The 456,499-nt window shown below is 70.6% G+C and carries 425 protein-coding genes, 4 tRNA genes and 2 pseudogenes (2 of these 431 running past the window's edge); 242 read left to right on the top strand and 189 right to left on the bottom strand.

The features are described 5' to 3' along the window. The 4 genes from ASF96_RS02375 to ASF96_RS02360 form a co-directional block, all read right to left on the bottom strand. On the bottom strand, positions 1-373 hold the 5' portion of the coding sequence (locus ASF96_RS02375; RefSeq protein ID WP_055831908.1) for a hypothetical protein. It extends 284 nt beyond the left edge of the window; the window shows 373 of its 657 coding nt (coding positions 1-373); the start codon lies at positions 371-373; its stop codon lies beyond the left edge, outside the window. Positions 374-480: 107 nt separating this feature from the next. Then, the gene (locus ASF96_RS02370) at positions 481-1,551 is read right to left on the bottom strand and encodes a LacI family DNA-binding transcriptional regulator (protein ID WP_082509239.1); all 1,071 of its coding nucleotides are present in this window, start codon (positions 1,549-1,551) and stop codon (positions 481-483) included. 68 nt (positions 1,552-1,619) lie between these two features. After that, on the bottom strand, positions 1,620-2,585 hold the full coding sequence (locus ASF96_RS02365; RefSeq protein WP_055935562.1) for a DNA topoisomerase IB: 966 nt from the start codon (positions 2,583-2,585) through the stop codon (positions 1,620-1,622). A 3-nt stretch (positions 2,586-2,588) separates the two neighbouring features. Further along, entirely contained in the window at positions 2,589-2,858 is a 270-nt protein-coding gene (locus ASF96_RS02360; protein ID WP_055935561.1) for a DUF7218 family protein, read from the bottom strand. 251 nt (positions 2,859-3,109) lie between these two features. Between ASF96_RS02360 and ASF96_RS17210 the strand changes: the two genes are divergently transcribed. The 3 genes from ASF96_RS17210 to ASF96_RS02350 all read left to right on the top strand — a co-directional run bounded on the left by ASF96_RS17210 (position 3,110) and on the right by ASF96_RS02350 (position 4,953). Beyond that, positions 3,110-3,274 (top strand): hypothetical protein, encoded by a 165-nt coding sequence (locus tag ASF96_RS17210; protein ID WP_191916165.1) that lies wholly within the window; start codon positions 3,110-3,112, stop codon positions 3,272-3,274. A 228-nt stretch (positions 3,275-3,502) separates the two neighbouring features. Then, entirely contained in the window at positions 3,503-4,348 is an 846-nt protein-coding gene (locus tag ASF96_RS02355; RefSeq protein ID WP_055935559.1) for a DUF4097 family beta strand repeat-containing protein, read from the top strand. Continuing rightward, positions 4,348-4,953, top strand: coding sequence for a PadR family transcriptional regulator (locus ASF96_RS02350; protein WP_055831916.1), 606 nt, complete (start codon positions 4,348-4,350; stop codon positions 4,951-4,953). Before ASF96_RS02355 ends, ASF96_RS02350 begins: the two co-directional genes overlap by 1 nt. Before the next feature lie 4 nt (positions 4,954-4,957). On the opposite strand, the gene ASF96_RS02345 is transcribed toward ASF96_RS02350, so the two are convergent. Further along, on the bottom strand, positions 4,958-5,476 hold the full coding sequence (locus tag ASF96_RS02345; RefSeq protein WP_055831918.1) for a universal stress protein: 519 nt from the start codon (positions 5,474-5,476) through the stop codon (positions 4,958-4,960). Positions 5,477-5,642: 166 nt separating this feature from the next. Here ASF96_RS02345 and ASF96_RS02340 point away from each other — a divergent pair, with 166 nt between their 5' ends. Then, positions 5,643-5,825: a DUF3073 family protein gene (locus ASF96_RS02340; protein WP_055831919.1), complete on the top strand. Its 183-nt coding sequence runs from the start codon at positions 5,643-5,645 to the stop codon at positions 5,823-5,825. Between the two features lie 13 nt (positions 5,826-5,838). Here ASF96_RS02340 and ASF96_RS02335 read toward each other — a convergent pair whose 3' ends face one another. From ASF96_RS02335 to purM, 3 genes are read right to left on the bottom strand one after another with little or no spacing between them, the layout of a single operon-like run. Then, positions 5,839-7,056 (bottom strand): MFS transporter, encoded by a 1,218-nt coding sequence (locus tag ASF96_RS02335; protein WP_235560512.1) that lies wholly within the window; start codon positions 7,054-7,056, stop codon positions 5,839-5,841. Further along, positions 7,053-8,528, bottom strand: coding sequence for an amidophosphoribosyltransferase (purF, locus tag ASF96_RS02330; protein WP_055935555.1), 1,476 nt, complete (start codon positions 8,526-8,528; stop codon positions 7,053-7,055). The genes ASF96_RS02335 and purF overlap by 4 nt, the downstream gene beginning before the upstream one ends. Before the next feature lie 6 nt (positions 8,529-8,534). Next, complete coding sequence (gene purM, locus ASF96_RS02325) at positions 8,535-9,677, bottom strand: phosphoribosylformylglycinamidine cyclo-ligase (protein ID WP_055935554.1); 1,143 nt, start codon at positions 9,675-9,677, stop codon at positions 8,535-8,537. 213 nt (positions 9,678-9,890) lie between these two features. Between purM and ASF96_RS02320 the strand changes: the two genes are divergently transcribed. After that, on the top strand, positions 9,891-10,502 hold the full coding sequence (locus ASF96_RS02320; RefSeq protein ID WP_055935551.1) for a hypothetical protein: 612 nt from the start codon (positions 9,891-9,893) through the stop codon (positions 10,500-10,502). On the opposite strand, the gene ASF96_RS02315 is transcribed toward ASF96_RS02320, so the two are convergent. Together ASF96_RS02315 and ASF96_RS02310 are read right to left on the bottom strand one after the other, a co-directional pair. Then, complete coding sequence (locus ASF96_RS02315; protein WP_055935549.1) at positions 10,503-10,838, bottom strand: hypothetical protein; 336 nt, start codon at positions 10,836-10,838, stop codon at positions 10,503-10,505. It abuts the gene before it with no gap. Between the two features lie 109 nt (positions 10,839-10,947). Further along, a complete protein-coding gene (locus ASF96_RS02310; RefSeq protein ID WP_055937608.1) occupies positions 10,948-11,919 on the bottom strand; it encodes a LacI family DNA-binding transcriptional regulator in 972 nt (323 codons plus the stop codon). A 148-nt stretch (positions 11,920-12,067) separates the two neighbouring features. On the opposite strand from ASF96_RS02310, the gene ASF96_RS02305 reads away from it, so the two are divergent. The 6 genes from ASF96_RS02305 to ASF96_RS02280 all read left to right on the top strand — a co-directional run bounded on the left by ASF96_RS02305 (position 12,068) and on the right by ASF96_RS02280 (position 19,043). Next, complete coding sequence (locus tag ASF96_RS02305; RefSeq protein WP_055935547.1) at positions 12,068-13,567, top strand: mannitol dehydrogenase family protein; 1,500 nt, start codon at positions 12,068-12,070, stop codon at positions 13,565-13,567. Positions 13,568-13,610: 43 nt separating this feature from the next. Next, the gene (locus tag ASF96_RS02300; protein ID WP_055935545.1) at positions 13,611-14,615 is read left to right on the top strand and encodes an L-idonate 5-dehydrogenase; all 1,005 of its coding nucleotides are present in this window, start codon (positions 13,611-13,613) and stop codon (positions 14,613-14,615) included. Positions 14,616-14,650: 35 nt separating this feature from the next. After that, positions 14,651-16,051 (top strand): MFS transporter, encoded by a 1,401-nt coding sequence (locus ASF96_RS02295; RefSeq protein WP_055831937.1) that lies wholly within the window; start codon positions 14,651-14,653, stop codon positions 16,049-16,051. A 104-nt stretch (positions 16,052-16,155) separates the two neighbouring features. Further along, entirely contained in the window at positions 16,156-17,382 is a 1,227-nt protein-coding gene (manD, locus tag ASF96_RS02290) for a D-mannonate dehydratase ManD (protein WP_055831938.1), read from the top strand. Next, complete coding sequence (locus ASF96_RS02285; protein ID WP_055935544.1) at positions 17,372-18,004, top strand: bifunctional 4-hydroxy-2-oxoglutarate aldolase/2-dehydro-3-deoxy-phosphogluconate aldolase; 633 nt, start codon at positions 17,372-17,374, stop codon at positions 18,002-18,004. The genes manD and ASF96_RS02285 overlap by 11 nt, the downstream gene beginning before the upstream one ends. Positions 18,005-18,110: 106 nt before the next feature. Continuing rightward, positions 18,111-19,043 carry a sugar kinase gene (locus tag ASF96_RS02280; protein WP_082509238.1) on the top strand — a complete coding sequence of 311 codons (933 nt, stop codon included), beginning with the start codon at positions 18,111-18,113 and terminating at the stop codon, positions 19,041-19,043. Between the two features lie 182 nt (positions 19,044-19,225). On the opposite strand, the gene ASF96_RS02275 is transcribed toward ASF96_RS02280, so the two are convergent. Continuing rightward, positions 19,226-19,582: a sterol carrier family protein gene (locus tag ASF96_RS02275; RefSeq protein WP_055831942.1), complete on the bottom strand. Its 357-nt coding sequence runs from the start codon at positions 19,580-19,582 to the stop codon at positions 19,226-19,228. A gap of 166 nt (positions 19,583-19,748) precedes the next feature. Between ASF96_RS02275 and purD the strand changes: the two genes are divergently transcribed. Continuing rightward, positions 19,749-21,020, top strand: a complete 1,272-nt coding sequence (purD, locus tag ASF96_RS02270; protein WP_055935542.1) for a phosphoribosylamine--glycine ligase — start codon at positions 19,749-19,751, stop codon at positions 21,018-21,020. Between the two features lie 35 nt (positions 21,021-21,055). Here the strand turns inward: purD and ASF96_RS02265 are convergent, their stop codons facing one another. From ASF96_RS02265 to ASF96_RS02240, 6 genes are all read right to left on the bottom strand, one after another. Further along, entirely contained in the window at positions 21,056-22,339 is a 1,284-nt protein-coding gene (locus ASF96_RS02265; protein ID WP_055935540.1) for a glycosyltransferase, read from the bottom strand. A 45-nt stretch (positions 22,340-22,384) separates the two neighbouring features. After that, entirely contained in the window at positions 22,385-23,014 is a 630-nt protein-coding gene (locus ASF96_RS02260; RefSeq protein WP_055935538.1) for a TetR/AcrR family transcriptional regulator, read from the bottom strand. Positions 23,015-23,023: 9 nt separating this feature from the next. After that, positions 23,024-23,683: a hypothetical protein gene (locus ASF96_RS02255; RefSeq protein ID WP_055935536.1), complete on the bottom strand. Its 660-nt coding sequence runs from the start codon at positions 23,681-23,683 to the stop codon at positions 23,024-23,026. Positions 23,684-23,793: 110 nt separating this feature from the next. Next, positions 23,794-24,249, bottom strand: coding sequence for a MarR family winged helix-turn-helix transcriptional regulator (locus ASF96_RS02250; RefSeq protein ID WP_055935534.1), 456 nt, complete (start codon positions 24,247-24,249; stop codon positions 23,794-23,796). Next, entirely contained in the window at positions 24,246-24,656 is a 411-nt protein-coding gene (locus tag ASF96_RS02245) for an EVE domain-containing protein (RefSeq protein ID WP_055935532.1), read from the bottom strand. Before ASF96_RS02245 ends, ASF96_RS02250 begins: the two co-directional genes overlap by 4 nt. Further along, on the bottom strand, positions 24,653-25,072 hold the full coding sequence (locus ASF96_RS02240; protein WP_055935530.1) for an SRPBCC family protein: 420 nt from the start codon (positions 25,070-25,072) through the stop codon (positions 24,653-24,655). The genes ASF96_RS02245 and ASF96_RS02240 overlap by 4 nt, the downstream gene beginning before the upstream one ends. A 114-nt stretch (positions 25,073-25,186) precedes the next feature. On the opposite strand from ASF96_RS02240, the gene ASF96_RS02235 reads away from it, so the two are divergent. Continuing rightward, complete coding sequence (locus tag ASF96_RS02235) at positions 25,187-25,813, top strand: class I SAM-dependent methyltransferase (protein WP_055935528.1); 627 nt, start codon at positions 25,187-25,189, stop codon at positions 25,811-25,813. 195 nt (positions 25,814-26,008) lie between these two features. Here ASF96_RS02235 and ASF96_RS02230 read toward each other — a convergent pair whose 3' ends face one another. The 3 genes from ASF96_RS02230 to ASF96_RS02220 all read right to left on the bottom strand — a co-directional run bounded on the left by ASF96_RS02230 (position 26,009) and on the right by ASF96_RS02220 (position 30,250). After that, positions 26,009-27,565 carry an MFS transporter gene (locus ASF96_RS02230; protein WP_055935526.1) on the bottom strand — a complete coding sequence of 519 codons (1,557 nt, stop codon included), beginning with the start codon at positions 27,563-27,565 and terminating at the stop codon, positions 26,009-26,011. Further along, positions 27,562-28,185 (bottom strand): PadR family transcriptional regulator, encoded by a 624-nt coding sequence (locus ASF96_RS02225; RefSeq protein WP_055935524.1) that lies wholly within the window; start codon positions 28,183-28,185, stop codon positions 27,562-27,564. Before ASF96_RS02225 ends, ASF96_RS02230 begins: the two co-directional genes overlap by 4 nt. Before the next feature lie 337 nt (positions 28,186-28,522). Further along, positions 28,523-30,250, bottom strand: a complete 1,728-nt coding sequence (locus tag ASF96_RS02220; protein ID WP_055935522.1) for a BCCT family transporter — start codon at positions 30,248-30,250, stop codon at positions 28,523-28,525. Between the two features lie 78 nt (positions 30,251-30,328). On the opposite strand from ASF96_RS02220, the gene ASF96_RS02215 reads away from it, so the two are divergent. The 7 genes from ASF96_RS02215 (at position 30,329) to ASF96_RS02185 (ending at position 37,860) form a co-directional block, all read left to right on the top strand. Beyond that, on the top strand, positions 30,329-31,291 hold the full coding sequence (locus ASF96_RS02215) for a phosphoribosylaminoimidazolesuccinocarboxamide synthase (protein WP_055935520.1): 963 nt from the start codon (positions 30,329-30,331) through the stop codon (positions 31,289-31,291). A 113-nt stretch (positions 31,292-31,404) separates the two neighbouring features. Beyond that, on the top strand, positions 31,405-32,742 hold the full coding sequence (locus ASF96_RS02210) for a uracil-xanthine permease family protein (RefSeq protein ID WP_055935518.1): 1,338 nt from the start codon (positions 31,405-31,407) through the stop codon (positions 32,740-32,742). 526 nt (positions 32,743-33,268) lie between these two features. After that, positions 33,269-33,466, top strand: a complete 198-nt coding sequence (locus ASF96_RS02205) for a hypothetical protein (RefSeq protein WP_156458681.1) — start codon at positions 33,269-33,271, stop codon at positions 33,464-33,466. Between the two features lie 125 nt (positions 33,467-33,591). Beyond that, entirely contained in the window at positions 33,592-34,920 is a 1,329-nt protein-coding gene (gene nhaA, locus ASF96_RS02200; protein ID WP_055935516.1) for a Na+/H+ antiporter NhaA, read from the top strand. 192 nt (positions 34,921-35,112) lie between these two features. Continuing rightward, positions 35,113-36,468: an MFS transporter gene (locus ASF96_RS02195; protein WP_055935514.1), complete on the top strand. Its 1,356-nt coding sequence runs from the start codon at positions 35,113-35,115 to the stop codon at positions 36,466-36,468. 95 nt (positions 36,469-36,563) lie between these two features. Beyond that, the gene (locus ASF96_RS02190) at positions 36,564-37,076 is read left to right on the top strand and encodes a VOC family protein (RefSeq protein WP_055935512.1); all 513 of its coding nucleotides are present in this window, start codon (positions 36,564-36,566) and stop codon (positions 37,074-37,076) included. Continuing rightward, a complete protein-coding gene (locus ASF96_RS02185) occupies positions 37,069-37,860 on the top strand; it encodes a MerR family transcriptional regulator (RefSeq protein ID WP_082509237.1) in 792 nt (263 codons plus the stop codon). The genes ASF96_RS02190 and ASF96_RS02185 overlap by 8 nt, the downstream gene beginning before the upstream one ends. A gap of 18 nt (positions 37,861-37,878) precedes the next feature. Here ASF96_RS02185 and ASF96_RS02180 read toward each other — a convergent pair whose 3' ends face one another. Genes ASF96_RS02180 through ASF96_RS02160 form a run of 5 tightly spaced genes read right to left on the bottom strand, consistent with a single transcriptional unit; the run spans position 37,879 to position 43,719 of the window. Further along, positions 37,879-38,892 carry a LacI family DNA-binding transcriptional regulator gene (locus tag ASF96_RS02180; protein ID WP_055831966.1) on the bottom strand — a complete coding sequence of 338 codons (1,014 nt, stop codon included), beginning with the start codon at positions 38,890-38,892 and terminating at the stop codon, positions 37,879-37,881. 32 nt (positions 38,893-38,924) lie between these two features. Then, positions 38,925-40,379, bottom strand: coding sequence for a glycoside hydrolase family 1 protein (locus tag ASF96_RS02175; RefSeq protein WP_055935509.1), 1,455 nt, complete (start codon positions 40,377-40,379; stop codon positions 38,925-38,927). 29 nt (positions 40,380-40,408) lie between these two features. After that, positions 40,409-41,308 (bottom strand): carbohydrate ABC transporter permease, encoded by a 900-nt coding sequence (locus tag ASF96_RS02170; protein ID WP_055831968.1) that lies wholly within the window; start codon positions 41,306-41,308, stop codon positions 40,409-40,411. Further along, positions 41,305-42,381 carry a carbohydrate ABC transporter permease gene (locus ASF96_RS02165; protein WP_055935507.1) on the bottom strand — a complete coding sequence of 359 codons (1,077 nt, stop codon included), beginning with the start codon at positions 42,379-42,381 and terminating at the stop codon, positions 41,305-41,307. The genes ASF96_RS02170 and ASF96_RS02165 overlap by 4 nt, the downstream gene beginning before the upstream one ends. Positions 42,382-42,441: 60 nt before the next feature. Continuing rightward, positions 42,442-43,719, bottom strand: a complete 1,278-nt coding sequence (locus tag ASF96_RS02160) for an ABC transporter substrate-binding protein (protein WP_055831970.1) — start codon at positions 43,717-43,719, stop codon at positions 42,442-42,444. A 282-nt stretch (positions 43,720-44,001) separates the two neighbouring features. Between ASF96_RS02160 and purS the strand changes: the two genes are divergently transcribed. The 6 genes from purS to ASF96_RS02130 all read left to right on the top strand — a co-directional run bounded on the left by purS (position 44,002) and on the right by ASF96_RS02130 (position 48,904). Next, positions 44,002-44,250, top strand: a complete 249-nt coding sequence (purS, locus tag ASF96_RS02155) for a phosphoribosylformylglycinamidine synthase subunit PurS (protein ID WP_022878640.1) — start codon at positions 44,002-44,004, stop codon at positions 44,248-44,250. After that, positions 44,247-44,954: a phosphoribosylformylglycinamidine synthase subunit PurQ gene (gene purQ, locus ASF96_RS02150; RefSeq protein WP_055935506.1), complete on the top strand. Its 708-nt coding sequence runs from the start codon at positions 44,247-44,249 to the stop codon at positions 44,952-44,954. The genes purS and purQ overlap by 4 nt, the downstream gene beginning before the upstream one ends. Before the next feature lie 244 nt (positions 44,955-45,198). Continuing rightward, a complete protein-coding gene (locus ASF96_RS17495; protein WP_055831974.1) occupies positions 45,199-45,915 on the top strand; it encodes a GntR family transcriptional regulator in 717 nt (238 codons plus the stop codon). A 105-nt stretch (positions 45,916-46,020) separates the two neighbouring features. After that, positions 46,021-46,515, top strand: a complete 495-nt coding sequence (locus tag ASF96_RS02140) for an ureidoglycolate lyase (RefSeq protein ID WP_055831976.1) — start codon at positions 46,021-46,023, stop codon at positions 46,513-46,515. A gap of 2 nt (positions 46,516-46,517) precedes the next feature. Beyond that, positions 46,518-47,978 carry an FAD-dependent oxidoreductase gene (locus ASF96_RS02135; protein ID WP_162239383.1) on the top strand — a complete coding sequence of 487 codons (1,461 nt, stop codon included), beginning with the start codon at positions 46,518-46,520 and terminating at the stop codon, positions 47,976-47,978. After that, positions 47,975-48,904 (top strand): 2-hydroxyacid dehydrogenase, encoded by a 930-nt coding sequence (locus ASF96_RS02130; RefSeq protein WP_055935502.1) that lies wholly within the window; start codon positions 47,975-47,977, stop codon positions 48,902-48,904. Before ASF96_RS02135 ends, ASF96_RS02130 begins: the two co-directional genes overlap by 4 nt. Before the next feature lie 19 nt (positions 48,905-48,923). Here ASF96_RS02130 and ASF96_RS02125 read toward each other — a convergent pair whose 3' ends face one another. Then, the gene (locus ASF96_RS02125; RefSeq protein WP_055935499.1) at positions 48,924-50,384 is read right to left on the bottom strand and encodes a lipopolysaccharide biosynthesis protein; all 1,461 of its coding nucleotides are present in this window, start codon (positions 50,382-50,384) and stop codon (positions 48,924-48,926) included. 176 nt (positions 50,385-50,560) lie between these two features. On the opposite strand from ASF96_RS02125, the gene ASF96_RS02120 reads away from it, so the two are divergent. Continuing rightward, positions 50,561-51,964: an O-antigen ligase family protein gene (locus ASF96_RS02120; protein WP_055935497.1), complete on the top strand. Its 1,404-nt coding sequence runs from the start codon at positions 50,561-50,563 to the stop codon at positions 51,962-51,964. 73 nt (positions 51,965-52,037) lie between these two features. Here ASF96_RS02120 and ASF96_RS02115 read toward each other — a convergent pair whose 3' ends face one another. Then, on the bottom strand, positions 52,038-53,033 hold the full coding sequence (locus tag ASF96_RS02115) for a glycosyltransferase family 2 protein (RefSeq protein WP_055935495.1): 996 nt from the start codon (positions 53,031-53,033) through the stop codon (positions 52,038-52,040). Next, on the bottom strand, positions 53,030-54,259 hold the full coding sequence (locus ASF96_RS02110; protein WP_162239382.1) for a glycosyltransferase family 4 protein: 1,230 nt from the start codon (positions 54,257-54,259) through the stop codon (positions 53,030-53,032). Before ASF96_RS02110 ends, ASF96_RS02115 begins: the two co-directional genes overlap by 4 nt. A gap of 258 nt (positions 54,260-54,517) precedes the next feature. Between ASF96_RS02110 and ASF96_RS02105 the strand changes: the two genes are divergently transcribed. Continuing rightward, complete coding sequence (locus ASF96_RS02105) at positions 54,518-55,621, top strand: glycosyltransferase family 4 protein (RefSeq protein WP_055935492.1); 1,104 nt, start codon at positions 54,518-54,520, stop codon at positions 55,619-55,621. Positions 55,622-55,695: 74 nt separating this feature from the next. Here the strand turns inward: ASF96_RS02105 and ASF96_RS02100 are convergent, their stop codons facing one another. From ASF96_RS02100 to ASF96_RS02080, 5 genes are all read right to left on the bottom strand, one after another. After that, positions 55,696-56,907 carry an ROK family protein gene (locus ASF96_RS02100; protein WP_055935490.1) on the bottom strand — a complete coding sequence of 404 codons (1,212 nt, stop codon included), beginning with the start codon at positions 56,905-56,907 and terminating at the stop codon, positions 55,696-55,698. Positions 56,908-57,054: 147 nt separating this feature from the next. After that, positions 57,055-58,275 carry a multiple monosaccharide ABC transporter permease gene (gene mmsB / locus ASF96_RS02095; protein WP_055831990.1) on the bottom strand — a complete coding sequence of 407 codons (1,221 nt, stop codon included), beginning with the start codon at positions 58,273-58,275 and terminating at the stop codon, positions 57,055-57,057. A gap of 5 nt (positions 58,276-58,280) precedes the next feature. After that, positions 58,281-59,810 (bottom strand): multiple monosaccharide ABC transporter ATP-binding protein, encoded by a 1,530-nt coding sequence (gene mmsA / locus ASF96_RS02090; protein WP_055831992.1) that lies wholly within the window; start codon positions 59,808-59,810, stop codon positions 58,281-58,283. A 189-nt stretch (positions 59,811-59,999) separates the two neighbouring features. Beyond that, positions 60,000-61,121, bottom strand: coding sequence for a multiple monosaccharide ABC transporter substrate-binding protein (chvE, locus tag ASF96_RS02085; RefSeq protein ID WP_055831994.1), 1,122 nt, complete (start codon positions 61,119-61,121; stop codon positions 60,000-60,002). A 193-nt stretch (positions 61,122-61,314) separates the two neighbouring features. Beyond that, positions 61,315-61,884 (bottom strand): nucleotidyltransferase family protein, encoded by a 570-nt coding sequence (locus ASF96_RS02080; protein WP_055833085.1) that lies wholly within the window; start codon positions 61,882-61,884, stop codon positions 61,315-61,317. A gap of 51 nt (positions 61,885-61,935) precedes the next feature. Here ASF96_RS02080 and ASF96_RS02075 point away from each other — a divergent pair, with 51 nt between their 5' ends. From ASF96_RS02075 to ASF96_RS02025, 11 genes are all read left to right on the top strand, one after another. After that, positions 61,936-62,901, top strand: a complete 966-nt coding sequence (locus tag ASF96_RS02075; RefSeq protein ID WP_055935488.1) for an XdhC family protein — start codon at positions 61,936-61,938, stop codon at positions 62,899-62,901. Next, positions 62,898-64,196: an amidohydrolase family protein gene (locus ASF96_RS02070; protein ID WP_082509400.1), complete on the top strand. Its 1,299-nt coding sequence runs from the start codon at positions 62,898-62,900 to the stop codon at positions 64,194-64,196. Before ASF96_RS02075 ends, ASF96_RS02070 begins: the two co-directional genes overlap by 4 nt. Then, on the top strand, positions 64,193-64,825 hold the full coding sequence (locus ASF96_RS02065) for an XRE family transcriptional regulator (protein ID WP_055935486.1): 633 nt from the start codon (positions 64,193-64,195) through the stop codon (positions 64,823-64,825). The genes ASF96_RS02070 and ASF96_RS02065 overlap by 4 nt, the downstream gene beginning before the upstream one ends. After that, on the top strand, positions 64,822-65,769 hold the full coding sequence (locus tag ASF96_RS02060; RefSeq protein WP_055935484.1) for a PDR/VanB family oxidoreductase: 948 nt from the start codon (positions 64,822-64,824) through the stop codon (positions 65,767-65,769). The genes ASF96_RS02065 and ASF96_RS02060 overlap by 4 nt, the downstream gene beginning before the upstream one ends. Positions 65,770-65,982: 213 nt before the next feature. Beyond that, positions 65,983-67,251: an amidohydrolase family protein gene (locus tag ASF96_RS02055; protein WP_055832001.1), complete on the top strand. Its 1,269-nt coding sequence runs from the start codon at positions 65,983-65,985 to the stop codon at positions 67,249-67,251. Positions 67,252-67,280: 29 nt separating this feature from the next. After that, positions 67,281-68,057, top strand: a complete 777-nt coding sequence (locus ASF96_RS02050) for an ABC transporter ATP-binding protein (RefSeq protein WP_055832004.1) — start codon at positions 67,281-67,283, stop codon at positions 68,055-68,057. Further along, complete coding sequence (locus ASF96_RS02045) at positions 68,054-68,944, top strand: ABC transporter permease (protein WP_055935482.1); 891 nt, start codon at positions 68,054-68,056, stop codon at positions 68,942-68,944. Before ASF96_RS02050 ends, ASF96_RS02045 begins: the two co-directional genes overlap by 4 nt. 146 nt (positions 68,945-69,090) lie before the next feature. Then, positions 69,091-70,269, top strand: coding sequence for a hypothetical protein (locus tag ASF96_RS02040; protein ID WP_055832007.1), 1,179 nt, complete (start codon positions 69,091-69,093; stop codon positions 70,267-70,269). Between the two features lie 142 nt (positions 70,270-70,411). Further along, positions 70,412-71,743 carry an FAD-binding oxidoreductase gene (locus ASF96_RS02035; protein ID WP_055935480.1) on the top strand — a complete coding sequence of 444 codons (1,332 nt, stop codon included), beginning with the start codon at positions 70,412-70,414 and terminating at the stop codon, positions 71,741-71,743. Beyond that, complete coding sequence (locus ASF96_RS02030; RefSeq protein WP_055935478.1) at positions 71,740-72,519, top strand: creatininase family protein; 780 nt, start codon at positions 71,740-71,742, stop codon at positions 72,517-72,519. Before ASF96_RS02035 ends, ASF96_RS02030 begins: the two co-directional genes overlap by 4 nt. A gap of 103 nt (positions 72,520-72,622) precedes the next feature. Then, positions 72,623-73,846: an MFS transporter gene (locus ASF96_RS02025; protein WP_055935476.1), complete on the top strand. Its 1,224-nt coding sequence runs from the start codon at positions 72,623-72,625 to the stop codon at positions 73,844-73,846. A gap of 75 nt (positions 73,847-73,921) precedes the next feature. On the opposite strand, the gene ASF96_RS02020 is transcribed toward ASF96_RS02025, so the two are convergent. The 3 genes from ASF96_RS02020 to ASF96_RS02010 form a co-directional block, all read right to left on the bottom strand. Further along, entirely contained in the window at positions 73,922-74,716 is a 795-nt protein-coding gene (locus ASF96_RS02020; protein ID WP_055935474.1) for an alpha/beta fold hydrolase, read from the bottom strand. A 266-nt stretch (positions 74,717-74,982) separates the two neighbouring features. Continuing rightward, a complete protein-coding gene (locus ASF96_RS02015) occupies positions 74,983-76,359 on the bottom strand; it encodes an amidohydrolase family protein (RefSeq protein WP_055935472.1) in 1,377 nt (458 codons plus the stop codon). 184 nt (positions 76,360-76,543) lie between these two features. Next, positions 76,544-77,587, bottom strand: coding sequence for an alpha/beta hydrolase (locus ASF96_RS02010; RefSeq protein ID WP_055935470.1), 1,044 nt, complete (start codon positions 77,585-77,587; stop codon positions 76,544-76,546). Between the two features lie 193 nt (positions 77,588-77,780). Between ASF96_RS02010 and ASF96_RS17115 the strand changes: the two genes are divergently transcribed. The 4 genes from ASF96_RS17115 (at position 77,781) to ASF96_RS01990 (ending at position 81,694) form a co-directional block, all read left to right on the top strand. Continuing rightward, positions 77,781-78,266: a pyridoxamine 5'-phosphate oxidase family protein gene (locus ASF96_RS17115; protein WP_055935468.1), complete on the top strand. Its 486-nt coding sequence runs from the start codon at positions 77,781-77,783 to the stop codon at positions 78,264-78,266. Between the two features lie 125 nt (positions 78,267-78,391). Then, positions 78,392-79,099, top strand: coding sequence for an SDR family NAD(P)-dependent oxidoreductase (locus tag ASF96_RS02000; RefSeq protein ID WP_055935465.1), 708 nt, complete (start codon positions 78,392-78,394; stop codon positions 79,097-79,099). Positions 79,100-79,202: 103 nt separating this feature from the next. Then, on the top strand, positions 79,203-80,696 hold the full coding sequence (gene guaD / locus ASF96_RS01995; protein ID WP_200934056.1) for a guanine deaminase: 1,494 nt from the start codon (positions 79,203-79,205) through the stop codon (positions 80,694-80,696). Between the two features lie 2 nt (positions 80,697-80,698). Continuing rightward, complete coding sequence (locus tag ASF96_RS01990) at positions 80,699-81,694, top strand: antibiotic biosynthesis monooxygenase (RefSeq protein ID WP_055935463.1); 996 nt, start codon at positions 80,699-80,701, stop codon at positions 81,692-81,694. Between the two features lie 134 nt (positions 81,695-81,828). Here ASF96_RS01990 and ASF96_RS01985 read toward each other — a convergent pair whose 3' ends face one another. Continuing rightward, entirely contained in the window at positions 81,829-82,851 is a 1,023-nt protein-coding gene (locus ASF96_RS01985; protein ID WP_082509234.1) for a methylenetetrahydrofolate reductase C-terminal domain-containing protein, read from the bottom strand. Between the two features lie 107 nt (positions 82,852-82,958). On the opposite strand from ASF96_RS01985, the gene ASF96_RS01980 reads away from it, so the two are divergent. From ASF96_RS01980 to ASF96_RS01970, 3 genes are all read left to right on the top strand, one after another. Continuing rightward, the gene (locus tag ASF96_RS01980) at positions 82,959-83,573 is read left to right on the top strand and encodes a pyridoxine/pyridoxamine 5'-phosphate oxidase (protein WP_055935461.1); all 615 of its coding nucleotides are present in this window, start codon (positions 82,959-82,961) and stop codon (positions 83,571-83,573) included. A 1-nt stretch (position 83,574) separates the two neighbouring features. Next, positions 83,575-84,408: an FAD binding domain-containing protein gene (locus ASF96_RS01975; RefSeq protein ID WP_055935458.1), complete on the top strand. Its 834-nt coding sequence runs from the start codon at positions 83,575-83,577 to the stop codon at positions 84,406-84,408. 67 nt (positions 84,409-84,475) lie between these two features. Further along, the gene (locus ASF96_RS01970; protein WP_055937592.1) at positions 84,476-87,421 is read left to right on the top strand and encodes a molybdopterin-dependent oxidoreductase; all 2,946 of its coding nucleotides are present in this window, start codon (positions 84,476-84,478) and stop codon (positions 87,419-87,421) included. Between the two features lie 249 nt (positions 87,422-87,670). Here ASF96_RS01970 and ASF96_RS01965 read toward each other — a convergent pair whose 3' ends face one another. The 8 genes from ASF96_RS01965 to ASF96_RS01930 form a co-directional block, all read right to left on the bottom strand. Continuing rightward, positions 87,671-88,528: a PhzF family phenazine biosynthesis protein gene (locus ASF96_RS01965; RefSeq protein WP_055935456.1), complete on the bottom strand. Its 858-nt coding sequence runs from the start codon at positions 88,526-88,528 to the stop codon at positions 87,671-87,673. A 126-nt stretch (positions 88,529-88,654) separates the two neighbouring features. Continuing rightward, positions 88,655-89,938: an allantoate amidohydrolase gene (locus tag ASF96_RS01960; RefSeq protein WP_055935454.1), complete on the bottom strand. Its 1,284-nt coding sequence runs from the start codon at positions 89,936-89,938 to the stop codon at positions 88,655-88,657. Between the two features lie 76 nt (positions 89,939-90,014). After that, positions 90,015-91,202: a pyridoxal-phosphate-dependent aminotransferase family protein gene (locus tag ASF96_RS01955; protein WP_181016019.1), complete on the bottom strand. Its 1,188-nt coding sequence runs from the start codon at positions 91,200-91,202 to the stop codon at positions 90,015-90,017. Positions 91,203-91,467: 265 nt separating this feature from the next. After that, complete coding sequence (locus tag ASF96_RS01950; protein ID WP_082509233.1) at positions 91,468-93,213, bottom strand: AtzH-like domain-containing protein; 1,746 nt, start codon at positions 93,211-93,213, stop codon at positions 91,468-91,470. A 175-nt stretch (positions 93,214-93,388) separates the two neighbouring features. Beyond that, a complete protein-coding gene (locus ASF96_RS01945) occupies positions 93,389-94,543 on the bottom strand; it encodes an acetamidase/formamidase family protein (protein WP_082509398.1) in 1,155 nt (384 codons plus the stop codon). A 71-nt stretch (positions 94,544-94,614) separates the two neighbouring features. Then, positions 94,615-95,949: an allantoinase AllB gene (allB, locus tag ASF96_RS01940; protein ID WP_235560511.1), complete on the bottom strand. Its 1,335-nt coding sequence runs from the start codon at positions 95,947-95,949 to the stop codon at positions 94,615-94,617. A 51-nt stretch (positions 95,950-96,000) separates the two neighbouring features. Further along, positions 96,001-96,879: an aspartate/glutamate racemase family protein gene (locus tag ASF96_RS01935; protein WP_082509232.1), complete on the bottom strand. Its 879-nt coding sequence runs from the start codon at positions 96,877-96,879 to the stop codon at positions 96,001-96,003. Continuing rightward, positions 96,876-98,648 (bottom strand): NCS1 family nucleobase:cation symporter-1, encoded by a 1,773-nt coding sequence (locus ASF96_RS01930; protein ID WP_055935449.1) that lies wholly within the window; start codon positions 98,646-98,648, stop codon positions 96,876-96,878. The genes ASF96_RS01935 and ASF96_RS01930 overlap by 4 nt, the downstream gene beginning before the upstream one ends. A 159-nt stretch (positions 98,649-98,807) precedes the next feature. Between ASF96_RS01930 and ASF96_RS01925 the strand changes: the two genes are divergently transcribed. From ASF96_RS01925 to ASF96_RS01880, 10 genes are all read left to right on the top strand, one after another. Beyond that, positions 98,808-99,467 (top strand): helix-turn-helix domain-containing protein, encoded by a 660-nt coding sequence (locus ASF96_RS01925; protein ID WP_055832035.1) that lies wholly within the window; start codon positions 98,808-98,810, stop codon positions 99,465-99,467. Positions 99,468-99,670: 203 nt separating this feature from the next. Continuing rightward, positions 99,671-100,198, top strand: coding sequence for a 2-oxo-4-hydroxy-4-carboxy-5-ureidoimidazoline decarboxylase (gene uraD / locus ASF96_RS01920; protein ID WP_055832038.1), 528 nt, complete (start codon positions 99,671-99,673; stop codon positions 100,196-100,198). Then, a complete protein-coding gene (uraH, locus tag ASF96_RS01915; RefSeq protein ID WP_055935447.1) occupies positions 100,195-100,515 on the top strand; it encodes a hydroxyisourate hydrolase in 321 nt (106 codons plus the stop codon). Before uraD ends, uraH begins: the two co-directional genes overlap by 4 nt. Positions 100,516-100,523: 8 nt before the next feature. Further along, a complete protein-coding gene (gene hpxO, locus ASF96_RS01910; RefSeq protein ID WP_055935444.1) occupies positions 100,524-101,708 on the top strand; it encodes an FAD-dependent urate hydroxylase HpxO in 1,185 nt (394 codons plus the stop codon). A 330-nt stretch (positions 101,709-102,038) separates the two neighbouring features. Further along, a complete protein-coding gene (locus ASF96_RS01905; RefSeq protein WP_055935442.1) occupies positions 102,039-102,392 on the top strand; it encodes a carboxymuconolactone decarboxylase family protein in 354 nt (117 codons plus the stop codon). An 8-nt stretch (positions 102,393-102,400) separates the two neighbouring features. Then, positions 102,401-103,717 (top strand): M20/M25/M40 family metallo-hydrolase, encoded by a 1,317-nt coding sequence (locus tag ASF96_RS01900; protein WP_055935439.1) that lies wholly within the window; start codon positions 102,401-102,403, stop codon positions 103,715-103,717. Positions 103,718-104,064: 347 nt separating this feature from the next. Next, complete coding sequence (locus ASF96_RS01895; protein ID WP_055935437.1) at positions 104,065-105,111, top strand: amino acid ABC transporter permease; 1,047 nt, start codon at positions 104,065-104,067, stop codon at positions 105,109-105,111. Next, positions 105,108-105,890 (top strand): amino acid ABC transporter ATP-binding protein, encoded by a 783-nt coding sequence (locus tag ASF96_RS01890; RefSeq protein WP_055935434.1) that lies wholly within the window; start codon positions 105,108-105,110, stop codon positions 105,888-105,890. The genes ASF96_RS01895 and ASF96_RS01890 overlap by 4 nt, the downstream gene beginning before the upstream one ends. 149 nt (positions 105,891-106,039) lie before the next feature. Beyond that, complete coding sequence (locus ASF96_RS01885) at positions 106,040-107,014, top strand: ABC transporter substrate-binding protein (protein WP_055935432.1); 975 nt, start codon at positions 106,040-106,042, stop codon at positions 107,012-107,014. 62 nt (positions 107,015-107,076) lie between these two features. Next, positions 107,077-107,652: a GNAT family N-acetyltransferase gene (locus ASF96_RS01880; RefSeq protein WP_082509231.1), complete on the top strand. Its 576-nt coding sequence runs from the start codon at positions 107,077-107,079 to the stop codon at positions 107,650-107,652. A 158-nt stretch (positions 107,653-107,810) separates the two neighbouring features. Here ASF96_RS01880 and ASF96_RS01875 read toward each other — a convergent pair whose 3' ends face one another. Further along, positions 107,811-108,329, bottom strand: coding sequence for a GNAT family N-acetyltransferase (locus tag ASF96_RS01875; RefSeq protein ID WP_055935430.1), 519 nt, complete (start codon positions 108,327-108,329; stop codon positions 107,811-107,813). 204 nt (positions 108,330-108,533) lie between these two features. Between ASF96_RS01875 and ASF96_RS01870 the strand changes: the two genes are divergently transcribed. Both ASF96_RS01870 and ASF96_RS01865 read left to right on the top strand, forming a co-directional pair. Beyond that, the gene (locus ASF96_RS01870) at positions 108,534-109,250 is read left to right on the top strand and encodes a GNAT family N-acetyltransferase (RefSeq protein ID WP_055935428.1); all 717 of its coding nucleotides are present in this window, start codon (positions 108,534-108,536) and stop codon (positions 109,248-109,250) included. Then, complete coding sequence (locus ASF96_RS01865; RefSeq protein ID WP_055935426.1) at positions 109,247-110,257, top strand: LLM class flavin-dependent oxidoreductase; 1,011 nt, start codon at positions 109,247-109,249, stop codon at positions 110,255-110,257. Before ASF96_RS01870 ends, ASF96_RS01865 begins: the two co-directional genes overlap by 4 nt. Positions 110,258-110,428: 171 nt before the next feature. Here the strand turns inward: ASF96_RS01865 and ASF96_RS01860 are convergent, their stop codons facing one another. From ASF96_RS01860 to ASF96_RS01835, 6 genes are all read right to left on the bottom strand, one after another. Then, positions 110,429-111,619 carry an aminotransferase-like domain-containing protein gene (locus ASF96_RS01860; protein WP_055935425.1) on the bottom strand — a complete coding sequence of 397 codons (1,191 nt, stop codon included), beginning with the start codon at positions 111,617-111,619 and terminating at the stop codon, positions 110,429-110,431. Beyond that, positions 111,616-113,289 carry a dipeptide ABC transporter ATP-binding protein gene (locus tag ASF96_RS01855; protein ID WP_055935423.1) on the bottom strand — a complete coding sequence of 558 codons (1,674 nt, stop codon included), beginning with the start codon at positions 113,287-113,289 and terminating at the stop codon, positions 111,616-111,618. Before ASF96_RS01855 ends, ASF96_RS01860 begins: the two co-directional genes overlap by 4 nt. Then, positions 113,286-114,134 (bottom strand): ABC transporter permease, encoded by an 849-nt coding sequence (locus tag ASF96_RS01850; RefSeq protein ID WP_055935421.1) that lies wholly within the window; start codon positions 114,132-114,134, stop codon positions 113,286-113,288. The genes ASF96_RS01855 and ASF96_RS01850 overlap by 4 nt, the downstream gene beginning before the upstream one ends. Further along, positions 114,131-115,147, bottom strand: coding sequence for an ABC transporter permease (locus tag ASF96_RS01845; protein WP_055935420.1), 1,017 nt, complete (start codon positions 115,145-115,147; stop codon positions 114,131-114,133). The genes ASF96_RS01850 and ASF96_RS01845 overlap by 4 nt, the downstream gene beginning before the upstream one ends. Positions 115,148-115,211: 64 nt before the next feature. Beyond that, on the bottom strand, positions 115,212-116,867 hold the full coding sequence (locus ASF96_RS01840; RefSeq protein WP_055935418.1) for an ABC transporter substrate-binding protein: 1,656 nt from the start codon (positions 116,865-116,867) through the stop codon (positions 115,212-115,214). 27 nt (positions 116,868-116,894) lie between these two features. Then, positions 116,895-118,310: an FAD-binding oxidoreductase gene (locus tag ASF96_RS01835; protein ID WP_055935416.1), complete on the bottom strand. Its 1,416-nt coding sequence runs from the start codon at positions 118,308-118,310 to the stop codon at positions 116,895-116,897. Between the two features lie 346 nt (positions 118,311-118,656). On the opposite strand from ASF96_RS01835, the gene ASF96_RS01830 reads away from it, so the two are divergent. From ASF96_RS01830 to ASF96_RS01820, 3 genes are read left to right on the top strand one after another with little or no spacing between them, the layout of a single operon-like run. Beyond that, on the top strand, positions 118,657-119,862 hold the full coding sequence (locus ASF96_RS01830; RefSeq protein ID WP_055935413.1) for an LLM class flavin-dependent oxidoreductase: 1,206 nt from the start codon (positions 118,657-118,659) through the stop codon (positions 119,860-119,862). Next, positions 119,859-121,247, top strand: coding sequence for an NtaA/DmoA family FMN-dependent monooxygenase (locus ASF96_RS01825; protein WP_055935411.1), 1,389 nt, complete (start codon positions 119,859-119,861; stop codon positions 121,245-121,247). Before ASF96_RS01830 ends, ASF96_RS01825 begins: the two co-directional genes overlap by 4 nt. Next, positions 121,244-123,154: an FAD/NAD(P)-binding protein gene (locus tag ASF96_RS01820; RefSeq protein WP_055935409.1), complete on the top strand. Its 1,911-nt coding sequence runs from the start codon at positions 121,244-121,246 to the stop codon at positions 123,152-123,154. The genes ASF96_RS01825 and ASF96_RS01820 overlap by 4 nt, the downstream gene beginning before the upstream one ends. 191 nt (positions 123,155-123,345) lie before the next feature. Here the strand turns inward: ASF96_RS01820 and ASF96_RS01815 are convergent, their stop codons facing one another. Continuing rightward, entirely contained in the window at positions 123,346-123,870 is a 525-nt protein-coding gene (locus tag ASF96_RS01815) for an adenine phosphoribosyltransferase (protein ID WP_055832072.1), read from the bottom strand. 363 nt (positions 123,871-124,233) lie between these two features. Between ASF96_RS01815 and ASF96_RS01810 the strand changes: the two genes are divergently transcribed. Then, positions 124,234-125,913, top strand: a complete 1,680-nt coding sequence (locus ASF96_RS01810) for a glycoside hydrolase family 13 protein (RefSeq protein ID WP_055935407.1) — start codon at positions 124,234-124,236, stop codon at positions 125,911-125,913. Positions 125,914-125,955: 42 nt separating this feature from the next. Further along, positions 125,956-126,972 carry a LacI family DNA-binding transcriptional regulator gene (locus tag ASF96_RS01805; RefSeq protein ID WP_055935405.1) on the top strand — a complete coding sequence of 339 codons (1,017 nt, stop codon included), beginning with the start codon at positions 125,956-125,958 and terminating at the stop codon, positions 126,970-126,972. Positions 126,973-127,239: 267 nt separating this feature from the next. On the opposite strand, the gene ASF96_RS01800 is transcribed toward ASF96_RS01805, so the two are convergent. Together ASF96_RS01800 and ASF96_RS01795 are read right to left on the bottom strand one after the other, a co-directional pair. Then, on the bottom strand, positions 127,240-128,433 hold the full coding sequence (locus ASF96_RS01800; protein ID WP_055935403.1) for a DUF4190 domain-containing protein: 1,194 nt from the start codon (positions 128,431-128,433) through the stop codon (positions 127,240-127,242). Between the two features lie 131 nt (positions 128,434-128,564). Beyond that, entirely contained in the window at positions 128,565-129,758 is a 1,194-nt protein-coding gene (locus ASF96_RS01795) for an NAD(P)/FAD-dependent oxidoreductase (RefSeq protein ID WP_055935401.1), read from the bottom strand. 359 nt (positions 129,759-130,117) lie between these two features. On the opposite strand from ASF96_RS01795, the gene ASF96_RS01790 reads away from it, so the two are divergent. Beyond that, entirely contained in the window at positions 130,118-131,332 is a 1,215-nt protein-coding gene (locus ASF96_RS01790) for an amidohydrolase (RefSeq protein WP_055935398.1), read from the top strand. 15 nt (positions 131,333-131,347) lie between these two features. Here ASF96_RS01790 and ASF96_RS01785 read toward each other — a convergent pair whose 3' ends face one another. Then, the gene (locus ASF96_RS01785; RefSeq protein ID WP_055833115.1) at positions 131,348-131,986 is read right to left on the bottom strand and encodes an isochorismatase family protein; all 639 of its coding nucleotides are present in this window, start codon (positions 131,984-131,986) and stop codon (positions 131,348-131,350) included. A 94-nt stretch (positions 131,987-132,080) separates the two neighbouring features. Beyond that, positions 132,081-133,073, bottom strand: a complete 993-nt coding sequence (locus ASF96_RS01780; RefSeq protein ID WP_327037381.1) for a LacI family DNA-binding transcriptional regulator — start codon at positions 133,071-133,073, stop codon at positions 132,081-132,083. Positions 133,074-133,256: 183 nt separating this feature from the next. On the opposite strand from ASF96_RS01780, the gene ASF96_RS01775 reads away from it, so the two are divergent. The 7 genes from ASF96_RS01775 to ypfJ all read left to right on the top strand — a co-directional run bounded on the left by ASF96_RS01775 (position 133,257) and on the right by ypfJ (position 141,506). After that, the gene (locus ASF96_RS01775) at positions 133,257-134,549 is read left to right on the top strand and encodes an ABC transporter substrate-binding protein (protein ID WP_055832086.1); all 1,293 of its coding nucleotides are present in this window, start codon (positions 133,257-133,259) and stop codon (positions 134,547-134,549) included. A gap of 55 nt (positions 134,550-134,604) precedes the next feature. After that, the gene (locus tag ASF96_RS01770; protein ID WP_235560510.1) at positions 134,605-135,510 is read left to right on the top strand and encodes a carbohydrate ABC transporter permease; all 906 of its coding nucleotides are present in this window, start codon (positions 134,605-134,607) and stop codon (positions 135,508-135,510) included. A 1-nt stretch (position 135,511) separates the two neighbouring features. Next, positions 135,512-136,414, top strand: coding sequence for a carbohydrate ABC transporter permease (locus ASF96_RS01765; RefSeq protein WP_156458677.1), 903 nt, complete (start codon positions 135,512-135,514; stop codon positions 136,412-136,414). A gap of 3 nt (positions 136,415-136,417) precedes the next feature. Further along, positions 136,418-138,343, top strand: a complete 1,926-nt coding sequence (locus tag ASF96_RS01760; RefSeq protein WP_055935394.1) for a glycoside hydrolase family 127 protein — start codon at positions 136,418-136,420, stop codon at positions 138,341-138,343. A 667-nt stretch (positions 138,344-139,010) separates the two neighbouring features. Beyond that, a complete protein-coding gene (locus ASF96_RS17300; protein ID WP_235560509.1) occupies positions 139,011-139,436 on the top strand; it encodes a hypothetical protein in 426 nt (141 codons plus the stop codon). 29 nt (positions 139,437-139,465) lie between these two features. Further along, positions 139,466-140,500: a LacI family DNA-binding transcriptional regulator gene (locus ASF96_RS01740; protein WP_055935386.1), complete on the top strand. Its 1,035-nt coding sequence runs from the start codon at positions 139,466-139,468 to the stop codon at positions 140,498-140,500. A 130-nt stretch (positions 140,501-140,630) separates the two neighbouring features. Beyond that, positions 140,631-141,506, top strand: coding sequence for a KPN_02809 family neutral zinc metallopeptidase (gene ypfJ, locus ASF96_RS01735; RefSeq protein ID WP_055937582.1), 876 nt, complete (start codon positions 140,631-140,633; stop codon positions 141,504-141,506). An 87-nt stretch (positions 141,507-141,593) separates the two neighbouring features. Here the strand turns inward: ypfJ and ASF96_RS01730 are convergent, their stop codons facing one another. The 5 genes from ASF96_RS01730 to ASF96_RS01710 all read right to left on the bottom strand — a co-directional run bounded on the left by ASF96_RS01730 (position 141,594) and on the right by ASF96_RS01710 (position 146,160). Then, positions 141,594-142,169: a copper resistance CopC family protein gene (locus ASF96_RS01730; protein ID WP_055935384.1), complete on the bottom strand. Its 576-nt coding sequence runs from the start codon at positions 142,167-142,169 to the stop codon at positions 141,594-141,596. Positions 142,170-142,171: 2 nt separating this feature from the next. Beyond that, on the bottom strand, positions 142,172-142,921 hold the full coding sequence (locus ASF96_RS01725; RefSeq protein WP_055935382.1) for a YcnI family copper-binding membrane protein: 750 nt from the start codon (positions 142,919-142,921) through the stop codon (positions 142,172-142,174). A 65-nt stretch (positions 142,922-142,986) separates the two neighbouring features. Further along, the gene (locus ASF96_RS01720; RefSeq protein ID WP_055935380.1) at positions 142,987-143,589 is read right to left on the bottom strand and encodes a hypothetical protein; all 603 of its coding nucleotides are present in this window, start codon (positions 143,587-143,589) and stop codon (positions 142,987-142,989) included. Between the two features lie 107 nt (positions 143,590-143,696). Next, positions 143,697-144,950 (bottom strand): wax ester/triacylglycerol synthase domain-containing protein, encoded by a 1,254-nt coding sequence (locus tag ASF96_RS01715; protein ID WP_055935377.1) that lies wholly within the window; start codon positions 144,948-144,950, stop codon positions 143,697-143,699. A 121-nt stretch (positions 144,951-145,071) separates the two neighbouring features. Beyond that, complete coding sequence (locus ASF96_RS01710; RefSeq protein ID WP_055935375.1) at positions 145,072-146,160, bottom strand: VanZ family protein; 1,089 nt, start codon at positions 146,158-146,160, stop codon at positions 145,072-145,074. A gap of 79 nt (positions 146,161-146,239) precedes the next feature. Here ASF96_RS01710 and ASF96_RS01705 point away from each other — a divergent pair, with 79 nt between their 5' ends. The 3 genes from ASF96_RS01705 to ASF96_RS01695 all read left to right on the top strand — a co-directional run bounded on the left by ASF96_RS01705 (position 146,240) and on the right by ASF96_RS01695 (position 149,774). After that, positions 146,240-147,094 (top strand): serine hydrolase domain-containing protein, encoded by an 855-nt coding sequence (locus ASF96_RS01705; protein ID WP_055935373.1) that lies wholly within the window; start codon positions 146,240-146,242, stop codon positions 147,092-147,094. Positions 147,095-147,260: 166 nt separating this feature from the next. Beyond that, positions 147,261-149,303: an APC family permease gene (locus ASF96_RS01700; RefSeq protein ID WP_156458759.1), complete on the top strand. Its 2,043-nt coding sequence runs from the start codon at positions 147,261-147,263 to the stop codon at positions 149,301-149,303. Between the two features lie 102 nt (positions 149,304-149,405). Further along, positions 149,406-149,774, top strand: a complete 369-nt coding sequence (locus ASF96_RS01695; protein WP_055935368.1) for a PLD nuclease N-terminal domain-containing protein — start codon at positions 149,406-149,408, stop codon at positions 149,772-149,774. 33 nt (positions 149,775-149,807) lie between these two features. Here ASF96_RS01695 and arfB read toward each other — a convergent pair whose 3' ends face one another. Next, positions 149,808-150,245 (bottom strand): alternative ribosome rescue aminoacyl-tRNA hydrolase ArfB, encoded by a 438-nt coding sequence (gene arfB, locus ASF96_RS01690; RefSeq protein ID WP_055935366.1) that lies wholly within the window; start codon positions 150,243-150,245, stop codon positions 149,808-149,810. A gap of 265 nt (positions 150,246-150,510) precedes the next feature. On the opposite strand from arfB, the gene ASF96_RS16670 reads away from it, so the two are divergent. From ASF96_RS16670 to ASF96_RS01660, 8 genes are all read left to right on the top strand, one after another. Further along, entirely contained in the window at positions 150,511-150,675 is a 165-nt protein-coding gene (locus tag ASF96_RS16670) for a hypothetical protein (protein WP_156458676.1), read from the top strand. Next, positions 150,675-150,761 carry a K(+)-transporting ATPase subunit F gene (gene kdpF / locus ASF96_RS16665; RefSeq protein ID WP_181016022.1) on the top strand — a complete coding sequence of 29 codons (87 nt, stop codon included), beginning with the start codon at positions 150,675-150,677 and terminating at the stop codon, positions 150,759-150,761. The genes ASF96_RS16670 and kdpF overlap by 1 nt, the downstream gene beginning before the upstream one ends. A 13-nt stretch (positions 150,762-150,774) precedes the next feature. Beyond that, positions 150,775-152,448: a potassium-transporting ATPase subunit KdpA gene (gene kdpA / locus ASF96_RS01685; protein ID WP_200934055.1), complete on the top strand. Its 1,674-nt coding sequence runs from the start codon at positions 150,775-150,777 to the stop codon at positions 152,446-152,448. Beyond that, positions 152,448-154,583 carry a potassium-transporting ATPase subunit KdpB gene (gene kdpB, locus ASF96_RS01680; RefSeq protein WP_055935362.1) on the top strand — a complete coding sequence of 712 codons (2,136 nt, stop codon included), beginning with the start codon at positions 152,448-152,450 and terminating at the stop codon, positions 154,581-154,583. Before kdpA ends, kdpB begins: the two co-directional genes overlap by 1 nt. 11 nt (positions 154,584-154,594) lie before the next feature. Next, positions 154,595-155,179: a potassium-transporting ATPase subunit KdpC gene (kdpC, locus tag ASF96_RS01675; protein WP_055935360.1), complete on the top strand. Its 585-nt coding sequence runs from the start codon at positions 154,595-154,597 to the stop codon at positions 155,177-155,179. Between the two features lie 239 nt (positions 155,180-155,418). Then, positions 155,419-157,968: a DUF4118 domain-containing protein gene (locus tag ASF96_RS01670; RefSeq protein ID WP_055935358.1), complete on the top strand. Its 2,550-nt coding sequence runs from the start codon at positions 155,419-155,421 to the stop codon at positions 157,966-157,968. Then, positions 157,965-158,636 (top strand): response regulator, encoded by a 672-nt coding sequence (locus ASF96_RS01665; protein WP_055935356.1) that lies wholly within the window; start codon positions 157,965-157,967, stop codon positions 158,634-158,636. Before ASF96_RS01670 ends, ASF96_RS01665 begins: the two co-directional genes overlap by 4 nt. A gap of 59 nt (positions 158,637-158,695) precedes the next feature. Beyond that, entirely contained in the window at positions 158,696-159,607 is a 912-nt protein-coding gene (locus ASF96_RS01660) for an N-acetylglucosamine-6-phosphate deacetylase (protein WP_055935354.1), read from the top strand. A 99-nt stretch (positions 159,608-159,706) separates the two neighbouring features. Here the strand turns inward: ASF96_RS01660 and ASF96_RS01655 are convergent, their stop codons facing one another. Then, complete coding sequence (locus ASF96_RS01655) at positions 159,707-160,183, bottom strand: hypothetical protein (RefSeq protein WP_055935352.1); 477 nt, start codon at positions 160,181-160,183, stop codon at positions 159,707-159,709. A gap of 189 nt (positions 160,184-160,372) precedes the next feature. Between ASF96_RS01655 and ASF96_RS01650 the strand changes: the two genes are divergently transcribed. The 4 genes from ASF96_RS01650 to ASF96_RS16660 all read left to right on the top strand — a co-directional run bounded on the left by ASF96_RS01650 (position 160,373) and on the right by ASF96_RS16660 (position 163,700). After that, positions 160,373-161,629 (top strand): aminotransferase class V-fold PLP-dependent enzyme, encoded by a 1,257-nt coding sequence (locus ASF96_RS01650; protein WP_055935350.1) that lies wholly within the window; start codon positions 160,373-160,375, stop codon positions 161,627-161,629. Then, positions 161,626-162,087: a Fe-S cluster assembly sulfur transfer protein SufU gene (sufU, locus tag ASF96_RS01645; protein WP_055935347.1), complete on the top strand. Its 462-nt coding sequence runs from the start codon at positions 161,626-161,628 to the stop codon at positions 162,085-162,087. The genes ASF96_RS01650 and sufU overlap by 4 nt, the downstream gene beginning before the upstream one ends. 134 nt (positions 162,088-162,221) lie before the next feature. Then, positions 162,222-162,662: an iron chaperone gene (locus ASF96_RS01640; protein WP_055935345.1), complete on the top strand. Its 441-nt coding sequence runs from the start codon at positions 162,222-162,224 to the stop codon at positions 162,660-162,662. Between the two features lie 315 nt (positions 162,663-162,977). Beyond that, a complete protein-coding gene (locus ASF96_RS16660; protein WP_156458675.1) occupies positions 162,978-163,700 on the top strand; it encodes a hypothetical protein in 723 nt (240 codons plus the stop codon). A gap of 55 nt (positions 163,701-163,755) precedes the next feature. Here ASF96_RS16660 and ASF96_RS01635 read toward each other — a convergent pair whose 3' ends face one another. Both ASF96_RS01635 and ASF96_RS01630 read right to left on the bottom strand, forming a co-directional pair. Beyond that, positions 163,756-164,733 carry an SRPBCC family protein gene (locus ASF96_RS01635; RefSeq protein WP_055935343.1) on the bottom strand — a complete coding sequence of 326 codons (978 nt, stop codon included), beginning with the start codon at positions 164,731-164,733 and terminating at the stop codon, positions 163,756-163,758. Positions 164,734-164,752: 19 nt separating this feature from the next. Further along, a complete protein-coding gene (locus ASF96_RS01630; RefSeq protein ID WP_055935341.1) occupies positions 164,753-165,133 on the bottom strand; it encodes an ArsR/SmtB family transcription factor in 381 nt (126 codons plus the stop codon). A 223-nt stretch (positions 165,134-165,356) separates the two neighbouring features. On the opposite strand from ASF96_RS01630, the gene ASF96_RS01625 reads away from it, so the two are divergent. Beyond that, on the top strand, positions 165,357-165,896 hold the full coding sequence (locus ASF96_RS01625; RefSeq protein WP_055935339.1) for a hypothetical protein: 540 nt from the start codon (positions 165,357-165,359) through the stop codon (positions 165,894-165,896). Further along, complete coding sequence (locus ASF96_RS01620; protein ID WP_235560508.1) at positions 165,893-166,735, top strand: nucleotidyl transferase AbiEii/AbiGii toxin family protein; 843 nt, start codon at positions 165,893-165,895, stop codon at positions 166,733-166,735. The genes ASF96_RS01625 and ASF96_RS01620 overlap by 4 nt, the downstream gene beginning before the upstream one ends. Positions 166,736-166,744: 9 nt before the next feature. Here ASF96_RS01620 and ASF96_RS01615 read toward each other — a convergent pair whose 3' ends face one another. Beyond that, on the bottom strand, positions 166,745-167,503 hold the full coding sequence (locus tag ASF96_RS01615; protein WP_055935335.1) for a DUF429 domain-containing protein: 759 nt from the start codon (positions 167,501-167,503) through the stop codon (positions 166,745-166,747). Positions 167,504-167,604: 101 nt separating this feature from the next. Here ASF96_RS01615 and ASF96_RS01610 point away from each other — a divergent pair, with 101 nt between their 5' ends. After that, a complete protein-coding gene (locus ASF96_RS01610; RefSeq protein ID WP_055832164.1) occupies positions 167,605-167,976 on the top strand; it encodes a hypothetical protein in 372 nt (123 codons plus the stop codon). 29 nt (positions 167,977-168,005) lie between these two features. Here ASF96_RS01610 and ASF96_RS16655 read toward each other — a convergent pair whose 3' ends face one another. Then, complete coding sequence (locus ASF96_RS16655) at positions 168,006-168,515, bottom strand: hypothetical protein (protein ID WP_156458674.1); 510 nt, start codon at positions 168,513-168,515, stop codon at positions 168,006-168,008. Positions 168,516-168,628: 113 nt separating this feature from the next. Between ASF96_RS16655 and ASF96_RS01600 the strand changes: the two genes are divergently transcribed. Beyond that, the gene (locus ASF96_RS01600) at positions 168,629-169,519 is read left to right on the top strand and encodes a helix-turn-helix domain-containing protein (RefSeq protein ID WP_055935332.1); all 891 of its coding nucleotides are present in this window, start codon (positions 168,629-168,631) and stop codon (positions 169,517-169,519) included. A 48-nt stretch (positions 169,520-169,567) separates the two neighbouring features. On the opposite strand, the gene ASF96_RS01595 is transcribed toward ASF96_RS01600, so the two are convergent. The 5 genes from ASF96_RS01595 to ASF96_RS01575 form a co-directional block, all read right to left on the bottom strand. Then, entirely contained in the window at positions 169,568-170,761 is a 1,194-nt protein-coding gene (locus tag ASF96_RS01595; protein WP_055937580.1) for an MFS transporter, read from the bottom strand. Between the two features lie 76 nt (positions 170,762-170,837). Next, the gene (locus ASF96_RS01590) at positions 170,838-172,103 is read right to left on the bottom strand and encodes an MFS transporter (RefSeq protein WP_082509224.1); all 1,266 of its coding nucleotides are present in this window, start codon (positions 172,101-172,103) and stop codon (positions 170,838-170,840) included. Beyond that, complete coding sequence (locus tag ASF96_RS01585; protein ID WP_055935331.1) at positions 172,100-175,174, bottom strand: alpha-mannosidase; 3,075 nt, start codon at positions 175,172-175,174, stop codon at positions 172,100-172,102. The genes ASF96_RS01590 and ASF96_RS01585 overlap by 4 nt, the downstream gene beginning before the upstream one ends. A 135-nt stretch (positions 175,175-175,309) precedes the next feature. Continuing rightward, positions 175,310-176,650, bottom strand: a complete 1,341-nt coding sequence (locus tag ASF96_RS01580; protein ID WP_055935329.1) for a 6-phospho-beta-glucosidase — start codon at positions 176,648-176,650, stop codon at positions 175,310-175,312. After that, a complete protein-coding gene (locus ASF96_RS01575; protein ID WP_082509223.1) occupies positions 176,647-177,393 on the bottom strand; it encodes a DeoR/GlpR family DNA-binding transcription regulator in 747 nt (248 codons plus the stop codon). The genes ASF96_RS01580 and ASF96_RS01575 overlap by 4 nt, the downstream gene beginning before the upstream one ends. 130 nt (positions 177,394-177,523) lie before the next feature. Between ASF96_RS01575 and ASF96_RS01570 the strand changes: the two genes are divergently transcribed. The 7 genes from ASF96_RS01570 (at position 177,524) to ASF96_RS01540 (ending at position 186,696) form a co-directional block, all read left to right on the top strand. Further along, positions 177,524-178,561 (top strand): carbohydrate kinase family protein, encoded by a 1,038-nt coding sequence (locus ASF96_RS01570; protein WP_055935324.1) that lies wholly within the window; start codon positions 177,524-177,526, stop codon positions 178,559-178,561. A 7-nt stretch (positions 178,562-178,568) separates the two neighbouring features. Then, on the top strand, positions 178,569-179,843 hold the full coding sequence (locus ASF96_RS01565; protein ID WP_235560507.1) for an ABC transporter substrate-binding protein: 1,275 nt from the start codon (positions 178,569-178,571) through the stop codon (positions 179,841-179,843). Further along, on the top strand, positions 179,840-180,808 hold the full coding sequence (locus tag ASF96_RS01560) for a carbohydrate ABC transporter permease (RefSeq protein ID WP_235560506.1): 969 nt from the start codon (positions 179,840-179,842) through the stop codon (positions 180,806-180,808). Before ASF96_RS01565 ends, ASF96_RS01560 begins: the two co-directional genes overlap by 4 nt. Beyond that, a complete protein-coding gene (locus tag ASF96_RS01555) occupies positions 180,805-181,701 on the top strand; it encodes a carbohydrate ABC transporter permease (RefSeq protein ID WP_197978726.1) in 897 nt (298 codons plus the stop codon). The genes ASF96_RS01560 and ASF96_RS01555 overlap by 4 nt, the downstream gene beginning before the upstream one ends. Continuing rightward, positions 181,698-182,453 carry a glucosamine-6-phosphate deaminase gene (locus ASF96_RS01550; protein WP_235560505.1) on the top strand — a complete coding sequence of 252 codons (756 nt, stop codon included), beginning with the start codon at positions 181,698-181,700 and terminating at the stop codon, positions 182,451-182,453. Before ASF96_RS01555 ends, ASF96_RS01550 begins: the two co-directional genes overlap by 4 nt. Beyond that, complete coding sequence (locus ASF96_RS01545; RefSeq protein WP_055935322.1) at positions 182,450-185,407, top strand: glycoside hydrolase family 2 TIM barrel-domain containing protein; 2,958 nt, start codon at positions 182,450-182,452, stop codon at positions 185,405-185,407. Before ASF96_RS01550 ends, ASF96_RS01545 begins: the two co-directional genes overlap by 4 nt. 215 nt (positions 185,408-185,622) lie before the next feature. Continuing rightward, positions 185,623-186,696 (top strand): Fic family protein, encoded by a 1,074-nt coding sequence (locus ASF96_RS01540; RefSeq protein ID WP_235560504.1) that lies wholly within the window; start codon positions 185,623-185,625, stop codon positions 186,694-186,696. A 71-nt stretch (positions 186,697-186,767) separates the two neighbouring features. Here ASF96_RS01540 and ASF96_RS01535 read toward each other — a convergent pair whose 3' ends face one another. After that, positions 186,768-187,853, bottom strand: coding sequence for a citrate/2-methylcitrate synthase (locus tag ASF96_RS01535; protein ID WP_055935318.1), 1,086 nt, complete (start codon positions 187,851-187,853; stop codon positions 186,768-186,770). 52 nt (positions 187,854-187,905) lie between these two features. Here ASF96_RS01535 and ASF96_RS01530 point away from each other — a divergent pair, with 52 nt between their 5' ends. From ASF96_RS01530 to ASF96_RS01515, 4 genes are all read left to right on the top strand, one after another. Then, positions 187,906-189,084, top strand: coding sequence for a citrate synthase (locus tag ASF96_RS01530; RefSeq protein ID WP_055935316.1), 1,179 nt, complete (start codon positions 187,906-187,908; stop codon positions 189,082-189,084). Between the two features lie 129 nt (positions 189,085-189,213). Further along, the gene (locus tag ASF96_RS01525) at positions 189,214-189,990 is read left to right on the top strand and encodes a helix-turn-helix domain-containing protein (RefSeq protein ID WP_055832174.1); all 777 of its coding nucleotides are present in this window, start codon (positions 189,214-189,216) and stop codon (positions 189,988-189,990) included. 3 nt (positions 189,991-189,993) lie between these two features. After that, positions 189,994-190,884 carry a hypothetical protein gene (locus ASF96_RS01520; RefSeq protein WP_200934053.1) on the top strand — a complete coding sequence of 297 codons (891 nt, stop codon included), beginning with the start codon at positions 189,994-189,996 and terminating at the stop codon, positions 190,882-190,884. Positions 190,885-190,930: 46 nt separating this feature from the next. Beyond that, positions 190,931-191,251 carry a type II toxin-antitoxin system VapC family toxin gene (locus ASF96_RS01515; protein WP_055832176.1) on the top strand — a complete coding sequence of 107 codons (321 nt, stop codon included), beginning with the start codon at positions 190,931-190,933 and terminating at the stop codon, positions 191,249-191,251. Positions 191,252-191,312: 61 nt separating this feature from the next. Here the strand turns inward: ASF96_RS01515 and ASF96_RS01510 are convergent, their stop codons facing one another. The 3 genes from ASF96_RS01510 to ASF96_RS01500 form a co-directional block, all read right to left on the bottom strand. Further along, complete coding sequence (locus tag ASF96_RS01510; RefSeq protein ID WP_055935314.1) at positions 191,313-191,582, bottom strand: DUF6457 domain-containing protein; 270 nt, start codon at positions 191,580-191,582, stop codon at positions 191,313-191,315. A gap of 181 nt (positions 191,583-191,763) precedes the next feature. Then, entirely contained in the window at positions 191,764-192,324 is a 561-nt protein-coding gene (gene mobA / locus ASF96_RS01505) for a molybdenum cofactor guanylyltransferase (RefSeq protein WP_055935312.1), read from the bottom strand. After that, positions 192,318-193,502, bottom strand: a complete 1,185-nt coding sequence (locus ASF96_RS01500; RefSeq protein ID WP_055935310.1) for a molybdopterin molybdotransferase MoeA — start codon at positions 193,500-193,502, stop codon at positions 192,318-192,320. Before ASF96_RS01500 ends, mobA begins: the two co-directional genes overlap by 7 nt. Before the next feature lie 450 nt (positions 193,503-193,952). On the opposite strand from ASF96_RS01500, the gene ASF96_RS01495 reads away from it, so the two are divergent. Then, complete coding sequence (locus ASF96_RS01495) at positions 193,953-194,447, top strand: DUF1990 family protein (protein ID WP_055935308.1); 495 nt, start codon at positions 193,953-193,955, stop codon at positions 194,445-194,447. A 301-nt stretch (positions 194,448-194,748) separates the two neighbouring features. Here ASF96_RS01495 and ASF96_RS01490 read toward each other — a convergent pair whose 3' ends face one another. The 6 genes from ASF96_RS01490 to ASF96_RS01465 are packed head-to-tail and all read right to left on the bottom strand — an operon-like array spanning position 194,749 to position 197,904. Next, positions 194,749-195,663 carry an Asp23/Gls24 family envelope stress response protein gene (locus ASF96_RS01490; protein ID WP_055935306.1) on the bottom strand — a complete coding sequence of 305 codons (915 nt, stop codon included), beginning with the start codon at positions 195,661-195,663 and terminating at the stop codon, positions 194,749-194,751. Positions 195,664-195,682: 19 nt separating this feature from the next. Beyond that, on the bottom strand, positions 195,683-196,270 hold the full coding sequence (locus ASF96_RS01485; RefSeq protein ID WP_055832186.1) for a hypothetical protein: 588 nt from the start codon (positions 196,268-196,270) through the stop codon (positions 195,683-195,685). Continuing rightward, entirely contained in the window at positions 196,267-196,848 is a 582-nt protein-coding gene (locus ASF96_RS01480) for a hypothetical protein (RefSeq protein ID WP_055935304.1), read from the bottom strand. Before ASF96_RS01480 ends, ASF96_RS01485 begins: the two co-directional genes overlap by 4 nt. Continuing rightward, positions 196,848-197,240 (bottom strand): hypothetical protein, encoded by a 393-nt coding sequence (locus ASF96_RS01475; protein ID WP_055832190.1) that lies wholly within the window; start codon positions 197,238-197,240, stop codon positions 196,848-196,850. The genes ASF96_RS01480 and ASF96_RS01475 overlap by 1 nt, the downstream gene beginning before the upstream one ends. Next, entirely contained in the window at positions 197,237-197,425 is a 189-nt protein-coding gene (locus tag ASF96_RS01470) for a DUF2273 domain-containing protein (RefSeq protein WP_055832192.1), read from the bottom strand. The genes ASF96_RS01475 and ASF96_RS01470 overlap by 4 nt, the downstream gene beginning before the upstream one ends. After that, positions 197,422-197,904 carry an Asp23/Gls24 family envelope stress response protein gene (locus ASF96_RS01465; RefSeq protein WP_055832194.1) on the bottom strand — a complete coding sequence of 161 codons (483 nt, stop codon included), beginning with the start codon at positions 197,902-197,904 and terminating at the stop codon, positions 197,422-197,424. The genes ASF96_RS01470 and ASF96_RS01465 overlap by 4 nt, the downstream gene beginning before the upstream one ends. A gap of 336 nt (positions 197,905-198,240) precedes the next feature. Here ASF96_RS01465 and fdhD point away from each other — a divergent pair, with 336 nt between their 5' ends. Continuing rightward, complete coding sequence (gene fdhD / locus ASF96_RS01460; RefSeq protein WP_055935302.1) at positions 198,241-199,119, top strand: formate dehydrogenase accessory sulfurtransferase FdhD; 879 nt, start codon at positions 198,241-198,243, stop codon at positions 199,117-199,119. A 64-nt stretch (positions 199,120-199,183) separates the two neighbouring features. Next, positions 199,184-201,508, top strand: coding sequence for an FdhF/YdeP family oxidoreductase (locus ASF96_RS01455; protein WP_055937563.1), 2,325 nt, complete (start codon positions 199,184-199,186; stop codon positions 201,506-201,508). An 88-nt stretch (positions 201,509-201,596) separates the two neighbouring features. Here ASF96_RS01455 and ASF96_RS01450 read toward each other — a convergent pair whose 3' ends face one another. After that, positions 201,597-202,589 carry a glycerate kinase gene (locus ASF96_RS01450; RefSeq protein ID WP_055935300.1) on the bottom strand — a complete coding sequence of 331 codons (993 nt, stop codon included), beginning with the start codon at positions 202,587-202,589 and terminating at the stop codon, positions 201,597-201,599. A gap of 304 nt (positions 202,590-202,893) precedes the next feature. On the opposite strand from ASF96_RS01450, the gene purL reads away from it, so the two are divergent. Together purL and ASF96_RS17490 are read left to right on the top strand one after the other, a co-directional pair. After that, positions 202,894-205,236 carry a phosphoribosylformylglycinamidine synthase subunit PurL gene (gene purL / locus ASF96_RS01445; RefSeq protein WP_055935298.1) on the top strand — a complete coding sequence of 781 codons (2,343 nt, stop codon included), beginning with the start codon at positions 202,894-202,896 and terminating at the stop codon, positions 205,234-205,236. Positions 205,237-205,317: 81 nt separating this feature from the next. Then, on the top strand, positions 205,318-205,452 hold the full coding sequence (locus tag ASF96_RS17490) for a hypothetical protein (RefSeq protein WP_268768477.1): 135 nt from the start codon (positions 205,318-205,320) through the stop codon (positions 205,450-205,452). A 147-nt stretch (positions 205,453-205,599) separates the two neighbouring features. Here the strand turns inward: ASF96_RS17490 and ASF96_RS01440 are convergent, their stop codons facing one another. The 3 genes from ASF96_RS01440 to ASF96_RS01430 all read right to left on the bottom strand — a co-directional run bounded on the left by ASF96_RS01440 (position 205,600) and on the right by ASF96_RS01430 (position 208,294). Next, positions 205,600-206,298 (bottom strand): potassium channel family protein, encoded by a 699-nt coding sequence (locus ASF96_RS01440; RefSeq protein WP_055935296.1) that lies wholly within the window; start codon positions 206,296-206,298, stop codon positions 205,600-205,602. After that, complete coding sequence (locus ASF96_RS01435) at positions 206,291-207,661, bottom strand: TrkH family potassium uptake protein (protein WP_327037373.1); 1,371 nt, start codon at positions 207,659-207,661, stop codon at positions 206,291-206,293. Before ASF96_RS01435 ends, ASF96_RS01440 begins: the two co-directional genes overlap by 8 nt. A 186-nt stretch (positions 207,662-207,847) precedes the next feature. Then, entirely contained in the window at positions 207,848-208,294 is a 447-nt protein-coding gene (locus ASF96_RS01430) for a MarR family winged helix-turn-helix transcriptional regulator (RefSeq protein WP_156458673.1), read from the bottom strand. A 47-nt stretch (positions 208,295-208,341) separates the two neighbouring features. On the opposite strand from ASF96_RS01430, the gene ASF96_RS01425 reads away from it, so the two are divergent. The 3 genes from ASF96_RS01425 (at position 208,342) to ASF96_RS01415 (ending at position 211,418) form a co-directional block, all read left to right on the top strand. After that, positions 208,342-209,589, top strand: coding sequence for a multidrug effflux MFS transporter (locus ASF96_RS01425; protein ID WP_055935294.1), 1,248 nt, complete (start codon positions 208,342-208,344; stop codon positions 209,587-209,589). An 89-nt stretch (positions 209,590-209,678) separates the two neighbouring features. Further along, on the top strand, positions 209,679-210,656 hold the full coding sequence (locus ASF96_RS01420) for a hypothetical protein (protein ID WP_055935292.1): 978 nt from the start codon (positions 209,679-209,681) through the stop codon (positions 210,654-210,656). Between the two features lie 33 nt (positions 210,657-210,689). Then, positions 210,690-211,418 (top strand): hypothetical protein, encoded by a 729-nt coding sequence (locus ASF96_RS01415; protein ID WP_055935290.1) that lies wholly within the window; start codon positions 210,690-210,692, stop codon positions 211,416-211,418. Between the two features lie 124 nt (positions 211,419-211,542). Here the strand turns inward: ASF96_RS01415 and ASF96_RS01410 are convergent, their stop codons facing one another. Next, entirely contained in the window at positions 211,543-211,803 is a 261-nt protein-coding gene (locus ASF96_RS01410; protein ID WP_055935289.1) for a DUF3253 domain-containing protein, read from the bottom strand. Positions 211,804-211,850: 47 nt separating this feature from the next. Between ASF96_RS01410 and ASF96_RS01405 the strand changes: the two genes are divergently transcribed. Then, complete coding sequence (locus ASF96_RS01405; RefSeq protein WP_055935286.1) at positions 211,851-212,582, top strand: YqjF family protein; 732 nt, start codon at positions 211,851-211,853, stop codon at positions 212,580-212,582. Positions 212,583-212,758: 176 nt separating this feature from the next. Beyond that, a complete protein-coding gene (locus ASF96_RS01400) occupies positions 212,759-213,406 on the top strand; it encodes a hypothetical protein (RefSeq protein WP_055935284.1) in 648 nt (215 codons plus the stop codon). A gap of 370 nt (positions 213,407-213,776) precedes the next feature. Here ASF96_RS01400 and ASF96_RS01395 read toward each other — a convergent pair whose 3' ends face one another. The 4 genes from ASF96_RS01395 to ASF96_RS01380 form a co-directional block, all read right to left on the bottom strand. Beyond that, positions 213,777-214,682, bottom strand: coding sequence for a glycine betaine ABC transporter substrate-binding protein (locus ASF96_RS01395; RefSeq protein ID WP_055832208.1), 906 nt, complete (start codon positions 214,680-214,682; stop codon positions 213,777-213,779). A gap of 62 nt (positions 214,683-214,744) precedes the next feature. Continuing rightward, on the bottom strand, positions 214,745-215,647 hold the full coding sequence (locus ASF96_RS01390) for an ABC transporter permease (protein ID WP_055935282.1): 903 nt from the start codon (positions 215,645-215,647) through the stop codon (positions 214,745-214,747). Continuing rightward, positions 215,647-216,966 carry a quaternary amine ABC transporter ATP-binding protein gene (locus tag ASF96_RS01385; protein ID WP_055935280.1) on the bottom strand — a complete coding sequence of 440 codons (1,320 nt, stop codon included), beginning with the start codon at positions 216,964-216,966 and terminating at the stop codon, positions 215,647-215,649. The genes ASF96_RS01390 and ASF96_RS01385 overlap by 1 nt, the downstream gene beginning before the upstream one ends. A 407-nt stretch (positions 216,967-217,373) precedes the next feature. Next, complete coding sequence (locus ASF96_RS01380) at positions 217,374-217,679, bottom strand: chorismate mutase (RefSeq protein WP_055832214.1); 306 nt, start codon at positions 217,677-217,679, stop codon at positions 217,374-217,376. An 81-nt stretch (positions 217,680-217,760) separates the two neighbouring features. On the opposite strand from ASF96_RS01380, the gene ASF96_RS01375 reads away from it, so the two are divergent. Continuing rightward, a complete protein-coding gene (locus ASF96_RS01375; RefSeq protein WP_156458672.1) occupies positions 217,761-218,885 on the top strand; it encodes an AI-2E family transporter in 1,125 nt (374 codons plus the stop codon). Positions 218,886-219,083: 198 nt separating this feature from the next. Here ASF96_RS01375 and ASF96_RS16650 read toward each other — a convergent pair whose 3' ends face one another. The 7 genes from ASF96_RS16650 to ASF96_RS01340 form a co-directional block, all read right to left on the bottom strand. Continuing rightward, positions 219,084-219,362, bottom strand: a complete 279-nt coding sequence (locus ASF96_RS16650; RefSeq protein WP_156458671.1) for a hypothetical protein — start codon at positions 219,360-219,362, stop codon at positions 219,084-219,086. Positions 219,363-219,763: 401 nt separating this feature from the next. Next, positions 219,764-221,770, bottom strand: a complete 2,007-nt coding sequence (locus ASF96_RS01365; protein WP_055935276.1) for an Ig-like domain-containing protein — start codon at positions 221,768-221,770, stop codon at positions 219,764-219,766. 17 nt (positions 221,771-221,787) lie between these two features. Beyond that, positions 221,788-224,082 carry a beta-L-arabinofuranosidase domain-containing protein gene (locus ASF96_RS01360; RefSeq protein ID WP_055935274.1) on the bottom strand — a complete coding sequence of 765 codons (2,295 nt, stop codon included), beginning with the start codon at positions 224,080-224,082 and terminating at the stop codon, positions 221,788-221,790. A gap of 72 nt (positions 224,083-224,154) precedes the next feature. Continuing rightward, on the bottom strand, positions 224,155-228,375 hold the full coding sequence (locus ASF96_RS16325; RefSeq protein WP_082509219.1) for an OmpL47-type beta-barrel domain-containing protein: 4,221 nt from the start codon (positions 228,373-228,375) through the stop codon (positions 224,155-224,157). 171 nt (positions 228,376-228,546) lie between these two features. Then, complete coding sequence (locus ASF96_RS01350) at positions 228,547-234,711, bottom strand: OmpL47-type beta-barrel domain-containing protein (protein WP_235560503.1); 6,165 nt, start codon at positions 234,709-234,711, stop codon at positions 228,547-228,549. Positions 234,712-235,069: 358 nt separating this feature from the next. Continuing rightward, on the bottom strand, positions 235,070-237,754 hold the full coding sequence (locus ASF96_RS01345) for a reprolysin-like metallopeptidase (protein WP_055935270.1): 2,685 nt from the start codon (positions 237,752-237,754) through the stop codon (positions 235,070-235,072). 721 nt (positions 237,755-238,475) lie between these two features. Next, entirely contained in the window at positions 238,476-239,498 is a 1,023-nt protein-coding gene (locus ASF96_RS01340) for a LacI family DNA-binding transcriptional regulator (RefSeq protein WP_055935268.1), read from the bottom strand. Between the two features lie 253 nt (positions 239,499-239,751). Between ASF96_RS01340 and ASF96_RS01335 the strand changes: the two genes are divergently transcribed. Genes ASF96_RS01335 through ASF96_RS01325 form a run of 3 tightly spaced genes read left to right on the top strand, consistent with a single transcriptional unit; the run spans position 239,752 to position 242,220 of the window. Then, positions 239,752-240,951, top strand: coding sequence for an ABC transporter substrate-binding protein (locus ASF96_RS01335; protein ID WP_235560502.1), 1,200 nt, complete (start codon positions 239,752-239,754; stop codon positions 240,949-240,951). Between the two features lie 54 nt (positions 240,952-241,005). Next, positions 241,006-241,461, top strand: a complete 456-nt coding sequence (locus tag ASF96_RS01330) for a carbohydrate ABC transporter permease (protein ID WP_235560501.1) — start codon at positions 241,006-241,008, stop codon at positions 241,459-241,461. A 27-nt stretch (positions 241,462-241,488) separates the two neighbouring features. Next, positions 241,489-242,220 carry a beta-L-arabinofuranosidase domain-containing protein gene (locus tag ASF96_RS01325; RefSeq protein WP_082509218.1) on the top strand — a complete coding sequence of 244 codons (732 nt, stop codon included), beginning with the start codon at positions 241,489-241,491 and terminating at the stop codon, positions 242,218-242,220. A 76-nt stretch (positions 242,221-242,296) separates the two neighbouring features. Here ASF96_RS01325 and ASF96_RS01320 read toward each other — a convergent pair whose 3' ends face one another. Both ASF96_RS01320 and ASF96_RS01315 read right to left on the bottom strand, forming a co-directional pair. Next, the gene (locus tag ASF96_RS01320) at positions 242,297-243,496 is read right to left on the bottom strand and encodes a lactonase family protein (protein WP_055935264.1); all 1,200 of its coding nucleotides are present in this window, start codon (positions 243,494-243,496) and stop codon (positions 242,297-242,299) included. Position 243,497: 1 nt separating this feature from the next. Then, positions 243,498-244,784, bottom strand: coding sequence for an adenylosuccinate synthase (locus tag ASF96_RS01315; RefSeq protein ID WP_055832218.1), 1,287 nt, complete (start codon positions 244,782-244,784; stop codon positions 243,498-243,500). Positions 244,785-244,892: 108 nt separating this feature from the next. Between ASF96_RS01315 and ASF96_RS01310 the strand changes: the two genes are divergently transcribed. The 6 genes from ASF96_RS01310 to ASF96_RS01285 all read left to right on the top strand — a co-directional run bounded on the left by ASF96_RS01310 (position 244,893) and on the right by ASF96_RS01285 (position 251,083). Further along, complete coding sequence (locus ASF96_RS01310) at positions 244,893-245,585, top strand: Pr6Pr family membrane protein (protein WP_055935261.1); 693 nt, start codon at positions 244,893-244,895, stop codon at positions 245,583-245,585. Positions 245,586-245,641: 56 nt separating this feature from the next. Continuing rightward, entirely contained in the window at positions 245,642-246,298 is a 657-nt protein-coding gene (locus tag ASF96_RS01305; RefSeq protein ID WP_055935259.1) for a peptidylprolyl isomerase, read from the top strand. 70 nt (positions 246,299-246,368) lie between these two features. Continuing rightward, positions 246,369-247,811, top strand: a complete 1,443-nt coding sequence (argG, locus tag ASF96_RS01300) for an argininosuccinate synthase (RefSeq protein ID WP_055832223.1) — start codon at positions 246,369-246,371, stop codon at positions 247,809-247,811. 121 nt (positions 247,812-247,932) lie between these two features. Beyond that, entirely contained in the window at positions 247,933-248,538 is a 606-nt protein-coding gene (locus tag ASF96_RS01295) for a TetR/AcrR family transcriptional regulator (protein WP_055935257.1), read from the top strand. Continuing rightward, positions 248,535-249,149, top strand: a complete 615-nt coding sequence (locus ASF96_RS01290) for a hypothetical protein (protein ID WP_055832227.1) — start codon at positions 248,535-248,537, stop codon at positions 249,147-249,149. Before ASF96_RS01295 ends, ASF96_RS01290 begins: the two co-directional genes overlap by 4 nt. Beyond that, positions 249,146-251,083, top strand: a complete 1,938-nt coding sequence (locus ASF96_RS01285) for a YhgE/Pip domain-containing protein (RefSeq protein WP_055935255.1) — start codon at positions 249,146-249,148, stop codon at positions 251,081-251,083. The genes ASF96_RS01290 and ASF96_RS01285 overlap by 4 nt, the downstream gene beginning before the upstream one ends. 67 nt (positions 251,084-251,150) lie before the next feature. Here ASF96_RS01285 and ASF96_RS01280 read toward each other — a convergent pair whose 3' ends face one another. Beyond that, a complete protein-coding gene (locus ASF96_RS01280; RefSeq protein WP_055935253.1) occupies positions 251,151-252,611 on the bottom strand; it encodes a sensor histidine kinase in 1,461 nt (486 codons plus the stop codon). After that, complete coding sequence (locus tag ASF96_RS01275; protein WP_055935251.1) at positions 252,608-253,342, bottom strand: response regulator transcription factor; 735 nt, start codon at positions 253,340-253,342, stop codon at positions 252,608-252,610. The genes ASF96_RS01280 and ASF96_RS01275 overlap by 4 nt, the downstream gene beginning before the upstream one ends. 121 nt (positions 253,343-253,463) lie before the next feature. On the opposite strand from ASF96_RS01275, the gene ASF96_RS01270 reads away from it, so the two are divergent. The 3 genes from ASF96_RS01270 to ASF96_RS01260 all read left to right on the top strand — a co-directional run bounded on the left by ASF96_RS01270 (position 253,464) and on the right by ASF96_RS01260 (position 256,406). Further along, positions 253,464-254,936, top strand: a complete 1,473-nt coding sequence (locus tag ASF96_RS01270; protein ID WP_055935249.1) for an ABC transporter permease — start codon at positions 253,464-253,466, stop codon at positions 254,934-254,936. Between the two features lie 28 nt (positions 254,937-254,964). Beyond that, positions 254,965-255,672, top strand: coding sequence for an ABC transporter ATP-binding protein (locus ASF96_RS01265; RefSeq protein ID WP_055935247.1), 708 nt, complete (start codon positions 254,965-254,967; stop codon positions 255,670-255,672). 215 nt (positions 255,673-255,887) lie between these two features. Beyond that, positions 255,888-256,406 (top strand): SRPBCC family protein, encoded by a 519-nt coding sequence (locus ASF96_RS01260; RefSeq protein WP_235560500.1) that lies wholly within the window; start codon positions 255,888-255,890, stop codon positions 256,404-256,406. Positions 256,407-256,408: 2 nt separating this feature from the next. Here the strand turns inward: ASF96_RS01260 and mnhG are convergent, their stop codons facing one another. From mnhG to ASF96_RS01225, 7 genes are all read right to left on the bottom strand, one after another. Continuing rightward, complete coding sequence (gene mnhG, locus ASF96_RS01255) at positions 256,409-256,789, bottom strand: monovalent cation/H(+) antiporter subunit G (RefSeq protein ID WP_055935243.1); 381 nt, start codon at positions 256,787-256,789, stop codon at positions 256,409-256,411. Continuing rightward, entirely contained in the window at positions 256,786-257,052 is a 267-nt protein-coding gene (locus ASF96_RS01250; protein ID WP_055832242.1) for a monovalent cation/H+ antiporter complex subunit F, read from the bottom strand. The genes mnhG and ASF96_RS01250 overlap by 4 nt, the downstream gene beginning before the upstream one ends. Beyond that, positions 257,049-257,663, bottom strand: a complete 615-nt coding sequence (locus ASF96_RS01245) for a Na+/H+ antiporter subunit E (RefSeq protein ID WP_055832244.1) — start codon at positions 257,661-257,663, stop codon at positions 257,049-257,051. Before ASF96_RS01245 ends, ASF96_RS01250 begins: the two co-directional genes overlap by 4 nt. After that, on the bottom strand, positions 257,660-259,216 hold the full coding sequence (locus ASF96_RS01240) for a Na+/H+ antiporter subunit D (protein WP_055935241.1): 1,557 nt from the start codon (positions 259,214-259,216) through the stop codon (positions 257,660-257,662). The genes ASF96_RS01245 and ASF96_RS01240 overlap by 4 nt, the downstream gene beginning before the upstream one ends. Continuing rightward, positions 259,213-259,794 (bottom strand): Na(+)/H(+) antiporter subunit C, encoded by a 582-nt coding sequence (locus ASF96_RS01235; RefSeq protein WP_055935239.1) that lies wholly within the window; start codon positions 259,792-259,794, stop codon positions 259,213-259,215. Before ASF96_RS01235 ends, ASF96_RS01240 begins: the two co-directional genes overlap by 4 nt. Continuing rightward, positions 259,791-262,718: a Na+/H+ antiporter subunit A gene (locus ASF96_RS01230; RefSeq protein ID WP_055832257.1), complete on the bottom strand. Its 2,928-nt coding sequence runs from the start codon at positions 262,716-262,718 to the stop codon at positions 259,791-259,793. The genes ASF96_RS01235 and ASF96_RS01230 overlap by 4 nt, the downstream gene beginning before the upstream one ends. Positions 262,719-262,816: 98 nt before the next feature. Beyond that, the gene (locus ASF96_RS01225) at positions 262,817-263,866 is read right to left on the bottom strand and encodes a LacI family DNA-binding transcriptional regulator (RefSeq protein ID WP_055935236.1); all 1,050 of its coding nucleotides are present in this window, start codon (positions 263,864-263,866) and stop codon (positions 262,817-262,819) included. A gap of 77 nt (positions 263,867-263,943) precedes the next feature. Between ASF96_RS01225 and ASF96_RS01220 the strand changes: the two genes are divergently transcribed. Genes ASF96_RS01220 through ASF96_RS01200 form a run of 5 tightly spaced genes read left to right on the top strand, consistent with a single transcriptional unit; the run spans position 263,944 to position 269,963 of the window. After that, positions 263,944-265,179 (top strand): MFS transporter, encoded by a 1,236-nt coding sequence (locus tag ASF96_RS01220; protein WP_055935234.1) that lies wholly within the window; start codon positions 263,944-263,946, stop codon positions 265,177-265,179. A 32-nt stretch (positions 265,180-265,211) separates the two neighbouring features. Beyond that, the gene (gene nucS / locus ASF96_RS01215; protein WP_055832263.1) at positions 265,212-265,907 is read left to right on the top strand and encodes an endonuclease NucS; all 696 of its coding nucleotides are present in this window, start codon (positions 265,212-265,214) and stop codon (positions 265,905-265,907) included. Positions 265,908-265,963: 56 nt separating this feature from the next. Beyond that, positions 265,964-266,656, top strand: coding sequence for an HAD hydrolase-like protein (locus tag ASF96_RS01210; RefSeq protein WP_055832266.1), 693 nt, complete (start codon positions 265,964-265,966; stop codon positions 266,654-266,656). Further along, entirely contained in the window at positions 266,649-267,860 is a 1,212-nt protein-coding gene (locus ASF96_RS01205) for a hypothetical protein (RefSeq protein WP_055935232.1), read from the top strand. The genes ASF96_RS01210 and ASF96_RS01205 overlap by 8 nt, the downstream gene beginning before the upstream one ends. Positions 267,861-267,899: 39 nt before the next feature. Beyond that, a complete protein-coding gene (locus ASF96_RS01200) occupies positions 267,900-269,963 on the top strand; it encodes a bifunctional lysylphosphatidylglycerol flippase/synthetase MprF (protein ID WP_055935230.1) in 2,064 nt (687 codons plus the stop codon). A 72-nt stretch (positions 269,964-270,035) separates the two neighbouring features. Here ASF96_RS01200 and ASF96_RS01195 read toward each other — a convergent pair whose 3' ends face one another. After that, complete coding sequence (locus ASF96_RS01195; protein ID WP_055833134.1) at positions 270,036-270,242, bottom strand: cold-shock protein; 207 nt, start codon at positions 270,240-270,242, stop codon at positions 270,036-270,038. 359 nt (positions 270,243-270,601) lie between these two features. Here ASF96_RS01195 and ASF96_RS01190 point away from each other — a divergent pair, with 359 nt between their 5' ends. The 3 genes from ASF96_RS01190 to ASF96_RS01180 are packed head-to-tail and all read left to right on the top strand — an operon-like array spanning position 270,602 to position 272,134. After that, positions 270,602-271,210 carry a GntR family transcriptional regulator gene (locus tag ASF96_RS01190; protein WP_235560499.1) on the top strand — a complete coding sequence of 203 codons (609 nt, stop codon included), beginning with the start codon at positions 270,602-270,604 and terminating at the stop codon, positions 271,208-271,210. Between the two features lie 48 nt (positions 271,211-271,258). Continuing rightward, positions 271,259-271,687, top strand: coding sequence for a GNAT family N-acetyltransferase (locus ASF96_RS01185; RefSeq protein WP_055935226.1), 429 nt, complete (start codon positions 271,259-271,261; stop codon positions 271,685-271,687). A 45-nt stretch (positions 271,688-271,732) separates the two neighbouring features. Continuing rightward, a complete protein-coding gene (locus ASF96_RS01180) occupies positions 271,733-272,134 on the top strand; it encodes a hypothetical protein (RefSeq protein ID WP_055935224.1) in 402 nt (133 codons plus the stop codon). Here the strand turns inward: ASF96_RS01180 and ASF96_RS17205 are convergent. The 8 genes from ASF96_RS17205 to ASF96_RS01150 all read right to left on the bottom strand — a co-directional run bounded on the left by ASF96_RS17205 (position 272,131) and on the right by ASF96_RS01150 (position 279,215). Beyond that, a complete protein-coding gene (locus tag ASF96_RS17205) occupies positions 272,131-272,268 on the bottom strand; it encodes a hypothetical protein (RefSeq protein WP_191916531.1) in 138 nt (45 codons plus the stop codon). The two genes, ASF96_RS01180 and ASF96_RS17205, sit on opposite strands and share 4 nt — an antisense overlap. Before the next feature lie 67 nt (positions 272,269-272,335). Next, positions 272,336-273,334 carry an endonuclease/exonuclease/phosphatase family protein gene (locus ASF96_RS01175; RefSeq protein ID WP_055935222.1) on the bottom strand — a complete coding sequence of 333 codons (999 nt, stop codon included), beginning with the start codon at positions 273,332-273,334 and terminating at the stop codon, positions 272,336-272,338. Between the two features lie 78 nt (positions 273,335-273,412). Further along, positions 273,413-273,679 carry a GlsB/YeaQ/YmgE family stress response membrane protein gene (locus ASF96_RS01170; RefSeq protein ID WP_055832279.1) on the bottom strand — a complete coding sequence of 89 codons (267 nt, stop codon included), beginning with the start codon at positions 273,677-273,679 and terminating at the stop codon, positions 273,413-273,415. A gap of 504 nt (positions 273,680-274,183) precedes the next feature. Next, the gene (locus tag ASF96_RS17485; protein WP_258027444.1) at positions 274,184-274,306 is read right to left on the bottom strand and encodes a hypothetical protein; all 123 of its coding nucleotides are present in this window, start codon (positions 274,304-274,306) and stop codon (positions 274,184-274,186) included. Between the two features lie 5 nt (positions 274,307-274,311). After that, positions 274,312-276,834: a class III lanthionine synthetase LanKC gene (gene lanKC / locus ASF96_RS01165; protein ID WP_055935220.1), complete on the bottom strand. Its 2,523-nt coding sequence runs from the start codon at positions 276,832-276,834 to the stop codon at positions 274,312-274,314. Positions 276,835-277,036: 202 nt separating this feature from the next. Next, positions 277,037-277,726, bottom strand: coding sequence for a response regulator (locus ASF96_RS01160; protein ID WP_055935218.1), 690 nt, complete (start codon positions 277,724-277,726; stop codon positions 277,037-277,039). After that, positions 277,719-278,999 carry a sensor histidine kinase gene (locus ASF96_RS01155; RefSeq protein ID WP_156458670.1) on the bottom strand — a complete coding sequence of 427 codons (1,281 nt, stop codon included), beginning with the start codon at positions 278,997-278,999 and terminating at the stop codon, positions 277,719-277,721. The genes ASF96_RS01160 and ASF96_RS01155 overlap by 8 nt, the downstream gene beginning before the upstream one ends. Positions 279,000-279,131: 132 nt before the next feature. Continuing rightward, positions 279,132-279,215, bottom strand: a tRNA-Leu gene (locus tag ASF96_RS01150). A 154-nt stretch (positions 279,216-279,369) separates the two neighbouring features. Here ASF96_RS01150 and ASF96_RS01145 point away from each other — a divergent pair. From ASF96_RS01145 to pknB, 7 genes are read left to right on the top strand one after another with little or no spacing between them, the layout of a single operon-like run. Next, positions 279,370-280,107, top strand: a complete 738-nt coding sequence (locus tag ASF96_RS01145) for an FhaA domain-containing protein (protein ID WP_055935214.1) — start codon at positions 279,370-279,372, stop codon at positions 280,105-280,107. Continuing rightward, on the top strand, positions 280,104-280,643 hold the full coding sequence (locus ASF96_RS01140; RefSeq protein WP_055935212.1) for an FHA domain-containing protein FhaB/FipA: 540 nt from the start codon (positions 280,104-280,106) through the stop codon (positions 280,641-280,643). Before ASF96_RS01145 ends, ASF96_RS01140 begins: the two co-directional genes overlap by 4 nt. Positions 280,644-280,652: 9 nt before the next feature. Then, positions 280,653-281,891 carry a PP2C family protein-serine/threonine phosphatase gene (locus ASF96_RS01135; RefSeq protein ID WP_055832291.1) on the top strand — a complete coding sequence of 413 codons (1,239 nt, stop codon included), beginning with the start codon at positions 280,653-280,655 and terminating at the stop codon, positions 281,889-281,891. Continuing rightward, entirely contained in the window at positions 281,888-283,288 is a 1,401-nt protein-coding gene (locus ASF96_RS01130) for an FtsW/RodA/SpoVE family cell cycle protein (RefSeq protein ID WP_055832293.1), read from the top strand. Before ASF96_RS01135 ends, ASF96_RS01130 begins: the two co-directional genes overlap by 4 nt. 49 nt (positions 283,289-283,337) lie before the next feature. Continuing rightward, complete coding sequence (locus ASF96_RS01125; RefSeq protein WP_055832295.1) at positions 283,338-284,792, top strand: peptidoglycan D,D-transpeptidase FtsI family protein; 1,455 nt, start codon at positions 283,338-283,340, stop codon at positions 284,790-284,792. Further along, positions 284,789-286,579, top strand: coding sequence for a serine/threonine protein kinase (locus tag ASF96_RS01120; RefSeq protein WP_055935210.1), 1,791 nt, complete (start codon positions 284,789-284,791; stop codon positions 286,577-286,579). The genes ASF96_RS01125 and ASF96_RS01120 overlap by 4 nt, the downstream gene beginning before the upstream one ends. A 33-nt stretch (positions 286,580-286,612) precedes the next feature. Then, positions 286,613-288,313, top strand: coding sequence for a Stk1 family PASTA domain-containing Ser/Thr kinase (pknB, locus tag ASF96_RS01115; protein WP_055832300.1), 1,701 nt, complete (start codon positions 286,613-286,615; stop codon positions 288,311-288,313). Here the strand turns inward: pknB and ASF96_RS01110 are convergent. Genes ASF96_RS01110 through ASF96_RS01105 form a run of 3 tightly spaced genes read right to left on the bottom strand, consistent with a single transcriptional unit; the run spans position 288,291 to position 289,881 of the window. Beyond that, the gene (locus ASF96_RS01110) at positions 288,291-288,938 is read right to left on the bottom strand and encodes an anthranilate synthase component II (protein ID WP_055935208.1); all 648 of its coding nucleotides are present in this window, start codon (positions 288,936-288,938) and stop codon (positions 288,291-288,293) included. The genes pknB and ASF96_RS01110 overlap by 23 nt on opposite strands. Continuing rightward, entirely contained in the window at positions 288,935-289,090 is a 156-nt protein-coding gene (locus ASF96_RS17110; protein ID WP_162239381.1) for a DUF4175 domain-containing protein, read from the bottom strand. Before ASF96_RS17110 ends, ASF96_RS01110 begins: the two co-directional genes overlap by 4 nt. Continuing rightward, a complete protein-coding gene (locus ASF96_RS01105; protein WP_055832304.1) occupies positions 289,090-289,881 on the bottom strand; it encodes a class E sortase in 792 nt (263 codons plus the stop codon). The genes ASF96_RS17110 and ASF96_RS01105 overlap by 1 nt, the downstream gene beginning before the upstream one ends. 53 nt (positions 289,882-289,934) lie before the next feature. On the opposite strand from ASF96_RS01105, the gene ASF96_RS01100 reads away from it, so the two are divergent. Next, the gene (locus ASF96_RS01100) at positions 289,935-290,174 is read left to right on the top strand and encodes a cell division protein CrgA (protein WP_055832306.1); all 240 of its coding nucleotides are present in this window, start codon (positions 289,935-289,937) and stop codon (positions 290,172-290,174) included. A 63-nt stretch (positions 290,175-290,237) separates the two neighbouring features. Here ASF96_RS01100 and ASF96_RS01095 read toward each other — a convergent pair whose 3' ends face one another. Both ASF96_RS01095 and ASF96_RS01090 read right to left on the bottom strand, forming a co-directional pair. After that, a complete protein-coding gene (locus ASF96_RS01095) occupies positions 290,238-291,011 on the bottom strand; it encodes a rhomboid family intramembrane serine protease (protein WP_235560498.1) in 774 nt (257 codons plus the stop codon). Positions 291,012-291,182: 171 nt separating this feature from the next. Then, the gene (locus ASF96_RS01090; RefSeq protein ID WP_055832310.1) at positions 291,183-291,740 is read right to left on the bottom strand and encodes a peptidylprolyl isomerase; all 558 of its coding nucleotides are present in this window, start codon (positions 291,738-291,740) and stop codon (positions 291,183-291,185) included. A 101-nt stretch (positions 291,741-291,841) separates the two neighbouring features. Between ASF96_RS01090 and ASF96_RS01085 the strand changes: the two genes are divergently transcribed. Continuing rightward, positions 291,842-292,414, top strand: coding sequence for a hypothetical protein (locus ASF96_RS01085; RefSeq protein WP_055935206.1), 573 nt, complete (start codon positions 291,842-291,844; stop codon positions 292,412-292,414). After that, the gene (locus ASF96_RS01080) at positions 292,411-292,884 is read left to right on the top strand and encodes an aminoacyl-tRNA deacylase (RefSeq protein WP_082509216.1); all 474 of its coding nucleotides are present in this window, start codon (positions 292,411-292,413) and stop codon (positions 292,882-292,884) included. The genes ASF96_RS01085 and ASF96_RS01080 overlap by 4 nt, the downstream gene beginning before the upstream one ends. 6 nt (positions 292,885-292,890) lie before the next feature. Here ASF96_RS01080 and ASF96_RS01075 read toward each other — a convergent pair whose 3' ends face one another. The 10 genes from ASF96_RS01075 to dnaA all read right to left on the bottom strand — a co-directional run bounded on the left by ASF96_RS01075 (position 292,891) and on the right by dnaA (position 303,480). Next, positions 292,891-293,322 carry an NUDIX hydrolase gene (locus ASF96_RS01075; RefSeq protein ID WP_055935205.1) on the bottom strand — a complete coding sequence of 144 codons (432 nt, stop codon included), beginning with the start codon at positions 293,320-293,322 and terminating at the stop codon, positions 292,891-292,893. 102 nt (positions 293,323-293,424) lie between these two features. Then, positions 293,425-293,497, bottom strand: a tRNA-Ala gene (locus ASF96_RS01070). A gap of 14 nt (positions 293,498-293,511) precedes the next feature. Continuing rightward, positions 293,512-293,585: transfer RNA gene (locus ASF96_RS01065), tRNA-Ile, on the bottom strand. 68 nt (positions 293,586-293,653) lie between these two features. Then, positions 293,654-294,058 (bottom strand): DUF3566 domain-containing protein, encoded by a 405-nt coding sequence (locus ASF96_RS01060; RefSeq protein ID WP_055832316.1) that lies wholly within the window; start codon positions 294,056-294,058, stop codon positions 293,654-293,656. Then, on the bottom strand, positions 294,055-296,685 hold the full coding sequence (gene gyrA, locus ASF96_RS01055; RefSeq protein ID WP_055832318.1) for a DNA gyrase subunit A: 2,631 nt from the start codon (positions 296,683-296,685) through the stop codon (positions 294,055-294,057). The genes ASF96_RS01060 and gyrA overlap by 4 nt, the downstream gene beginning before the upstream one ends. 53 nt (positions 296,686-296,738) lie before the next feature. Then, complete coding sequence (gene gyrB, locus ASF96_RS01050; RefSeq protein WP_055935203.1) at positions 296,739-298,772, bottom strand: DNA topoisomerase (ATP-hydrolyzing) subunit B; 2,034 nt, start codon at positions 298,770-298,772, stop codon at positions 296,739-296,741. A gap of 119 nt (positions 298,773-298,891) precedes the next feature. Then, positions 298,892-299,380: a DUF721 domain-containing protein gene (locus ASF96_RS01045; RefSeq protein ID WP_055937550.1), complete on the bottom strand. Its 489-nt coding sequence runs from the start codon at positions 299,378-299,380 to the stop codon at positions 298,892-298,894. Continuing rightward, positions 299,373-300,527 (bottom strand): DNA replication/repair protein RecF, encoded by a 1,155-nt coding sequence (gene recF / locus ASF96_RS01040; protein WP_055935202.1) that lies wholly within the window; start codon positions 300,525-300,527, stop codon positions 299,373-299,375. Before recF ends, ASF96_RS01045 begins: the two co-directional genes overlap by 8 nt. Before the next feature lie 47 nt (positions 300,528-300,574). Continuing rightward, complete coding sequence (gene dnaN / locus ASF96_RS01035) at positions 300,575-301,726, bottom strand: DNA polymerase III subunit beta (protein ID WP_055832327.1); 1,152 nt, start codon at positions 301,724-301,726, stop codon at positions 300,575-300,577. Positions 301,727-302,175: 449 nt separating this feature from the next. Further along, a complete protein-coding gene (gene dnaA / locus ASF96_RS01030) occupies positions 302,176-303,480 on the bottom strand; it encodes a chromosomal replication initiator protein DnaA (protein ID WP_432734282.1) in 1,305 nt (434 codons plus the stop codon). A gap of 417 nt (positions 303,481-303,897) precedes the next feature. Between dnaA and rpmH the strand changes: the two genes are divergently transcribed. The 9 genes from rpmH to ASF96_RS00985 all read left to right on the top strand — a co-directional run bounded on the left by rpmH (position 303,898) and on the right by ASF96_RS00985 (position 313,786). Further along, positions 303,898-304,035 carry a 50S ribosomal protein L34 gene (gene rpmH, locus ASF96_RS01025; RefSeq protein ID WP_013584598.1) on the top strand — a complete coding sequence of 46 codons (138 nt, stop codon included), beginning with the start codon at positions 303,898-303,900 and terminating at the stop codon, positions 304,033-304,035. Positions 304,036-304,043: 8 nt separating this feature from the next. After that, positions 304,044-304,382, top strand: a complete 339-nt coding sequence (gene rnpA / locus ASF96_RS01020; RefSeq protein ID WP_055935199.1) for a ribonuclease P protein component — start codon at positions 304,044-304,046, stop codon at positions 304,380-304,382. Continuing rightward, positions 304,379-304,735 (top strand): membrane protein insertion efficiency factor YidD, encoded by a 357-nt coding sequence (gene yidD / locus ASF96_RS01015; RefSeq protein WP_055832332.1) that lies wholly within the window; start codon positions 304,379-304,381, stop codon positions 304,733-304,735. Before rnpA ends, yidD begins: the two co-directional genes overlap by 4 nt. 2 nt (positions 304,736-304,737) lie before the next feature. Continuing rightward, positions 304,738-305,811 carry a membrane protein insertase YidC gene (gene yidC, locus ASF96_RS01010; protein ID WP_156458668.1) on the top strand — a complete coding sequence of 358 codons (1,074 nt, stop codon included), beginning with the start codon at positions 304,738-304,740 and terminating at the stop codon, positions 305,809-305,811. Between the two features lie 17 nt (positions 305,812-305,828). Then, the gene (locus ASF96_RS01005) at positions 305,829-306,332 is read left to right on the top strand and encodes a Jag family protein (RefSeq protein WP_055935198.1); all 504 of its coding nucleotides are present in this window, start codon (positions 305,829-305,831) and stop codon (positions 306,330-306,332) included. A gap of 5 nt (positions 306,333-306,337) precedes the next feature. Then, positions 306,338-306,967 carry a 16S rRNA (guanine(527)-N(7))-methyltransferase RsmG gene (gene rsmG, locus ASF96_RS01000; protein ID WP_055832337.1) on the top strand — a complete coding sequence of 210 codons (630 nt, stop codon included), beginning with the start codon at positions 306,338-306,340 and terminating at the stop codon, positions 306,965-306,967. Positions 306,968-311,458: 4,491 nt separating this feature from the next. Beyond that, complete coding sequence (locus ASF96_RS00995) at positions 311,459-312,385, top strand: ParA family protein (protein ID WP_374754284.1); 927 nt, start codon at positions 311,459-311,461, stop codon at positions 312,383-312,385. Beyond that, positions 312,385-313,356, top strand: a complete 972-nt coding sequence (locus ASF96_RS00990) for a ParB/RepB/Spo0J family partition protein (RefSeq protein ID WP_055935195.1) — start codon at positions 312,385-312,387, stop codon at positions 313,354-313,356. The genes ASF96_RS00995 and ASF96_RS00990 overlap by 1 nt, the downstream gene beginning before the upstream one ends. Before the next feature lie 82 nt (positions 313,357-313,438). Further along, positions 313,439-313,786 (top strand): hypothetical protein, encoded by a 348-nt coding sequence (locus ASF96_RS00985; RefSeq protein WP_055832342.1) that lies wholly within the window; start codon positions 313,439-313,441, stop codon positions 313,784-313,786. A 185-nt stretch (positions 313,787-313,971) separates the two neighbouring features. On the opposite strand, the gene trxA is transcribed toward ASF96_RS00985, so the two are convergent. The 4 genes from trxA to ASF96_RS00965 form a co-directional block, all read right to left on the bottom strand. Next, positions 313,972-314,295 carry a thioredoxin gene (gene trxA, locus ASF96_RS00980; protein ID WP_055832344.1) on the bottom strand — a complete coding sequence of 108 codons (324 nt, stop codon included), beginning with the start codon at positions 314,293-314,295 and terminating at the stop codon, positions 313,972-313,974. Positions 314,296-314,357: 62 nt separating this feature from the next. Then, positions 314,358-315,344 (bottom strand): thioredoxin-disulfide reductase, encoded by a 987-nt coding sequence (trxB, locus tag ASF96_RS00975; RefSeq protein WP_055832346.1) that lies wholly within the window; start codon positions 315,342-315,344, stop codon positions 314,358-314,360. Positions 315,345-315,417: 73 nt separating this feature from the next. Further along, entirely contained in the window at positions 315,418-317,016 is a 1,599-nt protein-coding gene (murJ, locus tag ASF96_RS00970; RefSeq protein WP_055935192.1) for a murein biosynthesis integral membrane protein MurJ, read from the bottom strand. Then, on the bottom strand, positions 317,013-319,262 hold the full coding sequence (locus ASF96_RS00965) for a DUF6049 family protein (protein ID WP_156458667.1): 2,250 nt from the start codon (positions 319,260-319,262) through the stop codon (positions 317,013-317,015). The genes murJ and ASF96_RS00965 overlap by 4 nt, the downstream gene beginning before the upstream one ends. Before the next feature lie 106 nt (positions 319,263-319,368). Here ASF96_RS00965 and ASF96_RS00960 point away from each other — a divergent pair. The 7 genes and pseudogenes from ASF96_RS00960 (at position 319,369) to ASF96_RS00930 (ending at position 327,578) form a co-directional block, all read left to right on the top strand. Continuing rightward, positions 319,369-320,882, top strand: a pseudogene (locus ASF96_RS00960) (DUF7059 domain-containing protein). Between the two features lie 98 nt (positions 320,883-320,980). Then, positions 320,981-322,408 carry a CCA tRNA nucleotidyltransferase gene (locus ASF96_RS00955; RefSeq protein WP_055935185.1) on the top strand — a complete coding sequence of 476 codons (1,428 nt, stop codon included), beginning with the start codon at positions 320,981-320,983 and terminating at the stop codon, positions 322,406-322,408. Positions 322,409-322,606: 198 nt separating this feature from the next. Continuing rightward, a complete protein-coding gene (locus tag ASF96_RS00950; RefSeq protein ID WP_055935182.1) occupies positions 322,607-323,893 on the top strand; it encodes a GAF domain-containing protein in 1,287 nt (428 codons plus the stop codon). A gap of 81 nt (positions 323,894-323,974) precedes the next feature. Beyond that, a complete protein-coding gene (locus ASF96_RS00945; RefSeq protein WP_055832358.1) occupies positions 323,975-324,499 on the top strand; it encodes a hypothetical protein in 525 nt (174 codons plus the stop codon). Positions 324,500-324,695: 196 nt separating this feature from the next. Further along, positions 324,696-326,246: an acetaldehyde dehydrogenase ExaC gene (exaC, locus tag ASF96_RS00940; RefSeq protein ID WP_055832360.1), complete on the top strand. Its 1,551-nt coding sequence runs from the start codon at positions 324,696-324,698 to the stop codon at positions 326,244-326,246. A 96-nt stretch (positions 326,247-326,342) separates the two neighbouring features. Next, positions 326,343-326,735: a DUF779 domain-containing protein gene (locus tag ASF96_RS00935; RefSeq protein WP_055935179.1), complete on the top strand. Its 393-nt coding sequence runs from the start codon at positions 326,343-326,345 to the stop codon at positions 326,733-326,735. A 546-nt stretch (positions 326,736-327,281) separates the two neighbouring features. Beyond that, on the top strand, positions 327,282-327,578 hold the full coding sequence (locus ASF96_RS00930) for a hypothetical protein (protein WP_055935176.1): 297 nt from the start codon (positions 327,282-327,284) through the stop codon (positions 327,576-327,578). On the opposite strand, the gene ASF96_RS00925 is transcribed toward ASF96_RS00930, so the two are convergent. From ASF96_RS00925 to ASF96_RS00910, 4 genes are read right to left on the bottom strand one after another with little or no spacing between them, the layout of a single operon-like run. Continuing rightward, positions 327,575-328,180, bottom strand: a complete 606-nt coding sequence (locus ASF96_RS00925) for a response regulator transcription factor (RefSeq protein WP_082509391.1) — start codon at positions 328,178-328,180, stop codon at positions 327,575-327,577. The two genes, ASF96_RS00930 and ASF96_RS00925, sit on opposite strands and share 4 nt — an antisense overlap. A gap of 7 nt (positions 328,181-328,187) precedes the next feature. Further along, positions 328,188-329,306, bottom strand: a complete 1,119-nt coding sequence (locus tag ASF96_RS00920; RefSeq protein ID WP_235560497.1) for a sensor histidine kinase — start codon at positions 329,304-329,306, stop codon at positions 328,188-328,190. 28 nt (positions 329,307-329,334) lie between these two features. Further along, positions 329,335-330,132, bottom strand: a complete 798-nt coding sequence (locus ASF96_RS00915) for an ABC transporter permease (protein WP_055935174.1) — start codon at positions 330,130-330,132, stop codon at positions 329,335-329,337. Beyond that, positions 330,129-331,058, bottom strand: coding sequence for an ABC transporter ATP-binding protein (locus ASF96_RS00910; RefSeq protein ID WP_055937542.1), 930 nt, complete (start codon positions 331,056-331,058; stop codon positions 330,129-330,131). Before ASF96_RS00910 ends, ASF96_RS00915 begins: the two co-directional genes overlap by 4 nt. Before the next feature lie 195 nt (positions 331,059-331,253). Between ASF96_RS00910 and ASF96_RS00905 the strand changes: the two genes are divergently transcribed. The 5 genes from ASF96_RS00905 to ASF96_RS00890 all read left to right on the top strand — a co-directional run bounded on the left by ASF96_RS00905 (position 331,254) and on the right by ASF96_RS00890 (position 336,170). Further along, positions 331,254-331,544: a type VII secretion target gene (locus ASF96_RS00905; RefSeq protein ID WP_055935170.1), complete on the top strand. Its 291-nt coding sequence runs from the start codon at positions 331,254-331,256 to the stop codon at positions 331,542-331,544. Next, entirely contained in the window at positions 331,541-333,304 is a 1,764-nt protein-coding gene (locus tag ASF96_RS00900; protein ID WP_055935166.1) for an alpha/beta hydrolase, read from the top strand. Before ASF96_RS00905 ends, ASF96_RS00900 begins: the two co-directional genes overlap by 4 nt. A gap of 86 nt (positions 333,305-333,390) precedes the next feature. Next, complete coding sequence (locus tag ASF96_RS16645) at positions 333,391-333,846, top strand: hypothetical protein (protein ID WP_156458666.1); 456 nt, start codon at positions 333,391-333,393, stop codon at positions 333,844-333,846. Between the two features lie 79 nt (positions 333,847-333,925). Further along, complete coding sequence (locus ASF96_RS00895; RefSeq protein ID WP_055935163.1) at positions 333,926-334,867, top strand: ATP-grasp domain-containing protein; 942 nt, start codon at positions 333,926-333,928, stop codon at positions 334,865-334,867. Then, positions 334,860-336,170 (top strand): O-acetylhomoserine aminocarboxypropyltransferase/cysteine synthase family protein, encoded by a 1,311-nt coding sequence (locus ASF96_RS00890; RefSeq protein ID WP_055937539.1) that lies wholly within the window; start codon positions 334,860-334,862, stop codon positions 336,168-336,170. The genes ASF96_RS00895 and ASF96_RS00890 overlap by 8 nt, the downstream gene beginning before the upstream one ends. A gap of 607 nt (positions 336,171-336,777) precedes the next feature. On the opposite strand, the gene ASF96_RS00885 is transcribed toward ASF96_RS00890, so the two are convergent. Further along, positions 336,778-337,839 carry an LLM class flavin-dependent oxidoreductase gene (locus tag ASF96_RS00885; protein ID WP_200934052.1) on the bottom strand — a complete coding sequence of 354 codons (1,062 nt, stop codon included), beginning with the start codon at positions 337,837-337,839 and terminating at the stop codon, positions 336,778-336,780. A 123-nt stretch (positions 337,840-337,962) separates the two neighbouring features. Here ASF96_RS00885 and sfnG point away from each other — a divergent pair, with 123 nt between their 5' ends. Both sfnG and ASF96_RS00875 read left to right on the top strand, forming a co-directional pair. Continuing rightward, on the top strand, positions 337,963-339,096 hold the full coding sequence (gene sfnG / locus ASF96_RS00880; RefSeq protein WP_055935160.1) for a dimethylsulfone monooxygenase SfnG: 1,134 nt from the start codon (positions 337,963-337,965) through the stop codon (positions 339,094-339,096). Positions 339,097-339,122: 26 nt separating this feature from the next. Further along, entirely contained in the window at positions 339,123-340,193 is a 1,071-nt protein-coding gene (locus tag ASF96_RS00875) for a putative FMN-dependent luciferase-like monooxygenase (protein WP_055935157.1), read from the top strand. A 48-nt stretch (positions 340,194-340,241) separates the two neighbouring features. On the opposite strand, the gene ASF96_RS00870 is transcribed toward ASF96_RS00875, so the two are convergent. Both ASF96_RS00870 and ASF96_RS00865 read right to left on the bottom strand, forming a co-directional pair. Continuing rightward, a complete protein-coding gene (locus tag ASF96_RS00870; protein ID WP_055935154.1) occupies positions 340,242-341,360 on the bottom strand; it encodes a hypothetical protein in 1,119 nt (372 codons plus the stop codon). Between the two features lie 28 nt (positions 341,361-341,388). After that, positions 341,389-342,513 (bottom strand): hypothetical protein, encoded by a 1,125-nt coding sequence (locus ASF96_RS00865; RefSeq protein ID WP_235560496.1) that lies wholly within the window; start codon positions 342,511-342,513, stop codon positions 341,389-341,391. Positions 342,514-342,741: 228 nt separating this feature from the next. Between ASF96_RS00865 and rpsF the strand changes: the two genes are divergently transcribed. From rpsF to ASF96_RS00795, 15 genes are all read left to right on the top strand, one after another. Further along, complete coding sequence (gene rpsF, locus ASF96_RS00860) at positions 342,742-343,134, top strand: 30S ribosomal protein S6 (RefSeq protein ID WP_055832381.1); 393 nt, start codon at positions 342,742-342,744, stop codon at positions 343,132-343,134. A 5-nt stretch (positions 343,135-343,139) separates the two neighbouring features. Beyond that, positions 343,140-343,670: a single-stranded DNA-binding protein gene (locus ASF96_RS00855; protein WP_055935146.1), complete on the top strand. Its 531-nt coding sequence runs from the start codon at positions 343,140-343,142 to the stop codon at positions 343,668-343,670. Between the two features lie 101 nt (positions 343,671-343,771). After that, positions 343,772-344,026 (top strand): 30S ribosomal protein S18, encoded by a 255-nt coding sequence (gene rpsR / locus ASF96_RS00850; RefSeq protein ID WP_055832386.1) that lies wholly within the window; start codon positions 343,772-343,774, stop codon positions 344,024-344,026. Between the two features lie 10 nt (positions 344,027-344,036). Beyond that, the gene (gene rplI, locus ASF96_RS00845) at positions 344,037-344,489 is read left to right on the top strand and encodes a 50S ribosomal protein L9 (RefSeq protein ID WP_055832388.1); all 453 of its coding nucleotides are present in this window, start codon (positions 344,037-344,039) and stop codon (positions 344,487-344,489) included. 189 nt (positions 344,490-344,678) lie between these two features. Then, positions 344,679-346,049 carry an adenosylhomocysteinase gene (locus ASF96_RS00840; protein ID WP_055935141.1) on the top strand — a complete coding sequence of 457 codons (1,371 nt, stop codon included), beginning with the start codon at positions 344,679-344,681 and terminating at the stop codon, positions 346,047-346,049. Beyond that, positions 346,046-347,341, top strand: coding sequence for an amidohydrolase family protein (locus tag ASF96_RS00835; protein WP_055935138.1), 1,296 nt, complete (start codon positions 346,046-346,048; stop codon positions 347,339-347,341). The genes ASF96_RS00840 and ASF96_RS00835 overlap by 4 nt, the downstream gene beginning before the upstream one ends. Next, positions 347,338-347,766 carry a cupin domain-containing protein gene (locus ASF96_RS00830; RefSeq protein WP_055935134.1) on the top strand — a complete coding sequence of 143 codons (429 nt, stop codon included), beginning with the start codon at positions 347,338-347,340 and terminating at the stop codon, positions 347,764-347,766. Before ASF96_RS00835 ends, ASF96_RS00830 begins: the two co-directional genes overlap by 4 nt. Positions 347,767-347,827: 61 nt before the next feature. Then, positions 347,828-348,694 carry an ABC transporter substrate-binding protein gene (locus ASF96_RS00825; protein ID WP_235560495.1) on the top strand — a complete coding sequence of 289 codons (867 nt, stop codon included), beginning with the start codon at positions 347,828-347,830 and terminating at the stop codon, positions 348,692-348,694. A 5-nt stretch (positions 348,695-348,699) separates the two neighbouring features. Continuing rightward, positions 348,700-349,566 carry an amino acid ABC transporter permease gene (locus tag ASF96_RS00820; protein ID WP_055832397.1) on the top strand — a complete coding sequence of 289 codons (867 nt, stop codon included), beginning with the start codon at positions 348,700-348,702 and terminating at the stop codon, positions 349,564-349,566. Beyond that, positions 349,563-350,306: an amino acid ABC transporter ATP-binding protein gene (locus tag ASF96_RS00815; RefSeq protein WP_055935128.1), complete on the top strand. Its 744-nt coding sequence runs from the start codon at positions 349,563-349,565 to the stop codon at positions 350,304-350,306. Before ASF96_RS00820 ends, ASF96_RS00815 begins: the two co-directional genes overlap by 4 nt. Positions 350,307-350,892: 586 nt before the next feature. Then, positions 350,893-352,260 (top strand): replicative DNA helicase, encoded by a 1,368-nt coding sequence (gene dnaB / locus ASF96_RS00810; protein WP_055832400.1) that lies wholly within the window; start codon positions 350,893-350,895, stop codon positions 352,258-352,260. A gap of 223 nt (positions 352,261-352,483) precedes the next feature. Next, the gene (locus ASF96_RS16320) at positions 352,484-353,533 is read left to right on the top strand and encodes a nucleotidyltransferase domain-containing protein (protein WP_082509215.1); all 1,050 of its coding nucleotides are present in this window, start codon (positions 352,484-352,486) and stop codon (positions 353,531-353,533) included. Continuing rightward, the gene (locus ASF96_RS16315) at positions 353,530-355,122 is read left to right on the top strand and encodes a HesA/MoeB/ThiF family protein (protein WP_162239380.1); all 1,593 of its coding nucleotides are present in this window, start codon (positions 353,530-353,532) and stop codon (positions 355,120-355,122) included. The genes ASF96_RS16320 and ASF96_RS16315 overlap by 4 nt, the downstream gene beginning before the upstream one ends. After that, the gene (locus ASF96_RS17595; protein ID WP_082509213.1) at positions 355,037-355,591 is read left to right on the top strand and encodes a Mov34/MPN/PAD-1 family protein; all 555 of its coding nucleotides are present in this window, start codon (positions 355,037-355,039) and stop codon (positions 355,589-355,591) included. The genes ASF96_RS16315 and ASF96_RS17595 overlap by 86 nt, the downstream gene beginning before the upstream one ends. Before the next feature lie 2 nt (positions 355,592-355,593). After that, on the top strand, positions 355,594-356,382 hold the full coding sequence (locus ASF96_RS00795) for a DUF6602 domain-containing protein (protein WP_055935121.1): 789 nt from the start codon (positions 355,594-355,596) through the stop codon (positions 356,380-356,382). A 25-nt stretch (positions 356,383-356,407) separates the two neighbouring features. Here the strand turns inward: ASF96_RS00795 and ASF96_RS00790 are convergent, their stop codons facing one another. Both ASF96_RS00790 and ASF96_RS00785 read right to left on the bottom strand, forming a co-directional pair. After that, positions 356,408-356,692 carry a helix-turn-helix domain-containing protein gene (locus ASF96_RS00790; RefSeq protein WP_055935118.1) on the bottom strand — a complete coding sequence of 95 codons (285 nt, stop codon included), beginning with the start codon at positions 356,690-356,692 and terminating at the stop codon, positions 356,408-356,410. Beyond that, positions 356,689-357,612, bottom strand: a complete 924-nt coding sequence (locus ASF96_RS00785) for a helix-turn-helix transcriptional regulator (protein WP_055935115.1) — start codon at positions 357,610-357,612, stop codon at positions 356,689-356,691. The genes ASF96_RS00790 and ASF96_RS00785 overlap by 4 nt, the downstream gene beginning before the upstream one ends. Before the next feature lie 121 nt (positions 357,613-357,733). Here ASF96_RS00785 and ASF96_RS00780 point away from each other — a divergent pair, with 121 nt between their 5' ends. Continuing rightward, positions 357,734-358,069 carry a carboxymuconolactone decarboxylase family protein gene (locus tag ASF96_RS00780; RefSeq protein ID WP_055935111.1) on the top strand — a complete coding sequence of 112 codons (336 nt, stop codon included), beginning with the start codon at positions 357,734-357,736 and terminating at the stop codon, positions 358,067-358,069. Between the two features lies 1 nt (position 358,070). After that, positions 358,071-358,502 carry a cupin domain-containing protein gene (locus ASF96_RS00775; protein WP_235560494.1) on the top strand — a complete coding sequence of 144 codons (432 nt, stop codon included), beginning with the start codon at positions 358,071-358,073 and terminating at the stop codon, positions 358,500-358,502. Positions 358,503-358,607: 105 nt separating this feature from the next. Here the strand turns inward: ASF96_RS00775 and ASF96_RS00770 are convergent, their stop codons facing one another. From ASF96_RS00770 to ASF96_RS00760, 3 genes are all read right to left on the bottom strand, one after another. Continuing rightward, positions 358,608-359,642, bottom strand: a complete 1,035-nt coding sequence (locus tag ASF96_RS00770) for a zinc-binding dehydrogenase (protein ID WP_082509212.1) — start codon at positions 359,640-359,642, stop codon at positions 358,608-358,610. A 79-nt stretch (positions 359,643-359,721) separates the two neighbouring features. After that, positions 359,722-360,285 (bottom strand): cyclophilin-like fold protein, encoded by a 564-nt coding sequence (locus ASF96_RS00765; protein ID WP_055935105.1) that lies wholly within the window; start codon positions 360,283-360,285, stop codon positions 359,722-359,724. Beyond that, positions 360,282-361,550 (bottom strand): multidrug effflux MFS transporter, encoded by a 1,269-nt coding sequence (locus ASF96_RS00760; protein WP_055935101.1) that lies wholly within the window; start codon positions 361,548-361,550, stop codon positions 360,282-360,284. The genes ASF96_RS00765 and ASF96_RS00760 overlap by 4 nt, the downstream gene beginning before the upstream one ends. Positions 361,551-361,692: 142 nt before the next feature. Here ASF96_RS00760 and ASF96_RS00755 point away from each other — a divergent pair, with 142 nt between their 5' ends. The 3 genes and pseudogenes from ASF96_RS00755 to ASF96_RS00745 all read left to right on the top strand — a co-directional run. Next, entirely contained in the window at positions 361,693-362,565 is an 873-nt protein-coding gene (locus tag ASF96_RS00755) for a helix-turn-helix domain-containing protein (RefSeq protein WP_055935098.1), read from the top strand. A 127-nt stretch (positions 362,566-362,692) separates the two neighbouring features. Then, positions 362,693-363,256, top strand: a complete 564-nt coding sequence (locus ASF96_RS00750; RefSeq protein WP_055935094.1) for a dihydrofolate reductase family protein — start codon at positions 362,693-362,695, stop codon at positions 363,254-363,256. A gap of 35 nt (positions 363,257-363,291) precedes the next feature. After that, positions 363,292-363,828 (top strand): annotated as a pseudogene (locus ASF96_RS00745) (DnaB-like helicase C-terminal domain-containing protein); the annotation flags it as partial. A gap of 544 nt (positions 363,829-364,372) precedes the next feature. Here the strand turns inward: ASF96_RS00745 and ASF96_RS00740 are convergent. The 4 genes from ASF96_RS00740 to ASF96_RS00725 all read right to left on the bottom strand — a co-directional run bounded on the left by ASF96_RS00740 (position 364,373) and on the right by ASF96_RS00725 (position 370,047). Further along, the gene (locus ASF96_RS00740; protein WP_235560493.1) at positions 364,373-365,266 is read right to left on the bottom strand and encodes a restriction endonuclease; all 894 of its coding nucleotides are present in this window, start codon (positions 365,264-365,266) and stop codon (positions 364,373-364,375) included. A 74-nt stretch (positions 365,267-365,340) separates the two neighbouring features. Further along, positions 365,341-367,878 (bottom strand): GIY-YIG nuclease family protein, encoded by a 2,538-nt coding sequence (locus tag ASF96_RS00735; protein WP_055935093.1) that lies wholly within the window; start codon positions 367,876-367,878, stop codon positions 365,341-365,343. Continuing rightward, positions 367,871-369,463: an Eco57I restriction-modification methylase domain-containing protein gene (locus tag ASF96_RS00730; protein ID WP_055935090.1), complete on the bottom strand. Its 1,593-nt coding sequence runs from the start codon at positions 369,461-369,463 to the stop codon at positions 367,871-367,873. The genes ASF96_RS00735 and ASF96_RS00730 overlap by 8 nt, the downstream gene beginning before the upstream one ends. Next, positions 369,460-370,047 carry an N-6 DNA methylase gene (locus ASF96_RS00725; protein WP_235560492.1) on the bottom strand — a complete coding sequence of 196 codons (588 nt, stop codon included), beginning with the start codon at positions 370,045-370,047 and terminating at the stop codon, positions 369,460-369,462. Before ASF96_RS00725 ends, ASF96_RS00730 begins: the two co-directional genes overlap by 4 nt. Before the next feature lie 420 nt (positions 370,048-370,467). Between ASF96_RS00725 and ASF96_RS00720 the strand changes: the two genes are divergently transcribed. After that, entirely contained in the window at positions 370,468-370,755 is a 288-nt protein-coding gene (locus ASF96_RS00720; RefSeq protein WP_055935086.1) for a hypothetical protein, read from the top strand. A 320-nt stretch (positions 370,756-371,075) separates the two neighbouring features. On the opposite strand, the gene ASF96_RS00715 is transcribed toward ASF96_RS00720, so the two are convergent. Both ASF96_RS00715 and ASF96_RS00710 read right to left on the bottom strand, forming a co-directional pair. Next, entirely contained in the window at positions 371,076-371,492 is a 417-nt protein-coding gene (locus tag ASF96_RS00715) for an MFS transporter (protein WP_055935083.1), read from the bottom strand. Positions 371,493-371,707: 215 nt separating this feature from the next. Then, positions 371,708-372,163: a VOC family protein gene (locus tag ASF96_RS00710; RefSeq protein ID WP_055935080.1), complete on the bottom strand. Its 456-nt coding sequence runs from the start codon at positions 372,161-372,163 to the stop codon at positions 371,708-371,710. Positions 372,164-372,261: 98 nt separating this feature from the next. On the opposite strand from ASF96_RS00710, the gene ASF96_RS00705 reads away from it, so the two are divergent. Together ASF96_RS00705 and ASF96_RS00700 are read left to right on the top strand one after the other, a co-directional pair. Continuing rightward, a complete protein-coding gene (locus tag ASF96_RS00705; protein WP_055935077.1) occupies positions 372,262-373,263 on the top strand; it encodes a helix-turn-helix transcriptional regulator in 1,002 nt (333 codons plus the stop codon). Between the two features lie 4 nt (positions 373,264-373,267). Then, entirely contained in the window at positions 373,268-373,831 is a 564-nt protein-coding gene (locus ASF96_RS00700) for a dihydrofolate reductase family protein (protein ID WP_055935074.1), read from the top strand. 10 nt (positions 373,832-373,841) lie between these two features. Here ASF96_RS00700 and ASF96_RS00695 read toward each other — a convergent pair whose 3' ends face one another. Next, positions 373,842-375,029 (bottom strand): MFS transporter, encoded by a 1,188-nt coding sequence (locus ASF96_RS00695; RefSeq protein WP_055935071.1) that lies wholly within the window; start codon positions 375,027-375,029, stop codon positions 373,842-373,844. Then, on the bottom strand, positions 375,026-375,865 hold the full coding sequence (locus tag ASF96_RS00690) for a MurR/RpiR family transcriptional regulator (RefSeq protein WP_055935068.1): 840 nt from the start codon (positions 375,863-375,865) through the stop codon (positions 375,026-375,028). Before ASF96_RS00690 ends, ASF96_RS00695 begins: the two co-directional genes overlap by 4 nt. Positions 375,866-376,027: 162 nt before the next feature. On the opposite strand from ASF96_RS00690, the gene ASF96_RS00685 reads away from it, so the two are divergent. The 4 genes from ASF96_RS00685 to ASF96_RS00670 are packed head-to-tail and all read left to right on the top strand — an operon-like array spanning position 376,028 to position 379,853. Beyond that, on the top strand, positions 376,028-376,642 hold the full coding sequence (locus ASF96_RS00685; protein WP_162239377.1) for a tripartite tricarboxylate transporter TctB family protein: 615 nt from the start codon (positions 376,028-376,030) through the stop codon (positions 376,640-376,642). Between the two features lies 1 nt (position 376,643). Next, entirely contained in the window at positions 376,644-378,167 is a 1,524-nt protein-coding gene (locus ASF96_RS00680) for a tripartite tricarboxylate transporter permease (RefSeq protein WP_055935060.1), read from the top strand. Positions 378,168-378,213: 46 nt separating this feature from the next. Continuing rightward, positions 378,214-379,230 carry a tripartite tricarboxylate transporter substrate binding protein gene (locus ASF96_RS00675; RefSeq protein ID WP_055935057.1) on the top strand — a complete coding sequence of 339 codons (1,017 nt, stop codon included), beginning with the start codon at positions 378,214-378,216 and terminating at the stop codon, positions 379,228-379,230. Beyond that, positions 379,227-379,853: a hypothetical protein gene (locus ASF96_RS00670; protein WP_055832437.1), complete on the top strand. Its 627-nt coding sequence runs from the start codon at positions 379,227-379,229 to the stop codon at positions 379,851-379,853. Before ASF96_RS00675 ends, ASF96_RS00670 begins: the two co-directional genes overlap by 4 nt. An 87-nt stretch (positions 379,854-379,940) precedes the next feature. On the opposite strand, the gene ASF96_RS00665 is transcribed toward ASF96_RS00670, so the two are convergent. Further along, positions 379,941-381,017 carry an alkene reductase gene (locus ASF96_RS00665; RefSeq protein WP_055935053.1) on the bottom strand — a complete coding sequence of 359 codons (1,077 nt, stop codon included), beginning with the start codon at positions 381,015-381,017 and terminating at the stop codon, positions 379,941-379,943. 131 nt (positions 381,018-381,148) lie between these two features. Then, the gene (locus tag ASF96_RS00660) at positions 381,149-381,730 is read right to left on the bottom strand and encodes a hypothetical protein (protein ID WP_055832440.1); all 582 of its coding nucleotides are present in this window, start codon (positions 381,728-381,730) and stop codon (positions 381,149-381,151) included. A 226-nt stretch (positions 381,731-381,956) separates the two neighbouring features. Here ASF96_RS00660 and pdxH point away from each other — a divergent pair, with 226 nt between their 5' ends. The 3 genes from pdxH to ASF96_RS00645 all read left to right on the top strand — a co-directional run bounded on the left by pdxH (position 381,957) and on the right by ASF96_RS00645 (position 384,806). Continuing rightward, complete coding sequence (gene pdxH / locus ASF96_RS00655; RefSeq protein WP_055935050.1) at positions 381,957-382,604, top strand: pyridoxamine 5'-phosphate oxidase; 648 nt, start codon at positions 381,957-381,959, stop codon at positions 382,602-382,604. A gap of 196 nt (positions 382,605-382,800) precedes the next feature. Continuing rightward, positions 382,801-383,958 carry a GTPase family protein gene (locus ASF96_RS00650; RefSeq protein WP_055935047.1) on the top strand — a complete coding sequence of 386 codons (1,158 nt, stop codon included), beginning with the start codon at positions 382,801-382,803 and terminating at the stop codon, positions 383,956-383,958. A gap of 188 nt (positions 383,959-384,146) precedes the next feature. After that, the gene (locus tag ASF96_RS00645; RefSeq protein WP_055935044.1) at positions 384,147-384,806 is read left to right on the top strand and encodes a HEAT repeat domain-containing protein; all 660 of its coding nucleotides are present in this window, start codon (positions 384,147-384,149) and stop codon (positions 384,804-384,806) included. A 44-nt stretch (positions 384,807-384,850) separates the two neighbouring features. Here the strand turns inward: ASF96_RS00645 and ASF96_RS00640 are convergent, their stop codons facing one another. Together ASF96_RS00640 and ASF96_RS00635 are read right to left on the bottom strand one after the other, a co-directional pair. Further along, the gene (locus ASF96_RS00640) at positions 384,851-385,789 is read right to left on the bottom strand and encodes a DUF1295 domain-containing protein (protein ID WP_055935041.1); all 939 of its coding nucleotides are present in this window, start codon (positions 385,787-385,789) and stop codon (positions 384,851-384,853) included. Then, on the bottom strand, positions 385,786-387,627 hold the full coding sequence (locus ASF96_RS00635) for an AMP-dependent synthetase/ligase (RefSeq protein WP_055935038.1): 1,842 nt from the start codon (positions 387,625-387,627) through the stop codon (positions 385,786-385,788). The genes ASF96_RS00640 and ASF96_RS00635 overlap by 4 nt, the downstream gene beginning before the upstream one ends. A 260-nt stretch (positions 387,628-387,887) precedes the next feature. On the opposite strand from ASF96_RS00635, the gene ASF96_RS00630 reads away from it, so the two are divergent. From ASF96_RS00630 to ASF96_RS00625, 3 genes are all read left to right on the top strand, one after another. Continuing rightward, positions 387,888-389,072, top strand: a complete 1,185-nt coding sequence (locus tag ASF96_RS00630; protein WP_055935035.1) for an acyltransferase family protein — start codon at positions 387,888-387,890, stop codon at positions 389,070-389,072. A 9-nt stretch (positions 389,073-389,081) separates the two neighbouring features. Next, positions 389,082-389,240, top strand: coding sequence for a hypothetical protein (locus ASF96_RS16640; protein ID WP_156458665.1), 159 nt, complete (start codon positions 389,082-389,084; stop codon positions 389,238-389,240). Between the two features lie 100 nt (positions 389,241-389,340). Continuing rightward, on the top strand, positions 389,341-390,876 hold the full coding sequence (locus tag ASF96_RS00625) for an SDR family NAD(P)-dependent oxidoreductase (RefSeq protein WP_442922456.1): 1,536 nt from the start codon (positions 389,341-389,343) through the stop codon (positions 390,874-390,876). A gap of 501 nt (positions 390,877-391,377) precedes the next feature. On the opposite strand, the gene ASF96_RS00620 is transcribed toward ASF96_RS00625, so the two are convergent. The 3 genes from ASF96_RS00620 to ASF96_RS00610 all read right to left on the bottom strand — a co-directional run bounded on the left by ASF96_RS00620 (position 391,378) and on the right by ASF96_RS00610 (position 394,053). After that, the gene (locus ASF96_RS00620) at positions 391,378-391,785 is read right to left on the bottom strand and encodes an NUDIX hydrolase (RefSeq protein ID WP_055935032.1); all 408 of its coding nucleotides are present in this window, start codon (positions 391,783-391,785) and stop codon (positions 391,378-391,380) included. A gap of 169 nt (positions 391,786-391,954) precedes the next feature. Continuing rightward, a complete protein-coding gene (locus ASF96_RS00615) occupies positions 391,955-393,283 on the bottom strand; it encodes an FtsX-like permease family protein (protein WP_055935029.1) in 1,329 nt (442 codons plus the stop codon). Further along, a complete protein-coding gene (locus tag ASF96_RS00610) occupies positions 393,280-394,053 on the bottom strand; it encodes an ABC transporter ATP-binding protein (protein ID WP_055935027.1) in 774 nt (257 codons plus the stop codon). Before ASF96_RS00610 ends, ASF96_RS00615 begins: the two co-directional genes overlap by 4 nt. Before the next feature lie 251 nt (positions 394,054-394,304). Here ASF96_RS00610 and ASF96_RS00605 point away from each other — a divergent pair, with 251 nt between their 5' ends. Together ASF96_RS00605 and ASF96_RS00600 are read left to right on the top strand one after the other, a co-directional pair. Then, entirely contained in the window at positions 394,305-394,937 is a 633-nt protein-coding gene (locus ASF96_RS00605; protein ID WP_055832461.1) for a hypothetical protein, read from the top strand. Then, the gene (locus ASF96_RS00600) at positions 394,934-395,353 is read left to right on the top strand and encodes an amino acid transporter (protein ID WP_235560491.1); all 420 of its coding nucleotides are present in this window, start codon (positions 394,934-394,936) and stop codon (positions 395,351-395,353) included. The genes ASF96_RS00605 and ASF96_RS00600 overlap by 4 nt, the downstream gene beginning before the upstream one ends. A 143-nt stretch (positions 395,354-395,496) precedes the next feature. On the opposite strand, the gene ASF96_RS00595 is transcribed toward ASF96_RS00600, so the two are convergent. From ASF96_RS00595 to ASF96_RS00580, 4 genes are all read right to left on the bottom strand, one after another. Next, positions 395,497-396,537, bottom strand: a complete 1,041-nt coding sequence (locus ASF96_RS00595; RefSeq protein ID WP_055833171.1) for a zinc-dependent alcohol dehydrogenase family protein — start codon at positions 396,535-396,537, stop codon at positions 395,497-395,499. A gap of 277 nt (positions 396,538-396,814) precedes the next feature. Next, on the bottom strand, positions 396,815-398,194 hold the full coding sequence (purB, locus tag ASF96_RS00590; RefSeq protein ID WP_055935025.1) for an adenylosuccinate lyase: 1,380 nt from the start codon (positions 398,192-398,194) through the stop codon (positions 396,815-396,817). A gap of 27 nt (positions 398,195-398,221) precedes the next feature. Beyond that, complete coding sequence (locus ASF96_RS00585) at positions 398,222-398,728, bottom strand: low molecular weight protein-tyrosine-phosphatase (RefSeq protein WP_055935022.1); 507 nt, start codon at positions 398,726-398,728, stop codon at positions 398,222-398,224. A 34-nt stretch (positions 398,729-398,762) separates the two neighbouring features. Beyond that, the gene (locus ASF96_RS00580; protein WP_055935019.1) at positions 398,763-399,167 is read right to left on the bottom strand and encodes a phage holin family protein; all 405 of its coding nucleotides are present in this window, start codon (positions 399,165-399,167) and stop codon (positions 398,763-398,765) included. Between the two features lie 120 nt (positions 399,168-399,287). On the opposite strand from ASF96_RS00580, the gene ASF96_RS00575 reads away from it, so the two are divergent. The 4 genes from ASF96_RS00575 (at position 399,288) to ASF96_RS00560 (ending at position 403,958) form a co-directional block, all read left to right on the top strand. Next, the gene (locus tag ASF96_RS00575) at positions 399,288-400,364 is read left to right on the top strand and encodes a histidinol-phosphate transaminase (protein WP_055832469.1); all 1,077 of its coding nucleotides are present in this window, start codon (positions 399,288-399,290) and stop codon (positions 400,362-400,364) included. A gap of 96 nt (positions 400,365-400,460) precedes the next feature. Then, complete coding sequence (locus ASF96_RS00570; protein ID WP_055832470.1) at positions 400,461-401,591, top strand: thiamine pyrophosphate-dependent enzyme; 1,131 nt, start codon at positions 400,461-400,463, stop codon at positions 401,589-401,591. After that, positions 401,588-402,565, top strand: coding sequence for an alpha-ketoacid dehydrogenase subunit beta (locus tag ASF96_RS00565; RefSeq protein ID WP_055935016.1), 978 nt, complete (start codon positions 401,588-401,590; stop codon positions 402,563-402,565). Before ASF96_RS00570 ends, ASF96_RS00565 begins: the two co-directional genes overlap by 4 nt. Before the next feature lie 79 nt (positions 402,566-402,644). Beyond that, complete coding sequence (locus ASF96_RS00560; protein WP_055935014.1) at positions 402,645-403,958, top strand: dihydrolipoamide acetyltransferase family protein; 1,314 nt, start codon at positions 402,645-402,647, stop codon at positions 403,956-403,958. A gap of 26 nt (positions 403,959-403,984) precedes the next feature. On the opposite strand, the gene ASF96_RS00555 is transcribed toward ASF96_RS00560, so the two are convergent. Next, complete coding sequence (locus ASF96_RS00555) at positions 403,985-405,388, bottom strand: MFS transporter (RefSeq protein ID WP_055935010.1); 1,404 nt, start codon at positions 405,386-405,388, stop codon at positions 403,985-403,987. A 194-nt stretch (positions 405,389-405,582) separates the two neighbouring features. Here ASF96_RS00555 and ASF96_RS00550 point away from each other — a divergent pair, with 194 nt between their 5' ends. The 4 genes from ASF96_RS00550 to ASF96_RS00535 all read left to right on the top strand — a co-directional run bounded on the left by ASF96_RS00550 (position 405,583) and on the right by ASF96_RS00535 (position 408,760). After that, the gene (locus ASF96_RS00550) at positions 405,583-406,485 is read left to right on the top strand and encodes a MetQ/NlpA family ABC transporter substrate-binding protein (protein ID WP_055832478.1); all 903 of its coding nucleotides are present in this window, start codon (positions 405,583-405,585) and stop codon (positions 406,483-406,485) included. Beyond that, positions 406,482-407,507: a methionine ABC transporter ATP-binding protein gene (locus ASF96_RS00545; RefSeq protein WP_055935007.1), complete on the top strand. Its 1,026-nt coding sequence runs from the start codon at positions 406,482-406,484 to the stop codon at positions 407,505-407,507. Before ASF96_RS00550 ends, ASF96_RS00545 begins: the two co-directional genes overlap by 4 nt. Positions 407,508-407,560: 53 nt before the next feature. Continuing rightward, on the top strand, positions 407,561-408,160 hold the full coding sequence (locus ASF96_RS00540; RefSeq protein ID WP_206754868.1) for a methionine ABC transporter permease: 600 nt from the start codon (positions 407,561-407,563) through the stop codon (positions 408,158-408,160). Between the two features lie 183 nt (positions 408,161-408,343). Continuing rightward, the gene (locus tag ASF96_RS00535; protein ID WP_055935001.1) at positions 408,344-408,760 is read left to right on the top strand and encodes a DoxX family protein; all 417 of its coding nucleotides are present in this window, start codon (positions 408,344-408,346) and stop codon (positions 408,758-408,760) included. Positions 408,761-409,114: 354 nt separating this feature from the next. On the opposite strand, the gene ASF96_RS00530 is transcribed toward ASF96_RS00535, so the two are convergent. Beyond that, entirely contained in the window at positions 409,115-410,440 is a 1,326-nt protein-coding gene (locus tag ASF96_RS00530) for an aspartate aminotransferase family protein (protein ID WP_055934998.1), read from the bottom strand. An 85-nt stretch (positions 410,441-410,525) separates the two neighbouring features. Here ASF96_RS00530 and ASF96_RS00525 point away from each other — a divergent pair, with 85 nt between their 5' ends. Continuing rightward, a complete protein-coding gene (locus ASF96_RS00525; protein ID WP_055934995.1) occupies positions 410,526-412,037 on the top strand; it encodes a PucR family transcriptional regulator in 1,512 nt (503 codons plus the stop codon). An 84-nt stretch (positions 412,038-412,121) separates the two neighbouring features. Here the strand turns inward: ASF96_RS00525 and ASF96_RS00520 are convergent, their stop codons facing one another. After that, positions 412,122-413,636 (bottom strand): CoA-acylating methylmalonate-semialdehyde dehydrogenase, encoded by a 1,515-nt coding sequence (locus ASF96_RS00520; protein WP_055934992.1) that lies wholly within the window; start codon positions 413,634-413,636, stop codon positions 412,122-412,124. 168 nt (positions 413,637-413,804) lie between these two features. On the opposite strand from ASF96_RS00520, the gene ASF96_RS00515 reads away from it, so the two are divergent. From ASF96_RS00515 to rpsN, 11 genes are all read left to right on the top strand, one after another. After that, positions 413,805-414,815 carry a metal ABC transporter solute-binding protein, Zn/Mn family gene (locus ASF96_RS00515; protein ID WP_200934051.1) on the top strand — a complete coding sequence of 337 codons (1,011 nt, stop codon included), beginning with the start codon at positions 413,805-413,807 and terminating at the stop codon, positions 414,813-414,815. Continuing rightward, positions 414,812-415,624, top strand: coding sequence for a metal ABC transporter ATP-binding protein (locus ASF96_RS00510; RefSeq protein WP_055934989.1), 813 nt, complete (start codon positions 414,812-414,814; stop codon positions 415,622-415,624). The genes ASF96_RS00515 and ASF96_RS00510 overlap by 4 nt, the downstream gene beginning before the upstream one ends. Next, positions 415,621-416,481, top strand: coding sequence for a metal ABC transporter permease (locus ASF96_RS00505; RefSeq protein WP_055832494.1), 861 nt, complete (start codon positions 415,621-415,623; stop codon positions 416,479-416,481). The genes ASF96_RS00510 and ASF96_RS00505 overlap by 4 nt, the downstream gene beginning before the upstream one ends. Positions 416,482-416,524: 43 nt before the next feature. Beyond that, entirely contained in the window at positions 416,525-416,938 is a 414-nt protein-coding gene (locus ASF96_RS00500) for a Fur family transcriptional regulator (protein ID WP_055832496.1), read from the top strand. Next, a complete protein-coding gene (locus ASF96_RS00495; protein ID WP_055832498.1) occupies positions 416,925-417,953 on the top strand; it encodes a permease in 1,029 nt (342 codons plus the stop codon). Before ASF96_RS00500 ends, ASF96_RS00495 begins: the two co-directional genes overlap by 14 nt. Continuing rightward, on the top strand, positions 417,946-418,803 hold the full coding sequence (locus tag ASF96_RS00490) for a TIGR03943 family putative permease subunit (protein ID WP_055934986.1): 858 nt from the start codon (positions 417,946-417,948) through the stop codon (positions 418,801-418,803). Before ASF96_RS00495 ends, ASF96_RS00490 begins: the two co-directional genes overlap by 8 nt. Then, positions 418,793-420,217, top strand: a complete 1,425-nt coding sequence (locus tag ASF96_RS00485) for a hypothetical protein (protein WP_055934983.1) — start codon at positions 418,793-418,795, stop codon at positions 420,215-420,217. Before ASF96_RS00490 ends, ASF96_RS00485 begins: the two co-directional genes overlap by 11 nt. Beyond that, on the top strand, positions 420,214-420,888 hold the full coding sequence (locus ASF96_RS00480; protein WP_055934980.1) for a DNA-3-methyladenine glycosylase: 675 nt from the start codon (positions 420,214-420,216) through the stop codon (positions 420,886-420,888). The genes ASF96_RS00485 and ASF96_RS00480 overlap by 4 nt, the downstream gene beginning before the upstream one ends. Before the next feature lie 191 nt (positions 420,889-421,079). Beyond that, entirely contained in the window at positions 421,080-421,316 is a 237-nt protein-coding gene (gene rpmB / locus ASF96_RS00475; RefSeq protein ID WP_055832508.1) for a 50S ribosomal protein L28, read from the top strand. After that, on the top strand, positions 421,316-421,486 hold the full coding sequence (gene rpmG, locus ASF96_RS00470) for a 50S ribosomal protein L33 (protein WP_013584775.1): 171 nt from the start codon (positions 421,316-421,318) through the stop codon (positions 421,484-421,486). Before rpmB ends, rpmG begins: the two co-directional genes overlap by 1 nt. A 4-nt stretch (positions 421,487-421,490) precedes the next feature. Further along, positions 421,491-421,796 (top strand): 30S ribosomal protein S14, encoded by a 306-nt coding sequence (gene rpsN / locus ASF96_RS00465; RefSeq protein WP_055832510.1) that lies wholly within the window; start codon positions 421,491-421,493, stop codon positions 421,794-421,796. Positions 421,797-421,856: 60 nt separating this feature from the next. Here rpsN and ASF96_RS17295 read toward each other — a convergent pair whose 3' ends face one another. Both ASF96_RS17295 and ASF96_RS00455 read right to left on the bottom strand, forming a co-directional pair. Beyond that, on the bottom strand, positions 421,857-423,329 hold the full coding sequence (locus tag ASF96_RS17295) for a helix-turn-helix transcriptional regulator (protein WP_055934977.1): 1,473 nt from the start codon (positions 423,327-423,329) through the stop codon (positions 421,857-421,859). Beyond that, positions 423,322-424,803 (bottom strand): helix-turn-helix transcriptional regulator, encoded by a 1,482-nt coding sequence (locus ASF96_RS00455; protein ID WP_055934974.1) that lies wholly within the window; start codon positions 424,801-424,803, stop codon positions 423,322-423,324. The genes ASF96_RS17295 and ASF96_RS00455 overlap by 8 nt, the downstream gene beginning before the upstream one ends. 431 nt (positions 424,804-425,234) lie before the next feature. Here ASF96_RS00455 and ASF96_RS00450 point away from each other — a divergent pair, with 431 nt between their 5' ends. After that, on the top strand, positions 425,235-425,522 hold the full coding sequence (locus ASF96_RS00450; RefSeq protein ID WP_055832516.1) for an HU family DNA-binding protein: 288 nt from the start codon (positions 425,235-425,237) through the stop codon (positions 425,520-425,522). A 77-nt stretch (positions 425,523-425,599) separates the two neighbouring features. Then, on the top strand, positions 425,600-427,585 hold the full coding sequence (locus ASF96_RS00445) for a cytochrome c oxidase assembly protein (RefSeq protein WP_055934971.1): 1,986 nt from the start codon (positions 425,600-425,602) through the stop codon (positions 427,583-427,585). Positions 427,586-427,591: 6 nt separating this feature from the next. Here ASF96_RS00445 and ASF96_RS00440 read toward each other — a convergent pair whose 3' ends face one another. Together ASF96_RS00440 and ASF96_RS00435 are read right to left on the bottom strand one after the other, a co-directional pair. Beyond that, positions 427,592-428,671, bottom strand: a complete 1,080-nt coding sequence (locus ASF96_RS00440; RefSeq protein ID WP_055934968.1) for a hypothetical protein — start codon at positions 428,669-428,671, stop codon at positions 427,592-427,594. A gap of 101 nt (positions 428,672-428,772) precedes the next feature. Continuing rightward, positions 428,773-429,606: an NAD(P)/FAD-dependent oxidoreductase gene (locus ASF96_RS00435; RefSeq protein WP_055934965.1), complete on the bottom strand. Its 834-nt coding sequence runs from the start codon at positions 429,604-429,606 to the stop codon at positions 428,773-428,775. Between the two features lie 50 nt (positions 429,607-429,656). Here ASF96_RS00435 and ASF96_RS00430 point away from each other — a divergent pair, with 50 nt between their 5' ends. After that, positions 429,657-430,169 carry a MerR family transcriptional regulator gene (locus tag ASF96_RS00430; protein WP_082509208.1) on the top strand — a complete coding sequence of 171 codons (513 nt, stop codon included), beginning with the start codon at positions 429,657-429,659 and terminating at the stop codon, positions 430,167-430,169. After that, positions 430,166-431,545, top strand: a complete 1,380-nt coding sequence (locus tag ASF96_RS00425) for an ATP-dependent DNA helicase (RefSeq protein WP_055934963.1) — start codon at positions 430,166-430,168, stop codon at positions 431,543-431,545. Before ASF96_RS00430 ends, ASF96_RS00425 begins: the two co-directional genes overlap by 4 nt. Here ASF96_RS00425 and ASF96_RS00420 read toward each other — a convergent pair. Beyond that, positions 431,533-432,186, bottom strand: a complete 654-nt coding sequence (locus ASF96_RS00420; RefSeq protein ID WP_055934960.1) for a biliverdin-producing heme oxygenase — start codon at positions 432,184-432,186, stop codon at positions 431,533-431,535. The two genes, ASF96_RS00425 and ASF96_RS00420, sit on opposite strands and share 13 nt — an antisense overlap. A 197-nt stretch (positions 432,187-432,383) precedes the next feature. On the opposite strand from ASF96_RS00420, the gene ASF96_RS00415 reads away from it, so the two are divergent. The 5 genes from ASF96_RS00415 to ASF96_RS00395 all read left to right on the top strand — a co-directional run bounded on the left by ASF96_RS00415 (position 432,384) and on the right by ASF96_RS00395 (position 437,538). Beyond that, complete coding sequence (locus ASF96_RS00415; protein WP_055934958.1) at positions 432,384-433,655, top strand: serine hydrolase domain-containing protein; 1,272 nt, start codon at positions 432,384-432,386, stop codon at positions 433,653-433,655. A 7-nt stretch (positions 433,656-433,662) separates the two neighbouring features. Then, positions 433,663-434,571, top strand: coding sequence for an EamA family transporter (locus ASF96_RS00410; protein ID WP_055832530.1), 909 nt, complete (start codon positions 433,663-433,665; stop codon positions 434,569-434,571). Positions 434,572-434,702: 131 nt separating this feature from the next. Then, positions 434,703-434,897 (top strand): hypothetical protein, encoded by a 195-nt coding sequence (locus tag ASF96_RS00405; protein ID WP_055832532.1) that lies wholly within the window; start codon positions 434,703-434,705, stop codon positions 434,895-434,897. Positions 434,898-434,962: 65 nt separating this feature from the next. Then, positions 434,963-435,961, top strand: coding sequence for a magnesium/cobalt transporter CorA (gene corA / locus ASF96_RS00400; RefSeq protein ID WP_055832533.1), 999 nt, complete (start codon positions 434,963-434,965; stop codon positions 435,959-435,961). 140 nt (positions 435,962-436,101) lie between these two features. After that, positions 436,102-437,538, top strand: coding sequence for an amino acid permease (locus tag ASF96_RS00395; RefSeq protein WP_055833179.1), 1,437 nt, complete (start codon positions 436,102-436,104; stop codon positions 437,536-437,538). A 297-nt stretch (positions 437,539-437,835) separates the two neighbouring features. Here the strand turns inward: ASF96_RS00395 and ASF96_RS00390 are convergent, their stop codons facing one another. Together ASF96_RS00390 and ASF96_RS00385 are read right to left on the bottom strand one after the other, a co-directional pair. Then, positions 437,836-439,017, bottom strand: coding sequence for a 4-hydroxybenzoate 3-monooxygenase (locus ASF96_RS00390; protein WP_055934955.1), 1,182 nt, complete (start codon positions 439,015-439,017; stop codon positions 437,836-437,838). A gap of 112 nt (positions 439,018-439,129) precedes the next feature. Beyond that, positions 439,130-439,882, bottom strand: a complete 753-nt coding sequence (locus tag ASF96_RS00385) for an IclR family transcriptional regulator (protein ID WP_055934952.1) — start codon at positions 439,880-439,882, stop codon at positions 439,130-439,132. Between the two features lie 90 nt (positions 439,883-439,972). Between ASF96_RS00385 and pcaH the strand changes: the two genes are divergently transcribed. Genes pcaH through pcaC form a run of 5 tightly spaced genes read left to right on the top strand, consistent with a single transcriptional unit; the run spans position 439,973 to position 443,966 of the window. Continuing rightward, positions 439,973-440,782, top strand: coding sequence for a protocatechuate 3,4-dioxygenase subunit beta (gene pcaH / locus ASF96_RS00380; protein ID WP_055832539.1), 810 nt, complete (start codon positions 439,973-439,975; stop codon positions 440,780-440,782). After that, positions 440,782-441,345: a protocatechuate 3,4-dioxygenase subunit alpha gene (pcaG, locus tag ASF96_RS00375; RefSeq protein WP_055934949.1), complete on the top strand. Its 564-nt coding sequence runs from the start codon at positions 440,782-440,784 to the stop codon at positions 441,343-441,345. The genes pcaH and pcaG overlap by 1 nt, the downstream gene beginning before the upstream one ends. Continuing rightward, positions 441,335-442,792: a lyase family protein gene (locus tag ASF96_RS00370; RefSeq protein ID WP_055934946.1), complete on the top strand. Its 1,458-nt coding sequence runs from the start codon at positions 441,335-441,337 to the stop codon at positions 442,790-442,792. Before pcaG ends, ASF96_RS00370 begins: the two co-directional genes overlap by 11 nt. Beyond that, complete coding sequence (locus ASF96_RS00365) at positions 442,789-443,571, top strand: alpha/beta fold hydrolase (RefSeq protein WP_055934943.1); 783 nt, start codon at positions 442,789-442,791, stop codon at positions 443,569-443,571. The genes ASF96_RS00370 and ASF96_RS00365 overlap by 4 nt, the downstream gene beginning before the upstream one ends. Continuing rightward, positions 443,571-443,966, top strand: a complete 396-nt coding sequence (gene pcaC / locus ASF96_RS00360) for a 4-carboxymuconolactone decarboxylase (protein ID WP_055934940.1) — start codon at positions 443,571-443,573, stop codon at positions 443,964-443,966. Before ASF96_RS00365 ends, pcaC begins: the two co-directional genes overlap by 1 nt. Here the strand turns inward: pcaC and ASF96_RS00355 are convergent. After that, complete coding sequence (locus ASF96_RS00355) at positions 443,951-444,469, bottom strand: MarR family winged helix-turn-helix transcriptional regulator (protein ID WP_055934937.1); 519 nt, start codon at positions 444,467-444,469, stop codon at positions 443,951-443,953. The genes pcaC and ASF96_RS00355 overlap by 16 nt on opposite strands. 60 nt (positions 444,470-444,529) lie before the next feature. On the opposite strand from ASF96_RS00355, the gene ASF96_RS00350 reads away from it, so the two are divergent. After that, positions 444,530-445,741: an FAD-dependent monooxygenase gene (locus tag ASF96_RS00350; RefSeq protein WP_055934934.1), complete on the top strand. Its 1,212-nt coding sequence runs from the start codon at positions 444,530-444,532 to the stop codon at positions 445,739-445,741. Between the two features lie 92 nt (positions 445,742-445,833). Here the strand turns inward: ASF96_RS00350 and ASF96_RS00345 are convergent, their stop codons facing one another. From ASF96_RS00345 to ASF96_RS00335, 3 genes are all read right to left on the bottom strand, one after another. After that, positions 445,834-446,964 carry a Gfo/Idh/MocA family protein gene (locus tag ASF96_RS00345; protein WP_055934931.1) on the bottom strand — a complete coding sequence of 377 codons (1,131 nt, stop codon included), beginning with the start codon at positions 446,962-446,964 and terminating at the stop codon, positions 445,834-445,836. Beyond that, positions 446,937-447,644 (bottom strand): ThuA domain-containing protein, encoded by a 708-nt coding sequence (locus tag ASF96_RS00340; protein WP_055833193.1) that lies wholly within the window; start codon positions 447,642-447,644, stop codon positions 446,937-446,939. The genes ASF96_RS00345 and ASF96_RS00340 overlap by 28 nt, the downstream gene beginning before the upstream one ends. Positions 447,645-447,834: 190 nt before the next feature. Next, positions 447,835-448,407: a hypothetical protein gene (locus ASF96_RS00335; RefSeq protein WP_156458662.1), complete on the bottom strand. Its 573-nt coding sequence runs from the start codon at positions 448,405-448,407 to the stop codon at positions 447,835-447,837. 158 nt (positions 448,408-448,565) lie between these two features. Here ASF96_RS00335 and ASF96_RS00330 point away from each other — a divergent pair, with 158 nt between their 5' ends. The 3 genes from ASF96_RS00330 (at position 448,566) to ASF96_RS00320 (ending at position 449,839) form a co-directional block, all read left to right on the top strand. Continuing rightward, complete coding sequence (locus ASF96_RS00330) at positions 448,566-448,955, top strand: ester cyclase (RefSeq protein WP_055832614.1); 390 nt, start codon at positions 448,566-448,568, stop codon at positions 448,953-448,955. Between the two features lie 162 nt (positions 448,956-449,117). After that, positions 449,118-449,402, top strand: coding sequence for a hypothetical protein (locus ASF96_RS00325; RefSeq protein ID WP_055832616.1), 285 nt, complete (start codon positions 449,118-449,120; stop codon positions 449,400-449,402). Next, the gene (locus ASF96_RS00320; protein ID WP_055832618.1) at positions 449,402-449,839 is read left to right on the top strand and encodes a BLUF domain-containing protein; all 438 of its coding nucleotides are present in this window, start codon (positions 449,402-449,404) and stop codon (positions 449,837-449,839) included. Before ASF96_RS00325 ends, ASF96_RS00320 begins: the two co-directional genes overlap by 1 nt. 64 nt (positions 449,840-449,903) lie before the next feature. On the opposite strand, the gene ASF96_RS00315 is transcribed toward ASF96_RS00320, so the two are convergent. Both ASF96_RS00315 and ASF96_RS00310 read right to left on the bottom strand, forming a co-directional pair. After that, positions 449,904-450,602, bottom strand: a complete 699-nt coding sequence (locus tag ASF96_RS00315) for an SGNH/GDSL hydrolase family protein (protein WP_055832620.1) — start codon at positions 450,600-450,602, stop codon at positions 449,904-449,906. 82 nt (positions 450,603-450,684) lie between these two features. Beyond that, on the bottom strand, positions 450,685-451,293 hold the full coding sequence (locus ASF96_RS00310) for a YdeI/OmpD-associated family protein (protein WP_055934928.1): 609 nt from the start codon (positions 451,291-451,293) through the stop codon (positions 450,685-450,687). 160 nt (positions 451,294-451,453) lie between these two features. Between ASF96_RS00310 and ASF96_RS00305 the strand changes: the two genes are divergently transcribed. Continuing rightward, positions 451,454-451,783: a hypothetical protein gene (locus ASF96_RS00305; protein ID WP_235560490.1), complete on the top strand. Its 330-nt coding sequence runs from the start codon at positions 451,454-451,456 to the stop codon at positions 451,781-451,783. A 228-nt stretch (positions 451,784-452,011) separates the two neighbouring features. Here the strand turns inward: ASF96_RS00305 and ASF96_RS00300 are convergent, their stop codons facing one another. Continuing rightward, positions 452,012-452,527 (bottom strand): TetR/AcrR family transcriptional regulator, encoded by a 516-nt coding sequence (locus tag ASF96_RS00300; RefSeq protein ID WP_055934925.1) that lies wholly within the window; start codon positions 452,525-452,527, stop codon positions 452,012-452,014. 190 nt (positions 452,528-452,717) lie between these two features. Here ASF96_RS00300 and ASF96_RS00295 point away from each other — a divergent pair, with 190 nt between their 5' ends. After that, positions 452,718-453,791 (top strand): zinc-binding alcohol dehydrogenase family protein, encoded by a 1,074-nt coding sequence (locus tag ASF96_RS00295; protein ID WP_235560489.1) that lies wholly within the window; start codon positions 452,718-452,720, stop codon positions 453,789-453,791. 112 nt (positions 453,792-453,903) lie between these two features. Here ASF96_RS00295 and ASF96_RS00290 read toward each other — a convergent pair. Then, positions 453,904-453,977, bottom strand: a tRNA-Gly gene (locus ASF96_RS00290). A 105-nt stretch (positions 453,978-454,082) separates the two neighbouring features. On the opposite strand from ASF96_RS00290, the gene dcd reads away from it, so the two are divergent. Then, positions 454,083-454,688, top strand: a complete 606-nt coding sequence (gene dcd / locus ASF96_RS00285) for a dCTP deaminase (protein ID WP_055832702.1) — start codon at positions 454,083-454,085, stop codon at positions 454,686-454,688. Between the two features lie 60 nt (positions 454,689-454,748). Here the strand turns inward: dcd and ASF96_RS17195 are convergent, their stop codons facing one another. After that, the gene (locus ASF96_RS17195; protein WP_055934919.1) at positions 454,749-455,468 is read right to left on the bottom strand and encodes a MarR family winged helix-turn-helix transcriptional regulator; all 720 of its coding nucleotides are present in this window, start codon (positions 455,466-455,468) and stop codon (positions 454,749-454,751) included. Positions 455,469-455,574: 106 nt separating this feature from the next. Here ASF96_RS17195 and ASF96_RS16290 point away from each other — a divergent pair, with 106 nt between their 5' ends. Next, entirely contained in the window at positions 455,575-456,096 is a 522-nt protein-coding gene (locus ASF96_RS16290; protein WP_082509206.1) for a MarR family winged helix-turn-helix transcriptional regulator, read from the top strand. 29 nt (positions 456,097-456,125) lie between these two features. Here ASF96_RS16290 and ASF96_RS00270 read toward each other — a convergent pair whose 3' ends face one another. After that, positions 456,126-456,499: the end of an MFS transporter gene (locus ASF96_RS00270; protein ID WP_055832704.1), read on the bottom strand. The gene runs 1,000 nt beyond the window's last position; 374 of the gene's 1,374 nt are visible here — the last part of the coding sequence; the start codon falls outside the window, past its right edge; its stop codon occupies positions 456,126-456,128.

The following is a 456,499-nucleotide window of genomic DNA, read 5'->3' as shown; positions in this document are numbered from 1 at the left end:
CGGCCTCGATGTCGCGGGCGAGACTCACCAGGTCGTCGTTCACGGAACCGTCGGGATTCTCGCTGACGTCGTAGACGTACCCCCGCCCCTGCGGTCGGACGCCCGCATTGTGCACGGCGAAGGCCGGACGCCCGGCGAGCAGCGCGGTGATCGCGTCGATGACGGCGGGCTCCGAGAAACCGAAGGGCTGACTGCCCACGAGCGTGGCATGCGGGGGGAAGACCCCCGACGAGAGCAGCCCGTACTGCGCGCGCAGTTGGTCGGTGACGACGGTGACGGCGCGGCACGTTCTCGCATCGGGGCGCAGGTAGATGCCGTAGCGGAATGGGTCGCTATTGTCTCGGGGCAGCTTGTGGGCGATGTGGTCGTTCATGCGGTCTCTCGATCAAGGGGAATAGGGAACGTTCCCTATTCTGCGCAGAACACGCCTGTCGCGATCGACGCGACGGCATCCGGTCGATGAACGACGGGTGACGCGGGTCACACGGCGACGGCCGTGCGACCGGCGACGAGCGTGCCGTCGATCGCCACGTGACCCACGGTCGTGGCGATGCCGTCGATCTGATCGACCACGGCGTTCACCGACAGGCGCCCGATCGTGCGGAGCGGCTGACGCCACGAGGTGAGGCCGAGCAGAGACGTCATGAACGGAGTGACGCCGTCGTACCCGGTCACCGAGAGCTGCCCGGGCACCGCGATCCCCCGCCGGCGGAGAACCTCGAGCACAGCGACCGCCCACGCGTCGCTGGGGGTCATGAAGGCAGTGACCCCGCCCGCCTCGAGGACGGAGGCGACGATGCCGCCCGCTCCGTCGAAGCCCGGTCCGGCCTCGTCGCCGCCGAACGTCACCACGTCGACACCGCGTTCGCGAAGACGCTCCGCCATCGCGTGGGTGCGCCGCGACTGCGTGATCGACGATCGCGGGGTGAAGGTCATCACGGCGACCCGCCGGTGACCGAGATCGGCCACGTGGTCGGCGAGGGCCCGCCCCCCGCTCACCTCGTCGCAATAGACGCTGCTCACCGTCGGATCCTCTTCCGGGCGTCCCGCCACCACCGTCGGAATGCGCCGGGCGAAGGGCGTGATGTCTTCGACCGGGAGGGCGCCACTGCAGACGATGAGGCCCTCCACCCGCAGGGCGACGAGGGTCTCGAGAGCACGGCGCTCGTCGTCGATCGAGAACGACCCCGCCCCGGTCGCCGTCACCACGCGGTATCCGCGCGCCGCCGCCTGCTCCTGGAACGCGGTGAGCAGGTGCCCGTAGAACGGTGTCGCGGCGTCGCGGACGAACACCCCGAGCGTGTGACTGCGGCGAGCCGACATCCCCCGCGCGTGGGCGTTGGGCACGTACCCGAGGCGGGCGGCCGCCTGACGCACGCGCTCGACGGTCTGTGCGGCGACTCCCGGAACGCCGGAGAGCGCACGAGAGACGACCGACTTCGAGACCCCCGCGGCCGCGGCCACATCGTGGATGGTGGGGACGGCCCCGGTCGAGCGCGGCGTCGATGCGCGGGCGGACGGCGCACCGTCATCGGGGGTGTCGTCTCGCACCCCTTCACGCTAGCGGTCGGGTGCCCCGCGCGGTCGCCCCGCGAGCCGGATGCCGCCGCGCCCGGCGGTCACTCACCCAGGATGAGACGCCGGATCGCGGCATCCTTCGACCCACCCAGTTCCATCGTGCGTCCCTTGCGGTACAGCGAGAAGACGCGGGGGTCGATGTAGCTCGACCGAGCCACGGCGGGAGTGTTGCCCAGCGCCTCGGCGGCCGCGCGCACCGCGGCGATCTCGGCCTTCTTGCGCTCGTTCTTGCCTCCGACCGCGCCGACCTTCGCGAGCGATTCCGCGGCGAGGATCGTGCCGCGTAGCGTGCGGAAGTCCTTCGCGCTGAAGGGCCCGCCCGTCAGCGAGCGCACGTACGCGTTGACGTCACCGGGCGTGAGCGGAACGCGGCGGCGCCCGCGTGTGTAGCTGAGCAGCGCCGCGCGCGAGCGACCGAGCGAAAGTTCCGCGACGAGCGAGGCAAGCTCCTCGTCGTGCAGCGTCAGATCGGCGCGCTTGCCGCTCTTGGCCGGGAACGACAGGCGGATCATGTCGCCCTCGACCGTCGCATCGCGGCGCTGCAGGGTCGTGAGGCCGCGGCTGCCGTTCGTGACGAAGTAGCGGGCGTTGCCGACGCGCGGGGCGACCAGGTCGAGGAAGCGGAACGACACCGCCAGCACCCGCTCGCGGTCCCCCTCGCTGCGGCGCAGCGATTGCGTCACGCGCGCTCTCGCCCGCGGCAGCGACGCGGCCAGTTGCAGAGCACGCGCGAACTTGCCCTTGTCCTGTCGTTTCGACCAGTCGGCGTGATACGTGTACTGCCGGCGTCCGGCCTCGTCGGTCCCGACGGCCTGGATGTGGGCGTTCGCGTCTCTCGCGATCCACACCTCACGCCACGCGGGAGGGATGACCAGACCCCGCGCACGCTCCGAATCGCGCTCGGGCGCGGCGGCACCCGTGTGATCGACGAACCGGAAGCCCGAGCCCGATCGAACCCGCCGATAGCCCGGGTCCTCGTAGGGGCGTACGCGCAGAAGGCGCGGCATGCGTCAGTGGTCGCGGAGCATGTCGATCAGCTCCGCCTTCTTCTTGCCCGAGTAGCCGGTGAGTCCGAGCTCCTTCGCCCGCGCTCTCAGCTCGGCGACGGTGCGGTCCGGATAGTTCTCGGCCTTCCCGCCCTTCGCCCCCACCGAGCCGCGGCCCCGGGCCGCCGCCGCGTTGGAGATGCGGGCAGCCTTCTCTTTCGAGTCGCCCTGAGCGCGCAGGGCCTCGTAGAGATCGGGGTCTTTCACGCTCCGCGATCCTCGCCCTTCCGGCATGGCCGCCTCCCTCCGTCGGAGCACCGACGCTACGACCCGGCGGGCGCGGGGTCTGTCGGGCTTGACACGGCGCGGCCGAGCGACCGTGTTATCGCGCGCGAGCCCGGCTAACAGCGGGCTCATAGGATCGTCAACCCCGCGCGGTCATCCGAGGGGTGGTGGCACGGTGGAATCAACCACTCGCCCGGTTCCGTGTTTCGACGCGGGCACAGCATCCGCGTCTCGACGTGGACACAGCAAGGAGTCCCCCCATGAACATCTTCCTGATCATCATCATCGTCGCCGCGATCGTCATCGCCGTCGTCAGCGGACTGAGCCAGGCCGCGAACTTCCTGCTCTGGATCGCGATCATCGTCGGCCTCATCGCCCTCATCGTGCTGTTGTTCCGCCTCATCAGCGGCCGCAAGCCCGTCTGACTCACCGAGGAGCGGCGCGTTTCGGGTGCGCGCCACCCCTCTCCCCCCGGCGGGTTCCCCCGCCCCGGATGCCACGTCCTCGGTGAGGGCGTGGCATCCGTGTTTTCGCGGGGCGGCGCTGCCGCGCGAGCAGCGCCCCTGCGCCATCACCGCATGGGGTCTTGACGAACTCGCGATATATCTCGATACTGTCCCTAACGCGATATATCGCGAGTGAGGAGCACCAGCATGGAGAAATGGATCGTCCATCCCGGCGAGACCCGCGTCATCGACATCGAGTCGCTGCGCGAACTCAAGATCGGCCTCGTCGGCGGACAGGTCGACGTCATCGCGCATGACAAGCCCGACGCGCGCATCGAGGTGCACGGCGTCACCGTCAAAGACCTGCGCATCGAGATGATCGACGGCCGCCTCGAGATCGACCACCCGCAGCTGCGGTGGGACAACTTCCTCGAGGTGTTCCGCAACTTCGGCGCCGGCGGCCCCAAGGCCGAGGTCAGCGTCGCCGTCCCCCGCACGGTCGCCCTCACCCTCGGCGTCGTCAGCGCGAGCGCCCTCGTCTCGGGCCTGCGCACCGACGCCCGCCTCAACACGGTCTCGGGCGACATCATCGTCGACGGCCTCGTCGGCGACGTCACCCTCAACGCCGTCTCGGGCGACGTGCAGGTGCGCGAGCTCGAGGGCGCCCTGAGCGCCAACAGCGTCTCGGGCGACGTGGCCGTCACCGGCGCCGTCACCAAGGCGTCGATCGACACCGTCTCGGGCGCGATGCTCGTCGACTCCACGGGTGCGACCCAGTCGATCAGCCTCAACTCCGTCAACGGCACCGCCACCGTTCGTCTGGATCGCTCGCTGCCCGCGAACTACGTCTCCCGCTCGGTGAGCGGGCGCGTGCAGATCGACGGTCACGTGCGTTCGGGCTCCGGCCCGACCAACTACACCGGCTCGACCGGCACCCTCGCGGGGTCGTTCGTCGACGTGCGCGCGAACACCGTCTCGGGCGAGATCACGGTGCTCCGTCGCGGCATCTCGGGCCTGCGTCCCGAGGAACTCGCCGGAGAGGAGGAGTGGTGATGAGCCCCGTCTTCTCGCACGGCGACCTTCGCCTCTACATCCTGAGCCTGCTCGACGAATCGCCCCGGCACGGATACGACCTCATGCAGGCACTCGGCGAGCGCACCGGAGGCACCTACTCGCCCTCGGCCGGCACCATCTATCCGCGTCTGGCGAAGCTCGAAGAAGAAGGCCTGGTCACCAAGACCGTCGACGGCCGCAAGACGGTCTACGAGATCACCGACGCCGGTCGCGCCGAGGTCGCCTCCCGCGCGGGCGACCTCGAGGGCATCCAGGCGGGGTTGGCCGACAGCGTCCGCCTCATCGCCGACGAGGTGCGCGGCAGCGTGCGCGACGCCATGCGGAGCCTGCGCGCCGACCTCGCCGCCGCCTCCCGTGAGGAACGCGAGCACGCGCAGTCCGCCCCCGTCGACGACGCCCGTTCCCGCAGTCGCGAGCAGCTGTCTCGCGCCGATGCGGCGATCAACGAGTTCCGCGGGCGCGTGCGCTCGGAGCTTCGGGCGCACGTCTCGCGCGGCGGCGAGCTCGCGGCATCCGGAGTCGACGACATCGAGACGGCGCTGCGCCAGGCGTCCGACGCGGTCACCCGCGCCATGCGCGGCTGACGCGTCAGCTCTCCCAGGGCAGTTGCTCCTCGGGGCCGGCCGCCTCGCTCACCGGAACCACCAGCACCGGACGGTTCTGCCGGTGGGTGAGCCGGGCGGCCACGGAGCCCGTGAGGAACTCGCGCAGCGACTCACCCAACCCCCGCTTTCGCGTTCCGACGACCAGCAGCGAGGCGCCGAGCTCGTCGGCGAGACCGATCAGCGCCAGAGCCGGGTCGCCGATCACCGGGCGCACGCGCCACGGCGTCGGATCGCCCGCGAGGATCTCGGTCGCTGCCCGCTGCACCTCGTCGAGCGCCGCCTTCGCCGCGGCCCCCGCCACATCGACGGTCGACGAGTGCACGTAGCCGTCGGGGTCTTCGAACGCCACGAACCGGGTGGTGTCGACGTAGGCGATCACCAGTTCCGCCTGGGCGAGCGCTGCGTACCGCGCCGCTTCCCGCACGACTCGGGGGGACTGACCGGGCACGACCCCGGCGATCACCGGGCCGGAAGCCGTGTGCGGGCGAGGGGAGTCGGTCATGCGCGCGGGCCTTTCGTCGGTGCGGCCACGTCGCCGGCATCCCGCCCGACGGCTGGGGAGGAAGGCGCCGTGATATCCTGGGTGTTACTCTTACCGGCTCGGTCCGGAACCGCAATACGCAGGGCCCGAAGCACGGCCCTCGACGTCGATCGTGAGGGGGTCTCGCATGGGGCGTGGCCGTCAGAAGGCGAAGAACACCAAGATCGCCCGTGAGCTGAAGTACGACACCTATTCGGTGAACTACTCGGCTCTCGAGCGCGAACTGGGTGCACCCGAAGCGGGTGAAGACGCGTACGTCGACAAGTGGGCCGACGAGTACAGCGGCACCTACGAAGACGAGAAGGCGTAACGCCCGGGCGTCGTCACCATGTGGCGCCCGTACGGCGCTCCCAGGACTGCTCGATCGTCTCGCCACGCGAGACGATGAAGCCCGCCGGAATCACGAGGATCACCGCTGCGCCCAACAGGAGCAGACCGGCGGTCCAGCCTCCGGTGAGCTCGTGGGTGACTCCGATCGCGAGGGGCATGAGCGCGGCGATGCCGTAGCCCACGCTCTGCACGAGCCCGCTGAGCGCGACCGCCGTGTCATGCGAGCGCGTGCGCAGGCCGAACAGCACCAGCACCATGGGGAACATCAGCGGGGGTAGCCCGATGAGCACGACCCAGAGAGTGGTGGCGAGCGTCGGGGCGAACAGCAGACCGGCGACCCCGGCGAGCCCGGCCCCCACCGCCACGACGTAGAACGGTGCCGTGCTGCGCATCCGCCCGACGAGCAGGGGAACGACGAGCGAGACGGGCAGGCCCATGAACGAGAACAGGGCCAGCAGACTGCCGGCCTCGGCCGGTTCCACGCCCGCGACGTCGATGAGCAGCGGCGGGAGCCACGCGAAGAGGCCGTAAGCGACAGACGAGTTCACCGCGAACGTCGCCACCAGCGCCCACGTCTGCGGCACGCGCACGATGCGCGAGAGCACCGACGCACGCGGGGCCTCGACGATGTCGGCGCGCGACGCGCGGGCGCGCAGGCTCATCGCGATCCACGGCACCACCGCGGCGACGGCCACCACCGCCCACACGAGGAACGATCCGCGCCACCCGACCGCGTCGGCCAGGGGCACCGCGACGAGCGGGGGTGTGAAGGTCGCGACGGCCATGGTCGTGGAGTACACCGTCGTCATCACGCCGATCCGCGTGGGGAAGTACTTCTTGACCACCGCCGGCAGCAGCACGTTCGCGATCCCGACGGCCCCGAAGACCCCCGCGGTCGCCGCCAGCAGGCTGAACGCGTCGACCGCGGCCGCCCGCAGGCCGAGCATGGCGGCGGCGACCACCGCGGCCACCAGCACCAGGCGCTCCAGACCGATCCGTCGCTCGATCGCCGGGGTGACGGTGCCGGCCAGCGCGAACGCCACCGGGGGCGCCATGCCGATGAGGCCCACGATCGCCGCGGGCACGTCGAAGTCGCGCTGGATCGTCGTGAGCAGCGGCGACAGCGACGCCACGGCGATGCGCAGCGTCAACGCGAGCAGAACGATGGCGGCCGCGGCGAGCGCGGCCATCCCCGCCCGGCGCGGGGTCACGACTCCTGGCTGCCCTCGACCCAGGCGAGGTATTCCGGCGACACGGTGCCGGTGACGTACCGGCCGTCGAAGCAGCTCATGTCGAGGTCGACCAGGTCGGTGCCCTCCATGATCGCGGCCTTGAGGTCCTCGACCTCCTGGTAGACCAGGTAGTCGCAGCCGAGCTCTTCGGCGATCTCGGGGATCGTGCGGTTGTGCGCCACGAGCTCTTCCCGCGAGGGCATGTTGATGCCGTACACATGCGGGAAGCGCACGGGAGGAGCGGCCGAGGCGAACGTCACGCTCTTGGCCCCGGCATCCCGTGCCATCTGGATGATCTCGCGGCTCGTCGTGCCGCGCACGATGGAGTCGTCGATGAGCAGGACGTTCTTGCCCTTGAACTCGCTCGACATCGCGTTGAGCTTCTGGCGCACGCTCTTCTTGCGTACCGCCTGGCCCGGCATGATGAACGTGCGGCCGACGTAGCGGTTCTTGTAGAAGCCCTCGCGGTACTCGATGCCGAGCTTGCGGGCCACCTGCATCGCGGCGGGGCGCGAGGAGTCGGGGATCGGCATGACCACGTCGATGGTGCCGGTGGGGGTGTACTTCGCGATCGTGTCGGCCAGGCGCTCACCCATTCGCAGTCGCGCCTCGTAGACCGAGATGCCGTTCATGATCGAGTCGGGTCGGGCGAGGTACACGTACTCGAACGAGCACGGCGCGAGCGTCGACTGCGTCGCGCACTGCTGAGCGTGCAGTGTGCCGTCGAGCGTGATGAACACCGCTTCGCCGGGCTCGACGTCGCGGACGACCTCGAAGCCGGCGTTCTCGAGCACGAGGGATTCGGATGCCACGATCCACTCGTCGCGCGGCTCGCCGCCGGGGACCTCCGGCGCGGGACGCTTGCCGAGGATGAGGGGGCGGATGCCGAACGGGTCGCGGAACGCGAGCAGACCGTAGCCCGCGATGAGGGCGATCGAGGCGTACGAGCCCTCGACGCGCTCGTGCACGCGCCCCACCGCGCGGAACACCTGCGCGGGGTCGAGGTCGGGTCCGGTGATCTCGGACTGCAGCTCAGAACCGAGGATGTTCACGAGCAGTTCGGTGTCGCTGCTGGTGTTGAGGTGCCGGCGGTCCTTGTGGAAGAGCTCGCCGGTCAGCTCGCGCGTATTCGTGAGGTTGCCGTTGTGCACGAGCACGATGCCGTAGGGCGCGTTGACGTAGAAGGGCTGCGCCTCTTCTTCGTTCGACGCGGTGCCCTTGGTGGCGTATCGGACGTGGCCGAGGCCGATGTCGCCCAGCAGCGCGCGCATGTCGCGCGTGCGGAACGCCTCGCGCACCTGGCCGCGGGCCTTGTAGATGTGGAAGACGCCGCTGGACTCGGCCGTGGCCATGCCCGTCGAGTCCTGACCCCGGTGCTGCAGGAGCAGAAGCGCGTCGTAGATCTCTTGATTGACCGGGCCCTGCCCGGCCATGCCGACGATGCCGCACATGGGGTGTTAGCTCGCTCCGTTCGCCGGCGCACCGGCATCCGCGTAGGTTCCGACCAGGCGCACGGCGCCTCCGTCGACGCCCTTCGCGCCCTGTTCGAATTCTCCGTCGGGGCGCGCGTCGTCGCGGACGACGCCGACCTGCCACGTGGCGATGCCGTCGGCCTGGAGCGCCGAGATCGTGGCATCCGCAGCCTCCGGCGCGACGACCGCGAGGAAGCCGATGCCGAGGTTCCACGTGCCCTCGGTCGCGGTCAGCTCGAGCCCACCCATGTCGGCCAGCACGCGGAACACCGGCGACGGGCTCCACGTCGAGCGGTCGACGTCGACCCACGTGTTCTGCGGCAGCACGCGCGCGAGGTTGGCGGCGATGCCGCCGCCGGTCACGTGGCTGAGGGAGTGGATGCCGGAACCCGTGGCCCCGTCGTCGAGCAGGCGCAGGAGCGGCGAGGTGTACAGGCGCGTGGGCTCGAGGAGCGCTTCGCCCCACGTGCCGCCGAGCTCGGCCGACGCCCCGCCGTACGCGATGCCCGCGCCGGTGATGATGTGGCGGACGAGCGAGTAGCCGTTGGAGTGCAGACCGCTCGAGGCGAGGGCCAGCACGACGTCGCCGCTGCGCACGCGGTCGGCGCCGAGGATGCGGTCGGCCTCGACCACGCCGGTCGCCGCCCCCGCCACGTCGTAGTCGTCGATGCCGAGCAGGCCCGGGTGCTCCGCGGTCTCGCCGCCGACGAGCGCGGTGCCCGTCATGGCGCAGCCGCGCGCGATACCCGCGACGATGTCGGCGATGCGCTGCGGCACGACCTTGCCGCACGCGATGTAGTCGGTCATGAAGAGCGGGCGGGCACCGACCACGACGATGTCGTCGACGACCATGCCGACGAGGTCTTCGCCGATCGTGTCGTGCTTGTCGATGGCCTGCGCGATCGCGACCTTCGTGCCGACGCCGTCGGTGCTGGTCGCGAGCAGGGGACGCGCGTAATCGCGCAACGCGGAAGCGTCGAAGAGACCGGCGAATCCGCCGACCCCACCGAGCACCTCGGGCCCGTGCGTGCGGCGCACGGCCGACTTCATCAGTTCGACGGCGAGGTCTCCGGCGGCGGTATCGACGCCTGCGGCGGAGTATGGGTTTTCGTGGGGAGCGGAAGCCACCGGAACAGACTACCCGGGGTGGACACGCGCGGGTGTCCAGTGCGGCGCGGCGGGGGGTGTGGGACGGGTGGGTGGGGGCCGTGGCGTGGGGTCTCGTGACGAGCGGAGGGGCCCCACCGCCGGGCGACCGCGCGCACGGGCCCCACCCCCGATCCTCGGGGGCGCCGCGCGCAAGGCCCGTCCGCCCCCGATCTCGCGTCCTACAATGACGCCATGACGGGCGGCCAGCCGCAGTGGACGATCCGCGAGGACGCGGCGCAACCGGTGCTCGTCGCGCTCTTCCTTCGCCAGGTTCTCGGCATCCGGTCCCCCGAGGAACTGCCCGCTCTGCGGCGCGTTCCGCCGTCGACGGTCGGGGAACGCACGGATGCCGCGCAGTCCCAGCTCGAGCGGGAGTGGCGCGAGTACTGGGCGATGACGGTCGAGCCGCAGGCGCACCCCTCCCCCGTGCCGCTCGAACTGGTCGACGGGTTCGAGACGCTCGTCGCGCTTCCCGTGGAGGGTGCCGATGCCCTGCGGCACGAGATCGTCGCCCACGCCGACGACGCCGTCGACTACGCCCGTCATGCCCACGACCGGTACTCCCGCGAGGCGGCGGCGCGTCCGGGGGTGTCCTACCGGGCCTATGCCAGCGCGATCGCCGCGCACGAACGCGTCGTCGGACGCCGCGCGCACTCGTTCGAACTGAACGTGCAGGTGCTCCCGCTGACTCAGCGCGGGGTGTGGTGGATCGGCTCGCTCACCGTGGCCGTGACCGACGGGCTGCGGGGAGACGTCGCGGCATTCGACACCGCGATCCACCCGATCATCGCGGAACTGGCCTGATCAGGCCCCGTGCCGCTCGTGGTCGACGATGACCTGACGCGTACGGCTGCCCACGGTGCGCTCGAAGATCAACGCGACGACGGCCCCGACGGTGCACCCGACGACGATGCAGATGAGCGCCGTGAAGCCGAACACCTGAAGCTCCGAGTACACCACCTGCGTGTACGGGCTCATGCCGCTGCCCTGGATGGCGAAGGTCAAAATGAGCGCGACCAGGATGCCGATGAAGGCCCCCGCCGCGAGGAAGACACCGTACTTGGGTGCGCGGCGCACGCTGACCGTCTCGATGTCATCGCGCACGGGAGACGGTCGTTCGGGGGCGGGCTGCTCGGCCATGTCCCTATTCTCCCACCGCGGCGCGTCGGACGGGTCGCGCATGCCTCGCCGACGTGACACCGCCTGGCGCACGGCCTGCGGCGCACGAGTAGGTCGACCGCGCCCCGCGTCAGCGCGCGAGCGCGCGCGGGGGCGCCGTCGAGCCGCGCACGATGAGCTGCGACGGCAGCACGGTCTCGCCGATCGACGCCGCGCCCACCATCGCCTGCAGCAGCAGGTCAACCGCGAGGGCGCCGGAGCGCGCGATGGGCATGCGCACCGTCGTGAGGCTGGGCGTGACCGCACCGGCGAGGTCGATGTCGTCGATGCCGACGATACTGACGTCGTCGGGGCACACACGGCCGAGCTCGGCCATGCCCGCTTCGAGGCCCAGGGCGACCAGGTCGTTGTAGGCGATCACGGCGGTGGCGCCGCTGGCCGCGGCGGCGGCAGCGCCCGCGCGTCCGCCCTGAATGGAGGCTGCGTGGTGGCTCAATCTCGACAGGCGGATGCCGAAGCGTTCGCAGGCGCGAGCCACGGCGCCGGCCCGCTGTTCGTCGGCCCATGAGCCGTGCGGCCCCGACGCGTACGCGACATGGTCGTGGCCGAGGGCCGACAGGTGCTCCACCGCCTGCGTCGGTCCTCGCTCGGCATCCATCACCACGCACGGGGCACCGGCGAGGACGCGGTTGATGACGACGTGCGGAGTGTCGCCGACCAGCGAGAGGACCTCGGCCTCGGGCAGTCGCGGCGAGCACAGCAGCAGACCGTCCGTGCGGCGCGCGAGCTCGATCGATTCCCGTTCGCGGCGCAGGTCTTCGTCGGCATCGAACAGCACGATGCGGTGGCGGCCGTGCCACGCCTGGCCCTGGATGGCTTTGAGCAGGGTGGCGTACACGGGGTTGGCCGCGTCGGGGACGACCACCGCGATCGTGCGGGTGCCCGTGGCCACCTGGGGGGTGGCGTAGCCCAGCTCAACCGCGGCGCGCCGGACACGGTCCAGCGTGGCGGGGGCGAGGCGGTCGGGTTCGCCGAAGGCGCGCGACGCGGTGGCGATCGACACGCCCGCGTGCCGTGCCACCTCCGTGAGGTTCGCCGCCATGTCCACCCCCATACCTCTGTCGTCCCATCATCGGGCATGCGGTCGTGAAAAAGGTTGACAAGTTTGTACAAACACAGCACACTGCTTTCATGCCGATCATCGACGATCCCCTCATGGCGAGCCTTCCCGCGTCGCCGGGAGCCCGCGCGTGACCGCCCGACTGCGCCGCGACGCGCCGACCTCGACGGCCTCCCTGCCCGGCGCCCCCGCCGCCGCCGGGATCGTCCACCTGGGCCTCGGCAGCTTCCACCGCGCCCACCAGGCCGTGTACACCGCCGCCGCACTGCGCGCGGCAGGCGGCGACTGGGGCATCGTCGGCGTCGCCTCGCGCTCGCGCCGCGTCGTCGACGCCCTGCACGCTCAAGACCACCTGTACACCGTCGCGACGATCTCGCCCACCGGCACCACGCTCGAGATCCCGGGGGCGCACACCGATTCGTACGTCGCCGCCGACGACCCGGCGCGCGTCGTCGCCGACCTCGCCGATCCCCGCATCCGCATCGCCACCCTCACGGTGACCGAGAACGGATACAGCTACTCGCCCTCGACGCAGCGCCTCGATGTCGACGACCCGATCGTCGCGGCCGACCTGCGCGGCGGCGACCCCCGATCGAGCATCGGGCAGCTCGCCCGCGGCCTTCAACGCCGCGCCGCGGCCGGAGGGGAGCCGATGTCGATCCTCAGCTGCGACAACCTGCTCTCGAACGGCTCCCACACCGAGAAGCTCGTCCGCGCCTTCCTGCAGGAGCTGCCGGATGCCGAGGGCGCCGATGCACTGACCTACCTCGACCGCGCGGTGACCTTCCCCTCGAGCATGGTCGACCGGATCGTCCCCGCCACCACCCCGGAGTTGGCCGATCGCGTGGCCGGCCTGCTGGGCGTCCGCGACGACGTACCCGTCCCCGCCGAGCCGTTCACGATGTGGGCGATCGAAGACCGCTTCGCCGGCGGCCGACCCGCGTGGGAGGCCGGTGGTGCCGTCTTCACCGACGAGGTCGGCGCCTACGAGCAGCTCAAGGTGCGCCTGCTCAACGGCACGCACTCGCTCATCGCCTACCTCGGCGCGCTGCGCGGCGTACCCACGATCCCGGATGCCATCGCCCTCACCGACGTCGAGGCCGCCGCCGCGGCCGCCCTGCGGCACGAGTACGAGCCGTCCGTGACCGCGCCCCGGGGTGTCGACATCGAGCAGTACGAGCGCGAGCTCTTCTCCCGCTGGGGCAACAGCGCGCTGGGGCACCGCACGAGCCAGGTCGGTTCGGACGGATCGGTCAAGCTCGGCCAGCGCATCCCCGGCCCGGTGCGGCACGCGCTCGATGGTGGCGGGTTCCCGCACCTGATCGCGCTCACCGTCGCGGCCTACCTGGCCTGCATCGCCCCGCCCGCCGGCTTCGATCCCGGTCCGCACGCGGCGGCCATGACCGACCCCGCACGCGCGCGTCTGACCGCGGTCCCCGCCCGCGGCGGCCGTGACCTCGCCGCCCGCGCCATCGTCGACCTGCACCTGTTCGGCGAGGACCTCGCGCATCGCACGGCGTTCGTCGATCGGGTCGGCGACCTGCTCGACACCATCGTGCAGCGCGGCGTCGACAGTGCGATCGCCGACGCCCTCGCGGCATCCGACGCCCTGGCACCGACCACCCCCTGACCACCCGGCGCTCTGCGGAGCGCATCGACACGAAGGAGACGCGATGAAGCTTCTCGCAATCCACGGCGCAGAAGACATCCGCTGGGAAGACCGACCGTCACCGGAACCCGGTGCGGGGCAAGTGCGCCTGCGCGTGCGGTACGTGGGCATCTGCGGATCGGACCTGCACTACTACTTCCACGGGAAGAACGGCGAGTACGCCGTTCGCGAGCCCCTGACACCCGGTCACGAGCTGTCGGCCGAGGTCGACCTCGACCCCTCCGGGCGCCTCGCCCCGGGCACGCCGGTCACGGTGCACCCCGCGCGATTCGGACCGTCCGTCGAGGGCTTGGAGGACCGCCCCCACCTGCGTGCCGGGGGCGACTACCTCGGCAGCGCCGCGGGCTTCCCCCACCGCCAGGGTGGGGCGGCCGAGCTGATCGTCGTCGAGGACCACATGGTGCGCGTGCTGCCCGAGGGGCTGACCCTGGAGCGGGCGGCCCTGGCGGAACCCCTCGCCGTCGCGATCCACGCCGTGAGCGTGGCCGGCGACCTCGCCGGTCGGCGCGCCCTGGTCATCGGCTCCGGCCCCATCGGCCTGCTCGTCGTCGCCACCGCCGTGAACGCGGGCGCCGCGGTCGTGGGCGCCAGCGACGTGCGGCCCGAGCCCCTCGAGCGAGCCCGCGCCCTCGGCGCCGAAGAGACGTTCCTCGTCGGCACCGACGCGATCGCGCCCGAGTCGTTCGACGTCGTCTTCGAGTGCTCCGGCGTGGGCGTCGCCCTGACCCAGGCGATCCGCGCGGCCCGCCGGGCGGGCACCGTCGTGCAGGTCGGCATGCTCCCCGACGCCGAGATCGGGGTGAACCTCGCGCCGATGCTCGCCAAGGAGCTCACCCTGCGCGGCGCGTTCCGCTTCTCGACCGAGATCGACGACGCCATCGACCTCCTCGCATCCACCGATGCCCTCGACGCCGTCGTCTCGCACGTCATCCCCGCCACCGACGCGGTCGCCGCGTTCGCCACGGCGCGCGACTCCTCGGCATCCGCCAAGGTCCTGCTCTCCCTCTGACACCCGACCCGTCATCACTACAAAGGAGTAATCCGATGAGCAACTCTTCCGCCCCCGGCGTCGACGCCTCGACGTCACCGCCCGTCGTCAAGAGGTCGACCGGCGATCTCGCCCGCGCCGCCGTCTCGGGGTGGCTCGGCACCGCGCTGGAGTTCATGGACTTCCAGCTGTACTCGCTGGCCGCGGCCCTCGTCTTCAGCCAGATCTTCTTCGCCGGAGGGGATGCCGCCATGGCGGTCGTGCTCGCCATGGCGACCTACGGCGTGGGCTACGTGGCCCGCCCGGTCGGCGCGTTCTTCTTCGCCCGCATCGGCGACAAGATCGGCCGCAAGCAGGTGCTGTTCTACACGATCCTGCTCATGGGTGCGGCGACCACCCTCATCGGCGTCCTGCCGACGTACGAGCAGGTCGGCATCCTGGCCCCGATCCTGCTGGTGATCCTGCGCCTCGCCCAGGGCTTCGGCGCGGGAGCGGAGATCTCGGGTGCGGGCGTCATGCTCGCCGAGTACGCCCCCGACAACCGCCGCGGCGTCGTCGCCTCGCTCGTCGCCCTCGGCACCAACTGCGGCACCCTGTTCGCCTCCGGCATCTGGGCGATCCTGCTCGCCGTGATGATGGAGAGCGACGTCATCGCGTGGGGCTGGCGCATCCCCTTCATCGGCAGCGCCATCATCATGCTCTTCGCCCTGTGGGTGCGCTTCAACCTCAAGGAGAGCCCGGTCTTCGAGGAGCGCACCGACGTCGTCGACGGCAAGGCGCTCTCGCGCGCCGAGCTGCAGAAGGTCGCCACCGAGACCAACGACGTCCGCACGCTCGAGTCGCTGCAGAAGAAGCCGATCAAGGCCGTCCTCGTGTCGTTCTTCCTGCGGTTCGGTCAGGCCGGCAACTCCGGCATCGTGCAGACCTACCTCATCTCGTTCATCACCATCACCCTCGCCATCTCGAAAGAGGTCGGCCCCGAGATCGTGATCGTGTCGTCGCTGATCGGCTTCATCACGATCCCGCTCGTCGGGTGGCTCGGCGACAAGGTGGGTCGCCGCCGGATGTACATCGTGATGTCGGCGCTGTCGCTCGTGCTGATCGTCCCGACCCTGCTGCTGATCAACTCCCGCGAGGTGGGCTGGATCTTCGTCGGCTACGCGCTGATCCACAACATCTCGGTGCTGGGTCTGGCCTCCATGGAGAACATCTCGATCCCCGAGATTTTCGGCGCCCGCAACCGCTACACCCTCACCGCCGTCGTCCGCGAGATCGCGGCCATCATCGCGACGGGCATCGGCCCGGTCGTCGCCGCCGCCTGGGTGGCCGCCGTGACGGGCAGCATCATCCCGATCATGGTGCTGATGGGCATCTTCACCGCCTCGGCTCTGGTGGCCGCGCTCGTGGCACCCGAGTGGACCGGTCGCGACCTGCGGGATCCCCGCCCCGCGATGTGATCCCGCGCGGGCCCGCCCTCGTCGCGGGCCCGCTCCCGGGCGGGCTCGTGACGGCGAGCCCGCCCGTTCGCCGCCCCCTCCCCTCTCGACCAGAAAGACCCCGCATGAGCATCGCCACCGTCGACGTCATCGTCACGAGCCCCGGCCGCAACTTCGTCACCCTCAAGGTCACCACGTCCGACGGCGTCGTCGGATGGGGGGATGCCACCCTCAACGGCCGCGAGCTGTCGGTGGCGTCGTACCTCTCGGACCACCTCGCGTCGATGCTCATCGGCCGCGACGAGGACCGCATCGAGGACACCTGGCAGTACCTCTACCGGGGTGCCTACTGGCGCCGCGGCCCCGTCACGATGGCCGCGATCGCCGCGGTCGACATGGCACTGTGGGACATCAAGGCCAAGAAGGCCGGGATGCCGCTGTACCAGCTGCTCGGAGGGGCGAGCCGCGACGGCGTGCGCGTCTACGCGCACGCCTCGGGCACCGACTTCGCGGCCCTCTCGAACGCCATCACCGGCTACCGCGAGCTCGGCTTCACGGCCGTGCGCGTGCAGACCGGCGTTCCCGGACTCGGCCAGATCTACGGCGTCTCGGCCGCCGGCCCCGGTGTGCGCTACGACTACGAGCCGGCGAAGCGCTCCGGCGACCGGCCGGCCGAGGAGACCTGGGACACCCGTCAGTACCTGAACCACATGCCCGGGGTCTTCTCGCAGATCCGCGAGGAGTTCGGCACCGACCTGCGCATCCTGCACGACGGCCACCACCGCATGTCACCGATCGAGGCCGCGCGTTTCGCGAAGGACATCGAGCCCTACGACCTCTTCTGGCTCGAGGACGCCACCCCCGGCGAGGACCAGACGGCACTGCGCCTCATCCGCCAGCACTCCACCACCCCGCTCGCGATCGGCGAGGTGTTCAACACCGTGTACGACTACCAGACGCTCATCACCGAGCGTCTGATCGACTACGTCCGCTCGGCCGTCACCCACACCGGCGGCATCACCGCGATGAAGAAGCTGCTCGACTTCGCCGCGATCTACGGCATCCGCTCCGGCATCCACGGCCCCACCGACATCTCGCCCGTCGGCATGGCGGCGGCGCTGCACCTGGATCTCGCGATCCACAACTTCGGCATCCAGGAGTACATGCCGCACAACGAGCAGACGCTCGAGGTGTTCCAGACCTCCTTCACCTTCGACCGGGGCTTCCTGCACCCGGGAGACCAGCCGGGCCTCGGCGTCGAACTCGACGAGGAGGCCGCCGGTGCGTTCGAGTACACGAAGGCCTACCTGCCCGTGAACCGCCTGCTGGATGGGACCGTCCATGACTGGTGAGCTCCCCACCCACACGGTCTCGTCGAAGCTCGTCGTGGTCGCCCGCGCGTCCGCGGCCTCGGACTACGCGCCGGTGCTCGCAGCTCTCGCCGAGGCGGGCGTGCAGAGCGTCGAGCTGACCCTCACGACGCCGGGCACGTTCGACGCCTTCGCCGAGCTGCGCGGGTCGTTCGACGGCGACCTCGGCATCGGCACGGTCACGAACCTCGACCAGCTCGAGCGCGCGATCGCGGTCGGCGCCGACTACGTCGTCACCCCGATCACCTCTACCGCGCTGGTCGAGCACGCGGTCGCCGCCGGCATGCCGATCGTGCCGGGAGGGCTCACTCCCACCGAACTGTTCGCCTCGTGGTCGGCGGGCGCCTCGGCGGTCAAGGTGTTCCCGGCCGGCCAGGTCGGCCCCGGCTACCTGAAGGATCTGCGCGGACCGTTCCCCGACATCGCCGTCGTCCCCTCGGGAGGAGTGGATGCCGACAGCGCGGCCGCGTGGCTCGCGGCGGGCGCGGTGGCGGTCAGCGTGGGCGGGCCTCTGCTCGGCGACGCGTTCCGCGGTGGCGATCTGGGCGCGCTGCGCGCGAGGGCCGAGCGGTTCGTCGCGGTGTGCGCGGGGGTCTCGGCGTGAGCGGCGCCTCCCCGGCGGGTCGGGCCTGCGCCGCCACCTCGGCGGTCGGCCGTTCCGGAATCGCGCGCGCGGCTGCGGGGTCGGCCTGCGACGCGGGGGACGGCTCGTGACCCGCGTCGTCACCCTCGGCGAGACCATGGCGCTCGCCCGCACGACCGAGATCGGGTCGCTCCGCCATGCCGCGGGCCTCGCGCTCGGCATCGGTGGGGCCGAGAGCAACGTCGCCGTCGGGTTGCGGCGCCTCGGGGTCGACACCTCCTGGCTCGGCCGCGTGGGCGATGATCCCCTCGGCGAGCGCATCGCGCGCGAGTTGCGCGGCGAGGGCCTCGACGTGCACGCGCTCGTCGACACCGATGCGCCCACGGGCCTCATGCTGAAGGAGCGTCCCTCCGCGGCATCCACCGCCGTCCACTACTACCGACGCGGTTCGGCCGGCTCGCGCCTCGCCCCCGGCGACCTCCCGGTTCGATGGATCGAGGATGCCGACCTGCTCCACGTCACGGGCATCACCCCGCTGCTGTCGGCCACGGCGCACGACACGGTGCTCGCCGCCGTCGATCGCGCCCGCGCCGCGGGTGTGCCGGTGAGCTTCGACGTGAACTACCGCTCCGCGCTGGCCGCCCCCGACGTCGCCGGGCCGATCCTGCGCGAGATCGCCGAGCGTTCGACGCTCGTGTTCGGCGGGGTCGAGGAGTTCGCCCTGCTGACCCCGGATGCCGCCGACTCCCTGCTCACGGCGGGCGTCGAGCAGGTGGTGGTCAAGCGCGGTCCCGCGGGAGCGGCGGCGTTCACCTCCGCGGGCGTCACCGAGGCGCTCGGCTTCGTCATCGACCCCCTCGACACCGTCGGCGCCGGAGACGCGTTCGTCGCCGGCTACCTCAGCGCCCACCTCGAGGGACTCGACGTCGCCGACACGCTCGTGCGCGCCAACGCCTGCGGCGCCATGGCGTGCCTCGTGCCCGGCGACTGGGAGGCGGCCCCGACCCGCCGCGACCTGGTGCGGTTCCTCGCCGGCGGCGGCGACCCGGTCCGGCGCTGACGAGGCGCACCCCTCGGCGCCCCGCGAGGACGCATCCGTTCGTCGAGACCGCACGTGTTCGTCCGCAATACCGTGCGGCCTCGGCGAACGAGTGCGGTCTCGGCGCCCACCGGTGGCGTGGCGGCGCGAGCGGGGGGCCGGGGGGCGGGGGCGCCGGGCCGGGGGGCGGCGGGCGGGCGGGCCTAGGGCCGCAGGGGCAGCAGCGCGCTGATGTCTGCGCGCACGCCGGAGGCGACGATGCGGCCGGCGGTCACGGCATCCGCCCAGTGCTCCCGACCGGTGGCGACGGCGATCCAGGTGGCCGCGTCGGTCTCGACGACGTTGGGTGGGGTGCCGCGCGTGTGGCGGGGCCCCTCGATCACCTGCACCGCGCCGAAGGGCGGTACGCGCATCTCGACGGAGTTGCCGGGAGCCTTCTCGACCAGGAGCTGCAGCAGGTAGCGCACGGCGGTGGCCGTCGCCGTGCGCGGGGCGTCACCCGCGGCCACGGCCGCGAGCGCCGCGCGGCCGTCACCGGTCTCGATTCGGCGGGGAGGCATGCCTCCACGGTACCCGCGCCGCCTCCCCCGGGTCGCCCGGGTGGCCCGGGTCGCCCATCCCCGGGTCCCCCCAGTTGAGTGTCCGGGACACGCCGCATCAACTCGAGCGGATGCGGCATGTCGTGGACACTCAACGGCGAAAGGCCCCGCTCGGTAGGCTGGCCGAGTGAGAATCCTGGTCCTCGGTTCGGGCGCGCGCGAGCACGCCATCATCCTCGCGCTGCGTTCCGAAGAGGCCTCGCACGCCATCTTCGCCGCGCCCGGCAACGCCGGCATCGCCCGCGAGGCCCACCTCGTCGACCTCGACCCGCTCGACCCGGCCGCCGTGCTGGTGTTCGCCAAAGCCGAGGCCATCGATCTCGTCGTCGTGGGACCCGAGGCGCCGCTCGTCGCCGGTGTCGCCGATCCGCTGCGCGCGCACGGTATCCCCGTGTTCGGTCCGGGCAAGGCCGCGGCCCAGCTCGAGGGGTCGAAGACCTACGCGAAGCGGATCATGGATGCCGCGGGCGTGCCCACCGGACGCTCGGCGCGCGCGCACGACCTCGCCACCGTCGAAACCGCCCTCGACGAGTACGGCGCCCCCTACGTGGTGAAGGCCGACGGACTGGCCGCGGGCAAGGGCGTCATCGTCACCTCCGACCGCGAGGCCGCCCTCGCCCACGCCGAGACCTACCTGCCCACCGGTGCGGTGCTGATCGAGGAGTTCCTTTCCGGCCCCGAGGTGTCGCTGTTCTTCCTCAGCGACGGCGATCGCGTCGCGCCCCTCAGCCCCGCCCAGGACTTCAAGCGCCTGCGCGACGGCGACGAGGGTCCGAACACCGGCGGCATGGGGGCGTACTCCCCCCTCCCCTGGCTGTCGGAACGCTTCGGCGGCGAGACCGAGTTCGTCGACCACGTGACGCGCGTGATCGCGGAGCCCGTGATCCGGCAAATGGATGCCGAGGGCACCCCGTTCATCGGCCTGCTCTACGCCGGTCTCATCCTCACGGAGCAGGGCGTGAAGGTCATCGAGTTCAACGCCCGCTTCGGCGATCCCGAGACGCAGGTCGTGCTCCCGCGCCTGGTCGACCCCCTTTCGCGACTGCTGCTGGCCGCAGCCTCCGGCACGCTCGACAACGAGCCCCGCCCGGCCTTCGCCGACGCGACCGCCGTCACCGTGGTGCTCGCGAGCGAGGGCTACCCCGAGGCGCCGCTCACCGGTCGCGTGCTGACGGGGATCGACGAAGCCGAAGAGGTCGACGGCGTGCACGTGGCCCACGCGGCGACGGCGCTCCGCGACGGCGAGCTCGTCGCCACGGGCGGACGCGTGCTCAGCGTCGTCGCCACCGGCTCCACGTTCGGTGAGGCGCGCACCGCGGCCTACGCCGGGCTCGAGCGCATCGGCCTCGAGGGCGGGCAGTACCGCACCGACATCGCCGCGCGCGTCGTCGAGGCCTGACGCCGGGGGTCTCGGCGCTCCCGCCCGGAGCGAGATCAGCGGCGGCGCGCCGCGAGCATCTTCTCGACGTCGTTGACGAGCCCGGGGGCACCGGGCGCGACCGCGATCGCGTCGCCGATACGGCGGGCGCGGGCCGCGTAACCGTCGTCGGCGAGGATGCGTTGGACGGCCGCGCGGACGGCATCCGGAGTCGGACGCCCCGTGCGCAGGTTGACGCCCACCCGGGCGTGCTGCACGCGCGCCGAGGTCTCGACCTTGTCTTCCGAGTCGCCGGCGATCACGATCGGCACGCCGTGGCGCATCGCGTGGTGGAGGCCCCCGTAGCCGCCGTTGGTCACCAGCACACTCGTGCGGGCGAGCAGATCGTCGTAGGGCAGGTAGCTCGCGGCGAAGGCGTTGTCGGGGAGGGCGGGCAGGGTCTCGACGTCGCGCCCACCGGTGGTCACGGCCACCTGCACGGGTAGGTCGGCCAGTGCCGTGAGCGTCGGCTCGATCACCTCGGTGTAGTCGGTGTTCGCGACCGTTCCCTGCGTGACGTGCACGAGCGGCAGGGCCGGGTCGAGGTCGTCGAACCACTCCGGTGCCGCAACGGGATGGGCGGCGGCGGATGCCATGGGGCCGTAGAACCGGAGCGCCGCCGGGGCGTCGCGGCGGGCGTACTCGAACTCCTGCACCGTGAACTGCGCGAGCAGGTCGCTGCGCGAGAGGACGTCCATGAAGAACGCGCCGTTCAGGGGTGGCGCACCGACGCCCGCGAGGAAGAGATCGAGCGAGCGGTGCACGGGACGCAGCACCGTCTTGGCCGTCACCCCGAGCACGCCGTTGCGCAGGCGGTTCAACGTGGGGTGCCGGAGCGGCGTGATGCCGAGTCCGTACGGGGCCGTGTCGCGGCTGGAGAAACCCGCCGGCCCGATGCCGCACATCACCGTGAGGGGGCGCTGAGAGCGCGGGCGTGCGAACAAGGTCTGCACGCCGAGGAAGGTCATGTCGTGCAGCACCACGTCGGCGGGTTCGTCGTTCAGGATCTGCTCGAGGGCGGCCGCCGCCGGGGCAGCGGGATCGACGAACGCGCGCTCGACCCCGCGGTTGATGGTGGCGAGTCCGCGGTCGCGTTCGTCGGCGCCGATCCCGTCGAGCGTGTCCGCCTCGGCGGGAAGGGGGAGGAACAGGATGCCGGCCTGCTCCACCATCCGCTGGTACCGCGACCCGGTGAGCAGGCGCACGCGCCACCCGCGCCGCTGCAGTTCCTGCGCGACGACGAGGAGCGGGCCCACGTGGCCTGTGGCGGGCATGCTGCACAGCAGGGCGGAGGGTGTCATGTCTGCGTCTTTCGAGGATGACCCTGTGCGCCGAGGGGCGGGGGTCTAGGCGAGGTTGTCGGAGAGGTGGACGAGCTGCGCCGTCAGCCAGGTGCGGTAGGCGGCGACGTCCCACCCGCGGGCCACGGTGAGGTGCGTCCACGGATCGGGGCCGGTGAGCAGCCCCAGGACGTCGGCGGCGTCATCGAGCTGGTCGACGCGGATGCGGTCGCGCTGCAGGAACCAGCCCGCGGCGATCGTCATGTCGCGGTGGCGCCGCATCTCGAGGTCGAGGTAGGCGGCGCGCGCCTCGGGGTCGCTGTCGGCGGCGGCCACCATCGCGCGCACGATCGCCGCCGAGCGCTGGTTGGCGTCGATGAGGAAGTCCACGTACCGGGCGATCGCGGTATCGGTGTCGGGCTCGCCCATGATGGCGACGAGCTCGGGGCGCTCGGCGAGCGAGTGCCTCCCCTCGTCTCCCGCGAACGTGCGCTCGAACGCCGCGATGAGCAGACCGTGCTTGGGTCCGTTCAGGTGCACCGTGGGCACCGACACCCCCGCCTCGGCCGCGATCGCCTTGATCGAGGTGGCGACGTACCCGTCGCGCACGAACAGCCGGGCCGCCGCCTCGACGATCGTCGCGCGGGTCTCGGCGGCGTCGGCCTGCCGTCGGGGAGAGTGGTAGCTACGGGGCACGGGAGAACGCTACTTCGCCGCCGCGACCGTCGACCGGAAGATCACGAGCCCCGCGACGATCTGCGCGCCGGTGGAGACGAAGTACATCGCGTTCGACAGCGCCTCGATGGTGCTCACGTTGAGGACGACGCCGAGCGCGAAGCCGACCAGAGCCAGCACCAGGACGGCCCCGCGTGCCGCGCCCGTCAGAACCCCGGCGCGGACGATGACGATGCCGCCGACCAGCAGGGCGACGCCCTGCACGGCGCTCATGGCGAACAGGAACGCCATCGCCCCGTCGGTGAACACGGCGGACGGCAGCAGGTAGGCCGTGACGAGGTACATGCTCTGGTTCGTGAGGAACAGAGCTCCGAACCCGAGAAGCGCGACCTTGCCCACGAGAGACGAGCCGACGGCGCCCTCTCCGTCTCCCCGGCCCAGCGCGAGCGGGACCATCGCCGCGACATGGGCGAGCGTGCTCGCGAGGAAGAACACCCAGAAGGCGGTCGCCGGCCCGGATTCGGTGGCGACGTCGGCGGTGAGCTCGACGGCGGTCGCCGCGGTGAGCAGCACCCCGCCGACGACGATCAGGATGCCGGCGGTTCGGGCCCACCGCGGGCGGGTGCCGGTCGTCGCGGCGTCGCTCTCGACGGCGGTGCGGGTGGCGGAGTGCGGGGCAGAGATGGTCATGGATGCTCCTGCGAGTGACCGGGATCGGACGGCGGCTCGTTTTGACTATAGCGGCGTATAACTGAATATGGAACCGCCCGCCACGACGCACCGACGATCGCGTCGCGGCCTCAGGACTGCAGCCGGCGCAGGACGTCGGCCAGATGACCGGCGAGCGGCCTCGGATCGCCCGCCCGCTCCCCGAACGCCGCCTCGTCCACCTCTTCGACGGCATGGTTGGCCGCCCGCGCCCGCTCGCGCCCCTCGGCGGTCGCACGCACACGGATGGCGCGGCGGTCCGCGGCATCCGGATGCCGTTCGACGAGACCGCGCTCGGCGAGCGCTCGGACCACTTGCGACACCATCATCGGGTCGGCGCCCGCGCGGTGGCTCAACTCGGCCTGGGTCATTCCGTCGGCGGTGTCACCCCACGTCAGCACCGCCAGCAGAACGAACTGCACGTGCGTGAGCTCGTGCGGGGAGAGCGCTCGACGGATCGCGGCCTGCCAGCGATTCGTCACCTGCCACAGCAAGAACCCGGGACTCACGTCGCCGGTCGGGAAGCGGCTGTCGAGGGGATTCGTCATCTCTCGATCATCGCGTGCTCGATGAGGTCGGCGTCGGCCTGCGCGATCTCGATGAGACCGCGCCGAAGCTGATACCCCCAGTTCGGCTCGGCGGTCAGAGCGAGCCGGCCCCGCAGATCGGCGACGGCGACGGGGCGCGCCGGTCGATACGTCACCGCCCGACGGAACGGACGGAAGTCCCCCTCGTCGGCCTGCCAGACCTCCCCCTCGTCCACGCGTCCGATCGCGGTGAACTCCCGCAGCTTCGCGGCGTCACCGAGGCGGTGCACCGGCGAGTAATAGACGAGCGTGTCGCCCGGCCGCATGCGGGCGAGCCCGGGGCGTTTGCCGTGGCCGATCTGCGCGATGCCGAGCGCGACACCGCGCGCGACATGTTCCGCCGACGCGACGCCGATCCAGGCGGTCATCGGCCTTCCACCACGGCGACGAGTCGGTCGAGATCGGCGGGAACCGACTGCTCGAAGCCCGCGAACGCGGTGCGCGCCCACAGCCCCGACAGCGGACCGTCGATCGTCACCTCGGCCGTGACACGAGACCCCTCGGCGGTGGGCACAGCGCTGTGACGGAACACGAGTCGGGCTCCCGGCATCCGCGTGACATCGGTGTAGACACGGTCGGTCTCGAGCTCGGAGACGACGAATCGCACGCGCGGCCCGCCCTGGGGCTTCAGGATGCCACGGCTGCCCTGCCGAACCGGGTGCGCGATACGCACCCACTCGGTGTCGGGCGACCATGCTCGCCACGTGTCGTGGTCGACCCACCGGGCGAAGAAGGCGGCGGGGGCAGCGGAGGATTCACGGACGGCGGAGGCGAGTATGCGCATGCATTTAGTATGCGCGCATACTACTTGGAGAGCAAGCCGCTCTCGGCGCCGCCACGTACGCCCCTCACCGTCGCCGTCTGGCATGGACGTCCCCTCGCCACTAGCGTGTGGGCCATGGTCGACAGGGATGCCCTGGCTCGCGCGATGACAGCGCCGAGCGTCGCGTACGCATCCCGCGCCGACGAGTACATCGATCTGCTCGGGTCGATGGATGCCGTGCACCCGGTCGACCGGCGAGTCGTCGAGGTGTGGGCGGACACCGTCGAGGGCATCGTGCTCGACGCCGGGTGCGGCCCTGGGCACTGGACGGCACATCTGGCCGACCGGGGCCTCGACGCGCGGGGAGTCGACCTGGTGCCGCGCTTCGTCGCGCACGCGCGAGCGCAGCACCCCGGCGTCCGGTTCGACCTCGGTTCGATCGACGCCCTCGCCGATGCTGACGGCGCGTTCGGCGGCATCCTGTCGTGGTTCTCGACGATCCATCACGACCCGGTGGCGATCGAGGTTCCGCTGCGCGAATTCGCTCGGACGCTCCGACCAGGAGGGCGCCTGCTGCTCGGCTTCTTCGTCGCCGACACGGTCGAGCCCTTCGACCATGCCGTCGTGCGCGCCTATCGATGGGCGGTCGATGAGCTCTCACTCCGGATGCATGCCGCGGGCTTCGACGTGGTCGAACTGCACACGCGTGAGACGACCGGCGAGCGGCCGGTGGGTGCGCTCGCGGGCGTGCGGCGGTCGTGACGTCACCCGAACGCGTCACCGCCGCTGAACCGTGCCCAGCGGAGGACGCGTGACGAGCGGAGGACCGCCGGACCGGCATCCGTCCTCCCTCCGCCCCAGCTCCTCCCCTCGTCACCGCCGCGAGCGCCCGAACCCTGAGCGCGAACGACGAACGCCGCCGCCCCACGGGGGACGACGGCGTTCGCGCGTCGGACGTTACTCGCCCGCGACGGCCGGAGCGGCCTGCGCCTGCGTGGCCGGCTCGGCCTCGCGCGGGGCACCGTGCGGGCGGATCATCGACGGGCGACGCATGAACAGCACGGCGACCAGGCCGACCGCGATCACGATGATCGGCAGCAGCAGCGATTGCCCCATCGCCGCGGAGAAGCCATCGATCACCTGCGGCGGAAGCGTGCCGCCGCCGAAGCTCGCCCCGGCATCCGCGGCCCCCGGCAGGTTCGCCTCGAGACGCGCCTGCATGAACGCGGCGATGGATGCCGAGCCGATCACCGAGCCGACGGTGCGCGTGGTGTTGTAGATGCCGGCGCCGGCACCCGCCTGGCGCGGCGGCAGGTTGCGCGTCGCGGTGGTGGCCAGAGGACCCCACATGCCGGCGTTGCCGATGCCCATGAACGCGGCGGGGATGAGGAAGGCCCAGATCGGCGCGTCGTTCAGGATGAGCGCGGCGTAGAGCCCGAGCGAGCCCCCGACGAGCAGCAGACCGGGGACGAGCAGGAATCGCGGGTCGGTCCGGTCGAGCAGCTTGCCCGCGAAGGGCGCGAGCACGCCCGACAGGATCGCCAGCGGGATGAGCAGCAGCGCCGACTCGGTCGGGGTGAGGCCACGGGCGAGCTGCAGGTAGAACATCTGCGGCAACGCCATGCTCGTCACGGTGAAACCGACCGCGGCGATGGCGAGGTTCGCGATCGAGAAGTTGCGCTCCCGGAACAGTTCGAGCGGCACGAGGGGTTCGCCCTTGCTGCGCGCCTGCGTCCAGATGAACACGCCCATCACGGCCACACCGGCGACGACCATCGCCCAGATCCACGCCGCCCACGAGTAGTGCTCGCCCTCTTGCAGGCCGAACACGATGAGGAACAGACCGACGGCGCTCAGCACGACGCCGAGGATGTCGAACCTGTGCGCGGTGCGCGGCAGCTGGGGCACCAGAATGACCGCGGCGATGAAGCCGATGATGCCGACGGGGATGTTGATGAAGAAGATCCACTCCCACCCGAGGCCGTCGACGAGCAGGCCACCGGCCAGCGGGCCGACGAGGGTGGCGACACCGGCGGTCGCTCCCCACAGACCCATGGCGGCGCCGCGATTCTGCGCCGGGAAGGTACGGGTGATGACGGCCATCGTCTGGGGCGTCATGAGGGCGGCGCCCAGACCCTGCACGGCGCGAGCGACGATCAGCATCTCGAGCGAGGGGGCCAGCCCGCACGCGAGCGAGGCGAGGGTGAAGATCGCGAGGCCCGTGAGGTAGACGTTCTTCGGGCCGAAGCGGTCGCCGAGACGGCCGGTGATGAGCAGCGGCACGGCATAGGTGAGCAGGTAGGCCGAGGTGACCCACACGACGTTGTCGAGGTTGTTGGTGTCGGGGTCGAGGGCGGCCTTGATGGCGGGGTTCGCCACCGAGACGATCGTGGTGTCGACCAGGATCATGAAGAACCCGATGACCAGCGCCCAGAGGGCGGGCCAGGGGCTGCGTTCGGTGCGGGTGGATCCCGTACGGGTGGATGCCGTGGAGGCGGCGCGGGAGTCGGTCATGGGGTGGTCTCCTTTGAGACGCGGTGCTTCTTCTTGATGTGTTCGGGGATTTCGGCGATGCCCCAGGCGAGGGAGCGGTCGGCGAGACGCGCACGCAGGGAGTCCTGCCACGCGAGTTCGGCGTCGAGCAGAGCGGACTGCCGCTGCAGCTCGACGAGGAATTGTTCGGGGGTCTCAGACGTGGCGGCCTTGTCGAGACCGGCGCGATGCTCGTCGACCGAGGAGAGGAGCAGGCCGCGGCGTCGGTCGAGCAGGGCCATGACCTCGTCGCGCGGGAGGTTGTGGGCCTCCGACAGCGCGACGCGGAAGTCACTGGCCCGGTCGATCTGGGGGAGCTCGGCGCGCACCCACTGCTCGACGGCCCGGCGCCCGGCATCCCGCAGCGTGTAGGTGGTGCGCTCGGGGCGGTTGCCGTCGCGATCGACGCCGACCTCGGCGAGCAGGCCGTCGCGTTCGAGGCGGGCGACCGCGTGGTAGATCGTGCCCTTCTGCAGGGGGACGAGGCGGTCGTCGCCCCGCTCCTTGAGCAAGCGCACCATCTCGTAGGGGTGCATGTCGGCCTCGCGCAGGGTGGCGAGGATCATGACCGCGATCGGGGTGAGGCGGGGCTGTTCCGGCATCCGTCCCCCTCATGGTCCGTGTCGACTAGTCCACGTGGACTATACGCCTCCGCTGGGCGTGACGCGAGCCGCGGGTTGAACGTTGAGTGTCCAGAACACGCCGCAGTCGGGGCGCTCCATGCGGCGCGTCTTGGACACTCAACGGGCTCGCGAGCGCGGCGACTCACGCGCGCTTGCCGGGGAGCGGGGAGCACGTGCCGGGGAGCGGGGAGCGCGTGCCGGGGAGCGGGGAGCGCGGAGCGGGCCAGGATGCCGCGACGCGACACGCGAATGTCCACGACACCCGGGCCGCGTGGCGCGGCATCCGGGAGTCGTGGACATTGGGCGGGACCGCGCCCTACGACTCCGGCGACGCCGGAGCGTCCGAGTCGGGAGCCGAGGCGGTGACCGACTTACGCGGACGCCAGCGCGCCGGCAGGCCGAAGATGCCCCGTTGGTTGGGCTCCTCGACCTCGAGGCCGTAGTGCTCGCCGATCGAGTCGCGCAAGTGCGCGCGCTCGGCCTTGTCGTACGCCTTCATCTCACGGCGGAACGCCACGACCGTGGCCCAGCAGATCGCCAGCAGCACGACGCTGAACGGCAGCGCGATGCTGATCGCCGCCGTCTGCAGCGCGGTGAGACCGCCGGCCAGCAGCAGGGCGAACGCGATCAGCGAGGTCGCCAGGGTGAAGAAGATGCGCACCCACCGCTTGGGCTCCTCTTCGCCGCCCGTCGCGATCATGCCCATCACCAGCGCGCCCGAGTCGGCCGAGGTGACGAAGAAGATCCCGATGAGCACGAGGAAGCCGATCGCCAGGAACACGGTGCCGGGAATGCCCTCGAGCATCTGGAACAGCGCGGTCGAGACGTTCACCGAGCCGTCGGAACCGAGCAGCGACACGCTGCCGGTGAGCTCGCCGTAGATCGCGGTGCCACCGAGCACGGTGAACCACAGGATGCCGACGAGCGTGGGCACCAGGATCACGCCGGTGACGAACTCGCGCACCGTGCGGCCGCGCGAGATGCGCGCGATGAAGATCCCCACGAAGGGGGCCCACGAGATCCACCAGCCCCAATAGAACGAGGTCCAGGTCCCCTGCCAGGCGACCCCGTCTTCACCGGAATAGGCGCTGGTCGTGAACGACAGCCCGACGAAGTTCTGGATGTAGTTGCCGATCGACTGCACCACGTCGCGCAGCAGGAACTCGGTGGGACCGGCGAACAGCAGGTACAGCATGAGCGCGCCGGCGAGCACGAGGTTGATGTTCGACAGCCACTTCATGCCCTTGCCGACGCCCGAGAGCACCGAGAACAGCACGAAGCCGGTGATGATGCCGACGATGATGGCCTCGCTGATCGCCGACGGCGCCACGATGCCCAGATAGTCCAGGCCGGCACTGATCTGGATGACGCCCAGACCCAGCGATGTCGCCACACCGAAGAGCGTGCCGACCAGGGCCGCCACGTCGACGGCGTTGCCCCAGGCGCCCTGCACGAGGCGCGCCCCGAGGATCGGCTCCAGCGCCCAGCGGATGGTGCGCGGGCGCTTCCGGCGGTGGAACGCGTAGGCGAGGGCGAGGCCGATGACGACGTAGATCGACCAGGCGTGCACGCCCCAGTGCAGGAACGTCTGCGACATCGCCTGCTGGGCGAGCTGGTTCGGGGTCCCCTCCACGCCCGGGCGGGGCTGGGCGAAGTGGCTGAGCGGCTCGCTCACGCCGTAGAACACCAGGCCGATGCCCATTCCCGCCGCGAACAGCAGCGAGAACCACGACATGGTCGAGAACTCGGGCTCGTCGTCGTCCTGGCCGAGCTTGATCGTGCCGAAGCGACTGAAGCCCATCGCGAGGGCGAAGACGACGAAGAACGCCGCGATCAGCACGTAGTACCAGTTGAAGGCCGAGACGATGGTGGTCTGGACGGCGCCGAAGGTGGCTTCGGCCGCGTGGGGGAAGAGCATGGCGAAGGCGATGAACGCCAGAGCGATGCCGGCGGCGGGCCAGAAGACCCAGCCGCGAATGGTCTTGTGGCGACTACCCAGGTGTGGGTCGATGTTCACCGCGGTGTCGGGGGCTGCCTCGGTCATTCCTCCGAGGGTAGTCAACAGCCGCGCGCGAGCCCGGGGGCGGGCACCGCGAGGCCGCATATGACACAATCCGCGCCGATGAAGAGGCCGCGCCTCCGCAATAATGAGCGTGTGACCACCGCTCCCCCGCTCGAGTTCCCCGGCTGGCGCCACATCTACTCCGGCAAGGTGCGCGATCTCTACGTTCCCGCCGGCACCGCCGACGAGGCCGCCCCGACGCATCTGCTGGTGGTCGCCAGCGACCGCGTGAGCGCCTTCGACCACGTGCTCGCCCCCGGCATCCCCGGCAAGGGCACGCTGCTGACCACGCTCAGCCTGTGGTGGTTCGACCAGCTCGCCGGCGCCGATGGCGGTCGCGGCATCGCGAACCACCTCGCGGCCGACCACGCCCTCGTGGGCGACGAGGCCGTCGAGCTGATCCCGGATGCCGTGCGCGGACGCGCCATGCTCGTGCGCTCCCTCGATATGCAGCCGATCGAATGCGTCGTACGCGGGTACCTCACCGGATCGGGCTGGGCGGAGTACCGCGACTCGGGCACCGTGTGCGGCATCCCGCTGCCCGCCGGCCTGAACGACGGCGACCGCCTGCCGGAGCCGCTGTACACCCCGGCGTTCAAAGCGCCCATGGGCGAGCACGACGAGAACATCACGTTCGAGCGGTCGGTCGAGCTCGTCGGCTCCGACACCGCCGAGGCGCTGCGCGAGCTGTCGCTCGAGATCTACCGCCGCGCCGCCGCCACCGCCGAGGCGCACGGCCTGATCCTCGCCGACACCAAGTTCGAGTTCGGATACGACGCCGACGGCGTGCTGACACTCGCCGACGAGGTGCTGACCTCGGATTCCTCCCGCTACTGGGATGCCGAGGCCTGGCGCACCGGGTCCACCGCGGCCGAGCGCATGGCGAGCTTCGACAAGCAGATCGTGCGCAACTGGCTCGCCGACAACTGGGACAAGCAGGGCGAGCCCCCCGCGCTCCCGGCCGAGATCGTCACCCGCACCCGCGACCGCTACGCCGAACTCCTGCGCCTCCTGACCGCCTGACCCCCTTCCCCCTCGCGAGATCACGCGCTGTCGTCGAGACACCACGACACGACGTGTGACCTCGCCGATGCCGCGTGATCTCGGCATCCGATCACGAACTCACGAGGAGACACATGTTCCGCTGGAAGCTGCACGGAAACGGGCGCACCGTCGCACCGGGAGCGGTCGTCGCACCCGGCGAGCGCCTCAACTGGGGCGCCACGGTCGCGATCGGCCTTCAGCACGTCATCGCGATGTTCGGCGCCACCTTCCTGGTGCCGGTGCTCACCGACTTCCCGGTGTCGACGACGCTGCTGTTCTCGGGCGTCGGCACGCTGCTCTTCCTGCTCGTCACGCGCAACCGCCTCCCCAGCTACCTCGGCTCGTCGTTCGCGTTCATCGCGCCGGTGACCGCGGCCACCGCGACCGCGGGCATGGGTTCCGCCCTCGCGGGCATCGTGGCCGTCGGCATCCTGCTCGCCGCCATTGGCTTCGTCGTGCAGTTCGTCGGCCTCGGGTGGGTCGACAAGGTCATGCCGCCGGTCGTGGCCGGCGCGATCGTGGCCCTCATCGGCTTCAACCTGGCGCCCGTGGCGTGGTCGAACTTCCAGCTCCAGCCGCTGCCCGGCACCATCACGCTGGTCGCCGTCATCCTGTTCAGCGTGTTGTTCCGCGGCTTCCTCGGCCGCATCTCGATCTTCCTCGGCGTGATCGTCGGCTACGTCGCCACGGTGCTCATCCAGGCCGGCACGGGCGAGAAGCTCATCGACTTTGCGGCCGTCGAGGCCGCTCCGTGGGTGGGCTGGCCCGAGTTCCACCTCGCCGACTTCGCCTCGCCGCAGACGTGGTCGGTCATTGCGATGTTCCTTCCCGTGGTGCTGGTGCTCGTGGCCGAGAACGTCGGCCACGTACGCGGGGTCGCCGCCATGACCGATGCCACCGCCAACCGCTCCACCGGCCGCGCCCTCATCGCCGACGGTGTGGCGACGACCATCGCGGGCACGTTCGGCGGCTCGGGCACCACGACGTACGGCGAGAACATCGGCGTCATGGCCGCCACCCGCGTGTACTCCACGGCCGTCTACTGGGTGGCCGGTCTCGCGGCGATCGTGTTGAGCCTGTCGCCCAAGGTGGGCGCGGTGTTCAACACCATTCCGCCGGGCGTGCTCGGTGGTGTCACCACGGCGCTCTACGGCCTGATCGGCATCATCGGCATCAAGATCTGGGTCGACAACCGCGTCGACTTCTCGCGTCCGGTCAACCAGTACACCGGTGCCGTGGCGCTGGTGCTGGCCATCGCCGGCTTCACGATGCAGTTCGGCGACTTCCAGCTCGGGGCCATCGTGCTGGGCTCGGTCGCGGCGCTCGTGATCTACCACCTCGGCAACGCCATCGCCCGAGCGCGCAAGACCGGCGCCGACGACGGCGGCCCGATCCCCGCGGTGGGGCCGCTGGGCGGCGACCCGAGCTGACGCCGGGCGCGCCCCTCGCCGGGCGCCCTCCTCGCCGAGACCGCATCCGTTTGCCGAAACCGCACGCGATTGCCGCCGAAAGGCTGCGGTCTCGACAATCGGATGCGGTCTCGACGGCGCAGGCCGCCCGGGCGCCACGGCGAACCGACCCCCGCCGTCCGGGGCGCGACGGCGGGCCGAACTCCTGATCGGTCACGCGGCCGGGAGCGCTCGTGGGCGGAAACGCCGGCGACGCCCCGAAACTCAGGAGTTCGGCCCATCGGAGCCCCGCCCCGCGCGGGCAGACCCGCGAGCGCGCGCACCGCGCGGGCAGGCCGGCAGCCGGCGTGGCGGGGGTACGCGCACCGGGCGGGCGGACCCGCCTGGCCCCGCTCGCGGGCGGCGGCCGCGGCTGGCGGCGGGGCTCAGCACACCCGCCGCCGTCCCGCAAGCGGGCTCACGCCGCGCACGGGCGTCGATAGCGTCGGGCCTCTCGGCGAGGGTGCCCGACCGGCGCCTCGCCACCGATGACGAGGAAGGCACGATCATGGCATCCGGAACCTCCGACCCCTCGCAGCCCGCGGCGGACGAGAACCTGCACGACGCGCCCGACGACGAGGGCACGCCCAAGCCGGGCGGCCTGGGCGCCGACGGGACCATCCCCAACGATCCCGACGGGGTCGCGGCGGGGCACTCCGCCACCGCCTCGCACTTCAACCCGGAGGAAGACGAGCAGTCCGACTGACCGCTCCTCGCTCGGTGACCGGTGGTGCGGACCGCCGGTCACCGTCGTGCCTGTCGCGTAGAATGGGTGACGGTGCGTCGGGAAGTCTGGTCGACATTCTGTCGACCGACCCCTGAGGGATCCCGATGACCCAGAACGACCTCCGCGCCCCGCGCTGGCCCGGCTACGCCGAAGTGCACCGCGTCACCACGATCCTCCGCCGCGAGTCCGTCGGCGGCCTGCTGCTGGTCATCGCGGCCGTCGTCGCCATCGTGTGGGCCAACTCGCCCGCCTCCGACTCCTATTTCGCGCTGCGCGACTTCCGCTTCGGCTACGAGCCGTGGCACCTCGAACTCAGCGTGGGCGCCTGGGCGGCCGACGGCCTCCTCGCCATCTTCTTCTTCCTCGTGGGCCTCGAGCTCAAACGCGAGATCGTCGTGGGCAGTCTCCGCCGGTTCCAGACGGCCATCGTGCCGGTCACCGCCGCCGTCGCCGGCGTCGCCGTCCCCGCGCTCATCTACATCGCGGTCGTGCACTCCCAGCCGAGCCTGCTCGCCGGCTGGGCCATCCCGACGGCGACCGACATCGCCTTCGCCGTCGCCGTGCTCGCGTTGGTGGGGTCGCACCTCCCGGGTCCGCTGCGCATCTTCCTGCTGACCTTGGCCGTGGTCGACGACCTCATCGCGATCGCCATCATCGCGATCTTCTACACGAGCGACATCGCCCTGCTGCCCCTCGGCGTGTTCGCCGCGCTCGTCGTGGTCTACGGAGTCATCGCCCATCGCGCGCGCGCGTGGTTCGCGCGCACCCCCTGGGCGGCGTGGGTGGTGCTGCTGCCGATCGGTTTTGCGGCGTGGGCATTCCTGCACGCGTCGGGCGTGCACGCCACCATCGCCGGTGTCGCCCTGGCCTTCACGATCCCCGTCGGACCTTCACGGCGGGGGACGAACGCGGGCACCGACCTCGCCGAGCAGTTCGAGCACCGGTTCCGTCCGATCTCGGCCGGCATCGCCGTGCCGATCTTCGCGTTCTTCGCCGCGGGGGTCGCCGTGGGCGGGGGCGACGGCATCGTCCGAGCGCTCAGCGACCCGGTGACCATCGGCGTCGTGGCGGGTCTGGTGCTGGGCAAGCCCCTCGGCATCCTGCTGGGTGTGCGCCTGCTCACGCTCGTCACCCGCGTGCGCCTCGACCCGGCGCTGCGGTGGATCGATCTCGCCGGGGTCGGGTTGCTGGCCGGCATCGGCTTCACCGTCTCGCTGCTGATCGCCGAGCTGAGCTTCCCCGACGGCTCCCCGCACACCGACGACGCCAAGATCGCCATCATGGTCGCCTCGCTCCTCGCCTCGCTCCTGGCGTCGTGCGTGCTGCTCGTCCGCAATCGCCGGTACGCGCAGCTGGCGCGCGACGAAGCGGTGGATGCCGACGGTGACGACGTCGCAGACGTGTACCAGCAGCCGTCGAGCGGCGACCGCTGAGTCCCGACCGCGCGTCGCACGGCGACCGCCGCATCGCGACGGGGAGTCCCCCCGCCCGCGGGCCTCGCCGTGCGCCGGCCTGTGCGATGCATCCATTCCCCTCCTCGGATGCTGTGTCGTGGGCACAGCGGGCCGCGGGTGGCGCCTTCCTAGCCTGGGGAGGTACCGCAAGACACGAGGGAGTGCCTGGACATGGACATCGCGAACGACATCGACGATCGGCAGCTCAACCCGCGGGCGCAGCGTCGCCGGGCGGTGATCGGAAGCTCCGTCGGCACGGTGATCGAGTGGTACGACTTCACCCTGTACGGACTGGCATCCGCTCTGGTCTTCGCGCCGCTGTTCTTCCCCGGCGGCGGTCAATTCGCCGGGCTCCTCGGCGCGTTCGCAACCTTCGCGGTGGGCTTCGGCGCTCGTCCCATCGGCGGCCTCATCTTCGCGCACTTCGGCGATCGCATCGGCCGCAAGGGCACCCTGCTGGCGACCCTGCTCATGATGGGCATCGCCACGACCCTGATCGGTCTGCTCCCCACGGCCGAGTCGATCGGGATCTGGGCTCCGATCCTGCTCATCGTCCTGCGTCTGTTCCAGGGTGCCGGCGCGGGGGCCGAGTTCGCCGGCGCGATGACGATGGCGAGCGAGTCGTCCGAGACGCGCAACCGGGCGTTCATCGCCGGATTCCCGGGCGCCTCCGTCTACCTCGGCATGGCCCTCGCGACGGCGACGTTCGCCCTCATCAGCCTGCTCCCGCTCGAGCAGTTCCAGGCGTGGGGGTGGCGCATCCCGTTCGTGGCCAGCATCGTCATCGTCGCCTTCGCGCTGTACTTCCGCCTGCGCGTGACCGAGACCGCGGCCTTCTCGGCGGCCGAGCGAGACGGCGAGGTGTCACGCGCGCCGCTCGCCACCGCGGTGCGCTCGCACTGGCGCACCCTGCTGGCGGGCATGGCGTTCTTCGTCTTCGCGCTGCCGTGGGTCTACATCGTGCAGACGTTCTCGATCTCGTACACCACGGGCACGTTGGCCGTGAATCCGACGCACGCGCTCATCGCGCTCATCGTCGCCGAGCTGCTGACCATCCCCGCCACGCTCGGGTTCGGTCGTCTCGCCGATCGCATCGGGCGAAAGCCGGTGCTGCTGGCCGCGGCCGTGTTCGCGATCATCTTCGCGTTCCCGATGTTCCTGCTGTTCCAGACCGAGAGCTCCGTTCTGGTGGGCGTCGCCCTCGTGCTCGGCTTGGCCATCGTGCAGGGGGCGACGATCGGCGTCAGCGCCGCGATGCTCGCGGAACTCTTCCCCACCCGCATGCGGTGGAGCGGTATCGCGATCTCGCGTGAGATCCCGGCGGCTCTGGTCGGGGGCACCGCGCCCCTCGTCGCCACCGCGCTCGTCGGCCTCGCCGGCGGGGCACCGTGGTTGGTCGCGGCCTATCTCGTGGGACTCAGCATCATCGGCGTCGTCGGCATCTCGGCTCTGCCCGAGACCCTGCACCGTGAGGAAGTCGACGACGCACCCGCACCCGGGGTCGGGGCCGGCACCGCGCGACGCTGACGTCGACGCTGCCGGGAGGCGGGCCCCGGCAGTGCCGACGACGGCTTCGCGCTCGAGCTTGACCCTCACGCGGCGTCAGGCCCGAGTCTGGGAAAATGAACGGCACCTTCGACGCCTTCGACGTCAGCCCCGTCCCCCCTCCCGGCCCCGCCGCCGTCGCGCCCCCGCTGTACCGCGGCCTCTACGGGATGCCGATGTTCGTCACCGTGCCGACGGCCGATCTCGCAGCCTCCGTCGACTTCTGGACGCGGGGGCTCGGGTTCTTCGAGCTGTTCGGCATTCCGGGGCAGATGGTGCACCTGCGCCGCTGGGCTTTCCAGGACGTGCTGCTGACGGTCGGCGACGCGCCCGCCGTCGCGCCGGCGGCCAGCGTGAGCTTCGCCTGCGTGATCGATCAGATCGGCCCGCTGGTCGAGTCGCTGCGCGCCGTCGGGATCGACGCCGGGCCACGGGACACCCCGTGGAACACCCGCGACGTCGAGGTCATCACACCCGAGAACGCCCGCGTGCTCTTCACCGCCGCGAAGGTCTTCGACCCGACCACCGTGGAGGGGCGCAATCTGCAGGCCGTCGGCATCGGGCGCGACGACAATGAGTCGCATGACTGACCAGGGGATGCCGGTGGGCGAGACGGCCACCCGGCTCGGCCTCACCGTGCGCACTCTGCACCACTGGGACGAGATCGGCCTCGCGCGCCCCGCGGCGCGATCCGCCGCCGGGTACCGCCTCTACACCGACGACGACCTCGAGAGACTGCGCCGCATCGTCGTCTACCGCGAGCTCGGACTCGACCTCGACGCCATCCGCGCCGTGCTCGACGAGCCCGGCGGCGACGTCGCGTCGCAGCTGCGGGTGCAGCGCGCCCAGCTCACCCGGCGCATCGCGCAGCTGCGCGACCTCGACGACGATCTGCAGCGCATGATCGCGGCACAGGAACACGGCATCCTGCTCTCCGACGAGGAGCAGCGCGAGACGTTCGGCCCGGGGTGGAACACCGCGTGGCCCGCCCAGGCGCGCGAGGCGTACGGCGCATCGGCGCAGTGGCAGCAGTACGCCGAGCGTTCCGCCTCGCGCACGGCCGGTGACTGGGCGGCCGTGACCGAGACGGTCGCGACGTTCGACGCCGAGCTCGGCGCCGCGGTCGATGCGGGAGCGGTGCCCGGAGACGCCACCGCGAACGCGCTCGTGGAACGCCACCGCGAGGTCTTCTCGCAGTACTTCCCGATCACCCGGCAGATGCAGGTGCACCTCGGGCGCATGTACGCCGCCGATCCGCGCTTCGCGCACCATTACGACGCCGTGCGGCCGGGCCTCTCGACCTGGCTCCGCGACGCCATCGAGGCGAGCGCTCGCGCGCACGGGATCGATCCCGACACGGCGGCCTGGGAGTGACGGCCGATCGCGAGAGTCTCAGGCCGAGTCGCGCTCGATGACCTCGGTGGGCAGGATCGTCGCGTGCGCCGCGGGGCGCCCGGCGAGGATGTCGAGCAGAACGGATGCCATGTGCCGCCCCTGCGTCAATGACGGCTGACGCACGGTGGTCAGCGCCGGGCGCAACGCCGTCGACACGGCGGAGTCGTCGAACCCGATGACGGCGAGGTCGCGCCCGGCCTCGAGCCCCTTGTCTCGCAGTGCCGCGTAGGCGCCGCGGGCCATCAGGTCGCTGGCGACGAAGAGCGCGTCGGGCAGCGGGCCCGCCGACAGGATGCGGCTCATCGCCAGCGCGCCGCCCATCTCGGTGAAGTCGCCGTCCTCGATCGCCGCGGGCTCGACGCCCGCTTCGCCGAGCGCGTCGCGGAAACCCTGCAGGCGGTCGATCGCGGCGGGCATGTCGAGCGGGCCCGAGATCGTGCCGATGCGGCGGTGACCGCGCGCCAGCAGATAGGCGGTGGCGACGCGACCGCCCTCCACGTTGTCGACGTCGACGTAGTAGTCGTCGGCGCGCACGCGGGCCGGGCGCCCGCCGTAAACGACGGGCACGACGTCGGCCACGCGGTCGAGGAAGGTGTCGCTGGTGTGGTGCGAGGCCACGATCGCCCCGTCGACGCTGCCGCCGCGCAGGTACGCCAGCGCCTTGGCGCTGGCGTCGTCGCTGGCGATCAGCATGTTCATGATGTAGTCCGACTCGCCGACCACCTCGCCGATGCCGGCGACGATCGAGGCGAAGAACGGGTCTCCGAAGAAGCGTTCCGTCTGCTCGGGGATGACGAGGGCGATGGCCCGGGTCTGCCGACTGGCGAGGGAGCGCGCCGCGCGATTGGGGACGTACTGCAGTTCGTCGATCGCGCGGCGCACGGCTTCGAGGGCGGCCGGGGAGACGGCGGTGGAACCGTTGACCACGCGCGACACGGTCGAGCGCGACACACCGGCCCGCGCCGCGACCTCTTCGATCGTGGCGGTGCCCCGCACGGGTGCGAGTTCCATCGCGTTGCCTCCTCGACCCCCTCGCGCGCGGCCTACACCGCGGGTGCGGTGACCAGTGCGCGCTCGGCGATGATGCGAGCGTACTGCCGGCCGGAGTCCTTCACCGTGCGCTCCTGCGTCTGGTAGTCGACGTAGACGATGCCGAAGCGCTTCTCGTATCCCCAGGCCCACTCGAAGTTGTCCATGAGCGACCAGTAGAAGTAGCCGCGCACATCGACGCCCTTGTCCACGGCATCCAGAACCGCGCCCAGGTGGGCCTCGACGAACTCCACGCGCTCGGTGTCGTGCACGCGCGCCTCGTCGCCGTCGGTGACCAGCTCGTCGTCGTAGGAGGCGCCGTTCTCGGTGACGTACAGGGCGACGCCGGCCTCGGCCGAGTACTCCTCGCTGACCCGCTCGAGCAGCCGGGTGAGCCCCTCGGGCTGCACCTCCCAGTGCATGTTGGTGCGCGCGAGGCCGCGGTCGTGCCAGTACAGGTTCTCGTGGGCCGGGAACGGCTTTCCGATGGGACGCGTGGTGGGCGCGTCCCCGGCGGGCGGGTCGACCTCGGGCGGCGTGCCGCCGACGAACTCCCCGTGGTAGTAGTTCACACCGAGCGAGTCGATCGGCGTCGAGATGATGTCGAGGTCACCGGGGCGGACGGCCTCCTGCCAGCGGGCCACGGCCGCGGCATCGGTGTCGCGGAAGTCCCGGATGATGTCGGCGGGGTACTCGCCACGGAACACGGGGTCGAGGAACCAGCGGTTGAACTGTCCGTCGACGCGACGCGCGGCGTCGAGGTCGGCGGGATCGGCCGGATCCACGGCATCCGCGACCGTCAGGTTGAGGGTGAGGCCGAGGTTGAGCGACGAGTCGCGCGCACGGAGCTCGCGCACCGTCTGCCCGTGGGCGAGCAGCAGGTGGTGGGCGGCGAGCATGCCCTCGGCCTGCGAGTAGTGGCCGGGAGCGTGCGCGCCGGCGGTGTAGCTCAGGAACGACGAGCACCACGGCTCGTTGAGGGTCGTCCAGACGTCGACGCGGTCGCCGAGGGCGTCGTGCATGTCGAGCGCGTACTCGGTGAAGCGTTCGCTGGTCTCGCGCACCGTCCACCCACCGCGGTCTTCCAGCGCCTGCGGGAGGTCCCAGTGGTACAGCGTCAGCCAGGGAAGGATGCCGGCACCGAGCAGTTCGTCGACGAGACGCTTGTAGAAGTCGACGCCCTTCGCGTTCACCGGGCCCCCGTCGGGGCGCACGCGCGCCCACGACGTCGAGAAGCGGTAGGTCTGCAGTCCGAGGCTCTTCATCATCTGCACGTCACCGGCGTAGCGGTGGTAGTGATCGCACGCCACGTCGCCGTTGTCGGCGTTGATGACGGCGTCGGGGACGCGACTGAAGGCGTCCCAGATCGACGCGGCGCGGCCGTCTTCGAAGGCCGCCCCTTCGATCTGATAGGCCGCGGTCGCGGCGCCGAAGAGGAAGCCCTCGGGAAAGGCTCGGGTATCGGACATGGTTCGGGTTCCTTCCGTGGGCGCGAGGGTCATCCCTTCACCGCCCCTTGCATGATGCCACTCACGAGCTGCTTGCCGGCGAAGACGAACAGCAGCAGCAGCGGGATCGTCGACAGCAGCACTCCCGCCAGAACGATGGAGTAGTCGACGAAGTAGTTGGACTGCAGCAGCGACAGGGCCACCGGCAGCGTGGGGTTCTGGCGGTCGAGCACGATGAACGGCCAGAAGAAGTTGTTCCACGCGGTGACGAAGGTGAACAGCGCCAGCATCGCGGCGGCAGGCCGTGCGGCCGGAACCCCCACGGTGAGGAAGGTGCGGAACGAGCTCGCGCCGTCGACGCGGGCGGCCTCGATGAGTTCGTCGGGCACGGCCTGACGCAGGTACTGCGTCATCCAGAACACCCCGAACGCACTCGTCAGCGCGGGCACGATGATCGCGCCGATCTGGCCCGTCCATCCCATCTCGCTGAAGAGGATGTACAGCGGCACGACCCCGAGCTGCGTGGGAACGGCCATCGTCGCCACGACGAACAACAGCAGCCAGGGGCCGCCGCGGAACTTCAGCTTCGCGAACGCCCAGCCCGCGAGCGTCGAGAAGAAGACGACGGATGCCGCGATCACGGCCGAGCTGAAGATGGAGTTCCACAGCCCCGCCCAGAAGTTGACGGCGGGGTTGCCGAGCACCGCGGCGGCGTTGACGAAGAAGTTGCCGCCCGGGATCCACGACAGCTCGGGGTTGCGGATGGTCGCCGAGTCGCCCGAACCGATCAGGAGAGCCCAGTAGTAGGGCACGAGGGCGGCGAGCAGCACGACGCCGAGGCTGGCGTAGACGAACCACCCGGGCCGGGAGCCGCGGACGGCGCGCGGGCGCCGACGCGCGGGCTTCGGGTCGGCTGCCCCGGTGACGGGGCTGGTGTCGATGACGCTCATGAGCGGGCGACCTTTCCGGTCGATTCGGCGAGCCGCTGCTTCGCGGCACGGGCGGCGACGCGACGCTGCGCGCGGCTGAGACCGTCGCGTGAGCCCTCGTCGCGCACGAGGGAGCGACTGATGAAGAGGTTGACCGCACCGATCGCGAGGATGATGAGGAAGAGGATCCACGCCAGTGCCGCGGCGCGGCCGAAGTTCCACTCGCCCCAGCCGAGGTTGTAGAGGTACAACGAGATCGTCAGCCACTGGTTGTCGGAGCCACCGGTGCCCGACTGGTCGAACATGCGCGGCTCGTCGAAGATCTGCAGGCCGCCGATCGTCGAGGTGATGATGACGAAGATCAGGGTGGGCTTGAGGCTCGGCAGCGTGATCGAGAAGAACTGGCGGATCTTGCCGGCCCCGTCGACGGTCGCCGCCTCGTAGTACTCGCGCGGCACCGCCTGCATGGCGGCCAGCAGGATGAGGGTGTTGTACCCGGTCCAGCGGAAGTTGACCATCGTGGCGATGGCGATGTGACTGGCGAACGCGTCGGAGTGCCACCCGACCCCGGGCAGGCCGATCCGGCCGAGCAGGGTGTTGATGATGCCGTACTGGTCGCCGAACATGTTGCTGAAGATCAGCGCCACGGCCACGGGGGCCATGACGTACGGCACGAGCACGCCCATGCGCCACAGGGTCTTCGCCCGGATGTTCTGATCGAGCATCGCCGCGATGAACACCGCGAACAGCAGCTGCGGAACGGTCGAGAGCACGAAGATGCTGAAGGTGTTGCGCAGGGCGTCCCAGAAGGCGGGCTGCGAGAGCACGTAGGCGTACTGGTCGAAGCCGACGAACGTCCCCGAGCCGCGGATCTGGTCCCAGTCCATGAAAGAGATGACGCCCGTGTACAGGATCGGGAAGAGGCCCGTGACGATGAAGAGCAGGAAGAAGGGCGAGATGTAGAGGTAGGGCGAGAGTTTGAGGTCCCACGCGCTGAGCTTCGAGCCGAAGCCGACACGTCGGGGGGAACGGGCGGGGGGACCGTCGGCGGCGGAGGCCGCGGGGGTCACGGGGGGCTGCAGTGTCGTGGTCACGAGGTTCCTTCCGGGAGCACGGGCCGGACGCGGAGCGTCCGGCCCGTGATCGAGGCGAGATCAGCCGATGGCGTCCACCTGCGAGACCCACTGGTCCCACGAGGTCTGTGCGTCCTGCGTGTTGCTCTCGACGCGGGTCAGCGCCTTCTGCATCGCGTCGTTGACCTGGAAGTAGTACTCGCCCTTGAACGGCGTCACGCTGACCGCCTCGGCGCGCTTCGTGAAGATCTCGCCGATGGGGGCGTCACCGAAGTAGGCGTTGGTGCTCGCGAGCAGCTCGGGCGCCTTCAGCGCGTCGACCTGGCTCGGGAAGGTGCCCGCCTGCTGGAAGAACTTCACCTGCTGCTCGGGCGAGGTCAGCCAGTCGGCGAGGGCCTGGGCCTCGGCGACGTGGGCGCCGTTGCCGGGAACGGTCAGGTACGACCCGCCCCAGTTGCCGCCGCCGTTGGGGAACGTGTCGGCGATCTTCCAGCCCGCCACCTCGGGGGCGTTGCCCTCGATCTGCGTCAGCATCCAGCCGGGGCAGGACAGCGTCGCGAAGGCGCCGTTCGCCATGCCGGCGTACCAGTCGGTCGACCACTGCTCGAAGTGCGCCGACTGCGTCTTGGCGGCGTCGAGGGTCATGCCGTAGATCTTCTTGACGTCGGGGTTGGTGGTGGCGGTGATCTCGCCCGAGTCGGGGTTCTCGTAGGCCGCTTCGACCTGGTTGATCATGCCCTGGTAGACGCTGCCGGCCGAGTCGAAGAACGGCTTGCCGGTGGCGGCGACGTACTTGTCGCCCATCTCGAAGTAGGTCGACCAGTCGCCCTCGAGGGCGGCGGCCACCTCGGCCGGGTCGGAGGGGAGCCCGGCCGCTTCGAACAGGTCGGCGCGGTAGCAGATGGCCTCGGGGCCGATGTCGGTGCCGTACCCGATCAGGTTGCCGGAGGCATCGGTGGCGGCCTTGACCTTCCAGTCCAGCCAGCGGCTCTGCAGGTCCTGGGGAACGGGTGCCAGCAGGTCGGAGTACTTCATGACCTCGGGCAGCCAGTCGACCTCGATGGCTTCGATGTCCGCCAGGCCCGACTTGCCGAGCTTCTGGAAGTAGTTGGCGCGGGCGTCGTTCGACTTGGCCGCGCGGTTGTGCACGATCTTCACGTTCGGGTGCTCGGCCGTGTAGGCGTTGAGCAGCTCGTCGGTGTAGCCGAAGTCGTTGAACGTGGCGACGGTGAGGGTCACCTCTTCGTCACCGCCGCCCGCGGCGGTTCCCCCGCCACCGGAGCAACCGGCGAGCACGAGGGCGGAGGTGGAGGCGACGGCGGCGATGAGCGCGGTCCGGCGCAGGGCACGAGAATTCACAGATCACTCCTTTGTGGTGGGTGCTGACCGGTAGCGCTGGTGTTCCCCCGCAACCTCACGTGGGAGCGCTCTCAACCGATCGAGGTCGACAATATGGGATCGCTCCCACGCCGTCAAGGGAGCGCTCCCACATTCCTCGCGGTCCGGCCGGGAGCCGACGACCCCGAACTCGGTCAACCCGATGCGATCTCCGCGCGCGCGGTCGCTCCGCGCGAGGCGGGGATGCCGCGCCCGAGCGTCGTAGACTGGCATCCACAACGCCACCCGACTTCTGGAGCTGCAGTGCCCACCATCGTCGTCGACGTCATGCCCAAGGCCGAGCTTCTCGACCCGCAGGGGAAGGCCGTCGCCGGCGCCCTGTCGCGGCTCGGCGAGAACCGCTTCTCGGACGTGCGCATCGGAAAGCGCTTCGAACTCACCGTCGAGGGAGAGGTCGACGAGGCCACCCTCGCCCGCGCCCGCGAGCTGGCCGACGAGATGCTCTCGAACGCGGTCATCGAAGACGTCGTGAACATCGAGGTCGTCGAGTGACGGCTCGCATCGGGGTCATCACGTTCCCCGGCTCGCTCGACGATCGCGACGCGCAGCGCGCCATCCGCCTCGCGGGCGGCGAGCCCGTCGCCCTCTGGCACGGCGAGCACGACCTGCGGGGCGTCGACGCCCTCGTGCTGCCCGGCGGCTTCTCCTACGGCGACTATCTGCGCGCCGGGGCCATCGCCGCCTTCGCGCCGATCATGGCCGAGGTCAAAGACGCCGCGGCCAAGGGCATGCCGGTGCTCGGCATCTGCAACGGCTTCCAGATGCTCGTCGAGGCGCACCTGCTGCCCGGCGGCCTCATCCGCAACGCCCACCAGCAGTTCATCCGCCGCGACCAGCGCCTGCGCGTCGAGAACGCCTCGACCGCGTGGACCAGCGACTTCACCGAGGGCGACGAGATCGTCATCCCGCTGAAGAACGCCGACGGCGGCTACATCGCCGACGCCGAGACCCTGGCGCGCGTGAACGGCGAGGGCCTGGTGGCGTTCCGCTACGTGGGCGTGAACCCCAACGGCTCGCTCGACGACATCGCCGGCCTCACCAACGAGCGCGGCAACGTCGTGGGCCTCATGCCGCACCCCGAGCACGCGGTGGAGCCCGGCTTCGGCCCCGGCACCGACGTCGCGATGCGTTCGGGCGTCGACGGACTCGGCTTCTTCACCTCGGCCATGGCCGCCGTGGTGGGCGCCGCAGCCTGACACCCGGCGGGCCGCCGGGTCCCGGATGCCCGCCTCGGCCGTGACGTGCGGAGGGCCGGGGACGAGCGGAGGGCCTTGCGCCGCCCAGCGCCCTCCCGCGGCCCCTCGCCCTCCGTTGGTCATCGCGCTCCCCCATCCTCCCGCGGCCTATCGCCCTCCGCTCCTCACCGCGCTGCGCTCCTCACCGCGCTGCGCATGCACGCCCGCGGCGGCCACCGGCGCGCCCCCGCGATAGCGTGAGGGCGTGACCGAGAAGCGCGCACCCGACCAGGACGCACTGATCGACCGCATCCTGCACCTGTGGCGAGCGGATGCCGAGACCCTGCCCTCCGAACCGCGCCTGGCCGAGCTCACCGGCGCGAGCCGCAACTCGGTGCGCGAGGCGCTCATCCGCCTCGAGGAGCGCGGGTACGTGCACCGCACGCAGGGTGCCCGCACGTCGCCGAACCGGCGACTCCCCGGTGTCGGCCGGCGCATCGACCAGCAGTTCGACCACTCGCTGTCGATCCGCGCGGCGGGGTACGAGCCGACGCTCGAGCTCGTGGCATCCGATCGACTCACCCTCGCCGCGGGCGACCCGGCGCGGTACGACGAGCTGCCCGACGGCACCGGGGTCCTGCGCACGGTGAAGATGTGGCGCGTCGACGCCGCCCCCTATGCGCTGGCCGAAGACCTCGTGCCGCTCTCGCGCGAGGTCGACCTCGACCCGCACCGGCCGGTGTTCGAGCTCGCCGAGGCGGCCAACGGCATCCGGGTCGCGTGGGAGACGCTGTGGATCGACGCGATCGCCCTCGACGCCGAGCGCGCCGCGATCCTGTCGACGGATGCCGGCACCCCGGCCATCGAGATGACGTACTGCGGGTACGGGGTCGACGACGCCATCGGGTACTGGTCGCGCGAGGTGCAACTGCCGGCGCCGGCGGGCCTGCGCAACGCGCTGATCCGTCGCGTCCGCTCCTGAACGCGCGTTTCTGCCGCGTAAACGAGCGGTGAAGTTGTTGGACAAGTAGCGCGCAAGCTTGTTGGACAAGCGTACTGTCGGGCTACCCGACGAAAGCGAGCCCCCGTGTCCGACACCCTCTCCACCCACCACCTCACCGCCGAGACCGTCACCCCCGCGGGCTTCGAGCCCTACGGCGTCGTGCTGACCCCGATGGAAGACGGCACGCCCTTCACCGCCGAGGAAGCCGTGCTCGACGTGTCGAACGGCATCCCCCGCTTCTACCTCATGCACCTCGACGACAAGTCGCCCGAGTTCGTACGCGTCACCCGTCACCTCGAGACGACGCAGACGCTCATGGCCGTCGGCGACGTGGAGTGGACGATCGCCGTCGCCGCCCCCGGCCTCGACGCCCCCGCGCTCGACGACCTGCGGGCGTTCCGCATTCCGCCGCGCACGGCCATCACGATGCGCAAGGGCACCTGGCACGCGGGACCGTTCTTCGCCGACCCGAGCATGGACTTCGTCAACCTCGAGCTCGACGACACCAACGTCACCGACCACCACAACCACCGGCTCGACGACGCCTTCGGTGTGCGCGTCGTGATCGACGCGGAGTGACGGTGCTCACCCCGCTTCACGACGCCCCCGCGCGTCTCGCGCGCCTCGAACGCGAGGCGGCGCACCAGTCCGCCCTGAGCGCCGGCGACGGGCGGCCCTGGGTGGGCGCGCGCGACGGAGTGCGCCCCGTCGTGATCGTGGGCGCCGGTCAAGCCGGGCTCGTGCTCGCGCGGGGCCTGCGGCGCCGCGGGATCGACGACGTGGTGGTCCTCGACGCCGCCCCCGCGGGGGCTGCGGGCCCCTGGACCACCTACGCGCGCATGCACACCCTGCGCACCCCCAAAGACATCGCCTGGCCGACGTGGGGCACCCCCGCGGTGAGTCCCCGCGCGTGGTTCGAAGCCGTGTACGGCACGGCGGCGTGGGAGCAGATCGAGTACTTCCCCACCACGGCGTGGCAGGGATTCCTGCAGTGGTACCGCGAGGTCTCGGCCATCACCGTGGTGCCCGCCACCCACGTCACGGCGATCACCCCCACCGACGGTCCGCTCGACCTCGCGCTCGAGGGCCCCGACGGAACCTGGACGCTTTCGGCCCACCACGTCGTGCTCGCCACCGGCATCGAGGGAGCCGGCGGGCGGTCCATCCCGTCGCTGCTGCACGACCTTCCCGCGGATCGGGTGCGGCACACGCACGACGACATCGACTTCGCCGCCCTCGCGGGCCTGCGCATCGGCATCCTGGGGGCCGGCACGGGGGCGTTCGACAACGCCGCCACCGCCCTCGAGCACGGAGCCGCCCTCGTCGACGTGCACATGCGCCGCGCCGCGATGCCCCAGGTCAGCCCGTACCGCTGGATGGAGTTCGCCGGACTCATCGAGAACTACGGCACCTTCACCGACGCGCAGAAGTGGGCGTTCAACGTGCACCTGTCGGCCGTCGACCAGCCCGCGACGCAGAACGCCCTGTGGCGCGCGCACGCCTTCGACTCGTTCCGCTTCCTCACCTCGTCACCGTGGCAGGGCGTGGAGTGGACGGGCAGCGACATCGCGGTGACGACGCCGCACGGCATCCATCACTACGACGTCGTCCTGGCCGCGACCGGCATCGCCTCGGACCTCGCCCGACGGCCCGAGCTGGCGAGAGTGGCCGCCGACGCCGTGCTCTGGAGCGAGCGGCTCACCCCCGAGGCCGTGGCGCAGAACCCGGGGCTCGCCGCGTTCCCCTACCTCGACGACGACTTCGGGCTCGTCGACCGCGCGGGCGGGGAGGCGCTGTCGCGCATCCACATGTTCAACCACGGTGCGCGGATCAGCCAGGGCATGTTGAGCCACCAGATCCCCGGCCTCGTGGGCGGGGCGACGAAGCTGGCCGCCGCGCTCTCCCGCCGCCTGTTCGCGCGCGACTCCGCGAGCCTGCTGGCCGAGTACCTCGCGTACGACGTTCCCGTGGGCGTGCAGATCGGCCGACGCGCGCAACCCGCCGCCGCCGAGGCGCCGACGGCGGTAGCGTCGAGGGGGTGACGACCGAGACCCCCCTGATCGTGTCCGTGCCCACCGAACAGCTGCGCGACGATCTGCAGCCCCTGCCCGAGGGCGTCGAGCTCGTGCTGTGGGACATGACGGGGCCCGCTCCCCGTGAGCGGTTCGACCTGGTCGTGCCCCCGTACATGTCGATGGACGGCGTCATCGAGGCGTTGTCGAGCGTCGAGGTCGGCCTCGTGCAGGGCCAGTCGATCGGCTACGACAATGTCGAGGGGCGCCTGCCGAAGGGCCTCGCCTTCGCGAACGCCTCTAGCGTGCACGAGACCGCGACCGCGGAGCTCGCGGTGACGCTGGCCCTGGCGGCGCAGCGGCGCCTGCCGGAGTTCGTGCGCGCTCAGGACCGCGCGGAGTGGATCGGCGGCGGCGCGACCGGTTTCGCCGACCAGCGCGTCACGCTCCTCGGATTCGGCGGGGTCGGCCGCGCCATTGCCGCGCGCCTGAAGCCCTTCGAGGTCGAGCTGCGCGCGGTCGCCTCGCACGGCCGGCTGCAGGACGACGTCGAGGTCTTCCCCCTCGGAAAGCTCGACGACGTGCTCGCCGAGACCGACATCCTCATCGCCTCGCTCCCCGGCGGCGACCGCACCCGCCACATCCTCGACGACGCCGCCCTGTCGGCCCTGCCCGACGGCGCCCTCGTCGTCAACGTCGGCCGCGGTCCCCTCATCGACACCGACGCGCTCGTAGACCACGTGCGTCGCGGGCGTCTCCGCGCCGCGCTCGACGTGACCGACCCCGAGCCCCTTCCCGCGGATCACCCGCTCTGGGCCCTGGACGGCGTGCTCATCGCCCCGCACGTCGGAGGAGCCACCGATGCCATGCGCCCGCGCATCGCGCGACTCGTGCGCCGTCAGATCGAGCGCCTCCGCGCCGGCGAGGAACCGCTGAACGTCGTCATCGGCGGCTGAGAGCCGCCGCCGTCGGGCATCAGGCGGAGCGGCGCGGACGCATCGACCGGAGGGTCTGCGCGATGAGGCGGGCGTCGCCGCGGCCCCCCACCGCCATGATCGCCGCCGCTGCCACGAGCCACGCCGCTGCCAGGCAGACCAGGCGGAGCAGAGCGGGCCACGGCCCGAAGAACGCGAGGTCCAGGCCCCACGCGACGAGGGTCGCCCCGCCGCTCACCGCCAGGGGCACGAGGGACGCGCGCACGAGGACCCCGACCTCGAGGCCCGCGCGGGGGGCGAACACGAAGGTTCCCGACGCCCAGATGAGCACCTGGCCCACGACCACCCCCCAGGCGATCCCCGCGGGAGCCAGGGGCGCCAGCAGCACGATGAGGAGCACCATCGGCACGCGCCCGACGATCTCCGACAGGAAGAGAGCCCCGGAGCGTCCCAGAGCGGCGAACCCCCAGTAGTAGGCGTACGCCGTGGTCTGGAAGACCGTGCCCACGGCGAGGATCGGAAGGAACTGCATCGCGGGGAGCCAGTCGGCGCCCAGCACCACGTCGATCAACGGCGCACCGCACACCACGAGCAGGCCCGTGACGGCGAGCAGCACGTGACTGACGAGCCGCTGCGCGCGCGCCAGCGCCTCGTTGAGGGCGGGAAGGCTGTCGGCGACGTGCGCCAATCGCGGCAGCACCACGCGCGTCAGCGGGGCGGCGACCTGCAGCAGCGGCAGCATCACCAGCTGGTACGCCCGCGAGTAGAACCCGACGATCGCCGACGGGTACCAGGCCCCCATGACGATCGTGTCGACGTTCGTCGTGACGTAGTGCGCTGCGTGGGTGGCGAGCGTCGACAGGCCGAAGGTGAGCAGCGACCCCATCTCGACGCGACGCGGGAGTCCGGGACGCCAGCCCGCCGCGGCGACGGCCCACCCGAGCGACACGACGGCCGCCACCGTGCCCTGCACGGCGAGAGCCAGATAACCCGAGCCGAGCAGCGCGAGCAGGATCGCGGCGACGATGCCCGCGGCATCCCCTCCCACTTCCGACGCGGCGAGGCGCGAGAACCTCTCCCGGCGATTCAGCTCGACCAGGAACTGGACCGCCGCGGCACGGAGGAGGTAGGCGGGTGCCGAGATGAGCACGACCCCGACCAGGCGACCGTCGCCGAACGCGGCGCCGATCGGAACGGCGACGGCCGCCACCAGCAGCGCCAGAACGGCCCCGATGCCGGTGTTGATCCAGAACAGGTTGCTCTTCTGCGCCTGGCTCAGCGACTTCTCGCGCAGGGCGGCGAGGCTGAGCCCGAAGTCGCCGAGCACCGACGCGATGCCGACGATCGCCAGTCCCAGGCTGACCACGCCGAAATCCGCCGGCCCGATCAGGCGTGCCAGCACGACGATGTTGGCGATCTGCAGGACGTACCGCAGCCATTGCGTCGACAGGAGCAGGGTCGCACCCCGGGCCCGTGCGCCCGAAGATCGTTCGGGCGTCACGTCTGTCGTCCTCCTCGCGTGCGCCGCGGGAGCCGCGCTCGAGCAGACTATTTTCGGCCGCGCGCTGCTCCCCTCTCCGCCGCCCCTCGGGGGGTCGTTTTCACCCGGTCGATCGCCCGTTCCGCCTCGGCCCTTGCCGCGATCGAGCACCGCTCTCGCGCACCTAGCCTGTGCGGATGACCTCCCCCGCCGTCACCGCGTCCGACCTCTCGGTACGCCCGGAGTCCGAGCAGGGCACACGGCGCGCAGCGCGGCGACAGCGCCTGGCGGCCACGCCGCTCACGGCACCGGCGCGAAGCACCGCGGCCCGCGTCGTCGCGTTCGGCCTGCTGCTGATGCTGTGGGCGGCCTCGATCGGCGGCACCATCGCGCAGACGCTGACGATGAGCCGCGCGCAGGCGGCCGAGGGTCTGACGAGCGTGTACACGCAGGCGGTCGTCGACGCGGGGCACATCGCCCTGCTGCTTCCCGCGGCCGCCGCCGTCTTCGTGCTGATCTTCCGCGTCGTCTTCGTGCAGAACGACGTCTCGCCGCTGGTGCTCGTCGTGCTGCCGTGGGTGTGGATCGTGTTCAACGAGTTCGCGCGGGGAGGAGACGTCACCGAGCAGATGCTGCTGCCCATCGGCGTCGCCGTGACCCTGTGGGCGATCCAACCGCGTGTGTCGGACCTGCGGGCGTACGCCCTCGCCGCCGCGGGGTTGGCGGTGGTCTCGATGGTGCTGACGTCCAGCGCCCCCGCCCTCATGTACATGCCGCAGACGTTCGACGCGAACTCCGAGAAGTCGTTGACCGGGCTCCCGCTGTTGGCGGGCTTCTTCGGGCACCCCAACGGCTACGGCCTGTTCCTGGTGCTCGCCCTGCCCCTGACGCACCTCTTCTCACGCTGGTATCTGCGCTGGACGACGGCCGCCGTGCTCCTCGTCGCCATCCTGTGGTCGGCGTCGCGCACGGCGTTGTTCGGGGTCGCGGTGTGGGCCGTGGTGCTGCTTGTGAGCATGCTGCTGGGCCGCGCGGGCAACCGGACCGTCGGCCGCGTTTTCGGCGCCCTGCTGCTCGTCCTGGTCGTCGCCGTCGTGGCCCTCCCCCTGATCACCACCGACCCCGAGGCGTTCACCAAGCGCGGCGCGATCTGGCGGTTCGCCCTGTCGCAGCTGTCGGGCGATCAGTGGCTCGTCGGGCTCGGCCACAGCTGGTACGTCGACCACTACGACCTGCTCAAGGCTGCCCTCTCCAGCGCCGCCAGCCACGGCCACAACGTCTTCGTGACGTACGTCGTCACGGGCGGCATCGTCCTCGTCGCGCTCCTCGCCGTCGTCCTCGCCGCCGCCGCCCGCGCGGCCGAGCATCTTCCCCGCCGCGACCAGGTCGCGGCGAGCACGTTCCTCTGCGTGCTCACGGCGGTGTCGATCACCGAGACGGCGTGGCGCGTCGAGGCGCCCGACACCCTGTTCGCGGCGATGGTGGTGCCCCTGTTCATCATCGCCGTGCAGGCTCGGGACCTGTCGCCCCTCGCCCGCCGAAGGGGTGACCGGACGGGTGAAACGCCCACCTTCTCGACGCTCACCCGTCGGACGGCATAAGCCGGACGCGCGGTCCTCCGACGCGCGCCCGCTCCCGCGGATCACACGACCCGCGGGAGCGACGCCCGGGCCGTCAGGAGCGCCGCACCGCGGCGCGCAACCGCCGCAGGTTGGCCGAGGCCGGGGGCAGATCCCAGGTGAACAGCGCCGCCACGGCGGCGTCGTCGATGCGTCGGCCCCGCTGGATCGCCCGACGCTCGCGCAGCTTGCGGGGCATCTTGACCGCGGCGATCCCGACGGCCTTCACGGCCGTGCCCCCCTGCCCGCGCAGCACGGCGCGCACGAACGTGAACGAGTACGAGAGCGCGAGGCGCGGGAACACCACCGGCAGGAAACGCGAGGGGACGTTCTTGGTCATGACCCAGAAGAGGTTCTTGAGCGTCTGGTGGGTGGTGAAGCCCGGGATGCGGCCGCTCGTCGCTCCGATCCGGTGGTAGGCGACGGCCCGGGGCGCGAGTTGCACGCGCCATCCCCGCAGCTGCGCCCGCCAGCTGAGGTCGATGTCTTCGAAATAGGCGAAGAAGTCCTCATCGAACAGTCCGACGTCGCGCAGCATCGCGGCGCGATAGAGGGTCGATCCGCCGCTGCCCCCGAAGATGTCGACCGCATCGTCGTACGCGTCGAGGTCCTCTTCGTCGCGCCCCCGCGGGTAGGGCAGGCCCCAGGTCGAGTAGCACTCGCCGGTGCTGTCGATGCGGCGGCCGTCGAGGGTCACGAACTTGCTCGCCACCATGCCGAGATCGTCCCCGCTGCGCATGATGGCGACGAGCTCGGCGAGCCAGGTCTTCTCGACCACGGCGTCGTTGTTGAGCAGCGCGATGTGCTCGTGGCCCCGGTGCAGGGCGTAGCGCAGACCGACGTTCACGCCTCCGGCGAAGCCGAGGTTCACGGGCTGCACGAGCAGGGTGACGCCGGGGTACGACGAGCGGATCATCTCGACCGATCCGTCCGTCGAGCCGTTCTCGACGACGATCACCTCCGCCGTCATGGTCTGCGCCCCGAGCGAGTCGAGGCACGCGGCGAGATCCTCCCGGCCGTTCCAGTTCGGGATGACGACCGCCGACGTCATCGCTCGTCCCCCCGTCCGAACAGGGCGTCCTCGAGTCGCGACGGATAAGTCTCGGCCGAGAAGACCGATCGCGCCCACTCCCTCGTCGCGGTGGCATCGCTCCAGGCCCGACGAGGATCGGCGAGGATCGCGAGGAGTGCGCGCGCGATCGCCCCGGTGTCGTCGGCGACCACGAGACCACCCGTCTCCCCCTCGCCGACCAGTCCTTCCGCGCCCACGGTCGTGGACACCACCGGGATCCCCCGCATCAACGCCTCCACCGTCTTGAACTTCAGCCCGGCGCCCATGCGCAGCGGGACGACGACGGCCGTGGCAGCCCGATAGGCCGGGTCGAGCGACTCGACCTCCCCGGTCACCTCGAGCAGCGGGTCGGTCTGCGCCGCGGCGATCATGCGCGCCGTGGGCCCCGCGCCCGCGAGCACGAACCGCACATCGGCCCGCGCCACCCGCACGCGCGGGATGATCTCGTCGATCAGCCAGTCGGCCGCCTCGACGTTGACGTCGCGGAAGAACGCCCCCACGAACAGCACCGTCGCGACCCCGGCCGGCGGTCCGTCGGCGGTCGCCACCTCGCCGCCGTCCGGCGAGAACGGCGGCCGCAGGACCACGACGTCGTCGGCCGCGACCCCCAGGCGCCGCGCGTAGCCGGCGTCCTTGCCGCTGAAGACGACCACGGCATCCATGTCGCGGTACAGCCGCCCCTCGTCGCGCGCGACGCTGTGGTTCCGCCACCGGCCGAGCAGCCGCGCCGCCGTCCATCGACGCGTCGTGGCGAAGATCCGCTCGTAGGTCTGGACGATCAGGTCCTGCGCCACGACCACGCGACGGGCGCGCGGGCCGGTGGGAAGCGCCCGGGCGATCCATCCCATCTCGCTCCAGTGCGCTTCGACGAGGTCGGCGTGCGCCGCCGCGTCTCGCACGGCGCCCGCGCGGAGGATCGCCCGCCGGAACCGCAGCGGCGGCCGCACGGGGAACAGCCGGATCTGCTGCGTGTCGAGCCACGCCGCGAGACGGCCGGAGGAACGCGGCGGGCAGACCAGGACCGTGACGTCCATCGCCTCCCGCAGGCGCCGGGCTCCCTCGTCGTTGCCCCGCCAGTCGGGCGCGACCACAGTGACCTCGTGACCGAGGGCGCGCAGGCCCCGGAGGTGCGACAGCACGTACTGTCCGCCCGCGTGGGGGATGCCGGGGTACGGCACGTGGGCCATGAGACTGACGATCCGCACGGTTCTCCTCCGGTCCCGCTCTCGACGGGCGACCTCGGGCGCCCGGACGGGCGACGCGGGGAGAGACGGGTGTCCCGGGGAACGTACCAACCGGCTCGACGGCATCCCCCGCCGGTGGCGGCGACGGGCGGCTCCGGAGGCGAACCTCACCCGTCGCCTCACCCCCAGCGCCTCGTCGCGGCTCGCGCCGACCGCCGAGAACCCCGGCGCCGGAGGCGGTCATACTCGGCGGCGGACCCCGCCCGAGAAGAGGACTCCGTGCCCACATCCCCGCCGCACATCGTGATCGACGCCCGTTCGATGTTCACCTCCACCGGGCGCTACACGCGCAACCTCATCGCGCACCTCGAGCAGATCGACACCGCGCACCGCTACACGATCGTGCTCCCCCGCGACCGGTTCGACGACTGGACGCCGACCAGTCCGCTCTTCGGGAAGGTCGCCACCGAGACCCCGTACTTCTCGTGGCGCGAGCAGACCTCGTTCGGGCGCGAGCTCCGGGCGCTCCGCCCCGATCTGGTGCACTTCGCGATGCCGCAGCAGCCGCTCTACCTGGGCGTGCGCCGCGTGACGACCTTTCTCGACATGACGCTGCTGAAGGTGCGCAACCGCAAGAAGCACTGGGCCGTCTCTGCCGTGAAGCGCGTCATCGGCGCGGGGGCGTTCGTGGTCACCGCGCACCGCTCCCGCGTGAACCTCGTCATCAGCGCGCACGGGGGCCGCGACCTCGTCGCCCACACCCGCGTGCGCGCGTCGAGCCTGTACGTCACCTCGCCCGCGGCCGATGTGATCGCGGATGCCGCGATCCCGGTCGAGACGCCGTTCCCGCGCTTCGTGCTGTACGTCGGCCGGCAGGAGCCGTACAAGAACCTCAAACGGCTCATCCGCGCGGTCGTGCACCTGCGCGACGCCGGCGAAGAGATCGGCCTCGTCGTCGCCGGAAAGATCGACGACGACGGGGCGCGCCTGATCCGGGAACTCGACGAGCAGGAGCGGGGCGCCGTGCACTTCGCCGGTTTCGTCACCGACGCGCAATTGCGCGGGCTGTACGAGGCGGCGGCGGTGTACGCGTTCCCGTCGTTCTTCGAGGGGTTCGGACTGCCGGGTCTCGAGGCGATGCGCCACGGGTGCGCCGTGGTCAGCAGCGATGCGACGTGCCTGCCCGAGGTCTACGGCGACGCCGCGATCTACTTCGACCCCACGAGCACCGCCGGGATGCGCGATGCCGTGGCCCGGGTCCTCACCGACCCCGCGCTCGCACAGACGCTGCGGGAGCGCGGGGTCGCGCGCGCCGAGATGTTCTCGTGGCGGTGGATGGCGACGCGCACGCTCGACGCCTACCGCGACGCCCTGGAGTCCTGAGCGACCGACCGGCGGCGACGGCGACCGCGGGGGCGTGCGGGGTCACGGCATCCGGACCCTGAAGCCCGCCGCCCTCAGCCGCGGAACCCGCCGGGGTTCGACAGCAGGTCGGCGAAGGCGAGCTCGGCGGGGCCGACGAGCATGAGGCGCGAGCGCAGGTGCGCCCGTTCGAGGCGGATCGTGCGCCCCTCGGCGCCGAGGGGATGCACGCGCACCGCATCGGCCAGTCGTTCGCGGCTGACCGAGAGCAGGGCGCCGAGGTAGCCCGACAGAACGACCGTCTCGGGGCTGAAGGCGTTGACGAAGTTGGTCAGCGCGATCGAGAGCACCTCGACCTGGCGCGTCACCTCCGCCATCACCCTAGGGTTGCGGGCCACGCCCAGCTCGACGTCGAGTTCGTCTTCGTCGAGCTTGCGCCGACCGAGTAGGGGCTCGAGCAGGTCGAGGCTCACCTCGGCCTCGAGGCATCCCCGGCGTCCGCACACGCAGGCGCGTCCACGGGGGTCGACGACGGTGTGCCCCAGCTCGCCGGCGTAGCCCGAGGTACCGCGCAGAAGGGTGCCGTCGATGATGAGACCGCCGCCGATGCTGTGCATCGCCCCGCCCAGGTAGAGCAGGTTGCCGACACCGACGCCGACACCGAAGCGCGACTCGGCGAGAGCGCCGATGCTCGCGTCGTTGCCGGCGGCCACCGGCATGCCGAGCTCGTCGCTCAGGCGCGCCGACACGGGGTCGCGCTTCCATCCCAGGGTGGGCGAGACGAGCACCGAGCCGTTGGCGTTGACGAGTCCGGGCACCGCGAGGCCCGCACCCACCACCCGGTAGTGCCGGTCGATGTCGGCCCGCATGGCTTCGACCGACGAGGCGACGATCTGCACGAACCGGCGCGGCGACGGCGCACTGGCCGTGTCGTGGCGCAGTCGCGCGTGCACCACCCCGCCCAGCCCGACCAGGGCGACGGTGACGGCGTGGGGTTCGGCCCGCACGCTGAGGGCGGCGACGTGGTCTTCGGGCTCGAGGTCGAGGGTCGGGCGCCCGACCTTGCCGGTGCGCTCGGTGCTGGCCGCCTCGCGCACGAGGCCCAGCTCGGTGAGCTCCATGACCAGACCCGTCACGGTGGAGCGGTTGAGTCCCGTCGTCGCGCCCAGCTGCGCGCGTGAGAGCGCTCCCCGGGAATGGAGCAACGACAGCACCGACGCGAGGTTCTGCTGGCGGATCAGGTCGTTGGTGGTACGACCGACCGGGGGTGCGAGCGGCGTTGCGGGCTCGAACACGGCAGGGGTCATGAGAGGGGCACCTCCCCCATCATCCCATCGCGCAGGAACGGACGGTACGCGCAGCCGTCGAGAAGGACGGGGGCGGGGCCGACGGCCGACGCCGCGGCCCCGGGACGCGGATGGGGAGCGGGCCCCGGGGCCACGCTCCCCATCCGGTCAGACACCGCCGTTGCGCCGCTTGTTGAAGATGTCGAACGCGACGGCCAGCAGCAGCACGATGCCCTTGATGGCCATCTGCCAGGCGGCGTCGACACTGAGGATCGACAGCCCCATGTTCAGCACGCCCATCACCAGTCCACCGACGACCGCACCGACCACGGTGCCGATGCCGCCCTGGACGGCGGCGCCGCCGATGAAGACCGCGGCGATGGCATCCAGCTCGTAGTTCTGACCGGCGGACGCCACGGCACTGCCGGCGCGCGCGGTGCTCACGACCGCCGCGAGACCGGCGAGCACGCCCATGTTGACGAAGATGAAGAAGTTGACCCACTTCGTCTTCACACCGCTCATCACGGCGGCGAACAGGTTGCCGCCCATCGCGTACACGTGGCGGCCGAAGGTCGTGCGGTTGAGCACGAACGTGTACGCCAGGACGAGCACCGCGAGGATGATCAGAACGATCGGCGTGCCGTTGTAGGTGGCGAGCGTCAGGGCGATCGCCATGATCGCGACCGCGGCGATGAGGTTCTTCAGCCAGAACGACCACGCGACCTCACGGGGCAGCTCGAGGCGACGGAGCGTCGCGCGGGTGCGCAGCTGCTGGGCGATGAGCGCCACGACGGCGACGAGACCCAGCACGACGGTCAGCGAGTCCCAGTTGCCGATGTAGCCGAGCACCGGGGGCAGCCAGCCGGCACCGATGGCGGTGAAGCCGTCGGGCAGACCCGCGATCGTGCCACCGGTGAGCAGCACCAGGGTGAGACCTCGGAACAACAGCATGCCCGCCAGGGTGACGATGAACGCCGGGATGCCGACGAACGCCACCCAGAAGCCCTGCCACGCCCCGACGACCGCGCCGACCGCGAGCGAGAGGATGACGGCGGCCCACCAGGGCAGCCCCCACGAGTTCATCGAGATCGCCGCGATCGCTCCGACCATGGCGACCACCGAGCCGACCGACAGGTCGATGTGCCCCGCGATGATCACCATCACCATGCCGATCGCGAGGATCAGCACGTAGGCGTTCTGCTGGATGAGGTTGTTGACGTTTCCGGGCATGAGCAGTCGGCCGCCGGTCAGCACCTGGAACAGCACGATGATGATGACCAGGGCGGCGAGGATGCCGAACTGCCGGAAGTTGATGCGCGACAGGATGCCGCGGCGGCGCGGTCCCGGCTGCGTGGGCGCCTCGACCGTCTGGGTGGATGCGGTGGCCATGTCTTTCAGTTCCTTCCGGCGGTCATGTGCCGCATGAGGGTCTCCTGCGTGGCGTCGTCGCGGCTGACCTCTGCCGTGATGCGTCCCTCGGAGATCGTGTAGATGCGGTCGGAGAGGCCGATGACCTCGGGCAGCTCCGACGAGATGACGATGACGGCCTTACCCTGGGCCGCGAGTTCGTTGATGATGCCGTAGATCTCGTACTTCGCCCCGACGTCGATGCCGCGGGTCGGCTCGTCGAGGATCAGCACGTCGGGACCGGTGAACATCCACTTCGACAGCACGACCTTCTGCTGGTTCCCGCCGGACAGCCGTCCGGTGATCGCCGCGACGCTGGGGGCTTTGATGTTCATCTTGTAGCGGTACGAATCGGCGACCTTGTACTCGCGGTAGCGGTCGACCACGCCCAGGCGGGCGAGGCGCGAGAGGGCGGATGCCGAGACGTTGACCTGGATGTCGCCGATGAGGTTGAGACCGTACTTCTTGCGGTCCTCGGTGGCGTAGGCGATGCCGTGCTTGATGGCCGCGTCGACCGTGCGCACGTCGATCTGCTGGCCGTTCTTGTAGACCTCGCCCGAGATGCCCGTGCCGTACATGCGGCCGAAGATGCTCATGGCGAGCTCGGTGCGACCGGCGCCCATGAGGCCCGCGAAACCGACGATCTCGCCCGCGCGCACCATGAACGAGGCGTCGTCGATGACCACGCGCTCGGTGTCGACCGGGTGGTGCACGGTCCAGTTCTCGACGCGGAAGAGTTCTTCGCCGATGTCGGGTTCGCGAGGGGGGAACAGGCTGTTCAGATCGCGGCCGACCATGGCGCGGATGATGCGCCCCTCGTCGGTGTCGGCGTCGGTGCGGTGCATCGTCTCGATGGTGCGGCCGTCGCGGATGATCGTGATGCGGTCCGAGATGCGCAGCACCTCCTTCAGCTTGTGGCTGATGATGATGCAGGTGATGCCCTGGTCGCGCAGCTGGTCGATCAGATCGAGCAGGTGGGCGGAGTCGTCGTCGTTCAGCGCGGCGGTGGGCTCGTCGAGGATGAGGAGCTTCACCTCTTTGGCCAGGGCCTTGGCGATCTCGACGAGCTGCTGCTTGCCGACGCCGATCTCGTAGATCTTGGTGGCGGGGTTCTCGCGCAGCCCCACGCGCTTGAGCAGCTCCGCGGCCGCGGTGTTCGTGGCGTTCCAGTCGATGACGCCGCGGCGGGCCTTCTCGTTGCCGAGGAAGATGTTCTCGGCGATCGAGAGGTAGGGGCTGAGCGCCAACTCCTGGTGGATGATGACGATGCCCGCGGCCTCGCTGTCGTTGATCGAGCGGAACGCCATCTGCTCACCCTCGAGGGTGATGCTCCCCTCGAAGCTGCCGGCCGGGTAGACCCCGCTGAGCACCTTCATGAGGGTGGACTTGCCGGCGCCGTTCTCGCCGCAGATGGCGTGCACCTCTCCGCGGTGCACGTCGATCGACACGTCGGCGAGAGCCGGAACCCCGTTGAAGGACTTCGAGATCCCCGCCATGCGCAGGATCGGTTCGGTCATGGTGTGTGTCGTCCCTTCACCGTCGCCGGGGGCGACGCAAAAGTGGGCCGCCGAAGCGACTCGTGTGATCGTCGCCGGAGGCGACCGATGCCCTCCACCGGGCGGTGAAGGATCGAGCGGCGGGGCGGGCTGAGCCGCCCCGCCGCGAGAAGAGGACGGGGCGGGCGAGCCCGCCCCGTCGGTGATCGATCAGAGTCCGACGTCGGACGCCTTCAGGAAGCCCGAGTCGATGAGCTTCGTCTGCACGTCGTCCTTGACGACGACCTCGGGGGTCAGCAGGTACGAGGGGACGACCTTCTTGCCGTTGTCGTAGGTCTTCTCGTCGTTGACCTCGACGGTCTTGCCGTCCTTGATCTCCTGCACCATCGTGAACACGCGGTCGCCGAGGGCGCGGGTGTCCTTCCAGACCGTCATCGACTGCGCGCCGTCGAGGATCGCCTTGACGTTGGCCTTGTCGGCATCCTGACCCGTGATGATCGGGTAGTCGGCACCGGGGGTGTAGCCGGCCGACTTCAGCGACGCCTCGATACCGATGGCGAGGCTGTCGTTGGGCGAGAGCACCACGTTGACCTTCTTGCCGTCCCCGTAGAACGACGAGAGGCGGTTGTCCATCTCGGACTGCGCCTTGTCGGATGCCCAACCCTGGATGCCGATCGACGCCCACGCGTCGTCGTTGGCGGGCGACTTGCCGCTGGGGACGACCAGCTGGCCCTTCTCGACGTACGGCTGCAGGACGTCCCACGCGCCGGCGAAGAAGAACTTGGCGTTGTTGTCATCGGGGCTGCCGGCGAAGGGCTCGAGGTTGAAGGGGCCCTTGCCGTCCTTCAGACCCAGCTGCTCTTCGATGTACTGGCCCTGCAGGGTGCCGACCTTGTAGTTGTCGAAGGTGGCGTAGTAGTCGACGTTCTCGCTGCCGTTGATCAGGCGGTCGTAGGCGATGACCGTGGCGTTCTGCGACTTGGCCTCCTGCAGCACCGGGCCGAGCGTCGAGCCGTCGATCGCGGCGATCACGAGGATCTTCGCGCCCCCCGAGATCTGGTTCTGGATCTGGCTGATCTGCTGGTCGGTCTTGTTGTCGGCGTACTGCAGGTCGACGGTGCACCCGGCGTCGGTGAGCTTCTTCTGCAGCTGCTCACCGTCGTTGATCCAGCGCTCGAGGCTGCGGGTCGGCATCGCGATGCCCACGTTGCACTCGGTCGAGCCACCGCCGGCGGCGTCGCCGCCTCCGTCGGCCGGACGGGTGGAGCTGCACGCTCCGAGGCCGACGGCGAGTGCGGCGATAGCCGCACCGGTCAGGATTTTCTTCAGCATGTGATCTGCGTTCCTCTCTGAACAGCAGGGACCTCGTGGTCGGCACCCGCGCCCTCCCCGGCGTCGGATCGGGTACGTCGTCGTCCCGGCACTCTGGTCCGTCGAATTATGACGGCTCCGAAAAATTATCCATCGAGGGGGGTTTTGTCTAGAGGCACGTCAAAATTCCCCGTGGCCGTGATCAGACCGTGACTCAGCGCTCGTCGCGGTCGGCGCCCGACCACAGATCGCCGCATTCGACGAACTCCGCCTCCTGAGCGATCAGGTAGGGCCGCGCCCCGACATCGCCCCGCACCGACGCCCCCACGGCCGCCCAGTGCGCTCGCCCGATGAGCACGGGATGCCCCGGCTCGCCGGTGTACGCCGCCTGGGCGAGGGCGTCGGGAGCCGCCCGCCGGACGAGGCGGGCGATCGCGGCCGGGACGACGTCGGGGGTGTCGACCGGCAGCACGACGACGGCGGATGCGGGTCCGGATGCCGCAGCCTCGAGGCCCGCGCGCAGCGACGTGGCCACCCCCGTCCGCCAGTCGGCGACGCTCACCACCGTCGCCTCGGCGGGCACCAGGAGGGCCGCCTCATCGGCGGCCGCGCCCACGACGACGAGGACGTCGCCGCACCCGCCCGCGCGCAGAGCCCGCACGGCGATCGCGATCCAGGGGACGCCGGCGGGGGTGCGGGCGAGGGCCTTGGGACCACCGAAACGACGCCCGGCGCCCGCGGCGAGGACGAGTCCGCACGGGGGCACGAGGGGGTCGGCGGGCATGGTCACGACAGCGTAGCGTGCGCGAAACACGCCCCGACTACCGTCGCGTCCATGCTCGAACTGGCCGCCGACCTGGTGCCCCTGCTCGACGCGGGAGTGCCCGTCGCGGCGGTCACCGTGACCGCCGTCGTGCGCAGCGCACCGCGCGGGGTGGGGGCCACTCTCGCCGTGACCCGCGACGCCCGCGTGATCGGATCGATCTCGGGAGGCTGCGTCGAGAGCGACGCCGTGATGCTCGGGCTCGATGCCCTGCGCACCGGCACCGTGCGCCGCGCGCGGTTCGGTTTCGGCGACGACGGCACGGTCACCCCCATCGCCGCGGGGCTCGCCTGCGGGGGTGCGGTCGACGTCGTGGCGTACCGGATCGACGCGGACGCCACGCGCGCCGCCCTCGACGACGCGCGCACCGGCCGCGCGGCGACCCTGCGCCTCGACCTCGACGGCGAGGCCCTCGTGCTGCACCGCCCGGCACCGCCCCGGCTCATCGTGCTGGGCGCGGGTGAGCACGCCGCGGCGCTCTGCCGACTGGGGGCCGCCGCCGGATTCGCGGTGACCGTGTGCGACGACTGGGCGCTGCTGGTGACGCACGAACGCTTCCCCGACGCGACCGAGCTGGTCGTCGCGGCCCCCCACGACTACCTCGCCACCCTCGACGAACCCGACGCGCGCACGGCGGTCTGCGTGCTGACGCACGACGAACGGCTCGACGTGCCGGCGCTTCGCGCGGCGCTGCGTCTGCCCGTGGGGTTCGTGGGCGCGATGGGGGCGCGGGCCACCGTCGCGCGCCGCGCGAAGCTCCTGCGCGCGGCGGGGGTCACGGATGCCGAGCTCGCCCGCCTGCACTCCCCCCTGGGCCTCGACCTGGGCGGCGTCACCCCCGAAGAGACGGCGCTCTCGGTGATCGCTGAGATCGTGGCATCCCGCAACGCCGCCGACGCCCGTCCGCTGCGCGACCGGCGCGGCCCCCGCCTGCACGGGATGGACCTCGACGCATCGTGCGCGGTGAGGAGCGCATGAGCGTGCTCGTCGTGCGCGGCGCGGTCGCCGTCGTCGACGGGACGGGGCGCGTGCACACCGGCGACGTCGTGAGCGTCGACGGCACGATCGTCGCCTCGGCCGATCTTTCGGGGGCGACCGTGATCGACGCCACCGGGTGCGTCGTGACCGCCGGGCTGGTCAACGCGCACCACCACCTCCTGCAGACGGCGTTCCGCACGCTGCCCGGCACCCGCGGCATCCCCATGCGCGACTGGTTGCCGGCGATGGCCGCGGCGTACTCCGCCGCCGGCGTCGACCCCGAGCTCACCGGGCTCGCCGCCCGGGCGGGGCTCGCCGAAGCCCTGCTGAGCGGGGTGACCACGGTCGCCGACCACCACCTGACCTGGCCGAGCGGCGCCGACACCGTCGGCATGGCGCGCGCGGCGGGCGCCGCGGCCCGCGACCTCGGCGCCCGACTCGTGTTCGTGCGCGGTGCCGCGCGCGACGATCCCGCCGAGGCGGCGGCCTCGGCCGACGCGATCGTGCGCGCCCTCGTTCCCGGGGCGCCCGGCGGCATCAGCGCCGACGGTGCGCTGCAGGTCGCCGTGGGCCCGGCCGGAGTGCACAGCGATCCCCGTGAGACGTTCGACGCGCTCGGCGAGGTCGCCCGCGTGCACGGTCTGCGCCGCCGCACGCAGGCGAACGAGGTCGTCGACGTCGCCATCGCCCTCGAGCGCTACGGTGCCCGCCCGCTCGACCTTCTCGAGGAGTGGGGCTGGCTCGACGCCGACGTGACCCTCGCCCACCTGTGCGACGTGTCGGACGACGAGATCGCCCGGATCGCGGCATCCGGGGCCTCCGCCACCCACGCACCCGGCTGCGACGTGCCGATGGGGTGGGGCGTCGCCCCCGTGCGACGACTGCTCGACGCCGGGATCTCCGTCGGGCTCGGCACGAGCGGCGGCGGGAGCAACGACGCGGGGCATCTGCTCGCCGACGCCCGCCTGGCGATGCAGGTCTCGGCGCTCGTCGGGCCCCAGCTGCCCGCCGCGGACGTGCTCGCGATGGCCACGGCCGGCTCGGCCGACGGGCTCGGCCGCCCCGAGCTCGGGCGGCTCACCCCGGGATCCGCGGCCGACCTGTGCCTCTGGGACGTCTCGGGGGTCGCCGACGCCGGAGTCGCGGATGCCGTGGCGGGACTGCTGTGGGCCGCACCCGGCCGGCGTCCGCGCGACGTCGTCGTCGGTGGCCGTGTCGTCGTCGCCGGCGGCCGACTGGTCACCGCCGACGAGGACGAGGTCGTCGCCCGGCTGTTCGAGAGGGTGGGACGATGACGACCATGGCTCCCGCGATCCCCGCCGAGAAAACCCCCACCGGCGACGAACGGCTCGGCGCGCACCTGCGCGGACTGCGCAAAGCGCGCGGACTCACGCTGACGCAGCTGGCCGAGGCGGCGACGCTGTCGCATCCCTTCCTCAGCCAGCTCGAACGCGGTCTCGCGCGGCCCAGCATGGCGAGCCTCGAACGACTCGCGCGAGCGCTCGGCACCAGCCGGGTCGAACTCATCGCCGCCTCGGAGCCGCCCCGCCCCGACCACGACGCGCACCCCTCGTTCGTCGGCGCCGACGAGGGCGTGATCGGCCCCTACGCGGAAGGCACCGCGCGTCTGCTCGCGGAGGGCCCCCGACGCTTCGAACCCCTCGAGTTCACCGGCGCCAACCCCGACCCGGGAGACCACTACGTGCACGACGAGGACGAGTTCCTCACCGTGCTCGAAGGGTCGGTGGTGATCTCGTTCGGCGACTTCGGCGAGCGCACCCTGCGGGTCGGCGACTCGGTCTACTGCCGCTCGGGGACCCCGCACCGGTGGCACTCGCCGGGCGGGCTGCCGTATCGGTTGCTCATCGTGAAGGAACTCGTGCACGGCGGCGGTGTCGACGACACCGCAGAAGGAGAGTCATGACCGGAGGCGTCAGCTTCGAAGCCGTCGTCCGCGCCCGTCGCGATGCGGCGGAGGGCGTGGTCGTGCTCGACCTGGAGCGCACGGGTGGCACGCTGCCGCACTGGTCGCCCGGCGCGCACATCGACGTCGTGCTGCCCGACGGTGTCGAGCGGCAGTATTCGCTCTGCGGGTCGCCGACCGAGCGGGGCACGTGGCGCATCGGGGTGCTCCGCGAACGCGAGGGCTCGGTGTGGCTGCACGAGAACGCGCACGTCGGTGCACCGCTTCGCGTGCGCGGTCCCGCCAACCACTTCTTGTTCGCCCCCACCGCCGGCCGCGCGTACGTGTTCGTCGCCGGGGGCATCGGCATCACCCCGATCGTCCCGATGATCGAGGCAGCCGAGACCGCCGGGGCGGCCTGGACGCTGCTGTACGCCGGCCGGTCGCGGCGCACCATGGCCTTCGTCGACGAGTTGGTCGCGCAGTACGGCGACCGCGTCGAGGTGTACGCCGCCGACGAGGGGCGCCGGCTCGACCTCGCGGAGTACTTCGGCACCCCCGTCTCACGCACCGTCGTCTACTCGTGCGGACCCGCGCGCCTTCTGGAGTCCCTGGATGCCGCGATGGCGGGGTGGCCGCGCGGGAGCCTGCACGTCGAGCGGTTCGAGGCGAAGGTGCTCGGCCCGCCGGTGTGGGCCGAGCCGTTCGAGGTCGACCTGATGATGTCGGGCCTCACCGTGACCGTGCCCCCGGAGCGATCGATCCTCGACGTGGTGGAGGAGTACGGCGCGGTCGTCCCGTCGAGCTGCCGGGTGGGCACGTGCGGCACCTGCGAGGTCGCCGTCGTCGACGGCGAGGTGGAGCATCGCGACTCCGTCCTCTCGCCGGAGGAACAGGATGCCAACCGGTCGATGATGGTGTGCGTGTCACGGGCGGCGTGCGGGCGGATCACGCTGGAGCTGTAGGAGCAGGACGGGCATTCGCCGCGCCGACACGGCTGCGCGCAAGGTTTGTCACGAGGGTCACGCCCAGGAAATACAGCGGAAACGCGCGGTTCCTAGCATCGGAACATCGCCGGATGTTGGTCACACCAACACTGGCCGGCCACTCCCGGTGGCCCGCCCCGATGCCGTGGCCCCTGTCTCGACGTCTGTCTGCCCGACTCCCCGGAGGACCCCGTGTCTGCCGTTCCACCCGTCTCGATCGCCGCGCTGCGCGGCGTGCGCCTGACCTCGGGCGCCGTCGTCGACATCGCGCTCGACGGCGACGAGGTGCTCGCGGTCGTGCCGGCCGGAAGCCCCCTCCCCGACACCGACGGCGAGACGCTCGACCTCACCGGGTACCTCGTCACCGCGGCGGGCGCCGAGCCGCACGCCCACCTCGACAAGTCGCAGTCGTGGGACGCCATCCAGCCCCCGTTCGGCGACCTCGTGCGTGCCATCGAGAGCTGGCAGGCCTTCGCCGTCACCCTCGACGAAGACGAGACGCTCGGTCGGGCCCGGTCGACGGCACTGCGGATGCTGGCATCCGGGATCACGTCGATCCGCACCCACGTCGATCTGCTGCACGGCTCCGACCCCCTCATCGGCGTGCGGGCCCTGGTGCGCCTGCGCGACGAGCTCGAGGGCCTGATGGACATCGAGCTCGTCGCCCTCGGCGGCCCCACCGTGCCCGACGCGGTGTTCGACGCCGCGCTCGACGCGGGCGTCGACCTCGTCGGCGGAGCGCCCCACCTCGCCGACGACCCCCTCGCCGACCTCGAGCGCCTCATCGCCCTCGCGCGCCGCCGCGACGTGGGCCTCGACCTGCACACCGACGAGAGCCTCGCCGGAGCCGACACCCTCGCCGCGTACGCCCGCGCCGTCACCGGGTGGCACCGCCCCCGCACGGCCGGTCACTGCGTCCGCCTGAGCATGATGCCCGCCGCCGACCTCGCTCTGCTCGCCGACGAGATCCGCGCCGCCGACATCGGCGTGATCGCCCTGCCCATCACCAACCTGTACCTGCAGGGATGGGATGCCGCGCACGCGGTGCCCCGCGGGATCGCGCCCCTCGGCCGCCTCCGCGCCGCCGGCGTGCGCGTCGCGGCCGGTGCCGACAACGTGCGCGACCCCTTCAACCCCGTGGGCCGCTGCGACCACCTCGAGACCGCCTCGCTGCTCGTCTCGGCCGGTCACCTGGCACCCGAGGCGGCGATGGATGCCGTCACGACCGGTGCCCGCGACGTGATGGGCCTGCCCGTCGCCGGTCCCGTGCCGGGCGCCCGCGCCGACCTCGTCGCCGTGCGCGCCGACTCGCTCGGCGACGCCGTCGCCTTCGCGTCGGCCGACCGCGTCGTCCTCCACCGCGGCCGACTCGTCAGCCGCACCACCGTCTCGACCGAGACCGCGGCATCCGTCGCCCTGCCCGTCCGAACCCGCTCCGCCGCACCCGCGACGGCGTCGTAACCCGCCCCCAACGGAAAGTGAGCGCCCCCGTGACCTTGGCCTCTCCCGCCCCGGCATCCGTCGCGGATCCCACCGCGCCGATCCTGGACTTTCGCAACGTCGCCCTGACATTCCCCAACGGCACCACCGCCCTCTCCGGCGTCGACCTCACCGTCCATCCCGGTGAGTTCGTCAGCGTCGTCGGCCCCTCGGGCTGCGGCAAGTCGACTCTGCTGCGCATCGCCTCGGGCCTCGAAACGGCCAGCGAAGGCACCGCGACCGTGAACACCGACCGCATCGGCTACGTCTTCCAGGACGCGACCCTGCTGCCCTGGCGCGACGTGCAGTCGAACGTCGAACTGCTCGCCGAGCTCAACTGGCAGCCCAAGCGCGTGCGCGTGCCGAAGGCCAAGTGGGCCATCGACCTCGTCGGCCTGAACGGCTTCGAGAAGCACCTGCCGAAGCAGATGTCGGGGGGTATGAAGATGCGCACCTCGCTCGCGCGCTCTCTGACCCTCGACCCCGAACTGTTCCTGTTCGACGAGCCGTTCGGCGCACTCGACGAGATCACCCGCGAACGCCTGAACGACGAGCTCATCAAGATCTTCGTCGCGCAGAAGTTCGGCGGTCTCTTCATCACCCACTCGGTCTCCGAGGCCATCTACCTCTCCACCAAGGTCGTCGTGATGTCGGGGCGACCCGGACACCTCGTCGACACCTTCGAGATCCCCTTCGACATGCCGCGCGACCCCGAGATCCGCTACACCGCGGAGTACGCGAAGCTCGTCGGCGAGGTCTCCCACGCCCTTCGGGAAGGACACTCATGAGCACCACTTCTGCAGAGCCGGTCGCCGTCGAGTCGCCCGCGCCCACGGCATCCACTCCTCCACCCACGCCACCGCGTCCGCGCGCGACCGGCGCCCGTCGCGGGTTCGGGGCTCGCATCGCCGTCATCGCGCCGCCGTTCGCGGTGCTGGTGGTGCTGCTCGGCGTCTGGTACGCCATCTCGATCGGGCTGAGCGCCTCGGGCAAGGGCTTCCTCATGCCCATGCCCCACGAGATGTTCACCCTCGGCTTCTTCGACCCGCAGGTGGGCGCCGACATCTGGATCGCGCTCTTCCGGACGACCGGCGTCGCCCTCACCGGACTGATCGTCGCCATGGTCCTCGGCATCGGCTGGGCGATCGCGATGTCGCTCGCCCGCTGGGTCGAGCGCTCCACCTACGCGTACGCCGTGATGCTGCAGTGCATCCCCATCCTCGCGCTCGTGCCGCTGGTCGGATTCTGGTTCGGCTACGAATTCCTCGCCCGCGTCATCGTCTGCGTGCTGATCGCCCTGTTCCCGATGGTCTCGAACACGCTGTTCGGCCTGCAGTCGGTCGACAAGTCCCAGCGCGAGCTCTTCCGCCTGCAGAAGGCCAACAAGTGGACGGTGCTCACCAAGCTCACCCTCCCGGCCGCGCTCCCCTCGATGTTCGTCGGAATGCGCACCTCGGCCGGCCTGTCGGTCGTCGGCGCGATCGTCGGCGACTACTTCTTCCGACGCGGCGAGCCCGGTATCGGCTCGCTCATCGCCAACTACCAGTCGCGTCTGCAGAGCGCCGAGCTGTTCGCCGCCATCCTCGCCGCGTGCCTGCTCGGAGTCGCACTCTTCGTCTTCTTCGGCTGGCTCTCGAAGGCGGCCGTCGGCCGCTGGTACGACAGCACGCTCTGACCGACTCCCCGCATTCCGGATGCCACGGCTCCCCACTCCGCAACGGGTGGGGAGCGGCATCCGGCGTACCCGAAAACCCGCACCCGAACACCCGCACCCGAACACCCGCACCCGAGAGCTCCACCCGTCACAGAAAGCGAACCAGCATGCAGCGCTCCACCCTTCTTCGCGGCACCGCCGTCACCGGCGCCTTCGCGATCGCCCTCACCCTCACCTCCTGCGCCGGTAGCGCCGGGGAGCAGGCCGCCCCCGCCACCGACATGCCCATCGGCGCCGTCGACCTCTCGGCCGACTGCCCCGCGACCGTCGTCGTGCAGACCGACTGGAACCCCGAAGCCGAGCACGGTCACCTCTACGAGATGATCAAGGACGACTACACGATCGACGCCAACACCAAGGCCGTCACCGGCCCGCTGATGTCGGACGGCGAGTACACCGGCGTCAACCTCGAGATCCGCGCCGGCGGTCCCGCGATCGGCTTCCAGACGGTCTCGGCCCAGATGTACCAGGACGACAAGATCACCCTCGGCTACATCAGCACCGACGAGGCGATCCAGCTGTCGGCCACCACGCCGACCAAGGCCGTCTTCGCTCCCCTCGACATCAGCCCCACCATGGTCATGTGGGACCCCGCCACCTACCCGGACGTCAAGACGATCGACGACGTCAAGGGCGCGCTGTCGTCGAACGGCGGCGTGTGGCGCTACTTCGACGGCTCGGCCTACATCGAGTACCTCAAGAGCGCCGGCCTGGCCGACGCCTCGATCCTCGACGGCTCGTACGACGGGACGCCCTCGAACTTCGTCGCCGCCGGCGGCAAGGACATGCAGCAGGGCTTCGCTTCGGCCGAGCCGTACGTCTACCAGAACGAGGTCTCGGCCTGGGGCAAGCCGGTCGACTTCGCCCTCATCCACGACGCCGGATGGCAGACCTACCAGTCGTCGGTGTCGGTGAAGTCCGACAAGTTCGACGAGCTGTCCCCGTGCCTGTCGAAGCTCGTCCCCGTGCTGCAGAAGGCCGGCGTCGAGTACTACAAGGACCCCTCGGCGGCGAACGACCTCGTGCTGAAGCTCGTCGACGAGTACGCCACCGGCTGGACCTACACGCAGGGCGTCGCCGACTACTCCGTCAAGACCCAGGTCGACCTGGGCCTGGTGGGCAACGGCCCCGACTCCACCTACGGCAACTTCGACGACACCCGCTTCGCGGACTTCTACACCAAGGCCAGCAAGGTCTACTCCGACCTCGGCACCCCGCCCGCCGCGGGTGAGACCGCGGAGGACCTGTACACGAACGAGTTCATCGACACCTCGATCTCGTTCTGACCTCCCCGGCCCGGTCCGCTTCGCGCGGGCCGGGCCGTTCGGTCGGGTCGCCCCGGTCCCCGAGCTCGCCGACGGGACCGCGACCACTTCCTCCCCCACACCCCCGGCATCCCTTCCGCCCGTTCCACCCGGAGACACACCCATGAGCGACACCGCCACCCGCGTCCTCTCCCTCGAGGACGAGCTGCTCGACCTGCTCGGTCCCGCCGCCGTCAGCACCGAACCGCGCGTGCGCGAGCGCGCGAGCATCGACGGCTCGCCGATGTCGCCGATCATCGCCGCCAAGCTCCCCCTCGGCCTCGCCGACCTGGTCGTCTTCGCCGCCGACGCGGAGCAGATCGCCACCGCCGTCGCCGCGGCCTCGCGCCACGGCGTTCCCGTGACCGTGCGCGGCAAGGGCACCGGCAACTACGGCCAGGGCATTCCGATGCAGGGCGGCCTGGTCATCGACACCACCCGCGCCAAGGCCATCGTCGAGGTCGGCGACGGCTACATCACGGCCGAGGCCGGCACCCCGATGGTGCTGCTCGAACAGGCCGCGTGGGCCGCGGGCCAAGCCCTGTGGATGTACCCCTCGACGGCGCAGTCCACCATCGGCGGATTCCTCTCGGGCGGCTCCGGCGGCACCGGCTCGATCGCGCACGGCTCGAACGACCGCGGTTTCGTGGCCGCCCTCGACGTCGTGCACGCCGACGGCAGCGCCGAGATCCACCATTTCGAGGGCGACGAGGCTCAGAAGTACGTGCACAACTACGGCACCGCCGGCGTCATCGTGCGTGCGACCGTGCGCCTCGAACCGCTGCGCGAGTGGCGGGGGCTCTGGGCGAGCTTCCCCGACTACGCCGGCACGCTGTCGGTGCTGCAGACGATCGGCAACCTCGACCCCTCCCCTCGCCTGGTGTCGGGCGACGGGCCCGAGATCTCGGCATCCCTCCCCGCCGACGAGGCCATCCCCGAGGGCCGGTCGAGCCTGCGGGCCATCATCGACGCCTCGCTCATCGAGACCGTCACCGCGATCATCGAGGGCGCCGGCGGCCGCGTCGAAGCCGTGCGCGAGGGACCGCAGGCCAGCATCCGCCTGTCGATGCTGAGCTACAACCACCCCATCGAGTGGTACCAGAAGAGCCAGTCGCACGAGGTGTTCCACCTCGAGGTCGCGGGCGCTCCCCTGGCCGACGACGTCGACGCCGTCGAGGCGGTGTTCCCGGGCGGGAAGCTGCACATCGAGTCGACCAAGGAGTACCCCATCGGCATGCTCGCCGCCCCCTACGTCAGCGAGGACGACGTGTACCGCGGCATCGCCGACCTCAACGCGATCGGGGTGGGCGTGCACAACCCGCACCAGTGGAACGTCGACTTCAACGTCGAGCAGACCGCCGCCACCGCCCGCCTCACCGACCCGAACGGCCTGCTGAACCCCGGCAAGCTCGACCCCGCCTATGGCGGACCCCGAAAGGGAGCGATCATCTCATGACCCGCCTTCTCGCCGAGCTCAGCGGCCCCGCCGCCGCGGCCGCCCTCACCGAGGACTCGATCCTCGTGCTGCCCACCGGCGCCATCGAGCACCACGGTCCGCACCTTCCGCTCGCGACCGATGCCATCGTCGCCGAGGCCTCGGCCACGGCGGCCGTCGCCCGGGCCGCCGCCCAGGGCCTCGACGTCTGGCAGCTGCCGACCCTGTCGATCACGAAGTCCGACGAGCACTCGTGGGCGCCGGGCACGCTCTGGCTGACGCCCGAGACGATGATGCAGACGGTCGTCGACATCGGCCGCTCGATCCTCACCACCCGGGCCCGCACGCTCGTCTTCCTCAACGGGCACGGCGGCAACGTCGCCCTGTTGAACGTCGCCAACCGTGAGCTGCGTCGCCGCTTCGGCCTGCGCACCTTCTTCATGCCCGCCGCCCGCGTGCCCTCGTTCGACGGCACCGACGGCACCCCCGACGAGCACGGCACCGGCATCCACGCCGGCTACGGCGAGACGAGCATGATCATGCACCTGCGGCCCGAGCTGGTCGACCCGGCCGAGTTCCACGCCACCGTGCCCGCGCACATCGGCGAGTTCCGCCACATCGGCTTCAACTCCAAGCCGGTGACCTTCGGCTGGCTGTCGAACGACTTCGGTCCCACCGGCGTGCTCGGCGACCCGACCGGCGCGAACGCCGAGGCCGGCGCGCGGATGTTCGAGGAGAGCGTGTCGTTCGTCGTCGAAGCGCTCGAGGAGATCAGCCGCTTCGACTACACCGCGTGATGCGGGCGAGGCGCGCACGACTCCTGCACGACGGGCGGATGCGTTCGCTTTGCCCGGGCGGGCGACCGGCCCGCAGGAGTCGTGCGCGGCCCGAGGGACGCGCATGAGCGTCGCCGCCGAAACCGGCCAGGGCGTCCGGGCCTACGGCCAGGTGCTGCGCCTGCCCGGGGCGCGGACGTTCGTCGCCGCCGGCATCCTCGCGCGCTTCCCCCGGGCGACACTGTCGCTCGGCATCATCCTCCTCGTCTCGGCCGCGACCGGCAGCTTCGCCTCGGCCGGGCTCGTCGTGGCACCGCTCGTGGTCGGCATGGCGATCGCGGCCCCACTGTGGTCGTCGCGCATGGATCGGCACGGGCAGTCGCGCGTGATCCTGGTGTCGCTCGGATGCCTCGTGCTCGCGGCATCCGCATTCCTCGCCCTCGTGCTGACGGGGTCACCGTTCTGGACGTGGCTGATCGCGGCGTTCGTGACGGGGGCGGCGACCCCGGATCTCACCTCGGCCGTGCGGGCGCGGTGGACGGTGCTGGCCCCGCCGTCGCAACGGACGGCCGCGCTGGCCCTCGAAACGATCGCCGACCAGATGGTGTTCATCGCCGGTCCCCCCGCCATCACGGCGGTCGCCGCGGCCCTCGATCCGGCCATTGCGGTACTGGGCTCGCTCGGACTCGGGCTGATCGGCGGCGTATGGCTCGCGTCGCAGCGCGGCACGCAACCCGCGTCGACTCCGCGGACGGAGCGGCGCGGTGTGGTGCTGCCGCCCGCCGGGGTGATCCCCATCGCTCTGGCCTGTGTCGCCCTCGGCGGCGTCTTCGGCGCGTTCGACGTGGGCCTGGTCGGCTGGGCCGAGGTGGGTGGGCGCCCGTGGCTGGCCGGACCGGCGTTCAGCGCCCTGGCCGTGGCGATCGCGATCGGCTCGGTCGTCACCGGCGCGCGCACGTGGCGTCTCTCGCCCGCCGCGCGCTACATCGGCTTCGCGGCGCTGGCGGCCCTGGTCGCCGTCGGCCTCCCGTTCGCGCAGGGGTCCGTGCCGGTGCTGTTCGGGGTCATCCTGCTGCTCGGGCTGGCGGTGTCGCCGGTGATGGTGTCGGGGATCCTCGTCGCCTCGGCCCGCGCCCCCGAAGGACGCGTCACCGAAACCCTCGCCTACCCGACCGCCGCGATGTCGCTCGGTGTGCCGATCGGCGGTGTGATCGCCGGAGCTGCCCTGGATGCCACGGGCCCGGCCGCAGCCCTCGTCACGATCGCGGTGTCGCTGGCGCTGGCCGCGGGGATCGCCGCGGTGGGCGAGGCGATATTGCGGGTGGGGCGGTCTGACCCGACGCCCTGACGCGCGACTCCCACCCCCGTTGAGTGTCCATGACACGCCGCCCCCGACCGCTCGCGAGCGGCGTGTTCTGGACGCTCAACGGGTGAGTGCCGCGCCGAGGTGACGGAGAACCGAGACGTGACCGTCGTCGGGACGCAGGTCGAGCCTCGCGTGCGGGAGAGCGACCGCCAGCATCCGCGCGTGGGCGGGAGGGATCACGCGGTCGCGTTCGCCCTGGACGAGGAGGACGGATGCCGTGACCTCCGCGAGCTCGAAACCCCAGTGCCGGGTGAAAGCGAGGTCGTCGTCGATCAGACCGTCGGGTCCGAACTCCTCGGCCGCTCCGGCGTCGGCTCCGAGTGAGGCCCACTCATCCTCGAGCGCCGCGAAGTCGGCATCCACGAACTGCGCCGGATCGAACTGATCGGTCTCGGCGAAGCGGCGCCGGGCGGCCTCGCCCTTCAGCGCGGCGCGCAGGCCGCCGGGCGCCTGCATTGCGGCGAACCAGTCGTCGTCGCCGGTGAACGGCGCGGGCGAGGCGAACGTGATCACCGCGCGGACACGGTCGGGCATCGCCGCGGCGCACGCGAGGGCGTGCGGTCCGCCACCCGAGGCTCCGACCGAGACGACGGATGCCACGCCCAACTCGTCGAGCACCGGCCGGGTGCCCGCAGCGACGTCGGCGACCGTGCGTCCGGGCATCCGCGGCGAACCGGCGTAGGCGGGACGGGCGATCGAGACGACCGCGAGACCCCGGGTGTCGGCCGCGCGCTGCACCGGGGGGAGGATCGCCCCCGTCTGCGGCGAACCGTGATGCCAGAGCAGCACGTCGCGTCCGGCGATGTCGGCGTGGGACGTGTGGACGTCGAGCCCCGCGATGATCCTCTGCATATCCCCACGCTGGCACGGCCGCCTCGCGAGCGCGAGGGTGCGACCGCCGCCTGCCGAAGCAGTGAGCCGAAACCCGGACGATGGCGGGGCGGCCGTACGGCGTGTCGTGGACGCTCAGCGTGTTCATGCGCGCCCGCCGCGCCTCGAAAGACGTTGAGTGTCCAGGACACGCCGCCCCCGGCGGGCGGGGCGCGGCGTGTCTTGGACACTCAACAGGGGGATTTGGGGGGGCGGGGGACGGGGACGGGGGATGCCGCGCCGTGGGGCTACAGGATGACGCCGTACTCGTCGGCCAGCGCGGGCAGCTCCTCGTGCAGCACGCGGGATGCCTCGGCGGCGAGCGGGTTGGTCGAGACGCCGCGGTCGTTGACGAGCTTTCCGCCGACGTAGACCTGCTGCAGGTTGCGCAGCCCGCAGGCGAGCACGTAGCTGCGCACGGGGTTCCAGAGCGGTCCGATGTCGGGGGTGCGCGGGTCGACCACGACGAAGTCGGCGAACTTGCCCACCTCGAGGCTGCCGACGCGGTCGTCGACGCCCATGATCTCGGCTCCCCCGAGGGTGTGCAGGCGCAGCACGCGCTCGGGCATCATCGACAGCGGATCGTGGGTGCGGGCGCGCTGCATGAACATCCCCATGCGCATGTTCTGCCAGGGGTCGGCGACGTCGGTGCAGGCCTGGTCGTCGAGACCCATGCCGACCTTCATGCCGAGATCGAGCATCTCGGGCACGTGCGCGATGCCCGACGCCAGACGCCCGTTGGATGCCGGCTGCCACGACATGCTCGCGCCGCCGGCCGCGGCATCCTGGATGATCTCGGGCGTGGTCTGGATGAAGTGGCCGAACATCATGCCCGGGCGAAGAGCACCGGCGTTCTTGTACAGCTGGAACTTGGTCTGCTGGTGCTCGATCGCCTCGTAGGTCTCGAGGAAGTGCGCCTGGTTGGTGACGCCGAAGCGGTCCATGACCGCGACCTCGATCTCGGCGGCGTCGGGTCGCGTCGACCACTGCACCTGACCCATGATCGAGGCGCCGAGGGCGAGGTCGGGGTCCATCGCGAGCACGTGGTCGAGCGACGCCTCGAAGCGCGCGAAGATCTCGTCGTCGGTGCCGACGGTGGCATCCAACGCGATCGAGTCGACGAAGCGGAGGCCGGCGTCGTGGCATCCATCGGCCTGTCGCGTGTGCCAGGACTGGTCACGGAGCTGTCCGCCGCCGTCGCTGCGCTTGCCCTCGACCATCGGCTCCCACGGCAGGAGCGGGTCGGTGAAGTTGTACGCCGTGGTGACGCCGTTCGCGAGGAAGTCGAGCGAGCCGTGCAGGGTCGCCCAGTAGATCTGGTCGGGTGAGGCGTTGTTCAGCACGCTGAACATCGAGGTGCACCAGCCGTAGAGCGTCTGGTCGACGCCGAGTCCGCGCGAGCCGCTCGTGAAGAGGTGGCTGTGCGACGAGACGAACCCGGGAGCGACGAACTTGCCGTCGACATCGAGGATCTCGTCGGCGGTGACGCCCGGATCGGGGTCGCCGGCGCCGATCGCCGCGATGCGGCCGTCGGTGACGAGCAGGAAGCCCCGCTCGATGTAACCGGGGTCGTCGGTGCCCGCGGGAACCGTGATGAGCCGTGCGTTGATGACCAGAAGCGACATGTTGATGACGGTAACAATGGCGTGTTTCCGCGGTGTTCCGAGCGGGTAGCGGGTTGTGTGCGCGCCGCGCCGAGCCGCGCGGCCCCGTTGAGTGTCCAGGACACGCCGTGTGGGGGCGGGCTCGTGCGGCGTGTTGTGGACACTCAACGCCGGGAAGGGCGGCGGGGGGCGAGAGGGACGCGCGTCAGGCGAAGGCGCGGCGCACGGCGGGGGCGATGGCGGCGAGCACCTCGTCGCGCGCGGGCGTCGACGGGAACACCAGGAAGAGGTGCGGCACCCCCTCGCGGCGGAGGAACTCGACGGGGACTCCGGATGCCGAGAGCTCGCCCGCGTACTCCTCCGCCTCGTCGGACAGCGGGTCGACGCCCGCCGCGACGATCACCGCCGGCGCGGAGCCGGTGAGGGCGGGGGCGCGCAGCGGCGCGGCCTCGACCGGGACCGCGGGTGAGGTCTTCGCGGCGACGACCCCGGGCACCGCTGCCGCCGGGCCGGGCTGCGGCGTCGGGGCCGGGGCCGGGGCCGGGGCCGGGGCCGGGGCCGGGGCATCCTGCACGTACAGTCCCCAGTACCACTGCATGCCGCGCGAGGTCAGCGGCAGGTTCTCGGTGTGCGCGCGATAGCTCGGGCGGTCGGGATCGGGCGCGTCGAGCACGGGGCACAGCAGCACCTGGCACCGGATGCCGGGAGCCCGGCCCTCACGCGAACGCAGCGCCAGAGCCGCGGCGAGGTTGCCCCCGGCGCTGTGCCCGGCGACGCCGAGAAGGTCGGGGTCGACCAGACCGCCCGCGCCCTCGGCGGCGAAGCGCAGGGCGCGGTCGAGGTCGTCGAGACCGGCCGGGAAAGGGTGCTCGGGCGCCAGTCGGTAGTCCACGCTCAGCACCTGGGTGCCGGTCGCCGCGGCGAGTGCGCGGCAGAGGGCGTCGTTGTTGTCGAGGTTACCGGCGACCCAGCCGCCGCCGTGAGCGAAGACGAGGGTGCCCCGGTGGCCGGTGCGGGGTCGGTAGAGGCGGAGCGCGAGGCCGTCGGCATCCGTGTCGATCGACTCGACGACCTCGTCGTCGGGCAGCCGCACCCACGACGGGTTGGCGCGCAACTCGGCGATGCGCGCGGCGTCGTCGCCGTCGGCATCGGTCGCTCCCGAGGGGATCGTGCCCGCGCTCGCGGCGAGGCGGGCCAGGTGTGCGCGCACGTCGCGGTCGGTGATGGCCGGGTGCACGGTGTCGGTCACGGGGTCTCCAGGCAGGTCGAGTGTCCAGGACACGCCGCGCCGGTGCGGCGGGATCCGGCGTGTCCTGGACACTCACGAGAGGGGATGCGGGCGAGAGCGAGAGTACGGGGCGCGATCGCGCGGCGAGGGCGGATTCGCCAGAGCGTTACGGGGCCGAAACACCGACGTCGCGCGCCACGCGCACGATGGCGACATGACCGGGCCCGAAGAGCGCGCCGCCTCGATCCTCGCCGCGCAGCGCTACGTCGTGATCGGCACGGCCGATGCCGACGGGCCGTGGACCGCCGCCGCGCAGTACCGTCTGCTCGCGCGCGGCATGTACGTGGAGTCCGGCCGCGCCTCGCGGCACGCCCGCGCGATCTCGGCGTCGGGGGTGGCATCCGGGGTCGTGTACGACTCGTCGGCCGCGATCGCCGACGCCGACGGTGTGCAGCTGTCGTTCCGAGCGAGCGAGGTGGATGCCGACGCCTCGGCGATCAGCGCTGTGCTGGCCGAGCGGTTGCCGAGGGATGCCGGAACCGACGAGGACGCCGCCGCGGTGCTGGCGGTACCCGACAAGCGCCTGTACGTGCTCGAGGTGGAGCGCGTGTTCGTGTTCGACCGCGATGCGTGGCGCACGCGCGGAACCGACGCGCGGCTGGAGGTCGACGCGGCCGCGGTCTGGGCACGGCTCACGTGAGGTGACGCCCGCCGCGCGAGTGGGCGCGAGCGTTACGCCGCCGAAACAGCCCCGACGTCACGGCGTACGACGCTCCGCGTACGGTGACGCCCGAGGGCGACCCGAACCTCGCCAGAAGGAGTGCCATGTCCTACCGCGTCATCGTCACCGGCGGCTCCGGCGGCATCGGTGCCGCCATCGTCGCCCGGTTCGCCGCCGACGGCGCCGCGGTCGTCGTGCTCGATCGGCGCGCCCCGGCCGAGGGCGCGGCATCCGGCTTCTTCGCCGTCGATCTGCGCGATCCGCTCGACACCCGGCGTGCGGTGGGCGAAGCGGTCGCGGCCCTCGGCGGCGTCGACGTGCTGGTCAACTGCGCGGGAGTCTTTCAGCACGCGTCGCTGCTCGACATCACCGTCGACGACTGGGATCGCGTGCTCGACATCAACGCCCGCGCGACCCTCGTGACCATGCAGGCGGTCGCGCCGACGATGCTCGAGGCACGCAGCGGCGCGATCGTGAACATCGCCAGCATGGCGGCCAAGCAGGGCGGTGGCGGCGAGGGGCACTACGCGGCGTCGAAGGCCGCGGTCGTGGCCCTCACGCGTGCCGGAGCGCAGGAATGGGGATGCCACGGCGTCACCGTCAACGCCGTGTGCCCCGGATACGTGCTCACCGACATGGGCGCCGACACCCGCTCCGAGGCCGACGTCGCCGCGTGGAGCGCGAAGTCTCCGTTGGGACGACTCGGCATTCCGGAGGACGTCGCGGGAGTGACGCACTTCCTCGCGTCGCCGTCCGGCAGCTACCTGACGGGACAGGCCATCAACGTCACCGGCGGAATGGTCATGCACTGAGCCGCGCGGGTACGCCGATGAGGCGGGCATGGGAGAGGGCCTTCCGGCTCCGAATAACACGCCTCGGACTGTTCGCAGATAATTTCCTCGGACCAAAACTGTTTTGTGCCACTATGTCGTCAGTCGTCCGATAAAGACCCGCCGACGGTATAGATGCCGAAGCGCGGACGTTGAACAGCCCTCTCTGAAAGGCGCGATCATCGTCAGTTCTGGAATCCGCGGCACGTTTTTCGATTTCATCGACGACCCGTGGAAGCACGTGGGCAGAGAAGAGGAATCGGCGCGATTCCTCCGTGACGGCCTGCTCGTGGTCGACGACGGCCTGATCGTCGCCTTCGGACCTTTCGACGACATCTCGCCCCAGTACCCCGGTCTCGACATCACCGAGATCAGCGGGCGCATCATCACGCCCGGTTTCATCGACGGCCACGTACACGTTCCGCAGACGCGGGCGCTCGGTGCCTTCGGGCAGCAGCTCCTGCCGTGGCTCCTCGACACCGTCTTCCCCGAGGAGGCGCGCTACAGCGACCGCGAGTACGCGCGCGCCGGATCGGATCGCTTCCTCGACAATATGCTCGCGGGCGGGACGACGACGGTGCAGGCGTTCACGACGACCTCCACCGTCGCGGTCGAGGAGTTCTTCGAGGCCGCCGCCCGGCGCGACATGCTGGTGATCAGCGGCGTCACCGGTATCGACCAGTTCGCACCGGAGGGCTCGACGAGCACGCCCGAGGAGTTCTACGACGACAGCAAGGCGATGATCGCCAAGTACCACGGCGTGGGCCGTAACCGCTATGCGATCACCCCGCGGTTCGCCCTCGGCGCGAGCACGGACCTGCTGAAGGCATGCCAGCGGCTGAAGCAGGAGCACCCTGACCTCTGGGTGAACACCCACATCTCGGAGAACCCCTTGGAGATCTCCAACCTTCTTCTGGCGCACCCGGACTGCACGGACTATCTCGGCGTCTATGAGAAATACGATCTGGTCGGCCCGAAATTCTCGGGAGGGCACGCGGTCTGGCTTTCCGATAACGAATTCGGGCGTCTTTCCGACAGCGGCGGCGCGGTGGTTTTCTGCCCGTGCTCGAACCTTTTCCTCGGCAGCGGCATCTTCCGCCTGGCGAAAGCGACCGACCCCGACAAGCGCGTCAAGATGTCGTTCGGCACCGACATGGGTGGCGGAAACCGGTTCAGCATGATCCAGGTGCTCGACGAGGCCTACAAGGTCGGGATGCTGGGCAACACGTTGCTCGACGGCACGACGAACCGCATCACCCAGGATCTGGCCGCGGCCGAGCGCAGCAAGCTCTCGCCCTACCGCGCGTTCTGGTCGGTCACCCTCGGCGGCGCCGAGGGTCTGTACATCGACGACCAGGTCGGCAACTTCGAAGTCGGGAAGTCCGCGGACTTCGTGGCGCTCGACTGGAACGCCGGTCCGTCCGCGATGCCGTGGCACCAGTCGCTGTTCTTCGGCGACGAGGGCCCGACCACGATGGAACAGGCCGCGCACGCACTGTTCGCGGTGATGATGGTCGGCGACGACCGCAACGTCGACGAGACCTGGGTCTCCGGCATCCGCCGCTACAAGAAGAGCTAGGGGTGGAGCGCCTCGCCGTCACCGACGGCCGACCGGTCGCCGGTGAGGTGTCGGGCGCCGACGACACCGCCGTCACTCTCGTGACCCACCGGAAGGTCGCGGCGCACGACGTCGACGCCTTCGAGGGATGGGTCGAGCAGTCGGGTCGGTCCCTCACGGGCACGCCCGGGTACCTCGGCAGCACCGTGATCACGCCGACCGACGCGCGAGGCGACTGGACGCTCGTGCAGCGCTTCACCGATGCCGCCTCGGCGCGCGCCTGGCTCGACGGCCCCGCTCGGCGTTCGCTCTACGCCCAGATCGCCGACGTGCAGGTGCTCGACGAGGAAGTGACGCTGTTCCGGGAGGACCCGACGCACGGCGACGAGGTCTCGGTGCTCATCTCGTCCACCGTTCCCGCGGCGCTCGAGCAGGACTACCTGGCGTGGCAGAAACGCATCTCCGACACCGAGGCGCAGTTCCGGGGCTTTCGAGGGCACCGCATCCAGCGACCCGTGCCGGGCGTCCAAGACGAGTGGGTCGTCATCCTCACGTTCGACTCGGCCGAGAATCTCGCGGTCTGGATCGACTCGCCCGAGCGGAAACGTCTGCTGCGCGAGGGCGAGCGGTTCAACGCCGACCTCGCTGTCGCCACGTCGAGCTTCGGCTTCGACTTCTGGACGCCCAAGGGCGAGACCGCGCGCGAATCAGTGATGAAGAACAACCTCCTCGTGCTGGCGGCGCTGTATCCGATCGTGTTCGGGTGGGGCTACTTCGTCAGCACCCCGCTCTTCGACGGACCCCACGCCATCCCGTTCTGGCTGTCGCTGTTCGTCGGCAACTTCGTCAGCACGCAACTTCTCGGCTGGTTCGTGATGCCCCGGGTGTTCAAGATGTTCGCCTGGTGGCTGAAGCCGAAGCCGGGCTGGCGCGCGCAACTCCTCGGGTTCGGCATCCTGATCGTCGTCTACGGCGCGTCGATGGCGCTCTACGCCTGGTTGCTGTCGCTCGCGGCGTAGTCCCTTCTCCCCCGCGTTGATCCCCCGTTGAGTGTCCGGAACACGCCGCATCGCGACGCATCGGCGCGGCGTGTTCTGGACACTCAACAGAGAGGTGTCGCCGGGGAGCGGGGCGGCGCAGCCGGACCAGCGCGTCAGCGCAGCCGCCGGGCCACCTCGGCCATCGCCTCGGCGAACGACTCCTCGGCACCCTCGCGACCGCCCGAGAGGTTGACCCCCACGACGCCGGGGATCGCCAGCATGTCCTCGGCGAGCGCCACGGCCAGCGCGATGCCCTCGGCCCGCGGGTCGTGGGCGTCTCGCACCCGCGAGAGGAAGTCCTCGGGCAGCACGAGCGTGGTGAACGACTCCAGCAGCGCGGCGGACGCGTGATCGACCACCATCGGCACGCACGGGATGTACATCGCCTCGGCGGCGACCTCGTCGATGAACCGGCGCACGGGCGTCGCGCCACCGGCGTGGTTCACGAAGCACACGTCGGCGCCCGCCCGGAGCTTCTCGCGCAGCCGGGCGGCCCGGCGCTCGACGGGCGGCGCGGCCGGAGACGCGGCGACCGACACCACGTGCCCGGCGGCACGCGCGAGGGCCGTCGCCTCGGTCGAGTCGAGGTCGAACACGGGCGCGGCATCGGGTCGATGCCCGGTCGCGGTGTGGTCGCCGGTGACGCAGTGCACCCCGGCCACCCCTTCGACGGCCAGCGCCGCCAGCTCCCCCTCGATCGCGACGCGGTTGCGGTCGCGCATGTTCAGCCCGGTCCAGACGCGCAGCCCCCGGCGCTGCACCAGCGACGCGCGGTACGCGGGTGGGAACTGCACGCGGGCGCTCCCCGCGTCGCCGGCGAGGACGGCATCCACTTCTCCGGCGAGCACGGCGGCGCACGCGTCGATGGATGCCACGCTCAACGCCCGCGCGGGAAGATCGGCCACGACCCACGGCCGCGTGCCGAGAGCGTCCAGCGTCGCGAGGGCTCCGGCGGTGCGCGGGGCGGGAGCCGGCAACGTCGATCGGTCGATGCCGGTCCAGGGAACGGTCGGGCGGTGCAGGAACGCGCAGCGGTGATCCGGGTCGATCTCGCATGAGCCGTCGAAGCCGACACCGCCGCACGGGCCGTACTCCATGCGCTTGGGACACGCGTCGATGAGGGGCAGCGAGGTCATGGCGGGGAGTGTACGGAGCGCGTGTTTCCACGAATGTTCATGGCGGCAACATCGCCGAAATGCGCGATGCCTACGCTCGGCGATACCCGCAGCCTCCCGGAGGACCCATGATCACGGCCGGCACCACGTTCGGTTTCGACGTCGACGACACCGACGCGCTCGTCGAGGATCCGCTCGCGTTGATGGTGCAGTGGCTTCCTCCCCACGACAGCGAGCTGCGTCCACTCGCCGCCCTCTCGACCCTCGGCCTCGACGGCCTCCCGTCGCTGCGGCACGTGCTCATCAGCGACCGGGATGCCGCGGGGCTGACGTTCCACACCGACGCCGCCAGCGCGAAGGTCGCCGAGATCGGCGCGAACCCCGTCGCCGCGATGGCGGTCGCGTGGCCCGAGCTCGGTCGACAGCTCGTCGTGCGCGGGATCGTCGAGCGCGTGACGCCCGCCGAGGCCGCCACGGTGTACGCCCAGCGCTCGCGGTACCTGCAGCTGCTGGCCTGGGTGAACACGCGCGAGAACGCCCACCTCCCCGCGGATGCCCGCCGGCATCTCTGGGCCGAGTTCGACGAGGCGCACCCCCAGCTCGAGCCGCCTGCGCGCTGGGTGGGATTCCGTCTGCGTCCCCTCACCCTCACGTTCTGGCGCGGCGATCCCCTCGGCCAGAGCGTCCGGCAGCATTACACGCTCGACGACGGCCGTTGGTCGGGCCGGATCCTGGCGGGCTGACATGGACATCACCACCGTCACCTCGTACCGCCCCGCCCGCACGCGCGCCGATCTCGCCCTCGCCCCCGGCGAGGCCGTCATCGCGGGCGGCACCTGGATCATGAGTGAGCCGCAGCCCGGCACCACCGGCTTCGTCGACCTCACGACCCTCGACTGGCCCGACCTCGAGATCACCGCCGAGGGCCTGCGCATCGGTGCGACCTGCACCATCGCGCGCCTGCTCGCGTGGGCCGAGCACGAGGCACCCCTCGACTGGACCTCGCTCGCCCTCGCCCGCCCGTCCGCCGACGCGCTTCTCGCCTCGTTCAAGATCTGGAACACCGCGACCGTCGGCGGCAACGTGTGCCAGGCGTTCGCGGCGGGGGCCATGATCGCCCTGCTCTCGACCCTGGATGCCACGGCCCTGGTGTGGACGCCCGACGGCGGCGAGCGCGTGATCGCCGTGGCCGATCTCGTCATCGACAATGCCGCCACCTCGCTCGCACCGGGCGAGGTCGTGCGCGCCCTCGACGTTCCCGCGCACGCGCTGCGCTCGCGGGTCGGGCTGCAGAAGATCGCCTTGGCCGAGCTCGGGCGCTCGGGCGCCGTCGTCACGGCCCGCGTCGACCCCGACGGGGCGGCCGTGTTCGTCGTGACCGCCGCGGTGCGTCGACCGCGCGTGCTGCGCTTCGGCCGCCTGCCCGGCGCCGGAGAGCTGCGGGATGCCGTGGCCTCCGCCCCCGATTTCTACACCGACCCGCTCGGCAGCGCCGACTGGCGGCGCGGGGTCAGCGTCGTGCTCGCCGAGCGCCTGCGGACGGCGTTGTCGCGGGATCTGCAGGCGGGTGCCGCGTGAGGGCCCGGGCGTTGCCCGCGCGTCGCGCGACCGTCATGGTTTCGATCGCTCGACGGAGGGGCCGCGCGTGAGATTCGAGGTCAACGGGGCGACGGTCGAGGCCGATCCCCGCCCGGGGCAGAGCGCGCGCACGCTGCTGCGCGAGACGGGCCACGTCGAGGTGAAGAAGGGCTGCGACGCGGGTGACTGCGGCGCCTGTTCGGTGCTGCTCGACGGCGCGCCCACGCACTCGTGCATCGTGCCGGCCGTGCGGTTGGAGGGCCGGTCGATCACGACGGCGGCGGGCCTCGCCCCCGGCGACGACCTCCACCCGGTGCAGGAGGCCCTGGCCGCCGGCTTCGGGTTCCAGTGCGGGTTCTGCACTCCGGGGATGAGTGTCACGGCATCCACGCTCACCCCCGACGACCTCCCCGACCTCGACCGCCGGATGAAGGGCAACCTGTGCCGGTGCACGGGGTACCGTCCGATCCGCGAAGCGATCCGGGCGTCGGTGCTGGGTCCCGTGCGCGAGACGGGTGGGGTCGCCGAGACGCGTGCGCCGCGGTCGACGTGCACGACTCCGGCGGTACCGTCGCCGACCGTGCCGGGATCGCTGGTGCAGCCGCATGTGCAGGAGTCGTGCGCCCCGGCGACCGGTGCCGGATCGTGCGCGGGACACGGCGCGACCTCGCCGCGTGACGCCCACGCCGAGGCGGGGGTCGACGCCGCGGCAGCGGGACGCATCGGCACCTCGGTCGTCCCCGAAGCGGCGCGTCGGATCGTGCAGGGCCGCGAGCCCTTCACGTTCGACGAGCCCGTGCCGGGCGGCCCGCCGCTGATCCTGCGCGTCGTCACCTCGCCCCACGCCCACGCGCGCGTGCGTTCCATCGACACCGCCGCCGCCCTCGCCGTACCCGGCGTCGTCGCCGTGTTCACCCACGCCGACGTCCCCGACGTGCGCTACTCCACCGGGCGCCACGAGCACCGCACCGACGATCCCGACGACACTCGCATGCTCGACGACGTCGTGCGCCACGTCGGCCAGCGCGTCGTCGCGGTCGTCGCCGAGACGGCGGAAGCAGCGGATGCCGGGTGCCGGGCCGTCCGCATCGACTACGACGTCTTGCCCGCCGTCTTCGACCCCGACGAGGCGCGGAGCCCGGGCGCCCCGCTGCTGCACCCCGACCGCACGCCCGCGGAGCGCGTGATGGCGGCCGAACGCAATGTCGTCGCGGGCTTCCACACCGGGCACGGCGGCGACATCGATGCCGCCCTCGCCGCGAGCCACACGACCGTGACCGGCGAATGGAGCTCGTCGCGGGTCACGCACGCCGCGCTCGAGACGCACGGCTCGGTCGGATGGCTCGACGACGAGGGGCGCCTCGTCGTGCGCTCGTCGACCCAGGTGCCGTTCCTCGCCCGCAACGAACTCGCGCACATCTTCGGCCTCGAGCCGCACCGCGTGCGCGTCTACGCCACCCGTGTCGGCGGCGGTTTCGGCGGGAAGCAGGAGCTGTTCACCGAAGACCTCACGGCCCTCGCCGTGCTGAGACTCGGCCGGCCCGTCGCGTACGAGTTCTCGCGTACCGACCAGTTCGTGCGGGCGTCCCTCCGGCATCCGATGCGCGTCCGCGTGAGCTTGGGGGCGGATGCCGGAGGCACACTCACCGCGATGAAGCTCGACGTGCTGAGCGACACCGGCGCGTACGGCAACCACGCGATCGGCGTGCTGTTCCACTCGTGCGCCGAGTCGACGACGCTGTACCGCGTCCCGGTGAAGTGGATCGACGCCGAGGCCGTGTACACGAACAACCCGCCGTCGGGGGCGTTCCGCGGGTACGGCCTCGGGCAGGTGGTCTTCGCCGTCGAGTCGGCGCTCGACGCGCTCGCGGAGCGGCTCGACATCGACCCGTTCGACCTGCGCCGTATCAACGCGGTGAAGGAGGGCGACCGGCTGCACCCCGACGACGACGAGAAGTACGAGGAAGACCTGATCTGGGGCAGTTACGGCCTCGACCAGTGTCTCGACCTCGCGCAGAACGCCCTGCGTCGCGGCAACGGCGTCGAGGCCCCCGCGGGCTGGGTCGTCGGCGAGGGCATGGCCGCCGCGATGATCGCCACGATGGCCCCGCGCGGACACATCGCCCACACCACGGCGACGCTGCGGCCCGACGGCACCTACCTGCTGCGCGTCGGTACCGCCGAGTTCGGCAACGGCACCTCCACGGTGCACCGGCAGATCGCCGCGACCGTGCTCGACGCGGCTCCCGAGCGCCTCGAGCTGTGGGCCGCCGACACCGACGCGGTGCGCCACGACACGGGCGCCTTCGCCTCGGCCGGAACCGTCGTGGCCGGCAAGGCCCTGCACGGCGCGTGCACCGCGCTCCGCCGTCGCATGATCGCCCTCGCGACCGAGCTCGCGGGCGGGGAATCCGCCGCGACCGACGCGATCGACGACGTGGAGTTCACGGCATCCGGGGTCCGCGTCGCGAACGAAATCATCACGTGGGAGCGGATCATCGCGGCCGCCCCCACCGACAACGTCGACGCCGAGGGCCTCACGGCCGACGGCGCGGAGTTCGGCGACCTGCGCTCGCTCGCATTCAACGTGCACGCCGTGCGGGTGGCCGTCGACCCCGAGACGGGCACGGTGGCCGTGCTGCAGTCGATCCAGACCGCCGACGCGGGCGTCGTCATCAACCCGGCGCAGTGCCGCGGGCAGATCGAGGGCGGTGCCGCCCAGGCCCTGGGCGGCGCGCTCTACGAAGAGGTGCTGCTCGAGGACGGCGTCGTGCAGAACCCCGTGTTCCGCACGTACCGCGTACCGCAGTTCGCCGACGTACCCGACACCGAGGTGTACTTCGCCCGGACCGACGACAGCCTGGGGCCGTTCGGGGCGAAGTCGATGAGCGAATCGCCCTACAACCCGGTCGGCGCCGCCATCGGCAACGCGGTCTCGCGCGCCCTGGGACGCCGGGGGTACGAGCTGCCGTTCTCGCGTGACCGGGTGTGGAGGTTGGCCGGCGGGGCCTGAGCGGGGCCGAATGCGGCGTGTCCCACTTCGTGCGACTCACGCCCCCGGAACCTGCACGAAGTGGGACACGTGGGCTCGCCGTTGGGGCAGGCTCGGCGGAGGGCGGCGGGCTCGGCGGAGGGCGGCGGCGAGCGCTTGCGGGGTTCGGGGCGCGAATTGTGCAGTGGGGCGTCCTTGACCCGCCCCACTGCACCGTTGCCGCCCCATTTCAGGCGTGGCTCCTCGGCTCSCCGCCGCCGCGTCCGGCGGTCAGAGCGGCGTCGCGCCGCCCCGCACGACGATGCCGCCGGATGCCGGGACGTCGACCTTCAGCACGCTCGGCCGGCCGATGTGCCGCCCCTGCCGCACCGTGAAGCCGAACGGAGCGGGAACGCCGACGCGCTCGCGCAGATACGCCCCCAGCGAGGCGGCGGCGGAGCCGGTGGCGGGGTCTTCGGTGATGTCGCCGACGGGGAAGAGGTTGCGGGCCTCGGCGACCAGGCCGTCGGCGAGGCCGCCCGCGACGTGCACCACGATGGCGGTGCCCTTCCATCCGCGTTCGTCGAGGAGTTCCCGCATCGCACCGGGATCGAAGGTGAACGTGTCGAACACCTCCCGCGCGGTCACGGCGACGACCGGATGCAGGTTGCCGGCGAAGGATTGCGCCAGCGGCATCCGCTCGTCGAGGTCGTCGCGGGTGAGGCCCATCAGGCCGAGCAGGCGGTCGGCCACCTCGGGCTCCAGGTCGATGACCCGCGGCTCGACGCTGGTGAACCCGGCGACCATGGCGCCCTCGGCGTCGCGCTCGGTGACCACGTCGACCGCGCCCGCGGCGGTGTCGAAGACGTAGCTGCCCGCGCCCTCGATCTCGGCGAGCGCGACCGCCGTCGCGATGGTGGCGTGTCCGCAGAAGGGCACCTCGTCGTCGGGCGAGAAGTACCGCACGGCGACGCGGTCGCCCTCGCGCGCGGTCACGAACGCCGTCTCGGGGTGGCCGAGGTCAGCCGCGATGCGCTGCATCTGCGCGTCGTCGAGGGAGGTCGCGTCCAGGACGACACCCGCGGGGTTGCCGCCCCCGGGTTCGGCCGCGAAGGCGAGCAACTGCAGGATGCCGGGGGTGTCGGTCATGCCACGATTCTCGTGCAGGACCGGCGATCGTCTGACAGCCAATCCGGAGTGAGTGGATCGGTCGCCGCACTCCGGGGACGCCGCACGTCGGGTGACGTTCGCCGCGCACGCGATCGCCGTACCGCCTCAGCGGGGCTCCGCCCCCAGGTGCAGCACCGCCTCGGCGAGCGCGCGGATCCCCACCGCCACATCGCCGCCCGCGACCGCCTCGTCGGGGTGGTGGCTGATGCCGTCGGGATTGCGCAGGAACAGCATGCCGACGTCGGTGATGGCGCCGATCGCCATGGCGTCGTGCCCCGCGCGGCTGAAGAGGGTGGGGGCCTCGCCGCCGATGCCCGCGCGCACGACGTCCTGCAGCAGCGGGGCACAGAACACCGCGGGCGCACTGTGCACCTCGCGGGCGCTCCACCGCAGGCCGCGGCGGCCCATGATGGCATCCAATTCGGCCGAGATCGCGTTCCACGTGTCGTCGCGGGTGGTGTCGAACTCACCGCGCAGGTCGAGCGAGAGGTGCGCCTCACCGGGCACGACGTTCACCGCGCCGGGGAACGCCTCGAGCTGTCCGACGGTGCCGACGATGTGGTGCTCGCCGCGGCAGATGCGCTCGACCGCCAGGGCGGCTTCGCTCGCGCCGAGCAGCGCGTCGCGACGCAGGTCGTAGGGCGTGCCGCCGGCGTGCCGGGCCTCGCCCTGGACGACGAGCTGGAAGCGCCGCGCCGACGCGATCGACGACACCGCGGCGAGCGCCTGCCCGGCGTGGTGGAGTTCGGGTCCCTGCTCGATGTGGGCTTCGAGGTAGGCGACGAGGTGGTCGGGCTCGCGGGCGGCCTCGCCGATACGGCCGGGGTCGAGACCGAAGTCGCGGAACGCGTCGCGCAGAGTGACGCCGTCGGCATCGGTCAGCTCCCACCACGAGGCATCCCACTGGCCGGCCACCGCCGAAGACCCCAGCAGCGCCTTGCCGAAGCGCGTGCCCTCCTCGTCGGAGAACGCGACGACCTCGAGAGCGAACGGGAAGGGACTGGATGCCACGCCCTCATCGTCGATGCGCCGCACGAGCCGCACGACCTCGAGGGCCATCAGCACACCGACGATGCCGTCGAAACGGCCGGCGTCGGGCACGGTGTCGAGGTGCGAGCCCATCAACAGCGCCGGCGCGTCGGACGCCCCCGCGGGAGCGAGTCGGCCGACCTGGTTGCCCGCCGCGTCCTGTCGCGTCGTCATGCCGAGCTCGCGCATCCACTCGGCCGCGAGGCGATTGACGCGAGCGTGCTCGGGCGAGAGGTAGACGCGCGTGATGCTGCCGGGCGTCGCGGTGATGCGCGCCAGTTCCTCGCACCGCCCCATGACGCGCCGGGCGGCCGCGTCGATGTGCGCGGGATCGACGGCGAGGCGCGTGGCGGCGGTCACGATCGCTCCCCGCGCGAACGAGGGCCGCGGCGACCGCGGCCGACCACGTCGGCCGCACCGGGAACGAGAGCGCGGCTCATGCCACCGCCCCCGCGTACACGCCCTGCGCCGCCTCGACACCGCCGCCCGCGGGCACCGCTGCCCCGTGTCGACGCAGCACCGCCTCGAGGGCGGCGAGGGTGGTGAGCACCGCATCGGTACGGGCGTTGTAGCCCATGGTGCCGATGCGCCAGACGCGCCCGTGCAGCGGGCCGAACGACGTGCCGATCTCGATGCCGAAGTCGCTCAGCAGCTCGCTGCGCACGGCGTCGCCGACGACGGCATCGGGGATCTCGACCGCCACGACGTTGGTCATCTTGTGGGCCACGTCACCGAACACGGTGAGCCCCAGGCCCTCGACACCGGCGAGCATCGCGGCACCGTGCAGGGCGTGCCGCTCGATCACGGCGTCGCGGCCCTCGAGCAGCAGCACGCGCGCGCACTCCCGCGCCCCGTAGAGCATGGTCGTGGCCTCGGTGTGGTGGTTGAGGCGCCGAGGGCCCCAGTAGTCGAGGATCATCGCCAGGTCGAAGTAGTTCGAGCGGATGAAGTCGGAGGCCACGGCATCGCCCTCCTCGCGGATCCCGGCCTCGACGCGCGCGCGGGACCGCACGATCTCGACCGCGCGATCGGACAGGCTGAGCGGCGCCGACCCCGAGGGGCCGCCGAGGCATTTCTGCAGGCCGGCGGTGGCGGCATCCAGCCCCCAGGCATCCATCTCGAAGGCGTTGCCGCCGAGCGAAGCGGTCGCGTCGGTGTAGAAGAGGGCGCCGTGGGCGCGGCAGATCTCGCCGATCTCGTCGAGGGGCTGCAGCATGGTCGTCGAGGTGTCGCCCTGCACGCAGGCCACCAGGTGCGGCTTCACCCGCTCGATCGCCTCGCGGATCGTCGAGACCGGGAACACCTGCCCCCACGGCACCTCGATCGTGTGCACCTCGGCCAGCGCGCGCTCGGCGATCTCGGCGAGCAGGTGGCCGAAGCGCCCGAACACGGGCACCAGCACCCGGTCCCCGGGACGGATCAGCGAGATCATCGCGGCCTCGATGCCCGCGCGGCTCGTGCCGTCGATGAGCACGGTGGCGTCGTTGTCGGTGCCCCAGACCTGCCGATACAGGTCCTGCGTCTCGGTCATGGTCGCGGTCATGAAGGGGTCGTACTGGCCCACGAGCGGCGCACCCATTGCGCGCAGCACGCTGGGGTAGGCCGAGATGGGCCCGGGGCCCATCAGCAGACGCGCGGGCGGGTCGATCGGGCCGGGGATCTGGGTATTCACGAGGTCTCCATGGTGCGGGAGCGGCAGAGGCGGGAGGGACGGGGGCGACGGGAGCGGGAGGGGCCGGGGCGGAGAGACGCGCCGTGCAGAACTCCTGAGTTTCCGACGGCGCCCGCGGTTCGCGCCCCGTCGTCATGGGGTCGGGTGCCGCACACGACGCGTTTTCTCAGGAGTTTCGCACGGGAGGGCTCGTCGTCCCGGAACCACACCCGCACTCTCACGACGCGCCCACGCCCGCGCCCACCAGGGCGGCGAGCCGACGCGCGAGGCGAACGAGGGCGATATCGGTGCCGGCGCGCGAGACCAGGCACACGCCGACCGGGGCCGGACCGGCCGATGTCGGCAGCGTCAGCAACGGCACCGAGACGGCGGGCAGCCCCGCCACCGCCGCCGGGGCCGTCATGCGCAGCGTCGCGGCGCGGACGGCCTCGACGTCGGCCGTCCGCAGCGGAGCGGGGCCCGGCACCGTGGGGAAGATCAGCACGGCGTCGCCGACCAGCTCGGCGAGGTGCTCGGCGAGGGGCTCGAGGTCGGCGCGGGCTCCCGCCTCCGCCTCGGGTGTGATGCGCGACGCGATCTCGAAACGTTCGGCCACGGCCGGGCCGACGGCGCCGGGATGCGCGCGCAGCCAGTCGCCGTCGTTGCGCCACGCCTCGGCGCCCTGCACCGTGCGGAACGCCGTGAACGTGGCATCGAGATCGCCCGTGTGCACGGCACGGAACGGGGGCGGATCATCGGATGCCGCGAGCGCGGCCAACAGACGCGAGAACGCCGCGCGGGTGGCGGGTTCGACGTGGTCGAGGATCTCTTCGGGCACGAGGAAGCGCCACGGCAGGTCGGCACCCAAAGCTCCGTAGACGTTCTCGGTCGAGTCGGAGCCGTCGTAACTGAGGCACCAGTCGGCCACCTTCTGCAGCGTCGCACCGTCGCGGGTGAGCCACCCGACGGTGTCGAAGGACTGCGCGAGCGGCAGCATCCCCTGGCGAGGAACGAGGTCGTGGGTCGTGCGCAGACCCCACAGGCCCTGGTACGACGCCGGCACACGGATGGAACCCGCGGTGTCGGTGGCGAGGCCGATGTCGGCGTGCCCCGAGGCGACCGCCGACGCCGGTCCGCTCGACGATCCCCCCGGGAGCGCGCCGACGACGGCGCCGTTGGGCGGGGTGCCGTAGTGCGCGTTGTCTCCGGCGATCGAGTAGGCGAACTCGTCGGTGCGGGCGATCCCGCGAAGCGATGCACCGCCCCGCAGCAGGTCGGCGACCGCGGGAGCCGTGGCCTTCTCGGGGCGCGCCTCTTCGAGGAAGGTCGGGTTTCCGGCGCCGATGCGGAACCCGGCGATCGCGAAGAGGTCTTTGACCGCGACCGTGAGCCCCGCCAGCGGCCCCTCCCACGCGCCCTGCAAGAACGGATCGCCGACACTGCGCCAGATCGTGCGGTCGAGCGCCGGGGTACGCGGGGTGACATGCGCGGCGGTGATGAGCCAGCGTCCGTCGATCCGCTGCCACACCTGCGTCTGCAGGCCGCGCCCACCGCCGACGAAGCGCGAGACCGACATCAGCAGGGCGGCGTCGCCATCGGTGCTCGCCCCCTGGGTCGCGGACGAGAGCGGCCGGTAGTGGATCTCGGCGATGTCGCGAGGGGGGACGCCGCCGCGAAGCGAGCGGAAACCGCTGATCGCGTCGTGACCGATCAGGAGCCCCGCCGTATCACCGCGGAGGGTGTCGGGGCCGGGCGCGAAGAACGCGTCGAGGGCGTCGAGGTCGTTCGCGACGATCGCGCGCTCGTACGCGTTGAAGGCCGCACGGAGGTCGGCGGGGAGAGGCGGGGCGCCGGCGGCTCCGGGCGCGGTCTCGGTCGGGCGAGTGGCCGGAACGGCGGCTTCGGGCGCGGTCTCGGCCGTCCGGGCGGCGGGCGCGGTGCCGGCGTCGCCGGTTCCGGTGGCCGGGTTGCTGGCATCCGTCATCGTGCGACCCCACGCCCTCTGTCGTCGCGCCCGTCGAGTGTCCGAGACACGCCGTTCCGGGGCGGCGCCTCACGGCGTGTGGTGGACACTCGACCCTCAGCGGGCTCGAGGGTGGGGTCGAGAGCGGGCTCGAGGGCGGACTCGACGCGGGCGAGTGCGGCGGCCAGTGCGGGGGTCATGCGGTGCCTCCGTCGGGGATGGTGCGGGATGCCAGGGGCTCGGGCTCGACGGCCGGGACACCCGCGAAGTCGGCCTCGCGGATGCGCGCGTGCACGCCCGAGACGATGTCGACCACCTGCGAGATGTCGAAGTCGGTTGCCGCGCTCAGGTAGGCGTAGCCCAGGTGCTCGTCCATGCCCCAGCGGCCGCGCAGGAGCGCGAGCGACGAGCGCACGCAGGCGCGCATGGCCGCATCGAGGTCGGGATCCATCCCCGTCGGCACGAGGTAGTCGGGCGTGCGCACGAGGGGACCTGCGACCTCGCCGAAAGCCGCGCGGGCCGCGACCGCGGGAATCACCTCGAAGCGCAGCGTGGCACGCAACGACGCCTCGAGCGCGGTGAGCGCGACCTCGCCGTCACCCTGGGCGAAGTGCGGGTCGCCGACGTACGCGAGCGCCCCCTCGACCTGCACGGGGAGGTAGAGGATCGTCCCCTCGACGAGGAGGTTGATGTCGATGTTGCCGCCGTGCGTGCCCGGCGGCACCGAGTGGGGTCGGTCCGAACCGGCGACGGCGACCCCCATCGTGCCGAGGAACGGCGCGAGGGGGAACGCGACGACCGGGTCGCCGCCCTCGACGACGGGGAGCGTGCCGTGCAGGATGCCGTCGCGTTCGGCGACGGCGGCGAAGACGCTGACGTTGTGCTCGCCGCGCGGCAGTTCGCCCACGAGCGCGCCCTTGCCGTGCCGGTTCGAGATGACGCCGTAGGGCACCCGCGGAACGAGCGTCTCGACGGTGATCTTGAGCAGGTCGCCGGGGTGCGCATCGCGCACGTGCACGGGACCGACGACGACGTGGGGTCCGTCGGCCATCGCATCGCGCGAGACGGATGCCGCGATCTCGACGGCGTCGTCGAGCACCTGCTCCCGCGGAACCCCGTGTGCCGCGAAGTAGGCGGCCGGGTCTTTGCCCTGGTCGTCGAGGATGCCCTCGTGGCTGACGGTGTCGAACGTGACGCTGGCACCCGACGCGATCTCGAGCACGGCGGTGTCGCCCGCGCACGGCAGGCGCCCCCACAGCACGGTGTCGGGGGTGGCGCGGAGGTAGTGATCGCCGGGCACGGCACCGACGCCGGGCTGGAGGATCGGCACCGGCGACGCGGCACCGGGCACGGTCGCCCCGCCAGACTCAGGGAACCCGGCCTTGGCCCCGGTCGCGGCGGGGACCCCGGCCACGGGGGCGCTCACGCCTCCACCGCCGCGGGGGTGTGCAGGATCTCGCGGCCCTCACGCTCGGTCACCGCAGCGCCGCGGCGGTACACCGACTCACCGCGCAGCCAGGTCTCGCGTACGACGCCGGTGAGGGTCTTGCCGTGCCACGGCGTCACGGGGTTGCGGTACTCCAGCGCCGCGGCATCGACCACGAAGGTCTCGTCGGGAGCGAAGGCGACGAGGTGAGCCGGCGCTCCCGGTTCGATGACGCCGAGCCCCTCGAGGCCCGCGATACGCGCGGGGCCCGTCGTGAGCAACGGCAGGAGGCTTTCGAAGGCCAGCCCGCGCTCGCGGGCGGTGGTGTGCACAGCCGACAGGCCGGTCTGCAGCCCCGCGATGCCGCCCCAGGCGAGGCCGAAGTCGGGATTGCCCTTCAGCTCGACGGTGGACGGCGAATGGTCGCTGACGATCGCGTCGATGGTGCCGTCGATGACCCCCGCCCACAGCAGGTCGCGATTGGCGCCGCCGCGGATCGGCGGGCAGCACTTGAACGCCCCCGCACCGTCGGGAACGTCTTCGGCCTCGAGGGTCAGGTAGTGCGGACACGTCTCGACCGTGAGGCGCACGCCCTCGGCCTTCGCCGCCCGCACGTCGTCGAGCGCGCCGCCGTCGGAAACGTGCACGATGTGCGCGCGGGCGCCCGTGCGGCGTGCGGCGTCGATCACCCGGCGGATCGCGGCCCGTTCGCTGAGCGGGGGGCGACTGGCCTCGAAGTCGCTGTAGCGGGGCCCGAGTGCGCCATCGGGGTGCAGGTGCGCGGGGTCTTCGGCGTGCACGATGAGCAGGCCGTCGAACTCGGCGAGTTCGGCGAGGCACCGCTCGAGCTGGTCGGTGTCGAGGTGTCCGAACTCGTCGATGCCGCTCGGCGACAGGAAGCACTTGAACCCGACGACGCCGGCCTCGGAGAGCGTGCGCAGCGTTCCGAGGTTCTCGGGGACGGCGCCGCCCCAGTACGCCACGTCGACGGCGAGCTTTCCCGCCGCGGCCCGGCGCTTGGCATCCAGAGCTTCGGGGGTGGTGGTGACGGGCAGGCTGTTCAGCGGCATGTCGACCACCGTCGTGACCCCACCGGCCGCCGCGGCGGCGGTGCCCGTCGCGAACCCCTCCCACTCGGTGCGGCCCGGTTCGTCGAGATGCACGTGCGAGTCGACGAGCCCGGGCAGCAGCACCGCGTCGCCGGGCAGCACGGTGGCGGCGGCGGCGTCGAAGGGCTCGACGGCGGTGATCACGCCGTCGTCGATCACGACGGTGGCGGGGCTGAAGGCGCCGTCGAGGTAGACCCGTCGGGCGGCGATCCGTGTGCTCATGTCGTTCACGCTAGGCGCCCCGCATTTCCTGAATGTAACCGTCATCAACATTCATGCGAAAACCGCGAAATCGCCCGCGTGGGGAGAAGGGGCGGGGACCGACCCCGCCGCGCCGTCCGCCGCCATACCGGGGCGCTCGCCGTGCACCGGGGCGTCCACGGACCGCCCCGGTGCATGAAACGCGCCCCGTTCGCGGCCGCCCGCGCCACCCGACACCCCCGCGGGGCGGGGCTCCCGCGGCGGCCGCGCGTACTCGTCGCGCTTGCTGGTTCGAAGCCCCATGCGCACCATCCCGGATGCCATGCCCACCGCCGCTGCGACGCCGTCGACGACCGGCACCCCGATGCGCGCCGTGAGCTCGGCGCAGAGATCGGCCATGCCGGCGCAGCCGAGCACGATGACGTCGGCGCCGGCGGCCGCGGCGCGCGCCCCGTATCGCTCGATGGTCGTGACCGCCTCGGATCCCGTGTCCTCGAGGTCGAGCACCGGAATGCCGGTCGCCGCCAGTGACACGCAGGCGCGCTCCATGCCGTACCGGGCGACGAGGTCTTCGGCACGGCCCAGCGTGCGGCTGAGTGTGGTCACGACCCCGAAATGCCGACCCGACACCGCCGCCAGGTGCATCGCCGCCTCGGCGATGCCGACCACCGGGACTTCCACGATCTCGCGCGCCGCGTCGAGGCCCGGGTCGCCGAAGCACGCGATGACGTACGCGTCGGCCGGGTCGTGGCCGTCGCGATCGGCCGCGATCGCCTCGACGACGGCCGCCGCCGCCGCGATCTCGTCGATGTGGCTCTCGATCGCCTCGGCTCCCGTGGCGGGACACACGGCCTCGATGAGCACGTCGGGTCCCGCCACCTCCCGGGCGGCGTCGGCGATCTTCTCGGTCATCGCCCGGGAGGTGTTGGGGTTGATCAGCAGGATCCTCACGCGAGCGCCTCGCGGGAGGGTCCGGCGGTCGGTCGCCGGAGCGCTGACGCGGGGGTCGCGGCATCCGGAACCTCGTTCGCGAGCACCGGCGCCGAGTCCGGCGCGGCCGCAGCGTTCTGCGCGAGCACCGCACCCGACGCCGACGCTGCGGTCCCGGCATCCTGAACCGTCTGCGCGAGCACCGGAGCCTCGGATGCCGCGACCTCGGCGACCGCGTCGACGGTGCCGTCGGAGATGCCCTCCGTCTCGCCTTCGAACGTCGGGATGCGGGGGTCGCGACGCTCGAACAGCAGGAACAGCACGTAGCCCAGGCCGCAGCCGATGAACCAGCTGTAGTCGCTGATCCACGAGACGTTGAAGAGGGCCAGATCGGCGAACAGCTTCGGGAAGATCGCGATCGCGACCGTCGGAACACCCGCGGCGATGACCGCCTTGACCGCGTTCGGGTTGAAGCCGTTGCGGTACCAATAGGGGCCGGCGGTGTCCATCGTGAACATCGCATCGACCTTCACGCGCTGGCGGGCGGCGATGTAGTACCCGGCGATCAGGATGCCGAAGAGCGGACCGATCAGGGCGCCCAGCACGCCGAGCGAGTAGTGGATGGCGTCGGCGTTGGAGTACCAGTTCCAGGGCATGAGGAACGTCGAACCGACGGCGGCGATCATGCCGCCCGCGCGCCATGAGATCTTCTTCGGGGCGACGTTGGAGAAGTCGAACGCGGGCGAGATGAAGTTGGCGACGATGTTGATGCCCACCGTGGCGGTGACGAAGGTCAGGCCGCCGAGGAGGATCGCGAAGGGGGTGTCGATGCGCTCGACCGTCGCGATCGGGTCGGTGATGAGCGAGCCGAACACCGGCACGGTCGCCGAGGCGGTGATGACGGTCAGCAGCGAGAAAAAGAGGAAGTTGATCGGCAGACCCCAGAAGTTGCCCTTCTTCACCGCGGCGAAGCTCTTGCCGTAGCGGGCGAAGTCCCCGAAGTTCAGCATCGGGCCCGAGAAGTACGACACCACGAGCGCGACCGCGGCGAACATCACGGGGATCGAGGCCCAGAAGTCGAGCTGGGTCGTCGAGAGGGTGAACGAGATGTTCTGGATGCCGGCCTGCGAGACGAGGTAGATCGCCAGCACGATCATCACGAGGTAGACCGCCGGCCCCGCCCAGTCGATGAAGCGGCGGATGACCTCCATGCCGTTCCAGAACAGCAGGAACTGCGCCGTCCACAGAATGGCGTACGAGATCCAGCCCAGGGCAGACAGACCCGCGAACGACACGTCGAGCAGGGCCGCGGAACCGGGGATGAACTTCAGGAACACGATGTTCAGCGACTCGGCCGCGAGGAACGTCTGCACGCCGTACCAGGCGATGGCGATGAGTCCGCGGATGATCGCGGGGATGTTCGCGCCCCGGATGCCGAAGACCACGCGATTGATCACGGGGTAGGGCACGCCCGTCTTCTGGCTGGGCTTGGCGACCAGGTTGGCGAAGATCTGCACGATGACGATGCCGGCGATCAGCGCCACCAGCACCTGCCACGACTGCAGTCCGAGCGCGAAGAGCGAGCCCGCGGTGACGTAGCCGCCGACGGAGTGCACGTCGCTCATCCAGAACGCGAAGATGTTGTAGCTCGACCACTTCTGCTTGCGGAGCGGCGCGAGGTCCTCGTTGGCGAGACGGTCGTCGTAGTGCGGCTTCATGTTGCCCCCGCCGTGGGGGTGGCCGGCGGCCTCCACGAGATCGTGGGGACCGGTGAGCGGCGTCGTGGTCATGTCATTCCTCTCAGGACGATGGCTGCCACGACGTGGAGTCCGCGGCCGGAGTGGATCTCTGATGTGAAGTTATGGGTTCACATTGTGCGCTGGGTTTCGCTCGTGTAACAGACATGTGAAGTCAGGTATTCACGAACGAGGCGTCCTTAGACTCGGGGCATGACGCAGCCCGCCGCCGTTGACGACGCCCGCGCCACGCCCACCGCCGCCCGCACCGATGTCGCGCCCACGACGGACGCGGGAGTACCCGCCGAGGCATCCGTCGGCGGACGCATCCGCGACCTGCGCCAGTCCCGCGGCATCTCCGCGCGCGCCCTCGCGAAGACCCTCGGCATCTCCCCCAGCGCCGTCTCTCAGATCGAGCGGGGGGTGATGCAGCCGAGCGTCTCGCGCCTCATCGCCATCACCGACGCCCTCGGGGTTCCGCTCGTGGCGGCCTTCGACCCGGCATCCGACCGCCCCGTCGAACCCGCCGGCCCCTCGGGATTCACGCTGCAGCGCGCGGGGCAGACGCCCGACATCGTGCTCGACAGCGGGGTGTCGTTCCGCCGTCTCACCCCCGGTTCGTCACCGGGCATCGACTACTTCGAGTCCATTTACCCGCCGGGAGCCGCCGCCCACGGCGCCGACGGCCTCTTCCATCACGAGGGGTACGAGGTCGGCACGGTCGTGGCGGGCGAGCTCACCATCGACTTCGAGGCCGAGCGCGTGATCCTGCGCGCCGGCGACGCGATCAGCTACCCCTGCTCGGTCCCCCACCGCCTGCACAACACCGGCGACGCGGATGCCGTGGCGCACTGGCTGATCGTGCACGGCTGAGTCCGCCGCGCGGCCGGGCGCGGCCGGGTCGGGTTCGGGGCGCGATGCGTGCACCGGGGCGGTCGTTGCGCGCCCCGGTGCACGGAACGCGCCCCGCAGTGGGGCGTCCGGCCCGCGCCTCCGCCACCGGAATGTTCCCCACAGCAACATCGCCGACACATCGCGCCACAGCCCCGTAACGCAGCACCCCTAACCTGGCCGACATGCACCTGCACGACTTCCATGCCCTCGACGACGCGGATGCCACGGCGGTCGTCCGCGTCTGGGCCGACGTGCCCGGCTGGGTCGACGCCGTCGTCGACGGCCGCCCGTACGCGAGCGTCGACGCCCTCGCCGCCTACGCCGCAGACCTCGCCGCCGCCTGGTCGCCCGCCGACCTCGAGGCCGCCCTGCACGCCCACCCCCGCATCGGGGCGAACGTCTCCGGCGACGGCGCCGAGGCCGCGGCATCCCGTCGCGAACAGGGCTCGATGGCCGCCGCCGCCGATGACGACGTCGCCGCGATCGCCGCCGGCAACGCCGCGTACGAGCAACGCTTCGGTCGCGTCTTCCTCATCCGCGCCGCCGGCCGCACCCCGGGTGAGCTGCGGGCCGAACTCGAGCGCCGCCTCGGCAACGACCCCGACGGCGAGACCATCGAAGCCACGCGCCAGCTCGCCGAGATCGCCCTGCTGCGTCTGCGCACGACCTTCGCCGACGACGCCCCCGCCGAACCGGAGGCCGCCGAATGAGCCACCTCACCACCCACATCCTGGATGCCACGGCCGGCACCCCGGCCGCCGGCGTCGCCGTGACGCTGGCCCATCTCGACGGCGCGACGATCGACGCGGCCGAGACCGACGCCGACGGCCGCCTCGCCCTCGGGCCCGACCGCCTCGACGACGGCGACTACAGCCTCACCTTCGCCACCGGCGCGTACTTCCGCGCCCGGGGTGTCGCGTCGTTCCACCCCGTGGCGAGCGTCGCGTTCACCGTCGCGGGCGACGCGCACCTGCACGTGCCGCTGCTGTTGAGCCCGTTCGCCTACTCGACTTACCGCGGCAGCTGAGGAGCACCATGAGAGTCATCGTCATCGGCGCGGGCGTCGGCGGCACCTCGGCCGCCCTCGCCCTGCAGAAGCTCGGCCACGACGTCGTCGTCTACGACCGGATGCGCGAGAACCGCCCGGTCGGAGCAGCCCTGTCGCTGTGGTCCAACGGCGTCAAGGTGCTCAACTGGCTCGGCCTCGGACCCCAGGTCGCCGCCCTCGGCGGGCAGATGGACGACATGGCCTACTACGACGGCCACACCGGAGACGAGCTCTGCCGCTTCAGCCTCGCGCCCGTCACCACCCAGACCGGTCAGCGTCCCTACCCGGTCGCGCGCGCCGACCTGCAGCAGCTGATGATGGATGCCGTGGGCCCGGCGAACATCCGCCTCGGCCGTCAACTGGTCGGGGTGTCCGACGACGGCGAGACGGTGACGGCCACGTTCGCCGACGGGACCACCGACACCGCCGACCTGCTCATCGGCGCCGACGGGGCGCGCTCGATCGTGCGGGACTACGTCACCGAGCCCACCGGCATCCGCCCCGAACGCTCGTACTCGGGCTACGTCAACTACAACGGCCTCGTCGCCGCCGATGAGCGCATCGGGCCCCTCGACCAGTGGACGACCTACGTCGGCGACGGCAAACGGTGCGCCGTCATGCCCGTCGCCGGCGACCGCTTCTACTTCTTCGTCGATGTGCCCGGGCCTTCGGGCGTGGTCGAAGACCGCATGTCGGCTCTCGAGGCCGCGTTCGGCTCGTGGGGCGCCCCCGGGGTGCGCGCGCTCCTCGACGGCATCGACGCCGACGAGTCCCTGAACCGCGTGGAGATCTGGGACATCGACCCGTTCGACACCTGGGTGCGCGGTCGCGTGGCCATCCTCGGCGACGCGGCGCACAACACCGCCCCCGACATCGGTCAGGGCGCCTGCTCTGCCCTGGAAGACAGCTTCGCCCTGGGCATCGTGTTCGCGACCTCGACCCTCGGCGTGGAAGACGCGTTGAAGCGGTACGAGCGCATCCGCACCGAGCGGGCGGGCGACCTGGTGCTGCGCGCCCGCAAGCGCGCGCACGAGACGCACGCCTTCGACGTCGACGCGACCCAGGCCTGGTACGACGGCCTGCGCCGCGAGGACGGCACGGGTGTCATCCGCGGCATCGTCGGCAACATCGAGGGCAGCCCGGTGGAACTCGGGGCGAGCGTGCTGGGCTGAGCCTCGCCACGAACCGCGTCCCACTTTCGGCTGTCTAGGAGTCGCGCAGGCAGCCGTTTCGGGGACACGGTCCACCGAAAGCGGGACATCGATCCGCCGCCGACGCGGCCGACGCCCGCGACCTCGTCCCACTTTCGGCGGCCTGGGAGCCGCGCAGGCAGCCACTTCTGGGACACGGTCCGCCAAAAGCGGGACACGGTCCGCGCGGACGCGACGCGGAGCCGAACCGGGCGTGTGACCTCGCGTGACGGCGGGACGGGGACGAGCGCGGAGGGCCGTGGCACCGTGGGACCGACGCACACCGACCCCGCACCGCCTTCGGGAGGCACCATGTCCGAGTACTTCGACCGCACCGCCGACAAGACCTACACCAAGGTCTACAAGGCCGAGACGCCCGACATCCTCGCCGCGTTCGCCGCCTTCGACCAGGCCGTCTTCGCTCCCGAAGGTCGCGCGATCCCGCTGAAGTACCGCGAGCTGATCGCGCTGGCGGTGGGCATCACGACGCAGTGCGTGTACTGCATCGACGGGCACTCGCAGAACGCCGTGAAGGCCGGCGCGACCGAGGCCGAGCTCGCCGAGGCGGCGTGGGTCGCCACCGCCATCCGCGCCGGCGGCGGCTACGCGCACGGACGCCTGGCGTTCAAACTCGCCGACGACGCCCGCCCCGACCACCAGCACTGACCCGCGCCATGGCCGACGCATCCCCCCTCGAGGCCGAAGCGCTCGAGTTCATCCGCGCCCTGATCCGCATCGACAGCGTCAACACGGGCGAGGCCGCGACCATCGGCGACGGCGAGACCCGGGCCGCGCTGTTCGTGCAGGAGCAGCTGCGCGACGCCGGGTACGACACGACGCTGGTCGAGCCGGTGCCGGGACGCGCCAGCGTGATCGCGCGGTTGGCGGGGTCGGATCCGGATGCCGGAGCACTCGTCGCCCACGCCCATCTCGACGTCGTGCCCGTCGAGGCCGAGAACTGGACGCACCCGCCCTTCGGGGCCGAGATCCACGACGGCGTCCTGTACGGCCGAGGGGCCGTCGACATGAAGAACTTCGCCGGGATGCTGCTCGCGATCGCCCGCGCCTTCCGCCGCGACGGCATCGTGCCGCGGCGCGACCTGATCTTCGCGTTCTTCGCCGACGAAGAGGCCGGGGGCGTCTGGGGCGCACGGTGGATCGTCGACAACCGCCCCGAGCTGTTCGCCGGAGCGACCGAAGCACTCAGCGAAGTGGGCGGCTTCTCGCTGCCGCTGCCCGACGACCGCCGCGCCTACCTCGTCGCCACCGCCGAGAAGGGCGTCACCTGGGCAACCCTCACCGCGCGCGGCCACGCGGCCCACGGCTCGCGGCCCACCGCCGACAACGCCATCGTGCGGCTGTCGCGGGCGGTCGCCGCCGTCGGCGCGCACCGCTTCCCCCTCGTGCGCACGGCCACCCTCGAGCGTTTCCTCGAGGTCTACGGACGCGCCAGCGGTCGTCCCTTCGACGGCGCCGACCTCGACGACGATCTCGAGCGGCTGGGTTTCGCCGCCTCGCTGATCGGCGCGAGCACCCGCTCGACGGCCTCGCCCACCGTGCTCGAGGCGGGCACGAAGACGAACGTCATCCCCTCGTCGGCCTCGGCGCGCCTCGACATCCGCGTGCTGCCCGGGCAGGACGACGCCCTGCGCGACGAGCTCACGGCACTCGTCGGACCCGACATCGAGATCGCGTGGGGACGCGCGGTGCGCGCGATCGAGTCGCCCGTCGACGCGCGGCTCGTCGACGTGCTGCAGGACGCCATCACCGCGGAGGACCCCGAGGGCACGGTCGTGCCGTACCTGCTGCCGGCCAGCACCGACAACAAGCACCTCGCGCACCTCGGCATCCGGGGCTACGGTTTCGTGCCGTTGCGGGTGCCCGCCGACTTCGACGTGTTCGGGCAGTTCCACGCCGCCGACGAGTGCGTGCCCGTCGACGCGCTGCACTTCGGCACGCGGGTGACGGCTCGGATCCTGCGCGAGGCATGAGGTCGGCCGGGCGGCGGCGAGGTCGCCGCAGGGCCCCCGCTGCGGCGGGCCGAACTCCTGAGGAACCGGATGCCGAGGCCGACTCCGCCGCGAAACGACGCGCCGCGCGCCGCGCCGCCGTCGCGATCCTCAGGAGTTCGGCCCGCCCCGGCCCGGTAACCCGGCCCGCCCCAGCCGTACCTCGACGAGCCGTCACGCGCCAGCCTGTTACCCCGCGTGGCGCGGGGTTGCGGTGCGTATCGGGGCGTTGCGGCGTGTGAAACCGCGCCGCACGCGCCCTCCGACCCCGTCATAGCGTTTCGGTCACCCACCGGCGTCCCCGCCGGTCCGGAGTCCGAGGAGCACCCATGACCACCACCGCGCCGGCGTCCGCCGCCCGCCCGAACGCCGAACCCACCGGCACGCCCGCCGCCGCCCGAATCGACCTCGGCACCATCGCCGTCGTCCCCACGCGTCACTGGTGGCGCTGGATCTTCAGCGCGCTGCTGGTGTTCGTCGTCGCACAGTTCGCGTGGAGCCTCGTCACGAACGACCGTTACATGTGGGACACCTTCGCGCAGTACTTCTTCTCGGAGCCCGTGCTCATCGGCATCGGTTACACGCTCTCGCTCACCGCCATCTCGACGGTCGTGGGGTTCACGCTCGGCACGGTCCTCGCCCTCGGCCGCCTGTCGGCGTCGCCGCTGCTCAACGCCGCGGCGTGGGGCTACATCTGGTTCTTCCGCTCGGTGCCCCTCGTGGTGCAGATCATCGTCTGGTACAACCTCGGCTACCTGTACCCGACGCTGGGCCTGGGCACCCCGTTCACCACCGACTTCTGGATCGTGGAGTTCCCGACGGTGCAGCTGGTCAGCGCGTTCGCGGCGGCGATCCTGGGGCTGGGTCTTCATCAGGCGGCCTACTCGGCCGAGATCATCCGCGGCGGTCTCGTCTCGGTCGACCCCGGTCAGCACGAGGCGGCGGCGGCGTTGGGTATCCCGGCATCCCGTCGGCTGTTCCGCATCATCCTCCCGCAGGCCATGCGCTCGATCGTGCCCAATGCCACGAACGAGGTGATCGGTCTGGTGAAGGGCGCGTCGGTGGTCTTCGTGATCGCCATCCCCGAGCTCTTCTACGCGGTGCAGGTCATCTACAACCGCAACAGCCGGGTGATCCCGCTGCTGCTGGTGGCGGTGGTCTGGTACACGCTCATCACGACGATCCTCAGCGTCGCCCAGTACTACATCGAGCGCCACTACGCCCGGGGCGCGGCTCGGGCCCTGCCGCCGACCCCGGTGCAGCGGGCGCGCACCTGGGCCGGCGTCCAGTGGGCGCGCCTCGGCGACACCCCGGCGCCGCCGGGGCGAACGGATGCCACCGAGCCCGCCGCGACGTCGACGGGGGGCCGCGCATGACCGCCGTCACCGCGACGCGCGGGCTCGTCGAGATCCATAACGTGCACAAGAGCTTCCACGGCGTCGAAGTGCTCAACGGCATCGACCTCACGGTCGAGCCCGGCGAGGTCGTGGCGCTGCTCGGACCCAGCGGTTCCGGCAAGTCGACGCTGCTGCGCACGATCAACCACCTCGAGACGGTGGATGCCGGCTCGATCACGGTCGACGGCGAGTTCATCGGCTACAAGCTGCGCCACGGCAAGCTGCACGAGCTGCACGAGCGCGAGGTGCTTCAGCGGCGGACGCGGGTGGGGATCGTATTCCAGAACTTCCACCTCTTCCCCCACCTCACCGCGCTCGAGAACATCACCGAGGCACCCCTGGCCCTGAAGCGGCTGGGGAGAGACGAGGCGCGCGGGCTCGGCCGGAGCCTGCTCGACCGGGTCGGTCTCGCCGACAAGGCCGACGCCTACCCGAGGCAGCTCTCGGGCGGCCAGCAGCAGCGCGTCGCCATCGCTCGAGGGCTGGCCCTCACACCTCAGGTGCTGCTCTTCGACGAACCCACGAGCGCGCTCGATCCGGAACTCGTCGGCGAGGTGCTCGACGTCATCCGCGACCTCGCGAAGCTCGGCACCACGCTGGTGATCGTCACGCACGAGATCGGCTTCGCCCGCGAGGTGGCCGATCGCGTCGTGTTCCTCGACCAGGGACGCATCGTCGAACAGGGCACGCCCGACGAGGTGCTGGAACACCCGCGGCACCCGCGGACGCGCGAGTTCCTGGCCAAAGTCCTCGGCTGAACCCGGGCCCCGCCCCCCGAGTCGCGCCGCCCGCGCGCTCGCTCCGACCCGTACCCGAAACGCCGTCCGGCGCCCGCCGGAGGCATCACACCGCCGTCCGTGACGCGACACCGGCGCCACGGCATCCACCCCTCACAAGGAGACACAGCATGGCCCTCAGCAAGAAGCAGAGCATCGCGATCGGCGTGATCGCCGCGGCGGTCGTCGCCGTCGTCGGCGGCGGCGTCGCCCTCGGCATCAACCGCCCGGCCGAAGCGGTCGCGGCGCCGGAGCCCTCGGCATCCGCCCCCGCCGTCGAGTGGGTGCACACCGATCCGATCCCCGACGCCGTCGCCGCGCTCGAAGCCAGCGGCTTCACGCCCATCGAGGCGGGCAAGCTCACCGTCGCCGTCGGAGCCTTCGTGCCGCCGCTCAGCTACGTGCCCGACGGCGAGACGCTGCCCGCCGGCACCGAGCCCAACATCGGCTCGCTCATCGCCGAGAGCCTCGGCCTCGAGTACAACCCCGTCGTGGTGGCGTGGGCGGATTGGCCCCTCGGCATCCAATCGGGCAAGTACGACCTCATCACCTCGAACGTCACCGTGACCGAGGAGCGCAAGGAGCTGTACGACTTCGCGAGCTACCGGCAGGACCTGCTCGGCTTCGCCGTGCGCTCCGACAGCGCGATCGAGAAGATCGACAAGGCCGACGACATCTCGGGCCTCAAGGTCGTCGTGGGCTCGGGCACGAACCAAGAGAAGGTGCTGCTGAGCTGGAACGCCGAGCTGACGGCCGCCGGCAAGGCCCCCGCCGAGCTGAACTACTACGACGACAATGCCGCGGCGACCCTCGCCCTGCAGTCGGGCCGCGTCGACGCGACCTTCGGTCCGAACGCCACCGCCGCGTGGGCGGCGAAAGAGACCGGCGAGACCAAGATCGTCGGGATCGTCCCCGGCGGCTGGCCGCTGCAGGCCGACATCGCCGCGGGCACGAAGAAGGGCAACGGGCTCGTCGAGCCGGTCAACGTCGCGCTCGAGGAGCTCATCCGGAATGGAAAGTACGCCGACGTGTTGAACGTGTGGAACCTCGAGTCCGAGGGCATCGAGACCTCGCAGATCAACCCGCCCGGACTCCCGAAGTCCTGACCTGAACGCGGCCCGGTCTTCTTCGAGACCGGGCCGCGTTCTCGCTTCCTCGAAGGGATGCCATGACCACCTCGCTCCCCGCCGACCGCGCCGCGGGCGCCGGCGACGCCCTCGCGCCGGCCGAAGCCCGGACCGACGCCCCCGCCCTGACCATCCGCCTCGTCGCGCCCGACGAGCACGCGGATGCCGGGCGCCTCACCGCCGACGCCTACCGCCACAGCTACGAAGGGCTCACCGCGGGCTACCTCGCGTCGCTCGCCGACGTTGCGACCCGGGTCGCGCAGGGCGAGGTGTGGGTCGCCCTCGACGGCGACGAGATCGTCGGCACCGTCTGGACACCCCGGCCCGGCGAACGCCTGTCTCCGCTCGCGGTCGAGGGCGAGCTCGACTTCCGTCAGCTCGCTGTTGCGCCGACGGCCCGGGGACGCGGCGTGGGCGAGGCCCTCACCCGTCACGTGATCGGTCTGGCCCGGGCGCGCGGGGCGGTGCGCGTCGTGATGAACAGCGGCCCCGAGATGCTCGGCGCCCACGCGCTGTACCTCAAGCTCGGCTTCCGCCGGCTGACCGAGCGCGAGCATCCGGTCGAGGTCGAGCCCGGTCGCTTCCTCGACCTGCGGGCATTCGCGTACGACCTCTGACGGCGCTGGTGCGACCCGCCCCGCACCGTTCGGGGCGGGGTTCGTGCAGCGGGGCGGTCATTGTCCGCCCCACTGCACGTTTCGCGCCCCGAACCCCCGCGCTCGGGCGGGCCGCCTCGCGCTCGCGCCGATGACGGCGACGTCGAGGATGTCGTCGGTCACGCGGCCGGCGATCCCGCGGCCAGCGGCTTCGCGAAGCACCGCGAGGCGGGGAACCGCACGTACGGCGCGAAGGTGTCGATGGCGTGGTACCCGATGCGCTCGTACAGCGCGATGGCCTCGGGCTGCCGGTCGCCGGTCTGCAGGATGAGCCGGGACGCGCCCCGGTGCCGCGCGATGCGCTCGAGCTCGGCCATGAGCGCGCGACTCGCCCCCTGCCCGCGGGCGCGGCGCTCGACGAAGACGCGCTTGACCTCGAGCTCGCCGCCGAGGGCGCGGAGCGCCGCGTGGCCGACCGGCTCGCCGGACCCGTCGTGCACGAGCAGCACGTCGACGATCGTGGCGGGATCGACCGCGAAGTCCTCGGCCAGCAGGGCGCGCGTGTGGTCATCGAACGCCGCGAACGCGTCGGCGTACCGCGGGGCGATCTCGTCATCCATCGCGGCGCGCAACGCCACCGCACGCTCGTCGTGCCAGTCGACCCGCTCGATCGTCCACGTGCTGTCCACCGCCGTCATCCCGTCAGTATCTCCCCGCTCCTCGCGACTCTCCCCCGGCACCGGAAACCGCGGGTAACACTTCGGCGGGCGCCACTCGCAACGCGGAGTCGGCGACCGTCACCGGGCGTCGAACGTCTTCACACACCGTCATCGTGGGGTGGTCCGGTTGCGTCTCGTGACCCCCGGCTTGCACGGCCGCCGCGACCGGCGCAGAGTGTCCCGGTGACCTCCGCATCGCTCCTCGACATCCCCCACGCCGACGCCACCGTCCTCGACAACGCCGCCTGGCACTCCCTGGCCGGCCCGCACTCCTCGTTCGCCATCGGCGGCGACCTCGTCCGCCGGTATCCCGAGGACGTCGCGCCGTTCGTCGCCGTGCGCACGTGGGACGAACCCGGGGTCTGGGACGCCCTGCGCGACCTCGTCGGACCGGGCGCCGACGTCGGCCTGTCGGGCTACGAGGGCGGCTTCCCCGAGGGGTGGGAGTACCTCGGCGGGGGCGAGGGGGTGCAGCTCGTCGAGACCGACGCCCTGCGGACGCGTCCCGATGACGAAGCGATCGAACTGGATGCCGCGGACGCGGCCGACATGATCGCGATCGTCGACCGCAATCAGCCCGGCCCCTTCCGGCCCCGCACCTACGAGCTCGGTCGATACATCGGCATCCGTCGCGAAGGCCGTCTGGTGGCCATGGCCGGCGAGCGCCTCCACCCCACGGGGTGGACCGAGATCAGTGCCGTCGCGGTGGATGCCGATCACCGGCGCCAGGGCCTCGCCTCGCGCCTCGTGCTCGACGTGGCGTTCCACATCCAGCAGCGCGGTGACCGCGCACTGCTGCACGCGGCGGCGACGAACGTCGGTGCGATCGCGGCGTACGAGCGCCTGGGTTTCGCGCTGCGGCGGCGGAACCGGTTCGTCTCGGTGCGGACGCCGGCATGACCCGACCGCTCCGCTCCCTCGGCTTCCTCACCATCGGCCTCTTCGACCGCGACGACCCGCGCGCCGGGCACGAGACCACCCTGTCGATCATCGAGCGCGGCGAGCGCCTCGGCTTCGACAGCGCGTGGCTGCGTGATCGGCACCTGCAGTACGGCCTGTCCTCCCCCGTCGCGGTGCTCGCCGCGGCATCCCAGCGCACGAGTCGCATCCGGCTCGGAACCGCGGTCATCCCGCTCGGCTACGAGAACCCGTTCCGCCTCGCCGAAGACCTGGCCACCGTCGACGTGCTCAGCGGTGGACGCCTGGAGCCGGGATTCTCGGTGGGTCCGCCGCGCCGGCTCGACGAGATCGCCGCCGCGCTGTACCCCGACACGTCCGACCACGAGGACTTCGGGTACGGGCGCCTCGCGCGGCTCCGCCGCTTCCTCGCGGGCGAGGCCGTCAGCCCGTTCGCGGGCACCGAGGGCATCGAGGAGTATTCCGAGCGCATCGAACCGCACTCCTCGGGTCTCGCCGACCGGCTCTGGTACGGCGCCGGGAGCCCCACCTCGACGACCTGGGCGGCCGAGAACGGCTTCCACCTGCTCACCAGCAGCGTCATCCAGTCGACGACGTCGACCGACTTCGACACCGAGCAGTACGCGCAGATCCGCCTGTACCGCGACACGCACGCCGACGGCGAGAACGCCCGCGTGTCACAGGGTCTCGTGGTGGTCCCCACCGACACGGCCACACCCGACCAGCGTCGGCGATACGAGGCCTACGCCGAGTCGCGGCGCGGGCGCGTCGGCATCCCCCAGGGTCCCCGCGGGCTGCTGTTCGCCGCCGACCTCGTCGGCACCTCGGAGCAGATCGCCGAGCAGCTGCAGGCGACGGCGTCGGTCGCCGAGATCGACGAGGTGGCCTTCGCCCTGCCGTTCGACCTCGCACCCGACGACTACGTGCAGATCCTCGAGGACATCGCGGGGCGGTTGGGGCCGCTGCTGGGGTGGAGCCCGACGCCGTGAGCCCCGCCGCGCCGCGAGCATAACCTCAGCGATACGCACAACCTCAGCCGGCATCCCCCGAACCGAACGGAGGTTGTGCACATCGCCGACCCTGCGCACACCCGCTGGCGCCGCCACGCGCCACCTCGCGCGACGCCGGCACCGACCCTGCGCGCACCCGTGCGCCCCGCCTCAGCGCTGCCGCGCCACCGCGCGCGCGAGGCGGGCCGCGGCTGTGCGCAGGTCGTCTTCGTCGGTGTCGCCGTAGGCCAGACGCAGGTGCCGGTCGGCGTCGGTTCCGGGACCGGAGGCGAAGAACGACCCGCGCTGGTACTCCACGCCCTCGGCGCTCGCGTCGGCCGCGAGCCGGTCGGCATCGATCGCCTCATCGTTCAGGCGCGGCCAGAGGAACAGTCCGCCGTCGGGCACCGTGACGTCGAACACCCCCGGAGCCTCGGCCTCCAGAGCATCGGCGAGCGCCCGGGCGCGCGAGCGGTACAGCGACCGCGCCCGCTCGAGCACGCGGTCGAACAGCCCGGCGTCGCTCGTGAGCAGCTCGGCGATCACCGCCTGCACCAAGGTCGACGAGTGCGAGTCCTGGCGGCTGCGCAGGGCCACGGCATCCGGGACCAACCGCTCCGGCAGCACGACCCATCCCAGGCGCAGCCCCGGGCCGAGCGTCTTGGTGAAGGTGTTGACGTGGATGACGTGGTCGGAGTCGTGGAAGGGCGCGACCGACTCGAGCTCCCCATGGAACCGCAGCTCGCGATAGGGGTCGTCGGCGAAGACCACGAAGCCGTACTCCTCGGCCAGGGCCACGAGTTCGCGACGGCGCTCGGTCGGCAACGACGACTGCGACGGGTTGTGGAACTCCGGCACCGTGTACACCGCGGCGGGGCGCGCGCCGTCGCGCAGGTGCGCGGCGAGCTCGTCGACGTCGAGCCCCTCGGCTCCGACGCGGATGGGCAGCACCCGTGCGTCGGCCAGCTCGAGGCCGCGCAGGAACAGCGGGAACACCGGGTTGTCGACGGCCACGAGGTCTCCGCGCTCGAGCACGGTCTGCACCGCGAGAGCGAGGCCGTGGAAGCCGCCGTTGGTCACGAGCACCCGCTCGACGGCGACGCCCTCGCGCGCGGCGATCCACTCCCGCAGCGCCGGGATGCCCTCGGTGCGGGAGTACTGCAGCGACGGCGCCCCGGGTGCGGCGAGAACGCGGGCCGTCGCCTCGGCGAGCTCGGCGGTCGGCAGCACCGACGGATCCGGGATGCCGCCGAGCAGCTCGATCGCATCGGGTCGACGGTCGCGCAGGGTCTGGTCGCCGAAGCCCTTCGGGACGGTGAACGCCTCGATGAGCGCGGGACGGGACGGGACGAGGAGGGTCATGACGACTCCGAGGGTCGGGAGAGGGCGGCCAGGGGACGGGGGATGGCCTCGACGAGCGCCCGCGTGTACGGCTCGCGCGGGTGCGAGAGCACGTCGGCGACGCGGCCGGCCTCGACGACCCGGCCGTCCTTGAGCACCGAGACGGTGTCGGCGATCTGGCGGACCAGCGCGAGGTCGTGCGAGACGAAGAGGTACGTGAGACCGCGCTCGCGCTGCAGGCGGCGGAGCACCTCGAACACCCCGGCCTGCACGGTCACGTCGAGGGCCGAGGTCGGCTCGTCCAGCACGATGACGTCGGGCTCGAGCACCAGGGCACGGGCGATGGCCACGCGCTGGCGTTGTCCGCCCGACAGCGCGTCGGGGCGACGGCGAGCGAGCTCGGGCGGCAGGCCCACGGCATCCAGTGCCTCGGCCACCCTGGTCGAACGCTCCGCGCGCGTGCCGACGCGGTAGCGATCGAGCGGTTCGCGCACGATGCGCGCGACGCTCCAGGTGGGGTCGAGCGAGGTGAAGGGGTTCTGGTAAACCAGCTGCAGGTGGCGACGGATGCCACGCAGCTCCTGCTCCGTGCGGCCCGTCACCGCCTGCCCGTCGACGAGGATCTCCCCGGCGTCGGGGCTCTCCAGCCCCAGGAGCAGGCGGACCGTCGTGGTCTTGCCGGAGCCGGACTCTCCGACGAGGGCATGGGTCGTTCCGGCCGGAACGCGGAACGAGACCCCCGACACCGCGGGGCGCGGCGTCCCGTCGACGACGAAGCTCTTCGACACGTCGCGGACGTGGATGCGGGCCGACGCGGTGTCGGTGGTCCACTCGTCGACCCCGCGGTCGACGACATCGCCGCGGTAGCGGTCGGGGTTCAACGCGGGCGCGTCGGCCTGCAGCTGCACCGTGTACGGCGAGGTCGGCGCGGCGAAGACGGTGCGGGTCGAGCCGGCCTCCTGCACGCGTCCGTCTTTGAGCACGACGATCTCGTCGGTGCGCTCGGCGGCGATCGCCAGGTCGTGCGTGATGAGCAGCAGACCGATGCCGTCCTCGGTGCGCAGGTCATCGAGCAGGTCGAGGATGCGCTTCTGGATCGTCACGTCGAGCGCGCTGGTGGGCTCGTCGGCGACGAGCAGCTCGGGCCGCGGCAGCACGGCGAGCCCGATGAGCACGCGCTGCAGCATGCCGCCCGACAACTGGTGCGGGTACGAGTCGTACACCCGGGCGGGATCGGGCAGGCCGACGCGGGCGAACACGTCGAGGCTCGCCGCGCGCTGCGCGCGGGCGTCGGCGAGACCGGCCAGGGCGGCCGCCTCGCGCGCTTGCGACCCCACCGTGCGCACGGGGTTGAGCGCGTGGGCGGGGTCTTGCGGCACGAAGCCGATCCGGCGCCCGCGGTACGGCCGGAACCGCGCCTCGGAGAGATCGAGCAGGTCGTCGCCGGCGAACGCCACCCGTCCGCGCGCCCGGCCCGTGCCGCGCGGGAGGAGCCGGAGCACCGAGCGCGCGATGGTCGACTTGCCCGAGCCCGATTCCCCGATGAGGGCGAGGCTGCCGCCGCGCGGGATCGAGAACGACACGTCGTGCACCACGGGGGTACGGCCGTACGAGACCGAGAGATCCTGCACGCGCAGCAGCGGCGGAGCCGCCACGAGCGTGTCGGGGCTCAGCGAGAGGGTGGTGGTCATGACGTCCTCCGGAGCCAGCGGCTGATGCGGTTGATCGACAGCACGGTCGCCACGGTCACCAGGGCGGGCCAGACGACCAGCCACGGCGCCCGGGGGTAGTCCTTGCCGGCCGAGATGAGCAGACCCCAGTCGGATGCCGGGGGCGGATCGCCGTAGCCGAGGAAGGCGAGTCCCGCGATGACGAGGATGGACAGGCCGAACTGCAGCACCGCGAGCGGAACGAGCGAGCGCGAGGCGTTGGGCAGCACGTGCCGGAACAGCACGTGCAGGTTCGAGCCGCCCTGCAGACGCGCGGCCTCGACGAAGACCGAGGAGCGCACCCGCAGCACCTCCGCCCGCATGACGCGCGCGAACACCGCGACGGCCGACACCCCGGTGGCGATCGCGGCGTTGATGGTCTGGAAGCCGAGCGAGCTGACGATCACGACGGCGAGCAGGAACGCGGGGATCGCCAGCAGCACGTCGACGAAGCGCGCCAGCACGACGTCGGTCCACGACCCGAGGAAGCCGGCGAGCAGACCGATCAGTCCGCCGACGACCACCCCGATCGTCACGGCCACGAGGGCGCTGGTCACCGACGACTGCGCGCCGAAGACGATGCGCGCGAACAGGTCGCGACCGAGGTGGTCGGTGCCGAGCACGTGCGCGGCGCTGGGGCCCTGCAGCTTGTCGGCGGGGACACCCTGCGCGGGGTTCTGGGTCGTGAACAGCGTGGGCGCGAGCGACCAGGCGAGCACGACGGCCACGACGACGAACGGCACGATCACGCCGATCGGAACGGAGAGACGGATGCCGCGCACCCGGGCGATCGTCGCCCGCGGCGCGAGGAGCGATGCGGCGGTCATACGATCCCCACCTCCTCGCGGAGCAGCGGCGCCGGGTCCTCGCGCGAAGCGCTGACGGCCGGGCGCCCGGACGGACCCACCGAGACGCGGGGATCGAGCAGGGGGTACGCGAGGTCGGCGACGAGGTTCACCACGACGAACACCACGGCCGCGAGCGACACCACCGCCTGCAGCACCGGCAGGTCCTGGCTGGCGACGGCCGACTCGACGAGGGTGCCGATGCCGACGCGGCCGAAGATCGCCTCGGTGATGAGGGCTCCGCCGAGCAGCTCGCCGACGATCAACGCCAGCACCGTCACCGTCGGCAACGCCGACGGCTTGGCGAGGTGGCGCAGGAACAGCGCCCCCGACCGCAGCCCCCGCGATCGCGCGACGGCGACGTACTCCTGACGCGACTCGTGATCGAGCGAGGCGATGAGCACCTCCGCCAGTTGCGCCGACACCGGGATGCCGAGCGCCACCGCCGCGAAGAAGGTGCCCCACGGCGTCTCGGTGTCGATCATGCTGAACAGTCCGAGGCCGAACGCGAAGACGTGGATGAGCAGCAGGCCGATGACGAAGTTCGGCACCGACAGGAACAGCGACGGCAGCGAGCGGAGCACGCCCTGCCCGAAGCGCGGGGGCAGGAACTGCGTCCCGTACGCGATGGCGACGGCCAGCACGATCGCGACGAGGAGGGCGGCCGCCGCGAGGCTCAGCGTGGAGCCCAGGGCGTCGAACACCAGGGTGCCGACGGGCAGGTTCGACCGCAGCGAGACGCCGAGATCGCCCACCACGAACCGGCCGAGAGACGAGCCCAGCTGCACGTACCAGGGCTGATCGAGCCCGTAGTAGGCGACGATGCGCGCGATGTCGTCCTCGGTGAAGCCGTTGTCGGGGTTTCTCAGCGTGCTCGTCACGGGGTCGCCGGGCAGGATGCTGATCACGACGAACGTGAACAGGTACGCCAGCACGACGACGACGATCGCCTGACCGGTGCGCCGCAGGGCGAAACGGCCGTAGATGCGCAGCATGTTCTCTTCCTCTCTGTCTGACGCCGCGGGGAGGGATGCCGTGCACCCGCCCCCGCGGCCGAGGTCAGTCGTTCAGCCAGGCGTCCAGGTAGTACGCGTAGGCGAGGCCGTTGTAGGTGACGCCGCTGACGTCGGGGGCCTGCACGTAGACGCGCTGCACGATCTGGGTGAGCGGGACGAAGTAGCCCTGATCGAGCACGTAGCCCTGCAGCTCGTCGGCCACCGCGGCACGGGCGTCGCGGTCGGTGGCCGTGGCGATGCGCGTGGCGAGGTCGTTGAGCGTGGCATCCGAGGTGCCGACCTTGAACCAGTCCTCGTCGCCCTTCTTCTGCGAGGTGAGCACCCCGGCGACGGTTCCGACGTCGACGAAGCTGCGGGTGATCTCGGTCGCCGGCACGGCGGCGTTCCCGATGACCTTCTGGCCGTAGGTCGGCACGTCGTACGTCTCGAGGTTCACCTCGAAACCGAGGGTCGTCAGCTGCTGGTCGACCAGTTCGTCGACCGACTGCGAGGCCTGGAGGTAGGGGTTCGGGTACAGCGTGAAGGCGAGCTTCTGTCCGCCCTTCGTGCGCACGCCGTCGGCGCCCTTCACCCATCCGGCCGCGTCCAGCAGGGATGCCGCCTCGTCGGGGTCGTAGGCGAAGTCGGCGCTGCGATCGGTCGCCTCGGGAACCGTGCTCTGGATGAAGGACTCGGCTCCGAGCCAGTCCTCGGTGTAGACGGTCGAGAGGATCTCGTCGCGGTCGATGCCGTGCTGCACCGCCTGGCGCACGCGCACGTCGTCGAACGGCGCCACCGTGGTGTTCAGCGCGTAGCCGTTGACGAAGCCGAGGTAGCGTGGCGTCTCGACCGTCAGGCCCTCGCCCTTCAGCGCGTCGAGGTCCTGCGGGCTGGCGTTGTACGCGACCTGCGCCTGGCCCGACTCGACCGAGGCGGTGCGCAGCGAGGGCTCAGCCACCTGCTTGTACGTGATGGTGTCGAGGTAGGCCGGGCCGTCGTGTCCGATCGCCTCGGGGCCCCAGTCGTAGTCGTCGCGCTTCTTCAGCACGACGCTGTCGCCGTCGGCGACCTTCTCGACGGTGAAGGGGCCGCTGCCGATGTCGTTCGTGAGGTCGGCCTGCTGGTCGGCGGGGAGGGCGAGCGTCGTCGGCGACAGCAGGATCGAGCCGTGGTACGCCAGCGTCGGGATGAAGCTGAGCGTGGGCGCCGAGAACGACACCGTCACCGTGCTGGCGTCCACGGCTTCTGCGCCCTGGTAGTTGGCCGAGGGGAACAGGCCGATGCGGTTGATGCCCTCGTCGGGGCGGCCCTTCGCCCAGATGTCGATGTTCGCCACGACCGCGGCGGCATCCAGCGGCGCGCCGTCCGAGAAGGTCACGCCCTCTTTGAGGTGGAGGGTGAACTGGGTCTTGTCGGCGTTCTCGTCCCAGCTCTCGGCTATCCACGGGCTGAGGGTGCCCTCGGCGTCGACGTAGACGAGCTTGTCGGTCAGGTGACCCCAGATGTTGCCCTGATAGCTCGAGATCGAGCTGTTGTTGGGGATCCAGCTGGCACCGAGCGAGTCGATGAGGAACACCAGGTCACCGCCGGGCTTCGGGGTGGCGTCGGCGGACGGGGCGGCGGTCGAGGCCGCGCCGCAGCCGCTGAGCAGGATGGCTCCGACGGTGAGGGCGGAGGCGACGCCGAGCAGGCGTCGACGTGGGCGGGTGCGAATGGTCATGAGAATCCTCGAGCTGTGGGGAACGGGTTACAGGGCTTTTCCGGGGTTGAACAGGCCGGCCGGGTCGAGCGCGTCCTTGATCGCGAGCTGCGCCGCCCGCACGCGCGCGGCGAGCTCTTCGGCGGCGAGCGCGCGCTTGACCGTGCCGATGCCGTGCTCACCGCTGACCGTGCCGCCCACGGCGAGGGCGGCACGCACCAGATCGTCGGCGGCGTCGTGCACCGCCGCGGGAACGACCGCCGGGTCGGCGTCGGCGGGGATGGGCAGGGTGACGACCGGGTGCAGGTTGCCGTCGCCCGCGTGGGCGACGGCGCTGACGGTCACGCCGTGGCGGGCTTCGATCTCGGGGAAGCCGGCGAAGATCTCGGCGATGCGCGACTTCGGCACGGCGACGTCGCCGCCGGCGAACCAGGAGCCGTCATCGAAGCGTCGGCCCGAGCGGCGCAGCTCCCAGAGCACCTCGGCATCCGCGGCGGCCTCGACCCGCACGCGGGCGCCGACGGCCTCGAGCGCCGCGGTCAGCTCGGCCGTCTGCTCGTCGATGCCGAACCCGTCGAGCTCGATGAGCAGCAGAGCCGCGCCGCGGGCGCGGAGCCCGGAGTCGTTCGCCGCGTCGATGCCCTCGAGGGTGGGCTGGTCGAGGAACTCGATGACACTGGGCCGCACGCGCGAGGCCGTGATCGCCCCGATCGCCGCGGCCCCCGCGGCCGTGGAGTCGAAGAACGCCGTCACCGTGCGCCGCGCGACGGGGAGCGGACGGATGCGCACGGTGGCGCCGACGACGATGCCGAGCACACCCTCCGAGCCCACGAACAGCGAGACCAGATCGAGACCGGTGACGCCCTTGATCGAGCGGTGCCCGATCGAGACGAGGCTGCCGTCGGCGAGCACGACGTCGAGGGCCAGCACCGACTCGCGGGTGACGCCGTACTTCGCGCACCGCAGGCCCCCGGCGTTGGTGGCGATGTTGCCGCCGATGGTCGAGATGCGCCAGCTCGCGGGGTCGGGGGCGTAGAAGAGGCCGAGCGGGGCGAGGCGCTCGTTGAGGGCGGAGTTGAGCACACCCGGCTCCACGACGGCGACCTCGTCGGCGGGCGACACCTCGACGATCCGGGTGAGTCGGTCGGTCGAGATCACGAGCTGGTCGGCGCCCGCCGCGGCCCCGCCCGACAGGCCGGTCCCCGCGCCGCGCGGCACGACGCTGACGCCGTGGCGGCCGGCGAGGCGCACGAGCTGCTGCACCTCGGCGACGGTGGACGGGAACGCGACCGCGGGCCCGTCCTGCGCCGCGCTCCCGCGGCGCGGCGCGGTGCCGGCGTCGTGAGCGAATGCCGCCGTCTCGACCGACGGCGGTCGCACGTCGAGATCTGGCGCCTCGACGCGCAGGTCGTCGAGCAGAGTCGACAGACCCGTGAACGGGGCGATCGCGGTGGGCACGCTCATGGGCGGTCCTCTCTCGGTACGGACGGGAATCCAGCCGAACGTACGGGGAGACGGCGCCGCCCTCATCTCGGGTGACACGCTCCGTCGCGATGCGTCACCGTCTGACACGGTGTGTCGCGGGGCGACATAGTCGCCGCCCCGGTGCGCGCTCGCGCGCCGCGGGCGGTAGGTTCCGCGCGTCGCCGCCGTTCGCGCCGCCGCGAGGCGGAGCGGGCGGAGATCGAACCCGCGGCGCTCGTAACATGACGCCTCGCGGCGCTGTGTGACGCGCCCGATTGTGTCGACAGGGCCGCGGCGGCACAGTGGGCGTCTCGGCGGGACGGACCCGCCGCGGAGGGAATCCCCGATGTCGGACCGCATCCACCTCGCCGTCGCCCTGGACGGCGCCGGCTGGCACCCGGCCGCCTGGCGCGAGCCCACGGCGCGGCCCGCCGAGCTGACGTCGCCGGCGTACTGGCGCGCGCTCGCCCGCACGGCCGACGACGCGGGCCTGCTGCTCGCGACGATCGAAGACGCGCTCAGCCTCGGCGGCCGTTCCTTCGAGCCGGATGCCGAGACCCGGCGCGACCGCGTGCGGGGGCGCCTCGACGCGGTGCTGGTGGCGTCGTTCCTGGCACCGGTCACGCGCCGCATCGGCCTCGTGCCGACGGCGACCACCGCGCACCCCGAGCCGTTCCACCTCGCCACGGCGCTGCAGACCCTCGACCACGTCAGCCGGGGCCGCGGGGGCGTGCGTCTGGTGGCGGGTTCCACCGCGCAGGAGCGCGCGAACTTCGGGCGCCGCGCCGACGGGCCCACGGGGCTGCCGGCATCCGGTCGCGTCGAAGACGACCCGGCGCTCCTCGCGGCCTTCCGCGAGGCCGGCGAGGTGGCCGACGTCATCCGCCGTCTCGCCGACTCGTGGGAAGACGACGCGATCGTGCGCGACCTCGCGTCGGGGAAGTTCCTCGATCGGGACCGCGTTCACAACGTCGCGTTCGAGGGCGAGTTCTTCTCGATCACGGGCGCCTCGATCGTGCCGCGCTCCCCCCAGGGGCAATCTCTCGTCACCGCCCTCGCCCACCAGAGCGTGCCCTACCGCTTCGCCGCCGAGCACGCCGACCTCGTGTTCGTCACACCCGCCGATGCGTCCGCGGTCGACGGGATCCGGAGCGAGCTGGCCGAGGCCGCCGACGCGGCGCGCGCGCTCGACGAGCCCCTGCGCGTCTTCGCCGACCTGCTCGTCCTCGTCGAAGAGACCCCCGCCGCGGCCGCCGCGGTCTGGAACCGCCTGCAGGAGCGCGCGCCGCTCACCACCGACGCCCGCGTGGTCGTGGGCACCGCCGACGACGTCGTGGACGAGATCCGCGCCCTCGCCGACGCCGGGGTCGACGGTGTGCGCCTGCGTCCCGCCCGCCTTCCGGCCGACCTCAAGGCCATCGCCGACCGGGTCATCCCGCGGGCGGCGAGCGCCAGCATCCTGCTCCCCGACGACGGCGCGCCCACGCTGCGCGAGCGCGTCGGACTCCCCCGTCTCGCCAGCCGCTACGCCCGTCAGGAGGTCGGCGCATGACCCGCCGCCGGATCCATCTCGCCGCCCACTTCCCCGGGGTGAACAACACGACCGTCTGGACCGACCCGGCCGCGGGCAGTCAGATCGACTTCTCGTCGTTCGAGCACTTCGCCCGCACCGCCGAGCGCGGCTTCTTCGACTACCTGTTCCTCGCCGAGGGGCTGCGACTGCGCGAGCACCGCGGACAGCTGCACGACCTCGACGTGGCGGGACGCCCGAACACCCTCGCGATCCTCACCGCCCTGGCCGCCGTCACCGAACACATCGGCCTGGTCGGCACGCTCAACACGACGTTCAACGAGCCGTACGAGCTCGCCCGACAGCTCGGCACCCTCGACCTGCTCTCGGGCGGTCGCGCGGGGTGGAACGCCGTGACCAGTTCCGACGCGTTCCACGGGGCGAACTTCCGCCGCGGCGGCTACCTCGACCACGCCGACCGGTACGTGCGGGCCTCCGAGTTCGCCGAACTCTCGAAAGCGCTGTGGTCGTCGTGGCGCGACGACGCGATCGTGGCGGATGCCGACACCGGGGCGTTCCTGCGCGATGACGCCATCGCGCGGGTACGGCACGAGACGCGGTTGTTCGACGTCGACGCGGTGTTCGACGTCCCCCGCTCCCCGCAGGGCCGGCCGGTGATCGTGCAGGCCGGCGACTCCCCCGACGGCCGCGACTTCGCCACCGCCCACGCCGACGTGATCTTCTCGCTGCACACCGCGTTCGACGACGCGCAGCAGTTCTACCGCGATGTGAAGGGTCGCCTCGCCGCCCACGGCCGCGACGAGGACTCGCTGAAGATCCTGCCCGCGGCGACCTTCGTGCTCGGCGACACCGAGGCCGAGGCCCGCGAGCGCTCGCGCGAGGTCGCGCTCGCCCAGGTGCGGCCGCAGACCGCGATCACCTATCTCGAGCAGATCTGGAACCGCGACCTCAGCGGCTACGACGCCGACGGCCCCCTGCCCGACGTCGAACCCGACACGGGCGTCGAAACCGCGCAGGGCTTCGCCGGGCGCCACTCGGCCATCCGCGCCCGGGTGGGGCAGCTGCGCGCGCAGGCGACGGCCGAGAACCTCAGCATCCGCGAGCTCGTCATCCGCCTGACGGCGAACCACACCTTCGTCGGGACGCCCGAGCATGTGGCATCCGAGATCGACCGGTACGTGCAGGAGCGCGCGACCGACGGCTTCACGGTCGTCGGGCACGTCACCCCGCACGGCCTCGACGCCTTCACCGAGAAGGTCGTGCCCCTGCTGCAGGAGCGCGGGTCGTACCGCCGCTCGTACGACGAGGGCGCGACGCTGCACGACCTGCTGGGGCTGCCGCCGGTGGTCGCGGGCGCTCCGGACACCCCCGGGCCGCACGACACCGCGACGGCCGCCGCGCGATGAGCGACCGGGCGGCGCGGCTCGTCATCGTCGGCGCGGGGCCCCGCGCCGTGATGCTCGTCGAGCGCCTGCTCGCCCGGCGCACGAAGGCCGCGACGCCGACCCTGCACGTCACCCTCGTCGACCCCCATCCGCCCGGCGCGGGCCGCATCTGGCGGCGGGAGCAGTCGCCCCTGCTCAAGCTCAACTCGATGGCGCGCGACGTCACGGTGTTCACCGACGAGTCGTGCACGATCGCGGGGCCGGTGCGTTCGGGACCGTCGCTCATCGAGTGGGCCGAGCGCGTGCGCGCGGGCTCGCTGCCCGACGTCGAGATCGACGACCCCGATCTCGCGGCCGAGCTGCAGGCGCTCCGCGGCGACAGCTTCCCCACGCGCCGGCTGCAGAGCGTGTACCTCGACTGGTTCTGGCGGCGCACGGTCGCCATCGCGCCCCCGGGCGTCGAGGTGCGATGGCACCGCGGCGCCGTGCAGTGGGTCGACGACACGGTCGACGGGTACGAGGTGGCGTTGGCCGATGGCATCCGTCTGCCCGCCGACATCGTCGTGTACGCCCTGGGTCACAACGGACGCGAGCCCGACGGTCAGACCCGCGACCTCCTCATCGCGGCCGCCGACGCCGGGCTGACCTACGTACCGCCGTCGTTCACCGCCGACGCCGACCTCTCGGTGCTCGTCCCCGGCGACGACGTCATCGTGCGCGGAATGGGACTCGCCGCGGTGGATGCCGTCGTGCTGCTGGCCGAGGGACGCGGCGGCCGCTTCGCGCGCACCGCCGACGGCCGGCTGCGGTACGAGCCGTCGGGGCGGGAGCCGCGGCTGCACCTCGGCTCCCGCCGCGGGGTGCCGTACCGCTCGAAGGTGTCATCCCAGGTACAGGGCGAACCGCCGACGCGCGAGGTGCTGACCCCAGCCGCGATCGCCGATCTTCTCGCCCGTCCGGGCACGATCGACTTCCTCGACGACGTATGGCCCCTCGTCGCGCGGGAGCTCGTGTGGGGGCACTACCGCGAGCTGTTCACCGGCCACCCCGAGCGGGTGACGACGACGTGGGCGGCCTTCCGCGTGACCCTGCGCGAAGTCGACGGGAACACGGCCGCCCTCCGCCGCGCGGTCGCCGCCGTCGTGCCCGACCCGCTCGACCGCTTCGACGTGCCCGCGCTCGACGTGCCGCTGGGCGACGAGGCGTTCGTCGACGCCGCCGACGTGCACCGGCGCGTGCGCCGCCACATCGCCGACGACCTGCAGCTGCGCACGACGCAGGAACGCAGCACCGCGCAGGCGCTGTTCCTCACGATCCTGCTGTCGTTCCTGGCTCTGGCCGACATCCCCACCGAGCGGTGGAGCGCGCGTTCGCGGGCCGTGGACCTGCCCGTGACCTGGCACACGTTCTTCAGCTACGTCGCCTCGGGCCCGCCCGCGCACCGCCTGGAAGAGATCGGCGCCCTCGCCGACGCCGGGGTCGTGCGCTTCCTCGGTCCCGACGTCGCCGTGCGGATCGCGGACGGCCGCTTCGTGGCATCCTCTCCCCGCGTTCCCGGCGAGGTGCGGGCGGGGTCGCTCATCGACGCCTGGCTTCCGGGGATGGGGGCCGCCTCGAGCGAGAACCCCGCGCTCCGCGAACTCGCGACGCGCCACGGCCGAGAGGTGCACGTCAGCGACGCGACGTTCACCGGCTCGCTCGGCCGCATCGACGTCGACGCCGACGGCCGGGTGATCGCCCGCGACGGCTCCGCCCACCCCACGCTGTTCGCCCTCGGCCCCTTCACCTCGGCCATGGAGGCCGGGGCGTTCACGCGGCCCCACTCGAACGCCCTGCCCCTGCGCCAGACCGACCGGGTCGCGGGAGCGGTGGCGGATGCCGTGGCGTCGGTGCGCGTGCCGCGGCGCGCGACGGCCCCCTCTCGTTGAGTGTCCACGACACGCCGCACCCGGGGTGGGCAGCGCGGCGTGTCGTTGACGCTCAACGCTGGGGGTGCGGGTGCGGGTGCGGGTGCACATTCTCGTTGAGTGTCCGAGACACGCCGCGCGTGCGATGGGCCGCGCGGCGTGTTGTGGACACTCGACGCTGGGGGCGGGTACGAGGCGGGGCGAAGGCGGCGTCAGACGTGGAAGACCGCGTGCACGTCGCCGCCGAGCACCTCGCGGCCGCCGAGGCCGTCGATCTCGAGCAGTGTCGCGATGCCGATGACCTCGCTGCCCACCGTCTGCAGCAGCTCGCGGCCGGCGGCGAGCGTTCCGCCGGTGGCGAGCACGTCGTCGAGAAGCAGCACGCGGGCGCCCGCGGCATTGTCGTCGTGCATCTCGATGGTCGCCGAGCCGTACTCGAGGTCGTACTCGACCGCGGCGGCGGGTCGGGGGAGCTTCCCGGCCTTGCGGATGGGCATCAGCCCCACGTTCGCGACGATCGCCGCAGCGCCGGCGAGCAGGAAGCCGCGCGCCTCGACCCCCGCGACGGCGTCGAAGCGGCCGGCGAAGGGTTCGATCAACGCCTCGACGACGGTGCGCAGGGCCGCGGCATCCGTTAGCAGCGGCGTGATGTCGCGGAACACGATCCCCGGCTTCGGGTAGTCGGGGATGCTCGTGATGAGCGATTCAGCGCGGGCGAGAGCAGAGGCGTCGGGCACCGCCCCAGCCTAATCGCGGCGCTCCACCCCCGCCCTTCCCCGTTGAGTGTCCAGGACACGCCGCGCATGCCCCGCCGCGAGCGGCATGTCTCGGACACTCAACACCCGGCGCCGGGCGCCGGGTGCGGGCGCCGGGCGCGGGCGCAGGGCGCTGGGCGCACGCGCCGAGCACCGCCCGTACGACGCCCACCCCCGCCGCCCGCACGACGCGCGCCGGCCGCCCCGCGCGACATCCCTGTCGAGTGTCCACGACACGCCGCGTACGGCCCGACGACTACGGCGTGTTCCGGACACTCAACGAGCAAGGGGCGCGGGGACACCGTCGAGACACACGACTGCAAGCGCTTGCACTAACGTGGTCGCATGACTTTCACGCAGGAAGACTCGCGCTCCGACCTCGCCCCGGCGCCCGGCGCGGAGTGGTGGCGCACCGCCGTCATCTACCAGATCTACCCGCGCTCGTTCGCGGATGCGTCGGGCGACGGCCTGGGCGACCTGCCCGGCGTCACCGCGCACCTCGACGACCTGCACGACCTGGGGGTGGATGCCATCTGGCTCAGCCCCTTCCAGCGGTCGCCGCAGAAGGACGCGGGCTACGACGTCGCCGACTACCGCGACGTCGACCCGATCTTCGGAACCCTCGCCGACTTCGACGCGATGCTCGCGGGTGCGCACGAGCGCGGCATCCGGGTCATCGTCGACCTCGTGCCCAACCACTCCAGCGATCAGCACGTGTGGTTCCAAGAGGCGCTGAAGGCCACGCCGGGCAGCCCCGAGCGGGCGCGCTACATCTTCCGCGAGGGCAAGGGCGAGAACGGCGAACTGCCGCCGAACAACTGGGAGTCCGTCTTCGGCGGCGGCATGTGGAAGCGCGTGACCGAGGCCGACGGCACGCCGGGCCAGTGGTACCTGCACATCTTCGACGAGAGCCAGCCCGACTTCGACTGGACCAACGATGAAGTGCGCGCGGAGTTCCGCGACATCCTGCGCTTCTGGCTCGACCGCGGCGTCGACGGTTTCCGCGTCGACGTGGCGCACGGTCTCATCAAGGCCGAGGGCTTGCCCGACTTCACGCCCGACCCCGAGGGCGGCTCGATGGGCGGCGACGCCGCCGAGGTTCCGTACTGGGGCCAGCCGGGCGTGCACGACGTGTGGCGCGACTGGCACGAGGTGCTCGCCGAATACGACGGCGACCGCGCCCTCTGTGCCGAGGCGTGGCTGCCGACGGTGAAGCAGACGGCGCTGTGGGTGCGTCCCGACGAGATGCATCAGGCGTTCAACTTCCACTACCTCGAAACGAAGTGGGATGCCGCGGCCCTGCGCGACGTGGTCACGGAGTCGATCGCGGAGTACACCGCCGTCGGCGCCCCGAGCACCTGGGTGCTCTCGAACCACGACGTCGTGCGCCACGCCTCGCGCTTGGCGCTGACGGCCGAGAACCCGCAGGGCGCCGGCATCGGCCCGAAGTCCCCCGGCAAGCCCGACCCGGTGAAGGGCCTGCGCCGCGCCCGCGCCGCCACCTCGCTCATGCTGGCCCTGCCGGGCTCGTCGTACCTCTACCAGGGCGAAGAGCTGGGCCTGCCCGAGGTCATCGACCTGCCCGACGACGCCCGACAGGACCCGACCTGGTTCCGCACGAATGGCGAGCGCTACGGACGCGACGGATGCCGCGTGCCGATCCCGTGGACCGCCGACGCCCCCGCGTACGGCTTCAACACCACCGGCGAGGCCTGGCTGCCGCAGCCCGCCGAGTGGGCCGAGCTCGCGCATGACGTGCAGGTCGACGACCCCTCCTCCACCCTCACGCTCTACCGCGCGCTGCTCGCCGAGCGCCGCGCGCGCGGCCTGGGTGCGGGCGACATCGAGTGGCTCGACGGCTACGGCGACGACGTCGTGGCGCTGCGCAACGGCACGCTCACCGTGATCGCCAACCTCGGTGACTCCCCGGTCGAGCTGCCCGCGGGCGAGGTGCTCATCGCGAGCGGTCCCCTCGACGGCGAGCGCCTGCCCACCGACACGACCGTGTGGATCGCGGCGGCCTGACCCGCCCGCATCCGCACCGATCCGACGAGACAACGCGAGACCGTGGCCGGAATCGACGACGTCGCCCGCGCGGCGGGGGTGTCGACGGCCACGGTTTCGCGTGCGTTGAGCGGACGCGGCCCCGTCTCGACATCGACCCGCGACCGCGTGCTCGCCGCGGCCGAGCGACTGGGCTACGTCGTGTCGGCCGCGGCGTCGAGCCTCGCCACGGGACGGGCGCGGGCGGTCGGGGTGGTCGTGCCGTTCCTCGACCGCTGGTTCTTCAGCACGGTACTCGCCGGCATCTCCGACGCCCTCGTGCGCGAGGGCTACGACATCACGCTGTACAGCGTGAGCGCCGACCCGACCGAACGTCGCCGCGTGTTCGACGATCACCTGCGCCGCCGGCGCATCGACGCCGTGATCACGATCGCGATCGAGGTGGATGCCGAGGAGTCGGCGTCTCTTCGTGGCCTCGGCGTTCCGATCGTCGCCATCGCCGGCCCCCACCCGCAGCTGACCACCCTGACCGTCGACGACCTCGCGGTCGGGCGCCTGGCCACGACGCACCTGCTCGAGCTCGGGCATCGCCGGCTCGTGCACATCGGCGCGGACGTGACCACCGACGCCGCGTCGTCGGTGCCGGGACTGCGTCGGCGGGGTTTCGAATCCGCTCTCGCCGACGTGGGCCTGTCGGCACCGCGGGTCGAACCGGCCGACTTCACCATCGAGGGCGGGTCGGCGGCGGCGACGCGGGTATTGGCGACGGCGGAGCGACCGACCGCCGTGTTCGCGGCCTCGGACGAGATGGCGATCGGGGCGATCCTCGCGGCGCGCGAGCTCGGCCTGCGCGTGCCCGAGGACGTGTCGGTCATCGGCGTCGACGGTCACGAGCTGGGGCGCTGGTTCAGCCTGACCACGGTCGATCAATTCGCGCGGGGGCAGGGCGCGCGCGCCGCCGAAGCAGTGCTCGCCGCGCTCGAGGGAGCCGACCCCGCTCCGGGTCGCGGCACGTTACCGTTCGAGCTCGTCGACCGCGGTTCGACGGCGCCACCGTCGTCGGCTCAGTCGGGGCACTGAGCCCCCCGAGGCCGGTCAGATCGTTGGGGGCGCGCGCCGCCCCGGAAGTACGGGCGAGGGCGGTTGCTTTCTGCGTGGCGTGACTGCGCACGAGGACCGGAGGGAGGTTCCCGGAGGTCCGCGGCGCCCGCCGCGCCCGTGTGACGCACACCTCCTGCAGAACCGGGCGTGCGGGGCTCCGCGGCCCGGAGAACGGCCGCTGAGCCGGAGTCCTGCCGCGCACGTGGCCCGCGCGGCATTCTGCCGCGCGGAACCCCCGCCCCGCGATCAGCGCGCGGAACCCGCCAGGCTGCCCGAGACCTCGCCGGCCGGATCGGACACCAGGCACGACACGGCGCGGTCTCCTTCGGCCCACGTCTCCCCCACGGGGGCGAAGTAGTCGACGTTGAGGGTCGAGTCGGCGAACGAGAGTCCGATGAAGCTCGCGAACTCCGCGTCGCAGACGGCTTCGGCCTGGGCGGTGATGGCGTCATCTCCCGGGAAGGGTCCGTCGGCGAGCGAGGACGCGGCGAACACCTCGTAGCTGTGCGGCGTCGCGCAGTCGACGAAGCTGTCGTCGCTGACGTACCCGCTCGGCAGGGCGTCGAGGCACTCCCCGACGGCGAGGACGTAGACGTCGTCGGGCGTCGGCTCGCCGGGGGCGATGGTGACTCCGCCGTCTTCCGACGTCGACGGCGGCACGAACGGGTCGGCGGAGGACTGGCTCTCGGCGAAGACGGCGAAGACGACCAGGGCGATCACGCCGAGGATCGTCAGCACCGTGAGGACGGAGCCGGCGATGATGCCGGTGATGGCGAGGCCGCGTCCTTTCTCGCCGGTGCGCTTGATCTGCGCGAGGCCGACGGCTCCGGCGATGATGCCGCCGAGGGGAACGACGAAGCCAAGGACGATCGCCACGATCGAGACGACGTTGGTGCGGTTCGCGTAGTCGACGGGCGGCGGGATCGCTCCGGCCGGGTACCCGCCGGCCGTGTATCCGGCCGACGGCGCCGCGGCACCGGGATAGCCCGGGTACCCGGAGGCGGTGGCGAACGCCGGGTCGGCGGAAGCGGGGTCGGCGGCGGCGGGGTCGCCCGCCACGTCGGACGGGGCGGGCACGGCACCGACGACGAGGCCCTGCTGCGCGAGGCGCACACCGACGGCGTGCGCCGCTTCGTTCACGACGTCACCCGACTTCGCCGCGCCGATCGCCCCGCCCTTGAAGAAGCCGCCCGCGGCGGAGTGCTCGAACGCGGCCGTCGCCCCGCCCTGCTCCGGCGCGAAGTGCACGTCGAACCGCACGTGCATGTCCTGCCCGGCGAACGCCCCGGCGACGAGAGTGGTGCCGAGGCTCCCCCGCGACACGTCGAGCGAGCCCGACGCGGTGGGCTGCACGCGGAAGCCCTGCTCACCGAGGGCGGCGGCGACCGCGTCGCGCGCCGCGTCAACGGGAACGGAGAGGTGGATCAGGGCAGACGACATAGAGAGCTCCCGGGTGAGTGGCGTCGCGATCAGGCTCACGGCACGCGTTCACATTAGCGACGACCCGCGCCGCGCGGATACGCCACCACCGAGCAGACCACGGGCCGAAAGCCCCGTGGCCCGCGCCACCGTCAGCGGATGCGCCCCACGAGGTCGTCGCGCGTGAGGGTGTTGGCGTCGGCGAGCGCCGCTCGAGCGGCATCGCGGGCCTCTTCGACGTTCCAGAGCAGAACGCCCACGACACGGCCGTCGTCGAGGTAGTAGACGACGCCCCGTTCGGTGTCGATCCAGTCCTCGACGGTCTCGAGCTCGGCATCCAGGGTTCCGACCGCTTCGTATCGGATGCCGAAGACGGCCGAGTAATAGTAGGGCGTGTGCGTGTAGGACTCGGCGGCACCCGCGAGGTTGCGACCCGCGGCCGCGCCCTGCGCGTTGGCGTTGTCGACGTGCTCGACACGGCGGCGTTCGAGCAGTCGATCGGGGTAGTTGGCCACGTCGCCCGCGGCCCAGATGTCGTCGGCCGACGACCGCAGCTGCGCGTCGACCACGACGCCGTCGTCGACCGTGAGCCCCGCGCCTTCGGCGAGGTCGGTCGCGACATCGATGCCCAGGCCGCTCACCACGGCGTCGGCGCGCACCTCGTCGCCGTTCTCGAGCGAGAGCCGCACGCCCGCGGCATCCGCCTCTCCGCCCTCGACCTTGGAGCCGGCGACGATCTCGACCCCCGCGTCGCGGAAGAGCTTCTCGAAGCGCTCCGCCAGCGCGGCGGGGAAAACCGCGTCGCCCAGCACGGCCCCCGTGTGGACGAGCACGGTGTCGACGCCGTTCTGCACGAGGGCCGCGGCCAGCTCGGAGCCGATGTACCCGCCGCCGACGACGGCGATGCGCTCGACGTCCTGCGCCAGAGACCGCAGGCGGCGGTAGTCCTCGGCGGTGCGGAACGACAGCACCCGCTCGCCGTTCGAACGATCCTCGACGGGGAGGGGCACCGGCTTTCCGCCGGTCGCGACGAGCAGCTTGCCGTACGCGAAGGTCTCGCCGTCGGCATCCACTTCGTGCGCGTCGGGGCGGATCGCCGTCGCGCGCGTGCGCAGACGGATGTCGGCGCCGGTGTCGTCGGCGGTGCCCAGCGGCACCTGGTCCCACGTGAACTCGTCGTCGGTCCACAGCTTCTTGCTCAGGGCCGGGCGCGTGTACGGCTCGTCGACGTCGTCGCTCAGGATGCCGATCGACCCGTCGCGGTCGATCTCGCGGATGCCGCGGGCGGCGGTGTCGGCGACCATTCCGCCGCCGACGATGAGGTAGTCGAAGTGTGTGGTGGTCATGCGATCAGCCTCGCCGTCGCACCCGGCCGGACCGGACGGCTTGCGGGGCCCCACGGCATCCGGTATCGCCGCCCCCGCGAACCCCTGTTGAGTGTCCAAGACACGCCGCACCCGCCCCCGCACACGCGGCGTGTCTCGGACACTCAACGGGGGGGGTAGCGCCGCATCCCCCGGAGACGAAGCGGTGTTGAGTGTCCAGGACACGCCGCACCCGCCCCCGCACACGCGGCGTGCCTTGGACACTCGACGGTTGGGGGACGGCGGGGCGGGGCACGGCATAGCGCCGGGCACGGCGGGGCCGGAGCACGGCGCGTGCGGGGGCCCCACACGGGCGGGCAGGCGCGAACTAGGCTCGATCCATGAGCGTCGACCTCGAAAGCCTGTACACCGACCTGCACGCGCACCCCGAGCTGTCGTTCCAAGAGACGCGCACCGCCGGCGTCATCGCGCGCCACCTCGCCGACCTCGGCCTCGAGGTCGAAGAGGGCGTGGGGCGCACGGGCGTGGTCACGACGATCCGCAACGGCGACGGCCCCGTCGTGTGGCTCCGCGCCGACATGGACGGCCTGCCCGTCGAGGAGCAGACCGGCCTCGCCTACGCCAGCACCGCGCGCGGCACCGACCCGGCCGGCAACGCCGTTCCCGTCATGCACGCGTGCGGGCACGACATGCACGTCACCGCGCTCATCGGCGCCCTCGAACGCCTCGTCGCCACGACCGACGAGTGGTCGGGCACCGTCGTCGCCGTGTTCCAGCCGGCCGAGGAGTACGGCGCCGGCTCGCAGGCGATGATCGCCGACGGCGTGCTCGAGCGGTACCCGAAGCCCGACATCGTGCTCGGTCAGCACGTCACCCCCCTGCCCGCCGGCGTCATCGGCGTGCGCCCGGGCACGCAGATGGCGGCCTCGGACGGCCTCACCGTGGTGCTGCACGGTCGCGGCGGCCACGGCTCGCGCCCGCACTCCACGATCGACCCCGTCGTCATGGCCGCGGCCACCGTCATGCGCCTGCAGACCGTCGTCTCGCGCGAGGTCGACCCGCGCGACGTCGCCGTCGTCACCGTCGGCTCGATCCACGCGGGACTGAAGAACAACATCATCCCCGCCGAGGCGAAGCTCGAACTCAGCCTGCGCTACCCCGACGACGCCGCCCGCACGCGCGTGATGAGCAAGGTCGAGCGCATCATCCGCGCCGAGGCCGAGGCATCCGGAGCCGAGCAGACCCCCACCATCTCGACCGACCACACCCTTCCCCCCACGATCAACGATCCGGATGCCACGGCCCGGCTCACCGGAGCATTCCACCGCGCGTTCGGCGAGGCCGGCGTCGTCGACCCGGGCATGTTCACCGGCAGCGAGGACGTGTCGTGGTTCGCGCGAGAGTCGGGCGCTCCGCTGGTGTTCTGGTTCTGGGGCGGCGTCGACCCGCAGGCCTTCGCCGATGCCCTGGCCGGCGGCACCATCGAGCGCGACATCCCGACGAACCACTCGCCGTACTTCGCCCCCGTCATGCAGCCGACCATCGACCGGGGCGTCGAGAACCTGGTCGTGGCGGCGCGGGAGTTCCTGGGCTGAGCCCCGGCACCGGGGTCACCGCCGAGCGGCGCGTTCAGCTCCCGCGATGGCGGACTGCGCGAGGTTGTCGCTCGTGAGGACCGTGCCATCGGTGACGGCATCGAGCCATTGCGCCGTCGACGCCACCGCGGCGAAGTTCGAGTGCAGAAGCGTCATCAGCGTCGTGTGGACGGTCTCGGCATCGGCGAAGCCGGCGGTGTTCGCGAGGTGGATCGCCCCCGTGGCATCCGACAGCACCTCCGCGGCGAGGCCGTGCGTCTCGGCCTCGGCGGCCGACGCGATGATGCAGTTGTTCGTCATGTACCCGACCAACGTGATCGTGTCGACCTCGTGCGCCCGCAACCAGTCGAGCAGGTCGGTGCCCGCGAACACCGTGCCGTACCGCTTGGTGAGGCGTTTGGCATCCGGTCCCAGACGGCTTTCCACCGCGGGGTGCAGCGCGAAGCCGTCCGTCGTGGGGTCGAAGACCGGAGCGCCCTCTCGGGCGAGGTGCTGGATGGCGGCGACGGGGATGCCTGTGGCGGTGGCAGCCTCGATCGCGGCGGTGATCTGCGGCAGGGACTGCGCGTGCGGGGGGAAGCGGATCTCGAGCGGACCCGAGAAGTAGTCCTGCTGCACGTCGACGAGGATCAGTGCGCGGCGGGGGGTGTTCATGTTCATGTGCTCCTGGGGTGTCGTCGCAGCGCTTCGGCTGCCTCCCCCCAGGATGGCCCAGCCCCGCTCCGATGGCGGACGCCCTCGAGGGCGTCTACCGGCGGGCGATCGTGGAACCCCGGATGACGAGACGCACCGGGAGGTGGTGCACGCCGTGCGGTATCTCGACACCGTCGATCGCCTGGAAGATCCGCTCCGCGGCCTGCTTGCCCAGCTCTCCCAGGTTGGCGTCGATGCTCGTGAGTCCCGGCCGTGAGTTCGCGGCGAGGGGGAGCCAGTTGTCGTACCCGATGATGGCGAGGTCTTCCGGAACGCGGCGGCCGAGCTCCCGAGCCGTGTCGATCGCCCCGCGGGCCAACTGGTCGGAGGCGCAGAAGATGGCGTCTATCTCGGGGTAGCGCTCGAGCAGCGTGGCCGCGGCGTCGCGGCCCCAGTGCTCGGACCACTCGGAGTACATCGGTGCGCCGACGAGCTCGAGGTCGGCCGCACGCAGCGCCGCCTGGGCGCCCTCCCACCGATCCGTCGCCGCCCGGTAGCTCTGATCCCCCGCGATGAAGGCGATGCGCTTGCGGCCGCAGCTGACCAGATGCTCGATGGCCAGCTGACCGCCGGTGAGGTTGTCGGGCGTGAGAGAGAGGTCTCGATCGTCATCGGAGGGGCTGTACACGTAGACGACCGGGACGGAGAGTTCTTGTCCGAGGGAGCGACGGGCGTCGGTGCGGCTGCCCACGACGATGATGCCGTCGACCCGGCGACTCAACAGCGCGCGGAGATGATGCTGCTCGCGCACGGCGTCACCCTGCGCGTCGCAAAGGAACACGTTGACGCTGCCCGCGCCGAGGGCGTCTTCTGCTCCGGCGAGGATGGGCAGCACGAAACGGCCCTCCAGGTCGTTGGTCAGCAGACCGACCGTGCCCGACCTGCTGGCCAGCAATCCCCGCGCGAGGGGGTTCGGGGTGAACCGCAGCTCGAAAGCGGCACTTTCGACCCGCGCACGGGTGGCGGCGGCGACATCGCCTCGACCGTTCAACGCTTTCGACGCGGTAGACAGAGACACTCCGGCCGCTTCGGCGACGTCACTGAGCATCGGTACCCCGCTTTTTCTCTTCGACATCGCGCCTCCCGTTGCTAAAAGGTTATCGGAGCACAGTTGACGAGCCGCCCACGTTGGGGACAGAATGGCGAAACCGCTTTCGAAGATTTCGAAGCGGGAGCCGCAGGCACGGACGCCTGCGCGAGGCCGCTCACCGATGAGCCAAGGAGACCCGCAATGACCACTACCCGACGTCGCACCATTCTCTGGCGGGGAGGCGCTGCCGCCGTGCTGGCAGGAGCGCTCGCCCTCACCGGCTGCTCCGCCCCCTCCACGAACGCCGTCCCCGCCGACATCCCCGCCGAAGGCGTGGACGACGGCACCTCGCTGACCCTGTGGACGCGCGCGCCGCTCGAGAAGCAGGCCAAGCAGCTGGTGGAGGCCTACAACTCCAGCCACGAGAACCAGGTCGAACTGACCGTCGTCCCCAACGACGACTACGTGGCAAAGGTGGGTGCCGCAGCCGGTTCCGGCGGCCTGCCCGACCTCTTCGCCGCCGACATCGTCTACGTGCCCAACTGGGTCGAGCAGGGCCTGTTCCAGGACGTGACCGCCCAGATCGACGGACTCTCGTACAAGGACTCGATCAACAAGGGCCACCTGAGCGCGGGAACCCTCGACGGTAAGGAGCACGTTCTCCCGTTCGTGCTCGACCTCTCGGTGATGATGTGGAACAAGGAACTCGTCGCCGAGGCCGGCCTCGACCCGGAGAAGGCGCCGGAGACCCTGGCCGACTTTGCCGCCACTGCGAAGGCCGTGCAGGCCCTCGGCAAGCCGGGCGTGTCCGGCACCTCCACGGGCCTGAACTGCGGTGGATGCCTTCTGTTCACCTGGTTCCCGTCGGTCTGGGCCTCCGGTGAGGACGTCCTGAACGCCGACGGCACGGAGTCGCTGCTCGCCGGCGACGCCGCGCAGGAGGTCTACTCCACGTGGAAGGACCTCGAGTCCTCCGGCGCCGTCGCTCCCGGCTCGGCCGATGAGACCGGTGCGACGTGGGTCGCCGGCTTCCAGGAGGGCAACGTCGGCATCATGCCGTTCCCCGCCACCCTGCTGTCGGGACTCGAGTTCGACGCGGGCGTCTCGGGCATCCCGGGCGTCGACGGCGGCGCATCCACCTTCGTGGGCGGTGACGGCATCGGCATCTCCAAGGACTCGAAGCAGTCCCCGCAGGCGTGGAACTTCCTGTCGTGGCTCACGTCGGAGGACGCGCAGGTCGGAGTGCTGGCAAAGGACGGCAGCACGGTCGCCCGCTCGGATCTGGCCGACAACGAATTCTCGTCGAAGGACCCCCGCCAGGTGGCCATCAACGAGGTCGCCGGCGAGGGCAAGACCCCCGTGGCGCTGAACTTCCAGCAGGCGTTCAACGCGCCCGGAAGCCCCTGGCTGACCCTGGTCCGAAACGCCGTGCTGAACGACGGCGACTCGGTCGAAGCCGACAACGAAGAGATCACCGCGATCCTCTCGCAGTAACCCATCTGTGGGGGTGTCGCCCGAACGGCACCCCCACACCCCCGGAAGGAAGATCGTGGCCCGCACTCTTACTCCCCGGCGCTCGCGTTACCAGCGCTCCGCGCTCGGAGGACCCGTCCAGGGGTGGCTGTACGCCGCCCCCACGGCGTTGTTCATCATCGCCCTCTTCGTCATCCCTCTGCTGCTGGTGCTGCAGATGTCCGGCTCGGACTGGCCGCTCCTGCGCGGCAACATGGGTCCGAACTTCCCCGAGAACTTCGTCGAGGCGCTCGATCATCGACTGTTCTGGGACTCGGTGCGCTTCACCGTGCTCTACACGCTGATCACGACGGTGCTGCTGATCGGTCTCGGGCTCGGCCTCGCCCTGCTCGTGCAGGAATCGACCGCGTGGAAGGGATTCCTCCGCACCGCGTTCCTGTTGCCCAGCGCGCTCGGTCTCGCCTCGGCATCCCTGCTCTTCTACGTGCTGTACTCCCCCATCGCCGGTCCGTTCTCGGGCCTGATGGAGTCGTGGGGCGTCACGTTCCTCGGCACCCCCGAAGGGGCCCTGTGGTCGACGGTCTTCCTGATCGTCTGGCGCTTCGCCGGCTTCTACATGCTGCTGCTGCTCGTCGGGCTCCAGGGCATCCCGGAGGACATCTACGAGGCCGCCCGCATCGACGGCGGCTCCCGCTGGCAGATCTTCCGCGACATCACCGTGCCGCTGCTGCGCCCCACCTTCGCGCTGACCACGGTGATGTGCGTCACGGGGTCGCTGCTGGCGTTCGACCAGTTCTACATCCTCACCAAGGGCGGACCGGACAACAGCACCATGACGGTCGTCCAGTTGATCTACAACATCGCCTTCCAAGGCCAGAACAGCCTCGGCGTCGCCGCTGCGCTGTCGGTGATCATCCTGCTCGCCCTGGTCGTCATCAATGCCGTGCAGTTGCGCGCGTTCCGTCGTCCCGAGGAGGCCTGACATGGCCCTGACCACTCCCTCCCCCGCCGCCACTGCCAGCACGCGGGCCATCGTGGCCCCCGGCTCGCGGGATCGACGCCGCCCGTCGGGAGCCCTGCTGTGGGGCCTGCCGTCGAAGATCTTCACCGGCGCCATCGCGATCATCTTCCTGTACCCGCTGGTGTGGACCGGGGTCGCCTCGGTCAGCCCGCAGGCCGGCACGAGCCAGTCCGACGGCTGGGGCTTCGCGAACTACGCGACCCTCGCCAACTTCCAGTCGGGCATCTGGGTCTACCTGGGCAACTCGCTCTTCGTCTCGGTGCTCACGGTCGTGTTGACCCTGGTCGTGTCGTTCCTCGGCGGCTACGCCTTCGCACGCTTCCAGTTCCCCGGCAAGAACCTGTTGTTCCTGTCGGTGCTGGCGATCCTCATGGTCCCCTACGCCACGCTGCTCATTCCGCTGTACGTCATCCTCAACGCGGTCGGCCTGCAGAACTCCCTCGTCGGCGTCGCCCTGGTGCTGACGATGTTCCAGCTGCCGTTCTCGATGTTCATGATGCGCATCTCGTTCGAGTCCGTGCCGCGCGAGCTCGACGAGGCGGCCCTGGTCGACGGCTGCACGAGCTTCTCGGCCCTCTGGCGGGTGCTGCTGCCCGCGGTCAAGCCCGGGCTCATCACCGTGGGGCTGTTCGCCTTCCTCACGGCGTGGAACGACTTCATCGCCCCCCTCATCCTGATCAACGACCAGTCCCGCATCACGCTCCCGCTGGCCGTCGCGAACCTCCGCGGCCAGACGATGGGCGTCATCGACTACGGCGTCACCGAAGCCGGAGTCGTGGTGCTCGCGCTGCCCTGCATCGTGCTGTTCCTGATCCTTCAACGTCACTACGTGCGCGGCTTCATGTCGGGCGCCTTCAAGGGATAAAGAATGACCATCACCACCCCCCCACTCGTGCAACCCGTCGCACCCGTCTCGCCCAGCCGCGGCGCGCTGCGTCCGCTCGGCCTCGACGAGGTCCGCATCACCGGAGGTTTCTGGGGCGAGCGTCAGCGGATCAACGCCGCCGCGACCCTGGGACACGTGCTCGGTCGCCTCGAATCCGAGGGCTGGCTGCCCAACTTCGATCGCGCCGCGGCCGGAACCCTGCCCGCGGGCCGCCGCGGCCGGGAGTTCTCCGACTCCGAGGTGTACAAGTACCTCGAAGCCGCAGCCTGGGAGATCGGGCGTGGCGACGACGCCGACCTCGAGCGCACGTTCCGCGCCGTCGTCGCCCGCGTCGCCGCCGCACAGGAGCCCGACGGCTACCTCAACACGAGGTTCGGCCGCACCGGTCAGGGCGATCGCTGGTCCGACCTGGAGTGGGGGCACGAGCTGTACTGCCTGGGCCACCTCTTCCAGGCCGCCGTCGCGCGCGAGCGCACCCGGCCCGGCTCCGACGACGGACTGCTCGGCGTCGCGCGTCGTGCCGCCGACCTCGTCTACGAGAGGTTCGGCCCGAACGGGCGTGCCGAGGTCTGCGGACACCCGGAGGTCGAGGTGGGCCTGGCCGAGCTCTCCCGGGTGACCGGAGAGCCGCGCTACCTCGAACAGGCCGACCTGTTCGTCGACCGTCGCGGCCGCCGCACGCTCGAGGACATCGAGTGGGGACGGTCCTATTTCCAGGACGACGTCCCGGTGCGCGAGACCACGGTGCTGCATGGTCACGCGGTGCGGGCCAACTACCTCGCCGCGGGAGCCGTCGACATCGCAGTCGAACGCGACGACGCGGATCTGCTCGGTTCGCTGCGGCATCAGTGGGAGACCACCGTGGCGCGTCGCACGTACATCACGGGCGGACAGGGTTCGCATCACCAGGACGAGGCCTTCGGCGACGACTGGGAGCTGCCGCCGGATCGCGCCTACTCGGAGACCTGCGCGGGCATCGGGTCGATCATGTTCTCGTGGCGCCTCCTGCTCGCCGACGGCGACGCCAAGTACGCCGATCTCATCGAACGCACGCTGTTCAACGTGGTGGCCACCTCGCCGAGCGAGGACGGGAAGTCGTTCTACTACTCGAACACGCTGCACCAGCGCGTTCCCGGCATTCCGGCCGATCCGAACGGCACGTCCCTCCGTGCCTCGTCGTCGCTTCGCGCGCCCTGGTTCGAGGTGTCGTGCTGCCCGCCGAACGTGGCCCGCACGTTCGCGAGCCTCGACGCCTACATCGCCACCGCCGACGCCGACGGCATCCAGGTGCACCAGTACGCCCCGGCGGAGGTGCGCACGATGCTCGCCGACGGCCAGCGCGTGGCCTTCGACATCGAGACGGCCTACCCGCTCGATGGAACGGTCCGCGTGCGGATCACGGAAGATGCCGCGCACCCCTGGGCCCTCTCGCTGCGGGTGCCGGCATGGGCCGCGGGCGCGACCGTGCGCCTCGTCACCGCCACGGCCGACGAGAGCCGCGAGGCGAACACCGGCACGGTCGCCGTGCGTCGGGCCTTCCGCGCCGGCGACGTCGTGGAGTTGACGCTGCCGATGACGGCGCGCTTCCGCTCGGCCGACTCGCGGATCGACGCCGTGCGCGGGTGCGTCGCCGTGGAGCGCGGACCCGAGGTGTACGCGCTCGAGTCCGTCGACGTGCCCACCGCCGAGTTCGACACTGTGCGAGTCGACGTCGCCGACGGTGTGCACGAGCACGACGGCCGGCTGTGGGTCACCGCTGTCGAGCAGCCGGTCCACGATGCCGCCTGGCCGTACGGCTCGTTCCCTCCTCCGGCGGACCACCCGCATCACACCGTGCCCCTCGTCCCGTACCACCAGTGGGCTCAGCGGGGACCGGCGGCGATGCGCGTGTGGATACCCACCGCCTGACCACCGTTCGCCGGGATGCCGTGGGGGTGTCCCGGCGAACTCCCTGCCCCGCCCCTCTCCGGGCCCCGTCCTCCTCGGCGGTTCGGAGGGGGCGGGGTTTCTCGCGGATACCGCGCCGAGGGGTGCCGCCGTCCGGTCGGTGGCGAGGCGACGACTCCGGGAGTGGGCCCCTCATCGCTGCGTCGCCGCACCCGCCGGCGATCGGTCAGCGCGGGTGGTGGACCCGTGCGCGTGCGGCGGTCCACACGCCGCCGACCCCGAGCAGGAGCACCCCGGACGCAGCGACGGCGAGCCACGGTTCGGCCGCGTTGCCGCTCTCGGCGAGCGAGCCGGAGGGTGAGCGAGAGGATCCGGCATTCGTGGGCGTCGGCGAAGGCATCGGCAGCGAGGGCAGGGGCGTTGGGAGCGGCGTCACGTCGACGTGCACCGAGACCTCGCCCGCGGGCGTGTCCGCCCAGCTCGGCGCGGGAGGCGAGGCGAGGATACGGCAGCCAGAACGCCGACGATCAGGAGCGACCCCCGCAGCGTGGGAGGACCCTGACGTCGGCCTTCCTCGCGGGCGTTCTCGATCATCCGCTGCACGGACGCCTTCTTCGCTCGGCCGCGCCACATGAGAAGCACGGCCGCGAGCACGAGTACCGCGAGCATTCCGAGCTGAGACCACGGGATGCTCATCGTGGTCGTCTGCCGCACAGCCGGTGCCCCCGAGATGCCTGAGGTATCGATGGCCACGGGGTCGAAACGTGTCTGCACCTCGGTGGCAAAAGTGGGCCACACGTCGTGTACGGTCGCGCTGATCGATCGCGTCTCGCCCGGCGCGAACTCAGGCAGAGCCGCCAGGGCAACGCGGGTACCGAGCACACCGAATGGACCGGACGACTGGAACGACGTCTTCTACGCGCTGTTCGTGGTGGGCGGCCGGCTCGACACGCTCCCGCTGAACCTGTACCAGGTGGCGAGCGCCGGTCTGTACCTTCAGAATTGGCATCTGATCTTCGCCTACATCATTCTGATGAGCCTGCCTCTGCTGATCACCTTCATGGTGGCCCAGCGCAAGATCATCTCGGGCATCACCAGCGGCGCCGTCAAATGACCTTCGCCGCTCCACACCGACGGAGCACGATGGACACCCCCCGCACGAAGGCGGCGACGATCGCCGACGTGGCTGCGCGCGCGGGGGTGTCCGTTCCCACGGTCTCGCGGGTGCTCACGGGCGCGGCGAAGGTGAGCACGTCGAAGCGCGAGGCCGTCGAGGCGGCCATCGCGGCCCTCGACTTCCGCCCCAGTGCCGCCGCCCGGGTGCTGGCGTCGCGCAAGGCCCAGGTCATCGCGGTCATCGCCGGAGACACGTCGCAGTACGGCTACGCCGAGACCATCCGCGGTATCGAAGAGGCCGCCCGCGCCGAGGACTACACGGTCATGATCACCGTCGTCGAGAGCACCGACGAGGGCGAGATCGACCGGGCGATCGCCGCGACTCTGGCCCAGCCGCTCGCGGGCGTCTGCGTGCTCAAGTTCGACCCGCCCGGTGTCGCCGCCCTGCACCGCATCCCGGTGTCGTTGCCGCTGGTCGCGCTGTCGGGGGTGCGCGAGTCGGGTCTGCGGCAGGCGGTGCTCGACGAGTCGCGCGCGGCCGAAGAACTCACCGACCACCTGCTCGATCTGGGGCACGCCACCGTGCACCACGTGCGCGTGCCGCCGTCGCGCCGCGAAGACGGACGCACGACCGGCTGGCGACGAGCCCTCAAACGTCGCGGCGCGGTCATCCCCGCGCTCAGCGACGCGACCTGGGACCCGCGGTCCGGGATCGAGATCGGTCGACGGCTCGCGGAGGATCCCTCGGTCACCGCCGTGTTCTGCGGCAACGACGAGATCGCCATGGGCGTCATCCGCGGGATCGTGGCCTCGGGCCGCCGGGTTCCCGACGACATCTCGGTGGCGGGTTTCGACGACCACCCGCTCTCCGCGCTGTGGACGCCGCCGCTCACGACGGTGGACCAGGACTTCGCCGGCCTCGGCCGCCGCGGCCTGCAACTGCTGCTCAACGAGATCGCCGGCGAGACCGGGCGCCGCTTCTCATCGGAGCGCCCGCAGCTCGTCGTGCGCGAGAGCACCGCGCCGCCGCCCGCCGACGCGGCGGTGCGGCGCATCGTCTGAGGCCCCCCGGGTTCTGACGACTCCCGTGGGCTCGACGCCCTCGGCGCGCGACGCCCGCACGCTGAAGCAGGGGCGGCCGAGAAGTCCAGCCCCTGCCGGCGTGGGCCCCACCCCGGTTACGGTGACGGACGTGACCTTCAACGACAACGCCCGCGTCGGCAACAACACCGCCAAGCGCCGCGGCGGCACGATCGCCGCGGTGGGCGGTGGAACGGTCGGCCTCGGGGCCATCGTGGTGCTGCTCTTCTCGCTGTTCACCGGCACCGACCTGACCGGGCTCATCGGCGGCGGCCAGGCGCCCGCGGCCCCCGCGGGTGGGGGTGAGGCCCTGACGAGCTGTGAGACGGGCCAGGATGCCAACACCGACGACTCCTGTCGACTGGCGGCCGCCTCCCTCAGCGTCGACCAGTTCTGGCAGGAGCGCCTCGACGGGTACACCCCGCCGCAGCTGATCATCGTCGACGGTGCCACCTCGACGCAGTGCGGCACGGCCTCGAACGCCACCGGGCCCTTCTACTGCCCGCCGGAGCAGACGGTCTACGTCGACCCCACGTTCTTCGCCCTGCTGCGCGAGCAGTACGACACCACGGCGGGCCCGCTGGCCCAGCTGTACGTGCTCGCCCACGAGTACGGCCACCACGTGCAGAACCTCACCGGCGTCATGGAGCAGTACCCGAACGACGGCACAGGTCCCGACAGCAACGGCGTGCGCACCGAGCTGCAGGCCGACTGCTACGCGGGGGCCTGGGTGGCCGCGGCGGGCGAGCAGGTCGACGAGGACGGCACCCCGTACCTCGAGCCGCCCACGCAGCAGCAGATCACGGATGCGCTGGCCGCGGCCTCGGCCGTCGGCGACGACCACATCCAGGCGGAATCGGGCGGGGCGATCAACCCCGAGAGCTGGACGCACGGCTCGAGCGAGCAACGTCAGCGCTGGTTCGACACCGGGCGTGAGGGCGGCGTGAACGCCTGCGACACGTTCTCGGTGCCGGGGCAGAGCCTGTAGGTCGCGCCCCCGGCGCCCGGGTGCGGCATCCCACTCGACACGTTTCCGCGAACGGTGGCCGGGGAGCAGCGCTCCCCGGCCACCGACTCACTCCTCCCGCGGACGCGTGCGCACGATGACGACGACCAGCACGCCCACCAGAACCACGACGCCGCCACCGACCAGGAGCCCCACCGTGAGGCCCGACGGTCCGCCGGCCTCGGATGACGCGGCCTCGGCCGGCGCAGCCGCGGAGCCGACGGCGCTCGCACAGGGCGAGTCGTCCGACCCCACTGACGTGCCCGCGGCGGTGGAGGTGAACGGGAAGGTCCCCGAGACCGGGTGCCCGTCGGACGACACCGCGCGCCACTCGACCGTGTAGTCGCCGGGTGCCCCCAGCTCGACGGGCACGCTCAGCGTGGGCCCGGCGAGCGCGACGCAGTCGGCCTCGTAGTGCCGGCCGTCGGGTCCCAGCACGACGACGATGTTGCCGCCGTCGTACCCCAGCAGATTGGCGCTGAAGTCGAGGGTGACCTCCGACACCGTCGAGACCGTGTCGCCGGAGGCGGGCGAGGTCGAGACCAGGCTGTCGTGCGCCGACGCGGCCTGAGCCCCGCCGAGCACGGCGCCCAGCGCGATCGCCGCGACCGCCAGGGAGCGCCCGAGGGCGCGCGGTGCCCGCACGGTCAGCTGCGCTTCGGACGACGCGACAGGGCGAGGGCGCCGAGCACCGCTCCGGCGGCGGCGACGATCAGCGCGGCGATGCTGAGTCCCAGCGCGACACCCGACGAGTCGGATGCCGAGCCCGAGGCCGACGAGGCCTCACCGGCGTCGTGCTCGTGCGACGGCGCGGCGGACGCCGTGCCGTGGCTGTGCGCGCCCGTGGGAGGGGTGTCGTTGATGTAGAGCACCGGAGCCGGCTCGAGCGTGTCGTCGGCGGCGACCTCGTCGGGCGTCGCGGCCCAGTCGACGACCGATCCGTCGGAGTAGGTCTGCGCGGCGGGCAGCACCACGTGACCGGTGTCGGGCACGGGTCCCAGCACGGCCGAGAAGACCTGGAACTGGTCCTGGCCGATGCCGACGTCGGGGTCGGCCTGCCACACGATCTTCAGCGCGGCGTCGGTGAGGGTGTTGCCGTCGACCTCGACGGGCGCGGGCAGGGCGCCCTTCTCGACCGTGGCCGTCCAGCCCGGGACGGGCTGCACGAGCACGGCGCTCAACGGTGTGTCGGTGGGCAGGGTGACCTCGAGCTTGACGGTCGACGCCGTCTCGGACTCGGTGGGAACGCGGAAGTTGACCGTGGCGTAGCTGCCCGGGGTGGCGGTGTCGGGGTTGACGGTGACGTGCGCGGATGCCGCGAGGGGGACCGCGATCGCGAGGGCCGCGCCGGCGGCGAGGCCGACGAGGGCACGACGAAGGAAGGGGGTACGGGACATGGTGCTGCTTTCTGACGGTGCGCGCGCGACAGTGTCGCGTCGCGCGAAAGGATGAGGGTTCGAGGTCACGCCGCGAGCGGCGGACCCCGATGCCTCATCACCGACAGCACGGCGATACCCGTCGCGCGAAGCGGCGGCTCGGCCGCCGGGGCGGGAACGCTCACCGCCACCGGAGGCGACGCGACCGGCCGCAGGGCGCGGAAGGTCGCGAGCAGGAAGCCGGCGATGGCGCGCAGCGCGCGCTCGCCCGTTCCCAGAGCGAAGATCGTGAGCGCCGCGGCGCACGCGTGGGCGACCCACATCCACGGCGAATGCCCGCTGTGATCGGGGGGAAGCGAACCGGAGGCCGCGGCATCGAGGAAAGAGGTCACCGCCCCGTGGTGCCCCACCGGTGCGGCGGAGCCGCCCCCGCGCAGGTCGAGGGCGAGCAGCCCGTGGAACACCGCCTGACTGAGCACGACGGCGAGCGAGAGCCGCCGCCACGACAGCGAGCGGCCGGCCAGGAGCACGCACACGGGCGCGGCCAGGCACAGCGCCACCGCGATGTTCATCAGCGACGGCAGCTCGGCGGCGACGGAGGCGTGCGAGACGGTCGCGACGAAGGTCGCCAGGGTCGCCGCAGCGACTCCGCGTCCTGCGCGCTGGGCCCGCCCCGCTCTCGACGACATGCGCCTCCTTCCCGAAAAGCCTAAGTGCCCCGCGACCGGGCAGGTGCCGCCCCGCGCGCTCGACCGCGTCGACACCGCGCCCGCGTGCCCGCCTCAGCGCGCGCCGCTCACCGCGTGCCCGCGCGCAGGGCGTCCCACGTGTCGTGCGCGGCCTCAGCCAGCAGCTCGACGTCGGGCACGGCCTCGGGGTCGACGCAGAACCCCACTCCGAGCCAGCGGTCGTTCGAGATCGCGGCGACGCGCAGGGCATGCCTCGGCCCCGGTTCCGACGACGTGTACACGTGGCCCACCCGGCGGCCGGCGACCGACACCGCCACGCGCGGCCCGGGCACGTTCGAGATGGCGAGAGCGAACTCACGCGGGTCGTCGGCGAGACCGCGCAGCAGCGCGCCGGCCGACCCGGCCGCGGCGAGCGCGTGGAACAGCTCGTCGAGGGCGCGCGCATCGTGAGCGTGCTTGCGGGCGCGGGTCTGGGCGCTGAGCAGGTCGAGCCGGCGCAGGTCGTCGGGCTCGTCGAGGTGCAGGCCGACGTCGACGAACGAGTCGCGATTGCCGGATGCCGCGGCGTCCTCGCCGCGTTCGTGCAGGCTCACGGGCACCTGGGCGTTGAGCCGCGGCACGTGCCCGTGGTGCACGAGGCGCCGCCGCAGGGCCCCGGCGATGACCGTGAGCAGCACGTCGTTGATCGTGGCGTGGTCGGCGCGCGAGGCGCCGACGGCGCGTGCCTCGGCGAGCGGCACGTCGACGAAGGCGAGGGCGCGGCGCGCGCTGATCGGGCGGTCGAACGGGGAGTGCGAGCCGGGGTGAGCGAGCTCACGGGCCAGGGTCATCGGCATCCGTTCCCATTCGCTCCACCGCGTCGGGCGGGCGTCGGGGTCGCGCAGGCCGACCTCGTGCGCCGGGGCGTCGTGCGGCTCGAAGATCACCGCCTCGAGGAAGCGCACGGCCGTGAGCCCGTCGGCGAGGGCGTGGTGCAGGCGCACCGCCACCGCCTCTCGCCCATCGGCGAGGGGCCCCACCAGGTCGATGGTCCACAGCGGGCGGGAGCGGTCGAGGGGCTCCCCCATGAGTCGACCCACGACCGCGCGCAGCGCTGCGGGGTCGTCGGCCGCGTGACGGCGCACGTGCTGCGCGACATCGACGTCGGTCGCCTCGATCCACGCCGGACCGTCGCCGTCGTCGACGACCACCTGGAGCCCGCGCGGGAACGCCGGCAGTCGGGCGGCGACACTCTCACGCACCGCCTCGAGATCGAGGGCCTCGCCGGGCTCGAGCACGAGCAGTTTCAGCGCGTGCCCGCGCACGACATCGGACTCCAGCGCCAGGATGCGTGCATCCGCGGCCGACAGCGGCTCCCCCATGCGGCCTACGGTAGCGGGCGGTCCGCGGCGTCGGTCGGCGCGGCCTCGCCCGTGTCCCGCCGAGGGGGCGGAACTCGGTGCACGCGCACGCCGTCGTCGACGCGGCACAGACCGAGCCGGGTCACCCGGATGCGCTCGTGTCGACCGAGGGACTCACCACGCCCGCCCGATCGTCGACCAGGCGCCGGCGACCGATCCAGCCGGTGAGGCCGCGGCCGTCGGGCCAGACCACGAGAAGTGCGCCGGTCACCAGCGCCAGCAGGAACGCCGCGATCGACCACGGCGCCGGCAGCGCCGCGAGCACCGCGTAGGCGCCCGCGCCGGTGAGGAACCGCAGGGGACGCGCGGCCCAGACCGGCAGGATGCCGTTCGTGAACCGCACGCGCGTCGCGAGGTCGCCGATCGACCGGCCGGTCACCAGCACGACCCCCAGCCAGAGCGCCGCGCCCGCCACCGTCCCGGCCCACGAGGCCGCCTCGTCGGTCGCGAGGGTGGCCGACTCGCCGAGCAGCAGCACCGTGACCGCCTGCACGAGCACCGACACCGCGACGCCGACGAGCGAGATGCCCACGACGTCGCAGACCAGTCCCAGCAGACGGCGGCGGCGGGTCACGGGGCGGGGCACCTCGGCATCCGGGCTCTTCGCCACCCCTCGGTGCGCCGCGGGCACCGCGAAGGCGACCAGCGAGCCGAGCAGGGCCCCCGAGGTGTTCACGATCAGGTCGTCGACGTCGAACACGCGGTACGCGCAGGGGAAGAGGCCCCACACGCCCGTCAGCTGCGTCGTCTCGATGAGTGCCGAGGTCGCGAGTCCCACGAGACCGGCGACCAGGATGCCGCGACCCCCGAGCACCCGCAGGAAGAAGCCCAGCGGCAGGAAGAGCAGCACGTTCAACGCCACCTGCAGCACCGTCGGATCGGTCAGGTAGCGCCCCGACACGGCGACGGCGGCGCGGATGTCGTCGACGAACTCGAACGGCCGCAGGTTGACTCCCGCGCAGCGATAGAGGTCGTCGTCGGGCAGCGGGATGAGCGTGTACGTCCAGATCGCCCAGAAGTACACCGCCGCCCCCGCCCAGAGCAGCGTGCGCCAGAGCGTCAGACCCCCGCGGCGCCGGTAGCTCACGGCGACGAACGGCACGAGGGCGAGCACGGCGACCACCCCGCCCGCGATGACGGCGAGCAGCCCCGAGCCCACGATGTCGTTCACCCCGCGATCCTAGAGACCAGTGCGGCGTCGCCGCCCGACGACCCCGCGGGTTGACACGGCCCGCCCGTAGCCTGGGGGGATGACCCCGGCCCACGACCTGCGCGCGGCGCTCGTGCGCCACATCGACGACACCGGCTTCGGCGCCCACGGGCTGCACGTGCGCGTGGGCGACGACGTCGCCGAGCACCGCTGGACGCCCGACGAGCGCGAAGAGATCCACTCGGTCGCGAAGGCCGTGTGCGTGCTCGCGGCGGGCATCGCCGCCGCGGACGGGCTGCTCGATCTCGACGAGCCCGTCGCGGGCATCGTCCCCACCGCCGCGCCGGACGTGACCGTGCGCCATCTGCAGTCGATGTCGAGCGGCATCGACCTGGCGTGGTCGCCGACGATGATGACCGACTGGCCCGACCTCGCCGCCGAGTTCCTCTCGCGCCCGTCGCGCGGCCGCGTGTTCCAGTACTCGAACGCCAGCACGTACACCGCGATGCACGTGCTGGCCCACCGCACGGGCGACGTCGAGGAGTACCTGCGCCCCCGGCTGTTCGCCCCGCTCGGCCTCGCCGACCTCGCCTGGGGGCGCTGTCGCAACGGGCGCATCCTCGCCGGCGAGGGCCTCGCCCTGCGCACCGGGGAGATGGCGCGCCTCGGCCTGCTGGTGCGCGACCGCGGCGTCTGGCAGGGCGAACGGCTCGTCCCGGCCGAGACGGTGGATGCCCTGCACTCGGCCTGGATCGACACCGGCAGCGCGGGCGACGGGTACCGCCGGTACGCCCTGGCCGGGTGGGACGGACCCGGCGCCGCGTGGCGGCTGCACGGGGCGTACGGGCAGATGATCGTCTTCGCCGGCGACGCCGTCGTGACCATCAGCGCCGACGACCACGCCGGCGCCGACGCGGTCGCGGCGTTCATCGCCGAGGCGGCCGCCCCGGCCTGACCCACGGTTCGCGCCTCGATCCGACCCGGCACCGTGTTGTCGCGTTGATCACGGTCTGACTGCCATGCGATGAACGACGTGCGCGTCGGATTGCGCCGCCCGTCCAGTGCGCGTAGTGTCACGCGCCGTGACTGAAGAAAGTCGCGAGCCCGGCGTCGAGACGCCGATGGCCAAGCGCATCCTTATCGGCGAGCCTTTGACGTCGGAAAAACTCGACGACCAGCTCCTGCCCAAGAAGATGGCGCTGCCTATCTTCGCCTCCGACGCGCTCTCCTCGGTGGCGTACGCCCCGCAGGAGCTCCTGATGATCCTGCTCATCGGCGGAACGGCCCTGCTGACCCTCAGCCCGTGGGTCGCGGTCGCCGTCGTGGTGCTCCTCATCGTGGTGGTGCTGAGCTACCGGCAGCTCATCAAGGCCTACCCCTCGGGCGGCGGCGACTACGAGGTCGCCAGCAAGAACCTGGGCGAAGTGCCCGGCGTGGTCGTGGCCGCGGCCCTGCTCGTGGACTACGTGCTCACGGTGGCCGTGTCGGTGGCATCCGGGGTCGACAACATCATCTCGGCGCTGCCGGAACTCAACCCGTTCCGCGTCGAGATCGCCGTCGGCTTCGTGATCCTCATCGTGATCGTGAACCTCCGCGGCGTGCGCGAGGCATCGAGCGTCTTCGCGATCCCCACCTACCTGTTCATCGGGTCGGTCGGCGTGATGATCGTCGTGGGCCTCGCCCGCACGTTCCTCGGCGACGCGCCCGAGGCCTCGAGCGCGAACTACGCCGTGCAGGCCGAGTCGCTCACCCAGGCGGCGCTCATCCTGCTCGTGCTGCGCGCCTTCTCGAGCGGCTGCTCGGCGCTGACCGGGGTGGAGGCGGTGTCGAACGGCGTCCCCGCGTTCCGCAAGCCCAAGATCCGCAACGCGCAGACGACGCTGAGCCTCATGGGCGGCATCGCCATCGTGCTCTTCGCGGGTCTGACCGCTCTGGCGCTGATCTCGGGCGTGCACTACGCCGAGAACCCCTGCCACCTCATCGGCTTCGACTGCGCCAACAACCCGCAGCCGAGCCTCATGGCGCAGGTGGCCGCGGCGACCTTCGGCATGGGCAGCATCCCGTTCTTCATCATCCAGGCCGCCACCGCGTGCGTGCTGCTGCTGGCCGCCAACACCGCCTTCAACGGCTTCCCGCTGCTGGGCGCGGTCCTGGCCCGCGACGGCTACGCCCCGAAGGCGCTCAACACCCGCGGCGACCGCCTGGTGTACTCGAACGGCATGATCATCCTCGGCATCGTCGCCATCGGCGTGCTGATCGTCTACCAGGCCAACCTCACCACGCTGATCCAGCTCTACATCATCGGCGTGTTCGTGTCGTTCTCGCTCGGGCAGATCGGCATGGTGCGGCACTGGCGGCGCGCTCTGCGCGAATTCAAGCTCCTGCCCGCCGAGGCGGCGAAGCAGCAGTCCGCGGCCATCGAGCGCCGCTCCGCGATCTCGGGTCTGTGGATCAACTCCGTCGGCGCCGCGATGACGGTGCTCGTGCTGCTGATCGTCACGGTCACGAAGTTCACGCACGGCGCCTGGCTGGTGTTCATCGCCATCCCGATCCTCGCCGTGCTGATGATCGGCGTGAACCGGTACTACCGCGACGTCGAGCACGAGATCCAGATGGACGACACGGTGCACTTCGGCTCGTCGGGCGACGTGGCGATCGTGCTGGTGAACCGCCTGCAGAAGCCCACGTCGAAGGCGATCGACTACGCCCTGGCCGCCAACCACGACAAGACGCTCGCCGTGCACGTCGCGATCACCGAAGAAGAGTCGGCGAGGCTGCAGCGCGACTGGGCCGAGCACGAGGTGCCCATCCCCCTCGTGATCATCGACTCGCCGTACCGCACGTACACCTCGCCGGTGTCGACGTTCATCAAGAAGTACCGCGAGAAGAACGGCTCGGCCATCGTCACCGTCTACCTGCCGCAGTACATCGTGGGGCACTGGTGGGAGTCGATCCTGCACAACCGGCGCTCGCGCCGCCTGGCGCACCAGCTCATGCTCGTGCACGGCGTCTCGATCACACTCGTGCCGTGGCTGCTCGACTCGTCGGAGGTCATCTACGGTCGCCGCTCCCGCCCCCTGCCGGGCCAGCAGCGCGGCGGCCAGCCGGTGGACAACACCCCGACGCCGCGTTCGCGCAAGGCGCCGCCCCCCTCGGCATCCTGAGTCCCGTCCGACGCCCCCGCCCTCGTGGTGGGGGCGTCGGAGTTCGGCCCGCCCGCGACACGTCGGTGGACGCGGCCGCGACTCTGCGACAGGGTGGATGCCATGCCAGTACTCGCCCTGCTGACCGTCGCCGTCCTGGTGATCGCCCTGATCGACGTCATCACCCGGCGCGACGACCAGGTGAAACATCTGCCGAAGTTCGCGTGGATCTTCTTCATCGTGCTGCTGCCGCTGATCGGCTCGATCCTGTGGTTCGCGCTCGGTCGCGAGTACGAGGCGCGCTCCGCACCGATGTCGTTCGGCGACCCGCGCCGCTGGCAGAAGGACACGCCCGCCCCGGCGGCGCCGAGCGCCTCCCGCACCACCGAGCAGCAGATCGCCGACCTCGAGCGCGAGATGCGCCTCGCCGACCTCGAGGAGCAGGTGCGCCGCCGCCGCGCCGAGGGCGGCTCCACGGGCGCCGCCGGCTGACGCGGCGGAGCGGGCCGGGCCGGCCCTCCGACCTCAGTCGGTCGGCCGCCGACGCATCCGCTTCACGTCGGTGCGGCGCTGCTTGGCCTGCAGGCGGCGTTCCTTCGAGCCGCGCGTCGGCTTCGTCGCGCGGCGGGGAGGGGCGGGCGGCCGCACCGCCTCGGCGAGGATCGCGGCGAGCCGGTCGCGCGCGGCATCGCGGTTGCGCGCCTGCGCGCGGTGCTCCGACGCCGCGATGGTCAGCACGCCGTCGACGAGGCGGTTCCCCAGGCGGTCCAGGACCCGCTCGCGCTGCGCGCGCGACAGGGCGGTCGAGGCCGCGGCATCCCACATCACTTCCACCCGCGAGTCGGCGGTGTTCACTCCCTGCCCGCCGGGGCCCGACGAGCGCGAGAACCGCCACGACAGCTCGGACGCGGGGATCACGAGCGTCGCCGTGACCGCGACACCGGGACCGTCGGACGCGAGCATGACTCCATCATGCGCCCGGGCCGCTCCGCTGCGCGCGCACGACTCCTGCGCTACCCACCCCACCGCGCGGCCGCGCGCCTCGACACCCCGTTCCGCAGGAATCGTGCAGCCCCCGCGTAAGCACGCCGTATGCGTCCGCCGCACACCCGTAGGGAAACCGTGAGGACGCCCGGATGCCGAACCCCCCGCCGGTTGTATCGGAACACGTGCCGCCCCGCGGCGCCCGCGGTCCGCCCGCGGTTCTGTTCTCGATCCTGGAGTCGTCGTGCTCGATGCCGTCTTCCTCGCCGCGACCGTCGCGATCTTCGCGCTGGTCGCCCTCGTCGCGAAGGGGGTCGAGAAGCTGGGCCCCGAGGTCCGCGCCTCGTCTCCTCGCCCCACCCCGCCGTCTGCCCCGGCAGCCCGCGAGAACAGCGGGGACCGGCCGTGATGTTCTTCACGATCCTCGCCGCCGTGCTCGCGGTCGCCGCCGTGGTGTACCTCGTGGTCGCCCTCGTCCGCCCCGAGAAGTTCTGACATGGACGCCGGAATGATCTGGTCCATCGCGCTGACCAGCCTCACCCTCATCGTCGCCCTGGGACTGGCGTACCGCCCCCTCGGCGACTACATCGCCCGCATCTACACGGGCGCACGCGACCTCGCCGTCGAGCGGGGCACCTACCGCCTGATCGGCGTCGACCCCCGCAGCGCGCAGACCTGGCAGGCCTACCTGCGCTCGGTGCTGCTGTTCTCGTTCGTGGGCGTCGTCCTCGTCTACGCGATCATGCGGTTGCAGACCGTGCTGCCCTTCTCGCTGGGTCTCGAGGCACCGGGCGAGGCACTGTCGTTCAACACCGCGGCGTCGTTCGTCGCGAACACCAACTGGCAGTCCTACTCGGGCGAGACGACGCTCGGCTACACCGTGCAGTTCGCGGCGTTGACCGTGCAGAACTTCGTGAGCGCCGCCGTGGGCATCGCCGTCGCCGTCGCCCTGGTGCGCGGGTTCGCGTATCGCCGCAGCGGCGTGATCGGCAACTTCTGGGTCGACCTGGTGCGCGGCACGTACCGCCTGCTGCTGCCGTTCTCGATCGTCGCGGCCGTCGTGCTGCTCGCGGGCGGCGTCATCCAGAACCTCAACGGCTTCACCGATGCCACGACCCTCACGGGAGCCGCCCAGTCGATCCCGGGTGGGCCGGTGGCCTCGCAGGAGGCGATCAAGCTCCTCGGCACCAACGGCGGCGGGTTCTTCAACACCAACTCCGCCCACCCGTTCGAGAACCCGACGCCGTGGACGAACCTGTTCGAGATCTTCCTCATGCTGGTGATCCCGTTCTCGCTGCCCCGCGCCTTCGGGCGCATCGTCGGCGACAACCGTCAGGGATACACGATCCTGGGCGTGATGGGGGCGATCTTCGTGGCCTCCACCGCCCTGATGACGTGGGCCGAGCTCGCCGGCGCCGGCACCGCTCCCCAGCTCGCGGGCGGCTCGCTCGAGGGCAAGGAGGTGCGCTTCGGCATCTTCGGTTCGACGCTCTTCTCGTCGACGAGCACGCTGACCTCGACCGGCGCGGTCAACTCGATGCACGACAGCAACACGGCCCTCGGCGGCATGATGCCGATGATCAACATGATGCTCGGCGAGGTCGCCCCCGGCGGCGTCGGCTCGGGGCTCTACGGAATGCTGATCCTCGCCGTGATCGCGGTGTTCGTCGGCGGGCTGCTGATCGGCCGCACCCCCGAATACCTGGGCAAGAAGATCGGGCCGCGCGAGATCAAGCTCGCGAGCCTGTACATCCTCGTCACGCCCACCCTGGTGCTGGCCGGGACCGCGCTGAGCTTCGGGGTTCCCGGCATCCGGGACGACGTGGAGTCGACCTCGATCCTCAACCCGGGCGTGCACGGCCTGAGCGAAGTGCTCTACGCCTTCACCTCGGCGGCGAACAACAACGGCTCGGCCTTCGCCGGCCTCACCGCCAACACCCCGTGGTTCAACACCGCGCTCGGCGTGGCGATGCTGCTCGGACGCTTCCTGCCGATCGTGTTCGTGCTGGCGCTGGCCGGTGCCCTCGCGGCACAGGATGCCGTGCCCGCCACCGCCGGAACCCTGCCGACGCATCGCCCGCAGTTCGCGGGTCTGCTCGCCGGCGTCGCCGTGATCGTCACGGCGCTCACCTACTTCCCGGTCCTCACTCTCGGACCCCTCGCCGAAGGACTTGCCCGCTGATGTCCACCCTCACCCACGCTCCGGCCCCCGCCGCCGATCCCGAGCAGACCACCCCGCGGCGTGCGTTCAGCGCCGCCCAGGTCGTCGCCGCCCTTCCGGGGGCGGCCAAGAAGCTCAACCCCGCGGCGCAGTGGCGCAACCCCGTGATGTTCCTCGTCTGGGTGGGCGCGGCTCTGACCACGCTCATCGCTCTCGCCGAGCCGTTCCTCGGAGGCGGCGACACCACGCTCCCCGCCGGTTTCACCTGGGGCATCGCCGTCTGGCTCTGGCTCACCGTGTTCTTCGCGAACATCGCCGAGTCGGTCGCCGAGGGCCGCGGCAAGGCGCAGGCGGCGACGCTGCGCAAGACCCGCACGACCACCTCGGCCCGCCGCGTCGTCTCGTACTCCGCCGAAGACCCCTCGGCATCCGCCGCCGCGACCGAAGACGTCCCCTCGGGCGACCTGCGCCTCGGCGACGTCGTGCTCGTCGAGACGGGCGAGCTCATCCCCGGCGACGGCGACATCGTGCACGGCATCGCCACGGTCGACGAGTCGGCGATCACCGGCGAATCCGCCCCGGTCGTGCGCGAGTCAGGCGGCGACCGCAGCGCCGTCACCGGCGGCACCCGCGTGCTCAGCGACCGCATCGTCGTGAAGATCACCTCGAAGCCCGGTGAGACGTTCGTCGATCGCATGATCGCGCTCGTCGAGGGCGCTTCGCGTCAGCGCACCCCCAACGAGATCGCGCTGAACATCCTGCTCGCGAGCCTGTCGATCGTGTTCGTGATCGTCGTGCTGGTGTTGAACCCCATCGCCTCGTACGCGGCATCCCCCGTCTCGATCCCCGTGCTCGTCGCGCTGCTCGTCTGCCTGATCCCCACGACCATCGGCGCCCTGCTGAGCGCCATCGGCATCGCGGGCATGGACCGCCTGGTGCAGCGCAACGTGCTCGCCATGTCGGGCCGCGCCGTCGAGGCCGCGGGAGACGTCACCACCCTGCTGCTCGACAAGACCGGCACCATCACCTACGGCAACCGTCGCGCGTCGGCGTTCGTCGCCCTGACGGGCGTCGGCGGGCCGGAGCTCGCGGAGTACGCCTCGCTGTCGTCGCAGGCCGACCCCACGCCCGAGGGCGTGTCGGTCGTCGAGCTCGCGGCAGCCCAGGGGATCGTCGCCGACCTGCCCCGGGGTGCGGAACCCGTGCCCTTCACGGCGCAGACCCGCATGAGCGGCCTCGACCTGGTCGACGGCACGCAGGTGCGCAAGGGCGCCGCGTCCGCCGTCGTGGCCTGGCTCGCGGCATCCGGAGCCCCCGTCGCCGAGGCGTTGCGCGCGAAGCTGCAGAGCGAGACCGACGCCATCTCGCAGTCGGGCGGAACGCCGCTGGTCGTCGCGACGCTCTCGTCGGGCGTCGGCCGCGTACTCGGCGTCATCCACCTCAAGGACGTCGTCAAGGACGGGCTGCGCGAGCGGTTCGAGGAGCTGCGCGCGATGGGCATCCGCACCGTGATGATCACGGGCGACAACCCCCTCACCGCCAAGGCGATCGCCGCCGAGGCCGGGGTCGACGACTTCCTCGCCGAGGCCACGCCCGAAGACAAGCTCGCGCTCATCCAGCGCGAGCAGCAGGGCGGCAACCTCGTCGCGATGACCGGCGACGGCACGAACGACGCCCCGGCGCTGGCTCAGGCCGACGTGGGCGTCGCGATGAACACGGGCACTTCGGCCGCGAAGGAGGCCGGCAACATGGTCGACCTCGACAGCGACCCGACCAAGCTCATCGACATCGTGCGCATCGGCAAGCAGCTGCTCATCACGCGCGGCGCGCTGACGACGTTCTCGCTCGCCAACGACATCGCGAAGTACTTCGCGATCATCCCGGCGATGTTCATGGGCGTGTTCCCGGGCCTCGCGGTGCTGAACGTCATGCAGCTGTCGTCGCCGGCCTCGGCCGTGCTCAGCGCGATCATCTTCAACGCCGTGGTCATCATCGTGCTCATCCCCCTGGCGCTGCGTGGAGTGAAATACCGCGCGGCCAGCGCCTCGAGCATCCTCAGCCGCAACCTGCTCGTGTACGGGCTCGGCGGCGTCCTCGTCCCCTTCATCGGCATCAAGCTCATCGACCTCGTCGTGAGCCTGCTCCCCGGTTTCTGAAAGGCACCGTCATGCGCACCACCCTGCGGACCACCGGCGTCGCCGTCCGCGCGATGCTCGTCTTCACCGTCGTCCTCGGCGTCGGCTACATGCTGCTCATCACCGCGATCGGCCAGGTCGCCCTGCCGTTCGCGGCGAACGGGTCGCTCATCCGCTCGGCCGACGGGAGCGTCCAGGGCTCGCAGCTGGTCGGCCAGTCGTTCCAGGATGCCGACGGCACCGCCCTGCCGCAGTACTTCCAGTCGCGTCCCTCGGCCGCGGGGTACGACTCCTCGGCCTCGACGGGGTCGAACCTCGGGCCCGAGAACAGCGACCTCATCGCCTCGATCCAGGAACACCAGGCGGCGTTCGACGACCTGAACGGTGCCGGCACGATCCCCGCCGACGCGGTGACCGCCTCGGGCTCGGGACTGGACCCCGACATCTCGGTCGCCAACGCCGAGCGCCAGGTCGCGCGGGTCGCCGACGCCCGTGGCATCCCGGCGTCGGAGGTGTCGACCCTCGTGGCGGAGCACACCCTGCCCCGCGATCTCGGATACCTCGGCGACCCGCGCGTCAACGTCGTCGAGCTCAATCGCGCGCTCGACGCCCGATGAGCGACGAGAATCGCTGACATGGCTCTCGTCGTGGTCCCCGCCGTCGCGCTCCGTGCGCGACGGCGGGTTCGCGTGCGTCGCCCGGCGGGGCAACCCCGGTCGAGGGTCCGGAACACGCCGCTGGCCGCGCGCGGATGCGGCGTGTCGTGGACACTCGACGGGGTATCAGCGCCGCGCGACCGGGCGGTCCCGACCACGGGGTCGGGCATCTCGAGCGACCGACGCCACGGGAGCGCCTCGTGAGGCGCGGGCATCTGCGCGTGCTGCTCGGGGCCGCGCCCGGCGTCGGCAAGACCTACGAGATGCTCGAAGAGGGGCGCCGGCTCGCCGCCGAGGGCCGCGACGTCGTCATCGCGATCGTCGAGACGCACGGCCGCGCCGCCACCGCCGCACAGGCCGAGGGCCTGGAGACGCTCCCCCGCCGCGCCGTCGAGCACCGCGGGGTGGCGCTCGACGAGATGGACCTGGATGCCGTCCTCGACCGGCGCCCCGCGCTGGCCCTGGTCGACGAGCTCGCGCACACCAACGCCCCGGGCTCGCGCCACGACAAGCGCTGGCTCGACGTCGACGCGCTGCTGTCGGCCGGGATCGATGTGATCACCACGCTGAACGTGCAGCACATCGCCTCGCTCAACGGCGTGGTCGAGAAGATCACCGGGGTCGTGCAGCGCGAGACGGTCCCGGATGCCGTGGTGCGCGCCGCCGACCAGATCGAGGTCGTCGACCTGGCGCCGCAGTCCCTGCGCGACCGCCTGTCGGCCGGGTCGGTGTACCCCGCCGAGCGCATCGACGCCGCCCTGTCGAACTACTTCCGTCTGGGCAATCTCACGGCGCTGCGCGAACTGGCCCTGCTGTGGCTCGCCGACGAGGTGGACTCGGCCCTGCAGCGCTACCGCGTCGAGCAGGGCATCGAGGGGTCGTGGCAGGCGCGCGAGCGCGTGGTCGTGGCCCTCACCGGCGGCCCCGAGGGCGAGACCCTGCTGCGCCGCGGCGCGCGGATCGCCGCCCGCTCGGCCGGAGGCGAGCTGCTCGCCGTGCACGTGTCGACGCAGGACGGCCTGCGGGCGAGCACGCCCGGCGCCCTCGACGCACAGCGGGCCCTCGTCGAGCAGCTCGGCGGCTCGTACCACCAGGTCGTCGGCGACGACGTCGCCACCGCCCTCGTCGACTTCGCGCGGTCGGTCAATGCCTCGCAGCTCGTGATCGGCGTCAGCCGCCGCGGACGGCTGGGCGCGGCCCTCACCGGTCCCGGCATCGGCGCCACCGTCATCCGCGCCTCCGGCGACATCGATGTGCACATCGTCAACCACGCGCGCGCCGGCGGGCGGTTCGCCCTCCCCCGCCTGACCGGGCCCGCGCTGAGCGCGAAGCGTCGCATCCTGGGGTTCGTCACCGCGCTCGTGGGCGGCCCCCTCATCTCGCTCCTTCTGCTGTCGACCGGTTCCGACGACTCGATCACCACCGACGTGCTGGCGTACCAGCTGCTCGTGGTGATCGTGGCGCTGATCGGCGGCATCTGGCCGGCGGTGTTCGCCGCGGTGCTGTCGGGCGTGACCCTCGACTTCCTCTTCATCGCGCCGCTCTACACCGTCACCATCAGCGATCCCGTGCACGCGATCGCCCTCGTGCTCTACGTGATCATCGCGATGCTGGTGAGCATCGTCGTCGATCAGGCCGCCCGTCGCGCCCGCGCCGCCCGCCGCGCCTCGGCCGAGGCGGAGCTTCTCGCCACGGTCGCCGGCAGCGTGCTGCGGGGCGAGAGCGCGGTTCCCGCCCTGATCAGCCGCGCGCGCGAGGCGTTCGGTCTCGCGGGCGTGCGCCTGATCACCGCCGACGGCCAGGTCATCGCCACCGACGGCGAGCCGGTGCGCGACGATCGGTCGACCACCGTGCCGGTGGGTGCCGACCGGGCGATGCTCGAGCTGCACGGCCGCGATCTCGACGCGAGCGAGCGCCGACTGCTCGACGTGGTCGTCGCGCAGCTGGCCGCCGCCCTCGAACGCACCGACCTGGCCGAGACCGCCGCCGAAGCCGGTGCCCTCGCCGAGACCGACCAGGTGCGCACGGCTCTGCTCTCGGCCGTCAGCCACGACCTCCGCCGACCCCTGGCGTCGGCCGTCGCGGCCCTCGGGGGGCTTCGCGCCGCCGGCGACCAGCTCTCCGACAGCGACCGCCGCGAGCTGATCGAGACCGCCGACGAGAGCCTGGCGACGCTGTCGCTGCTGGTGACCGACCTGCTCGACGTGAGCCGCGTGCAGGCCGGGGTGCTCGCGGTCTCGCTCGCCCCCGTCGACGCCGCCGACGTCGTGATCGCCGCCCTCGACGAGCTCGGCCTCGGTCCCGACGAGGTGGAGCTCGCGCTCGACCCCGACCTGCCGGCCCTCCGCGCCGACGGCGTGCTGCTGCAGCGCGTGCTCGTGAACGTGCTCGCCAACGCCGATCGCTACTCGCCCGCGGGCACGCGGGTGCGCATCGCCACGAGCCGCCTCAGCGGCACGGCCGAGATCCGCGTGATCGATCACGGACCGGGCATCGCGGCCGAACGGCGCGACGACATGTTCGCGCCGTTCCAGCGCCTCGGTGACACCGACAACACCGCGGGGCTGGGTCTCGGTCTCGCCCTCTCGCGCGGTTTCGCCGAAGGCATGGGCGGCACCCTCACCCCCGAAGACACCCCCGGCGGCGGACTCACGATGGTGATCGCCCTCCCCGTCGAGGGCGGCGACGCGGCCGGTGCCGATCAGAGCGCGGTGTCGGTGGCATCCGCCATCCGAAGGAGGACGCCGTGAAGGTGCTCATCGCCGACGACGACCCGCAGTTGGTGCGCGCCCTGCGCATCACCCTCGCCGCCCACGGGTACGACGTCGTCGCCGCGGCCGACGGTGCCGCGGCCATCACGCTCGCCGCTCAATCGCATCCCGACATCGTGCTGCTCGACCTCGGGATGCCGCACCTCGACGGCGTGCAGGTGATCCAGGCGCTGCGCGGCTGGACGAGCGTGCCGATCATCGTCGTGTCGGGCCGCACCGGTTCGGCCGACAAGGTCGACGCGCTCGACGCCGGCGCCGACGACTACGTGACCAAACCGTTCCAGATCGACGAGCTGCTCGCCCGGCTGCGGGTGCACGCCCGGCGGGTCACGCCGACCTCGGGCGAGGCGATCGTGCGCTTCGGCGCGGTCGAGGTCGACCTGGCCGCGAAGGCCGTGCTGCGTGACGGCACCCGCGTGCACCTGACCCCGACCGAGTGGCGCATGCTGGAGTTCCTCGCCCGCAACCCCGGCTCGCTCGTCACCCGGCAGACGCTGCTGAAAGAGATCTGGGCCAGCGAGCAGGTCGCCGACAGCGGCTACCTGCGGCTGTACATGTCGCAGCTGCGCAAGAAGCTCGAGGCCGATCCCTCGGCGCCCGTGCACCTGCTGACGGAGCAGGGGATGGGGTACCGGCTGGTGCTGTGAGGCCGGTGCGCCGCGCACGACTCCTGCCCGAGCCTCCGGCGCGAGAGGATGAACATCCCATGAGCACCAGCGAGACCGCCGCCGCGCCCCTCCCCGCCGAGGTCGTCGATCTGCACTGCCACGGCGCGGTCGGGCACTCGTTCGACGACGCCGACCTCGAGGGGCTCGCCGCCGCCGTCGCCCACCATCGCGCGCACGGAACCGCGCGGCTGCTGCTCAGCCTGGTGAGCGCCCCCATCGACCGCCTCGAGCGCCGGCTGCGCGACCTGCACGCGGCGCTTCCCGCGCTGCCGGGCGTGGCGGGCGTTCACCTGGAGGGGCCGTTCCTCGCGCCCGCGCGCCGCGGTGCCCACGACCCCGCAGCTCTCGTGCCGCCGTCGCCCGAGGCCGTGGAGCGGCTGCTGGCGGCGGGCGAGGGCATCGTGCGCCAGGTCACGCTCGCCCCCGAGCTACCCGGGGCGATGGATGCCGTCGACGCGTTCGTGGCGGCGGGCGTCGTCGTCGCAGTGGGGCACACCGAGGCCGATCACGATGTCGCCGCCGCGGCGTTCGATCGCGGTGCGCAGCTCGTGACGCACGCGTTCAACGCCATGCCGGGCCTCGGGCACCGTGCTCCCGGCCCCGTCGGCGCGGCGCTCGGGCGCGACCACGTCGCCCTCGAAGTGATCGCCGACGGCGTTCACGTGCACCCCGAGGTCATCCGCACGCTCTTCGCGGCCGCGCCGCGACGCGTCATCCTGGTCACAGACGCGATGTCGGCCACCGGACTCGGCGACGGTGAGTATCGCCTCGGCGGCCTCGATGTCGAGGTGAAAGACGGGCGCCCCGTGCTCGCGGGCACCGACACCCTCGCCGGCTCCACCCTGACGATGGAGCGCGCGATCGAGATGGCGACGGCGGCGGGCGTCCCCCTCGACCTTGCTCGCGCCGCGGCCTCGACGGTGCCCGCGCGACTGCTCGCGCGAGGCTGAACCGTCACCGCGTCGGCGTGTCCTCGTCGTCGGCGCAGGCCTCGAACTCCGCCTGCACCCGTGCGCAGCGGCAGGCGTAGACGATCGAGTGCAGCAGCATCAACGCACTTCCCCGAGGGTGTGGCATCCGGGGCAGGGAACGGCGATGCGGTCGCCCATCCGCACGTCACCGGGGAGCACGACCCGGGCGCACGCCTCGCTGCCGTGCGTGTCGATCACGGCGAAGGGCTCGTCGTACGCGCGCGACACGCGGCCGAGCAGACGCGCTTCGCGCCACACCACGTCGAGTCCCGCTGTGCACGCGTCGAGGCGCAGCGCGTCAGGTGCGGCCTGCACCACCGTCGCCACGATCACCGTCGTCGACAGCGTCGCGGATGCCACCCCACCCGACGCCGGGATGACGGCGGGTCCCGTGCACACGCAGGGCGTGCCGCAGATGTCGGCGTAACGGCCGACCGACATCGCCCGCACCGTGACGTCGTCGAGGGTGGGCAGGGAACCCGCGGGCCACGCCGCGGAGTCGAAGGGCGCCGGGATGCTGGATCGGAGGGTGGGGAGCAGGGCCGTGAGGGTCATGGCATCCGGTCTACGCGCCGATCCCGCCGCGATCCGTCGCGCTGACGGTTCCCATGCGGCCGCGGGTGCGATGCTGACGCCTCCCCTGCGGGCAACCGGGGTCGGGGCCGGATCGCGGGGCCGCCGGGTGCGGGCGCCGCCGCGGCGACCGACACCCCGCACCCACCCGGCGCGCCGTAGCCTGGAAGGGTGACCCCTCCCTTCGACGTCGACGCCGTGCGCGCCAACTTCCCGATCCTCGAGACCGAGGTCGACGGCCACCCCCTCGTCTACCTCGACTCCGGCGCGACGAGCCAGAAGCCGCACGCCGTGCTCGACGCCGAACGCGCCTTCCTCGAGCGGGCTAACTCCGCCGTGCACCGCGGAGCCCACACGCTGGCGGCCGAGGCGACCGAGCTGTTCGAAGACGCCCGTGTCACCGTCGCCGAGTTCGTGGGCGCCGAGCCCGAGCAGCTCGTCTGGACCTCGGGCGCCACCGCCGGGCTCAACCTCGTCGCGGGTTCGCTCGGCTACGCGGGGCGGCTGCGCGACGGCGACGAGATCGTCGTGACCGAGGCCGAGCACCACGCCAACCTCATTCCCTGGCAGGAGCTCGCCGCCCGCACGGGCGCGCGCCTGCGCCACATCCCGGTGCTCGACGACGGCATGCTCGACATGCACGCCGCGGCCGACCTCATCGGCGAGCGCACCAAGGTCGTCGCGTTCCCGCACGTCTCGAACGTGCTCGGCATCGTGAACCCCGTCGCGAAGCTCGTCACCCTCGCCCGCGGCGTCGGCGCGCTGACGGTGCTCGACGCGTGCCAGTCGGCTCCGCACCTCGCCCTCGACCTGCCGGCATCCGGAGTCGACCTCGCCGTCTTCTCGGGGCACAAGGTCTACGGTCCGTACGGCATCGGCGCGCTCTGGGGTCGCGACGAGGTGCTCGACGCGCTGCCGCCCTTCACCACCGGCGGGTCGATGATCACCACCGTCACGCTCGACAAGGCCGAGTATCTGCCGCCGCCGCATCGCTTCGAGGCGGGCACGCAGCCGGTGTCGCAGGCGGTGGCGCTGGCCGCCGCGGTCCGCTGGCTCGCTGCCCAGGATCTCGCGGCCGCCCACGCCCACGAGGCCGCCCTCGAACGCCGCATGCGCGAGGGGCTGCGGTCGATCCCCGGCATCCGCCTGCTCGGAGACACGGATGCCGCCGACCGCGTCGCCCTGCAGGCCTTCGCCGTCGAGGGGGTCCACGCGCACGACGTGGGCCAGTTCCTCGACTCGCGTGGCGTCGCCGCACGCGTCGGCCACCACTGCGCCCAGCCACTGCACCGCCGCTTCGGCCTGACGGCGTCGGTGCGCGCGAGCGCGGCGCTCCACACCACCGCCGCCGAGATCGACACGTTCCTCGACGCCGTGTCGGGTGTGCGCGGCTTCTTCGGCGTCGCCACGGCAGGAGCACGCGCATGAGCGGTCTCGAATCCCTGTACCAGGAGCTGATCCTGGACCACGCGAAGAACCGCCGCGGTTTCGGACTCGACGAGCCCGGAGCCCGCAGCGCGACCGTGCACCAGCGCAATCCCATCTGCGGTGACGAGATCACCCTGCGCGTGGAGCTGTCCGACGACGGCGAGCGCGTGGCATCCGTCACCTGGGAGGGCGCCGGCTGCTCGATCTCGCAGTCCTCGGCGTCGATGCTCGTCGCGCTGCTGCGCGAGGACGGCGGCGACGACGGGATGCCGCGCGCCGACGCCGATGCGCTCATCGCGCAGTTCCGCGAGGCGCTGCGCTCGCGGGGCAAGATCCCCCTCGACGAGGAGACGTTCGCCGACGCCGCCGCGCTGTCGGGGGTGTCGAAGTACACCGCGCGCGTGAAGTGCGCGATGCTCGCGTGGGTCGCGCTCGAAGAGGGGCTGCGGCTGGCCTGACGCCGCCGCCCGCGTGCCTGTGCCCGCACCCACCTGCCAGTGAGGTTGCGCACACCGCCGACGTCGGGCAGGTACCTGACCGGGCCACGGCCATAGCGATAACCTTCGTCCACACCCACGAGAGGACGGATGCCATGGCCAGCGGATTCAGTGACGAGGAACGCGCCGCGATGACGCAGCGCGCCGAAGAGCTCAGGGCGATGAAGGGCCTGAAAGGCCTGGCCAAGCTCCAGAAAGAGAACGAGGCCTGTCTCGAGGCGATCGAGAAGCTCGAGGGAGTCGATCGCGCGATCGCGGAGCGTGTGCACGTGATCGTGCTCGAAGAGGCGCCGCACCTTGCGCCGAAGACGTTCTACGGCTTCCCGGCCTACGCGAAGGACGGCAAGGTCGTGGTGTTCTACCAGCCGGCCTCGAAGTTCAAGACGCGGTACGGCACCGTGAGCTTCGACGAGACCGCGCAGCTCGACGACGGCCCGATGTGGCCGGTGTCGTTCGTGGTGCTCGAGGTGACGCCCGAGGTCGAGAAGAAGCTGCGCGAGCTGGTGCGCCGCGCGGCGCCGGCGCCGGTGAGCTGAGAACCGGCCGCCGAGCCCCGACACGCACGCTCCGTCGGTCTTGCACATCCTTCAAGCCCTCAGCCTGGCCGATGTCGGAGGTCAGTGATTTACTTGCGTCACGCTCACCCACCTCACACACACTGGAGGAATCGTGGCTCCTGTACAGGAAATGACTCGAGACTCTCTCGTCGCGCGCCGCGCAGAGATCTTGACTCGCCTTCAGATGACGAGGGACGAACTCGCGGCGAAAATTGCTGCGTCGTCGCTCACCTCGGACGAGTGGGATGCGAAGGACGAGATTGAGGGAATCGAGTTTCTGCTCGGCACGGAGTGATGACGAGCACATCAGACGATCTCGCCCAACGGTCTGCCGAGTTCGCCGCCGAGGTCCAGACCACACTTCGAGCTGTTCTGCCTGGACCGATAGACATTCGCTCCCTCACCGCGCCGCAATCGAATCGCTACTGGGTGCGACCTGAAAACCCCGATCTGAACAACCGCATACCGCTCTATGTCGATAGCGAACACCTCGCTGATCTGACCGTCGAGATTTTTCTCTCGATGGATCGACACAATCGCTATTTGAAGACCGTGCAGTCCAAGATGGCCGTCCATTCGACGCTCGACCGCCAGCCTCTCATCCGCCTCGAGTTCGACGCGGCGATGCACACATCGCCCACCGTGCACTGGCATGTTCACGCGGAGCGAGGTGCGCTATCGCACCTCCTCTCGCGATCACACGCCGTCCGACCCGGCCAAGTCACTGCCCCACATCAGATCTCGTCTCTCCACATCCCCGTCGGCGGCGAGCGTTTCCGACCATGTCTTGAAGATCTTCTCCAGTTCGTGATTCAGGAGTGCGGTATCGACGCCCAGCCAGAGTGGCGGGATGCAGTAGACGCAGGCAGACAACAGTGGCGGCGTCGGCAGATCAAGGCAGCTGCACGTGATGCCCCAGCGGAGGTCGCATCAGTCCTCGCGGAGCTCGGATGGACCGTCACACCGCCGGCGGACGGCGGTGAAGCCGAGAATCTCCGCACGATGACGGTGTGGTGAGCCCCTTTGCGGTACTCCGCCCGGGAGTCTGTTGACACGACGGAGCATCCCTGACCTAACCGAGGACCACGCGCTCCATCCGCTGGAAGCTCTGCTCCATCCCCTCGAGCATGCCCGTGCCGATCACGGCGTCGCGGGTCGCGGCATCCGGATACTCGATGAGCAGCGTCACGAGGGTGGCTCCGTCTTCCTCGTAGAACGACAGGTCGTTCGTGGTCGAGGGGTAGTCGGTGCCGGTCATGTGCTCGGTCTGCACGATGCGGCTCGGCTCGTCGACGAGCAGGGTCTCGCCGTCAAAGCCGAAGCCCTCGCCCTCGGTACCGGCCTCGGGTTCCCACGCGAGGCGGTACCGACCCCCCACCGAGACGTCGACCTCGCTGACGGTCATGCGCCAGCCGTCGGGGCCGAGCATCCACTGCCGCATGAGCGCGGGGTCGACGTGCGCGCGCCACACCAGCTCGCGCGGGCCGTCGATGAGGCGCGTGATGCGCACGTGCTGGTCGCTGAGCACCTCGAGCTGCGTGCCCGTGCCCTGGGCGAACTCGCGGAGTCCGAGCAGCACGGCGTCGAGCTGGTTCATCGCGAGGGTCGAGCCCTCGACGGCGCCCATCGCCACGACCTGCTCGAGGGCCTCGGCCGAGGCGAAGTGGCTCACGTTCGTCAGCCGTGAACCCTCGGGCGTAGCTTCGAACGAGAAGACCATGCGCATCGACGGCATCCCCTCGATCGGGTCGCCGTTGTCGTCGGCGAACGAGTCGATGACCTCGAATCCCCGCGGTTCGTCGATGCGCGTGAACTCCCACGCCCCACCGGCGTGCTGACCCTGGGGCGAGGTCATGTGGTACTTCGCCTGTCCGCCGACCGAGAAATCGAACGCGTCGAAGGTCGCCGGCCAGCCGGGAGGACCCCAGAACCGCTCGAGCTGGCGCGGGTCGGTGAACACGGCCCACAGACGCTCGGGACCGACGGGAAAGTCGGCGACCAGACTCATGGTGAGCGCTTCGGTGTCGCTCTCGACGGATGTGACGGGCATGACGGACTCCTTGGTCGGGTCAGTTCTCGGTCGGTTCGGGCGTAGTCGTGGATGCCATGGCATCCGGTTCTTCGAGGAGCAGCGCATCGAGCCGGTCGATGCGGCCGCGCCAGAGGTTCTCGTACGAGCGCAGCAGTTCTTGCGCCCGAGCGAGGGCGGCGGGGTCGGCACGCACGAGGCGCACCCTCCCCTCCGCACGCTTGGTGATGAGCCGGGCCTCGGCCAGCACCGCGATGTGCTTCGACACGGCAGCGAACGACATGGCGTATCCCGCGGCGAGGTCCGACACCGACTGTTCGGTGACGAGCGTGCGCCGCACGATGTCGCGACGCGTCGCATCGGCGAGCGCGTGGAACACGCGGTCGATGTCGGCGGAGTCGAGGTGCTGTTGTTCAACCATTGGGTTGCACGTTAGCGCGGGTGGGAGTGTGGCGCAAGGCCTGTCGAGCACGCATTCGCGTTGCACTTCGGGCACGAGGAGAGCCCACGTAGGTACACGTTCGGGGCGACTCGGGCTGGTGGCGCACACAGGACCGAGTCACGCCATCTTCGGAGTACTCACGCCGTCCCCCGAAGCTCCCCGAGTCATGTCAAAACTATACCGAACGTGGTATAGTTTTGACATGACTCGGCCCACCTACCGCGACATCGTCCACGAGATCGCGATCGACAACTACGGGTACGTCACCACGCGGGAAGCCCAAAGCGCGGGCGTCCCCCGAATCGAGCTGGTGAAGCTCGCTACGCGCAACAGGTTCACCCACATCGCCTACGGGTTGTACCGCGACGAGACCATCCCGCACACCCCTCTGGATGAGTACGCGGAAGCGGCGCTCCGCGCGGGAGAGGGGGCGTTTCTGCGAGGAGAGACGGTCCTCGCGCTCCTGGGGCTCGCCGATGTGAACCCCCGGAACATCACCCTCGCGACCCCTAAGCGCACTCGGCGCACGGTGCCCGCACACATTGAACTCACCCCGGCCCCTGCGGGCGCGAAGCCAACAGTGTACGAGGGCATCGCGGCGCAGCCCGTGGTGGATGCGCTCCTCGAATGTCGGGGCCGCGTCCAGACCGAACGTCTGCTCGCAGCTGCCGCCCAAGCGCGCGCAGAGGGGTACCTGACCATGGCAGAGATGTCGCGAGTGCGAGTGGCGCTGGCCGCGTGACGTATGACGAAGCCCCAGCGAACCTCGGTTCGCTACGGCAGCGGCTCGCCAACATCGAGGGCGACGAAGGAGCAGTCAACAGGCGAACGGTCGGGATGGCGCTGGTCGTGGTCGGCCAGATGCTCCCAGCCGGGGCCGTCAAAGGTGGAAGCGCCATGGCTCTCCGCTACGGCCGGGCCACTCGATTCACCAAAGACCTCGACGCCGCGCGACCGGGCACGCTGGCTGAGTTCACCGATGATTTCGAGGAACGGCTGCGCACGGGGTGGTCGGGATTCACCGGTCGCCTCATCGAACGCACGGCGCCGAAACCGGCGGACGTACCCACCACGTACGTCATGCAGCCCTTCGATGTGAAGCTCGACTATCTCGGCAAGCCGTGGTGCACCGTCACGTTCGAGCTGGGCCACAACGAGATCGGCGACGCTGATGCGCCGGAGACAGCGCTTGCCGACGACCTCGCGGACCTGTTCCCATCCGTCGGCCTTCCCCGCCCGGAGCCGGTCAGTGTGATGCGTAGTGACCATCAGATTGCGCAGAAGCTTCACGCGGCGACGGGCCCTGGTAGCGAGCGCGCACACGACCTCATCGACCTACAGCTGCTCGATCGCGAAGAGGACCTCGACCTCGCTCTCGTGCGCGAGACGTGCACACGCCTCTTCACCTATCGCGCCGGGCAGCAGTGGCCCCCCGTCGTGGTCGTGAACGAGAACTGGGACACCCTCTACGACGCATCCTCTACCGGAGTAGACGTCATCCCGGGTATCGCCGCTGCCGCGGAGTGGGCGAACGACTTCATCACGCGCATCGACGCGGCCCGAGCTATGGGGACGAACTGACAATAAGCGTCATCCCCACCCGTCCCGAACAAGACCCTCCAACCCCCCACTGGGCAACACGACCCACCCCTCCCGCCGCGCCACGGCGAGCATCTCGGATGCCGGGGGCTCGAACTGCCCGAGCGCCCCCGCGCGCGTCGCGAGGGAGGCGATGACCGCGTCGAAGGCGTCGGCCTTGGCGATCGCGAGCGCGGCGAACGGCCCGACGTCGAACCACGGCACCCGCGCGCACACCGTGTCGAGCAGGGCGCTGCGGCGGGCGGCATCCACTCGGTACCCCGTCGTGTCGAAGCCCCACACGCGCAGCGAGCCGCCGGGGTACACCTCGAACAGGCGCCTCTCCCCCGCACGATCGACCGCGAAGCCGGCCTGGGCCAGGCGCCGCAGCACCCCGGCGCACCGCAGCGCCGTGACGCCCAGCCGGTCCGTCGACACGCTCAGCGGCCAGCGACCGATGCGCTCGCGGACGACGTGGTCGGTGTGCCGGTAGACGAGGGGGCGCCGCCAGTCCGCTCCCCCGTCGACCGGTCCGAGAGCGGGGGCCGTCTCGGCATGGTGGGCCTGGACGAAGTCGACGAACGCGTCGGGCCACCCGAGGGGGCAGTCGATGCCGAGCCAGGCGTCGCCGTCCGAGACCGACGCCACGATGTCGGTGTCGTCGACCCCCGCCTCGAGCCGCGTGAGTCGCGCGCCGCCGCCCGACCAGACGATCTCGGCCAAGGCGGTGCCGGGGGTGCTCGCGGCGAGGTCGATGCCGATGGTTCTCACCGGCAGCAGCCTAGGCGCGACAGGGCGGCGGCTCTCCGAACGGGGCCGGGTGCGCGCGCAACCGCCGCCCGTGATCGCGTTCGAGGTGCGAGGATCGCTTCATGGCAGACGACGACCTCCCCGACTCGCTCGAGCCTGCCCTCGGCATCCCGCCCCGCCCCGAACCGCCCGCGCCGCCGCGACCCAAGGGCGATCTGCGGGTCGTGTCGGTCATCGCCCTGGTCACGGGCGTCGTCGTGATCGCCTGGTACCTGTTCCTGGTCACGGTCAGCGCGATCGCCGAGCTCGAGGGACTGATGTGGATCCAGATCGGCATGTGGGTGCTCGCCGCGGTGTCGGCGGTGTGCGGCATCCTGAGCCTGAACGCGCGGATGGCGCGGGAGCTCGCGGCCGCCGGCTTCATCGCGGGCGTCGCCGCCGGCCTGCTCTCGATCTCGGTCGGCGTGGCGACGGCCGCGGAGTTCTTCGGCTGATCGCGCGTCGACCCCGAGGTCGGCGACGGTCAGCGCGCGGCGCACTCCTGGCTGAGTTCGGTGAGCATCCACACCCCGGTGGTGTGCGAGAGGTGCACCGTGCCGCAGTCTCCGCTCGCGTAGGTGACGTCGAGCACGGCGTCATCGCCCTGGTCCGTCACGACGGCGACATCGACATCGGGCGACATCCCCGCCGCGGCGTACAACAGCGAACTCTGGCGCACGAGCTCGACGCAGTCCTCGACCTCGAGTCCCGTCGACGTCGTGTACTCCGTCAGCATCCGTTCCTGCAGGCCCGGGGTGAGCGCCCCGCAGGCGGCGACGGTGTCGGAGGAGCGCACCGCGGTCCACCACGCGCGGAAGGCCTCGACCGGCCCGGAATCAGGCACCGGCGTGGCCGTGGCAGAAGGACTCCCGTGCGGCGACGGCGACTCGGCGACGGCGGTGGACGGCTCGGATGCCACGTGGCCCGTGCACGATGAGAGGGCGACGCCGGCGACGGCGAGCGCGACGAACAGCAGCGGGCGGGGGGATCGCATGCCCTCCATTGTCACCGAGATCGGCGACGGAGGCCATCCGTATCGCGGAGGGCGGGACCCCGGGCGTGCGGGTCGCCCGGAATAGCGGGCGGGTCGCGGAGGTTTGCGCAGGCATGACGCCGGAGCCTGCGCTGGATCGTGCCCTGTCGACGCTCGACGTGCGCCCCGGTCGCGCGCATCAGCTGACGCTCGCCCCCCGAGAGCGCCTCGCCCTGCCGCGTGGCGGCGCGGCCCTCGTCTACGTCCGCGTCGGTGAGATCAGCGGATCGGCCTCGGCGCGGACGGCCTGCACGGTCGACGCCGCGAGCGGGTCGGTCGCCACGACCGTCGGCGGGCGGACACTGCTGGCCGGAGACGCGTTCGTGAGCCTCGGATGCCACGGGCTCGCCCTGGCCTCGCAGTCCGGCGCCGAGGTGACGGTCGTCCCCCTCGAGGTCGCCCCGGCGGGCGACGCGCGCAGCCTGCCGCCGTTCGTCTTCGTCAGCGGCTTCGCGCACGCGGAACCCGCGGCGGCGGCGCTGGCGGCGCACCTGGGCACGACCCCGAACGCGGAGACCGCCGAGCGCCAGGGCGACGAGACCATCTGCAAGCTCATGGTGACCACCGTGCTGCTCTCAGCGCTGCGGGCGTGGGCCTCGACCGACCGCGACGCGGCCTGGCCGCCCCGCGCCGACGACCCGTTCCTCGCGCGGGTCGTCGCCGCGATCGCCCACGACCCCGGTCACGACTGGAGCATCGGCGAACTGGCATCGCTCGGCGCGATGTCGCGGTCGGTGTTCGCTGAGCGGTTCCGTCGGAACTTCGGGCTCTCTCCCGCCGCGTACGTGAGCGCGGTGCGCATGGAGAGGGCGAAAGACCTGCTCGAGGCCGGAACGCCCGTGTCCGAGACCTCACGGGTGCTCGGCTACGCGTCCGACGAGGGCTTCAGCCGCGCGTTCCGCCGCCACGCGGGTGTCGCCCCGTCGGCGTGGCGGGCCGGCCGCCGGGCGACCGTCGCGATCTGACGCCCCCGCCGGCGCCGCTGCCGCTGGGCGGCCCGGCCGGCGTCACCCTCAGCCCGCGACGGCGCGACGCTCGCGCACCGAGACCCCGAACAGCACGGCGCCGATCACGAGCAGCGCGATGCCGATGGCATCCACCGTCACCACCCCGACCGAATCGACGAGCACTCCGCCCACGCCCGCAGCGATGGTGATGGCGAGCTGGAAGCCCGTGACCACGAGACTGCCGCCCGCTTCGAGACGGTCGGGCATGCGGTGCCCCACCCACGTGTTCACGATGATCAGCCACGACGAGAAGAAGAAGCCCCACACGAGAACGGCCGCTGCGACCGCGATGATCGCCGCGGGAAGCAGGACGACGACCGCGACGGCGACCGCGATGACGAGCGGTCCGATGACCGAGAGCCGCACGAAGGCGCGGTCGACGACGATGCCGATGACGAGGTTGCCGACGAACCCGCCCACCCCGAACAACGCGAGCAGCAGCACGATGGTGCCCCCGTCGACCCCCGGGACGCGCTCCAGAGCGAGACGCACGTAGGTGTAGGCGAGGAAGTGGCCCAGCACGACGAGCACGTGACCGATCATGCCGCCGCCCACGCCCGGGCGCCGCAGGGTGTCGACGAGGATGCGCAGGCTCGACGCCGAGGCCGCCGGTACGGGCGGGAGCACGACACGCACCGCGACACCGACGACGGCCGTGATGACACCGATGAGCAGGAAGGCGACCCGCCAGTCGAGCACCTCGCTCAGGGCGACGCCGATCGGAACGCCCGCCACGGTCGCGAGCGACAGTCCCGCCGAGCCGAACATCACGGCCCGCCCGACGCGGTCGGGGCTCGACAGGCGCGCCGCGACCGTGATCGACATCGCCCAGAACGCGCTGATCGCGGCGCCGAGCAGGAAGCGCGCGGCGAGGATGGCGATGAGGCTGGGCGCGGCGGCCACGACGAGGCTCGACACCGTGGCCGCGGCCGCGGCGCCGGTGAGCAGGGTGCGGCGATCGAGGCGGGGCAGCAGCAGGCCCACGGTGGGGGCGAAGAGCAGCCCGGCCAGGGCCGTGACGGTGACGGTCTGGCCCGCCTGCCCGGGCGTGATGCCGAGCGAGGCGGCCATCTCGGTCAGCACGCCGTTGGGCAGGAACTCTGCCGTGACCAGCAGGAAGCTCAGCAGCATCACGACGATGAGTCCGCCGTACCTCATGGTGGACGGCGCGGAGACGGGAACCGGGGCGGTGGTGGTCATGTATCGATGCTCGCGAGCGGCGGCGTCGCGCGCCCGACCGTTCGTCCGCGGCATCCGACCGTTCGTCCGCGGGGGCTCAGTCGGGCGACGACGCCCGCACCGTGCGATGGGCCCGCAGCACGAGGACGATTCCGGCCACCCAGAACGGGACCTGCACGAGCTCGGCCAGCCGGAACGCCCCGGGCGAGTACTCGCCTCCCCCCGCCTGCAGGGTGAGGACGGCGCCGATCAGCAGGATGACGAGGATGCTGGAGAGGAATCCCGCGCCGTTGACGACGCCCGTGGCGGTGCTGAGCCGTTCGCGCGGATTGTGGTCGCGCGCGATGTCGAACGCGACCATCGAGGCGGGTCCCCCGACGCACATGGCGGCGGCGAGCACGACGAGCAGCGGCAGCGGCGCCCGATCGGGGAACGCCAGGACCGCCGCCCACGACACCGCCTGCGCGCCGACCAGCGAGAGCACGAGAGCCGTGCGGGCCCGGGGGAAGCGACCCGAGATCGCGCCCACGATCGGCCCGAAGGCGATGCCGCACACGACGTAGACCGAGAACAGGCCGCCCGCGGTCGCGGCATCCAGACCCTGGCCCGCCACGAGGAACGGGAAGCCCCACAGCAGGGCGAAGGCGTTGCCCGAGAACGAGGTGACGAAGTGCACCCAGAACGCCAGCCGCGTTCCCGGTGATCTCCACGCCTCGCGCACGGCGCGCGAGACGCTCGTCCGCTCGACGGCGACGGGCCGGCGCTCGCGGACGACCACGGCGACCAGCACCGCCACCAGCGCCGTGACCCCCGCCAGCGAGAGGAAGGCCGAGACCCACCCCGCCACGCCGACGAGCGCGGCGAAGGGCACGACGCTGACGATCTGCCCGAACTGGCCGGTCAGACCCGTGACCTGCACGGCCGTCGGTGCGAGCCGCGGCGGGAAGCGCATGCCGATCACGCGCAGCAGTCCGGGGAAGATGGCGGCCTCACCGGCCCCCATGAGCAGACGCCCCGCGATGGCGACGCCGATGTCGGGTGCCAGGGCGAGCACGACCTGCGCCCCCGCCATCACGAGCATGCCGACCGTCAACACGGTTCGCACGCCGAACCGGTCGAGCAGCAGTCCGACGGGCAGCTGCAACGCGCCGTAGACGGCGAGCTGCACGACGGCCAGCAGAGACAGCGTCGCCGCGGTGATCGCGAACCGGTCGGCCGCCTCGAGCCCCAGGGCCGCGAGCGAGGTGCGATTGACGATCGAGACGACGTAGGCGATGACCCCGACCAGCCACACGACGAGCACGCCGATCCGCAGGCTCCCCGCGCGCGCCGCGGGGGAGCTCTGCGAGACGGTGCGGGTCATCCGCGCGAGAGCCGCAGCGTCACGACCTGGAACGGACGCAGCTCGAGCGCGATGCCCTCGCCCTCGACCGTGAGGCGGCGCGAGCGCGCCATGTCGTCGCCGAGCGGACGCTCGAGCAGGTCGACCTCGGAGGCGGATGCCACGGCGAACCCGGGCGTGAGGGTCGTCGCCGCGCGGCGCCCGAGTGCCTCGTACACGCGCACGATCACGTCACCCGAGCGGTCGTCGGCGAGCTTCACGGCCTCGATGCGCACGCCCTCGTTCGACGAGCGCAGCACGCTCCACGGCTCGACCGTGCCCTCGGCCGCGGGGCGGCGCAGCGGCAGGTTCTGTTCGTACCCGGAGGCCACGACGGCGGCGATGTCGGCCCCGGGGTGCACCGCGTACGCGAACGTGTGGTGGCCGGCATCCTGGACCGGGTCGGGCGAGTTCGCCGCGCGCACCAGGCTCAGGCGCACCTCGGTCTCGACCTCGCCCGAGGCCCCGACCGTGCGGGTGATGTCGTGGCCGTAGGTGGCGTCGTTGGTGACGCCGATGCCGTAGCCCGGCTCCTCGACGTGCACCCAGCGGTGGGCCATGACCTCGAACTTCGCGTCTTCCCATGAGGTGTTCGTGTGGGTCGCGCGGCGAACGTGGCCGTACTGGATCTCGGCGCTGTGGTGGTGGGCGTGCACGACGAAGGGGAGCGAGGCCTTGAGCAGCTTCTCGCGCTCGTTCCAGTCGAGGTCGACTGCGAAGTGCACGCGCACGTCATCGGCGTGCACGGCGATGGTCTGCGTCAGCCGCGAGGTGCCGAAAGTACGCGTGACGATCACGCGGGCGCGCAGTTCGTCGTCGACCGCGAGCTCGACGGCGTCGGCGGTGTCGAGGTCGTCGAACGTGTAGCGGTAGTGGGCGTCGATGTCCCAGGCGTCCCAGGCGTTGGGGAGGTCCTGGTGCAGCTGCAGCAGGTTCGCGACACGGTCGGCGGGCACGAGCTCGCGGCCCGCGGCGAGGTCGACGATCGAGGTCACGAGGCCCCGGGCGTCGACGGTGACCCGCACGAGACCGTTGTCGAGCACGATGTCCGCGCCGGATCGCTCCGCCCGCACCGGGTGCGCGGGCGCGACCGGAACGAGGGATGCCACGCCCAGCGCGGGCGTCTCGACCAACGCGAGCGGGGTGCCGGTGGCATCCAGGGCCAACGACCGACGGGCGTGGTCGGCCGAGTTCACGACCGCGGCCGAGAGCCCCGCGGCGTCCAGGGCCTCGGCGATCGAGTGGTCGAGCTCGGCGAGGGCGGCGGCGTAGTCCTCTTCGTTCTGCTCGTGCACCCACTGGATCGAGGATCCGGGCAGGATGTCGTGGAACTGCTGCAGCAGCACGCCCTGCCAGAGGCGATCGAGCGCGGCGTACGGGTACTCGGCGCCCTTCAGTGCGGCGGCGGTCCACCACAGCTCGGCCTCGCGCAGGCGGTGCTCGGCCTCGCGGTTGCCGCGCTTCTCGCGGGCGTGCGAGGTGAAGGTGCCGCGGTGCAGTTCGAGGTAGAGCTCGCCCACCCAGACGGGAGCGTCGGGGTACTCGGCCCGGGCTGCGGCGAAGAAGTCGTCGGGGTGCTCGATCTCGACCCGCGGCGATCCCTCGAGCGACTCCACCCGGCGCTGGCGCTCCATCATCTCGCGGATGGGTCCGCCGCCGCCGTCGCCGTAGCCGAAGGGCACGAGCGAGGTCGTCGCCCTGCCCTTGTCGCGGAACTGGCGCACGGCGTGGTGCAGCTCCTCGCCCTCGAGCGTGGAGTTGTAGGTGTCGATGGGCGGGAAGTGCGTGAAGATGCGTGAGCCGTCGATGCCCTCCCACCAGAAGGTGTGGTGGGGGAACTTGTTGGTCTGGCTCCACGAGATCTTCTGCGTGAGGAACCAGTCCAGGCCCGCGAGCTTCGCGATCTGCGGGAACGCGGCGGTGTAGCCGAACGAGTCGGGCAGCCAGATGCCGTGCGTCTCGACGTCGAGCTCGTCGCGGAAGAACCGCATCCCCTGCGTGACCTGGCGCACCATGGCCTCGCCTCCGGGCAGGTTGCCGTCGGGCTCGACCCACTGCGAGCCGACCACGATCCACTGTCCGTTCGCGATCGCGGCCTTGATGCCCTCCCACACGTGCGGGTAGCGCTCCTTGACCCACGCGTACTGCTGCGCCGATGAGGCGGCGAAGCGGAAGTCGGGGTACTGCTCGGCGAGCGCGAGGACGTTCGAGAAGGTGCGGGCGGTCTTGCGCTTGGTCTCGCGGATGGGCCAGAGCCACGCGGTGTCGATGTGCGCGTGGCCGATGCCCGAGAGGCGGTGGGCCGAGGCCGAGGCCGGGCGCGACAGCACGTCGACGAGCTCGGCGCGCGCGACGGCTGCGGTACCGACGATGTCGTCGAGGCGGAGCACGTTCAGCGCGCGCTCGAGCGCCCGCATGACCTCGTGGCGGCGGGGCTCCGTCTCGGGCAGCTCCTTCAGCAACTGGTACAGCACCTCGACGTCGAACTGCAGCGCCCACACCTCGGGTTCGAAGACCGCGAGCTCGGCGGTGCGGAAGGTGTAGATCGGCGTCTCGGGAGCGGTCTTCTTGGAGCCGAACTTCGTGGGGACGAAGTCGTTCACGAGGATGTCGGGGTTGGCGGCGGCCTCGACGAAGAAGTGCACGGGCTCGCCGCCCGCGGCCTCGTCGGTCAGGCGCACGTAGTGGTTGCGGGGGTGGATGCCCTTGACCTGCACGCCGTCGGGGGTGTGCACGAGCGCCTCGGCCTGGTTGCCGGGCCAGTCGCCCTGGAAGCCGGGGTCGAGCAGCAGCTCGACGGTGCGGCCGGCCCAGTCGGTCGGGATCTCGCCGGTGACCTCGAACCACCAGGTCGACCACGCCCGCCCCCAGCTGTCTCCGACGGCGAAGGGGGCGTAGTCGGCGGCGAGGGCCTTGGAGGCCGGGACCGGCTCGTCGGGGACCATCCAGGCCTTCAGCGCGACGGGCACCCGCGCGGAGTACACGGCGGGGACGATGCGCTCGGTGAGCACGCGGTGGATGCGCTCTTCGACGAGCGTGAGGTTCTGGTGCACGGTGTCTCCGGTTTCGGGGTCAGCGCGGGAGGCGGGGTCGGGATGCGTCGGGAGGGGCGGCGGGGAGGGATGCCGGGGGCGGCGGGCTGGTGCGGGGGCGCGGCCGACGTTCGGGTCGAGGGCGCGCCCCCGGGCTCAGCGGAGGTACGACAGGTCGGCGAAGCTGGAGCTCGCGTCGTCGAGCAAGGCCCGCGCGACGCGGACCGAGTCGATCAGCGGGTGGTGGGCCAGGGCCCGCAGCGCCGCAGCGCGTGAGCCGGTGAGAGCGGCCTCGATCGTCTGGCGCTCGACGTACTTGACGGTGGCGATGAGGCCCTGCCCGAACGCGGGCACGGCCGCGCTCTCGAGCGGGCGCGGGCCGTCGGCGCCGACGATGCAGGGCACCTCGACCACGGCCTCGGCGTCGAGGCCCGCCAGCACGCCCCCGCCGGGGACGTTGAGGATGAGCCGCGCCGACTGGTCGTAGGCGATCGCGCGCATCAGCGCGATCGCGACGTTCTCGTAGCCGCCCGAGACGAGGTCTTCCTCATCGCGGTCGCCCATGCCGGCGGAGTCCCGGTTGGTCGCCATGTAGGTGACCTCGCGCTCGTGCCGGCAGGCCTCCCAGGCCGCGTGGGGACGCGGCGCGGTCGCCGCCGTCTCCCAGAAGCCGGCCTGCTGGTCGAGCAGGTAGCGCCCGCGCGTGGTCGCGGCGTACTGGTCGGCCTGGAGCACGTCGCGACGGTACGAGTAGTAGTGCAGGTACTCGTTGGGAAGAGCCCCGAGCGTCTGGATCCAGTCGGCGCCGAACAGCGCTCCCTCTTCGAACGACTCGATGCGCTCGGGCGAGGCGAGCAGTTCCGGCAGCAGATCGACGCCGTCGCGGCGGAGCGCCGTCAGCCACCCGAGGTGGTTGAGGCCGGCGTACTCGATCTCGACGTCGGCTGCGTCCCGGATGCCGAGGGCCCCGAGCGCGCGGCGGGCGAGGCCGATGGGCGAGTCGCAGATGCCGATGACACGATTGCCCAGCACGCGACCCATGGCCTCGGTCACGACGCCGGCGGGGTTGGTGAAGTTGATGACCCACGCGTCGGGGGCGACGCGCTGGATGAGCTCGGCGAGCTGCATCGCGACCGGCAGCGTCCGCAGCGCGTAGGAGATGCCGCCGAAGCCGACGGTCTCCTGCCCGATGACCCCGTGCGACAGGCCGATGCGCTCATCGGCGGCACGGCCGGCCATCCCGCCGACGCGGATGGCCGAGAACACGAAGTCGGCCCCGCGCAGGCCCTCTTCGGCATCCGTGTGCACGCTCACACGCGGGGCATCGGGGAAGTCGCGCGCCTGGTCCTCGAGGATGCGGGCCATCGTCCGCAGCCGCGCGGCGTCGGTGTCGACGAGGGCGACCTCGTCGACGCGTCCGGCATCGCGGTCCAGCAGCAGGGCTCGGTACACCAAGGGGGTGCGGAATCCTCCGCCACCGATCATGGCAAGCTTCATGCGGTCACAATCTCGACATTCCGTCGGCCCAGGGACTCGACGATCGGGCCCTCGAGCGGCGCATCGGTGATGAGCCGCCGCAGGGCGAGGGGCAGGGCGATACGTCCGGCGCCGCTGCCGGGGAACTTGCTGTGGTCGGCGAGCACGGTCGCCGCGTCGCACGCCGCGAGCATCGCCTGCTTGATCGGCACCTGCGCCAGCGTGGTGTCGCGCAGATCGCCTTCGGGCGACATGCCACTGACGCCCAGGAAGGCGTGGTCGGCACGGATCAGGCGCAGCGACTCGGTCGTGAGGTGGCCCGCCACGCTGCGGTACACCGGGTCGTAGTCGCCCGGGAGCACGACGAGGTGCGTGTCGCGCTCGTCGCGCAGCACGTCGTAGATGGCCATGTTGTTGGTGATGACGGTGACCGCACGGCCGCGAAGCAGTCGCGCGAGCTGCAGGGTCGTGGTCCCGACGTCGAGGATGACGGCCTGGCCGTCGCGGATCGTGTCGGCGGCGGCGCGGGCGATGCGCTCCTTGCCGTCGCGATTGACGGGCTCGACGGTGGCGAAGGGCGCGTCGCCCTCGCCCATCACGGCGCCGCCGTGCGTGCGTCGCAGGAGTCCGGCGTCGTCGAGGCGCTGCAGATCACGACGGATCGTGGCGATGCTCGAACCGGTGGCCTCGGCGAGCTCCGCGACCGTCGCCGCGCGGGCGGAACGGAGGTGCTGGAGGATCTCGCGGTCTCTGACGTCTTTCATGATGCGATCACCTTATCGCTCAAAATCGCTCAGTAACAAAATATTTACACGCAAAAATTTGCGCGTTCCTGAGCGACGAATGCTATAAACGGTGCAACGCCCCGGTCGTCGCCGAAGAGAGGAGGGGCCGATGACAGTCGCATCCGGTCCCACGCCCCGCCTCCTGACGGCCGGGCAGCTTTTCCTCGATCTGGTCTTCGCCGAGCTCGATGCAGCTCCCCGACTGGGCGAGGAGCACTGGACCCCTGCCTTCGGCTGGGGCCCCGGGGGAATCGCCAACTACGCGATCGCCGCCTCCCGACTCGGAGTGCCCACGGTCCTCTGCGCCGACGCCGGCACCGACGCCCTCTCCCGGCTCGTACGCGACCGGCTGCGCGACGAGGGCATCGTCGACGGCATCCGCGAGCGCGCAGACTGGAGCCTGCCGGTCACGGCGGCGATGAACTACGGCGGCGATCGCGCCCTGGTCACCGGTGGCCGCCCCGCCGCGGCCCTCGCCTCTCTGCTCGAGAGCGCGCCCCTCACGCCCGTCGCCGCCCTCCACCTCGACGACTCCGTGTCGGAGTGGGTGCGCGCACGCGCCGCGCAGGGCACAAAGATCTTCGCCGACATCGGCTGGGACGCCGACGAGCAGTGGAACCCCTCGGCGCTCGACGTGCTCGACGGATGCCACGCCTTCCTCCCCAACGAGGCCGAGGCCCGCGCCTACACGCGCACCGACGACGCCCGCTCCGCCGCCCGCGCCCTCGCCGATCGCGTCCCCCTCGCCGTCGTCACCCGCGGCGGGCACGGCGCCATCGCGGTCGACTCGGCCGCGGGCGAAGAGGTCGAGGTCGACGCCGTCGCGATCGACTTCGTGGATGCCACGGGCGCCGGCGACGTGTTCGGCGGAGCGCTCGCTGCTGCCGAGCTCACGGCCTGGTCGTTGCGCGAACGTGTCGAATTCGCCGCTCTCGTGGCCGCGATCACCGTCTCCCGTCCCGGCGGCGCGGCCGCCGCTCCCCGCCTCGACGAGCTCCTCCCCTGGCTCGACTCCCACCCGGCGGCCGCCGACCCGGCGCGCTTCGCCTTCCTCCGCGCTGCGCTGCACGACGGCGCATCGCCCTTCGCCGCCTCGGCGGCATCCCGCACCGCCTCTTCCTCACGCCCCACCCGAATCAAGGAGTGACCCGCCCATGATGACTTTCACCCCGCGTCACCGACGCGCGCTCGGCACCGTCGCCGTCGCCGCTGTCGCCGCCGTGTCCCTCTCGGCCTGCTCCGGCGGTGCCGGCGGGTCGTCCGACGGCCCGATGACCCTCTGGACCTGGCCCGGCGGCATCGGCGAGAGCGTCGTCGACTCGGCCAAGACCGAGTTCCCCGACGCGAAGCTCGAGGTCACCACCATCGGTGACGACGTCAAGCAGAAGCTCGTCACCGTCTTCACCGGACGCAGCGGCATCCCCTCGCTCACCGGGATCAAGGGCGAGGACATGCCCTACTTCCTGCAGCAGGCCGACCTCTTCACTGACTTCTCGACCCTCGGCATCGACGACAAGCTCGCCGACTTCCCGCAGTGGAAGCTCGCCGAGGCCACCACCTCGGACGGCAAGCTCATCGGCCTCCCCACCGACATCGGCCCGACCGCGCTGTATTACCGCACCGACGTGCTCGCCGCGGCCGGCCTTCCGACCGATCCGGCCGAGGTCGCCGCCGCCACCTCCACGTGGGAGGACTACTTCGCCTTCGGCGAGAAGCTCAAGGCCGCCACGGGCGCCTACCTCGAGGTGTCGCTCGAAGACGTCTTCACCAAGGTCATGGGCCAGGGCGAGACGAAGTTCGTGTCGGAGGACGGGGAGTTCCTCGGCGAGAGCGACCAGGTGAAGAAGGCCTGGGACACCGCGATCGAAGCCAACGAACGCGGCCTGGTCGCCGGCATCCAGGACGGCAGCCCCGACTGGGCCGCCGCCGTCAACAACGGCTCCCTGCCGACGCTGCTCGGCGCCGCCTGGTACCAGGGCGACCTGAAGAGCAACGCCCCCGACACCTCGGGCAAGTGGAACGTCACGGCGATGCCCGGCGGGCCCGCCAACATCGGCGGATCGTTCCTGACGATCCCCGCGGCCACCGCCAACAAGGACGAGGCCGTGAAGATCGTCGAGTACCTGCTCGACGCCGAGAACCAGGCCACCACCTACACCGAGGTCGGCAACTTCCCCTCGTCGACCGAGGCGCTGAGCCAGCCGGCGCTGCAGGAGCCCGACGCCTTCTTCGGCGGACAGGTCACGACCGACGTCTTCAAGGCGGCGTCCGAGAAGATGCCGGTCAGCTACACCAGCCCCATCGACAACGAGGTGGCGGCGCCCTTCATCACCGAGCTCGCCAACGTGCAGTCGCAGGGCAAGGACCCGCAGCAGGCGTGGAACGACGCGCTGACCGCCGCCCAGCAGGTGTGGGAGCGCTCTAAGTGACATCCGCCACGCGCGTCATGACGGCCTCGGGGGTGCGCCCCAGCGCGCGCCCCCGGGGCCGGGGCCTCATCCGGCACTGGCCGATGTACGTGGCCATCGCCCCCTTCTTCCTGCTCTTCCTGGGCTTCGGCCTCTTTCCCACCGCCTACTCGCTCGTGCTGTCGTTCCAGGACTGGAACGGCCTCGGCACGGCGGAGTGGACCGGGATCGACAACTACACGCGCCTGTTCACCGACGGCACGTTCTGGCTGTCGGTGCGCAACACGTTCATCATCTTCGCGCTGTCGACGTTCCCGATGCTCGCCATCGCCATCGCGGTCGCCGCTCTGCTGAACAACGCCGTGCGCTTCAGCACCGCGTTCCGCATCGCCTACTTCGTGCCCAACATCACCTCGGTGGTGGCCATGGCGGTGCTGTTCGGCTCGATCTTCGGCGAGAACTTCGGACTGGCCAACGCGGCCCTCAACTCGCTGGGCCTGCCGGGTGTGCAGTGGCTGTCGACGCCCTTCGGCATCCAGCTCACGATCTCGATCCTCATCACCTACCAGTGGACCGGGTACAACGCGATCATCTTCCTCGCCGGGATGCAGTCCATCGGCGGCGAGGTCTACGAGGCCGCGAAGCTCGACGGCGCGGGCCCCATTCGCAGCTTCTTCTCCATCACGCTGCCGCTGTTGCGCCCGACGATCATCTTCGTCCTCGTCGTCTCGACGGTCACGGGCATGCAGAGCTTCACCGAAGCGCAGGTGCTCACCGCGAGCTCGAGCACGACGAACCCGAACAGCGGCGGCGCGGGCCAGGGCGGGCTGACCATGGTCCTGTACTTCTACCAACAGGCCTTCAGCTACAACCGCTTCGGCTACGGCGCCGCGATCGCGTGGGGCGTCTTCCTCATCGTCGTGATCTTCACCATCATCAGCTGGCGCTTCACCGCCGGCAAGAAGGAAGACAAGGCCCGCGCATGACCGTCACCACGCCCCCCACCGCCACGGTCACCGAGCACATCACCACCGCAGGGGTACCGATGCGCCGTCGCCGCAAGGCGACACCCGGACGCGTGCTGCTGTACGGCATCCTCTCCGTCGGCGCGTTCATCTCGCTCTTCCCGCTGTACTGGCTCGTCGTGATGGCCAGCAACTCCACGAGCGACATCTACACGACCCCGCCCACGTTCATCCCGGGGCCGCGACTGTTCGACAACATCGGCGCGGTCTTCGCGCGCATCGACTTCGCCGGCTCCCTGCTGAACACGGTGATCGTGGCCTGCAGCGTGACCTTCCTGGTGCTGGTCTTCGACTCGCTCGCCGCGTTCGCGTTCGCGAAGTTCGAGTTCCCACTGCGCCGCACGCTCTTCACGATCACCCTCGTGACGTTCATGCTGCCGATGCAGCTCGCGGTCATCCCGCAGTTCATCACGATGACCAACCTGGGCTGGGTCGGCCAGCTGCAGGCGCTCATCGTGCCGGCCGCGGCCAACGCGTTCGGCATCTTCTGGCTGCGCCAGTACATGGTCTCGTCCATCCCCGACGAGCTGATGGATGCCTCGGTGCTCGACGGCGCGGGCTTCTTCCGCCAGTGGTTCACGGTGTGCCTGCCGCTCATCCGCCCAGGTCTGGGCTTCCTCGGCATCTTCACCTTCATCGCCGCGTGGAACGACTACCTGTGGCCGCTGGTCGTGCTGACCAACCCCAACCAGGTGACCCTTCAGGTCGCGACGGCCCAGCTGAACACCGCCTTCGGTCAGGACTACGGCATGGTGATGGCCGGGGCACTTCTCGCCGTGCTGCCGCTGCTGATCGTCTTCCTCATCGGTGCACGCCAGTTCATCGGCGACATCGCCAAGGGCGCGATCAAGTGAGCGAAACCGCGCTCCGCGCCCCTCTCACGCCGATCTCGCCCTCGACGCGGGTCGTCATGGTCGACGCCGATGCGATCGGCGACGTGGCGGCGGGCGTCGTGGCGACCGTCGCCCCCGACGGCGTCCTCGGCGTGGCGACGGGATCCTCCCCTCTCGCGCTCTACGCCGCGCTCGTCCGTCGCAGAGCCGACGGTCTCGCGACCGAGGGGCTGCGTCTGTTCGCCCTCGACGAGTACGTCGGGCTCGACGCCTCCGACCCCCGCTCGTACGCGGCCTACGTGCGGTCGGTGATCGCCCGACCCCTCGGCATCCCGGCCGAGAACGTGCGCGTGCCGCACGGTTCCACCGCCGCCGACGGCGCGGCCTACGAGCGGGCCATCGCCGCCGCGGGCGGGGTGGACGTGCAGATCGTCGGCATCGGTCGCAACGGCCACATCGGCTTCAACGAACCCGGATCGGATGCCGGGACCCGCACCCGTGTCGTCGAGCTCGACGAGAGCACCCGCCGCGCCAATGCCGAGCACTTCGACGGCGAGCTCTCCCGCGTACCGACGCACGCCATGACGCAGGGGGTCGCCACGATCCTGTCGGCCCGGCGTATCGTGCTCATGGCATCCGGTGCCGCGAAGGCCGCCGCCCTGCGCGCGGCCCTTACCGGCCCCGTCACCGCCGACAACCCCGCTTCCTTCCTGCAACGGCATCCCGACGTCACCGTCGTGGCCGACCCCGACGCCCTCCGTGAGGACCGATGACCCACCTCGGCGATCCCACCCCCGGATCCGACACCCGCCTTCCCCCGCGCGCCTGGCTGCGCTCCGACGCCCCGGTCCAGAGCCTCGACGGCGACTGGGCGTTTCTTCTGCACGACGCTGATCCCGGCGACGACCTCGACGGCCCGCCGCCGTTCGCCGCCGTCGACGCCGATGCCTCCGGGTGGGACCGCATCCCGGTGCCCTCGCACTGGGGGCTGCGGGGGCACGGCCACCCGACGTACACGAACATCCGGTACCCGTTCCCCCTCGACCCCCCGCACGTGCCCGATGCCAACCCCACCGGCGACCACCGGCGCGTGTTCGAGTGGCATCCGGATTTCTGCGCGGGCGGCCGCACGCTTCTGCGTTTCGAGGGCGTGGAGTCGCTCGCGACGGTCTGGCTGAACGGCACCGAGATCGGCTGGTTCACCGGCAGCCGCCTGATGACGGAATTCGACGTCACCGACCACCTGGTCGACGGCGAAAACGTGCTCGCCGTGCGCGTGCACCAGTGGTCGGCCGCGAGCTACCTGGAGGATCAGGACCAGTGGTGGCTCCCGGGCATCTTCCGCAGCGTCTCGCTGCAGGGCCGCCCCGCGAACGGCCTCGACGACGTCTTCGTGCGCGGCGACCGCGACCCCGCGACCGGCGCCGGCACCCTCGACGTGCGCCCCCGCGGTGGCTGGCCCGTGACCGTGCGGGTGCCCGAACTCGGCATCGACGAGACGTGGGCGGATGCCACCGAGGTGGCGGTGCTCCCCCTCGACGCCGTCGACGCGTGGACGGCGGAGACACCCCGCCTGTACGACGTGGAGGTGTCGACGGAGGCCGAGACCGTGCGGCTGCGCGTGGGCTTCCGCCGCATCGAGATCATCGGCGACCGGTTGCTCGCCGACGGGCGACCGCTGATCTTCCGCGGCGTCAACCGCCACGAGACCGACCCCGACCGCGGCCGCGTGTTCGACGAGGACTACGTGCGCGGCGAGCTCGCCCTCATGCGCCGGCACAACATCACCGCCATCCGCACGGCCCACCAGCCCCCGCACCCGCGGATGCTGGAGCTCGCCGACGAGCTCGGCTTCTGGGTCGTGCTCGAGTGCGACCTCGAGACGCACGGGTTCTGGGACGTCGAGTGGACGGGCAACCCCGCCGACGACCCCGCCTGGCGCGACGCCTGCCTCGACCGCGTTCGCCGCACCGTCGAGCGAGACAAGAACCACGCGAGCGTGGTGATGTGGTCGCTCGGCAACGAGTCCGGGACCGGCCGCAACCTCGCCGAGATGGCCGGGTGGATCCGCGAGCGCGACGACTCCCGCCCGATCCACTACGAGGGCGACTACGGCGGGGCGTACACCGACGTGTACTCGCGCATGTACCCGACGATCGAGGAGATCGCCTCGGTCTGCGGCGAGCAGACGATGCCCGTGCACGAGATCGGTCCCGCCGAGGGCGCACGTCAGCGCGCGAAGCCCTTCGTGCTGTGCGAGTTCGCGCACGCGATGGGCAACGGCCCCGGCTCGCTCGCCGACTACGAGGCGCTCGTGGAGCAGTACCCGCGCCTGCACGGCGGCTTCGTGTGGGAGTGGCGCGATCACGGCATCCGCACCCGCGCCGCCGACGGCACCGAGTTCTTCGCGTACGGAGGTGACTTCGGCGAGCCCGTGCACGACGGCGTCTACCTGATGGACGGTCTCGTGCTCTCCGACGGCACGCCCTCTCCCGGTCTCGGCGAACTGGCCGCGGTGTGGGCCCCCGTGACGCTGGAACACCTCGGCGAGCGCTCCTGGCGGGTGCGCAACCGGCAGCACACGCTCGGCACCGACCACCTCGAGCTGCACTGGCGCATCGAGGACGACGGCATCCGTCTGACCGACGGGACCGTCGCCCTGCCCACGCTCGCCCCGGGCGAGGAGGGCACCGTCGAGGTCCCCCTCGACGGGCTGCCGGATGCCGCGACCGAGCGCTGGCTCACCCTCGAGGTGAGGTGGCGCGACGCCCCGCCGTGGGGCGATGCCGGGCACATCGTCTCGCGCGCGCAGCGCCCGCTCCGCACCGCTCCTCCCTGCCCGCCGCGCCGCGGCCGCGCCTCATGGGACGGCGACGCCCTGGGTGAGGCGGTGTTCGACCGCCGCGGCGGTCTGCTGCGCTGGCGCGACCTCGACATCTCCGGACCGCTGCCCGAACTGTGGCGCGCGCCCACCGAGAACGACCAGCTCGACGGGCAGGGCTCGTACGAGACGGCCGACCCGGCCCTCACGCACGGCCGCGGCGATGAGAGCACGCCGGCGTCGTCGGTGCGGTGGCTCGAGCGCGGCCTCGACCGCCTGCAGCACCGGGTGCTGTCGGTCGAGCGCACCGACGACGGCCTGGTGCAGCGGGTGCGGTCGATGGCCGCGCACAGCGCGCAGGGCATCGAGACGACCTTCGCCTGGCGCCTCGACGGCGACGGCCTGCGACTGCACACCGACATCCGGCCGTTCGGCCCCTGGGACTGCACGTGGCCGCGGGTCGGCGCGCGCATCGGGTTGCCGGGCGCGCTGGCCGACGAGCGGGTGGAGTGGTTCGGCACGGGACCGGCGGAGTCGTACGCCGACAGCGGCGAGGCCGCGTACGTCGGACGCTTCGAGGCCGCCGTCGACGACCTCGGCGTCGCGTACGGCCGGCCGCAGGAGACCGGCCACCGCCCCGGCCTGCGCGCCCTCGACCTCGGCCCGCTGCACCTGCGCGCGATCGACGCGGGGGCGACGGGCTTGCCCGGGTTCCAGCTCGATCGTCACACCGCGCAGGAGCGCACCGGCGTCGGTCACGCGCACGAGCTGCCGCCGTCGCGCGGACTGTGGCTCTACCTCGACGCCGCGCAGCACGGGTTGGGGTCGCGCGCCTGCGGACCCGACGTGCTGCCGCGATACGCCCTCTGGCCGCGCGCGGTGTCGTGGACGGTGGTGTTCGGGTAGGCGGACGTCGTATTCGGGGACGAAATTTTTATGAGATAGTGCCGTAAGTCATAAAAATGGGAGCGCCCCTTATGAATTCCGATCCGCCTCGAGAACCCGCGGGCGACACGTCTTGGCCAGCCGTCGGCTACGAGACGCGCGACTGGGTACCCACGGCGGCCAGGGGAATCCGCGCCGCACGCGAGGGTCATGCCCGCGTTCGCTATGAGGCCTCCGTGCCGCCGACAATCGCCTCCCTCAACCCCTCACTGGTCCCTGAGGTCGCTGCGGAGGCGGAGGAAGCGGCGGCCGAACTCGCACGCTTCGATGCCGAACTCGGCAGCCGGGTCGCGGGCTTCGCCCCGGTCCTCCTGCGGTCGGAGGCCGCTTCCTCGTCGCAGATCGAGAACCTCACCGCGTCGGCTCGTGCGATCTTCTCCGCGGAGCTCGGCGCGAAGGGATCCCGCAACGCCGAACTGATCGCCGCGAACACCCGCTCGCTGCACGCAGCCCTCGATCTCGCGGCGCAGATCACGCCGGCCAGCATCGCTGCGATGCACCGCGTTTTGATGGAGTCGCAGCCGAGGCACGCCCCCGGTGAGTACCGGACGGAACAGGTGTGGATCGGAACCCGAGGCGACTCACCCGTCGGTGCCGAGTTCGTCCCGCCGCACCACGAACACGTTGCGTCTCTCGTCGAAGACCTCGCTGGCTTCTCGACCCGCTGGGACGTGCCGTCTCTCGTCTCCGTCGCGATCGCCCACGCGCAGTTCGAGGCGATCCACCCCTACACCGACGGCAACGGCCGAACGGGTCGAGCCCTGGCACAGTCGATGCTCCGCTACCGAGGTGTCACCAGGAACGTCGCCATCCCGGTTTCCGCCGGCCTCCTGGCCGACGTCGACGGCTACCACGCCGCGCTGACCGCCTATCGAGACGGAGACCCGAACGACATCGTTCGCGCCTTCGCAGCCGCAGCATTTCGCGCGGTCGCGAACAGTCGCGAGCTCGTTTCCGACATCGACGACATCCGCGCATCCTGGAACGATCGACTGACCGCCCGACGCGACTCCAACGCCTGGCGACTGCTCGACGTCTTCGTTTCCCGGCCCGTTCTCGACTCGGCGACCGCCGCCGAAGAGCTGGGGATCGCACAGCCCAACGCGTACCCGCCACTGAAGGCGCTCGTCGACGCCGGCATCGTGCGCTCGAAAGCGGAGCACAAGCTCGGACCGTTCTGGCGTAGCGAAGAGATCCTGCACGCCATCGACGCGTTCGCTGCGAGGGCGGGACGCCGCCAACGCGGCTGAACCCCGCATGCACACCGCCCCACGGCATCCTTCTTCCGGGGTGTCGCGGCCCTAGAACCGCGGCATTCGGCTCAGCCTCGGAACGCCGGCCCGACGTACCGCGCCGACGGGCGGATGATCTTGGGGTCGCGCGCCTGCTCGAGCACGTGGGCCGTCCAGCCGATCGTGCGCGCGAGAGCGAAGGTGGGCGTGAACATGTCGCGCGCGATGCCGCACTGCTCCATCACCACCGCGGCGTAGAACTCGACGTTCGCGTGCAGCGGGCGTTCGGGGTGCCGGGCCGCCAGCTGCCGCTCCGCCTCCTCTTGGAAGGCCAGCGCCTGCGCCACGCGCGGACCGCCGAGGTCGCGGGCGACGCCGCGCAGCAGCTCCGAGCGCGGGTCGGCCGTGCGGTACACCGCGTGCCCGAAGCCCATGAGCCGGCGCCCCGCGGCGAGCTCGCCGGCGATCCAGGCCGACGGATCGTCGCCCGCGCGGTCGAGGCTGTCGAGCGCCCGCGCCGGGGCTCCGCCGTGCAGCGGACCCGAGAGCGCGCCGAGCGCGCCGGTGAGACAGGATGCCAGGTCTGCCCCCGTCGACGCGATGACCCGGGCCGTGAACGTCGAGGCGTTGAAGCCGTGGTCCATCGCCGCGATCAGGTACGCCGACAGCGCCCGTACGTGCGCCGCGTCGGGCGTCGCACCCGTGACGCGCTCGAGGTAGTCGGCGACCACCCCGGCTCCCGCTGCCCCGCGGTGCGGCGCGAGGGCGAGCGGGGCGATCGCCGCGAACCGGATCGCCTCGTCGAGCCGCGCATCGGGGTCGAGGTCGTAGAGCGCCGCGGATCGGCGGACCGATGCCGCGAGCGTCCACACCGCACGCAGCGCCGCGAGCGGCTGGTCGGTGTGCATCGCGACGGCGGCGATCAGTTCCGGCATCCGGGGATCCGCCTGGGCCGCGGCGATGCGTTCCGCGAACGCGGCACGACGGCCGGCGTCGGGAAGCTGTCCGACGACGAGCAGATGCCAGACCTCCTCGAACGAGCGCTCGCGCGCCAGCTCGACGGCGGAGTGCCCGCGGTAGTGGAAGTACCCGGCCTCGCCGTGCACGTCGCCGATGGTGGTCTCGGCGGCGACGACGCCGTACAGACCGCGGGGTACGTCGATCAGCTCGCTCATGCGCCCAGTGTGCGAACATGACGAACCCAGCGTCAACGTTGATCGGATCATCATGACCGCCCCGCTCCCCCGCCTCACCGCCGCGCAGGCCGCCGCCCGTCTCGGGGTGAAACCGCAGACCCTCTACGCCTACGTCTCGCGCGGCCTCGTGACGCGCGAACGCGACGCGCACGGCTCGACGTTCGACGCCCTCGAGCTCGAGGCCTTCGCGGCCGGGCGGCGACGCACGGCCGGGCGCACCCCGACCCACCCCACGACGGGGATGCCGCTGGGCATCGTGCAGACCGACATCGCCGACATCGAAGACGGCGAGCTGCTGTACCGGGGCCGGCGTGCCCGCGACCTCATCGACCAGCCGTTCGCCGAGGTCGTCGCGTGGCTGTGGGGCGCGGAGCGGATCGACGCCCCCGACACCGCGATCGGCAGCGCCCGCGCCATGGTCGAGGCCCTCCCCCCGCACGCGGGGGCCATGGATCGCCTGCGTGCCGCCCTCACCGGGTTCGCCGCCGACGACCCGCTCCGCCACGACACCGCCCCCACGACCCTTCACCGCATCGGCTGGACCCTGCTCACCGGGCTCCCCGTCGCTCTCGGCGGCGACGCGCAGCTCGACGTGGCGCGCTCCCTGGCCGGCGCCTGGGGCGTGAGCGACGACCCCACCGTCCGCGCGATCAACGCGGCGCTCATCCTGCTCATCGATCACGACCTGGCCGTGTCGACCTTCGCCGCGCGGGTGGCGGCCTCGGCCCGCGCCGACGGGTACGCGGCGGTCGGCGCAGCTCTGGGAGCCGCCGACTCACCCCTGCACATCGCCGCCGCCACCCGCACCTCCCGCCTGCTCACGCAGGTGCGCCGGGGCCGTGAACCCGAGCGCGCGCTGGCCGACGCGGTGCAGGACGGCAACGGCATCCCGGGCTTCGGGCATCCCCTGTACAGCGGTGTCGACGACCGCGCCGACGCGCTCTTCCCGCTGCTGGCGCAGCTCCCCGACGGAGAAGGAACGATGGATGCCGTCACCCGGCTCAGCGACACCGTCGCCGCCCGTGCGCACGCGCGGCCCAACGTGGATCTCGCGCTGGCCGCCCTGGCATCCGGAGCCCGTCTCCCCGACGACGCGGCGAGCTCGATCTTCGTCGTGGGCCGGCTGTCGGGGTGGATCGCGCACATCGCCGCGGAGTACGCCGAAGCGCCGATGCGCCTGCGACCGCGTGGGGAGTATGTCGGGCCGTGACCCCGCTCGAAGCAACCGGGTCTGCGACTCGCTCGCCCGGGGCGGGGTCATGGCAAAGCACCGCCCCCTCGCCCGTCAGTGCCTGGCACATCCTTGTGTCACACGACACATACTTGTTACCCTAGACACATGGATGTTCCGTCTCTGATCGAGCTCCTCGGGCGCACGCCGACCGCAACGGCGCGCGCGACCGGGCTCTCTCGTATGACCGTGCGCCGGGTGCGCGATGGAGTGTCCGCGCCGACGATCGAGACGCTACGCGAGCTCGCGCTGGCGGCCGGGTACGACATCGACGTGCAGCTGGTGCCCGTGAGCGACCCGGCAGCCGCCGTGGCGGCGCGAGTAGTTGCCGACCCGGCCATCCCGACCCGGGAAGATCTTGAGGGCTGGGGGATGACGTCACCTGAGGAAGTCCAGCAGATCGACGAATGGATGGCTCGCCTCGAGCGTCACGCCGGCCCCGACCGGAATCGACTGCTCGAATTGGCGGGCCGGTACTCGGCCGCGCAGCACCGGAAGGGTGCCCGGTTCTTCGCCCCGAAGCCGGGGCTCACGCAGCAGCAGACGATCGAGGTGGCCAACAGTGCACTGCGTCCGCTGAGTGGGGCACTTTCGGGAGTTGCGGCTGCTCGCGCCTACCTCGGCCACGCCCCGGACCCCGGTCCCGTGGTGGTCTGGTCGACGGATACCGACGCGGTGGCCGAGCGGCTGTCGGCGACGATGCGCGAGGTCGACGAGTATCAGCCGGCCGGTGTTCTGGTCGCGCCTACGATGCAGGCTTACCTGGTCGACATGATGATCCCGCCGGACTGGGAGCAGCAGATCGTCTCGCCGATCCAGGCGGCGATCGACCTGTACGGACTGGGCTACGACCAGCTGGCCGACGAGATCACCGAAGGGTGGTGAACGATGAGCGAAGAGAGCACGGAGGAGCGGTCTCCGAAGAAGTGGGGTATGACCGCGGCGGACTTCGCCAAGCGTGCGCAGGAGAACCGTGACCGACACCAGGCGGGGGCCTCGATCCGTGATCCGTTCGTCGGCGACGCCACCCGTGAGCAGCGCACGGGCCGGATCACCTGGCGACCGGGTGCGGTCAACTTCGAACTCGTCGAGCCGTCTGCGGTGCAGCGGTCGCTCTTCCGCCTAGAGAAGTCGCTGCCCGAACTCGTCTGGAACGCGGCCGCCCTGGAGGGCAACACCTTCACGCTGCCGCAGGTGCAGACCCTGCTGGATGGTGTCACCGTCGGTGGGAAGAAGCTCGAGGAGGCGGAGCAGATCCTCGCCCTGAGCGAGGGCATGGGCCTGATGATCAGCGCGGTGCGTGACGGCTCCTTCTCGCTGCGCAAAGAGATGAGTGACCGCATCCACGGTGTGATTGCCAGATACGAAGCGATCGAGTCGGGCAACTTCCGTGGCGAGGGGAGCGTGCACGGCGGCGGTTCCGTCACGCTCGCCAGCGGCGGGACCGTCGACGGTGACCCGACAGGGAAGAACGGGGAGCAGCTCCGGGAGGACTACACGAACCTGCTCGCCGGGCTCGGCGCACTCGGCGATCCGAGAGCCCGCGCCCTGGTGTACTTCGCCTCGGCAACCCGGTCCCAGTTCTACTTCGACGGGAACAAACGCACCGCCAGAATCATGATGACGGGCGCGCTGGTCCAGTCGGGCTTCGAGCCCATCAACATCCCCTACGCGCGGCACGAGGAGTTCAACGTCGCGCTGGACGAGGTGTTCCGCACGGACGACGGGACCCGGCTGATCTCCTTCCTCACGACATGCACCATGGTGGACCGACGATGAGAACGCCGCTGATCTACGGAACCTCCGCGTCGCGTTTGTCACTGCGGTGATCGCTGACGACAAGCCGCTCGCGACGAGCCCCCTGGTCATGCTCGAGGCGCTCGTGAAACCGATACGGGATGCCGACGCCCAGGCGCAGTCGACCATGTGGAGCGCCTTCGATGCTCTCGAACTGCTGCCGGTGGACCCCGACGCCTTTCTCGACGCGGCGTTGCTGCGTGCCCGCTATCGAGGCCTGCAGACGGCGGATGCCCTGCATCTCGCCGTCGCCCGACGGGCCGGGTGCCGCGCTCTCTGGACGAACGACTCGCGTCTCGAGACGGCGTCGGGGGGCTTCGCGGTCGACGTCATCGGCAGCGCTCGCTAGCACCCCCACCTGCGTCCGCGCGGTCCGCCGCCCCGGCCCGTGCCGGCCGAGCCCCGGCGTCTCAGCGGTTCTCCCACCCGCGCGCGAGTTCCACGACCGCCGCCACCGCGGCCTCGGTGTCGGCCGGTGAGCCGCCCGCGCGACCGGCGACGAGCCCCGCGACGAACGCGCTCAGCGGCGCCGCGGGCCGCGCCACGCCGTTCGCGACGTCGCGAGCGAGGTCGAGGATCAGCGAGATGGGGATGTCGCCCTCGCCCAGGTCGAAGCGCTCGGCGAGCGCCGCGCTCCAATCGTTGAGCGCCTCGGGCGGCAGGGTGCGGGGTTCGGTCATGGCTGCTCCTCCTCGGGCTGCTCGAAGATCGTCCCACGTGTCGACGTCGTGCGTCAGGGCGCCGCGGCATCCCGCGCCGCCGTGCACAAACGCGGGCCGCGCCACGACCCGCCGCCTCGAAGCGCCTTGTCACCGGCGTGTCTCCCCACCGCCCCGCCGTTGTGCACGGCGGGCGCGAGGGTCACCGGGCTCGGGCTGCTCGAAGATCGTCCCACGTGTCGACGTCGCGCGTCAGGGACGGGTCGACCGACACCGGGGTCACCGTCATCCCCCCGAGCAGTGCCCGCATCGACGCATCGCGTCCGCGGTCGGGAAGAGGGGATGCCGCTGCACGCAGCGCCGCCGTCCGGTACCGGCCGATCAGCCACTGGCGTCGACCGTCGTCGAGGCAGACGCCGTCGACGCCCGGCGAGAGCGCATCGGGCAGCAGCGCCACCGCCTGCCCCACGGTCGGCAGGTCGCAGGCGACGACGTAGACCTCGTCGGCATCCACCGACGACAGGGCAGCGACGATCCCCGCCACCGGGCCGCCGAACGGGGGCTCCTCGCGCACCCACTCGACGTCGAGGCCGGGGGCGAGCTCGGGCGCGGCGACGACGATGCGCTCCACCCCCGCCGCGCGAACGGCGGTGATCGCTGCGACGAGGAGCGTCGTGCCGTTCACCTCGAACAGGGGTTTCACCGCCCCGCCCACCCGCGATCCGCGCCCCCCGGCCAGCAGGATCGCGTCGGCCCTCACCACAGCGTCACGCTCACGAGATCGCCCGCGACGAGATCGGTCTCGCCCGGGGGGACGACCGCCAGGCCGTCGGCATCGCCGAAGCCGCGGGTGCCGCGCTCGACCGGGCGAGCGAGCCAGCGCGACGGGTCACGACGGTCGAGGGCGACCGGCACGTACTGCACCCGCTCGGGACGCGCACGCCACCCCGCGGCGAGCGCCACGCGCACGGCGGCGCGACCGAGGTCGACATCGCCCTCGAGCGCGCGCAGCGCGGGCCGCACGAACAGCTCGAACGACACCGCCGCGCTCACCGGGTTGCCGGGGAGGCCGAACAGCAGGGTTCCCTCGGGGGTGCGCCCGAAACCCTGCGGCTTTCCGGGCTGCATGCGCACGCGGTCGAAGCGCATGAGGTCGCCGAGGGTGTTCTTCACGACCTCGTACGCCCCGGCACTCACGCCGCCCGAGAACACGACGACGTCGGCCCCGGCCGCCTCCGCCGCAGCGATCGCCCGGCGGGGTCCGTCGCCCTCGTCGCCCACGCTCGTGCGCAGCACGACCTCGGCACCCGCCTCTTCGGCGAGCCCGGCGAGCAGCACGCTGTTCGACTCGGGAATCCGACCGCGCGCCAGCGGCGCACCCGGGGCGACGAGCTCCGAGCCGGTCGACACGACCGCGACGCGAGCGGCGCGCGACACGGTGACCGTGCCGACTCCGGATGCCGCGATGGCACCCGCCCGCGCCGCGGTGACCCGCAGTCCGTCGGCGACGACGAGGTCGCCCGCGCGCACGTCGGAGCCGCGGCGGCGGACGTGGGCACCGGGTCCTCGCGGAGACACGACGATCGTGACCGACTCGACACCGCCGGCGAGGCCACGCGCGGTGTCCTCGAACGGGACGACGGCGAGGGCATCGGTGGGCACGGGCGCCCCCGTCATGATGCGGGCCGCGTCGCCGGCATCCATCCGCGGGTCGAGGTCGGTCCCCGCGGGAAGATCGGCGACCACGCGCAGGGTCGCGGGCGCGAGATCGCGGACGGCGAAGCCGTCCATGGCCGAGCAGTCGAAGGCCGGCACGTCGACGGCCGCCCGCACCGGATGCCGCAGCACCCGGCCACGGGCCGCCGCCACGTCGCGCGACTCGGGGTCGAGGGGCTCGACCGCGTCGAGGACGGCGGCGAGGTGGTCGGCGACGTCGATCACGCGGGGGTCCGTGCGGAGGGGACGGGCATGGTTCCAGCGTAGGCGCGGGGGGGGTGTGCGGGCGGGCGCTGCGTGGGTGGGGCGGGCAGGCGAGCGGGGGCCGCGCGCGCGGGCTGGGCAGGCGCGCGGGGCGAGCGGGGGCTGCGCGGACGGGCTGCGCAGGCGCGCAGGGCGAGCGGGGGCCGCGCGAGCGGGCTGCGCGACATCGAGGCCTCGGCGCGGGGCTGGGCTGCGCCGGGCGCGGGGCGGCGCGCGAGGGCGGAGAGCGGGGCCAGCGGAGGGCGTGGGACAAGCGGAGGACGCGAGAGCGGTCTCTCGCCCTCCGCCGGTCCCACGCCCTCCGCTCATCACACCCTCCGCTCATCACGCCCTCCGGCGGTCCCACATCCTCCGCTCGTCACCTCGCCGCAACCCCCGAAGTCCCGGACGCGCCCGGTCTACCGTGAAGACATGGACGACCTGACCTACGACGAGGTCGGCGCGACGGCCGGCGAGATGCCCCCGGGGTACCACCACGTCCGCGGCCACCGCGTGATCGGGCACGGCCGCGGCGACTTCGAGCGCGCGGCCGACGCCCTCCTCGCGGGTGAGGCCCAGCGGCGCGCCGGCGCCCGGGTCGAGCTGTCCGAGACGCCGATGCGCGAGGGCACGCGCGTGACGATGCGCCTGGGTCTCGGCATCCTGGCGTTCCGCATCCCCTGCCTCGTCGTGTGGGCCGAGCGCACCGACACCTCGGCCGGCTTCGCCTACGGCACGCGTGCGGGCCACCCCGAACGCGGCGAGGAACGTTTCACGCTGACGCTGCGCCCATCGGGCGAGGTGGCGTTCGACATCGCGGCCTTCTCGGCACCGGGCCGCTGGTTCACGCGCGTGGGCGCACCGCTCGGCCGTGTCGTGCAGGCCTGGATGACGCGGCGGTATCTGCGGGCGCTCGACACGCGCTGACCCGGGGTTCCCCGTGTCGGATGAACTCGGGCCTCCGACGACGCGGCGGCAGGCCGAGCGCCGCGCTCGCCCCGCGGCGCTCCGCAGCGCGGCGTCGGGGCGCCGCGGCGTGCACAACTCCTGAGTTCTGGCGGCACCCGTCCGCCGCGGGGGCGGAAATCCGCGTATCGGCCCCCGCGCACCGCCCGATCCTCCGGAGTTGTGCACGGGCGGTCGGCGACGGCTCGGGCACCGAGATCGCCGACGGCGACGCGAAGGGCGCCCCGGCCGAAGCCGGAGCGCCCTTTCGTCGTGCCTGGGGTCAGGGGCGGGGACGGTCGTCTTCCACGACCGACTGCACGCTGTCCGTCGCCGGCGTCTCGTCGTCGGTGCGTACCTCGTCGGCAGCGATCGCGAGGTCGACCGCGGCGTCTTCGAGGGCCTCGGCGACCACGTCGCGCACGTCTCCGCGGTCGTCGGCGGGCGTGCTCGTGACGGGGCTCTCGGGCTCGAGGCCCTCCGTGACGCGGTCCGCCGCAGCGATGTCCGCGTCCGCATCGGCGGAGGCCACCCGCTCGCGTGCCGCCTGCACCGTCTGCTCGACAGCGGCTGCGGCACCGGCGGCGACGTCCTTCGACCTGGCCACGGCGACGTCGACGGTCTCCGACGCGCTGGCGGCGAGGTCCTTCGACTTCGCCACCGCGTCATCGACGGCAGCCGAGGCACCGGCCGCGACGTCCTTCGACTTCGCCTTCATGTCGTCGACCGCCACCGATGCGCGGGCGGCAACGGCATCCGTGCGCTCCTTCACCTCGCCGGCGACGTCACGGGCGCGGGCCGAGACGGCATCCGCCTTCTGCTCCGCCTCGTCGACGACGTCACGGTCGAACGGGCCGAAGACGCCCGTCACGACCACGTCGACGTCGATCCGACCGCGACCGAGGGGCTCGAGCGCGTCGCGGACGGCGGTCCGCACGGCATCCGACACCTCGCGCAGCTTGTGCGGGTAGTCCACGACGAGCGAGATGGTGGCGGTGACGGAGTCGGCGCGATCGGTGTCGATCTTCACACCGGGCGCGGTGCTCGCGAGTCCCACGCGCTCCCGGACGGCATCCGACGCACGCCCCAGCAGGCTGCCGAGGGAGTGGACGCCCGTGACGGATCCGGCGGCGGTCGCGGCGAGCGCGGCCGCGGCGTCCAGGGCCGGGGGGTCGATGGCGGGGTCGATGGTGGTCATGACGTCTCCTTGTGGGGTGTCAGCGCACGCGGGTGTTGTCGTGCGCGAGCTTCGCGCGCAGACCCGAGTGGATCGAGATGTAGGCGCGCAGGTTCTGACCCGTCAGGGCGGCGAGGTTCGACACGAGGGTGTCGACGTGCTCGGCCACCTGGCGGGGAGAGGTGTTCTGTCGCGGGGTCACCGCGACGTGCAGCACCGACTCCTTGTTGATCTCGCCGGCGGTGATGCGGGCCGAGAGGATCTCGTCGCGCTCGGCCAGGGCGTTCTTCAGCGCTTCGGAGGCGAAGTTGTCGGTGACCGTGATGCGGCCCTCGTCGCTCGCGCTGCCGGTGGACTGCAGGGGTGCCTGACGACGACCGCGCACGGCGGACGAGGCGATGACGATGAGGATGACGGCCAGCACCACGAAGGCGGCGACCGCTCCCCAGCCGGCGGACTCGCGACCGAGGCCCACGAGCCAGCCCTGGAAGCCGCCCATGACCGAGGTCCAGGTGTCGGCTCCGCCGGGGGCGAGCCCGACGAGCAGAGCGAGGGCACCGGCGGCCAGCAGCACGACGGCGACCAGGAAGAGCAGGAAGCGGTTCAGACCGCGACGCGTCGCATTCATCGGGACTCCTTGGTGTCGGGACGCTGCACGCGCAGGTGGGTGCGCACGGCGGGCGAGAGCTTGTACGAGGTGACCTCTTCTTCGACGAGGCGGCGCAGCTCGGCTTCGTCGACGGGGATGCCGACCGGGGGCCGCACGGTCACGTCGACCGAGCGGTGGGCCACGCCCACGACGATGTCGTCACGGGCGATGCCCGACTCGTTGCTCAGGTGCTGCGCGACGGCGGAGGCAACGACGCCGTTGTCGACGACGACGGCACGCTCACCCCACGCCATCTCGTGACGCGACAGGCGTCCGGGCTTGAGCGCGAGCACGAGCACGAGGACGCCCACGAGGGCGAGCACGATGCCGCCGACGATGAACGCGACGGGAAGCAAGGCGGTGGGGGCCGCGACGAGGGCGTTCAGCGCCTCGCCGGGGGCGACGAGCAGAGCGGGCTGCCCGACCAGGTTGAGGATGATCTCGACCGCGGCGTAGGCCAGGACGAGAAGGAGCAGCACGGCCACGACGATCATGGCCACGGTGCGCGGCGAGTGGGTCTCGCGGCGCACGACGGTGCGGAGCACGGCGTCGGTCATCACAGCACTCGCTTTCGCTGGGGGGCGGAGGCGCCCGAGATGGTCAGGTCGACGCGCGAGACCTCGCGGCCGAACAGGCGGGTCAGACGCGACCGCAGCTCGCTCTGGGCGACGCGGGCGGCTTCCAGCACGGGGGTGGCGGCGCGCACGGCCTCGGTGTCGTCGAGGCGCGGCACGGGGAAGGCCGAGGTCACGCGGACCACGGCCGTGTCGCGGGACGAGACGATCTCGACGCGGACGTTCTTGGCATCCACGCCGATGATGTCGGCGGCGGCCCGCTCCGCGGTCTTCTGCAGCACGCGGTCCGAGATGGCGACGCGGCCCGCGGGGAGGCCGGGGCCGGCAACCGAGCTGCGGTTGCCGACCCCGGGAGAAGCGGTGACGGTGGTCACGATGTGCTCCGACCCTTGAAGGCGTTGACGATGTTGCCGAAGTCGATCTCACCCGCCGTGATGCGGGCGACGACGATTCCGATCGCCATGAACAGGGCGACGAGGATGAATCCCCAGAAGCCGAAGATCAGGGCGCTGAGGGCCAGGACGAGCCCGACCAGGGCGCCCTTCGTCGTGGCGCTCACTGGACGCGCTTTTCGTTGCTGTCGTCGTCGTTGTTGTCGTCGCCCGGGATGTGGACGTCGTTCACGTCGACGTTGACCTCGACGACCTCGAGGCCGACGAGACGGTTGATGGCACCGGCGACGCGTCCGCGCACCTGGTCGGCGACTTCCTGGATGGGGGCGCCGTACTCGACGACGATGGTGATGTCGGCGGCGGCCTGGGTCTCGCCGACCTCGACCTTGACGCCCTGCGTCAGGTCGGTGGCGTTGATCGCGTCACGGATGGCACCCAGCGCGCGGGCTCCGCCGCCGCCGAGCGCGTACACACCGGCGACCTCGCGGGCAGCGATCCCGGCGACCTTGGCGACGACGCCCTCGGCGATCGTGGTCTTGCCCTCGGTGTGGGCGTCCTGTCCGCGGGCGCTCAGCGGGCGGTTCACGCGCGACGCCGTCTGGGGGACGTTCTGCGCGGCGGGGGTGGTGGGGGCGTTCTCAGCCATGTCCGTGCCTTTCAACAGTCGTGACCCGGTCGTTCCGGGGTGGGCGCTTTGGCCTACAGGGATAAGACGTACCGGGTGCAGGAATCGTCACGTCGGGATTGAAAAAAACTCCGAAATCTGTATTCGCATGAATGCGAATGAACGCCTTCCGCGTGATTCCGCGGGTGGATGCGCTCCCACGACGCGTCCCGCGTCGGCGGCCCCGGACGCCCGACGAAGCGGATCCCCGTAGTCCCCGCCCCCGGATCCACCCTCCCCGCCCCTCCCGATCCGGTCGGCGCCGCCGGGCGTACGCTCGATCCATGAGCCCCCTCCGTGCGTTCCTCCGGTCCTGACGTGGGCCGCCTCACCGCCTCCCGCCGCGTCACCCGCCTCACCCTCGACGGGGTCCGTCGCGAGCGACCGGATGCCATCGCCGTCGAAGAGCCGCTCGAGATCCGCGTCGCCGGGTCGCCGTTGGCCGTCACGATGCGCACCCCGGGTCATGACGTCGAACTGGCCGCCGGTTTTCTCGTGTCGGAGGGCGTGATCAGCCGCGGCGACGAGTTCGCCCGGGCGATCCACTGCGGCGGCCCCGGCACCGGCGGTGCCGACGGCAACACGTACAACGTGCTCGATCTCACGCTCGCACCGGGCGTCGCCCTCCCCTCGCCCGACATCGCCCGCTCGTTCTATACGACGAGCTCGTGCGGCGTCTGCGGCACGGCCTCCATCGAGGCGGTCGAGAAGGTGTCGTCCTACGACGTCTCGTCCGACGGCATCCAGGTGTCGGCGCACGACGTCGCGGCCTTCCCCGACCGCCTGCGCGAGCAGCAGAAGACGTTCGACAAGACCGGCGGGCTGCACGGCGCCGCCCTCTTCGACGTCGCGAGCGGCGCGATGCTCGTGGCCCGCGAAGACGTCGGTCGGCACAACGCCGTCGACAAGGTCGTCGGGTGGGCGCTGTTGAACGACCGCCTGCCGCTGCGGGGGACGGTGCTGCAGGTCTCGGGCCGCGTGAGCTTCGAGCTGGTGCAGAAGGCCGTGATGGCCGGCATCCCGGTCCTGTCGGCGGTGTCGGCGCCCTCCTCTCTCGCCGTCGAGCTGGCCGACCGTGCGGGGCTCACCCTGGCCGCGTTCGTCCGCGGTGGCAGCATGAACCTGTACACGCGAGCGGATCGCATCCAGGCGCCGTCCACAACCCCCGCGACGGACGAGGTCGCGAGCGTACGCTGACGAACGCGCACGGGGGTGGGGGTGGATGCCACCGCCCCGGCGCTGAAGACTTCGGAGGGTGAACATGGGCGAGTCGTTCGGATTGATGGCCGAGAAGCCGCGACAGGGCGGGCTCGGCCCGGCGGTCACGACCGAGTGGTCGAGCACCGGCGAGTACGAGCACCCGGCCGCCGGCTGGGGGGCCGCCTTCTCGGTCGGAAAAGTGCTGCTCGAGCAGCGCCAGCCCGTCGCGGGGACGCGCGCGATGTTCACGATGAACCACCCCAAGAGCGGGTTCGACTGCCCCGGCTGCGCGTGGCCCGACGACAAGGGCGTCGCCCTCGACATCTGCGAGAACGGCATCAAGCACGTCACGTGGGAGATGACGCACAAGCGCGTCGGCAAGGAGTTCTTCGCCGCGCACTCCGTGACCGAGCTGTCGCAGTGGACCGACTTCGACCTCGAAGACGCCGGTCGCCTCGTCGGCCCCCTGGCGTACGACGCGGCATCCGATCACTACGTGCCGATCTCGTGGAACGACGCCTTCCGAATGATCGCGCGGCACCTCACCGCGCTCGACTCGCCCGACCAGGCGGCGTTCTACACCTCAGGGCGCCTGAGCAACGAGGCGTCGTTCCTGTACCAGCTGTTCGCGCGCGAGCTCGGCACGAACAACCTCCCCGACTGCTCCAACATGTGCCACGAGGGCTCGGGACGCGGCCTCACTGCCTCGCTCGCCACCCCGAAGGGCACCGCCGACCTCGAAGACTGGGAGAGCTGCGACGCCCTCTTCGTGCTCGGCGTCAACGCCGCCTCGAACGCTCCGCGCATGCTCACGAGCCTCGCCGAGGCCGTCGACCGCGGTGCCCAGGTCGTGCACGTGAACCCGCTGCGCGAGGCCGCGGCGACCCGCACGATCGTGCCCCACGAGATCGTCGACATGGCGACGTTCCAGTCCACTCCCACCAGCACGATGAACCTGCAGGTGCGCCCCGGCGGCGACCTCGCCCTCATCCGCGGCATGGCCAAGGTCGTGTTCGAGGCGTCCGAGACCGACCCCGCCGCGCTCGACCAGGCCTTCCTCGACGAGTACACGACGGGCCTCGACGCCTACCGCGCCCTGGTCGAGGCGACCGGCTGGGACGAGCTCGTCGAGCAGGCCGGACTCACCGAGGCCGAGATCCGAGGAGCCGCCGACGTCTACCTGAGCGCCGAGCGCACGGTCATCAGCTGGTGCCTGGGCGTCAGCCAGCACCAGCACGGCGTCGACACGGTGCGCGAGATTGTCAACCTGCTGCTGCTGCGCGGCAACGTCGGCCGCACGGGCACCGGCCCCTCACCCGTGCGCGGTCACAGCAACGTGCAGGGCAACCGCACCTGCGGCATCAACCACAAGCCCACCGAGAAATGGCTCGCCAAGCTCGACGAGGTCTGCGGCATCGTCTCGCCCCGCGAGCCCGGCCTCGACACCGTGCACACGGTCGCGGGCCTGCACCGCGGCGACGTCAAGGTGTTCGTCGGTATGGGCGGCAACTTCGTGCGGGCGGCCCCCGACACCGCCCTCACCGCCGAGGGGATGAGCCGGTGCGAGCTGACGGTGCACGTGAGCACCAAGCTCAACCGCAGTCACCTGACCCACGGCAAGGACGCGCTGATCCTCCCGTGCCTCGGCCGCACCGAACGCGACGTGCAAGAGGCGGGCCCCCAGTCGATCTCGACCGAGGATGCCATGAGCTCGGTCATGCTGTCGCTCGGCTCCCGCCGCCCGGCATCGTCGCACCTGCTCAGCGAGCCCGAGATCATCGCGCGCATGGCCCGCGCGACGATGCCCGAGTCGGCGACGCCGTGGGAGTGGTACGTCGGCGACTACGACCGCATCCGCGACACCATGGCGAAGGTGCTGCCGGGCTTCGAGGGCTTCAACGAGCTCGTCCGCCAGCAGTACGGCTTCCGCATTCCGCAGCCCGCTCGCGAGCGCGACTTCCAGACCCCGTCGGGCAAGGCGGAGTTCTCGGATGCCGAGCTGCCCAACGTCATCCCCGAGGAAGCCGATGTGCTGGTCCTGCAGACCATGCGCTCGCACGATCAGTGGAACACCACGATCTACTCGGCCGACGACCGGTACCGCGGCGTCCGCAACATCCGCGAGCTGGTGTTCATGCACCGTCGCGACATGAAAGAGCGCGGCATCGCCGAGGGAGACCTGGTCGACATCGTCGCCACCTCGCGCGACGGGTCGGTCCGCAGCGTCACGGCCTTCCGCGCGCTCGAGTACGACACCCCGCGCGGCAGCGCCGCCGGCTACTTCCCCGAGCTGAACGTGCTGCTCGGTCCCGACGACTACAGCCGCCAGAGCGACCAGCCGCTGATGAAGGACATCCGGGTGCGCATCGCGAAGACCGCGTCCTGACCGCCGGGCCCGCCGTGCACAACGGCGGGCCCCCTTCCCCGACACCCGGGCCGGTGCCGCGTTCCGCCTGCCATCCGCTCCAGGGCGGTCAGCGATCGAGCCGCGACAGGGCCTCCGCGGTCGCCGCGCGGAGGGCGACGACCGGGTCGCGCCAGGCCAGGTCCGCCCCCACGATCCGGGTCATCGAGAAGACGTGGGGGCCGCCGACTCCCGGGGCCACGTTCCCGGCGATCAGGGCGGCGGGCACGCCGTACCCCGCGGCGAGCGCGAGCACGTGACCCGGCCCCTTGCCCTCGAGGGTGGTCGCGTCGAACGCACCCTCCCCCGTCAGCACGAGGTCGGCTCCGGAGATCGCCGCGTCGAGGCCCCGCGCGGTGGCGACGAAGGCGGCACCGTCGACGAGCTCCGCCCCGGCGGCGAACAGCGCACCCGACAGGCCCCCGGCCGCGCCCGTCCGCGCCACCCCGTCGAGCGAGCGACCGAACCGTGCGGTCCACTCCGCGGCATCCGTCTGGAGTCGCGCCGTGAGGCGCTCGACCATCGCCGCATCGGCCCCCTTCTGCGGGCCGAACACGCGCGCGGCATCGCCGAACGCGGCGGTGGCGTCGGTCAGCACGATGACTCCCGGCGGGAAAGGAACGCGAGCGCCCAGCGCGTCGAGCGCCCCGCGCCCGCCGTCGGTCATCGCCGATCCGCCCATTCCCACGACGATCCGCGTCGCCCCGGCGTCGAGGGCGAGAGCCAGCAACTCGCCGACGCCGCGGCTCGTGGCGCCCCACGGGTCGTTGCCTCGCGCACCTCCGGCGAGGACGAGCCCGGATGCCGCGGCCGACTCGATCACGGCACTGTCACCGTCGAGGCGCCAGGCGGCGGCGACCGGAAGACCGAGCGGCCCCGTGACGGTGTCGCGACGGGTCGGGCCGCCGAGGGCGTCGAGCGTGCCGTCACCGCCGTCCGCCATGGGGAGGACGACGGTCTCGGCCTCGGCCCACCGCTCGCGGACCGCCGAGGCCATGGCATCCGCCGCCTCCTGGGCGGTGAGCGTGCCCTTGAACTTGTCGGGGGCGATCACGACGCGCATGGGCACCTTCGGTCGGGGCGGGTGTCTGCACCCTACCGCCGGGCATCGCGCGGCCGGGCGGCCGCCGCACGCCCTCAGCGATCCGCGCACCCTCAGCCCGGATGCCACGAGCCCCCGCCCGCACGAAACCTCAGCGATTCGCGCAACCTCAGCCGATCGAGCCCGAATCGAACCGACGTTGTGAGAATCACCGACCGTGCGCCCGAACGCCCCGAGCGGGCCGCCCGCAGACGGCCCCGGCGATGTCCGACCACCCAACTAGACTGACTCCGTCCGGCCCCTGCGATTTCTGGAGCTCAGCCGCGTGACCACTTCACCCGAATCCGCCGCCCGTACGGCACTCGCCGACACCGTCGAGAACGCCATCTCGACGCCCGAGAAAGAGCAGCCCTACGGTGCCCTCGGTCTCAAGAGCGACGAGTACGCCCGAATCCGCGAGATCCTGGGCCGCCGCCCCACCAGCGGTGAGCTGGCGATGTACTCGGTCATGTGGAGCGAGCACTGCTCCTACAAGTCCAGCAAGATCTACCTGCGCCAGTTCGGCCAGAAGGTCAGCGACGAGATGAAGACCCGCCTCATGGTGGGCATGGGCCAGAACGCCGGCGTCGTCGACGTCGGCGACGGCTGGGCGGTCACCTTCAAGGTCGAGTCGCACAACCACCCCAGCTACATCGAGCCGTTCCAGGGCGCGGCCACCGGCGTCGGCGGCATCGTGCGCGACATCATCTCGATGGGCGCGCGCCCGGTCGCGATCATGGATCAGCTGCGCTTCGGCGCCATCGACCACCCCGACACCCCCCGCGTCGTGCACGGCGTCACCAGCGGCATCTCGTTCTACGGCAACTGCCTGGGCCTGCCGAACATCGGCGGCGAGACCGTCTTCGACGCCGTCTACCAGGGCAACCCGCTGGTCAACGCCCTCGCGGTGGGCGTCATGCGCCACGAAGACGTCAAGCTCGCCAACGCGACCGGGGTGGGCAACAAGGTCGTGCTGTTCGGTGCCCGCACGGGCGGCGACGGTATCGGCGGCGCCAGCATCCTGGCATCCGACACCTTCGCCGACGGCGGCCCCACCAAGCGCCCCGCGGTGCAGGTGGGCGACCCGTTCGCCGAGAAGGTGCTCATCGAGTGCTGCCTCGAGCTGTACAAAGACGACCTCGTCGAGGCCATCCAGGACCTCGGGGCCGCCGGCATCTCGTGCGCGACGAGCGAGCTCGCCGCCAACGGCGACAGCGGCATGAAGGTCGAGCTCTCCAAGGTGCTGCTGCGCGACCCCTCGCTCACGCCCGAAGAGATCCTCATGTCGGAATCGCAGGAGCGCATGATGGCGATCGTCGCGCCCGAGAAGCTCGACGCGTTCCTCGCCGTCGTCGGCAAGTGGGACGTCGAGACCAGCGTGCTCGGCGAGGTCACCGGAGACGGCCGCCTCGTCATCGACTGGTACGGCGAGCGCATCGTCGACGTCGACCCCTCGACCGTCGCGGTCGACGGCCCCGTGTACGAGCGCCCCGTCGCGTACCCCACGTGGATCGACGCGCTGAACGACGACACGGCGACGACCCTCGCGCGGGCGACGGATGCCGAGACCCTCCGCCAGCAGTTCACCACCCTGGTCGCGAGCCCCAACCTCGCCGACACCTCGTGGATCACGAACCAGTACGACTACTACGTTCTCGGCAACACGGCCCTGAGCTTCCCCGACGACGCCGGCATGATCCGCGTCGACGAAGAGACCGGTCTCGGCTTCGCGATCGCGACCGACTGCAACGGCCGCTACAACCAGCTCGACCCCTACAACGGCGCGAAGCTCGCCCTCGCCGAGGCGTACCGCAACGTCGCGGTCACGGGCGCTGTGCCCACGGCCGTCACCGACTGCCTCAACTTCGGCAGCCCCGAGAACCCCGAGGTCATGTGGCAGTTCAGCCGGGCCGTCGAGGGCCTGAGCGACGGATGCCTCGAGCTCGGCATCCCGGTCACGGGCGGCAACGTCTCGTTCTACAACCAGACCGGCGACCAGCCGATCCACCCGACCCCCGTCGTGGGCGTCCTGGGCATCATCGACGACGTCGCGGCCCGCATCCCCAGCGGCTGGCAGGATGCCGGTGAAAACCTCTACCTGCTCGGCACCACCGCCGACGAACTCGACGGTTCGCAGTGGGCCGGCACGATCCACGACCACCTCGGCGGCCGCCCGCCCCGGGTCGACCTGGCGCAGGAGCGCAAGCTCGCCGAGCTGCTCAAGGCCGCCGGTTCGCAGTCGCTCGTGTCGAGCGCCCACGACCTGTCGTCGGGCGGTCTCGCGCAGACCCTCGCCGAGGGCGTCATGCGCTTCGGCGTGGGTGCGCGCGTGTGGCTCACCGAGCTCATGGAGCGCGACGGCGTCGATGCCACGGCGGCCCTGTTCAGCGAGTCGACCGGCCGCGTCCTGGTCAGCGTCCCCCGCGAAGAAGACGTCAAGTTCCGAGGCCTGTGCAACGGCCGCGGCTACCCGGTGCTGCGCATCGGTGTGACCGACGTCGAGCCCGGCACGGTGGCATCCCTCGAGATCCAGGACGTCTTCACCGTCACGGTTCCGGAGCTGCGCCGCCTGTCGAACGAGACCCTGCCCGCCGTCTTCGGTCCCACCGTCGCGGAACCCGTGGCGTGAGCCTTCCGTCGTGCGGCCCGCTGGACCGCGCGGCGAAGAGCTCGACGAGATCCCCGACCGCCCGACGAGAGGAGACGCGCGATGACCGATGACGACGACATGACCGTGTTCAGCGACAAACGCCAGCGCCGCGTCAAGATGACCGCCTGGATCGTGATCGGCGCGCTCGTCCTCACCGGCGGCGGCGCGACGGTCATCTCACTGATCCTCGGCTGAGCCCGCGGCCCGACCCCTCGAACAAGCGGCGACCCGCCGCGTCCGTACTCCGTGATGGGGCGCATCTCCGCGGCGGCGTAGAGTGGCGCGAGACGGGCGTCGTCTGCGGCCGCATCGAGGTCGGCGACGTCGAGTAGGCAAGCATCCTCAGACGAGGGCGGCGAACCGCTCGGTGCGCTGGACCGGGCCGATGACGATCAGCAGGTCGCCCTCGCGGACGACGGATGCCGCGCCTGCGGCATGCCACTCGCCATCGGCGCCGCGGATCTTCACGATCGTCACCCCGTGACGACGACGCACGGCCGAGGCCTCCAGGGTCTGTCCGACGATCTCGCGCGGTGCCACGGTCTTGGCCACGACGAGATCGCGGTCGAACTCGACGTAATCGAGCATGGCCCCGCGAACGAGGTGGGCGATGCGCCGACCCATATCGGCCTCGGGGTATACGACGTGCTCGATTCCGAGCTGCTCGAGGATCAGGCCGTGCTGCTCGCTGATCGCCTTCGCCCAGATCGAGCGGGCTCCCATGCGCTTGAGCAGCGAGGTCGTGAGGATGCTCGCCTGGATGTCCGAGCCGATGCCGACGACAACGCGGTCGAACTCGGCGACGCCCAGCTGCTCCAGGGCGACCTGCTTCGTCGAATCGGCGCGGACGACGTGCGTGAGTACACCGTTCAACGACTGCACGGTGTCTTCATCGGTGTCGATGCCGAGCACCTCGCTGCCGCTGCGGGCGAGCTCCGTGGCGAGGGCGCCGCCGAAGCGACCGAGGCCGATGACCGCGATCGATGAGGCCGCGCCAGCGCGCGTTCGGCGACGGCTGAAGAACGGGTTCGCGTTATCCAATGATCGGACGCTCCTTCGGGAGTTCGTACATGCGTTTCTCCCGCGACAGTGCCAGCGCGGCACCGAGCAGGACGGGGCCGAGCCGGCCGATGAACATCAGGACGATGAGGATGAGCTGGGCCAGCGCGGGCAGATCGGCGGTGATCCCCGTCGACAGGCCGACCGTCGCGAACGCCGACACCACCTCGAAGAAGACCCGTTCGAAGGTGAAGGGGCTGAGCAGCATGATGGCCAGCGTCGATCCGACGACGAGGGCCACCGAGAGCAGAGCGACCGTGAGTGCTTCTCGGTGCGTCGAACGCGGCAGACGCTTGCCGAACATGTTGACCGCCGAGTCTCCGCGCAACTCCGCCAGCACGATGAAGAAGAGCACGGCGAACGTCGTGATCTTCAGCCCGCCCGCCGTTCCGGCCGGACCACCGCCGATGAACATCAGGATGTCGGTGACGAACCAGCTCTCCGGTTGCATCTGCGCGACATCGATCGAGTTGAAACCGGCGGTGCGCGGCATGACCGACATCGTGAATCCCGCGAGCAGACGCCCCGCAGGATCCATCGCGCCGAGGGTCGCCGGATTGGACCACTCCAGCGCCGTGAGCACGACGGCACCGACGACGAGGAGCACGACCGTGCCGACCAGAACGGTGACGGTGTTCAGCGTCCAGCGGCGCGGGAATCGGAACCGACGCCAGAGCTCCATGATCACGGGAAAGCCGAGGCCGCCGAGGATGATGGCGGCGCAGATCGGCAGACAGATGAACGGATCGGTCGCGAAGGAGATGAGGCTGTCACTGAAGAGGGCGAAGCCGGCGTTGTTGAACGACGACACCGCGTGAAAAACCCCGAGCCACACCGCGCGTGGCAAGGACTCGCCGTAGCCGAGCCAGAACCGAACCGCCAGCATGATCGCCACGACCGCCTCCGTCGCCAGGGCGATGACCGCGACACCCATCAGCACACGGCGCACGTCGCCGACGGCGACAGTGTGGGTTTCGCTCACCGCCGTCAGACGCGTACGCAGCCCGAGTCGCCGCGCCACGAGAAGACCGAGCAGCGTCGCGAGCGACATCACCCCGAAGCCGCCCACCTGGATGAGCACCATGATCACGGCCTGGCCGAACGGCGACCAGAATCTCGGGGTGTCGACCACGATGTGTCCCGTGACGCACACGGCACTCGTCGCGGTGAAGAGCGCCTCCATGAAGGTCGCGGAGCGCTCTTGCGTCGCCGCGGGGAGGCTCAGCAACGCGGTGCCGATGGCCAGGACGCCGCCGAACGAGAGGGCGATCACTCGCCCGGGGGTGAGCAGGACGCGCGGTCGCACCATGGCCGCGGGGCGTGCGGCACGTTTCACCTGTCTCACCGCCATACGATCTCACACCCGCATTGCCTCACCCATTCGAGACCGAGCGGTCGACGCCGTTCGCGTGTCGCCGTGCGAGACGGCGGCGACGGCCAGGGCTCCCGCGCTGCGGCTTCCGCACCCGTACTCTCGCTGATCCTCGGCTGACCCACTCCTCGCCCGGCGCGCTCGGCGCCACACGACGCCTCACGCGGTGGGCGAGGATCGGAGCCCCTCGTCGATGCGCGTGAGCAGGCGCAGGGCCGCCTCGACCCCGCCCTCGTCGGCGGGGAGGGCCTGACGCAGGCTGTCGGCCCACCACGCGCGCAGGCGCTCGATGTTCTCGGCGGCGAGGTCGGTGGCGAACAACCGCACCTGACGACCGTCGTCGCTGCCGGTGCGGCGCTCGACCATGCCCTTGCGTTCGAGTTCGCGCACGGCGGCGCTGAGGTTGCTCCGGCGCAGGCCCGTGGCATCCGCGGTCGCGCTCGGGGAGGTTCCCGGATGCCGGTCGACCCAGCGCATCACGAGCCGCTCGGTGCCCGTGAGGGCGACGACGTCGGCGGCCGAGTCGGCGTGCGGGTCCAGCTCGCGTGCGACGCGGAGGAGTACGTCGGCGAACTCTCCCCACGTGGCATCGGTCACGGAACTCATGGCTCCAGCTTACGTCTTCCGACGAAGATAGTTATGCTTCAATAACTATGACTTCAGCACTTACGCCCGAGCGCTCCCCGCGCACCGCGTCGACTCCCACGGCCTCCCCCGCCATCACCCCCGCGCTCCTGGTCGTGCTGGGTCTGCTCAGCGCCGTCGCCCCGTTCGCGACCGACCTGTACCTTCCCGCCTTCCCCGAGATGACGGGCGACCTCCAGACCTCCGCGACCTCGGTGCAGCTCACGCTGACCGCTTTCCTGTTGGGCGTCACCGCGGGCCAGCTCGTCTTCGGCCCGCTGTCGGACCGGTTCGGCCGGGTCGCCCCGCTCATCGCCGGCGCCGTGCTCTGCGTCGCGGCGAGCGTGCTCGCCGTCTTCGCCCCCACGATCGGCATGCTCATCGCCGCGCGCCTCGTGCAGGGGCTCGGTGGCGCGGCGGGCATGGTGATCGGTCGCGCGATCATCTCCGATCTCGCCACCGGTCGGGCGGCGGCCCGCGCCTTCTCACTGATGATGATCGTCGGCGGGGTCGCCCCGGTGGTCGCCCCGCTCGTCGGCGGTCTGCTCACGTCGTCCATCGGGTGGCGCGGACTGCTCGCCATCGTGCTCGTGCTCGCGATCATCATGCTGGTGGCCCTGCTCGTCGTCGTCCGAGAGACGCACCTGCGCGCCCGTCGCGACGCGCTGCGCGAAGAGCGGAGGGGCGCGGCCTCGCCCGCGCGCGCCCTGCTCTCACGCACGTTCGTCGGCTACACGGCGACGTTCGGCTTCGCCTTCGCCGCCATGATGGGCTACATCTCGGCGTCGCCCTTCGTGTACCAGGACATGATCGGCCTCGACAGCGCCGGGTACGGCCTCGCGTTCGGCGTGAACGCCCTGGGCCTCATGGCCACGAGCATCGTCTCCGCGAAGCTCACCGCCACCCGATCGGTGCGCGGGGTACTGGGTACCGGGCTGCTGGCCGTCACGGCCGCCGCCGTCGCCTTCGCGGTGCTGGTCGCGATCGCTGCGCCCGTCTTCCTGCTCGCGGTGCCGATGTTCGTGCTGGTCGCGAGCCTCGGCTTCGTGCTGGGCAACGCCACAGCGCTGGCCCTGGCCGCTGTCCCAGACGCCGCGGGCACCGGTTCGGCGGCGCTGGGGGCGCTGCAGTTCGGTCTCGCCGCCCTCGTGTCTCCGCTGGTGAGCCTCGGCGGTTCGGCGACGGCCGCGCCCCTCGCCGCCGTCATGCTGCTCACCGCGATCATCGCGCTGGCGTTCTTCTGCGCCGCCCGCCCGCGGCGCACCGTCTCGGCCTAGGCCGTCGGCCCGGGGATATGACCCTCTCCGGGCCGATTCCCGGCGCGATGTCGGACGCCCGACGTAGCATGGACCCCGTGGAACCACTGATGGCTTTGCTCGTCGAGTGGTGGTGGATCGGCCCCGCAGCGGCCGGTGCGGGCACGCTCGGCTGGATCGGCGTGCGCCGGGCCCGCCACCGTGCCCTCCCCGCCGGCACCACCACGACCGGCGACCGGGCCGCCCGCGCCTGGGCGTCGCGCCCGATGGGCAAGGCTGCCGCGCGCCGCCTCGAACTCGACGCCGCCCAGCTCGATCTCCTCACCGCCCGCAACGCCGTCACCCGCGGCCGCGCCGACGTGAAGGTCGCCGACGCCGAGGTGGTCCGCGCCCAGGCCGAGCGAGCGGCATCCCGGGTGTCGGGCGACGTCGTCGCCGCCGCGCGGGGCCGCCTCGCCGACGCCCAGCGCGATCTGCGCGCGGCGACCGCCGAGGTGCGCGCCCGCCGCGCGGGCGTGAAGGCCGCGAAAGCCATGCTCCCCGCCATCCGCTCCGGCAGCGCCCCGCTACCGGTGGCGCACCTGCTCGCCGAGCACGACGCGATCCTCGCACGCTGGATGGCGTACGAGACCGACCCGGGCCTGGCCATCGACTTCCCCGCGATGAGCGATTCCCGCTCGCCGCTGCTCGCCGACTTCCTGCGCGCTCACGAGCGTGCGCAGTGGCTGCGGCCGGCATCCGTCCAGACGCGTCTCGAACCGGCCGAGTTCCTCGCCTACCGCGATGCCGTGCGGCGCACCGGCCAGGCCTTCGACCGCGCCGAGCGCGCGGCGCGCCGTGTCGGTGAGCAGCCGAGCGTCGAGGGTAACGACGCGTGGAGCCGAGTGGCATCCGATCTCGCCGAGACCGCGCAGCGCGCCCTCGCCCGCTCGATGGAGTCGATGGGACGCGCCGCGGCGGGCAAGTGGAACGAACGCGGGGCGAAGCGCGCGCAGAAGGCCGGGCCCGACGCCGGGGCCACCCCGCCCCGCCCCGGACCGGTGTGGCCCCCTCCCGCACGGGAGCGGCCGCAACCGCCGGCTTCCTGAGGGCGCGCGAGGCGACCGGCGTAGCATGGCGCCGTGACAGAATTCTGGACCTTCGCCGGGCAGTACTGGTGGCTCGTCTTCCCGCTTTTCGGGATGACGATGGGCGCCGTCAACGCGCGTGTGAAGCACCGCGAGGTCACCGCCCGGCGACGCCATCGTGAGCAACTCGAGTTGTTGAAGGCCCAGGGCGCCGTTCCCGCGCCCGCGGCGGTGGCACCGTTGGTCGACGAGGTCGGCGGCGTCCAAGGGCGCGTCGTCGCTGCGCAAGACGAGGTCACGCACCGCTGGCTCGAGTACGAGCTCGACGCCACGAAGCTCCTCACCTACCCCGCGATGAGCGACGGCCGCCAGCCGCTGACGGCCGCGTTCCTGCGCGCGAAGAGAGCGGCCGACAAACTGCGCCCCGATGAGGGCGAGACCCTCTCGCCGGAACGCCTCAAGGAGTACCGCGACGCCGTCACCGACTACGAGGTCGCCTTCGACGTGGCCGAGCGCGACGCCCGACGCGTGAAGGACGCGGCCTTCACGGCCGACGAACGCAAGCGGCTCGACACGGCCAAGCAGCTGCTCATCGTCGCCACCGACCAGGCCGCGACCCCGAACGAGCGCCAGCTGGCCTACCGTCGCGTGCGCGAAGAGCTCGACGGGCTGATCCTCCTCTCCGACGAGGCCGTCGACGTGCTCGAGAAGAAGGTCGCCCTGGAGCTCCCGCGCGAGCGCACCGCGCCCCCGTCCGAGACCGCCCCCGGCTCCACCGCCTGAGCACCCCCGCTCCCACCCGCCGGCACGCGCCGCAGAATCGGACGAGCGCAACAGAATCGGATGCCGCAGCCCCGGCATCCGAATCCGGCGAAACGATCCGATTCCGAGGCGCGCAGCAGGGGGGTCAGCGCGCCCGGCGGATCCGCACGGGGCCGCGCGCCGTCGTCACGTCGACCACCTCGCCCTTCTGGGTCACCTCGACCTCGCCCAGACCCACCAGTTCGTGCGCGGCGTCGCGTGCTGGCTGCATCAGGTCGCGCCAGTCGTCGCCGCCGACGGCGCGAGCCGCCTCGGAGGGGCAGATGGTCTTGTCGGCGTCGCGCGCGGCGAGCAGTTCGCGAATGGATGCCACGAGCCGAGGATCCGCATCTGATGCCGGGGTCATCTGTCCAGTCTCCCGCGGCCGGGCACCGCCGGGGTGAGAATGAGCCGGTGATCACCGAGCGCCATGCCCCCGACCTGCCCGGACGCGCCGTCATCGCGCAGCGGTGGAACCGCGCCGTCTTCGTGCACTGGCGGGTGGACCCGGCCGACGTCGCGCCGCTGCTTCCGGCCGGCACCCGTCCCGACGTGCACGACGGCTCCGCGTGGGTGGGGCTCGTGCCCTTCGTGCTCAGCGATTTCCGCTTCCTGCCCCTGCCGCCCGTGCCCTTCGTCGGCACGTTCACCGAGATCAACGTGCGCACCTACGCGATCGACGACGAGGGCCGCCGCGGCGTCGTGTTCCGCACGCTCGAGGCCGAGCATCTGGCCCCCGTCCTCGGAGCCCGCGCGCTGTTCGGCCTGCCCTACCGGTGGGCTCGAGCCGGAGTCCGCACCGACGGCGCGCGCATCGAGTACCGCTCGCGGCGTCACGGAGGGCGGCATCCGGGAACCCAGGTGCGTGCCACCCTCGGCACCGACACGGTGGACACCACCCTCTCGCGGTTCCTGATCGCGCGGTGGGGCTTCCACGAGCGTCACCTGGGCCGCACGATCTGGGCCGCGAACAGCCACGAGCCGTGGCCCCTGGTCGAGGCGCAGCTCGACGTGCTCGACGACGACCTCGTCGCCGACGCCGGCTTCCCCCAGCTCGCCGGCCGCACGCCCGACTCGGTGCTGGCGATGCCCGCGGGCCACCCGGGATTCGTCACCCGCTTCACGACGGCGCACGCGATCGCCTGACTCGGGCGGGGATGCGGTCCGTCTCGCCGAGAAGAGCCGCCGTTGCGCCGAAGACGCCACTCACCCGAATGCGGTGAGATTTCATCTTTTCATGTATGCATGCTCATGTTTACCTCACAAGTGGGCGTTGACCGACGTCGTTCCACCCCACGGCGCTCGCGCCGAAAGGACAATTCATGAGCACGCACCGTCGATCGGCGATCTCAGCCGCGTTCCTTGCCCTCGCCATCGCATTCGCGCCTACCTCTGCGGCACTTGCGGCGACGGACAGCGCGACGGACCCCGAGTCCACCTTCCACGAGTTCGTCGATGATCTGGCGCTCTCAGCCGCGAGTAAGCGTCAGGTCGAGCAGTACTTCGCCGCACTTCCGGAAGTGAAGCAGCAGGCGGGCGCCGCGGACCCATCGACACTGTTCACCTATTCCGAGGCCACCTCCACCGTTCGCCAGCTACCTGTCACCCCCTCGGACAGTGGGCGCCTCACCACCCTGGCCGCAGCGGGTACCCGAACGCTGCAGGTGAACAACCGACAGGACGTCAAGATCGGGAATGTCACGTTCATCACCTTCAGCCTGAGTTACACGTATGAGGCGCGTGGCAGCTCAGTCACACGGAACATCAACTGCACGGGGTCTGCATCAGGAGTGATCAGTGCGAGCTCGTCGCCCACATCCTGGATCTCTCAAGGACGCGGGACCTGCGATGTGCGCACCCAAGCCAGCGTCTTCGTGAAGGGCCTGCCCTTCCAGTTCACGAAAGTGCACACGGTCACGACGCAAGCGGGCAATCCTGCTCGGGTCGATGGCCGAATCTACTCGGCATGACAATCCCTTCGCACACGCGGGCCAGATCGCGAGCTTCCTCTCTGCACTGGTGGGCTGTCGCGGCAGCCACCGTCGCACTGGCCGCGCCGCTGCCGGACGAATGGAGGCTCACCGTCCAGATACTGACCCTCGTCTTCGGCGTAGTGGCGCTGTGCGTGGTCCGGGGTCGAGCGGCTCGATCGATCGCGGTGGCCGTCGTTGTCGTGGTCGGCGCCGTCGTAGGCGTGCAGGTCGCCGGGCAGATCCTCGCTCTCGTGTTCGAGCGATCCTTCATCGACGACGCCGTCGTCGTCCGCTGAGAGACGGCGAGCGCGACCGACGCCAGAAGGGTCCCTCCGCGCACGGAGGGACCCTTCTGGCGTGAGAAATGTCAGTCGCGCTGCGTCGGGAACGCGTCGGGGTACTGCTCGAGCCACGCCTGCACGGCCTCGGGCTCCTTGCCCTCGCCGTACTCGTTGACCACGAGGTCTTCGAGCGAGCCGTACTGCTCGTCGTCGAGCTGGATGCCGGCGATGAGCTCGGCGGCATCCGGGTACTTCTCGGCGAAGCCGGAGGTGGCGAGGAAGTGCAGCGCCTCGGGGTCGCCCATCAGACCCTGGGGGTCCTCGAGGTCCTTCACGTCGTAGGCGTCGTTCGCCCAGAAGGGACGCCACAGGGTGACCGCGATGTCCTTCTGCGCCGCGATGGCGTTGTCGAGCTCGGTGAGCATCGCCGCGGTCGACGAGGTGACGAGTTCGAAGTCGCCGTCGAGGCCGTAGCCGGGCAGCATGGTCTCCTGCGTCTGCTTCGTGAGGCCGGCACCCGGCTCGATGCCGTAGATGCGCCCCTCGAAGCGGTCGGCGTTGGCCTGCAGCTGCTCGATCGAGTCGATGTCGACGTAGCTGGGCACCGCGATCGTGAGCTTGGCGTTGTCGTAGTACGCGCCGAGGTCTTCGATCTTGTCGCCGTAGGTGTTCATGTAGTCGGCGTGCGTCAGCTCGGGCCACGCCGACGGGTAGATGTCGACGTCGCCCTGGGCGAGGCCGGCGTAGAGCGGGCCCGCCTCGGTGAGGGTCTGCATCTCGACGGTGTAGCCGAGCTTCTCGAGCTGGTCCTCGAGCAGGTAGGCGGTGCTGAGACCGTCGGTCCACGACGGCAGGAACCCGAGCGTGATCGTGCCCTTGTCGCCGCCGCCGCCGTCTCCGCCCTCGGCCTGGTTGCCGCTCGCGCAGCCGGCGAGCGCGAGGGCGCTGACGGCCCCGAGGGCCAGGGTGGTGGTGAGGTGTCGCTTGTTCATCGCTGTGTTCTCTTCCTTTTCGTATGCGTTTCCGTGTGTGCGCGCGCGTGAGGTGCCAGGACTCACGAGGGGGTGGGGGAGGCGGGGGCGGCAGGGGCGCGACGTCGGCCCAGCGCCGCGAGCAGCGACGAGGCGTTGTCGGCTCGGTTGCCGAGGGCGGCGGTGAGGCGGTCGAGGTACACCGCCAGCACGACCACGCTGAGGCCCGCCTCGACGCCCTTGGGCAGGTTGACCGTCGAGATTGACTGCACGACCTCCTTGCCCAGGCCGTCGGCGCCGACGATGCCGGCGACGACCGCCATCGACAGGGCAAGCATGATGACCTGGTTGACGCCCGCCATGATGGTGGGCATCGCGAGCGGCAGTTGGATGCCGCGCAGGATCTGTCCGGGTGTCGCGCCGAACGCGTGCCCGGCCTCCACGGTCTCGGAGTCGACCCCGCGGATGCCGAGCTCGGTCAGACGCACGCCCGGGGGCAGCGCGAAGATGACGGTCGAGACGACACCGGGTACCACCCCGATGCTGAAGAACGTGATCGCGGGGATCAGGTAGACGAAGGCGGGCATCGTCTGCATGAAGTCGAGGATCGGCTTCATGACGGCGCGCACGGTGGGATTGCGCGCCGACCAGATGCCGAGCGGCACCGAGATCGCCACGGCCACGATCGTCGCCACGAGCACGAGCGCCAGGGTCTGCATCGCCGTGACCCACTGCCCCATGCCCAGGATGAGGGCGAAGCCGATCACCGTGCCGAGGGCGAGCTTCCACGAGCGCAGGAGCCACGCCAGCAGTGCCGCGATCACGATCACGACGATGATCGGGGCGGCCAGCAGCACGTCGCTGAGGCCCCCGACGAGAAAGCGCACGGTCACGGCGATGACGTCGAAGAGACCCGAGAGGTTGTCGCGGAGCCAGTCCACGCCGGCGTCGACCCACTGGCCGACCGGAATGCGGAAACCATCCATCAGCGCATCCCTCCGGTCTCGGATGCCGGGACCCCGGGGTCGGCGGAGGTCGCGTCGAGCACCGCGTCGATCTCTGCCGACGGAAGCGGGTTCGGAAGCACGGTGATCTCCTCGGTGGCGGTGGGGCCGGGGCCGAGAGCGGCCAACAGGGTGACGCGCGGGATGACGCCGGCCAGGCGTCCTTCGGCGTCGAGCACGGCCAGCGGCAGCGGCGACTCGACCGACGGAACGAAGAGGTTCATGAGCACGTCCTCTTCGCGCACGCTCTGCGGCAGGGGCCGGAGCCGGCCGAGCAGCGAGTTCTCTCCCGCGCGCACGAGCTTGATGGCGTCGCGGTCGGTGATGATGCCGAGCGGCTTGCGGTCGCGGTCGGTGACGTAGGCGGCCGACATGTACGCGTCGCGCATCTGGCGCAGCGCCGTACGGGGGCCGGCCGACGCGTCGACGCGCGGTCGGGGACGTTCCATGACGTTGCCGGCCGTGAGCACGCGGGCGCGGTCGACGTCCTGCACGAACTGCTCGACGTAGTCGTTGGCCGGGTCGGTGAGGATGTCTTCGGGGGTGCCGATCTGCACGATGCGCCCGTCGCGCATGACCGCGATGCGGTCGCCGAGGAACATGGCCTCGTTGAGGTCGTGGGTGATGAAGACGATCGTCTTCTTCAGCGTCCGCTGCAGTTCGAGCAGCTGCTCCTGCATCTCGCGACGGATCAGGGGATCGAGGGCACTGAAGGCCTCGTCCATGAGGAGGATGTCGGTGTCGGCGGCGAGAGCGCGGGCGATGCCGACGCGCTGCTGCATACCGCCCGACAGCGCGGAGGGGAGCTTGTCGCCCCACCCCTCGAGTCCGACGAGGGCGAGGATCTCGTCGGCCTTGGCGAGGCGCTCGGTCTTGCCGACGCCGCGGATCTCGAGCGGGTAGGCCACGTTGGCCGCGACCGTCCGGTGCGGCAGGAGCGCGAAGTGCTGGAACACCATCGCGAGACGATCGCGCCGCAGCGACCGGAGTCGCGCGGTGCCGACGCCCGTGAGGGGGTCGCCCTGCACCTCGACGGTGCCGGCGCTTGCCTCGTGGAGGCCGTTCAGCATGCGGATGATGGTGGACTTGCCGGAGCCGGAGAGCCCCATGATGACGAAGATCTCACCGGGGTGGACCTCGAAGCTCGCGTCGATGACGGCGGCGGTCCCGTGGTCGGCGATCTCGTCGCGACGGGCGCCGGAGCGGAGCTTGTCGACGGCAGCCTGGGGGGCGCGGCCGAAGACCTTGAACAGGTTCTTCGCCGCGAGGGCAGGCGCCTCGAACGCAGGCGGATGGGTCACTGTGTGCACCTCAGCGGCCTCGGGTGGCCGCAGCGGTCACGCCCGGGTGGCAGCCGTCAGCACTCTTCGGGGGGTGGAGTGCGTCGGCGTCGAATGTCGGATCCGACGCCCAGGCCGCCGACCGTACGCTCGCGGCGTCGACTCCCCCGAGTCGTCACCGGCGACCGCGGACTGGTCGGGTGGGCGGCCCGAATTCGGGCCTCCACCAAGGTTTCACGGTGATGGATCGGCTGGCAAATCGCCCGCGGTGTTGCGCTCTCGCGCACCCCGTGGCACGCGCGTGCGCGTGCCCGATGCTTCCCGGGCTCTCCCCCGCGGGCATCCCCGAATGCGAGCCCGGGCGTGTCGCACAACGTCGGCGGAGGCGTTCCGGCATCCCGAAACCGTCGCGCCGAGGCGACTACCGCTCAGTCGGTCCCGGGGTGCGCGGCGGCGGACCGGTGGTGACGGATGACCTCGGCGACGACGAAGTTGAACCACTTCTCGGCGAACGCGGGGTCGAGGTCGGCGTCTTCCGCCAACCGCATGAGCCGGGCGATCTGCTGCTCTTCGCGAGAGGGATCGGACGCCGGCATGCCGTGCTGGGCCTTGAGCACACCCACCTGCTTGGTGCAGCGGAATCGCTCGGCGAGCAGGAAGATCAGCGCGGCGTCGATGTTGTCGATGCTGCCCCGCAGGCCCTGCAGGATCGTGGTGGGGTCGGCGTCGGTCATATGTCCTCCCAGATCGCTCCGAGGATACCGCGCGCGAGGGTCGACGTAACGCGCTCCCCGCAGACCCTTACAGTGTTGAGCATGAGCCGATCGACGCGCCCCGACCCCACCTCCGAGGGCGCCGAGGCGGGGACCCCCACCTCCCGCGACAAGCCGGTCTGGTCCGCGGTCTCGCGCCCCTACGCCGCCGGCTTCTTCCTCACCCTCGGCGGTCTCACCGCGCTCCTGCTGGGTGCTGCGCTCTCGAACATCTCCACGGTGCTCATCTACATCGCGATCGCCCTCTTCGTGGCCCTCGCCCTCGACCCCCTCGTGCGCCTGCTGGTGCGCCGCGGCCTGTCGCGCGCGTGGTCGATCGTCATCGTGTTCGGCGGCCTCGCCGTCATCCTCGCCGGCGCCCTGTGGTTGCTGATCCCGCCCGTCGTCCGTCAGGTCGAGCAGTTCGTCCGCGACATCCCGAACTTCGTCAACGACCTCATCGACAGCGACGCCGTGCACTGGGTCGAGTCGAACTTCGGCGACAGCCTGGGCGACGTGCTCAAAGAGGTGCAGGGCTTCGCCACCAACCCCACGAACATCGCGGCGATCGGCGGCGGTCTTCTGCAGGTCGGCATCACCATCGGCACGTTCGTCTCGGGAGCGATCATCGTGCTGGTGCTGAGCCTGTACTTCCTCGCGTCCCTGCCCAAGATGAAGAACAGCCTCGTGCGTCTGACGCCCGCGCGCAGCCGCGCGACGGTCTCGGACATGACGGGTCAGATCACCGACTCGGTCGGCGGGTACCTCGCGGGCATGGTCGTGCTGGCGCTGTGCAACGCCGTCTTCGCGTTCATCGTGCTGACGATCCTGCAGCAGCCCTTCGCCGCGCTGCTGGCGGCCCTCGCCTTCGGGATCACGCTCATCCCGCTCGTCGGCTCGGTGCTCTTCTGGGCGACCGCCACGGTCTTCACGCTCATCGTCAGCCCGAGCGCCGGCCTCATCTTCGCGATCGTGTACCTCGTCTACATGCAAGTCGAGGCATATCTCCTCACCCCCCGCGTGATGAACCGCACCATCTCGGTTCCCGGCTCCCTCGTGGTGATCGGCGCGCTCGTCGGCGGCACCCTCCTGGGGCTCCTCGGTGCGCTGGTCGCGATCCCGGTCACGGCCTCGGTGCTGCTCATCATCAAGCAGATCGTCATCCCGCGTCAGGATGCCAAGAAGTAGCCCTCAGCTGAACTCCGCCACCCCCTGAAGGGGCGCTTCGCCGGTGTCGAGCACGCAAACCGTGGAAGGCGCGCAGCCGGGCCGCTTCGGCACCCTCTGACAGCAGGCGCGGCCGCCTCGGTGCCGTCGATCGTGAAGCACGACCGTATTCCCGCCCCGGGATACCGAGAGAGCGAGCGTTCCGCTCACCCCGACACCTCAGGGAAGGGCGGGGAGCTCGGACGGACGCAGCATGAAGCGAGCGTGCGCGCGCTGTCGGCTGTCGATCTCGGCGAGGAACCACTCCACCAGCGGCGTCGACATCCTGCCCTGGCTGAGGACGATGAGTTGATGCAGCGAGAGGGCGGTGAGGCTCGAAAGCCGTTCCCTCGACATACCTGCCTCGTCCATCACGGCATGGAACGAATCGGACCACTGAGGGTCCCGCATCCACTCGCCCACCGAACTTTCTCTGGAGAGCACGATGCTCGTCATCATTTTTCCTCCTTCGTCGTCGACCGTCGGCCCCAGCGGGCCACTCCTCTCGCGGCGGCTCCTGCCGTGACCGCTCCGGTTCCCCGCACGACGGCGAGCGCCGAGGCCGCCGTCCCCGATCGAGCGAGTGACGCCGTCTCCGAACGGGCAGCCGCAGGCGTCCCCCCGAGTCCGGAGGCCGACGAGTGCGGGGGCCGACGAGTCCGCCGACCCGGTGCCCACGTCACCCGCGCGATCCAGGTCGAGCCGCGCGTCGGCACCCGCCACACTCTCGCCGCGGGGATCGGCATCGCGAGCGGTCACCCGGAAGTTCCGGCTGGCAGTGCCTCCGCCTTCATCCGCGGCGGCGGGCAGGAACTCCGCGCCGGACGCCTCCGCCGCCGCTCGGAGCACCGGCCGGGCCGTCACGAGGCCCCGCTGCCGGGAGACGACGCGTGATCGTCCTGCCCTGACGCTCGGCGGCGACGCCGCACGAGGACGAGGCCGACGAGGAGTGCACCCGCTCCGACGCCGAGGGCGATCACGGGCACGCCGGCCCCGGTGTTCGCCAGGCCCGCGGAGGTACCCGAGGGAGTCCGCGGGACCGGGGGCGTCGTGACGGACGACGAGGGAGGGGGCGAGACGGCGACCGTCGGAGCGGGACCGGCCGTCGACGTGGGGGCGGGGGTCGGCGTCGGAACGGACGTACCCGTCGGCGTGGGCGTCGGCTCAGCGGTCGGCGTCGGCGTCGGCGTCGGCATGCGGGACGGGAGCGTGATCGTCCGGGTGGTCTCCTCGTTGCCCGCCACGTCCTGCGATCGCACGTGCACGAAGCGAGGGGCATCGGTCAGCTCGATCGAGATCGGCTTCTCGTACGTGGCGTACATGTTGTTCGACGCACCCGCAGGGTCGGCATCCGGTCCGTCCGACCAGACCGTACGCGAGAGGCCGGAACCGGGCTCGGCGTCGGCCGACGAGAGGGTGACGACGGCAATGACACCGTCGACGACCTCGACCCCGTCGGCGGTGACGGGAGCGACGCTGTCGATCTTCACGCTCGCCCGGGCTTCGCCCACGGCGCCGTCGGTGGCCGTGGCGCGCGCGCGGACGGTGACATCGCCCTGCCCGTCGACGGGAACGGGACCGGTGTACGGCCTCCAGGTCGCGCCTGCGTCGAGACTCACCTCGATCGAGGCGATGTCGGCCGCGGTCCTCTGCGCCGTCACGGTCGCCTTCGGGGTGGTGACGTACCAGCCGGACCCCTCGGGGGCCGCGTCGAAGGCGATACTCACCAGAGGCATCGTCTGATCGATGGGCGCCACGACGAAGACGGTGGCGAGCGCCCCCGCGGAGAACCCCGCGACGCTTCCGTTCACATCGAACATCGCCTCGGCGTCGGCATAGGCTTCCGGTGCAATGGGATCCCACGTGACGGGGATGCCACTGGCGGCCGTCCCGTCGTCGTAGGCGGCACGCACGGTCGCCGGCAGCACGGGCGCCACTCCCGGGGCGGTGACGACCGAGGTGTAGTCGACGGAGGTCATCGCCTGCGAGAGTGCGTCGGCGACGAACACCGTCGCCTCGACTGTCTGACCCTCGTAACCGCTTACCCGTCCTGCCACCGTGACGGTGCCGGGCTGGGCGACGTCGGCGGGGGCCACAGCGTCCCAGGTCACCGCCCTCTCGCGCAGGGGAGTGTCTGCACCGATCACCCAGACGCGCGACGGCAGTGCCGGCAGTACGCCGGTGAGGGTACGGACGGCGACGTCCTCGGCCGCGACGAACCCGTCGCCGGGCTCGGGATCGGGCTCGTCGGGCGCCGCGACGCCGGAGACCTCCCACTCGATGACGCTCGTCGCGTGGGCGACGCCGTCGACGACCTGCCGCTCGAGGGTGAGGCGCAGCGCCCGCGTCGTCACGGCATCGAAGGCGACCTCCACGGGCGCCAGCGACGTGCGCGGCTGCGCCGGGTCGAGATCGGGCAGCGGGTACGCGACGTCGTCGCCGCGCACGGGCTCCCAGTCGCCGGCGGCATCCTGATACTCCAGCGACCACGCGGCGGGGATCCGCACGCCGCCATCGCCGACACCGGCGTTCTGCCAGAGGAAGAGAGTGGATGCCGACACCGTCACCGGTAGGTCCCACGAATAGGTGGCGACGTCGGCATCGGGCACCGGGTCGGCGCCCCACGTCCCCCACATCGCGCCCAGGTCGTCGGTGGGGGCGGACGCCCCATCGTTGAGGGCGCTGGCGGAGTTCCAGGCCGGCACGTAGCTGACCGCGACGTCGGGAGCGTGCTCGCCGCTGGACACGGCGATGTTCCCAGAGCCCTCGGCGGCGACGGACGACGGTGCGATCGACGACGCCGAGAGGGCCAGGGCGACGGCGACGAAGCCCGCGGCTGTTCGGGAGATGAAGAGTGGAGTGCGCATGGTGGGCCCTGTCGTTCTCACGCGTCGATCGGGGCTCGGCCGGCCGCGAGCAACACCTTCTGGCGGTCGCGAGCGGTGAGCAGATTCGCTTCGGTGAAGGATCTCGACACCGACCGCACGGCATCCAGGAAGGCCGTCCGATCGGCGAACGGCGCCCTCGCCCACACCTCCTCGAGCAGGCTTGGGCCGTCTTGACCGCGGGTGGGGTTGCGCACCCGCGAGTCGACGCCGGCGAAGGCGACGGTGGGCTCGGATCGCTGGAAGTACATGTGGTAGGCCACGTCCTTGCCCGAGTAGGCCGGCTCGAACGTGCGATCGTCGATCACGAAGACGTTGCCGGGTAGTTGCGTGACGCCGCGGCGGATGGAGCCGTCGAGCGCCGCCCGTGACGACAGTGCCAGCGCGGCGTAACGCGTCGAGGAGTCGATGGCCGTCAGGACGACGGGACCATAGACGAGAGCCTGGATGTCGCGACGGTCGGGAGTCGGCTCGGTCCGCAGGCTGAGCGGGATGGTGACGGCGACCTTGTCGCCCTTCGCCCAGGATCGCGTCAGGGCCACGTAGGTGCCCGGCTTCGCCTCCGTCGTCGTCTGTTCGCCGTTGACGCTGACGGTCGATCCCCGACCCCAGGCCGGGATGCGCACGTGCAGGGTGAACGGTCCGGCCGGCGCGCGTGTGAATTCGAGAGTCGACGTGTCGGCCTCGGGGTAGGACGACGTCTGCACCAGAGTCACGCCCTTGTCGCTCCAGTCGAGGGTCGAGGCGATGTACAGGTTGACATAGAGGGCGTCTCCCGCCTTCGCACGGAAGTAGATCGTGTCCTGGTACTTCACGTGGCTCTCGAGGGCCGTGCCGCCGCAGCACGTGCCGATGTTGCCGTCGCCGTACTCCTTGCGGGTACCGGGGTTGACCGGGAACATGTAGCAGTTCTCCGGGCTGATGGTCGACTCGGCGTCGCGGCGCCCGCCGAGGATGTGGTTGAGCACCGTGCGCTCGTAATAGTCCATGTAGGCCGGGTTCTGGTCGTGCAGGAACAGCGAGCGCGCGATCTTGAGCATGTTGTAGGCGGCGCACGACTCGGCGTTGCGCTTGCCGATATCGCCGGCGACCGCGTCGGCCGGGCCCCACAGCTCGCCCTCGCCGGTGCCGCCGTGGGCGTAGGCTCGGCCCGGAACGACCATGCCGAACAGGTTCGTCACGGCCGTGCGGTAACGCTCCTCACCGGTCTGGTCGTAGAGCTTCAAGTACCCCGAGAAGGTGGGGATGTACTGGTTGGCGTGTCGACCGTCGAGCGTGTCGCGGTTGTCCGCGCAGGCGTCGACCAGGGTGTCGTAGGTGAACAGCTTCGCCGCCTGCAGGAACTCGTCGCGGGCCGAGTCGGCGGAGCGCCAGTAGAGCTCGACGAGCACGTCGTTCATGCCGCCGCATTCACCCGCGATGTAGAGCGACCACATCTTCTGTCTCTGCGCGGGGGTGCACTTCGACAGGCGGGAGTACACCCAGTGGGCGATCCCCTCGGCCAGCGAAAGTGCGAGCGTGTTGCCGGTGTAGGCATGCGCGTCGAGCAGCCCCGCCATGATCTTGTGCAGCGTGTAGTACGGCGCCCAGATCTCGCCGTAGGGCGCGTAGTTCTCGAGGGCCGAGAACTGCCACTCCCCGTATGCGGAGAGAAAGCCCGGGTGCGAGTACCGTGACGCCGTGCCGACCTTCTGCGCGGCCAACGCGGCCCGGCATTCTTCGAGCCCGGCGACGAATGCGCCGACCTTCTGCGCGAGCGCGCCTTCCCCCGTCGACGCGTACGCCATCGAGAGGCCGCTGAGGAAGTGCCCGGCGAAGTGGCCTCGCAGCAGTCCGCCGGCGCCCCGCGCGTTCTGACCCGCGCGGTACTCCGACGGCCCCCAGCGCTGGTCATCCGGGGCGGGGCCGAACTCCTCCCATCCTCCCGGCGGCGTGGCGCCGCGCGTGTCCAGCCCTGCGTTGCGGCGGAACACCGCGAGCAGGGCGTCGACGGAGTACGCGCGGTTCAGGATGAGCGCCTGCTTCTGCGCACGTGTGAAGACGCTCCGTCCAAGGGTCACCGCGCTCAGCGGGAACGGCTGCACTGCCCAGGCATCCGGAACGACCTCGCGCGTCGCCGCCCGGACGACCGCGGACGAATGCCGCAACCCCGGCAGGCGGAAGGCGGATGCCGACGGGGCGGCGGCGGTCGCCGCGGGCGCCGTGAGGGCACCGGACGCGGCGAGCAGACCGCCCACGACACTCGAGCCGAGCAGTGCGCGCCGGGTGAGGGCGCAGGGCGGGAAGCGGTTCATCGGATCTCTCTTCTTTGAGGGGATGGAAGCGGGAGCCCGCCGGGACCCGTAGGGGACCCCGGCGGGCTCCGCTCACGGCGTGCGGCGACGGATGCGGCGCACAGCGATGCCGACGGCCAGAATCGATACGCCGCACAGGAGCGCTGCCACCGGGACCGTGGTGCCGGTGAGCGGGAGTGCACCGGATGACGGGCTGCCCACCGACGGAGCACCCGTTGCCGGGCCGCCTACCGACGGCGGTGCGGCGATGCCGGACGCGATGACGCGCACTGCAGCGGACGCTTCGCGACCGGAGGTGTCACCCCGGAGGACGACCGTGCGGTCACCCGCGGCCGTGGCGGCGGGGATCGTCACCGTGCCGCGCACAGCACCCGCGGCATCCGCTCGCAACGATCCGAGCGTCCCGCCGGCGCTCCAGCTCACCGTGACGAGCTCCCCGGCGCCGAAGCCCGTGCCCGTCATCGCCAGGCCGGCCCCCGCCGACACCGTCGAGCCGCCGAGGGTGACGGTCGCGGGTTGCGGGTCGGGGTCGGTCGGGTCGGGGTCGGTCGGATCGGGGGCCGAGCCGGTCTCAACGCGTGTCGTCTGCTCCGCCGAGGCGTTCCCGGCGACGTCGATCGCCCGGTAACTCACGTCGACGGCGCCGCCGCCGGATGGGAGGGCGACCAGCCCCGCGGCGACGGGACGCCAGGAACCGTCGACCTTGCGCTCGACCGCAGCGACCCCCGAGCCGTCGTCGACGGCCGCGAGCTCCACGACGAAGCCGTCCGCGACGGTCGAGATGGTCGAACTCACCCGCGGCGCGGCGGTGTCCAGTCGCACCGTCACGACGCTGCGCGCCGAGACGTTCATCGCGGCGTCGACGGCCTCGGCCTCGACCTGATGGATGCCGTCGCCGCTCACGCGGAACGCGGCGTTCCAGGTCTGCCAGTCCCCGCCGTCGACACGCACCCGCACCACCGGCGCGGGATCGGTGTCGTCGACCGCCATGGCACGCAGAGCCACCGGCGCACGGAACCAGCCCGCGTCGTTCGGCTCGTCCGCCGTGGCGAACGTCAGCGTGGGGGCGAGGATGTCACCGACGGGTGCCTCGGCAGCCCAGACATCGAACTCCTGGATGCCGGCCGAGCCCTGGCCCTCCTGCGCACCCCACGACTGCATGAGCGCACGCAGCGCCGTCGTCTCGACCGCCTCGAAGGCGACCTCGTTCGCGGCGTCCGACGAGCGGCCATAGGTGTCGTCGGTGTCGACGTCGTGCCAGGCGCCGGCGGCATCGCGGTACTGCAGCACCCACGACCGCGGCGGGATCAGTCCGGCGTTCGCCGCGTCGGCGGCATCCCGGCCGAACTGCACTCCCGCGCGATCCAGCCGCACCGGGCGGTCCCAGCTGAGCTGCACCCACTGCTCCCCGACCTGTGGCCAGGTGCCCCAGCCGGTCGAGGTCGACCCGTCGTTGACGTTGGTGACCGGTGCCCAGCCCGAAGCCGACGACGCGGTCGGCGTGGCGTAGCGGGCCACGTTGCCGGTCATCGGAGCATCGGGCGAGCGAGGGATGGTGGTCGCGGTCGGCACCGAGACGTTGCCCGCCGCGTCCGTGGCCCGCACGTACACGACGTGCCGCTCCAGACTGGGCGCCGCCACGGCGCCCGTGACCGGCGTCCAGATCGTGGGCTCGTCGATCGCGTACTCCAGTCCCGCGAGACCGGAGCCTGTATCGGTCGCCGTCGCCGAGACGGTGCGCGCATCGGCGTCGAGGTGCGCGGTCACCTGGGGGGCCGTCGCGTCGATACGGAACGCGGCGGTGGCGTCGGCGGAGACGTTGCCGGCGGCATCCGTCGCCCGCGCGACGACGGTGTGAGCACCGTCGTCGTTGACGACGGTGTCGACGCGGCGCACGTCGGCGGTGTCCGTCAGGGGGCCGTCGTCGACACCCACCGAGATGCGCGAGCGCATGTCGCGGTCGTCGGTGGCGGTGACGCGCGCGGTCACGGGCCCGACGTACCAATCGCCGGCGCCCTTCGGCCCGCGCAGCTCGACCGCGACCTCAGGAGCGGTCGCGTCGACGGGCTCGCCGAACACCTCGAGCTCCGACAGGCCCACCGCCGCGTTCGTTGCGCCGTCCGTCTGCGCCACGAGCACCAGACGGATGCCGGTGGTCGTCACCGGGGTGAACGAGACGCGGCTGGGCGCCGTTCGTTCGACGGGGTATCCAGTGTCGCCGGCAACGGGGGTCCACACGCCGTCGGCGAGCGCCTCGACGCGCCACCGCGCAGGAACGGCCACTCCGTCTCCGGCGCCCGTCGTCTCGGCGACATCGCTCCAGAAGTGCGCGGTCACCGAGTCGACGGTCACGGGCGTGGCCCACGTGTACCCGACGTTGCGGCTCTCCGGTCGATCGCCATCCCACGTGGCCCACACCTGAGCAGCGTCGCCGCCCTCGTACAGCACGGTCCCGTCGTTCAGGGCCGCGAGCGAGTTCCACCCGGCTGTGAAGTCGGCCGCAGCCGTGGCGGTCGGGGCGAGGTTGGTGCGCCAGCTGTCGGCGCCGACGACCGTCACGGTCGCCTCGACGCGTCCGGCGGCGTAGCCCTGAGCGGTTCCGGCCACCGTGAACGTGCCGGTCGCAGCGTACGACGTCGGGTCGACGGCATCCCATCGCACCGGCGCGGCCACGCGATCAGCACCGTAGACGAGGGCGACGGTGTCGGGCAGCTCGGGCGATTCGCCGACGAGCGTACTGGTGGTGGCCGGCTCATAGCCTTCGGCCGCGACCGCGCCGACCGACCACTCTTCGACAGCGAGAGCGGAGTATTTCGCGGGTGTGGTCGTGCCGGGCGCGGCGTTCATCACGGCCCGCAGGCGCGTGGTCGTCACCGGGGTGAAAGTCACCTCGTGCAGCTCGCGCACCGTCGTCGGGTAGCCGCTCGGGTTCTGCACGTCGTTCCATCGGCCCTGGTCCCAGTACTGCAGCGACCACGAGGCGGGGGCTGAGACACCGTCTCCGGTACCGGGCTCGCGGTCGCTCCAGAACTGGATCGACGAGCGGTCGATGCGAACGGGCTCCGCCCAGTCGTACTGGAGCCACTGGCTCGCCGGGCGGTCCTCCCCATAGGAGCCCCACATGTCCGGCGGCAGCGGGTTGGGTCGGACGATTCCGTCGTTGAGGGCGGCGATCCAGTACTGGGTGGGGATGGGCTCGTTCGACGCGGATGCCGTTGCCCACGGGGCCACGTTCTGCGACGGGGTGGCATCCTCGTCGCGGGTCGGCGTGGTCACGACCGGCTTCATCCGCGCGGGCGTCACCGAGTCATCCCACTCGACCTTGTCGACGGCGACCGAGCGGCGGAAGTGATTCCCACCGACCGCATCGGCGGTGTGGTACGCCATGTACCACTCGCCTTTGAACTCGGTGATGGCGGGGTGGCTCGTCGTCGACGACACCGGTGCGAGCACTCGGCCCTGCGAGGTCCACGGCCCCATCGGCGTCGGCGCCGTGGAGTAGGCGATGCAGGCGTGGTACACCGCGGGGGTGCACCAGCTGTCGGAACCCGCGGTGTTCGCCGCATAGGCCAGGTAGTACGTTCCCTTGCGCTCGAAGAGCCAGGCGGCCTCGAAGAAGCCGTCGACGCCGCTGCGGATCTCAGTCGGCGTGCCGATGAGGGTCTTCATGTCGGATGCCACTTCGACCCCGAACAGGCGGCTGAAGCTCCCCCAGTACATCCAGACGCGACCGTCGTCGGCGACGTACACGGTGGGGTCGATGTTGTGGGCGTCGTTGCCCAGGATCTTCTGCGACACGATCGGGCCGCCGGCGTAGTCGGTCCACGGACCGGAGGGGGTGTCGGAGACGGCGATACCGATTCCGAAGGGGTCGATGGAGGTGCTCCCGGCTTCGTGCACGGGCACGTACCAGTAGAAGCGGTCGTCGGCGCCCTGCACGACCTGCCCGGCGTAGGCGCGACCGGGGGTCGCCCACGAGAACACCTGTTCCGGTCGCATCAGCGCGGGGTGATGCTGCCACTGGCCGGCGTCGACATCGGTGGTGGAGAACGACTGCCACTCGTTCATGATGAAGTCGTTCGTCGTCGGGCCCGCTTCGTCGCGGCCCGCATAGACGTAGAGCGTGTCGTCGACGACGAGGGTGGCCGGGTCGGCGGAGTACACCGAGCCGTCACCGATCAGAGGGTTGGGGAGGGCGGCGGCGGGGCCGGTGGGCGCCAGCGCCAGCAGACCCGCGATGAGGCCCACGGCGGCTACCGCTCCGAGGGGCCGACGCGCGGCAGATCGTGTCATGGAATGTCTTTCGCTTGTAATCACAGCGAGGAAGCAGGAAGCAGAAGGGAGGACTCCTCCCGGCGCACCGAGCGGGCCGAGGCGCGGACGCCCGGAACAGTCACGGAACAGGTCGGACGAGTCCGCTGATGTTCGGGGGTCGGGGCGAAGATGCGCCCCGACCCCCGATCATCAGGCCGAGCGGCGCCGTCGGATGAACGCGACGGCTGCGACCATCAATCCGAGGACGAGCATGCTGACGCCGGCGCCGAGCGCGACCTGCGTCGCCGCCGCATCCTGACCGGTTGTGGCCAGCGGGGGCGTCTTCGGCGACGAGGCGCCCGGGGCCACGACCGTCACCTGGGCAGTGAGCTCACCACCGGGGACCACCAGCGCAACCACGTGCACTCCCGCTGCGGCGTAGGCCGGAACGGTGAACACTCCGCTCGCCGTGCCGTCGGCCCCGACCGTCAGAGTTCCCAGACGGACCACAGAGGAGCGGAACTCGACCGCGAACACCGTGCCCGGTGTGGCACCGGTGACCGAGACGGGCAGCTGCCCGCCGGGCGCCACCTGCGACACGCCCACGCGCATCGACTCCTTTCCGTTGAGCGACCCGCTCGGCTCGGCACCCGGGGTGCCACCGGGGTTACCACCGGGGTTACCACCGGGGTTACCACCGGGATCCCCCGGCTTCGCCGGGATCGAGGCCTCGGCGACGTCGGAGACGTTGCCGGCGACGTCGGTCACCCGCACCCGGGCCGTGGTGGCGGCGTCGCCGACGGCCACGCTCCCCGCCGCTGCGGTCCACGCGGCGCTTCCGAGCTGGTACTCGACGAGCGCCACACCCGAACCGGCATCGGTACCCGCCGGGGTGACGGTGCGTGCATCGGCGTTCCACCCGACGTTCGCGACCGGCTTCGTGGCATCCTGCTTGACCTCCACCTGGACGGGGGCGGAGACGTTGCCGGCCTCGTCCTTCGCGCGGAACCAGACGACGGTGACGCCGTCGGTCCCGACCTCGAGGGGAGCGGTGTAGGCCGCCCATGCGCCGTCGCCGACGCGGGCCTCGATCGCCGGGGCGTCGTCGCGGTCGTCGATCGCCGTCGCCGAGACCTTCGCCGTGCCGGTGTACCAGCCGCTCGCGGGGGTGGCGGGGTCGACCGTGGTCGTCACGACGGGCGCCTGCGTGTCCGGAACGGGGGTCCCGGGCTGCTCCCAGACCTGCCATTCCTTGATGCCGACGCTGCCCTTGCCCTCCTCGGTTCCGATGGGATCGAGCGTGAGGCGCAGACGTGTCGTGGTGACGGGTTCGAACGTCACGGTGTTGTAGGCGTCCTTCTCCGTTCCATACGCACCGAGGTTGTTCACCGGCACCCAGGAGTTGGTCGAGGAGTCCCAGTACTCGGCGCCCCAGGTGGCGGGGACGTCGATGCCGAAGCCCTGCGCATCGATGTTGGACACGAAGTACGCACCCAGCTCGCCGATGGTCACCGGCTCCTTCCAGTCGTACTGCACCCACTGATCGTTCACCTGGGGCCAGACGCCCCAGACATGGGCGTTGTCGTCCGGCGTGACGTCGCCCGACGAGGTCGGCTGGACGTTGTCGTTCAAGCCCGTGACCATGTTCCAGGCCGCGGTCCCCGACGCGGTCGGCGTGGCGAACAGGGCGACGTTGCGCGCCTGCGTGCCATCCGCCTTGGCGATGGTGCGCTCGACGACGGCCGAGACGTTGCCCGCCGTATCCGTGGCGCGCACCTCGACCTTGGTCTCATCGAGCCCGACGAGCACGGGGCCCGTCATCGTCGACCAGACGTCGGCGCCGTTCAGCCGGTACTGGATCGTGTCCACGCCCGACAGGGCGTCGGTCGCCGCGGCCTTGACCGTGCGCGAGACCGCGTCGGTCGTCACCTCCAGCGCGGGTGCTGCCGTGTCGATGCGCACCGCCTGCTCGACGGGAGCCGAGGCGTTGCCCGCGGCGTCGGTCGCCCGCGCCTGCACCACGTGGGCGCCGTCGCCGGTGACCGCTACCGCTGCGGTGTAAGCCGACCAGGCACCCTGGTCGACGCGCACCTCGACGCGGGGGGCGGCATCCTGGTCGTCGGTCGCCGTGACGTTCACCGCGACCGCCTGGGTGTACCAGCCCGAGCCCGGAGCGGCCGGCGACACCTGGAAGGCCACAGTGGGCGCCTTCGTGTCGGTGCCTCCGCCGTCGACGGTCACCGCGGCCGAGGCGGCCTTGGTGCCGGGCAGATCGCTCTGCACGGTTCCTTCCACGGTGAACGTGCCTGGCGATGCGTAGGACGCGGCGTCCACCGCGTTCCACGTGACCGGGAGGTCCTGGCGCGAGCCGTCGTTGAACAGCACGCCCACGGTCTCGGGCAGCACCGGCGCGACACCCGGCAGGGTGCGCGTGGTCACGGCATCCACCTGGTTGATCTGGCCGGGAGGCGTCGCCCGCACCCACACCGTGGCCTTGGCGGCGACCGGCGAGCCCGGGACGACGCCCGAGAGGGGGAAGCTCCCTTCGCCGGCGACCTGCGCGTCGGTGACCTCGGCCCACGTGACCGCGAGGTCGGCGTGGCTGCCGTCCGAGAACGTGGCATCCACCGTCGCCGGGAGCTCCGGCTTCGTGCCCACGGCGGTGCGGACGTCGATGGGTTCGATCGAGACGGGGGCGTCGGCGAAGACCTTCCATTCGCTGACGGCCACGCCGGCGAACGTCGACCCCGAGCCGGTGGCCGAGAGCGTGGCGCGCACGCGCGTCGTCGTCACGGCACCGAAGGTGACGGTGTTGGGCGCGCTCCGCTCGAGGGTGTACTCCGACGCGTCCGGCACGTCCGCCCACGCGGCGCCGTCCCAGTACTGCACCTTCCATGCGCTCGGGACGTTCACGCCCTGGTTCGACGCGGGGTCGCCCTGGTCGGACCAGAAGTTCATCTCGACACCCGACACGCGCTGCGGTTCGTTCCAGTCGTACTGCACCCATCGGGTGGCGGGGTTGTCTCCGCCGGCCCAGGTGCCCCAGACGTCCGTGCTGGCGCCACCGTTGTAGAGGATCTTGCCGTCGTTGACCGCACCGACCTTGTTCCAGCCCGCGGTGAACGAGGCGGTCGCAGTCGCGGCGGGTGCGACGTTGGCGCCCTGGGTCGCCACGTCTCCCTGCACCGTCACATCGGTCTCAGAGGTCTGCTCGCCGTCGGTCGCCGACAGGCGCAGCACGTACTCGCCCTTCGCGGAGAAGCGAGCGGTGGTGGAGGCCGCCGTGGCGTCGTCGAAGAGAACCGTCGCATCCTCGGGGGCGCTCACCACGCTCCAACGCGCGCTGAGCTCGCCGCCCGGCAGACCGTCGTCCTTCACCGTGCCGACGAGCGCCGCCGACCCGCCGGCCGAGGCCTGCCTGTCCTGCCACGCCGTGACCAGTGGTGCCTGGTTCGTGGATGCCGGAGCGGCGATGCCCGTGGAGAACACCTGCAGTTCCTTCACCCCCGTCTTGGCGCCCGCGGCGTGCGTCGCCGTGAGGCGCACGGCGTCGCCGGTGACCTCCGGGAACTGCACGTGGTTGTAGTTGGCCCGCGGGTAGGCGGGGGTGCGAGCCTGCTGCGGGATCGTCGACCACTGGCCGTTCCGGCGCACCTCGAGGGTGTACACCGAGGGCTCGGCGTAGCCGGCCGCCGTGGCCGTGGAAGAGCTGTCGTAGAAATACGTGCGGACGTCGTCGAACGTCTTCTCACCGCCGAGCTCGACGGTCAGGGAGTCCTTGGCGTTCGGCGAACCCGCGGTGCCCCAGAAGGGCTCGTTGATCGTCGTGCCGTTGACGGCGCCGGCGGGCTCGCGGCCCGCGGCCGAGAACGACGCGGTCGCGGAGGTGGCGAGGTTGGCGCTGCCGGTGCTCTCGGTGCGCACGTCGGCGCCCGCCTTGGCGAACAGGTCGACGACGCGGGCGTCATCCGCGAAGCGCACGTCCTGCGGCGCCTTCACCGCGGATGCCGCGGCGGTGGTGACCTTCGCGTCACCTTCGACGACCTCCACGGTGCCGCTGGCGGGGTCGTAGACCACGTGCGACAGCTTGTCGACGGTGAAGGCGAGCGTGCCGTCGAGGAAGACGGAGTATCCCTCGGGCACGTCGTCGCCGTAGTGCCGCTCGCCACCGGGGGCGTCCCAGGTGACCGTCAGGTCGCGGTCGCGGTAGCGGATGTTGTTCGCGGTGAAGTGGTCCCAGCCGATGTCGATCGGGTCGAGCTCGATCTTGGCGTCGCTGCGGGTGCGCACACCCATGGCGTCCTCGATCATGGTGAAGTTCGTCGCACCGAGGATCGTGTGGTGGATCCAGGAGCGGTAGTCGATCTTCTGGGGGTCGGCGGAACCGTTCGCCCAGAACTCGTTCTGGTCGGGCAGACGGTTGTCGCCGCCGTTCTGGTAGTGCGACCATGCGTTCCAATACAGCAGCTTCTTGTACCACTCGGCGTCGATCGCGTCGGTGGGGTAGTCGCGCAGCACCTTCGACAGCATCCGGAAGGTCACCGTGGAGTTGATGACCGAGAAGTTGTTGCTGCCCTGGCCGCCGGTGGCGTTGTACGCCGCCTGGTCGGCCTGGTTCGCGGTGTAGAAGGGGAAGATCGGGTACTGCTTGTCGTCGGCGAACAGGCGCAGCGCCTCGACGTAATCGTCGTTGTAGTCCGCGTCGCCGGGTTTGGGCACCAGGCCCACCGAGAACGGGTAGTAGTTGTTGATCTCCTTCCACGGCACGTGCTCGCCGTTGTTCGCCATGGCGTGCTCGAGGAGCTTGCGGTCCGGGTTCCACAGGACCTTCATGACCTGGGTCTTGATGTTCTCCGCGAACGCCTGCATCTCGTCGGCCTTGGCGGTGTCGCCGGCCGTGCGGTACGCCTCGGCCGCGGCGAGGGCGTTGGAGTAGAGGTACGCGTTCTCGGTGCGGTCCTGGTAGCCGCCCTTCCAGTGGAACGACACGGCATCCGCGTCGTTGCCCGTCATCGCGCCCCAGTTGTATTCGATCAGGCCGTTCTTGTTGAAGTCGTAGGCGTCGACGAGACCCTTCACGTCGTCCTCGGCGTACTCGGCCAGGTTCTTCGCGATCGCGGTCGGCCCGCCGTGCAGCTGGTAGGAGCGCAACGCGGCTTCGGAGATGTACTGGGTGTAGCTGTTCGACCAGTTGGCGGGGTCGCCGGGGTTGTCGACGAACTTGTAGCTCTTGCTCGTCTCGCCCGTCGAGACCCACGGACCGTACGAGTAGATGGGGTCGCGGAAGTACTTCAGGTCGTCGATGAACATGCCCGTGGTGAGCACGATCGAGTTGTTGTACCCGAGCACACCCTCCATGGCGACCGGGAACTGGTAGGTGTTGCCCGGCATGTCGGCGTCGAGGAAGTTGTAGCGCATCAGCCACCAGCGGTAGTAGAGCGTCTTGTCGATGTTGTCTTCGGGGGTGTCGAGGTAGGGCACGTTCTCGGCCCACCACTTGTTGTAGGCGGTGACGTGGGCCGTGTACGCCGCACCGGCCGACTGGCCGCGGGTGGTGTCGTACTCGGCGCGCGAGGCGGCGATCTCGTCGGTGACGAGGCCGAGTTGCACCTTCGCGGTGGCCGAGCCCCCGGCGGGCACCGACAGCGTGCGGGTGAGCGTCTCGCCCGCGGGGGCGAACCCGTCGCCCGAGAGGCGGGGCGACAGCTTCGTGAGGTCGTTCAGCGCCTGAACGTGGCCGACGAGCTCGTCACCGTCGGCGGTGACGGCGTAGGGGGAGGATGCCACGAGCTCGACGTCGACGGCCCCGCCGGTCGAGCGCACCTCGAGGTTGGTGACGAGCACGTTGGCGTCGGTGATGAACTTCGTCTGCACGACCTCGATGCCGCCGCCGCGGTGGACGCTCCGCCAGTAGCTGGGCGTCTGCTTCCGCTGCGCGATGTCCTCGGTCAGGCCGACCTCGTTCCCGCCGACGCGGGCGACGATCGTGTAGCCCGATCGCCCGTCGATGGACTCCCAGTACGCGAGCTGTCCGCCGAAGCCGAGGGCTGCCGGGTTGTGCTCCTTCATGAAGGCGGCGCGTCCGCGCGTGAACAACCACTGGTTGTTGTCGCCGAAGCTGCCCGCGTCGCCGGTGCGCGCGAGCATCTCATCCATCCAGAAGTCGCTCGACGCGCTCGATCCCGCGCCGGCGGCGACGTCGGCGTCGAAGACGCGCTGCAGTTGGTTTCCCGGGGTATAGGTCACCCCCGTGTCCGGGACGGGGGTGGCGCTTCCCGAGAATGTCGGGTAGCCGATGTCGGTGTTGGCGGCGTGCGCCGGCGCGACCACGAAGGTTGTCGCCAGCACCGTCGCGATCGCCGTCGCGGCGATCACGGAACGCCCGATGCGACGGGGGGTCGTCGGATTGCAGTCCACTGTGTCTGTTCCTCTCGGCGCCGTTCATCGATGAGCGGCACGTACGCGAAAAGCACGCTACCGAGGCCCTAAACCACTTCGCAATGCTTTTCGTAAGTTTCGGAGCGGCACGAAAAGCTCACCCGCTCGCGGCGTCGACGAGGACGGCTTCACGGCGACCGCGACGATGTGTGCGCGCCCGACGATCGAGACGCACCCGCGGGCTCTCGAAGCCCGGGCCGGTGCGCCGCACGACGACCGACGGCGGGACGGGGTTGCTCGCGCGCCCCGCCCCGCGATCGTGACGACCTCGTCACTCAGTCGCTGTCGTCGGCGCCTACTCCGCTGCGACCCGACGTCGACGCCGGCGCACGAACAGACCGACCACGACGGTGCCGGCGGCGGCGAGCGCGAGCACTCCCGAGATGGCCGTACCGGTGCTGGCCAGGCGGTGCTCGGACGACGGACGACCCGGGGTCGCCCCGGCGACCGCCGGCGGTGTGGCAGTCGACCCCGGGGGCGCGACCGGTGCCGGCGTCGTGGTCGGCGTGGGCGTCGCACTCGGGCTCGTGGTGGGCGCTGGTGTGGCCGTCGGCGTCGGCGTCGGCGCGGCGACGATCGTGATCGTCGTGATCGCTCGCGAGGCCGACTCCGCGCCCACCGCCGTCAGCGTCGCACGTCCAGCCGCGGCGGCGAGTGGTACCCGCACACGCGCCCGGAACGCACCCGCGTCGTCGGCCGCTACGCGCGTGTCGACGGTTCCCCCGTCGGCGACGAGAGTCACGTCGACGTTCTCGCGCGGGGTGAACCCCGACCCCGAGATCGTGACCTCCGAGCCCGATTCCGCGCTGTCGCTACCGGTCGAGAGCACCGCGGCGGCCCGTTGCTGGATCTCGAACGGCCCCGGGTCCACGGCGAAGAAGTAGTTGTCGACCGCCTCGACCTTGATCCGCGCCGCACTCGTGGTGACGTCGGGCAGCACCACCGACTGCGAACCGTCGTTGGGCGTGCTCGCGGCCAGCACCGTGTCGAATGTCTTGCCGGCGTCCGTCGACAGAACGATCCGCACGTTCGGCGCGAGGGCGGCGGCATCCGTCCCGTTCACCTGCCACCGCAGGGTCTGACGACTGCCCCCCGGGTAGCTGTCGGCGGATGCAGGATCGAGTCCCGACACGAGGAGGGGTCCGGCATCTCGGTCGAGGGTCAGGCGCACGTCCCCGAAAGCGACGACTCCCCCGCGCGGATCGGCGTCGCGAGCAGTGACCCGGAAGTCGATGCTGCCGGTCCCGGCGCCGGCGCCGACGTAGGCCCCACTCGGCAGGTACTCGGAGAAGCACTCGATCTTCGCAACGCCGGTCAGCGTGGGGTCGCACGTACCGGTCACGGCGTTCGTGGTGCCCGCGAGCACCTGCGCCATGTCCGGGAAGGTGCGCGCGGCCGACCGTGACGCACGATTGCCGCCCGTCGAGAAGTACTGCGCGGCGGTGGAGGAGGTGTCGACGTAGGTGCCGAACGTGCGGAACAGCGGCCCGGCCGACTTCGCATCGTCGAACAGCCCCCGGTCGGGGTCTCCCACGTCGGTCTGCTCCCACAGGTACGTCGTGGAGTTGCCGTCCGGGTCGCTCCCGGTCGCGGCGAGGGTGAAGGGGGTACGCAGCGGCAGCATCCGCGGAGCCGGCGGCGTCACCGTCGGCGCGGCGTTCCCGGTCGGCACGTCGGCAAGCCGCCCATCGATGGTCCGGTGGATCTCGACGATGCTCGCCTGCGACAGATAGGGGTCGCTGTGCGGCTGCAGGTCGTTGTCGCCGCAGATACCCGCGTAGGCCATCACCGTCGATCCCGACCCGGGCTCGACGGCCGTGTCGCCACTGCTTCCGCCGCACGCGTTGAAGGTGTGGCTCGCGCCGAGCTGGTGCCCCAGCTCGTGGGCGAGGTAGTCGATCGCGAAGGCGTCGCCGATCGGAGACGCGCTCCCGGTGCAGCCCCCGCCCTTGACGAAGTCGAGGCCCACCTCGCCGTATCCCGCGATGCCGCCACCGCCCCCGCCGAGCACCAGGTGCCCGATGTCGTAGCCGGCCGTGCCGACGATGGTCTGCACGGCGGCGCTGTTCTGGCGGAGCGTCTCGACGTCGCAGCCCGCCAGTGCGGCGGGCGTGAAGCACGCGTCGGCGCCGCACGGGCCGTCGGCTCCGACGGCGCGCGCGTCGGTGTCGAAGTTGAGGGAGTCGGTGCCGTCGGCCAGCAGCAGTCGCAGCCCCAGATCGTCGTTGAACACGCCGGCCACGCGATTGACCATCGACACCTTCGCGGCGAGGACGTTCTGAGTGCCGTAGAAGCGGGCGAAGGCGGGATCGCTCGCCAGCGCCAGGCGCACGGTGCGCAGCACCGGGGCGGGGTCGTCGAGAGCCGCGGCCCGTTCCGGCGCCGCCGCGCGGGCCGCGGCATCCGTATCCGCGTGGATGTCGTCGTGCTCGACCTCGGTGAGACGCGGCACGTCGAGCGAGCCGGCGGCGTACGAGACGTACCGCGCGGTGTCGCCCACGTTCGCGGGTTCGACGTACCAGGCCCGAGTGGCGTTGTCGCCGGAGCGCACCATCGCGTGGAAGCCCAGCGGGGTGAGGTCGGCGCGGATGCTGAGTCCCTCGTCGTCGACGCCGCGCCCGGCGAACGTGCGCAGCTCGGGGTGCGCAGCGCGCAGGTCCACATCGAGCAGGTCGACGGGCGCCACCGCGAACTCGACCAGGTCGCCGTCGGGGGTGGGAACGCTCAGCCGGGTCGTGTTCGCGGTCGAGCGCGTGGCCGCGTCGGGCGCCGCGGCGAACAGAGCGCTCAGGCCGGCGACATCCAGTTCGTACGGACGGGATGCCTCGTCCCGCACGGGCAGATCGGAATCCTCCGTCTGCACGAGAGGCGTCCAGAGGGCGTCCTCACTACCCTCGTCCGGCGCGGCCGATGAGACGGTCGGCGCCGAGGAGACGATGAGAGCGACGGTGGCGGCGACAGCCGCGAACCGACGGATCATGAACGGTGTCCGCGGGCGGCGGCGGGGGCGGGGGGCATGTTGGTCTGCACTTCCTTGCACGGGGCAGTCGTCGACCACGACGTCGCACGCCGGTCGGTGGCTTGCTCACCGTCCGCACGGCCACGAACCAGGCATCGTCGACCGGCCGGCGGATCTCGTGAATCCGGCTACCGGAAAGACTTTCGTCGCAGCGTAGCGGCCTTCACGTTTCGTGCGCACCCTTCGAAAACGATTGCATTCGCAGCCTTCACGCCCGCTTCCGTTCGGCGTATTCCCGTTCGTAACAATCTCGAAACCGTTTGCGTATTTTCGGAAGGAGCCCACCACTACTCGGTCGCACCACCCCGGCCCGCCGTGCTATGGCGACGCAACCCTGACGGGCGCGCAGATATCGTTCTGGAACGACAACACACCGACGGATCGACGTTCTCCGCGGTCGCTGTGAGCGATTTCGCCGTGACGGGGACCGCTTCCGAGCACGGGCGCGCCAACGGCGGGGCATCGGCACGGCGTTGGTCGCGGGAGGGTTCGTGATCACGCGATCAGGAGGCCGCAGACGCGGTAAGGCTCTCAGTCGTCGCATGGCGCTCGCGCGGCACCGTCCGGAGGCATTCCTGACGATCGTCGTGGGTGCCCTCGGACGAGTCTCCGGCCCTGTGCCGGCGCGGTCATGTGACCGCACGGCCGCGCGGCGCGGACGCGGCGCGACGAAACGCAGCTGTCAGCGACGAGCGATCGTCGATCCGCGGATGACGAGACGCACGGGCAGGTGGTGCTCGCCGCGCGGGATCTCTTCTCCATCGATCGCCTGGAAGATGCGCTCCGCGGCCTGCTTGCCGAGCGCTCCCAGATTGGCGTCGATGCTCGTCAGGCCCGGGCGGGAGTTCGCCGCGAGCAGGAGCCAGTTGTCGTAGCCGATGATCGCGAGGTCTTCGGGCACCCGCCGTCCGAGCTCTCGAGCGGTGTCGATCGCCCCTCGGGCCAGTTGGTCGGACGCGCAGAACATCGCGTCGATGTCGGGGGAGCGCTCCAGCAGCGTCGCTGCAGCATCCCGGCCCCAGTGTTCGGACCATTCCGAGAACATCGGGTCGCCGACGGGTTCGAGTTCGGCGGCGCGCAACGCATCTTGCGCACCCCGCCAGCGATCCGTCGCCGCGTTGTACGTGGGATCCCCCGCGATGTAGGCGATCCGTCGCCGTCCACAGCTGATCAGGTGCTCCATGGCCAGCTGCCCGCCGGCGCGGTTGTCGGGGGTGAGCGAGAGGTCGCGGTCGTCGTCAGAGGGGCTGTACACGTAGATGATGGGCACGGGAAGGTCCTGCCCGAGCGAGCGACGCGCGTCGGTGCGGCTTCCCACGACGATGATCCCGTCGACGCGGCGGCTGATGAGGGCGCGCAGATGGTGCTGCTCGCGCACCGCATCGCCCTGTGCATCGCACAAGAAGACGTTGACGCTGCCGGCACCCAGGGCGTCTTCGGCCCCGGCCAGGATAGGCAGCACGAAGCGGCCCTCGAGGTCGTTCGTGAGGAGGCCGACGGTGCCGGTGCGCCCGGCGAGCAGCCCGCGGGCGAGGGGGTTGGGCACGAAGCGCAGCTCTTCGGCGGCTCGTTGCACACGCAGGCGCGTGGCTCGGGCGACGTCGTCGCGACCGTTCAACGCTTTCGACGCCGTCGCGATCGACACGCCTGCCGCCTGGGCGACATCGCTGAGCGTAGCGACATGCGCGCCGCGTTTTCCCGACATGTTTCTCCTTCGTTGCTAAAAGGTTATCGGCATGAGTTGACGCGCGTCGATCCACGGTGTCAGAAACTATCGAAAGCCGTTTCGATAGTTTCGAACGGTCGCGCAGTGGAGCACGACCGCCCCGCGCGCAGCTCACCGAAGAGCCAAGGAGATCGCAATGACACACACCCGACGTCAGACCGCACTTCTGCGAGGGGGCATCGTCGCCGTCCTGGCAGGCGCGCTGGCCCTGACCGGATGTTCAGGCGGAGGAATGACCAACGCCGCACCCACCGACATCCCTGCCACGGGGGTGGACGACGGAGCGAGCCTCACCCTGTGGACGCGCGCGCCGCTCGAGAAGCAGGCGAAGCAGCTGGTGGAGGCGTACAACTCCACCCACAAGAACCAGGTCGAACTGACCGTCGTCCCCAACGACGACTACGTCGCCAAGGTCGGCGCCGCCGCCGGCTCGGGAGGCCTGCCCGACCTGTTCGCCGCCGACATCGTCTACGTGCCCAACTGGGTCGAGCAGGGTCTGTTCCAAGACATCACCGCTCAGATCGACGGACTGTCGTACAAGGACTCGATCAACAAGGGTCACCTCGACGCGGGCACCCTCGACGGCAAAGAGCACGTGCTGCCGTTCGTACTCGACCTCTCGGTCATGATGTGGAACAAGGCGTTGGTCGCCGAGGCCGGCCTCGACCCCGAGAAGGCCCCGGCCACGGTCGCCGACTTCGCCAAGACCGCCAAGGCCGTTCAGGCGTTGAACAAGCCGGGCGTCTCGGGCACCTCCACGGGCCTCAACTGCGGTGGCTGCCTGCTGTTCACCTGGTTCCCCTCCGTGTGGGCGTCGGACGAAGACGTACTCAACCCCGCCGGTACCGAGTCGCTGCTGAACAACAGCGCCGCGAAGGAGGTCTACTCCACGTGGAAGGACCTCCAGGCCTCCGGTGCCGTGGCTCCCGGCTCCGCCGATGAGACCGGTGCGACCTGGGTCGCCGGCTTCCAGGAGGGCAACGTCGGCATCATGCCGTTCCCCGCCACCCTGCTGTCGGGCCTGAAGTTCGACGCGGGCGTCTCCGGCATCCCCGGTGTCGACGGCGGCTCCTCCACCTTCGTGGGCGGCGACGGACTCGGTATCTCGAAGGACTCGAAGCAGTCGGCTCAGGCGTGGAACTTCCTGTCGTGGCTCACCTCGGAAGACGCGCAGGTGGGCGTGCTCGCGAAGGACGGCAGCACGGTCGCGCGCTCCGACCTCGCCGACAACGAGTACTCCTCGAAGGACCCCCGTCAGGTAGCCATCAACAAGGTCGCCGGCCTGGGCAAGACGCCGGTCGCGCTCAACTTCCAGCAGGCGTTCAACGCCCCCGGAAGCCCGTGGCTGACGCTGGTGCGCAACGCCGTCCTCGGTGGCACTGACACCGTCGACGCCGACAACGACGAGATCACCGCCGTTCTCTCGCAGTGATCCTCTGTGGGGGTGCCGCTTCGGCGGCACCCCCACATCCTCGGAAGGAATATCGTGGCCCTTTCCACATCCCCTCGCCGTTCCCGATACCAGCGCACGGCCCTCGGCGGCCCCGTCCAGGGCTGGCTCTACGCCGCCCCGACCGCGCTGTTCGTGATCGCCCTCTTCGTCATCCCCCTTCTGCTCGTGCTGCAGATGTCCGGTTCCGACTGGCCCCTGCTGCGCGGGAACACGGGCCCCAATTTTCCCGAGAACTTCGTGGATGCCGTGAGCAACCGGCTCTTCTGGGCATCGGTGCGCTTCACGCTGGTCTACACGGCCATCACCACGGTCATCCTCATCGCCCTGGGCCTCGGGCTCGCGTTGCTGGTGCAGGAGTCGACGGCATGGAAGGGGTTCCTGCGAACGGCGTTCCTGCTGCCCAGCGCCCTCGGCCTGGCATCCGCGTCTCTTCTGTTCTACGTGCTCTACTCCCCCATCGCCGGCCCCTTCGCGGGGCTGATGGACTAGGGCACCTCGCCGCGCGCCTCGTCGTCGCTGCGCGCCCCCTGGTTCGAGGTCTCGTGCTGCCCGCCCAACGTCGCTCGCACCCTGGCGAGTCTCGACGCGTACATCGCCACGGCCGACGCCGGCGGCATCCAGATCCACCAGTACGCTCCGGCCGAGATCCGCACGACGCTGCAGGACGGCCGGGCCGTCTCTCTCGACGTCGACACCCGGTACCCGGCCGACGGCCTGGTCCGCGTCACGATCAACGACCACGCGGCCGAGCCGTGGACCCTGTCGCTGCGCGTGCCGGAGTGGGCCGAGGGCGCTCGTCTGCGGACGGTGAGCGCCGAGAGGGTCGGCGACGCCGAAGCCGTGTCCGCCGGGTGGGCCGAGGTGACCCGCGCGTTCCGCGCCGGAGACATCGTCGAGCTGGAGCTTCCGATGGCGCCGCGTCTGGTCGTACCCGACCCGCGCATCGACGCCGTCCGCGGCTGCGTCGCCGTGGAGCGCGGACCGGAGGTGTTCGCTCTGGAGTCGGTCGACCTGTCGGAAGGCGGTGACGTCGGAGACGTCGCCCTGACGATCGCGACAGCCCCCACCGAAGAGAACGGCCGGGTGTGGGTCGACGTCGCCCGTCGCGTCGCTCAGCCGGACGGCTGGCCCTACACGACGACGGCGCCGAACGGCCCGGGTGACACCGAGCGCGTGGCCCTCGTGCCTTACCACGACTGGGGCAACCGCGGTCCTTCCACGATGCGGGTGTGGATCCCCACCTCGTGAGCTGACCACCCTCGAAGCCCCTGTCCCCCACCGCGGAGGCCAGGGGCTTCGTCGTGCCCCCGCGGCCTCGCGGGGATCAGCGCATCGGCAGGAGCCGCGTGGGCGAGGGCGATGCCGTGCGGTGCCGCACCCGGCCGGGGATGCCGGTGCGGGCATCGAGCGGAAGCGAGACGATCTCGTGCGCGAGCTGGCCCGCGACCAGCAGCGTATCGTTCACGACGACGTGGTGGCGCGGCCAGTGCGTGCCCGCGTCGGCGAGCGCGGTGAGCTGCAGCGTCTCACCGGCACCGCGCACCGACAGCACGCCGATGGTGTCGCTGCCGCGCACTCCCGCGTACAGCGTGGAGCCGTCGCGACCGGAGCACAGTTCGGCGGCGGTGTCGGTGTCGAGGGTGCCGAGCAGCGGCTGGCCCGACACGGTCCGCCATCGTCCCGTGACGTCGGCCGCGAGCACGAACACCTCGCGGCTGAGCTCGGTCACCACGTACAGGTGGCCGGATGGATGCCACAGCCCGTGCCGCGGTCCGCTGCCCTTGGGCAGTGCCACCTCGTGCACGAGCCGGAGGCCTGCGCCGCTCGAGCGCCAGAACCGCACGAGATCGAGTCCCATGTCGGTCGTGGCCACCAGCCCTCCGGAGAGGAAGATCGCCTGGTGCGCGCGCGAGACGCGGGCCCCGGCCGCGGCCTCTTCGGACTCGGCGTCGGTCTCGGGCACGGCGTCGTAGGCCGGGACGAGATGCGAGAACTCCTCGCCCACGACGTCGCGCAGCGCGCGGGCGGCCTCGGCGAGGTCGGGCACGACGGTGCCCGAGACCCGCGCGCCGGTCGAGATCGAGCCCTCGGGCTGGGAGTCGTCGTAGGGGTCGGCGGCCTCGGCCGCGATCGTCGGGCGCGACGGGCGGCCCGCGGCATCCAGGTCGATGCGCACGACGCGCCCGTCGCCCCAGCAGCTGGCGACGAGGTGCGTGGCGTCGGGCGACACGGCCACATGGCAGACGGCGCTGCCGGCCTCGATCGGCGCGCCGAGCGGGCTCAGCCGCGTCTCGCCGGTGCGGCGGTACGCCTGGACGGTGCCGTCGGACTCGAGGGCGGCGTACAGGAGGCCCTGCGTGTGGTGGGCGGCGATCCACGACGGAGAGCCGGGCGCGGCAACCGCGGTGGCCGCGGTTCCGAGGGGTCCCGACGCCCAGACGGAGTCGGCGTCACCGGCCTGCGCGATGCCGATGCCCTCGGCCGCTCCGCTGTCGGCGGCGTAGGCCCCGACCCAGAACCGCACGTCAGTCGACCAGGGGGTGCCGCACGATCACCTGGTCGCGCGCCGGGCCGACGCCGATGACCGAGATGCGGGTGCCGCTCATCTTCTCGAGGGCGAGCACGTACTCCTGCGCGGTCTGCGGCAGATCGTCGAACGTACGGGCCGTCGAGATGTCCTCGCTCCAGCCGGGGTAGGTCTCGTAGATCGGCTTCGCGTGGTGGAAGTCGGTCTGATTGACCGGCAGGTCGTCGTAGCGCACACCGTCGACGTCGTACGCGACGCAGACGGGGATCTCGTCGAGACCGCCCAGGATGTCGAGCTTGGTCAGCACCAGGTCGGTGATGCCGTTGATACGCGTGGCATAGCGGGTGATGGGCGCGTCGTACCAGCCGACGCGGCGGGGGCGACCCGTCGTCGTACCGAACTCGAATCCGCGCGAGCGCAGCCAGTCGCCGCTCTCGTCGAACAGCTCGGTGGGGAAGGGCCCCGAACCGACGCGCGTCGTGTAGGCCTTGACGATGCCGACGATGCGGTCGAGGCGGTTCGGCCCCACGCCCGATCCGGTGGAGGCACCGCCCGCGGTCGCAGACGACGAGGTGACGAAGGGGTAGGTGCCGTGGTCGACGTCGAGCATGGTGGCCTGGCCGCCCTCGAAGACGACGACGTCACCGGCATCCAGTGCCTCGTTCAGCAGCAGCGAGGTGTCGGCGACCATGGGGCGCACGCGCTCGGCGTACGAGAGCAGGTCGTCGACGATCTCGTCGACGGTGATCGAGCGACGGTTGAAGACCTTCACCAACAGGTGGTTCTTCTGGTCGAGGGCGCCCTCGACCTTCTGGCGCAGGATGTTCTCGTCGAAGAGGTCTTGCACGCGGATGCCGACGCGGTTGATCTTGTCGGCGTAGGCGGGGCCGATGCCGCGACCGGTCGTGCCGATCATGCGCTTTCCGAGGAAGCGCTCGGTGACCTTGTCGAGCGTGCGGTGGTACTGCGTGATGAGGTGCGCGTTGGCGCTGATCTTGAGGCGGCTGGTGTCGAGGCCTCGGGCGTTCAGCGCCTCGAGCTCGGCGAAAAGCACCTCGAGGTCGACGACGACGCCGTTGCCGATCACCGCGTTCACCCCGGGAGACAGGATGCCGCTGGGCAGCAGGTGCAGTGCGTACTTCTCGTCGCCGATGACGACGGTGTGGCCGGCGTTGTTGCCGCCGTTGAACTTCACCACCCAGTCGGTGCGCTCACCGAGCAGATCGGTGGCCTTGCCCTTGCCCTCGTCGCCCCACTGGACTCCGACGATCACAATTCCGGGCATGTGCGCTCCTCGCGTCTGATTCCGGCGGTCACCCCATCCTACCGAGCGGGTCCGACACCGCCCTCGCAAGCCCCCTCGACCGACGGGGGCCGCCGCTAGCCTGGGGCGATGCACCGATCGCGCGGGTGGGCCACCGGATGGAACCTCGCACGGATCGCCGTGGCCGTGCTCATCGTCGTCGCCGTCGCCGCGCAATTCGTCTCGACGCTCGGCGAGGCCGTCGCCCGGGGCCGCGACACCACGACCGTGATCGCGAACTTCTTCAGCTTCTTCACGATCCTCTCCAACGTCTCGGCCGCGATCGTGCTCGTGCTGCTGGGCGTGCGCTTCCTCGTGCGCGGTCGCCGTCTCGAGGTCGATCCGCCCGCGCTCGCGACGGCGCTGGCGTGGGTGGCGACGTACATGATCGTCACGGGCGTCGTCTACAACCTGCTGTTGCGGGGCCTTCCCCTGCAGCCCGACACGGTGGGCTGGTCCAACGAGATCCTGCACGTGTGGGGGCCGCTGTTCCTGCTCCTCGACGTGTGCCTCGGGCCGAACCGGCGCCGTCTCCGCTGGACCGCCGCCCTGGGCGCCGCCGTCTTCCCGATCGCATGGATCGTCTACACGCTCCTGCGGGCGCCGCTGGTGACCAACCCCACCACCGGCGCCCCGTTCTGGTACCCGTACCCCTTCCTCGACCCCAGCGCCGGCGGGTGGGGCAGCGTCGCGGGGTACATCGTGGTCATCGCCGTCGCCATCGTCGCTCTCGCCGTCGGCGTCGTGGCGATCGGTCGGGCGCGCGGCATCCGCCCGAACTAGACCGACGCGTTCTCGCCGGGCGGGCCGCGCCGACGACCTACCCTGGGAGCGTGCGTATGCGATCGATGTCCGCGGCCCTGGCCGCCGCCGCCCTGCTCCTGCTCGCCGGTTGCTCCGGAGGCGCGTCCGACGGGGCCGCTCCGTCGGCGGGCGCCTCCGCCGGGGAATGCTCCTATGCCGCCTCGGGTCAGCCGGCGGTCGACGTCACGCCGCCCGCCGCGGGCACCGACCGCCCGACGGGGCAGGTCGACATCGTCCTGTCGACCTCCGCCGGCGACATCCCCATCGCCCTCGACGGCGAGAGCGCCCCGTGCACCGTCGAGAGCTTCGTCTCGCTCGCGCAGCAGCAGTACTTCTCCAATACCGAGTGCCACCGCCTCACGACGTCGGGCATCTTCGTGCTGCAGTGCGGCGATCCCACGGGCACCGGCCGCGGCGGCCCCGGATACCGCTTCGCCGACGAGCTCGACGGCAGCGAGACCTACCCCGCGGGCACCGTCGCCATGGCCAACGCGGGCCCCGGCACCAACGGCTCGCAGTTCTTCCTCGTCTACGAGGACACGCAGCTCGCGCCCGATTACACGGTCTTCGGCACCATGTCGCCCGAGGGACTCGACGTGGTGAAGTCCATCGCCGCCGCGGGTACGGCCGGCGGCGCCGCCGACGGCGCTCCCGCCACCCCCGTCACGATCTCCGACGTCACGGTCGGCTGACCCGCGCCGCCCGCGCGCCGCGGCGCCCACGAATCGGGGTGTGCGGGCGGGGCGCAATAGAATCGACGGCATGTCCAAGGTCTTGCAGTCCCTTCCCGTCGGCGAGCGCGTCGGCATCGCCTTCTCGGGTGGTCTCGACACCTCGGTGGCCGTCGCGTGGATGCGCGACAAGGGCGCCGTCCCCTGCACGTACACCGGCGATCTCGGCCAGTACGACGAAGACGACATCGCGTCGATCCCGGGTCGCGCCACGCAGTACGGCGCCGAGGTCTCGCGCCTGGTCGACTGCAAGACGGCGCTCGTCGAAGAGGGCTTCGTCGCCCTCGCCTGCGGCGCCTTCCACATCCGCTCGGGCGGGCGCACGTACTTCAACACCACGCCGCTGGGCCGCGCCGTCACCGGCACCCTGCTCGTGCGCGCGATGAAAGAAGACGGCGTCGACATCTGGGGCGACGGCTCCACCTACAAGGGCAACGACATCGAGCGGTTCTACCGCTACGGCCTGCTCGCCAACCCCTCGCTGCGCATCTACAAGCCGTGGCTCGACGCCGACTTCGTCACCGAGCTCGGTGGGCGCAAAGAGATGAGCGAGTGGCTCGTCGCCCACGACTTCCCCTACCGCGACAGCGTCGAGAAGGCGTACTCGACCGACGCCAACATCTGGGGCGCCACGCACGAGGCCAAGACCCTCGAGCACCTCGACGTCTCGCTCGAGATCGTCGAGCCGATCATGGGCGTGCGCTTCTGGGACCCCGCGGTCGAGATCGAGACCGAAGACGTCACGGTCGAGTTCGCGGCCGGTCGCCCCGTCGCCATCAACGGCACGCGCTTCGACGACCCGGTCGAGCTCGTCCGCGAGGCCAACACCATCGGTGGACGCCACGGCCTCGGCATGAGCGACCAGATCGAGAACCGCATCATCGAGGCCAAGTCGCGCGGCATCTACGAGGCCCCGGGCATGGCGCTGCTGTTCCTGACGTACGAGCGCCTGGTCAACAGCATCCTGAACGAGGACACCCTCGCGACCTACCACGAGCAGGGTCGCCGCCTGGGCCGCCTGATGTACGAGGGCCGGTGGCTCGAGCCGCAGTCGCTCATGCTGCGCGAGTCGATCCAGAAGTGGGTCGGTTCGACCATCACCGGTTCGGTCACGGTACGCCTGCGCCGCGGCGAGGACTACACGATCCTCGACACGGTGGCCTCGGGCATGTCGTACTCGCCCGAGAAGCTGTCGATGGAGCGGGTCGGCGACGCGGCCTTCGGCCCGGTCGACCGCATCGGCCAGCTCACCATGCGCAACCTCGACATCGCCGACTCGCGCGCCCGCCTCGAGCAGTACGCGAGCATGGGCCTGCTCGGCGGTCCGACCGGCGAGCTCGTCGGCGACGTCGCCGCGGGCGGCGCGAACGAGATCATCGAGTCGGCCTCGCCCCTCGACGCCGCCGGCGAGCGCCTCGCCGAGGCGACGGATGCCGCGGGAGAGGCCGCCGCGTTCGACTCCGGCACCGACTGACCGCACGTCCTCCCGAGAGCCCGCGGCGTTCGACGTCGCGGGCTCTCGTGCTTTCGGGGGCGGGGTGCCGCCGTCAGGAAGTTGCACACGACCGTGCACTTTCGGCGTACACTGAGGCACCGTGACCACTTCCACCCGCCGCGACGCCGTCGAGAACCGCGCCGGTATCGTCGACGCCGCCACCGCGGTCATCGGCCACGACCCTCGCGCGTCGATCGACACGATCGCGCGCCGCGCCGGTCTCTCGCGGCGCGCCCTGTACGGACACTTCGACGACCGCAACGCCATCGTGCGCGAGGTCATCGCCGCGGGCGCCACCCGCTTCAACGCCATCGCCGATCGTGTCGACGACGCCGATTCCCGCGTCGCGCTCGCCCGTCTGGCATCCGAGCTGTGGGCCGAGGCCGCGCACGTGCAGGCCGCCGCAGCCCTCGCGCTCGACGACGCGCACCTGCCCGAGACCTCGGCCGCCCTCGCGCCGCTCCGCCGCCGCATCGACGCGATCGTGCGTCGCGGCCAGGAGTCGGGCGAGTTGCGCACCGACCTTCCCGCGCCCACGCTTTCGCGCCTGCTCGAAGAGACCGGGCGCACCGTGGTCGCTCGCGTCGACGCTGGATCGAGCACCGCCCGGTCCATCGCCGTGCGCGCCGTGCTCGGCATCGCGGGACTCTCGTGGACAGAAGCACGCGACCTGGTGGCGCAGTACCCCGAACTGGAGGCGCAGTGAGAATCGTCCTGAACGCGGTCGCGAAGGGTCGCGCCGAGCGCGCGCTGCCCGCGACGTCGACCGCCTACGAGACCGGGCGCGCGACCCTGGTCGTCGCCGAGACCGAGCAGCGTCCCACGGTGCTGGGCCTCGTGGCATCCGGCCGCATGAACATCGACAGCGGTTCGGTACTGGTCGACGGGCACGCCGATGCCAGGACCCTGCGCCGTCGCGTCGCCCTGGTCGATGCGCCGGTCGTCTCGGAACCCGAACCGAACGTCACGGTCACCGGCGTCGTCGCCGAGGAACTGATGTTCGCCGGCCGCGCGCCGACGCCGTTCGCCGCCGCGCGCTGGCTGGAGGGCATCGGGCTCGACGAGATCGCCGGGCTGCCGATCGGCAACGTGGAGCCGGCCGCCCGCATCCGCCTGCTGCTGGAACTCGCCGCGCTGCGCAAGGACGTCGAGGCGCTGGTGCTCGTCGCCCCCGACCGCCACGGCGGCGAGCCCTCGGCCTGGTGGGCCATCGCCCGCGAGTTCGCCGAGCGCGGCTACGCGGTGCTCGTGATCGCGGGACAGGCCTCCCGCACGGCCATCGACGCGATCGAGAACGCAGGAGAACAGGTCCGATGAAGATCCCGCAGATGATCGCGGCGGAGTTGCGCCGACTGACCTCCACCCGCATGTCGGTGATCGCTCTGGTGGCGCTGCTCGCCGTGCCCATCCTCTACGGCGGCCTGTACCTCTGGGCGAACCAGGACCCCTACGGCAACCTGTCCAGCGTCCCCGTCGCACTCGTCGTCGACGATGAGGGCGCCGACGTCAACGGACAGCAACGCAACCTCGGCGACGAGGCGGCCGATCAACTGCTCGACAGCGACACGTTCGAGTGGCACCGGGTCAGCTCCGACGCCGCCGACGCCGGGCTGCAGGCGGGCGACTTCGACTTCATCGTGACGCTTCCGGCCGACTTCACCGAGGCGGTCGCGTCGCTGTCGAGCGCGACCCCGCGCCAGGCCGACATCGAGCTGCGCACCAACGACGCCAACAACTACCTCGCCTCGACCATCGGCACGCAGGCCGTGGCCCGCATCCAGGCGTCGGTGGCGAAGAAGGTCGTCGACGAGGCGGGACTCACGCTGCTCGACGCCCTGCACACGGTTCGGGTCAGTCTCGTGGATGCCACGACCGGGGCGACGCAGGTCGTCGACGGTCTGAACTCGGCGAAGTCGGGCTCGTCTCAGCTCGTCTCGGGCTCGTCGCAGCTCGCGGACGGCTCGTCGCAGCTCGCCGACGGCACCGCTCAGCTCTCGAGCGGCGCGAGCCGGCTGCGCGACGGAACCGCCCAGCTGCGCGACGGGGCCGCGCAGGTGGCCGACGGTGCGCAGCAGGTCGCCGGGGGTGTCGATCGCATCGACGCCGCCGCGCGCGAGGTCGGCTCGGTCGCCTCCGACGCCGCCGCCCGCCTGCCCGAGGCACGCGCCGACATCGCGAAGGCCCTCGCCGACGCCGGTCTCGACCAGGCCCGCATCGACGAGATCCTGTCGCGACTCGACCCCGTGGGTCAGCGGCTCACCGAGGCCAACGGTCGCGTCCAGAACACCGTCAACCAGATCGACCAGCTCGACGATGGCGCCCGACAGGTCGCCGCGGGCAGTGCGTCCGTGGCCTCGGGCGCGGCGACCGCGGCCGACGGAGCCTCGGCCCTCGCCGACGGCGCGGGCTCGGCGGCATCCGGAGCCGCCTCGCTGCGCGACGGGTCCGCGCAGGTGCGCGACGGCGCGAGCCAGCTCGACGCCGGCCTCGCCCAGCTCGCGACCGGCGCCACGCAGCTGCGCGACGGGCTGGCCTCGGGCGTGCAGCAGATCCCCGACAACGATCAGACGACGCGGCAGGCCCAGGCCTCGGCCATCTCCGACCCGGTCGCCGTGGGCACCAGCGCGGTGACGAAGGCGCAGAACTACGGCGCGGGGCTCGCCCCGTTCTTCGCCGCCCTGGCCGGCTGGATCGGCATCTACGCGCTGTTCCTCATCGTCAAGCCCGTGTCCAAGCGCGCGGTGACGGCGCTGCGCTCCCCCGTGCGCGTGACCCTCGCCGGGTGGCTGACACCGGCGGGCCTCGGCGCCCTGCAGATGGTCGGGTTGTTCACGGTGCTCGCCGTCGCGCTGCAGTTCTCGTTCGCCAACCCGTGGGCGGCCCTCGGCATCCTGATCTTCGCCTCGGCGACGTACGCGGCCATCGTGCTGGCGCTGAACGTGTGGCTCGGATCGGTGGGACAGTTCCTCGGCCTCGTGCTGATGGTGCTGCAGCTCGTGACGGCCGGCGGCACGTTCCCCTGGCAGACCCTCCCCGCTCCCCTCGCGGCGCTGCACCACGTGCTGCCCATGGGTTACGTGGTCGATGCCATGCGGCAGGTCATGTACGGAGGAGACGTCGGCCGCGTCGGCTACGACCTGCTCGTGCTCGGCGCGTGGATGGTCGGCGGGGTGCTGCTCGCCGCGATCGGCGTGACGCGCATGACGCATCACCGCACGCTGCGGGATCTGCAGCCGAGCCTGATCGGCTGACGCGCGACGGCGTGAGGTGCCAGAATTCGTCGCGGGGAACAGCGCGACGGCGACGAGTTCTGGCCACTCACGCCGCAGGCAGCCGCACCTCGAACACCGTCCGGCCCGGCACGCTCTCGACCGCGATCGAGCCCCCGTGCGCCGCCGTGATCGCCTGGGCGATCGACAAGCCCAAGCCGGTGCTGCCGGCGTCGCGGTTGCGCGAGTCGTCGCCGCGGGCGAAGCGCTCGAACAGCCGCTCCGCGATGCCGGGGTCGATCCCCGGGCCGGTGTCGGCGACGCGCAAAACGGCCTCGCCGCCCGCGCGTGCGAGCGACAGCGTCACCACCGTTCCGGCCGGCGTGTGCGTCTGGGCGTTGCGCAGCAGGTTCGCGACGACCTGGCGCAGGCGGTTCTCGTCGCCGGGCACCGAGATGAGGTCGTCGGTGACGTCGAGGCGCCACTCGTGCGTGGCGTCCGCCGCCTGCGCGTCGCTCACGGCGTCGACGGCGAGAAGGGTCAGTTCCACCTCTTCGCGGCGCAGCGGCTGGCCGGCGTCCAGACGCGCGAGCAGCAACAGGTCGTCGACGAGGGATGCCATGCGCTCGGCCTCCGACTCGATCCGGTCGAACGAGCGGGCCTGCGTCGGGGTCATCGGACCGGCTTCGCCCAGCGACAGCTGCGCGTAGCCGCGGATGCTCGACAGCGGCGTGCGCAGTTCGTGACTGGCATCCGCGATGAACCGCCGCAGCTGCTCCTCGCTGTGCTGACGCGCGGCCAACGACGACTGCACGTGCCCCAGCAGGTCGTTGAGCGAGGAGCCCACCCGGCCCACCTCGGTATCGGCGTCGGTGTCGGCCGCGGCGACCCGGTCGGGGATGTCGACGCTCCCCGCGTCGAGCGACAGCGTCGACACGCGCTGGGCGACGTCGGCGACCCGGTCGAGGGGCCGCAGGCTCCTTCGCACGAAGAGCGACAGGGTGAGCACCGCGATGAGCAGGGTGACCGCCGAGACCGCGACGAGGATCCCCGTCAGCGCCGACGTGGTCGCCGTCACGTCGGCCTCCGAGTTGCCGGCGATGACCGTGGTGCCGTCGTTCTCGGCCGCCGCGATGCGGAAGGCGCCGAGGTCTCCCCCCAGGTCGACGGTCGTCGGTGTGCGGTCGGTCGCGACCGAGGAGCGCAGCTGGGCGACCTGATCGTCGCTCACCGCGACCTCCGTGCCATCGGAGCGCGTGTATTCCGAAGTCTGCACCGAGCCGTCGCCGGCGATCACCACCAGCAGGGTGCCGACCCGCGGCGCGGGGCTCGCGGCATCCATTCCCGGGGGCCGGTCGACATCGCCCCGCCCGTCGAAGCCTCCCCGGCCGGCGGCGAACGACAGCCCCTCGCGCACCTGTTCGTCGAGGCGGTCGAACGCGAAGGAGCGCAGCGACAGGATCGTCGCGACGCTCATCACGACGAAGGCGAGGGCCACGAGCACACTCGTCCCCGCCACGAGCGTGCGCCGCAGCGTCCAGCGACGCCGGGTCCGTCGCCCGTGCGTCATGGCGTCTTGATCGTGTAGCCGACCCCGCGGACCGTGTGGATGAGGGGCTCGCCGAGGGTGTCGATCTTCTTGCGCAGGTACGAGATGTAGATCTCGACCACGCTGCCGTTGCCGCCGAAGTCGTAGCTCCACACCTGGTCGAGGATCTGCGCCTTGCTCAGCACCCGCCGCGGATTCTGCATGAGGTAGCGCAGCAGCTCGAACTCCCTCGCGGTGAGCTTGATCGGGATGCCGCCGCGCTCGACCTCGTAGGACTCCTCATCGAGCGACAGGTCGCCGACGCGCAGCCGCGGGTCGGCGTCGGCGACGGCGGCGACGTGGCGGCGGGCCATCCCGCGCAGACGCACGATGACCTCCTCGAGGTTGAAGGGCTTGGTGACGTAGTCGTCGGCCCCGGCCGAGATCCCCGCGATGCGGTCCTCCACCGCGTCCTTCGCCGTGAGGAACAGAACCGGGGCGTCGTTGCCGGCCGCGCGCAGGCGCGACAGCAGTTCCCTGCCGTCGACGCCCGGCATCATGATGTCGAGCACGAGCAGATCGGGCGAGAACTCGCGGATGACGCCCCACGCCTCCTGCCCGTTCGCGGCCGTGCGCACCTCCCAGCCCTCGTTCTGCAGCGCCATGCGCAGCAGCTCGCTGAGGTTCGCTTCGTCGTCGACGACGACGGCGCGGATAGGAGAGCCGTCGGGGCGGGCCAGGGGTACGGGGCGGGAGGTCACGAGAGCCAGCATGCAGCCTCACGGGCCCCGGAGTCCCGCGACATACCCGCTTCATAGCAACGGTGAGGGAACGGTGAGGGCGTCGTTCCTACCTTCGGGAACACGGCCGCACCCCGCGTCCGAGAGGAGAGACATGTACGGCACCTACCTGCGGCGCGAACTCGCCGGCCGCACCAAACAGACCGTGATCGTCGCGGTCGGACTCGCGATCGCCATCGCGCTCGTCATCATCGTCAACGCGCTCTCGGCGGGCGTGCGCGACGCGCAGTCGCAGGCCCTGTCGTCGGTGTACGGGGTCGGCACCGACCTCACCGTCACCGGGGCCCAGGCCCAGCCCGGCGAGGACGGGGGCGGGCCGCGGTTCGACTTCGGCGCCGACGCCGGTTCGACGCAGGACGGCACGACCACCCTCAGCCAGTCGCGCCTCATGATCGACAGGATGCGCGCGACCCTCGACGCCTCGACCGTCACCACCGTCACCGGTCTCGACGGCGTGTCCGCCGCCACCGGGGCCCTGGCCCTGACGAACACGACGTTCTCGGGTCAGATGCCCGACCGCAGCGCCACCACCGACGCGGGCACGGGCGCCGCCGGCGGCATGGGCGGCGGCGCGGGCCAGGCGCCGTCCGGCGGCCCCGGCGGCGACGGCGGCAGTGCCTTCGGCGTCGACTCGTTCAGCGTGCTGGGCGTCGACCCCGCCGCCACCGTCGGTCCGCTGTCGTCGGTGACGGTCACCGACGGCCGGGGCCTCATCGCTGCCGACGCCGGCACCGACGTCGCCGTGATCGACGCCACGTACGCGGCGAGCGCCGGGCTGGCCGTGGGCGGAACGATCGACCTGGGCGGAACGACGATGCAGATCGTCGGCGTCGTCGCCTCGGCGTCGTCCGATGCCGACACCGCGGCGAACGTGTACCTGCCGCTCGACGTCGCCCAGAGTCTCGCGGGCGTCGGCGACGTGGTCTCGACCGTCTACGTGCAGGCCGATTCCGCGGATGCCATCGACACGGTGCAGAGCGAGGTCTCGACCGCGCTGCCCGACGCCACCGTCAGCTCGCAGTCGGAGCTCGCCTCGACGGTCTCGGGCTCGCTGTCCAGCGCGTCATCGCTCATCTCGAACCTCGGCACCTGGCTGTCGATCGTGGTCCTGCTGGTGGCTCTGTCGCTCGCGGTGCTGTTCACGATCTCCGGCGTGGCACGCCGCACGCGGGAGTTCGGCACCCTCAAGGCCATCGGCTGGTCCAACGGCCGGATCGTCCGCCAGGTCGCCGGGGAATCGTTCGCGCAGGGCCTCATCGGCGGCGTCGCGGGTCTGATCCTCGGCCTCGGCGGCATCCTGCTGATCAACGTCATCTCGCCCACCGTCTCGGTGACGTCGAACGCCACCACGGGTGGCCCCGGCGGTCAGGGCGGTCCCGGCGGTGGGGGCGGCTTCGGCCAGGCCGCCGCGCAGGCCACCGACATCGTGCTCAGTGCGCCCGTGACCCCCGTGGTCGTGGTGGCGGCCGTCGGCATCGCCGTGCTGGGCGGCGTGCTCGCCGGCGCCTTCGGCGGGTGGCGTGCCGCGCGCCTCAGCCCCGCCGCCGCCCTCCGCTCGGTCGCGTGACCGGCATCCCGTTTTCGAAGGAGACATCATGACCCTCACCGCGCCCACCGACACCCTGACCGCCTACCGCCTGCGCGGCGTCACCCGCACCTACCGCCAACGCGACACCACGGTGCAGGCGTTGGCCGGTGTCGACCTCGACATCGCCGCGGGCGACTTCGTCACCATCCAGGGCCCCACCGGCGGCGGCAAGTCGACGCTGCTGCAGATGCTCGGCGCTCTCGATCGCCCCTCCGCCGGGTCGGTGACGCTCGGCGACCTCGACATCGCACGCGCCTCGAACGCCGACCTGAATCGCGTGCGCGCCGCCGAGATCGGCTTCGTGTTCCAGGGCTTCAACCTCATCCCCACGCTCACCGCCGCCGGAAACGTCGACATGGGTCTCGAGCCGCTCGGTCTCGACCGAGACGAGCGGCGACGGCGCGTGACCGAGGCCCTGGAACGCGTCGGACTCGCCGATCGCCGCGATCACCGACCGGGCGAGCTGTCGGGCGGGCAGCAGCAGCGCGTCGCGATCGCGCGGGCGATCGCCAAGCAGCCCCGGGTGCTGCTGGCCGATGAGCCGACGGGCAACCTCGACGAGAGCATGCGCGACGAGATCCTCGAGGTGCTCGAGGGGCTGAACGCCGAGGGCCTGACGCTCGTGGTGGTGACCCACGACTCCGCCGTCGCACGCCGAGCCCACCGTCGCCTGCGTCTGGCGAAGGGCGTGGTGACCGACATCACGGCCGGCTGACTCGGCTTCGGTACACCGGGGCCGCTGAGCCCACCGGAGCGACCGGGCGTTCCTCGACGCCCGGTCGCTTCGCCGTCCCCGTCGACGGCTGCACGGCTCCCCCGCCCCGGGGCTCCCCCGCCCCCGTCAAGTCCCGAGGCCGCCGAGCCGCCCGCGCCGTAAAGTCGAGTCACGACGACCGAGGGGACACCATGGCCGCCCGAAACACTCGCCTGATGCGCTGCACGCCCGACGACCTGTTCGCCGTGCTGTCCGACGGCTGGCTGTACCCCGTGTGGGTCGTCGGGGCGGCGCGCATGCGCGACGTCGACGAGCACTGGCCGCGCGAGGGCGCGCGCATCCACCACTCCCTCGGCATCTGGCCGGTCATGATGCACGACGAGACCGAGATCGTCGAGTGGTCTCCGCCGCACCGGCTGCGGCTGCGGCCGAAGGCCGGCATCCTGGGTCGCGGGGTGATCCGCATCGACGCCCGTCCGCACGCCGACGGCACCGCGGTCACGATCCTCGAGGAACCCGTCTCGGGCGCAGCGTCACTGCTGCCCGCGGCCCTGTGGAAACCGATGCTCGTCCTGCGCAACCACGAGTGCCTGAACCGCCTGGCGTTCCTGGCCGAAGGCCGCCGCGAAGAGCGCGAGGCGCGCGAACTCGATCACCGCACCGAGACGCCCGACCCGCAGGACGGCACCCCGTCGCCGCAGGCACGCGAAGACGTGCGCGACGCCGGCGTCTGACCTCAGCTCTCGGGGCGCGACGGCGCGCCCGTCGATCCGGGCTGCTCGGTGCTGTGGTGCAGTTCGTCGATGTACAGGTTCTTCTCGTCGGTCGTGCGGTTGCGGTACGCGGCGCGTCCGACCATGTGGGCGGCCAGAGGAGCGGTCGCGAACTGGATGAGCACGATCGGGATGCCGAAGGCGAGGGCCTCCCACGTGCGCAGCGACAGCGCGACCGCCGACACGATGAGCAGCACGCCGAGCACCTGCGGCTTGGTGGCCGCGTGCAGACGGGTCGGCACGTCGCGCCAGCGCAGCAGACCGATCGTCGCGGTCAGGCACAGCACCGCGCCGATGAGCACGAGCACGAGCGCGACGGTGTCGAGAACGGAGTCGAGGGTCATCTCGGGTTCTCCTTGCGCGCGACGAAACGGGCGACCGCGATCGAGCCGAACACGCCGACCGCGGCGATGATGAGCATCGCGGGCAGCGACTGGGTGTGCTTGTTGATCACCATGTCGGCGCCCAGGATGCAGAGCACCTCGGTGAGCAGCACGTCGGCGGCCACGGCGCGGTCGAGGATCGACGGGCCGATCACGAGGCGGATCAGCGCCAGCACCGCGGCGGCGGCGAAGACGGCGAGGATGACGACGACGAGCGGGTTCACAGCAGGGTTCTCCCGTCGCGCGGGGTCTCGGCTCCGTGCCGGGCATCGGCATCGGACTCGGCGATCTTGGCCCGCAGCTCCTGCAGCTCTTCCTTCGAGCCGACGGCCCGCGTGATGCGGGCTTCCCAGCCGAGCACGACGCGGCGCTGATGCTCGGCATCCGCATCGCTTCGCACGCCGATGGTGTGCAGGAACAGGGTGCGGTTCTCGCGGTCGACGTCGACGATGAGCGAGCCGGGAATGAGGGATGCCGTGACGGCGGTGTGCGCCATGATCACGTCGTCGTCGACACGCAGCGGCACCGCGATGATCGCGGCCCCCGGCTGCCGCCGGAGATCGACGACCTGCCACGCCACGATGAGCGAGCCGCGGATGACCGCGCCGAGGAAGGTCACGACGAAGACGAGCCCGTACCAGAGGTTGATGCGGCCCGACAGCTCGACCGGGGGCAGGCGGAACACCCGCGTGACGAAGATGGCCGCCACCAGACCGGTGAGGAACGCCAGCCAGGTGAACTGGCCCCACAGCAGCATCCACAGGGCGACCAGCCACACCAGGAACGGCAGCTGGTGCAGGAACAGCCCCACCTGGGACCGGCGCGACGGGCTCATTGCTGACCCGCCTGTTCCCGCACCTGCACGAGACTCACGCCGTCGGTGATGGTGACGCCCGCCCGCAGGCACATGTCGAGCAGCGGGCCCGCGAACACCGTCAGCGCCAGGGTCACGGCCACCATGCCGACGGTCGCCGAGGTCATGATGCGCGGGATCGCGCGACGTTCGGTCGAGATCGTCGCGGCGGGGGCGTTGCCGAGGTAGGCGACGCGCTCCATCGTCTCGGGCGAATCCTCGTTCTCGCGCCAGAACGACAGGTTCCACGCGCGCATCAGGGCGTAGAGCGTCAGGATCGACGTCGCGATCCCGCCTACGATCAGCACCATCATCACCGGCGTCCCCACCTGGGCCGCCGCGTCGAAGAGCGCGTACTTGCCGATGAAGCCCGAGAAGGGCGGCAGACCGCCGAGGTTGATGGCCGGGATGAAGTACAGCACCGCCAGAAGGGGCGCGGCCCGCATGAGGCCCTTCACCTTGAGGATCGAGGTGCTGCCCGCGCGGCGCTCGATGAGGCCCACCGCGAGGAACAGCGTGGTCTGCACGATGATGTGGTGGACGATGTAGTAGATCGTCGCCCCCACCGCCAGCGGCGTGTTGATGGCCAGACCGAAGATCATGTAGCCGATGTGGCTCACCAGCGTGAACGACAGGATGCGTTTGAGCTCGGCCTGCGCGACGGCGCCCAGGATGCCGACGATCATCGTCGACAGCGCCACCATCATCAGCAGGAAGTTCAGGTCGTTGTCGACGAACAGCTGCGTCTCGGTGCGGATGATCGCGTAGACACCGACCTTGGTCAGCAGACCGGCGAACACCGCGGTCACCGGCGCCGGAGCCGTGGGGTACGAGTCGGGCAGCCAGAACGACAGGGGGAACACGGCCGCCTTGATGGCGAACGCGAGCAGGAGCATGAGATGCAGGATCGTCTGGGTGTCCTGCGGCAGCAGCGCCATGCGCTCGCTGATCTGCACCATGTTGACCGTGCCGAGCGCGCCGTAGACCATCGCGATCGCGGCGAGGAACAGGATCGACGACACCAGCGAGACGACGATGTAGACGACCCCCGTGCGGATGCGCGACTCGGTACCGCCGAGGGTGATGAGCACGTACGAGGCGACCAGCAGGATCTCGAAGCCCACGTAGAGGTTGAACAGGTCGCCCGCGATGAAGGCGTTGAAGATGCCCGCGCCGAGGATGAGGTAGGCCGGGTAGAAGATCGAGACCGGGGTGTCCTCGTCGTTGTCGGCGGCTCCCTGACCGATCGAGAACAGCAGCACGGCGAGCAGCACGATGCTGGTGACCACCACCAGGAGCGCGGCGAGCACGTCGACGTACAGCACGATGCCGAACGGGATGTCCCACGCGGCGATGGCCACGGCGAGGGGGCCGTTCGTGTCCACCTCGACGAGCAGCACGGCGCCGAGCACGAGCACGGCCGCGAGAGAGGCCACCGACACGACGATCTGCGTCTTCTTGCGACGACCGAACACGAGGTTGATCGCGGCGCCGATGAGCGGGATGCCGACGAGCAGGGGAACGAGGGCGCTCACGGGCGATCACCATCCTGGGGGTCGCGGGAGTCGGGGGTGGGAGCGTCGTCGTCGTCGCGCTGCACGGCGACGCGGTCGACCGGTGCGTCGTCGACGAGCTGCGACAGGTCGCCCTGGTGCAGCACCCGGATGGGCGAGGCCACGTCGCCCACGAAGTCGGTGGTGACGTCGTCGTCGTCGGAACGCGACTCTTCGTCCATGGCGTCTTCGGGCTCGGTCGCCGTGCGCGTACGAAGAGCCACGTCGTCGGCGTCGTCGATGACCGTGTCGGCCTGACCCAGCTGCCAGGACCGGTAGATCAACGCGAGCAGGAACGCCGAGATGCCGAACGTGATGACGATGGCCGTCAGGGTCAGCGCCTGCGGCAGCGCGTCGGACATGTCGGCGGGGTCGGTCTGCCCGTCGTAGAACGGCGCTCTGCCCGGAGCGCCCATGACGATGAGCAGCAGCAGATTGGCGGCGTTGCCCAGCAGCAGGAAGCCGATGAGCACGCGGGTCAGGCTGCGCTCGAGCATCGCGTATACGCCGCACGCGAAGAGCACGGCCATCACGATGACGAGGACGAGAGAGATGGTCACGGGCCCACCACCTCCGCGTCTTCGGGATGCAGGGACTGCCGGTCGACCTCGGCGCCGAGGCTGCGCAGCACATCGAGCACCAGGCCGATGACGACGAGGTAGACGCCCACGTCGAAGATCGTGCTGGTGACGAACTCCCAGTGACCGATGAGCGGCAGCTCGCCCTCGAACGTGAAGCTCTGCAGAGGCGCGAAACCGAAGGCCATCGGCACCAGCGCGCACAGCACGGCGATCGCCATGCCCGCGCCCAGCAGCCGGCCGGCGTCGGTGGGGGCGGCGGCGCCGAGCTCCCATCGCCCCCCGGCGATGTAGCGCATGACCAGGCCCATGCCGGCGACCAGACCGCCGGCGAAGCCGCCGCCGGGGAGGTTGTGCCCGGCGAACAGCAGGTACAGCGACACGATCATGATCGAGTGGAAGAGCACCCGGATGATGATCTCGAGCAGGATCGACCGGTTCTCGGGCTGCACCTTCGAGCCCGAGATGAGCCAGGCCCGCGGAGCATCGGTCTCGCCCACGCGCTGGGCCCGCACTCCGCTGTCGGTCTCGACGAGCGGGCGACGGCGACCGAGACCCGTGCGACTGCGGGCCGTGCCCGAGCGCCGCGACAGGTTGTCGCTGCGGTCGGTGATGAAGACGAGCGATGCCACGCCCGTGGCCGCGAGCACGAGCACCGAGAGCTCGCCCATGGTGTCCCACCCGCGCAGGTCGACCAGCGCGACGTTGACGACGTTGCGCCCGTGGCCGATCTCGTACGCCAGCGCCGGCCACTCGAGCGAGATGGGGAGGTCTTGCCGCGCGCCGGTCGCGACGACGGCGACCAGGGCCATGGTGAGACCCACCCCGGCGCCGAGCACGGCGCGCGCAAGGGGGGCGACCGATTCGTTCTGCTCGCCCATGCGGGCCGGCAGACGCCGCAGCACGAGCGCGAACACGACCAGGGTCACCGTCTCGATGAGCACCTGCGTGAGGGCGAGGTCGGGGGCGCCGCTGGTGGCGAAGAGTACGACCATGCCGAGGCCGGTGACCGACACGAGCGCGACGCCGGTGTAGCGCTTGCGCGCCCGCACGGCGAGGATGCCCGCGGCGATCATGATGGGCGCCGAGATCAGCTGCGCCGGCGACTGCCACGCGTCGAGCTGCGCGCGCCACTCGCTCGATGCGAGCAACGCGGTGCCCTCGGCCACCACGAGAACGACGAAGATCGTGCCCACGTAGAACGGCAGCGAGCCGCGCTGGAAGCGCGCGGTGACCCACTCCGACGTGTGGTCGATGCCGCGCAGGGTGGCGTTGTAGACGTCGTTCGCCGTGAACGGCAGCACGCGGCGGCGCTTGTGCAGCTGCGTCTTGCGCACGACCCAGAACACCCCGGCGCCGAGCGCGAGCGTGCCCAGCGAGATGAACAGCGCCGGCTCCAGACCGTGCCAGAGCGCGAGGTGGTACGGGTACTCGGGCGCGGGAACGCCGGCCGTCGCCTCGGGCAGCTCGTCGGCGTAGGGCGCGAGCCAGTGGTCGACGATCGGCGCCAGGAAACCGAGCGCGAGCGAGGCCGCCGACAGCAGCACCGGGGCCGAGAGGAAGCCGATGGGCGGGTCGGGCCACTCGGTCTTCTCGACGTCGCGCTTGGTCCAGTACGCACCCCAGAGGAACCGGATGCCGTACGCCGCCGTCAGAGCGGAACCCAGCACGATGCCGATCAGGGCGACGAGACCCCATCCGGCGCCGCCCTCGGCCTCGTGCAGCAGGGCGGTGAGAGCAGTCTCTTTCGCGACGAAGCCCAACGTGGGGATGACGCCGGCCATCGACGCGATCGCGATGAACGAGGCCGTGGCCATGACCGGGGCCTGGCGTCCGACACCCGAGAGCTCGCCGATGTCACGCGTGGAGAGCTGACGGTCGATGACGCCGACCACGAGGAACAGGCACGACTTGAACAGAGCGTGGCTGAGCAGCAGGGCGACGCCGGCGAGGGCGGCATCGCGCGTTCCGTAGCCCAGCATGACGGTGAGGAAGCCGAGCTGGCTGACCGTACCGAAGGCCAGGATGCGCTTCAGGTCGCGTTCGCGCAGCGCCTGGAAACCGCCCAGCAGCATGGTGAAGACACCGAGGGTGATCAGCGTCGGGCGCCAGAACGGGGTGTCGGCGAAGCCGGGGGCGAGCCGCGCGATGAGGTAGATGCCGGCCTTCACCATGGCGGCGGCGTGGAGGTAGGCGCTCACCGGGGTGGGAGCGGCCATAGCGCCGGGGAGCCAGAAGTGGAAGGGGAAGATGGCCGATTTGCTCAGCGCGCCCACGAGCAGCAGCAGCACGGCGATGTCGACGACCGTCCCCACCGGGGGATCGGCGAGGATCGCCGACAGGCTCGAGGTGCCCGCCTGCACCACCAGCAGCACCACGCCGATCAGCATGACCAAACCGCCGAGGGTCGTCACGAGCAGCGCCTGGAGGGCGGCACGGCGACTCGCCGCACGACCGTGGTAGTAGCCGATGAGCAGGTACGACAGCACGCTCGTGGCTTCCCACAGCATAACGAGCACGACGATGTCGTCGGTGAGCACGAGGCCGTACATCGCACCGGCGAAGGCCAGCAGCACGGCCGAGAACTGCCCGACGCCCTGCGTCTTGCCGCGGAAGTACCAGCGGCAGTAGAGCATGACGAGCGCCCCGACGCCCGTGACGACGAGGGTCAGCAGCCAGCCCAGCACGTCCATACGCATCGAGAGCGAGACGCCCAGCGCGGGAATCCACTGGTATTCCTCGAACGGAATGTCTCCGCCGAAGACCGACGCGGCCTGCACGATGGCGAAGGCGAAGGCGAGTGCCGGAAGCACCGCCGCGACGTAGAACGCCCGAGCTCCGATGCGTGAGACGAGCCACGGGAGCAGGAGCGGGAGAGCCGCGAAGGCGCCGAGGAATATCAGCATGGTCGGGCCTCCTCGGGTGTCGACGGGCGGAGTGCCCGGGCTCTCGGGGTGTCGTGACTATTCTATGCGGAGCATGAGACTCGCCGCTGCCCGCGACCTCATGTGGTACGCGGCGGCGCGGTCGTCGTGCCCTCGCGGAACGTGCACGACAACCGCAGACCCGAGGGCACGGCATCCTCGAGCATCGCGGCGACGGCCTCGCCGGCCGCGCGGCCCTTGGCGGTGGCCGGCTGCACCAGCGTCGTGAGGACGTGCGGCGCCAGGCCGTCGACGACGACGCCGTCGAACCCCGTCACGCTGACGTCGTCGGGAACCCGGAGGCCCGCCTCTTCGGCGGCGCGGATGACCCCGGCCGCCAGCAGGTCGCTCTGCGCGATCACCGCGGTGGGGCGCTTGGCGGGGTCGGCGAAGAGCGTGCGTCCGGCGATCGCGCCCTCGTCGATCGAGCTGGTGGCCGCGGCCAGCGCGGGCGCGTCGGGGAACACGCGACGGGCCCCGGCCAGTCGATCGGCGGTGACGTCGACGCGCACCACCTCGTCGGACGCGATCCAGCCCCGCCGGCGCGACGTGTCGATCGGCAGGGTGACGAGCACGACGTCGCGGTGCCCGAGGCCGGCCAGGTGTTCAGCGGCGGCGGACTGCGCCTCGGTGTTGTCGAGCAGCACGCGCGGGATCCCCTCGCCGGCGTCGCCCTCGACGACGACGACCGGGATGCCGCGTCCGCGGACGATCTCGAGCGAGTCGCGCATGCGGGGGCTGCACCCGATCAGCACGGCGGCGTCGATGGGCGCGGTGTGCAGCGACGGCTCGCTCACCGTCTCACCGTCGTCGCGCAGCAGCAGCAACGCCGCACCCAGGCGCGAAACCCCGTCGGCGAGGCCGTCCATCATGTGCGTCGTCACCGGGTCGAGGAAGGCGGTTCCGAGGTGCTGGTCGAAGACGACGCCGACGATGCCCGACCGTCCGCGCCGCAGAGAGGCCGCGCGCGGGTCGGGCCCGGTGTACCCGAGACTCTGCGCCGCGGCGAGCACGCGTGCCCGGGTGGCCTCCGAGGTGGGGGTCTTGCCGCTGAAGACCACCGAGGCGGTCGACGGCGAGACGCCCGCCTCGCGGGCGACGTCGCTGATGGTGGCGCGTCGGGTGCTCACGGGCCGATCGTAACCCGCGACACGCGCGCTTCCGAATCGATTCGATCGACGTCGAATCGATTCGGTACAGTGGCGCCATGCATTCCACGCTGACCCGGTCCCAACTCGTGCGTTGGCACGTCGCGATCTGCGCCATCTTCCTCGCGAGCGGACTCAGCATCTCGACCTGGGCCTCGCGCGTGCCGGCGATCCGCGAGTCGCTCGGCATCGAGAACTCCGGCGTCGGGCTCCTGCTGCTCGGCATGGGCGTGGCATCCATCATCGGACTCTCCATCGCCCCCGCCGTCATGGCCCGCATCGGCGCCCGCACGGGAATGCTCGTCGCGCTGGTGCTCGTGGGCGTGGGCCTGGCCATCATCGGCTTCGGCACCGACTCCCTGCAGCTCTTCGCCGTCGCGCTCGTGGGCCTCGCCCTGTTCGGGTTCGGCAACGGGGCCGTCGACGTGATGATGAACGTCGAGGGCGCCGCCCTCGAGAAGGCCACGGGCCGCACGATCATGCCCCTGCTGCACGCCTTCTTCAGCTTCGGAACGGTGATCGGCGCCGCCCTGGGCTTCGTCGCCGTGCGCTTCGACATCCCGGTCGTCGCGCACTGCGTGGCCATGGGCGTGGTCATCGTCGTGGTGGCGTTCGTCTCGGTCGCCAACGTCCCCCGCGCCGAGGTCGCGATGGACGCCCCCGTCGCCGAGGAGCGCGCTCACTGGCGCGAGCGCCTCGCGGTCTCGCTGCAGGCCTGGCGCGAGCCGCGCACGTACACGCTCGGCGTCATCATGCTGGGCATGGCGTTCGCCGAGGGCAGCGCGAACGACTGGCTCCCCTCGGCCGTCGTCTACGGTCACGGAGCACCCGAAGAGGCCGGCCCCGCCGTGCTCGCGGTCTTCTCGGTCGCGATGACCGTCGGACGCATCGCCGGCGGACCGGTGGTCGATCGTCTCGGTCGCGTGCTGGTGCTGCGGGTGCTGGCGGCCACCGCGGCCGCGGGCCTGCTGCTGTTCATCCTCGCGCCGTTCGGCCCGTGGGTGTTCGTGGGCGCGGCACTGTGGGGTCTCGGTGCCTCCCTCGGCTTCCCGATCGGCATGTCGGCCGCCGCCGACGACCCCGCCAAGGCCGCCTCGCGCGTGGCCGCCGCGGCGACCATCGGGTACGTCGCGTTCCTCTGCGGTCCCCCGATCCTCGGATGGATCGGCGACCACATCGGGCTGCTCAACACGCTGCTCATCGTGGTCGGCCTGATCGTGGCATCCGGCCTCTTCTCGGGCGCAGCCAAGCCGCTCGTCGTCGCGAGCGCCGAGGCCGAGAAGGCCCGTCGCTGACACCCGGCGGCGAGCGCGATTAGGCTCGACGGGTGCGTCTCGTCATCGCCCGTTGCTCCGTCGATTACACCGGCCGACTCAACGCGCATCTCCCCCTCGCCACCCGCCTGCTCGTGCACAAGGGCGACGGCAGCCTGCTCGTGCACTCCGACGGCGGCTCGTACAAGCCGCTCAACTGGATGAGCCCGCCGTGCAGTCTCACGCTCGAGCAGCCCGATGAGGCCGACGTCGAAGACGGCGTCATCGAGCGGTGGCGCGTCACCCACGCCAAGACGGGCGACGCGCTGCTGGTGCGCATCCACGAGGTCGTCCACGATTCCTCGCACGAGCTCGGCGTCGACCCCGGCCTCATCAAGGACGGCGTCGAAGCCGACCTGCAACGTCTGCTGGCCGAGCAGGTCTCGGTCGTCGGCGAGGGCCTGCGACTCGTGCGTCGCGAGTACCCCACGGCGATCGGTCCGGTCGACCTGCTGCTGCGCGACGACGCCGGCGGCACCGTCGCGATCGAGGTCAAGCGCCGCGGCGACATCGACGGTGTCGAACAGCTCACACGCTACCTCGAGCTGCTCAACCGCGACCCCCTGCTCGCTCCGGTCACGGGCATCTTCGCGGCCCAGGAGATCAAGCCCCAGGCCCGCGTGCTCGCCACCGACCGCGGCATCCGCTGCCTCACCCTCGACTACGACGAGATGAAGGGCGTGCAGTCGGGGGCGCCGCGGCTGTTCTGACGCACTCCACGCGTGGGGAGCGAGCCGGGCCGATTCCGCGCCGGTAGCGTGGGAGCATGCCCGTACGCTCCCCCTTCTCGTGTGTCCTGTGGGACGTCGACGGCACTCTCGTCGACGCGTCCGAGGGGATCCTCCGTCGCCTGACGATCACCCTCGAGCATTTCGGACGCACTCCGCCGACGCGGGGAGAACTGTCGCACTGGATCGGGCCGCCCATGTTCGAGTCCTTCCAGGTGAACGTCGGGATGACGCCCGAGCAGGCCACCGAGGCCGTCACGTTCTATCGCGGTCTCAACCGCAGCGAGGGCTACACCGTCAGCGCACGGCTGTATCCCGGCGTCGGTGAGATCGTGCACGACCTGCACGCCGCCGGTGTGCCGCAGTCGACGGCCAGCTCGAAGCCCGAGGTGCAGGTCGTGGCCCTGATGGACCACTTCGGTCTCGCCCCCGACCTCGAGGCCGTGGTCGGCGCGTCGCTCGACGAACGCACCCTGAGCACGAAGTCCGACATCGTCCGCGAGGCCCTGCGGCGACTGGAGGCGCAGGGTGTCGACGTCTCGCGCCCCGTGCTGATCGGCGACCGTCACCACGACGTCGAGGGCGGTCGGGATGCCGAGGTGCCCGTGATCTTCGTGCGCTGGGGGTTCAGCTGGCCGCACGAGTCCGAGGGCGCGCAGGCCGCCGTCGACGACGTCGACCAATTGCGGGCCCTGCTGCTCGTCGACGACGCCCCCGCCGACCGTGACTGACGTCGCCTGGGCGATCCCCGCGGCGATCGCGCTCACCGGCGGTCTGCTCGTCGCGGCGATCGTCGTGCTGGTCGTCCGGGTGCGTCATCGCTCACCGCGTGCGCAGGCGGCGGCGGCCGAGGCCGTCATCGCCGCCGAAGCCGCCCTGCTCGACCTCGACGACGCGGTGGACTCCCTCGACATCGCCTTCGAAGCGGCCGACGCCCTTCCCGCGGGCGATGCCCCGGCAGACCTGCGTCGGGCATACACCGCCGCCCAACGCGCTCGCGACCGCGGGTTCTCCGACGTCTCGTCGCTGCGACGGGGCGCGGTCGTCCCCGCGCGACGACGTGTCGAGGCCGAGCGGCTGCGCGCCGGGCTCGTGTCGCAGCTCGCCCGCGTCGAGGCGACGCGCACGCAGCTCGCCGCCTGGTCGACGGCGCATCGCACCCCGGCCGCGCTCGTCGCAGCCGCACGTCGGCGCCGCGACGAGGCCGTGACCTCGGCGGGCGACCCGGCCCCGCTGCTCGCGGCACTGGGCGACCGCTTCGACGCCGACGATTGGCGCGACGCCGCCCTCTCGGCGCGGGCCGGCCATGCCGCACTGATCGAGGCCGATACCGAGATCGACCGCGCTGCGGCACGCGACGCCGATGTCGCGACCGTGATGGTGCACCTGCACCGCTCGACAGACGCCACCCGCCGGGCCGGACGCCACCTGCGTGCCGTGGAGGACTCCCACCGCATCGCCCTGCAGGCTGCCGACAACGTCACCGCCGAGCTGGCTGCGGCCCGCGCCGAACTGGGCGCGGCGATCGAGCTCGCGACCGCCCGTGCCGACGCCTGCGCGCCCGGGGCGCAGGCGCGTCTGCGCTCCGCGGTCCGCGACCTCGACGATGCGGCCGCCCACGCTCCCCGTCGCCCGCGCACCGCCGTCGAAACCGTGGCGCGGGTGCGCGAGGTGCGCGACGATGCCCTCCGCGAGGCGCCGAGCACCCGGCATCGGCTCGAGGTCGCCCGCACGGCCCTGCCCGGCACCCTCGCGTGCGCGCGTGCCGCCCTCGCCGCGGCCGACGCGCGCGAGGGCGTTCTGGCCATCGACGCCCGACTGCGCCTCGAGACCGCGCGTCGCGAGTTGGCAGCGGCCCGGGCGGCCACCGACGCGGTCGTCGCCCTGGCCAACGCGCGCGCCGCCTGGCACGCCGTCTCCTCGGCCGAGCTCTGAGCGAGAGGCCGAGAGCGGCCGTGCCCTATCTTTAGCGGCATGAGGGAGAACACCACGACCCGCCGCGTGAGCGCGGTCGCGCGCCGCATCCCGGCCACGCTCGCACTCGTCGGCATCCTGATCCTCGTCGGCGTCGCGGTGGGTGCACTGTGGCAGCCGTTCACCGCGTCTCCCCTGTTTTCGAGCGTGGCCTACGGCCTGCCGGCGCTCGAGGCGGGCCGCTGGTGGACGCCGCTCACCGGCTCGTTCTTCGTCGGCGCCCCCTGGGTCTACGCGCTCGTCGTTCCGGGTCTGGCCGGCATGGCGCTGCTGGAGTTCCGTCGGGGCAGTCGCGTGGCACTGGCCTACTTCGGCGCCGGGCAGCTCTTCTCCGTTCTCGCCGCGGCCGCGTTCCTGTGGGGCGCCGCCCTGCTCCCGTGGGCGTGGGCCCAGGAGCAGGCGATGGCGCTCGGTGTGGGACCCTCCGGCGGCATCGTCGCCTGCCTCGCGGCCGCCGTCGGGGTCCTGCCCTCACCCTGGCGCCTGCGGGCCGGCACGACGCTGATCGCCGTCCTGTCGGTGACGTTCCTGTACTGGGGAACGCTGTCCGATCTGCAGCACGTGTTCGCCGCCGCGCTGGTGCTGGGCGTCGACCGCTCCCTGCGCCCGCAACGCGTGAGTGTGCGCGAGCAGCGACTGGTCGCGTTCGCCCTGGTGTGCGCCCTCGGGGCGATGGAGATCATTGGCTACGTCGCTCCCATGACGGGCCCGTTCGGCTCGTCGGGCCCCGCCGACGGCTCGTGGCTCGACGTCGCCGTCAACACCGTGCTCGTGCTCGTCGTCGCCCTGGCTCTCCACCGCGGTCGACGCTGGGCGTGGATCGTGCTCCTGACCTACAGCGCCCTGAACCTCGTGCTCGTTCTGCTCACGCTGCTCCTCGCCTCGCTCGTGGGTGTGACCGAGCTCGAAGCCGACCTGGATGCCGACCTCACCAGCATCCTCGCCTCGTCGACGCTGTGGATCCTGGCGGCGGCGTATTTCGTGCTCGTGCGCGCGGCTTTCCACGCCCGCCCGCGCGCGGCCCTCGGCGACGCGCCCGCCCCCGGGGTCGAAGACGTGAAGACCGAGCTGCGGGCCTCGGGCGGCGGGACACTGTCGTGGATGACCACGTGGGAGGGGATGTCGTACGCGCGATTCGGCCGGGGGATCGTCGCGTACCAGCGGCGCTCGGGCGTGGCGCTCACCCTGGCCGATCCGCTCGGTCCGGTCGAGACGCGCGCCGCCACCGTGCGGGCGTTCATCGAGAGCGCCGAGGCCGCCGGGCTCGCGCCCTGCTTCTTCAGCGCCGATGACGCGACGCGTGCGGCGGTGCCCTCGGACTGGCGCAGCATCGTGGTGGCCGACGACACCGTCGTCGACCTGCCGGGCCTGGCCTTCACCGGCAAGGCCTGGGGCGACGTGCGTACCTCGCTCAACCGCGCACAGCGCGAGGGGATGACGTTCCGTCTCTCGCGCCTCGCCGACGAGACCTGGGGCGTGCGTCAACAGCTGCGCGCCATCTCCGAGAGCTGGGTCGACGAGAAGGACCTGCCCGAGATGGGGTTCACGCTCGGCACCCTGCACGAGGCGGCCGACCCCGAGGTGCGCATCGCCCTCGCCGTCTCGCCGCACGGCGACGTCGACGGCTTCCTGTCGTGGCTGCCGATCTACGGCGATGGGGCGGTGCGCGGATGGACGCTCGATCTCATGCGCCGACGCGACGGCGGGTTCGGGCCGGTGATGGAGTACCTGATCGGGTCGTCGGCGCAGCAGTTCTCCGCGGAGGGGGCGGCCGTGATGTCGCTGTCCGGCGCGCCGCTGGCGCACGAGTACCCCGCCGATGCCGGAGCCATCGTCGACCTGCAGACGCGCATGGCGAGCATGCTGGAGCCCGTGTACGGGTTCGCTTCGCTGCACCGCTTCAAGCAGAAGTTCCACCCGCGGTACGAGACGCTCTCGCTCCTCTACCGCGACGAGGCCGACCTCGCGCGCATCGGTGCCGCTCTGACGCGGGCATTCCTGCCGCACGCCACGATCCGGCAGTTCGCCTCGGCGGGCGTCGATCTGGTGCGCCACGACCAGTGAAGGCCCCGGCCGCGCACGATCGTCGAGCGACGTGAGCGCGGCCGAGGCCGATCCGGCGTGTGCCGGAGAAGATCAGATGACGCGGATGTCCTCGGCCTGAAGGCCCTTGGGGCCCTGGGCGACCTCGAACTCGACGCGCTGGTTCTCTTCGAGCGAGCGGTAGCCGCCCGACTGGATCGCACTGTAGTGCGCGAAGACATCCTGACCGCCGTCATCGGGGGCGATGAAGCCGAAGCCCTTTTCCGAGTTGAACCACTTGACCGTGCCCTGCGTGCTCATCGTCATGCCGTTTTCCGCTTGAGCCGGCACCGTGCGCGCCGGACTGTGCCCCCACGGTAACGGGCCGGATCACTCGGCGCACAGGTCCGTGACACAAACGTTGCGTCGATCGCCGGGGTGGTGGTGTCCCATGCGCGGTAGACCGGCCGGTGCGCGAGAGGGAATCGCTCCGGAGCCCATACGACGCCCGGGCTGAGCAGTGCTCAAAGCCCGGGCGTCGACGGATCCCCCCGGATATGTCACGCGAGGCGTGACGTGATGACATTACCGGTCGCGCGAGCCTCTGCGCGACAAGAAAACGAAGAATCAGGGAGTTATGGCGATGTTCTGTGATAACCGGGAGTCGTATGATCCGCGTGATGGACACCCGGAGACGCGCTTCTGCGCTCGTCGAGGAGGCGTATTCCGCCCTCGGCGAGGCGATCGTCGACGGGCGCCTGCGGCCCGGTGACCGTTTGCGCGACGTCGAATTGGCGGAGCTCATGGGCATTTCCCGCACCCCCGTGCGCGAGGCCCTGCAGAAACTCGAGCGCATCGGCCTCGTGGAGGTCGCCGCCAACCGTTACACCCGCGTCTCGGAGCTGACCGACCGCGCGCGGACCGACATGCGGGAGTACGCCGCGCACACCATCGCGGGGGCGATGCGGGTGGCCCTCCCCCGCCTCACCGCCACCGACATGGACACCGCCGTCCGGCACGTCGACGCCATGCGCGACGCGGAGACCTCGCCGTCGTACGTGACGGCCGTGCTCGCCCTGTACGCCCACGTGGTGGCCGGTTCGCGCAATATCGTCTTCGCACGAGCACTCGCCCAGACCCAGCTGGTGCTGCGCCGCAATCTCGACGGTTGGACGAGCATCGACGGGGACACCCGCGGCCCCCTGTTCCGACACCTGCGCGGGCAGGTGTCGGCGCGTGATGCGAACGGTGCCACCTGGACGTTCCTCGCTCTGCACGGCTTCTCCTGACGGCGCAAGGCCGGCGGGGCGAGGAGTGCCCTTCGCTAACGTGGCGCCATGCCCCACATCGAGCTGCGCGACCTTCGTGACGAGGATCGGGATGCCGCCTTCGCGGCGTTCCGCGACAGTCCCTCGACGTGGTCGCGGGTCTCGATCGACGACCGCGCCTCGTTCGACCGGTGGGTCGACGGCGACGGCGCGAGTGTGCACGCCATCGTCGAAGACGCCGCGGTCGTGGGCGTCGCCGCCGCACTCGACGTCGACGACGACCGCGAGATCCTGCTCGCGGTGTCGCCGCACGCGGGCGACGACGCCGCCACCGAGGCGCTGCGTCTGCTCACCGTGCGCGAACCGGAGCGCCCGCTGTACGCCTGCGTGTCCGCCGACGACGATCCTTCGCACGCCGTTCTCGCCCGCCTCGGTTTCGTCGAGCACGAGCGCGACGGCGCCGACATCGTCTACGTCCTGCCGCCGACCCTGGAGTAGAGCCGGGACGTTGACCTCCCGTGGCATCCGTGTTCGGCTGGAGTCATGGTGAGCGAATGGTGGTGGGCCGGCCTCGCGGTCGTCGGAGCCGCGCTGTGGTGGTGGTCGATCCACCTGGCACTTCTTGCGTACCCGCGGGAGCGTGTGTCGTACTGGGCGAACCCTCGAAGGGCGCCCGGTCGAGCCGTCGCGTCGCGCGCCGTGGGAATCGGGCTGACGGTCTTGGGTGTCGGCATGATGCCTCGGCTCATCGAGACCGAGCCGTGGGCGGCGGCCCTTTTCGCGGGCGGCGCGATCATCGTCCTCATCTGGGTGCCCTACGTGATCGCCATCGCCGCGCACAACCGCCGGGTCGTCGCGAGCGGCGCACCCGGCGCGGAGCACGCTCCTGCCTCCCGCGGCCAGAACCCGCCGTCGCCCGCCGCGGACGTTCGCCGCGCCCGCTAGTTCGGCTCTTCCGACTCCTCGAGCGACTCGTCGACCTCGATCGACGAGTCGTCGGTGGCGCTGGCCTCTTCGGCTCGCTCCGCCTGCTGCTCTGCCCGGGCGTAGGCCTCTTCGACGCGGCGCTTCTCCGACATGAGTGTCTCCCTCGGTGATCGATCGTGCGATCAACCTAGGGTCGACGAGCCCGTGGCGGAAGATCCCTCATCGACGCGACACCGTCGCCACGACCGGGCGGTGGTCGCTCCCGGCGTCGTCGAAACCGGTGACGACCGCGAATCCGCGCGCCTGCCAATCGCCACCGGTGAGCACGTGGTCGATCGGCGCCGCGAGGGCGGCCGGCAACCGTACCGGCCAGGTGCCCACGGCCGCGGCACCCCGATCGGCGGCGGCGTCGCGGCATCCGCCGATCACCCCTCCGTCGCGACCCAGCCCCGAGAAGTGGTCCAGCGTCGCGTTCAGGTCGCCCGCCACGATGACGTCGGGATCCGCGCACCGCGCCGCGACCCAGTCCAGCCCGTCGACCCACTCGGTCATGATCAGCGGCAACGGGGGCAGGGGGTGAGCGGCCACCAGCACGGGGCCGTCGCCATCGCTCGGCCGCCACACGCCGCTCGGAACGCCGGGAGTCGATCCCGCCGACGCGTCGCGTTCGTACGGGCCGAGCGAGGTCGCGATCAGGATCGAGGTCGGCACGGGATCATCGCCCGGCTCCGACACGACGGTGTCGTGCGTCATCTCGATGCCGTCCCGAGCCAGGATGCCGACCACCGCGGCCGCCGCGATCGCATCGGTCTCGGGCAGGCTCACCACGTCGGCCCCCGTCTCGCGCACCAGCCGCGCGATGCTCTCGGGCGACGCGCCGCCGCCGTAGGTGTTCCACGCGACGACGGTCAGATCACCCTCGGCGATCGCACTGCCTCCGCCCCGCGCGAGCAGGACGGCGCCGTGACCGACCGTCGCCGCGGCGAGCGCGATCGCGAGGGCCGCCGCCACGCTCCAGCGGCGTCGCAGCACCGCCACCACGGTGGCGACGAGCGCGAGAGCACCGAGAACGAGGGCCAGGATGCCGCGGAACGGGATCGCATTCGACACGAGGGGCAGCCGGTGCAGGCCGAGGGCCTGCGGCCACACGCAGATCACCGCCAGCACCACCCCGATCACCAGCGCGATGACGAAGGGGCGGCGTCGGGTGTTCGGCATCCGGCCAGTAAAGCGGATCCCCGTGCACGCAGAAGGGCCCGGGGCGCGGTTCCACCGCCCCGGGCCCTTCGTTTCACCTCAGCGCGCGGAGCGGCGGCTGGTGATGAAGCCGTAGATGAGCAGCACGATGATGGAGCCGCCGATGGCCAGCAGCCAGGTCTGGATCGAGAAGAAGTCCTGCAGGGGTGCGTTGAAGATCAGGCCACCCAGGAAACCACCGAGCAGCGCGCCCACGACGCCGAGGAGCAGCGTGATGAGCCAGCCGCCGCCCTGCTTACCGGGCAGGATCAGCTTGGCGATGGCGCCGGCCAGCAGGCCGAGAAGAAGAAATCCGAAGAATCCCATGATGTGTCCCTTTCGCGAGTGTGAACCGAAGACCGCTCTCGCGGGTCCCTCGATTCATCCAGCTTGCTCCCAGGTTCGATTCTCGGGGGGTGGGTTGCGTTCGAGCCGAACATGGTGTTCGGGGTCGATGAAATCGGTCGGACGGGGCGGTCCCGGGGAGCCGTCGTCTTTTCAGACGAGAAAACACGGCGACTTCGTCGAGGCCCCGCGGCACTTATCCGCTTGTTCACGGCGGCCGACGAGGTATGGCGCGAGAAAGCACGCCGTCGGCGCGGAATCTGCGGCGACGGGGGCGATTAGCGTCGGCAGGAGCGAGACGTTCGCGCTCGCGTGGGGCTCGCGCTCCCCGTCTCGCTCTCGGTGTCAGTTCGGGTCTGCACACCGATGCTGGGCGGATGCCGCAATTGGGGGCGGCTTCCGCCCAGCCTCCTCCCGGGGATCGAACGGCGGTGCGGGCAGGAGCCCCAACCCCCGGTCCCACCCGCACCGGTCGAGTGCCACCGCCTAGCGGCAGAGGCCGGTCGACGTGCTGCTGTAGCAGATCGACGTGCTCCAGGAGCTGGCGAAGACCGCGCTGCGCTCGGTCTCACCGCGCTCGAGCGTCTGCAGAGAAAGCAGGTATCCCATTGATGTCACCTCCCCCCGGGGCTCGGCGCCCGGTGTCGGGCGGAGTCGACCGGGGGGAGGTCGAGGAACGGCAGCGCCAACCGCTGACCGTCACGAAGACTCGCGAGCATCCACAGCACGCCGGCCGAGCCGGTGGCCAGGTCGCACGACAGGCGCAGCAGGGCGCGGCCCGGATACCCCACGCCGTGGGGGCGGGGGATCTCGTGCAGACGCAGCAGCCGCCGATGGCGCTGCAGCGCGCGGCTCTTCTCGGGTGTCGGTGTTCGAGCCAGCAGGATCATGAGACCCGCGCGCCCCTGGAACAGGCCCGACTCCAGCACGAACTCGGGCAGACTCGCGCGCTCGAGGGCCGCGAGGGTGGCGGTGAGCGGGTGCGCGGGTGCTCGCTCCACGAGCGCGGCGAGGGCGAGGGCGACGCCGGCCGATCCCGAGCCGAGGTACGGCAGGAGCCGCCATCCCTCGTTCATCTGCAGGGAGCCGTCGCCGGCCTCGGTGCACCGTGCGAGGTCGGCCCGGATCGCCGCATCGGCCAGCTGCAGCAGCGCTGCGTCGCCGTCGCGGTCGAAGAGGGCCATCGCCAGCAGGGCGATCCCGCTGGGGCCGCGCAGCAGACCGCCCGCGCCCGTGGCGACCGGGTCGGCCGAACGCTTGCTCCACCCGTTCGCGCGATCGGCGATCTCGTGCAGGATGCCGCGCGCCCGGCCGACCAGCTCGGGGTGCCGGTCCGCCAGCCGAAGCAGACCGAGCGCCGTTCCCGCCGGTCCCCCGTAGAGCCCCGGGGCATCCCACCGCAGCGGAGCGTCGAGGCATCGCGCGACGGCGCGGTCGGCCGCGTCGATCCGCCCGAGTGCCTGCAGCGCCGCGGCGGCGCCCGCCAACCCGTCGAACAGTCCTGAGCGGGCGGGGGCCGCCTCGACCGCGCGCTCGCACCACTCCACGAGCGGGGGCGGCACCCGACCCCCGGCCGCGTGCAGCGCGATCAGCGGGCCGAGCGCTCCGTGCGCGAGGGCGTACGGGGGCTCGTCGAACTGCGCCGGGTCGCCCGGCCAGAGACGATCGGTGCGTTCGGGCGTGGCATCCGCGATCAGCTGGCGGGCGACGACTGCGAGGGGATCCGCGAGGTCGTCGGGCTCCGGGGGCGAGACGCGGGCGAACCCGAGCGCGCGTTCGTCTTCTTCTCTCAGGTCGAACCTCTCGCTCACCCAGGCGCGCACCTCGGCCTCCTTCCCCGCGTGCAGGTCGAAGACGGGCGTCATCGGCGCGAACAAGAAGAGCTGCACGCGCCGCAGCGCGAAGACGTCCGCCGCCACCCCACCGCGACCGTCGGGGGCGACGAAGCCCGGCGCGCCGATCACCGCGGCGACGTCGGCGGCGGCGGAGCGCGCCATCTCGAAGTCGATCAGGGTGACCTCGCCGTCGTCGTCGACGAGGAAGTTGCCCGGATGCACGTCGCCGTGCGCGAGACCCGCCGCGTGCACCGCGGTCAGAGCCCGCTCGACACGGCGCGCGACCTCCAGGGCCCAGGTCCGGTAGGCGTCGACGGCGTCTGCGTCGACCTCGGCCGACACGAGCGGATGCCGGGCCACGACCGCCTGGTGCAGCGGCAGGCCGCGTGCGCGTTCCAGAACGAGGTAGCGATGCTCGAGAACGGAGAACTCGCGCAGCAGGGTCGCCGTGCCGGTCCCTTGGAGTCTCCGCAGCGTCCGGGCTTCGCGATCCGCGCGTTGCACCGCGCTGAGACCGTCGGGGGTCACCCCGGCGTGGGGACGCGCCTCTTTCACGATCACCTCGCGCCCGGCATCGCGCGCGGTGTAGACGCCGCCGGCGTTCGAGAACTGCACGACCCCGGTGATCTCGGGAAAGCCCGGGGGCGGCTGCCGGTCCCGCAGCTCATCGATCAACTCCCGCAGGAACGGCGGAACGGGTGCCCAGGCCGGCGGGTCGAACCCCGGCCGCCGCACGTCGGCCACGAGGTGCCCCGACGGATGCCGGATCGCCGGCACCGCGGTTCCCTCGACGTCTACGAACATCCGATGGAAGCCCCCGTACCGCACGAAGACCGGCCCCTCCCGCCATCGCAGGTCCGAGAGCACGTGCGGTCCCGCGAGGCGCGCGGTGCGCCGCCCGAGGTGCGTCAACGTCCGGTGCAGCTGATCGATCGACGTCGGGTAGATCGTGACGAACTTGCCGGAGCCCTCACGACCGGCGTCCTTCGCGTTCGACGACGCCCGCACGCCCTCGGTCGAGAGGTGTTTGAAGGCGATCCCCGCGCGCAGGCAGTGGGCGGCGACCTCGCGCAGCACGGTGTCGGCGGTGTGCGCCGTGCTGCTGAGGTGGATCTTCCAGCCCTGCTCGGGAAGCACGACCCCGGCCGGCTCGAGGTACGTCCAGATCCCGTCGTCGACGCGGCTCCAGCCCTCGGTCGCGTCGACCACGAATCGGCGGTCGTCCGCTGCCGGCGGGCGTCGCGAGGGATGGTCGTAGAAGGTCTGGTCCGCGCGGGCGAACACCGGATAGATCGCGTCCATGCCCCCGCCCACGCCGCCTGAGACGCCGGACTGACGCGGCGCGAAGCCATGGTGTTCTCGCGCGAGCGGAGCGGCTCCTCACCGCGGAGGGGCCGACGGCGGGATCGAGGGTGTTTCGCGGGGGGATTCGCGCCGGTCACGCGCGCAATCCCGGGGGTCGAGCCACGCTCCGAGCGCGGCCGGAGGGCTCAGATGACGGTGATCAGATTCGTCCATCCGGACGAGCGGTGAGCTCGGAGCCCACCCGCACTCCCCACAGCGCGAGCTGCGTGCGATCCGAGACGTCGACCTTGCGCAGCGAGGACTGGATGTGGGTGCGCACGGTGTTCACCGAGACCACCAACTGCGCCGCCAGCTGCTCGTTCGAAGTGACTCCCTCGCTGAGCAGCCGCACCACGCGGCTCTCCGACGCGCTGAGCGACGCGACCTTGGCGCGATCGTCGGCGCTCAGCCGGCGCTCGGCGATGTCGCGCAGCAGGGGGGCCGTCACGTGCGTCGACACGAGGGCGTCCCCGCGGTGCGCGGCGTGGATGGCGTCGATGAGCTGGGCGCTGTCGTGCGTCTTGAGCAGGTAGCCCGCCGCTCCGTTGCGCAGAGCCCGCATCACCAGGCGGTCCTCGCCGTGACTGGTGAGCACGATCACGCGGGTGGAGCCCCCCGACTCCTCGACGACGGCGCGCGTCGCGTCGATGCCGTTCATCTCGGGCATCTCGAGGTCCATCAGCACGACGTCGGCGTGCGCGGCGAGCGCCCCGGCGAGCGCGTCGCGACCGGTGGCGGCCTCTCCGACGACCGAGATCCCGTCTGCGTGCTCGAGGCGCAGGCGCACGCCGCGTCGGAAGGGGCGGTTGTCGTCGGCGATGAGAACCCGGATGGGTGCACTGTCAATCACGTTCCGCCTCCGTCGTCCTCGGGAAGGGGATCTCCACCCCCAGGTGCCAGCCCCCCTGGTCGTCTGCCGACGCGTCGACGGACCCGTCGACGAGAGTGAGCTTCTGGCGCAGGCTATCCAACCCCCAGCCGAGTCCGAGGTCGTCCTCGTCGGCCCTCACCCGTCTCGCCGGTCCGTTCGCGACCGTCGCGGTCAGCCGGTCGGCGTCGACGTGCACCCCGACGTCGACGGCGGCTCCCGCCGCATGCTTGGCGGCGTTCGAGAGCCCCTCCGAGATGGCTCGGTACGCGGTGGTCGAGACGACCACGGGCGGCGACTGCAGATCCCCGGTCGTCGTCACCCGCACATCCATGCCGCGCTCGCGCCAGAACGCGACGAGCACGGCGAGGCTCCGCAGATCCGGCGTGGGCGTCTGGGCCGAGGAGTCGACGGCACGCAGGTCGCCGAGCGCGCCGTAGAGGCTCGCGGCGGCATAGCGTCCCTCGGCGCGCACCTCTTCGATGAGGTGCAGCGCCTGCTGCGGGTGCTCCGGCGCGAGCTCCACCGACGCGTCGCACAGCGAGACGAGCCCCGCCAGGTGCTGACCGGCGACGTCGTGCAGTTCCTGGGCGATGCGACCGCGCTCGGCGTTGCGCGATGCCTCGACCGCTTCGGCCTGCTGCGCCTTGAAGGCAAGTGCGCGTCGACGGGCGCGCTGCGTGCGCCGCTCGAGCACCGCCCACAGCATCCCCAGGGCCACACCGGCGAAGCACACGGATGCCAGGGCGGTGCCCTCCGTGAGGACGAAGCTGACGACGGCGCCGGCCGGTGCTCCGGCCGCCGCGGCCCAGAGGCCCAGCCCCACCACGGCCACGAGCACGCTCGCCCCCGCCCACGCCGCCGCGACGGGAATCGACCGCGCGCTGCCGACGGCGAACATCGCCACCGCGACGACCAACTGCATCGGAGACGCCCACGTCGGAACCCCCAACCACAGCGCGATCGCGAGGTAGCAGGCCAGAGCCCCCAGCATGGCCGGTACGGGGCGGTGGGCCGCTTGCGTGACGCAGAGCGCCTGGGCGAGGCATCCGAGGGCGGCGAGGCTGATCACGACGGCCGGCGGCAGCTGGTGCCCCCACTCCCCCGCACCCGTCCACAGGGCGACCAGCGGGTCGGCGCACACCTGCACGACGGTCGCGAGGAACACCACCGCCGTGAAGACGGGCGAGCGCATCGCCTGGATCACCTGCCCGGTACCCGCGGATTCCTGTACCGTCTGCGTTTCCCCCACCATGACTCCATCGTCATGCCTCGCCCCGGGGTTTCCCGCATTTTCACGCTGTCGCGTGGCGCCGGGGTCGAATGGGCCGGCCCGCGCACGAAACGAGAAAGGCCCCGGGATGAACCCGGGGCCTTCTGTGTTGTGTGCGCGAGGGGGGACTTGAACCCCCACGCCCGTGAAGGCACTGGCACCTGAAGCCAGCGCGTCTACCTATTCCGCCACTCGCGCGTGCGCGGCATCTGGGATGTCACGCGACCAACTTCCCGAGAATATCACGGTCGCACCCGCACGACGAAACGCAGGCCCCGAGAGGCGCGTCCATGACCTGCACAGCAGCCCTGGCTACGATGTGCCTACTGGTCTGCCTGCCTGAAGGAGTCTTGTGGGACTACTCGACAGTTTCGAGAAAGGTCTCGAACGCGCCGTCAACGGTGCGTTCGCGAAGACCTTCCGCAGCGGCATCCAGCCGGTGGAGATCGCATCCGCCCTCCGCAGCGAGCTCGACAAGAAGGCCGTCGTGGTCACCCGCGACCGCATCCTGGCCCCCAACTCGTTCTCGGTGCGCCTCTCTCCCTCCGATGACGAGAAGATGAGCGCGCTCGGGTCGACCCTGGTCACCGAGCTCGACACCCTGGTCAAGAAGCACGCGCGCACGCAGGGGTACTCCTTCGCCGGTCCCGTCGCCATCTCGATCGAGCGCGACGGGTCGCTGTCCACCGGCACCCTGCGCGTCGACTCGCAGACCACCGAGGGCCAGGTGGCGTGGCGCGGCGTCGTCGACATCGACGGCAAGCGTCATCCGCTCTCCTCGGCCCGCACGGTCATCGGGCGCGGGAGCGACGCCGACATCACCATCCCCGACGCCGGCACGAGCCGCAAGCACGTCGAGATCCTCTGGGACGGCGAGCGCGCGATGGTCCGTGACCTCGGTTCCACCAACGGCACCACGCTCAACGGCCACAAGGTCACCGAGGCCGCTCTGCCGCCCGATTCGACGATCTCGATCGGTCGGACCAATATCGTGTTCCGAGTGGTGGCGCAGGCGCAGCCGCCGCGGCGCCCCTCGGCGTCCGACGCCACGCGCATCTTCGACGTCCGGGAACGGGGACCCCTTTCATGAGTCAGTTGACTCTCCTCCTGCTGCAGGGCGGGTTCCTCGTCCTGCTGTGGTTCTTCGTCTTCGGGGTGGTCTACTCGCTGCGCGCCGACCTGTTCGGCGTGAAGGTGCGAAAGCTCCCCGAGCCGGTCGCCGCAGCGGCTCCGGCGGCCGCGGCGCCCACCGCCTCGCCCGACGCGGTCACCACCCAGGTCAAGCGCCCCGCGGCACCGGTCCCCGCACCGGCCGGGGGCCTCGCCACCACCGCGAGCGTCTCGCGCATCGTCATCACGAGCGGTCCGAAGGCCGGCCTCGAGCTGCCCCTCGGCACCGAGCCCCTCACGATCGGCCGCTCGAGCGAGTCGGGCCTCGTCGTGCGCGACGACTACACCTCCAGCCACCACGCGCGTCTCGTGCTGTGGGGGGAGCAGTGGATGCTGCAGGACCTCGACTCCACGAACGGCACCTCCCATGACGGTGTGCGCGTGGCCTCGCCGGTCCAGGTCAAGGTCGGGGCACCGATCAAGGTGGGCGCCACGACCTTCGAGTTGAGGAAGTAACCCTCCTCCATGGTCTTCCAGGGCTCGAGCGTCGCCATCTCCCACACGGGCAAGGTGCGCTCCAACAACCAGGACTCCGGCTACGCCGGGTCCAATCTCTTCGTGGTCGCCGACGGTATGGGCGGCCACGCGGGCGGTGACGTCGCCTCGAGCCTCGCGATCCACCGTCTCACCGACCTCGATCAGCCCTTCACGACGCCGTCCGAGGCCGAGCACGCGATCCGCGACGCTCTGGCCGACACCGCCGCCGAGCTGATCGACACCGTCGCCCGCCGACCCGAGCTGGCCGGCATGGGAACCACCGTCAGCGCGCTCGTGATGGTCGACGCCTACGCCGTCATCGGGCACATCGGCGACTCGCGCATCTACCTCTACCGCGACGACACGCTCACCCAGATCACCGCCGACCACACCTTCGTGCAGCGCCTCGTCGACTCGGGCCGCATCACGCCCGAAGAGGCGCGGTACCACCCGCGCCGGTCGGTGCTCATGCGCGTTCTCGGCGACATGGACCCCGACCCCGAGGTCGACACGTTCATCATGCCGACGCAGGACGGCGACCGGTGGCTGCTGTGCTCCGACGGCCTGTCGGGCGTCGTCGACGACCCGCACACCGCGCGCACCCTCGGCCTGGGCCTGCCGCCGGGGCGCACCGCCGATGCCCTGCTGAAGCAGGCGCTCGACGGCGGAGCACCCGACAACGTCACGGTCGTGCTCGTCGACGTCGGCGGACAGCACCCGGTGTTCATCGGTACTCCGACGATCGTCGGATCCGCCTCGAACCCGAGCGGTGTCGTCGTTCCCGCCGCGCGTCCGGGTCGCTCGGGGTGGCTGCACCCCGCCCGACAGGCGGCCAACGAGCCCACGCACTTCGAACCCGCCGCCGAGTTCCTCGAGGAGCTCATCGAAGAAGACCGTCGCCGCGCCCGCCGTCGTCGACTGGGCTGGCTCGCCGCCCTGCTCATCGTGCTGGCGGGGATCGGCGTCTCGCTGTTCGCGGGGTACAACTGGACGCAGACGCGCTACTACGTCGGCGCCGATGAGAACTCCGTGGTCATCTACCGCGGCATCCAGCAGTCCATCGGCCCGGTCTCGCTGTCGACCGTGTACGAAGACACCAACATCGTGCTGGCCGATCTGTCCGACTTCGACCGGCAGACCGTCGAGGCCACCATCTCGGCGCGATCGCTCTCCGATGCCGAGCTCATCGTCGACCGGCTGCGCCCGACCGAGGAGGCCGGCGGATGACCGATCAGAAGCTCACCCGCGGTGAGGCCGTCTCGACCGACACCGCGGTCATGCGCGCGCTGAAGAAGATCCGCGTCCCCGCCACGCAGCGCAACCGCGAGCTGGGCCTGCTGGTCTTCGCCGTCGCCGTCTACGGTTCGGCCGTCGCCCTCGTTCAGCTGGGCGTGAACGGCACCGTCGACCCGGCCTTCCTCCTGTTGGCGGGCGTTCCCGCGTTCCTCGCCCTCGTGATGCACGTCGTCCTGCGCCTGCGTGCCCGCGACGCCGACCCGTTCGTGCTGCCGATCGCGACCGTACTCACGGGCCTCGGCATCGCGATGATCTACCGCATCGACCTGGCCGACGAGGCGAGCGGATGGGATGCCACGGGCAACCGCCAGATCGCCTGGGCGGTCATCGCGATGGTCATCGCCCTGGCCGTGCTGATCTTCGTGCGCAACTACCGCGTGCTGTTCCGCTACACCTATCTCTTCGGCCTCGTCGGCATCCTGCTGCTGCTGCTGCCGTTCGTGCCGGGCCTGGGCACCGACCAGAACGCCGATGTCTGGGTCTCGCTCGGCTTCGTGTCGTTCCAGCCGGGCGAGCTGGCGAAGATCTGCCTCGCGATCTTCTTCGCCGGTTACCTCGTCCGCACCCGCGAGAGCCTCACCTCCACCGGCACGCGCTTCCTCTTCATGACCTGGCCGCGCGCCCGCGAGCTCGGACCCGTGCTGATCATCTGGCTGGTCTCGCTCGGCATCATCGTGCTGCAGCGCGACCTCGGCACGGGGCTGCTGATCTTCGGCATGTTCGTCGCCATGCTCTACGTCGCCACGGGCAAGACGAGCTGGGTGTTCATCGGTCTCGTGCTCGTCGGCGTCGGTGCGTTCCTGGCATCCCGGTTCCTCCCGTACGTGAACGGGCGCTTCGCCAACTGGCTGAACGCGTTCGACCCCGAAGTCGTCAATCGCGACGGCGGCAGCTACCAGCTTGTGCAGGGCATCTTCGGCCTGTCGCACGGAGGACTGTTCGGTACGGGCCTCGGTCAGGGGCGGCCCTACATCACGCCGCTGTCGCAGAGCGACTACATCGTGCCCAGCCTCGGCGAAGAACTGGGTCTCGTCGGCCTGTTCGCGATCCTCGCGCTGTACATGGTGTTCGCCAGCCGCGGCGTGCGCGTGGGGCTCGCCGGTCAGGACGACTTCGGCAAGCTGCTCGCCACGGGCTTCTCGTTCACGATCGCCCTGCAGGTGTTCATCATGGTCGGCGGCGTGACGCGCGTCATCCCGCTCACCGGCCTCACCACCCCGTTCCTCGCGGCGGGTGGCTCCTCGCTCATCGCCAACTGGATCATCGTCGCGTTCCTCCTGCGCATCTCGGATGCCGTCCGCAGCCGCCCGCGAGTGGTGATCGGCTGATGACCCCGATGACCCCGCGCCCCGGCGCCCCGATCTCGAAGGAGGCACCGTGACCAAAGAACTCCGACGCCTCAGCATCGTGATGCTCGCGATGTTCATCGCCCTGTTCGCCTCGACCAGCGTCATCCAGGTCGTGCAGGCGAACGACCTGACCAACACCACCGGCAACACGCGCGCGCTGTACGACTCGTACCAGATCCAGCGCGGATCGATCATCGCCAGCGGCACGGCCATCGCCTCGTCGGTGCCGTCCGACGACGTCTACAGCTGGCAGCGCCAGTACGCGGATGCCGAGATGTGGGCGCCCGTGACCGGCTACATGAACCCCGTGCTCGACGCCAAGACGCAGATCGAATCCGCCGAGAACAGCGTGCTGAGCGGCTCGGACTCGAACCAGTTCTTCTCGCGCATCGACCGTGCGATCACGGGCCAGGCCCCGCGCGGCTCGAACGTGGAGCTCTCTCTCGACGCGAACGTGCAGAGGGCGGCGTGGGACGCCCTCGGCGACCAGCAGGGCGCCGTCGTCGCGATCGAGCCGTCGACGGGCCGCATCCTCGCCATGGTGTCCAAGCCCGGGTTCGACACGAACGTCCTCGCCTCGCACGACACGGACGCCGTGAACGCGGCGTACGACCAGCTCGTCGCCGACTCGTCGCGCCCCCTCGACAACCGCGCCATCGGCGGCAACCTCAACCCTCCGGGGTCGACGTTCAAGCTGGTCGTGGCCTCGGCTGCCCTGGCATCCGGTCGCTACACCCCCGACTCCGCTTTCCCCAACCTCGCCGCGTACACGCTGCCGCAGTCGACCAACGTGGTCAGCAATGCGGGTGGCGGAACGTGCGGCGGTGGGGACACCGTCACGATCGCGACCGCCCTGCGCCTGAGCTGCAACATCCCGTTCGCCGAGCTCGCGGTCGACCTGGGTGACGACGCGATCCGCGCCGAGGCCGAGAAGTACGGCTTCAACGCGCAGTTCACGATGCCGCTGGAGTCCACGGCATCCACCTATCCCTCGTCGCCCAACGCCCCGCAGACCGCGCTCAGTGGCTTCGGACAGGGCGACGTGCGCGCGACGCCCCTGCAGATGGCCATGGTCTCGGCGGGTATCGCCAACGGCGGTGTCGTGATGAACCCGCGCATGGTGGACCGGGTCATCGAGCCCAACCTGTCCGTCAAAGACGAGAGCAGCAGCAGCGAGTTCGGTCGTGCCCTCGAGAGCACCATCGCCGCGCAGATGGTCACCATGATGACGGCGAACGTCCAGGACGGCGCCGCATCGAATGCAAGAATAGACGGGGTTCAGGTGGCGGGTAAGACCGGCACCGCGGAGAACGATTCCCGTCCCTACACTCTCTGGTTCACCGGTTTCGCCCCGGCGGACGACCCCCAGGTCGCCGTCGCCGTGGTGGTCGAAAACGGTGGAGGCCAGGGGCAGAGCGGGAGCGGCAACGAGATCGCCGCCCCGATAGCGAAGAAGGTCATGGAGGCGGTGCTGGGTAAATGAGACCGACACAAGGTGTGACCTTCGGCGGGCGGTACGAGCTCGATTCGCGGATCGCGATCGGCGGCATGGGCGAGGTCTGGGAAGCCAACGACCACGTCATCGGACGTACCGTCGCCATCAAGATCCTCAAAGACGAGTACATGGGCGACCCCGGGTTCCTCGAGCGCTTCCGCGCCGAGGCCCGTCACGCGGCCCTCGTCAACCACGAGGGCATCGCGAGCGTCTTCGACTACGGCGAAGAAGACGGCAGCGCCTTCCTCGTGATGGAGCTCGTCCCCGGCGAGGCCCTCTCGACCATCCTCGAGCGCGAGGGGTCCCTGTCGACCGACAAGACGCTCGACATCGTCGCCCAGACGGCCGCGGCCCTGCAGGCGGCGCACGCCGCCGGCCTCGTGCACCGCGACATCAAGCCGGGCAACCTGCTGATCACGCCCGACGGGCGCGTGAAGATCACCGACTTCGGCATCGCCCGCATCGCCGACCAGGTGCCGCTGACCGCGACCGGCCAGGTCATGGGCACGGTGCAGTACCTCTCGCCCGAGCAGGCGTCGGGTCACCCCGCGTCGCCCGCGACCGACACCTACTCGCTCGGCATCGTCGCGTACGAGTGCCTGGCCGGTAAGCGCCCCTTCACGGGCGAGTCGCAGGTCGCGATCGCCATGGCTCAGATCAACGAGCAGCCCGCACCCCTGCCACCCACGGTGGCCGTGCCGGTGCAGAACCTCGTCATGGCGATGATCGCCAAGAAGCCCGATGACCGACCGGCCTCCTCGGCCGCGGTCTCGCGCGCCGCCACCGCCCTCCGCCGCGGCGACCTCGTCGCGGCTGCCGCAGCGGTCCCGGCCATCGCCGCGGGTGCCGCCGTCGCCGACGACGCGACGCAGCTGCTCACGGCGGGGCAGACCTCCGCCGCGACGCGTCTGCTGCCGTCGGCCGCAGCGGGAGCGGCGGCGACGTCGCTCCTCACCGAGGAGCACACCGAAGAAGACGTGCAGCCGCAGAAGAAGGCGCGGAGCCGCTGGACGTGGCCGCTCGTCGCTCTCATCGCCCTGCTCGCCCTGATCCTCGGCGCCACCGTCGTCGGTCTGCTGTCGAACCAAGACGCCCCGGCGCCCGCGCCCACCAGCGCCGCACCGTCGGCGTCGACGCCCGCACCGGCGCCGTCGACTCCCTCGCCGACCCCGAGCCCGACCACCACGCGTGTCGAGGTGGCGTCTCTCGGCCTGAACGGCAAGACCTGCGATGACGCGCGCGCCATCCTCGAGTCGAACGGTCTCGTGGCCGACTGCCGCGTCGGCAACGCCGCGACCACCACGGCCGACGTCGGTCTCATCTACGACGTCAACCCGACCGGTCGCGTCGACGAGGGCACGACGATCACCGTCACGACCTACGCCGACGAGACGCCGCTGACCGCGCCCGGTACGCCGACCCTCCCCGGGTCGACGGTGTCCGCCGGCGCCGACGTGCAGGTCTCGTGGCAGCAGTACACCTGCCCCTCCGGCACCGGATCGGTCGCGTCGTACAACTTCACCGCCGTCAACGGCACGTTCGACACCAACGGGCAGTCCACGGCGTCGTTCGAGCCCGACGCGCGCACCGCGTCGCTGAAGGTCAGCAACTCCGTGGGTCAGACCCTGCGGGTCACTTACACCGTCAGCTGCTCGGGCACGGATCGTACGGCCGGGCCCTCGGGCGAAGCGTCTGCGAGTATCGCCGGCGGCAACACCCCGAGCCCCACGATCACGGGTAACGGCGGCAACAACGGCAGCAACACCAAGCCCTGACCTCCGTCATCCCCCCACGCCAGGAGTTCCTTCGTGACCACTGAGACGCGCGTCCTGTCCGGGCGCTATCGCGTCGACGACCTCATCGGTCGCGGCGGCATGGCCAGCGTCTACCGCGGATACGATCAGACGCTCGGCCGCACGGTGGCGATCAAGATCCTGCGCACCGATCTGGCCGGCGACGCCGCGTTCCGCACGCGGTTCCGCCTCGAGGCCCAGGCCGCGTCGCGCATGGCGCACCCGACGATCGTGCGGGTGTTCGACGCGGGTGAAGACGTCGAGACGGGTCTCGACGGCAACGATCGCCCGGTCCCGTACATCGTGATGGAACTCGTCCAGGGGCGCTTGCTGAAAGACGTGATCGCCGAGGGGCCGGTGCCCACCGACGACGCTCTGCGGTACGTGGACGGCATCCTCGAGGCTCTGGAGTACTCGCACCGGGCCGGCGTCGTGCACCGCGACATCAAGCCCGGCAACGTCATGATCACCGAGGCCGGGCGCGTGAAGGTCATGGACTTCGGCATCGCGCGCGCGGTGTCGGACTCCTCGTCGACCGTCGCCGAGACCACGGCGATCGTGGGGACCGCGGCGTACTTCTCCCCCGAGCAGGCGAAGGGCGAATCCGTCGACGCGCGCGCCGACCTGTATTCGGCCGGAGTCGTCCTGTACGAGCTGCTCGCGGGGCGCACGCCGTTCCGCGGCGACACCCCCGTGGCCGTCGCGTACCAGCACGTGAGCGAGGCACCGCTCCCGCCGAGCGAGATCAACGACACCATCCCGCGGGCATTGGATGCCATCGTGCTCCGCGCCCTGGCGAAGGATCCGTTCCAGCGTCCGCAAGATGCCGCCAGCTTCCGCGAAGCGCTCGACGAGACCGTCGACGGCAAGGCGCCGACCAAGCGCCAGATGTCGGCGCTGTCGAACGAGCTCTACGGCCCGAACCCGCGCCAGGCCGCCGAGACCGCGCGCTCCCTGCGTCAGCTGAGCACCGACACCACCATGCGGCGCACGCAGGCCGGGCCCCCGGTCGCGTGGATCTGGGCCGGCGTGACCGTCCTCGCGGTGCTGCTGGTCGCCGTCCTCATCTGGGTGATGCAGATCCAGCAGACCGACGACGTGCCCACCACCTCGCTCGCCGTCCCCAACGTGGTCGACATGTCGTACGAACGCGCCGTCGAGACGCTCGAGGCCGAGCAGATGACCACGAGCCGCGTGAACGAGTCCAGCGAGACGATCGCCGCGGGCAACGTCACGCGCTCGACGCCCGAGGCCGACACCTCGGTCGCCGCGGGGCAGCTCGTGACGCTCTACGTCTCGACGGGCCCCGACACGGCCAAGGTCCCGACCCTCGACGGCATCACCGAGACCGAGGCCCGCACCGCTCTCGAAGCCGCCGGTCTGTCGGTGGGCTCCATCCGTCGTCAGACCGATCCCGCCCTGGCCGGGGGGACCGTCATCTCTTCGAGCCTCGCCTCGGGCTCCGACGTGGCGAAGGGCACGACGGTGAACCTCGTCGTGGCCAGCGGTCAGATCGTGATCGTCGATTACACGGGTTACACGGTCGATGCGGCCAAGCGCGAGCTCGAGTCCGACGCGAAGCAGCTCACCGTTCAGGTGACCGAGGATCCCGGATGCCGTGCCTCGTCGCCGGCGACGGTGAAGACGCAGTCGCTGGCCCCGGGCGAAGTGCCGGTGCACAGCGAGATCACCCTCACGACGTGCTCGGGCTCCTGAGCCGCCGCGGGTGAAGTCGGGAGCCGCGCAGCGCGGCGCCCCGCAGGCCGGCGTTCTCGAGCCAGCGACCCAGCAGGGCGTGGCCGCCCTCGGTGAGCACGCTCTCGGGGTGGAACTGGACGCCTTCGATCGGAGCGGTACGGTGCCGCAGACCCATGATCACGCCGCCGTCCGTGCGCGCGGTGACCTCGAGCTCGCCCGGCACCGACGACGGGTCGACCGCGAGCGAGTGGTACCGCGTCGCGACGAACCCGTCGGCCAGGTCGGCGAACACGCCCTCGCGGTCGTGGTGGATGACACTCGTGATGCCGTGCAGCAGCTCGGGTGCGTGCCCCACCCGTCCGCCGAACGCCGCGGCGATCGCCTGGTGCCCGAGACAGACCCCGAGCAGCGGAACCCCGGTGTCGTACGCGGCGCGGACCACCGCCACCGACTGACCGGCGTCGAGGGGATGACCGGGTCCGGGTGAGACCAGGATCGCGTCGGCACCCGACGTCGTCTCGAGCAGGGCCGGGTCATCGGCCGACATCATCACGGTGGTGGCGCCGAGGTCGCGGACGTACCCGGCGAGAGTGTGGACGAAGCTGTCGCGGTTGTCGACGACGACGACGCGCCAGTCGGTCACTCGACCGTGACCTCCTGGGGATAGACGATGTCGCTCACCCAGGGGAAGACGTAGAAGAACAGTCCGTACAGCACGGCGGCCGCGAGCACGAGGACGATGAGCAGGCGTACCCACCACGGACCGGGCAGAACGCGCCAGAGGGCTCCGTACATCAGGCGGCTCCGGAGGTCAGTGACACCGGCGGGCCGGCGTCGGTGCGGGGGGTGAACGACTCGAAGACGCCGTAGGCGATGGCGCGCTCCGAGAAACCGTAGCGAGGGCTGCACGTGGTCATGGTGATGACGCGGTCGGTCGCCTCGATCTGCGGCGCCTGGGGGAACGGCAGCAGCACCTCCACACCATCGGGGCGCACGTACTCGAGGTTACGGAACCGGTAGGTGTACCACCCGCCCTCGGTCTCGACGACCACCGCGTCCCCGACGCGCAGCGACGGAAGATCGGCGAACGGTGCGCCGTGGCTGCCGCGGTGGCCGGCGATCGCGAAGTTGCCGACCTGACCCGGCATGGAGGTGTCGGGGTAGTGCCCCAGACCGATCGGGTCGAGAGTCACCGACGCGCTCACCCCGCCGGCCAGCTTGAACTGCCAGTCCGCGCCCAGACGCGGTACGCGGAGCACACCGAACACCTCGCCGTCACCGGGCTGATCCAGAACCGGGGGTTCTGCGGTGGCGGGACCCGTCGTTCCCGGCGTCGGGGTGACCGACGGTGCGGGCGCGGCCGGGGCGCTGTTGGCCCACTCGTCGGTGAGGTTGCTGGCCTCGTCTTTGAACTGCGCGCCGATGATGGCGTCGCCGATCCACAGCTGCCAGACCACGAACAGCAGCACGACGACGCCGGCGGTCACCAGGAGGTCGCCGAGCACGCCGACGAAAGACAGACGTCGCCGGTCGCCGCGGCCACCACGTCGGCTGCGGCGGGTCGGTGGTTGCTGCACGGTCTGCACCAGGCGAGTCTAGTTCCGTGGGTCCGTGGTCACCTGGCCGTTAGACTGACCGCATGGCGCGAACTGGTAAAGGCGACGACCCGATCGCCGAACGCAATGATGGCGGATCGGCACCGAACCCCGTGTGGTTCCTGCCCCTCATGGTCGGGCTCATGCTCGTCGGCCTCGTGTGGGTGCTGGTGTTCTACCTCAGCAACTCGCAGTTCCCCATCCCGGGCATCGGTCCGTGGAACCTCGTCATCGGCTTCGGCATCGCCTTCGTCGGCTTCCTCATGACGACGCGCTGGCGCTGACCCGCCCGAAAGTTACACCCGTGTAATTCATCCCCAGGTTGTGGATGGATCTGTGGATAACTCTCAGACGTAGGCGATCGCGGGAATGGCCAGCAGGCCGACCAGCACCACGGTGAGCGCCACGAGTAGACCGATCTGCAGACCGCGCTGGCGCGGCGCGCGCGTGCGGGAGTAGATCAATCCCACGGCGGCTCCCGTGGCGAGCCCACCGAGGTGCGCCTGCCACGAGATACCCACCGCGGCGAGTGCCCCGGCGAAGTCACCGCTCCCGATCGACTGCACGCCGGCCGCGACGAACGGCCAGGCGAAGTTGATGGCGATGATGACGCCGATCACCCGGATGTCGGCACCGATGTGGCGGCCGATCACGAGCAGGGCACCGAAGAGAGCGAAGATCGCGCCCGAGGCGCCCACCGTCCACACTCCGGGGGCGAGCAGGGCCACCGCGACCGAGCCGCCGAGGGCGCCGACGACGTAGAGCGTCAGGAAGCGCGCGCGACCCAGCAGCGGCTCGAGATTGCGACCGATGAACCACAGCGCGAGCATGTTCAACGCCACGTGGAAGAACCCGCCGTGCACCAGCGCGACGGTGAGCAACCGCCACGGCTGGACGACACCGGCCTGCGGCAGCAGGTACACGCTGTTGAACATCAGCAGGTTGGTGAGCAGGGGACCCACACCGGGGATCAACCCGATGATGTAGACCAGCCCCGTCACGGCGATGATCGCCAGCGTCACGCGAGGGCGGTCCGACGACACGATCGCCATCGGGCGCGAAGCCCAGCGGCGCTGCGCCTTCTTCTGCGCCGGAGTCTGCGAGGCGCGTTGCTGCGCCATGCACTCCGGGCAGATGACTCCGACGGCGGCGGGGGTACGGCAATCCGAGCACACGGTGCGCATGCACCGCTGGCACAGAACGAAGCTCTGCCGGTCAGGGTGCCGGTAACAGAAGTTGTCGCTGTTGCGACGGAACTCGTCGGTCGTAGACACCCCCGCCGCCCGTGGGACTCAGACCGAGACGACGTCGACCGACTGAAGGACGACGTCGACCTTCGGCCGGTCCTGCGCACCGGTGGGCACCGCGGCGATGGCGTCGACGACGGCCTTGGAGGCGTCATCGGCGACCTCGCCGAAGATCGTGTGCTTGCCCTGGAGCCACGGGGTCGGGTCGGTGGTGATGAAGAACTGCGATCCGTTGGTGCCCTCGGCCTTGCCGGTGATGGCGTTGCGACGCAGTCCCGCGTTGGCCATGGCCAGCTTGTAGGGCGCGGTGAAGTCGAGCTCGGGGCTGATCTCGTCGTCGAAGTTGTACCCGGGGCCGCCGATGCCCTGGCCGAGGGGATCGCCGCCCTGGATCATGAAGTTGGGGATGATGCGGTGGAAGATCACGTCGGAGTACAGGGGACCTTCGCCCGGGGCACCCGTAGCCGGGTTGGTCCATTCCTGGGTTCCATCGGAGAGCCCGACGAAGTTGCGGACGGTACGCGGAGCGTGGTCACCGAACAGGTTGACGACGATGTCGCCGTGGTTGGTGTGGAGGGTCGCGACGGCAGTGTGGTTGGCCATGGGTACATTCTCTCAGAGTTATCTGCAAGGGTCGGCGGCGCAGGCGGCCCCTTCTGGCAAGATGAACGCAACGTACATCCCATCGATAGGGAGGATGAGCCGTGGGCCTCAGCCGCAAGAGCAAGAAGGAACTGCGCAAGCTCCAGAAGCACGCCGCCAAGGTGTGGGAGTCGCAGCAGGTGCTGCTGGGCGAGAGCGGGAAGGTCGCTCGTGAAGCCGGCCACCAGCTCGGTCGCTTCAGCCGCGAAGACCTCGTCCCCGCCGTGCAGGACGGGTACAGCAAGTACGCCGCCCCGTACGTCGACAAGAGCGTGAAGTACAGCAACCGTTTCCTCAGCACCAAGGTCGTCCCGGCCGCCGGTGCCGTGGTCGGCGGAGCCATGTCCGTGTGGGACGCCGCGGGCGACACCCGCGACCGCCTCGCGAAGGGCCGTGGCTTCGAGCTCGACACTCACAAGTACGCCAAGCGTGCCGAGAAGTACGGCAAGCAGGCCTCGAAGCGTCTCGCCAAGAAGCTGCCGTCGCAGCACGACGGAATCGGTGCCGGCGGTGTCATCGCCATCATCCTCGGTGTCGCCGCCGCGGCCGGCGTAGCTTACGCCGCCTGGCAGACGCTGCGCGCCGATGACGAGCTGTGGGTTGCCGACGACCCGCTGCGTGCACCGGACGCGTGAGCGACCCCACCATCAGAGTGAGAGAGGCCGCGCGTGAGCGCGGCCTCTCTGTCGTCATACGCGAACGCCCCGCGGCCTCGAGCCTCGACGAGGCGGCCGCGCTTCTCGGCATCCCGGCCGCCTCGATCGTGAAGACGCTCGTCGTCAAGCGATCCGACGACACCTACCTGTTCGCGCTGATCCCCGGCGATCGGGCGATCTCGTGGCCGAAGCTCCGCGCGGTCGTGGGCGTCAACAAGCTCCGCCTCCCCGAGCCGGAGTTGGCGCTCGCGGCCACCGGATACGAGCGTGGCACCATCGTTCCGATCGGCAGCACCACCGACTGGCCCATCTACGCCGACGAACGCATCGTCGGCGAGCGCATCGCCATGGGTGCCGGAGCCCATGGCTACAGCCTGTTCGTCGACGCCGACGATCTCCTCTCGTCGTACGGCGCCGTGGTCGCCGACATCAGCGCCGAACGGGCCTGACCGGGCTCACGGCCGAGCGAGGCCCGCCATCCGGAACGCCACGTCGACCAGCTGCACGCGCCGCAGCTTCCGCGCGGTCGGCAGGGTGAACCACTCCGCCCGGTCGGTGGAGCCGTCGATCTCGTTGCGCAGGCGCCCGCCCACGACGTGCGCGCGGTAGACGATCCGCAGGGCGTGGAGGGGTCCGGTCTTCCCCTCGGCAGCGCGCGACTCGGCAGGGATGACCCGCGAATGGATGCCGAGAAGCTCGTCGATGCCGACCCGGTACCCGGTCTCTTCGCGCACCTCGCGGCGCACAGCGCTCACGGGGTCCTCACCGTCTTCCAGACCGCCGCCCGGCAGCGTCCACGCCGCGCGTCGCCCGTGCACCCAGTGGGCGAGCAGCACGCGGTCTTCGGCGTCGGTGATGACGGCGTACGCGGCGACCCGCATGTCCATGACCGAACTCTAGCGAAGCCGAGGCGGCGGCACGTCCCGGCGCGAGCGCCGCGGCCGGAAACGAGAAGAGCCGGTCCTGGTGGACCGGCTCTTGCACCGTTGTGGAGCCTAGGAGATTCGAACTCCTGACATCCTGCTTGCAAAGCAGGCGCTCTACCAGCTGAGCTAAGGCCCCGTGAGGGAGAAGGGTGGGGCTACCAGGACTTGAACCTGGGACCTCTTCATTATCAGTGAAGCGCTCTAACCGCCTGAGCTATAGCCCCGTCTCGGTGACGTGATCACGTCAACCTCGAAGACTTTACCGGATCACCGAAGTTTTTCCGAATCGACGTCAGTTCGACGTGAAGCCGACGAGCAGACCGCCCGTGACCTTGACGGCGAGGTTGTAGATCCCCGCCATGACGGCGCCCAGAACGGTGACCACGACGAGGTTGAGGATCGCCACGATGGCCGCGAAAGCCATGACCTGCGGCAGTCCGACGTACTGCGAGAGCGTCGCCCCGCCATCGGTGAAGCTCGTGAAGAACTCATCGAGCTTCGTGATGAGGCCGGTCGCCGACACCACCAGGTAGATCAAGAAGTACGACACGACCGTGACGATGGCCAGAGCCACCGCTGCCAGGAACGACAGCTTCACGGCCGACCAGAAGTCGATGTACACCAGGCGCAGACGCACCTGCTTGGCAGGGGTCTTGTGAGTCGACTTCTTGGCGAGTTTGTCGGCTACCGTGCTCATGCGTCAGTACTTTCCTCGGGGGTCTCGGGAGCGGAGGCATCGGCCTCGTCCGCAGGGGATGCGGCGGGCTCCGTGGTTGTCTCCGTCGTCTCGGCAAGGTTGCGCTCGGCGTTGCGCGCGATGGCGATGATGCGGTCATCGCCTCCGGCGCGGGCGAAAACGACACCCATCGTGTCGCGTCCCTTGGCGGGCACCTCGGCCACGGCAGAGCGTACCACCTTGCCACTGGCAAGAACCACAAGGACCTCGTCGCCCTCGGACACCATCATTCCGCCCGCGAGGGTGCCGCGATCGTCGGTCAGACGCGCGACCTTGATGCCCAGACCGCCGCGATTCTGCATGCGGTATTCGGTCACGGCGGTGCGCTTGGCGTAGCCGCCCTCGGTGACGACGAAGACGAACTCGTCATCCTGGGCGACCGATGCCGAGAGCAGACTGTCGCCCTCTCGGAACTCCATGCCCTTCACACCCGAGGTCGAACGACCCATCGGGCGCAGGGTGCTGTCGGTGGCCGAGAACCGCAGCGACATGCCGAGGCGGCTGATGAGCAGGATGTCGTCTCCCTCGTCGACCAGCATCGCGCTCACGAGCTCGTCGGCGGCGCCCTGCTCGGCCTCGTCACCCTCTTCGGCGACCTGACCGCGCAGCTTGATCGCGATCACACCGCCCTGACGGTTGGTGTCGTACTCTGCGAGCCGGGTCTTCTTGACCAGACCGCCGCGTGTGGCCAGGACGAGATAGGTCGACACCGAGTAGTCGCGGATGTCGAGGATCTGGGCGATCTCTTCGTCGGGCTGAAGCGCGAGCAGGTTCGCGACGTGCTGGCCCTTCGCATCGCGACCGGCCTCGGGCACCTCGTACGCCTTGGAGCGGTACACACGGCCCTTGTTCGTGAAGAACAGCAGCCAGTGGTGCGTCGTCGTGACGAAGAAGTGCTCGACGACGTCGTCGGCGCGCAGCTGCGCACCCTTCACGCCCTTGCCGCCGCGGTGCTGCGAGCGGTAGTTGTCGCTGCGCGTGCGCTTGATGTAGCCGTCGCGCGTGACGGTGACGACCATCTCCTCCTCGGCGATGAGGTCTTCGATCGACACGTCACCGTCGAACCCGTGCAGGATCTCGGTGCGGCGGTCATCGCCGAAGCGGTCCGTGATCGCGGTGAGCTCGTCGCGGATGATCGTGCGCTGACGCGCGGGCGTGGCGAGGATGTCGTTGTAGTCGGCGATGCGGGCTTCGAGCTCGGTCGCTTCGTCGACGATCTTCTGCCGCTCGAGCGCCGCGAGGCGGCGGAGCTGCATGTCGAGGATCGCCTGCGCCTGCACATCGTCGATGTCGAGGAGCTTCTGCAGGCCCTCGTTGGCATCCTGTGCCGTCGGCGAGCGACGGATGAGCGCGATGACGTCGTCGAGGGCGTCGAGTGCCTTGAGGTAGCCGCGCAGGATGTGCATGCGCTCTTCGGCCTTGCGCAGGCGGTACTGCGTGCGGCGCACGATGACCTCGACCTGGTGGTCGATCCACAGGCTGATGAAGCCGTCGAGCGCGAGCGTGCGCGGCACGCCGTCGACGATCGCCAGCATGTTCGCGCCGAAGTTCTCCTGCAGCTGGGTGTGCTTGTAGAGGTTGTTCAGCACGACCTTCGCGACGGCGTCGCGCTTGAGCACGACGACCAGGCGCTGACCGGTACGGCCCGAGCTCTCGTCGCGGATGTCGGCCACGCCGGTGATCTTGCCCTCGCGAGCGAGGTCGCCGATCTTGACCGCGACGTTGTCGGGGTTGACCTGGTACGGCAGCTCGGTGATCACCAGGCACGTACGGCCCTGGATCTCTTCGATGTTGACCACGGCGCGCATCGTGATCGAGCCGCGACCGGTGCGGTAGGCCTCTTTGATGCCGCGCGTACCGAGGATCTGCGCGCGGGTCGGGAAGTCGGGGCCCGGGATGCGCTCCATGAGCGCTTCGAGCAGCTCCTCGCGAGTGGCATCCGGGTTCTCGAGAGCCCACAGCGCGCCGGCCGAGACCTCACGCAGGTTGTGCGGCGGGATGTTCGTCGCCATGCCGACCGCGATGCCGACCGAGCCGTTCACGAGCAGGTTCGGGAACCGCGCCGGCAGGACCGTCGGCTCCTGCGTCTGGCCGTCGTAATTGTCCTGGAAGTCGACGGTCTCTTCTTCGATGTCGCGCACCATCTCGAGCGCGAGCGGCGACATCTTCGTCTCGGTGTACCGGGGCGCGGCCGCTCCCTGGTTCCCGGGCGAACCGAAGTTGCCCTGGCCGAGCGCGAGCGGGTACCGCAGCGACCACGGCTGCACCAGGCGTACCAGGGCGTCGTAGATGGGGGCGTCGCCGTGGGGGTGGTAGTGCCCCATGACCTCGCCCACCACGCGGGCGCACTTCGAGAACGACTTGTCGGGGCGGAATCCCCCGTCGTACATGCCGTAGATCACACGGCGGTGCACAGGCTTGAGGCCGTCGCGCACATCGGGCAGCGCACGGCCGACGATGACGCTCATCGCATAGTCGAGATAGCTCCGCTGCATCTCGAGCTGCAGGTCGACCTGGTCGATCCTGCCGTGGTCGTGGGCGGGCTCGGCGCGGACGTCGTCGGGCTCGGGAGTGGAGTCGTCAGCCATGTCTTCTCAGTTTCGTAGTGCGTCGTCGTCGATCGTCGTCGGGCCGGACGAGATCAGATGTCGAGGAAGCGGACGTCTTTGGCGTTGCGCTGGATGAAGCTGCGGCGCGATTCGACGTCTTCGCCCATGAGGACCGAGAAGATCTCGTCGGCCGCGGCCGCGTCGTCGATCGTGACCTGCTTCAGCGTGCGCGTCTGCGGGTCCATCGTGGTCTCCCACAGTTCGTGATCGTTCATCTCACCGAGACCCTTGTACCGCTGGATGCCGTTGTCCTTGGGGATGCGGCGACCGGAGGCCTGACCGTCGATCAGCATCGCGTCGCGCTCACGGTCGCTGTACGCGTACTCGTGCGCGTGGTTCGACCACTTCAGGCGGTACAGCGGCGGCTGCGCGAGGTAGACGTAGCCGGCCTCGATGAGCCCACGCATGTAGCGGAAGAGCAGCGTCAGCAGCAGCGTCGTGATGTGCTGACCGTCGACGTCGGCATCGGCCATGAGCACGATCTTGTGGTATCGCGCCTTGGTCATGTCGAAGTCTTCGCCGATGCCCGTGCCGAAGGCCTGGATCATCGCCTGCACTTCTTTGTTGCCCAGCGCGCGGTCCAGGCGGGCGCGCTCGACGTTGAGGATCTTGCCGCGCAGCGCCAGGATCGCCTGCGTGTGGGGGTCGCGACCCTGAACGGCCGACCCACCGGCCGAGTCGCCCTCGACGAGGAAGATCTCGCTGATCGACGGATCCTTCGACGTGCAGTCCTTGAGCTTGTCGGGCATCGCCGCCGACTCGAACACGCTCTTGCGACGCGCGGTCTCGCGCGCCTTTCGCGCGGCGAGGCGGGCGGTGGCCGCGTCGAACGCCTTGCGGATGATGTTCTTGGCCTGGGTGGGGTTGCGGTCGAACCAGTCGCCGAGCTTGTCGCCGACGACCTTCTGCACGAATGCCTTGGCCTCGGTGTTGCCGAGCTTGGTCTTGGTCTGACCCTCGAACTGCGGCTCCGACAGCTTCACCGATATCACGGCGGTGAGACCCTCGCGGATGTCGTCGCCCGTCAGGTTGTCGTCTTTTTCCTTCAGCAGGTTGTTCGCCCGCGCGTAGCGGTTCACGAGAGTGGTCAGCGCCGCGCGGAAACCCTCCTCGTGCGTTCCGCCCTCGTGCGTGTTGATGGTGTTCGCGTAGGTGAAGACGTTCTCGGTGTACGCCGTCGTCCACTGCATCGCGAGCTCGAGTGCGATGTGGCGGTCGGTGTCTTCGGACTCGACCTCGATGATCACGTCGTTGACGACGTCGGCCTTGCGCACGCGATTGAGGTGCTCGACGTAGTCGACCAGGCCGCGCTCGTACAGGAACGAGTCGTGGCGGCCCTGGGTGACCTCTGCTCCGGGGTCGCCCTCGGTCACGACCGCGTCGGGACGCTCGTCGCGCAGGCTGATGCGGAGGCCCTTGTTCAGGAACGCCATCTGCTGGAACCGCGTCCGCAGGGTGTCGTAGTCGAAGTCGACGGTGTCGAAGATGGTCGCATCGGGCCAGAACGTGATGGTCGTCCCGGTCTTGTCGCTCTCTTCGCCCTTCGCGAGAGGGGCGAGGGGAGTACCGCCGTCGCGGAACGACTGACGCCACACGTGTCCCTGACGCTGCACCTCGACCTCGAGGCGCGTCGACAGCGCGTTCACGACCGACGAGCCCACGCCGTGCAGGCCGCCCGAGACGGCGTAGCCACCGCCACCGAACTTTCCACCGGCGTGCAGCACGGTGAGCACGACCTCGACCGTCGACTTGCCCTCGGTGCGGTGCATGTCGACGGGGATGCCGCGACCGTTGTCGATCACGCGGACGGCTCCGTCGCTCAAGATCGTGACGTCGATCGTGTCGCAGTATCCGGCGAGGGCCTCGTCGACGGAGTTGTCGACGATCTCTTGCACGAGGTGGTGCAGACCCCGCTCACCGGTGGAGCCGATGTACATGCCGGGGCGCTTACGGACGGCCTCGAGACCCTCGAGCACCTGGATGGCGTCTGCCCCGTACTCGTTGGGAACCTTGGTCGATGCGACGGGAGGTTCCTCGGAAACGCTGTCGGGGTTTTCGGACGTCATGGGTACGTGCGCTCCAGATCGGTTCGTCGGAAGCTCCATCCTACCGCGTGGGGCTCGCGAAAATGGCGTGTACGCCCCTACACGGCGATAAATCGGACCGAGGCGGGATCGACCATGGCCTAGCCGTAGGTATCGCGCGGACCGCGGCCTGGAACGGCTCTGGGGCCCCATTTCCAAGAGGGGACGTCCGGCCCTACGAACCGGATGGCTTCGACCCCCGCGTCGGGGAAGCGTCGGATGATCTCCGAGAGGATGTGCGCGCGCATCAACTGGAGCTGCTTCGCCCACGCCGTCGAATCGGCCTGGACCGTGAGCGTGCCGGCATCCAGAGCCACCGGGCGGGTATGCGCCGCCGTCTCGGCACCGGCGACCTCGTCCCACTTGCGCACGAGGTCCTCTCGCGACAGCTGGGGCTCCCAGCCCGCCGATCGAGTGAGGCCCGACAGCACATCGCCGAGTCCCCGGGGATCACGGCCCGGCGTGAACGGTGCGTTCTCGCCGTCGTCCACCCGGCGCCGACGCTTCTTCTTGCGATACGGCGAGGGCTCGAGTCCGCGCAGCCGCAGGTACGTCGCCACCGTCTCGGACAGCTCGCTCTCGTCACTCATCGCCGGGCTCACGGATCTGACCGGCTTCGACCCGCACGACGTGGGCGCGCAGCTCGGGCGGGACGTCTTCTTCGACGGCCGACGTCACGATGACCTGTTCGTAGCCCGCCGCGAACTCGGCCAGGCGGGCGCGGCGGCCGGCGTCGAGCTCGGCGAAGACGTCGTCGAGGATCAACACGGGGTCTCCGAGCCGTGACTCGGCACGCAGGAGCTCGGCCGAGGCGAGTCGGAGCGCCAACGCGATCGACCAGGATTCGCCGTGCGAGGCGTAGCCCTTCACCGGGAGGCCGCGCACCTCGAGTACGAGGTCGTCGCGGTGCGGGCCGACCAGGGTCAGTCCGCGCTCGAGTTCGGCCGAACGGCGTGCGGCCAGCGAGGCTCGGAACTGCTCTGCCAGCGGAAGGGCCGAGCCCGCGGTCTCGACGGCGTCGTCTTCTTCGGGGTCGCCCCCGCCCACCGACAGCGCCCACGTGAGCCGCGGTCGGTGGTCGTCGCCCGCGATGGCCTCGTAGGCGTGCGCCACGGGCTGGGAGAGGGCGGATGCCAGCGCGATGCGCGCTTCGATCACCTCGGTGCCCAGGGTGACGAGCTTGTCGTCCCATACGTCGAGGGTGCTGAGGGCGTCGCCGCGCACCCCGCGGGCGCGCGCCGATTTCAGCAGGGCGCTGCGCTGCCGCAGGACGCGGTCGTAGTCGCCCAACACCGCGGCCATGCGAGGAGTCCGTTGCACGATGAGCTGGTCGGCGAACCGACGCCGAGCGGAGGGGTCACCGCGCACGATCTGCAGATCTTCGGGGGCGAACAGCACCACCTGCGCGTACCGGGGCAACTCCGAGGTGCGGACGTTGACGCCGTTGACCCGAGCCTTGTTCGCACCCTGGCGGTTGAGCTGGAGCTCGAGGAGCACCGTGCGCTCACCGTGTGCCAGACGAGCGCGCACGATCGCGGCATCCGTTCCGTCGCGCACCATCGGTGCGTCGTGAGACACGCGGTGCGAACCGAGCATGGCGAGGTAGGCGACCGCCTCGACCAGGTTCGTCTTGCCCTGCCCGTTGCGACCGATGAAGACGTTCGCGCCCGCGGAGAGCGAGACATCGGCGACCGCGTAATTGCGGAAGTCCTTCAGTCCGAGCTGCTCCACGATCACCGAGTCAGACTACCCGTCGCCTCCGACACGACGACCGGAGCCCGATCTCAGCGCAGGAGCAGGTTCGGCTGGAGAAGGTACTTGAACGAGCCCTCGCCGCCCTTGTCGACCGAGGTCTGCGGGGTGACCAGCACGGGACTGAGCTTGTTCGCGTTGTCGCTCGAGGTGAACGTGATGCGCGTGAACTCGCTGCGAACGGCACCGAGCGACTCGAGCAGGTACTGGGGGTTGAGACCCAGGGTGACCTCGTCGCCGACGAGGGTGGCGTCGACCGACTCGGTCGCGCGCGCCTGCTCGGTGCCGGAGGCATCCATCGAGACGCCCTCGGGACCGAAGGTGAAGCGCAGCGGAGCGGAGCGGTCGAGGACGAGCGCCACGCGGCGCACCGCCTCGGCGAGCTCGGCGGTGTTGACCACGCTGTGGTGCTCGGTCTGCGCGGGGAACAAGCGGCGCACGGGGGGGAAGTTGCCCTTGATGAGCAGCGAGGTCACCGTCTTGTTGCCGGACGAGAACGCGATGATCTCGCGATCTCCCGAGCCCGAGAAGGCGATCGAGATGTCGCCGGCGTGCGCGAAGGTCTTGCCGACCTCCTGCAGCGTGCGGGCCGGCACCAGGGCCGACGTGGGTTCGTCTGAGGCCGCCGAACCGCCGTCCCAGGGGATCTCGCGCAGGGCCACGCGGTAGCGGTCGGTGGCGACGAGGCTCAGGCGGGTGCCCGTGACCTCGAGCTGCACGCCGGTGAGCACCGGGGTCACGTCGTCGCGCGAGGCGGCGAAGGCGACCTGTGCGATGGCCGTGGCGAACTCGTCGGCCGGGACGAGGCCCGATTCTCCACTCACTTCGGGGATCGCCGGGTACTCCTGCACGGGCATGGAGGCGAGAGTGAATCGTGCGGAGCCGCAGGTGAGCAGGATGCCGCCGTCGTCGTCGACGGTGATCTGGATCGGAGCGTTGGGGAGCCGGCTGGCGATGTCGTTCAGAAGTCGGCCGTGCACCAGGATCGTGCCCGGCTCGTCGACGGTGGCTTCGATGGTGGTGCGCGCGGAGGCTTCGTAGTCGAAGGCGGCGAGGGTCAGACCCTGGTCCCCGGCCTCGATGAGCACACCGGCCAGGATCGGCTGCGGGTTTCGCTGGGGCAGGAGCTTGACCACGAACGAGACGGCTTCGCTGAACACATCACGATTGACGTGGAACTTCACGGATGCTCCCTTGATGGCGGGTACGGCTTACCCATGCTAGCCCCACGCTTCCGGCGAGCCGACGACGGGCCTGGCACGGCAAGGTCATCGAATCTCTCTTAACAAAGGGAAAAGGATCTTCATCTTGTTAACCACTGTGGAGACTGTGGATAACTTCCGACATGCGTGTTAACAGCTGGGAACTACACCGTTGTTAACTGTGGACGCGCTGCGGACAGCCTGGGCAGTTAACAGCGACGTGAGGGAGTGCGGTCGAGCCCTCCTCCACAGGCAAGCCCCGTTCGTACACAAGTCATCCGCAGCAAATCAGAGTTATCCACAGGTTTTCCACACTGTGTAGAACTGTGTCGGGAACCACTCGTACGGAGGCGTGTGCGCGATTTTCCGGGCCGAAAATGCGCGAAGGGCTCGCCCACGATGGTGGACGAGCCCTGACGGGAGAGGAGCGCTCAGCGCATACGGCCGAGCTGGCTGGTGATCTCCGATACCTGGTTGAAGATGGAGCGGCGCTCCTTCATGAGGTCGCTGATCTTCTTGTAGGCGTACATGACGGTGGTGTGATCGCGGTTTCCGAAGAGCTGCCCGATCTTCGGCAGTGACAGGCTCGTGCGCTCGCGGCACAGGTACATCGCGATCTGTCGAGCCGTGGCGACGGCCTGCGAACGGCTCGAGCCGTAGAGGTCGTCGACCGACAGCTTGAAGTACTGCGCCGTCGCCGTGATGATGTCGGTCGGCGAGATGACGTTGGCATCGTCTTGATCGATGATGTCGCGAAGCACGGTCTGGGCCAGCGACATGTCGAGCGTCGACCTGTTCAAGCTGGCGAAGGCCGAGACGCGGATCAGTGCCCCTTCGAGCTCACGGATGTTCGACGAGACGACGGTGGCGATGTACTCCAACACGTCGTCGGGAATCAGCAGTCGCTCGCTCTGCGCCTTCTTCCGCAGAATCGCGATGCGCGTTTCCAGGTCGGGGGCCTGCACATCGGTGATGAGTCCCCACTCGAAGCGACTGCGCATGCGGTCTTCGAATCCGGTCAACTGCTTCGGCGGCAGGTCGCTGGTGATCACGACCTGCTTGTCGTGGTCGTGGAGCGTGTTGAAGGTGTGGAAGAAGGCTTCCTGCGTCTCGGCACGACCCTGGAGGAACTGGATGTCGTCGATCAGCAAGATGTCGACTTCGCGGTACCGCGCCTGGAACGCCGAGCCGCGGTTGTTCGCGATCGAGTTGATGAAGTCGTTCGTGAACTCCTCACTCGAGACGTACCGCACGCGGATGCCCGCGTACATGCTGGCCGCGTAGTCGCCGATGGCATGGAGGAGGTGCGTCTTGCCGAGGCCGGAGTCGCCGTAGATGAACAGCGGGTTGTACGCCTTGGCCGGTGCTTCGGCGACCGCGACGGCAGCGGCGTGCGCGAAACGGTTCGACTGCCCGATGACGAAGTTGTCGAAGGTGTACTTCGGGTTCAGGCGGGTGTCGTTCCGAGACGCCGGCACGATCGGCTCCGGTGCCTGTTCGATGACGGCCGCGTGCACAGAGACGGCGGGGCCGGATGATGACGGCCGGTCATCGTCGCGGGACGAGGTGCGGTGGGATTCGACGAGGTCGGGATTGACCACGACGCGGAAGGTGCCCACCTCCGGGTCACTCCCCTGCACCTGGGCGAGCGCTTCGAGGATCGACGCGCGCATGCGTTTGTTGAACTGCGCCGCGGTCAGGTCGTTGGGGACGTCGAGGTAAAGGGTCCCGCCCATCACACCCTGCGGCACAGCCAGATTGAGGAAGCCGTGCAGCTGCGGGGTGACCCGATCGTCGGTGAGAAGATGGTCTAGCACGGCGGACCAGACGGGAACATCCGGTACTTCGTGCAGAGACATATCCCCTCCGGGATCTAGACGCGACGGCGATCGACGAGTCGCGTCGAACCTGTGGATAACTCCGAGGGCCACGCTAGTTCGCGGCTCTCGAGGAGCAAAATCCACTGTAAGTCCCGGCCGCGTGTCTTTGCCACGCTTGTGGACGGAGCCTGGGGATAATGAGCGGTCGGCTTCCCAGTTTGAGTTAACGCCCCGCTCGACGTAGCCTTAGTCGGTTGACTTATGCCTATACGGCAGTCCCGACCCCCGTCCCCGGCAGAAGAGCATCGGGCGACATCACCTCCGGAGTGACCCATGAGCAAGCGCACCTTCCAGCCCAACAACCGCCGCCGCGCCAAGAAGCACGGCTTCCGTGCCCGCATGCGCACCCGCGCCGGCCGCGGCATCCTCGCGGCGCGTCGCGCCAAGGGCCGCACCGAGCTTTCGGCCTGACCTACCAGGTGCTCGCGAAGCCGAACCGACTCACCCGCGGATCGGACTACAAAACCACAGTCCGACGGGGTTCTCGTTGTGCCGGAGCGCACACCGTGACCTACGTCGGGTCGTCGGCTGAGAGTGGTTCGCCTCGCTTCGGCTTCATCGTGAGCCGACAGGTCGGCTCCGCCGTCACCCGCAACACCATTCGCCGCCGCCTCAAAGCGGTGTGCGCCGAGGCGCTCCCGTCCATCAACGGGGGCGCCTCTATCGTCATCCGCGCTCTGCCGTCCGCGGCGACCGTGGATTACGCGACACTTCGCGCCGATGTGGTGCGGTGTCTGCAACGCAAGGCCGTCGCATGAGTGCGTCGACACTGCCGACATCGGCCACCGGGGCCGGTCGCCTGGCACCGGACGCCGTCCTGGCATCCCTCCCCCTCCTCCCCCGGAATGCAGGGCTCGCCCTGCTGCACGCGTATCGAGCGACGATCTCGCACGTCTACGGCGACGTGTGCAAGTACTACCCGTCATGCTCCGCCTATTCGGTGGGAGCGGTGCAACAACACGGACTCGTCAAGGGCGTCGCGTTCACCGCGGCCCGTCTCGCACGCTGTCATCCCTGGGCTCAGGGGGGCATCGACGATGTCCGTCCGCACCGCGCCTTCCGCCACGAACTCACTCCGCACGGTTTCGTCGTGCCTTCCCGAAAGGACTGATCGTGCAATTCGATCTCATTGGGACCCTTCTCTGGCCCCTCAAGTGGGCTGTCGAGCTCGTACTCGTCGGTTGGCATTCGCTGTTCACGGCGTTCGGCATGGCTCCTGCCGCCGGAATCACCTGGGTGCTGTCGATCGTCGGACTCGTGCTCATCGTGCGCGCCGCGCTCATCCCGCTCTTCGTCAAGCAGATCAAGAGCCAGCGCAAGATGATGGAGATCGCTCCCGAGCTGCGCAAGGTTCAAGAGAAGTACCGCGGCAAGAAGGACCAGCTCTCTCGTGAGGCCATGAGCCGCGAGACCATGGCGTTGTACAAGAAGCACGGCACGACGCCGGTGTCGAGCTGCCTGCCGCTCTTGGTGCAGATGCCGATCTTCTTCGCGCTCTTCAGCGTTCTGAACGACGTCTCCAAGCACGCCGCGAGCGGTGTCGGCGGCGTCGGCCTGCTCACCCCCGAGCTGACGACCGAGTTCTACGACGCACGCCTGTTCGACGTGGCATCCATGCACGTCAATCTGGTCACCGCATGGGGTCAGGCCGACGGCCAGGTCACCGTCGCCATCCTGCTGACGCTCGTGGTGCTGATGATCGGATCGCAGTTCTTCACGCAGCTGCAGATCATCTCGAAGAACCTGTCGCCCGAGGCCAAGACCGGTCAGGCGTACCAGATGCAGAAGATCATGCTGTACATCCTGCCGCTGGCCTTCATCTTCTCGGGTGTCTTCTTCCCGCTCGGTGTCGTCATCTACTGGTTCGTCAGCAACCTGTGGACGATGGTCCAGCAGTTCGTGGTCATCCGCGAGATGCCCACACCCGGATCTGACGCGGCCAAGGCTCGTGAAGAGCGTCTCGCTCGCAAGGGCAAGGCCATCGATGCGACCGGAAAGGTCGTTCCGATCGAGAAGTACCAGGCCGAACAGCAGCGTCTTCTCGAAGAGGCCGAGCGTGTGCGTGCGGCGCAGCCCAAGCGGCAGCAGCCCGTGGGTAAGCAGCGCGCCAAGAAGCAGCAGACCACGAAGAACACCGGTACGGCGAGCGGATCGGCCGGCACGCCCGGCTCGTCCCCCGCTCCCTGACGACCCGAAAGACCACGATGACGACGTCAGATCAGATCGCACCCGAACAGACCGCCGCCACCGAGGAGCAGCTCGAGCAAGAAGGCGACATCGCTGCCGACTACCTCGAGGGACTTCTCGACATCGCCGACATCGAGGGCGACCTCGCCCTCGATGTTCGTGCGGGGCGTGCCTACGTGTCGGTCGAGGCCGACGACGCAGAGGCCCTCTCGACGCTTTCGCACCCCGACACCGTTCAGGCACTGCAGGAGCTGACGCGCCTGGCCGTGCAGAACTCGACAGGCCGATTCTCTCGGCTCATCCTCGACATCGGCGGCTCGCGTGATGCGCGTCAGCGCCAGCTCGAGGCCCTCGTCGACCTGGCGATCGAGCGGATCAACGAGGGTGCCACACAGGCATCCCTGCCGGCCATGTCGAGCTACGAGCGCAAGTTGGTGCACGACATCGCCGCGGACCGCGGCTACACGTCTGAGTCGTTCGGTGAGGGCGCTGACCGCCACACCGTGCTGCGACGCGGCTGATCAGGATGCCGGAACAGCTCGAGCCCGAGCCGGCGGCAGCGGTCGCGCTGTTCGGCGACCGCATCGACCGTGCGCGGCAGTTCGTCGCCGCTCTCGCCGAGCACGGCGAAGAGAGGGGTCTCATCGGCCCCCAGGAAGTTCCGCGGCTGTGGACGCGACACGTTCTGAACAGCGCGATCACGGCGCCGTACTTCTCCGGGCGATCGGTGGATGTGGGTTCGGGTGCCGGCCTTCCCGGTCTCGTGCTCGCCATCGCTCGTCCCGACGTCGAATGGACGCTCATCGAACCGATGGAGCGCCGTACGGCGTGGTTGACCGAGCAGGTCGCCGAGCTGGAGCTCGACAACGTGACGGTGGAGCGCATGCGCGCCGAAGAGTGGGCCCGCGGGCGCATCTTCGACGTGGTGACCGCCCGAGCCGTCAGCGCGCTTCGCACCCTTCTGCCCTTCACCGCTCCCCTGGTCCGCCCTGGTGGGCGGCTCGTATTCCTCAAGGGAGCCAGCGTGGGAGCCGAGATCGAATCGGCAGCGAAGCAGGTTCGTAAGCTCGGCCTCACAGACGTCTCGGTCGAGGTCGTGGGCGAGGGTGTGCTCGACGAGCCCACGCGCGTCTTCTTGGCCACCGTCTCGCGCTAGCGTTCGTGGAGGCTCTGAGGGGCTGCAGACGCCGCTGAGAGTCCACGCACGAGCGCGTGGGCGTGCGCGGCGGGTGCTTCCGCGCCGCGGTGGATGCAGCGCGGATGGTGTGCGCCCGTGGCGGGTATGGAGCGATGGGCGGATACGGCGTCGTCCTCGACGACGCTGACGCGGGTGTGCGCATTTTCCTCGCGGTGTCGGTGTGGCTTGGTCTCAGGCAGCGCCAGGGACTGTCTTCGGTGCGTGCCCACGCACGATGGGCCAGGGCTGCGGCCGTACCGAGACATCTTGCGGGAGTCCGCGTTCACACCACCCCTCCGATATATATCCATATGAATACAGTTATGGGGAGCTTGCGACGAGGCCCGTGGGAAGCGAGTCTCGTCGACGGTGAGATGCAACAGGGCACCGTCTCGATCTGAGGATCCGCGGACTGGGATGGATCTGCTGCGCGGGCGAGACAACGAGACCTTACGAAGCGCGTCTGCCGTGTGCGTGGAGTTCGGAGGCGTCGACCGTTCTTGCTGCTACGAAGCGTGATGGTGGCTCGGGCGAATGCCCTGGTGCAGTTCGCGTACGGGTGGGGAACGTGCTGACCGGTTGCGAGAACGTGGGGCCGTTGTCATGATCCGCACGAAGCGGAATCCGGGGGTCTCGGTCCGGATGGCGTTGCGCACACCACGGTGTTCGTGGATTCACGACTGTAGGCGGATTCATTCGAGCCCCTCGCTGCCCAAATGATCTGCACATGTGAACGTGCCCCACGATGGGTGAGATCCCGTGATGCACGGTGACGATTGTGGGGTGGCTGCTCACGGGCTGTGGAGCCAGCTCGACACGGTCGTCGTGGGTGCGCCCCGGGGGGTCTGGGCGTGAGTCGCAAATTTTGGTGTTCGACGCTCCCCTGACCGGGGTGTGGGCCTGGACCAGTGTTGTGCACCGTGTCTCGGAGTGGCGGGGGGAACTCGGTTGTGACCATCTGAATCGTTCGGCGCGGCCAGAGCACGACGACCGTCCTGCGTGACATGGAGCACAGGGGCGAACGGTGACGTGATCTGTGCCCCGTTGGAGTCCCTGTGTTGGCGCGCGCTTGCAGAGGGCTTGGTGGGTCAGCGTGAGGTGAGCAGCAGGCGCGGATATGCGGTGTCGCTCTTATGTTCCACGTGAAACATCGCGATTCTCCGGCTTGCTGTTGGACCGGCCCGTGTGTGTTTCACGTGAAACATAGAAGTTCAGGTCGAGAGGGTGGCAGGAGAGAACGTCGGTGCGGGGCTGTTCCCGCATGAGCCCGTTGCCTAGCTCTCTTCTCGCGGGCGCGGAATCGCGGCAGTGAATGGATGGTCGGGCCGCTCCCCCGCCCATTCCTGCGCAGCCCAGGCGCTTCCCGTGGGGCTGGGTAGTGGCTTCGGGCCGACATGCTGATCGGTCGGTATGGGGCTGGCCTTTCGGTCGTCTCTTCCCAAGACGTTGGTTCCAGCGGGGTGTCTTGAACCTCCCGCATGTCTAGACCAGTGCGGACGGCGCAAGTGCGTGCGGCTTGATCCTCCGCGCGACGCCTCTCGTGGGACGTGAGACGCCTGCGCAATGAGCGATGGCGGTGCCCTGACCTACCGCGCTCAGGGATGACTCGGTCAGCCGGCGGGGGTCTGGCCGGCTTCGCTCACAGCCCTGTTCTCAACTAATCGTTCTCCCAACAAGCCGTCTCGCCGGAGCGATCGGCGTGGCGGGAGGGTGGTTGGTGATTGTGGGATGCCTGCCACGGACTGGCGACGTGGTCACGGCGCCTGATTCGGATGAGGCCGTGATCTCCTCACGGTCGCGGGCTCACTGACCGTGGCCGTCATCGACCGGCACGGTGCCAGCCGAAGTGCGCACACTAGGCCGACGCGCGCCCGGCAGAACCACTCGGCGTCTCGTGTCGTCGTCGCCGCTGCGTAGAGAGCTCGGCATGGAGTTGACGGTGCATGGCAGGCGACACCGAAGTAGTCGAATCCGGACGAGTGCCATTCCGGGCAATCGAGGCTCGGCCCGGCGAGAAGGGGCCATCCCCCGGAGCCACCGTGCCGGTCGTGTGTGCAGCCTGATGCGATGTGCTGGGCGGTGCGACGTGCGGGGACGCACTCCGTGCCGCGACTTCTTTCGTGCCGGACCTATGTCGTGCCGGACCCATGTCGTGCAGGGAGATACATCGCGAGGCGAAGTGTGTTGTCGCAGCCGCGCCCAGGGCGCTCGGGAGCACTCTCATGCGCACTGGCTGCCGCATCCGTGGCTGGACAGCGCACTGGGAGGGTCGGACGACGCCGTACCCCCCGCTCCAGTGGTTGCTCCCCTGCATGGATCGAGAGACGGTCGCGGCGTACTCCGGCTTCTGGGCGGCTCAGAGAGTGGCGTCGTCCGACACGCTGAGGCGCCCGCGCTTTGCTGCGCCGCAACTACCCCGCGATTCGCGCAGACAGGAGAGCGCGCGAGTGGCTGTGCGGGTCGCGTCGCTGCGGCTCGGCCAGGTCATGCGTGAGGGTGGTGAGCCAGTGCCGTAGTTCTTCAGCTCGAGAACGTGAAAACACCGAAGTGACGTCACTTCGGGAGTAGCGGCGCCCGAGATTCCGGGGCCAGATGCCGGCAAGGCCGTTCACCTTTCCGACATCGATAAGTGTGTCTCGAGCCCCCACGAGCACCGCGGGTGTCCAGTGCTGGGCCCCCTCCGATCCGAGGAAGTCTTGGCCACTTGGCGAGGCGTCAGGTCCAGGTCCACGGGCATGACGCCGAAGTCCGGGGCGTTGAAATGACAGTCCCTGTTTCACGTGAAACACCGCGCATATAGCCAGCCGATAGATATGCCGCATCGCAGCAGTGAGCGGCGCACAGCGAGCCCCGCCTTTCCGCGCCCGTCTACGACAGGGATCGCGTCGTGATGCGCCTTGGCCATCGCCATGCTGGAGCGGGCCGGACTTCAGATGCTGTCTGAGCGTCGATCGGGGACTCACCGGCAACGCGGCTTGACCGGTGACCGCCGAGCTCGCGGACGCTGTACGTGTCCGCTGCATCAGAGTGCTCTGGGCGCGCTCCGTGCGAACCTGCTTCGTGCGCGTCGGGGATGACCTGAAGGACGGGCCCCACTCCCACGATGGTGGACGAGTATCCCAGTTCGCTGCCTCCCCAAGTGACCGGCGTCGAATCGCACACAATGGCCGGAGATCGTCGCGCAGGCTGTGAGCGAACCGGAGTATGCGCTCGCGTGGGGCGCCGGACTGCTCAGGGAAGGCGCATCGGCGGACCACGATCGACGCCGTCCTGGACACCAGTGCCCAGAACGGAGAGACGAGCCTCATGATGCACCGGCTTGGTTGCCCACAGATGCGTGCCGCAGTCCAGCCGACGGGCGGCAATCGCCCATTGGAGGCTCTCGCTCCGGCGGGCAGCGGGGCGCGACGATTGTTGACTGACTGGGGTGTCCTGAAATCGGACGATGGTGCCGAATAGGAAGGCTTCCTCCCCAGCAGTCGAGGTCCGGATGGGAAGGGAACCGAGTGAATCATGCGCACGCGCCAGGCTGTGCGATGTTCCACGTTGAACACTGAGCGATCGAACGCGCGCAGAGCGGTCTCGGCTGGACGCTGCGCCGGGATGAACATCTCCGTTCGGAGCGAGTCGACGGGGACCTGGGTAGTCTCGAGCAAGCTGCAAGCGCGCGGGAGCCTCCCTATTGCCGCAATCTCGGGTTCGTATGGACGGGGTGAGATGTTTCACGTGAAACGGTCCCGCATGCGTGCCACGCCTTGAGTCACACCGCTGCCTGTCGCCATCGTTACGACACGGCGCTCCCGGCGCCGCGCCGGACTCCCCTCGGATCATGCTCGCGGTCCTGTCGAACCCGGTGGGGACGAGATCGCGGGACCGGGTTGACGATTTGATAGCCACTCACTCACCAGCGGCCTGCCGATGAGACCGAGGCGGGCACTCACTTCCCGACAGTGGCAAAGCTCATGTTTCACGTGAAACACATCGGTCCGCGGTCTCAGATGCCACGCGCGATTCTCCGGTCAGGCGTAGCCACGCAGTGCAAAAAGCAACCCCGCGTGAACCGGCGAGCATGGATTCCGTTGCGAGACGAGAGCCGTTAGTGTCGGCGGGTCGTATCGCCAGGTGCCTGCACTGTTAACCCTCCGCTCCCTGAAGCCGGTCGGGCAGACACCTCACGCGTCGTGCGAGTCGTCCGCTCAAAGTTGCCCGCAGCGAGTTGTGTGGACAGCTCGCCTCTTCAGCCGACACGTCGTGCCCCATGGTCCCGCCACACAGCACAGCAGGAAGGCTCGGGTATTACCCAAGGACGGAGCGATGGACGCTCATCGTGATCGCGGCGCGAGGATAGTCGCCCGTGGAGAAAGGTGGACCGGCTTAACCCCGTCGAGCGGTGTGGGTTGCACAAATGACGGTGCCGCCCGGGTATCCGGGGATGGCGCGAGTAGACTGAGCAAGTTCGGCAACGGAGAGGTGTTTCACGTGAAACAGTCCGATGGGGCATCTGCGTCCTCTTCCTTCGAGGACTCCCCCATCGCTCGTGAGATCGCTGATCTTTCCGCGCGACGTCGCGCCCTTGACTCGCGAGAGGTGGAGCTGTCGGGACGCACTCGCGTCTTCACCGTCTCGAACCAGAAGGGCGGCGTAGGGAAGACAACGACCGCGGTAAACGTGGCCGCCGCTCTCGTGTCGATCGGGGCTCGCGTCCTCGTGATCGATCTCGATCCGCAGGGCAACGCGTCGACCGCTTTGGGAGTCGCTCACAACGCTGAGACGCCGAGTGTGTACGACGTTCTCATCGACGATTTCCCGCTCGCCGACATCGTGCAGACGAGCCCGGAGTCACCGAATCTTCTGTGCGCACCGAGCACGATTCACCTCGCCGGCGCCGAGATCGAGCTTGTTTCGCAGGTTGCTCGGGAGCACCGACTGCGCGGGGCTCTCCGCGACTACCTCGCGATCGACGACAACCACCTCGACTTCGTCATCATCGACTGCCCGCCGTCCCTGGGCCTGCTGACCATCAACGCGTTCACTGCCGCCGATGAGGTCATGATCCCCATTCAGTGCGAGTACTACGCACTCGAGGGCCTGAGTCAGCTTCTGGGCAGCGTGCAGATGATTCAGAAGCACCTCAATCCTTCGCTCCACGTCTCGACGATCCTGCTGACGATGTACGACGGCCGTACGCGTCTCGCTCAGCAGGTCGCCGAAGAAGTGCGTTCGCATTTCACCCACGAGGTCCTCGACACGGTGATTCCCCGATCGGTGCGCGTCTCCGAGGCGCCGAGCTTCGGTCAGACGGTCATCGCGTACGATGGCCAATCAGCGGGGGCCATCGCTTACCGTGAGGCGGCGGTTGAGATCGTCGCGCGCGACACCACGAAGAAGGATTCCTGATGGCGAAGAGAACCGGTCTGGGTCGCGGTATCGGCGCCCTCATTCCCACCGCAGAGCCGTCGGAGTCCCGTCCGGTCGACGTCTTCTTCCCCGGTGCGTCGAGTTCGTCGAAGGCGGAGTCCGCGGAGAAGACTGACGCATCTGTCGAGGCAGATGGTCTCGTCACGGTCCCGGGCGCGCGGCTCGTGCACATCGACCCCAAGTCGATCGTTCCCAACCCGCGTCAACCGCGCACGCACTTCGACTCCGACGATCTCGCTGAGCTCGTCCACTCGGTGCGCGAGTTCGGCGTGCTGCAGCCCGTCGTGGTCCGAGACAAGGGCGACGGCACCTATGAGCTCATCATGGGCGAGCGCCGCACCCGAGCGTCTCGCGAGGCGGGCCTCGACACCATCCCCGCGGTGGTCCGAGAGACCGAAGACGAGTACCTGCTGCGTGATGCTCTGCTCGAGAACCTTCACCGTTCCCAACTGAATCCGTTGGAAGAGGCGTCGGCCTACCAGCAGCTGCTCGAGGATTTCGGGATCACTCAGGAGGAACTCGCCACGAGGATCGGGCGGTCGCGCCCGCAGATCAGCAATACGATCCGCCTGTTGAAGCTGCCCGTCCCCGTTCAGCAGCGAGTGGCGGCCGGAGTCCTGAGTGCCGGACACGCCCGCGCCATCCTGTCGCTCGACGACCCGCGTGAGATGCAGAAGCTCGCTGACAAGATCGTGAACGAGGATCTGTCTGTGCGCGCGGCCGAAGCCGCGGCGAAGATGCCCGGGGTGGCGCCGGTGCGGCAGAAACCGCAGGCAGGCTCGCGTCGTGCTGGCCTCGACGAGGTCGCCGAGCGTTTGGGCGATCGGTTCGACACAAAGGTCCGCGTCTCTCTCACCGCGAAAAAAGGCCAGATCAGCATCGATTTCGCCTCGATTCAGGATCTGAACCGGATCCTGGCGACCCTGGGCGAAGACGGGTACACGGGCTGAGACCGACCCCACAGTGCGCACACTTGTGCACACCCGGGCGCCAGACGATCCCGGTGTCGGTGGCTCGACGTAACCTGGATGGGTGACTTCGAACGACCAAAACCCTCGCCGTCGTGCCAGCCTGGAGCTGCTGCGTGCCGAGGCGTCCGACGAACTCGCGGTGCTGATTCACGAACGCCTGCGGGGCGGCGAAGATCCCTGGGACTTCATGGAAGACCTGCCGAACGTGGATGAACTCGTGGTCCTCACTCTGCGGGCCGAGAACATCACAGAGAACGGCGGCGTTCGCCCCAATCGCGCCCGCAACTACCGTGTGCTCCGTCAGATCGCCCTCGACTATCCGGCTCTGACGCGGGCTGTGTGGCGCATCCTGGGCGAAGAGGAGTCGCACCGGGTGTGGGACGCCAGCGCTCGACTCGACGCCTCCTGACGACTGCAGACCCCCGCGCCGGCGAAGCCGGCACCGCGTTGCGTGGGGCGCCGACCGCGTTCCGTCGCGCGGCAGTGGCGTATCGGCATCCCTCTCTCGCCGTACGGTCACCTCGGCCGGATGATACTTCCGGAAACGACGAATCCCCGACGCCGTGGCGCCGGGGATTCGATGATCGCGGGGACTCAGCCGAGGAAGGGCGCGAGGTCCTGCTCGAGTGCGTACTTGGGCTTCGCACCGATGATGGTCGTCTTGACCTCACCGCCCTGGAAGACCTTCATCGCGGGGATGGAGGTGATCTGGTACTTCATCGCGAGGTCGGGGTTCTCGTCGACGTTGAGCTTGAGGATCGTGATCTTGCCCGAGTTCTCGTTCTGGATCTCGTCGAGGACGGGGGCGACCATGCGACACGGTCCGCACCACTCGGCCCAGAAGTCCACGAGAACGGGTCCGTCAGCCTGCAGGACGTCCTGCTCGAACGTTGCGGAGGTCGTCGCCTTGGCAGTCATTGCATATCTCCTTAGATGGAAGCTTCAGTGAATGAAAACGCTGGTGAGCGTTCTTTTGTTCCTCAGACGACAGCGGCGTCGGGAAGGCCCTCGATGGGGCTCTCCGCGACCGCGGGCTCGCCGGCCTCGCCGCGGGCGGCGAGGAAGTGTTCCACGTCGAGGGCAGCGACGGTACCGCTGCCGGCGGCCGTGATGGCCTGGCGGTAGGTCGGGTCGATGACGTCGCCGGCGGCGAAGACACCCTCGACCGACGTGCGCGAGGAACGGCCGTCGACCCAGATGGTGCCCTGGTCGGTGAGCTGCAGCTTGTCGTGCACGAGGTGGGTGCGGGGGTCGTTGCCGATGGCGACGAACAGGCCGTCGAGGGGGAGCTCGCTCACGGTGTCGTCCACCGTCGAGCGCAGGCGCACACCGTTCACGGCGTCGTCGCCCAGGATCTCGTCGACCGCGGAGTTCCAGATGAATTCGATCTTGGGGTTCGCGAAGGCACGCTCCTGCATGATCTTCGACGCCCGCAGCGAGTCCTTGCGGTGGATGATGTAGACCTTCGACGCGAACTTGGTGAGGAAGTTCGCCTCTTCCATGGCGGAGTCGCCGCCGCCGACGACGGCGATGGTGCGGTCACGGAAGAAGAAGCCGTCGCACGTGGCGCACCACGAGACGCCGCGGCCCGAGAGTCGCTCTTCGCCTTCGAGTCCGAGCTTGCGGTACGCGGAGCCGGTGGCGTAGATGACCGAGATAGCCTCTTCGACCTTGCCGCTGCCGAGCGTGACGGTCTTGACGGGGCCGTCGAGCTGGAGCGACACGACGTCGTCGTACAGCACCTGCGCTCCGAAGCGTTCGGCCTGCGCCTGCATCTTGGCCATGAGGTCAGGACCCTGGATGCCGTCGGGGAAGCCGGGGAAGTTCTCGACCTCGGTCGTGTTCATGAGGTCGCCGCCGGCTTCGACGGAACTCGCGACGACGAGGGGCTCGAGGTTGGCTCGGGCGGCGTAGATGGCGGCGGTGTAGCCGGCGGGGCCCGATCCGATGATGATGACGTGACGCACGGTAGCGCGTTCCCTTCGTTGATTCCGTCGGATGAAACCCATGGTAGCCCCGGGATATTCCGGGAACCCGGGGCTAGCGGTGGGGGAGGAAGCGTCGGCCCAGGGCGAGCGCCGGCGCGAGCTCGGGGGTGCGGAAGAGCGCCAGGATGCCGAGGTACACCGCGAGCACGACGGAGCCGACGATGGCGGCACCTGCCGCTCCCGCGAGGGCGCTGCTGGTCGTCCACCCGTCCGCGCCGCCGAGCAGCAGCAGCACGCCGTACCCGGCGGCCGCCGCCGGAAGAGCGGCCAACGCGAACCTGCCGAGGGCGAGCAGCCATGATGCCGTTCCGATGCCGGACAGGCGACGGTGCAGCAGCACGGTAGCGACGACGACCTGCACGACGCTGGCGATGGACTGGGTCAGCGCCACACCCGCCGCCAGCTCGCCGCGACCGAGAACGGCACTGGCGAGGACTGCGCCGCCGGCGACGAGGGCGCACTGGAGGAGCGTGAAGAAGAAGGGTGTGCGCGTGTCGTTGTACGCGTAGAAGGTGCGCTGTACGACGAACAGCACGGCGAGGGGCACGAGGCAGACCAGGAAGCACAGCAGCACCGGTGCCGCAGCGACGGCCTGTTCGGCGTTCTTGGTGAAGATGCGGCTGGCCGGAACCGCCGCGACGGCGAGGGCCGCGGCCGACGCGACGATGAAGAAGCCGAGCGTGCGGATGCTGCGCGAGATGTCTGCGCGCACCTGGTCGTGGCGACCCGCGGCCGCGTGCTCGCTCAGCTGCGTGAAGTACGGCGTTCCGATCGACAGCACGATGATCGAATACGGGAGCATGAACAGCAGCCACGCGTTCTGAGAGGCGAAGATCGCGGGGTCGTTCCCCGAGGCGCCCGAGAGCACGTTGGATTGCACGATGCCGGCGAGCTGACCTGCCACGACCATCAGGAAGGTCCAGCCGGCGAGACGTCCGATGTGGCGCAGGCCCACGCCCTTCCACTGGAAGTCGGGCCGCAGCGTGAGCCCCGCGCGCCGCCAGAAGAACAGCAGCACCAGGGTCTGCACGACGATGCCGGCGGTGGCGGTGCCGGCGAGTGTCGCGATCATCGAGGGCGTCCACGCGGCGACGCGATCCTGAGGGCCGCTGAAGATCAGGATGAAGACGCCGAAGCCGGCGATCGAGATGACGTTGTTGACGATCGGCGCCCACGTGTACGGCCCGAAGACGCGCCGGGCGTTCAGGATCTCGCCCAGCAGTGCGTACAGACCGTAGAAGAAGACCTGCGGAAGGCACCAGTAGGCGAAGGCGGTCGACAGTGCCAGCTGATCGTCGGTGAACTTGCTCGCGTACACCTGCACCAACAGGGGCGCGGCGACCATGGCGAGCGCGGTGGCCCCCAGCAGGCCCACCGTGCCCAGCGTGAAGAGCTTGGAGACGAATGCCTGGCCGCCGTCGGCGTGCGCGGCCGCCTTGACGATCTGCGGGACGACCACGGCGGTCAGCAGACCCGTCGAGATGATCGCGTAGATGTTGTTGGGCAGCTGGTTCGCGACGGCGAAGGCGTCACCCGCGCCACCGATCGAACCGATGGCCGCGACGAGCACGATGGTGCGCAGCAGACCGGTCAGGCGCGACGCGATGGTCCCCGCTCCGATGAGCACACTCGCCCGTCCGATACTGCTCACGGGCGGTTCTCCTCGGTGAAGTCGGATGACAGCGGCTCGGTGCCGTCGTCGTCGGTGTCGGGGGCACTGTCGTCCGATGCCGGGCTGCGCCCATCGGCATCCGGGCTCTTGCGCACGACGCTGCCGTCGGCCGGGGGCTCGGCATCCGAAGTCTCGTCGCCCTCGGTGCGCGTTCGACGGCGACGGGCGATGGTGCGCACGACGCCGAGACTCAGGAACGCCACGATCAGCAGGATGATGACGATGAGGCCGATGTTCTCCCACTCGGCCCGCACCTCGACGTCGACCACCTGCGGCGAGCCCACGGCTTCTCCGGTGGGGCTGTAGAGCTGCAGGGCGACGCTGACCTCGCCGTTGGCGATGCGTGCCTCGACGGGGACCTCGACGCGCGTGTTGGCCGAGGCCTGAGCGTTGACGGTCGTGCGCGGCTGAACGCGGAGCCGCACGTCGTTGGGGTCCACGGCCATCACGACCGTGACGGGCCAGGGCAGGTCGTTGCGCACCCACGGCCGCAGCGGCGCGCTGGAACTCACGAGTCGGAAGTCCGACGACAGGATGCCGACGGAATCGAGCGTCGTACGCGTCGCGGCGCGGTGGTCCGAGACGGCCTTGCGGGCGGCATCCCCCGTCCACGACACGTTCGTCACCTGGAGGACTTCGGCGCGCTCGCGGCCGGTGAGCAGCTCGGGCTGGTCGAGGATCGTCGCGAAACGGTCGATGACCTGCTCGTCGGCGACCAGATCGGCGACGTCGGTGACGCGGGCGGTATCGACCGTCGCGTCGGCGAGGGTGATCTCGGATGCCGGGATCGTCGACACCGCGGCGAGCGTGGAGCTGCTGTACCCCGGCGCCGTCGCGACGAGGCCCAGGGTCGCGCGGAGACTCACGCGCGAGCGGTCGGTGCCGCGGTCGAGGATGGCGAGGACGGGCTGATCACCGGTGGTCGCGCGAGCCAAGGCGAGGTAGGCCTGCGCGGCCGCGAGCGCCGACCCCCGTCGGGTCGTGTCGTTCTGTCCGGCGGCGTCGGCGAGAGCACGCGAGACCTCGGCGTCGTAGACGGGGGTGGATACGCCTGCCACGGCGGCGGCGGCCTGACGTGCGCCCCCGACCACGCTGGTCGACGGCACCAGCACGTGGGCGGGCTGATCGGCGGTCCCGAGGGCACCGAGGGCGGTGACGGTGTCGGCGCCGGCGGATCCGGTCGCGGGCCAGAAGACGTTCGGGGTGGCGGAACCGATGTCGAGCAGCGACGTCAGCGACGGGTAGGACGGCTGGCCCGGCGTCGCCGATGTCGACGGATCGGGCGTCGACACCGCCGAGACGGCGGGCGCGGGCTGGGTGAAGTCGGCGGCCGTCATATACGACTGCAGCGACGTCGGTGAGAGGGGGGCGGTGAGGCCGGCCCGCAGCTGCGCGGCGATGTCGGCGTCACCGAACTGCAGTGCGAAGCGGTTGTTGGGCAGCGCCAGCAGACGCTGCAGCCAGGCCACGGCGGTGGGGGGTGCGGCCGAGCCGAGAACCCGGATCGCCGCGGGGATGGCGGGATCGACCGCGAGGGTCGCCCCGGTTCCGTCGACCGCATCGAGTTGGGCCGAGAGAGCGCCGTCGACCGCGGTGAGCTCCGCCAGTTCGCTCGCGCTCAGCAGCCCCCGGGTCATCGGTGCGGCCGTGATGGGAACGACGAGGGCGACGGGTGTCTGCGCGCCCGCGTCGTTCGGAACGACGACCACGGTCGGGGTGCGCAGACCCGCGCCGTCTGCCGTCACGCGCACCGGGTAGACCCCCGCCGCGCGTCCGGCCAGCGCGGCGTCGGTCGCCGGCACCGACAGCGCCGTGGTGGTCTGGGCGCCGGAGGCGGTGGCATCCATCGATCCGGTGGCGACCTGCTGCAGGGTGACTCCGGTGGTGTCGCCGCCGAGCCAGCGCTCGAGGGCCGCGTCGTCGCTCAGGGGCGCCGTTCCCAGCTGCAGGCCGACGGGGGTCGCGACGGCCGACCCGGAACCCGCCGCCAGGGTCACGGCGACCGTCAGCGCCTCACCGGGGCGCAGGATGCCGTTGGCGACGGGTGCGGCCGACAGGACGGCCGGCGTCGTCGAGGCCGACGGCGAGGGGCTCGGTGCGGCAGCCGCGGCGGGCATCGCCGGGACCGCGAGTCCGAACGCCAGGGCGCCGGCGGCGAGGGTCGCCAGCAGCCGGCGCGTGAGGGAGCGCCGCGGCACGGGTGAGCCCGGAGGCTGGGAGGTCACGTTCATACGAGCGTCGGTGGAACGAGGGGGCCTCGCACCGCGTTGAGTCTAGGCCCGCGCACCTCGGAGCCCCCCGATAGCCCCGCGCAGACGGTTGAATGGACCGGTGCTCCCCGAACCCGACGCCCTGCTGTGCCGCGCCCTCGCCGACGACCTCCGCGCGGCGGGCTTCGCCAGCGCTGCACTGAGAGACGCGTGGGGTGCCCGAGCCGACGACGCTCTCGCCCGCGGCCTGCGTCGCCCCGCCACGCGCGCGTTGGGCGACCGGGGTGACGCGTTGGCCGTGCTGGGACGCCTCTGGGGTCTGGGACTGCCCGTGGCACGCGGCGACGTCGAGGCGGCGCTGCCCGCGCTGCGCGTCGACGGAGCCGTGACTCTGGGGCTCATCGAGGTGTCGGGCGATGCGGTCACCCCGGCGGTGCTGCTGCGCCCGCAGGGGTTCTCCGACGACCAGGGCGACGTCGAATGGTGGATCGCGAGCGATCTCGACGAGTCGGCGCTCGAGGGCCCGCTCCCCGAGAACCACGTGCTCGGGGTGGGGGGCGCCTCCGAGACCCTCGCGCGGCTGCAGCTCACGCGTCGCGCGCACACCGCCCTCGATCTCGGCACGGGGTGCGGCATCCAGGCCCTGCGGTTGCGCCGTCTGGTCGACCACGTCGTCGCGACCGACATCTCGGAGCGCGCGCTGCGGTTCACCCGGCTGAACGCCCTGCTCAACGACGTCGACGGCATCGAGACGCGGCACGGCTCGCTCTTCGAACCCGTCGCCGGCGAGACGTTCGACCGCGTGGCCTCCAATCCCCGTTCGTCATCACTCCGCGCGTGGCCGGTGTTCCGGCGTACGAATACCGTGACGGTGGTCTCGAAGGCGACGCGCTCGTCGCGTCGGTCATGGGCGGTGTGGGCGCGCACCTGTCCCCCGGCGGTGTCGCGCAGTCGCTCGGCAACTGGGAGTACCGCGAGGGCGAGTCGGGACTCGATCGGGTGCGCGACTGGATCGGAACGTCGATGGACGCCTGGGTCGTCGAGCGGCAGGTGCTCGATCCTCTCGCCTACGCCGAACTGTGGGTGCGCGACGGCGGTACCGTCGCCGGCACCCCCGCGTACGCGCGGCTGATCGACGCCTGGCTCGACGACTTCGCCGAGCGGGGGGTGACCGGCATCGGTTTCGGCTACGTGCTCGTGCGCAAGCCCCTCGCCGGAGCCCCCACGCTCGCCCGCTTCGAGCGGGTCGACGGCGGCGGCGAGGCGTGGTTCGGGTCGCACCTGGCCGCCTGCCTCGCCGCGCACGATCGCGCGGCGCTGCTCGACGACGAGAGCCTGGCCGATAGCGTGCTGCGCGTCGCCCCCGACGTGACCGAGGCTCGGCACCACCGACCGGGTGAAGAGGACCCCTCGGTCATCGAGCTGCGCCAGGGCGGGGGCTTCGCGCGCACGCTCGAGGTCGACCCCGCGTTGGCGGCGCTCGTGGGCGCGTGCGACGGCGATCTGTCGGTGGGCGTGCTCGTCGACGCGATCGCGCAGCTGCTCGAGGTGGATGCCAAGGCCCTCCGCGCCGACCTGCTCCCGCGTGTGCGCGAGTTGCTGGTGACCGGGTTCGTGGACTTCGCCGACGACTGACGCCCGCCGGTGTCTGCGGACAGGGTGCCGTCGGCCCTCGCGTCTGGCGCGGAGCACGTCTGCGGTGGCTGTCGGCGGCCCCGGATAGGCTCGAAGGCATGCTGAACATGGTCGACGGTCTCGCGCGCCTGGAGGAGCTGGCGGCCCACCCCGTGGTTGCCACGCTCGCCCGCGTCTTCGCCGACGCCGGTCGCGACCTGGCCCTGGTCGGGGGACCCGTCCGCGACGCGTTGCTGGGCCGGATCACCCACGACTTCGACTTCACCACCGACGCGCGTCCCGACGAGATCCTCGCCCTGGTGAAGCCGGTGTCGTCGGTGCAGTGGGACGTCGGTCGGGCCTTCGGCACCATCGGCGCCCGGGTCAAGGGCGAACAGGTCGAGATCACGACCTATCGGGCCGACAGCTACGACGGCGTCACCCGCAAGCCCACGGTCGAGTTCGGTGACACGCTCGAGGCCGATCTCAACCGCCGCGACTTCACGGTCAACGCCATGGCGTTGCGGGTTCCCGCCCGCACCCTCGTCGACCCGACGGGCGGCGTCGAAGACCTGCTGGCCCAGCGCCTGCGCACCCCCATCGACCCCGCGGTGAGCTTCGGCGACGACCCCCTGCGCATGCTGCGCGGAGCCCGATTCGCGTCGCAGCTCGAGTTCACCCTCGACCCCGACACGCTCGCCGCCATCGTCGAGCTGCGCGCCTCGCTGCAGATCGTCAGCCCCGAGCGCGTGCAGGCCGAGCTCGTGCGGCTGCTCCAGACCGACGACCCCGTCCGCGGTATCCGGGTGCTGGTCGAGACCGGCCTGATCGACGAGTTCCTGCCCGAGGTGCCGGCGCTGCGCCTCGAGGTCGATGAGCACCACCACCACAAAGACGTCTACGAGCACTCCCTCACGGTGCTGCGCCAAGCCATCGCGCTCGAGAAGGAACGGCATCCGGATGCCGCCCCCGATGTGCCGCTGCGTCTCGCGGCGCTGCTGCACGACATCGGCAAGCCCGCGACGCGGCGCCTGGAGCCGGGCGGCGGCGTGACCTTCCACCACCACGACATCAAGGGCGCACGCTTGGCCCGCAAGCGTCTGCAGGCGCTGCGCTTCGACGCGAACACCACGACCGTCGTCTCGCGCCTGGTCGAACTGCACCTGCGGTTCTTCGGTTACGCCGAGGGCGCGTGGACCGACTCCGCGGTCCGACGCTACGTGCGCGACGCCGGCGACGAGCTGGAACGCCTGCACATCCTCACGCGGGCCGACGTGACCACGCGCAACAAGCGCAAGGCCCATCGCCTGGCATCCGCGTACGACGACATCGAGAACCGCATCTCGGCCCTGCGCGAGCAGGAGCAGATCGACGCGATCCGCCCCGAGCTCGACGGCAACCGCATTCAAGAGGTGTTGGGTGTGAAGCCCGGTCGTGAGGTGGGCGAGGCCTACCGGTTCCTGCTCGAGCTGCGCCTCGACGAGGGCGTGCTCGGCGAAGACGAGGCCGAGAAACGGTTGCGGCAGTGGTGGGCGGCGCGGGGGTAACGCCGTTCGTCTGACGACGACGCTCGGGGTGCGTGCTGCCCGCTTCGGATGAGAGGCATCCGGGGCACGTTTCGTGCAGCGGGGTGCTCACTGACCGCCCCGGTGCACCGCTCGCGCCCCGAAACGCCCGACCCCTCCCCTCGACACGGCCGTCGACCTACACTGAGACCCACCTCCGTCACCGCCGATGGGAGTCCTGTGTCCTCTTCCTGGTCGCGACCGGCCATCTCTCCCGAGACCTCGGGACTGTTGATCGCGCGCGCCCACGACGAGCTGCTCGCCGGCAACGAGGATCGACGCCTCGACGACGTGCGGCCGCTCGTGCAGGACTCGTGGCGTCGGTCGCTGGCATCGCTGGTCGGACCCGAGGGGCTTCCCTCGCTCGAACTCGCCAGCGACGAGCTCGAGGCCTACCGTCGCGCCCACCCGTTGGCGGGGGTGATGGACATGGTGAGGTCGCTCCTGCTGCCCGGCACGGCCGAGGAATCGGGCGTCGTGGTCGCCGTCGGAGATGCCGCCGGGCGCCTGCTGTGGGTCGAGGGCGACCGGCACATCCGCACGCTCACCGGCGACATGGGTTTCGTCGCGGGCGCGAACTGGGCGGAAGACGCGGTGGGCACCTCGGCCCCGGGAACGGCGCTCACCCTGGACCGGTCCGTGCAGATCCGCGGCGCCGAGCACTTCAACCGCCTCGTGCAGCCGTGGTCGTGCACCGCGGCTCCCGTGCACGATCCCGAGACGCGGCGTCTGATCGGTGTGATCGACGTCACGGGCGGGCCCGAGGCCGTGACGCCCCAGGCTCAACTGCTGGTGGATGCCACGGCCCGCGCGATCGAGAGCGAGATCCTCGTCGCGCGGCTGCGCGCGCAGCATCCACCCGCGCCGAAGCGGGCGGTGCCGTCGCGCGCGTTGCTGCGCATCCTGGGTCGCGATCGCGCGCTGCTGGAGGTGGATGGGGCGGTGCGGGAACTCAGCGCCCGGCACGCCGAGATCCTGCTGCTCCTCGCCGTGCACCGGGAAGGGCTGTCGGCCGAGGCGCTGAGCGAAGCGGTCTACGGCCACCCCGCCGTCGAGACGCTGCGGCCCGAGATGGTGCGGTTGCGCCGCGCGCTCGTCCCCGTCGCGTCGCGTCTGGTTCCGGCATCCCGCCCCTATCGCCTGCTGGAGGATCTCGAGACCGACGCGCAGCACGTGCTGTCGCTGCTCGATCGCGGGGCGCGCCGGGTGGCGTTGGCAGCGTACGCGGGTTCGGTGCTGCCGGAGTCGGACGCACCGGGGGTCATCGAGGTGCGCGAGTCGGTGCGCTCGACGCTGCGCGAAGCGCTCATCGCCGAGGCGAGCGTCGACGTGCTGCTCGCCTACGCCGAGACCGCCGAGGCGTGCGACGACGAGGAGGTGCTGCGGCTGTGCCTGGGCATGCTCCCCCCGCGTTCCCCCAAGCGCTCGGGGCTCGTCGCGCGGCTGGAGCGTCTCGAGCGGGCGTGAGCGGGCCCTGTTCGCCGGGTGTTCGCCCGGCGATGGGCCGCGGGCGTTCCCGATGTCGGAACCCCTCGTTACGCTGAACATATGGACGAAGAAACGCTCGACATCTTCTCGGCAGCTCGCGCCCGTCGCGACGTGGGGCGCATTCGCGAGGCCCTCGCCGAGGTGAAGGCCGGCGATATCGCCCGGGTCATCGTCCGCTCCCCCCGCTACGGCCTCTACGCCCTCGAGGGCACCGTGCGCATCGGCGTGGGCGGTCAGCCGCTCGTCGGTGATGTCATCCTCGCCACGAGCTCCGAGATCCAGCGCATCGACGTGGGCATCGAGCAGCCCGAGGCCGCCCTGGGTGCCGATGTCGTCGATCCCTCGACCCTCCCCCACGGCACGCCCGTCCGCGTGACGTTCCTCACTCCTACGCACCAGACCTTCGCGCTCACCGGACCGATCACGGCCGGCAACGACCGGTTCCTGCTGGTCGGCAGCTGGATCGTCGCCGACGATCGCGTCATCGCCCCGCGCGTGCAGAGCATCGAGCGCCTCGACGGCGTCGACCTGCACGAGGTCAATGTTCCGCCGCTCCGGTCGGTGCTGGCTGACGCCGACGCGTAGTCTCCCGCGCTGAACGGATGCCACGGCCTCGGGGTCGTGGCATCCGTCGTCGGTGCGTGTGGAGGCCGCGGAGTGCGGGGGCGGTCCGGGCGCCGATCCCGACCCCCGCAACCCGATGCAACCTCCCCCGGCGTAGCGTCGGCGCATCGCCGCTCGAAGCCGTCGCGGCGACTCATGACCGTCGAAGGAGACACGCATGACCATCGTCGAAGAAGGCGTCTCGAGCGTCTACGCCGCTCCCGGAACCCGCGGAGCCGTCGCCGAGTACCGTTCGCGGTACGGGCACTACATCGGCGGCGAATGGGTCGAACCGCACAGCGGCGAGTACTTCGAGAACATCACCCCGGTCACCGGCAAGCCGTTCTGCGAGGTCGGTCGCGGCGATGCGCACGACATCGACCGCGCGGTCGAGGCCGGCTGGAAGGCGTTCGCGTCGTGGAAGAAGACCACTCCCGCCGAGCGCAGCGTCATCCTGAACAAGATCGCCGACCGCATCGAAGAGAACCTCGAGAAGATCGCCGTCGCCGAGACGTGGGAGAACGGCAAGCCGGTGCGTGAGACTCTCGCTGCCGACATTCCCCTGACCGTCGACCACTTCCGCTACTTCGCGGGCGTGCTGCGAGCCCAGGAGGGCTCGCTCAGCCAGCTCGACGAGAACACGGTGGCGTACCACTTCAACGAACCGCTCGGTGTGGTCGGGCAGATCATCCCGTGGAACTTCCCCATTCTCATGGCGGCATGGAAGCTGGCCCCGGCGCTCGCCGCGGGTAACTGCGTCGTGATCAAGCCGGCCGAGCAGACCCCGGCATCTCTGCTGTTCCTGTTCGACATCATCGGCGACCTGCTGCCGGCGGGAGTCGTGAACATCGTCAACGGCTTCGGCATCGAGGCGGGGGCGCCGCTGGCTCAGCACAAGCGGATCCGCAAAATCGCCTTCACCGGCGAGACCACGACCGGCCGCCTGATCATGCAGTACGCCTCGCAGAACCTCATCCCGGTGACGCTGGAGCTCGGAGGCAAGAGCCCGAACGTGTTCTTCGAAGACGTCGCTCTGCGTAGCGACGACGCGTACTACGACAAGGCGCTCGAGGGCTTCACGATGTTCGCGCTGAATCAGGGCGAGGTGTGCACGTGCCCGTCGCGCTCGCTCATCCAGCGGTCGATCTACGACCAGTTCCTCGGTGACGGCTTGGAGCGCGTGAAGAAGGTGCGCCAGGGCAACCCGCTCGACCCCGAGACGATGATCGGCGCGCAGGCGTCGAACGACCAGCTCGAGAAGATCCTGTCGTACATCGACATCGGCAAAGCGGGCGGCGCGAAGCTGCTGACGGGCGGCGAACGCGTCGACCTCGGCGGCGACCTGACGGACGGCTACTACATGGCGCCGACGGTGTTCGAGGGCACGAACGACATGCGCATCTTCCAGGAGGAGATCTTCGGTCCCGTCCTGTCGGTGACCTCGTTCGACGACTTCGACGACGCCATCTCGATCGCCAACGACACGCTGTACGGCCTCGGCGCCGGGGTGTGGAGCCGCAGCGGCGACACCGCCTACCGTGCCGGCCGCGCGATCGAAGCCGGTCGTGTGTGGACGAACACCTACCACCAGTACCCCGCGCACGCCGCGTTCGGCGGGTACAAGCAGTCGGGCATCGGCCGCGAGAACCACCTGAAGATGCTCGACCACTACCAGCAGACGAAGAACCTGCTGGTGTCGTATGCCGATGGGGCCATGGGCTTCTTCTGAGCCCGGCTGATGGGCGCGCCGTGTCCCACTTCGTGCAGATCGGACACCGATTTTCTGCACCAAGTGGGACACGGTGGTGAAGGAAGGACGGAACGGATGCCAGAACTCTCCCGCGTCGACGTGACGGATGCCGCGCTCGCGCTCCTGCGCGACCTGACGGTGACGCACGGCCCGCTGATGTTCCACCAGTCCGGCGGCTGCTGCGACGGCAGCTCGCCGATGTGTTACCCGGTGGGGATGTTCCTCACGGGGCCGAGCGACGTGCTGTTGGGCACCATCGGCGTGGGCCTCGACGACCCCATCGAGGTCTACATGTCGGAGTCGCAGTTCGAGTATTGGAAGTTCACACACCTGACGATCGACGTCGTGCCCGGGCGGGGGGCGGGCTTCTCGGTGGAGGGTCCGACGGGCATGCGATTCCTCATTCGCTCGCGGATGCTGACGGAGCAGGAGGCGGTGGCGTTCGGGGTGACGACTCTCTCGGAATGAGGCTGCGGCGCCACCGGCGGTCGCGAAGGAATGTCGCGACACTGAACGCGAGAACGAGGAGCGGGGCGGACATCACCGCGGCGGGAGCGAGGCCGGCGATCAGGAACCCCGTCAGCACCGCTCCGCCAGCGGCTATCCAGGAGGACGCCGGCCGGAGTGGGTTGACCAGCGTGCCCCAGCCCGCGCCGATCACCACCGCGTAGACGCAGATGATGAGCGAGATGTCGACGGTGTTCTGCACGGGGAGCTTCGTTCTCTCGAGGTCTGGTCGACTCGCCAGTGTTCCATCGCCGCGGCGGTGAGAGCGCCTGTTTCACCCGCCCGGCGGGCGGAACCACCCGCGCCACCCGCGATCGCGGGCTCTCCCTGCTCGACCCCTCGAAGGGTTCGATCGGCACGAACGACGGCTCACGGGCGAAAACGCCACGGTGTCGGGCGAAACGGCGCCCACCTCCGGCGGCGGCGGAAGCGGGCGCCGTTAGCGTGTCGTCGATCCGGGCATGAGACCCGGCAGCCGCGCGAGCGGCTCGCGCGGAGGGTGCCCCCATGAAGTTCAGCGCCGGTCGCGCGTTCGTCCTCGTCCTGGCCCCGCTCATCGCCGCGTCCCTGGTGGCGACCGGGCTGATGCTGCTGGCCATCGTCGCGACCGAGGCGGCGACGACCATCGTCGTCCCCTACCTCGTCACCTACACGGGAACGAAAGACCCGGGCGGCGGTGGTCGGACGCTGTACATCGACGGCTCCTGGTCCGTCGCGACAGCGGTGACCGGCATCGTGGCGTCTCCCCTGGTCGCGCTGGCACTGTTCCTGCCCGACGGACCCGCACGACCGCGTCGCGGCTAGAGCCAGCCCCGGTCGACAGCCACTCGCACGGCGTCCGCACGATTGCGCCCGCCGGTCTTGCCGATCGCACTGGAGAGATGGTTCTTCACCGTGCCCTCCGACAGGTGCACCATCCGCGCGATGTCGGCGATCGATCCGCCCGACCGCGCTGCGGCGAGCACGTCGGTCTCACGCTCCGTGAGGGGTGAGTCGCCCTGAGCCAGCGACTCGACGGCCAGCGCCGGGTCCACGACTCGCAGCCCCATCGACACGCGCCGCACGGCATCGGCCAGCTCGGCCGCGGGAGTGTCCTTCACGACGAAGCCCGATGCCCCGGCCTGAAGGGCCCGTGCCAGGTAACCCGGCCGGCCGAAGGTCGTGACGATGAGGGCACGGCATCCGGGAACCTCGGAACGCAGGAGCGACGCCGCGGCGATGCCGTCGATACCGGGCATCTCGATGTCGAGCAGCGCCACCGTTGCCTGAGACGCGCGAGCCGCTTCGACGACCTCGTCGCCGCGCCCGACCTGGGCGACGACCTCGATATCGTTCTCGAGCCCGAGCAGGGCGGCGAGGGCTCCGCGCACCAGAGCCTGGTCGTCGGCGATGAGGAGCCGGATCACCATCGCGTCACCACGTCACTTTCACTCTGAACCCGCCGAGATCACTGCGACCCACGGTGAGGCGGGCGCCCGCGGTCTCGACGCGTTCGCGGAGGCCCGTGAGCCCTGACCCCGAGGATGCCGTGGTGGACGGTCCGCATCCGTCGTCGTCGACCTCGACACCGCGGGCGCTCAGACGCACGCGGCACGCGTGAGCACCGGCGTGCCGTACGACGTTGGTCACCGACTCGCGCACCACCCATCCGGCGAGCTCCCGACGATCGGCGGGGACCTGCTCGGTCGACCCGGGCAGGTCGGGCGTCACCCCGGCGCTCTCGAGGGCGGCCCGCGCCGCGGCGAGCTCCCCGCTGATGCTCACGCCGCGGAAACCGTGCACCGTCGCGCGCACGTCGGCCAACGCGCCACGCGCCAGCTGCTCGATCTGGGCGATCTCGTCGCGCGCGGCCGGGGATCCGGCATCCATCAGTCGCCCCGCCAGCTCGGCTTTGACCGTGATGACCGTGAGGGAGTGGCCGAGGATGTCGTGCACGTCGCGAGCGACGCGGCCCCGCTCGCGCTCGGCGGCGAGCTCGGCGACCTGGTGCTGCGCGGCCCGAAGACGCGCCAGGGTGGTGATGTTGCCGGTGAGAGTCGCCATCATCACCGACACCGAGAGGATGACGGCGGCGTTCAGGGCGCTGTTGCCGACGTCGGCGTCGTCCCACACCCCCACGGCGAAGGTGAGGCCGGCCAGCACCAGGAGGGCGATCCAGAGCATGCTGCGCCGCATGCGCGAGACGGCGAGGGCCACCCCGACGAACGTCCACAGCCACCGCACGTCGGCGCCGAGCCATGGGATGAGCGACAGGCTCAGCAGGAAGAGCACCACCGCCGGCATGAGGCGCACGGCCCCCGGCGCGAGTCGCTGCATAACCGGAACGGTGAGCACGAACGCGCCGGCGAAGACCAGCACGATGAGCGTCGGCACAACGGTGACGGCCGAGGGCTGCGCCCACAGCGTGTACATCGTCGGCACGATCCAGGCGAGAGACATGCCCGCGCCGATGAACCACCCGCGGTTCGACATGGCGAAGCCGGCACCCGCGGAGGGTGCCGACCCGGCGGCGGGGGCGGCCTGCTCGTTCATCACGTTCACCATAGGACGCCCCCGCCGCTCAGCTGCGCCGCGTATCGCGGCGGAAGAAGTACACCGTGCCCGCCACGAACACCGCGAGCCAGACGACCGCATTGATCAGGGCGCCGATGTCGAAGGCATCCCCCGTCAGCGGTGACCGCGCCAGCTCACCGATGCCGTACACGGGTGTCAGCTTGCCGATGACCTGCAGGAAGTCGGGCATGTTCGACAGCGGGAAGAACAGGCCGCCCAGGAACGACAGCAGCACGACGACCAGGCTCGTGATCTGCGCGACGTTCTCACCGGGCACCATGTAGCCGACCATGAGCCCGAGCGTCGTGAAGACCGCACCGGCGAGCAGCCACGCGGCCAGGCCCGACACGATCCACTGGGATGCCGACAACTCGACGCCGGAGAACATGGCCACGATGTAGGTCGCGACGATGGCGACGAGACCGAACATCATGCCCGCGATCGTCTTCACGGCGACATTGACGACGGGGTTCAGCGGCGTCAGGCGCAGCTGCCGCGTCCATCCCTGCGCGCGCTCGGCGGCGACCGACGCCCCGGTCTGGGTTGCCGACATCATCGCTCCGTACATCGCCATCGACACCATGATGTACGCGGCCACCGACACTCCCCCGGATGCCACCGGCGTCGCCGTCAGCGACACGTCGAGCATCTGATAGCCGACGATGAAGAACATCAGCACCGGGAACGCCACGGTGAAGAACAGGCCCCGGGGGTTGCGGATCTTGCGCACCAGTTCGAGGCGCAGATAGGTGAGAGTGAAGCCGCCGAGGGCGGGCACCGGACGGTCGAGGGTGATGGCGGTCATCGGACTGCTCCGTTCAGGGCGGGTTCGGCGGCGTCGGCGGTGAGGGCGAGGAAGACGCTCTCGAGGTTCTGCGCGGTGATCTCGAGATCCCGCGAAGTCGTGGTGTTCAGCAGGTGTCGAGCGAGCTCGTCGGAATCACGCGTGTGGATCGTGACGCGCCCGCCGGCGGCCTCGACCGAATCGACGCCCGGAATCGACGCGAGCGCCGTGAGGTCGGCATCCGGGAGCGTCACCTGGACGACCCGACCCGAGACGAGGTTCTTGATCTCGGCGGTGCTCCCGTCGGCGACGATCCGGCCGCGGCTCATCAGAACGATGCGATCGGCGTATTCGTCGGCCTCGTCGAGGTAGTGCGTGGCGAACATGACGGTGCGTCCGCGGGCGGCATCCGCCCGGATCGCACTCCAGAACGAGCGGCGCGCCTCGACGTCCATGCCGGTGGTCGGTTCGTCGAGGATCAACAGCGCGGGGTCGCTCACGAGGGCCATCGCGAAACGGAGTCGCTGCTGCTCGCCCCCAGAGCACAGGCCCACGCGACGGTTCGCCAGACCCTGGATGCCGGCCCGCTCGAGGGCTTCGTCGACGGGACGCTTCTCGGCGAACAGGCTGGCCGTGAGGGCCACCGTCTCGCGGACGGTGATGTCCTTGAGGAGGCCACCGGTCTGCAGCACGGCCGAGACGAGGCCGCGGGCGACGGCGCCGCGGGGAGTGTGTCCGAACACCTGGATGGAGCCGGCGTCGGGGTTCGTGAGGCCGAGGATCATGTCGATCGTCGTGGTCTTACCCGCGCCGTTCGGGCCGAGGAAGGCCACGATCTCGCCCGGACGGACGGTGAGGTCCACGCCGCGAACGGCGTGGACGGAGCCGAAGCTCTTGACGACGCCCCGCGCGTCGATCGCGACGGGGGTGGGGGTGGAGGAGGTCATGTGTTCATGCTGGCCGCGCACGACGGCCGGCACGGGGGGCGTGGGTCACGTCGTGGGGGTGACGTTCGTCATGGGTCGGGGTGGATGGGTGAAGTTCGGCGCTCCCGCGACGAGCGCGGGCGAACCTTTCCCCGTGAGGGGTGGATCTGTGGATAACTCCCGAGGCGACTGCTCAGACCTCAGTACCGTGCGGGGATGCAGAAATTCACGGTCGAGCCGGAGGCACTGCGCCGTGCGGCGTACGTGGTCGACGCCGCGGCGGACCACGCTGGGGCACAAACGTCGTTGACTCCGACACGCAACCTGGGGCATGCGCGGCTGAGCGCGGCGGCCGAGGAGTTGCTGCAGTCCTTGACGGGCGGTTGGACGGAGGCCACGACGCAGATCGACGCCGTGGCAGCGAGTCTGCGCGCCACCGCGCAGATCTACGAGCGAGCGGATACCGAGGACGAACGAGACGCCCGCGCCATCGGCGCGCAGCGATGAGTGCCCTGGGCGCGACGACGCTGGCCTCTGAGCTGGTTCCCGGCTCCGTCGAGGCGGCCTACGAACTCGCGCGTCTCGGCGGGCAGCGATCTTCGGTCGCCGATGACATCTCTCACTCCCTTCGGCGACAGCACGAGATCGACGGATGGACGGGGAGCGCCTCCGACGCGTACGGCGCGCGGATCGACCTCATCGCGCGGCGATGGGAGCTGATCGGTGAGGCGCTGGAGGCCCTGGTCGAACCGATGCAGACGTATGGCCGCGCACTGTCGCGCGCCCAGGGGCTGGCTCAGGATGCCATCGAGGCATGGGCCTACGCCTCATCGCTGCCGACCGACGGTGGCGAGCTACCCGCATTCCGTTCCTTCGCGAGCGGATGGCCGCTGGTCATCTCGGACGGACGCCATCAGGGCGCAGCGCCGAGCTCCCGCGCTGAGGCCCTGCGCCGGGCCGAAGCGATGCTCGCCGACGCGTGCGCCGACGTGCTCACCGCGGGTGATATCGCCGCGGCCGCGGTGCGCGCATTGATCGAGCCGCTCCGCGCGCGAGGCGAGGTCTGGGTCTCGATCGGTGAGGGCCTCGGGCGCACCGCGGTGCCGTCGGCGCACGTGCTGTCGGTCATGTCCGCGCTCGATCCGTCTGCCCTGACCGCTCTGCTACGGGCACGGCCCGACCTGGTGGTGAGGCTCGCACAGGCCGATCCTGCTGCCATCGCGCCGTGGTGGCGCGATCTCGACCCCGACGTGCGCGAGGTGCTCATCACCGAAGCACCCGGGGTGATCGGGAACCTGGGCGGCGTCGCGTACGCGTCTCGCGACCGCGCGAATCGCATCGCGCTCGCGCGAGCGCTCCAGGATGCCAGGAACAGCCCCTGGGATCAGTCCGATCAGGTCGCTGCGCTGGAGGCACTGGAGAGAGCTGCCACGGGCAACACCCTCGCCTCGCTCGTGCTCGACCGGCCCCCGTTGGCGCAGGTGGCGGTGGGCGATCTGGATCGGGCTCGTCACATTTCGGTGATCGTGCCGGGGATGGGGACGACGGTCGGGGGTGACATGGAGGCGTACGCGGAGGTCGCTGATACCCTCGCCGGGCAGCAAGCTCGCCTATCCGGCGTCGGTCGCGATGATCTTGGCGTGATTGCCTGGATCGGGTATCACCCACCCATGCCGGATAGCCACGCGTTAGAAGTGATCTCCGATGACCGAGCCTCAGTCGGAGCCCGCAGTCTCGCGTACGACCTGGAATCGCTTCGAGTTACAGCTGGCAACGGTTCTCTGGTGGAACTTTCCGTCATTGCGCATTCCTACGGAACTGACGTCGCCACCCTCGCGCTCCAGCAAGCGGAGGCGGATCACCTCGTGATGCTCGGCTCCGCTGGAATTTCTGGCGAAGTCGGCGATGCCTCGACACTGAATGTCCCCGAGGGGCAGGTTTTCTCATCGCAATCGAGGCGTGACGAGTGGGCCCCGATCGGCCAGGTCTTCTCCGGACGCACAGACCCGACGAGTGGCGGGTTCGGAGCCTCGGTGTTCTCGTCGGAGTCCGCAGTCGTCGAAGGGAAGGAGCTTCTTGCGGTGTCCAAGCATGGGCCGATCGGGGCGGAGACGGCGGCGGACGCCAGCTACTTCACGTCGAACACCACCTCGATGTACAACACGGCGCTCGCAACGATGGGCAACGACGAGCGTCTCGTTCTGGGTGGCACCGCCGAGGATCGCGCGGTGAGAAATGGAAAGAAATGGGGTGAGAACGAACTGTGAGACGACGGTTGAAAGTCACGATCGTTCTCCTGGCGTGCATCGCACTTACGGGCTGCTCGCCCACGAATCAATCTGAGGGAGAAGCCATGACCGTCGACGATGTTCTGTCTCATGGGAATGACCTATACGCCGCTGTGCGAGGTGTCGTGGGTGAGGACGGGTGGTCGACAGATGAAAAATGGCTATCTTGCGGGATTGCTGATGGGCAGACAATGGTTAAATTGCGTCTCGATTCGAGGCTCGCGGCGGATTTTCCCGGACGACCTCAAGACTTGATCGAGCTTGTTCGCGGGCGATGGTCGACCTTGGGTGTCGACGCGGCCACGGCAGTCAACCGCGATCTTGATCCCGTCCGATACATACTTTCCGACCCGCCCTTTCTGCAGGGAGTGAGGGAGGACGGTTCCATTTCGAGTCTCTGGCTCGGAACCGGGATCGCCAACTTTGGCTATGTCAGCCCCTGCGTCCCTGGTGACGTGTTTCTGCTGAACGGCGTGGCACGTTCCTCTCTTTCCCACACGTCGTTGGGCACGACGCACTGAGAGGACCGAACGATCTTCAGGGTGTCCTCCGGTGACGCTCCGCACCCGCGATGTCCGAGCCTCGGGTTAGCCTGACCACATGTCGGGCAAGGTCTACGTCATCCATGAGAACCCCCAGTGGCTCCCGCCGTTCGAGGCGGCGTTCACCGCCGAGGGTGTGCCGTTCGAGGAGTGGTTGCTCACCGATGGGTCGATCGACCTGTCGGTCGAGCCGCCCGAGGGCATTTTCTGGTCGCGTCTCAGTGCGTCGGCGCACACGCGTGATCACGCGCACAGCAAGGAATTCGGCCGTGCCGTGCTGCGCTGGCTGGCGTCGTGGGGGCGCACCGTCATCAACGGCGCCGACGTGCTGGAGCTCGAGGTCAGCAAGGTCGCTCAGCATGCGGCTCTGCGTCACGCCGGTATCGATGTGCCGCGCACCGTCGCGGTGTTCGGCGTCGACGATCTCGCCGCGAAGGCCGAGCAGTTCGGGGCGCCGTTCATCAGCAAGCACAACCAGGGCGGCAAGGGCCTCGGCGTACGCCGCTGGGACTCCGTGTCCGAGTTCTCGGAATGGGTCTCCTCCCCCGACTTCGAACCGTCGCCCGACGGCATCACGCTGCTGCAAGAACTCCTGGTCGCGAAGGCGCCGTTCATCACCCGCGCCGAGTTCGTGGCGGGCGAGTTCGTCTACGCCGTTCGAGTCGACACGAGCGCGGGCAGCTTCGAGCTCTGCCCGGCCGAGGCCTGCGCGGTGCCCGGAGCCGACGGTGTCGAGCCCGAGCCCCTCTTTCGCCTCCGCGATGACGTCGATCAGGCACTCATCGACCGTTACCTGGCCTTCCTCGCCGCCGAGGGAGTCGGCATCGCGGGAATCGAGTTCATCGAGACCCGTGACGGACGCAGCGTCACCTACGACGTGAACACCAACACGAACTACAACCCCGACGTCGAGGCGACCGCGCCGCGTTCCGGCCCGCGTGCCATCGCGCGCTGGCTGGGCTCGCTGCTCCCCCAAGAGGCCGTGGGTGCCCGTGGCTGAGGCTGCCCCGCCGCACACCGAGTGGCACGGCTTCGGGTTCGCGACGCGTCAGGTGCACGCGGGCGAGGTCGAAGACCTCACGCACGGCTCACGCATCACCCCGGTGCACCTGTCGGCGGCGTACCGTTTCGCCTCGTTCCAAGAGGCCACCGATCGATTCGGCGGCGCCGACCTGGGGCACCTGTACTCGCGAAACCTGAACCCGACGAACCAGGTCGCCGAAGCACGACTGGCGTCGCTCGAAGGCGGTGCCGGCACGATCGTCGTCGGCTCCGGCCAGGCCGCCATCACCATGGCCCTGCTGGGTCTCGCCGGCAGCGGCGAGCACCTCGTGTCGACCGCGAGCATCTACAGCGGAACCCGGGTGCTGTTCGACCGCACCTTCGCGCGCATGGGTGTCAGCGTCGACTACGTCTGGGACCCCAGCGACGAGCGCGAGTGGGACTCCCTCATTCGGCCCGAGACCAGAGCGATCTTCACCGAGACGTTGCCGAATCCGAAGAACGACGTCGTCGACATCGACGCCGTCGCCCGAGTGGCGCGCAGACACGGCATCCCCCTCGTCGTGGACAACACGATCGCGACCCCCTTCCTGATCCGTCCCGTCGAACACGGCGCCGACATCGTCGTGCATTCCGCAACGAAGTTTCTCTCGGGTCACGGCGCCAATCTCGCCGGCGCCGTCGTCGACGGCGGAACGTTCGACTGGGCGGCATCCGATCGTCCCTATCCCGGACTCACCGAGACGCCGATCGCAGAGCACGCCTCGTTCGTCGACGCGTTCGGCCCTCGCGCGTTCGAGTTCTTCCTGCGGTTCGGTATCGCCAACGACACCGGTCCCGCACTGTCGCCGCTCAACGGCTTCCTGCTGCAGCAGGGGATGGAGACGTTGTCGGTGCGCATGCGCCAACACCTCGCCAGCGCACACACGATCGCGACGTGGCTCGAGCAGCACGACGGCGTCGAGAGCGTCGACTACGCCGGACTCCCGTCGCACCCGCAGCACGCGCTCGCCGTCCGCGACTACGGCGGCCTCTCGGGATCGGTGTTCTCGTTCACGGTGGCCGGGGGCCGCGACGGCGCAGAGCGGTTCTTCGACGCGCTGCGCCTGTTCAGCCGCATGACGAACATCGGCGACACCCGCTCGATGGCGCTGCACCCCGCGACCACGACCCATCTCGGCTTCACGCAAGAGACACGCGACCGCCTCGGCATCGGCGACGGTCTCGTGCGTCTGTCGATCGGCCTCGAGGATGCCGAAGACCTCATCGCCGACCTGGATCAGGCGCTTCGCGCGGTCTGACGCCGGCTGCGTCGCCTGGCGGGCCGATCCGTCAGCCTCCGGCTTCGTTGAACTCAGCGGCCTGCCGCCGACGCCGCACTCCCCCGCCCCCCGTTGAGTGTCCAAGACACGCCGCATCCGCGCCTGTCTGAGCGGCGTGTTCTGGACACTCAACGCTGGGGAAGCGCGCGCAGCGCGCGCGGCGTGGAGACGCGCAGGCCGCACTCCCCCGCCCCCCGTTGAGTGTCCAAGACACGCCCCATCCGCGCCTGCCTGAGCGGCGTGTTGTGGACGCTCACCGCTGGGGACGCCCGCGCAGCGCGCGCGGCGTGGGGACGCGCAGGCCGCACTCCCCCGCCCCCCGTTGAGTGTCCAAGACACGCCGCATCCGCGCCTGCCTGAGCGGCGTGTTCTGGACACTCAACGCTGGGGAAGCGCCGCAGCGCGAACGGCGTGGGGACGCCACGCCGCACTCCCCCGCCCCCCGTCGAGTGTCCAAGACACGCCGCAGCCCACCCCGACTGAGCGGCGTGTTCTGGACACTCAACGCTGGGGAAGCGCACGTAGAGCGTGGGGCGCGCCCGGAACCCTCGCCAGGGGAGACGCGCTCAGCGCGGCGGCGGCGCGATCAGGCGTCGCGGCGCGCCTCGAGGCGCCGCACGCGCGGGATGACGTCGGCGGCGAAACGCTGCAGTTCGGGCAGGTGCGGCGAGAACTGCAGCAGCAGGGTCGAGACGCCGACGTTCGCGAACTCGACGATACGTTCGGCGACCTGATCGGGCGTGCCGATGAGGTTGGGCCGCAGGCCGCGGTTCGACACCGAGTACTCCTTGAGATCGACCGGGGTGTCGAGCTTCGACTTGCTCACGAAGTCCTGGTACGAGCCGTAGGCCGCTCCCCCGCGCACGTCGGTGATGCGATCGATCTCGGCCTGGGCCTCGTCGTCGGTGTCGCGCACGACCGCGTACGCGGCCATGCCGAACGCCTCGAACGGCGAGGCACCGGCCTCGGAGCGCCGACGGCGCATGTCGGCCACCTTCGTCGACAGCTCCTCGAGCGTGCCGCCGTGCGTCAGGTACGCGTCGGCGAAGCGCGTGATCGCGGTGCGACCGGCCTCGCTCTCGCCCCCGGCGTACAGGCGCGGAAGCACCTGCGGCTTCGGTTCGGTGTACGTGCCCTCGGTGCGGTAGTACTCGCCCTCGTAGGCGAAGGGGGTCTGCGTCCACAGGCCCCGCAGCACCTCGACCCACTCGATCGTGCGGGCGTAACGGTCGTCGTGCGCACTGAACAGGCCGTCGTACTGCTTGGCCTCTTCGGCCCACCAGGCCGACACGACGTTCAGCGTGAAGCGCCCCCCGCTGATCTCGTCGATGGTCGCCGCCTGCTTCGCGGTGTGGAACGGGTTGTGAAACCCCGGGCGTACGGCCGTCATGAGCTCGAGACGAGACGTCACCGCCGCCAGACCGGCGGTCACCGCCCACGCGTCGAGCGACGGGGCTTCGACGCCCTTGATGTCGTTCAGGTTGAGCTCGGGAATGAGCGTCAGGTCGAAGCCGCCCTCTTCGGCGACGCGGGCGATCTCGGCGATGTGGGCGAACGACACGGGCGTCTGCTCGTCGTCGACGTTGCGCAACCACCCGCCGAAGATCGGGGTCCAGTAGCCGAATCGCACGCGCTGGGGGGAGGTCATTGGTCCATCCTCACCCGTTCCCAGACGCCCGGGGTCACGGGGCGAAACGGGCCGTCACATGACGTTGACCCGAAGCCGACCCGGTGCGACGGTGGCCGTGTTCCGATCCGCGAGGAGGATTCCATGACCGACATCTCCCCCACCCACGAGCCCCTGAAGTTCGCCTACTGGGTTCCCAACGTCAGTGGCGGACTGGTCATCAGCTCGATCGAGCAGCGCACCGACTGGAGTTACGACTACAACGTGAAGCTGGCGCAGACGGCCGAGCGCGTCGGCTTCGAGTACGCGCTGAGCCAGGTGCGGTACGCCTCCAGCTACGGCGCGGCCCAGCAGCACGAGTCCACCTCGATCAGCCTGGCGCTGCTGCTGAACACCGAGCGACTCAAGGTCATCTCGGCGATCCACCCGGGGATCTGGCATCCGGCGGTTCTCGCGAAGTTCATCAACACCGCCGACCAGTTCTCGCACGGGCGGGCCGCGGTGAACGTGGTCAGCGGATGGTTCAAAGACGAGTACACCGACCTGGGTCTGGAATGGCTGGAACACGATGAGCGGTACGAGCGGGCCGCCGAATTCATCCAGGTGCTGCGGGGCCTCTGGACACAGGAGAAGTTCTCGTTCCACGGCAAGTACTACGACATCACCGACTTCACGCTGCGTCCGTTCCCGTACGAGGTGCCGGGGCGCCCCCACCCCGAGATCTTCCAGGGCGGGAACAGCACGGCCGCGCGATTCAATGGCGGTGCCTTCTCGGACTGGTACTTCTCGAACGGCAAGGACTTCGACGGCTTCACCGAGCAGTACGACGACGTCACGCGCGTCGCCGCCGAGCACGGGCGCCGCACGCGCTTCGGCCTGAACGGCTTCGTCATCCAGCGCGACAGCCGTGCCGCGGCCGAGGCGCAGCTGCGCGACATCATCGAGCACGCCGACGACAGCGCGGTGCAGGGGTTCCGTCGGAGCGTGCAAGAAGCCGGTGCCGCCACGAAAGACGGCAAGGGCATGTGGGCCGACTCGTCGCTCGACGACCTCGTGCAGTACAACGACGGTTTCCGCACGAAATTGTTCGGCGACGCGCAGCAGATCGCGGAACGGATCATCGAATACAAGAAGCGAGGTGTCGATCTGTTCCTGCTGGGCTTCCTGCATTTCCAGGAGGAGCTCGAGCACTTCGGTGAGACGGTGATCCCGATCGTGCGCGAACTCGAGGCCGATCTCGCGCGCACCGGGGACGCGATCGCGGTACCGGCCCGCTGACCGGAGGCCCCGCTTAGGCTCGAAGAATGGCGCGAATCAGCGGGGTGCCCGAGAGCACGCGGGGCGGCGCGCGGCTGGGGTTCTTCACCCGACTTCTGGATGCCGGAACCGACGGCCAGCGGTATCGTGCGGCGCTCGAACAGGTGCGTGCGGCCGAAAAGCTCGGCTTCGCGTCGTTGTGGGTCGCCCAGCATCACTTCGACCGCGACGAGGGGGGACTACCGTCGCCCTTCCCGTTCCTGGCGGCGGCCGCCGTGCAGACCGACCACATCGCCCTGGGAACCGGCATCGTGACGCTGCCCATCGACGACCCGGTGCGCGTGGCCGAGGATGCCGCGTTCGTCGACGCCCTGAGCGCAGGGCGCGTGCAGCTCGGCATCGGCACCGGTGGCACTCCCTCGTCGTTCGCCGCGTTCCGCCGCTCGTCCGACGACCGGCGTGAGATCCAGGCCGAGCACGTCTCGGTACTCCGCGACGCCTTCGCCGGGCGCGGGATCCGCGACACGGAGCTGCGGCTCAACCCCCCAGCTCCCCACCTGGGCTCACGCCTCTGGCAGGCGACCTTCTCGGTCGACGGCGGGCGTCGCGCCGGGCGAGAGGGCGACGGTCTTCTGCTCTCGCGCACGCAGCCGCGAGAACCCGGGCAGGCGCTGCACGATGTCCAGCTGCCGATCATCGAGGCCTACCTGGCGGCATTGCCGTCGGGGGTCGAGCCCCGCATCCTCGCCTCGCGCACGGCGGTGGTGGTCGACGCTGCCGACCTCGACGAGACGTGGCGCGGAGCTGAGCGCGGCATCCGGCGCCTCACCCGCACCTTCCTTCGACGCGACGACTCGGGCGATCTGCAAGATCTCGCGCGTGCTTCCGACACCCACCTCGGCACCGTCGACGAGGTCGTGGCCTCACTGGCCGCCGACCTCACCCTGGCCCGGGCGACAGACGTGGCGTTCCAGGTGCACTCCGTCGACCCCTCGCACGAGGTGACGCTGCGCTCGCTGGAGCTGCTGGCCACGGAGGTGGCCCCCCGCATCGGCTTGCGCACCGGGGCCGAGGCCGCCCGTGAGCTCCGGAATCTCGGGGCCGATATCGACGTATGACGTCAGAGGCATACATTCCTCCGTCGGAATGCGATCGCCTCGATCCCGTCAACGAAGGAAGTCGGAGACGAGGGTGAACACCCACCAGCCGCCGATGGCGACCGCAACGACGACGGTGACCCACGAGAAGCGGCGTTTCAGCCGTCGCCCGGGGACGGCGACGCCCCGGGGTGGGGGAGTGAGCAGCGGAGCGGCCGGATGCGGGACTCCGGCGTCGACTGGAACCGTGGGCGCCCCCGACGACGCTGCGGCCGACAACCGCTCATCGCGCCAGCGCGCCCACTGCGCGAGTTTGTCGTCGATCGCGTCGACGGTCACGAACAACCACTCCCAGACGGCGGGGTCGAGCGTCGACAGCTCGCGCCGCGAGTAGAGGAACAGCCAGTCATCGACGATCTCGACGTCGAGGGCGGCGGCGCTGTCGATGAAGCGCGCCATCACGTCGGGCGTGAAGAGGTACAGCGCGTCCCGCTCGTACCCCTCCGGGCAGTACAGCGCGAAGTGCCTGTCGAAATCGCCCTCGAGACTGAGCCGCTGGCGTGGGCCGAACGAGACGGGCAGATTGGTTCCCCCGAAGAGGCCGTTGTTGCCCACGGCATCCAGCACGATGTGCGGAAGAGGGGTGTCGAGGCGGAGGGCGACGAACCCCCACCGGTGCGTCTGCTTGTTCTTGCCCGACCCGGTCTCGTACGAGAAGTTGCCGATCTCCACGGCCCGCGGACGTTCTCCGCGCACGAGATCGCTGGTCTCGCGAGAGTGACCGAGGCCGAAGATCATGCCGGGAAGCGGGGGGTTGGCGAACCCCGGATGCCAGGTCATCCCGTTGGCGCGCGCGAAGCGATCCAGGCGGTATCGGCGTACGGCCGCTCCCCCGAGGCCGCGGATGATCGCCCCGCCGATGAAGACGGCGACGGCCAGGAAGACGACCAGGATCAGCAGGGGGATCGGGCCGGAGCCGTCGCGTGTGACGAATGACGCGACGATCAGGCCGAAGACCGGCACGGCCACGAGCAAAAACGCGACGCCCACGATCACCAGCACGATGATCGACACGAGCCGACCGCTCAGTCTGCCCTCGCGTCTCAGTTGCGCACTGAACGCGCGTGCCGCGGCGCGGTCGACGGGCTCGGTGAGCGGCGCGGGGTCGAACGGTGCGTTGCGGGTCATCGTGATCGCCTCCCTTCCTCGACGGTACTCACAGCGACAGCAGGAGCAGCAGCGGCACGAGCAGCATCACCGCTCCCACGGCGAACGCCCCGACCACGATCACCAGCACGACGACCCACGGATTGCTGCGACGCAGTCGACGGCCCGCCGGAGCCACGCCCCGCGGTTGCGGCTGGAGCAGGCCGGCAGGCACGACGGGTGCGCCCCCGGATGCCGCTCCCCCGGCGTGGGCGACGGGGACCGGAGTCGACGCGGACACGGCGGTCACGCGGTCGTCACGCCACCGCTCCCACTGCTCGAGCTTGTCGAGCAGCGCGGAGATCACCGAGAACTCCCACGCCCATCGCCCGGGATCGACGCTCGACAACTCCTCGCGGGAGTAGAGGAACAACCAGTCGTCGACGATCTCGACGTCGAGCACCGCGACGTTGTCGATGAACCGGGCCATGACGTCGGGAGTGAAGAGGTACAGCGCGTCGCGTTCGTAGCCCTCGGGGCAGAACAGGCGGAAGTGGCGGTCGAAGTCTCCCTCGAGGCTGAGCCGTTGGCCTCGCACCCACGACGCCGGAAGGTTCGACCCGAACGCGCCGTCGTTCGCCGTGGCATCGAGGACGATGTGGGGGAGCGGCGTGCCGAGGCGGATGGCGATGTAGCCCCACCGCACGGTGGTGCTGCTCTTGCCGTTGCTCACGACGTACGAGTGGTTGCCGATCTCGACGAAGCGCGGCTGCAGGCCCCGCACCACATCGGTCGCCGTGCGAGCGCTGCCGAGCGAGAAGATCACCCCGGGAAGCGGGGGCGCCGGCACCGCGGGGATGTACTCCATGCCCACGTCGCGGGCGAACCCGGCGATCCGCCACCGGCGGTCTTCGTGCGCCCGCACGCCGCGCTGAGCGACGAGGATGCCGGCGATCAGGGCGCCGAGTCCCAGCAGCACGGGCACGACGAAGAGGAACCCGACGACGATCGCGCCCTCGTGCAGCACCGAGGCGAAGACCGCGACCAAGAACGCGAGGAACACGCCCATTCCGGCGATCATCGCGAACGCGATCGTGTACGCGACCACCGCGACGGCACCGTTGCCCGACGGCAGGCGCCCCTCGGCGCGCAGCCGTGCGGTGAAGGCGCGCGCGCCCGCGCGGTCCTCGGGCATCAGGAGTGCCCTCGCGTCGAACGGTCGTATCCCTGTCATGCGGCCCCCCCCCGCCGTCGGTGTGCTCCACGCTACCGATCACCGATTCCCCGGGGGAGCCGGCATCCGTTAGACTACGAAGGTTGTCCGGTCACGCCCATGCGCGTATAAGCCCGCGGCAACGTGCACCACACCCTCCTGCTGCCGGGAAATGCCCGTCAGCCGTTCTAGTCCGAAGGAGGTGGGTTAGTGACGCACCAGTACGAACTCATGGTCATCTTCGATCCCGAGGTCGACGAGCGCCAGGTCGCTCCGAAGCTCGACGGATTCCTCAAGGTCATCACGGCCGATGGGGGAACCATCGACAAGATCGACATCTGGGGCCGCCGTCGCCTTGCCTACGAGATCCGCAAGAAGAACGAGGGCATCTACGCCGTCGTCAACTTCGTCGCGACCAGCGCTGCCACGAACGAGCTCGACCGTCAGCTGAAGCTGAACGAGCAGATCATGCGCACCAAGGTCCTGCGGGCTGAAGAGGCCATCGCTCAGGTTGCCGCCGAAGCCAAGCGCTCCGAGGAGAAGGCTGCTCGCAAGGCCGCCGCTCCCCGCAAGGTCGAGTCCGCCGAGAAGGCTGCGAAGTAACGACGATGGCCGGCGAAACCGTCATCACCGTTGTGGGCAACCTCACGGCCGACCCCGAACTGCGTTACACGCAGAACGGTCTTCCGGTCGCGAACTTCACCATCGCGTCGACTCCCCGCACGTTCGACCGTCAGGCGAACGAGTGGAAAGACGGCGAGGCGCTGTTCCTGCGTGCCTCGGTGTGGCGCGAATTCGCCGAGCACGTCGCCGGTTCGCTGACGAAGGGTTCCCGTGTCATCGCGACCGGTCGCCTCAAGCAGCGTTCGTACCAGGACCGCGAGGGCAACAACCGCACCTCCATCGAACTCGAAGTCGATGAGATCGGACCCTCGCTCCGCTACGCGACCGCTCAGGTCACCCGTGCCGCGTCCAGCGGCGGTGGTGGCGGCGGTGGCGGTGGCGGACAGCGCCCGCAGGTGCAGCAGTCGGCTGATGAGCCGTGGTCGACCCCCGGGTCGAACAACGGCGGCAACAGCGGCGGCGGCGCCGACGCATGGAGCACTCCCGGTTCCTACGGAGACGACACACCGTTCTGATCTTCGCCGCGCTCTCGAGCGTGACGATCCCTGAAATTCCGGATGCCGTCCGCCGGTCCGCGTGACCGAGCAGGCATCCGAACCACACGAAAGAAGGAAGCATGGCTGGAAAGGCCACTGGCGACCGCCGCAAGCCGCGGAAGGGCGCGAAGAACGCAGCCCCCGCGAAGGCGATTCGCGTCGGCGTCATCGATTACAAGGACGTCCCCACCCTCCGCAAGTTCATCTCGGAGCGCGGGAAGATCCGTGCCCGTCGTATCACCGGTGTCTCCGTGCAGGAGCAGCGCCTGATCGCCCGCGCCATCAAGAACGCGCGCGAGATGGCTCTTCTGCCCTACGCCGGCGCTGGCCGCTAAGGAGCACCCGATGGCAAAGCTGATTCTCACGAATGAGGTCACCGGGCTCGGTAGCGCCGGTGACGTTGTCGAGGTCAAGAACGGGTACGCCCGTAACTACCTCATCCCCCAGGGTTTCGCCGTCGCGTGGTCGCGCGGTGGCGAGAAGCAGGTCTCGTCGATCCGTGCCGCTCGCGAGAGCCGCGCGATCCACGATCACGAAGACGCTGTGGCCCTGAAGAACACGCTCGAGTCGAACACCGTCAAGCTGGCCGTCAAGGCCGGTAACGAGGGTCGCCTCTTCGGTTCGGTCAAGACGGGCGACGTCGCCGACGCCGTCAAGGCCGCCGGTCTCGGCGAGCTCGACAAGCGCAAGATCCAGATCACCTCGGCGATCAAGTCGGTCGGCGAGCACGAGGCGACCGTTCGCCTGCGTGACGACGTCACCGCCGTGATCACCCTCCAGGTGGTTGCCGCGAAGTAATTCGCGACGCTCGAATCGGCTCCGCTCCTGCTTCGGCAGGGCGGGGCCTTTTCGCGTACCGCGGCGGGCCCGTCGCACGCGACGTGCGGGCTCGAACGGCTCCTCCACCGGGACGGCTCCCGGTCCGCGCCCGGTGAGGACCCCTTGACCGTCGAGGGGACCGGTGCCGCCGAGCCTAGGCTGAGAGCCGTGACCGACCCCCGCGCACCCGAGCGCATCGTCCGCCGCTTCGCGCGCGCCTCGAACCTCATGATCGCCGGCCGCCCCTTCGCGGTGCGCGGCGAGGGTTCCGCCGACCTGCACGCTCTGCTCGCCCGGCTGGGTGGCATCCCGAGCCCGTCGCCGGCGCCCGGTCGCGTCGAGTTCGATCTGGATGCCGACACCACCACGCTCGACGGAGTGTCCCTTCCCGAGCGCGGCGACGCCGCCGGCCGCATCGCCTTCGCGCGCACCCACATGCCCGTCGCCGCCGCTCTCGCGGAGCGCCTCGACCTGACCGGCCTGCGGGTGGGCGTGGCGATGGTGCTCGAGCCCAAGACCGCTGTGCTGTCGCTGCTGCTGCGCGAGCGGGGCGCCGAGGTGTCGGTCTACGCGCACCCCGACGAGACCGATGTCGCGGTCGCCGACGAGTTGCGCGCGCGGGGCTTCGCTGTGACCGCGGACCCCGCCCTCGCCGGGGCTGAAGAACGGGCCGCCGCTCTCGGCTTCCTGCGGGCGGGCCTCGACGTGCTGCTCGACGACGGTGCGCACCTGGTGCGCCTGGCGCACGAGGACGACCCCGCTCTCGTCGACGGCTGGATCGGTGCGTGCGAAGAGACGACGAGCGGGCTGACGCCGCTGCGCCGGATGCACGATGCCGGCCTGCTGCGCTGCGCCGTGATGGCCGTCAACGACGCGCGCACCAAAACGATGTTCGACAACCGCTACGGAACCGGGCAATCGTGCGTGTTCGCGATCGCCGATCTTCTCGAGGAGCGGGGTATCGCGCTGACCGATCAGCCCGCACTGGTGCTCGGCTACGGTCCGGTGGGTCGGGGCGTCGCGGCGCACCTGCGCGCACTCGGTGCCGAGGTGCGGATCGCCGAGACCGATCCCGTCCGGGCCCTCGAGGCGCGGCACGACGGCTTCGCCACGGGGGCGGCGCGAGAGCTGGCATCCGGAGCCCTGGTGGTGTCGGCGACCGGTGTTCCGGCGACCGTGACCCCCGAGATCGCCGCGGGGGCGCGGATCATCGCCGTCGCCGGGGGAGTGCCGGGCGAGGTGTCTTACGCGGGAGCCGCCCTGCTGCTCGGCGGTGGGGGAGCGGTGAACATCACCGCGGCCGAGGGCAACCCCATCGAGATCATGGACCTGTCCTTCGCCGTGCAGCTCGCCGCCCTCGGCGAGCTGCTGTCGCGTCGCCCCTCACCCGGGGTGCACGCGCTCGACGCCGGCGTCGACGACCTCGTGGCGCGCACGGCGCTGGTCGTGCGCGGGGCCGACCTCGACGCCCCTCGCGCCCTCGATGCCGACGGCCTCGATGACTGGCGCTCGCCGCGCTACCGGGGCGGTGACGCATGAACGTCGTGCTGTATTCGGCATCCCTCGTTCTGCCCATCACGGCCCCGCCGATTCCGGGCGGGGCGATCGCGGTGGCGGGCGGGCGCATCCGTCACGTCGGCGACCGGGAATGGGTGCGGCACGAGCTGCGCGCGCGAGGGGTGGCGTTCGACGAGGTGCACTGGCCGGGCGTGCTCACCCCTGGCCTGGTGAACGCCCACTCGCACCTGCAGTACACGGGCATGGCCGAGGTCGGACGCGGCTCCTACGCGGGCTTCGGCGACTGGGACGAGGCGTTCACGCCCGTCTACCGCGAGGGTCACGACTGGGCGGCGGATGCCAGAACCGGCGCGCTCGCCATGATCGCCGCGGGGACCACGGCGGTGGCCGACATCGTCACCGACGTCGAGGCGGCCTCGGCGCTGCATGACGCGCGGCTGCACGGCATCACCTACTGGGAGGTGATGAGCTGGACCAACGCGGCGTGGGCCGAACGCGGCCGCGCGGAGGTGGAGGCACGGCTCGACGCGCTGCCCGGCCCTCCCGGTACGGGGCTGTCGCCGCACGCGCCGTACTCGCTCGACGTGGAGCCGCTGCTCGAGATCCCCGACATCGTGCGCGAGCGGGGGAGTCGGCTGCACCTGCACCTGGGCGAGGCGGCGTTCGAGCGCGAGCACGGCGAGGCCGTGCCGTGGCAGGTGCATCGGCCGTCGAGCTTCCGGGCGCTGCGCGACGAGGGCTTCGGCACCGGGGCGACGGAGTTCGTCGACGAGCTGGGCGTTCTGGGGCCGGACTGCCACATCGCGCACGGGGTCTACATGACCGCGCGCGACCGGGCGATCCTGCGCGCCCGCGGCACGACGGTGGCGCTCTGCCCGCGCTCCAACGCCGTCATCGGGCTCGACGAGCCGCCCGTGGCCGCCTACCTCGTCGAGGGCAATGCGCTGGCCGTGGGCACCGACTCCCTGGCATCCAGTCCCTCACTCGACCTGCTCGCCGACGTGTCGGCCCTGCATCGCCTCGCGCGGACCCAGGGGTACGTCAACCGCGACCTGTCGGAGCTGCTGCTGCGCGCGGCGACGCTGGGCGGGGCGCACGCGATGGGCCTCGACACCGGACCCGCCCGCACGGGGTACCTCGCCGTGGGCGCCGTCGCCGACCTGGCGTTCTTCGACGTCGCAGTGTCGGACGTCGACGACACCATCGAGCATCTCGCGGTGGACGGCGCGGGTTCCGCGGCCGCCACCTTCATCGACGGCGAGGCCCGGTGGGTCTCGGCCGGCTTCACCCGAGAGACCGGAGTCCTCGCATGACCGATCGCCCCGCCACCGCCGTCCTGCTCGATCTGGAGCCCCACGCCGAGGGCGGCTGGTTCCGCCGCATGTGGACCGGCGGCTACGCGGTCGAGACGCCGGCGGGCGAGCGGCCCGCGGCCACCTGCATCCACTACCTGCTCACCCCGGGCGAAGAGAGCGCGTGGCACGTCGTCACGAGCGACGAGGTGTGGCTCTGGCACGGCCCCGGAACGCTCGAGCTCTCGCTGGGCGGCGACGGCGCCGAACCGGGGGAGGCGCGCACCGTGACGCTCGGTCCCGACCTCGCCGCGGGCCACGTGCTGCAGCACACCGTGCCCGCCGGGGTGTGGCAGTCCGCTCGGCTGGCGGGGGAGTCCGAGGTCGTCGTCAGCTGCCTCGTGTCGCCAGGTTTCAGCTTCGAGGATTGGCGCCTCGCCCCGTGATTTAGGCTGTGCACATCACAGCACTCCGGGGATGACCCCGATACGTCCACGAGGAGACATCGTGACCACTTTCGCACGCCTGCGCCGCGCCGCCGCCCTGACCGCCGTGGCCACCGCCACGGTCGTCTCGCTCACCGCCTGCGCCTTCGCCCCCACCGGTTCCGACGCCGGCGCCGCTCCCGCTTCCGAGGGGGCGCTGCAGACCGTCACGGCCGGCAAGCTCACCATCGCCACGGGCGAGCCGGCGTTCTCGCCGTGGGTCGAGAACGACGACCCCGCGTCGTGCGAGGGCTTCGAGGCCGCCGTCTCGTGCGCCGTCGCCGAGAAGCTCGGCTTCGCGACGAGCGACGTGGTGTGGGTGCGCTCCAACTTCGACAGCGCCATCGCTCCCGGCCCGAAGGACTGGGACATGAACGTGCAGCAGTTCTCGATCACCGACGAGCGCAAAGAGGCCGTCGACTTCTCGTCGCCGTACTACACGACCACGCAGGCCGTCGTGACGACCGGTGCCTCGCCCGTGGCCGGTGCGACGAGCGTCGCCGAGCTCAAGAGCGTGCCCGTGGGCGTCATGAGCGCCACGACGAGCTACCAGGTGGCCGCCGACCAGCTCGGCACCACGAACCTCAGCGTCTTCAACTCGAACGACGACGCCGTCGCCGCCCTGCAGTCGGGCCAGGTCGACGCGATCGTCGTCGACCTGCCGACCGCGTTCTACCTCGCCGGTGCCGTGCTCGACGACGGCAAGGTCGTCGGCCAGCTGCCCGACTCGTCGGCCGGCGGAGACGAACTCGCCTACGTGCTGCCCAAGGACTCGGCGCTCACCACCCCGGTCACCGAGGCGGTCGACGCCCTGCGCGCCGACGGCACGCTCGACGAGCTGCAGCAGAAGTGGCTCGGTGGCACGGCCGCCGCGCCCGTGCTCAAGTAACCACGGTGGCCACCCCCGCACCCGGCGGCGTGTGGAGCCCGAGCGAGCTCGAACTCGCCCGGCGCTCCACACGGCGTCAGCAGTCGACCAGGTCGGTGCTGATCGCGCTGATCAGCTCGGTCGTGTTCGTGGTCGTCGTCGGCTGGGCGATCCTGTCGAGCCCCGGCTGGGAAGACGTGCGGCGGAGCTTCTTCAACGTCGACGTCGCGCTGGCGAGCTTCCCGTCGGTGCTCGCGGGTCTGTGGGTCAACATCCAGGTGCTGATCGTCGCGGCCATCTCGGTCGCGATCCTCGGCACCACCCTGGCCGTGCTGCGCTCGCTGCGGGGCCCGGTGTTCTTCCCGCTCCGCGCCCTCGCCACGGTGTACACCGATCTGTTCCGCGGCATTCCGCTGCTGATCGTGCTGTACCTGGTCGGCTTCGGTCTGCCCGCCCTCGGCGTCTTCGGCCGAGTGCCGGTGGTGCTGTGGGGCACGGTGGCCATCGTGCTGACGTACTCGGCCTACATCGCCGAGGTGCTCCGCGCGGGTATGGAGGCCGTGCACCCCTCGCAGCGCGTCGCCGCCCGCTCGCTGGGCCTGACCCACGGCCAGACGCTGCGCATCGTCGTCATCCCCCAGGGCGTGCGCAAGGTCGTCCCCGCCCTGATGAACGACTTCGTGTCGATGCAGAAAGACGTGGGTCTCATCTCGGTTCTGGGAGCGGTGGATGCCGTGCGCGCGGCGCAGATCGCCGCGGCACAGTCGTACAACTTCACGCCCTACATCGTGGCGGCGCTGCTGTTCGTGGCCATGGCCCTGCCGATGATCCGCCTCACCGACTACGTCTCGGCGCGACTGGCCCGCCGCGAGCAGATGGGTGGCGTCGTATGAGCGTCCTCGACGTCAAGAACGTGCGCAAGGCCTTCGGTGACCACGTCGTGCTCGACGGCATCGACCTGTCGATCGACCAGCACGAGGTCGTCGTGCTCATCGGCGCCTCGGGGTCGGGCAAGTCGACCCTGCTGCGCACCATCAACCTCATCGAGCGCGTCGACGACGGCCAGATCTTGCTGAACGGCGACGATCTGACCGATCCGACCGTCGATCAGGATGCCGCTCGGGCCCGCATCGGCGTGGTCTTCCAGCACTTCAACCTCTTCCCGCACCTGCGGGTCATCGACAACGTCACCCTTGCGGCGCGCAAGGTGCACCGCGCGAGCAAGAGCGAGGCGTACGCGCGCGGGAACGAGCTTCTCGAGCAGTTGGGGTTGGGCGCGAAGGCCCGCGAGTTCCCCGACCGCCTCTCGGGCGGTCAGCAGCAGCGCGTGGCCATCGTGCGCGCGGTCATGACCGACCCCGAGCTGCTTCTGCTCGACGAGATCACCTCGGCGCTCGACCCGCAGCTCGTCGGCGAGGTGCTCGACCTGGTGCGCGTGCTGCGCGATCGCGGGTCGACCATGCTCATGGCGACGCACGAGATGTCGTTCGCCCGCGAGGTGGCCGACCGCATCGTGTTCATGAAGGGCGGACGGATCGTCGAGCAGGGCACTCCGGCTCAGATCCTCGACACTCCGCAGCACCCCGACACCATCGCGTTCCTCGAGCGCGAACGTCGCGGCGGGGTGCTCTGACGACGATCGTCTCGACCCCGTGCTCGTGGTCGTCGGGGCGGTCGGCGTGCCCGCAGCGGGGCTCCTGTGACGGTTGAGGCGCGGGTTAACACCGGTTGACCTCGGGGTGTCCGAACGACACGCCGAGGGTGGGGAAAAACTTGACACGGACCCCGCCCGTCAGTACGAGTCGGCGAAGTTATCCCCCGAGTTGTACACATGTGCGTCCCTAGCGGACAACCTTCAACGCAAACTTCACATCGAATTTCCTCAGAAAACCTGTGGAGAAGTAAATCCCCGATCAGGCGGCACTTAAGGGCCTGAAATCCGATCCATCCACCGGGTTATCCACAGTAGTTGTGCACAGACGTGACGGCGTTTCCCGCATCTTCTCCACAGAGTTATCCACAGGCACATTTGCGTGGGAGGAGAGGTGCTCTTAACGTGGGGGCAGCCCATCGGGCATCCCCTCACCACCCGCTCGTGTCGATGTCGGACGTCCGTGATCTGATGCTTCCGAGGTCGCCGCGACGTCCCGTCCCCGCAGCCGCACACGCGCGCGGGGAAACGCCGAGACGAAGGGCGCCCGAGATCAGAAGGAGAGCCCGTGTCGATCGCTGACATCGCCGAAGAGCGTCTCGGAAAAGCCCCGCGTCCCGAGCGCACTCCGCCGCACGACACCCTCGCCGAGCAGAGCGCACTGGGCGGCATGCTGCTGTCGAAAGACGCGGTGGCCGACGTCATCGAGAGCCTGCGCGGCCCCGACTTCTACGTGCCGAAGCACGAGCTGATCTTCGAGGCCATCCTCACCCTGTACTCGCACGGCGAGCCCACCGACGTCGTGGCCGTCACCGACGAGTTGATCAAGACCGGCGAGCTGCAGCGAGCCGGGGGAGCGGACTACCTCCACACCCTCACCTCGATCGTGCCGACCGCCGCCAACGCGGGCTACTACGCCTCGATCGTCGCCGAGCGCGCGCTGCTGCGCCGCCTGGTCGAGGCCGGCACGCGCATCGTGCAGATGGGCTACGCGGGCGAGGGCGATCCGGTCGATCTCGTCAACAGCGCCCAGGCCGAGATCTACAACGTCTCGGGCGACGACAGCGCCGACGACTACATTCCCCTGACGATGGCGGTGGATGCCGCGGTCGAAGAGATCGAGGCCGCCCGCGGTCGCGACGGGTCGATGACCGGCATCCCCACGGGCTTCGCCGGTCTCGATCAGCTGACCAACGGTCTGCACCCGGGCCAGATGATCGTGCTCGCCGCGCGCCCCGCCATGGGTAAGTCGACGCTCGCGCTCGACTTCGCCCGCGCGGCCGCGATCAAGTCGAACGCGCCGTGCATCTTCTTCTCGCTCGAAATGGGTCGTTCCGAGATCGCCATGCGCCTTCTCAGCGCCGAGGGTTCGATCCCGCTGCAGAGCATGCGCAAGGGAACGCTCGACTCCCGCGACTGGACGACGGTGGCCTCCACCCGAGGTCGCATCAACGACGCCCCGCTCTACATCGACGACAGCCCGAACATGACGCTCGTCGAGATCCGCGCGAAGTGCCGTCGCCTGAAGCAGCGCGAGGGCTTGAAGATGGTCGTCATCGACTACCTGCAGCTGCTCACGAGCGGTAAGCGCGTGGAGTCGCGTCAGCAGGAGGTCAGCGAGTTCTCGCGTGCGCTGAAGCTGATGGCGAAGGAACTGCAGGTTCCCGTCATCGCGCTGTCGCAGCTGAACCGTGGCGCTGAGCAGCGTGCCGACAAGAAGCCGGCTCTGAGCGACCTGCGTGAGTCGGGCTCGATCGAGCAGGATGCCGACATGGTGGTGTTGCTGCACCGCGAGGCCGCGTATGAGAAGGACTCGCCGCGCGCGGGCGAGGCGGACCTGATCGTGGCGAAGCACCGTAACGGGCCGACGGACACGATCACGGTGGCGTTCCAGGGGCATTATTCGCGGTTCGCGGATATGGCGCCGGGGATGTAGTTCTTGTAGCCGGGGATGTAGTTCTTGTAAATGTAGGGTCCGGGTGAACTTGGCAAAATCCACCGCTACTTGTCAGTCACTTGGCAGTACTGCCAAGTAGCGAGGGTCCGCGAGGCTCGCTTGCAACGGAACGAACGCGGGATGTCGGAGGCTGTGAGTAGCCTCGGTCCATAGTCGGTACTCCTCACACCGTTGCCACCAAGACCAAGATCGCAAGGACCAGATGGAAACTCTTGCCAGTCAGTTCGAAGACGCTGTATCGAACGTGACGATCAGCCCGGACAAGCAGAAGCTCGCGATCGCGGCGCACACGGAGGTGCGGAACCTTCTCGAGTCTGATGCGGTTCTACGTGAATGGGGAGTCGACTCGATCCTGATTGGTTCGTATGCACGCCAGACAGGTCGACACCCCGGGAAGGACGTCGATATCTTCCTGCGCTTTACCAAGTTGTCGATTCGTGACAACCCCTCGGTGATCTACGACCGTGTCGCGCAGCTGTTGATCCGTCAGTACGGGCGGGTCGAAGATGGTGGCAGAGTCACGCTGCAGTCGAGGAGCGTGAAGGTGGATTTCGGTCCTCCTTCGGCCCGGCCCGACCTCGGGTTCAGTGTGGATGCCGTACCGGCAGTGCCGTGGGGTGAACACTGGGGAATCCCGGCTCGAGATCGAACGGACTGGTCTGATGCAAACACGCGATGGATGAAGACGAGCCCCGTGGCGTTTGCAGATGCGTCGGCGGCGTTATCGACACGGACAGCGAGCCCGACCGTCGGTGACCGCAATGCCTACAAGCCGATCGTGCGGCTCCTGAGGCAAGTCCGTCACACGCATCTTGGCGAAGCTCGTCCCGGCGGACTGTATGTCGAGATCGCCGCCTACTACGTCTGGGAGGCGAATCTCGTCAGTGGTGGGTCGTGGGCGGAGCTCCTTGCGGCATCTCTCCGTCAAGTAGGCATCGAGTTCAGCAAAGCGATCACCGACGGAATGGCTGATCCCATCCTTGGTACATCACTCACGCCGGGACTTTCTGCTCAGCAGTGGCGCACAGCCGCGAATCTGTTCATCGAGTTGGCCGACAAAGCGGACGAAGCGTCGTCTTCTGACCGGTGTCGCGCAGCGAAGATCTGGCGCGAGATCCTGGGCGCAAACGAGCGCGGACAGATCCTCCCGTTGCCTCCGGGATGCGCGGCGGACGGAAGTGTTGTTCCTCGCATCACCGCGGTGTCGGCTGCGGGTCCGACACAAGCGCGAGGATTCGCACTGTCCACATGACTGAGAAGCTCCGCCGGCCGTACGTGCATGATCAAGCGGCTTTCGAGGCGTTCTGCTCTGAACTCGTGCGCGCCGGGTTCAGTCCTCTTCCGGATGCGAATCAGGCGCAATGGACCGGGCCCTTACCTGAAGTACTCTCCGATCTCACAGACGCGGACGCAATGTCCGTCACGATCGTCGACGGGTGGCCGGCGGTCGCGGCGAAAACAGCAGTCCCAGGGCTGATTGCAGATCACGTCATGCCCGGAACTGGGTACATCTGTCTATGGGCAGACGACGACCCTGGCCAGCTCGCCGGGCAGACGTGGGAAGGGCTTCGAGGGCGACTGGAGCAATGGGCTGAGGGTGCCAAGACAGCCTTCGGTCCCGAAGGCGGCGCGCTTGACGCTTGGGCGATGTTCGAGGGACTGTCACCCCGCCGGGCTGAGATCGACTTGCCGGGCCTCGTGGGAACGAATCCAAGGAACGGTGACGTTCACGTCGTTCATGGCAAGGCGGACGTGCTGCTCACCCTGACTCGGGGGCCGGCTGCCGATCACCCGCTTGAAGGCGTGGTGCTCTACCGTAGCGTCGTCCGGCAAACGCCACGAACCTTTGACGCATTGCTGTCCTGCTTGACTCGTCGCCAGCGTGAGAACCTGATGCATGGAGTGGGGAGACGCGCCGCCGTCGAAGAGGGCATGGCGAGCGGCGGGTACGATTTCGCCGTCCTCGTATGGCCGAAGCATGGACAGTTCGAAGCTTTGGTGCTTTCCTTCTCCGGCGACAAAGACTCGTTGGGTGCCGTGCCACACATAGCCTCACCCCGAGATGTCGCCAGCAGGTTACGTCGGGCGGGATCGGACGCGGCGGTCCTCCGGACCCGGCGTGTTCTTCTCGTGGGCGTCGGGGCCATCGGCGGACAAGTCGCTCTCACTCTCGCCTCCAGCGGTACCGGCGTACTTCATCTCAGCGATGATGATGAGCTCCGCTCGGTGAACTTGGTTCGTCACGTGTTGCCCGCGCACATGGTCGGATACACCAAGACGTCCGGACTGAAAGTCTTGATTGAGAGCGCCTCGCCCTGGTGCGAGGTCACCACTCGGGGAGCACTGTCGGCGAACCCGGAGGAGGTCGCGGAGGTCGTTCGAGGCTTCGATCTTGTGGTCGACTGCACGGGCATGTTCGCGACCACGTTGGCCATCGCGCAAGCGTGTGCCATTGAGCAAGTACCGCTCCTCACAGTCGCACTCTTCCGGGAGGGGCGAGCCTTTCGAATCCGGCGTCAACTCACCACGGATACCCCGCTGGGGCGACGTGCACCACCCGAGTATCCGGTCATTCCCGCAGGGGAAGAGAGTGGGTTGACGGGCTTCCTCGAACTCGGGTGCACATCACCAGTGCACAACTCGCCTCCGGCGGCGGTCACCCGTGCCGCAGCTGACACCGCTCTCGCCGCAGTCGCCATACTTGCGGGCCGCTCGCGTGATGCGGAAGACACCGTGACCGTGCTGGTCGCCCTCGATGCAGAGCCTTTCGATCGACCCGGAACGTACGGCTTCCCTGCGGCGCCAGGTAAGGCTCCCGTTGCGGAGGTTATTGATGAGTAAGTCGATGGTTCTGCTCTCAGAATCGACGCTGGAGCGGATCGACCTTGCAGCGAACCGCTCGCATCCGCTTGAAACAGGCGGCATTCTCGTGGGAGTTCACGCCGGAGGACTTCAATGGATCACCGACATGGTGGAGATCTCAACGAACGCGCGCGGGCGCACGAGTTACCGCATTCCTCGTGGGGCAACACGCTCCGCGGTTCGCGGGTTGCGCGAGCGCGACCCGCGTTTAGGGTACCTGGGCGACTGGCACTCGCACCCGATAGACGTGCCCGCGAGCCCAACAGACCGCGCGACACTCGTAGCGACCTCCGCGAAAGCGATGGCGCCAGTCATCCTCTTGGTCGCACGACGCGTTGGAAGTAGCTACTCACATGATGTCCACCTCGCACGAGGTGTCGTCGTTCGGCCCTGTGATGTTTCTCTTGCCGGCGACCTACCAGAGCCTACGAATGAAGGGAAGCCTTGACCATGGCCCAGCCATTCGACCTCTCACGTGCCTACGCCGCCAAGCAGCAGCACATGCTGACCGGACTCGGCATCATGCCGACATTTACGAATCATCCCGGCACCAAGGGTGACTCCACTGAGGCCCGCTGGGTCGAGGTGCTCGCGGAGTTCTTGCCGCGACGATATGGGGTCGGTCCAGTCTTTGCTATCGATTCGCAAGGTGGACAGAGCGATCAGATAGATCTGGCGGTCTACGACCAGCAGTACTCGCCGCTGTTCTTCGATGACAACGGGGTTCGTTTCGTGCCGGTGGAGAGCATCTACGCCGTCTGCGAGATCAAACCCGTGATGAATAAGGCAAACCTGGACTATGCCCGAGACAAGGTGGCCAGTGTCCGAGCGCTACACCGTACGTCAGCTTCGATCAGGCATGCCGGTGGCGTTTACCCACCGCAGGATCCGTCTAGCAAGCCGATCCTTGGGGCATTCCTCAGCACGGATCTGGAGTGGACCAGCATCCGAGGGGACGCGGCACAGGACGCGATCACTGCGAACGATCCAACCGCGCTTGACCTGGGCATATCGGTGCGCGGCGGAGCATTCGATCAGACTGACCAGCTGACGTTTGCGCCGGATGGGCAGGAACTCATCTGGTTCGCAACGCATCTCTTCCGCGCATTGTCCAAGCTTGGAACGGCGCTCGCTATCGATCTCGATGCCTACTACGCGCCGTTAGAAGAACGAGGCGTCCTCGACAGCGATGACCTTCTAGATCAGGCTGAGGAGGACTCGGGAACGGGCTCCGATTGAACGACGTTCCCGCATGCACGCGGATTTAGCGCGCCCGAAGATCGGGCGGGGCATCGGGTATTAGCTCCTCCACCGAGACAGCAAGTACCTGAGCCATCGCGATCAGCGTCCGCAGCGTCGGGTTCGCCGGGTGGCCGGGCCTCGACTCGCCCTTCTCGTATTTCTGGTACGTGTAGCGGGTGAGGCCGGAGCGGTAGGCGACCTCTTCCTGGCTGAGGCCAGCGCGCTCGCGCACGGAGCGAAGCGTGGTCGCGAAACGCTGGGAGTAGCGGCTCCACTCCTGCTCAGTCGCTTCATTCCGACGGGTCACCTTCTCAGCGTGATGAACCTCGAGCCGCCGTATGGCCTAATCGGTATGGCACGTGGTCTGGTCGACGGTGCGGCATCGTTCGTCGCCTGCCAACTGGCGAGCAGTCGGAACCGCTCCTCGCTCTCCGAACCGGTCTGTGGAACGTAGACGAGGAACGTGAGTCCCGGATGCTGAACGAACTGCATGTCCTCGTAGCTCAGTTCCAGTGCGCCGACGATGGGGTGGGTGAACTGCTTCTTCCCGGCGCCGTGCTGTCGCACGTCGTGGGCACCCCATCTGACGCGGAACTCGTCGCTGCGGGTGGAGAGTTCACCGACGAGATCCTGCAGGTCGCGGTCGTAGGGGTCGCGGCCGGCCTCGGTGCGGAGGATGCCGACCGTGATGTCGGCCGCCTTCTCCCAGTTCGGGTGGAAGTCGCGGGCGCGAGGGTCGAGGAAGGTGTACCGGGCGAGGTTCCCGTCGCCCGGTGACTCGAACACCTCTGTCTGCAGGGCGCGTCCGAGGGCGTTGACGGCGAGGATGTCCATCCGGCCGTTGCGCACCATCGCGGCGCCGCCCGTGATCGCGTCGAGCATCAGCTCCATTCCGGAGCGGATGGATGCCGGGGTGCCCGGCTTGCGGCGCGATCTCGGCGGCGTCTGTCCAGCCGCGCGGGCCAGATCGAACAGGTGCTCGCGTTCGGCGTCGTCGAGCTGCAGGGCCTGCGCGATCGCGTGCAGGACGGATTCGGACGCGCCGGCGATCTGCCCGCGTTCGATCTTGGAGTAGTACTCGATGCTCACGCCGGCGAGCGTGGCGACCTCGTTGCGGCGCAGGCCCGGCACCCGCCGGTTGCCGCCGCCGGAGATCCCCACGTCGTCAGGGGTGAGTTTCGCGCGACGAGAGGTGAGGAACTCCCGCACCTCTGCCCTGTTGTCCATGAGTTCGACGTTACGCGCGGGCCCGCGCGCCGTGGGATGCCCTGTCAGTACACGTCACACCAGAGACTTCCTCCTCCGCGCGGGAGGCGGTTCAGTGGTGACGTCTGAGACGGAGGACACCATGACCGAAGAGCAGAACGGATGGACCGGAGGGCAGCGCGCCTTCGGAGACTTCGCACCGGGCCTCGTCCACTACACCGACAAGGTGCTGTTCGATGAGGTGTGGGAGCGCAGCGACCTCTCCAAACGCGACCGGAGTCTCATCACCGTCGCCGCCCTGACCGCCATGGGCAAGACCGATCAGCTGCGGTTCCACCTCGACTATGCCCGCACGAACGGGGTCACCACCGACGAGCTGAAGGAGGCCATCCTCCATCTCGCGTTCTACACGGGCTGGCCCAACGGCATGGCCGCGATGACCGTGCTGAAAGACATCACCGACGAGAAGGATGACTGAAATGACCTTCGACAGCCTGTTTCCGCGTGGAGACAAGAACGACGCCTTCGCGCAGTACTTCATCGGGCAGAGCTACCTCGCCCCCCTCGCGAGCCTCGGAATGAGCATCGCGAACGTCACTTTCGAGCCGGGATGCCGAAACAACTGGCACCGCCACAACGCCACCGCGGGTGGGGGGCAGATCCTGCTCGCGACCGCCGGCAGCGGTTGGTATCAGGCGGAGGGCGAGGAGCCCGTCAGCCTCATCCCCGGCACGGTCATCGAGATCCCCGCCGGCACGAAGCACTGGCACGGCGCCAAGGCCGACTCGTGGTTCAGCCACGTCGCCATCGCCGTGCCGGGGGAGAACACCTCGAACGAGTGGCTCGAGCCCGTCGCCGACGAGGACTACGCCGCGCTCGGCCTGGAGCGGGGCGGGGAATCGGCAGGCTGAGGGCGAGATCGGCGCGTCTTCACGGGTCGCCTGAAAGCAGCACCCCGCCCACGCGCGGGGGTGGGGCGGGCGCCCCGACACCCCGCGCGGGCGCCGCTCATCCCGTCAGGGGCGGATGAGCACCTTCAACGCTTCGCGCGCGTCCATCAGCCGGTAGGCCTCGGCGATGTCGTCGAGCGGGAGTTCCCGGTCGAAGACCTTTCCGGGATCGATGGTGCCGTCGATCACCTGGGGGATGGCGGCTTCGAGGTAGGCGCGCACGGTGGCGGGGCCGCCGGTGAGGGTGGCGTTCTTGCCGAACAGGGAGGCGAAGCCGACGGCGGCATCCTCGTACTGGGGAACGCCCACGCGCGAGATGACACCGCCCGGGCGGACGATGCCGTACGCCTGCTCGTACGCGGGCATGTATCCGACCGCTTCCAGGACGACGTGCGCCCCTTCGCCGCCGGTGAGCTCGAGGACTTTCGCAATCCCCTCTTCGCCGCGCTCGGCGACGACGTGGGTGGCGCCGAACTCCCGGCCGAGATCCGTGCGGGCGGTGTGACGGCCCATCAGGACGATTGTCTCGGCGCCGAGCTGACGTGCGGCCAGGACGGCGGAGAGTCCGACGGCTCCGTCGCCGATCACGGCGACGGTCTTGCCCGCCTCGACGCCGCCGCGCACGGCGGCGTGGTAGCCGGTCAGGTACACGTCGGAGAGGGTGAGGAGCGAGGGCATGAGCGCTTCGTCGGTCCCGGCGGGGATGGCGACGGCGGTGCCATCGGCGTAGGGAATCCGCAGCATCTCAGCCTGCGTGGCCGAGGGGGCGCCGTCGAAGAACCCACCGTGCACGCACGAGGTGGTGATCCCGTCGCGGCAGAACGCGCAGGTGCCGTCCGACCAGGCGAACGGGACGATCACGGTGTCGCCGACGGCGAGGGTGGTGACGTCGGCGCCGATCTGCTCGATGACGCCGATGGCCTCGTGGCCCATGCGGCGACCCTCGGGGGTGTCGCCGAGGTCGTGGTAGGGGTGCAGGTCCGACCCGCAGACGCAGGCGTAGGTGACGCGGATGATCGCGTCGGTGGGCTCTTCGATCGTCGGTTCGGGCACGTCGACGACGCGGACGTCACCGGCGGCGTACATGAGGGTTGCGCGCATGATGTTCTCTTTCTACGGGTGGTGCGGGTGGGATCGGACGAGCCGCCGTCGCGTCAGGCGAACACGGCGCTCGCCGGCGTCAGTCGACGATCTCGACGGTCACGGGACCGCCCTCGAGGAGCGAGAGTTGCTCCTCGGTCGCGACGTACGTGCCGATGTGCAGGGTGGCATCCGAGAAGCCGATGCCGTCGGCGTCGTAGTAGAAGCCGAGGTTCCCCCACGAGGTGAAGTAGATGAGGTCTCCGTCCTCGGGGTCGGAGCCGGGCGAGCCGTCGTGGACGAGCTCGCGGGGGAGGTACGAGATCTTCTCGCGGCCGGCGAACTCCTCGAACCTCAGCTCCGTCGGGAGGAGGGAGAGGAAGTCGCGCACGCCGGGACTGTCCTCCCCGACGGTGACGTCGACGCTCGTGCGGTCGGACGTGAACCGCACCACCGTGCCCACGATCTGCCCAGGTTCATCGGTGGGTGCCGGTGCCGACGGTGACTCGATGCCGGCGGCCGTCGGTGTGGCGGAGGCCGCGGGCGGAACCGACGATGCGGCGGTGGGGAAGCAGGCGGTGATCGTCGCGGTCATGAGCGCGCCGACGGTGACGGCGAGCAGCGCACGACGTCGGTGTTCCCGTGCTTTGCCGGTGGCGGTCATTGGCTGCGATCCTTCGTGGTTCCGGCGTACTCGTCGTCGGTGCGGGGGGCGGCTGACGCACGCGGCTGGGGTCGGCGGGCGAGCAGGAGGAAGGCGGTGCCGGCAAGCAGCACCGCGGCGGTGGTCACCAGGCCGAGGGGGAGGATGCTGAGTGCCCCCGCCACCCCGACCAGGGGTGCGGCGACTCCGCCGAATCCGAACCGCACCATGCCGAGCAGCGAGGAGGCGGTGCCGGCCATCTGCGGGTAGTCGACGAGCGCGAGGGTGGTCGCGGGTGGCGACGAGATCGCGACCCCACCGGCGAGCAGGAACAGCGACACGATCACCACCCACAGCGGCATCCGGGTGAGTCCCGACGACAGCAATCCGAGCGCGCCGATGCCGGCGACCAGGATGCCGACGGTCAAAGTGCCGGTGATGCTCCACCGTTCCGCGGCCCGGCCGGCGAGGTAGCCGAGGGTCATGAACCCCGCGGAGTTGAGACCGAACGCGAGCGCATACGCGAGGGGGGACAGCCCGTAGATGTCCTGCAGCACGAACGTGGACCCGGCGAGGTAGGCGAACAGGGCGCCGTACAGGAACCCCTGGTTCAGGATCGCGCCGACGAACACCCGGTCGGAGAGCAGCGTGCGGAAGTCGCGCAGGGTGTGCGTGAGGCCGCCCGTCGCGCGGCTCTCGGCGGGCAGGGTCTCGGGGAACATCCGCAGGGCGATGACGAGGATGCCCGCGCCAATCAGAGCCAGGAAGACGAACAGTCCCCTCCAGTCGGCGACCGTGTTCAAGATCCCGCCGAGGAGCGGTCCGATGATCGCGGCGAGCCCGCCGACCACGGTGAGGCGGCCGTAGAAACGCACCAGTGCGCCACCCGTGTAGATGTCACGACCGGCTGCCTGCGCGATGACGATCCCGACCCCGCCGGCCAGACCCTGCACGAATCGCGCGATGATCAGCAGTTCGACCGTGGGGCTGATTGCGCACAGCGCCGAGGTGACGATGTACGCGACGATGCCGATGAGCAGGATTCCGCGTCGCCCGAACCGGTCCGACAGGGCGCCCGCGACCAGCTGCCCGAGGGCGAGGCCGATCAGGCAGGCCGTCACGGTGAGCTGGGCCACCGAGGTGGCCGCACCGAGTTCCGCAGCCAAGGCGGGGAGGGCGGGGAGGTAGAGGTCCATCGAGATCGGACCGAACACCGTCAGCAGCAGGAGCAGAGTGGGCAGGATGCGGCTGAACTCCGTCCGCGAGGGTGAGATCTGTGCGGTCATGTCATCCACGGTGCGCGCTGAGCGCGCGGCCGGGGAGTCTCTGACGAGAGGTGTACCGCCAGGGAACCCCTGTTGCGCGGGGAGCGTGGGGTCCCCTTAGAGGGCATCCCTCCCGCGAGCACGGCGACCTACCCTGGGGCACATGGACAATCGATCAGAGGTGCGAGAGTTCCTCATGACCCGTCGCGCCCGGGTGTCGCCGGATGCCGCCGGTATCCCCGCCGGGTCGAATCGCCGGGTCGAGGGGCTGCGGCGCAGCGAGGTCGCCGCGCTCGCCGGAGTCAGCGTCGAGTACTACTCGAAGCTGGAACGCGGGTCGATCTCCGGGGCCTCCGCGGCCGTGCTCGACGCGGTCTCGCGCGCCCTGCAGCTCTCGGATGCCGAGCACTCCCACCTGCTCGACCTCGCCCGCAACGCCGACGGCATCCCGTCGTCGGGCCGCAACCGCCGCCGGAGCAGCAAACCCGCCGCACCCCGGAACAGCCTGGAGTGGGCGCTCGCATCCATCACCGATTCGGTGGCGGTGGTGCGCGACCAGCGGCAGAACATCGTCGCGTTCAACACCCTCGGAAAGGCGTTCTACTCGCCCCTGATCGGCGACGGGGGACGCGTGCCGAACTTCGCCCGCTTCCAATTCCTCGACCCGGCCGCGCACGACTTCTACCCCGACTGGGACCTGTTCGCCGACATGTGCGTCGCCGTCATCCGCGCCGAAGCCGGCCGCGACCCGCATGACAAGGGCATCCAAGACCTCGTCGGGGAGCTCTCGACGAGGAGCGAGACGTTCCGCACCCTCTGGGCGGCACACAACGTGCGCACCCACGGATCCGGTCAGAAGCGCTTCCACCACCCCGTCGTCGGCGAGGTGACCCTCGTCTACGAGGAGCTCGCGATCACGGCCGAGCCGGGGCAGGTGCTGCTGATCTACTCCGCCGAACCCGGTTCGCCGTCCGCCGAGCGCCTGCGGCTGCTCGCGTCGTGGGCTGCTGAGGCGGCGGCGCAACCGGCGTCTTGACGGATGCCGGGGTGCCATCGTCGTCGCCGCCGGCGGCTGACGGTGTGCGTCAGTGTCCGTGCCCTGTCGGTGCTGCGTCGGTCGCGCTAGCCTGACGCCACCACCGCCTGCGTCGAGGGAGACCGCCGTGACCCAGCCGCTTCGCTACGGCATCAACGTCACCCTCGACGGGTGCGTCCACCACGAGGTGGGCTTGCCTCCGGATGCCGAGTCGATGGCCTTCTGGACCGACGAATTGCGCCGTTCCGACTCACTGCTCTACGGCCGCGTGACGTACGAGCTGATGCAGTCCGCCTGGCGCCGGCCGGAGTCGGGGGAGTGGCCCGACTGGATGGATGCCAGCGAGGTCGCCTTCTCGGAGGTGATGGATCCGATGCGCAAGCACGTCGTCTCGACGGAATTGGATGCCGTGGACTGGAACGCCTCGCTTGTGCGGGGTGACCTTGCCGCTGCCGTCGAGGAGTTGAAGGCGCAGCCGGGGCGAGGCATCTCGGTGGGTGGGGTGCGGTTGCCGGCGGCGCTCGCGGAGCTCGGGCTGATCGATGAGTTCACGTTCGTCGTGCACCCGGTGGTCGCGGGGCGGGGGCCGCGGTTGCTGGAGGGGGTGCGGGAGCAGGCGGCGTTGGAGTTGGTGGAGCGGTGGGAGTTGGGGTTGGGGGTTGTGGTGCAGCGGTACCGGAGGGCTGTGTAGGCCTCGTTGGCGGTTACCTCCGCCGCGGCGGGTGCACGCTCGACTCCTGTGACTGGACCACGGTCGCCTCCACCCGCGGTCGCGTCAACGACGCCCCGCTCTACATCGACGACAGCCCCAACATGACGCTCGTCGAGATCCGCGCGAAGTGCCGTCGCCTGAAGCAGCGCGAGGGTCTGGAGATGGTGGTCATCGACTACCTGCAGCTGCTCACGAGCGGTAAGCGCGTGAAGTCGCGTCAGCAAGAGGTCAGCGAGTTCACGCGTGCCCTGAAGCTGATGGCGAAGGAGCTGCAGGTTCCCGTCATCGCGCTGTCTCAGCTGAACCGTGGTGCCGAGCAGCGTGCCGACAAGAAGCCGGCCCTGAGCGACCTGCGTGAGTCGGGCTCGATCGAGCAGGATGCCGACATGGTGGTGCTGCTGCACGGCGAGGCCGCGTACGAGAAGGACTCGCCGCGCGCCGGTGAGGCGGATCTCATCGTAGCGAAACACCGGAACGGGCCCACGGACACGATCACGGTGGCGTTCCAGGGGCACTATTCGCGGTTCGCGGATATGGCGCCGGGGATGTAAGTCCCCCGCCCCGCCCGCGCGGGTGGCTGATCGTTCGGGTGATGCTCCACCTGAGAGGACCGGTGGGCCTGGCCACGTTCGCTGCTCGTCGCTTCCTAAACAGAGGAGGTGCGGAGGAAACTAATCGACAAGCCGACCTCTGCACATGTGGGGGGTGGTTGCGGTGGGGCTCGTCCGCCGCGTGAGCGTGGCAATTGCGCCCCCCCCCGTTCTCGACGCTTGCTCTTTGTGGACTCCGCCTGGACGCCTTCTCTCCGTAGTGGTTCGACAACGAACGCTGGCTGCGATCACGGCGGAGGCTTATTCGAGGCGCCGGCGAAGACCGATGTCAGCCACAGTGAGAACGGTCAGGTAAGCCAAAGTTGTGTGCGCCGCCGGCGACTCCTCGGCGATCATCCGCCGCGACAACTCGACCTCAATCTCGAGGTTCCGGATTAGGTACTCGTCGAGGGTTGCGCGGCGAATCCGACCGAGTCCTCGCTCGTCTCGATATGTCGGCGTATTCTGCCTTGCATCTTTCCACGCGACGGCGATGCATTGACGACTACTCGAAATAGTCCTCGTCGACTTCGACGATCTGCACCGTCTGCCTCGTTTGCACGCCGATACCGAACCGAATCATCAGTGAGGTGAGCCGATTGCCGTCGATGAGAATCACGCGCGTCGGCACTGCGGCCGCGTAATCCATGGCGCCGCCGCTGAAGCGGCCTGTTGTTATGAACACCCCACCGTCAGCCTTTCCGCTGAGCGCGCCCACGAAGCCCTGCACTTCGGGCCGGCCTACGGCATTGTCTGGTGAGTACCGCTTCGCCTGGATGTATACCCGACTCAACCCGAGCGTGTCCTGATCGATGATGCCGTCGATCCCGCCATCATTCGACGCCGAGGTGACCCGGGCCTGTCCTTCGGCGCCCCCGTAGCCCATGGCTACGAGCAAGTCGACCACCGTTTGCTCGAAGAATGTCGGCGGCTTCGTCATGAGCCGAGCGAGAAGCTCTCCGGCAACGTCCGCCTGGATCTGCTTGATTCCTTGGTCGATCAGCTCCGCCGGGTCGAGTGATTCGACGTCCTCAGTTTGCTCAACTAACGCCTCGCTGACAGACCGTGTCCGTCGGTACCCCGTCACGGCCGCAACGTCCGCACGGGACACTGCGGGGCGGGTGTCGAGCACTGCGCGTCCCAAATCGCTGATCACGTAGCGCCCTCGTTCAGGTCGCGACAACGCGCCCGCCCTGTTGAGGTGAGAGATTGCCCATCCCACGCGGTTGGCATACATCGGCTGCCCGGTCGTGAGCGTGATCAGGCGCTCTGCATTCACTACTCCGGCTTCATCGGCAGCGGCCTGGATGATTTCGCCCCGGTCGCGCGTCGCGCCATCACTCATGACTCGGAGGATCGGCGCCATGAACTCATGCCATTTCGGGATCGACAAGATCATTCCATTCGGTCGGGATCGGCGCCGCACGTACCGGGGCTGCACGAGGGGATTGACTGTTGCCGGAAGGGTGCAGTCTAATCTTCGACCGCGACGACAGTGTCGTAAAGGCCATAGTGACGCAGTCCCTGGTGCGACTCGATTCCCGTGTACTTGAGCGACGCGTCCTCGTAGCGGCGGAAGGCGAAGACAGCCTGATTCATGTGTCCCGCGTTGAACACGCCGAGTGAGACGAGCAGCTCGAAGTCGTCGACCGTGAGCCCAGTGACAGCTTGAAAGAGCCCCGGCTCGATCTTTGTGATCACGTCCTTGAGCTGGTGTTCGCGGAAGTCCGTCAAGTACATGAACGCGGGGATCCGCGTCGCGAACTTGATGAGCTTCTCCTGGATCTGCTTGCGCTTGAACTTGTACTCTTTCTCCTCGGCCGTTAGCTCCCTCTTCTCGGCCGGGGTAATGTCGTCGCCCCTCTCCTTTTTTGTCTTGCCGACCGACTCGCTCTTGTTGACGACCGTCTCGAAGATGGATGATCCCAGCGCGCGGAAGCCCTCGATGTTCATGACCGCCTTCATCGCGGCATCCGATGACATAACCTTCTTCAAGGTGAGATTGTCGACGTTGACGAGAACCGCCGACTCCCATTTGCGCGCGAGGAGCGTCGCCGAGGTGCCGGACGTGGCGATGTCAAGGATCCCGGCGGCATCGACTTGCGTCATGTTCGAGCCGTCGTAGGCCAGCACGGGCAGGAATGACACGAGTTCCTCGACGGCACGTTCCGGGTTTTGATTCTCAGGCGACAGCCCGCGCCCGTACTCGCTAATCTGCCGCAGCGCCCGAGTCGGTGCGAAGTCGAAGACAAAGCAGACCGGTTTGAGAATTGCCTCTTCGTTCGGATCGTCGCCGTTCGGGTTTCGGATGGTCCACGGCGACTGCACGCGGAACGCCGCCTGAAAGTACGTCTCGGGCGCCTGCAGGTTGCGTAGCATCAGGATCGACGACCACTGCGGCACGGTCACGCCGGTGGTCAGCTTGCCAACGGTGAGCGTGATTGTCTTGGTGTCGTGCCCGCCGCCAATCGCCTCGCGCACCGGCGGCAGCGCGTCAAGTCCGACCCCGACACCCGCAGCAGACACGTTCACGACCCGGTAGTCGTGCCAAAACCCGTTCTGCGGCTCGGCGAGCAGGTTCGACATAGCCGCGCACGACGCAGTGCGCGGCAGCATCCACAGCGAGTGCTGCAGGTATGGCAGCAGCCGCGAGTCCGAGAACGGGAACGGTGGCCGCGTGCCGGCCTTCATCGCATCGACCTGCGTTGGCAGGTACCCGCCACGGATGATGTCAAGCCACTTCTGCACATCATCCTTGTGAAGGAATTCTGCGCCTGTGCCGGTTCCCCTCGCTTCGAAGAATGCGTTGAGGTCGAACTCGTCTAACTCGCCCTGATTTGCGATCGCGATGAGCTCGTCGGGCATCTGGTACGTGAGCAGCCGCATCTCGGGCAGCGATGCGTACGGGTTGGGATCAAGTGGATACTTGAGGGCAAACTCCGCCTTTGCGCGCTGTTCGTCGGTGTAGGTCCAGTTAAAGATCTGCTCTTCGATAAATCGGCCCTCGCTGAGCACCTTGAAAGGGGTACCGGAGAGGTAGAGGTAAGCTCGGGCCTTAATCGGTACGAACGCGTCCTCGTCGCTGCCACGTTCCTCGAGCTCTTCGGCGAACGTCTCCTCTGCCGCGGAGAACTCGAGCGTCTCCTCCTTCTTGCGGACGGCATCGTCCTCACCCTCGAACAGCTCCTTGGCTGTGTCTCGCCAGGCCCCGAAGTGGTATTCATCAAACACCACGAGGTCCCACATGACCCCTGTCAGCCACTTGTGCTTCGCCTTGAAATTGCCGGCGGCGTCGCGCCCCAAGAGGTCCTGAAACGACCCGAAGAAGATGAGCGGCTGATCGGGATGAACAGACGCCGGGTCACCGCCCGTCTTGCGCGACAGGTATTGCCACCCGTCAAAGTCCACATGGGTTCTCAGATCGGTGTCCCACGCGTCTTCGACGGCGGGCTTAAAGGTCACGACGAGCACGCGCTTAGCGCCGAGCCTCTTCGCGAGCTGGTACGTCGTGAACGTCTTGCCGAAGCGCATTTTGGCGTTCCACAGGAACTCGGGGACTGCGTCTTCGTCGTCGGCCCAAATCGACCGGTAGTAGTCGTGCGTCTTGTTGACGGCAGCCTGCTGCTCGGCGCGCATTGGGAAGTCGAAGGTGGGTGTGCCCTGGTACGCCTTGTTTGCGCGAAGCTCCGCGATCGCCAGACGAACGTCCTCGACCGTGCAGCGCATCCACTCGCCAGTTGGATTGGCAAACTTCTTCTGCAGCAGGCGTGCGCGCACATCGAAATCGCGGAACACTGTGCCGTCCGGTCGATCTGCAGGCTCGTCCAATACGATCTCGAAATTCTCGATCGCCGCGGTCTTGAGCTGCTGGGCGACCCGCTTTTTCACATCCTGGGTGGTCTGCCCGACCTTGAGGAGGCCAGCATGGGGGCCGTCAGCGATGGAGTACGCATAGATGCGTAGGCGAGCAGACTGCTTTTCGGGGAGCAGCTCGTCGATGGGTTTAGGCATCGCCGAGTTCCATCGGCTTGATCTGCGACTCTATGAGCGCGATCTCGTCTTGGGTCAGATGGTACTTCGCATAGAGATCCTCATCCGTCCATGTGCGCGAAAAGTTCTGAACGGGCACGAACGCGAATGAGCCGCGTGTGATGTTCTGCGTCAGCAAGATCGCCGAGATCAGGAATCGCACGAATCGTGTACGCAGATACGCTGCGGCATTGGCGGCTTCGGCCTCGGAGGGGAAGGGGCCAAGGATGAGATAAGACTCCGTCGCGACCGAAGCTGGCGGCATCACTTCGATTCGAGACAGTACTCTCTTCCGTCCCGACTTGTCAGTTTGGCCGGCGTGCTCACTGGACGTCTTCGACAAAAGGACCTTCCACTTGTCGACGAGCTCCGCACCCTTTGGGACATCTGCTCGGTGTACACGGGCATCCCCTCCACTCGCATAAAGATGGAGGTCGCCAGAGGCTGCACCTGCGTTGGCCGAATCTATTCCGAATGGCCTCCTGGCAGACACAACCGAAGAGAGCGCCGCAGTACCTTCCTCCTGCACCTTTTTCACAAGATTCAGCACCCGATTGTCGCGAATAAAAACGTCGAACTCGTTCAGAATTCGCTCAGCAGCAACGGACGCGCCTCCGACTCGCGTCTCAACGTGGCATACTCCGGGGTTATCGCGGTTCCACAGGAAATAGCAGACACCACCCGCTACATCGACGCCGGCGAAGGCCTCGCGGGAGTCGGGGTAGTCGACGAGCGAACGAAGCCGTCGATCGCGAAGCATCGTCGATCGAAAATCGTCGAGACCTTTTCCACCTGAGAACCACTTCGAGGGGATGATCATCGTGAGCAGCCTCGGCTCCAGCCGTTTCGCCTGTTCGATGAATCGGTGATAAATCGGCATAGCGCTCGATCCTGATCCGCCGCCATCGCTCAGTTGATAGGGTGGGTTGCCGATGATCACGTCGAACTGCACGTCTACTCCAAACATGCGCGCCAGGCGCGCTTTCATATCAGTGCCGTGAATGAAGGCGTACGCGTGAGACTCGAGCTCGTCAGATCGCCCGTAGCTCGACTTGCCGGCGCCACAGTACGCACACCTGTCACCCGCCCATGTGTGCTCGGTTCGCTCGAACCATATATTGCCCCAGTCGCGATCAAAGGAAGTCGCGATTGAATGCGTACCCGTCGCGTCCTTCGAGCAATACACGCTCCGTCGCGCAAGCAGAGCCGTGAGCTGCGTGATCCCGACCCCGAACACCTGTTTGGTCAGGATGTGGTCCACCCGCTCCTCGAGTGCAGGGATCTGCGATGCCAGACCATCGGTCAGCCGGCTCGTGATCTCGCGCAGGAAAACGCCCGATTTAGTGAACGGATCGAGGAAGGTGACACTCGGGTCAGACCAAATGGAGGCACCATCGTTTTCCTCGGCCCACGCGCTCTCGAGGGTATCGAGCATCTGATTTGCGAGTTCGGGAGGGGTGAAGACCTCATCGTTCGACAGGTTCGCGATACATGTCAGCACGTCGGGATTGTGACCGCGAAGAACGAACGTCGCCCTGCTATCAACGGTGATCGTCTGGTCCGTCATGCGATGTCTTTCACTGTCATCGCCGCGTAGGTGCGTACCGGGCTGAAGATCTCGTGCTCTTCGAACGCCTCGAAGAGCCCTACTGAGGCCGATGCGCGTTGGGTGAGGTCTATGAGGCGGAAGTCCCTGCGCTGGTACTTGCCTCGCCCGAGGTATCCCCACTCCGGGAATACGATTGCGTCGCCGGCGGCATCCGTCATTTTCAGAGCATTGCCTTGCACCACGTTCGCGGAAAGGACTGTCACGGCGGCCTGGTGCCACTCGTTTCCTGCGCCTCGGCCTAGGAATCGAGAAAAAGTGGCCGCGAGATTGTCTCGGCACTCGGCGGCGTTGTCGGGCAGTAGCTCGATCCCGTAAATGCACATAAGCGCGAAAAGAGCGTAATGACGCTTTTCAAAATCGCTGCGGCCGTGGCGGCCCTGCACCGCCGCGAGCTTGCGGTCGAGGACGGGCACGAGGAAGTTGCCTGAGCCGCACGCCGGCTCCAGGAACCGCGAGTCGATGCGTTCGGTCTCTGTCTTGACGAGATCTAGCATGTCGTCGACGATCCAGCGGGGGGTGAAGACCTCGCCGTGCTCGGTCACGCGCTGACGCGACTTGACTAGCCGCTCGTGAGAGCTGACACCTTCGTACCGCGCCCCAGGTATAGCCATCGTGATCCCCGACCAGGTCTGATCTTTCTGCGACGGATCCACTGCGCCCGCGCAGTATCGACTTTAGCCTCTCTCCCTCGCCAACCCGAGCCGAGGGCTCGGCGGATCTGGACGCCCTGCTCTCGAGCAGCAGTGCGCTCTGACGCTCGTCTGGATCGAGCGGATTTTAGTGGGTCACTCTCGTTAGAGATGGTGCGCCGATTGACGCACGGTGAGTTCAACGCCATCATAATAATGCTCTCGCGGGACGCATCACTTCGAACTATCGCCACCAGTGCACCCGCATATGGTGACGTTCGAGAACCTGTGTTTAGTGGTGAGTGCCATGAGGGGAAATGGGGGAGTTGCAAGATGACGAAGCTGGTATATGGGAAGAACGACCAAGTGGTGTTCCTGAACGAGGAGGAGAAGGAAGAGGCATTCGAATATCTCATCAACTCCCCAGACGTCGAGTTCCTCCATGAGCCGAACCAGGACTCGGGCGCTTGGGCCTCAGAGAAGCGGATCCACTTCTACTCCGAAGACGGTGTACCTGAGGGCCTGAAGCGGAACTGGACGGCGGGCCGAGGTAACCGCGTTGTGGGTCGCATCAACTGCGCGGAGCTTTGGGACGAAGTTCGTCCGCTGCGGAGGATCTAAGAGTCGAGTGGTGCGTAATGGGAGACGCACCAGGAGGCAGCGCCCGGGGCATGTTGTATCGCGACCGTCCGAGGGCGGCACCAACGAACAAGGCCGTGGTGATCCCACTGCGCTCGAGCGGCCACTCTGCTCTACGGCCGCGTCACGTACGGACTGATGCAGGGGGCGAGGCGGCGGCCGGAGTCGGGGGAGTGGCCCGACTGGATGGACGCCGATGACGTGGCCTTCTCGGAGGTGATGGATCCGATGCGCAAGGTGGTGGCATCCGGAACCCTCGACGCCGTGGACTGGAACGCCGAACTCCTCAGCGGTGACGTGGTTCAAGCCGTCCCCTCCCCGTCGCGATCGCTCGTGCGCGAGCTCGCGACGATCGCCACCCCCACGGCGAGCACGGCCGCGTTCGACCAGAAGATCGCCACGAGTCCGAAGGGGCCGGCGACGAGGCCCACGCTCACCGGGATCAGCACCTTCAGCACCTGCAGCACCCGGTTGGCGGTCAGGCGCAGGCCGAGGGCGGCGCCGTGCACGGCGGGCGGGGTGATCGCGGTCGTCCAGGCCATGGTCAGGGGCTGCGGGAGGCCGAGGGCGATGCCGAGCGCGATCATCACGGGGATCGCGCCCCACTGGTTCGCGAAGGGCAGGGCGACGAGACTCGCGACGCCCATGAGCATCGCCGCGACGAGCAGGGTGCGGCGGCCGAATCGCGCAACGATGCGGGCGAGGCCGAGGCGGCTCACGACCGAGACGAGGGCGCGAAGGGCGAGCAGCAGACCGACGGTGACCGACGGGATGCCCTTCTCGACCGCTCGTCGGTGCGCTGGTTAGAGGCGGGGAGAGAAATTCGTGCAGCTGGCGCCGTGCAGTCGCGCCACGTAGCCAAAGCCCGCTTCTCTGGCCGAACCTCGCGGGGAGTCGTGGCGAAAGCCCAAGGCCCGCGCCACGACTCCTGGGGTCACGCCGCCGCGACCGACGCGCTCCACGTCACGCCGAACCGGTCCGTCAGCATCCCGAACCCGGCACTCCACGCCGATGCCGCCAGCGGCTCGACGACCGTGGCATCCACCGCCAGGGTGTCCCAGTATCCCTGCAGCTCGTCGAACGTGGGCGAGGTAATCGACACGAACAGCGCCTGCTCCGTGACTGTCGTACCGTTCTCGCGGTGTGTCGCGCCGCCGCCGGCGATGCCGACCTCGGTGCGGCCGGGGATGTCGTAGCCCATGATGCGGAAGCCGTTCTCGGCGGCGACCAGGCCGAACACGACCTTGTCGGATCCGGGGATGTCGGCCGGCATCCCGAAGTCGGCGTAGGTGTTGACGACAAGGTGTCCGCCGAAGACGGACTGGTAGAAGGCGAGCGCCTCACGGGCGTCGCCGCGGAAGTTCAGGTGGGTGGTGGTCTGCACGGACATGTCTTCTCCTCATTGTCTCGGCCGGGATCGGCTTGTAGATCGACGATCTCAGCCGTGTAGGTCTGTTTCTGTCCTCTATTCGCTCTAACGTGGACGACATGGCCACGACGTCGAGATTGCTCACTCTGCTGTCGCTGCTGCAGGCCCGGCGCGACTGGCCGGGGTCTGTGTTGGCGGCGCGGTTGGGCATCAGCCATCGCACGGTTCGGCGTGACATCGACCGTCTTCGCGAGATGGGCTACCGCATCGAGGCCGCGATGGGTCCCGACGGCGGATACCGCCTCGAGGCGGGAAACGACATGCCCCCGCTGCTCTTCGACGACGACCAGGCGCTCGCGGTCGCGATCGCGCTGCGGGCGGCTCCTGCGCTGGGCGCCGGTATCGGGGAGGCGGCGGTGCGCGCACTCGGGACCATGCGTCAGGTGCTGCCGTCGCGGCTACGGCCTCGGCTCGATGCGATCGAGGTGACCACGGTCGGGCGACCCGGTGACGGGCCGGCCGTCGCGGTGCCCCTGGACGTGCTCCTGACGCTGGGGCAGGCTCTGCGTGACCGGGTGACGATCCGCTTCGACTACCTGCCTCGCGAGGGGGACGACGCCGAGCCGGGGCCGGCCCGACGGGTCGAGCCGCACCATCTCGTCGCATCGCAGGGCAGGTGGTACCTGCTCGCGTGGGACCTCGATAGGGAGGATTGGCGGCTCTTCTCCGCTCATCGGGTGAGGCCGCGGGTGCCGTCGGGAGCTCCGTTCGTGCCGCGGGTCGTGCCGGGCGGTGATGTCGACGCGTTCGTCTCGGCGCGGTTCAAGGGGTCGGACACGAATGAGTGGGCCTGCCGGGGGACGGTGCTGTTGCACGCGCCGGCCCGCGACGTGCTGCCCTTCGCGGGCGACGGCACCGTCACGGCTGTGGACGACGAGCGCTGCACCCTCGAAGCCGGTTCGTGGTCGTGGGGTGCCCTCGCCGCATCGTTCGGACGGTTCGAGGTGGCGATGGAGGTGGTGGGGCCGGCGGAGTTGGCGGAGGCGTTCGCGGTGCAGGCGCAGCGGTTCGCGGCGGCGGGCGGAGGCCCTTCCGCCGAGGGGATCCGACGACCAAGCTAGCGGCATGACCCAGCCGCTCCGCTACGCCATCAACGTCACGCTCGACGGCTGCGTCCACCACGAGGCCGGCCTTCCGCCGGACTCCGAATCCATGGCGTTCTGGACCGACGAGCTGCGACGCTCGGACACACTCCTCTACGGCCGCGTCACGTACGAGCTGATGCTGGGGGCGTGGCGGCGGCCGGAGTCGGGGGAGTGGCCGGACTGGATGGATGCCGATGACGTGGCCTTCTCGGAGGTGATGGATCCGATGCGGAAGGTCGTGGCATCCGGAACCATCGACGCCGTGGACTGGAACGCCGAACTCATCAGTGGTGACGTTGTCGAAGCCGTTCGGGCGCTGAAGGAACGGCCGGGGCGGGGCATTTCGCTCGGCGGCGTGCAACTCCCGGCCGCGCTCGCCGCGGCCGGGCTCATCGACGAGTACACCTTCGTCGTACACCCGGTGGTCGCCGGGCGCGGGCCACGCCTGCTCGATGGCATCCGGAATCAAATGCGACTCGAGCTCGTCGAGCGCCGGGAGTTCCGCTCGGGCGCCACCGCGCAGCGATACCGAGCCGCCTCATAGCGCCCGCCCGCTACTCCGAACCCTCCCCATCGCGATCGCTTGTACGCGAGGTGGCAACAATCGCCACCCCCACCGCGAGCACGGCCGCGTTCGACCAGAAGATCGCCACGAGTCCGAGGGGCCCGGCGACGAGGCCCACGCTCACCGGGATCAGCACCTGCAGCACGCGGTTGGCGGTCAGGCGCAGGCCGAGGGCCGCGCCGTGCACCGCGGGAGGGGTGATCGCGGTCGTCCACGCCATCGTCAGGGGCTGGGGGAGGCCGAGGGCGATGCCGAGCGCGATCATTACGGGGATCGCACCCCACTGGTTCGCGAAGGGCAGGGCGACGAGACTCGCGACGCCCATGAGCATCGCCACGACGAGCAGGGTGCGGCGGCCGAATCGCGCCACGATGCGGGCGAGGCCGAGGCGGCTCACGACCGAGACGACGGCGCGGAGGGCGAGTAGTAGGCCGACGGTGACCGGGGGGATGCCCTTCTCCACGGCCCACAGCGGCACGAAGGTGAAGAGCAGGTCGACCGTCACGAGCACGGCCCCGCTGACCGCGAGGGCCCGCCACAACTCGGGGGCTTTCATCACCGCCGAGAGCGGAACGCGCGGGGCCTTCGCGGCGGTGGTGCGGCGGTGCGTGTCGCCGCGGCGCAGGAAGAGGATCAGCGGTAGAGCAAGCACCGTGAAGGCGAGGCAGACGGCGAAGCCCGCGGTCGTGTCGGGCTGATCGCCCGCGGCGAGGGTCGCGGCGATGGTCACGGCCGGGGGACCGATCAGCTGACCGATGGATGCCGCCGCGCTGAGGGTGCCGAAGCCGCTGTCCATCGAGCCCCCGCGGCTCGCGTGCGCGACGAAGGTCTGCTGGCCGATCATCACGCAGAGGTGGCCCAGGCCGATCGTGAGGGTCGCGGCGAACAGCAGCAGCACGGTCGACGGCAGGGCGAGCACGACGATCGCGCCGGCCGAGGCGATGAGAAGGCCGGCGAAGGCGACGGTGCTCCCACCGAAGCGGTCGCAGATCTGGCCCGCGGGAAGCGCCGCGACGATCGTCGGAACGGCGAAGGATGCCGCGAGCGCGGCGAGCAGCAGCGGATCCCCGCCCAGCTCGAGCGCCCGGTAGCCGACCATCAGCCGCACGCCGACCCACGAAGCCTGCGACAGCGCCGCCTGGGTGCTGAGCGCAGCCCGCCAGGCGGGGCCCGTCACGGTCGGAGGGGGATCTCGTCGGTGCCGCCGAGCATGCGGGTGAGGCCGTCGATGTCTTCGCGGACGGCGTGGTACCGCTCGGAGTCGAGGTGGTAGACCGCGAGCTGAAGCGCGTAGCAGAGGGCCATCGGCACGAAGAGGGTGCGGTACTCGCTGTCGGCGCTGCGGAGGGCCGCGATGAGGTGGTCGGGAGCGGGCCGGAACTGCGCGCCCGGCACGTCGGTGATGAGCAGGCTGCGTCCGCGTCGGCGCTGCGCCTCGGCGATGAGGGCGGGGAGCATCCGCGGCGTCTCGCGCAGCGCGAAGCCGATCAGCATGCTGGTGGAGTCGAATGGCACGAAGCGTTCGGCCAGGTCCTTCGCCTGGGGTGAGAGGGTGACCACGACCATCCCCAGCCGGCGGAAGCGGCGGGCGAGCAGTTCTTGCAGCGAGCGGGCGTCGCCGTTGGCGAAGATGTAGACGACCCCGGCGCCGGCGATGTCGCGGGCGGCGGCGTCGATCGCGGACTGGGGGACGAACTCCGACAGGCGCTCGAGGCCGGCTCGCTCGTCGGCGACGAAGGATGCCAGGTCGGCCCCGGACTCCTGCCGCATCGGCGCACCCGAGAGCGCGGGGTTCACCTCGTCGGCGCGCAGGTCGCGGCGCAGGTCGGGATACCCGCGGTAGCCCAGCTTCTGCGCGAGGCGCACCACGGTCGACTCGTGCGTGCCGGCCTGGGCAGCCACGTCGGCCGCCGTCGTCGATGACGTCGCAGCGCTCAGCAGCACCGTCATGACCTTCTGCTCCGTAGCGCTCAGGGCGGCGGTGTTGCGAGTCGCGACGGCGCGAAAGCTCATGTTCTCTCCTTCGAAGGCACGACGCCGATCGAGCGGGTCGGTTGTTGACAAGTTTGGACCATCCTGCAATCCTGTGCAAGTGCGCAAGTTGCGTTGAACGCCTTGCACACACACCTAGCACGGAAACCCGCAGAGAGGCGGATGACGATGGCGTCTGATGTGGTGGAAACCTCGTCCCCGACGAGGGCACGGCAGTACCTGGAGTGGTCTGTCGTGGCGATCGGTGCCGTCGCCGGCATCGCGGTCATGGTGTCAGGCTTCGGCTACGGCCTGACCAACGTGACCGGGGTGGGCGCGGGGTTCTTCCCGGTCGTCGCGGGCGCCACGATCGCGCTCGGCGCTGTCCTCTGGGCGCTCCAGCTGCTCGGTGCGGCTGCCGCGCAGCGCCGGGAAGCCGGCCGGTCGGACACACGGCCGCCGTTCGAGGCCAACCGCGTCGACCCGCCCACCGACACCGCGATCGGCGTGCTCGTCGTCGACGGGATCGACGAGGAAGACGACGACATCGCCCTCCCCGACCGGCGCGGAGTGCTGCGCGTCGCCATCGTGGCGGGGGCGCTCGTGCTCTCCGCGATCCTGCTTCCGGTGCTCGGCTACCTCCTCACCATGACGCTGCTGCTCTTCAGCGTCATGACCCTCGTGAGCGCTCGCCGCTGGTGGGTCGCCCTTCTCATCGCCGTCGGTGTGGCCGTCATCAGCCGGTTCGTCTTCGCCGACCTGCTCGGCACCGCCCTCCCGCACTCGAGCATCACCGTGCTCCGCATGATCGGCCTCTGACATGGAATTCGGCGCTCTCTTCCAGGGACTCCTCACGGTCCTCACCCCTGAGAACCTGCTCTTCGCCCTTCTCGGCTGCGTGCTCGGCATGCTCGTCGGCGTGCTGCCCGGCTTCGGGCCCGCCGCAGCCGTGTCGTTGCTCATCCCCGTCACCTTCGGGCTCTCGCCCACCACGGCGATCATCATGCTCGCCGCCATCCTCTACGGCGCGGCCTTCGGCGGCACGATCACCGCCGTCCTGCTGCGGATCCCCGGCGAAGCCTCGTCGGTGGCGACGACCCTCGACGGGTACGAGCTCGCCAAGCGCGGGCGCGGCGGCCCGGCTCTGGTGATCGCGGCGGTGGGGTCGTTCATCGGCGGGCTGGTCGGTGTCGTCGGGTTCGTGCTCGTCGCCCCCTTCGCGCGGATCGCGCTGGAGTTCGGCGCCCCCGAGCTGTTCCTCGTGTCGTTCCTCGGGCTGCTGCTCATCACGAGCTTCGCGGGCAGCAACCCCGCCAAGGCGCTCATCAGCGCCGGCGTGGGCCTGGCGATCGCGACGGTGGGCCTCGACCCGGGAGTCGGCATCGTGCGCTTCGGATTCGACATGCCGCAGCTGTTCGACGGCATCGGCCTCGTCGCGATCGTCATGGGCGCCTTCGGGCTCAGCGAGATCCTCGCCCAGGCCCAGCGCGGCCCCGGCGGCATCGCAAAGCCCCTCTCGATCGGGCGGCTCTACCCCACCCGCGACGACTTCCGCCGCTCGTGGAAGCCCTTCTTCCGCGGCTCGATCATCGGCTTCTTCATGGGTCTGCTCCCCGGTTCGCCCGGAGCAGCGACCTCGCTGGCTTCGTACGCCGCCGAGAAGCGCTTCTCGAAGAAGCACCGCTCCGAGTTCGGCCGCGGCGCCATGGAGGGCGTCGCCGGCCCCGAATCCGCCAACAACGCCCTCGCGGTGTCGTCGATGATCCCGCTGTTCACCCTCGGCATCCCGACGTCGGCCACGGTCGCCATCATGGCGGGGGCGTTCACCGTCAACGGCCTCATCCCCGGGCCGCTCCTGTTCCGCGACAACCCCGAGGTCGCCTGGGCCATCATCGCCAGCTTCCTGGTGGGCAACGTCATCCTGCTCATCCTCAACGTGCCGCTCGTGCGCGTCTGGATCGCCGTGCTCCGCCTGCCGTTCGCCTACCTGATGGCCGCGATCCTCGCGTTCATGTTCCTCGGCACGTACTCGATCAACGGCAGCACCTTCGAGATCTTCGTCATGGTCGCCGCGGGCGTGATCGGGTACGTCTTCCACCTGCTGCGCGTGCCGCTCACACCTCTCGTGCTCGCGATCATCCTCGGCCCGATGCTCGAGGAGAACTTCCAGCGCTCGCTCGCCCTGTCGCGCGGCGACTGGGGAGTGTTCACCAGCAGCCCGATCGCCACCGGCCTGCTCGTCGTCTGCGCCCTCGCCGTCGCGCTGGGAGCGAGCCGCCCCGCCCTCGCCGCCTTCGTGCGGTCGCGGTCGCGGTCACGGTCCCGCGCGCGGATCGACGCCTAGTCCTGTCCCTGCTCACCCGTCATCCCCACCAGAAGGAGAAATCAGCATGCGAACCCGCTCCCTGACCCTCACCGCCGTCGCAGCCTTCGCTGCCGTGGCCCTCGTCGGATGCTCGTCCGCCGCCGGCACCACCTCGAACGGCAACGGCGCCGACGAGGCCTGGCCCGCCGCCGGAACCGACATCGAATGGATCGTCCCCTCGGCAGCCGGTGCCGGCAACGACATCCTGGCCCGCATCGTCGCGCCGGCCATGCAGGAATCCCTCGATGCCAACATCCAGGTCGTGAACCTCGAGGGCGGCAGCCAGGTCGTCGGGCTCAGCAAGCTCGCCACCTCGGCACCCGACGGAACGACGTTCGGCTACACGAACATCCCGTCGATCCTCGGTCGCTACCTCGACCCCTCGAAGAACGCCACCTTCGATCGCGAGAGCTTCCTGCCGGTGGGTTCGTTCGCCACCAACTCGGTCGTGATCGGCGTGGCTGCCAACAGCCCCTACAAGACCATCGACGACCTGTTCGCCGCCGTCGAAGACGACCCCGGCACGATCACGGCGGGAACGGACTCGCGCGCCGGCGACGACCACGTCAACCTGCGCATCCTCGAGAACGAACTCGGCCTGGGGTTCAACATCGTCCACTACAACAGTGGTGCCGACAAGGTGGCCGCCGTCATGTCGGGCGAGGTGAACTTCGCCCTCGGCGGGGTCTCGAGCTTCTACGGCCCGTACAAGTCCGGCGACATCCGCCTGCTGGCGATCGTCGAAGACGAGCAGAGCGAACTCATGCCCGACGTGCCCACGCTGACCGGCGCGGGCTACGAGGTGGCGCCGATGAACAGCCGCTTCACCCTGTCGGTGCCGGCCGAGACGCCCGAGAACATCCGCTCCTCGCTGGAGGCCGCGCTCAAGGTCGCCGCGGAGGACCCCGCGGTCATCGAAAAGCTCACCAACGCGGCCACCGTCGCCTCGTGGATGCCGGGTGCCGAGGTCGAGACGCTGTGGGAAGAGCGCGAAGCCACGATCTCTCCCATCATCGACGAGCTGCTGCAGGTCTCGAAGTGACCTCGGCCGTCGCGACACCCGTCGCCGAGCGCGCACCCCTCAGCGCCTCCGAGCGCGAACGTCTCGCGCCCCTGGCCGCCTCGGCGGTCGTCGACTCGATGCAGCGCCTCGGGTCTCCGGATGCCGGCATCTCACCGACGTGGGTGGGTGCGCGCCTGGTGGGTCCGGCGCTCACCGTGCTCACGGCGGCGGGCGACAACCAGATCGTCCACGCGGCGCTCGACGTCGTCCAGCCGGGCGAGGTCATCGTGCTTAACGGGTTCGGCGACACCACGCGGGCGCTGATCGGCGACCTCATCGCCGAGCGGGCGCGGAGCCTCGGAGTGGCGGGCTTCGTCGTCGATGGCTGCGTGCGCGACGTCGACGCGATCCGCGAGCTGGGGCTCCCCGTCTTCGCTCGCGGGGTGACGCCGGCCGGCCCCTATAAGAACGGTCCGGGTGTGATCGGCGGCGCGGTCGCGATCGGGGGAGTGGCCGTGCTGACGGGCGACGTCGTGGTCGCCGACGCCGACGGCGTCGTGTTCATCCCCCGCGCGCAGCTGGACACCATCGTCGACCTGGCGGAGCAGAAGCTCGAGAGCGAGGCCCGGAAGCGGGCGAGCATCCGGGCGTCCGTGGGCTGAGTCCTCACCGGCATCCGCATCCCCGGTTATGACGAAGGGCCTCGCGCGAACGGCATCCACCGTCCGTGCGAGGCCCTTCGACGTGATTCAGCCCTGCAAGAACGGGTAATCCGTGTAGCCGCGCTCGTCGCCGCCGTAGACCGACGCCTGGTCGACCTCGTTCTCGTCGGCGCCCTGCTCCCAGCGCGTCACGAGGTCGGGGTTGGCGATCGCGGGGCGACCGACGGCAACCAGGTCGGCGATGCCGTCGTCGACGGCCGAGACGGCCTCGTCGCGCGTGGTGACGCTCGAGAAGCCCGAGTTGACGATGAACGTGCCGCCGAAGGTGCGGCGCAGGTCCTGAATCAGGTCGCCGGCGGGGTCGGCGTGCAGCACGCTCAGGTAGGCGAGGCCCAGGGGAGCCAGACCGGCGAGCAGTGCCTCGTAGGTGGCGCGGGTCTCGGCTTCGTCCTTCTCCCACACGTCCTGGATGTTGTGGGCGGGCGAGATGCGGATGCCGACGCGACCGGCGCCGATCTCGGCCACGACGGCCTCGGCGACCTCGATGACGAAGCGGGCGCGGGCCTCGGGCGACCCGCCGTACTCGTCGGTGCGCTGGTTGGAGGCGGGGGACAGGAACTCGTGCAGCAGGTATCCGTTTGCGCCGTGCAGCTCGACGCCGTCGAAGCCGGCATCCACTGCCTTACGGGCGGCGGCGACGAATTCGTCACGCACCGTGGCGAGTTCGGAGGTCTCGAGCGCGTGCGGCTCGGCGTAGGCGACCTTGGTGCCGTCGGCCAGGCGCGTGTCGCCCTGGATCGCGATCGCCGAGGGGGCGACGATGCGGTCGGTGCCGGTGATGTCGGGGTGCGTGACGCGTCCGCCGTTCATCAGCTGCATGAAGACGGTGCCGCCCTCGGCGTGCACGGCCTCTGCAACCTTGGCCCAGCCGGCGGCCTGTGCGTCGGTGACGATGCCGGGCTGTCCGGGGTACGCGCGCGACTCGTCGCTCGGGAAGACGCCCTCGGTGACGAGGAGGCCGATGCCCGCGCGCTGCGCGTAGTACTTCGCCACGATCGGGCCGGGAACGCCGTCGGCCGACGCGCGCAGGCGGGTCATCGGGGCGAGCGATACGCGGTTTCGAACATCGACATCGCCGACGGTGGTGGGGTGGAACAGGCTCACGGGGGTCCTTTCGTGGGGAAACGGGGGCCACGCCTCCCAACGAGGGGCAGCGGCTGCCTATTCCACCGGGGCCACATCCGCAGACCGGATGGCGTGACGTGAGAGCGACATCAGCTTCGCGGCCGCCGCGTCTACGGCATCCAGAACCCCAGCGTGCACAGCAGTCGCGTCTCGTCATCGGCGTCCGCCGGCGGGTCGATCGCCGGACCGAACACGCCCCACTGGCGCCACTCGTCGGCGTGGCGAACGACGTGTTCGTTCATCCCCGCGATCAGCTCGGGTGAGAGGTGAAACGGGACGCCGAACGTCTTGGCGATCATCCACGCCTGAAAAGCGCGGTATGTCGCCAGATGAGCGAAGCCCTCGGCCGCCGGGTAGTCGCCGTACGTGAAGTGGAAGGTGTCGGCGATGTCGCCCTTGTTCACCGCGGCCGTCGCGGCGTCGTTGAGCGCGTCGTACGCGGCGATCGGATCGTCGCCGCTCAAGAGGTCGCCCTCGGCGAACGGGTCGCCGTCGGCCGCCGCGCGGCCCGCGATCACGTCGGGGACCCAGGCTTCGTCGTACGCGTGCCGCCCGATGATGTCGAGCAGCGTGGGCGACTCGAGCTGGCTCCATTCCTTCGGCACCGGGGCCGAGAAGTCAGCGGGATCGAGGCGGTCGATGACATCGCGCAGCGCGGCGTCGGAGCGCAGAAACAGTTCGGCGGGCGTCATGGCGACGACGGTACTCCGGGCCACCGACACCGGCTAGAGGGGGCGCCGGCGGTGCGCGCGCACGTGACGAGCGGAGGGGGAGGGAGGGGCGGAGGATCGATTCTGCTCACACCTCCTCCCGCGGTCACACCTCCTCCGCTGGCTTCAACCCCTCCTTCGGCGCGACCCCGCGCCCCGAGCGACGACACCGCCATACGATGGTGCCGCGACCGACCGGAGGACCGCGATGACCGAGAACCCCCTCGCCCACCGACGGGACTACACGCTCGACGAGCTCGACGACGCCGCGCTCTCGGCATCGCCCATCGCTCTTCTCCTCCGGTGGCTGAACGATGCTGCCGGCCTTTCCGAGCCGAACGCGATGGTGGTCTCGACGGTGGATGCCGAGGCCCGACCCACCTCGCGTACCGTGCTGCTGCGTGGCATCGACGACGACGGCGCACTGTGGTTCTTCACGAACCGCCTGTCGCGCAAGGGCCGCGCGCTCGCCGAGAACCCTTCGGTGTCGATCCTGTTCCCCTGGTACGCGCTGCAGCGCCAGGTCATCGTGCTCGGTACGGCGACGCCGCTCCCGCCCGAGCGTGACGACGCGTACTTCGCCTCGCGGCCCCGCGCTTCGCAACTGTCGGCCTGGGCGAGCCACCAGTCGGAGCAGGTGGCATCCCGAACCGCCCTCGAGGAGCAGATGGCCCAGATCGGCGCCCGATTCGCCGACGACGAGTCCGTGCCGCGGCCCCCGCACTGGGGTGGATACCGGGTCGAGCCGCGCGAGATCGAGTTCTGGCAGGGTCGGCCGTCGCGACTGCACGACCGCATCGTGTTCTCACGCGACGACCCGGCGGGGGAGTGGGCGGCGTACCGGCGGCAGCCGTGACGACGCCTTCATGAGCTGAGCGCGGGTCAGCCCTGAGCGCGGGTCAGCCCGGACACACGGCGCTCTTCCTGCTCGCCTGACCGTCACCGCCGACCACGTCCGTGCTCGGGACACCGCGCGGCGCCGATGTCCATGGGCGGTCCCGGGGGCGCATCGAGTGCGACACTGACGAGACATGCACGAGCGAGGGGGCGCAATGGCGAAGAAAGACGCGAAGAAGCCCGCGATCGACGAGAAGGCGTTCGTCGACGCGTCGTCGGAGGCGCGGTCGCGCTACGGCCGGTTCAATCTCGCGATCGTCGGGACCTCCGGAGTGGGCAAGTCATCGCTCGTCAACGCCGTGTTCGGGCGCGATTGGGCGAAGGTCGGACGAGGGCTCCCGGTCACGCGCGGGGTGCAGTTCTACAGCGACGACTCCCTCGGCATCTGGGACGTCGAGGGCTTCGAGATCGGATCGCCCATTCCGCCCGATCAGCAACTCCGAAATCACCTCGACGCGATCGCGGCGCACTCCGGCGACCACCAGATCTCGGTCGTCTGGTACTGCGTGAAAGCGAACGACGATCGCCTCACGCCCGCCGACATCGCCATGATCCGTGAACTCGACGCCCGTGGACTTCCCGTCATCCTGGTGCTCACCAAGGTCGATTGGATCAAGAACTCGATCACGGGGCATCAGAGCGTGGCCAAAGACGTGGAGGCCTTCGTCGACTGGCTGAACGACCCGACCGATGCCGCGACCGGCGAGCGCCTACGTGTGCCGTATCGGCGCGTCATCCTCACCTCTACGCGCGACCGGCACGGGAAGGGGAAGGGGCACGGTCTCGGTGACCTTGTCACCGAGACGCTCGCCCTCGCTCCCGAGCGTGACAAGGACGCCTTTCGCATCGCACAGCGCCTCAATCTCCCGTGGAAGCGCGAGATGGCTCGCCCGATCATCGCGGCAGCGGCCGCGGCAGCCGCGGGAGCGGCGACCGTTCCGCTTCCTGTCTCGGATGCTTTCACTCTTGCGCCGATCCAGCTCACGATGATGGGGCGGATCGCCGCGGTCTACGACCTCGAGGTCAAGACGATGCTCTCGGCCGGAGCCCTCGCCCAGTTCGGCGTGCAGGTGGCGGGTCGGGCTCTGGCGACGAGCTTCTTGAAGCTGATCCCCGGCGCCGGCGTCGTGGTGAATGCGGCGGTGGCGGGCGCCCTCACGGCGGCGACCGGAGAGAGCTGGCTGAGGATCTGCGAACTGCTGCACACGGGCAAGATCGACGTCCGAAAGCTCGACCAGGAGTGGGCCAAGTACGCGCCGAACTTCATGGACGTCGCTCGGAAGCTGATCGAGCGGCGGGTGCTGAAGAAATAGCGCATCCGGCGCCGGGGTCGCATGATCGAGCCCGGGAAGGGCGGAGGGCGAGGGATGAGCGGAGGGCGGATGCCGCTCAGGCGTCCTCCCGTGGCCCCATCCCCTCCGCTGGTCACGGCTCTCCGCACCGCAACCCACCAAGCCCCACGACCCCTACGGCCCCGCCGCGTGAAACGCTGGGAGGCACCATGACCGACGAAACCCCCGCCGACCGCCTCCGCGCCGCGCTCGAGCACCCCGATGCGTCCGTGCGCCTGCAGTCCGCGCTCGCCGCGGGAACGCGACCCGACGACCGTTACGTCGCCGAGCTCGTGGCGCGGTGCGCGGTCGAGCCCGACTTCTTCGTGCGCGACATGCTTACCTGGGCGCTCACGCGGCACGACCCGGCCCGCACCGTGCCGGCGCTGCTTCCCGAAGTGGCATCCGAGATCCCCCAGGCGCGCAGCCAGGCGCTGCACACCCTGTCGAAGATCGGCGACCCGGCGGCGTTCACGGCGATCACCCCGGCGGCGCTGCGCGATCGGCACCCCGAGGTGGCGCGGGCGGCGTGGCGAACGGCATCCGGGCTCGTTCCCGACGGCGAGCACGAGAGCCTCGCCGACGAACTGTCGACCCAGTTCGGCCGCGGCGACCACGACACGCAGCGCAGCCTCAGCCGCGCGTTCGCCGCCATCGGATTCCGGGCCGAGGCGGCCGTCGCGCGCGCGGCCGCGTCGCCCTACGACGTCGTGAGCGCCCACGCGCGGGCCACGGCGATCGTCATGGACGACCCCGACACCGAGTTCGCCGAGGCCGTCGTCGAAGCGCGGCGGGTGGTCGCGCAGCGGGCGCTGCCCGCGGAGGAGTGACGCCCGGGGCGTTGAGCCCGGCCGCGGGTCGATCCCGCGGTCACCTACCGCCGCGCCGCCTTCGCCGACGGCGCGGTGAGCGAAGGAATCAGCACGGGCGTGCTGTCGCGGTACGCGACGTAGTCGGCGCGGTCGCCCCAGCGCTCGTCGGCGCGCTTCTCGAGCAGCGGGATGCCGCTGACCCGGGTGAGCAGAAGGATGACGAAGAGCGGCGAGAGGACCGCGATCCACTGCCACCCCTGCAGCACCGGCACCGCGACGAGGAAGACGCCGACCCACACGAGGATCTCGCCGAAGTAGTTGGGGTGGCGCGAACGCGACCACAGACCCGTGCGGATGAACTCGCCCTTGTTCGCCGGGTCGGCGCGGAATGCCTGCTTCTGCAGATCGGCGACGACCTCGAGCACCATTCCGAGCAGCCAGACCACGATGCCCGCCACGGCGAAACCGTCGAGGGGCGCCCGGTCGGTGGCATCCGCGCTCATCGCGATCCACGCGGCCGAGGCGGTGAGAGCGACCCACAGGCCCTGGATGCACCACACCTGGAAGAAACGCAGCGGCTTCGTCTTGATCTCGTCGAACCGTCCGTCGGAGCCCGAGCGGTGCACGCGCGCGAACAGGAACGACCCCAGGCGTGCGGCCCACAGCACCACCATGGCGGCGAGGATCCACCCGCGGGCATCCTGCGCGGGCGCGAGGAACGCCAGCGCGACCGACACCGAGATGAACGTCAGGCTGCCGGTGAGGTCGAAGAACCGCTCGGTGCGGCGCAGCGCCGAGGGCACGAAGACGAGGAACTGGATGACGAAGGCCGCGGCCACCGCGAGGGCGAACACCGGGATGCCACCGACCTGCGCGCCGCGATGGCTGCCGGCCACGGCGACCCCGGCGCCGATGGCGAGGGCCACGACGACGGCGACGATGGCCGTGCGGTTCTGCGTGTCCGCGGACCCGCTGGTGGTGGGGGGAACGGGTGCGGTCATGATGCGGCTCCTCGGTACAGGGTGTCGATCGTGTCGGCGGCGCGATGCAGCACCTCGCGGCGCTTGATCTTGAGCGTGGGGGTGACGAGCTCGCGGTCGTCGAGGTCGGCGAGCACGAGGGTGAACCGGCGCACCTGCTCGCTGCGCGCGACGAGGGCGTTGGCGGCGTCGACGGTGGACTGCAGGTGCGCGCACAGGAGCGGCTCGTCGATCGCGCGCAGCTCTCCCGGTGAGCCGGGCTCGAGCACCGCGCCGTTCGCGGCTGCCCAGGCGGCGGACTGCTCGGGGTCGAGGATCAGCAGGGCCGAGAGGTAGGGCTTGCCCTCGCCGACCATCACGGCGTGCTGCACGAGCGGACTCGCCTCGACGGCGCCCTCCCAGCGGGCGGGCACCACGGTCTTGCCGTTCGAGGTGACGATGACGTCTTTCAGGCGGCCTTCGAGGATCAGGCGCCCTCCGTCGTCGATGCGGCCCAGGTCTCCCGTGCGGAAGAAGCCGTCGACGAAGGCCTCGGCATCGTGGCGGGGGTCGCGATACCCGGCGAACACGCCCACCCCGCGAGCCAGCACCTCGCCCTCGGCACTGATGCGCACCGTCGAGCCGGGCAGCGGGAGCCCGACCGTGCCCGAGACGATGCGTCCGGGCAGGTTGCCCGTCAGCGGCGCGGTGGTCTCGGTGAGCCCGTAGCCCTCGATGACCGGAACCCCGATCCCGCGGAAGAACAGCGACAGGATGCCGTCGAGGGTCGCCCCGCCCGACAGGATGTAGCCGACACGTCCGCCCATCACCGCGCGCAGCCGTGAGTAGAAGAGGGCGTCGAAGACGGCGGCACGCACGCGGAGGCCGAGGGGAACGCGGCGGCGATGGCCGGCATCCTGCTTCTCGGCGAAGCGTCCGCGGGCGACGGCGGTCGACACGGCGCGTGTCCAGACCCGGCCCAGACCCTTCGCGGCGGCCTTGTCGGCGGCGGCCGCCTGGATCTTCTGCAGCACGCGCGGCACGACCACGAGGAACGTCGGGCGCAGCACCGCCAGGGCGGGCACGACCTTCGCCGGGTCGGAGAGGTGCGCGATGCGCATGCCGCTGGCGATGCAGATCAGCTGCAGCCCGCGGGCGAGCACGTGCGCGAGCGGAAGGAAGATGATCGTGTTGCCCGTCGGGGTGACCACCTCGCGGTAGGCCGCGGCGATGTTGAGCACCTGGCCGAGGAAGTTCGCGTGCGTGAGCACGGCGCCCTTCGGCTCGCCCGTCGTACCCGAGGTGTAGACGATCGTCGCGGGGTCGTCGTGCCCCGCGAGCGTGCGCCGGCTCTCGAGCTCGGCGTCGGAGACGTGCGCGCCGAGCACTACGAGGTCGTCGAGCGAGGGGATGCCGTCGACTCCCCGCATCGCCCAGGTGCCGAGCGCGTCGGTCTCCGCCTGCGCGAGCGCCGCGTCCAGCAGGTCGGCGTGCGCGCGCGACCCGGCGACGGCCAGGCGCACGCCGGCATCGCGCACGATCGCATCGACCTGCGAAGCCGACGAGGAGTCGTAGACCGGAACGACGACGCCGCCGGCGAACCAGGTCGCGAGATCGGCGACGGCCCACTCGTAGCGTGTCGGAGCCATGATGGCGACCGTGTCGCCCGCGGCGAGCCCGGCACCCATCATTCCCTTGGCGAGAGTGCGCACGTCGTCGAGGAACGCGGCGGTCGTCACCGGGCGCCACGACGAGGCGTCGTCGGTGGGAACCTCGAACGCGACGTGCTCCGGGGCTTCGGCCGCTCGACGCGCGAGCAGGTCGGTCACGTTGGCGAACGCGTCCAGGCTCGCCAGCGCAGGCGTGGTCGTCTCGAGCATGTGTCCTCCGGTGCGAGTGCGCGGCCATAGGAGCGACAGGCCGCCGATCAGTGTTCGGAGGAGTGCGCGAATCGGATGGGTACTGCGTGCGAGGGAGGGGAGGAAGGGAGGGTCCCCCCGTCAAGCCCCGACCTTTTCAGGCATCTCCTCAACGCGGGGGAGTACCGTCTCATCCGGTCTGCGCGACTGCACGTGCTCAGGTCGACTCCTCTGGCGTCGTCAACGAGCACGAGGTCGCGCCCGAACACGAGACGGAGGCGATGACCATCAGCACGATGACCGCCTCCGCGCCGACCGTGCAGCGCGCCGCGGCCGAGGCCGCCCCCGGCCCCCTCTCGCACGTGCGCAACCTGCCGTCGCTCACGGGGCTGCGCTGGGCGACCGCGATGCTGATCTTCGGCCACCACATCATGGCGGTCGAGTACTTCGGCGGGAACGCCGGAGTCGTGTGGGGCGTGCTGTTCGAGGCCGGCAAGACCGGGGTGACGCTGTTCTTCATCCTCTCGGGCTTCGTGCTGGCGTGGGGCTACAAGCCGCAGCAGTCTGCGCGGTCGTTCTGGTGGCACCGCTTCGCCCGCGTCTACCCCCTGCACCTCGTCGGCGTCGGGCTCGCGCTGGTCGCCGCGGCGACACTGGTGCCCGAGATCCGCGCCGACGGCGCGGCGCCCGTCGTCGCCAACGTCCTCCTCGTCAACGGCTGGGTGCCCGACTGGTGGCAGGCGGGCAACCCCGCGAGCTGGTCGCTGGTGTGCGAGGCGTTCTTCTACCTGAGCTTCCCGTTCCTGATCCGCCCCCTCGTGCGCGCGTCGAACCGCACGCTCGTGGTGGTGGTCGTGGCATCCCTGGTCCTCGTGGCCCTCATGCCCCAGATCGCCGCGATGTCGCCCGTGCCCCTGTCGGCCGCATCGACACCGCTGCTGCGCATGCCCGAGTTCGTCATCGGCGTGAGTCTGGCGCTGCTGATGAAGAACAGCGACTGGCGTCCCGTGCGCCTCGCGCTCGCGGTGCCGCTCGCCCTCGCCGGATACGCCCTATCCGAGGCCCCGACCCTTCCCGGCACCGACGTGCACCCCGGCCTCGCCGCCACCGTCGGCTTCTTCGCCCTGCTCGTCGCCTCGCTCGCCGACGCTGACGCCCGGTCGAACTCGACGTTCCTGGCCCGGCCGCTCTGGCAGGAACTCGGTCGCATCTCGTTCGCGTTCTACCTCGTGCACCTGCTCGTGATCGCGTCGGTGTCGTCGGCGTGGCCCGACGGGCATCCGCAGCTGCCGTGGCGGCGCGCCGTGCTGCTCGCGCTCGCCGCGTTCGGCATCGCCCTGGCGATCGCGTGGGTGCTGCACAAAGCGGTCGAGGTCCCCGCGCAGCGGTGGCTGCTGCGCCGCGATCGGGCACGCGCGACGGCTCGCTCGACCGCGACCCTGGCGACGACCGACGCCCGCCGGTAGCATCGCCGGATGTTCTCGGCCGTCGGCGGTGCCCACCTGCTCATCCTGTTGCTCACCTGGGGCCTCGGTCTCGTGGTGGTCGGCGCAGCGCTGTACGTGGTGGTGCGCCTCGCCGTGCTCGCCGCGCTGAAGGCGCACACGCGGTGGATCGACGGCGGGAAGCCCTAGCCGCGTCACCGGAACGGGCGCGGCGTCCGGAACAGGCCGGTCCGAGCCGCCGCCGCGTCCGGCCCATTCGCCGTTCAGCAACGCCTCGGTACACTTCCCTGTGCCCGAAACGCCCCCGAACCCCGATCTCGACGCCCCTCACGACGTGCCGCGCGACGTGGCGACCGACTCGGCCCTCGACGCCGGGGCCGCGGCATCCATCGATCCGCGCGAGCTCGAGATCGCCCTGCGCGTCATCGACGCGGCGTCCTCGCTCGACCAGGAAGACCCCGCGTACATCGCCCTGCGCCGCCAGACCGGCAAGCTCTACAAAGACGTCAAGCGCCAGTCGCGGCGTGACAAGCGCCAGCGCATCGCCGACGCCGACCGCGCGGTCGTGGCCGCCACCGCGACGGGGGCCGCCGACCGCATCGACGACGAGACGCGCGGCATTCCGCTGTCGACCCGCGCGACCACACCGTTCGCGGGCGAGCTGATCAAGGCGCGCGCCTGCTATATCTGCAAGCAGGACTACACGCTCGTCGACGCGTTCTACCACCAGCTCTGCCCCGACTGCGCGGCCATGAGCCACGCCAAGCGCGACGCCCGCACCGACCTCACCGGCAAGCGCGCGCTGCTCACCGGCGGTCGCGCGAAGATCGGCATGTACATCGCGCTGCGCCTGCTGCGCGACGGCGCGCACACCACCATCACCACGCGCTTCCCGCGCGATGCGGTGCGGCGCTTCTCGTCGCTGCCCGACAGCGCCGACTGGATCCACCGGCTGAAGGTCGTCGGCATCGACCTGCGCGACCCCGCCCAGGTGATCGGACTCGCCGAGTCCGTGGCATCCGCGGGTCCGCTCGACATCCTCATCAACAACGCCGCGCAAACCGTGCGGCGCTCGCCGGGGGCATACAAACCCCTGGTGGATGCCGAACTGGCACCGCTTCCCGACGGCCCCCTGCCCGAGCTGCTCACCTTCGGCCACACCAACGACGCCCACCCACTCGCGCTCGCGCAGTCGGTGTCGTCGCATCCGATCCTCGCGGCCGCCGCCCGCACCGCCGACGAGCTCACCGCCGAGGCGATGGCCGCGGGCTCCTCGTCGCTCGACCGTCTGGCCGCGGGCACCGCGATCGACGCCGGCGGCCTCGTGCCCGACGAGGACCGCATCAACAGTTGGACGCAGCACGTCGACCAGGTCGAGCCGCTCGAGATGCTCGAGGTGCAGCTGGCCAACATGACCGCGCCGTTCCTGCTCGTCAGCCGCCTGCGCCCGGCCATGGCCGCCTCGACCGCGGAGCGCAAGTACATCGTCAACGTCTCGGCGATGGAGGGCGTGTTCGGCCGCGGATACAAGGGCCCCGGCCACCCGCACACCAACATGGCCAAGGCCGCGCTGAACATGCTCACCCGCACGAGCGCGCGCGAGATGTTCGAGAGCGACCGCATCCTCATGACCGCCGTCGACACCGGGTGGATCACCGACGAGCGCCCGCACTTCACCAAGGTGCGCCTCGCCGAGGAGGGTTTCCACGCCCCGCTCGACCTCGTCGACGGCGCCGCCCGCGTGTACGACCCGATCGTGCGCGGCGAGGCCGGCGAAGACCTGTTCGGCATCTTCTTGAAGGATTACCGCAAGAGCTCGTGGTGAGGTTGGCCGCGGGTCGCGTTCCGCGCGCGTGAGTGTGCAGGACACGCCGTGCTGGCGGGTCGCGCGCCGCGTGCCCCGGTGTTGAGTGTCCGGAACACGCCGTGCGGCCGGGGGGCTTTGCGGCGTGTCTTGGACACTGAACGGTGGTTGGTGCGCGCGCGGGGGTGCTGCGCTGTCGCGTCGCGCGCGGTGTTGGTGCGCCGCGCTGCGCTGTCGCACCGTGCCCCGGTGTTGAGTGTCTGGAACACGCCGTGCGAGCGGGGTGCTTTGCGGCGTGTCTTGGACACTCAACGGCGGTCGGACCGCGCGCGGGGTGTGGCGGTCGGCGGCGGTGCGTTGGTGAGCCGTCGCGTCGGTGCGGTTCGCCGCGGCGCCGCGCTGGGCGTCGCACGGCCGCTGCCGCGCCGCGCCCGGTGTTGAGTGTCCGGAACACGCCGTGCGGGTGGCGGGCTTTGCGGCGTGTCTTGGACACTCAACGGCGGTCGGACCGCCCGCGGGCGCTTAGGCGGGGAGGAAGTAGTCCCGGGCCAGCGGGGCGATCTCGAGCCCGGATGCCGTTGCGGCGGTGACCCAGCGGAGTTCGGCGATCTCGGCATCCGGGACCGGCTGCTGGTCGCCGATGTCGACGCGGAACACCTCGGCCACGACCTCGAAGCCCGGCTCGTTCGCGGCGCTCGCGGTGAAGGATCCGAGCGGCTCGAGCGTGTCGGGCGAGACGCGCACGCCGATCTCTTCAGCCAGCTCGCGGGCGAGCGTCTCGGCTGGCGTCTCACCGGGGTCGGGCTTGCCGCCGGGCTGCATGAACGCGGTCGTGCCGGCCTTGCGCACGACCAGCAAGCGGCCTTCGGCGTCGGTGATGACCGCGGCCGAGACGTGGATACGGCGCGCGGGAGTGGCATCCGGGATCACTCCGGCACGGTAGCACTCACCCGGGCGCGGGAAGGATCGTCGAGTGTCCAGGACATGCCGCTGCGCGCGGGTGGGTGCGGAGTGTCTTGGACACTCGACAGGGTGTGGGCGAGGCCCGAGGGGGCGCTCACGCCGCCGCGCCCCCGCAGCCCCACCCGCCCAGCCCCCGTCACGCCGCGCTGCGGCGGATCCCGTTCACGATCGGCCGCGTCGACGCCAGGGCGGCGGCGACCAGGGCGAACCCGGCGGCGAAGGTGAGCACGATCGTCAGCACCGCGAGCGGGGCGACGAGCAGGCTGATCCCGACGATGGGCGCGGCCAGCATCAGGCCGAGGGCCGCGCCTCCGACGGCGGCCCAGCGCAGCGGCACCATCACCGTCAGGCGGCGGGCGCGACGCAGTTCGGCATCGGGGATGCCGAGGCGGTCGAGCCCCACGATCAGCTCGCGCTCCTCGAGCACCGACGCCGCCTGGGTGACGCCGACCGCGCAGGCGAGCAGCACGAAGGCGATGCCGAGGGTGACGAGCACCCCGGTGCGGATGTCGGCCATGATCTGCCCGGCCTCGGACGCGACGTCGGCGATCGCCAGACCCGAGCCCGCGACGACGGCGATGAACGACACGAGGGCCATGCCCGACACCCGGCGCCACGCGGGGCCGGCGTGCGCAGCGAGCTCGCGGCCCGCGACGAGCTGGGCGGCGGTGCGGGCGCGGCGGGCCATCGCGCGCCCGCGGGCGGCGATGATCGGGGCGCCGATGAGGTTGAGCAGACCCAGCGCTCCCGCGAACAGGGCCAGCAGCACGGCGACGCTCACGGCGGGACCGACCAGCTCGCCCACGACGCTGAAGTTCGACACCAGCGCCACGACGCCCACGATCAGGATGCCGCCGGTCACGAACGCCGCGGTCTTCTTCGGCGGAGCCTCGCTGCGGGTGCGCACCCCCAACGGGGTCACGGTCACGCGGCGCAGGCTCGCCGCCGCGCTCACCGCGCCGATCAGCACGACCGCGGCGAGCACGGCGGCGCCGAGCAGCGGGTCGACGGCGACGGCGGCGATGCCCACGGGCCCGCCGAAGAACGGCAGCAGACCCACCAGCGGCAGCAGCGCACCATAGAGGACGACACCGGCGACGGCGCCGGCCGCGGCGATGACCGTCGCCTCGAGCACGGTCAGCGACCACAGCTCGCGTCCGCTCGCGCCGAGCAGTCGCAGGGTCGCGAGGCGGTCGTTGCGGCGGCGGCTGGTCAGGCGCGCGGCCGCGGCTCCCAGCGTGACGAGGGGGACGGCCAGCAGCACCAGGGCGAGCACGGCCAGGATGCCGTAGAACCCGCCCTCGTCCGCCGTGCGCGGGTCGACGAGGAACATACGCGCGCCCCCGGCGACCACCAGCAGCAACGCGGTGGTGACGGCGAACGCCACGACGGGCAGGGCGATCGCCGCGTGACCCTGCCGGGCGGGACGCGACAGCAGGCGGGTGAGGGGGACGACGGCGCTCATCGGTCGAGACCCGTCGAGAGCGATGCGGCACCCGCAAGCGTCCCGGTGGCGGAACCGGCGCCCGACGCCGTGGCATCCGCCGCCGAATCCGCGACGATGCGCCCGTCGCGCACCTGCACGATCCGCGAGCAGCGGCGGGCCACGTCGGCGTCGTGCGTGACCATCACGAGCGTGCGCCCCTGCCCGGTCGTCGCGTGCAGCAGCGCGGTCAGCACCTCGGCCGAGGTCGTCGAGTCGAGGGCGCCGGTGGGCTCGTCGGCGAAGACCACCGGGGCACCCGTGACCTGCGCGCGGGCGATCGCCACGCGCTGCGCTTGGCCGCCCGAGAGCTGGCCGATGCGGCGGTCTTCCATTCCGGCGAGTCCCAGGGCGGCGAGCCAGCCGGCGGCGTGGCGTTCGGCATCCGGTCGGCGCACGCCCTTCAACAGCAGCGGCAGGGCGGCGTTCTCGACGGCGGTGAGCTCGGGCAGCAGCAGGTGCTCCTGGAAGACGAAGCCCAGCGACTCGCGGCGCACGCGGGCGCGCTCGCCCTCGCCGAGTCCGACGAGTTCGCGGGCTTCGACGCCGGGGGCGCTGAGTACGGCGGAGCCGGAGTCGGGGGCGATCACTGCCGCGAGGCAGTGCAACAGCGTCGTCTTGCCCGAGCCCGAAGCGCCCATGACGGCGACGGACTCGCCGCCGCGGATGGTCAGCGACACGTCGTCGAGGGCGCGCAGCTCTCCGTAGCGCTTGACGAGGCCGGTGGCGGTGAGGACGGGGGAGGAAGTCATGCCTCCATTCCAGCGAGAGGGGGCGGGTGGGTCGTCCGTCGGGGGAGGTATCCGGGTCGGTCGCGAGGACGATTCGCGGGCCCGGTCGCCTCGTGGCGCTCGAAGACCGCGCCGAGACGAGGCTCCCGTCGGCGTCGACCGTGGCAGGGACCCGTGGGGCCCGGGCGTCTCGACGTCGAGCGGCCCCGAGGTCCGCACAGGTGCCGAGGAATAGACTGGATGCCATCGACTCCGCCTCTCCGGGACTCTCCGTGACCACTCCTTCCTCTGTGCGCTCGTTCGACCTGCGCCACGTGCAGCTCGCGCGCGCCCTTTTCGCGGCGCTCGCCGCCGTCATGGTGACGTTCTCCCCGGATCACTCGGCGCCCCTCGGGCTCGGCGTGTTCAGCGGGTTCGCGCTCGCCACGGGCCTCGTCTTCGCCCTGTCGGCCTGGCTCGTCTTCCCCCGCGCCGAGCGCGCGACTCCCGTGCTGCTCGCGGTCGTCTCGATCCTCGCGGGCCTGGCGAGCAGCGTTCCCGCGTGGCGCACCACGGGCTTCTTCTTCGGCGTCGTCATCGCGTGGGCTCTGCTCACCGGGCTCATCGAACTGCTGGGGGCACGGCGCGATCGCCGCGCCGGCCGCACCGACGGTGTGCGCGACGGGGTGCTCATCGGCATCCTGAGCCTGGTTCTCGGCGCCGCACTGCTGCTGCCGTTCCAGCAGTACACGCTCGACTACAGCATCGCCGGGGCGGGCTCGTTCACCCTCACCGGAATCACCATCGCCGTGGGACTCTTCGGCGGATACGCGGCGGTCGTCGCCGTGTTCCTGGCCATCGCGGGCTTCTCACCCCGCCGCCCCGAGGCCGCTCCGGCCCTACCTTCGGAAGAGGCCGCGTCATGACCGACAAGCCCACCCGCCGCGACCTGATGAAGCCCGTTCAGCTTCTGGGCCTCGCCTTCGTCGCCGCTCTGTTCGCCGGCTTCGTCACGCTCATGTCGATGGGGTTCTTCCAGACCCGGCCCGCCGAAGAGATCCAGCGCGCCCTCGTGGTGGCGGCGGTGGCCGCGGGAGCGACGTTCATCGTCACGCTCGTGAGCGTGGCGCTGCTGCTGCTCATGGTCGACCCCTCGAAGGTCACCGCGACCATCGACCGTCCGCTGCTTCTGCCGACGGATGATCAGGATGCCGCTCCCACCGGCGCGGCGACGACCAATGCGGGCAGCGAGCCGGCGGCCACCGACCCGACGGACGCGAAGCGACCGACCCGGAGCGCCGCAGACGGGCCCGACGGCGACACCGCCGCCCCGAAGGCCTGACGCCGACCGCATCGCGCCCGCGCGGTGACGAGCGGAGGGTCTGGGACGAGCGGAGGACTCAGCGCCGAATTCGGTACTTTCTCGGCCACATCTCCTCCGCCGAGCACCGTCCACGGCCGATTTTCGGCCCCCGGCCTCCGCGCTCAGGCCCGACGCGGGTCGATCATCGTCATGCCCGCCGGTGACGCGGAGTCCATGCCCGGCAGCAGCGTCGCGGCTTCGCCGAGGCCGATGACGCGCTCGATGAGGTCGTGCGGGCGCAGGGCGCCGCTCTCGATGAGCGAGAGCATCTCAGGGTAGTCGACCGCGGCCATGCCGTGGCTGCCGAGCAGGTCGAGTTCCCACGCGATCACGCGGGCCATCGGCATCGACGTCATGCCGTCGGCCGTGGGCAGCAGGCCGATCTGCACGTGGCGTCCGCGGCGCCGCAGGCTCAGCACCGCGTCACGGGCCGTCTGCGCGCTGCCGACCGCGTCGACCGAGACGTGGCTTCCTCCGCCGGTGAGCTCGTGCACCGCCGCGGCGATGTCGGAGCCGTCGGCGACGAGGGCGTGCTCCGCGCCGAGGCGCCGCGCCGCGTCGAGGGCGGCGGGAGTGCGGTCGACGGCGATCACGCGCGCGCCGAGGGCGACGCCGATCATCACCGCGCTGAGTCCCACCCCGCCCGCGCCGACCACGGTGATCCACTCCCCGGCCGTCACGCGCGCGCGGCCGGTGAGGGCGCGGTATGCCGTGGCGAAGCGGCAGCCGAGGGCCGCGGCCGCCTCGAAGGAGACGCCGTCGGGGATGCGCACGACGTTGGTGTCGGCCGCGCGCAGCACCACCCGCTCCGCGAACGATCCCCACTGCGTGAAGCCGGGCTGCTGCTGGTCGGGGCACACCTGCGCGTTGCCGCCGAGGCACCACTCGCACGCGCCGCAGCCCATCACGAACGGCACGGTCACGCGGTCGCCGACGCTCCAGCGCTGGACGCCATCGCCCACCTCGACGATCAGACCGGCCAGCTCATGACCGGGAACGTGCGGCAGCGACACGTCGTCGTGGCCGACCCAGGCGTGCCAGTCGCTCTTGCACAGGCCGGTCGCGTGCACCTCGACCACGACGCCGCCCGCCGGGGCGGTCGGGGCCTCGACCTCGCGCACCTCGAGCGGCTCGGCCAGGGCATCCATGATCATCGCGCGCATGGCATCCATTGTTCCAGGGCGCGCGGGGCGCGACCGGTGCCGCGGGGTGGGGAGTGGCCGGATGCCGCTCGACACCGTCCGGGTGTCATAGACGCTCAGCGCGGGACGTGCCCGCGCAGCGCGAAGCGCGACGGAGCACTCGCGCCGCTCGATCGCGAGACGCGCCCGCGAAGCGCATGCACCGTTCGATCGTGCCCGCGCAGCGCGAAGCGCGACGGAGCGATCACGCCGCTCGACGGCGAGACGCGCCGACCAATCGCACGCGCCGCGTGACGCCTTAGAGCGCGTCGACCACCTTCGACGCCAGCCCCGCGTACGCGGCGGGCGTGAGCGCGAGCAGGCGCTCTTTCGCGGCGTCGCCGATGTCGAGGCCGCGCACGAACTCGGCCAGCTCGGCGCCGCCCACGCGGCGACCGCGCGTGAGGTCTTTGAGCAGGGCGTAGGGGTCGGTGATGCGCGAGCGACCCGCGGCGATCTCGGCGCGCACCACGGTCTGAATGGCCTCGGCGAGCACCTCCCAGTTCACGTCGAGGTCGGCCAGCAGCACCTTCTCGGCGAGCGAGATCTCGGTGAGCCCGCGCTGCAGGTTGTCGAGCGCGAGCAGCGAGTGGCCGAAGGCGACGCCGATGTTGCGTTGGGTGGTCGAGTCGGTGAGGTCGCGCTGCAGGCGGCTGGTGACGAGGGTGGATGCCAGGGTGCCGAACAGTCCGCCGGCGATCTCGAGGTTCGCCTCGGCGTTCTCGAACCGGATCGGGTTGATCTTGTGCGGCATGGTCGACGACCCCGTGGCGCCGGCGACCGGGATCTGCGTGAAGTAGCCGAGCGAGATGTAGGTCCAGATGTCGGTGGCGAGGTTGTGCAGGATGCCGCCCGCGTGCCGCGCGCGGTCGTACAGCTCGACCTGCCAGTCGTGCGATTCGATCTGCGTCGTGACCGGGTTGAAGCCCAGGCCGAGCGACTCGATGAACGTGCGCGTGAGCTCCGGCCAGTCGACGTCGGGTTCGGCGGCGACGTGCGCCGACCAGGTGCCGGTGGCGCCCGAGAACTTGGCGAGGTACTCCCCGGCGTCGAGCTGGCGGATGACACGCTCGAGGCGCCACGCGAAGACGCCGATCTCTTTGCCCATGGTGGTGGGCGTGGCGGGCTGGCCGTGGGTGCGCGAGAGCATGGCCGCGTCGCGGTGCTCGACGGCGAGCTCGGTGAGGGCGGCGGTGACCGAGCGGAGCTTCGGCAGCCACACGCGCTCGACCGCGCGCTGCACGGTGAGGGCGTAGGCGGTGGAGTTGATGTCTTCGCTGGTGCACGCGAAGTGCGTCAGCTCGGCGAGCGCCGTCAGCCCGAGGGTGTCGAGCCGGTCGCGCACGAGGTACTCGACGGCCTTCACGTCGTGGCGGGTGACGGCTTCTTTCTCTTTGAGCCAGGCGATCTCGTCGGCGCCGAACTCCTCGTACAGGGCCCGCAGACGCGTGCGGTCGGCGTCGGACATGGGCGAGGTGCCGAACAGCGAACGGTCGGTCAGGGCGAGCAGCCACTCGACCTCGACCTCGACGCGGGCGCGGTTCAGGCCCGCCTCCGACAGGTAGTCGCCGAGTTCTGCGACGGTGGCGAAGTAGCGGCCGTCGAGGGGGCTGAGGGGCTGCGGAGGCAGAGAGGACACGGGTCTCCCGGGGATCGCGCGAACGGGTCAGCCCGCGGTACGGATGGCGGGCTCGAGCTGTCGGAACAGGGCTCGGCTTGCGCGTTCGATCATACCGAGCACCTCGTCGAACATCGGGGCCCCGGCGTAGTACGGGTCGGGCACGTCGAGGGTGTCGGCATCGGGGAGGAACGACTGCAGCAGAGCGATCTTGTCGGCCGCGTCGTCGTCGTGCGCCCAGCCGCGCAGCACGCGCTCGTGGCTGCGGTCGAGCGCCACGACCAGGTCGTTGTGCTCGAAGTCGGCGTACTGGAACTGCCGCGCGCGGTGCGAGGAGCCGTCGTAGCCGTGGCGGTCGAGGACCGCGAGGGTGCGGTGGTCGGCGCGCTCGCCCACGTGCCAGTCGCCGGTACCGGCCGAGCTGGAGGCCACGCGTGACGAGAGCCCCGAGATCTCCGCGAGACGGCGGAACACCACGTCGGCCATGGGGGAGCGGCAGATGTTGCCGCTGCACACGAACACGACGCGGAAGGGCGCGTCGGCACTCGCGGTCATCCCCCCATCATGGCGGGGAAGCGCTTTTCGCGCATCAGCGGCGTGAGCGCTCTTCTTTGCGCGGGCGCAGCAGCCCGCCGAGGACGGCGTTGATGATGCCGATGAGCAGGGCCGCGACGGCGGTGAGCCAGAACTCGCCGGTGCGCAGGCCCCAGTCCCAGTTCTCGGTGATGACGGCCGTCAGCCACAGCAGGAATCCGTTGATGACGAGCGAGATGAGTCCGAGCGTGAGGATGTAGAGCGGGATCGCGACGAACTTCACCACCGTGCCGATGAGGGTGTTCACGAGCGCGAAGATGAGCCCGACCACCAGCACGGTGAGGGCGACCTGCAGGGCCTCGCCCGGGGCGAACGGAATGAGCCGCACCTGTAGGGCGGGCAGCAGGGTGACGATCCAGATGGCGAAGGCGTTGACGGCCACGCGAACGACGAAGCGCATGCCTCCACCTTGGCACGGACGGGGCGCTGCGCCCGGGACCGATCCCGTTCCGCGGGCTGTGGAGAAGCCGTCGAAAGAGGGGACTGACGCGCGCGGGGGCCTCGCGGTTAGGCTCGCGGGGTGAGTGACGAGCCGGTTCTGCCCCGTATCCGCCCCGAGATCGCCGCGCTGCCGGCGTACCGCCAGGGGCGTCAGGCCAGCCCCGACGCGTTCAAGCTGTCGAGCAACGAGAACCCGTTCGACCCGCTCCCCGGGGTGCTCGAGGCGATCCAGGGGGCGACGGGCATCAACCGGTATCCGGATGCCACGGCCGCCCGCCTGCGCGAACGTCTCGCCGCACGCCACGGCGTCTCGCCCGACGACGTGCACGTCGGCGCCGGCAGCGTGTCGCTGCTCGCGCAGCTGCTGCTGGCGACCTCGGGTCCCGGCGACGAGGTCGTGTACGCGTGGCGCTCGTTCGAGGCCTACCCGTCTCTGGTCGCCGTCGCCGGGGCGACGAGCGTGCCGGTGCCGCTCACCGCGGACTTCCGTCACGACCTGCCCGCGATGGCCGCCGCGGTCACCGATCGCACGCGCCTGATCATCGTGTGCAGCCCGAACAACCCGACGGGCCCCACCGTCACCCACGACGAGTTCGCCGTCTTCGTCGACTCCGTGCCGGCCGACGTGCTCATCGTGCTCGACGAGGCCTACGCCGAGTTCGTCACCGACCCCGCGTCGGTCGAGGGCGACCGCGTGCGCGCGATCATCGCCCGCCCCAACATCGTGGTGCTGCGCACCTTCAGCAAGGCCTACGGTCTGGCGGGCCTGCGCGTCGGATACGCCATCGGCCACACGCGCGTGCTCGACGCCGCGCGCAGCACGGCCATTCCCCTGTCGGTGACGGCCGCCGCCGAAGAGGCCGCGCTCGCGAGCCTGCGCGCCGAGTCGGAACTGCTCGAGCGCGTCACCGTCATCGCCCAGCGCCGCGACGGTCTCGTCGCGCGTCTGCGCGAGGCGGGCTGGCCGGTGCCCGACGCCCAGGGCAATTTCGTCTGGCTCCCCGCGGGGGAGCGGGCGGTCGAGGTCGCCGCGGCGTTCGAAGAGGCGGGCTTGGTCGTGCGTCCCTTCGCGGGCGACGGCGTGCGCATCTCGATCGGTGAAGAGGAGTCCCTCGACCGCATCGTCGAGGCCGCGGCCTCGGTCGCTCCGCGCTGACCGGGTGCGGCGTTTGTCGGTATCGAACCCCGAATCGCGGCATCCGTTGTGCACCTCATGCGGTCCTCGGCATAAGGCGAGCATTAGCGTGGGAGCATGACCCCGCTCGATGACCCCGCTCTCGTGCGCGTTCTCGCCGCCGACGGTTCGCTGGCCCCCACGCCCGCGGCCGAGCGCTATCTGCCGCTCATCGACGCGCTGACCGACGCCGAACTCGAGACGTTCTACCGCGACATGGTCTCGATCCGCGCCTTCGACGTGCAGGCGACCAACCTGCAGCGTCAAGGGCAGCTCGCCCTGTGGCCCCCGTCGTTCGGTCAAGAGGCCGCGCAGGTCGGCTCCGCTCGAGCCGCGCGCGCCCAGGACCACCTGTTCCCCTCGTACCGCGAGCACGTGGTCACCCGCATCCGCGGCGTCGACCCGCTCGACATCATCCGCCTCATGCGCGGACTCACCCACGGCGGGTGGGACCCGACCGACCCGAAGAACGGCAACACGCACATCTACACGCTCGTGCTCGGCGCGCAGACGCTGCACGCCACGGGCCTGGCGATGGGCCTGGTCTTCGACGGCAAGAGCGGCACCGGCGACCCCGAGCGCGACGAGGCCGTCATCGTCTACTACGGCGACGGTGCCTCCAGCCAGGGCGACGTGCATGAGGCGATGGTCTTCGCCGCGAGCTTCCAGACCCCCGAGGTCTTCTTCCTGCAGAACAACCAGTGGGCCATCTCGGTGCCCGTCGCCACCCAGTCGCGCTCGCCGCTGTACAAGCGCGGCGAGGGGTACGGCATCCCGAGCCTGCAGGTCGACGGCAACGACGTGCTCGCCAGCTACGCCGTGTCGAAGCTCGCCCTCGACGAGGCCCGTGCCGGTGGCGGACCCCGCGCGATCGAGGCGATGACCTACCGCATGGGCGCGCACACCACGAGCGACGACCCCACCAAGTACCGCACCTCCGACGAGGAGCAGTCGTGGGGCCGGCGCGACCCGATCGTCCGCATGCGCGCGTTCCTCGAGGGCCGCGGCGCCTCGCAGCAGTTCTTCGACGACGCGGATGCCGAGGGCCGGGCGCTCGCCGACGACGTGCGCACCCGCACGAACGAGCTCGGCGGCCTGCCCCGGGTGCACATGTTCGAGAGCGTCTACTCCGAGGCGCACGCGCTCATCGAGTCGGAGCAGCGCTGGCTCGACGACTACGAGACTTCGATGGACGGGGGCGCGAAGTGACCGAGAACCTGCCGATCAGCCGGGCCCTGAACGCGGGCCTGCGCCGCGCGCTCGAGACCGACGACCGCGTGCTGCTCATGGGCGAGGACATCGGGCCGCTCGGCGGCGTCTTCCGCGTCACCGAGGGGCTGCAGAAGGACTTCGGCCCGCGCCGCGTCATCGACTCGCCCCTGGCCGAGTCGGGCATCGTCGGCACCGCGATCGGCCTCGCGATGGGCGGGTTCAAGCCCGTTCTCGAGATCCAGTTCGACGGCTTCGTCTTCCCCGCGTTCGACCAGATCACCTCGCAGTTGGCGAAGATCACGAACCGCCACGAGGGCGGCGTGCGCATGCCCGTCGTCATCCGCATTCCCTACGGCGGACACATCGGCGCGGTCGAGCACCACCAGGAGAGCCCCGAGGCGTACTTCACGCACACCCCGGGCCTGCGGGTCGTCAGCCCCTCGAACGCCAACGACGCGTACTGGATGATGCAGCAGTCCATCGCCTCGCCCGACCCCGTCATCTTCCTCGAGCCCAAGGCGAAGTACTGGCAGAAGGGCCAGGTCGACACCGAGGCCCCCGCGCTGCCGCTGCACGCCAGCCGCATCGTGCGCCGCGGGACCGATGTCACCCTCGTCGGTCACGGCGCCATGGTCACCACCCTGCTGCAGGCGGCCGCGCTCGCCGAGAGCGAGGGCACGAGCTGCGAGGTCATCGACCTGCGGTCGCTCTCGCCGGTCGACTACGGCCCGCTGCTCGACTCGGTGCGCCGCACCGGACGCATGGTCTACGCGCAGGAGGCACCGGGCTTCACCTCGCTCGGTTCCGAGATCGCGGCCACCGTCATGGAGCGGGCGTTCTTCGCCCTCGAGGCCCCCGTGCTGCGGGTGTCGGGCTTCGACGTGCCGTTCCCTCCCGCGAAGCTCGAGGGCACGTACCTGCCCGACGCCGACCGCATCCTCGAGGCCGTCGACCGGTCTCTCGCCTACTGACCCGCTGCCCTCCCGCCCGCCGGAGCATTCCGTTGCGGCGTCGCCGGTGACAAGCTGGCTCCCGAGCAAAGGACACACCGTGACCGAGCAGACCTTCGTTCTCCCCGACGTCGGAGAAGGCCTCACCGAGGCCGAGATCGTGCAGTGGCGCGTCGCCCCGGGCGACACCGTCGAGGTCAACGACGTGATCGTCGAGATCGAGACCGCCAAGTCGCTCGTCGAGCTGCCCTCGCCCTTCTCGGGCACGGTCGGAGAACTTCTCGCCGTTGAGGGCGCCACCGTCGAGGTGGGCGTTCCGATCATCACCATCGGCTCCGTGGATGCCGCGCCCCCGGCCCCCGCGGCCCCCACCACGGTGCCCGAGCCCGACGACGCCGGCGGTGCCGTATTGGTCGGTTACGGCACGGGCGGAGCGGTGTCGTCGCGGCGTCGCGCGCCCGCGGAGCGTCCGGTCAAGGCATCGGTCGGTGTGGTCGCCAAGCCCCCGATCCGCAAGCTCGCGCGCGACCTCGGGGTCGACCTGTCGGCCGTCACACCCAGCGGCCCCGCGGGCGAAGTGACCCGCGACGACGTGGTGAAGCACGCCGACCAGGCCAGCGTCTTCCGCAACATCGAGACGCCGGCGTGGGGCGCCGTGCGCGAAGAGACGATCCCCGTGGCCGCCCCCGCCGCCCCGGCGCCGGTGGCCGATGCCCGCGAGGAGTCGATCCCGGTGCGCGGAGTGCGCAAGGCCACGGCCAACGCCATGACCTCGAGCGCGTACTCGGCCCCGCACGTCTCGGTGTGGGTCGACGTCGACGCGTCGCGCACCATGGAGTTCGTCAAGCGGCTCAAGGCCTCGGCCGACTTCGCCGACGTGAAGATCTCGCCGCTGCTGATCATGGCGCGCGCCGTGATCTGGGCCCTGCGCCGCACCCCGATGATCAACGCCGCCTGGGTCGACACCGAGGACGGCGCGCAGATCAGCGTGCGTCACTACGTCAACCTCGGCATCGCCGCCGCCACCCCGCGCGGCCTGCTCGTGCCGAACATCAAGGACGCGCAGGCGATGAACACGCGCGAGCTGGCCAAGGCGCTCGAGAACCTCACCCTCACCGCGCGCGAGGGCAAGACGAGCCCGGCCGACCAGACCGGCGGAACGTTCACGATCACGAACATCGGCGTCTTCGGGGTGGATGCCGGTACCCCGATCATCAACCCGGGTGAGGCCGGCATCATCGCCCTGGGCGCGATCCGCCAGAAGCCGTGGGTCGTCGACGGCGAGGTGCGCCCGCGCTGGGTGACCACCGTGTCGGGGTCGTTCGATCACCGCGTGGTCGACGGCGACGGGATCTCGCGGTTCATCGCCGACGTGGCATCCGTGCTCGAGGAGCCGGCGCTGCTGCTGGATTGAGCGGGGAGCGGTTCAGGTCGACGGGGTCATTCCGGGAGTGACGCCCGCTCGGGTGCGGGTGCGCTCCGCTTCGGTATCAGCAGGGCCAGGACCAGTGCGATGACGGCCGCGCCGATGCCGAGCAGGAACGACACTTGGAAGGCGTCGGCCGTCGGCACGCGGGTGTCTCCCTCACCGGTCGACAGCGTCGCGAGCACCACGCCGACGATCGCGGCGGAGGTGCTCGTGCCGAGGGAACGGGCCAGGGCGTTGAGGCCGTTCGAGGCGCCCGTCTCGCTCGGCGGGACCGCGCGCATGATGAGCATCGGCATCGCGGCGTAGCCGAAGCCGATCCCGAAGCCGATGAGGATGTTCGCGACGACGAAGTGCCAGACCTCGCTCGAGAACGCGAGGCTGAAGCCGTAGGCCACGATGAGCGAGATCGCTCCGGCGACCAGCAGCACGCGCGGGCCGATCGTGCGCGCGAGGGCGCCGGAGATCGGCGAGAGCACCATCATCACGAGCCCCGAGGGCATGACGACCAGGCTCGCCGCGAGAAGCGACAGGCCGAGACCCACGCCGGTCGCGATCGGCAGCTCGAGCATCTGCGGGTAGGCGACGTTCGAGGTGAACAGGGCGAAGCCCATCGCGACCGAGGCGAGGTTCGTGAGCAGCACCGGGCGGCGGGCGGCGACGCGCAGATCGAGCAGCGGGGAGTCGATGCGCAGCTCGTACCAGCCCCACAGCAGCAGCACCGCGACACCGCCGATCGCGAGGGCGAGGGTGACGGGTGAGGTCCAGCCCCACGCGTTCCCCCGCGACACGGCGAGGAGCACACCGATCAGGCCGACCGCGAGACCCGCGGCGCCCAGGTAGTCGAAGCGCCCGGCGGTGCGGAGCACGCTCACCGGCACGATCCAGAGCGTCAGCACGAAGACGACGGCACCGAGGCCGCCGGCGATCCAGAACAACCAGTGCCAGTCGGTGTTCTCGGCCACCAGTGCGCTGATCGGCAGTCCCAGAGCGCCACCCACGCCGAGCGTGGCGCTCATGAGCGCGATCGCGCTGTCGACGCGGTTCTCGTGCAGCACGTCACGCAGGATCGAGATGCCCAGCGGCACCACGCCCACGACGGCCCCCTGCAGGGCGCGCCCGATGATCATGCCGATGATGCCGGTCGACAGGGCGGCGATCACCGAGCCCAGCATCATCACCGCCAGCAGCACGAGCACGATGCGCCGCTTGCCGTACATGTCGCCGAGGCGGCCGGCGATCGGGGTGGTGACGGCCGCGGCGAGCAGCGTCGAGGTCACGACCCAGGCGGTGTCGTCGCGCGACGCATCCAGCAGCTGGGGCAGCTGCGACTGGATCGGCACCACCAGGGTGAACATGAACGACGAGCACAGGCCCGCGAGGGCGAGGACGGCCACGACGACGCCCTGTCGTGGCATCCGGGACAGATTTCTTCGCGCGTTCTCATCCCGTGACATCACTCTCGAGGCTATCCGTCGGTCGTGGCACCCCGGGCCGCGCGATCATCGCCGAGCACTCGGCATCCGCCCAATCCGTTACCCCGCATGACACCCCGTGACCACGCGTAACGCCTCGACTTCGGCATCCCCGGCGCGCGTGATGACGTGGTCCCATGACTTCACGCCGCACCGCACGCCTGGCCACGATCCTCGGCGCCTCCACCGCAGCCCTGCTCTTCGCCCTCACCGGGTGCGCCGGGGGTGCGGCATCCGGCGACGACTCCTCGCGCATCGTCCTCGGCGCCGACGACGGCACCGAAGCGCACTGGACGGTGCTGAAGCAGAAGCTCGCCGAAGAGGGCATCGACCTCGAGGTGCGCACGATCAACGACGGTGTGCAGCTCAACCAGGGCGTGCAAGACGGCGAGCTCGACGTGAACCTCTTCCAGCACCTCATCTACCTGTCGCAGTTCAACGTCGAGAACAACGGCACCCTCGTACCGGTGGGGGCCACCGCGGTCTACCCGCTCGCGCTGTACTCCGAGCAGTACACCGACGTGAAGGACCTGCCCGAGGGCGCCAAGGTCGCGATCCCCAACAACCCCACCAACCTCGCCCGCGGTCTGCTCAACCTGCAGACGGCGGGGCTCCTCACCCTGAAGGACGGCGGCAGCGCCCTCTCGACGCCGGCCGACATCGTCACGACCAAGGTCGAGCTGCTGCCCGTCGACACGAACCAGACCGTCACGGCGCTGAAGGACGGCAGCGCCCAGGCCGCGATCGTGAACAACACGCAGGCGCAGAAGGGCGGGCTCGGCGACGAGCTCATCATCTTCAAGGAAGACCTGAACAACCCGCAGCTCGCGCCGTACATCAACGCCTTCGTCACCCGCGACGACAAGAAGGACGACCCCCGCTGGGAGAAGCTCGTCACGGCGTATCACAGCACCGAGGTCGAGGCGGCGGTCACCGAGCTCAACCAGGGCAACCTGCAGTTCAAGGCGGACTGGACCGCCGCCCAGCTGCAGGACGAACTGACCAGCCTCGAGGACGCACTCAAGGCCCAGAACGGATGACCGCGGTCATCGAGCTGCGGGGCGTCTCGAAGAGCTTCCGCACCGATCGCCGCTCGACCACCACGGCCGTCGACGACGTGTCGCTGAGCGTGGAGGAGGGGTCGATCGTCGGGGTGATCGGGTACTCCGGCGCAGGCAAGTCCACCCTCGTGCGATTGCTGAACGGACTCGAGCAGCCGACGTCGGGCACCGTGGAGGTGCTCGGCGTCGACGTGGGGGCGGCATCCGAGGCGAAGCTGCGCGACCTGCGGCGCCGCGTGGGCATGATCTTCCAGCAGTTCAACCTGTTCACCTCGCGCACCGTCGCGGCCAACGTCGCCTATCCGCTGAAGGTGGCCGGGTGGAACAGAGCCGATCGCGACAAACGGGTCGCGGAGCTGCTCGACTTCGTCGGCATCGGCGACAAGGCGAAGCAGTACCCCCGGCGCCTGTCGGGCGGGCAGAAGCAGCGCGTCGGCATCGCCCGGGCGATCGCCACCGACCCGCGCATCCTGCTCGCCGACGAGGCGACCAGCGCCCTCGACCCGCAGACCACGGCCGAGGTGCTCGACCTGCTGCGCGAGATCAACCGGCGCCTCGGCATCACGATCGTCGTCATCACGCACCAGATCTCGATCGTGCACGAGCTGTGCGACCAGGTGATCGTCATGGACGGCGGCCGCGTCGTCGACAGCGGCGACACGTACCGCGTGTTCGCACACCCGCGCGCCGACCTGACGAAGCGGTTCGTCGCCGCGGTGACGCAGGGCGTGCCCTCGGGTGAGGCGCTGGCCGCGCTCGCCGCGGGTGGGGGAGACCTGGTCAGCGTCGAGGTGAACGAGTTCTCGAGCGAAGACGTCTCGAACGTGTTCCACCGCCACGACGCCCGTCACTCGGTCGTCTACGGCGGGGTGACCGACGTGCTCGGCCGGCAGCTGGGCACGCTCACCTACCGCGTGCACAGCGACGATCTCGACGCCGTGGTGGCGGAGCTGCGCGCGCACACCGACGTCGTGCTGCCCGCACGGGAGGTGCGCTCGTGAAGTGGGAGACCCTGACCCCGGTTCTGCTGCAGTCGATCGGCGAGACGGTCTACATGGTCGCCGTGTCGCTGCTCATCGCGGGCGTCGCGGGACTCGTCATCGGCGCACTGCTGTACGCCACGCGTCCGGGCAACCTGTTCGCGAACCGCGTGGTCTTCGCGATCGCGAACCTCGTGATCAACCTGATCCGCCCCATTCCGTTCATCATCTTCCTCACCGCCGTGGCCCCGGTCACGCGTGCGGTGACGGGAACGACCCTGGGGACGGATGCCGCGATCGTGCCCATCACGATCATGGCGACGGTCGTGATCGCCCGCGTGGTGGAGCAGAACCTCGTCGCCGTCGACCCCGGCACCGTGGAGGCGGCCCGCGCGGTCGGCGCCCGGCGGATCGGGGTGCTGTTCGGCGTCGTGATCCCCGAGGCGCTTGCGCCGCTGATCCTCGGGTACACGTTCATGTTCATCGCTGTCGTCGACATGTCGGCGATGGCGGGCTACATCGGCGGCGGCGGGCTCGGAAACTTCGCCATCATCTACGGCTACCAGCAGTTCAACGCGCAGGCGACGTGGGTGACGGTCGCGATCATCGTCGTGATCGTGCAGGCCGGGCAGCTGATCGGCAACGCGCTCGCGCAGCGGATCCTGCGGCGCTGACTCCTCCTCGGGCGCCGGCGGCCGTCGCAACGCGCAGCCGCGCACCGTTCGCGCGTCGAGCTCGTCGAGTGTCCAAGACACGCCGGTGGGAGGCCCCTGCGCACGGCGTGTCCTGGACGCTCGACGGAGGGCGACGGCCCCGGGACGACGGGTCATGACGGTGATCCCGCCTACCCTCGGAGGATGAGCCTCCCCCGCACCCTCGCCCGCTGGCTGCTCGGTGCCGCGCTCGTGTTCACCGGCACCGCGCACCTCTCGTTCGCGCGCGACGAGTTCGTCGCTCAGGTTCCGTCGTGGCTTCCGCTCCCGATCGACGTCACGGTGGTGGCATCCGGGGTCGTCGAGATCGCGCTCGGACTCGCTCTCCTCGTCCTCCGCCGCCGCCGCGTGGCAGTCGGCTGGATCGTCGCGGCCTTCTTCGTCGCGATCTTCCCCGGCAACATCGAGCAGTTCGTCCGGGGCACCGACGCGTTCGGCCTGGACACCGACCTGGCCCGCGGCATCCGTCTGCTCTTCCAGCCTCTGCTGGTGATCTGGGCCCTGTGGTCGACCGGAGCGTGGAAGGCCTGGCGAACGCGGCGACGAGCCCGCGGGCGCTGAGTCGCGGTCGGGCGCGCTGGCCTCCGCGTTGCTCGACGCGCCGCGTGGTCGCGGCATCCCCCACCCTATTGAGCGTCCAAGACACGCCGCTTCGGCCTCGCGCGTGCGGCGTGTTCTGGACACTCAACGTGAGGTGGGCGCGGCGCGGGGGCGCGGTGACGCGGCGACGCGGAGGCGTTGAGCGTCCAGGACACGCCGCTTCGGCCTCGCGCGTGCGGCGTGTTTTGGACACTCAACGTGAGGTGGGCGCGGCGCGGTGACGCGGCGGCGCAGAGGCGTTGAGTGTCCGAGACACGCCGTGCCGGACCGGCGACCGCGGCGTGTCCTGGACACTCAACCCCGAGGGGCGCGGCGTCAGCCTCGCGCGGGATCGGCCTGCAGCACCTCGGCCAGCACGTCGAGGCCGCGGTGGGCGTCGGCATCGCCGATGACGGCGGGCGGAACGACGTGCACGCGGTTCTCGGCGAAGAAGCCGAGCACGCCCTTCTCGAGCATCGCGGCCTTGATCGCGCCGATGCGCGCGGCGGCGAGCGGCTCGCGGGTGTCCCGGTCGGCGACGAGCTCGACGGCCCAGAACACTCCGAGACCGCGGACCTCGCCGACCAGCGGCGACTCCTCGGCCAGGGTGCGCAGGCGCGGGCCGATGACCTCGTCGCCGATGCGCCGCGCGTTCTCGATCACGCCCTCGTCGGCCATGGCCTGCTGGGCCGCGACGATGGACGCTGCCGCCAGCGGGTGTCCGGAGTACGTCAGCCCGCCGGGGAAGACGCGGTCCTCGAAGGTCTGGGCCACGGCATCTGAGATGACGACACCGCCCACGGGCACGTAGCCGGAGTTCACGCCCTTGGCGAAGGTGATGAGGTCGGGTCGCACGTCGAAGGCGTCGAAGGCGAACCACTCGCCCGCGCGCGCGAAGCCGGCCATGACCTCGTCGAGGATGAGCAGGATGCCGTAGCGATCGGCGATCTCGCGGACCCCGGCGAGGTAGCCGGGCGGGGGAACCAGGATGCCGGCGGTGCCGGGGATCGTCTCGAACAGGAACGCCGCGATGGTGTCGGGCCCCTCGGCCTGGACCGTGCGCTCGAGGTGGCGCAGTGCCCGCTCGCACTCCTGCTCGGGCGTCTCGGCCCAGAACTCGGAGCGGTAGAGGTAGGGACCGAAGACGTGCACGTGGCCGCGGGAGTACTCGTTCGGCATCCGTCGCCAGTCGCCGGTGGCGACGATGGCCGCCCCGGTGTTGCCGTGGTACGAGCGGTAGTGCGACACGATCTTGTCGCGGCCGGTGGTCAGCCGCGCCATGCGGATGGCGTTCTCGTTGGCGTCGGCACCGCCGTTGGTGAAGAACACCTTCGAGAAACCCTCGGGGGCACGCTCGAGCACGAGCTCGGCGGCGTGCGCGCGCATCTCGTTCGCGTGCGCGGGGGCGACGGTGGTCAGCTGCGCCGCCTGCTCCTGGATCGCCGCGACGACGCGGGGGTGCTGATGGCCGATGTTGACGTTGACCAGCATGCTCGAGAAGTCGAGGTAGCTCCGGCCGTCGGCATCCCACACCTCGACGCCCGAGCCTCCGGCGAGGGGGAGCGGAGCGAGGGTGCGCTGAGCGGACCACGAATGGAAGACGCTCGAGCGGTCGCGCTCGCTGATCTCGGCGTTTCGGGTCGTCGTGAGGGGAGTGGCCATGCCCCCAGTGTGCGACGCCGGGGGCACGCGTCGGCAGCGCCGTTTTGTCGGTAATGTCGGGGAACTATCGACAGTTTGGCCCCCCATGCCCGCCACCCTTCGCGTCCTCCTCGACGACGGCTCGTTCCCCGTGCGCTCCCTGACGGGGCTCGACGACGACGCGCTCGATCTGCCTCTGTCGTGGGTGCACAGCTCCGACCTGCTCGACCCCACCCCGTGGCTCGAGTCGGGGAACCTGCTGCTGACCAACGGCGCCCAGTTCTCGGATGATCCGGATGCCGAGACGGTGGCCGCGTACTGTCGCCGCCTGCGTGCGCACGGGGTCGTGGGGGTCGGTTTCGCGACCGACATCATCCACGCGCGCGTTCCCGATGCCGTCGTGCGTGCCGGAGAGGCGGCGGGGCTTCCGATCGTGGAGATCGCCGGGCGGGCGCCCTTCATCGGCATCATCCGCTTCGTCGCCGACATCCTCGCCGCCGAGCGCGCGGCCCGCTTCTCGTGGCTGCTCGACGCGCAGCGGGCCGTCGCGCGGGCGGCGGTGCGCGACGACGGTCTGCGCGAGATCCTGCACACGCTGTCGCGCCTGCTCGGTGCGTGGGTCGACCTGTACGACGCGGTCGGCGGGCGTCTGGCGCTGCCCGGGCTGCGGTCGGCCCCCGACGACGTCGAGGGCGAGGTCGGGCGCGAAGTGCGGCGACTGCTCGAACGGCGCACGGCGGCGAGCCTCGTCATCCCGTCGGCGAACGGCGCGCTGCTGCAGACGATCGGGCAGAGCTCCCGCCTGCGCGGTGTGCTCGCCGTCGGCGGTCCGGAGCCGCTCGATCCGGCCGGTCGCGACCTGGTGGCCACGGTCGTGGCCCTGGCGAGCATCGCGCTCGAGCAGCAGCGGAACCTGCAGACCTCGATGAGGGGGGTGCGCGCGGGCGTGGTCGACATGCTCGTCGCGGGGCAGGAAGACACGGCGCGCCGCGTCGCCGTCTCGTCGCTCGGGGGCCTTCCCGCGGCTCCCCACCTGGTCGGGGTGGTCCGCGGCGCGGCCGCGGTCCCCGGGCTGCTCGACGAGCTCGATCTGGTCTCGAGCGACCCCCAGCGACTGTTCTCGGCCGAGCGGGGCGACGACGTGATCGTGCTGCTCGCCGAGGGGGCGGGCGACGCGCTCGCTGCGCTGGCCGAGCGGCGCGGCCTCGCGGTCGGCACCGCGCGACACGGCGCGGGCGACGCGCTCGCGTCGACCCTGCGGCACGCGGAACAGGCCGCGCGCGACGCCGCCCCCGGGCACCTGCGGGCGTACGCGGAACTCGCCGGTCGGGGTCTGGTCGAGGCGCTCCGCGAGCGAGGGGGCTCGGTGCTCGCGCGCACCGTGCTGCAGCCGCTGGAGGCGCTGCCGGTCGAGGAGCGCGAGCGACTGCGGGCGTCGGCGCGGGCGTGGCTGGAGGCCAATGGCGCCTGGGATCCCGCGGCGCGAGGTCTTGGCATCCACCGTCATACGCTGCGCGCGCGCATGGCCCACCTCGAGCAGCTCCTCCAGCTCGACCTGTCGTCGTTCGCGGCGCGGGCCGAGCTGTGGGCCGCTCTGGAGTTCGCCGACCCCGAGTGAGACCCGCGTGAGGTGCCGGATCTCGTAGCCCCCACCGAGTGTGAAGCGACGAAAATCGGCACCTCGGGGGAGAGGCCGGCGGCGTCAGGTGTTCTGCGGGAAGCCCAGGTCGATGCCGCCGTGGGTGGCGGGGTCGAGCCAGCGGCTGGTGACGGCCTTCTCGCGCGTGAAGAAGTCGAATCCGTGCACGCCGTAGGCCTTGGCGTCGCCGAAGAGCGACTTCTTCCAGCCGCCGAACGAGTGGTAGGCCACGGGCACGGGGATGGGCACGTTGATGCCGATCATGCCCACCTGCACCTCGCTCTGGAAGCGACGGGCCGCTCCCCCGTCGTTGGTGAAGATGGCCGTGCCGTTGCCGAACTCGCCGCTGTTGATGAGCGCGAGCCCCTCGTCGTAGGTCTGCACGCGCACGACCGACAGCACGGGGCCGAAGATCTCCTCGGTGTAGGCGCGTGAGCTGGTGGGAACCGCGTCGAGCAGCGTCGGACCGAAGAAGAAGCCGTCCTCGTGGCCGTCGACCACGTAGCCGCGGCCGTCGACGACGACCCTCGCCCCGTCCGCCTCGGCGATGTCGACGTACGACGACACCTTGTCGCGGTGGGCCTCGCTGATCAGGGGGCCCATGTCGGGCTCGTCGGCGGCGGCGCCGTTTCCGATGCGGAGCTTCGCGATGCGCTCGGTGACCTTGGCGATCAGCGCGTCGGCGACGGGCTCGACGGCCAGCACGACCGAGATGGCCATGCAGCGTTCTCCGGCCGCCCCGAACCCGGCGTTCACGGCCTGGTCGGCGACGAGGTCGAGATCGGCATCGGGGAGCACGAGCATGTGGTTCTTCGCGCCGCCCAGGGCCTGCACGCGCTTGCCGTTGCGCGAGGCGGTCTCGTAGATGTACTGCGCGATGGGGGTCGACCCCACGAACGAGATGGACTGCACCTCGGGCGCGTTCAGCAGACCGTCGACGGCGACCTTGTCGCCCTGCAGCACGGTGAAGGCTCCCTCGGGCAGGCCCGCCTCTCTCCACAGCTGTGCGAGCCAGAGGGATGCCGAGGGGTCCTTCTCGCTGGGCTTGACGATCACGGCGTTCCCGGCGGCGAGGGCGATCGGGAAGAACCACATCGGCACCATCGCCGGGAAGTTGAAGGGGCTGATGACGCCCACCACCCCGAGCGGCTGCTTCAGCGAGTACACGTCGATGCCGTTCGAGGCGTTCTCGGAGTACGCCCCCTTGAGCAGGTGGGGGAAGCCGGTGGCCAGTTCCACGACCTCCTGGCCGCGGAGGATCTCGCCCATGGCATCGGAGTGCACCTTGCCGTGCTCGGCGGTGATGATCTCGGCCAGCTCGCCCTTGCGGGCGTTGAGCAGCTCGCGGAAGGCGAACAGCACGCTCTGGCGCTTGGCGATCGAGAACGCGCTCCACGCGACGAACCCGCGTCCGGCCGAGGCGACGGCGGCGGCGACGTCGGCCTCGTCGGCGAGGGCGACGTGGGCCAGTACCGCGCCGGTGGCCGGGTTGTAGACGGGGGCGGTGCGTCCGCCGGCGGACGTGGCGGCGGCGCCGTCGATCCAGTGCGTGATGACGGGGAGGTCGGTGTCGGTCATGCCCCCAGTAAAGGCCGCGCACGCGTCTCGCGCCGCTGACAAAGAGGCGAGCTCGTCGCCGACTGCGGGACAGATCGGCACGGGATGTCTGAGGGTCGATCCCTGGGAGAGTCGTATGCGACGCGGACTGAGTTTGAGAACGATTATCACGAGCGATACGGTGTCGGTATGACCCGTCGCATCCTCGCCCCCGTCGCCCTCGGGGCCGTCTCCGTTCTCGCGCTCGCCGGTTGCGCCGGCGGTTCCCCCGCGGCCTCCTCGGCCGATTCAGCCGGAAAGGTCACCGTCGTGGCATCCACCGACGTGTACGGCTCGATCGTCGAGGCGATCGGCGGCGACTTCGTCGACGTGACCTCGATCATCACCTCGCCCACGCAGGACCCGCACGAGTACGAGGCGAGCGCGCAAGACCAGCTGACGCTGAAGAACGCCGGCCTCGTCATCGAGAACGGTGCGGGCTACGACGCCTTCATGGAGGGCCTCGTGCAGGCCAGCGGCTCGACCGCCCCGGTCATCACGGCCGTCGAGTACAACCACGACTACCCGGGGGCGGCGTCGCACGACGAGGCCCACGCCGACGAGGCGAGCCCGGCTCCGAGCGAGAGCGCCGACGACCACGACCACGCCGACGACGACGGCCACGACCACATCGAGGGCTTCAACGAGCACGTCTGGTACGACCCGCACACGGTCGAAGACCTCACCGCGGCGATCGCCACCGAGCTCGGCCAGCTGGCGCCCGACCACGCCGCCGCCTTCACCGCCAACGCGGACGCGTTCACGAAGGAGATCGCCGGTCTCGAGGACTCCCTCGGCCAGATCGAGGCGAAGGATGCCGGAGCGAAGATCTTCGTGACCGAGCCGGTCCCGCTGTACCTGACGACGGCCGCGGGCCTGACCAACGCCACCCCGAACGAGTTCAGCGAGTCGGTCGAAGAGGGCCAGGACGTGCCGCCCGCGACCCTTCTTGAGTCGCTGCAGCTGCTGGATTCGGGGCAGATCGCGGTCATGATCGTGAACCCGCAGACCGGTGGCGCCGAGGTCACGCAGGTCGAGGACGAGGCCAAGGCCAAGAACATCCCGGTGGTCGAGTTCACCGAAACGCTCCCCGAGGGACAGACTTACCTCTCGTGGATGCAGAGCAACATCACGGCCCTGTCCGACGCGCTGGCGGCGTGAGCGCCGCCGCACCGCTGCGCATCCGCGGAGCCGCCCTCGAGCGGGGCGGCCGCGAGCTGTGGTCCGGGCTCGACCTCGAGGTCGAGCCCGGCGAGCTCGTCGCGGTGCTCGGACCCAGCGGTTCGGGCAAGACCACGCTGCTGCGCGCCATCCTCGGCCTCGAGCGCCTGAGTGCCGGGACCGTCGAGGCGCTCGGAGCGCCGGTGCGTCGCGCCGGCAACCGCCGCATCGGGTACATCCCCCAGCAGCGCCCTCTGCCGCGGGAGACACCGCTGCGCGGTCGCGACATCATCGGCCTCGGCGTCGACGGCCACCGCCTGGGCCTGCCGCTGTCGCGCAAGAAGGACCGCGCGCGCATCGACGGGCTGCTCGAGGCCGTCGGGGCCTCGGAGTTCGGCGATCGTCCGGTGGGACTGCTCTCGGGCGGCGAGCAGCAGCGGCTGCGCGTGGGCCAGGCCCTCGCCGACGATCCCGCACTGCTGCTGTGCGACGAGCCGCTGACCAGCCTCGACCTCGCGAATCAGCAGGCGGTCGTGCGTCTCATCGACCGGCACCGCCGCGAGCGCGACGCCGCCGTGCTGCTGGTCACCCACGACATCAACCCCGTGCTCTCGCGCGTCGACCGCATCCTCTACATCGCCCACGGACGCTTCACCCTGGGCACCCCCGACGAGGTGCTCACGACCGAGACCCTCACCGCCCTCTACGGGGCTCCGGTGTACGTGGTGCGCGCCGGCGATCAGCTCATCGTCGTCGGAGCCCCCGATGCCGACGAGGCCCACCACCATCACGACGAGGACGACGCATGAACTGGTCCGATGTCGGCACCGCCCTCTTCGGCGGGGTGAGCCAGTACGGCGCCATCCTCGAGCTGGTGCAGAACTCCGTCTACGCCGGGGCCGTCCTCGGCCTCGTGGGCGGGCTCATCGGCGTGTTCGTGATGCAGCGCGACATGGCCTTCGCCGTGCACGGCATCAGCGAACTGTCGTTCGCGGGCGCCGCGGTGGCGCTGCTCATCGGCGTCGACGTGGTGACCGGCTCGATCGTCGGCTCGCTCATCGCGGCGGCGCTGATCGGCCTGCTCGGAGCCCGCGCCCGCGACCGTAACTCCATCATCGGCGTGCTCATGCCGTTCGGTCTGGGTGTCGGCATCCTGTGCCTGTCGCTGTACAACGGCCGCAGTTCCACGCGGTTCAGCCTGCTCACCGGCCAGATCGTGTCGGTGCAGAGCGCGCAGCTCGGCTGGCTGGTGGTCATCGGGCTGTTCGTGCTGCTCGCGCTGCTGTTCATCTGGCGCCCCCTGCGCTTCGATTCGCTCGACCCGCAGTCCGCCGCCGCGCGGGGCGTGCCCACCACGGCGGTGTCGCTGGCGTTCATGCTGCTGCTGGGCCTGATCGTCGCGGTCGCGGTGCACATCATCGGTGCGCTGCTCGTGATGGCACTGCTGGTGACGCCGGCGGCGGCGGCGATGCGGGTGGCGTCGGGTCCGCTGTCGGTGCCCGTGCTGGCCGCGCTGTTCGGCTTCGTCTCGGCGGTGGGCGGCGTGCTGCTCGCGGTCGCGGGCACGCTGCCCGTCAGCCCGTACATCACGACGATCTCGTTCCTGATCTACCTGGTCTGCCGCGTCATCGGCGCCCGGCGCGATCGCACCACCCGCGCCCTGTAACGCGCCCAGCCGATTCACCGATCCCCTCGATAGACTCGCCGCCATGGTCCAGCGCAATACGTGGCAACGCGAACGCGTGCGCGAAGCCCTGTCCGGCGCGGGCGGCTTCGTCAGCGCGCAGGCACTGCACGCCACACTGCGCGACGAGAACACCGGCATCGGCCTCGCCACCGTGTATCGCACGCTCGCGGGCCTCGCAGCCAAGGGCGACGCCGACTCCCTCCAGAGCCCCGAGGGCGAGAACCTCTTCCGCGCCTGCGAGACCCGCGGTCACCATCACCACCTGATCTGCCGCTCGTGCGGCGTGACGGTCGAGATCGCCGCCACCGACGTCGAGGAGTGGGCGCAGCGCACCGCCGCGCAGCACGGCTTCACCGAGGCCGAGCACGTGGTCGACATCTTCGGCATCTGCACCGCCTGCGCCCAGGCGCGGGCTCGCGAGCGTGGCGACGACTAGTCGCACCGCCGCGTCCACGCCCGCGCGCACCGGCGCGTCGCGGACGCTGGTCGCGCTCGGACTCGGTGTCGTCGTGGTCTCGGCGCTGTTCCTCGTCGACGCGTTCGCGCCCACGTTCTTCTCGCAGCCGCTCCCCACCCGCGCGCAGGACGGGCTGACCCTCGCCCTCAGCGTGCTCATCGAGTCGCTGCCGTTCGTGATCCTCGGCGTCGTGCTGTCGATCATCGTGCAGGTGTGGGTGCCGCCGGGGGCGATCGAGCGATGGATGCCGCGCGCGCCCTGGGCGCGCCGAGCCGTGCTGTCGCTGCTGGGCATGTTCATCCCGGTCTGCGAGTGCGGCAACGTGCCGTTCGCCCGCGGGCTCCTCATGCGCGGCTTCGGGGTCTCCGACACCCTGACCTTCCTCGTCGCCGCGCCCATCGTGAACCCCATCGTCATCATCAGCACCCACGCGGCCTTCGGCTTCAGCGACGGCATCCTGGTGGCGCGCCTGATCGGCGGGTTCCTGGTCGCCAATCTGCTCGGCTGGCTGTACAGCCGGCATCCCGATCCCGACAAGCTGCTCACCGAGCGGTTCCTCGAAACCTGCGAGATCGTCGTGCAGGAGCGCGGCGGCCGCGGGCGCCGGACGCTCGCCCAGCTCGTCGTCGAGCTGCGGTCGGTCATGCCGGCGCTGATCATCGGGTCTCTGATCGCGGGCGCGGTGCAGGTGCTCATTCCGCGCAGCGCGCTGCTGGCGATCGGGTCCGACCCGGCCCTGTCGATCGCCGCGATGATGCTGCTGGCCATCGTGGTCTCGCTCTGCTCGAACGTCGACGCGTTCTTCGCCCTGTCGTTCGCCTCGACGTTCACGCCCGGATCGCTCGTGGCCTTCCTCGTGGTCGGCCCGATCATCGATCTCAAGATGATGGCGCTGCTGCGCACCACGTTCAGCACCCGCGTGCTGGTGGGGATGACCGTCGTGGTCGTGCTGTTCGCCTTCGCCCTCGGAACGGTGGTGAACCTCCTTGTCTAGAACGAGTGCCCTCGCCACGCGCTGGCTCGGGGTGGGCCTGACGGCCTGCCTGTCGATCACCACGATCACCCTCTGGGTCACGGGCCGCATGTCGCTGTACATCAACCCCGATTCGGCGTGGTTCGCGGTCGGGATGTCGGTCGTCGCGCTGATCGGGGCGGTCGCCTCGTTCGCCCTGCCCCTCGGCGCGGAAGCCGACCACGGGCACGATCACGAGCACGGGCACGCACCCGCGGCGGCCTCGGCTCGCCGCGAGGCCTTCGCGCACGCCGACCACGAGCACTCCGATCCGACCGACGCCCACGACCGGGCCGCGCACGACCATCTCGCCGCGCGTCCGCGGCTCACCCCCGGGGGCGTCGCGGCCTTCGCCGGGGGCGTGCTCGCCTCGGGCGCCGTCATCGCGGTGCTGCTGACCCCGGCCGCCTCGCTCTCGACCGAGCTCGCCGTGTCGCGCGACGTGGGGGCTCCGCCGCTGTTCGCCGGATCCGACGTGATCACCCTGGCGGCCTCCGGCGACACCTCGACGTTCGGCGTCGGCGATTGGTCGGCGGTCTTCGCCCACGCGACCAACCCCGAGACCTTCGACGGCAAGCCGGTCACCCTCACCGGCTTCATCACCCCGGGCGGCGACGGCGCGAGCTTCGATCTCACGCGCCTGGTCATCACGCACTGCGTCATCGACGCGCAGACCGCGCGCCTGCCCATCGCCGCGACCGGCGAGGCGCCCTCGACCGGGCAGTGGGTCACGGTCACGGGAACGGTGCGCTCCAGCGGCGACGGCAAGCTCGAGGTGCACGCCGAGCAGGTCGCCTCGATCGACGAGCCGACGGACCCGTATGAGTACTGATTCGCGCCGCGGCGGCGACTCCCGCCGTACCCGCGCCCGCCGCCGGCGCGGGCGCGGCTTCCTCGTCGCGTTCGCCGCCGTGCTGGGGGCGCTGGCGCTGGTGGGCGGCGTGGGCGGCGTCGTCGCCGTGGCGCAGGGCCCGCGTGTCACCGACGTGCAGGTCGACCCGACCGCCGCCGTCGCGGCATCCGGATCCCGGGTCATCCTCACCACGACGCAGTCCCTCGAGACCGTCGACCCCTCGCAGGTGCAGGTCGAGCCGGCGACGCCGTTCACGGTCGACACCGCCGGACGGAGCGTCGGGGTGCGCTTCACGCTGCCGTTGCGCGACGACACCGACTACCGCATCACCGTCAACGGCGTCAGCGGCCTCGGCGCGGGGCCGGCGTCGACCCTCACCGAGACGTTCCGCACACCGCCGCTGCAGGCCTATCTCATGCAGCGCGGCACCCCCGAGGGCGACACGATCTTCCGCACCGACCTGCAGGGCGAGGCGGGGCTGCCGGTCTTCGTCAACGCGCACATCGAGGACTTCCGCGCGACGGCGAACCACTTGGTCATCTCGGTGCGCGACGGCGACACGGCCCGCGTCATCGTGACCGACTCCGACGGGGGCAATCCGCGCGACATCCCCCTGCCCGGACCCGGCTTCGTGTCGAACCTGCAGTCGGCCGATCGCGGGGAGCGCATCGGCTTCACCTTCTCGGATGCCGATCTGGGCGCCGCCGGCGGACGCGAGAGCCGCCTGTTCACGGCGTCGGCGGCCGATGACGCCGCCCCCACCGAGGTCGGCCTGAACGGCGGCGACGTGCGCATCGCCGATTGGCGGTTCGTGCCCGACACCGACAGCATGCTCGTGCTGACCTTCGATTCGCGCCTGCTGCTCACCGACGCGCAGGGCGGCAACGCCGCTCCGCTGGGCAGCGCGGTGTCGATCGACGGCATCGCCCGCGGGTCGTCGGTGGCGATCGTCGAGCGGGTCGAGGGCATCCGCGAGATCAACCTGACCGATGGATCCGAGCAGCCGCTCGTGCAACCGGTCGACCCCCCGGGCTTGGCGGGGCGGGCGACCCCCGTGCCGGGCGCCGGAGCGGGGACCATCCGCTCGTTCGCTGACATCAGCGCCGACGGGGTGTCGCGCTCGACGACCGTGGCGCACGTCGACACCGACGGCGCCGTGCGATCGCTGCTCGAGGTGCCGGGCTCCGACACGGTGCTGCAGACCTGCGTGTCGCCGAGCGGTCGGTACGCGGCCGTGCTCGTGGCGCCCCGCGCCGTCGACAACCCGTTCGACCGCTACCAGCTGCCGCTGCCCGAGAAGCTGCAGACGCACCTCGTCGAGGTCGACACGGGCCAGGAGCTCGTCGCGCTGCAGGGCTTCGACCTGTCGTGGTGCCAGGTGCCCCCGCAGTGAGCCGCCCCGCGACGCGGGACGACCTCTCGGCCCTGCCGGTCGAGGTCGCGCCGCGTCTGCTCGGCGCGCGGCTCGAGACCGTCGTCGGCGGGGAGCGCGTCGTGCTGCGCGTCACGGAGGTCGAGGCGTACCACGGTCGCGGAACCGGCGAGCAGCCCGACCCGGGCTCGCACGCCCGCATGGGACCGACCGCGCGCAACGCCACGATGTGGGGCGAGCCGGGGCACCTCTACGTGTACCTGAGTCACGGCATCCATTCGTGCGTCAACGTCGTCTGCGCACCCGACGGGGTGGCCGGCGGTGTGCTGCTGCGCGGCGGCGAGGTCGTCGAGGGGGCCGACGTGGCGGAGCGGCGCCGACTCGAACGACGCGGGGCGGTGCGCTCCGCCCGCGACCTCGCGCGCGGACCCGGGCGACTCGGCGACGCGGTCGGGCTGCGGCATCCGGTGCACGACGGCATCGACGCGATCACCGGGGTCGAGCAGGCGGGCGCGCGGGCGCGTCTGCTGCTGCCCGAGACACCGGTACGCGACGTCGCGACGGGGCCGCGCGTGGGGGTGGCGGGGGTCGCGGGAACCGCGGCGTTCCCGTGGCGGTTCTGGATCGAGGGGGATGCCACGGTGTCGGCGTTCCGGTGGGGGCGGGGCGCCGCCGAGGCGGCGGGCGGCTGAGGCCGGTCCCGTCGACCGGTCCGGGGGTCCGGGTCAGGGCCGTGCTAGACTTCCCCCTTGTCTGCGCGCACTCCAGCACGCAGTTCGCTCCCCGACTTTCGACCGCGGCCTCGTGTTGCGCTCGAGCGGGGTGCAGACAAGGGATCTTGGGTGGCACCGTCCGGTGTCACGGTACAGAAGGAGACATCACCATGGCAGCAGTGTGCCAGGTGACTGGAGCGGTTCCCGGCTTCGGTCACAACATCTCGCACTCGCACCGCCGGACGAAGCGCCGCTTCGACCCGAACGTGCAGAAGAAGACCTACTTCGTTCCGTCGCTGGGTCGCAACATCAAGCTCAACGTTTCGGCGAAGGGCATCAAGGTCATCGACGCACGCGGCATCGAGTCCGTCGTTCGTGACCTGCAGGCGAAGGGCGTGAAGCTGTAATGGCGAAGAAGGCTCAGGACGTACGTCCCATCATCAAGCTGCGTTCGACCGCCGGCACGGGGTACACCTACGTGACGCGCAAGAACCGCCGCAACAACCCCGACCGCATCGTGCTCAAGAAGTACGACCCCGTGGTCCGCAAGCACGTCGACTTCCGAGAGGAGCGCTAAGCACATGGCCAAGAAGAGCAAGATCGCGCGCAACGAGCAGCGCAAGGTCGTCGTCGAGCGCTGGGCGACGAAGCGCGCCGAGCTGAAGAAGACCCTGGTCGACCCGACCGCCACCGACGAGGCCCGCGAGGCCGCCCGCGTGGGGCTGCAGAAGCTCCCCCGCAACGCCTCGCCCGCCCGCGTGCGCAGCCGCGACGTCATCGACGGCCGCCCCCGTGGCGTGCTGACGAAGTTCGGCGTCTCGCGCGTCCGCTTCCGCGACATGGCCCACCGTGGCGAGCTGCCCGGTGTGACCAAGTCGAGCTGGTAAGCACCAGACACACACGCCGAGGGCGGGGGTTCCGAAAGGGATCCCCGCCCTTCGGCGTTCTCAGGCGTCCGCGCGCAGGTGCGCGATCGCCTGGGCCCGGGTGCTGACGCCGAGCTTGACGTAGATGGATCGCACCTGGCTCTTGACCGTGTTCACCGAGACGCTCCGCTCCCGGGCGATCTCCGCCAGGCTCAAGTCGGTGACGAGCAGCGTGGCCAGGGCGTGTTCCGTGGGGGTGAGCCCGGTCAGGTCGCGGGTGGTCGGTGCGGCGTGGGGGCGTGCGGCGAGCTGGCGGAGCGCGTCGCGGATCGATGCCGCCGTGCCGGTGAGTTCGGGATGATCCTCGGCCGCCGCCTCGACGAGATCGGCGCATTCGGTGGCGGGGAGCATGATGAAGGGCGTCCGTGAGCTCCCGGTGCGCGAGATCAGCATCAGCGCGGATGCCATGCTCTGGCGGGCGCGTCGCTCCTGACCGATCCGCCGGAAGGCGATCGCGCGCAGCAGCAGCATCCGCGGCAGGCTACGCAGGCAATGGTCGTCCTCCGAGGCGGCGCACGCGTCGGTCTCGAGGAGCGCCTCGCGCTCGCGGCCCAGCAGCAGCAGGGCGACGGCGCGCTGCGTCGCGAAGCACGTACCGTGCCCCTCCGGGCTGAGCGCCGAGGCCACCGCCGCGAGTCCGTCGGCGGGCTGGTCGTGCGCCAGGAACAGGTCGGAGCGCATGCACATCAGCAGATGGCGGACCGCGCGTTGGCTGCTGTGCCGCCGGCTGCCGTGCAGCAACTGCCAGCTCGCCGCGATCCCGTCGGCGAACTCCCGCCGGATGACGCGGCACATCACCTCGGCGGCGCGCGAGGCGTAGTCGAGATAGGGGTCGTCGGGGGCGAGGGCGGCGAGCTCCCCGCTGATCGCGGACAGCCTGTCGTGTTCCATGCGCGCCGCCGAGACCAGACAGTCGGCGAGCAGGACCAGGAAGGAGACCTCGCGGGCATTCCACCCGGCCTCGACGAAGAGGTCGGTGGCCGCGCGGATCGTGGGCGCCGCGCGCTCGTTCTCTCCGTTCAGGGCGAGGCCGAAGCTGCTCACCGCGAGAGCGCGATAGCGCAGGGCGTCGGTGTCGGCGAAGAGCTGTGCTTCCTCCCCGAAGCGGACACCCGACTGGGGGGACCCGACCGCGCAGAGGTACTCGCCCACGCTGGAGAGCAGCTCCGACCGGGCGCCCGGTGACAGCCCGGCGGGGCGGTTCAGATGCGTGCCGTCGAAGTAGCGCGCGATCAGCGCGATGCCGTCGCCCAGGGCGTCGCGGCGTGCGCGAGCGACGAGGAGGGCGGAGAGGACCCGTGCGCTGTCGTCGGTCCATCGTCGCGGGGGGTCGAAGGCCTCCGTCTCGGCGAGCAGGGCGAGGTGGCGGGGTTCGGGCACACCGGAGCCGGGAAGCAGTCGACTCGCGGTGAGGAGCGCGGCCGCTCGAAGCGTGTCGTGCGGCTCGACGTTCAGGGGGTGTGCCCGCCTGATCGCCTCGCCGGGATCAGCCATCGGCGGTCCGACCGCAGGCGGGTTGCGCGTTCGCCGAGCGCGTCAGCGCCTCGACCGCCTCGTACCGGCCGCGTACCCCCAACTTGGCGTAAACCGATCGCACCTGACTCTTCACCGTGTTCACCGAGACCCCGCGTTCCTCGGCGATGCCCGCGATGCTGAGCGATGTGGTCAATCGGTGCGTCAGGGTGCGCTCCGTCGGGGTCAGCCCTGCGAGCAGGCCGAAGCGGGGTGCCGGGAGGTCGGGTGCGGTGACGACCGCCAGGGCGTCGAACACGCACGGCATCGCGTCGCGGAGCTCCGGACGCTCGAGCATGACGGCGGCGACGAGATCGCGGGTCTCGCCGTGGGGAAGCATGACGAAGGGGGTCCCCGAGGTGCCCGTGCGCAGCAGCAGAACCATCGCCGCCTCGGTGCTGGCGGTTGCGCGGTCCCGCTCGCCGAGTCGCCGATGCGCCAGCGCCCTGCGCAGCAGAAGCGGGGTGAGCGTGCGAAGGCAATGGTCGGCCCCGGTCGCCACGCAGGCTTCGGTCTCGGCGAGGAGCTCCCGCTCGCGGCCCAGGTGGAGCAGGCTCGCCGCGCGCTGCATCGAGAAGCAGATGCCGTGTCCGTCCGGGTTCTCGTACGGCGCGAGCGTCGCCAAGGCCTCGGCGGAACGACCCTGTGCCACGAGCATGTCGGAGCGCATGCAGACGAGGAAATGCCGCGTCATCGTGTGGCTGTGCCGTGCGCCCTCCTCTGACAGCAGGGTCTGGATCGCCGCCAGGCCACCGTCCATGTCGCCGCGCAGCATCTGGGCCATCGCCTCGACGGATCGTGCCGAATGCGCCCAGTACGGGTCATCGGGCTGAGCGGCTGTCATCGCGGCCGACACGGCATGCAGGCGGTCGACCTGGAGATGGGCGGAGGCGATGAGCGTCTCCGCCAGAAACTCGACGTACGCGGTGTCCGCCCGTGCCCAGCCCTGCGCGGCGAACACCTCCCGCGCGTTCGCGAGAGACACCCGGGCTGATTCGTACTCGCCGTTGAGCGCCTGGCCGAGCGCGATGACGGTGAGCGCGCGGTAGCGCAGCGCCTCGGTGTCGGCGAAGAGCAGGGCTTCGGCCCCGAAACGGGCGCCCATCTGCGGCCACCCGACGGCGTTGCAGTACTCGCCGACGCTCGAGTGGAGCTGGGAGCGCGTGCCGTCGGCCAACTCGGCGGGGCGGGTGAGTCTCACCCCCTCGAAATAGCGGCGGACCAAGTCGGCACCGGCGGTGAGGTTGTCGCGGCGTGCACGTGCGGCGAAGAGGGCGATCACCGCTCGGGCGGCCGGGTCGGTCCACGTCGGGGGGACGGGGGGAGCGGCGGCGGCGAGGAGCGACAGATGCCGCTGGTGCGGGGGTCCGTGCCCGGGGGCGAGGCGAATGACGGTGGAGACGACGGCCGCGTGCTGGGCGGCTCGCGCATCGATCGAGGTGCGGCTACGGGGCATGGACCCTCCACATTCGGGCCGATCGAACGGGGGCGGTTCGTCGGGCACGAACCGGAGCCCGTTCTCGTAGGCACATCATAGGGGTACGAATTTCACTATTTTCCAGGTGAATTCGAGCGTCGCATCAACCGCGGGGTGAAGCCGCCGGACTTCGCCCGCCTGCGCCTCGCGATTCACCCGCCCGGAGACCTGAGCCCTGCCGAGAGGTCGAAGGATGAGGTCGTCCACGGGCCGACCCGTGCGCCGTCACCGGCCCGCGAAATCCCCGAGCCCGCGACACACCCCCGGCGAAAGGGACGAAATCCGTCAAAATCCGCGTATTTCCGCGGTTCGGTTGATACTGTCGAGGCGGTCTCCCGACCACCGAGGAGGATTCCTCCTCGTCCGAGTAACGAGAGACGGCGCTCGTCGCCGCCTGGAGGACACACCACATGGCCGACAAGTCCATCACCAAGACCGAGCTCGTCGCGAGCATCGCCAGCGCGACCGGCCAGAGCCAGTCCGCCGTGTCGGGCGTGCTCGACTCCCTCTTCTCCACCGTTTCCGAGGCGGTCGCCAAGGGCAGCAAGGTCTCGATCCCCGGCTGGATCGCCTTCGAGCAGGTCGCCACGTCGGCTCGCACGGGCCGCAACCCGCAGACGGGCGAAGAGATCGCCATCCCCGCCGGCAAGCGCGTCAAGGTCACCGCGGGCTCGAAGCTGAAGGCCGCCGTCAAGTAAGACGACCTCGAACCTTCACAGGGGGGATGCCATCGGCATCCCCCCTGTGCTGTGTGTACGCGACGTAGTCTGGAGGGGTGAATCCCCGCCTTCTCCGCGTCGCGGGACCCGTCATCCTGATCGCGGTCTCGCTGATCGCCGTCGTGGCGGGACTGGCGTACGGCGGCGGAGCCGCCGAGGTGCAGCTCGCCGACCCCGGTCCGGTCGTGCGGTGGGGGCTCCCGATCGCGACCGTGCTGGTCAACCTCTCGGCGGCCACCCTGGTCGGCTCCCTCGTGCTGGCGCTGTTCGCCCTGCCCGCGGGGGAGCGGCCGTTCGAGATCGCGCTCGACACCGCGTCGATCGGCGCGGCGGTCTTCACCATCGCCGCCGCCACCACCGGGTACCTGACGTTCCTGAACGTCCTGAACGCCAAGCCCACCCTCGACGCCGTCTTCGGTCAGCAGCTCGGCCGTTTCCTGGTCGAGAGTCCGCTGGGTCAGGCGTGGCTCATCACGACCATCGCCGGTGCCGTGCTGACCGTGCTGACCTTCGCCGTGCGGTCGTGGATCCCCACCCTGCTCGTCGCGATCCTGGCTCTGGCATCTCTCATCCCGATGGGGACGCAGGGGCACGCGGGCACCGAGGCCAGTCACAACGCCGCGGTGATCTCGCTCGTCCTGCACATCATCGCCGCGGCCGTGTGGCTGGGCGGTCTCGTCCTGCTCGTGGTCGTGCGCCCGGCGATGTCGCGCCGGCAGCTGCAGGCGGTGCTGCTGCGCTATTCGTCGATCGCGCTGGTGGCCTTCGTCGTCGTGGCCGTCTCGGGCACCGTCCGCGCCTCGATCACGCTCCTCGACGTGTCGAACCTCTTCTCGACCTACGGCTTCCTGGTGCTGGTCAAGGTCGCCGCGCTCCTCGCGATGGGCGTCCTCGGCGCGTGGTACCGCCGCCGCCTCATCTCACGCATGGCCGACGAGCCCGGTTCGCGGCGGTTCTGGGGCATCCTCACGCTCGAACTGGTCTTCATGGGTGTCGCCAGCGGTGCGGCCGCCGCGCTGGCGCGCACCGCCCCGCCCGTCGAGGCGCCGCTGGTCGGTCAGACCCCGGCCGAGGTGCTCACCGGTTCGCCGCTGCCGCCCGAGCTCACCCTCGAGCGCTGGTTCACCGCGTGGGACGTCGACCTGCTGTGGGCGTTCGTCGTCGCCTTCGCCCTGTTCTTCTACCTGGCCGGCGTCTGGCGCCTGCACCGCCGCGGCGACGCCTGGCCCATCCACCGCACCGTGATGTGGATCCTGGGCATGCTGGGGGTGTTCTGGGTCACCTCGGGACCGATCAACGTGTACCAGGACTACCTGTTCAGCATGCACATGATCGGCCACATGCTGCTGTCGATGGCGATCCCCCTGCTGCTCGTGACGGGGGCGCCGGTGACGCTGGCCGCGCGGGCCATCCGCAAACGCGACGACGGCACCCGCGGTGGTCGCGAGTGGATCCTCTGGGCGGTGCACAACCCGGTCGCGAAGGTGCTCACCAACCCGTACGTCGCGGCGGGGCTGTTCATCGGCTCGCTGTGGGCGTTCTACTACACCGACCTCTTCCGGTGGTCGCTGTACGACCACGTCGGCCACATCTGGATGGTCGCGCACTTCCTCGTCACGGGGTACCTCTTCGTGCTGAGCCTCGTCGGCATCGATCCGGTGCCCTACCGCCTGCCCTATCCGATGCGTCTGCTCGTGCTCATCGCGATCATGGCGATGCACGCGTTCTTCGGCATCGCGATCATGATGAACTCCGGCCTCATGGTCGCCGAGTGGTTCGGTGCGATGGGGCGCACCTGGGGGGCGACACCCCTGCAGGACCAGTACGTCGGCGGTGGCGTGGCCTGGTCGGTGGGCGAGATCCCGACGCTCATTCTGGCGATCACCGTCGCGATCCAGTGGAGCCGCAGCGACGAACGGCAGCAGAAGCGCCGCGATCGGCACGTCGACCGGGTCGGAGACCTCGAACTCGACGCGTACAACGAAGAGCTGGCGCGCATGGCCGAGCGCGACGCGCGCGTCGCCGCACGCCAGCGCGGCTGATCCCGCTCAGTCGGACTGCCCGCCCACGAGGATCGAGGCGGTGCCGTCGGGCAGCACCGTGATCGCGCCGTCGACGCGGAAGGGCACGTCCTCTTCGACCGAGCGCACGCTGCCGTCGAAGATCGAGCGGATGTCGACGCGGATGTGCGCCACCGCCTTGGCCGACGGAATGCGCCAGCCGGCGCCGTCGGGCACCACGGTGACGACGGGCTGCTCGACGATCGACCAGTCGGGGGCTCCGTCGATGCGGTTGCGCACGGTGAACCCGAACGGGCACCCGGTGGGCTGCAGCACCTTCTGCTCGGCGCACGACGAGAGGAAGTCCTCGACGCGCTGCTGCACGACCGCGATGAACTCCTCGGTCGGTTCGGCCTGCACGTCGATCGGGATGCCGGCCAGGGGCGCATCGGCGAGCACGGCCACCCCGGGGGTCGCCGAGATCGCCGTGTCGACGGCGACCGAGTACAGCCCGGGCGAGAAGACGAGCAGCGGCACCTCGGCCGCGGGATCGGTGTCGGGCCCCTCGACCGACACCTGGCGCTTGTCGACCTCGAAGCCGTTGACCGAGAAGCGCATCGACCCCTGCACCGACAGGTCCATCACGGCGAGCGGGCTGCGCGCGAAGCGCCAGCGGGGCAGCAGGCTCGATCCGCCGTCGCGCTGCACCGACAGCGTGGTGGTGCCGGCGTACCCGCCCGCCGTGTACGACACGGTCAGGCGGGTGACGTCACCCTCGACGGATTCGTCGACGATCGCGGCATCCATCAACGGGGTGAGTGCCTCGGGCCGCAGCAGCGCCTCGGACGCGGTCGCGGGAAGCCCCGCTGCCTCGAGATCGGCCGAGTCGACGGCGACCCCCGGAACGGCGAGCGCCTCGGCCGCGCGGCGGTCGTGCAGCAGCTCGAGGTAGTGCATGACGAACGCGCGGGGACTGTAGAACTCCCGGTACAGCGACGCGGCTCCCCCGCCCAGGGCGGCGAGCAGCAGGATGCCGATGACGATGATCGCCGGGATCTCGAACCGCCCGCGCGGGCGCGCGCCGGTGACGCCCCTGGGCGTCGCGGGGCCCCCGCCGGCGTTGTCCACGCCCCCAGTCTAAGAAGCCCACCTGCGCAGATGCCGCGCGCCGCCCCGCGGCGTCACGCGGGCCCACCGGGAGGGGCGGAGTCGTGCCCGCGTCGGGCGTCTCAGTCGGCGACGAGCGAGTGCACGACGGCGACCGCGGCCAGCTGCCCGGCGGCGATGGCCGCGGCGAGCGAGAACATCGGCCCGGGCAGGTGCTCGGCCTGCGCGTGGTCTCCGACCGCGTACACACCGGGCATGCTGGTGCGCCCGAAGGCGTCGGTGCGCACGGCCCCCGCCTCGGTCACGGCGAGATCGAGCTGGGCGGCGAAGGGGGCGTTCGGGCGCCAGGTGGGAGCGATGAACGCGCCGGCCACGTCGAGGTGCCCGCCCTCGACGAGCAGCAGGCGGAGCCCGTCGGCCGTGCCGTCGACCCGCTCGACGCGTGCCGGGTCGACCAGGTGCACCTCGGATGCCACGGGCTCGAGCATTCGGGCCAGCACCGCCGAGTGCGGCGAGGCGTTGACGACCGCGACGGGACGACCGGCGAACTCGTGGCCGTGGCAGAAGGGGCAGTTGGCGATGCGGTCGCCCCACTGCTCGGCGAGGCCGGGGATCGCGGGGAGATCGTCGGTCACGCCGGTGGCGAGGATCACCGCGTGCGCGCGCAGGGGCTCGTCGTCGACGGTGACCGTCAGCTCGTCGCCCTGTTGCGCCACGGTGGAGGCGACGGCATCCCGGATCTCGACCGTCGCGTACGCGCCGATCTCGGCACGACCGAGTCGACGCAGCTCCGCCGGGTCGCGGCCGTCGTTGGTGAGCAGGTTGTGGGCGTGGCTCACGGTGGCGTTGCGGTACGCGCCGGAGTCGAGCAGCAGGGTGCGTCGGTGCATTCGACCCAGGGTGAGGGCGGCCTGCAGCCCGGCGGGGCCGCCGCCGATGATGATCGCGTCGTACATGAGGGTTCCTTCCGCTTGCGTTCTCGTCCATCGTGTGACTTCATGTCGACATGAAGTCAAGCGGGGAGTCGATCGGCGAGGCGGCGGCGCGATTCGGGCTCGAGACGCACGTGCTGCGCTACTGGGAAGACGAGGGGCTGCTGCGCCCGGGTCGGGATGCCGCGGGGCGCCGGCGCTTCGACGAGGGCGACAGCGTGCGCATCGCCGTGATCCTGCGCAACAAGGCCGCGGGGCTCTCGCTCGAGCAGATCCAGGTGCTGCTCGACGAGGACGCGCCCGACCGCCACCGGGTGCTCGAGGAGCACGTGGCCGAGCTCGATCGGCGCGCGGCCGACATCGCCCAGGCCCGCGCGATGACCGAGCACGCCCTGCGCTGTCGCGCGCACGACATCACCGAGTGCCCGCGGTTCCGCAACCACGTCGCCGACGTGCTCTCGGGCGAGGCGCGCTGGCTGCTGGTGCGCACCGAGCCGTCGTGCGAGACGCCTGCCCGCTCCCGGTCCGACGACGCGTCCACACCCCGCCGCCCGGCGACGGCGGTGCGAACTAGCATGAACCGGTGACCACGCCGCCCCTCTCCGCCGAACAGCAGGCGCTGTTCCGGCTGATCGAGGACACCCGTGAGCACGTCTTCGTCACGGGCCGGGCGGGTACGGGCAAGTCGACGCTGCTGCAGCACCTGGCGTGGAACACGAAGAAGCAGATCGCCGTGTGCGCACCGACGGGGGTCGCGGCCCTGAACGTCGAGGGCCAGACGATCCACTCGCTGTTCCGCCTGCCCATCGGTCTCATCGCGAACGGCGACATCGACCAGAACGACGCCACCCGCAAGATCCTCAACGCGATCGACACCCTGGTGATCGACGAGATCTCGATGGTCAACGCCGACCTGATGGATGCCATCGACCGCTCCCTGCGTCAGGCCCGGGGTCGTCGCGCCGAGCCGTTCGGCGGCACGCAGGTCGTGATGTTCGGAGACCCGTACCAGCTCGCCCCGGTGCCGCCGCGCGGCGACGAGGCGCGCTACATCGACGACCACTACCGCTCGTTCTGGTTCTTCGACGCCAAGGTGTGGTCGGGGGAGTCGGTCAGCGACGGTCTCATCGACATCGGCCGGCACGGCGCCGAACTGCACGTCAACGAGCTCGTCGAGATCCACCGGCAGTCCGACCCCGGGTTCAAGACCCTGCTCAACGCGGTGCGCTACGGACGGGTGACGGCCGAGATGGCGGAGGTGCTCAACACTGCCGGGGCGCGCACCCCTCCTCACCCCGCCGACGGCGAGCACCCGATCATCACGCTCGCCACCCGTAACGACCGGGTGAACACGATCAACCGGCGCCACCTCGACGAGCTCATCGGGCGCACGCAGACGGCGGCCGCCGAGATCTCGGGCGACTTCGGCCGCGGCGAGGCGAACTACCCCGCCGAGATGGAGCTGACGCTCAAGGTCGGCGCGCAGGTGATGTTCCTGCGCAACGACGGGGCGCAGTTCGGCGAGGCGCCCCGCTGGGTCAACGGCACGATCGGCACCGTCACGCGCATCGCGGGCGACAGCGTGCGCGTCGAGGTCGACGGCACCGAGCACGACGTGGAGCCCGCGGTCTGGGAGAGGTACCGCTACGCCTACGACCCGGGCACGAAGAACCTCTCGCGCGAGATCGTCGCGGAGTTCACGCAGTTCCCGCTGCGGTTGGCGTGGGCCGTGACGATCCACAAGTCGCAGGGCAAGACCTACGACCGCGCCGTCGTCGACCTCGGCGCCGGCGCCTTCGCCCCCGGGCAGACCTACGTCGCGCTCAGCCGTCTCACCTCGATCGACGGCCTGTACCTGACGCGCCCGCTCCGGCCCAGCGACATCCGGGTCGACGAAGACGTGCGCCGCTTCATGAAGCAGGCGTGGCTCGGCCGCCAACAGGCGGCGGCTCAGGCGACCTGAGCCGCCTTCGCGCGCGCGAGGTCGGCGAACAGCTCGGTGTTGAACCGGTAGGCGACGAGCACCTCGGCGATGACGCGCTCCTTCTCGTCGTCGTCCCAGGGGGCGGCGTCGAGCTGCTCGCGATAGACGTTCTTGAACGCCTTCGGGTCGGCGATGTCGCCGAAGAGGAAGAAGCCGATCCCGTTGGTGTCGAAGCCGAAGCGGCGCTGCATGAGCCGGCCGATGAAGAGCCCGCCCGACAGGTCGCCCAGGTACCGCGTGTAGTGGTGCGCGACGAAGCCGCCGGGCCAGGTGGCCGCCACGCGCCGGATGCGAGAGACGTACGCCTGCGTGGTGGGCAGCGGCGTGACGCTCTCGCGCCACGTCGGACCCAGCAAGAACGCGAGGTCGGCCTCGAGGGCGGGGAGGCGCGTGAGCTTGTCGCTGAGGAACACCGATGCCACGGGGTCGCGCCGCAGAGCGACCGCCGACTCTTCAAGGGCCGAGTAGATGAACCAGTGCTGGGCGACGAGGGCGACGTAGTCGTCGCGGGTGCCGCTGCCGGTGAGCAGCTCGGTCATGAACCCGTCGCACTCGTTCGTGGAGTGCGCACTGCTGGAACGTTCGCGCAGCGCGGTGGAGAACGGGATGACGGCGTTCATGACGTCATCATACGCAAAGAGTTAGGCTGGCCTAACCCCTGTTTTCGACGGAGTTCGCGGCATCCGCCCCGCAGCCGCCCCCAGATGTGATGCAGACGTGACGAGTCCAGGATGCAAGGGGCGGTGACGTTCAGGCGGCGTGTGTTTGAATCTTTCGAGCGGGCGCTTCGCCGCGCTCGGATTCCTGGGGGTAACACATGCGGGGATGGCGTCGTTCCGCGGCCATCGCGATCGCGGGCGCCAGCGCGCTCGCCGTGGTTCTGAGTGGCTGCACGCCTCAGGCGTCGGTGGCCCTCGACGTTCCCGCGCAGGTCGACGCCCCCCTTCCCGAGGCCACCGTCTCGGAGCTGCAGGACGCCGTCACCACCGCGATGGCCGCCACGGGTTCGACGGGCGCCATCGTGGGCGTCTGGGCGCCCTGGAGCGGCACCTGGGTGTCGGGCTTGGGAACGCAGGGCCCCGGCGGCGCAGAGGTCACCACCGACCTGACCTTCCGCGCGGCCGACGTGACCGGCGCCATGACCTGCGACGCCGTGTACCGACTGGCCGCCGACGGGACGCTGAGCCTCAGCGACCCGATCACGCAGTGGGTCAGCAACCTGCCCGGATACGAGGACATCACGCTGCGTCAGCTGTGCGACGGTACCTCGGGACTCGCGTCGTACACCTCGGTGCTCGAGGGCATGGTGCTCAACAACCCCGACCGCGCGTGGAACCCGCGCGAGCTCATGGCCTACGGCATCGCGAGCCCCCGCGTGAACGCCCCGGGCGCCTCGTTCGCCGACTCCGCCACGAACTACCTGCTGGCGGGCCTCGCGGTCGAGCGGGCCACGGGCGAGTCGCTCTCGCAGGTCATCTCGGAGCGGGTCGCCGAGCCGCTCGGTCTCGACGCGACCGCGCTGCCGTCCTCGGCCCCCGCCAACCCCGCCGCGTCGTCGCTGCAGGGCTACTGGTCGCAGCCCAGCCCCGAGGGCGTGTGGAACTGCACCGACCCGCGCGAGTTCACCGAGATGTCGGCGAGCTACGGGGGTGCCGCCGCGGGTGCCGTGACCGACATCACCGACCTGGGCCACTACGCCCAGGCTCTCGCCTCGGGCGCCCTGCTGCCCGACGGCGACGACCGTTTCGCCTCGCCCGTCCCCGTCGGGGGCGACCAGCCCACGTGGTTCACGGCGTCGGGGGGAGCCTTCCAGGCCGGGTCGCTCATCGGGCAGTACGGATGGATGCCGGGCTACATGGTCGGCGCGTTCGCCGACCCCCGCACGGGCATGTCGATCGCCGTGGTGCTGAACAACTCCGGCGGCAACAAGATGACGTCGGCGTGGTTGGCGTGGGAGCTGGCGGCCATCGCGTCGAAGGCCCCCGCGGCGCAGGGGCAGACCGCCCCCGAGGCGGGCCTGCCGTGGACCTCGCAGCAGATGCGCGACGGCATCCTGGCCAACGCCATCTGCCCGCAGCCCGCCGCGTGACCCCGCGATGATCGCTCGCGGCGGCCAAGGGTCGGCCGCGTCGCTCGTGCTGGTGGGCCTGGCCTGTCAAGAGGTGGGCGCCTCGTTCGCGGTCATGCTCTTCCCGCAGACCGGACCGCTCGGCATCGTCATGCTGCGCTTGCTGTTCTCGGCCGTCCTGCTGCTGCTCATCGCGCGGCCCCGCCTGCGGGGGCACCACGCGGCGGCGTGGCGCTCGGTCGTCGGCTTCGGCGTCGTGCTCGCGAGCATGAACGGGCTGTTCTATCTGGCGCTGGAGCGGCTGCCGCTCGGCGTCACCGTCACGATCGAGGTGCTCGGTCCGCTGACCCTGTCGATCCTCACCTCGGCGGGCCTGGCCCGGTGGCTGTGGGCCGGGCTCGCCCTGGCCGGGGTGGTGGCGCTCGGCGCGGGCGGGTGGGACCGCCTCGACGCGCTCGGAGTCGTCTTCGCCCTGGGGGCCGCGGTGAGCTGGGCGCTGTACATCCTCGCCTCGGCGCGCGTCGGCCGGGAGTTCCCCCGCCTCGACGGTCTCGCCCTCGCCATGACGGTCGGCGCCGTGATCTCCCTGCCGTTCGGAGTGTGGCAGGCGGGGTCCGCGCTGCTGCGCATCGATCTGCTCGCGGTGGGAGCGGCGGTGGCGCTGCTGTCGTCGACCATCCCCTACGCGCTGGAGCTCGTGGCGCTCAGGCGGCTCCCCGCCTCGGCGTTCGCGATCCTGATGAGCCTGGGGCCGGCGACGGCATCGATCGCCGGGTTCCTCCTGCTCGGGCAGCACCTCTCGTGGCTCGAGCTCGTCGGCATCGGGCTCGTCATCGCGGCCAGCATCGGCGCCGTGCGGGCGGCGACACGACGCGCGGCCGGGGCACGGCATCCGGGACCCGATGCCGCCGCAGCGCTCGGCGAGCCCCTCGGCTGAGGGATGCCACGCCCGGCCCGGTCGTGAGCACGGCGCCTGCGCGCCGTCGGGCGGATCTCGCTCGCGAACCGTAGCGGAAGGACCCGGAGAAAGAGCGACCGGGGTCGTTCTTTTCACGCTATGGTTCACCCGTGGATCGCCTCAAACTCCTCTCCTTCGTCGGTTGGCTCATGATCGTCGCGGGGGTGGTCAACCTCGTGCTGGCCATCGTCGACATCTCGTCGGGTGCGAGCGTCGCCAACAACGGCCTCGCCGCGGCCATGGGCATCGTGCTGACGATCGCCGGGTCGATGCAGGTGGCGAACAAGGGGCGCGCGCGGCGCTGAACCCGCTCGGCCCGCGCAGGGCTCGCTGTCACCCCACGGACACCTGGCGGGGGTAGAACGGAACCATGCCCATCATCGACAGCGCCGTGTACGTCGGCGGTCACCGCATCGAGAATCCCTCGAGTCTCGACCAGACCTTCGAGTACATGGAAGCCCACGGCGGGATGGCCTGGATCGGCCTGCTGCGGCCCTCGCCCGAAGAGCTCGAGCGGGTCGCCGCTGAGTTCTCGCTGCACCCCCTCGCCGTCGAAGACGCCCTGACCGGCCACCAGCGCGCGAAGCTCGAGCGCTACGGCGGCAATCTCTTCGCCGTGCTGCGCCCGGCGCGCTACATCGACGCGACCGAGACGATCGAATTCGGTGAGCTGCACGTGTTCATCGGGCCCGACTACGTCGTGACGGTGCGTCACGCCGAGGTCCCCGACCTCGCGCACGTGCGTCACCGCCTCGAACAGCAACCCGACCTGCTGGCGCGGGGACCCGAAGCGGTGCTCTACGCGATCCTCGACGAGGTGGTCGACCAGTACGACCCCGTGGCGCGGGGCCTGCAGAACGACGTCGACGAGATCGAGGACCAGCTGTTCGGGGCGGGCGGCGCCGAACTGACCCAGCGCATCTACGAGCTCGCCCGCGAGGTGATCCATTTCCAGCGCGCGACCGAGCCCCTGCGCGACATGCTCGAGGCGCTGCTGCGCGGATCCGAGAAGTACGGCGTCGACATCGAGCTGCAGCGGTCACTGCGCGACGTGCTCGACCACGTGCTGCGCCAGTGCGACAAGCTCACGGCGCTGCGCGCCATCCTCGACAACGCCCTCACGGTGAACGCCACCCTGGTCACCCAGCGCCAGACCGAGACCTCGCTCGAGCAGAACGAGCAGGTGAAGAAGATCTCGGGCTGGGCGGCGATCCTGTTCGGCCCCTCGCTCATCGGCGCGATCTACGGCATGAACTTCAAGAACATGCCCGAGCTCGAGTGGCAATACGGCTACCCGCTCGCGTTACTGCTGATGGTGGCCGTCTCGGCGGGTCTGTGGCTGACGTTCAAGTGGAAGAAGTGGCTCTGAGCCCGCGGCATCCGTGAGCTCGGGATGCCGCGGCACGCGGCGCGCTTCCTGGACAGACGCTGCGTGAATCGAATGATGGGGAGGTGAACGACTCCACTCCGCGCTCCGGCGATGCCGTCGAGCCGACCCCCACTTCGACCGTGCAGCTCGAGGATGCCGGCTACCACAAGCGGCTCACCGGGCGTCAGGTGCAGATGATCGCCATCGGTGGCGCCATCGGCACCGGCCTCTTCCTCGGTGCGGGCGGACGCCTGGCCCAGGCCGGGCCCGCCATCGTCATCTCGTACGCGGTGTGCGGCCTCTTCGCGTTCTTCATCCTGCGCGCGCTCGGCGAACTGGTGCTGCACCGGCCCACGTCGGGGTCGTTCGTCTCGTACGCCCGCGAGTTCTTCGGTGAGAAGGCCGCGTTCGTCTCGGGCTGGTTCTACTGGATCAACTGGGCGACGACGACGATGGTCGACATCACCGCGGCTGCGCTCTACATGAACTTCTTCGGCAAGTACGTGCCGTGGATCGCCGCGGTCCCGCAGTGGGTGTGGGCCCTGGCCGCCCTGGTGACGGTGCTCGCCGTCAACCTCGTGTCGGTGAAGGTCTTCGGCGAGCTGGAGTTCTGGTTCGCGCTCATCAAGGTCACCGCCCTCGTCGCGTTCCTGCTGGTGGGCATCTACTTCGTCGTCTTCGGCACCCCCACCGGCGCCCCCGTCGGCTTCTCGCTCATCGCCGACAACGGCGGGTTCTTCCCCAACGGCATCCTGCCCGCGATCATCCTGATGCAGGGCGTGGTGTTCGCCTATGCCTCGATCGAACTCGTGGGCACCGCCGCCGGCGAGACGAAGAACCCCGAGAAGATCATGCCGCGCGCGATCAACTCGGTCATCTTCCGCGTCGCGATCTTCTACGTCGGCTCGGTGCTGCTGCTCTCGCTCCTGCTGCCCTACACGGCGTACTCCAAGGACGAGAGCCCGTTCGTGACGTTCTTCGCCTCGATCGGGGTGCCCGGGGTCGACGTCATCATGAACCTCGTCGTGCTGACCGCGGCGCTGTCGTCGCTGAACGCGGGGCTCTACTCCACCGGCCGCATCCTGCGCTCGATGGCGGTCGCGGGCTCGGCTCCGAAGTTCGCGGCGCGCATGAACAAGGCCGGCGTCCCCTACGGCGGGATCGCGATCACCGCGGTCGTCGCGCTGCTGGGCGTCGTGATCAACTACGTCAACCCCAGCGACGCCTTCGAGACCGTCCTGAACGTCGCCGCCGTCGGCATCCTGGTCACCTGGGCGACCATCATCGTCTGCCAGATGAAGTTCAAGCGCCTGACCGACCGCGGTGAGCTCGTGCGTCCGGCGTTCCGGCTGTTCTGGGCGCCCTACACGGGCTACCTCACGCTCGTGTTCCTCGCGGTGGTGATGGTGCTGGTGTTCATCGACTCACCCGCCACGCTGCTCGTGGCGATCGGGGCGAGCATCCTCATCACGATCGGCTGGTTCGCGTGCCGCAAACGCATCGCCGCGCTCGCCGCGGAGCGCGAGGGCCACACCGGCGCGGTGCCCCTGGTCCCGAGCCCCTTCCCGAAGCGCTGAGCCCGCCCCCTCCGCGCGCGCGCCCTCTTCGGTCGTGCCCCCTCTCGCCGCCACCCCGGCGTTGAGTGTCCAGGAAACGCCGCATCGGGGCGGCGTGGGGCGGCGTGTTCTGGACACTCAACAGGGGTTCGGGCGCCCGGAGGGAGCAGGGCGGGCGCGGGCGCAGGGCCGGGCGGGCGCAGGGCCGGACGGGCGCAGGGCCGGGCGGGCGCAGGGCCGGGCGGGCGCAGGGACGGGGCGAGCGCCCGGCCGGGGCGAGCGCAGGGCCGGACCGGAGCGGGCCCGCACGGGCGGGGCTCAGGCGTCGAACGGCCAGCCGCAGTACGCCTCGGCCAGGTAGGCGCGGCCGTGCTCCGATTCCACGACGGTGCGCAGCTCGCCGAGCTGGCGGCGGCGGTCGAAGTCGGTGGCATCCGGAGCCACGTGCAGCAGGCTCGTCATCCACCACGAGAAGTGCTGGGCCTTCCAGATGCGGCGGCTCGCGGTCTCGGGGTACGCGTCGAGCAGGCGCGCGTCGCGGTCGACCAGCAGGGCCCCGAGGGCGGCGGCGAGCAGGCGCACGTCGGCGATCGCGAGGTTCATGCCCTTCGCGCCCGTGGGCGGCACGGTATGGGCGGCATCGCCGACGAGGGCGACGCGGCCGCGACGCAGCTCGTGCGCCACGAAACTGCGGAAGCGCAGCACGTCGCGCTGGAAGATCGGGCCCTGCTCCAGCGTCGTTCCGGGAACGCGCTTCTGCAGCTCGTCCCACAGCTGCTCCTCGGAGTACGCCGCGGTGTCGGTGTGCGGGTCGCACTGGAAGTACATGCGCTGCACGGTGTCGGAGCGCTGGCTGACGAGCGCGAAACCGTCGGGGGAGTTGCTGTAGATCAGCTCGTCGCTGCTGGGCGGCGCCTCGCACAGGATGCCGAACCAGGCGAACGGGTACTCGCGGAAGTAGCCGCCCTGGCTCGAGCCGGTGACGCTCGCGCGGGCGACGCTGCGGGAGCCGTCGGAGCCGACGACGAAGTCCGCCTCGATCTCGAACGGGGCGCCCTCGGCATCGGTCGCGATCACGCGGGGCCGGTCGGTGTCGGCGTCGTCGATGCGCTCGGCCGTGACGCCGAAGCGCAGGTCTTGACCGGCCTCGAGGCGCGCGGCGATCAGATCTTTGAGTACCTCGTGCTGCGGGTACAGCCAGACGGCGCGACCGACGGTGTCGGCGAAGTCGATGCGGTGCCCCTCGCCCTCGAAGCGCAGTTCGATCCCGTCGTGGCGGTTCCCGACGGTGCGGGCGCGCGAGGCGGGACCGATCGTGTCGAGCAGTTCGACCGTGCCCTGCTCGAGGATGCCGGCGCGGATGGTGCTCTCGATCTCGTCGCGGGAGCGCTGGTCGATGACGATCGACTCGATGCCGGACTGGGCCAGCAGGTGCGAGAGCAGCAGCCCCGCGGGGCCGGCGCCGACGATGGCGACACGGGTGCGGACGGTGGGGTTCATGGGCGTCTCCTTCGACGGTGCTGAGTCGATGGTGTCCCTCATCCTCGCCCGCCCACTCCTACTCTCCCATTCATCGGGACGCGGCAGAGCCGCGCGCGCTCGCGCGCGGCCGTCAGCGGCGATAGCCCAACGCGCGCTCCGTGTCACGGGCGGCGCGGTGCAGCTCGACGAGCGCGAACTGCGTCTCGGCATCGCGGGGGAGCACCACCGACAGTGCCGCGATCACGGCCCCGGTCTCGTCGCGCACGGGCACGGCGACGCCGGTCGACACCGCGTCGACGTATCCCGGGGCGACCACCCGCCCCAGGGTGCGGATCTCGGCGAGCGTGCGTCGGAGTGCGGCGGGATCGACGATCGTCTCGGGGGTCACCGCCTCGAGGGGGCCCGCCAGCACGCGTTCCTGCAGGTCGCGCGGAGCGAAGGCCAGCAGTGCCAGCCCCGACGACGACGCGTGCACCGGAAGGCGGCCGGCGACCCGGGTGATGTTGGCGCCGGAGTCGGGCGCACTCAAACGCTCGAGGAACAGGGCCTCGTCGTGCTCGAGGATCGCCAGCTGCGTGTGCTCGCGCACCCTCTGCTGCACGCGCTCCATGTACGGCAGGGCGGCCTGCCGCAGGCGCAACGCGTGCGACGACCGCGTCGCCAGCTCCCAGAGCCGCATGCCCACGCGCACGCGGCGCTCGTCGTCGCGCTCGAGGAGTCCGGCATCCACGAGTTCGTTCACGATGCGGTGCGCGGACGAGCTCGGCAGGTCGGCGCGACGACCGATGTCGGCCGTCGTCTGCGCGGTGCGCGTGGGGGTGAAGGTCTCGAGGATGCGCACGAGTCGGTCGGTGACCGAATCGCCCGAGGAGGAGTTCGCCATGGGCTCAGGATGCCATGACTCCCATTCAGCGGGAACGCTCTGGCGCGTCCGTGGCCGGTGCCGGACGATGGACATGTCGAAGGAGACCCCATGTCGCACCCCGCCGCCGCCCCCGAGACGCTGCTCGCCGCCCCCGACCAGGCGACGCAGAGTCAGATCGTCGACGAGATCCGCGCCCGTCACGCCGAGCTCGACGCCCTCGACGCCGCCGGTGAGCGCCTCGGCGCGACCGCGCACGACTTCCCCGCGTACCGCTCGAGCGTGCTGCGGCATCCGACCAAGAACCCCCGGCTCGTCGACCCCGAGACGATCGAGCTGTTCTCGCCCGCCTTCGGGCAGCGCGACGTCGCCGCGATCGAATCCGACCTCACGCTGCAGCACGCCGGGGAACCGCTGGGTGAGCGAATGAGCGTGCAGGGGCGCCTGCTCGATTCGTGGGGACGGCCGGTGGCGAACCAGCTCATCGAGATCTGGCAGGCCAACTCGGCCGGGCGCTACATCCACCAGCGCGACCAGCACCCCGCCCCGCTCGACCCGAACTTCACCGGCGCGGGCCGCGCGGTCACGAACGAGAACGGCGAGTACCGCTTCACCACGATCAAGCCCGGCCCCTACCCGTGGAAGAACCACCGCAACGCCTGGCGGCCGGCCCACATCCACTTCTCGGTGTTCGGCTCGTCGTTCACCCAGCGGCTCGTCACGCAGATGTACTTCCCCGGTGACCCGCTGTTCGCGCTCGACCCGATCTACAACAGCATCCACCGGCAGAAGGACCGCGACGCCCTGGTGGGCGTCTACGACCACGACCTCACCTCACCCGAATGGGCGACGGGGTACCGCTTCGACATCGTCGTCGACGGCGCCGATGCGACCTACTTCGAGCAGGAAGGCGACGAGTGATGAGCGCCGTCCCCCCCAAGACCCACCGCGCCACCCCCGGCCAGACCGTGGGGCCGTTCTTCGCGTACGGCCTGGAGTTCCCGAAGCAGCACCAGGTCGCCTTCCCCCACTCGCCCGGCGCGATCGTGCTCGGCGGCACGATCCTCGACGGCGCGGGGGCACCCATCCCCGACGCGCTCATCGAGATCTTCGGGGCGGATGCCGACGGCTCGGTGCCGCGGGCGCGGGGCGCGTTGCGCCGCGACGACCACACCTTCACCGGCTTCGGTCGCGCGTTCACCGACGACGAGGGGCACTTCGAGTTCTGGACCCGCGAGCCCGCTGGCATCGGGGGCCGCGCCGCCTTCTACGCGGCGATCGTGTTCGCGCGGGGGTTGCCCGACAAGCTGCACACCCGCATCTACGTGCCCGGTGACGACGCCGCGCTCGCCGCCGACCCGCTGCTGACCTCTCTGACGCCGCAGGAGCGCGCTACTGTCGTCGCGACGCGCACCGCCGACGGCGGCCTGCGGCACGACATCCGGCTGCAGGGCGAGAATGAGACGGTCTTCCTTGCCTTCTGAGCCCCCCACGGTGGTCGACGTCGGATTGCTCTCGCCGGTGACGGTGGGGCACGACCTGCTCGTGTCGGACGGGTTCGTGCTGGACGCGCTCGTTCGCGCGGAGTGCGCTCTGGTCGCGGCCTACGCCGACCTCGGCGTCGCGCCGCGGCGGGTGGCGGTCGAGGTCGACCACGTCTTCGGGCTCGACGAGCGGGGCGGCTCGCCCGCGCGGAATCTCCCCGCGCGCAATGTCGATGTCGGTGCGCTGGTCGCGGCGTCGGTCGCCGGGGGGAACCCCGTGATCCCGCTCGTCGGCATGCTCAAGGAACAGGTGCCGGCCGACTGCCGGCCGTGGATCCACCGCGGCGCCACCAGCCAGGACATCCTCGACACCGCGCTGATGATCGTCGCGCGCCGCGCCATGGAGCAGGTGCGCTCGTCGCTGCGCATCGCGGGGGAGCGGGCCCGGGAGCTCGCCGTCACGCACGCCGACGACGTCGCGGCCGCTCGCACCCTCACCCAGCACGCCGTTCCCACGACGGTCGGCGCTCGGGCCGCGACGTGGGCGCGGGGCATCGAGCGGGCGCTCGCGCGCGTCGATGCGCTCGCGTACCCCGCGCAGCTCGCCGGCGCCGGCGGCACCCTGGCCTCGTTCGTCGAGATCACGGGCTCGCACGAGAACGCGGCGGCGCTGCCCGCGGCGTTCGCCCGGGCCGCCGGCCTCGACGCCCCCGATGCTCCCTGGCACGTCACCCGCTGGCCGATCACCGAGCTCGGCGATGCCCTGGTGCAGGTTCTGGACGCGCTCGGCAAGCTGGCCGCCGACGTCGCGACCCTCGGTCGCACCGAGATCGGCGAGGTGTCGGAGGGCGTGGGCGGCGGATCGTCGGCCATGCCGCAGAAGCAGAACCCCGCCGAGGCGGTGCTGATCCGCTCCGCCGCCCTGCGCGCTCCGCAGCTGGGGGCGACGCTGCACCTCGCGGCCTCCCTGGCCATCGACGAACGCCCCGACGGCGCTTGGCACGCGGAGTGGCCGACGCTGCGCGAGCTGCTGCGTCTGGCGCTGGGGGCGACGCGGCACGCGGCGTTGCTCGCGTCTCACCTGCGGGTCGATGTGGCGGCGGCGCGGCGCAACGCCGGGCTGACCGGCGGTCGACTCGTGAGCGAGCGGCTGCGCGGAGTGCTCGTGCCGCTCATCGGCGCGCCGCGGTTCGCCGAGCTGCTCGCCGGCGACGGCGACCTGGCGGAGCGCCTGCGCGCGCTGCCCGAGGCGGCGGGACTCGACGTGGACGCCGTGCTCGACCCGTCGGCGTACGTCGGCCTGGCGCCGTGGCTGGCGCGGGGCGGGGCCGACCGCGAGGCAGGCGGCGGCCGCGCAGAACGCGCGGCATCAGACGCACACGAACACGGCCTGGACGAACACGGGCCGGACGAACACGGCCTGCACGAACACGGGGTGGACGAATGAGTGCGGTGTCGCTGATCTCGCTGACCGAGCCGGTCGGACCGCCCGACGCGCCGCTCGTGGTGCTGGGGCCGTCGCTCGGCACCTCGACCATCCTCTGGGACGACGTCGTGCCGCTGCTCGCCGACGACTACCGCGTCGCCGCGTGGGACCTCCCCGGCCACGGCACGGGGCCCGTCGCGCGCGCGGCGTTCACGGTCGCCGACCTCGCGGATGCCGTGGCCGCGGCCGTACCCGACGACACCTTCCTCTACGCCGGCGTCTCGCTCGGGGGAGCCACCGGACTCGAGCTCGCGCTGCGGCACGGCGATCGTCTTCGTGCCGCCGCGATCGTGGCATCCGGAGCCCAGCTCGGCGACCCCGGCGCCTGGGCCGAGCGCGCCGCGCAGGCGCGGGCGCAGAGCACGTCGAGCCTCATCGTCGCCTCGGCCCAACGCTGGTTCGCCCCCGACTCGATCGCGCGGCGCCCCGAGCTGACCGGCCGGCTGCTGCACGCGCTGCAGGACGCCGACGACGACAGCTACGCCCGCTGCTGCGAAGCGCTCGCCGCGTACGACGTGCGCTCGGATCTCGGTCGGATCGACGTGCCCGTGCTCGCCGCGTGGGGGGCGTTCGACGCCGTCGCCCCCGAGGCCAAGGCCGTCGAGATCGCCGCGGGCGTGGGCAACGGTCGGGTCGAGCGCATCGACGGCGCCGGGCACCTGCCCCCCGCCGAGCAGCCCGGGGCCGTGGCCGCCCTGCTGCGCTCGTTCTTCGCCTCCACCTCTCGAAAGGCCGCCTGATGCCCACCGACCAGGAACGCCACGACCAGGGGATGGCCGTGCGCCGCGCGGTGCTCTCGGACGCGCATGTCGACCGCGCGACCGCGGCGACGACCGACCTCACCGCCGACTGGCAGGACTTCATCACGCGCGTCGCGTGGGGTGACATCTGGTCGCGTCCGGGTCTGGACCGCCGGTCGCGCTCGATCGCGGTGCTCAGTTCGCTCATCGCGCACGGGCATCACGAGGAGCTCGCGATGCACCTGCGGGCGGCGCTGCGCAACGGCCTGACGGTCGACGAGATCCGCGAGGTCATTCTGCAGTCGGCGATCTACTCGGGCGTGCCGGCCGCGAACACCGCGTTCCGCATCGCGTCGCAGGTCTTCGCCGAAGACGCGACTCACGCGCCGGAGTGATCGAGGGCGTCGTCGTAGGCGTCGATCAGCCGGTCGAGGAAGCGCTGCACGGTTGCGCGCTCCGCGGCGTCCATGGCCTGCACCACCGTCTCGACGCCCTCGATGAGGGGCGTGACGAGCTCGCGCGCCCTGTCGCGTGAGCCGTCGACGGGGGTGACCACGAGCTTGCGGCCGTCGTGGGGGTGGCGTTCGCGGCGGATGTGCCCGGCGTTCTCGAGGCGGTGCAGCACCAGCGTCATCGCGGCGGTCGAGATGCCGAGGCGTCGGGCCAACTCGGTGGGGGTGGCGGGTCCCGTCGAGATGAGGTGGTCCATCGCCTCGAGCCCGGGTGCGTCGACGGCGAGGGCGGCGGCGACGTGCTTCTCGAACTGCTGCTGGCGCAGGGCGACGCGCTGCACGCGCGCCCGCAGATCGTCGTCGCCCAGCGGGGCGTCGCTTCGGCGCGCACGCTCGCGCTCACGGCGGTCGTCGTGCGCAGCGGGAGGGTCGTCGAGCGGGTCCACTCGTCCAGGATAGTCGTGTAGATTGCTAATCTCATTGATTATCAACGGAACGGGTGAAGAATGGCGGCGACCTCCGACCGACGCGTGCTGATCAGCGGGGCGAGCATCGCCGGCCCGGCGCTCGCGTACTGGCTGAACCGATACGGCTACGAGACGGTGATCGTCGAACGCGCCGACGCGCTGCGCACCGGCGGGCAGAACGTCGACGTGCGCGGAGCCGGACGCGAGGTGGTGCGGCGGATGGACCTGGAGTCCGACGTGCGGGCGGCGACCACCGGCGAGGTCGGCACGCGGTTCGTCGACGGCGACGGACGCACGGTCGCGGAGTTCCCGGCCGGCCGCGGCGAGTCCGACGGCGCCACCGCCGAGCTCGAGATCCTGCGCGGCGACCTCGCGGAACTGCTCGTGGAACGCACGACCGTACGCACGGAGTACCGCTTCGGCGACCGGGTCACCGGGCTGGAGCAGGATGCCGACGGTGTCACGGTGCGCTTCGAGCGAGCGCCCGAGGAGACTTTCGCCCTCGTCGTGGCCGCCGACGGAATCGGCTCGCGAACCCGCGGGCTCGTCTTCGGCGAGGAGCCGCGGATCCGCTCGCTGGGGCTCGAGACGACGTACGGGACGATCCCCCGCACCGCCGAAGACGACGACTGGTGGCGCTGGTACTCCGCGCCGGGCGGCCGGTCGATCACGCTGCGCCCCGACCCGCACGGCACGATCCGCGCGACGCTGTCGGTGGTCACCGATCGTGCGCGCCCGAGGAGCGAGCGCGGAGATATGGACGCCCAGCGCCGCCGCCTGCGCGCCGTCTTCGCCGACGCCGGCTGGGAGGCGGAGCGCGTGCTCGACGCCTTCGACCGCGCCGACGAGCTGTACACCGACGCGATCGGTCAGGTACGGGCTCCCCGCTGGTCGAGTGGTCGGGTCGCACTCGTGGGGGATGCCGCGTACTGCGCCTCACCGGTCAGCGGAATGGGGACGAGCCTCGCCCTCGTGGGTGCGTACGTGCTGGCGGGCGAACTGGCCGCCCATGTCGACCACCGCGACGCATTCGGCGGGTACGAGCGCCTGATGCGCCCCTACGTCGCGCAGGCGCAGAACCTGCCCCCGGGGACGCCGCGGCTGGCCAACCCGACCTCGCGGGTCGGCGTGGGGGCATTCCGGACCGCGCTGCGGGTGGCATCCACTCCCCTCGCGAAGCGTCTCACGGGGGGACTCTTCGCGCCGCCGGCCGACGCCATCGACCTGCCGGACTACGCGCACCTGGGGTGACGTGTCGGTGAGGCCGCGTCACGGGCCGCGCGATCGTGATGCGCCGCATCACAACGGCTTATGTCGGAATGAAGCAAGACTCGGCTCGAGGCTCAGCCCCGCCACACCTCCACCGGCGTCAACGGAACGAGCGGTGGCACCAGAGCCGTGGTCTCGAGCACGATGCGTCGGCCCTCCCGCGCAGACAGCGGCAGCGCCGTCATGATCTCGGTCACGTGCAGCGCCATCGCCCCACTCGCGCGCCCGGGCGAGGACGCGCCACCGCCCGCCGCGCCGTAGGCCTCGGCGCCTCCGCGCACCATATCGATCACGCCGATCCCGCGCCCCGCGGCAACGTACCCGGCGGTCGGCGGCAGCTCGACCCAGTCGTGGGCGCCCGGCGCCAGGTGCCGTACGACCCCGTCGAAGTTGTTCGGATCCGGCACCGCCAACGAACCGGCCTCACCGTGCACCTCGATCGGGCTCGCCGTGGACCCGGCCGCGTCGAAGCTGAAGGTCACCGTCGACAGCGCGCCGGTGGTGTGCCGGAGCGTTCCGGTGACGTGCGTGTCGACCTCGACCACGATGCTCTCGCCCGCGCGGGGCCCCGATCCGATGACGCGTTCGCTGCGTCCGCGCGAGACGTCGCCGGTGACGGAGACGACGGGCCCCAGCAGGTGCACCAGCGAGGTCAGGTAGTACGGCCCCATGTCGAACAGCGGCCCGCCGCCCTCGCGGTAGTAGAAGTCGGGATTCGGATGCCAGTGCTCATGGCCCGCCGACACCCACGTCGCCGTGGCGGCGGTGGGCGTGCCGATCAGGCCGCTCTCGACCGCTGCGCGCGCCGTCTGGATGCCGGTTCCGAGCACCGTGTCGGGTGCGCTGCCGACCTCGACGCCGGCCGCTTCGGCATCCGCCACGATCTGTTTCGCGTCGTCGAGGGTCGTCGCGAGAGGCTTCTCTCCGAACACGCGTTTGCCGGCGGCGATCGCCGCACGGGCGATGTCGGCGTGCGCGGCCGGGATCGTGAGGTTCACGACCACGTCGATGTCGTCGGCGGCGAGCAGCGCGTCGACGCTCAGCGCCCGCGCGTGGTCGAGCGACGCCGCCACCTCGGCGGCGCGTTCCGCCCGCAGATCGGCGACCGCGGCGATGCGCACGGCGGGGTGCTCGCGCAGCGTGTCGAGGTACTGCTCGCTGATGACCCCGAGGCCGATCAGACCGATGCGCGTCGGCTCGCCCACAGCAGCCCCCTCTCGATGATGGTGCGCACGTTGTCGTCGGCCAGCACCGAGGGGTCATGGCCGGGGGTCGCGACGAACACCCGTCCTTCGCCCCAGGCCCGCGTCCACACGGCGGGAGACACGATCGGTCGGTGCCACGGCTCGTCGACGCGAACCGGGTGGGTGGTGGTGGCGAGTACGTCGTTCAGATCGTCGTGCAGCACCCAGTACTGCTCCGTCGTGAGCGAGAAATCGACGATCCCGCTCATGATCTGGTGCGTGCGGCCGAGGTCGGTGAGCTCGATGCGGTGGTCGAGGAACACGTCGGTCCCGTCTCCGACGCGATCGCCCGGATCCTTGGACGGGTGGGCGGCGAACTGGCCGCCCACCAACTGCAGGTAGTCCGCTTCGTGGCGGTACGAGTCGACGATGCCGCCGTGCCATCCGGCGAGCCCGGTCCCCGCGGCCACCGCGCGCCGCAGACCCTGGATGCTCTCGCGATCGGCCTCACTCATCGTCACGGACTGCACGACGAGGTCGACGCCCCGCATGAGATCGTCGTCGGCGTAGACGCCCGGTCCGTCCTCGATGCGCACGTCGAAGTCGTTGTCGCGCAAGAACGGCACGAACAGGTCGGTCGCCTCGATGGGATGGTGGCCCTCCCACCCCCCGCGCACGATCAGAGCTGTGCGTGACGTCATCGTCGCCCCCTTCGGCATCCGGATGCCATCGACCCGACGACGGCATCGACGGTCACGCTACCGTCGACCCCCGACATCGCCCGCGTGATCTGCGCGAACCGGACACGCTGGCCCGCGCTGCCTGCTCCGCCATCGCGCCTCCGACCCCGGAGCCCTCCGGTGGTCGTCCGCACGGGCGAGCCCGTACCCCTCACTCCGCGCGTTCGACGCCCTCGTCGTCCAGGGGGCGACGCCTCGATCGGGACACGCGCCACCAGCCGTAGTCGACCGAGGCTGCGGCGACGATCACGACGACCACTGTCTCCGGGAGCGTGGGCGGGCCGTCGTCGGTCACGAGTGCGGAGAGCCCCACGACGAGCAGTCCGGTGAGGGCGCCGAAGACGGTCCAGACCGTGAGCTGCACGCCCGTCGAACCCACCCGGCGCAGGGCGCTCGCGACGAGCCATGCCGGCCCGACCGCCACGGCCGCGACGGCGACGGTCAGTGCGCCCCCGACGAGTCCCACGACCGCGGTCAGGGTGATGGCCAGGGTGGTGAACGCGTGCACCGGGCTGACGCCGAGCGACGGGGCCTGCTGGATGGCCTGCACGCTCGTGTCGATCACGATGACGACCAGCATGGCCAGCAGGAACATCGCGCAGGCTCGCGCCGCCGCCCGCAGGACGTCGCGCCAGCGGGCGCTAGTTCGCAAACCGCCGGCCCGCGAACCGCCCGGTCGCGCGTCGCCCTCGCGACCCGCCCGCGTGCGATGTGCGTCACCCACGAGGCGAGCCTAGAGCCGCGCCGCCACGGTCCTGGCGCCCTCCCCCGCAGGGCAGTACGCCCCGCGCTCCGCCCGCGAGGTGTCGAACCCCTCCCCGCATCCCGCCTCGAACCCCGCCCGCCGATCCCCGCCCGCCCCACCCCGCCGATAATGGACGGGTGGAATCCTGGGAGACGCGAGAGTGGTTCGCCGACTTCCTCGACGCCCTCAACCGCCACGATCTCGACGACGTGCGGGGCTTCCTCGACCCCGGAGTCCGTCGTGCGCACCTCCCCGCGGGCGCCGACGCGTGGATCGCCGACTACGCCGACCTGCTGCGGGGCTTCCCCGACTGGCAGTGGAAGCGCATCCAGCTGCTCGTCGAAGACGATCGCCTCGCCGTGCACCTGCGCGGGGGCGGGACGCACACCGGCCCGTACGGGCACCTCGCGCCCACGCGTCGGCGCGCCAGCATCGCCGCGTTCGCGATGTACCGGATCGAGCGGGGGCGTGTCGTCGAGGCATCCGGAACCGATGACGCTGCCCAGGTGCGCGCGCTCCTGGGCTGAGGATTCCCACTGCCATCGCCGGAGTGGGCGCGGCGACGGGTCCGGATGCCGCGCCGGCGGCGGACGGGTCGCGGTTCGCCTGTCAAGGGCGCAGCGGTGTCGGAGGTGCCGGGTAGCTTCGCTCATGCCCGGTCATTCAACGGGCAGAAGGAGCGGTGTCCCATGCACGCGACTGAACGCCCCGGCGCGGGCGTCGTGTGGGCTCGTGTCGAAGACGGGTTCCACGTCGGCAGCCGCAACGGCGCCTTCCTCGGGTACATCGATCGCCAGGCCGACGGGGGCTTCCTCGCCTTCGACGGTCGCTCCCGCGTCGTCGGACGCTTCGACGCGCTGACCGCCGCGATGGCGGCCGTCACCAACGGGCAGCCCCCGCAGGACGCCGAGATCACCCTGCAGCAGGTTCGAGTGCCGGCCCCGCGCGGGCTCGGCCAGGGCGGGGTGCGCTGATGGCGGCTCCCCTCGTCTCCGTCTCGTACGTCAGCACCGAGACCGACCCCTTCGACGACGAGCGTCTGGCCGCGCTGCTCGCGCAGAGTCGGCGCTCCAATCACGAGCACGACCTCACGGGCATGTTGCTGCATCGCCGCGGGCGCTTCTTCCAGGTGCTGGAGGGGCCGCAAGACGCGGTGGACGCCCTGATCGCGAAGATCCGTGAGGACGCGCGGCACCACGACATCCGCATCCTGCTCCGTGAGAACCTCGACGACCGCCGCTTCGACGAGTGGACGATGGGCTACGAGCCCATCGGCGTGCCGTCGACGCCGCCCCCCGAGGGGTTCCGCGACACCTTCGACGACCTCGAGTCCGCCGACGACGAGATCAGCTCGCGGGCGGTGCGCGAGTTGACGGTCTGGTTCCGGGCCCGCACGGCGGGCGACCGCTGATCCCTTCGCCGCCGCGACGGCGGTCGAACCGTTCAGCAGAGCGGGCGGGTGATCTCCTTACCGGTCACAGCGGCGGGTCGAGGGCGCGGAGCGCGGCATCCATCTTCTCGGCCATGACGGCGTATCCGGTGTCGTTCGGGTGCAAGCCGTCCGATGCCATCCAGCTGTCGGCGTCGTCGGCGTAGTGCCCGTCGAGCCAGTGGCTCGCTCCCTCGATGTGGTCGGCGCCGATCCTCTCGGCCGCGTCCTCGACCCACCCGGCGATCACGTCGACCGAGGCGGGGCGTTCCGCGGTGTACCAGAACGGCTCCACGACGACGATGCGCGCTTGCGGCAGACCGTCGTGCAGGCGCTGCAGGTCGTCGTCGATCGTCGCGCGGATCTGGTCGGCCGCGCGGTCGTAACTGAAGTTGTCGTTCAGGCCCATCGTGACGAACACGATGTCGGGCTGGTCGTCGATGACGAGGGCGGGAATGTCGTCGAGACCCGCCCCCATCGTGGCTCGGCGGTTGACGAAGCCGAGGCCGTTCTCGCTGCGGTTGATCTCTTGCCACCCGCGCTCGACCGAGACGATCGTCGACCACCGGTGGTCGGACGAGCTCGCCCCGGTCCCGCGCGTGTACGAGTCGCCGTAGAACGACACGACAGGTCCGTCGCCCGTCGGAGCGGGGACGGGGGCGGGGGAGGTCTGCGCCGAGCAGGCCGTGCCCGCCAGGATCGCGGATGCCACCACCATGAGGCTGAGCAGTCGTCGCGCGCGCATGCTCTCATTGTCGGCGCGGATGCGAGGGGCGGGGCCGTCCAGGGTGAACCGTGCCGGATCGCGCCGGGCGCCTGCCGTCGCGTCACGCGCCGAGCGCGGACCCGCTTTCGGGTGCCTCGGGGTGGTCGGCGGCCGGTGCCGCGAGCCGCGCGACGTGGCGGGCGATGCGCGCCGCGCGCGCGGTCTCGGACGTCGCCGTGACGACGGGGTGCAGCACGGAGTATCGCTCCGACTTGTTCAACGCCGCGAAGCGACGCGCGGCCGCGGGCTCGGCATCCAGTGCCGCCTGAAGATCGGCGGGGACCTCGATCGCCGCGGACCCCGCGTAGGCGCGCTCCCAGCGGCCGTCGGCCTGTGCGCGCCGGATCTCGGCGGCACCGCGTTCGCGCATTCGCCCCTCGTCGGCGAGGCGGTCGACGATTCCGACGTTGCGCGTCGACCACATCGACCGCGCACGGCGCGGGGTGAAGTGCTGGCGGAACGTGGCCGCGTCGCGCGACTGCTTCCGCCCGTCGATCCAGCCGCTGCACAGTGCTTCGTCGAGGGCCTGCGCGTACGTGAGCGAGGTCGGAGCGGTGGTGCCCTTCTTGGCGAGCACCAGCCACACGCCGTCGTTCGTGCTCTCGTTCTCGTCGAGCCAGGCCCGCCAGGCGTCGACATCGGCGACGGTGAGTTCGAGGGGGTCGGTCATGTGGAGTGCCTCCTTCGCGCGGGCCGCACGAGCACGATAACGCGCACCTCCGACACGGCGCCCCTATCGGAGCGGGCACGTCCGAGGCAAGCGGCCCCCGGCGGCCTTCGGCATCCGGTGTCATGGATGCATGCGATGTGTGACCTATGCGGGCGAGACCGTGACCACGACCGACGACGTTGCCGAGGCGCTGGTGCAGCTGACCGCGTCGATCGCCGCCGACGGGCAGGCCGAAGCGGTGAGCATCCCGATCGTCACCGACGACGGCGAGACCGAACAGGCGGAGCTCGTCATCGGTGTAGGCAACGATGTGCTGAGCGCGCCGGCGGCGTGGGAGCGCGAGGAGCCCGACTTCGGCTGGGCCGCGGAGCAGCTCCGTCAGCACCGGCGCTACCCCCAGTCGACCGCTGTCGCCCACGAGCAGACGAGCGACGACACCAATCCCGACGCTTTCTGGGACCCCGACCTCGAGGGATTCACGCGCGCCTGAGCCCGCACCCGAGGGGGGAGCTCGTCAAGCCCACCCTCGCCACCGCGCGCCGACGTAGCGTGAGGGATCCACGCCGACGGCGGCCGGTTTACCGTCCCGGCGTGTGAGCCCCGGACAGTCCGGGCGGCTCCGCCGTTTCGCGGGCGCCGCCCGGACGCCGGGGTGCCTCATGGTCATCGGATGCCGGATGCCCACGTGCTCCGCTGGCGTTTCGAGATGTACGCCCTGTCATGCGGTGAACCATTCCCGCATGTCGGTCCACACCGTCGTCAGGGCGTCCTCGAGCGGGAGATCGGCGGAGCCTTCCAGCCATCGGTCCACCGCGAGGTCGAAACAGGTCACGGCGAGGGCTGCCCAGGCGTGCGCAGGCCCGGAGGCGATGCCCCGTTGGTTCAATGATTCTTCGATGGCGCGCGCGAGGTAGTGACTGCGCAGAAGATCGCGCTCGTGCAGGGCCGGTTCGCTCTGGATGATGCTGCGTCGACGTGCGATCTGTTCTCGCCAGCCCTGGATGCCTCGGCATGCGGCGGCGAGACCTTCGCGCACGGTGGCCGCTGCGTCGCGTTCCTGCGGGATGGATGCCATGAAGTCGCTCACCGCCTGCGGGAACTCGCGATCCCGGAGGAACAGCACATCGCGTTTGTCGGCGAAGTGGCGGAAGAACGTCCGTGTGGTCAGCCCCGCCGCCTCGGCGATCTGGGGAACCGTGGTTCCCGCGTACCCCCGGTCGGCGAACAGGTTCATCGCCGCGGTTTCCATCCGCAAGGCAGCGTCCGGTGACCATCGAGGCATGGACCCATGATGACACGAACTGTCGTAAGATCGGTCACGATGACACGCAATGTCATCAGAATCGGAGAGCGGAAGAATGAGCGACAACTCGGCGGCGTGGATCGATTCTCCTTATGCAGACCTGACGGTCCGAGCTGCGCCGATGCCGAAGCCGGGGGTGGGGCAGCTGTTGCTCGAGGTGCGCGCGGTGGCGGTGAATCCGCTCGACGCGATCATCCAGTCCAACGGCACCGTCATGTACGGCTGGTTGCGCTACCCGGTGATCCTGGGGGAGGACGTCGCGGGCGTCGTCGTCGAAACCGGTGCCGGCGTGGACGACTTCGCCGTCGGAGACCGCGTCGTGGCGTACGCGATGGGCCTGGAGAAAGGACGGGACGCCGTCTCCGAGAGCGGTTTCCAGGCCTACGTCGCGGTCGACGCGAGCCTGGCCGCCGTCCTGCCGGCCGCCATCGCCTTCGAGGAGGCCGCCGTCCTGCCTCTGGCGATATCCACCGCGGCGGCCGGCCTGTTCGAGAAGGACCAACTGGGACTGGACTACTCCCGTCTCGGAAACTCGGCGCCTCGCGACGAGGTCGTCGTGATCTGGGGCGGCGCGACGGCGGTCGGAGGCAATGCGATCCAGCTCGCCCGAGCGGCCGGCTATCGGGTCGTCACGACAGCCTCGGCGAAGAACCACGAACGGATGAGGCGGCTGGGGGCGGAAGCCGTCTTCGACTACCACGACCCGGACGCTGCGAATCGGATCATCGATGAGGTCGGCGGCTCCGCGGTGGCGGGGGTCCTCGCCGTCGCGACGGGTTCGGCCGAGCCCTGTCTGAGGATCGCGCGCGCAACCGGTGCCACGCAGATCGCGATGGCGAGCCCTCCCGTCTCGTTCTACGATCAACCGCGCCGTCGAGGCCTCTCCCTCGCTCGCATCCGCCTCTTCCTGAAGCTCGGAACGCGGACTGCTCTTCTCCAGGTGCGCAGTCGCACCCGCGGTATCGGAGCATCGTTCATCTGGGGAAGCGCCATCGCCACGTCTCCCGTCGGCCCGGCCGTCTGGGGCGGGTATCTCCCCGCCGCTCTCGCCTCGGGCAGCCACCACCTCTACCCCGAAGCCCACATCGCGGGACACGGCCTCCCGGCGATCCAGGGGGCCATCGACACCCTTCGCCTCGGCGTATCGGCGCGGAAACTCGTCGTCACCCTCGACCACGCACCGACGGGATCGTGATCGATCCACGAGGAGTCGTCGGAGCGCAGTGCGGGAACAGCGAGCGCCGGGCGAGAGGAGCGTCAGTCTGAAGCGACGCGGGAGAGTCCGGCACAAGTCCGGGAGTCACACATGGAGGGGCTGACGGGAATCGAACCCGCGCTATCTGCTTGGGAAGCAGAAGTTCTGCCATTGAACTACAGCCCCGTGCGCCTTGCGGCAGCCCGGCCAGCATAACAGCGTCCGGTCGTCGTGCTCCCCGTCGTCCGTCACAGACCCCCGCGAAAACGACCCTCGCCCTAGGCTGGGGCCGTGCTGCTCTCCGATCGCGACATCCGAGCCGAACTCGACGCGAAACGCCTCGGGCTCGACCCCTTCGACCCGGCCATGGTGCAGCCCTCCAGCGTCGACGTGCGACTCGACCGCTACTTCCGGCTGTTCGACAACCACAAGTACCCCTTCATCGATCCCGCCGAGGAGCAGCCCGAGCTGACACGTCTCATCGAGGTCGCTCCCGACGAGCCGTTCATCCTGCACCCGGGCGAGTTCGCTCTCGGGTCGACCTTCGAGCGGGTGAGCCTTCCCGACGACGTCGCCGCGCGCCTCGAGGGCAAGTCGTCTCTCGGCCGCCTGGGGCTGCTGACGCACTCGACCGCGGGGTTCATCGACCCGGGCTTCTCGGGCCATGTGACGCTCGAGCTCTCGAACGTCGCCACCCTGCCGATCAAGCTCTGGCCGGGAATGAAGATCGGGCAGGTCTGCTATTTCCGCCTGACCTCGCCCGCCGAGAACCCGTACGGCTCCGGCCCGTACGGCAACCGCTATCAGGGTCAGCGCGGGCCGACGGCTTCGCGCTCCGCGCTCAACTTCCACCGCACCGACGTCGGCTCGACCGAGGCCGGGTCCGTCGGGCGCTGACCCGACGACGAAGCGGCGAGGCTCCCTCGGGAGTCCTCGCCGCTTCGTGGTTTCGCGGGATCATTCGGATGCCGACGACTCGCGGCCGCGGCGGAACCCGGCGTCGAAGCCGCGCTCGAACGCGTGCTGCGCGGCCTGGTGACCTCGGTGGTGGCCGTGGCCGTCCCGGCCGAAGCCTCGGCCGCCGTGGTCGCGCTCGTTGCCGGCGCACGGCCGATCCGCGGTGTATCCGCGGTGACCGCCGTGCTCGGCCTCGTGATCGCCGTGGCCGGAACCCCGGCCGAAGCGTGCACCGAACCCGCGCGGGCCGGGGCCGAAACCAGGACCGAAACCGGGGCCGAAACCGCCGCGTCCCGGGCCGCGGAAGCCGCGCTCCGGTGACGCCTCGGTCGCGTCGACTCCCAGCGCGTCCGAGAGGGCGTCGAGAGCCGTCGTCAGGCGCTCCAGCTGCTCGGCCGGCACGTCGGCCAGCAGGGCCGCGCGGTCGGCATCCACCCGGTCGAGGAGCTCGCGACCCCCGGCGGTCAGTCGCCAGCCGTCGTCGCCGCGCTCGATCCAGCCGCGCTCGGCGAGAGCGTCGACGCGCTTGCCGCCGCGGGCGAGACGGTCGTGCACCCAGGGCGCGTCGATCCGTCCGTCGATGGCGCTGAGGATCATCACGGTCTTGGGGTGCAGCTCGCTGTCGCGCAGCTGCGTGAAGAGGCGGTGGTGCAGCGCGTGACCGACCGTCGTGAGGCGGTGGGCGAGGCTGCGGGCATCAGGTGATGTGGAGGTGTTCATGGGGTGTCCTTTCGGGGCGGTCCATCCGCCGATACATGTCATGTGACAACAGATGTACTGTGACATGTATCTCTGATGCTTGTCAAGCGACATGTAAAATTCCCGCATGGCCACTGACCCCGCCGACGAGATCGCCGCCGCTCTCGGGCGCTTGCGCGGACGCCGCCCGCGCCCGCCCTTCGGCGCCGAGGGGCACCATCACCCGCACGTTCACGGCGAACGCGGGGGATTCGGCGGACCCTGGGGGCGCGGCACCCCGCCCTGGGCCGACCCCGTACAGGGGCGCTTGGGTGGACCCGCACGCCTGCGCCTGCTCGACGCTCTGATCGCGGCATCCGGATCGCTCTCGGTGAGCGAGATCGCCGAGGCGGTGGGCGTCGACCAGCCCCGCGCCTCGCGGCTGGTTCAGCAGGCGGCGCAGATGGGTCTGGTCGCACGCGAGCCCGATCCCGACGACGCCCGCCGCACGCGCGTGCGCCTCACGCCCGAGGGCGAGGGGATGGTCTCGGGTTTCCGCGGTCGACGACGGGATGCCGTGCGCTCCGCGCTGGAGTCGTTCACCGACGACGAGCGCGTCGAGTTCGCCCGCCTGCTCGGCAAGTTCGCCGACGCCTGGCCGCGCGACTGAGCTGACGGTGTGCCGGGCCCCGGCCCGCCTCAGCGGATGACGGCCGGCCGCGCCTTCACCGGAACCATCAGCACCAGCCCGACCGCCAGGATCAGCACGATGCCCACGATGCCGAGGCGGGTGTCGCCGGTGATCCCGACGAACAGGGCGAACAGGCCGGGAGCCAGGAACGACACCGCACGCCCGGTCGTGGCGTACAGTCCGAAGATCTCACCCTCGCGACCCTCCGGAGCCACCCGGGCGAGGAACGACCGGCTGGCCGACTGCACGGGTCCGACGAACAGGCCGAGCCCGAGGCCCGCCACCCAGAACGCCGGCACCGACGTGCCGATGAAGAGGATGACGCTGCCCAGGACGATCAGGCCGATCAGCGAGACGACGATCACGCGCTTCGGTCCGAAGC

Source organism: Microbacterium sp. Leaf179 (genome assembly GCF_001423785.1).
Lineage (GTDB): Bacteria > Actinomycetota > Actinomycetes > Actinomycetales > Microbacteriaceae > Microbacterium.
This window is presented reverse-complemented; position numbering and strand designations above follow the sequence as displayed.

Excerpts from the sequence above, each read along its gene's own strand:
- ASF96_RS02365 (WP_055935562.1), bottom strand. The coding sequence starts at position 2,585 with ATGCCGCGCCTTCTGCGCGTACGCCCCTACGAGGACCCGGGCTATCGG.
- ASF96_RS02360 (WP_055935561.1), bottom strand. The coding sequence starts at position 2,858 with ATGCCGGAAGGGCGAGGATCGCGGAGCGTGAAAGACCCCGATCTCTAC.
- ASF96_RS17210 (WP_191916165.1), top strand. The coding sequence starts at position 3,110 with ATGAACATCTTCCTGATCATCATCATCGTCGCCGCGATCGTCATCGCC.
- ASF96_RS02355 (WP_055935559.1), top strand. The coding sequence starts at position 3,503 with ATGGAGAAATGGATCGTCCATCCCGGCGAGACCCGCGTCATCGACATC.
- ASF96_RS02350 (WP_055831916.1), top strand. The coding sequence starts at position 4,348 with ATGAGCCCCGTCTTCTCGCACGGCGACCTTCGCCTCTACATCCTGAGC.
- ASF96_RS02345 (WP_055831918.1), bottom strand. The coding sequence starts at position 5,476 with ATGACCGACTCCCCTCGCCCGCACACGGCTTCCGGCCCGGTGATCGCC.
- ASF96_RS02340 (WP_055831919.1), top strand. The coding sequence starts at position 5,643 with ATGGGGCGTGGCCGTCAGAAGGCGAAGAACACCAAGATCGCCCGTGAG.
- purF (WP_055935555.1), bottom strand. The coding sequence starts at position 8,528 with ATGTGCGGCATCGTCGGCATGGCCGGGCAGGGCCCGGTCAATCAAGAG.
- ASF96_RS02320 (WP_055935551.1), top strand. The coding sequence starts at position 9,891 with ATGACGGGCGGCCAGCCGCAGTGGACGATCCGCGAGGACGCGGCGCAA.
- ASF96_RS02315 (WP_055935549.1), bottom strand. The coding sequence starts at position 10,838 with ATGGCCGAGCAGCCCGCCCCCGAACGACCGTCTCCCGTGCGCGATGAC.
- ASF96_RS02310 (WP_055937608.1), bottom strand. The coding sequence starts at position 11,919 with ATGGCGGCGAACCTCACGGAGGTGGCACGGCACGCGGGCGTGTCGATC.
- ASF96_RS02300 (WP_055935545.1), top strand. The coding sequence starts at position 13,611 with ATGAAGCTTCTCGCAATCCACGGCGCAGAAGACATCCGCTGGGAAGAC.
- ASF96_RS02295 (WP_055831937.1), top strand. The coding sequence starts at position 14,651 with ATGAGCAACTCTTCCGCCCCCGGCGTCGACGCCTCGACGTCACCGCCC.
- manD (WP_055831938.1), top strand. The coding sequence starts at position 16,156 with ATGAGCATCGCCACCGTCGACGTCATCGTCACGAGCCCCGGCCGCAAC.
- ASF96_RS02285 (WP_055935544.1), top strand. The coding sequence starts at position 17,372 with ATGACTGGTGAGCTCCCCACCCACACGGTCTCGTCGAAGCTCGTCGTG.
- ASF96_RS02275 (WP_055831942.1), bottom strand. The coding sequence starts at position 19,582 with ATGCCTCCCCGCCGAATCGAGACCGGTGACGGCCGCGCGGCGCTCGCG.
- ASF96_RS02265 (WP_055935540.1), bottom strand. The coding sequence starts at position 22,339 with ATGACACCCTCCGCCCTGCTGTGCAGCATGCCCGCCACAGGCCACGTG.
- ASF96_RS02255 (WP_055935536.1), bottom strand. The coding sequence starts at position 23,683 with ATGACCATCTCTGCCCCGCACTCCGCCACCCGCACCGCCGTCGAGAGC.
- ASF96_RS02250 (WP_055935534.1), bottom strand. The coding sequence starts at position 24,249 with ATGACGAATCCCCTCGACAGCCGCTTCCCGACCGGCGACGTGAGTCCC.
- ASF96_RS02245 (WP_055935532.1), bottom strand. The coding sequence starts at position 24,656 with ATGACCGCCTGGATCGGCGTCGCGTCGGCGGAACATGTCGCGCGCGGT.
- ASF96_RS02240 (WP_055935530.1), bottom strand. The coding sequence starts at position 25,072 with ATGCGCATACTCGCCTCCGCCGTCCGTGAATCCTCCGCTGCCCCCGCC.
- ASF96_RS02235 (WP_055935528.1), top strand. The coding sequence starts at position 25,187 with ATGGTCGACAGGGATGCCCTGGCTCGCGCGATGACAGCGCCGAGCGTC.
- ASF96_RS02230 (WP_055935526.1), bottom strand. The coding sequence starts at position 27,565 with ATGACCGACTCCCGCGCCGCCTCCACGGCATCCACCCGTACGGGATCC.
- ASF96_RS02225 (WP_055935524.1), bottom strand. The coding sequence starts at position 28,185 with ATGCCGGAACAGCCCCGCCTCACCCCGATCGCGGTCATGATCCTCGCC.
- ASF96_RS02220 (WP_055935522.1), bottom strand. The coding sequence starts at position 30,250 with ATGACCGAGGCAGCCCCCGACACCGCGGTGAACATCGACCCACACCTG.
- ASF96_RS02215 (WP_055935520.1), top strand. The coding sequence starts at position 30,329 with ATGAAGAGGCCGCGCCTCCGCAATAATGAGCGTGTGACCACCGCTCCC.
- ASF96_RS02210 (WP_055935518.1), top strand. The coding sequence starts at position 31,405 with ATGTTCCGCTGGAAGCTGCACGGAAACGGGCGCACCGTCGCACCGGGA.
- ASF96_RS02205 (WP_156458681.1), top strand. The coding sequence starts at position 33,269 with ATGGCATCCGGAACCTCCGACCCCTCGCAGCCCGCGGCGGACGAGAAC.
- nhaA (WP_055935516.1), top strand. The coding sequence starts at position 33,592 with ATGACCCAGAACGACCTCCGCGCCCCGCGCTGGCCCGGCTACGCCGAA.
- ASF96_RS02195 (WP_055935514.1), top strand. The coding sequence starts at position 35,113 with ATGGACATCGCGAACGACATCGACGATCGGCAGCTCAACCCGCGGGCG.
- ASF96_RS02190 (WP_055935512.1), top strand. The coding sequence starts at position 36,564 with ATGAACGGCACCTTCGACGCCTTCGACGTCAGCCCCGTCCCCCCTCCC.
- ASF96_RS02185 (WP_082509237.1), top strand. The coding sequence starts at position 37,069 with ATGACTGACCAGGGGATGCCGGTGGGCGAGACGGCCACCCGGCTCGGC.
- ASF96_RS02180 (WP_055831966.1), bottom strand. The coding sequence starts at position 38,892 with ATGGAACTCGCACCCGTGCGGGGCACCGCCACGATCGAAGAGGTCGCG.
- ASF96_RS02175 (WP_055935509.1), bottom strand. The coding sequence starts at position 40,379 with ATGTCCGATACCCGAGCCTTTCCCGAGGGCTTCCTCTTCGGCGCCGCG.
- ASF96_RS02170 (WP_055831968.1), bottom strand. The coding sequence starts at position 41,308 with ATGAGCGTCATCGACACCAGCCCCGTCACCGGGGCAGCCGACCCGAAG.
- ASF96_RS02120 (WP_055935497.1), top strand. The coding sequence starts at position 50,561 with ATGACCTCCCCCGCCGTCACCGCGTCCGACCTCTCGGTACGCCCGGAG.
- ASF96_RS02115 (WP_055935495.1), bottom strand. The coding sequence starts at position 53,033 with ATGACGTCGGCGGTCGTCATCCCGAACTGGAACGGCCGGGAGGATCTC.
- ASF96_RS02100 (WP_055935490.1), bottom strand. The coding sequence starts at position 56,907 with ATGACCCCTGCCGTGTTCGAGCCCGCAACGCCGCTCGCACCCCCGGTC.
- mmsB (WP_055831990.1), bottom strand. The coding sequence starts at position 58,275 with ATGGCCACCGCATCCACCCAGACGGTCGAGGCGCCCACGCAGCCGGGA.
- mmsA (WP_055831992.1), bottom strand. The coding sequence starts at position 59,810 with ATGACCGAACCGATCCTGCGCATGGCGGGGATCTCGAAGTCCTTCAAC.
- chvE (WP_055831994.1), bottom strand. The coding sequence starts at position 61,121 with ATGCTGAAGAAAATCCTGACCGGTGCGGCTATCGCCGCACTCGCCGTC.
- ASF96_RS02080 (WP_055833085.1), bottom strand. The coding sequence starts at position 61,884 with ATGCCCGCCGACCCCCTCGTGCCCCCGTGCGGACTCGTCCTCGCCGCG.
- ASF96_RS02075 (WP_055935488.1), top strand. The coding sequence starts at position 61,936 with ATGCTCGAACTGGCCGCCGACCTGGTGCCCCTGCTCGACGCGGGAGTG.
- ASF96_RS02070 (WP_082509400.1), top strand. The coding sequence starts at position 62,898 with ATGAGCGTGCTCGTCGTGCGCGGCGCGGTCGCCGTCGTCGACGGGACG.
- ASF96_RS02065 (WP_055935486.1), top strand. The coding sequence starts at position 64,193 with ATGACGACCATGGCTCCCGCGATCCCCGCCGAGAAAACCCCCACCGGC.
- ASF96_RS02060 (WP_055935484.1), top strand. The coding sequence starts at position 64,822 with ATGACCGGAGGCGTCAGCTTCGAAGCCGTCGTCCGCGCCCGTCGCGAT.
- ASF96_RS02045 (WP_055935482.1), top strand. The coding sequence starts at position 68,054 with ATGAGCACCACTTCTGCAGAGCCGGTCGCCGTCGAGTCGCCCGCGCCC.
- ASF96_RS02040 (WP_055832007.1), top strand. The coding sequence starts at position 69,091 with ATGCAGCGCTCCACCCTTCTTCGCGGCACCGCCGTCACCGGCGCCTTC.
- ASF96_RS02035 (WP_055935480.1), top strand. The coding sequence starts at position 70,412 with ATGAGCGACACCGCCACCCGCGTCCTCTCCCTCGAGGACGAGCTGCTC.
- ASF96_RS02030 (WP_055935478.1), top strand. The coding sequence starts at position 71,740 with ATGACCCGCCTTCTCGCCGAGCTCAGCGGCCCCGCCGCCGCGGCCGCC.
- ASF96_RS02025 (WP_055935476.1), top strand. The coding sequence starts at position 72,623 with ATGAGCGTCGCCGCCGAAACCGGCCAGGGCGTCCGGGCCTACGGCCAG.
- ASF96_RS02020 (WP_055935474.1), bottom strand. The coding sequence starts at position 74,716 with ATGCAGAGGATCATCGCGGGGCTCGACGTCCACACGTCCCACGCCGAC.
- ASF96_RS02015 (WP_055935472.1), bottom strand. The coding sequence starts at position 76,359 with ATGTCGCTTCTGGTCATCAACGCACGGCTCATCACGGTTCCCGCGGGC.
- ASF96_RS17115 (WP_055935468.1), top strand. The coding sequence starts at position 77,781 with ATGACCGGGCCCGAAGAGCGCGCCGCCTCGATCCTCGCCGCGCAGCGC.
- ASF96_RS02000 (WP_055935465.1), top strand. The coding sequence starts at position 78,392 with ATGTCCTACCGCGTCATCGTCACCGGCGGCTCCGGCGGCATCGGTGCC.
- ASF96_RS01985 (WP_082509234.1), bottom strand. The coding sequence starts at position 82,851 with ATGACCTCGCTGCCCCTCATCGACGCGTGTCCCAAGCGCATGGAGTAC.
- ASF96_RS01980 (WP_055935461.1), top strand. The coding sequence starts at position 82,959 with ATGATCACGGCCGGCACCACGTTCGGTTTCGACGTCGACGACACCGAC.
- ASF96_RS01975 (WP_055935458.1), top strand. The coding sequence starts at position 83,575 with ATGGACATCACCACCGTCACCTCGTACCGCCCCGCCCGCACGCGCGCC.
- ASF96_RS01965 (WP_055935456.1), bottom strand. The coding sequence starts at position 88,528 with ATGACCGACACCCCCGGCATCCTGCAGTTGCTCGCCTTCGCGGCCGAA.
- ASF96_RS01955 (WP_181016019.1), bottom strand. The coding sequence starts at position 91,202 with ATGGGCCCCGGGCCCATCTCGGCCTACCCCAGCGTGCTGCGCGCAATG.
- ASF96_RS01950 (WP_082509233.1), bottom strand. The coding sequence starts at position 93,213 with ATGACGGATGCCAGCAACCCGGCCACCGGAACCGGCGACGCCGGCACC.
- allB (WP_235560511.1), bottom strand. The coding sequence starts at position 95,949 with ATGAGCACACGGATCGCCGCCCGACGGGTCTACCTCGACGGCGCCTTC.
- ASF96_RS01930 (WP_055935449.1), bottom strand. The coding sequence starts at position 98,648 with ATGACCACGACGCCGCTCACCGGTCCCCACGATCTCGTGGAGGCCGCC.
- ASF96_RS01925 (WP_055832035.1), top strand. The coding sequence starts at position 98,808 with ATGACGCAGCCCGCCGCCGTTGACGACGCCCGCGCCACGCCCACCGCC.
- uraD (WP_055832038.1), top strand. The coding sequence starts at position 99,671 with ATGCACCTGCACGACTTCCATGCCCTCGACGACGCGGATGCCACGGCG.
- uraH (WP_055935447.1), top strand. The coding sequence starts at position 100,195 with ATGAGCCACCTCACCACCCACATCCTGGATGCCACGGCCGGCACCCCG.
- hpxO (WP_055935444.1), top strand. The coding sequence starts at position 100,524 with ATGAGAGTCATCGTCATCGGCGCGGGCGTCGGCGGCACCTCGGCCGCC.
- ASF96_RS01905 (WP_055935442.1), top strand. The coding sequence starts at position 102,039 with ATGTCCGAGTACTTCGACCGCACCGCCGACAAGACCTACACCAAGGTC.
- ASF96_RS01900 (WP_055935439.1), top strand. The coding sequence starts at position 102,401 with ATGGCCGACGCATCCCCCCTCGAGGCCGAAGCGCTCGAGTTCATCCGC.
- ASF96_RS01895 (WP_055935437.1), top strand. The coding sequence starts at position 104,065 with ATGACCACCACCGCGCCGGCGTCCGCCGCCCGCCCGAACGCCGAACCC.
- ASF96_RS01890 (WP_055935434.1), top strand. The coding sequence starts at position 105,108 with ATGACCGCCGTCACCGCGACGCGCGGGCTCGTCGAGATCCATAACGTG.
- ASF96_RS01885 (WP_055935432.1), top strand. The coding sequence starts at position 106,040 with ATGGCCCTCAGCAAGAAGCAGAGCATCGCGATCGGCGTGATCGCCGCG.
- ASF96_RS01880 (WP_082509231.1), top strand. The coding sequence starts at position 107,077 with ATGACCACCTCGCTCCCCGCCGACCGCGCCGCGGGCGCCGGCGACGCC.
- ASF96_RS01875 (WP_055935430.1), bottom strand. The coding sequence starts at position 108,329 with ATGACGGCGGTGGACAGCACGTGGACGATCGAGCGGGTCGACTGGCAC.
- ASF96_RS01865 (WP_055935426.1), top strand. The coding sequence starts at position 109,247 with ATGACCCGACCGCTCCGCTCCCTCGGCTTCCTCACCATCGGCCTCTTC.
- ASF96_RS01860 (WP_055935425.1), bottom strand. The coding sequence starts at position 111,619 with ATGACCCTCCTCGTCCCGTCCCGTCCCGCGCTCATCGAGGCGTTCACC.
- ASF96_RS01855 (WP_055935423.1), bottom strand. The coding sequence starts at position 113,289 with ATGACCACCACCCTCTCGCTGAGCCCCGACACGCTCGTGGCGGCTCCG.
- ASF96_RS01850 (WP_055935421.1), bottom strand. The coding sequence starts at position 114,134 with ATGACCGCCGCATCGCTCCTCGCGCCGCGGGCGACGATCGCCCGGGTG.
- ASF96_RS01845 (WP_055935420.1), bottom strand. The coding sequence starts at position 115,147 with ATGCTGCGCATCTACGGCCGTTTCGCCCTGCGGCGCACCGGTCAGGCG.
- ASF96_RS01840 (WP_055935418.1), bottom strand. The coding sequence starts at position 116,867 with ATGACCATTCGCACCCGCCCACGTCGACGCCTGCTCGGCGTCGCCTCC.
- ASF96_RS01835 (WP_055935416.1), bottom strand. The coding sequence starts at position 118,310 with ATGAGCGTGCCCACCGCGATCGCCCCGTTCACGGGTCTGTCGACTCTG.
- ASF96_RS01830 (WP_055935413.1), top strand. The coding sequence starts at position 118,657 with ATGTCGGACCGCATCCACCTCGCCGTCGCCCTGGACGGCGCCGGCTGG.
- ASF96_RS01825 (WP_055935411.1), top strand. The coding sequence starts at position 119,859 with ATGACCCGCCGCCGGATCCATCTCGCCGCCCACTTCCCCGGGGTGAAC.
- ASF96_RS01820 (WP_055935409.1), top strand. The coding sequence starts at position 121,244 with ATGAGCGACCGGGCGGCGCGGCTCGTCATCGTCGGCGCGGGGCCCCGC.
- ASF96_RS01810 (WP_055935407.1), top strand. The coding sequence starts at position 124,234 with ATGACTTTCACGCAGGAAGACTCGCGCTCCGACCTCGCCCCGGCGCCC.
- ASF96_RS01800 (WP_055935403.1), bottom strand. The coding sequence starts at position 128,433 with ATGTCGTCTGCCCTGATCCACCTCTCCGTTCCCGTTGACGCGGCGCGC.
- ASF96_RS01795 (WP_055935401.1), bottom strand. The coding sequence starts at position 129,758 with ATGACCACCACACACTTCGACTACCTCATCGTCGGCGGCGGAATGGTC.
- ASF96_RS01790 (WP_055935398.1), top strand. The coding sequence starts at position 130,118 with ATGAGCGTCGACCTCGAAAGCCTGTACACCGACCTGCACGCGCACCCC.
- ASF96_RS01785 (WP_055833115.1), bottom strand. The coding sequence starts at position 131,986 with ATGAACACCCCCCGCCGCGCACTGATCCTCGTCGACGTGCAGCAGGAC.
- ASF96_RS01780 (WP_327037381.1), bottom strand. The coding sequence starts at position 133,073 with ATGCTCAGTGACGTCGCCGAAGCGGCCGGAGTGTCTCTGTCTACCGCG.
- ASF96_RS01775 (WP_055832086.1), top strand. The coding sequence starts at position 133,257 with ATGACCACTACCCGACGTCGCACCATTCTCTGGCGGGGAGGCGCTGCC.
- ASF96_RS01765 (WP_156458677.1), top strand. The coding sequence starts at position 135,512 with ATGGCCCTGACCACTCCCTCCCCCGCCGCCACTGCCAGCACGCGGGCC.
- ASF96_RS01760 (WP_055935394.1), top strand. The coding sequence starts at position 136,418 with ATGACCATCACCACCCCCCCACTCGTGCAACCCGTCGCACCCGTCTCG.
- ASF96_RS17300 (WP_235560509.1), top strand. The coding sequence starts at position 139,011 with ATGCTCATCGTGGTCGTCTGCCGCACAGCCGGTGCCCCCGAGATGCCT.
- ASF96_RS01740 (WP_055935386.1), top strand. The coding sequence starts at position 139,466 with ATGGACACCCCCCGCACGAAGGCGGCGACGATCGCCGACGTGGCTGCG.
- ASF96_RS01725 (WP_055935382.1), bottom strand. The coding sequence starts at position 142,921 with ATGTCCCGTACCCCCTTCCTTCGTCGTGCCCTCGTCGGCCTCGCCGCC.
- ASF96_RS01720 (WP_055935380.1), bottom strand. The coding sequence starts at position 143,589 with ATGTCGTCGAGAGCGGGGCGGGCCCAGCGCGCAGGACGCGGAGTCGCT.
- ASF96_RS01715 (WP_055935377.1), bottom strand. The coding sequence starts at position 144,950 with ATGGGGGAGCCGCTGTCGGCCGCGGATGCACGCATCCTGGCGCTGGAG.
- ASF96_RS01705 (WP_055935373.1), top strand. The coding sequence starts at position 146,240 with ATGACCCCGGCCCACGACCTGCGCGCGGCGCTCGTGCGCCACATCGAC.
- ASF96_RS01700 (WP_156458759.1), top strand. The coding sequence starts at position 147,261 with ATGGCCAAGCGCATCCTTATCGGCGAGCCTTTGACGTCGGAAAAACTC.
- ASF96_RS01695 (WP_055935368.1), top strand. The coding sequence starts at position 149,406 with ATGCCAGTACTCGCCCTGCTGACCGTCGCCGTCCTGGTGATCGCCCTG.
- arfB (WP_055935366.1), bottom strand. The coding sequence starts at position 150,245 with ATGCTCGCGTCCGACGGTCCCGGTGTCGCGGTCACGGCGACGCTCGTG.
- kdpF (WP_181016022.1), top strand. The coding sequence starts at position 150,675 with ATGTTCTTCACGATCCTCGCCGCCGTGCTCGCGGTCGCCGCCGTGGTG.
- kdpA (WP_200934055.1), top strand. The coding sequence starts at position 150,775 with ATGATCTGGTCCATCGCGCTGACCAGCCTCACCCTCATCGTCGCCCTG.
- kdpB (WP_055935362.1), top strand. The coding sequence starts at position 152,448 with ATGTCCACCCTCACCCACGCTCCGGCCCCCGCCGCCGATCCCGAGCAG.
- kdpC (WP_055935360.1), top strand. The coding sequence starts at position 154,595 with ATGCGCACCACCCTGCGGACCACCGGCGTCGCCGTCCGCGCGATGCTC.
- ASF96_RS01660 (WP_055935354.1), top strand. The coding sequence starts at position 158,696 with ATGAGCACCAGCGAGACCGCCGCCGCGCCCCTCCCCGCCGAGGTCGTC.
- ASF96_RS01655 (WP_055935352.1), bottom strand. The coding sequence starts at position 160,183 with ATGACCCTCACGGCCCTGCTCCCCACCCTCCGATCCAGCATCCCGGCG.
- sufU (WP_055935347.1), top strand. The coding sequence starts at position 161,626 with ATGAGCGGTCTCGAATCCCTGTACCAGGAGCTGATCCTGGACCACGCG.
- ASF96_RS01640 (WP_055935345.1), top strand. The coding sequence starts at position 162,222 with ATGGCCAGCGGATTCAGTGACGAGGAACGCGCCGCGATGACGCAGCGC.
- ASF96_RS16660 (WP_156458675.1), top strand. The coding sequence starts at position 162,978 with ATGACGAGCACATCAGACGATCTCGCCCAACGGTCTGCCGAGTTCGCC.
- ASF96_RS01635 (WP_055935343.1), bottom strand. The coding sequence starts at position 164,733 with ATGCCCGTCACATCCGTCGAGAGCGACACCGAAGCGCTCACCATGAGT.
- ASF96_RS01630 (WP_055935341.1), bottom strand. The coding sequence starts at position 165,133 with ATGGTTGAACAACAGCACCTCGACTCCGCCGACATCGACCGCGTGTTC.
- ASF96_RS01625 (WP_055935339.1), top strand. The coding sequence starts at position 165,357 with ATGACTCGGCCCACCTACCGCGACATCGTCCACGAGATCGCGATCGAC.
- ASF96_RS01610 (WP_055832164.1), top strand. The coding sequence starts at position 167,605 with ATGGCAGACGACGACCTCCCCGACTCGCTCGAGCCTGCCCTCGGCATC.
- ASF96_RS16655 (WP_156458674.1), bottom strand. The coding sequence starts at position 168,515 with ATGCGATCCCCCCGCCCGCTGCTGTTCGTCGCGCTCGCCGTCGCCGGC.
- ASF96_RS01600 (WP_055935332.1), top strand. The coding sequence starts at position 168,629 with ATGACGCCGGAGCCTGCGCTGGATCGTGCCCTGTCGACGCTCGACGTG.
- ASF96_RS01595 (WP_055937580.1), bottom strand. The coding sequence starts at position 170,761 with ATGACCACCACCGCCCCGGTTCCCGTCTCCGCGCCGTCCACCATGAGG.
- ASF96_RS01590 (WP_082509224.1), bottom strand. The coding sequence starts at position 172,103 with ATGACCCGCACCGTCTCGCAGAGCTCCCCCGCGGCGCGCGCGGGGAGC.
- ASF96_RS01580 (WP_055935329.1), bottom strand. The coding sequence starts at position 176,650 with ATGAAGCTTGCCATGATCGGTGGCGGAGGATTCCGCACCCCCTTGGTG.
- ASF96_RS01575 (WP_082509223.1), bottom strand. The coding sequence starts at position 177,393 with ATGAAAGACGTCAGAGACCGCGAGATCCTCCAGCACCTCCGTTCCGCC.
- ASF96_RS01570 (WP_055935324.1), top strand. The coding sequence starts at position 177,524 with ATGACAGTCGCATCCGGTCCCACGCCCCGCCTCCTGACGGCCGGGCAG.
- ASF96_RS01565 (WP_235560507.1), top strand. The coding sequence starts at position 178,569 with ATGATGACTTTCACCCCGCGTCACCGACGCGCGCTCGGCACCGTCGCC.
- ASF96_RS01555 (WP_197978726.1), top strand. The coding sequence starts at position 180,805 with ATGACCGTCACCACGCCCCCCACCGCCACGGTCACCGAGCACATCACC.
- ASF96_RS01545 (WP_055935322.1), top strand. The coding sequence starts at position 182,450 with ATGACCCACCTCGGCGATCCCACCCCCGGATCCGACACCCGCCTTCCC.
- ASF96_RS01535 (WP_055935318.1), bottom strand. The coding sequence starts at position 187,853 with ATGAGCGAGCTGATCGACGTACCCCGCGGTCTGTACGGCGTCGTCGCC.
- ASF96_RS01530 (WP_055935316.1), top strand. The coding sequence starts at position 187,906 with ATGACCGCCCCGCTCCCCCGCCTCACCGCCGCGCAGGCCGCCGCCCGT.
- ASF96_RS01525 (WP_055832174.1), top strand. The coding sequence starts at position 189,214 with ATGGATGTTCCGTCTCTGATCGAGCTCCTCGGGCGCACGCCGACCGCA.
- ASF96_RS01520 (WP_200934053.1), top strand. The coding sequence starts at position 189,994 with ATGAGCGAAGAGAGCACGGAGGAGCGGTCTCCGAAGAAGTGGGGTATG.
- ASF96_RS01510 (WP_055935314.1), bottom strand. The coding sequence starts at position 191,582 with ATGACCGAACCCCGCACCCTGCCGCCCGAGGCGCTCAACGATTGGAGC.
- ASF96_RS01495 (WP_055935308.1), top strand. The coding sequence starts at position 193,953 with ATGGACGACCTGACCTACGACGAGGTCGGCGCGACGGCCGGCGAGATG.
- ASF96_RS01490 (WP_055935306.1), bottom strand. The coding sequence starts at position 195,663 with ATGACCACCATCGACCCCGCCATCGACCCCCCGGCCCTGGACGCCGCG.
- ASF96_RS01485 (WP_055832186.1), bottom strand. The coding sequence starts at position 196,270 with ATGAATGCGACGCGTCGCGGTCTGAACCGCTTCCTGCTCTTCCTGGTC.
- ASF96_RS01480 (WP_055935304.1), bottom strand. The coding sequence starts at position 196,848 with ATGACCGACGCCGTGCTCCGCACCGTCGTGCGCCGCGAGACCCACTCG.
- ASF96_RS01465 (WP_055832194.1), bottom strand. The coding sequence starts at position 197,904 with ATGGCTGAGAACGCCCCCACCACCCCCGCCGCGCAGAACGTCCCCCAG.
- ASF96_RS01455 (WP_055937563.1), top strand. The coding sequence starts at position 199,184 with ATGGGCGAGTCGTTCGGATTGATGGCCGAGAAGCCGCGACAGGGCGGG.
- ASF96_RS01450 (WP_055935300.1), bottom strand. The coding sequence starts at position 202,589 with ATGCGCGTCGTGATCGCCCCCGACAAGTTCAAGGGCACGCTCACCGCC.
- ASF96_RS17490 (WP_268768477.1), top strand. The coding sequence starts at position 205,318 with ATGACCGATGACGACGACATGACCGTGTTCAGCGACAAACGCCAGCGC.
- ASF96_RS01430 (WP_156458673.1), bottom strand. The coding sequence starts at position 208,294 with ATGAGTTCCGTGACCGATGCCACGTGGGGAGAGTTCGCCGACGTACTC.
- ASF96_RS01425 (WP_055935294.1), top strand. The coding sequence starts at position 208,342 with ATGACTTCAGCACTTACGCCCGAGCGCTCCCCGCGCACCGCGTCGACT.
- ASF96_RS01420 (WP_055935292.1), top strand. The coding sequence starts at position 209,679 with ATGGCTTTGCTCGTCGAGTGGTGGTGGATCGGCCCCGCAGCGGCCGGT.
- ASF96_RS01410 (WP_055935289.1), bottom strand. The coding sequence starts at position 211,803 with ATGACCCCGGCATCAGATGCGGATCCTCGGCTCGTGGCATCCATTCGC.
- ASF96_RS01400 (WP_055935284.1), top strand. The coding sequence starts at position 212,759 with ATGAGCACGCACCGTCGATCGGCGATCTCAGCCGCGTTCCTTGCCCTC.
- ASF96_RS01395 (WP_055832208.1), bottom strand. The coding sequence starts at position 214,682 with ATGAACAAGCGACACCTCACCACCACCCTGGCCCTCGGGGCCGTCAGC.
- ASF96_RS01390 (WP_055935282.1), bottom strand. The coding sequence starts at position 215,647 with ATGGATGGTTTCCGCATTCCGGTCGGCCAGTGGGTCGACGCCGGCGTG.
- ASF96_RS01380 (WP_055832214.1), bottom strand. The coding sequence starts at position 217,679 with ATGACCGACGCCGACCCCACCACGATCCTGCAGGGCCTGCGGGGCAGC.
- ASF96_RS01375 (WP_156458672.1), top strand. The coding sequence starts at position 217,761 with ATGAGCCGATCGACGCGCCCCGACCCCACCTCCGAGGGCGCCGAGGCG.
- ASF96_RS16650 (WP_156458671.1), bottom strand. The coding sequence starts at position 219,362 with ATGATGACGAGCATCGTGCTCTCCAGAGAAAGTTCGGTGGGCGAGTGG.
- ASF96_RS01365 (WP_055935276.1), bottom strand. The coding sequence starts at position 221,770 with ATGCGCACTCCACTCTTCATCTCCCGAACAGCCGCGGGCTTCGTCGCC.
- ASF96_RS01360 (WP_055935274.1), bottom strand. The coding sequence starts at position 224,082 with ATGAACCGCTTCCCGCCCTGCGCCCTCACCCGGCGCGCACTGCTCGGC.
- ASF96_RS16325 (WP_082509219.1), bottom strand. The coding sequence starts at position 228,375 with ATGACACGATCTGCCGCGCGTCGGCCCCTCGGAGCGGTAGCCGCCGTG.
- ASF96_RS01345 (WP_055935270.1), bottom strand. The coding sequence starts at position 237,754 with ATGATCCGTCGGTTCGCGGCTGTCGCCGCCACCGTCGCTCTCATCGTC.
- ASF96_RS01340 (WP_055935268.1), bottom strand. The coding sequence starts at position 239,498 with ATGTCGGGAAAACGCGGCGCGCATGTCGCTACGCTCAGCGATGTCGCC.
- ASF96_RS01335 (WP_235560502.1), top strand. The coding sequence starts at position 239,752 with ATGACCAACGCCGCACCCACCGACATCCCTGCCACGGGGGTGGACGAC.
- ASF96_RS01315 (WP_055832218.1), bottom strand. The coding sequence starts at position 244,784 with ATGCCCGGAATTGTGATCGTCGGAGTCCAGTGGGGCGACGAGGGCAAG.
- ASF96_RS01310 (WP_055935261.1), top strand. The coding sequence starts at position 244,893 with ATGCACCGATCGCGCGGGTGGGCCACCGGATGGAACCTCGCACGGATC.
- ASF96_RS01305 (WP_055935259.1), top strand. The coding sequence starts at position 245,642 with ATGCGATCGATGTCCGCGGCCCTGGCCGCCGCCGCCCTGCTCCTGCTC.
- argG (WP_055832223.1), top strand. The coding sequence starts at position 246,369 with ATGTCCAAGGTCTTGCAGTCCCTTCCCGTCGGCGAGCGCGTCGGCATC.
- ASF96_RS01285 (WP_055935255.1), top strand. The coding sequence starts at position 249,146 with ATGAAGATCCCGCAGATGATCGCGGCGGAGTTGCGCCGACTGACCTCC.
- ASF96_RS01280 (WP_055935253.1), bottom strand. The coding sequence starts at position 252,611 with ATGACGCACGGGCGACGGACCCGGCGTCGCTGGACGCTGCGGCGCACG.
- ASF96_RS01275 (WP_055935251.1), bottom strand. The coding sequence starts at position 253,342 with ATGCTGGCTCTCGTGACCTCCCGCCCCGTACCCCTGGCCCGCCCCGAC.
- ASF96_RS01270 (WP_055935249.1), top strand. The coding sequence starts at position 253,464 with ATGTACGGCACCTACCTGCGGCGCGAACTCGCCGGCCGCACCAAACAG.
- ASF96_RS01265 (WP_055935247.1), top strand. The coding sequence starts at position 254,965 with ATGACCCTCACCGCGCCCACCGACACCCTGACCGCCTACCGCCTGCGC.
- ASF96_RS01260 (WP_235560500.1), top strand. The coding sequence starts at position 255,888 with ATGCGCTGCACGCCCGACGACCTGTTCGCCGTGCTGTCCGACGGCTGG.
- mnhG (WP_055935243.1), bottom strand. The coding sequence starts at position 256,789 with ATGACCCTCGACTCCGTTCTCGACACCGTCGCGCTCGTGCTCGTGCTC.
- ASF96_RS01245 (WP_055832244.1), bottom strand. The coding sequence starts at position 257,663 with ATGAGCCCGTCGCGCCGGTCCCAGGTGGGGCTGTTCCTGCACCAGCTG.
- ASF96_RS01230 (WP_055832257.1), bottom strand. The coding sequence starts at position 262,718 with ATGCTGATATTCCTCGGCGCCTTCGCGGCTCTCCCGCTCCTGCTCCCG.
- ASF96_RS01220 (WP_055935234.1), top strand. The coding sequence starts at position 263,944 with ATGCATTCCACGCTGACCCGGTCCCAACTCGTGCGTTGGCACGTCGCG.
- ASF96_RS01210 (WP_055832266.1), top strand. The coding sequence starts at position 265,964 with ATGCCCGTACGCTCCCCCTTCTCGTGTGTCCTGTGGGACGTCGACGGC.
- ASF96_RS01200 (WP_055935230.1), top strand. The coding sequence starts at position 267,900 with ATGAGGGAGAACACCACGACCCGCCGCGTGAGCGCGGTCGCGCGCCGC.
- ASF96_RS01195 (WP_055833134.1), bottom strand. The coding sequence starts at position 270,242 with ATGAGCACGCAGGGCACGGTCAAGTGGTTCAACTCGGAAAAGGGCTTC.
- ASF96_RS01190 (WP_235560499.1), top strand. The coding sequence starts at position 270,602 with ATGGACACCCGGAGACGCGCTTCTGCGCTCGTCGAGGAGGCGTATTCC.
- ASF96_RS01185 (WP_055935226.1), top strand. The coding sequence starts at position 271,259 with ATGCCCCACATCGAGCTGCGCGACCTTCGTGACGAGGATCGGGATGCC.
- ASF96_RS01180 (WP_055935224.1), top strand. The coding sequence starts at position 271,733 with ATGGTGAGCGAATGGTGGTGGGCCGGCCTCGCGGTCGTCGGAGCCGCG.
- ASF96_RS17205 (WP_191916531.1), bottom strand. The coding sequence starts at position 272,268 with ATGTCGGAGAAGCGCCGCGTCGAAGAGGCCTACGCCCGGGCAGAGCAG.
- ASF96_RS01175 (WP_055935222.1), bottom strand. The coding sequence starts at position 273,334 with ATGCCGAACACCCGACGCCGCCCCTTCGTCATCGCGCTGGTGATCGGG.
- ASF96_RS01170 (WP_055832279.1), bottom strand. The coding sequence starts at position 273,679 with ATGGGATTCTTCGGATTTCTTCTTCTCGGCCTGCTGGCCGGCGCCATC.
- ASF96_RS17485 (WP_258027444.1), bottom strand. The coding sequence starts at position 274,306 with ATGGGATACCTGCTTTCTCTGCAGACGCTCGAGCGCGGTGAGACCGAG.
- lanKC (WP_055935220.1), bottom strand. The coding sequence starts at position 276,834 with ATGGACGCGATCTATCCGGTGTTCGCCCGCGCGGACCAGACCTTCTAC.
- ASF96_RS01155 (WP_156458670.1), bottom strand. The coding sequence starts at position 278,999 with ATGGTGGGGGAAACGCAGACGGTACAGGAATCCGCGGGTACCGGGCAG.
- ASF96_RS01140 (WP_055935212.1), top strand. The coding sequence starts at position 280,104 with ATGAGTCAGTTGACTCTCCTCCTGCTGCAGGGCGGGTTCCTCGTCCTG.
- ASF96_RS01135 (WP_055832291.1), top strand. The coding sequence starts at position 280,653 with ATGGTCTTCCAGGGCTCGAGCGTCGCCATCTCCCACACGGGCAAGGTG.
- ASF96_RS01130 (WP_055832293.1), top strand. The coding sequence starts at position 281,888 with ATGACCGATCAGAAGCTCACCCGCGGTGAGGCCGTCTCGACCGACACC.
- ASF96_RS01120 (WP_055935210.1), top strand. The coding sequence starts at position 284,789 with ATGAGACCGACACAAGGTGTGACCTTCGGCGGGCGGTACGAGCTCGAT.
- ASF96_RS17110 (WP_162239381.1), bottom strand. The coding sequence starts at position 289,090 with ATGTACGGAGCCCTCTGGCGCGTTCTGCCCGGTCCGTGGTGGGTACGC.
- ASF96_RS01100 (WP_055832306.1), top strand. The coding sequence starts at position 289,935 with ATGGCGCGAACTGGTAAAGGCGACGACCCGATCGCCGAACGCAATGAT.
- ASF96_RS01095 (WP_235560498.1), bottom strand. The coding sequence starts at position 291,011 with ATGGCGCAGCAACGCGCCTCGCAGACTCCGGCGCAGAAGAAGGCGCAG.
- ASF96_RS01090 (WP_055832310.1), bottom strand. The coding sequence starts at position 291,740 with ATGGCCAACCACACTGCCGTCGCGACCCTCCACACCAACCACGGCGAC.
- ASF96_RS01075 (WP_055935205.1), bottom strand. The coding sequence starts at position 293,322 with ATGGACATGCGGGTCGCCGCGTACGCCGTCATCACCGACGCCGAAGAC.
- ASF96_RS01060 (WP_055832316.1), bottom strand. The coding sequence starts at position 294,058 with ATGAGCACGGTAGCCGACAAACTCGCCAAGAAGTCGACTCACAAGACC.
- gyrA (WP_055832318.1), bottom strand. The coding sequence starts at position 296,685 with ATGGCTGACGACTCCACTCCCGAGCCCGACGACGTCCGCGCCGAGCCC.
- gyrB (WP_055935203.1), bottom strand. The coding sequence starts at position 298,772 with ATGACGTCCGAAAACCCCGACAGCGTTTCCGAGGAACCTCCCGTCGCA.
- ASF96_RS01045 (WP_055937550.1), bottom strand. The coding sequence starts at position 299,380 with ATGAGTGACGAGAGCGAGCTGTCCGAGACGGTGGCGACGTACCTGCGG.
- dnaA (WP_432734282.1), bottom strand. The coding sequence starts at position 303,480 with ATGGGCGGGACCCTTTACCTCGACGTCCCCAACGACCTGACCGCGGCG.
- rpmH (WP_013584598.1), top strand. The coding sequence starts at position 303,898 with ATGAGCAAGCGCACCTTCCAGCCCAACAACCGCCGCCGCGCCAAGAAG.
- yidD (WP_055832332.1), top strand. The coding sequence starts at position 304,379 with ATGAGTGCGTCGACACTGCCGACATCGGCCACCGGGGCCGGTCGCCTG.
- ASF96_RS01005 (WP_055935198.1), top strand. The coding sequence starts at position 305,829 with ATGACGACGTCAGATCAGATCGCACCCGAACAGACCGCCGCCACCGAG.
- rsmG (WP_055832337.1), top strand. The coding sequence starts at position 306,338 with ATGCCGGAACAGCTCGAGCCCGAGCCGGCGGCAGCGGTCGCGCTGTTC.
- ASF96_RS00990 (WP_055935195.1), top strand. The coding sequence starts at position 312,385 with ATGGCGAAGAGAACCGGTCTGGGTCGCGGTATCGGCGCCCTCATTCCC.
- trxA (WP_055832344.1), bottom strand. The coding sequence starts at position 314,295 with ATGACTGCCAAGGCGACGACCTCCGCAACGTTCGAGCAGGACGTCCTG.
- ASF96_RS00955 (WP_055935185.1), top strand. The coding sequence starts at position 320,981 with ATGCTGAACATGGTCGACGGTCTCGCGCGCCTGGAGGAGCTGGCGGCC.
- ASF96_RS00945 (WP_055832358.1), top strand. The coding sequence starts at position 323,975 with ATGGACGAAGAAACGCTCGACATCTTCTCGGCAGCTCGCGCCCGTCGC.
- exaC (WP_055832360.1), top strand. The coding sequence starts at position 324,696 with ATGACCATCGTCGAAGAAGGCGTCTCGAGCGTCTACGCCGCTCCCGGA.
- ASF96_RS00935 (WP_055935179.1), top strand. The coding sequence starts at position 326,343 with ATGCCAGAACTCTCCCGCGTCGACGTGACGGATGCCGCGCTCGCGCTC.
- ASF96_RS00930 (WP_055935176.1), top strand. The coding sequence starts at position 327,282 with ATGAAGTTCAGCGCCGGTCGCGCGTTCGTCCTCGTCCTGGCCCCGCTC.
- ASF96_RS00920 (WP_235560497.1), bottom strand. The coding sequence starts at position 329,306 with ATGAACGAGCAGGCCGCCCCCGCCGCCGGGTCGGCACCCTCCGCGGGT.
- ASF96_RS00915 (WP_055935174.1), bottom strand. The coding sequence starts at position 330,132 with ATGACCGCCATCACCCTCGACCGTCCGGTGCCCGCCCTCGGCGGCTTC.
- ASF96_RS00910 (WP_055937542.1), bottom strand. The coding sequence starts at position 331,058 with ATGACCTCCTCCACCCCCACCCCCGTCGCGATCGACGCGCGGGGCGTC.
- ASF96_RS00905 (WP_055935170.1), top strand. The coding sequence starts at position 331,254 with ATGCAGAAATTCACGGTCGAGCCGGAGGCACTGCGCCGTGCGGCGTAC.
- ASF96_RS00900 (WP_055935166.1), top strand. The coding sequence starts at position 331,541 with ATGAGTGCCCTGGGCGCGACGACGCTGGCCTCTGAGCTGGTTCCCGGC.
- ASF96_RS16645 (WP_156458666.1), top strand. The coding sequence starts at position 333,391 with ATGACCGTCGACGATGTTCTGTCTCATGGGAATGACCTATACGCCGCT.
- ASF96_RS00895 (WP_055935163.1), top strand. The coding sequence starts at position 333,926 with ATGTCGGGCAAGGTCTACGTCATCCATGAGAACCCCCAGTGGCTCCCG.
- ASF96_RS00885 (WP_200934052.1), bottom strand. The coding sequence starts at position 337,839 with ATGACCTCCCCCCAGCGCGTGCGATTCGGCTACTGGACCCCGATCTTC.
- sfnG (WP_055935160.1), top strand. The coding sequence starts at position 337,963 with ATGACCGACATCTCCCCCACCCACGAGCCCCTGAAGTTCGCCTACTGG.
- ASF96_RS00875 (WP_055935157.1), top strand. The coding sequence starts at position 339,123 with ATGGCGCGAATCAGCGGGGTGCCCGAGAGCACGCGGGGCGGCGCGCGG.
- ASF96_RS00870 (WP_055935154.1), bottom strand. The coding sequence starts at position 341,360 with ATGACCCGCAACGCACCGTTCGACCCCGCGCCGCTCACCGAGCCCGTC.
- ASF96_RS00865 (WP_235560496.1), bottom strand. The coding sequence starts at position 342,513 with ATGCCCGAGGACCGCGCGGGCGCGCGCGCCTTCACCGCACGGCTGCGC.
- ASF96_RS00855 (WP_055935146.1), top strand. The coding sequence starts at position 343,140 with ATGGCCGGCGAAACCGTCATCACCGTTGTGGGCAACCTCACGGCCGAC.
- rpsR (WP_055832386.1), top strand. The coding sequence starts at position 343,772 with ATGGCTGGAAAGGCCACTGGCGACCGCCGCAAGCCGCGGAAGGGCGCG.
- rplI (WP_055832388.1), top strand. The coding sequence starts at position 344,037 with ATGGCAAAGCTGATTCTCACGAATGAGGTCACCGGGCTCGGTAGCGCC.
- ASF96_RS00835 (WP_055935138.1), top strand. The coding sequence starts at position 346,046 with ATGAACGTCGTGCTGTATTCGGCATCCCTCGTTCTGCCCATCACGGCC.
- ASF96_RS00830 (WP_055935134.1), top strand. The coding sequence starts at position 347,338 with ATGACCGATCGCCCCGCCACCGCCGTCCTGCTCGATCTGGAGCCCCAC.
- ASF96_RS00815 (WP_055935128.1), top strand. The coding sequence starts at position 349,563 with ATGAGCGTCCTCGACGTCAAGAACGTGCGCAAGGCCTTCGGTGACCAC.
- ASF96_RS16320 (WP_082509215.1), top strand. The coding sequence starts at position 352,484 with ATGGAAACTCTTGCCAGTCAGTTCGAAGACGCTGTATCGAACGTGACG.
- ASF96_RS16315 (WP_162239380.1), top strand. The coding sequence starts at position 353,530 with ATGACTGAGAAGCTCCGCCGGCCGTACGTGCATGATCAAGCGGCTTTC.
- ASF96_RS17595 (WP_082509213.1), top strand. The coding sequence starts at position 355,037 with ATGCAGAGCCTTTCGATCGACCCGGAACGTACGGCTTCCCTGCGGCGC.
- ASF96_RS00795 (WP_055935121.1), top strand. The coding sequence starts at position 355,594 with ATGGCCCAGCCATTCGACCTCTCACGTGCCTACGCCGCCAAGCAGCAG.
- ASF96_RS00785 (WP_055935115.1), bottom strand. The coding sequence starts at position 357,612 with ATGGACAACAGGGCAGAGGTGCGGGAGTTCCTCACCTCTCGTCGCGCG.
- ASF96_RS00780 (WP_055935111.1), top strand. The coding sequence starts at position 357,734 with ATGACCGAAGAGCAGAACGGATGGACCGGAGGGCAGCGCGCCTTCGGA.
- ASF96_RS00775 (WP_235560494.1), top strand. The coding sequence starts at position 358,071 with ATGACCTTCGACAGCCTGTTTCCGCGTGGAGACAAGAACGACGCCTTC.
- ASF96_RS00770 (WP_082509212.1), bottom strand. The coding sequence starts at position 359,642 with ATGCGCGCAACCCTCATGTACGCCGCCGGTGACGTCCGCGTCGTCGAC.
- ASF96_RS00765 (WP_055935105.1), bottom strand. The coding sequence starts at position 360,285 with ATGACCGCCACCGGCAAAGCACGGGAACACCGACGTCGTGCGCTGCTC.
- ASF96_RS00760 (WP_055935101.1), bottom strand. The coding sequence starts at position 361,550 with ATGACCGCACAGATCTCACCCTCGCGGACGGAGTTCAGCCGCATCCTG.
- ASF96_RS00755 (WP_055935098.1), top strand. The coding sequence starts at position 361,693 with ATGGACAATCGATCAGAGGTGCGAGAGTTCCTCATGACCCGTCGCGCC.
- ASF96_RS00740 (WP_235560493.1), bottom strand. The coding sequence starts at position 365,266 with ATGATCTTGTCGATCCCGAAATGGCATGAGTTCATGGCGCCGATCCTC.
- ASF96_RS00735 (WP_055935093.1), bottom strand. The coding sequence starts at position 367,878 with ATGCCTAAACCCATCGACGAGCTGCTCCCCGAAAAGCAGTCTGCTCGC.
- ASF96_RS00730 (WP_055935090.1), bottom strand. The coding sequence starts at position 369,463 with ATGACGGACCAGACGATCACCGTTGATAGCAGGGCGACGTTCGTTCTT.
- ASF96_RS00720 (WP_055935086.1), top strand. The coding sequence starts at position 370,468 with ATGACGAAGCTGGTATATGGGAAGAACGACCAAGTGGTGTTCCTGAAC.
- ASF96_RS00710 (WP_055935080.1), bottom strand. The coding sequence starts at position 372,163 with ATGTCCGTGCAGACCACCACCCACCTGAACTTCCGCGGCGACGCCCGT.
- ASF96_RS00705 (WP_055935077.1), top strand. The coding sequence starts at position 372,262 with ATGGCCACGACGTCGAGATTGCTCACTCTGCTGTCGCTGCTGCAGGCC.
- ASF96_RS00700 (WP_055935074.1), top strand. The coding sequence starts at position 373,268 with ATGACCCAGCCGCTCCGCTACGCCATCAACGTCACGCTCGACGGCTGC.
- ASF96_RS00690 (WP_055935068.1), bottom strand. The coding sequence starts at position 375,865 with ATGAGCTTTCGCGCCGTCGCGACTCGCAACACCGCCGCCCTGAGCGCT.
- ASF96_RS00680 (WP_055935060.1), top strand. The coding sequence starts at position 376,644 with ATGGAATTCGGCGCTCTCTTCCAGGGACTCCTCACGGTCCTCACCCCT.
- ASF96_RS00675 (WP_055935057.1), top strand. The coding sequence starts at position 378,214 with ATGCGAACCCGCTCCCTGACCCTCACCGCCGTCGCAGCCTTCGCTGCC.
- ASF96_RS00660 (WP_055832440.1), bottom strand. The coding sequence starts at position 381,730 with ATGACGCCCGCCGAACTGTTTCTGCGCTCCGACGCCGCGCTGCGCGAT.
- pdxH (WP_055935050.1), top strand. The coding sequence starts at position 381,957 with ATGACCGAGAACCCCCTCGCCCACCGACGGGACTACACGCTCGACGAG.
- ASF96_RS00650 (WP_055935047.1), top strand. The coding sequence starts at position 382,801 with ATGGCGAAGAAAGACGCGAAGAAGCCCGCGATCGACGAGAAGGCGTTC.
- ASF96_RS00645 (WP_055935044.1), top strand. The coding sequence starts at position 384,147 with ATGACCGACGAAACCCCCGCCGACCGCCTCCGCGCCGCGCTCGAGCAC.
- ASF96_RS00640 (WP_055935041.1), bottom strand. The coding sequence starts at position 385,789 with ATGACCGCACCCGTTCCCCCCACCACCAGCGGGTCCGCGGACACGCAG.
- ASF96_RS00635 (WP_055935038.1), bottom strand. The coding sequence starts at position 387,627 with ATGCTCGAGACGACCACGCCTGCGCTGGCGAGCCTGGACGCGTTCGCC.
- ASF96_RS00630 (WP_055935035.1), top strand. The coding sequence starts at position 387,888 with ATGACCATCAGCACGATGACCGCCTCCGCGCCGACCGTGCAGCGCGCC.
- ASF96_RS16640 (WP_156458665.1), top strand. The coding sequence starts at position 389,082 with ATGTTCTCGGCCGTCGGCGGTGCCCACCTGCTCATCCTGTTGCTCACC.
- ASF96_RS00615 (WP_055935029.1), bottom strand. The coding sequence starts at position 393,283 with ATGAGCGCCGTCGTCCCCCTCACCCGCCTGCTGTCGCGTCCCGCCCGG.
- ASF96_RS00610 (WP_055935027.1), bottom strand. The coding sequence starts at position 394,053 with ATGACTTCCTCCCCCGTCCTCACCGCCACCGGCCTCGTCAAGCGCTAC.
- ASF96_RS00600 (WP_235560491.1), top strand. The coding sequence starts at position 394,934 with ATGACCGACAAGCCCACCCGCCGCGACCTGATGAAGCCCGTTCAGCTT.
- ASF96_RS00595 (WP_055833171.1), bottom strand. The coding sequence starts at position 396,537 with ATGCGCGCGATGATCATGGATGCCCTGGCCGAGCCGCTCGAGGTGCGC.
- ASF96_RS00585 (WP_055935022.1), bottom strand. The coding sequence starts at position 398,728 with ATGACCGCGAGTGCCGACGCGCCCTTCCGCGTCGTGTTCGTGTGCAGC.
- ASF96_RS00580 (WP_055935019.1), bottom strand. The coding sequence starts at position 399,167 with ATGCGCTTCGTCGTTCGCGTGGCCGTCAACGCCTTCGCCATCTGGATC.
- ASF96_RS00570 (WP_055832470.1), top strand. The coding sequence starts at position 400,461 with ATGACCCCGCTCGATGACCCCGCTCTCGTGCGCGTTCTCGCCGCCGAC.
- ASF96_RS00555 (WP_055935010.1), bottom strand. The coding sequence starts at position 405,388 with ATGCCACGACAGGGCGTCGTCGTGGCCGTCCTCGCCCTCGCGGGCCTG.
- ASF96_RS00550 (WP_055832478.1), top strand. The coding sequence starts at position 405,583 with ATGACTTCACGCCGCACCGCACGCCTGGCCACGATCCTCGGCGCCTCC.
- ASF96_RS00545 (WP_055935007.1), top strand. The coding sequence starts at position 406,482 with ATGACCGCGGTCATCGAGCTGCGGGGCGTCTCGAAGAGCTTCCGCACC.
- ASF96_RS00540 (WP_206754868.1), top strand. The coding sequence starts at position 407,561 with ATGGTCGCCGTGTCGCTGCTCATCGCGGGCGTCGCGGGACTCGTCATC.
- ASF96_RS00535 (WP_055935001.1), top strand. The coding sequence starts at position 408,344 with ATGAGCCTCCCCCGCACCCTCGCCCGCTGGCTGCTCGGTGCCGCGCTC.
- ASF96_RS00530 (WP_055934998.1), bottom strand. The coding sequence starts at position 410,440 with ATGGCCACTCCCCTCACGACGACCCGAAACGCCGAGATCAGCGAGCGC.
- ASF96_RS00525 (WP_055934995.1), top strand. The coding sequence starts at position 410,526 with ATGCCCGCCACCCTTCGCGTCCTCCTCGACGACGGCTCGTTCCCCGTG.
- ASF96_RS00520 (WP_055934992.1), bottom strand. The coding sequence starts at position 413,636 with ATGACCGACACCGACCTCCCCGTCATCACGCACTGGATCGACGGCGCC.
- ASF96_RS00515 (WP_200934051.1), top strand. The coding sequence starts at position 413,805 with ATGACCCGTCGCATCCTCGCCCCCGTCGCCCTCGGGGCCGTCTCCGTT.
- ASF96_RS00505 (WP_055832494.1), top strand. The coding sequence starts at position 415,621 with ATGAACTGGTCCGATGTCGGCACCGCCCTCTTCGGCGGGGTGAGCCAG.
- ASF96_RS00500 (WP_055832496.1), top strand. The coding sequence starts at position 416,525 with ATGGTCCAGCGCAATACGTGGCAACGCGAACGCGTGCGCGAAGCCCTG.
- ASF96_RS00485 (WP_055934983.1), top strand. The coding sequence starts at position 418,793 with ATGAGTACTGATTCGCGCCGCGGCGGCGACTCCCGCCGTACCCGCGCC.
- rpmB (WP_055832508.1), top strand. The coding sequence starts at position 421,080 with ATGGCAGCAGTGTGCCAGGTGACTGGAGCGGTTCCCGGCTTCGGTCAC.
- rpmG (WP_013584775.1), top strand. The coding sequence starts at position 421,316 with ATGGCGAAGAAGGCTCAGGACGTACGTCCCATCATCAAGCTGCGTTCG.
- rpsN (WP_055832510.1), top strand. The coding sequence starts at position 421,491 with ATGGCCAAGAAGAGCAAGATCGCGCGCAACGAGCAGCGCAAGGTCGTC.
- ASF96_RS17295 (WP_055934977.1), bottom strand. The coding sequence starts at position 423,329 with ATGGCTGATCCCGGCGAGGCGATCAGGCGGGCACACCCCCTGAACGTC.
- ASF96_RS00455 (WP_055934974.1), bottom strand. The coding sequence starts at position 424,803 with ATGCCCCGTAGCCGCACCTCGATCGATGCGCGAGCCGCCCAGCACGCG.
- ASF96_RS00450 (WP_055832516.1), top strand. The coding sequence starts at position 425,235 with ATGGCCGACAAGTCCATCACCAAGACCGAGCTCGTCGCGAGCATCGCC.
- ASF96_RS00435 (WP_055934965.1), bottom strand. The coding sequence starts at position 429,606 with ATGTACGACGCGATCATCATCGGCGGCGGCCCCGCCGGGCTGCAGGCC.
- ASF96_RS00430 (WP_082509208.1), top strand. The coding sequence starts at position 429,657 with ATGAAGTCAAGCGGGGAGTCGATCGGCGAGGCGGCGGCGCGATTCGGG.
- ASF96_RS00420 (WP_055934960.1), bottom strand. The coding sequence starts at position 432,186 with ATGAACGCCGTCATCCCGTTCTCCACCGCGCTGCGCGAACGTTCCAGC.
- ASF96_RS00415 (WP_055934958.1), top strand. The coding sequence starts at position 432,384 with ATGCGGGGATGGCGTCGTTCCGCGGCCATCGCGATCGCGGGCGCCAGC.
- ASF96_RS00410 (WP_055832530.1), top strand. The coding sequence starts at position 433,663 with ATGATCGCTCGCGGCGGCCAAGGGTCGGCCGCGTCGCTCGTGCTGGTG.
- corA (WP_055832533.1), top strand. The coding sequence starts at position 434,963 with ATGCCCATCATCGACAGCGCCGTGTACGTCGGCGGTCACCGCATCGAG.
- ASF96_RS00390 (WP_055934955.1), bottom strand. The coding sequence starts at position 439,017 with ATGAACCCCACCGTCCGCACCCGTGTCGCCATCGTCGGCGCCGGCCCC.
- ASF96_RS00385 (WP_055934952.1), bottom strand. The coding sequence starts at position 439,882 with ATGGCGAACTCCTCCTCGGGCGATTCGGTCACCGACCGACTCGTGCGC.
- pcaH (WP_055832539.1), top strand. The coding sequence starts at position 439,973 with ATGTCGCACCCCGCCGCCGCCCCCGAGACGCTGCTCGCCGCCCCCGAC.
- pcaG (WP_055934949.1), top strand. The coding sequence starts at position 440,782 with ATGAGCGCCGTCCCCCCCAAGACCCACCGCGCCACCCCCGGCCAGACC.
- ASF96_RS00365 (WP_055934943.1), top strand. The coding sequence starts at position 442,789 with ATGAGTGCGGTGTCGCTGATCTCGCTGACCGAGCCGGTCGGACCGCCC.
- pcaC (WP_055934940.1), top strand. The coding sequence starts at position 443,571 with ATGCCCACCGACCAGGAACGCCACGACCAGGGGATGGCCGTGCGCCGC.
- ASF96_RS00350 (WP_055934934.1), top strand. The coding sequence starts at position 444,530 with ATGGCGGCGACCTCCGACCGACGCGTGCTGATCAGCGGGGCGAGCATC.
- ASF96_RS00340 (WP_055833193.1), bottom strand. The coding sequence starts at position 447,644 with ATGACGTCACGCACAGCTCTGATCGTGCGCGGGGGGTGGGAGGGCCAC.
- ASF96_RS00325 (WP_055832616.1), top strand. The coding sequence starts at position 449,118 with ATGCACGCGACTGAACGCCCCGGCGCGGGCGTCGTGTGGGCTCGTGTC.
- ASF96_RS00320 (WP_055832618.1), top strand. The coding sequence starts at position 449,402 with ATGGCGGCTCCCCTCGTCTCCGTCTCGTACGTCAGCACCGAGACCGAC.
- ASF96_RS00315 (WP_055832620.1), bottom strand. The coding sequence starts at position 450,602 with ATGCGCGCGCGACGACTGCTCAGCCTCATGGTGGTGGCATCCGCGATC.
- ASF96_RS00310 (WP_055934928.1), bottom strand. The coding sequence starts at position 451,293 with ATGACCGACCCCCTCGAACTCACCGTCGCCGATGTCGACGCCTGGCGG.
- ASF96_RS00300 (WP_055934925.1), bottom strand. The coding sequence starts at position 452,527 with ATGAACCTGTTCGCCGACCGGGGGTACGCGGGAACCACGGTTCCCCAG.
- ASF96_RS00295 (WP_235560489.1), top strand. The coding sequence starts at position 452,718 with ATGCCGAAGCCGGGGGTGGGGCAGCTGTTGCTCGAGGTGCGCGCGGTG.
- ASF96_RS17195 (WP_055934919.1), bottom strand. The coding sequence starts at position 455,468 with ATGAACACCTCCACATCACCTGATGCCCGCAGCCTCGCCCACCGCCTC.
- ASF96_RS16290 (WP_082509206.1), top strand. The coding sequence starts at position 455,575 with ATGGCCACTGACCCCGCCGACGAGATCGCCGCCGCTCTCGGGCGCTTG.